This window comes from Serratia sp. CY71090, from assembly GCF_052166845.1.
GTDB classification, from domain to species: domain Bacteria; phylum Pseudomonadota; class Gammaproteobacteria; order Enterobacterales; family Enterobacteriaceae; genus Serratia; species Serratia nematodiphila.
Genome location: NZ_JBJNOA010000001.1, coordinates 570,801 through 1,022,839, shown reverse-complemented (window position 1 = coordinate 1,022,839; position 452,039 = coordinate 570,801). Strand labels below are relative to the sequence as shown.

436 protein-coding genes, 2 tRNA genes, 1 other RNA gene, 3 pseudogenes and 1 other annotated feature are annotated in these 452,039 nt (G+C 59.2%); of the genes and pseudogenes, 206 read left to right on the top strand and 236 right to left on the bottom strand.

Annotated features, from left to right (window positions below):
- Positions 1 to 245: 245 nt before the first annotated feature.
- From ACJ8OK_RS04855 to pspA, 6 genes are all read right to left on the bottom strand, one after another.
- Positions 246 to 1,307 carry a YcjF family protein gene (locus ACJ8OK_RS04855; RefSeq protein WP_033632930.1) on the bottom strand — a complete coding sequence of 354 codons (1,062 nt, stop codon included), beginning with the start codon at positions 1,305 to 1,307 and terminating at the stop codon, positions 246 to 248.
- On the bottom strand, positions 1,304 to 2,701 hold the full coding sequence (locus ACJ8OK_RS04850; protein WP_033632929.1) for a YcjX family protein: 1,398 nt from the start codon (positions 2,699 to 2,701) through the stop codon (positions 1,304 to 1,306). Before ACJ8OK_RS04850 ends, ACJ8OK_RS04855 begins: the two co-directional genes overlap by 4 nt.
- The gene (gene pspD, locus ACJ8OK_RS04845; protein ID WP_031299672.1) at positions 2,682 to 2,948 is read right to left on the bottom strand and encodes a phage shock protein PspD; all 267 of its coding nucleotides are present in this window, start codon (positions 2,946 to 2,948) and stop codon (positions 2,682 to 2,684) included. The genes ACJ8OK_RS04850 and pspD overlap by 20 nt, the downstream gene beginning before the upstream one ends.
- Positions 2,949 to 3,042: 94 nt before the next feature.
- Positions 3,043 to 3,402, bottom strand: coding sequence for an envelope stress response membrane protein PspC (gene pspC / locus ACJ8OK_RS04840; protein WP_015378011.1), 360 nt, complete (start codon positions 3,400 to 3,402; stop codon positions 3,043 to 3,045).
- The gene (gene pspB, locus ACJ8OK_RS04835; RefSeq protein WP_004930553.1) at positions 3,402 to 3,629 is read right to left on the bottom strand and encodes an envelope stress response membrane protein PspB; all 228 of its coding nucleotides are present in this window, start codon (positions 3,627 to 3,629) and stop codon (positions 3,402 to 3,404) included. Before pspB ends, pspC begins: the two co-directional genes overlap by 1 nt.
- Before the next feature lie 63 nt (positions 3,630 to 3,692).
- Positions 3,693 to 4,358, bottom strand: a complete 666-nt coding sequence (gene pspA, locus ACJ8OK_RS04830; protein WP_004930555.1) for a phage shock protein PspA — start codon at positions 4,356 to 4,358, stop codon at positions 3,693 to 3,695.
- A 184-nt stretch (positions 4,359 to 4,542) separates the two neighbouring features.
- Here pspA and pspF point away from each other — a divergent pair, with 184 nt between their 5' ends.
- Complete coding sequence (pspF, locus tag ACJ8OK_RS04825; protein WP_033632928.1) at positions 4,543 to 5,550, top strand: phage shock protein operon transcriptional activator; 1,008 nt, start codon at positions 4,543 to 4,545, stop codon at positions 5,548 to 5,550.
- Between the two features lie 193 nt (positions 5,551 to 5,743).
- Here the strand turns inward: pspF and zigA are convergent, their stop codons facing one another.
- From zigA to folE2, 3 genes are read right to left on the bottom strand one after another with little or no spacing between them, the layout of a single operon-like run.
- Entirely contained in the window at positions 5,744 to 6,931 is a 1,188-nt protein-coding gene (gene zigA, locus ACJ8OK_RS04820; RefSeq protein ID WP_060559722.1) for a zinc metallochaperone GTPase ZigA, read from the bottom strand.
- Between the two features lie 10 nt (positions 6,932 to 6,941).
- The gene (locus tag ACJ8OK_RS04815) at positions 6,942 to 7,502 is read right to left on the bottom strand and encodes a carbonate dehydratase (RefSeq protein ID WP_048323719.1); all 561 of its coding nucleotides are present in this window, start codon (positions 7,500 to 7,502) and stop codon (positions 6,942 to 6,944) included.
- The gene (gene folE2 / locus ACJ8OK_RS04810; RefSeq protein WP_033632926.1) at positions 7,492 to 8,418 is read right to left on the bottom strand and encodes a GTP cyclohydrolase FolE2; all 927 of its coding nucleotides are present in this window, start codon (positions 8,416 to 8,418) and stop codon (positions 7,492 to 7,494) included. The genes ACJ8OK_RS04815 and folE2 overlap by 11 nt, the downstream gene beginning before the upstream one ends.
- 204 nt (positions 8,419 to 8,622) lie before the next feature.
- Here folE2 and sapA point away from each other — a divergent pair, with 204 nt between their 5' ends.
- From sapA to sapF, 5 genes are read left to right on the top strand one after another with little or no spacing between them, the layout of a single operon-like run.
- On the top strand, positions 8,623 to 10,272 hold the full coding sequence (sapA, locus tag ACJ8OK_RS04805; protein WP_033632925.1) for an ABC transporter substrate-binding protein SapA: 1,650 nt from the start codon (positions 8,623 to 8,625) through the stop codon (positions 10,270 to 10,272).
- The gene (sapB, locus tag ACJ8OK_RS04800) at positions 10,269 to 11,234 is read left to right on the top strand and encodes a putrescine export ABC transporter permease SapB (protein WP_033632924.1); all 966 of its coding nucleotides are present in this window, start codon (positions 10,269 to 10,271) and stop codon (positions 11,232 to 11,234) included. Before sapA ends, sapB begins: the two co-directional genes overlap by 4 nt.
- Positions 11,221 to 12,111, top strand: a complete 891-nt coding sequence (sapC, locus tag ACJ8OK_RS04795) for a putrescine export ABC transporter permease SapC (protein ID WP_033632923.1) — start codon at positions 11,221 to 11,223, stop codon at positions 12,109 to 12,111. Before sapB ends, sapC begins: the two co-directional genes overlap by 14 nt.
- Positions 12,111 to 13,103, top strand: a complete 993-nt coding sequence (sapD, locus tag ACJ8OK_RS04790) for a putrescine export ABC transporter ATP-binding protein SapD (protein WP_016927551.1) — start codon at positions 12,111 to 12,113, stop codon at positions 13,101 to 13,103. Before sapC ends, sapD begins: the two co-directional genes overlap by 1 nt.
- A gap of 1 nt (position 13,104) precedes the next feature.
- Positions 13,105 to 13,917, top strand: coding sequence for a putrescine export ABC transporter ATP-binding protein SapF (gene sapF / locus ACJ8OK_RS04785; RefSeq protein ID WP_016927550.1), 813 nt, complete (start codon positions 13,105 to 13,107; stop codon positions 13,915 to 13,917).
- Positions 13,918 to 14,063: 146 nt separating this feature from the next.
- Here the strand turns inward: sapF and ACJ8OK_RS04780 are convergent, their stop codons facing one another.
- On the bottom strand, positions 14,064 to 14,213 hold the full coding sequence (locus ACJ8OK_RS04780) for a hypothetical protein (RefSeq protein WP_235958099.1): 150 nt from the start codon (positions 14,211 to 14,213) through the stop codon (positions 14,064 to 14,066).
- A gap of 123 nt (positions 14,214 to 14,336) precedes the next feature.
- On the opposite strand from ACJ8OK_RS04780, the gene ACJ8OK_RS04775 reads away from it, so the two are divergent.
- Complete coding sequence (locus tag ACJ8OK_RS04775; protein ID WP_213929025.1) at positions 14,337 to 15,521, top strand: CMD domain-containing protein; 1,185 nt, start codon at positions 14,337 to 14,339, stop codon at positions 15,519 to 15,521.
- 43 nt (positions 15,522 to 15,564) lie between these two features.
- On the opposite strand, the gene ACJ8OK_RS04770 is transcribed toward ACJ8OK_RS04775, so the two are convergent.
- Positions 15,565 to 16,470: a LysR family transcriptional regulator gene (locus ACJ8OK_RS04770; RefSeq protein WP_033632921.1), complete on the bottom strand. Its 906-nt coding sequence runs from the start codon at positions 16,468 to 16,470 to the stop codon at positions 15,565 to 15,567.
- 65 nt (positions 16,471 to 16,535) lie between these two features.
- A complete protein-coding gene (gene dacD, locus ACJ8OK_RS04765) occupies positions 16,536 to 17,705 on the bottom strand; it encodes a serine-type D-Ala-D-Ala carboxypeptidase DacD (protein WP_049188995.1) in 1,170 nt (389 codons plus the stop codon).
- A gap of 282 nt (positions 17,706 to 17,987) precedes the next feature.
- Between dacD and ACJ8OK_RS04760 the strand changes: the two genes are divergently transcribed.
- Positions 17,988 to 20,294 (top strand): FdhF/YdeP family oxidoreductase, encoded by a 2,307-nt coding sequence (locus ACJ8OK_RS04760; RefSeq protein WP_213929026.1) that lies wholly within the window; start codon positions 17,988 to 17,990, stop codon positions 20,292 to 20,294.
- Positions 20,295 to 20,309: 15 nt separating this feature from the next.
- Here the strand turns inward: ACJ8OK_RS04760 and ACJ8OK_RS04755 are convergent, their stop codons facing one another.
- The gene (locus ACJ8OK_RS04755; protein ID WP_015378022.1) at positions 20,310 to 21,164 is read right to left on the bottom strand and encodes a LysR family transcriptional regulator; all 855 of its coding nucleotides are present in this window, start codon (positions 21,162 to 21,164) and stop codon (positions 20,310 to 20,312) included.
- A 99-nt stretch (positions 21,165 to 21,263) separates the two neighbouring features.
- Here ACJ8OK_RS04755 and gloA point away from each other — a divergent pair, with 99 nt between their 5' ends.
- Positions 21,264 to 21,791 carry a lactoylglutathione lyase gene (gene gloA / locus ACJ8OK_RS04750; protein WP_004930603.1) on the top strand — a complete coding sequence of 176 codons (528 nt, stop codon included), beginning with the start codon at positions 21,264 to 21,266 and terminating at the stop codon, positions 21,789 to 21,791.
- Between the two features lie 185 nt (positions 21,792 to 21,976).
- Positions 21,977 to 23,911, top strand: a complete 1,935-nt coding sequence (locus tag ACJ8OK_RS04745) for an exoribonuclease II (protein WP_060559725.1) — start codon at positions 21,977 to 21,979, stop codon at positions 23,909 to 23,911.
- 74 nt (positions 23,912 to 23,985) lie between these two features.
- Here ACJ8OK_RS04745 and ACJ8OK_RS04740 read toward each other — a convergent pair whose 3' ends face one another.
- Both ACJ8OK_RS04740 and ACJ8OK_RS04735 read right to left on the bottom strand, forming a co-directional pair.
- Positions 23,986 to 25,275, bottom strand: coding sequence for an MFS transporter (locus ACJ8OK_RS04740; RefSeq protein ID WP_442530442.1), 1,290 nt, complete (start codon positions 25,273 to 25,275; stop codon positions 23,986 to 23,988).
- A 51-nt stretch (positions 25,276 to 25,326) separates the two neighbouring features.
- On the bottom strand, positions 25,327 to 26,490 hold the full coding sequence (locus tag ACJ8OK_RS04735; RefSeq protein WP_082996740.1) for a M20 aminoacylase family protein: 1,164 nt from the start codon (positions 26,488 to 26,490) through the stop codon (positions 25,327 to 25,329).
- 385 nt (positions 26,491 to 26,875) lie between these two features.
- On the opposite strand from ACJ8OK_RS04735, the gene ACJ8OK_RS04730 reads away from it, so the two are divergent.
- Entirely contained in the window at positions 26,876 to 28,942 is a 2,067-nt protein-coding gene (locus ACJ8OK_RS04730) for a carbon starvation CstA family protein (protein ID WP_261440810.1), read from the top strand.
- 48 nt (positions 28,943 to 28,990) lie between these two features.
- Here ACJ8OK_RS04730 and fsa read toward each other — a convergent pair whose 3' ends face one another.
- Entirely contained in the window at positions 28,991 to 29,656 is a 666-nt protein-coding gene (gene fsa / locus ACJ8OK_RS04725) for a fructose-6-phosphate aldolase (RefSeq protein WP_015378028.1), read from the bottom strand.
- Positions 29,657 to 29,805: 149 nt separating this feature from the next.
- On the opposite strand from fsa, the gene ACJ8OK_RS04720 reads away from it, so the two are divergent.
- From ACJ8OK_RS04720 to osmB, 4 genes are all read left to right on the top strand, one after another.
- Complete coding sequence (locus ACJ8OK_RS04720) at positions 29,806 to 30,705, top strand: glycyl-radical enzyme activating protein (RefSeq protein WP_033632913.1); 900 nt, start codon at positions 29,806 to 29,808, stop codon at positions 30,703 to 30,705.
- A gap of 4 nt (positions 30,706 to 30,709) precedes the next feature.
- Positions 30,710 to 33,142, top strand: coding sequence for a formate C-acetyltransferase/glycerol dehydratase family glycyl radical enzyme (locus ACJ8OK_RS04715; RefSeq protein WP_442530408.1), 2,433 nt, complete (start codon positions 30,710 to 30,712; stop codon positions 33,140 to 33,142).
- Positions 33,143 to 33,192: 50 nt separating this feature from the next.
- Positions 33,193 to 33,939 (top strand): DeoR/GlpR family DNA-binding transcription regulator, encoded by a 747-nt coding sequence (locus ACJ8OK_RS04710; RefSeq protein WP_004930631.1) that lies wholly within the window; start codon positions 33,193 to 33,195, stop codon positions 33,937 to 33,939.
- Positions 33,940 to 34,210: 271 nt separating this feature from the next.
- Positions 34,211 to 34,429, top strand: coding sequence for an osmotically-inducible lipoprotein OsmB (gene osmB / locus ACJ8OK_RS04705; RefSeq protein ID WP_004930634.1), 219 nt, complete (start codon positions 34,211 to 34,213; stop codon positions 34,427 to 34,429).
- Positions 34,430 to 34,617: 188 nt separating this feature from the next.
- Here the strand turns inward: osmB and yciH are convergent, their stop codons facing one another.
- Both yciH and pyrF read right to left on the bottom strand, forming a co-directional pair.
- Positions 34,618 to 34,944 (bottom strand): stress response translation initiation inhibitor YciH, encoded by a 327-nt coding sequence (gene yciH / locus ACJ8OK_RS04700; protein WP_033632911.1) that lies wholly within the window; start codon positions 34,942 to 34,944, stop codon positions 34,618 to 34,620.
- A gap of 10 nt (positions 34,945 to 34,954) precedes the next feature.
- Positions 34,955 to 35,683 carry an orotidine-5'-phosphate decarboxylase gene (gene pyrF, locus ACJ8OK_RS04695; protein ID WP_004930640.1) on the bottom strand — a complete coding sequence of 243 codons (729 nt, stop codon included), beginning with the start codon at positions 35,681 to 35,683 and terminating at the stop codon, positions 34,955 to 34,957.
- 329 nt (positions 35,684 to 36,012) lie between these two features.
- Here pyrF and bhsA point away from each other — a divergent pair, with 329 nt between their 5' ends.
- Both bhsA and ACJ8OK_RS04685 read left to right on the top strand, forming a co-directional pair.
- Positions 36,013 to 36,273, top strand: a complete 261-nt coding sequence (bhsA, locus tag ACJ8OK_RS04690) for a multiple stress resistance protein BhsA (RefSeq protein ID WP_015378032.1) — start codon at positions 36,013 to 36,015, stop codon at positions 36,271 to 36,273.
- A gap of 172 nt (positions 36,274 to 36,445) precedes the next feature.
- On the top strand, positions 36,446 to 36,745 hold the full coding sequence (locus tag ACJ8OK_RS04685; protein WP_033632910.1) for an Arc family DNA-binding protein: 300 nt from the start codon (positions 36,446 to 36,448) through the stop codon (positions 36,743 to 36,745).
- A gap of 61 nt (positions 36,746 to 36,806) precedes the next feature.
- Here the strand turns inward: ACJ8OK_RS04685 and lapB are convergent, their stop codons facing one another.
- From lapB to ACJ8OK_RS04630, 11 genes are all read right to left on the bottom strand, one after another.
- On the bottom strand, positions 36,807 to 37,979 hold the full coding sequence (lapB, locus tag ACJ8OK_RS04680; protein WP_015378034.1) for a lipopolysaccharide assembly protein LapB: 1,173 nt from the start codon (positions 37,977 to 37,979) through the stop codon (positions 36,807 to 36,809).
- 6 nt (positions 37,980 to 37,985) lie between these two features.
- Positions 37,986 to 38,288 (bottom strand): LapA family protein, encoded by a 303-nt coding sequence (locus ACJ8OK_RS04675; RefSeq protein WP_004930650.1) that lies wholly within the window; start codon positions 38,286 to 38,288, stop codon positions 37,986 to 37,988.
- 292 nt (positions 38,289 to 38,580) lie between these two features.
- Complete coding sequence (locus tag ACJ8OK_RS04670) at positions 38,581 to 39,378, bottom strand: SDR family oxidoreductase (protein WP_260952784.1); 798 nt, start codon at positions 39,376 to 39,378, stop codon at positions 38,581 to 38,583.
- Positions 39,375 to 40,898 (bottom strand): FGGY family carbohydrate kinase, encoded by a 1,524-nt coding sequence (locus ACJ8OK_RS04665; protein WP_260952783.1) that lies wholly within the window; start codon positions 40,896 to 40,898, stop codon positions 39,375 to 39,377. The genes ACJ8OK_RS04670 and ACJ8OK_RS04665 overlap by 4 nt, the downstream gene beginning before the upstream one ends.
- A complete protein-coding gene (locus tag ACJ8OK_RS04660; protein WP_004930657.1) occupies positions 40,891 to 41,955 on the bottom strand; it encodes an ABC transporter permease in 1,065 nt (354 codons plus the stop codon). The genes ACJ8OK_RS04665 and ACJ8OK_RS04660 overlap by 8 nt, the downstream gene beginning before the upstream one ends.
- Positions 41,956 to 41,965: 10 nt before the next feature.
- Positions 41,966 to 43,465: a sugar ABC transporter ATP-binding protein gene (locus tag ACJ8OK_RS04655; RefSeq protein WP_015378038.1), complete on the bottom strand. Its 1,500-nt coding sequence runs from the start codon at positions 43,463 to 43,465 to the stop codon at positions 41,966 to 41,968.
- Between the two features lie 9 nt (positions 43,466 to 43,474).
- Positions 43,475 to 44,092, bottom strand: coding sequence for a DUF2291 family protein (locus ACJ8OK_RS04650; RefSeq protein ID WP_033632906.1), 618 nt, complete (start codon positions 44,090 to 44,092; stop codon positions 43,475 to 43,477).
- A gap of 64 nt (positions 44,093 to 44,156) precedes the next feature.
- Positions 44,157 to 45,089: a D-ribose ABC transporter substrate-binding protein gene (locus ACJ8OK_RS04645; protein WP_033632905.1), complete on the bottom strand. Its 933-nt coding sequence runs from the start codon at positions 45,087 to 45,089 to the stop codon at positions 44,157 to 44,159.
- A gap of 63 nt (positions 45,090 to 45,152) precedes the next feature.
- On the bottom strand, positions 45,153 to 45,953 hold the full coding sequence (locus tag ACJ8OK_RS04640) for a GolD/DthD family dehydrogenase (protein WP_033632904.1): 801 nt from the start codon (positions 45,951 to 45,953) through the stop codon (positions 45,153 to 45,155).
- Between the two features lie 10 nt (positions 45,954 to 45,963).
- On the bottom strand, positions 45,964 to 46,869 hold the full coding sequence (locus tag ACJ8OK_RS04635) for a transketolase family protein (RefSeq protein WP_004930670.1): 906 nt from the start codon (positions 46,867 to 46,869) through the stop codon (positions 45,964 to 45,966).
- A 2-nt stretch (positions 46,870 to 46,871) separates the two neighbouring features.
- Entirely contained in the window at positions 46,872 to 47,675 is an 804-nt protein-coding gene (locus ACJ8OK_RS04630) for a transketolase (protein ID WP_033632903.1), read from the bottom strand.
- A 388-nt stretch (positions 47,676 to 48,063) separates the two neighbouring features.
- Here ACJ8OK_RS04630 and ACJ8OK_RS04625 point away from each other — a divergent pair, with 388 nt between their 5' ends.
- Positions 48,064 to 48,858, top strand: a complete 795-nt coding sequence (locus tag ACJ8OK_RS04625) for a DeoR/GlpR family DNA-binding transcription regulator (protein ID WP_004930674.1) — start codon at positions 48,064 to 48,066, stop codon at positions 48,856 to 48,858.
- A gap of 22 nt (positions 48,859 to 48,880) precedes the next feature.
- Here the strand turns inward: ACJ8OK_RS04625 and pgpB are convergent, their stop codons facing one another.
- The gene (gene pgpB, locus ACJ8OK_RS04620) at positions 48,881 to 49,642 is read right to left on the bottom strand and encodes a phosphatidylglycerophosphatase B (RefSeq protein ID WP_033632902.1); all 762 of its coding nucleotides are present in this window, start codon (positions 49,640 to 49,642) and stop codon (positions 48,881 to 48,883) included.
- Between the two features lie 279 nt (positions 49,643 to 49,921).
- Between pgpB and ribA the strand changes: the two genes are divergently transcribed.
- A complete protein-coding gene (gene ribA, locus ACJ8OK_RS04615; RefSeq protein WP_004930678.1) occupies positions 49,922 to 50,515 on the top strand; it encodes a GTP cyclohydrolase II in 594 nt (197 codons plus the stop codon).
- A 56-nt stretch (positions 50,516 to 50,571) separates the two neighbouring features.
- Here ribA and acnA read toward each other — a convergent pair whose 3' ends face one another.
- Positions 50,572 to 53,244, bottom strand: coding sequence for an aconitate hydratase AcnA (acnA, locus tag ACJ8OK_RS04610; RefSeq protein ID WP_021503816.1), 2,673 nt, complete (start codon positions 53,242 to 53,244; stop codon positions 50,572 to 50,574).
- Positions 53,245 to 53,545: 301 nt separating this feature from the next.
- Between acnA and ACJ8OK_RS04605 the strand changes: the two genes are divergently transcribed.
- Complete coding sequence (locus ACJ8OK_RS04605; RefSeq protein ID WP_139806260.1) at positions 53,546 to 54,403, top strand: DUF6216 family protein; 858 nt, start codon at positions 53,546 to 53,548, stop codon at positions 54,401 to 54,403.
- A 65-nt stretch (positions 54,404 to 54,468) separates the two neighbouring features.
- On the opposite strand, the gene cysB is transcribed toward ACJ8OK_RS04605, so the two are convergent.
- Together cysB and topA are read right to left on the bottom strand one after the other, a co-directional pair.
- A complete protein-coding gene (gene cysB / locus ACJ8OK_RS04600) occupies positions 54,469 to 55,443 on the bottom strand; it encodes an HTH-type transcriptional regulator CysB (protein ID WP_004930690.1) in 975 nt (324 codons plus the stop codon).
- 360 nt (positions 55,444 to 55,803) lie between these two features.
- Positions 55,804 to 58,401 (bottom strand): type I DNA topoisomerase, encoded by a 2,598-nt coding sequence (gene topA / locus ACJ8OK_RS04595; protein ID WP_004930691.1) that lies wholly within the window; start codon positions 58,399 to 58,401, stop codon positions 55,804 to 55,806.
- A 427-nt stretch (positions 58,402 to 58,828) separates the two neighbouring features.
- On the opposite strand from topA, the gene ACJ8OK_RS04590 reads away from it, so the two are divergent.
- The gene (locus ACJ8OK_RS04590) at positions 58,829 to 59,080 is read left to right on the top strand and encodes a YciN family protein (protein ID WP_442530407.1); all 252 of its coding nucleotides are present in this window, start codon (positions 58,829 to 58,831) and stop codon (positions 59,078 to 59,080) included.
- A gap of 51 nt (positions 59,081 to 59,131) precedes the next feature.
- Here the strand turns inward: ACJ8OK_RS04590 and sohB are convergent, their stop codons facing one another.
- The gene (gene sohB, locus ACJ8OK_RS04585; RefSeq protein ID WP_004930703.1) at positions 59,132 to 60,178 is read right to left on the bottom strand and encodes a protease SohB; all 1,047 of its coding nucleotides are present in this window, start codon (positions 60,176 to 60,178) and stop codon (positions 59,132 to 59,134) included.
- A gap of 359 nt (positions 60,179 to 60,537) precedes the next feature.
- Here sohB and ACJ8OK_RS04580 point away from each other — a divergent pair, with 359 nt between their 5' ends.
- Entirely contained in the window at positions 60,538 to 61,299 is a 762-nt protein-coding gene (locus tag ACJ8OK_RS04580) for a YciK family oxidoreductase (protein ID WP_004930705.1), read from the top strand.
- A gap of 13 nt (positions 61,300 to 61,312) precedes the next feature.
- The gene (gene cobO, locus ACJ8OK_RS04575) at positions 61,313 to 61,903 is read left to right on the top strand and encodes a cob(I)yrinic acid a,c-diamide adenosyltransferase (protein ID WP_004930707.1); all 591 of its coding nucleotides are present in this window, start codon (positions 61,313 to 61,315) and stop codon (positions 61,901 to 61,903) included.
- Positions 61,904 to 61,942: 39 nt separating this feature from the next.
- On the opposite strand, the gene rluB is transcribed toward cobO, so the two are convergent.
- The 5 genes from rluB to rnm form a co-directional block, all read right to left on the bottom strand.
- Entirely contained in the window at positions 61,943 to 62,839 is an 897-nt protein-coding gene (gene rluB, locus ACJ8OK_RS04570; RefSeq protein WP_015378049.1) for a 23S rRNA pseudouridine(2605) synthase RluB, read from the bottom strand.
- Between the two features lie 160 nt (positions 62,840 to 62,999).
- The gene (locus tag ACJ8OK_RS04565; RefSeq protein WP_442530406.1) at positions 63,000 to 63,797 is read right to left on the bottom strand and encodes an alpha/beta fold hydrolase; all 798 of its coding nucleotides are present in this window, start codon (positions 63,795 to 63,797) and stop codon (positions 63,000 to 63,002) included.
- A 149-nt stretch (positions 63,798 to 63,946) separates the two neighbouring features.
- Positions 63,947 to 64,306 (bottom strand): Rap1a/Tai family immunity protein, encoded by a 360-nt coding sequence (locus ACJ8OK_RS04560; RefSeq protein ID WP_442530405.1) that lies wholly within the window; start codon positions 64,304 to 64,306, stop codon positions 63,947 to 63,949.
- Between the two features lie 115 nt (positions 64,307 to 64,421).
- A complete protein-coding gene (locus ACJ8OK_RS04555; protein ID WP_442530404.1) occupies positions 64,422 to 65,042 on the bottom strand; it encodes an L-threonylcarbamoyladenylate synthase in 621 nt (206 codons plus the stop codon).
- A gap of 47 nt (positions 65,043 to 65,089) precedes the next feature.
- Positions 65,090 to 65,971, bottom strand: a complete 882-nt coding sequence (gene rnm / locus ACJ8OK_RS04550; RefSeq protein ID WP_033632898.1) for an RNase RNM — start codon at positions 65,969 to 65,971, stop codon at positions 65,090 to 65,092.
- Between the two features lie 239 nt (positions 65,972 to 66,210).
- Positions 66,211 to 66,314 (top strand) — a sequence feature (Trp leader region).
- Positions 66,315 to 66,338: 24 nt separating this feature from the next.
- On the opposite strand from rnm, the gene ACJ8OK_RS04545 reads away from it, so the two are divergent.
- The 6 genes and pseudogenes from ACJ8OK_RS04545 to ACJ8OK_RS04520 all read left to right on the top strand — a co-directional run bounded on the left by ACJ8OK_RS04545 (position 66,339) and on the right by ACJ8OK_RS04520 (position 73,431).
- Entirely contained in the window at positions 66,339 to 67,901 is a 1,563-nt protein-coding gene (locus ACJ8OK_RS04545; RefSeq protein ID WP_082996730.1) for an anthranilate synthase component 1, read from the top strand.
- A pseudogene (gene trpD, locus ACJ8OK_RS04540) lies at positions 67,901 to 69,497 on the top strand (bifunctional anthranilate synthase glutamate amidotransferase component TrpG/anthranilate phosphoribosyltransferase TrpD). Before ACJ8OK_RS04545 ends, trpD begins: the two are co-directional and overlap by 1 nt.
- A gap of 3 nt (positions 69,498 to 69,500) precedes the next feature.
- Positions 69,501 to 70,862: a bifunctional indole-3-glycerol-phosphate synthase TrpC/phosphoribosylanthranilate isomerase TrpF gene (trpCF, locus tag ACJ8OK_RS04535; RefSeq protein ID WP_172402668.1), complete on the top strand. Its 1,362-nt coding sequence runs from the start codon at positions 69,501 to 69,503 to the stop codon at positions 70,860 to 70,862.
- Positions 70,863 to 70,903: 41 nt separating this feature from the next.
- Positions 70,904 to 72,094 carry a tryptophan synthase subunit beta gene (gene trpB / locus ACJ8OK_RS04530; protein WP_016927517.1) on the top strand — a complete coding sequence of 397 codons (1,191 nt, stop codon included), beginning with the start codon at positions 70,904 to 70,906 and terminating at the stop codon, positions 72,092 to 72,094.
- Complete coding sequence (gene trpA, locus ACJ8OK_RS04525; RefSeq protein ID WP_442530403.1) at positions 72,094 to 72,900, top strand: tryptophan synthase subunit alpha; 807 nt, start codon at positions 72,094 to 72,096, stop codon at positions 72,898 to 72,900. The genes trpB and trpA overlap by 1 nt, the downstream gene beginning before the upstream one ends.
- A 216-nt stretch (positions 72,901 to 73,116) precedes the next feature.
- On the top strand, positions 73,117 to 73,431 hold the full coding sequence (locus tag ACJ8OK_RS04520; protein ID WP_004932073.1) for a BON domain-containing protein: 315 nt from the start codon (positions 73,117 to 73,119) through the stop codon (positions 73,429 to 73,431).
- Positions 73,432 to 73,475: 44 nt separating this feature from the next.
- On the opposite strand, the gene ompW is transcribed toward ACJ8OK_RS04520, so the two are convergent.
- Positions 73,476 to 74,108, bottom strand: a complete 633-nt coding sequence (ompW, locus tag ACJ8OK_RS04515) for an outer membrane protein OmpW (RefSeq protein ID WP_016927514.1) — start codon at positions 74,106 to 74,108, stop codon at positions 73,476 to 73,478.
- Between the two features lie 286 nt (positions 74,109 to 74,394).
- On the opposite strand from ompW, the gene ACJ8OK_RS04510 reads away from it, so the two are divergent.
- The gene (locus tag ACJ8OK_RS04510; RefSeq protein WP_033632893.1) at positions 74,395 to 74,835 is read left to right on the top strand and encodes a YkgJ family cysteine cluster protein; all 441 of its coding nucleotides are present in this window, start codon (positions 74,395 to 74,397) and stop codon (positions 74,833 to 74,835) included.
- Between the two features lie 34 nt (positions 74,836 to 74,869).
- Positions 74,870 to 75,622: a YciC family protein gene (locus ACJ8OK_RS04505; protein ID WP_004932079.1), complete on the top strand. Its 753-nt coding sequence runs from the start codon at positions 74,870 to 74,872 to the stop codon at positions 75,620 to 75,622.
- Between the two features lie 52 nt (positions 75,623 to 75,674).
- Here the strand turns inward: ACJ8OK_RS04505 and ACJ8OK_RS04500 are convergent, their stop codons facing one another.
- On the bottom strand, positions 75,675 to 77,378 hold the full coding sequence (locus tag ACJ8OK_RS04500) for a SulP family inorganic anion transporter (RefSeq protein ID WP_033632891.1): 1,704 nt from the start codon (positions 77,376 to 77,378) through the stop codon (positions 75,675 to 75,677).
- A gap of 221 nt (positions 77,379 to 77,599) precedes the next feature.
- Between ACJ8OK_RS04500 and ACJ8OK_RS04495 the strand changes: the two genes are divergently transcribed.
- Together ACJ8OK_RS04495 and yciA are read left to right on the top strand one after the other, a co-directional pair.
- Complete coding sequence (locus ACJ8OK_RS04495) at positions 77,600 to 78,139, top strand: septation protein A (protein WP_004932082.1); 540 nt, start codon at positions 77,600 to 77,602, stop codon at positions 78,137 to 78,139.
- A gap of 76 nt (positions 78,140 to 78,215) precedes the next feature.
- Positions 78,216 to 78,644 (top strand): acyl-CoA thioester hydrolase YciA, encoded by a 429-nt coding sequence (yciA, locus tag ACJ8OK_RS04490; RefSeq protein WP_004932085.1) that lies wholly within the window; start codon positions 78,216 to 78,218, stop codon positions 78,642 to 78,644.
- A gap of 67 nt (positions 78,645 to 78,711) precedes the next feature.
- Here the strand turns inward: yciA and tonB are convergent, their stop codons facing one another.
- Both tonB and ACJ8OK_RS04480 read right to left on the bottom strand, forming a co-directional pair.
- Positions 78,712 to 79,455 carry a TonB system transport protein TonB gene (tonB, locus tag ACJ8OK_RS04485; RefSeq protein ID WP_033632889.1) on the bottom strand — a complete coding sequence of 248 codons (744 nt, stop codon included), beginning with the start codon at positions 79,453 to 79,455 and terminating at the stop codon, positions 78,712 to 78,714.
- Positions 79,456 to 79,691: 236 nt separating this feature from the next.
- Positions 79,692 to 80,345, bottom strand: coding sequence for an epoxyqueuosine reductase QueH (locus ACJ8OK_RS04480; RefSeq protein ID WP_015378073.1), 654 nt, complete (start codon positions 80,343 to 80,345; stop codon positions 79,692 to 79,694).
- Positions 80,346 to 80,520: 175 nt separating this feature from the next.
- Between ACJ8OK_RS04480 and ACJ8OK_RS04475 the strand changes: the two genes are divergently transcribed.
- Positions 80,521 to 80,817 carry a YciI family protein gene (locus ACJ8OK_RS04475; RefSeq protein WP_213929034.1) on the top strand — a complete coding sequence of 99 codons (297 nt, stop codon included), beginning with the start codon at positions 80,521 to 80,523 and terminating at the stop codon, positions 80,815 to 80,817.
- A 109-nt stretch (positions 80,818 to 80,926) separates the two neighbouring features.
- On the opposite strand, the gene ACJ8OK_RS04470 is transcribed toward ACJ8OK_RS04475, so the two are convergent.
- Positions 80,927 to 81,772 carry a LysR substrate-binding domain-containing protein gene (locus ACJ8OK_RS04470; RefSeq protein ID WP_033632887.1) on the bottom strand — a complete coding sequence of 282 codons (846 nt, stop codon included), beginning with the start codon at positions 81,770 to 81,772 and terminating at the stop codon, positions 80,927 to 80,929.
- Between the two features lie 91 nt (positions 81,773 to 81,863).
- On the opposite strand from ACJ8OK_RS04470, the gene ACJ8OK_RS04465 reads away from it, so the two are divergent.
- On the top strand, positions 81,864 to 82,808 hold the full coding sequence (locus tag ACJ8OK_RS04465; RefSeq protein ID WP_442530402.1) for a DMT family transporter: 945 nt from the start codon (positions 81,864 to 81,866) through the stop codon (positions 82,806 to 82,808).
- A gap of 24 nt (positions 82,809 to 82,832) precedes the next feature.
- Here the strand turns inward: ACJ8OK_RS04465 and ACJ8OK_RS04460 are convergent, their stop codons facing one another.
- Together ACJ8OK_RS04460 and ACJ8OK_RS04455 are read right to left on the bottom strand one after the other, a co-directional pair.
- On the bottom strand, positions 82,833 to 83,834 hold the full coding sequence (locus tag ACJ8OK_RS04460; protein WP_015378079.1) for a LacI family DNA-binding transcriptional regulator: 1,002 nt from the start codon (positions 83,832 to 83,834) through the stop codon (positions 82,833 to 82,835).
- Between the two features lie 71 nt (positions 83,835 to 83,905).
- Complete coding sequence (locus tag ACJ8OK_RS04455) at positions 83,906 to 84,460, bottom strand: D-lyxose/D-mannose family sugar isomerase (RefSeq protein ID WP_048323783.1); 555 nt, start codon at positions 84,458 to 84,460, stop codon at positions 83,906 to 83,908.
- A 228-nt stretch (positions 84,461 to 84,688) separates the two neighbouring features.
- Here ACJ8OK_RS04455 and ACJ8OK_RS04450 point away from each other — a divergent pair, with 228 nt between their 5' ends.
- The 5 genes from ACJ8OK_RS04450 (at position 84,689) to ACJ8OK_RS04430 (ending at position 90,843) form a co-directional block, all read left to right on the top strand.
- Positions 84,689 to 85,723 (top strand): NAD(P)-dependent alcohol dehydrogenase, encoded by a 1,035-nt coding sequence (locus ACJ8OK_RS04450; protein WP_033632881.1) that lies wholly within the window; start codon positions 84,689 to 84,691, stop codon positions 85,721 to 85,723.
- A 4-nt stretch (positions 85,724 to 85,727) separates the two neighbouring features.
- On the top strand, positions 85,728 to 87,245 hold the full coding sequence (gene xylB, locus ACJ8OK_RS04445) for a xylulokinase (protein ID WP_260952778.1): 1,518 nt from the start codon (positions 85,728 to 85,730) through the stop codon (positions 87,243 to 87,245).
- A complete protein-coding gene (locus ACJ8OK_RS04440; protein ID WP_004932117.1) occupies positions 87,242 to 88,747 on the top strand; it encodes a sugar ABC transporter ATP-binding protein in 1,506 nt (501 codons plus the stop codon). Before xylB ends, ACJ8OK_RS04440 begins: the two co-directional genes overlap by 4 nt.
- Before the next feature lie 77 nt (positions 88,748 to 88,824).
- Positions 88,825 to 89,802, top strand: a complete 978-nt coding sequence (locus ACJ8OK_RS04435; protein ID WP_016927501.1) for an ABC transporter permease — start codon at positions 88,825 to 88,827, stop codon at positions 89,800 to 89,802.
- A 33-nt stretch (positions 89,803 to 89,835) separates the two neighbouring features.
- A complete protein-coding gene (locus tag ACJ8OK_RS04430; RefSeq protein ID WP_033632879.1) occupies positions 89,836 to 90,843 on the top strand; it encodes a substrate-binding domain-containing protein in 1,008 nt (335 codons plus the stop codon).
- A gap of 143 nt (positions 90,844 to 90,986) precedes the next feature.
- Here the strand turns inward: ACJ8OK_RS04430 and ACJ8OK_RS04425 are convergent, their stop codons facing one another.
- The gene (locus ACJ8OK_RS04425) at positions 90,987 to 91,550 is read right to left on the bottom strand and encodes a TetR/AcrR family transcriptional regulator (RefSeq protein ID WP_033632878.1); all 564 of its coding nucleotides are present in this window, start codon (positions 91,548 to 91,550) and stop codon (positions 90,987 to 90,989) included.
- Positions 91,551 to 91,677: 127 nt separating this feature from the next.
- Between ACJ8OK_RS04425 and smfY the strand changes: the two genes are divergently transcribed.
- Both smfY and ACJ8OK_RS04415 read left to right on the top strand, forming a co-directional pair.
- Positions 91,678 to 93,150, top strand: a complete 1,473-nt coding sequence (gene smfY / locus ACJ8OK_RS04420) for a multidrug efflux MFS transporter SmfY (RefSeq protein WP_260952777.1) — start codon at positions 91,678 to 91,680, stop codon at positions 93,148 to 93,150.
- 200 nt (positions 93,151 to 93,350) lie between these two features.
- Positions 93,351 to 93,842: a Dps family protein gene (locus ACJ8OK_RS04415; RefSeq protein WP_004932132.1), complete on the top strand. Its 492-nt coding sequence runs from the start codon at positions 93,351 to 93,353 to the stop codon at positions 93,840 to 93,842.
- Positions 93,843 to 93,887: 45 nt separating this feature from the next.
- On the opposite strand, the gene ACJ8OK_RS04410 is transcribed toward ACJ8OK_RS04415, so the two are convergent.
- Positions 93,888 to 94,064, bottom strand: a complete 177-nt coding sequence (locus tag ACJ8OK_RS04410) for a YciY family protein (RefSeq protein WP_025159792.1) — start codon at positions 94,062 to 94,064, stop codon at positions 93,888 to 93,890.
- A gap of 242 nt (positions 94,065 to 94,306) precedes the next feature.
- Between ACJ8OK_RS04410 and cls the strand changes: the two genes are divergently transcribed.
- Together cls and ACJ8OK_RS04400 are read left to right on the top strand one after the other, a co-directional pair.
- The gene (gene cls / locus ACJ8OK_RS04405; protein ID WP_004932137.1) at positions 94,307 to 95,767 is read left to right on the top strand and encodes a cardiolipin synthase; all 1,461 of its coding nucleotides are present in this window, start codon (positions 94,307 to 94,309) and stop codon (positions 95,765 to 95,767) included.
- A 56-nt stretch (positions 95,768 to 95,823) separates the two neighbouring features.
- Positions 95,824 to 96,147 (top strand): HI1450 family dsDNA-mimic protein, encoded by a 324-nt coding sequence (locus tag ACJ8OK_RS04400; protein ID WP_004932139.1) that lies wholly within the window; start codon positions 95,824 to 95,826, stop codon positions 96,145 to 96,147.
- A gap of 73 nt (positions 96,148 to 96,220) precedes the next feature.
- Here the strand turns inward: ACJ8OK_RS04400 and oppF are convergent, their stop codons facing one another.
- From oppF to ACJ8OK_RS04365, 7 genes are all read right to left on the bottom strand, one after another.
- Positions 96,221 to 97,222, bottom strand: coding sequence for a murein tripeptide/oligopeptide ABC transporter ATP binding protein OppF (gene oppF / locus ACJ8OK_RS04395; RefSeq protein ID WP_004932143.1), 1,002 nt, complete (start codon positions 97,220 to 97,222; stop codon positions 96,221 to 96,223).
- A complete protein-coding gene (locus ACJ8OK_RS04390; RefSeq protein ID WP_015378086.1) occupies positions 97,219 to 98,235 on the bottom strand; it encodes an ABC transporter ATP-binding protein in 1,017 nt (338 codons plus the stop codon). Before ACJ8OK_RS04390 ends, oppF begins: the two co-directional genes overlap by 4 nt.
- A gap of 11 nt (positions 98,236 to 98,246) precedes the next feature.
- Positions 98,247 to 99,155 (bottom strand): oligopeptide ABC transporter permease OppC, encoded by a 909-nt coding sequence (gene oppC, locus ACJ8OK_RS04385; RefSeq protein WP_004932149.1) that lies wholly within the window; start codon positions 99,153 to 99,155, stop codon positions 98,247 to 98,249.
- Positions 99,156 to 99,169: 14 nt separating this feature from the next.
- A complete protein-coding gene (oppB, locus tag ACJ8OK_RS04380; RefSeq protein ID WP_004932150.1) occupies positions 99,170 to 100,090 on the bottom strand; it encodes an oligopeptide ABC transporter permease OppB in 921 nt (306 codons plus the stop codon).
- 82 nt (positions 100,091 to 100,172) lie between these two features.
- Entirely contained in the window at positions 100,173 to 101,810 is a 1,638-nt protein-coding gene (gene oppA / locus ACJ8OK_RS04375; RefSeq protein WP_033632876.1) for an oligopeptide ABC transporter substrate-binding protein OppA, read from the bottom strand.
- Positions 101,811 to 101,958: 148 nt separating this feature from the next.
- Positions 101,959 to 103,596 (bottom strand): ABC transporter substrate-binding protein, encoded by a 1,638-nt coding sequence (locus ACJ8OK_RS04370; protein WP_060559747.1) that lies wholly within the window; start codon positions 103,594 to 103,596, stop codon positions 101,959 to 101,961.
- Between the two features lie 696 nt (positions 103,597 to 104,292).
- The gene (locus ACJ8OK_RS04365) at positions 104,293 to 104,937 is read right to left on the bottom strand and encodes a YchE family NAAT transporter (RefSeq protein WP_015378089.1); all 645 of its coding nucleotides are present in this window, start codon (positions 104,935 to 104,937) and stop codon (positions 104,293 to 104,295) included.
- Between the two features lie 531 nt (positions 104,938 to 105,468).
- Here ACJ8OK_RS04365 and adhE point away from each other — a divergent pair.
- Positions 105,469 to 108,141, top strand: coding sequence for a bifunctional acetaldehyde-CoA/alcohol dehydrogenase (gene adhE / locus ACJ8OK_RS04360; RefSeq protein ID WP_033632874.1), 2,673 nt, complete (start codon positions 105,469 to 105,471; stop codon positions 108,139 to 108,141).
- Between the two features lie 119 nt (positions 108,142 to 108,260).
- Here the strand turns inward: adhE and ACJ8OK_RS04355 are convergent, their stop codons facing one another.
- Positions 108,261 to 108,845: a thymidine kinase gene (locus tag ACJ8OK_RS04355; RefSeq protein ID WP_154870282.1), complete on the bottom strand. Its 585-nt coding sequence runs from the start codon at positions 108,843 to 108,845 to the stop codon at positions 108,261 to 108,263.
- 700 nt (positions 108,846 to 109,545) lie between these two features.
- Here ACJ8OK_RS04355 and hns point away from each other — a divergent pair.
- On the top strand, positions 109,546 to 109,953 hold the full coding sequence (gene hns / locus ACJ8OK_RS04350) for a histone-like nucleoid-structuring protein H-NS (RefSeq protein ID WP_004932170.1): 408 nt from the start codon (positions 109,546 to 109,548) through the stop codon (positions 109,951 to 109,953).
- 186 nt (positions 109,954 to 110,139) lie between these two features.
- On the opposite strand, the gene ACJ8OK_RS04345 is transcribed toward hns, so the two are convergent.
- The 5 genes from ACJ8OK_RS04345 to rssA all read right to left on the bottom strand — a co-directional run bounded on the left by ACJ8OK_RS04345 (position 110,140) and on the right by rssA (position 115,694).
- Positions 110,140 to 111,150: an NAD-dependent epimerase gene (locus tag ACJ8OK_RS04345; RefSeq protein ID WP_015378092.1), complete on the bottom strand. Its 1,011-nt coding sequence runs from the start codon at positions 111,148 to 111,150 to the stop codon at positions 110,140 to 110,142.
- Between the two features lie 9 nt (positions 111,151 to 111,159).
- A complete protein-coding gene (locus tag ACJ8OK_RS04340; protein ID WP_004932175.1) occupies positions 111,160 to 112,503 on the bottom strand; it encodes a UDP-glucose dehydrogenase family protein in 1,344 nt (447 codons plus the stop codon).
- A 40-nt stretch (positions 112,504 to 112,543) separates the two neighbouring features.
- Positions 112,544 to 113,461: a UTP--glucose-1-phosphate uridylyltransferase GalU gene (galU, locus tag ACJ8OK_RS04335; RefSeq protein ID WP_015378094.1), complete on the bottom strand. Its 918-nt coding sequence runs from the start codon at positions 113,459 to 113,461 to the stop codon at positions 112,544 to 112,546.
- Between the two features lie 213 nt (positions 113,462 to 113,674).
- Positions 113,675 to 114,688 (bottom strand): two-component system response regulator RssB, encoded by a 1,014-nt coding sequence (gene rssB, locus ACJ8OK_RS04330; RefSeq protein ID WP_004932178.1) that lies wholly within the window; start codon positions 114,686 to 114,688, stop codon positions 113,675 to 113,677.
- Between the two features lie 103 nt (positions 114,689 to 114,791).
- A complete protein-coding gene (gene rssA, locus ACJ8OK_RS04325; RefSeq protein WP_049240805.1) occupies positions 114,792 to 115,694 on the bottom strand; it encodes a patatin-like phospholipase RssA in 903 nt (300 codons plus the stop codon).
- 118 nt (positions 115,695 to 115,812) lie between these two features.
- Between rssA and ACJ8OK_RS04320 the strand changes: the two genes are divergently transcribed.
- From ACJ8OK_RS04320 to ACJ8OK_RS04285, 8 genes are all read left to right on the top strand, one after another.
- Positions 115,813 to 116,277 (top strand): YchJ family protein, encoded by a 465-nt coding sequence (locus ACJ8OK_RS04320; protein ID WP_016927486.1) that lies wholly within the window; start codon positions 115,813 to 115,815, stop codon positions 116,275 to 116,277.
- A gap of 68 nt (positions 116,278 to 116,345) precedes the next feature.
- Positions 116,346 to 117,194, top strand: a complete 849-nt coding sequence (purU, locus tag ACJ8OK_RS04315; RefSeq protein WP_004932187.1) for a formyltetrahydrofolate deformylase — start codon at positions 116,346 to 116,348, stop codon at positions 117,192 to 117,194.
- A 175-nt stretch (positions 117,195 to 117,369) separates the two neighbouring features.
- Positions 117,370 to 117,454 (top strand) — tRNA-Tyr (locus ACJ8OK_RS04310).
- 188 nt (positions 117,455 to 117,642) lie between these two features.
- Positions 117,643 to 117,727 (top strand) — tRNA-Tyr (locus ACJ8OK_RS04305).
- Positions 117,728 to 117,774: 47 nt separating this feature from the next.
- Positions 117,775 to 117,902, top strand: a non-coding RNA gene (locus tag ACJ8OK_RS04300) — RtT sRNA.
- Between the two features lie 179 nt (positions 117,903 to 118,081).
- On the top strand, positions 118,082 to 118,654 hold the full coding sequence (locus tag ACJ8OK_RS04295; RefSeq protein ID WP_004932190.1) for a TIGR00730 family Rossman fold protein: 573 nt from the start codon (positions 118,082 to 118,084) through the stop codon (positions 118,652 to 118,654).
- Positions 118,655 to 118,755: 101 nt separating this feature from the next.
- Entirely contained in the window at positions 118,756 to 119,562 is an 807-nt protein-coding gene (gene xthA, locus ACJ8OK_RS04290) for an exodeoxyribonuclease III (RefSeq protein WP_004932192.1), read from the top strand.
- Between the two features lie 43 nt (positions 119,563 to 119,605).
- Complete coding sequence (locus tag ACJ8OK_RS04285) at positions 119,606 to 120,007, top strand: pyrimidine (deoxy)nucleoside triphosphate diphosphatase (RefSeq protein ID WP_021503849.1); 402 nt, start codon at positions 119,606 to 119,608, stop codon at positions 120,005 to 120,007.
- Positions 120,008 to 120,028: 21 nt separating this feature from the next.
- Here the strand turns inward: ACJ8OK_RS04285 and ACJ8OK_RS04280 are convergent, their stop codons facing one another.
- From ACJ8OK_RS04280 to ACJ8OK_RS04260, 5 genes are all read right to left on the bottom strand, one after another.
- Positions 120,029 to 120,325 (bottom strand): YnjH family protein, encoded by a 297-nt coding sequence (locus tag ACJ8OK_RS04280; protein WP_033632870.1) that lies wholly within the window; start codon positions 120,323 to 120,325, stop codon positions 120,029 to 120,031.
- Positions 120,322 to 122,247, bottom strand: coding sequence for a DNA topoisomerase III (locus ACJ8OK_RS04275; protein WP_004932196.1), 1,926 nt, complete (start codon positions 122,245 to 122,247; stop codon positions 120,322 to 120,324). Before ACJ8OK_RS04275 ends, ACJ8OK_RS04280 begins: the two co-directional genes overlap by 4 nt.
- Positions 122,247 to 123,356 carry a tRNA 2-selenouridine(34) synthase MnmH gene (gene mnmH, locus ACJ8OK_RS04270; protein ID WP_048325023.1) on the bottom strand — a complete coding sequence of 370 codons (1,110 nt, stop codon included), beginning with the start codon at positions 123,354 to 123,356 and terminating at the stop codon, positions 122,247 to 122,249. The genes ACJ8OK_RS04275 and mnmH overlap by 1 nt, the downstream gene beginning before the upstream one ends.
- An 8-nt stretch (positions 123,357 to 123,364) precedes the next feature.
- Positions 123,365 to 124,408 carry a selenide, water dikinase SelD gene (selD, locus tag ACJ8OK_RS04265; protein ID WP_016927479.1) on the bottom strand — a complete coding sequence of 348 codons (1,044 nt, stop codon included), beginning with the start codon at positions 124,406 to 124,408 and terminating at the stop codon, positions 123,365 to 123,367.
- Between the two features lie 157 nt (positions 124,409 to 124,565).
- The gene (locus ACJ8OK_RS04260) at positions 124,566 to 125,117 is read right to left on the bottom strand and encodes an NAD(P)H nitroreductase (protein ID WP_004932204.1); all 552 of its coding nucleotides are present in this window, start codon (positions 125,115 to 125,117) and stop codon (positions 124,566 to 124,568) included.
- A 160-nt stretch (positions 125,118 to 125,277) separates the two neighbouring features.
- On the opposite strand from ACJ8OK_RS04260, the gene sppA reads away from it, so the two are divergent.
- The 4 genes from sppA to ACJ8OK_RS04240 all read left to right on the top strand — a co-directional run bounded on the left by sppA (position 125,278) and on the right by ACJ8OK_RS04240 (position 130,410).
- Complete coding sequence (gene sppA / locus ACJ8OK_RS04255) at positions 125,278 to 127,134, top strand: signal peptide peptidase SppA (protein WP_442530401.1); 1,857 nt, start codon at positions 125,278 to 125,280, stop codon at positions 127,132 to 127,134.
- Positions 127,135 to 127,227: 93 nt separating this feature from the next.
- Positions 127,228 to 128,244 carry an asparaginase gene (gene ansA, locus ACJ8OK_RS04250; protein ID WP_016927477.1) on the top strand — a complete coding sequence of 339 codons (1,017 nt, stop codon included), beginning with the start codon at positions 127,228 to 127,230 and terminating at the stop codon, positions 128,242 to 128,244.
- A gap of 22 nt (positions 128,245 to 128,266) precedes the next feature.
- Positions 128,267 to 128,899: a bifunctional nicotinamidase/pyrazinamidase gene (pncA, locus tag ACJ8OK_RS04245; RefSeq protein ID WP_280598325.1), complete on the top strand. Its 633-nt coding sequence runs from the start codon at positions 128,267 to 128,269 to the stop codon at positions 128,897 to 128,899.
- A 233-nt stretch (positions 128,900 to 129,132) separates the two neighbouring features.
- Complete coding sequence (locus ACJ8OK_RS04240) at positions 129,133 to 130,410, top strand: glycoside hydrolase family 18 protein (protein ID WP_442530400.1); 1,278 nt, start codon at positions 129,133 to 129,135, stop codon at positions 130,408 to 130,410.
- A 42-nt stretch (positions 130,411 to 130,452) separates the two neighbouring features.
- On the opposite strand, the gene ACJ8OK_RS04235 is transcribed toward ACJ8OK_RS04240, so the two are convergent.
- Positions 130,453 to 130,725 carry a YeaC family protein gene (locus ACJ8OK_RS04235; RefSeq protein WP_004932218.1) on the bottom strand — a complete coding sequence of 91 codons (273 nt, stop codon included), beginning with the start codon at positions 130,723 to 130,725 and terminating at the stop codon, positions 130,453 to 130,455.
- Positions 130,726 to 130,788: 63 nt separating this feature from the next.
- On the bottom strand, positions 130,789 to 131,202 hold the full coding sequence (gene msrB / locus ACJ8OK_RS04230; RefSeq protein WP_004932219.1) for a peptide-methionine (R)-S-oxide reductase MsrB: 414 nt from the start codon (positions 131,200 to 131,202) through the stop codon (positions 130,789 to 130,791).
- Positions 131,203 to 131,550: 348 nt separating this feature from the next.
- On the opposite strand from msrB, the gene gapA reads away from it, so the two are divergent.
- Both gapA and ACJ8OK_RS04220 read left to right on the top strand, forming a co-directional pair.
- The gene (gene gapA, locus ACJ8OK_RS04225) at positions 131,551 to 132,546 is read left to right on the top strand and encodes a glyceraldehyde-3-phosphate dehydrogenase (RefSeq protein WP_016927474.1); all 996 of its coding nucleotides are present in this window, start codon (positions 131,551 to 131,553) and stop codon (positions 132,544 to 132,546) included.
- A gap of 194 nt (positions 132,547 to 132,740) precedes the next feature.
- Positions 132,741 to 133,616 (top strand): D-hexose-6-phosphate mutarotase, encoded by an 876-nt coding sequence (locus ACJ8OK_RS04220; RefSeq protein WP_021503854.1) that lies wholly within the window; start codon positions 132,741 to 132,743, stop codon positions 133,614 to 133,616.
- Positions 133,617 to 133,710: 94 nt separating this feature from the next.
- On the opposite strand, the gene ACJ8OK_RS04215 is transcribed toward ACJ8OK_RS04220, so the two are convergent.
- Positions 133,711 to 134,475, bottom strand: a complete 765-nt coding sequence (locus ACJ8OK_RS04215) for a MipA/OmpV family protein (protein WP_015378103.1) — start codon at positions 134,473 to 134,475, stop codon at positions 133,711 to 133,713.
- A 426-nt stretch (positions 134,476 to 134,901) separates the two neighbouring features.
- Between ACJ8OK_RS04215 and yeaG the strand changes: the two genes are divergently transcribed.
- The 3 genes from yeaG (at position 134,902) to ACJ8OK_RS04200 (ending at position 138,805) form a co-directional block, all read left to right on the top strand.
- On the top strand, positions 134,902 to 136,836 hold the full coding sequence (gene yeaG / locus ACJ8OK_RS04210; protein ID WP_004932230.1) for a protein kinase YeaG: 1,935 nt from the start codon (positions 134,902 to 134,904) through the stop codon (positions 136,834 to 136,836).
- Between the two features lie 132 nt (positions 136,837 to 136,968).
- Complete coding sequence (locus ACJ8OK_RS04205) at positions 136,969 to 138,237, top strand: YeaH/YhbH family protein (RefSeq protein WP_004932234.1); 1,269 nt, start codon at positions 136,969 to 136,971, stop codon at positions 138,235 to 138,237.
- Positions 138,238 to 138,574: 337 nt separating this feature from the next.
- Entirely contained in the window at positions 138,575 to 138,805 is a 231-nt protein-coding gene (locus tag ACJ8OK_RS04200) for a hypothetical protein (protein WP_004932237.1), read from the top strand.
- 181 nt (positions 138,806 to 138,986) lie between these two features.
- Here the strand turns inward: ACJ8OK_RS04200 and ACJ8OK_RS04195 are convergent, their stop codons facing one another.
- Positions 138,987 to 139,676, bottom strand: a complete 690-nt coding sequence (locus tag ACJ8OK_RS04195; protein WP_004932239.1) for an alpha/beta hydrolase — start codon at positions 139,674 to 139,676, stop codon at positions 138,987 to 138,989.
- Between the two features lie 826 nt (positions 139,677 to 140,502).
- On the opposite strand from ACJ8OK_RS04195, the gene ACJ8OK_RS04190 reads away from it, so the two are divergent.
- Complete coding sequence (locus tag ACJ8OK_RS04190; protein WP_015378105.1) at positions 140,503 to 140,679, top strand: GhoT/OrtT family toxin; 177 nt, start codon at positions 140,503 to 140,505, stop codon at positions 140,677 to 140,679.
- A 264-nt stretch (positions 140,680 to 140,943) separates the two neighbouring features.
- Here ACJ8OK_RS04190 and ACJ8OK_RS04185 read toward each other — a convergent pair whose 3' ends face one another.
- Positions 140,944 to 141,237, bottom strand: a complete 294-nt coding sequence (locus ACJ8OK_RS04185; protein ID WP_015378107.1) for a hypothetical protein — start codon at positions 141,235 to 141,237, stop codon at positions 140,944 to 140,946.
- 225 nt (positions 141,238 to 141,462) lie between these two features.
- Here ACJ8OK_RS04185 and ACJ8OK_RS04180 point away from each other — a divergent pair, with 225 nt between their 5' ends.
- The 3 genes from ACJ8OK_RS04180 to ACJ8OK_RS04170 all read left to right on the top strand — a co-directional run bounded on the left by ACJ8OK_RS04180 (position 141,463) and on the right by ACJ8OK_RS04170 (position 144,083).
- On the top strand, positions 141,463 to 141,945 hold the full coding sequence (locus tag ACJ8OK_RS04180; RefSeq protein ID WP_004932246.1) for a hypothetical protein: 483 nt from the start codon (positions 141,463 to 141,465) through the stop codon (positions 141,943 to 141,945).
- A gap of 306 nt (positions 141,946 to 142,251) precedes the next feature.
- Positions 142,252 to 142,812: a 3'-5' exonuclease gene (locus ACJ8OK_RS04175; RefSeq protein WP_317524499.1), complete on the top strand. Its 561-nt coding sequence runs from the start codon at positions 142,252 to 142,254 to the stop codon at positions 142,810 to 142,812.
- 77 nt (positions 142,813 to 142,889) lie between these two features.
- Positions 142,890 to 144,083 (top strand): multidrug effflux MFS transporter, encoded by a 1,194-nt coding sequence (locus tag ACJ8OK_RS04170; RefSeq protein ID WP_075686091.1) that lies wholly within the window; start codon positions 142,890 to 142,892, stop codon positions 144,081 to 144,083.
- 8 nt (positions 144,084 to 144,091) lie between these two features.
- Here ACJ8OK_RS04170 and dadX read toward each other — a convergent pair whose 3' ends face one another.
- The gene (dadX, locus tag ACJ8OK_RS04165; RefSeq protein WP_004932256.1) at positions 144,092 to 145,165 is read right to left on the bottom strand and encodes a catabolic alanine racemase DadX; all 1,074 of its coding nucleotides are present in this window, start codon (positions 145,163 to 145,165) and stop codon (positions 144,092 to 144,094) included.
- 76 nt (positions 145,166 to 145,241) lie between these two features.
- Entirely contained in the window at positions 145,242 to 146,546 is a 1,305-nt protein-coding gene (locus ACJ8OK_RS04160; RefSeq protein ID WP_082996717.1) for a D-amino acid dehydrogenase, read from the bottom strand.
- A gap of 539 nt (positions 146,547 to 147,085) precedes the next feature.
- Between ACJ8OK_RS04160 and ACJ8OK_RS04155 the strand changes: the two genes are divergently transcribed.
- Positions 147,086 to 147,403 (top strand): antibiotic biosynthesis monooxygenase family protein, encoded by a 318-nt coding sequence (locus tag ACJ8OK_RS04155; protein ID WP_033632861.1) that lies wholly within the window; start codon positions 147,086 to 147,088, stop codon positions 147,401 to 147,403.
- A 46-nt stretch (positions 147,404 to 147,449) separates the two neighbouring features.
- On the opposite strand, the gene zinT is transcribed toward ACJ8OK_RS04155, so the two are convergent.
- Positions 147,450 to 148,100, bottom strand: a complete 651-nt coding sequence (zinT, locus tag ACJ8OK_RS04150; protein ID WP_004932265.1) for a metal-binding protein ZinT — start codon at positions 148,098 to 148,100, stop codon at positions 147,450 to 147,452.
- Between the two features lie 298 nt (positions 148,101 to 148,398).
- Between zinT and ACJ8OK_RS04145 the strand changes: the two genes are divergently transcribed.
- Positions 148,399 to 149,934: a SpoVR family protein gene (locus tag ACJ8OK_RS04145; protein ID WP_016927460.1), complete on the top strand. Its 1,536-nt coding sequence runs from the start codon at positions 148,399 to 148,401 to the stop codon at positions 149,932 to 149,934.
- A gap of 57 nt (positions 149,935 to 149,991) precedes the next feature.
- Here ACJ8OK_RS04145 and fadR read toward each other — a convergent pair whose 3' ends face one another.
- Positions 149,992 to 150,711, bottom strand: a complete 720-nt coding sequence (fadR, locus tag ACJ8OK_RS04140) for a fatty acid metabolism transcriptional regulator FadR (RefSeq protein WP_004932271.1) — start codon at positions 150,709 to 150,711, stop codon at positions 149,992 to 149,994.
- A 243-nt stretch (positions 150,712 to 150,954) separates the two neighbouring features.
- Between fadR and nhaB the strand changes: the two genes are divergently transcribed.
- The 3 genes from nhaB to ACJ8OK_RS04125 all read left to right on the top strand — a co-directional run bounded on the left by nhaB (position 150,955) and on the right by ACJ8OK_RS04125 (position 154,635).
- Complete coding sequence (gene nhaB, locus ACJ8OK_RS04135) at positions 150,955 to 152,520, top strand: sodium/proton antiporter NhaB (RefSeq protein WP_033632859.1); 1,566 nt, start codon at positions 150,955 to 150,957, stop codon at positions 152,518 to 152,520.
- A 120-nt stretch (positions 152,521 to 152,640) separates the two neighbouring features.
- Positions 152,641 to 153,171, top strand: coding sequence for a disulfide bond formation protein DsbB (gene dsbB, locus ACJ8OK_RS04130; RefSeq protein WP_004932277.1), 531 nt, complete (start codon positions 152,641 to 152,643; stop codon positions 153,169 to 153,171).
- Positions 153,172 to 153,873: 702 nt separating this feature from the next.
- Positions 153,874 to 154,635: an aspartyl/asparaginyl beta-hydroxylase domain-containing protein gene (locus ACJ8OK_RS04125; RefSeq protein ID WP_261237997.1), complete on the top strand. Its 762-nt coding sequence runs from the start codon at positions 153,874 to 153,876 to the stop codon at positions 154,633 to 154,635.
- Positions 154,636 to 154,748: 113 nt separating this feature from the next.
- Here ACJ8OK_RS04125 and ACJ8OK_RS04120 read toward each other — a convergent pair whose 3' ends face one another.
- The 4 genes from ACJ8OK_RS04120 to ACJ8OK_RS04105 form a co-directional block, all read right to left on the bottom strand.
- Positions 154,749 to 155,195: a YcgN family cysteine cluster protein gene (locus ACJ8OK_RS04120; RefSeq protein ID WP_004932284.1), complete on the bottom strand. Its 447-nt coding sequence runs from the start codon at positions 155,193 to 155,195 to the stop codon at positions 154,749 to 154,751.
- Between the two features lie 122 nt (positions 155,196 to 155,317).
- Positions 155,318 to 155,974, bottom strand: coding sequence for a fumarylacetoacetate hydrolase family protein (locus ACJ8OK_RS04115; protein WP_033634830.1), 657 nt, complete (start codon positions 155,972 to 155,974; stop codon positions 155,318 to 155,320).
- Between the two features lie 58 nt (positions 155,975 to 156,032).
- Positions 156,033 to 157,055 carry a lytic murein transglycosylase gene (locus ACJ8OK_RS04110; protein ID WP_442530399.1) on the bottom strand — a complete coding sequence of 341 codons (1,023 nt, stop codon included), beginning with the start codon at positions 157,053 to 157,055 and terminating at the stop codon, positions 156,033 to 156,035.
- Positions 157,056 to 157,083: 28 nt separating this feature from the next.
- Positions 157,084 to 157,356 (bottom strand): YcgL domain-containing protein, encoded by a 273-nt coding sequence (locus ACJ8OK_RS04105; protein ID WP_004932294.1) that lies wholly within the window; start codon positions 157,354 to 157,356, stop codon positions 157,084 to 157,086.
- Between the two features lie 136 nt (positions 157,357 to 157,492).
- Between ACJ8OK_RS04105 and minC the strand changes: the two genes are divergently transcribed.
- The 3 genes from minC to minE are packed head-to-tail and all read left to right on the top strand — an operon-like array spanning position 157,493 to position 159,299.
- Positions 157,493 to 158,188 carry a septum site-determining protein MinC gene (gene minC, locus ACJ8OK_RS04100; RefSeq protein ID WP_004932297.1) on the top strand — a complete coding sequence of 232 codons (696 nt, stop codon included), beginning with the start codon at positions 157,493 to 157,495 and terminating at the stop codon, positions 158,186 to 158,188.
- A gap of 25 nt (positions 158,189 to 158,213) precedes the next feature.
- Complete coding sequence (gene minD, locus ACJ8OK_RS04095; RefSeq protein ID WP_004932300.1) at positions 158,214 to 159,026, top strand: septum site-determining protein MinD; 813 nt, start codon at positions 158,214 to 158,216, stop codon at positions 159,024 to 159,026.
- A 3-nt stretch (positions 159,027 to 159,029) separates the two neighbouring features.
- Positions 159,030 to 159,299 (top strand): cell division topological specificity factor MinE, encoded by a 270-nt coding sequence (gene minE, locus ACJ8OK_RS04090; protein WP_004932303.1) that lies wholly within the window; start codon positions 159,030 to 159,032, stop codon positions 159,297 to 159,299.
- Positions 159,300 to 159,536: 237 nt separating this feature from the next.
- Here the strand turns inward: minE and rnd are convergent, their stop codons facing one another.
- The 5 genes from rnd to ACJ8OK_RS04065 form a co-directional block, all read right to left on the bottom strand.
- Positions 159,537 to 160,658, bottom strand: a complete 1,122-nt coding sequence (rnd, locus tag ACJ8OK_RS04085) for a ribonuclease D (RefSeq protein ID WP_033632853.1) — start codon at positions 160,656 to 160,658, stop codon at positions 159,537 to 159,539.
- A gap of 81 nt (positions 160,659 to 160,739) precedes the next feature.
- Positions 160,740 to 162,428 (bottom strand): long-chain-fatty-acid--CoA ligase FadD, encoded by a 1,689-nt coding sequence (gene fadD / locus ACJ8OK_RS04080; RefSeq protein WP_085336654.1) that lies wholly within the window; start codon positions 162,426 to 162,428, stop codon positions 160,740 to 160,742.
- Positions 162,429 to 162,637: 209 nt separating this feature from the next.
- The gene (locus tag ACJ8OK_RS04075; protein WP_049277274.1) at positions 162,638 to 163,228 is read right to left on the bottom strand and encodes a Slp family lipoprotein; all 591 of its coding nucleotides are present in this window, start codon (positions 163,226 to 163,228) and stop codon (positions 162,638 to 162,640) included.
- A gap of 101 nt (positions 163,229 to 163,329) precedes the next feature.
- Complete coding sequence (tsaB, locus tag ACJ8OK_RS04070) at positions 163,330 to 164,031, bottom strand: tRNA (adenosine(37)-N6)-threonylcarbamoyltransferase complex dimerization subunit type 1 TsaB (protein WP_049277275.1); 702 nt, start codon at positions 164,029 to 164,031, stop codon at positions 163,330 to 163,332.
- Positions 164,032 to 164,110: 79 nt separating this feature from the next.
- Positions 164,111 to 166,027, bottom strand: a complete 1,917-nt coding sequence (locus tag ACJ8OK_RS04065; protein ID WP_004932318.1) for an ATP-dependent DNA helicase — start codon at positions 166,025 to 166,027, stop codon at positions 164,111 to 164,113.
- A 133-nt stretch (positions 166,028 to 166,160) separates the two neighbouring features.
- On the opposite strand from ACJ8OK_RS04065, the gene ACJ8OK_RS04060 reads away from it, so the two are divergent.
- Positions 166,161 to 166,505 carry a RidA family protein gene (locus ACJ8OK_RS04060; protein WP_015378124.1) on the top strand — a complete coding sequence of 115 codons (345 nt, stop codon included), beginning with the start codon at positions 166,161 to 166,163 and terminating at the stop codon, positions 166,503 to 166,505.
- 62 nt (positions 166,506 to 166,567) lie between these two features.
- On the opposite strand, the gene mdtI is transcribed toward ACJ8OK_RS04060, so the two are convergent.
- From mdtI to zwf, 4 genes are all read right to left on the bottom strand, one after another.
- Complete coding sequence (gene mdtI, locus ACJ8OK_RS04055) at positions 166,568 to 166,897, bottom strand: multidrug/spermidine efflux SMR transporter subunit MdtI (RefSeq protein WP_004932324.1); 330 nt, start codon at positions 166,895 to 166,897, stop codon at positions 166,568 to 166,570.
- Positions 166,884 to 167,252, bottom strand: a complete 369-nt coding sequence (mdtJ, locus tag ACJ8OK_RS04050) for a multidrug/spermidine efflux SMR transporter subunit MdtJ (RefSeq protein ID WP_004932327.1) — start codon at positions 167,250 to 167,252, stop codon at positions 166,884 to 166,886. Before mdtJ ends, mdtI begins: the two co-directional genes overlap by 14 nt.
- A gap of 552 nt (positions 167,253 to 167,804) precedes the next feature.
- The gene (locus ACJ8OK_RS04045; RefSeq protein WP_004932329.1) at positions 167,805 to 168,446 is read right to left on the bottom strand and encodes a bifunctional 4-hydroxy-2-oxoglutarate aldolase/2-dehydro-3-deoxy-phosphogluconate aldolase; all 642 of its coding nucleotides are present in this window, start codon (positions 168,444 to 168,446) and stop codon (positions 167,805 to 167,807) included.
- A 154-nt stretch (positions 168,447 to 168,600) separates the two neighbouring features.
- Entirely contained in the window at positions 168,601 to 170,076 is a 1,476-nt protein-coding gene (gene zwf / locus ACJ8OK_RS04040; protein ID WP_004932333.1) for a glucose-6-phosphate dehydrogenase, read from the bottom strand.
- Positions 170,077 to 170,523: 447 nt separating this feature from the next.
- On the opposite strand from zwf, the gene ACJ8OK_RS04035 reads away from it, so the two are divergent.
- The 3 genes from ACJ8OK_RS04035 to ACJ8OK_RS04025 all read left to right on the top strand — a co-directional run bounded on the left by ACJ8OK_RS04035 (position 170,524) and on the right by ACJ8OK_RS04025 (position 173,995).
- On the top strand, positions 170,524 to 171,396 hold the full coding sequence (locus tag ACJ8OK_RS04035) for a MurR/RpiR family transcriptional regulator (RefSeq protein WP_021503871.1): 873 nt from the start codon (positions 170,524 to 170,526) through the stop codon (positions 171,394 to 171,396).
- A 189-nt stretch (positions 171,397 to 171,585) separates the two neighbouring features.
- Positions 171,586 to 173,028 (top strand): pyruvate kinase, encoded by a 1,443-nt coding sequence (pyk, locus tag ACJ8OK_RS04030; RefSeq protein WP_004932339.1) that lies wholly within the window; start codon positions 171,586 to 171,588, stop codon positions 173,026 to 173,028.
- An 85-nt stretch (positions 173,029 to 173,113) separates the two neighbouring features.
- On the top strand, positions 173,114 to 173,995 hold the full coding sequence (locus tag ACJ8OK_RS04025) for a leucine-rich repeat domain-containing protein (RefSeq protein ID WP_033632848.1): 882 nt from the start codon (positions 173,114 to 173,116) through the stop codon (positions 173,993 to 173,995).
- A 49-nt stretch (positions 173,996 to 174,044) separates the two neighbouring features.
- Here the strand turns inward: ACJ8OK_RS04025 and lpxM are convergent, their stop codons facing one another.
- The 3 genes from lpxM to znuA all read right to left on the bottom strand — a co-directional run bounded on the left by lpxM (position 174,045) and on the right by znuA (position 177,451).
- Positions 174,045 to 175,013, bottom strand: coding sequence for a lauroyl-Kdo(2)-lipid IV(A) myristoyltransferase (lpxM, locus tag ACJ8OK_RS04020; protein WP_004932345.1), 969 nt, complete (start codon positions 175,011 to 175,013; stop codon positions 174,045 to 174,047).
- A 149-nt stretch (positions 175,014 to 175,162) separates the two neighbouring features.
- On the bottom strand, positions 175,163 to 176,485 hold the full coding sequence (gene mepM, locus ACJ8OK_RS04015) for a murein DD-endopeptidase MepM (protein ID WP_004932347.1): 1,323 nt from the start codon (positions 176,483 to 176,485) through the stop codon (positions 175,163 to 175,165).
- A 21-nt stretch (positions 176,486 to 176,506) separates the two neighbouring features.
- A complete protein-coding gene (gene znuA, locus ACJ8OK_RS04010; RefSeq protein ID WP_033633640.1) occupies positions 176,507 to 177,451 on the bottom strand; it encodes a zinc ABC transporter substrate-binding protein ZnuA in 945 nt (314 codons plus the stop codon).
- 78 nt (positions 177,452 to 177,529) lie between these two features.
- On the opposite strand from znuA, the gene znuC reads away from it, so the two are divergent.
- Entirely contained in the window at positions 177,530 to 178,288 is a 759-nt protein-coding gene (gene znuC / locus ACJ8OK_RS04005) for a zinc ABC transporter ATP-binding protein ZnuC (RefSeq protein ID WP_004932357.1), read from the top strand.
- Positions 178,285 to 179,070 (top strand): zinc ABC transporter permease subunit ZnuB, encoded by a 786-nt coding sequence (gene znuB, locus ACJ8OK_RS04000; RefSeq protein WP_015378131.1) that lies wholly within the window; start codon positions 178,285 to 178,287, stop codon positions 179,068 to 179,070. Before znuC ends, znuB begins: the two co-directional genes overlap by 4 nt.
- Before the next feature lie 61 nt (positions 179,071 to 179,131).
- Here the strand turns inward: znuB and ruvB are convergent, their stop codons facing one another.
- The 7 genes from ruvB to ACJ8OK_RS03965 all read right to left on the bottom strand — a co-directional run bounded on the left by ruvB (position 179,132) and on the right by ACJ8OK_RS03965 (position 184,721).
- Positions 179,132 to 180,136 carry a Holliday junction branch migration DNA helicase RuvB gene (gene ruvB / locus ACJ8OK_RS03995; RefSeq protein WP_004932364.1) on the bottom strand — a complete coding sequence of 335 codons (1,005 nt, stop codon included), beginning with the start codon at positions 180,134 to 180,136 and terminating at the stop codon, positions 179,132 to 179,134.
- Between the two features lie 19 nt (positions 180,137 to 180,155).
- On the bottom strand, positions 180,156 to 180,770 hold the full coding sequence (gene ruvA, locus ACJ8OK_RS03990; protein WP_004932365.1) for a Holliday junction branch migration protein RuvA: 615 nt from the start codon (positions 180,768 to 180,770) through the stop codon (positions 180,156 to 180,158).
- A 112-nt stretch (positions 180,771 to 180,882) separates the two neighbouring features.
- Positions 180,883 to 181,404 carry a crossover junction endodeoxyribonuclease RuvC gene (ruvC, locus tag ACJ8OK_RS03985; RefSeq protein ID WP_004932367.1) on the bottom strand — a complete coding sequence of 174 codons (522 nt, stop codon included), beginning with the start codon at positions 181,402 to 181,404 and terminating at the stop codon, positions 180,883 to 180,885.
- Positions 181,405 to 181,461: 57 nt separating this feature from the next.
- Positions 181,462 to 182,205, bottom strand: a complete 744-nt coding sequence (locus ACJ8OK_RS03980; protein ID WP_004932370.1) for a YebC/PmpR family DNA-binding transcriptional regulator — start codon at positions 182,203 to 182,205, stop codon at positions 181,462 to 181,464.
- A 19-nt stretch (positions 182,206 to 182,224) separates the two neighbouring features.
- The gene (gene nudB, locus ACJ8OK_RS03975) at positions 182,225 to 182,671 is read right to left on the bottom strand and encodes a dihydroneopterin triphosphate diphosphatase (protein WP_004932373.1); all 447 of its coding nucleotides are present in this window, start codon (positions 182,669 to 182,671) and stop codon (positions 182,225 to 182,227) included.
- Complete coding sequence (gene aspS, locus ACJ8OK_RS03970) at positions 182,671 to 184,455, bottom strand: aspartate--tRNA ligase (RefSeq protein WP_048323852.1); 1,785 nt, start codon at positions 184,453 to 184,455, stop codon at positions 182,671 to 182,673. Before aspS ends, nudB begins: the two co-directional genes overlap by 1 nt.
- A 74-nt stretch (positions 184,456 to 184,529) precedes the next feature.
- Positions 184,530 to 184,721, bottom strand: a complete 192-nt coding sequence (locus tag ACJ8OK_RS03965; protein WP_033632845.1) for an FmdB family zinc ribbon protein — start codon at positions 184,719 to 184,721, stop codon at positions 184,530 to 184,532.
- Positions 184,722 to 184,975: 254 nt separating this feature from the next.
- Between ACJ8OK_RS03965 and ACJ8OK_RS03960 the strand changes: the two genes are divergently transcribed.
- The 5 genes from ACJ8OK_RS03960 to cmoB all read left to right on the top strand — a co-directional run bounded on the left by ACJ8OK_RS03960 (position 184,976) and on the right by cmoB (position 188,735).
- Positions 184,976 to 185,554: a hydrolase gene (locus tag ACJ8OK_RS03960; protein ID WP_442530398.1), complete on the top strand. Its 579-nt coding sequence runs from the start codon at positions 184,976 to 184,978 to the stop codon at positions 185,552 to 185,554.
- 53 nt (positions 185,555 to 185,607) lie between these two features.
- Complete coding sequence (locus ACJ8OK_RS03955) at positions 185,608 to 186,423, top strand: DUF72 domain-containing protein (protein ID WP_410214111.1); 816 nt, start codon at positions 185,608 to 185,610, stop codon at positions 186,421 to 186,423.
- Between the two features lie 102 nt (positions 186,424 to 186,525).
- Positions 186,526 to 186,921, top strand: a complete 396-nt coding sequence (locus tag ACJ8OK_RS03950; protein ID WP_004932387.1) for an MAPEG family protein — start codon at positions 186,526 to 186,528, stop codon at positions 186,919 to 186,921.
- A gap of 102 nt (positions 186,922 to 187,023) precedes the next feature.
- The gene (gene cmoA, locus ACJ8OK_RS03945) at positions 187,024 to 187,767 is read left to right on the top strand and encodes a carboxy-S-adenosyl-L-methionine synthase CmoA (protein ID WP_033632842.1); all 744 of its coding nucleotides are present in this window, start codon (positions 187,024 to 187,026) and stop codon (positions 187,765 to 187,767) included.
- On the top strand, positions 187,764 to 188,735 hold the full coding sequence (gene cmoB, locus ACJ8OK_RS03940; RefSeq protein WP_015378134.1) for a tRNA 5-methoxyuridine(34)/uridine 5-oxyacetic acid(34) synthase CmoB: 972 nt from the start codon (positions 187,764 to 187,766) through the stop codon (positions 188,733 to 188,735). Before cmoA ends, cmoB begins: the two co-directional genes overlap by 4 nt.
- Positions 188,736 to 188,771: 36 nt before the next feature.
- On the opposite strand, the gene ACJ8OK_RS03935 is transcribed toward cmoB, so the two are convergent.
- Positions 188,772 to 190,745, bottom strand: a complete 1,974-nt coding sequence (locus tag ACJ8OK_RS03935; RefSeq protein WP_442530397.1) for an FKBP-type peptidyl-prolyl cis-trans isomerase N-terminal domain-containing protein — start codon at positions 190,743 to 190,745, stop codon at positions 188,772 to 188,774.
- On the bottom strand, positions 190,742 to 191,146 hold the full coding sequence (locus ACJ8OK_RS03930) for a hypothetical protein (protein WP_033632840.1): 405 nt from the start codon (positions 191,144 to 191,146) through the stop codon (positions 190,742 to 190,744). The genes ACJ8OK_RS03935 and ACJ8OK_RS03930 overlap by 4 nt, the downstream gene beginning before the upstream one ends.
- 438 nt (positions 191,147 to 191,584) lie before the next feature.
- On the opposite strand from ACJ8OK_RS03930, the gene ACJ8OK_RS03925 reads away from it, so the two are divergent.
- Positions 191,585 to 193,405: a hypothetical protein gene (locus ACJ8OK_RS03925; protein ID WP_033632839.1), complete on the top strand. Its 1,821-nt coding sequence runs from the start codon at positions 191,585 to 191,587 to the stop codon at positions 193,403 to 193,405.
- A gap of 131 nt (positions 193,406 to 193,536) precedes the next feature.
- Here ACJ8OK_RS03925 and cutC read toward each other — a convergent pair whose 3' ends face one another.
- On the bottom strand, positions 193,537 to 194,295 hold the full coding sequence (cutC, locus tag ACJ8OK_RS03920) for a copper homeostasis protein CutC (protein WP_015378138.1): 759 nt from the start codon (positions 194,293 to 194,295) through the stop codon (positions 193,537 to 193,539).
- A 101-nt stretch (positions 194,296 to 194,396) separates the two neighbouring features.
- Between cutC and ACJ8OK_RS03915 the strand changes: the two genes are divergently transcribed.
- Positions 194,397 to 195,545 carry a MalY/PatB family protein gene (locus tag ACJ8OK_RS03915; RefSeq protein WP_060559765.1) on the top strand — a complete coding sequence of 383 codons (1,149 nt, stop codon included), beginning with the start codon at positions 194,397 to 194,399 and terminating at the stop codon, positions 195,543 to 195,545.
- Here the strand turns inward: ACJ8OK_RS03915 and ACJ8OK_RS03910 are convergent.
- A complete protein-coding gene (locus ACJ8OK_RS03910) occupies positions 195,542 to 196,108 on the bottom strand; it encodes a VOC family protein (protein ID WP_004929646.1) in 567 nt (188 codons plus the stop codon). The two genes, ACJ8OK_RS03915 and ACJ8OK_RS03910, sit on opposite strands and share 4 nt — an antisense overlap.
- Positions 196,109 to 196,938: 830 nt before the next feature.
- Here ACJ8OK_RS03910 and argS point away from each other — a divergent pair.
- Positions 196,939 to 198,669 (top strand): arginine--tRNA ligase, encoded by a 1,731-nt coding sequence (argS, locus tag ACJ8OK_RS03905; protein WP_076740755.1) that lies wholly within the window; start codon positions 196,939 to 196,941, stop codon positions 198,667 to 198,669.
- A gap of 61 nt (positions 198,670 to 198,730) precedes the next feature.
- Here argS and murJ read toward each other — a convergent pair whose 3' ends face one another.
- The 4 genes from murJ to rimJ form a co-directional block, all read right to left on the bottom strand.
- Positions 198,731 to 200,266, bottom strand: a complete 1,536-nt coding sequence (murJ, locus tag ACJ8OK_RS03900; protein WP_048323863.1) for a murein biosynthesis integral membrane protein MurJ — start codon at positions 200,264 to 200,266, stop codon at positions 198,731 to 198,733.
- 106 nt (positions 200,267 to 200,372) lie between these two features.
- Positions 200,373 to 201,293: a Gfo/Idh/MocA family protein gene (locus ACJ8OK_RS03895; protein WP_135638280.1), complete on the bottom strand. Its 921-nt coding sequence runs from the start codon at positions 201,291 to 201,293 to the stop codon at positions 200,373 to 200,375.
- Positions 201,286 to 201,933 carry a YceH family protein gene (locus ACJ8OK_RS03890; RefSeq protein ID WP_033632834.1) on the bottom strand — a complete coding sequence of 216 codons (648 nt, stop codon included), beginning with the start codon at positions 201,931 to 201,933 and terminating at the stop codon, positions 201,286 to 201,288. Before ACJ8OK_RS03890 ends, ACJ8OK_RS03895 begins: the two co-directional genes overlap by 8 nt.
- Positions 201,934 to 201,942: 9 nt before the next feature.
- Positions 201,943 to 202,527: a ribosomal protein S5-alanine N-acetyltransferase gene (gene rimJ, locus ACJ8OK_RS03885; protein WP_004929636.1), complete on the bottom strand. Its 585-nt coding sequence runs from the start codon at positions 202,525 to 202,527 to the stop codon at positions 201,943 to 201,945.
- A 346-nt stretch (positions 202,528 to 202,873) separates the two neighbouring features.
- On the opposite strand from rimJ, the gene mdtH reads away from it, so the two are divergent.
- The 5 genes from mdtH to ACJ8OK_RS03860 all read left to right on the top strand — a co-directional run bounded on the left by mdtH (position 202,874) and on the right by ACJ8OK_RS03860 (position 207,565).
- A complete protein-coding gene (gene mdtH, locus ACJ8OK_RS03880; protein WP_033632833.1) occupies positions 202,874 to 204,079 on the top strand; it encodes a multidrug efflux MFS transporter MdtH in 1,206 nt (401 codons plus the stop codon).
- 73 nt (positions 204,080 to 204,152) lie between these two features.
- Entirely contained in the window at positions 204,153 to 204,401 is a 249-nt protein-coding gene (locus ACJ8OK_RS03875) for a hypothetical protein (protein WP_004929632.1), read from the top strand.
- A gap of 127 nt (positions 204,402 to 204,528) precedes the next feature.
- Positions 204,529 to 205,176 (top strand): glutaredoxin 2, encoded by a 648-nt coding sequence (gene grxB / locus ACJ8OK_RS03870; protein ID WP_085336664.1) that lies wholly within the window; start codon positions 204,529 to 204,531, stop codon positions 205,174 to 205,176.
- A gap of 32 nt (positions 205,177 to 205,208) precedes the next feature.
- Entirely contained in the window at positions 205,209 to 206,849 is a 1,641-nt protein-coding gene (locus tag ACJ8OK_RS03865) for an ABC1 kinase family protein (RefSeq protein ID WP_085058703.1), read from the top strand.
- 152 nt (positions 206,850 to 207,001) lie between these two features.
- Positions 207,002 to 207,565 carry a lipoprotein gene (locus tag ACJ8OK_RS03860; protein WP_202669625.1) on the top strand — a complete coding sequence of 188 codons (564 nt, stop codon included), beginning with the start codon at positions 207,002 to 207,004 and terminating at the stop codon, positions 207,563 to 207,565.
- 57 nt (positions 207,566 to 207,622) lie between these two features.
- On the opposite strand, the gene yebF is transcribed toward ACJ8OK_RS03860, so the two are convergent.
- From yebF to cspE (ACJ8OK_RS03835), 5 genes are all read right to left on the bottom strand, one after another.
- A complete protein-coding gene (yebF, locus tag ACJ8OK_RS03855) occupies positions 207,623 to 207,982 on the bottom strand; it encodes a protein YebF (RefSeq protein ID WP_082996706.1) in 360 nt (119 codons plus the stop codon).
- A 71-nt stretch (positions 207,983 to 208,053) separates the two neighbouring features.
- A complete protein-coding gene (gene yqfB / locus ACJ8OK_RS03850; RefSeq protein WP_004927562.1) occupies positions 208,054 to 208,362 on the bottom strand; it encodes a N(4)-acetylcytidine aminohydrolase in 309 nt (102 codons plus the stop codon).
- A 39-nt stretch (positions 208,363 to 208,401) separates the two neighbouring features.
- A complete protein-coding gene (locus ACJ8OK_RS03845) occupies positions 208,402 to 208,725 on the bottom strand; it encodes a YebG family protein (protein ID WP_004927565.1) in 324 nt (107 codons plus the stop codon).
- 88 nt (positions 208,726 to 208,813) lie between these two features.
- Entirely contained in the window at positions 208,814 to 210,196 is a 1,383-nt protein-coding gene (gene dbpA / locus ACJ8OK_RS03840) for an ATP-dependent RNA helicase DbpA (protein ID WP_031299688.1), read from the bottom strand.
- Between the two features lie 147 nt (positions 210,197 to 210,343).
- On the bottom strand, positions 210,344 to 210,553 hold the full coding sequence (gene cspE, locus ACJ8OK_RS03835) for a transcription antiterminator/RNA stability regulator CspE (protein ID WP_004927572.1): 210 nt from the start codon (positions 210,551 to 210,553) through the stop codon (positions 210,344 to 210,346).
- 246 nt (positions 210,554 to 210,799) lie between these two features.
- Here cspE (ACJ8OK_RS03835) and purT point away from each other — a divergent pair, with 246 nt between their 5' ends.
- On the top strand, positions 210,800 to 211,978 hold the full coding sequence (gene purT, locus ACJ8OK_RS03830; protein ID WP_004927575.1) for a formate-dependent phosphoribosylglycinamide formyltransferase: 1,179 nt from the start codon (positions 210,800 to 210,802) through the stop codon (positions 211,976 to 211,978).
- Between the two features lie 34 nt (positions 211,979 to 212,012).
- Here purT and ACJ8OK_RS03825 read toward each other — a convergent pair whose 3' ends face one another.
- Together ACJ8OK_RS03825 and ACJ8OK_RS03820 are read right to left on the bottom strand one after the other, a co-directional pair.
- Entirely contained in the window at positions 212,013 to 212,252 is a 240-nt protein-coding gene (locus tag ACJ8OK_RS03825; protein ID WP_015378151.1) for a YoaH family protein, read from the bottom strand.
- Between the two features lie 70 nt (positions 212,253 to 212,322).
- A complete protein-coding gene (locus ACJ8OK_RS03820) occupies positions 212,323 to 213,324 on the bottom strand; it encodes a glycosyltransferase (RefSeq protein WP_048323877.1) in 1,002 nt (333 codons plus the stop codon).
- Between the two features lie 523 nt (positions 213,325 to 213,847).
- Here ACJ8OK_RS03820 and pabB point away from each other — a divergent pair.
- The 4 genes from pabB (at position 213,848) to ACJ8OK_RS03800 (ending at position 219,462) form a co-directional block, all read left to right on the top strand.
- A complete protein-coding gene (gene pabB, locus ACJ8OK_RS03815) occupies positions 213,848 to 215,221 on the top strand; it encodes an aminodeoxychorismate synthase component 1 (protein WP_004927584.1) in 1,374 nt (457 codons plus the stop codon).
- The gene (locus tag ACJ8OK_RS03810; RefSeq protein WP_004927587.1) at positions 215,218 to 215,796 is read left to right on the top strand and encodes a CoA pyrophosphatase; all 579 of its coding nucleotides are present in this window, start codon (positions 215,218 to 215,220) and stop codon (positions 215,794 to 215,796) included. Before pabB ends, ACJ8OK_RS03810 begins: the two co-directional genes overlap by 4 nt.
- Before the next feature lie 446 nt (positions 215,797 to 216,242).
- Positions 216,243 to 217,607, top strand: coding sequence for an L-serine ammonia-lyase (gene sdaA, locus ACJ8OK_RS03805; protein WP_082996704.1), 1,365 nt, complete (start codon positions 216,243 to 216,245; stop codon positions 217,605 to 217,607).
- Positions 217,608 to 217,875: 268 nt separating this feature from the next.
- Positions 217,876 to 219,462 carry an EAL domain-containing protein gene (locus ACJ8OK_RS03800; RefSeq protein ID WP_033632825.1) on the top strand — a complete coding sequence of 529 codons (1,587 nt, stop codon included), beginning with the start codon at positions 217,876 to 217,878 and terminating at the stop codon, positions 219,460 to 219,462.
- Between the two features lie 16 nt (positions 219,463 to 219,478).
- Here the strand turns inward: ACJ8OK_RS03800 and ACJ8OK_RS03795 are convergent.
- Positions 219,479 to 219,745, bottom strand: a pseudogene (locus tag ACJ8OK_RS03795) (transporter associated domain-containing protein); the annotation flags it as partial.
- Between ACJ8OK_RS03795 and ACJ8OK_RS03790 the strand changes: the two are divergent.
- Positions 219,729 to 219,998, top strand: a pseudogene (locus ACJ8OK_RS03790) (polyphenol oxidoreductase); the annotation flags it as partial. The pseudogenes ACJ8OK_RS03795 and ACJ8OK_RS03790 sit on opposite strands and share 17 nt — an antisense overlap.
- A 52-nt stretch (positions 219,999 to 220,050) precedes the next feature.
- Here ACJ8OK_RS03790 and cspE (ACJ8OK_RS03785) read toward each other — a convergent pair.
- Both cspE (ACJ8OK_RS03785) and ACJ8OK_RS03780 read right to left on the bottom strand, forming a co-directional pair.
- A complete protein-coding gene (gene cspE / locus ACJ8OK_RS03785) occupies positions 220,051 to 220,260 on the bottom strand; it encodes a transcription antiterminator/RNA stability regulator CspE (protein ID WP_002221949.1) in 210 nt (69 codons plus the stop codon).
- A 41-nt stretch (positions 220,261 to 220,301) separates the two neighbouring features.
- Entirely contained in the window at positions 220,302 to 220,418 is a 117-nt protein-coding gene (locus ACJ8OK_RS03780; protein ID WP_002211058.1) for a DUF2627 domain-containing protein, read from the bottom strand.
- Between the two features lie 306 nt (positions 220,419 to 220,724).
- Here ACJ8OK_RS03780 and ACJ8OK_RS03775 point away from each other — a divergent pair, with 306 nt between their 5' ends.
- Entirely contained in the window at positions 220,725 to 221,015 is a 291-nt protein-coding gene (locus ACJ8OK_RS03775; RefSeq protein WP_213929045.1) for a hypothetical protein, read from the top strand.
- A gap of 84 nt (positions 221,016 to 221,099) precedes the next feature.
- Here ACJ8OK_RS03775 and ACJ8OK_RS03770 read toward each other — a convergent pair whose 3' ends face one another.
- Positions 221,100 to 222,134 carry an MBL fold metallo-hydrolase gene (locus ACJ8OK_RS03770; RefSeq protein WP_060559778.1) on the bottom strand — a complete coding sequence of 345 codons (1,035 nt, stop codon included), beginning with the start codon at positions 222,132 to 222,134 and terminating at the stop codon, positions 221,100 to 221,102.
- Positions 222,135 to 222,353: 219 nt separating this feature from the next.
- Here ACJ8OK_RS03770 and ACJ8OK_RS03765 point away from each other — a divergent pair, with 219 nt between their 5' ends.
- Positions 222,354 to 222,644, top strand: a complete 291-nt coding sequence (locus ACJ8OK_RS03765) for a hypothetical protein (protein WP_033632819.1) — start codon at positions 222,354 to 222,356, stop codon at positions 222,642 to 222,644.
- Between the two features lie 46 nt (positions 222,645 to 222,690).
- Here ACJ8OK_RS03765 and ACJ8OK_RS03760 read toward each other — a convergent pair whose 3' ends face one another.
- The 3 genes from ACJ8OK_RS03760 to ACJ8OK_RS03750 form a co-directional block, all read right to left on the bottom strand.
- A complete protein-coding gene (locus tag ACJ8OK_RS03760; RefSeq protein ID WP_033632818.1) occupies positions 222,691 to 224,052 on the bottom strand; it encodes an amino acid permease in 1,362 nt (453 codons plus the stop codon).
- Positions 224,053 to 224,227: 175 nt separating this feature from the next.
- Positions 224,228 to 224,464, bottom strand: a complete 237-nt coding sequence (locus ACJ8OK_RS03755; RefSeq protein ID WP_004927680.1) for a DUF4060 family protein — start codon at positions 224,462 to 224,464, stop codon at positions 224,228 to 224,230.
- A 74-nt stretch (positions 224,465 to 224,538) separates the two neighbouring features.
- Positions 224,539 to 224,841, bottom strand: coding sequence for a phage protein NinX family protein (locus ACJ8OK_RS03750; protein ID WP_004927682.1), 303 nt, complete (start codon positions 224,839 to 224,841; stop codon positions 224,539 to 224,541).
- A gap of 170 nt (positions 224,842 to 225,011) precedes the next feature.
- Between ACJ8OK_RS03750 and fos the strand changes: the two genes are divergently transcribed.
- Entirely contained in the window at positions 225,012 to 225,419 is a 408-nt protein-coding gene (fos, locus tag ACJ8OK_RS03745; protein ID WP_015378164.1) for a fosfomycin resistance glutathione transferase, read from the top strand.
- A 39-nt stretch (positions 225,420 to 225,458) separates the two neighbouring features.
- Here the strand turns inward: fos and ACJ8OK_RS03740 are convergent, their stop codons facing one another.
- Both ACJ8OK_RS03740 and ACJ8OK_RS03735 read right to left on the bottom strand, forming a co-directional pair.
- Complete coding sequence (locus tag ACJ8OK_RS03740) at positions 225,459 to 225,734, bottom strand: YebO family protein (protein ID WP_033632816.1); 276 nt, start codon at positions 225,732 to 225,734, stop codon at positions 225,459 to 225,461.
- Positions 225,735 to 225,815: 81 nt separating this feature from the next.
- Positions 225,816 to 225,974 carry a PhoP/PhoQ regulator MgrB gene (locus ACJ8OK_RS03735; RefSeq protein ID WP_004927688.1) on the bottom strand — a complete coding sequence of 53 codons (159 nt, stop codon included), beginning with the start codon at positions 225,972 to 225,974 and terminating at the stop codon, positions 225,816 to 225,818.
- 161 nt (positions 225,975 to 226,135) lie between these two features.
- Between ACJ8OK_RS03735 and ACJ8OK_RS03730 the strand changes: the two genes are divergently transcribed.
- On the top strand, positions 226,136 to 226,369 hold the full coding sequence (locus ACJ8OK_RS03730) for a YobH family protein (protein ID WP_004927690.1): 234 nt from the start codon (positions 226,136 to 226,138) through the stop codon (positions 226,367 to 226,369).
- A 40-nt stretch (positions 226,370 to 226,409) separates the two neighbouring features.
- Here the strand turns inward: ACJ8OK_RS03730 and ACJ8OK_RS03725 are convergent, their stop codons facing one another.
- A complete protein-coding gene (locus ACJ8OK_RS03725; RefSeq protein WP_004927692.1) occupies positions 226,410 to 226,649 on the bottom strand; it encodes a DUF2766 family protein in 240 nt (79 codons plus the stop codon).
- A 184-nt stretch (positions 226,650 to 226,833) separates the two neighbouring features.
- Between ACJ8OK_RS03725 and ACJ8OK_RS03720 the strand changes: the two genes are divergently transcribed.
- Positions 226,834 to 227,046 (top strand): YccJ family protein, encoded by a 213-nt coding sequence (locus ACJ8OK_RS03720; RefSeq protein ID WP_004927694.1) that lies wholly within the window; start codon positions 226,834 to 226,836, stop codon positions 227,044 to 227,046.
- Between the two features lie 446 nt (positions 227,047 to 227,492).
- Positions 227,493 to 227,879: a helix-turn-helix domain-containing protein gene (locus tag ACJ8OK_RS03715; protein WP_004927697.1), complete on the top strand. Its 387-nt coding sequence runs from the start codon at positions 227,493 to 227,495 to the stop codon at positions 227,877 to 227,879.
- A 21-nt stretch (positions 227,880 to 227,900) separates the two neighbouring features.
- Here ACJ8OK_RS03715 and ACJ8OK_RS03710 read toward each other — a convergent pair whose 3' ends face one another.
- From ACJ8OK_RS03710 to lysM, 5 genes are all read right to left on the bottom strand, one after another.
- The gene (locus ACJ8OK_RS03710; protein ID WP_033632813.1) at positions 227,901 to 228,254 is read right to left on the bottom strand and encodes a DUF1304 domain-containing protein; all 354 of its coding nucleotides are present in this window, start codon (positions 228,252 to 228,254) and stop codon (positions 227,901 to 227,903) included.
- Positions 228,255 to 228,681: 427 nt separating this feature from the next.
- Positions 228,682 to 229,623 (bottom strand): pirin family protein, encoded by a 942-nt coding sequence (locus tag ACJ8OK_RS03705; protein WP_033632812.1) that lies wholly within the window; start codon positions 229,621 to 229,623, stop codon positions 228,682 to 228,684.
- Between the two features lie 105 nt (positions 229,624 to 229,728).
- The gene (locus tag ACJ8OK_RS03700) at positions 229,729 to 229,893 is read right to left on the bottom strand and encodes a hypothetical protein (RefSeq protein WP_004934557.1); all 165 of its coding nucleotides are present in this window, start codon (positions 229,891 to 229,893) and stop codon (positions 229,729 to 229,731) included.
- Between the two features lie 23 nt (positions 229,894 to 229,916).
- On the bottom strand, positions 229,917 to 230,072 hold the full coding sequence (locus ACJ8OK_RS03695) for a hypothetical protein (RefSeq protein WP_174262918.1): 156 nt from the start codon (positions 230,070 to 230,072) through the stop codon (positions 229,917 to 229,919).
- A 265-nt stretch (positions 230,073 to 230,337) separates the two neighbouring features.
- Complete coding sequence (gene lysM, locus ACJ8OK_RS03690; protein WP_015378169.1) at positions 230,338 to 230,784, bottom strand: peptidoglycan-binding protein LysM; 447 nt, start codon at positions 230,782 to 230,784, stop codon at positions 230,338 to 230,340.
- A 228-nt stretch (positions 230,785 to 231,012) separates the two neighbouring features.
- On the opposite strand from lysM, the gene ACJ8OK_RS03685 reads away from it, so the two are divergent.
- Positions 231,013 to 231,204, top strand: coding sequence for a YebW family protein (locus tag ACJ8OK_RS03685; protein WP_004934567.1), 192 nt, complete (start codon positions 231,013 to 231,015; stop codon positions 231,202 to 231,204).
- A 123-nt stretch (positions 231,205 to 231,327) separates the two neighbouring features.
- Complete coding sequence (locus tag ACJ8OK_RS03680; protein ID WP_060559781.1) at positions 231,328 to 231,552, top strand: biofilm development regulator YmgB/AriR family protein; 225 nt, start codon at positions 231,328 to 231,330, stop codon at positions 231,550 to 231,552.
- 82 nt (positions 231,553 to 231,634) lie between these two features.
- On the opposite strand, the gene ACJ8OK_RS03675 is transcribed toward ACJ8OK_RS03680, so the two are convergent.
- From ACJ8OK_RS03675 to ACJ8OK_RS03650, 6 genes are all read right to left on the bottom strand, one after another.
- Positions 231,635 to 232,717 (bottom strand): porin OmpC, encoded by a 1,083-nt coding sequence (locus ACJ8OK_RS03675; RefSeq protein WP_015378171.1) that lies wholly within the window; start codon positions 232,715 to 232,717, stop codon positions 231,635 to 231,637.
- Between the two features lie 568 nt (positions 232,718 to 233,285).
- Entirely contained in the window at positions 233,286 to 234,269 is a 984-nt protein-coding gene (gene astE, locus ACJ8OK_RS03670; RefSeq protein ID WP_015378172.1) for a succinylglutamate desuccinylase, read from the bottom strand.
- A 10-nt stretch (positions 234,270 to 234,279) separates the two neighbouring features.
- Positions 234,280 to 235,620 carry an N-succinylarginine dihydrolase gene (astB, locus tag ACJ8OK_RS03665; protein WP_048323896.1) on the bottom strand — a complete coding sequence of 447 codons (1,341 nt, stop codon included), beginning with the start codon at positions 235,618 to 235,620 and terminating at the stop codon, positions 234,280 to 234,282.
- Between the two features lie 52 nt (positions 235,621 to 235,672).
- Positions 235,673 to 237,145, bottom strand: a complete 1,473-nt coding sequence (gene astD / locus ACJ8OK_RS03660) for a succinylglutamate-semialdehyde dehydrogenase (protein WP_442530441.1) — start codon at positions 237,143 to 237,145, stop codon at positions 235,673 to 235,675.
- On the bottom strand, positions 237,145 to 238,179 hold the full coding sequence (gene astA / locus ACJ8OK_RS03655) for an arginine N-succinyltransferase (RefSeq protein WP_442530396.1): 1,035 nt from the start codon (positions 238,177 to 238,179) through the stop codon (positions 237,145 to 237,147). The genes astD and astA overlap by 1 nt, the downstream gene beginning before the upstream one ends.
- 52 nt (positions 238,180 to 238,231) lie before the next feature.
- Entirely contained in the window at positions 238,232 to 239,446 is a 1,215-nt protein-coding gene (locus tag ACJ8OK_RS03650) for an aspartate aminotransferase family protein (protein WP_015378175.1), read from the bottom strand.
- Positions 239,447 to 240,112: 666 nt separating this feature from the next.
- On the opposite strand from ACJ8OK_RS03650, the gene ACJ8OK_RS03645 reads away from it, so the two are divergent.
- Positions 240,113 to 241,087 (top strand): alpha/beta hydrolase, encoded by a 975-nt coding sequence (locus ACJ8OK_RS03645; RefSeq protein WP_135638294.1) that lies wholly within the window; start codon positions 240,113 to 240,115, stop codon positions 241,085 to 241,087.
- A 2-nt stretch (positions 241,088 to 241,089) separates the two neighbouring features.
- Here ACJ8OK_RS03645 and ACJ8OK_RS03640 read toward each other — a convergent pair whose 3' ends face one another.
- The 6 genes from ACJ8OK_RS03640 to ACJ8OK_RS03615 all read right to left on the bottom strand — a co-directional run bounded on the left by ACJ8OK_RS03640 (position 241,090) and on the right by ACJ8OK_RS03615 (position 248,252).
- Positions 241,090 to 242,058: an ABC transporter ATP-binding protein gene (locus tag ACJ8OK_RS03640; RefSeq protein WP_442530395.1), complete on the bottom strand. Its 969-nt coding sequence runs from the start codon at positions 242,056 to 242,058 to the stop codon at positions 241,090 to 241,092.
- Positions 242,048 to 243,034, bottom strand: a complete 987-nt coding sequence (locus ACJ8OK_RS03635) for an ABC transporter ATP-binding protein (RefSeq protein ID WP_442530394.1) — start codon at positions 243,032 to 243,034, stop codon at positions 242,048 to 242,050. Before ACJ8OK_RS03635 ends, ACJ8OK_RS03640 begins: the two co-directional genes overlap by 11 nt.
- Positions 243,031 to 243,981: an oligopeptide ABC transporter permease gene (gene opp4C / locus ACJ8OK_RS03630; protein ID WP_164267997.1), complete on the bottom strand. Its 951-nt coding sequence runs from the start codon at positions 243,979 to 243,981 to the stop codon at positions 243,031 to 243,033. Before opp4C ends, ACJ8OK_RS03635 begins: the two co-directional genes overlap by 4 nt.
- A gap of 4 nt (positions 243,982 to 243,985) precedes the next feature.
- On the bottom strand, positions 243,986 to 244,942 hold the full coding sequence (locus tag ACJ8OK_RS03625) for an ABC transporter permease (RefSeq protein WP_004934604.1): 957 nt from the start codon (positions 244,940 to 244,942) through the stop codon (positions 243,986 to 243,988).
- A gap of 48 nt (positions 244,943 to 244,990) precedes the next feature.
- Positions 244,991 to 246,646 (bottom strand): ABC transporter substrate-binding protein, encoded by a 1,656-nt coding sequence (locus tag ACJ8OK_RS03620; RefSeq protein WP_048323910.1) that lies wholly within the window; start codon positions 246,644 to 246,646, stop codon positions 244,991 to 244,993.
- Positions 246,647 to 246,833: 187 nt separating this feature from the next.
- Positions 246,834 to 248,252, bottom strand: coding sequence for an aminotransferase-like domain-containing protein (locus tag ACJ8OK_RS03615; RefSeq protein ID WP_048323913.1), 1,419 nt, complete (start codon positions 248,250 to 248,252; stop codon positions 246,834 to 246,836).
- Positions 248,253 to 248,396: 144 nt separating this feature from the next.
- Here ACJ8OK_RS03615 and ACJ8OK_RS03610 point away from each other — a divergent pair, with 144 nt between their 5' ends.
- The 3 genes from ACJ8OK_RS03610 to ACJ8OK_RS03600 are packed head-to-tail and all read left to right on the top strand — an operon-like array spanning position 248,397 to position 250,974.
- Entirely contained in the window at positions 248,397 to 249,797 is a 1,401-nt protein-coding gene (locus ACJ8OK_RS03610; RefSeq protein WP_004934615.1) for a cytochrome ubiquinol oxidase subunit I, read from the top strand.
- 2 nt (positions 249,798 to 249,799) lie between these two features.
- Entirely contained in the window at positions 249,800 to 250,807 is a 1,008-nt protein-coding gene (gene cydB, locus ACJ8OK_RS03605; RefSeq protein ID WP_033632805.1) for a cytochrome d ubiquinol oxidase subunit II, read from the top strand.
- 14 nt (positions 250,808 to 250,821) lie between these two features.
- A complete protein-coding gene (locus ACJ8OK_RS03600; protein ID WP_004934619.1) occupies positions 250,822 to 250,974 on the top strand; it encodes a DUF2474 domain-containing protein in 153 nt (50 codons plus the stop codon).
- Positions 250,975 to 250,983: 9 nt separating this feature from the next.
- Here the strand turns inward: ACJ8OK_RS03600 and ACJ8OK_RS03595 are convergent, their stop codons facing one another.
- From ACJ8OK_RS03595 to ACJ8OK_RS03465, 27 genes are all read right to left on the bottom strand, one after another.
- A complete protein-coding gene (locus tag ACJ8OK_RS03595; protein WP_033632804.1) occupies positions 250,984 to 251,250 on the bottom strand; it encodes a hypothetical protein in 267 nt (88 codons plus the stop codon).
- Positions 251,247 to 251,471, bottom strand: coding sequence for a hypothetical protein (locus tag ACJ8OK_RS03590; RefSeq protein WP_004934623.1), 225 nt, complete (start codon positions 251,469 to 251,471; stop codon positions 251,247 to 251,249). The genes ACJ8OK_RS03595 and ACJ8OK_RS03590 overlap by 4 nt, the downstream gene beginning before the upstream one ends.
- A 106-nt stretch (positions 251,472 to 251,577) precedes the next feature.
- Positions 251,578 to 252,663 (bottom strand): acyl-CoA desaturase, encoded by a 1,086-nt coding sequence (locus ACJ8OK_RS03585; RefSeq protein WP_049186248.1) that lies wholly within the window; start codon positions 252,661 to 252,663, stop codon positions 251,578 to 251,580.
- A complete protein-coding gene (locus tag ACJ8OK_RS03580) occupies positions 252,660 to 253,742 on the bottom strand; it encodes a fatty acid desaturase family protein (RefSeq protein ID WP_085336676.1) in 1,083 nt (360 codons plus the stop codon). The genes ACJ8OK_RS03585 and ACJ8OK_RS03580 overlap by 4 nt, the downstream gene beginning before the upstream one ends.
- Positions 253,735 to 254,868, bottom strand: a complete 1,134-nt coding sequence (locus ACJ8OK_RS03575; RefSeq protein ID WP_442530393.1) for a sterol desaturase family protein — start codon at positions 254,866 to 254,868, stop codon at positions 253,735 to 253,737. Before ACJ8OK_RS03575 ends, ACJ8OK_RS03580 begins: the two co-directional genes overlap by 8 nt.
- Entirely contained in the window at positions 254,865 to 255,482 is a 618-nt protein-coding gene (locus ACJ8OK_RS03570) for a phosphatase PAP2 family protein (RefSeq protein ID WP_004934630.1), read from the bottom strand. The genes ACJ8OK_RS03575 and ACJ8OK_RS03570 overlap by 4 nt, the downstream gene beginning before the upstream one ends.
- The gene (locus ACJ8OK_RS03565; protein WP_442530392.1) at positions 255,479 to 256,765 is read right to left on the bottom strand and encodes a F390 synthetase-related protein; all 1,287 of its coding nucleotides are present in this window, start codon (positions 256,763 to 256,765) and stop codon (positions 255,479 to 255,481) included. Before ACJ8OK_RS03565 ends, ACJ8OK_RS03570 begins: the two co-directional genes overlap by 4 nt.
- Positions 256,762 to 257,568 carry an MBL fold metallo-hydrolase gene (locus ACJ8OK_RS03560; RefSeq protein WP_033632798.1) on the bottom strand — a complete coding sequence of 269 codons (807 nt, stop codon included), beginning with the start codon at positions 257,566 to 257,568 and terminating at the stop codon, positions 256,762 to 256,764. Before ACJ8OK_RS03560 ends, ACJ8OK_RS03565 begins: the two co-directional genes overlap by 4 nt.
- A complete protein-coding gene (locus ACJ8OK_RS03555) occupies positions 257,561 to 258,577 on the bottom strand; it encodes an NAD-dependent epimerase/dehydratase family protein (protein WP_374930191.1) in 1,017 nt (338 codons plus the stop codon). Before ACJ8OK_RS03555 ends, ACJ8OK_RS03560 begins: the two co-directional genes overlap by 8 nt.
- Positions 258,574 to 259,581 carry a 3-oxoacyl-[acyl-carrier-protein] synthase III C-terminal domain-containing protein gene (locus tag ACJ8OK_RS03550; protein WP_033632796.1) on the bottom strand — a complete coding sequence of 336 codons (1,008 nt, stop codon included), beginning with the start codon at positions 259,579 to 259,581 and terminating at the stop codon, positions 258,574 to 258,576. Before ACJ8OK_RS03550 ends, ACJ8OK_RS03555 begins: the two co-directional genes overlap by 4 nt.
- Before the next feature lie 273 nt (positions 259,582 to 259,854).
- Positions 259,855 to 260,532: a respiratory nitrate reductase subunit gamma gene (gene narI, locus ACJ8OK_RS03545; RefSeq protein WP_004934642.1), complete on the bottom strand. Its 678-nt coding sequence runs from the start codon at positions 260,530 to 260,532 to the stop codon at positions 259,855 to 259,857.
- Positions 260,533 to 260,534: 2 nt separating this feature from the next.
- Positions 260,535 to 261,257: a nitrate reductase molybdenum cofactor assembly chaperone gene (gene narJ, locus ACJ8OK_RS03540; RefSeq protein WP_004934644.1), complete on the bottom strand. Its 723-nt coding sequence runs from the start codon at positions 261,255 to 261,257 to the stop codon at positions 260,535 to 260,537.
- A complete protein-coding gene (gene narH / locus ACJ8OK_RS03535) occupies positions 261,254 to 262,798 on the bottom strand; it encodes a nitrate reductase subunit beta (protein WP_048323942.1) in 1,545 nt (514 codons plus the stop codon). The genes narJ and narH overlap by 4 nt, the downstream gene beginning before the upstream one ends.
- Positions 262,795 to 266,556 carry a nitrate reductase subunit alpha gene (locus tag ACJ8OK_RS03530; protein ID WP_442530391.1) on the bottom strand — a complete coding sequence of 1,254 codons (3,762 nt, stop codon included), beginning with the start codon at positions 266,554 to 266,556 and terminating at the stop codon, positions 262,795 to 262,797. Before ACJ8OK_RS03530 ends, narH begins: the two co-directional genes overlap by 4 nt.
- A gap of 455 nt (positions 266,557 to 267,011) precedes the next feature.
- A complete protein-coding gene (locus tag ACJ8OK_RS03525; RefSeq protein ID WP_033632793.1) occupies positions 267,012 to 268,871 on the bottom strand; it encodes a carbohydrate-binding protein in 1,860 nt (619 codons plus the stop codon).
- A gap of 11 nt (positions 268,872 to 268,882) precedes the next feature.
- Positions 268,883 to 269,626, bottom strand: a complete 744-nt coding sequence (locus ACJ8OK_RS03520) for a glycosyltransferase family 2 protein (protein WP_015378195.1) — start codon at positions 269,624 to 269,626, stop codon at positions 268,883 to 268,885.
- Positions 269,627 to 269,633: 7 nt separating this feature from the next.
- Complete coding sequence (locus tag ACJ8OK_RS03515; RefSeq protein ID WP_004934660.1) at positions 269,634 to 270,689, bottom strand: glycosyltransferase family 4 protein; 1,056 nt, start codon at positions 270,687 to 270,689, stop codon at positions 269,634 to 269,636.
- 1 nt (position 270,690) lies between these two features.
- Complete coding sequence (locus tag ACJ8OK_RS03510; RefSeq protein ID WP_004934661.1) at positions 270,691 to 271,596, bottom strand: glycosyltransferase family 2 protein; 906 nt, start codon at positions 271,594 to 271,596, stop codon at positions 270,691 to 270,693.
- A gap of 3 nt (positions 271,597 to 271,599) precedes the next feature.
- Positions 271,600 to 272,754 (bottom strand): hypothetical protein, encoded by a 1,155-nt coding sequence (locus ACJ8OK_RS03505; protein ID WP_060559799.1) that lies wholly within the window; start codon positions 272,752 to 272,754, stop codon positions 271,600 to 271,602.
- Positions 272,755 to 272,760: 6 nt separating this feature from the next.
- Complete coding sequence (locus tag ACJ8OK_RS03500; RefSeq protein WP_004934663.1) at positions 272,761 to 273,609, bottom strand: ATP-grasp fold amidoligase family protein; 849 nt, start codon at positions 273,607 to 273,609, stop codon at positions 272,761 to 272,763.
- On the bottom strand, positions 273,590 to 274,888 hold the full coding sequence (locus tag ACJ8OK_RS03495; RefSeq protein ID WP_442530390.1) for a flippase: 1,299 nt from the start codon (positions 274,886 to 274,888) through the stop codon (positions 273,590 to 273,592). The genes ACJ8OK_RS03500 and ACJ8OK_RS03495 overlap by 20 nt, the downstream gene beginning before the upstream one ends.
- Before the next feature lie 4 nt (positions 274,889 to 274,892).
- Positions 274,893 to 277,073, bottom strand: coding sequence for a polysaccharide biosynthesis tyrosine autokinase (locus ACJ8OK_RS03490; RefSeq protein WP_166445196.1), 2,181 nt, complete (start codon positions 277,071 to 277,073; stop codon positions 274,893 to 274,895).
- Positions 277,074 to 277,100: 27 nt separating this feature from the next.
- Positions 277,101 to 278,234, bottom strand: a complete 1,134-nt coding sequence (locus ACJ8OK_RS03485) for a polysaccharide export protein (protein WP_033632785.1) — start codon at positions 278,232 to 278,234, stop codon at positions 277,101 to 277,103.
- A 45-nt stretch (positions 278,235 to 278,279) separates the two neighbouring features.
- A complete protein-coding gene (wecA, locus tag ACJ8OK_RS03480) occupies positions 278,280 to 279,329 on the bottom strand; it encodes a UDP-N-acetylglucosamine--undecaprenyl-phosphate N-acetylglucosaminephosphotransferase (protein WP_033632784.1) in 1,050 nt (349 codons plus the stop codon).
- Between the two features lie 173 nt (positions 279,330 to 279,502).
- A complete protein-coding gene (locus tag ACJ8OK_RS03475; protein WP_015378203.1) occupies positions 279,503 to 280,465 on the bottom strand; it encodes an NAD-dependent epimerase/dehydratase family protein in 963 nt (320 codons plus the stop codon).
- A 179-nt stretch (positions 280,466 to 280,644) separates the two neighbouring features.
- Entirely contained in the window at positions 280,645 to 281,544 is a 900-nt protein-coding gene (locus tag ACJ8OK_RS03470) for a winged helix-turn-helix domain-containing protein (RefSeq protein ID WP_033632783.1), read from the bottom strand.
- Positions 281,545 to 282,315: 771 nt separating this feature from the next.
- Positions 282,316 to 283,710, bottom strand: a complete 1,395-nt coding sequence (locus tag ACJ8OK_RS03465; RefSeq protein ID WP_442530389.1) for a NarK family nitrate/nitrite MFS transporter — start codon at positions 283,708 to 283,710, stop codon at positions 282,316 to 282,318.
- 349 nt (positions 283,711 to 284,059) lie between these two features.
- On the opposite strand from ACJ8OK_RS03465, the gene narX reads away from it, so the two are divergent.
- On the top strand, positions 284,060 to 285,844 hold the full coding sequence (gene narX, locus ACJ8OK_RS03460; RefSeq protein WP_015378206.1) for a nitrate/nitrite two-component system sensor histidine kinase NarX: 1,785 nt from the start codon (positions 284,060 to 284,062) through the stop codon (positions 285,842 to 285,844).
- A 10-nt stretch (positions 285,845 to 285,854) separates the two neighbouring features.
- Positions 285,855 to 286,505 (top strand): two-component system response regulator NarL, encoded by a 651-nt coding sequence (gene narL / locus ACJ8OK_RS03455; RefSeq protein ID WP_033632781.1) that lies wholly within the window; start codon positions 285,855 to 285,857, stop codon positions 286,503 to 286,505.
- On the opposite strand, the gene ACJ8OK_RS03450 is transcribed toward narL, so the two are convergent.
- Positions 286,502 to 288,013: a YchO/YchP family invasin gene (locus ACJ8OK_RS03450; protein WP_033632780.1), complete on the bottom strand. Its 1,512-nt coding sequence runs from the start codon at positions 288,011 to 288,013 to the stop codon at positions 286,502 to 286,504. The genes narL and ACJ8OK_RS03450 overlap by 4 nt on opposite strands.
- Before the next feature lie 429 nt (positions 288,014 to 288,442).
- Between ACJ8OK_RS03450 and ACJ8OK_RS03445 the strand changes: the two genes are divergently transcribed.
- Positions 288,443 to 289,111: a prepilin peptidase gene (locus tag ACJ8OK_RS03445; RefSeq protein ID WP_033632779.1), complete on the top strand. Its 669-nt coding sequence runs from the start codon at positions 288,443 to 288,445 to the stop codon at positions 289,109 to 289,111.
- Here ACJ8OK_RS03445 and ACJ8OK_RS03440 read toward each other — a convergent pair.
- The 10 genes from ACJ8OK_RS03440 to chaB form a co-directional block, all read right to left on the bottom strand.
- Positions 289,108 to 290,718, bottom strand: coding sequence for a hypothetical protein (locus tag ACJ8OK_RS03440; protein ID WP_060559803.1), 1,611 nt, complete (start codon positions 290,716 to 290,718; stop codon positions 289,108 to 289,110). The genes ACJ8OK_RS03445 and ACJ8OK_RS03440 overlap by 4 nt on opposite strands.
- 220 nt (positions 290,719 to 290,938) lie before the next feature.
- The gene (locus ACJ8OK_RS03435; protein WP_060559804.1) at positions 290,939 to 292,513 is read right to left on the bottom strand and encodes an ABC transporter substrate-binding protein; all 1,575 of its coding nucleotides are present in this window, start codon (positions 292,511 to 292,513) and stop codon (positions 290,939 to 290,941) included.
- Positions 292,514 to 292,645: 132 nt separating this feature from the next.
- Positions 292,646 to 293,317 carry an ABC transporter ATP-binding protein gene (locus ACJ8OK_RS03430; protein ID WP_004934700.1) on the bottom strand — a complete coding sequence of 224 codons (672 nt, stop codon included), beginning with the start codon at positions 293,315 to 293,317 and terminating at the stop codon, positions 292,646 to 292,648.
- Positions 293,314 to 294,156 (bottom strand): ABC transporter ATP-binding protein, encoded by an 843-nt coding sequence (locus ACJ8OK_RS03425; RefSeq protein ID WP_016927340.1) that lies wholly within the window; start codon positions 294,154 to 294,156, stop codon positions 293,314 to 293,316. Before ACJ8OK_RS03425 ends, ACJ8OK_RS03430 begins: the two co-directional genes overlap by 4 nt.
- Positions 294,146 to 295,015: an ABC transporter permease gene (locus ACJ8OK_RS03420; RefSeq protein ID WP_442530388.1), complete on the bottom strand. Its 870-nt coding sequence runs from the start codon at positions 295,013 to 295,015 to the stop codon at positions 294,146 to 294,148. The genes ACJ8OK_RS03425 and ACJ8OK_RS03420 overlap by 11 nt, the downstream gene beginning before the upstream one ends.
- Positions 295,012 to 296,067, bottom strand: coding sequence for an ABC transporter permease (locus ACJ8OK_RS03415; RefSeq protein WP_442530387.1), 1,056 nt, complete (start codon positions 296,065 to 296,067; stop codon positions 295,012 to 295,014). Before ACJ8OK_RS03415 ends, ACJ8OK_RS03420 begins: the two co-directional genes overlap by 4 nt.
- Positions 296,067 to 297,635 (bottom strand): ABC transporter substrate-binding protein, encoded by a 1,569-nt coding sequence (locus ACJ8OK_RS03410; RefSeq protein WP_437198893.1) that lies wholly within the window; start codon positions 297,633 to 297,635, stop codon positions 296,067 to 296,069. Before ACJ8OK_RS03410 ends, ACJ8OK_RS03415 begins: the two co-directional genes overlap by 1 nt.
- Before the next feature lie 175 nt (positions 297,636 to 297,810).
- Positions 297,811 to 298,764, bottom strand: a complete 954-nt coding sequence (gene cbl, locus ACJ8OK_RS03405; protein ID WP_004934716.1) for an HTH-type transcriptional regulator Cbl — start codon at positions 298,762 to 298,764, stop codon at positions 297,811 to 297,813.
- Positions 298,765 to 299,066: 302 nt separating this feature from the next.
- Positions 299,067 to 299,762, bottom strand: a complete 696-nt coding sequence (locus tag ACJ8OK_RS03400) for a gamma-glutamylcyclotransferase (protein WP_021504033.1) — start codon at positions 299,760 to 299,762, stop codon at positions 299,067 to 299,069.
- A gap of 252 nt (positions 299,763 to 300,014) precedes the next feature.
- The gene (chaB, locus tag ACJ8OK_RS03395) at positions 300,015 to 300,242 is read right to left on the bottom strand and encodes a putative cation transport regulator ChaB (protein WP_016927335.1); all 228 of its coding nucleotides are present in this window, start codon (positions 300,240 to 300,242) and stop codon (positions 300,015 to 300,017) included.
- A 130-nt stretch (positions 300,243 to 300,372) separates the two neighbouring features.
- Here chaB and ACJ8OK_RS03390 point away from each other — a divergent pair, with 130 nt between their 5' ends.
- Positions 300,373 to 301,191: a siderophore-interacting protein gene (locus tag ACJ8OK_RS03390; protein WP_049240591.1), complete on the top strand. Its 819-nt coding sequence runs from the start codon at positions 300,373 to 300,375 to the stop codon at positions 301,189 to 301,191.
- Positions 301,192 to 301,485: 294 nt separating this feature from the next.
- On the top strand, positions 301,486 to 302,589 hold the full coding sequence (gene chaA, locus ACJ8OK_RS03385) for a sodium-potassium/proton antiporter ChaA (protein ID WP_004934723.1): 1,104 nt from the start codon (positions 301,486 to 301,488) through the stop codon (positions 302,587 to 302,589).
- Between the two features lie 36 nt (positions 302,590 to 302,625).
- Here the strand turns inward: chaA and lpxO are convergent, their stop codons facing one another.
- The 6 genes from lpxO to putP form a co-directional block, all read right to left on the bottom strand.
- Positions 302,626 to 303,528 (bottom strand): lipid A hydroxylase LpxO, encoded by a 903-nt coding sequence (lpxO, locus tag ACJ8OK_RS03380; protein WP_015378219.1) that lies wholly within the window; start codon positions 303,526 to 303,528, stop codon positions 302,626 to 302,628.
- A 234-nt stretch (positions 303,529 to 303,762) separates the two neighbouring features.
- Positions 303,763 to 304,551: a phosphate starvation-inducible protein PhoH gene (gene phoH / locus ACJ8OK_RS03375; protein WP_004934726.1), complete on the bottom strand. Its 789-nt coding sequence runs from the start codon at positions 304,549 to 304,551 to the stop codon at positions 303,763 to 303,765.
- Between the two features lie 718 nt (positions 304,552 to 305,269).
- Complete coding sequence (gene efeB / locus ACJ8OK_RS03370) at positions 305,270 to 306,568, bottom strand: iron uptake transporter deferrochelatase/peroxidase subunit (RefSeq protein ID WP_076740734.1); 1,299 nt, start codon at positions 306,566 to 306,568, stop codon at positions 305,270 to 305,272.
- Between the two features lie 11 nt (positions 306,569 to 306,579).
- Complete coding sequence (gene efeO, locus ACJ8OK_RS03365; protein WP_085336687.1) at positions 306,580 to 307,716, bottom strand: iron uptake system protein EfeO; 1,137 nt, start codon at positions 307,714 to 307,716, stop codon at positions 306,580 to 306,582.
- Between the two features lie 20 nt (positions 307,717 to 307,736).
- On the bottom strand, positions 307,737 to 308,582 hold the full coding sequence (gene efeU / locus ACJ8OK_RS03360) for an iron uptake transporter permease EfeU (protein ID WP_004934730.1): 846 nt from the start codon (positions 308,580 to 308,582) through the stop codon (positions 307,737 to 307,739).
- A gap of 243 nt (positions 308,583 to 308,825) precedes the next feature.
- Positions 308,826 to 310,310 carry a sodium/proline symporter PutP gene (gene putP / locus ACJ8OK_RS03355; RefSeq protein WP_015378228.1) on the bottom strand — a complete coding sequence of 495 codons (1,485 nt, stop codon included), beginning with the start codon at positions 310,308 to 310,310 and terminating at the stop codon, positions 308,826 to 308,828.
- Positions 310,311 to 310,880: 570 nt separating this feature from the next.
- Between putP and putA the strand changes: the two genes are divergently transcribed.
- The 3 genes from putA to ACJ8OK_RS03340 all read left to right on the top strand — a co-directional run bounded on the left by putA (position 310,881) and on the right by ACJ8OK_RS03340 (position 315,644).
- Entirely contained in the window at positions 310,881 to 314,852 is a 3,972-nt protein-coding gene (gene putA / locus ACJ8OK_RS03350) for a trifunctional transcriptional regulator/proline dehydrogenase/L-glutamate gamma-semialdehyde dehydrogenase (RefSeq protein ID WP_442530386.1), read from the top strand.
- Positions 314,853 to 315,015: 163 nt separating this feature from the next.
- Positions 315,016 to 315,219, top strand: a complete 204-nt coding sequence (locus tag ACJ8OK_RS03345; RefSeq protein ID WP_072010101.1) for a type II toxin-antitoxin system HicA family toxin — start codon at positions 315,016 to 315,018, stop codon at positions 315,217 to 315,219.
- An 11-nt stretch (positions 315,220 to 315,230) separates the two neighbouring features.
- Positions 315,231 to 315,644 (top strand): type II toxin-antitoxin system HicB family antitoxin, encoded by a 414-nt coding sequence (locus tag ACJ8OK_RS03340; RefSeq protein ID WP_015378231.1) that lies wholly within the window; start codon positions 315,231 to 315,233, stop codon positions 315,642 to 315,644.
- Between the two features lie 29 nt (positions 315,645 to 315,673).
- On the opposite strand, the gene tcyN is transcribed toward ACJ8OK_RS03340, so the two are convergent.
- The 7 genes from tcyN to ACJ8OK_RS03305 form a co-directional block, all read right to left on the bottom strand.
- On the bottom strand, positions 315,674 to 316,426 hold the full coding sequence (gene tcyN / locus ACJ8OK_RS03335) for an L-cystine ABC transporter ATP-binding protein TcyN (protein ID WP_033632770.1): 753 nt from the start codon (positions 316,424 to 316,426) through the stop codon (positions 315,674 to 315,676).
- A 3-nt stretch (positions 316,427 to 316,429) separates the two neighbouring features.
- Positions 316,430 to 317,092 carry a cystine ABC transporter permease gene (tcyL, locus tag ACJ8OK_RS03330; RefSeq protein WP_015378233.1) on the bottom strand — a complete coding sequence of 221 codons (663 nt, stop codon included), beginning with the start codon at positions 317,090 to 317,092 and terminating at the stop codon, positions 316,430 to 316,432.
- Positions 317,092 to 317,892 carry a cystine ABC transporter substrate-binding protein gene (gene tcyJ / locus ACJ8OK_RS03325; protein ID WP_015378234.1) on the bottom strand — a complete coding sequence of 267 codons (801 nt, stop codon included), beginning with the start codon at positions 317,890 to 317,892 and terminating at the stop codon, positions 317,092 to 317,094. Before tcyJ ends, tcyL begins: the two co-directional genes overlap by 1 nt.
- A gap of 115 nt (positions 317,893 to 318,007) precedes the next feature.
- Complete coding sequence (locus tag ACJ8OK_RS03320; protein ID WP_085336806.1) at positions 318,008 to 319,000, bottom strand: D-cysteine desulfhydrase; 993 nt, start codon at positions 318,998 to 319,000, stop codon at positions 318,008 to 318,010.
- A gap of 124 nt (positions 319,001 to 319,124) precedes the next feature.
- Positions 319,125 to 319,634, bottom strand: a complete 510-nt coding sequence (fliZ, locus tag ACJ8OK_RS03315) for a flagella biosynthesis regulatory protein FliZ (protein ID WP_004934751.1) — start codon at positions 319,632 to 319,634, stop codon at positions 319,125 to 319,127.
- A 54-nt stretch (positions 319,635 to 319,688) separates the two neighbouring features.
- Positions 319,689 to 320,411, bottom strand: a complete 723-nt coding sequence (locus tag ACJ8OK_RS03310; protein WP_004934752.1) for an RNA polymerase sigma factor FliA — start codon at positions 320,409 to 320,411, stop codon at positions 319,689 to 319,691.
- 182 nt (positions 320,412 to 320,593) lie between these two features.
- Positions 320,594 to 321,637, bottom strand: coding sequence for a flagellin FliC (locus ACJ8OK_RS03305; RefSeq protein ID WP_033632767.1), 1,044 nt, complete (start codon positions 321,635 to 321,637; stop codon positions 320,594 to 320,596).
- A gap of 281 nt (positions 321,638 to 321,918) precedes the next feature.
- Between ACJ8OK_RS03305 and fliD the strand changes: the two genes are divergently transcribed.
- From fliD to ACJ8OK_RS03285, 4 genes are all read left to right on the top strand, one after another.
- Positions 321,919 to 323,319 carry a flagellar filament capping protein FliD gene (gene fliD, locus ACJ8OK_RS03300; RefSeq protein WP_033632766.1) on the top strand — a complete coding sequence of 467 codons (1,401 nt, stop codon included), beginning with the start codon at positions 321,919 to 321,921 and terminating at the stop codon, positions 323,317 to 323,319.
- A gap of 26 nt (positions 323,320 to 323,345) precedes the next feature.
- A complete protein-coding gene (gene fliS / locus ACJ8OK_RS03295) occupies positions 323,346 to 323,756 on the top strand; it encodes a flagellar export chaperone FliS (RefSeq protein WP_004934758.1) in 411 nt (136 codons plus the stop codon).
- Complete coding sequence (fliT, locus tag ACJ8OK_RS03290) at positions 323,756 to 324,124, top strand: flagella biosynthesis regulatory protein FliT (RefSeq protein ID WP_033632765.1); 369 nt, start codon at positions 323,756 to 323,758, stop codon at positions 324,122 to 324,124. Before fliS ends, fliT begins: the two co-directional genes overlap by 1 nt.
- Before the next feature lie 308 nt (positions 324,125 to 324,432).
- A complete protein-coding gene (locus ACJ8OK_RS03285) occupies positions 324,433 to 325,293 on the top strand; it encodes a helix-turn-helix transcriptional regulator (RefSeq protein WP_033632764.1) in 861 nt (286 codons plus the stop codon).
- Between the two features lie 466 nt (positions 325,294 to 325,759).
- Here ACJ8OK_RS03285 and ACJ8OK_RS03280 read toward each other — a convergent pair whose 3' ends face one another.
- Positions 325,760 to 326,689, bottom strand: coding sequence for a LysR family transcriptional regulator (locus tag ACJ8OK_RS03280; protein WP_213929051.1), 930 nt, complete (start codon positions 326,687 to 326,689; stop codon positions 325,760 to 325,762).
- Between the two features lie 128 nt (positions 326,690 to 326,817).
- On the opposite strand from ACJ8OK_RS03280, the gene ACJ8OK_RS03275 reads away from it, so the two are divergent.
- On the top strand, positions 326,818 to 327,417 hold the full coding sequence (locus ACJ8OK_RS03275) for an FMN-dependent NADH-azoreductase (RefSeq protein ID WP_085336690.1): 600 nt from the start codon (positions 326,818 to 326,820) through the stop codon (positions 327,415 to 327,417).
- A 244-nt stretch (positions 327,418 to 327,661) separates the two neighbouring features.
- Here the strand turns inward: ACJ8OK_RS03275 and fliE are convergent, their stop codons facing one another.
- Positions 327,662 to 327,976 (bottom strand): flagellar hook-basal body complex protein FliE, encoded by a 315-nt coding sequence (fliE, locus tag ACJ8OK_RS03270; protein ID WP_082996680.1) that lies wholly within the window; start codon positions 327,974 to 327,976, stop codon positions 327,662 to 327,664.
- Positions 327,977 to 328,291: 315 nt separating this feature from the next.
- On the opposite strand from fliE, the gene fliF reads away from it, so the two are divergent.
- The 15 genes from fliF (at position 328,292) to ACJ8OK_RS03195 (ending at position 340,136) form a co-directional block, all read left to right on the top strand.
- Positions 328,292 to 329,992, top strand: a complete 1,701-nt coding sequence (fliF, locus tag ACJ8OK_RS03265; RefSeq protein ID WP_048323986.1) for a flagellar basal-body MS-ring/collar protein FliF — start codon at positions 328,292 to 328,294, stop codon at positions 329,990 to 329,992.
- A complete protein-coding gene (fliG, locus tag ACJ8OK_RS03260; RefSeq protein WP_004934775.1) occupies positions 329,989 to 330,981 on the top strand; it encodes a flagellar motor switch protein FliG in 993 nt (330 codons plus the stop codon). The genes fliF and fliG overlap by 4 nt, the downstream gene beginning before the upstream one ends.
- Positions 330,974 to 331,678 carry a flagellar assembly protein FliH gene (fliH, locus tag ACJ8OK_RS03255; protein WP_442530385.1) on the top strand — a complete coding sequence of 235 codons (705 nt, stop codon included), beginning with the start codon at positions 330,974 to 330,976 and terminating at the stop codon, positions 331,676 to 331,678. The genes fliG and fliH overlap by 8 nt, the downstream gene beginning before the upstream one ends.
- Complete coding sequence (gene fliI, locus ACJ8OK_RS03250) at positions 331,678 to 333,039, top strand: flagellar protein export ATPase FliI (protein WP_004934781.1); 1,362 nt, start codon at positions 331,678 to 331,680, stop codon at positions 333,037 to 333,039. Before fliH ends, fliI begins: the two co-directional genes overlap by 1 nt.
- 21 nt (positions 333,040 to 333,060) lie before the next feature.
- A complete protein-coding gene (gene fliJ, locus ACJ8OK_RS03245; protein ID WP_033632758.1) occupies positions 333,061 to 333,507 on the top strand; it encodes a flagellar export protein FliJ in 447 nt (148 codons plus the stop codon).
- A complete protein-coding gene (locus tag ACJ8OK_RS03240) occupies positions 333,504 to 334,733 on the top strand; it encodes a flagellar hook-length control protein FliK (protein ID WP_060559814.1) in 1,230 nt (409 codons plus the stop codon). The genes fliJ and ACJ8OK_RS03240 overlap by 4 nt, the downstream gene beginning before the upstream one ends.
- A 165-nt stretch (positions 334,734 to 334,898) precedes the next feature.
- Positions 334,899 to 335,384, top strand: a complete 486-nt coding sequence (gene fliL, locus ACJ8OK_RS03235; protein WP_015378245.1) for a flagellar basal body-associated protein FliL — start codon at positions 334,899 to 334,901, stop codon at positions 335,382 to 335,384.
- A 5-nt stretch (positions 335,385 to 335,389) separates the two neighbouring features.
- Entirely contained in the window at positions 335,390 to 336,394 is a 1,005-nt protein-coding gene (gene fliM / locus ACJ8OK_RS03230; protein ID WP_004934798.1) for a flagellar motor switch protein FliM, read from the top strand.
- On the top strand, positions 336,387 to 336,803 hold the full coding sequence (gene fliN / locus ACJ8OK_RS03225) for a flagellar motor switch protein FliN (protein ID WP_004934799.1): 417 nt from the start codon (positions 336,387 to 336,389) through the stop codon (positions 336,801 to 336,803). The genes fliM and fliN overlap by 8 nt, the downstream gene beginning before the upstream one ends.
- On the top strand, positions 336,803 to 337,207 hold the full coding sequence (gene fliO, locus ACJ8OK_RS03220) for a flagellar biosynthetic protein FliO (protein ID WP_082996678.1): 405 nt from the start codon (positions 336,803 to 336,805) through the stop codon (positions 337,205 to 337,207). The genes fliN and fliO overlap by 1 nt, the downstream gene beginning before the upstream one ends.
- Entirely contained in the window at positions 337,204 to 337,965 is a 762-nt protein-coding gene (gene fliP, locus ACJ8OK_RS03215) for a flagellar type III secretion system pore protein FliP (protein ID WP_004934802.1), read from the top strand. The genes fliO and fliP overlap by 4 nt, the downstream gene beginning before the upstream one ends.
- A gap of 21 nt (positions 337,966 to 337,986) precedes the next feature.
- The gene (gene fliQ / locus ACJ8OK_RS03210) at positions 337,987 to 338,256 is read left to right on the top strand and encodes a flagellar biosynthesis protein FliQ (RefSeq protein WP_004934803.1); all 270 of its coding nucleotides are present in this window, start codon (positions 337,987 to 337,989) and stop codon (positions 338,254 to 338,256) included.
- A 2-nt stretch (positions 338,257 to 338,258) separates the two neighbouring features.
- Positions 338,259 to 339,041, top strand: a complete 783-nt coding sequence (gene fliR, locus ACJ8OK_RS03205) for a flagellar biosynthetic protein FliR (RefSeq protein WP_021504085.1) — start codon at positions 338,259 to 338,261, stop codon at positions 339,039 to 339,041.
- 354 nt (positions 339,042 to 339,395) lie between these two features.
- Positions 339,396 to 339,530 (top strand): stationary-phase-induced ribosome-associated protein, encoded by a 135-nt coding sequence (gene sra / locus ACJ8OK_RS03200; RefSeq protein WP_013813483.1) that lies wholly within the window; start codon positions 339,396 to 339,398, stop codon positions 339,528 to 339,530.
- Between the two features lie 339 nt (positions 339,531 to 339,869).
- Entirely contained in the window at positions 339,870 to 340,136 is a 267-nt protein-coding gene (locus ACJ8OK_RS03195; protein ID WP_060559815.1) for a hypothetical protein, read from the top strand.
- A 299-nt stretch (positions 340,137 to 340,435) separates the two neighbouring features.
- Here the strand turns inward: ACJ8OK_RS03195 and flgL are convergent, their stop codons facing one another.
- The 11 genes from flgL to flgB form a co-directional block, all read right to left on the bottom strand.
- Positions 340,436 to 341,395: a flagellar hook-associated protein FlgL gene (flgL, locus tag ACJ8OK_RS03190; protein WP_060559816.1), complete on the bottom strand. Its 960-nt coding sequence runs from the start codon at positions 341,393 to 341,395 to the stop codon at positions 340,436 to 340,438.
- A 59-nt stretch (positions 341,396 to 341,454) separates the two neighbouring features.
- Positions 341,455 to 343,104, bottom strand: a complete 1,650-nt coding sequence (gene flgK, locus ACJ8OK_RS03185) for a flagellar hook-associated protein FlgK (RefSeq protein WP_015378251.1) — start codon at positions 343,102 to 343,104, stop codon at positions 341,455 to 341,457.
- A gap of 206 nt (positions 343,105 to 343,310) precedes the next feature.
- Complete coding sequence (gene flgJ / locus ACJ8OK_RS03180; protein WP_060559817.1) at positions 343,311 to 344,255, bottom strand: flagellar assembly peptidoglycan hydrolase FlgJ; 945 nt, start codon at positions 344,253 to 344,255, stop codon at positions 343,311 to 343,313.
- Positions 344,255 to 345,355, bottom strand: a complete 1,101-nt coding sequence (locus ACJ8OK_RS03175) for a flagellar basal body P-ring protein FlgI (protein WP_004934816.1) — start codon at positions 345,353 to 345,355, stop codon at positions 344,255 to 344,257. The genes flgJ and ACJ8OK_RS03175 overlap by 1 nt, the downstream gene beginning before the upstream one ends.
- A gap of 10 nt (positions 345,356 to 345,365) precedes the next feature.
- A complete protein-coding gene (gene flgH / locus ACJ8OK_RS03170; RefSeq protein WP_004934817.1) occupies positions 345,366 to 346,067 on the bottom strand; it encodes a flagellar basal body L-ring protein FlgH in 702 nt (233 codons plus the stop codon).
- A gap of 83 nt (positions 346,068 to 346,150) precedes the next feature.
- On the bottom strand, positions 346,151 to 346,933 hold the full coding sequence (gene flgG, locus ACJ8OK_RS03165) for a flagellar basal-body rod protein FlgG (protein ID WP_004934819.1): 783 nt from the start codon (positions 346,931 to 346,933) through the stop codon (positions 346,151 to 346,153).
- 18 nt (positions 346,934 to 346,951) lie between these two features.
- Complete coding sequence (locus ACJ8OK_RS03160; protein ID WP_033632747.1) at positions 346,952 to 347,707, bottom strand: flagellar basal body rod protein FlgF; 756 nt, start codon at positions 347,705 to 347,707, stop codon at positions 346,952 to 346,954.
- A gap of 12 nt (positions 347,708 to 347,719) precedes the next feature.
- Positions 347,720 to 348,943, bottom strand: coding sequence for a flagellar hook protein FlgE (flgE, locus tag ACJ8OK_RS03155; RefSeq protein ID WP_033632746.1), 1,224 nt, complete (start codon positions 348,941 to 348,943; stop codon positions 347,720 to 347,722).
- A 54-nt stretch (positions 348,944 to 348,997) separates the two neighbouring features.
- Positions 348,998 to 349,675: a flagellar hook assembly protein FlgD gene (flgD, locus tag ACJ8OK_RS03150; protein ID WP_033632745.1), complete on the bottom strand. Its 678-nt coding sequence runs from the start codon at positions 349,673 to 349,675 to the stop codon at positions 348,998 to 349,000.
- 13 nt (positions 349,676 to 349,688) lie between these two features.
- Positions 349,689 to 350,093, bottom strand: a complete 405-nt coding sequence (gene flgC / locus ACJ8OK_RS03145) for a flagellar basal body rod protein FlgC (RefSeq protein WP_004934826.1) — start codon at positions 350,091 to 350,093, stop codon at positions 349,689 to 349,691.
- 5 nt (positions 350,094 to 350,098) lie between these two features.
- Positions 350,099 to 350,512, bottom strand: a complete 414-nt coding sequence (gene flgB / locus ACJ8OK_RS03140; protein WP_033632744.1) for a flagellar basal body rod protein FlgB — start codon at positions 350,510 to 350,512, stop codon at positions 350,099 to 350,101.
- Between the two features lie 160 nt (positions 350,513 to 350,672).
- On the opposite strand from flgB, the gene flgA reads away from it, so the two are divergent.
- The 5 genes from flgA to ACJ8OK_RS03115 all read left to right on the top strand — a co-directional run bounded on the left by flgA (position 350,673) and on the right by ACJ8OK_RS03115 (position 353,141).
- Positions 350,673 to 351,326 (top strand): flagellar basal body P-ring formation chaperone FlgA, encoded by a 654-nt coding sequence (gene flgA / locus ACJ8OK_RS03135; protein ID WP_033633637.1) that lies wholly within the window; start codon positions 350,673 to 350,675, stop codon positions 351,324 to 351,326.
- 129 nt (positions 351,327 to 351,455) lie between these two features.
- Positions 351,456 to 351,767 (top strand): flagellar biosynthesis anti-sigma factor FlgM, encoded by a 312-nt coding sequence (gene flgM / locus ACJ8OK_RS03130; RefSeq protein ID WP_004934832.1) that lies wholly within the window; start codon positions 351,456 to 351,458, stop codon positions 351,765 to 351,767.
- Positions 351,768 to 351,806: 39 nt separating this feature from the next.
- Positions 351,807 to 352,241, top strand: a complete 435-nt coding sequence (locus ACJ8OK_RS03125; protein WP_004934835.1) for a flagella synthesis protein FlgN — start codon at positions 351,807 to 351,809, stop codon at positions 352,239 to 352,241.
- Positions 352,242 to 352,470: 229 nt separating this feature from the next.
- Positions 352,471 to 352,842 carry a type II toxin-antitoxin system RelE/ParE family toxin gene (locus ACJ8OK_RS03120; RefSeq protein ID WP_048324006.1) on the top strand — a complete coding sequence of 124 codons (372 nt, stop codon included), beginning with the start codon at positions 352,471 to 352,473 and terminating at the stop codon, positions 352,840 to 352,842.
- Complete coding sequence (locus tag ACJ8OK_RS03115; RefSeq protein WP_033632742.1) at positions 352,839 to 353,141, top strand: helix-turn-helix domain-containing protein; 303 nt, start codon at positions 352,839 to 352,841, stop codon at positions 353,139 to 353,141. Before ACJ8OK_RS03120 ends, ACJ8OK_RS03115 begins: the two co-directional genes overlap by 4 nt.
- A gap of 2 nt (positions 353,142 to 353,143) precedes the next feature.
- Here the strand turns inward: ACJ8OK_RS03115 and ACJ8OK_RS03110 are convergent, their stop codons facing one another.
- The 17 genes from ACJ8OK_RS03110 to flhD all read right to left on the bottom strand — a co-directional run bounded on the left by ACJ8OK_RS03110 (position 353,144) and on the right by flhD (position 369,885).
- On the bottom strand, positions 353,144 to 353,548 hold the full coding sequence (locus ACJ8OK_RS03110; RefSeq protein WP_060559818.1) for a flagellar protein FlhE: 405 nt from the start codon (positions 353,546 to 353,548) through the stop codon (positions 353,144 to 353,146).
- Entirely contained in the window at positions 353,548 to 355,626 is a 2,079-nt protein-coding gene (flhA, locus tag ACJ8OK_RS03105; protein ID WP_033632740.1) for a flagellar biosynthesis protein FlhA, read from the bottom strand. Before flhA ends, ACJ8OK_RS03110 begins: the two co-directional genes overlap by 1 nt.
- Positions 355,619 to 356,770, bottom strand: a complete 1,152-nt coding sequence (gene flhB / locus ACJ8OK_RS03100; protein ID WP_015378261.1) for a flagellar biosynthesis protein FlhB — start codon at positions 356,768 to 356,770, stop codon at positions 355,619 to 355,621. The genes flhA and flhB overlap by 8 nt, the downstream gene beginning before the upstream one ends.
- A 129-nt stretch (positions 356,771 to 356,899) precedes the next feature.
- Positions 356,900 to 357,298 carry a type II toxin-antitoxin system tRNA(fMet)-specific endonuclease VapC gene (gene vapC / locus ACJ8OK_RS03095; RefSeq protein ID WP_019452963.1) on the bottom strand — a complete coding sequence of 133 codons (399 nt, stop codon included), beginning with the start codon at positions 357,296 to 357,298 and terminating at the stop codon, positions 356,900 to 356,902.
- Positions 357,298 to 357,531, bottom strand: a complete 234-nt coding sequence (gene vapB, locus ACJ8OK_RS03090; protein ID WP_004934853.1) for a type II toxin-antitoxin system VapB family antitoxin — start codon at positions 357,529 to 357,531, stop codon at positions 357,298 to 357,300. The genes vapC and vapB overlap by 1 nt, the downstream gene beginning before the upstream one ends.
- A gap of 125 nt (positions 357,532 to 357,656) precedes the next feature.
- Positions 357,657 to 358,301: a protein phosphatase CheZ gene (cheZ, locus tag ACJ8OK_RS03085; protein WP_004934858.1), complete on the bottom strand. Its 645-nt coding sequence runs from the start codon at positions 358,299 to 358,301 to the stop codon at positions 357,657 to 357,659.
- Positions 358,302 to 358,311: 10 nt separating this feature from the next.
- A complete protein-coding gene (gene cheY, locus ACJ8OK_RS03080) occupies positions 358,312 to 358,701 on the bottom strand; it encodes a chemotaxis response regulator CheY (RefSeq protein ID WP_004934862.1) in 390 nt (129 codons plus the stop codon).
- 102 nt (positions 358,702 to 358,803) lie between these two features.
- A complete protein-coding gene (locus ACJ8OK_RS03075) occupies positions 358,804 to 359,853 on the bottom strand; it encodes a protein-glutamate methylesterase/protein-glutamine glutaminase (protein ID WP_015378262.1) in 1,050 nt (349 codons plus the stop codon).
- Positions 359,853 to 360,725: a protein-glutamate O-methyltransferase CheR gene (gene cheR / locus ACJ8OK_RS03070; protein ID WP_025159837.1), complete on the bottom strand. Its 873-nt coding sequence runs from the start codon at positions 360,723 to 360,725 to the stop codon at positions 359,853 to 359,855. Before cheR ends, ACJ8OK_RS03075 begins: the two co-directional genes overlap by 1 nt.
- A 28-nt stretch (positions 360,726 to 360,753) precedes the next feature.
- Positions 360,754 to 362,379, bottom strand: coding sequence for a methyl-accepting chemotaxis protein (locus ACJ8OK_RS03065; RefSeq protein ID WP_004934871.1), 1,626 nt, complete (start codon positions 362,377 to 362,379; stop codon positions 360,754 to 360,756).
- Positions 362,380 to 362,455: 76 nt separating this feature from the next.
- Positions 362,456 to 364,126, bottom strand: coding sequence for a methyl-accepting chemotaxis protein (locus ACJ8OK_RS03060; RefSeq protein ID WP_015378264.1), 1,671 nt, complete (start codon positions 364,124 to 364,126; stop codon positions 362,456 to 362,458).
- Between the two features lie 194 nt (positions 364,127 to 364,320).
- The gene (cheW, locus tag ACJ8OK_RS03055) at positions 364,321 to 364,821 is read right to left on the bottom strand and encodes a chemotaxis protein CheW (protein WP_004934876.1); all 501 of its coding nucleotides are present in this window, start codon (positions 364,819 to 364,821) and stop codon (positions 364,321 to 364,323) included.
- Positions 364,822 to 364,853: 32 nt separating this feature from the next.
- The gene (gene cheA, locus ACJ8OK_RS03050; RefSeq protein ID WP_044031008.1) at positions 364,854 to 366,857 is read right to left on the bottom strand and encodes a chemotaxis protein CheA; all 2,004 of its coding nucleotides are present in this window, start codon (positions 366,855 to 366,857) and stop codon (positions 364,854 to 364,856) included.
- The gene (gene motB, locus ACJ8OK_RS03045) at positions 366,854 to 367,918 is read right to left on the bottom strand and encodes a flagellar motor protein MotB (protein ID WP_442530384.1); all 1,065 of its coding nucleotides are present in this window, start codon (positions 367,916 to 367,918) and stop codon (positions 366,854 to 366,856) included. The genes cheA and motB overlap by 4 nt, the downstream gene beginning before the upstream one ends.
- Positions 367,915 to 368,805, bottom strand: coding sequence for a flagellar motor stator protein MotA (gene motA / locus ACJ8OK_RS03040; protein WP_015378266.1), 891 nt, complete (start codon positions 368,803 to 368,805; stop codon positions 367,915 to 367,917). The genes motB and motA overlap by 4 nt, the downstream gene beginning before the upstream one ends.
- A 145-nt stretch (positions 368,806 to 368,950) precedes the next feature.
- Positions 368,951 to 369,535 carry a flagellar transcriptional regulator FlhC gene (gene flhC / locus ACJ8OK_RS03035; RefSeq protein ID WP_016927281.1) on the bottom strand — a complete coding sequence of 195 codons (585 nt, stop codon included), beginning with the start codon at positions 369,533 to 369,535 and terminating at the stop codon, positions 368,951 to 368,953.
- Positions 369,535 to 369,885, bottom strand: a complete 351-nt coding sequence (gene flhD, locus ACJ8OK_RS03030; RefSeq protein WP_004934891.1) for a flagellar transcriptional regulator FlhD — start codon at positions 369,883 to 369,885, stop codon at positions 369,535 to 369,537. The genes flhC and flhD overlap by 1 nt, the downstream gene beginning before the upstream one ends.
- Positions 369,886 to 371,229: 1,344 nt before the next feature.
- Between flhD and ydgT the strand changes: the two genes are divergently transcribed.
- The 3 genes from ydgT (at position 371,230) to ACJ8OK_RS03015 (ending at position 373,178) form a co-directional block, all read left to right on the top strand.
- Complete coding sequence (gene ydgT, locus ACJ8OK_RS03025; protein ID WP_004934895.1) at positions 371,230 to 371,445, top strand: transcription modulator YdgT; 216 nt, start codon at positions 371,230 to 371,232, stop codon at positions 371,443 to 371,445.
- Between the two features lie 197 nt (positions 371,446 to 371,642).
- The gene (gene uspC, locus ACJ8OK_RS03020; protein WP_016927278.1) at positions 371,643 to 372,062 is read left to right on the top strand and encodes a universal stress protein UspC; all 420 of its coding nucleotides are present in this window, start codon (positions 371,643 to 371,645) and stop codon (positions 372,060 to 372,062) included.
- Between the two features lie 84 nt (positions 372,063 to 372,146).
- Positions 372,147 to 373,178 carry an NADP-dependent oxidoreductase gene (locus ACJ8OK_RS03015; RefSeq protein WP_015378268.1) on the top strand — a complete coding sequence of 344 codons (1,032 nt, stop codon included), beginning with the start codon at positions 372,147 to 372,149 and terminating at the stop codon, positions 373,176 to 373,178.
- A 34-nt stretch (positions 373,179 to 373,212) separates the two neighbouring features.
- On the opposite strand, the gene pcp is transcribed toward ACJ8OK_RS03015, so the two are convergent.
- Positions 373,213 to 373,860, bottom strand: coding sequence for a pyroglutamyl-peptidase I (gene pcp, locus ACJ8OK_RS03010; protein ID WP_004934904.1), 648 nt, complete (start codon positions 373,858 to 373,860; stop codon positions 373,213 to 373,215).
- Between the two features lie 97 nt (positions 373,861 to 373,957).
- Here pcp and ACJ8OK_RS03005 point away from each other — a divergent pair, with 97 nt between their 5' ends.
- From ACJ8OK_RS03005 to ACJ8OK_RS02850, 32 genes are all read left to right on the top strand, one after another.
- A complete protein-coding gene (locus ACJ8OK_RS03005) occupies positions 373,958 to 374,890 on the top strand; it encodes a LysR family transcriptional regulator (RefSeq protein ID WP_103085415.1) in 933 nt (310 codons plus the stop codon).
- A gap of 512 nt (positions 374,891 to 375,402) precedes the next feature.
- On the top strand, positions 375,403 to 377,742 hold the full coding sequence (locus ACJ8OK_RS03000) for a type VI secretion system Vgr family protein (protein ID WP_060559822.1): 2,340 nt from the start codon (positions 375,403 to 375,405) through the stop codon (positions 377,740 to 377,742).
- Positions 377,743 to 377,752: 10 nt separating this feature from the next.
- Positions 377,753 to 378,142, top strand: a complete 390-nt coding sequence (locus tag ACJ8OK_RS02995) for a DUF3592 domain-containing protein (protein ID WP_004934914.1) — start codon at positions 377,753 to 377,755, stop codon at positions 378,140 to 378,142.
- Between the two features lie 101 nt (positions 378,143 to 378,243).
- Positions 378,244 to 378,744, top strand: coding sequence for a hypothetical protein (locus ACJ8OK_RS02990; protein WP_015378272.1), 501 nt, complete (start codon positions 378,244 to 378,246; stop codon positions 378,742 to 378,744).
- A gap of 171 nt (positions 378,745 to 378,915) precedes the next feature.
- Positions 378,916 to 381,468 (top strand): DUF2169 domain-containing protein, encoded by a 2,553-nt coding sequence (locus ACJ8OK_RS02985; protein ID WP_442530383.1) that lies wholly within the window; start codon positions 378,916 to 378,918, stop codon positions 381,466 to 381,468.
- Positions 381,465 to 382,532: a pentapeptide repeat-containing protein gene (locus ACJ8OK_RS02980; protein WP_442530382.1), complete on the top strand. Its 1,068-nt coding sequence runs from the start codon at positions 381,465 to 381,467 to the stop codon at positions 382,530 to 382,532. The genes ACJ8OK_RS02985 and ACJ8OK_RS02980 overlap by 4 nt, the downstream gene beginning before the upstream one ends.
- Positions 382,533 to 382,562: 30 nt before the next feature.
- Positions 382,563 to 383,198, top strand: coding sequence for a DUF3540 domain-containing protein (locus ACJ8OK_RS02975; RefSeq protein ID WP_442530381.1), 636 nt, complete (start codon positions 382,563 to 382,565; stop codon positions 383,196 to 383,198).
- 16 nt (positions 383,199 to 383,214) lie between these two features.
- A complete protein-coding gene (locus ACJ8OK_RS02970) occupies positions 383,215 to 383,607 on the top strand; it encodes a DUF4150 domain-containing protein (RefSeq protein WP_004934933.1) in 393 nt (130 codons plus the stop codon).
- Between the two features lie 48 nt (positions 383,608 to 383,655).
- On the top strand, positions 383,656 to 384,156 hold the full coding sequence (gene tagV / locus ACJ8OK_RS02965) for a type VI secretion system accessory protein TagV (protein WP_033632731.1): 501 nt from the start codon (positions 383,656 to 383,658) through the stop codon (positions 384,154 to 384,156).
- A gap of 29 nt (positions 384,157 to 384,185) precedes the next feature.
- On the top strand, positions 384,186 to 384,716 hold the full coding sequence (gene tssJ, locus ACJ8OK_RS02960) for a type VI secretion system lipoprotein TssJ (RefSeq protein ID WP_050501247.1): 531 nt from the start codon (positions 384,186 to 384,188) through the stop codon (positions 384,714 to 384,716).
- Positions 384,717 to 384,756: 40 nt separating this feature from the next.
- The gene (gene tssK / locus ACJ8OK_RS02955; RefSeq protein ID WP_085336807.1) at positions 384,757 to 386,103 is read left to right on the top strand and encodes a type VI secretion system baseplate subunit TssK; all 1,347 of its coding nucleotides are present in this window, start codon (positions 384,757 to 384,759) and stop codon (positions 386,101 to 386,103) included.
- Between the two features lie 21 nt (positions 386,104 to 386,124).
- Entirely contained in the window at positions 386,125 to 387,327 is a 1,203-nt protein-coding gene (locus ACJ8OK_RS02950) for a DotU family type VI secretion system protein (protein WP_004934945.1), read from the top strand.
- On the top strand, positions 387,327 to 390,962 hold the full coding sequence (tssM, locus tag ACJ8OK_RS02945; RefSeq protein WP_442530380.1) for a type VI secretion system membrane subunit TssM: 3,636 nt from the start codon (positions 387,327 to 387,329) through the stop codon (positions 390,960 to 390,962). Before ACJ8OK_RS02950 ends, tssM begins: the two co-directional genes overlap by 1 nt.
- Positions 390,963 to 390,980: 18 nt before the next feature.
- On the top strand, positions 390,981 to 391,700 hold the full coding sequence (gene tagF, locus ACJ8OK_RS02940) for a type VI secretion system-associated protein TagF (protein ID WP_004934950.1): 720 nt from the start codon (positions 390,981 to 390,983) through the stop codon (positions 391,698 to 391,700).
- A 23-nt stretch (positions 391,701 to 391,723) separates the two neighbouring features.
- Entirely contained in the window at positions 391,724 to 392,755 is a 1,032-nt protein-coding gene (gene tssA / locus ACJ8OK_RS02935) for a type VI secretion system protein TssA (RefSeq protein ID WP_033632729.1), read from the top strand.
- A 122-nt stretch (positions 392,756 to 392,877) separates the two neighbouring features.
- Positions 392,878 to 393,414 (top strand): type VI secretion system contractile sheath small subunit, encoded by a 537-nt coding sequence (tssB, locus tag ACJ8OK_RS02930; protein WP_015378282.1) that lies wholly within the window; start codon positions 392,878 to 392,880, stop codon positions 393,412 to 393,414.
- 3 nt (positions 393,415 to 393,417) lie between these two features.
- The gene (gene tssC / locus ACJ8OK_RS02925) at positions 393,418 to 394,923 is read left to right on the top strand and encodes a type VI secretion system contractile sheath large subunit (protein ID WP_004934958.1); all 1,506 of its coding nucleotides are present in this window, start codon (positions 393,418 to 393,420) and stop codon (positions 394,921 to 394,923) included.
- Between the two features lie 304 nt (positions 394,924 to 395,227).
- A complete protein-coding gene (locus ACJ8OK_RS02920) occupies positions 395,228 to 395,710 on the top strand; it encodes an Hcp family type VI secretion system effector (protein ID WP_004934962.1) in 483 nt (160 codons plus the stop codon).
- Between the two features lie 198 nt (positions 395,711 to 395,908).
- Entirely contained in the window at positions 395,909 to 396,607 is a 699-nt protein-coding gene (locus ACJ8OK_RS02915) for a pesticin C-terminus-like muramidase (RefSeq protein ID WP_442530379.1), read from the top strand.
- Between the two features lie 13 nt (positions 396,608 to 396,620).
- A complete protein-coding gene (locus ACJ8OK_RS02910) occupies positions 396,621 to 397,415 on the top strand; it encodes a lysozyme inhibitor LprI family protein (RefSeq protein WP_033632728.1) in 795 nt (264 codons plus the stop codon).
- 16 nt (positions 397,416 to 397,431) lie between these two features.
- Positions 397,432 to 397,767 (top strand): T6SS amidase immunity protein Tai4 family protein, encoded by a 336-nt coding sequence (locus ACJ8OK_RS02905; protein ID WP_442530440.1) that lies wholly within the window; start codon positions 397,432 to 397,434, stop codon positions 397,765 to 397,767.
- Positions 397,768 to 397,836: 69 nt separating this feature from the next.
- Positions 397,837 to 398,172 (top strand): T6SS amidase immunity protein Tai4 family protein, encoded by a 336-nt coding sequence (locus ACJ8OK_RS02900; RefSeq protein WP_228392524.1) that lies wholly within the window; start codon positions 397,837 to 397,839, stop codon positions 398,170 to 398,172.
- A 724-nt stretch (positions 398,173 to 398,896) separates the two neighbouring features.
- Entirely contained in the window at positions 398,897 to 400,636 is a 1,740-nt protein-coding gene (gene tagH / locus ACJ8OK_RS02895; RefSeq protein ID WP_442530378.1) for a type VI secretion system-associated FHA domain protein TagH, read from the top strand.
- On the top strand, positions 400,636 to 401,409 hold the full coding sequence (locus ACJ8OK_RS02890; RefSeq protein ID WP_311266039.1) for a PP2C family protein-serine/threonine phosphatase: 774 nt from the start codon (positions 400,636 to 400,638) through the stop codon (positions 401,407 to 401,409). The genes tagH and ACJ8OK_RS02890 overlap by 1 nt, the downstream gene beginning before the upstream one ends.
- Positions 401,410 to 401,437: 28 nt before the next feature.
- Complete coding sequence (locus tag ACJ8OK_RS02885) at positions 401,438 to 402,424, top strand: hypothetical protein (protein WP_060559833.1); 987 nt, start codon at positions 401,438 to 401,440, stop codon at positions 402,422 to 402,424.
- 15 nt (positions 402,425 to 402,439) lie between these two features.
- Positions 402,440 to 403,261 carry a type VI secretion system accessory protein TagJ gene (locus ACJ8OK_RS02880; RefSeq protein ID WP_442530377.1) on the top strand — a complete coding sequence of 274 codons (822 nt, stop codon included), beginning with the start codon at positions 402,440 to 402,442 and terminating at the stop codon, positions 403,259 to 403,261.
- Between the two features lie 2 nt (positions 403,262 to 403,263).
- Positions 403,264 to 403,839 (top strand): type VI secretion system baseplate subunit TssE, encoded by a 576-nt coding sequence (locus ACJ8OK_RS02875; RefSeq protein ID WP_004934985.1) that lies wholly within the window; start codon positions 403,264 to 403,266, stop codon positions 403,837 to 403,839.
- Between the two features lie 4 nt (positions 403,840 to 403,843).
- Positions 403,844 to 405,730: a type VI secretion system baseplate subunit TssF gene (gene tssF / locus ACJ8OK_RS02870; RefSeq protein ID WP_048324040.1), complete on the top strand. Its 1,887-nt coding sequence runs from the start codon at positions 403,844 to 403,846 to the stop codon at positions 405,728 to 405,730.
- On the top strand, positions 405,727 to 406,797 hold the full coding sequence (tssG, locus tag ACJ8OK_RS02865) for a type VI secretion system baseplate subunit TssG (protein ID WP_048324042.1): 1,071 nt from the start codon (positions 405,727 to 405,729) through the stop codon (positions 406,795 to 406,797). The genes tssF and tssG overlap by 4 nt, the downstream gene beginning before the upstream one ends.
- 56 nt (positions 406,798 to 406,853) lie before the next feature.
- Positions 406,854 to 409,511: a type VI secretion system ATPase TssH gene (tssH, locus tag ACJ8OK_RS02860; protein ID WP_060559836.1), complete on the top strand. Its 2,658-nt coding sequence runs from the start codon at positions 406,854 to 406,856 to the stop codon at positions 409,509 to 409,511.
- A 49-nt stretch (positions 409,512 to 409,560) separates the two neighbouring features.
- Positions 409,561 to 411,006 (top strand): serine/threonine protein kinase, encoded by a 1,446-nt coding sequence (locus tag ACJ8OK_RS02855; protein WP_060559837.1) that lies wholly within the window; start codon positions 409,561 to 409,563, stop codon positions 411,004 to 411,006.
- Between the two features lie 142 nt (positions 411,007 to 411,148).
- Positions 411,149 to 413,077, top strand: a complete 1,929-nt coding sequence (locus tag ACJ8OK_RS02850) for a type VI secretion system Vgr family protein (protein ID WP_156865906.1) — start codon at positions 411,149 to 411,151, stop codon at positions 413,075 to 413,077.
- Between the two features lie 188 nt (positions 413,078 to 413,265).
- Here the strand turns inward: ACJ8OK_RS02850 and sbmC are convergent, their stop codons facing one another.
- Both sbmC and kynA read right to left on the bottom strand, forming a co-directional pair.
- Positions 413,266 to 413,733, bottom strand: a complete 468-nt coding sequence (sbmC, locus tag ACJ8OK_RS02845; protein ID WP_442530376.1) for a DNA gyrase inhibitor SbmC — start codon at positions 413,731 to 413,733, stop codon at positions 413,266 to 413,268.
- A gap of 22 nt (positions 413,734 to 413,755) precedes the next feature.
- Positions 413,756 to 414,598: a tryptophan 2,3-dioxygenase gene (gene kynA, locus ACJ8OK_RS02840; protein WP_004935005.1), complete on the bottom strand. Its 843-nt coding sequence runs from the start codon at positions 414,596 to 414,598 to the stop codon at positions 413,756 to 413,758.
- Positions 414,599 to 414,893: 295 nt separating this feature from the next.
- Between kynA and ACJ8OK_RS02835 the strand changes: the two genes are divergently transcribed.
- The 4 genes from ACJ8OK_RS02835 to ACJ8OK_RS02820 all read left to right on the top strand — a co-directional run bounded on the left by ACJ8OK_RS02835 (position 414,894) and on the right by ACJ8OK_RS02820 (position 418,689).
- Positions 414,894 to 415,931 (top strand): LacI family DNA-binding transcriptional regulator, encoded by a 1,038-nt coding sequence (locus tag ACJ8OK_RS02835; protein WP_442530375.1) that lies wholly within the window; start codon positions 414,894 to 414,896, stop codon positions 415,929 to 415,931.
- A gap of 270 nt (positions 415,932 to 416,201) precedes the next feature.
- Positions 416,202 to 417,437, top strand: coding sequence for an MFS transporter (locus tag ACJ8OK_RS02830; protein WP_228392596.1), 1,236 nt, complete (start codon positions 416,202 to 416,204; stop codon positions 417,435 to 417,437).
- Between the two features lie 21 nt (positions 417,438 to 417,458).
- A complete protein-coding gene (locus ACJ8OK_RS02825; protein WP_021505753.1) occupies positions 417,459 to 418,223 on the top strand; it encodes an SDR family NAD(P)-dependent oxidoreductase in 765 nt (254 codons plus the stop codon).
- Positions 418,224 to 418,272: 49 nt separating this feature from the next.
- The gene (locus tag ACJ8OK_RS02820; RefSeq protein ID WP_060559840.1) at positions 418,273 to 418,689 is read left to right on the top strand and encodes an RbsD/FucU domain-containing protein; all 417 of its coding nucleotides are present in this window, start codon (positions 418,273 to 418,275) and stop codon (positions 418,687 to 418,689) included.
- Positions 418,690 to 418,741: 52 nt separating this feature from the next.
- On the opposite strand, the gene ACJ8OK_RS02815 is transcribed toward ACJ8OK_RS02820, so the two are convergent.
- From ACJ8OK_RS02815 to umuD, 3 genes are all read right to left on the bottom strand, one after another.
- On the bottom strand, positions 418,742 to 420,091 hold the full coding sequence (locus ACJ8OK_RS02815; RefSeq protein WP_442530374.1) for a colicin-like pore-forming protein: 1,350 nt from the start codon (positions 420,089 to 420,091) through the stop codon (positions 418,742 to 418,744).
- A gap of 377 nt (positions 420,092 to 420,468) precedes the next feature.
- Positions 420,469 to 421,821, bottom strand: a complete 1,353-nt coding sequence (umuC, locus tag ACJ8OK_RS02810) for a translesion error-prone DNA polymerase V subunit UmuC (RefSeq protein ID WP_318161099.1) — start codon at positions 421,819 to 421,821, stop codon at positions 420,469 to 420,471.
- Positions 421,822 to 421,823: 2 nt separating this feature from the next.
- Positions 421,824 to 422,258 carry a translesion error-prone DNA polymerase V autoproteolytic subunit gene (umuD, locus tag ACJ8OK_RS02805; protein ID WP_015378308.1) on the bottom strand — a complete coding sequence of 145 codons (435 nt, stop codon included), beginning with the start codon at positions 422,256 to 422,258 and terminating at the stop codon, positions 421,824 to 421,826.
- Between the two features lie 295 nt (positions 422,259 to 422,553).
- Here umuD and fdhD point away from each other — a divergent pair, with 295 nt between their 5' ends.
- Genes fdhD through ACJ8OK_RS02790 form a run of 3 tightly spaced genes read left to right on the top strand, consistent with a single transcriptional unit; the run spans position 422,554 to position 425,369 of the window.
- Positions 422,554 to 423,396, top strand: a complete 843-nt coding sequence (fdhD, locus tag ACJ8OK_RS02800) for a formate dehydrogenase accessory sulfurtransferase FdhD (protein ID WP_033632711.1) — start codon at positions 422,554 to 422,556, stop codon at positions 423,394 to 423,396.
- A gap of 58 nt (positions 423,397 to 423,454) precedes the next feature.
- On the top strand, positions 423,455 to 424,372 hold the full coding sequence (locus ACJ8OK_RS02795; RefSeq protein WP_033632710.1) for a bestrophin family protein: 918 nt from the start codon (positions 423,455 to 423,457) through the stop codon (positions 424,370 to 424,372).
- 34 nt (positions 424,373 to 424,406) lie between these two features.
- Positions 424,407 to 425,369 (top strand): Dyp-type peroxidase, encoded by a 963-nt coding sequence (locus ACJ8OK_RS02790; RefSeq protein WP_033632709.1) that lies wholly within the window; start codon positions 424,407 to 424,409, stop codon positions 425,367 to 425,369.
- Positions 425,370 to 425,379: 10 nt separating this feature from the next.
- On the opposite strand, the gene ACJ8OK_RS02785 is transcribed toward ACJ8OK_RS02790, so the two are convergent.
- Positions 425,380 to 426,213, bottom strand: coding sequence for an IclR family transcriptional regulator domain-containing protein (locus ACJ8OK_RS02785; protein ID WP_033632708.1), 834 nt, complete (start codon positions 426,211 to 426,213; stop codon positions 425,380 to 425,382).
- Positions 426,214 to 426,456: 243 nt separating this feature from the next.
- Between ACJ8OK_RS02785 and ACJ8OK_RS02780 the strand changes: the two genes are divergently transcribed.
- From ACJ8OK_RS02780 to benD, 11 genes are all read left to right on the top strand, one after another.
- A complete protein-coding gene (locus ACJ8OK_RS02780; protein WP_021505764.1) occupies positions 426,457 to 427,143 on the top strand; it encodes a 3-oxoacid CoA-transferase subunit A in 687 nt (228 codons plus the stop codon).
- Between the two features lie 10 nt (positions 427,144 to 427,153).
- Positions 427,154 to 427,834, top strand: a complete 681-nt coding sequence (locus ACJ8OK_RS02775) for a 3-oxoacid CoA-transferase subunit B (RefSeq protein ID WP_033632707.1) — start codon at positions 427,154 to 427,156, stop codon at positions 427,832 to 427,834.
- Entirely contained in the window at positions 427,812 to 429,014 is a 1,203-nt protein-coding gene (pcaF, locus tag ACJ8OK_RS02770) for a 3-oxoadipyl-CoA thiolase (RefSeq protein WP_033632706.1), read from the top strand. Before ACJ8OK_RS02775 ends, pcaF begins: the two co-directional genes overlap by 23 nt.
- Positions 429,015 to 429,022: 8 nt before the next feature.
- Positions 429,023 to 429,784 (top strand): 3-oxoadipate enol-lactonase, encoded by a 762-nt coding sequence (pcaD, locus tag ACJ8OK_RS02765; RefSeq protein WP_060559842.1) that lies wholly within the window; start codon positions 429,023 to 429,025, stop codon positions 429,782 to 429,784.
- 3 nt (positions 429,785 to 429,787) lie between these two features.
- A complete protein-coding gene (locus tag ACJ8OK_RS02760) occupies positions 429,788 to 430,903 on the top strand; it encodes a muconate cycloisomerase family protein (RefSeq protein WP_015378319.1) in 1,116 nt (371 codons plus the stop codon).
- Between the two features lie 17 nt (positions 430,904 to 430,920).
- On the top strand, positions 430,921 to 431,211 hold the full coding sequence (gene catC, locus ACJ8OK_RS02755) for a muconolactone Delta-isomerase (RefSeq protein ID WP_015378320.1): 291 nt from the start codon (positions 430,921 to 430,923) through the stop codon (positions 431,209 to 431,211).
- 83 nt (positions 431,212 to 431,294) lie between these two features.
- Positions 431,295 to 432,224 (top strand): catechol 1,2-dioxygenase, encoded by a 930-nt coding sequence (gene catA, locus ACJ8OK_RS02750; protein WP_021505768.1) that lies wholly within the window; start codon positions 431,295 to 431,297, stop codon positions 432,222 to 432,224.
- A gap of 95 nt (positions 432,225 to 432,319) precedes the next feature.
- Positions 432,320 to 433,696: a Rieske 2Fe-2S domain-containing protein gene (locus ACJ8OK_RS02745; RefSeq protein ID WP_033632704.1), complete on the top strand. Its 1,377-nt coding sequence runs from the start codon at positions 432,320 to 432,322 to the stop codon at positions 433,694 to 433,696.
- The gene (benB, locus tag ACJ8OK_RS02740; protein ID WP_033632703.1) at positions 433,693 to 434,190 is read left to right on the top strand and encodes a benzoate 1,2-dioxygenase small subunit; all 498 of its coding nucleotides are present in this window, start codon (positions 433,693 to 433,695) and stop codon (positions 434,188 to 434,190) included. The genes ACJ8OK_RS02745 and benB overlap by 4 nt, the downstream gene beginning before the upstream one ends.
- A 15-nt stretch (positions 434,191 to 434,205) precedes the next feature.
- Entirely contained in the window at positions 434,206 to 435,231 is a 1,026-nt protein-coding gene (gene benC / locus ACJ8OK_RS02735; protein WP_031300652.1) for a benzoate 1,2-dioxygenase electron transfer component BenC, read from the top strand.
- 2 nt (positions 435,232 to 435,233) lie between these two features.
- Positions 435,234 to 436,016, top strand: coding sequence for a benzoate diol dehydrogenase BenD (gene benD, locus ACJ8OK_RS02730; protein WP_033632702.1), 783 nt, complete (start codon positions 435,234 to 435,236; stop codon positions 436,014 to 436,016).
- Between the two features lie 22 nt (positions 436,017 to 436,038).
- On the opposite strand, the gene arsC is transcribed toward benD, so the two are convergent.
- The 3 genes from arsC to ACJ8OK_RS02715 form a co-directional block, all read right to left on the bottom strand.
- The gene (arsC, locus tag ACJ8OK_RS02725) at positions 436,039 to 436,470 is read right to left on the bottom strand and encodes a glutaredoxin-dependent arsenate reductase (protein ID WP_033632701.1); all 432 of its coding nucleotides are present in this window, start codon (positions 436,468 to 436,470) and stop codon (positions 436,039 to 436,041) included.
- Between the two features lie 14 nt (positions 436,471 to 436,484).
- Positions 436,485 to 437,774, bottom strand: a complete 1,290-nt coding sequence (locus ACJ8OK_RS02720; protein WP_004935077.1) for an arsenic transporter — start codon at positions 437,772 to 437,774, stop codon at positions 436,485 to 436,487.
- A gap of 69 nt (positions 437,775 to 437,843) precedes the next feature.
- Positions 437,844 to 438,170: a metalloregulator ArsR/SmtB family transcription factor gene (locus ACJ8OK_RS02715; protein WP_033632700.1), complete on the bottom strand. Its 327-nt coding sequence runs from the start codon at positions 438,168 to 438,170 to the stop codon at positions 437,844 to 437,846.
- 151 nt (positions 438,171 to 438,321) lie between these two features.
- Between ACJ8OK_RS02715 and ACJ8OK_RS02710 the strand changes: the two genes are divergently transcribed.
- The 4 genes from ACJ8OK_RS02710 to ACJ8OK_RS02695 all read left to right on the top strand — a co-directional run bounded on the left by ACJ8OK_RS02710 (position 438,322) and on the right by ACJ8OK_RS02695 (position 441,291).
- Complete coding sequence (locus ACJ8OK_RS02710; protein WP_004935083.1) at positions 438,322 to 439,431, top strand: YbdK family carboxylate-amine ligase; 1,110 nt, start codon at positions 438,322 to 438,324, stop codon at positions 439,429 to 439,431.
- 95 nt (positions 439,432 to 439,526) lie between these two features.
- Positions 439,527 to 439,706: a hypothetical protein gene (locus ACJ8OK_RS02705; protein WP_004935085.1), complete on the top strand. Its 180-nt coding sequence runs from the start codon at positions 439,527 to 439,529 to the stop codon at positions 439,704 to 439,706.
- A 212-nt stretch (positions 439,707 to 439,918) separates the two neighbouring features.
- Positions 439,919 to 440,515 (top strand): hypothetical protein, encoded by a 597-nt coding sequence (locus ACJ8OK_RS02700; protein ID WP_033632699.1) that lies wholly within the window; start codon positions 439,919 to 439,921, stop codon positions 440,513 to 440,515.
- Positions 440,516 to 440,517: 2 nt separating this feature from the next.
- Positions 440,518 to 441,291, top strand: a complete 774-nt coding sequence (locus ACJ8OK_RS02695) for a DUF3307 domain-containing protein (RefSeq protein ID WP_004935091.1) — start codon at positions 440,518 to 440,520, stop codon at positions 441,289 to 441,291.
- A 48-nt stretch (positions 441,292 to 441,339) separates the two neighbouring features.
- Here the strand turns inward: ACJ8OK_RS02695 and mgtA are convergent, their stop codons facing one another.
- Entirely contained in the window at positions 441,340 to 444,039 is a 2,700-nt protein-coding gene (gene mgtA, locus ACJ8OK_RS02690) for a magnesium-translocating P-type ATPase (RefSeq protein WP_033632698.1), read from the bottom strand.
- Between the two features lie 245 nt (positions 444,040 to 444,284).
- On the bottom strand, positions 444,285 to 444,983 hold the full coding sequence (locus tag ACJ8OK_RS02685; protein WP_004935097.1) for an MgtC family protein: 699 nt from the start codon (positions 444,981 to 444,983) through the stop codon (positions 444,285 to 444,287).
- A 434-nt stretch (positions 444,984 to 445,417) separates the two neighbouring features.
- Here ACJ8OK_RS02685 and ACJ8OK_RS02680 point away from each other — a divergent pair, with 434 nt between their 5' ends.
- Together ACJ8OK_RS02680 and ACJ8OK_RS02675 are read left to right on the top strand one after the other, a co-directional pair.
- Positions 445,418 to 445,579 (top strand): hypothetical protein, encoded by a 162-nt coding sequence (locus ACJ8OK_RS02680; RefSeq protein WP_172402659.1) that lies wholly within the window; start codon positions 445,418 to 445,420, stop codon positions 445,577 to 445,579.
- A 61-nt stretch (positions 445,580 to 445,640) separates the two neighbouring features.
- Positions 445,641 to 447,026, top strand: a complete 1,386-nt coding sequence (locus ACJ8OK_RS02675; RefSeq protein WP_033632697.1) for a CoA transferase — start codon at positions 445,641 to 445,643, stop codon at positions 447,024 to 447,026.
- Here ACJ8OK_RS02675 and ACJ8OK_RS02670 read toward each other — a convergent pair.
- Positions 447,023 to 447,898 carry a LysR substrate-binding domain-containing protein gene (locus ACJ8OK_RS02670; protein WP_033632696.1) on the bottom strand — a complete coding sequence of 292 codons (876 nt, stop codon included), beginning with the start codon at positions 447,896 to 447,898 and terminating at the stop codon, positions 447,023 to 447,025. The two genes, ACJ8OK_RS02675 and ACJ8OK_RS02670, sit on opposite strands and share 4 nt — an antisense overlap.
- Positions 447,899 to 447,999: 101 nt before the next feature.
- Between ACJ8OK_RS02670 and ACJ8OK_RS02665 the strand changes: the two genes are divergently transcribed.
- A complete protein-coding gene (locus tag ACJ8OK_RS02665; protein WP_033633632.1) occupies positions 448,000 to 449,415 on the top strand; it encodes a pyridoxal phosphate-dependent decarboxylase family protein in 1,416 nt (471 codons plus the stop codon).
- A 13-nt stretch (positions 449,416 to 449,428) separates the two neighbouring features.
- Here ACJ8OK_RS02665 and ACJ8OK_RS02660 read toward each other — a convergent pair whose 3' ends face one another.
- The gene (locus ACJ8OK_RS02660; RefSeq protein WP_079007628.1) at positions 449,429 to 450,070 is read right to left on the bottom strand and encodes a GNAT family N-acetyltransferase; all 642 of its coding nucleotides are present in this window, start codon (positions 450,068 to 450,070) and stop codon (positions 449,429 to 449,431) included.
- A gap of 797 nt (positions 450,071 to 450,867) precedes the next feature.
- Here ACJ8OK_RS02660 and rcsA point away from each other — a divergent pair.
- Complete coding sequence (gene rcsA, locus ACJ8OK_RS02655) at positions 450,868 to 451,497, top strand: transcriptional regulator RcsA (protein ID WP_004935115.1); 630 nt, start codon at positions 450,868 to 450,870, stop codon at positions 451,495 to 451,497.
- A gap of 216 nt (positions 451,498 to 451,713) precedes the next feature.
- On the opposite strand, the gene dsrB is transcribed toward rcsA, so the two are convergent.
- Positions 451,714 to 451,914 (bottom strand): protein DsrB, encoded by a 201-nt coding sequence (gene dsrB / locus ACJ8OK_RS02650; protein ID WP_004935117.1) that lies wholly within the window; start codon positions 451,912 to 451,914, stop codon positions 451,714 to 451,716.
- Positions 451,915 to 452,039 lie beyond the last annotated feature (125 nt).

Here is a 452,039-nt window from a genome sequence, read left to right as displayed (position 1 = left end):
TAGAAGCGATCTGTCAGCAAAAGTTGACAGAACTCTGATTTATTGCCGTGGTTGCTGATTTTAAACGCAAGTGAATAACAGCATCGGCGTCATTTTAGCCTACAAACAGAGAGTTATCACAACCATAATTAATTTTGCAGAGATTTATCACGCAATCACAGGGGGATCGGCTGTCGTCAAGTCTCGATTACGTCCGGCGCCGGCGCCGCTCAGAAAACGGCGCTCCTGAGAGCGCCGTCGCGGGGTTATTTGGCCTTGCCGTCGCCCTTTTTCAGCGTATCTTTCAATTGGCCAATCAGTTGGCTGCGGAAATCGCCGAGCTTCGGTTTTTCCCCTTCCAGCCACGGCAGCGGGCGGCACAGTTCCATCGCCTTGATGCCCAGTCGCGCGGTCAACAGCCCGGCGCCAATGCCCTGCGCCGCGCGCGCCGACAGCCGCGCCGCCAGATCCTGCGACATCCAGTCCATGCCCACTTCGCGCACCAGCTCGGAAGCGCCGGCGAAAGCGATATTGAGCAGCACCAACCGGAACAGACGAATGCGGCTGAAGTAACCCAGTTCGATGCCGTACAGCGCGGCGATGCGGTTGATCAAACGGATGTTGCGCCAGGCGATAAACGCCATATCCACCAACGCCAACGGGCTGACGGCGATCATCAGCGTCGACTCGGCGGCGGAGCGGCTGATTTCGCGCCGCGCCTGGTTGTCGAGCACCGGCTGCACCAGTTTGGCGTACAGCTCCACCACTTCACGATCGTTTTGCGTTTCATGCAGCGAGGCCTGCCAGCGCTGCAGCGCCGGATGCCCCTGATCCAGCCCGGCCTGGCGCGCCAGCTTCTCGCAGAATTCGCGCCCTTGCCCCAGCCCGTGGCTGTGCAACAGCTCGCGCGCCACGTCGCGCTCCTCCGCGCGCTGACGCAGCCGATACAAACGCCGCCACTCGGTGACCACCGAACCGACGCCGGCAAACACGATCAGGCCGCCGGCCACGCCGCCGCCCATGGCGATCCAGTCCTGCTGCGCCCAGGCGTTATGCACCCACTGCACGCCCTGCGCCACCACGCTGACGCCGAACAGCGCCAGCCCGGCGGTCACCATTTTGCGCCACAGGCTGCGTTTCGGCTTCAGCGCGGCGTTAATGATGCCTTCGGCGCGCCCTTCTTCCTCCTCCTGCTGCAGCTCCGGCGCCGCCGGAAAGAAGCTCTCCGCCTGCTCGGCGTCGAAAGCGACGCCGGCGCGCAACGCCGGTTCCTGCGGCGGCTGCAGCGGCTCGTCAAAATCGATACGCGGTTTAATCGGCTCGCTCATCGCAATTTGTCTCCCAATAAAAACTCCATTACCGCATCCAGGCGGATGTGCGGCAACGGTGTATCCACGCTCATGGCGCGCGGACGAAATTCATCGAAGTGGAACCCCTGGCTCTGCCAGAACGCCGGCCCCGGCAGGCGGGCGGGCACTTCGCCAGGGAACACCGTCAGCGGCGCGCCGTCGCTAAGGCGGTTGCCCTTCAGCGCCGGGATACGCTGCCCCTGATGATCGACGATGCCGCTCTCGGTCGCCTGCACCGAGGCCAGGCCGACGCAATCCATGCTGATGCCTTCGAACGCCGCGTTCTGCCACGCCTCTTGCACCAGCTGTTGCAGCAAGGACACCAGATTGGCGTGCTGATCGGCGGTGATATGGTCCGCTTTGGTGGCGGCGAACATCAGTTTGTCGATGGTCGGCGAGAACAAGCGGCGAAACAGCGTGCGCTTGCCGTAATGGAAGCTCTGCATCAGCTGGGTCAGCGCCAGACGCATGTCGTTGAATGCCTGTGGGCCGCTGTTGAGCGGCTGCAGGCAGTCGACCAGCACGATTTGCCGATCAAAACGGACGAAATGCTCTTTGTAGAAGTTCTTGACGATCGACTGGCAGTAGTAATTGAAGCGAGCGCGCAACATGCCGATGTTGGTATGCTTGTCGGCCTGCGCCAGCTTCGACTCGCCGATCGCGGCCACGTCAGGCCACGGGAAAAACTGCAGCGCCGGCGCGCCGGCCATGTCGCCCGGCAGCACGAAACGGCCCGGCTGAATGAAGTGCAGCCCTTCGCTCTTGCAACGCAGCAGATAATCGGTGTAGGCCTGGGCGATCGCCGCCAGGCGGTTTTCGTCGGCCGGCGCCAGCGGATCGCAGGCTTTGCACAGCTCAAGCCAGGGCTTGGCCCATTCGGCGCGTTCGCCCTGCAGCAGCCCGGTCATCTGGCGCGACCAGGCCAGGTAATCCTGTTCGAGCATCGGCAGATCCAACAACCATTCACCAGGATAATCGACGATCTCCAGGTACAGCGTTGAGGTGTCTTTGAAGTGGCGCAGCAGCGAGTCGTTGGAGCGGTAGCGCAACGCCAGACGAATTTCGCTGACGCCGCGCGTCGGCGTCGGCCAGGCCGGCGGCGTGCCGTACAGCTGCGCCAGCCCTTCGTCATAGGTGAAACGCTGGATGCCGAGATCGCGCTGCGGGATGCGTTTAACGCCCAACAGGCGTTCTTCGCGCACCGGTGAAAACAGCGGCATGCGCGCGCCGCTGTGCACATGCAGCAGTTGGTTAACGAAAGCGGTGATAAAGGCGGTTTTGCCGCTGCGGCTCAGGCCGGTCACCGCCAGGCGCAGATGGCGATCCATTCCGCGGTTGACCAGCGAGGTTAACTCATTTTGCAGTCGTTTCATTGCTCTCCTTGACGTAACGCCCGAAAGCCTTGTTCAGGCCTTTACGGAACAGCGGTTCCAGCACCAGCGCCAGCACGAAGCGCACCGGTTTGCGGCCAACGGTCTTCAACAGCCAGCCGGCAGCGCCCGCCGGGCCATAGTTCAATAACGCTATGATGATGACTTTAGCCAATGTCTTCAACATTGCCGCCGCTCCTCGTTTAAATCCACCCGTTCTGGCGGTGTTTGCGACATCGATTTTATTCATGACAATGCCCTCCGGCACAAGACGATTAAGGTTATTCACGGGATAACGGCGGCGAAGATGCCCGGCCTGCGCAGGCCGGGTCTCGCAAGAAGGGTTACAGCTTGCGGAAACGGCTCTGTACGCCGAAGGTGTCGGACGTCACGTAACGCTCGACCTGACGCAGCTGCTGCTCGCCGCTGCCCAGCTCATATTCCAGTTGATCGAGCAGCTGGCGCGGCGTCTTCTGATGCTCGCCTTCGAAGCGGCTGGCCGGCGCCTCGTCCAACACGAACACCAGCGCGATATAAGCCACCAGCGTGAAGAAGAACAGCCCAAAGAACAGCGACAGCACCACCATCACGCGGATCAGGCGCACCGGCACGTCGAAATAGTGGGCCAAACCGGCGCAGACGCCTTTCACCATGCCTTCTTCGGGTACGCGATAAAGCTTTTTACTGCCCAGCGTATTACTCATCAGGACTGTCTCCAGTTCGGGTGTTCCGCATCAAGGATCTCTTCCAGCGCCTGAATGCGTTCACGCATGCGTTTGGCGTCTTCCGCCAGCTGCGCCAGGCGCTGCATTTCTTGCTGACTCAGCTGGATGCCGGTCTGTTGCCGATTGCTGTAATGCAGCCAAAGCCAAATCGGCGCGACAAACAGCACGAAAATTGTCAGCGGAATGGCAAGTAATAAAGCACTCATTGTTATTCCTTCTTATCGGATCCTGGATAGGCGGCCACCTCCGGCGTGTGGCCGCGGTTCGCCTTACTCTGAGCGGTTCATCTTGGCTTTCAGCGCCGCCAGCTGCTCACTGATGGCGTCGTCGGCTTTCAGCTCGGCAAACTCCTGGTCCAGCGACTTCTTTTTACCGATGCTGATGCTTTCCGCTTCGGCTTCCATGTGGTCGATGCGGCGTTCGAACTGTTCGAAACGCGCCATCGCCTCGTCCAGCTTACCGCTGTCGAGCTGGCGACGTACTTCACGGGAAGAAGACGCGGCCTGATGGCGCAGCGCCAGCGCCTGCTGCCGCGCGCGGGTTTCGGTCAGCTTGTTTTCCAGCTCGCCGATTTCGCTCTTCATGCGCGCCAGCGTTTCTTCTACGGTCGCCACTTCCTGCGTCAGCGTGGCGATCAGGTCGGCAACCTTTTGTTTTTCGATCAGCGCCGCGCGGGCCAAGTCTTCTTTATCTTTGCGCAGCGCCAGCTCGGCTTTTTCCTGCCAGTCGCTTACCTGGCTTTCACCCTGCTCGATGCGACGCAGCAACTGCTTTTTCTCCGCCAGCGCGCGCGCCGACGTAGAGCGGACTTCAACCAGCGTGTCTTCCATCTCTTGGATCATCAACCGCACCAGCTTCTGCGGATCTTCCGCCTTGTCCAGCAGGGTGTTGATGTTGGCGTTCACGATGTCGGCAAAACGAGAAAAAATACCCATAACTCACTTCCTCTTGGTTCTGATGGCGTCTGAAGCGCCGCGTTAAGTCGTACAGCTTGCCCAAAGAGATAATCAAAACCCGTGCCAACTTTTATATTATTGAAAAACAACAACTCTTTATTTTTGACTCTCTGCGCGCTTGCTGTAGAGTGATTATTTTCACCAAACATTGGCGAATTTCATCATGAACGAACAGCCAGAAAATTTGTTGGGCGAAGCAAACGCCTTCGTCGACGTATTGGAGCAAGTCTCCCAGGTGGCAAAGCTGAACAAACCGGTGCTGGTGATCGGCGAGCGCGGCACCGGCAAGGAACTGATCGCCCACCGCCTGCACTACCTCTCCAACCGTTGGCAAGGGCCGTTCATCTCGCTCAACTGTGCGGCGCTGAATGAAAACCTGCTGGACTCCGAGCTGTTCGGCCACGAGGCTGGCGCCTTTACCGGCGCGCAGAAACGCCATCTGGGCCGCTTCGAGCGCGCCGACGGCGGCACGCTGTTCCTCGATGAGCTGGCGACTGCGCCGATGCTGGTGCAGGAGAAATTGCTGCGGGTGATCGAATACGGCCAGCTGGAACGCGTGGGCGGCAGCCAGCCGCTGCGGGTGGATGTGCGCCTGGTGTGCGCCACCAACGACGATCTGCCGGCGCTGGCGGCGGCGGGCAAGTTTCGCGCCGATCTGCTGGACCGGCTGGCGTTCGACGTGGTACAGCTGCCGCCGCTGCGCCAACGCCGGCCCGATATCATGTTGCTGGCCGAGCACTTCGCCATTCAAATGTGCCGCGAGCTAGGGCTGCCGCTGTTTCCCGGCTTTACCGAACGCGCCAGGCAGACGCTGCTCGAATATGGCTGGCCGGGCAACGTGCGCGAACTGAAAAACGTGGTGGAACGTTCGGTCTATCGTCACGGCGACAGCGACAGCCCGCTTGACAACATCGTCATCAACCCGTTTGCGCCGCGCGAGGCCACGCCGCTTGCACCCGCACCTGAAGGCGCCGGCGCGTTGCCGGCGCTGCCGTTGGAGCTAAAACACTGGCAGCTCGAGCAGGAGAAGGCGCTTCTCGAAGCGGCGCTGCAGCAAGGCCGGTTCAATCAGCGCAAGGCGGCGCAGCTGCTGGGGCTCACCTACCATCAGCTACGCGGCATGCTGAAAAAACATGCGCTGCTGCAAAACGGCGAAACGGACGAGGAATAGCGGGCAAAAAAAAAGCCAGCACCCGAGCTGGCTTAAAAAACACTGGAAGCAATGTGAGCAATGTCGTGCCTTCCACATCAGAGCCGCAAACTGTGGCCTTCCGTGAACTGCCAGGCGATGATAATAGTTATCAATATCGTCTGTAAAGCACTTTGTTGAGAATTTTTCTCATTACCACACGAAGATTGCGCAATTACCACTCAGGGAACGGGTCTGCCATGGCCAGCCAATAGTCCACGCCGGCGGCCATTTCGTCGTCGTTCAGCAGGCAGTCGTCCAGCAGACGCACGATCGCCGCCTGTTGCAAGTGCTGGCCGATAAACACCAACTCCTGGCGCATGTCGCCGAACGGCTCCACCCATTTCTCCTGAATATGCGCCCGCGTTTGCGGATCCTGCGGCCAATTATCTTGCGGGATCGCGCGCCAAAAGGTGCCCGCCAGGCCGTAATGGGCGATGCCGCCGGCCTGGCTCCACTGCCCGGCCTGCCGCGGCCGCGTCGCCAGCCAGAAGAAGCCTTTCGAGCGCAGCAGCTTGCCGCCGCCCCAATCGCCGTTGATCACGCGGTAGAACTTGTCCGGCGCAAACGGCCGCCGCGCCTGATAGACAAAGCTGCTGATGCCGTAGCTTTCCGTTTCCGGCACGTGTTCGCCGCGCAGCTCTTTCAGCCAGCCGGGCGCCTGCTGCGCCTTTTCAAAGCTGAAGCTGCCGGTATTCAGCACCGCCTCCAGCGGCAGTTTGCCCGGCGCGATCGGCACAATGCGGGCGTCGGGATTCAGGCTGGCCAGCAGCGCCATCACTTCGCCCTGCTGCGTTGGCGTCAACAGATCGGTCTTGCTGACCAGGATCACGTCGCAAAATTCAATTTGCTCAATCAACAGGTCCGCCACGCTGCGCAGATCGTCCTCACCCAGGCTTTGGCCGGCCTCCTGCAGGCTTTGCGCCTGCTGGTATTGCTGAATGAAATTCACCCCGTCGACCACCGTCACCAGCGTATCCAGCCGGGCGAATTGGGACAGGCTTTCGCCCGTTTCATCCTCAAAGGTAAAGGTTTCCGCCACCGGCAGCGGCTCCGAGATGCCGCTCGATTCGATCAACAGGTAATCGAAACACCCCTCCTGCGCCAGTTCGCGCACCGACACCAGCAGGTCTTCGCGCAGCGTGCAGCAGATGCAGCCGTTGCTCATCTCCACCAGCTTCTCTTCCTGGCGATCGAGATGCACTTCATTCTCCACCAGCGCGGCGTCAATGTTCACTTCGCTCATGTCGTTGACAATCACCGCCACGCGCATGCCCTGCCGGTTGTTCAGGATATGGTTCAGCACCGTGGTCTTGCCGGCGCCGAGAAAGCCGGAAAGCACGGTCACGGGAAGTTGTTTCATGGAAACCTCATTAAAATTCATTGCGTAATGCCTGATAACCGCGCACCAGTTCGACGTTGGTGGCGGCCACTTCTTCCGAAAACTGCAGCGCGCCGCGATCGACCTGGCGATAGCGCGACAGATCGCTGTCCGGCCCCACGCGTTCGGTCGAGGGGATATAGCGGTTTTCCGGCAGCGTTACGCCGTCCACGACCGCGTTGTAGCGCACCACGCAGCCGGACTGAACGTGGCAGTTGAACAGTACGCTGTTGAAACCGATAAACACCCGATCGCCGATGCGGCACGGGCCGTGCACGATGGCGCGGTGGGCGATCGAGCTGTAACGGCCAATAGTCACCGCCGCCCCGCTTTTGGAGTGGATCACCACGCCGTCCTGAATATTGGAGTGCGAGCCGATGACGATCGGCTCCATGTCGCCGGCGGCGTTCAACTCGTCGGCGCGGATCACCGCATACGGGCCGACGTAAACGAAATCTTCGACGATCACCCGGCCGCATAGAATGGCGGTGGGATCGATGTAGGCCAGCGGCGAGACCTGCGGCAGATGGCCACTGGGATTTTTACGCAGCATGGTGTTCTCCCCGCCAGCTCAGCTCCGCCACCGCATTGTGGGCATGCAGGCTCTCCTGATGTTCAACGCGCAGCGAGAAAGCGCGGTAGTCGCACTGGCTGCGCAGCATGCGATACAGACGGCGCGCCGCGTCCTCGCAAAACATCAGGTTCTGACCGTTGGCCAGCGCGAAGGCCTGCTCGTCGCGGCGTTTCACCAGCGTTTGTACCGGCGTGCCCAGCGCGTGTTCGATACGGTCAATCAGCTTCACCGGTTCGAACGCCCGTTCATTCTCGGGCGTCACGGTGATCCAGGCCCAGCTGCGCTGGCTGTGGGGGGTGGCCGGCATCCCTTGCTCCAACAGCCACTCGCTCACCTGCCGCTGGTTGACCCGCTCCGCCTCCTGTTCAAAATCAAACTGGAACTGTTGCTGCGCCAGCTGGCGGCTGAGCGCCGCCGAACTCGGGCAGGTGGAGGAGTAAGGCACGCCGACGGTCAGCGCCAGCGTCAGCGTGTCTGCCAGAGTGGCCTCGATGCGCAGCGGATAGGCTTTCCAGCCGCGCTGCGGCGACAGCAGCGCCGGGCGTGACAGCAACAGCTCGCCGCTGAGCGTCAGGCTGGCGCGATCGCTGTGTTCCGGCTGCGAAGCCAAAAAGGCCTGCAACGTTCGGCCGATGCGCTGTGGCGTCAGCTCTCCCTGCGTCAACTCGTCCAGCGCCAGATACAGCCGCGACATGTGAATGCCGCGTTCCCCCGCCGCTTCGGCGCGCAGGTTGATACCGGCGTCGACCTTCGCCATCAATGGCTTGCCGGCCAGCTCCAGCGGCAGCGCGATCCCTTGCATCCCGACCCAATCGAGCCCGACATCACTCATTTCGCCGCGCCATGCCTGAGCGTCCGGCAGCGAACGGCGTGGTGGAAGTGCAACTTCGTTCATACATCCCCTTGCGTTATTGTGACTTTGCCGGGGAACGGTAACATGATTTTGTTATATTATAACATAACATGGAAAACTTTTTTCTTGCCGCTGAACGGGCTGATTAATCAAGTCGCAGAAAACTCAGCGATTTTGCTCAATGGATTGGGCTGCTGGTCAGAGTGCGATACACTAACGCTATTGCTGATTAACCCATGAGCCTCTATGCGTGGTTTACCCTTTTGGATACTGTCGTTGTGCCTGACGGGCTCTGCCCTGGCCGCGACAACACCGCCCGCGCCCGCCGCGGCGCCGCTGCCGGACATTCGCCAAAGCGGCTTTGTTTATTGCGTCAGCGGCATACTGAATACCTTCAACCCGCAAATGGCCAGCAGCGGCCTGACGGTGGATACCTTGGCCGCCCAGCTGTACGATCGCCTGCTGGACGTCGATCCCTACACTTATCGCCTGATCCCCGAGCTGGCGCAAAGCTGGGAAGTGCTGGATAACGGCGCCACCTACCGCTTCCATTTGCGCAAGGACGTGCCGTTCCAGACCACCGCCTGGTTCACGCCCACCCGCAAGATGAACGCCGACGACGTGGTGTTCAGCTTTGCCCGCGTATTCGATCAGAAACACCCGTATCACGACGTGAACGGCGGCGAATATCCCTATTTCGACAGCCTGCAGTTCGGTGATTCGGTGCAGAGCGTGAGAAAGCTCGACGACTACACGGTGGAGATTCGCCTGCAGTCGCCGGACGCCTCGTTCCTGTGGCACCTGGCAACCCACTACGCGCCTGTGTTGTCCGCCGAATACGCCGACACGCTGACGCGCGAAGGCCATCAGGAGCTGATCGATCGCGAGCCGGTCGGCAGCGGCCCGTTCCTGCTCAACGAATACCGCTCGGGGCAATATATTCGCCTGGCGCGCAACGCCGCCTACTGGAAAGGCCTGCCGCGCATGCCGCAGGTGGTGATCGATCTGGGCGCCGGCGGCACCGGCCGCCTCTCCAAGCTGCTGACCGGCGAGTGCGACGTACTGGCCTATCCGGCGGCCAGCCAGCTGTCGATTCTGCGCGACGATCCGCGCCTGCGCCTGACGCTGCGCCCGGGGATGAACATCGCCTATCTGGCGTTCAACACCCGTAAACCGCCGCTCGACAACCTCAATGTGCGCCAGGCGATCTCGCTGGCGATCAACAACCAACGGTTGATGCAGTCGATCTATTACGGCACGGCGGAAACCGCCGCCTCGATCTTGCCGCGCGCCTCCTGGGCCTACGACAACGATGCGCACGTCACCGAGTATGATCCGGCCAAATCGCGCGAGATGCTGCGGCAGGCCGGCGTCAGCCAGCTGAACCTGAAGCTGTGGGTGCCGACCGCCTCGCAGTCTTACAACCCGAGCCCGCTGAAAACCGCCGAACTGATCCAGGCCGATCTCGGCCAGGTGGGCATCAACGTCACCATCGTGCCGGTAGAGGGCCGTTTCCAGGAAGCGCGCCTGATGGAGATGAACCACGATCTGACCCTGACCGGCTGGGCCACCGACAGCAACGATCCGGACAGCTTCTTCCGGCCGCTGCTGAGCTGCGCGGCAATCCGTTCGCAAACCAACTATGCTCACTGGTGTGATCCGGGCTTTGACGAAGTGCTGCAGAACGCGCTGCTGTCGCAGCAGCTGTCTCAGCGCATCGACAACTACCGCAAGGCGCAGAAAATCCTCGAGCAGCAATTGCCGGTGCTGCCGCTGGCGTCTTCTCTGCGCCTGCAGGCCTATCGTTACGACATCAAGGGATTGGTGCTGAGCCCGTTCGGCAACGCCTCGTTCGCCGGGGTGTACCGTGAATCCGCGCCGGAGGTGAAAAAGTGATTATCTTTACCCTGCGCCGCATTCTGCTGCTGCTGATCACGCTGTTCTTCCTGACGCTGGTCAGCTTCAGCCTGAGCTATTTCACTCCGCGCGCGCCGCTGAACGGCGCCGCCCTGCTGGACGCCTATCAGTTCTACTTCGTCAGCCTGCTGCACTGGGACTTCGGCGTCTCCAGCATCAACGGCCAGGCGATCAGCGAACAGCTGCGCGAAGTGTTCCCGGCCACCATGGAACTGTGCCTGCTGGCCTTCGCTCTGGCGCTGTTCATCGGCATTCCGCTGGGCATCATCGCCGGCGTGCTGCGCGGCAAGTGGCAGGACACCGCCATCAGCACCTTCGCGCTGCTGGGCTTCTCGATGCCAGTGTTTTGGCTGGCGCTGCTGCTGATGCTGTTCTTCTCGCTGCATCTGGGCTGGCTGCCGGTTTCCGGCCGTTTCGATCTGCTGTATCAGGTGAAGCCCATCACCGGTTTCGCGCTGATCGACGCCTGGCTGTCGGATTCGCCGTATCGCGCCGAGATGATCGGCAGCGCGCTGCGCCACATGATCCTGCCGATCGCCGCGCTGGCGGTGGCGCCCACCACCGAAGTGGTGCGGCTGATGCGCATCAGCACCGACGACGTGCTGAACCAAAACTACATCAAGGCCGCCGCCACCCGCGGCCTGTCGCGCTTCACCATCATCCGCCGCCACGTGTTGCACAATGCGCTGCCGCCGATCGTGCCCAAGCTGGGGCTGCAGTTCTCCACCATGCTCACGCTGGCGATGATCACCGAAGTGGTATTCAGCTGGCCGGGCCTCGGCCGGTGGCTGATCAACGCCATTCGCCAGCAGGACTATGCGGCGATCTCCGCCGGCGTGATGGTGGTCGGCACGCTGGTGATCACCATTAACGTTCTGGCCGACATTCTGGGTGCGGCAACCAACCCGCTGAAACATAAGGAATGGTATGCCCTTCGATAACGTATACCGCGAGAAAAAGATGCCGAGCCCGCTGCGCTACACCTGGCGGATTTTCTACGGCGACGCGCTGGCGATGATCGGTTTTTACGGCGTGATCGCCCTACTGCTGCTGTCGCTGTTCGGCAGCCTGCTGGCGCCCTACGCGCTGGATCAGCAGTTCCTCGGCTATCAACTGCTGCCGCCGTCCTGGTCGCGCTACGGCAACGTGTCGTTCTTCCTCGGCACCGACGATCTCGGGCGCGACATCCTCAGCCGCCTGTTGACCGGCACCGCCGCTACCTTCGGTTCCGCGCTGGTGGTGACGCTGGCCGCGGCGTTCTGCGGGGTGATCCTCGGCGTGTTCGCCGGCGTCACCCACGGGCTGCGCTCGGCGGTGCTTAACCACATTCTCGACACTCTGCTGTCGATTCCGTCGCTGCTGCTGGCAATCGTGGTGGTGGCGTTTATCGGCCCCAAACTAGAACACGCCATGCTGGCGGTGTGGCTGGCTCTGCTGCCGCGCATGGTGCGCACCATCTACAGCGCGGTGCACGATGAGCTGGAGAAAGAGTACGTGGTGGCGGCGCGGCTTGACGGCGCTTCCACGCTGCAGATCCTGTGGTATGCGGTCATGCCGAACATCGCGGCAGTGCTGGTGACCGAATTCACCCGCGCGCTGTCGATGGCTATTTTGGATATCGCCGCACTCGGCTTCCTCGATCTCGGCGCGCAGTTGCCTTCGCCGGAATGGGGAGCGATGCTCGGCGATTCGCTTGAGCTGGTGTACGTCGCGCCCTGGACGGTGATGCTGCCCGGCGCGGCCATCCTCGTCAGCGTGCTGCTGGTTAACCTGTTAGGCGACGGTATGCGCCGCGCAATCAATGCCGGGGTGGAATAATGCCGTTACTCGATATCCGCAATCTGACGATTGAATTTATGACCGCCGAAGGGCCGGTCAAGGCGGTCGATCGCGTCAGCATGACGCTGACCGAGGGCGAGGTGCGCGGCCTGGTGGGCGAATCGGGCTCCGGCAAGAGCCTGATCGCCAAAGCCATCTGCGGCGTGACCAAAGACAACTGGCGCGTCACCGCCGATCGTTTCCGCTTCGACGACATCGATCTGCTGCAGCTGAGCCCGCGCGAGCGGCGCAAGCTGGTGGGCCACAACGTCTCAATGATCTTCCAGGAGCCGCAGTCCTGTCTCGACCCTTCCGAGAGCATCGGCCGCCAGCTGGCGCAGGCCATCCCGGGCTGGACCTACAAGGGCCACTGGTGGCAGCGCTTCAACTGGCGCAAACGCCGCGCCATCGAGTTGCTGCACCGCGTCGGCATCAAGGATCATGACGACATCATGGGCAGCTTCCCGTACGAGCTGACGGAAGGCGAGTGCCAAAAAGTGATGATCGCCATCGCGCTGGCCAACCAACCGCGCCTGCTGATCGCCGATGAGCCGACCAACGCCATGGAACCGACCACGCAGGCGCAGATTTTCCGCCTGTTGGCGCGTCTCAACCAGAACAACAACACCACCATTCTGCTGATCAGTCACGACCTGCAGATGATGAGCAAGTGGGCCGACCGGGTGAACGTCTTGTACTGCGGGCAAACGGTGGAAAGCGCCCAGTGCGAAGAACTGCTGGCGGCGCCGCACCACCCTTACACCCAGGCGCTGATCCGCGCCATGCCGGACTTCGGCCGTTCGCTGCCGCACAAGAGCCGTTTAAACACGCTGCCGGGCGCCATTCCTTCGCTGGAGCACCTGCCGATCGGCTGCCGCCTGGGGCCGCGCTGCCCTTACGCACAGAAGAAGTGCATCGAAACGCCGCGCCTGCGCCCGGTCAAAAACCACTTCTTCGCCTGCCACTTCCCGCTGAACATGGAGGAGCAATAACATGGAAACGCTGTTGGAAGTGCGCAACCTGAGCAAAACCTACCGCTACCGCACCGGGCTGTTCCGCCGCCAGCACGTTGAGGCGGTGAAATCGGTCAGCTTTACCCTGCGCGAAGGCCAGACGCTGGCGGTGATCGGCGAGAACGGCTCCGGCAAATCCACGCTGGCGAAGATGCTCTCCGGCATGGTGGAGCCGACCGCCGGCGAGCTGTTGATCGACGATCATCCGCTGGCGTTCGGCGACTATCGCTATCGCAGCCAGCGTATTCGCATGATTTTTCAGGATCCGAGCACCTCGCTCAACCCGCGCCAGCGCATCGGCCAGCTGCTGGATGCGCCGCTGCGGCTGAACACCGATCTTGAGCCCGCCGAGCGCGAGCAGCGTATCAACCAGACGCTGCGCCAGGTCGGCATGCTGCCGGATCACGCCTACTACTATCCGCACATGCTGGCCTCCGGGCAAAAACAGCGCGTCGCGCTGGCGCGCGCGCTGATCCTGCAACCGAAGGTGATCGTCGCCGATGAGGCGCTGGCCTCGCTGGACATGTCGATGCGCTCGCAAATCATCAACCTGATGCTGGAGCTGCAGGAAAAACACGGTATTTCCTATATCTACGTCACCCAGCACCTCGGCATGATGAAGCATATCAGCGACCAGGTGCTGGTGATGCACGAAGGGGAAATCGTCGAACGCGGCAGCACCGCGGAGGTGTTGGCGGCGCCGCTGCACGAATTGACCAAGCGCCTTATCGCCAGCCACTTCGGCGAGGCGCTGACCGCCGATGCCTGGCGGCGCGACGGCGGCCGCTTCTGAGTCACACCTTCACCTACAAACCCGCTGCGGCGGGTTTTTTATCACCTTGCGCGCCTGCCGCTTAGCGAGAAAGCGCACATGCAAATTACATTCTTGTTATATATCCTTATATTTTATTCCTTTCAGTTATTGATTAGTCCGTAACATTATTTTATCTCGCCAGGGCGATCGGTGAGGATATCCCCTACGTTGCACTTCTCATACGACAGGATATCGCACTGATGAACAGCATTCGCCATCGCCGCCTTACGCAGTTTCTGCTCACGCTGGCAGCCGGTTTTTCTGTTTACGGCCACGCCCTCTGCTGTGATGAGCTGCGCTAAAACCGCCTTTCGCCCCGCCTGCGGGCATGTTGCCTCTTTGTCCAGCCGACGCTGCCGCGCAGCGGCGGCTGTTGATCATGATTAAGGATTGACCCTATGGAACGACTCCGTCGACAACATAATGCCCAGTGGTATCACGAAACCCAAAGCAGCGTGCGGGGCGATGCGCCGCTGGAACCGCAGGCGGCCACCCTTCGCGATCGCTTTCTGCTGGGGCTGGGCGCCTTCGCCGATGAAGCGTTAAACGCTGCGCTACGCGCTCGCGCCGGCGTGTTCAGCGCCTCGTTGGCCGGCTACCACGCCCTGTTTCCCGATCAGGTGCCATTATCACGATACGTGACATTGTCACCTTACGATCGCCTCAGCACCGCGCTGACCGTCGCCCAGGTGACGGGCGTGCAGTCGCTCTGTAGCCACTATGCCGCCCGCCTCGCCCCGCTGCACAGCCCGGACGCTTCCCGGGAAAGCAATATCCGCCTCGCCCAGATCACCCAATACGCCCGCCAGCTTGCCAGCCAGCCCACGCTGATTTGCCGCAAGGCGCTGCAACAGCTTGGCGACGTCGGGCTGAGCCCGGCGGATATCGTCACCTTTTCGCAAATCATCGGTTTTGTCAGCTATCAGGCGCGCGTGGTCGCGGGCGTCGCGGCGTTGGCCGGCCGGCCGGCAGTGGTGGTGCCCGGTTTCCCTAACGTCGAAGACGCCGATGGCGTCGCGTTCAGTGCCGAAGAGTTAAGCTGGACCGCGCGTCTGCCGCCAATCGACACGGAAGCCGCCGCCGCCGAACAGCTTGACGTGCTGGATCAGAGCCACCCGCAGGCGCGCGCCGAATCTTATTATCTGTTGTTGGCGCACGATGCCGCCGCACTGCGCGAGCGCAACGGGGTGTTCAACGGCATCAATGCCGAAGGATATGGGTTATCGAGTCGCCTCAAGGCGCTGGCGACGCTGGCGGTCTCACGCATCAACGGCAGCCGCTATTGCGCATCCACGGTGACGCAAGAGCTCCAGGACGACGGACTGGCCCAGGCGCTGTTCGCCGGGCTGCCTCAGGGGCTGGCATTTACCGAGGATGCCGTCAAACGCGCGGTGATCCACACCGCCGCCGAACTGACGCGCGCACCGGAGAAATTTACCCCGCAGAGCGTGCAGCCGTTGTTCAACAGCGGCCTGAATCAGGCGCAGGCGCTGGAAGTGATCCTCACCGCCGCGCTCTACGCCTGGGAAAATCGCCTGCGCCAAACGCTGGGCGATGCGGAATCTTTCAGCGCTACCGACTGAATACCACTACGCGGCTAATTACTGGACGCAATACATTCTTCCTTCAGATATTTTGCCGCCGCAACCACTCGCTGGCGGCATCGAAAAACTTCTGCGCCAACGGCGTGGCGCGCTCCGCCATATCGACCACCACCGCCGCATGACGCGGCATGGCGGCGATGGCCACCGGCCGCCGCTGCAGTTCCGGCATCAGCGGCGATTGCAACTGGCCGCGCGGGAACAGTCCGCAGCCCAAGCCGACGAAAATGCCCTCGAGCAGCTGGAAGATAGAGGCAGTCTCCAGCCGCGGGTGCAGCGTCAACCCGGCGTCGCGGAAGTGCTGATCGAGATAGCGGCGAAAATACCGTGTCGGCTCGGCCAGGCACAGCGGCAAGGCGGCCACCGCCTCCAGCGGCAACGGCGTGTCGCCCACCAGCTTAGGGAAGTGTTGCGGATGAAATACCAGCTCGACGCCGGTTTCCACCAGCGGTTGTGATTGAAAATGCAGTTCCTTCAGCGTCGACAGCTCGAAAAAGCCGATGCCGATGTCGACGGTATGCGCCGTCAACGCCTCCAACAGTTGATCGGCGCTCAGCACCGCCAGCCGGTAATCAAGATGCGGATAACGCTCGCTGACCGCCTTGAGCATTTCCGCCACCGAGATGCTGCACTGCGGCACCACGCCAAGGCGCAACGTACCGTGCAAACCGTGCTTGAGCGACTCCACCTCCAGCTTCAGCCCTTGGTAAACCGAGACGATCTCACGCGCCCACGCCAGCACCCGCTCGCCTTCGGCGGTAAAACCGCCGAAATGGTTGCCGCGGTTAATCAGCGAAACGCCCAGTTCTTTTTCCAGGTTTTTCAATCGCATGGACAGCGTCGGCTGGCTGACGAAGCTGGCCTCCGCCGCCCGGCCGAAGTGGCGTTCCCGTTCTAAATTACACAAATAAATCAGTTGTTTAATATCCATAGCGCGGCTCAATGATCGGCATTCGCGCTCAGTATACCACCGGGCGTCGTCGCTCGCCCGGTGAGTCAGAGCTTCAGCTTCATGTAATCCATCAGGCGTGAGAACACGCCGCCCTGCGGCACCGCCTGCAGCGCCACCAGCGGCAGGGTTTTCACCACCTGGCCATTATCGCTGATGCGGATCTCGCCAACGGTTTGTCCTTTGTTGACCGGCGCTTCCAGCCGCGCAGCATTGATCACGTACTGCGCCTTCAGTTTGTCCGCCTCGCTTTTCGGCAGGCTCAGCGACTGGTCCTGCGCACTGCCGACCGGCAAGCGGTGGCTTTCGCCGTACCAGACCGGCTCTTCCCCCAGGCTCTGGCCGGCGCTGAACAGGTGCACCGTGGTAAAGTCGCGCAGCCCCCACGTCAACAGCTTACGCGCCTGTTCCTCGCGGCCTTTGGAACTTTTGCCGCCCATCACCACGGCGATCAGGCGGCGATCTCCTTCGGTGGCGGAGGCGATGATGTTGAAGCCGGCCGAGGCGGTGTGCCCGGTTTTCAGGCCGTCGACGTGCAGAGTCTTATCCCACAGCAGGCCGTTGCGGTTCTGCTGCGTGATGCCGTTCCAGGTCAGCGATTTCTCGCTGTACATGTGGTATTCCGCCGGCTCGCTCATGATGATGGCGCGCGCGATCACCGCCAGATCGCCGGCGGTGGTGAACTGCCCTGGCGCATCCAGCCCGTGCACCGTCTCAAAATGGGTGTTCTGCAATCCCAGCTGGGCGCTCTTCTCATTCATCAGCTTGACGAAGTTGGCCTGACTTCCGGCGACATAGTCCGCCATCGCCACGCACGCGTCGTTGCCGGAATCAATGATGATGCCGCGGCTGAGATCGCGAACCGTGACCCTGTCACCTGGCTTCAGAAACATCAGCGAGGATCCTTTGAACACCGGGTTGCCCTGCGCCCAGGCGTCTTTCCCCACGGTGACGACATCGTCGAGGCCAATCTTATGCTGGTCGAGCGCATGGTCGATCACCAACCCGGTCATCAGTTTGGTCAGGCTGGCCGGATTGCGCCGCTCGTCGGCATTGCCGGCGGCCAACACCTGGCCAGTGGTGTAATCCATCAAAACGTAAGAGGCGGCGTCTATCGCTGGCGGAGTCATGGCGGGAAAATGGGACGCCGTTTCCGCCGCCTGCGCCGCCAAAGGCAGTAACATACCGCCGATCACTACTGATACTGAACGCTTCACGCTGTGTTCCTCTGGCCCGCAGGCTAAATAAAATGCCAATATAATCCGCGAGATAGACTGCATGAATTCAATTTCAGGCGAAACCATTACTCTTTTGCAGCGGGTGTCTTTATGCAACCATTTGTTTAGGTCAACATCCATCTGCGATAGATATGCTCTATGCCGCCATTGCACCATTCGATTAGACGCCCGCCTTCCGCGCCCCTAAACTTGTGACATAAATACGCAAAACGCATAAAAAAGCGTTTACTTTTTAGCTACAACCACCTGCGAAGTGTCACCATGAAATTCAAACCGTCAATCAAGCCTTATACCGGCCCGGCGGGCGGCTGGGGTTCGCTTGAAGCCACCACCCGCTTTGTCCTCGACAGTAAACAAACGCTAAAAAACATGCGCAACCTGATGCGCGTCAACAAGGCGCGCGGCTTCGACTGCCCCGGTTGCGCCTGGGGCGACGATAATCACAGCACCTTCAGCTTTTGCGAAAACGGCGCCAAAGCGGTCAGTTGGGAAGCGACGCGCAGCGCCGTGGAGCCTGAGTTCTTCGCCGCCCACAGCGTCAGCACCCTGCAGCAGCAAAGCGACTATTTCCTCGAATACCAGGGACGCCTCACCCATCCGATGCGCTACAACGCCGAAACCGACCACTATGAGCCTATTCATTGGCCGGACGCACTGGCGCTGATCGCCAAACACATCAACGGCATGGACACCCCGAACCAGATCGAGCTGTATACCTCGGGCCGCGCCAGCAACGAAGCGTCGTACCTTTATCAGCTGTTTGGCCGCATGCTCGGCACCAGCAACTTCCCCGACTGTTCCAATATGTGCCACGAGGCGAGCGGCGTTGGGCTGAAACAGAGCATCGGCGTCGGCAAAGGCACCATCCGCATCGATGACTTCGAAAAGGCCGATGCCATCTTCGTGTTCGGTCAAAACCCCGGCACCAACCACCCGCGCATGCTGCACAGCCTGAAAAACGCCGCCCGACGCGGCGCGCGCATCGTCAGCTTTAACACCCTGCGCGAGCGTGGGCTGGAAAGATTCGCCGATCCGCAGGATCCGGTGCAGATGCTGACGCCAAAATCCTCGCCGATCAGCTCCTCCTATTACCAACCGAATCTGGGCGGCGATATGGCGGCGGTGCGCGGCATGGTGAAAGCGCTGCTTGAAACCCACCGCCAGCGGCTGGCCGCCGGTGAGCCCCCCCTGTTTGACCTGGCGTTTATCGAGCGGCACAGCGTCGGCGTGGAGGCATACCTGGCGCAGGTGGACGCCACCGAGTGGCGGACCATTACCGCGCAATCGGGTCTGAGCGAAGCGCAATTGCGCCAGGCGGCGGCCACCTACCAGGGCGCTGAACGAGTGATCTGCACCTGGGCGATGGGCGTGACTCAGCATAAGCACTCTATTGCGACGGTGCGTGAAATCACCAACCTGCAGCTGCTGTTCGGGCAACTGGGCAAACCGGGCGCCGGTCTGTGCCCGGTACGCGGCCACAGCAACGTTCAGGGCAACCGCACCATGGGGATCGATGAGAAGTCGCCCAAAGCGCTGCTCGACAGTCTGGAACGCCACTTTAACTTCACCGCCAATCGCGCGGTGGGCCACAACACGGTGGAAGCGATCGAAGCAATGCTGCGCGGCGAAGTGAAAGTGCTGATCGCGCTGGGCGGCAATCTGGCCGCCGCGGCGCCGGACACCGAGCGCACCGCCCGCGCCCTGCGCAACTGCGATTTGACGGTGCACATCAGCACCAAACTTAACCGCAGCCACCTGGTGACCGGCAAAGACGCGCTGATCCTGCCGACGCTCGGCCGCACCGAACTGGACATGCAGGCCAGCGGCTCACAGTACATCACGGTCGAGGATTCTTTCAGCATGGTTCACGCCTCGGAAGGCATCGGCAAACCGCTGGCGGATACGCAACGTTCGGAAACGGCGATCGTCTGCGGCATCGCCGACGCGGTGCTGGGCACACAGCAGCTGGACTGGCTGGAACTGGCCGACGACTACTCGCTGATCCGCGATCATATCGCCGCCACCATTCCCGGCTTTGAGGATTTCAACCGGCGCTGCGAGCAGCCCGGCGGATTCTACCTGGGCAATGCCGCCGCCGAACTGCGCTTCGCCACGCCGAGCGGCAAGGCGGAATTCAGCGACGCCGCGCTGCCGACTACTCTGTTCCCGCAGCTGGGCGACGTGCAAGCGCCGTTTACCCTGCAGACGCTGCGCTCGCACGATCAGTACAACACCACCATCTATGGTCTGGATGACCGCTACCGCGGCGTTTACGGTCAGCGCGAAGTGCTGTTCATCCATCCGGAAGATCTGGCGGCGCTGGGCCTGCAGGATGGCGAACGGGTAGAGATAGAAACCCTGTGGAACGACGGCGTGGTGCGTAAGGTGGATGGATTCAAGCTGGTGAGTTACGACATCCCGCGTGGCAATCTGGCGGCCTACTACCCGGAAACCAACCCGCTGGTGCCGCTGGCCAGCTTCGGCGACGGCACCGGCACCCCGACCTCAAAGTCGATTCCGGTGGTGATCCGCCGCAGCGAGCAGCAGCCGTCGCTGCGCATCGCCTGAAAACGCGCGCCCGGTTCACGCCGGGCGCGCCAATATTTCCAGGATAGTCTGCAATTCCTCGGACAGCTGATGCCGCCGCCAGACGAAATAGAGATCGCTCACGCCCTCCTCGCCCATTTCCACCACCTTCAGCCCCGGCGCCGGCAAGATCAGCGGCAGCAACGAACCCGGCACGCAGGCGACGCCGCAGCCGGCCTGCACGCAGGCCGCCATCGCGGCATAAGATTCCATTTCCAGCGTCATGCGAGGTTTCAGCCCGCGCGAGGCCAGCCAGTGATCGACCTTCAGCCGGAACGAGCACTCGCGGCTGAACGTGTAAAACTCCAGCGGCGCCAGCGTGGCGGCGTCGGGCTGCCCGACATCCGCCGGCATCAGCAGCACCAGCCGTTCGTCAAACGCCTTTTGGCTGGCCAGCAGCGGATGCTCAATTGGGCCGTCGGTGATCGCCAGATCGAGATCGCTGTCGATCAACATGCGTTCCAGCACCAGCGAGTCGCGGCTCAGCACGTTTATGTGCAAATGAGGCTGTAAACGGCGCAGCCGGGCAATGCGCGCCGGCAAGTGACTGACCAGCGAAAAATCCAGCGCGCCGAGGTTTAACAGCCCATGCTGTTGCTCGCCGGCGAACAGCTGCTTGCTGCGCTCGGCCTGCGCCACGATGTCGCGCGCCTGCTGATAGAACAGCCGTCCTTTGGGATTCACGTACAGCCGGTTCTTGTCGCGGAAAAACAGCTCGCCGCCCAGCGACTCCTCCAGCTCGCGCAGCCGCAGCGTGACGTTGGAAGGCACGCAGTGCAGCTCGCGGGCGGCGGCGGCAATGGTTTTGTGTTCCACCACGGTGCAGAAAAACTTCAGCTGACTCAGCTTCATTTATCATTCACTTTTAGTTAGTGTTTTAGTTAAAAACAATCACTTTAGATTAGCATCGATTTCATCTACAGTCTGCCGACACCCTGAGGAGGATCTCTGATGCCACTGAATGACCTACTGACGCTGCCCGGCGTGGCGGCCCAACCGGACGCGGTAACCGACGGTTACGTGTTCAACCACACCATGATCCGCGTGAAAGACCTGACCAAGGCGCTGGATTTCTATACCCGCGTACTGGGCTTTACCCCGGTCTATCTGGAAACGTTCGAAGAAGCCGCTTTCACCATCTGCTACCTGACGCGCAGCCCGCGCGAGCAGATCCCGCAGGATGACGACGAACGCAAACGCTGGGCGCTGAGCCAACCGGGCATTCTCGAACTGACCCATAACCACGGCACCGAAAATCAGGCGGATTTCCACTACCACAACGGCAACGGCGAGCCGCGCGGCTTTGGCCACCTGTGCGTCACGGTGCCGGACGTGCGCGCCGCCTGTGAGCGTTTTGAGCGCCTGGGCGTCACCTTCCAGAAACGCCTGCATGAAGGCCGCATGAACTACGTGGCGTTCATTCGCGATCCGGACGATTACTGGATTGAAATCCTGCAGCCGACGCCGCTGCAGGACTGATTGCCCCCTCCTTCACCCCGGCCCTCGCGCCGGGGTTTTTCATCTATCGCACTTCGATTGACCATTCTTGCGCAAAATCGCGCGGCAACGCGGGGTTCCGTGACGTTAGGCTTGCTCGCAGCGGGTGATTCGCGTAAAACTGTCAGCCGCAAATCTTGCCACTCACAACCCATTCACTGGACGATATGTTTCAAGATAACCCGCTGCTGGCGCAGCTTAAACAGCAACTTCACTCTCAGACCCCGCGCGTTGAAGGCGTCGTGAAAGGGACTGAGAAAGGCTTTGGCTTTCTTGAAGTAGACGGTCAAAAAAGTTACTTCATTCCACCGCCGTACATGAAGAAAGTCATGCACGGGGATCGCATTATCGCCACCCTGCACACCGAGAAAGAGCGCGAAATCGCCGAGCCGGAAACCCTGGTCGAGCCGTTCCTGTCGCGCTTTGTCGGCCGCGTGCAAAAGCGCGACGATCGTCTGTCCATCGTGCCCGATCATCCGTTGCTGAAAGAGGCGATTCCGTGCCGCCCGGTGCGTGAATTGACCCACAACTTCCAGGCTGGCGACTGGGCGGTGGCGGAAATGCGCCGCCATCCGCTGAAAGGCGATCGCGGCTTCAACGCCGATCTGACCCAGTTTATCACCAACGGTGAAGACCATTTCGCCCCGTGGTGGGTGACGCTGGCGCGTCACAACCTGGAAAAAGAGGCGCCGGAGATGCAGGCCCTCAGCGAGCCGAACGCGGCGCTGGTGCGTGAAGATCTGACCGCGCTCGAATTCGTCACCATCGACAGCGCCAGCACCGAGGACATGGACGATGCGCTGTACGTGACCGACAACGCTGACGGTTCGCTGCAGTTGACCATCGCCATCGCCGATCCGACCGCCTACGTCGAGCAAGGCAGCAAGCTGGACGATATCGCCCGCGTGCGCGCCTTCACCAACTACCTGCCGGGCTTTAACATCCCGATGCTGCCGCGCGATCTGTCGGACAACCTGTGCTCGCTGCGCCCTAATGAGCGCCGCCAGGTGCTGGCCTGCCGCGTAACCATCGCCGCCGACGGCGCGCTGGGCGACGATATTCAGTTCTTCGCCGCCGAGATCGAATCCAAAGCCAAACTGGTGTACGACGAAGTTTCCGACTGGCTGGAAGGCATTGCCGGCTGGCAGCCGCCGAGCGACGCCATCGCACAACAGATCACCCTGCTGAAACGCGTTTGCGACGCGCGCAACGCCTGGCGTCACCAGCATGCGCTGGTATTCAAAGATCGCCCGGACTACCGCTTCGTGCTGGGTGAAAAAGGCGACGTGCTGGAGATCGTCACCGAGCAGCGCCGCAGCGCCAACCGCATCGTTGAAGAGTGCATGATCGCCGCCAACGTCTGCGCCGCCATCGTGCTGCGCGATCGCCTGGGCTTCGGCGTGTACAACGTGCACACCGGTTTCGATCCTGCGCTGGTTGAGCAAGCGGTCACCGTATTGCAGGCTAACGGCGTGGAAGCCGAAGCCGAAAAACTGCTGACCCTTGAGGGCTTCTGCGAACTGCGCCGCCATCTGGATGCGCAGCCGACTCAGTTCCTTGACAGTCGTATCCGTCGCTTCCAAACCTTCGCGGAGATCAGCACCACGCCGGGGCCGCACTTCGGTCTGGGGCTGGAGGCTTACGCCACCTGGACATCGCCGATCCGTAAATACGGCGACATGGTCAACCATCGCCTGCTGAAGGCAATCATCAACCAGCAATCGGCCGAAAAACCGCAGGATGACGTAACGGTGCAGCTGGCGGAACGCCGCCGCCTGAACCGCATGGCGGAACGCGACGTCGGCGACTGGCTGTACGCCCGCTTCCTGCAGGACAAGGCCGGTACCGATACCCGCTTCAACGCCGAGATTATCGACGTGACACGCGGCGGCCTGCGTGTGCGCCTGCTGGACAACGGCGCGGTTGCCTTCATCCCGGCGCCGTTTATTCACGCGGTGCGTGACGAGATGCAGTGCAGCCAGGAAACCGGCACCGTGCAGATCAAAGGTGAAGTGGTTTACCGCCAGAGCGACACCTTGCAGGTCACCATCGCTGAAGTGCGCATGGAAACCCGCAGCGTAATCGCCCGCCCTGCGGCCTGAACGCCAACCTGAAGCGGCCGCAACGCAAAACGCCGACGGTGAGAACCGCCGGCGTTTTTATCGCCCCGCGTCTGCTAGCGCAGCGGATCGCCGCCGGTTTCACGCAACAGCGGCAACGCGGCCAGCGAGATCAGCGTTGCCAACATCAGATAGCCGGCGGGCGCCAGCAGCGAACCGCTGAGCGCGATCGACTGTGAAGCGATGTATTGGGCAAAGCCGCCGAAAATTGCGACGCCAAGGCTATAAACCAACGCAAACCCCAACGCGCGTACCCGCTGCGGAAACAGCTCGGAAATCACCAACAGCGTGGGAACAGACCCCAACGTCGTTAGCCCAACCATCAGCGTAACCACGCTCAGCAACACCGCCGGATGCGGCGCCACCGTCAGCAGCCAGAAAACCGGCAACGCCAGCAGCAAAATGGCGATCCGCGCCCAGCGGATCAGCGGCAGACGGCCATAGCGATCGCACCAGCCCCCTACCAGCAAACTGCCGCCGAAAGTGATGATCCCGGCCAGCAGCATCGCGGCATAACCGTAAGTCTGCGCCATACCCAGATACTTCACCGCAAAGGTACCGAGATAATACATAGAAATGTACGTGGCAACCGTGGCGCCGATGGTCAACATCACGCCGAGCACCACCGCACGCGAGTGCCGGCGCAGCTGCACAGGCGGCTCCTGAGTGCGCGGCATCGGCGGACGGTCGCTTTCCAGCCCGAGGCGCAGCCAGCAACCGAGCGGAGCAAGCGCCACGCCGATAAAGAAAGGAATGCGCCAGCCCCATTCAGCCATCGCGTTCGGTTCGCCCGAAAGCAGCGGCAGCGCGGCGCTCAACCCCAGCGCTGTCACACCGCCAATCACGCTGGCGATGCCCTGCGTCGCCAGTGACCAGCTGGAATAGAAGCCGCGCCGATTGGGCGGCGCCGACTCCACCAGCAACGACATCGACGCCCCCACCTCTCCGCCCGCCGCCCCCCCCTGGATAAGGCGCGCCACCACCAGCGTGATGGTTCCCCAATAGCCGGCGCTGGCGTAGGTCGGCGCAAAGCCGATCATCGCCGTACCCAGGCTCATCAGTGAAATCGTCAGGATCATCGCCGGTTTGCGGCCGCGGCGATCGGCATAGGCGCCGATCAAAATACCGCCCAGAGGCCGCATAATAAAACTGACGCCGAACGTGGCGAACGCCAGCAGCAACGCCAGATTAGGATCGCTCGACGGCGGAAAGAACAGCACACTGATATAAATGACGAAGAAGTTATAAATGCCGAAGTCGAAAAATTCCAGCGCATTACCGAAGGAGGCGGCAAATATCACTTTCTTGCCGCCCGTCTTCGACGGCGCGTTTATTTCTGATTGCATCACCGCCGTATTTTCACTCATTATTATCTTCCCTGTTATTATTTTTCTGACTTATTTTAAATACGCTTCCGCCAGCGCGCCCCAATAATGGCTGCCCGCCGCCAGGCATTCATCGTTAAAGTCGTATCCCGGGTTATGCACCATACAGCTTCCTTCACCGTCGCCATTGCCGATCAGCAGATAGCAGCCTCGCGGCTGCGCCTCAAGCATGAAGGTGAAATCTTCGCTGCCCATCAGCGGCTTAGCGCCGTAGTGCGCGCGCGCGGCGCCAAACTGCTGCTGCGCCACCTGATGCGCGAAGCGCGTCATAGCCTCATCGTTAACCAATACCGGAGCGCCGTTGATGTGGTTCACGATTGCCGTGGCGCCGAAGCTTTGCGCCTGCGCCTGAATCAGCGCAGGAATGCGCGTTAACAGCGTTGTTCGCCATTCGCGCCCCAGCGATCGCACGCTGAGCTTCATTTCCGCACTATCAGGGATCACATTGGCCGCCTCACCGGCTTTAATGCTGCCGACGGTGATCACCGCCGCTTCAAGCGGATTGGTATTGCGCGATACGATGCTCTGCAGCGCAATGACAATGTGCGAAGCCACCAGCACCGGATCGACGGTCAAATGCGGCATGGCGCCGTGGCCGCCACGCCCCTGTATCGTGACCACAATCTGATCCGAAGAAGCCATAAAGGGACCGTGCTGGAAAAAGAACTCGCCGGCGGGCAACCCAGGCATATTATGCATGGCGAAAATGGCGTCGCAGGGGAAGCGTTCGAACAGCCCCTGTTCCACCATGCGCGCACCGCCATCCAGCGTCTCTTCCGCCGGCTGGAAAATCACATGCAATGTGCCGTTGAAATTGCGCGTTTGCGCCAGGTAACGCGCAGCGCCAAGCAACATGGTGGTATGCCCGTCGTGGCCGCAGCCATGCATGCGGTTGGCTACGCTGCTGCTCCAGGGTTTGCCGTTGTTTTCCTCGAGCGGCAAGGCGTCCATATCGGCGCGCAGCCCGAGGCTTTTCACGCCGTCACCCACCCGCAGCGTCCCCACCACACCAGTGCCCGCCAATCCGCGGTGCACCTCATAGCCCCACGAACTCAAATAGTCCGCCACCAAATCGCTGGTACGAAACTCCTCGAAGCCAAGCTCCGGGTGCTGGTGAATATCATGACGAATCGCCGTGAGCTGCGGTAAATACCCTTCAATAACTTTATTTATCATAATTAAATCCCTTTTCTTTCCCTATTATTTATTTAATGAATGAATAAACATGCGGATGAAAATAAAGGTATAACACGATGCGCGCCATTTTATTTCGGCACACCTCTACAGATGAAATAATAAGCCGACAAACGCCGCACCCAGATAAAAAACGGCGATGATTCGCTGCATGCGCAGTAAAAGTGCAGAATGAAAATCTGTTCGGAAATGCGTGGGCGGCAGCCTGCGCCAACGGCGTTTCATCGCCTTGTTTTTACACCAAAACCCCACCTGCTTCACATTTCTCATCCGACCTGCCGCGGTTCAGCGGCAAAACTTCTACTGTTAAAACGTCATCCCTAATAACAACGTCAATTTCTACCTCTGTACGCCAAGGAGTTGTTTCATGAAAAACATCAGGTCCGGACTTATCTGGCTGCTGGTGGCGTTGGTCGGCGCTTTCGCCTTCGCCATGCTGGCGCTCAGCCGCGGCGAACACGTCAACGCCGTCTGGCTGGTGGTCGCCGCCGTCGCCTGCTACAGCATCGCCTACCGCTTCTACAGCCGGTTCATCGCCGACAAGGTCTTTGAACTGGATGACCGCCGTCTTACCCCGGCCGAACGCCACAACGACGGCCTGGACTACGTGCCCACCAACAAATGGGTGCTGTTCGGCCACCACTTCGCCGCCATCGCCGGCGCCGGGCCACTGGTGGGGCCGATCCTGGCCGCGCAGATGGGCTTCCTGCCGGGGACCATCTGGATCCTGGTCGGCGTTATGTTGGCCGGCGCGGTGCAGGATTTTCTGGTGCTGTTCATCTCCACCCGCCGCGACGGGCGTTCACTGGGGGAAATGGCTAAACAGGAACTGGGGGCGTTTGCCGGGGTGATCACCATGCTCGGCGCGCTGGGGGTGATGATCATTATTCTGTCGGCACTGGCGCTGGTGGTGGTGAAGGCGTTGGCCGACAGCCCGTGGGGGCTGTTCACTATCGCTGCCACCATCCCAATCGCGCTGTTCATGGGCATCTACATGCGTTTTATTCGTCCAGGTAAGATCGCTGAAATCTCGGTAATCGGCTTCGTGCTGATGCTGCTGGCGATCATTTACGGCGGCAATGTGGCGCAAGATCCCTACTGGGGGCCGTTCTTCACGCTGCACGGCACCACCCTGACCTGGGTGCTGGTGATCTACGGCTTCGTCGCCTCGGTGCTGCCGGTGTGGCTACTGCTGGCGCCGCGCGACTACCTTTCGACCTTTATGAAGATCGGCGTCATCATCGGTCTGGCCATCGGCATCGTCTTCGCCATGCCGGAGATGAAAATGCCGGCGGTTTCGCGCTTTATCGACGGCAGCGGCCCGGTGTTCGCCGGCGCCCTGTTCCCATTCCTGTTCATCACCATCGCCTGCGGCGCCATTTCCGGCTTCCACGCGCTGGTTTCCAGCGGCACCACGCCCAAACTGGTGGAGCGCGAAAGCCACATTCGCTTTATCGGTTACGGCGCCATGCTGATGGAGTCTTTCGTCGCCATCATGGCGCTGATCTGCGCCTCGGTGCTGGATCCGGGCGTTTACTTCGCCATGAACTCGCCGGCGGCGCTAATCGGCACCACGGTGGAAAATGCTTCGCAGGTGATTAACAGCTGGGGCTTTATCGTCACACCGGAAACGCTGGCGCTGATCGCCAAAGAGGTGGGTGAGAATTCGATACTGTCGCGCGCCGGCGGCGCCCCGACCTTCGCCGTGGGCATGGCGCACATCATCAGTGAGGTGTTCAACAGCCGGGCGATGATGGCGTTCTGGTACCACTTCGCCATTCTGTTCGAAGCGCTGTTCATCCTGACCGCCGTCGACGCCGGTACCCGCGCCTGCCGCTTTATGGTGCAGGATCTGGTGGGCGTGGCGGTGCCGCAGCTGGCCAACAACCGCTCCTGGTTCGGCAACCTGGCGGGCACCACGGTGGCGGTGGCCGGCTGGGGCTTCTTCGTGTATCAGGGGGTGGTCGATCCGCTCGGCGGCATCAATACCCTGTGGCCGCTGTTCGGCATCGGCAACCAGATGCTGGCGTCGATGGCGCTGATCCTCGGCACCGTGGTGCTGTTCAAGATGAAAAAGCAGCGCTACGCCTGGGTCACCATTCTGCCGACCGCCTGGCTGTTCGTGACCTCCATGACCGCCGGCTGGCAGAAGATCTTCCATGAGAAACCGAGCATCGGTTTCCTGGCGCAGGCGAAGAAATTCTCTACCGGCATCGAGCAAGGCACGATCATTGCGCCGGCCAAGTCGCTGAAGGACATGGAGACCATCGTGTTCAGCAACCAGATCAACGCCGCGCTGTGCGGATTCTTTATGCTGGTGGCGGTGACCATGCTGATCGCCGCCTTCTTCGCGATCCGCAGGGCGCTGCGTTCCGAACAACCGACGGCGCACGAGGTCAGCGCCGCGCTTAGGGAAGAGGCCGGCCGCAGCTAAACGAACCGAGCATCAAGCAAGGGCGCCGCGGCGCCCTTTTTACTGGCTTTAGCCTAACAGCGTCGAGCCGAACGCACCCTGCCAATCCTGTTCGAATTTCTCGACCGCGGCCTGCACAGCCGGCGCGTTCAGGAACTGCTCCGCGACGTCCACCGGCAGGGTGATGGCCTGACAGCCCGCGAGCAGGCACTCCAGCGCCTGGCGCGGCGTTTTGAAGCTGGCGGCCAGCACCTGCGCCGACGGCGCATGCAGGCTCAACAGCTGCTGCAGCTCGTGCACCATTTCGATGCCGTCGCCGCCCTGCGCGTCCACGCGGTTGACGTAAGGCGCCACATATTCCGCACCGGCCAATGCCGCCAACAGCCCTTGCCCGGCGCCGTATACCGCCGTGCCCAGCGTCGGGATGGACATCGTTTTGAGTTTCTTGATCGCCGCCAACCCTTCGGCGGTTGCCGGGATCTTGACCACCAACCCCGGTACCCGCTGGCTGAGCAGCGCCGCCTCCGCCACCATACGTTCCGCATCGGCCGCCATCACCTGCGCAAACAGCTTGCCGGTGCCGCCGAGGGCGTCGCGCAGCGCGGGCAGCACTTCCCAGATCGGCTTGCCTTCCTTCGCCACGATGCTCGGGTTGGTGGTGACGCCGTGCAGCGGCAGAATGCGCGCCAGGCGTTTTACCGCGGTCACATCGGCGGTATCGAGATAAAGCTCCATCACGGACTCCTGTGTCATGTTCTCTGGGCGGATTCAAACTCTGATCATCATAGGGCAAAAAAACCGCCAACCTTTGATCAAAATCAATTCAACTTTCATTCGAAACACCTTTAATGGCGAAAGATTCAGCAATGCCAAACGGGTGACTCATGTTCTTCAATCTGCAGCGCTACTCGACCCATGACGGCCCCGGCATCCGCAGCGTGGTCTTTTTAAAAGGCTGCCCGCTGAGCTGCCGCTGGTGTCAGAACCCGGAAAGCCGTTCGCGCCACGCAGACCTGCTGTTTGACGAGCGTCTGTGCCTGAGCGGCTGCACGCTGTGCGCCGCGCGCTGTCCGCAAGGGCTGCAGCGCACCGACGGGCCGCTGACGCTGCAACGCGAGCTGATTAGCGCAGACGATTATGCCGCCCTGGCCGCCACCTGCCCGACCGGCGCGCTCAGCCTGTGCGGCAGCCCGGTCAACCCCGACGATATCATGGCCGAGGTGATGCGGGATAAGCCTTTCTACCTGCGCAGCGGCGGCGGTTTAACGCTGTCCGGCGGCGAGCCCTTTATGCAGCCGGAGATCGCGGCGGAACTGCTGCGGCGCGGCCGCGAGGCCGGCATCCACACCGCCGTCGAGTCCTGTCTGCACGTGCCGTGGCGTTACATCGCGCCTTCATTGCCGTGGCTGGATCTGCTGCTGGCCGATCTCAAACACACCGACGAAGCGCGCTTCAGAGCCTGGACCGGCGGCTCCGCCCGCCGGGTGATGAACAATTTCCGCCGGCTGGCGGCGCACGGCGTGCCAATGACCGTGCGCGTGCCGCTGATCCCCGATTTCAACGCCGATCGCCGCTCTGTCCGCGCGATCGTCGACTTCACCGCCGACGAGATCGGCGTGTCGGAGATCCACTTTCTGCCGTACCACACGCTGGGCATCAACAAGTACCACCTGCTCGGCGAGCCCTACCGTGCCGCCCGCACGCCGCTGGACGCGCCCGCTCTGCTGGCCTTCGCCGAAGACTATGCCGGCGCCAAAGGCCTGACCGCCATTTTGCGAGGATAACGCCATGACCACGTTGGATTTGACCACCCTCAGCGCCCGCATTCAGGCGCACAAGAACGCGCTGATTCACATCGTCAAACCGCCGGTGTGCACCGAACGCGCGCAGCACTATACCGAAGCCTATCAACAGCATCAGGACAGGCCGCTGCCGGTGCGCCGCGCGCTGGCGCTGGCCAACCACCTGGCGAAACGCAGCATCTGGATCGCCAACGACGAGTTGATCGTCGGCAACCAGGCCAGCGAACTGCGCGCCGCGCCGATCTTCCCCGAATACACCGTCGGCTGGATAGAAAACGAAATAGACCAGTTGGCCGACCGGCCGGGCGCCGGTTTTTCGGTCAGCGAAGAGAACAAGGCAATTTTGCATCGTCTGTGTCCCTGGTGGCGCGGCCAAACGGTGCAGGATCGCTGCTACGGCATGTTCACCGACGAGCAAAAGGCGCTGCTGGCTACCGGCATCATCAAGGCCGAGGGCAACATGACCTCCGGCGATGCTCACCTGGCGGTCAACTTCCCGCTGTTGCTGGAGCTAGGTCTCGACGGCCTGCGTGAAAAAGTGAACGCGCGCCGCAGCCGCCTGCGCCTGACCGTGTGGGAAGATCTGCACAAAGCGCAGTTTCTCAACGCTATCGACATCATGCTGGCGGCGCTGAGCGAACACATCCTGCGCTTCGCCCGCCTGGCGCGCGACATGGCGCAAAACGAACCGCGCACTGGCCGGCGCACCGAGCTGCTGGCCATCGCGGATAACTGTGAACAGATCGCCCATCGCCCGCCGCACACCTTCTGGCAGGCGCTGCAGCTGTGCTATTTCATCCAGCTGACGTTGCAGATCGAATCCAACGGCCATTCGGTTTCCTTCGGCCGCCTCGATCAATACCTCTATCCCTGGTATCGGCGTGACGTGGAGCTGGAGCAAAAGCTGGCGCGGGAAGACGCCATCGAGCTGTTGCACAGCTGCTGGCTAAAGCTGCTGGAGGTCAACAAGATCCGCTCCGGCTCGCATTCCAAGGCTTCCGCCGGCAGCCCGCTGTACCAGAACGTCACCATCGGCGGACAGAAGCTGGTCGACGGCCGGCCGTGCGATGCGGTCAACCCGCTGTCCTACGCCATTCTCGAGTCCTGCGGCCGCCTGCGCTCCACTCAGCCCAACCTCAGCGTGCGTTACCATGCCGGGATGAGCGCCGACTTCCTCGACGCCTGCGTGCAGGTGATCCGCTGCGGTTTCGGCATGCCGGCATTCAACAACGACGAAATCGTCATTCCCGAATTCATCAAACTGGGGGTTGAGCCGCAAGACGCCTACGACTACGCCGCCATCGGCTGCATCGAGACCGCCGTCGGCGGCAAATGGGGCTATCGCTGCACCGGCATGAGCTTCATCAACTTCGCCCGCGTGCTGCTGGCGGCGCTGGAACAGGGCCGCGACGCGACCTCCGGGCAGATCTTCCTGCCGCAGGAACAGGCGCTATCCAAAGGAAACTTCGCCGATTTCGAGCAGGTCTTAGCCGCCTGGGTTCGGCAAATCCGCTACTACACGCGCAAGTCGATCGAGATCGAATGCGTGGTGGACAGCGTGCTGGAAGAGAATGCCCACGATATCCTCTGTTCCGCGCTGGTGGATGACTGCATCGAACGCGGTAAAAGCATCAAGCAAGGCGGCGCCAAATACGATTGGGTTTCCGGCCTGCAGGTCGGCATCGCCAACCTGGGCAACAGCCTCGCGGCGGTGCGCAAACTGGTGTTTGACCAGGGGGCGATCGGCCAGCAGCAGTTGGCGACGGCGCTGGCCGAAGACTTCGCCGGGCTGGATGGCGAGCAGTTGCGCCAGCGGCTGCTCAACGCCGCGCCCAAATACGGCAACGACGTGGACGAGGTCGATCGGCTGCTGGTGCGCGCCTACCAAACCTATATCGAAGAACTGAAGCAGTATCGCAACACCCGCTTCGGCCGCGGGCCGATCGGCGGCGGTTACTACGCCGGCACGTCGTCGATCTCGGCCAACGTGCCCTTCGGCGCCGCCACTCTGGCCACGCCCGATGGGCGTAAGGCGCACACGCCACTGGCGGAAGGCGCCAGTCCGGCGTCCGGTACCGATCACCTGGGGCCAACGGCGGTGTTCAATTCGCTCGTCAAGTTGCCGACCGAGGCGATCCTCGGCGGCGTGCTGCTCAATCAAAAGCTGAACCCGGCGACGCTGGACAACCCGCGCGACCGGGAAAAGCTGATGCTGATGTTGCGCACCTTCTTCGAGAGCTACCGCGGCTGGCATGTGCAGTACAACATCGTGTCGCGCGAAACGCTGCTGGCGGCGAAGCAACACCCTGACCAATATCGTGATTTAGTGGTTCGCGTAGCTGGCTATTCCGCCTTCTTTACCGCATTATCCCCTGAGGCGCAGGATGATATCATTGCGCGCACAGAACATACTCTTTAAACCTTTGACTCTTAGCGGCCGCGCCTTGGCGGCCGCATCATCAGGCCGATATGAATTTACGACAACAGACCATATTGCAGTTGGTTAACGATCGCCGGCGGATCAGCGTCAATGAGCTGGCGCGCGCCTCGGGCGTCTCGGAAGTCACCATCCGGCAGGATCTCAACCTGCTGGAAAAGCGCAGTTATCTGAAGCGGGTGCACGGTTCCGCCGTGGCGTTGGAGAGCGACGACGTCGACGCCCGCATGATGTCCAATTTCACCCTCAAGCAGAGACTGGCGCAATACGCCGCCGCGCAGGTCAACGACGGCGAGACGATCTTTATCGAGAGCGGCAGCGCCAACGCCCTGCTGGCGCGCTACATCGCCGAACGCAAGCGCATTACGCTGATCACCGTCAGCCACTACATCGCAAACCTGCTGAAAGAAACCGACTGCGACGTGATTGTGCTGGGCGGCATGTACCAGAAGAAAAGCGAGACCGTGGTCGGCCCGCTGACGCGGCTGTGCATTCAGCAGGTGCATTTCAATAAGGCGTTTATCGGCATTGACGGCTTTCAGGCCGAAACCGGCTTTACCGGCCGCGACATGATGCGCGCCGATGTGGTCAGCGCGGTACTGGCCAAGGGCGTGGAGAATATCGTGCTGACGGACTCCAGCAAATTCGGCCAGATCCAGCCCAATCCGCTGGCGCAGCCGGGGCAGATCAGCCGGGTGATCACCGATTCGCGTTTGGCGCTGGAGTATCAGCATCAGCTGAAACGCCAGGGCGTACAGGTGGAATTGGTCAACGAATAACGCAGACCACCGCCGCACCGCGCGGGCCACGCCGCGCGTCTTTCCCCTTGCACCGCAGGATTTTAAGACTATTTACCTGTTTATCCTTCCCGAGAAACCTATACTCAGTTTCGGCGACTTTTGGGCCGTAACCTGCTAATTATTCGGCCGTTAACAAAAAATGCCATTTTTTATATCGATACCGCATGGGAATCAACAGCAGGCCTGATTTATGGTTAACGCCTATACTTATAGGGCACTTCCATATAGCCAATGCTAAGGAGAAGTCATTATGATGATTATCAATAAACGTTTCGCCACCGCCGCTCTGGCTCTGACTCTGGCGTTTTCACTGAGCGCCTGTTCCAACATGTCCAAACGCGATCGCAACACCGCTATCGGCGCCGGCGCCGGTGCAGTCGGCGGCGCAGTGCTGACCAACGGCAGCGCGTTGGGCACGCTGGGTGGGGCTGCGGTGGGCGGCATCATCGGTCACCAGGTAGGTAAATAACCTGACCGAGAGCCCTACGCCGACAGGCGGGCAAAAGCGCCTTGGCGCTTTGACGTATTAACCAATAACGATGATTTCAGGTCTGTTTTACGTTAAGTCTATAGTTCTTTCGCCGTTAACGGGTTAACCCCCGGCAGCAACAACCTCTAGCCATGCCGCAGCATTGCACCGCGGCATGGCGATTCACCTCAACCGCCCGCCAGTTTGACCTTCATGCCTTTGGCTTCCAGCAACTGTTTGAGCAGCTCGCGTTTATCGCCCTGGATCTCGATGACTCCCTCTTTCACCGAGCCGCCGCAGCCGCATTTCTTTTTCAGCTCGGCCGCCAGTTTGTCGAGCGCGGCATCATCCAGATCGACGCCGGTAATCAGGCACACGCCCTTCCCCTTGCGGCCGCTGGTCTGGCGCTGGATGCGCACGATGCCATCGCCCTTGGCGCGTTGCGGTTTAACCTCTTCCTGCCTGATGCGGCCGGTGTCCGTGGAATACACCAGACGGCTGTTATCGTCATTCATCATCGCTTCCTCAGGCCAAAGAGGCGCGGATCGCGCGCAGCGTCGCGGCCGGATCGGCAGATTGGGTGATCGGACGCCCAATCACCATATAGTCCACGCCGGCGGCCTGCGCCTGCACCGGCGTCATGATACGGCGCTGATCGCCCGCCGCGCTGCCTTCAGGGCGGATCCCCGGCGTAACCAGTTGGAAAGCCTGCCCGCAGGCCGCCTTAAGCCGCTGCGCTTCGTGTGCCGAACACACCACGCCGTCCAGCCCGCAGTCGCGGGTCAGGCGCGCCAGGCGCTCGGCGTGTTCCGCCGGGCTGGCCTCGATGCCGATGCCGCGCAGGTCTTCCGCTTCCATGCTGGTCAGCACGGTTACGGCGATCAACAGCGGCGCATCCGTCCCGAATGACGCCAGCGCTTCTTTAGCGGCAGTCATCATGCGCGCGCCGCCGCTGGCGTGGACGTTAACCATCCAAACGCCCAGTTCGGCCGCCGCCGCTACCGCATGCGCAGTGGTATTGGGAATATCGTGGAATTTCAGGTCGAGAAACACGTCGAAACCGCGCCCATGCAGATCGCGCACCAGCTGCGGCCCAAACAGCGTGAACATTTCTTTGCCCACTTTCAGCCGGCAGTCTTGCGGATCGATACGGTCGGCGAACGCCAGCGCAGCGTTCTTATCGGCGTAATCTAACGCCACAACGATTGGAGATGATTTTAAGTCATTGTTATTAGCGTTATTTTCAGACTTCATTTCTTCTACCTTTTGTAAAATGGAGATAATCAGGGACTCACCCGCGAAACTGACCGCCGCATTCTACATGTCGGGGGCCCGAAATCCCAGCCGCAGCGCGCACCTACGCTCTGTCATGTTACCTCCCCCCTTTGTCATGGCGCGTCAATGAACGCCCGTCAGCAATAAACCACGCAGCGTAAAACGCCGTAAAGATGCGTAAATTGTTAATCAGATATTTTGAATGACTTGCTCAGCATTATCAGATTTTCAATCGGCACGGATGCTTTATTATTCACCACATCGGAAGCGAACGGCTTCCTTCCTAAATAAACAGACTGGAGTCACCCATGAAAACCATCAAATATTTTGCAGCCGCAGCCGCTATCGCACTGACCTCTTTCGCCACCTTCGCCGCTGAACCGATCAGCAGCCAGCAGGCCGATAACCTGACCGCCACCGGCATCGTTTCCGCAGGCCACGCGACCACCCTCAGCAGCCTGGAGAAAAAGCTGGCCGCTAAAGCGGATGCCCAGGGCGCCAGCAGCTACCGCATCATCTCCGCCGGCGGTAACAACATGCTGAGCGGCACCGCGATCATCTACAAATAATGTTTCCGGTACAGGGCCCGCATGCTCGGGCCCTGCCTCTGTTTCCCGCCTAAAAAACCCGCATTTGTCCCGCCTCCGTTTGTTACATAAATATTAAATTTTTATTACACACTAGACACCCGATCGCCAGTGGCTTAGCTTGAAGGCATCTTCCTGCAGAAAGGCTTTCAAAATGAGCGAGATATCGACACTTACCATTAAAATTCCTCTGGAACTGAAGGAAAAAATCCGCGCCGCCGCCGCTGAAAACGAATTTTCGTTGAGCGTGGAAGTGTGCCAGCGCCTGGAAAACAGTTTCAGCGCGCCCGCCGCCAAGGCTGAAAAACCCACCAAGAAAGCGGATGAGCTGCACCACGGCGAAATCGACAATCAAAGCACCGAAGAAGAGATTGAACAGCCGCTGAGCCAGAAAGAGCTGAAGAAACTGCGTCAGCTGTTGAAAACCGGCGCCAAAGGCGGCAAGAAAAAGTAAGTGATGAACATAAAAAAACGGGGCGATTTATCGCCCCGTTTTGTTTTGTCGCGCCGCCGCATTATTGCCCGTCCAGACCGCGGATCGGTTTGACCGATGACCAGGCGCGGCACGACGGGCAATGCCAATAGAGCGAGTGCGCGGTGAAGCCACATTTGTGGCAGCGGTATCGCGGCTTGGTGCGAATTTGCTCGCCGACCATATCGCGCAACAGCAGCAGACTCTCTTTCGCCCGGCCGTCTTCAGCGTCCGCCAGGTGATAATCCATCAGCCGATAAAACACCCGCATGGTGGGATGACGCTGCAGCTGACGGTTGATATAGACCTGCACCACGTCGCGCCCTTCGTGCTGCTCGATGATCTCGGCCAGCATCAGATCGGCGGTGGCGCCGGTGTTCTCTTCCACGCAGCGCTTAAGAAAATCGGCCCAGTTGTGCTGTTGTTCCGGCAGATGCGTGTAGCATTCCTGCAGCATCGGCAGCGTTTCGCTGACCAACTCTTTATCCTGGCTCAGTACGCGTTGCAGCGACTCTGCCGCTTTGGCGTAGTCGTTTTGCGCCATGTAGATGCGCCCGAACATGATGGACACGCGCGCACATTGTTTATCTGCGGCGTCCGCCCGCTTGAGCAGGCTCATTGCCCGATCGAGATCGTCGCTGCCCATTGCCTGCAGCGCCAACTCACAGTAAAAGTGCGCGATCTCGACGCGTTGCTTCTCTTTGCCCAGCTTGACCAGCTTTTCCGCCACGTCGATCGCTTTCTGCCAGTCGCTGGTCGCCTGATGGATCACCAGCAGCTGCTGCAGCGCCGAGACGCGAAAATCCGCTTCGTCAGTCAACTGGCTGAACATGTCTTCCGCGCGGTCGTACAGCCCGGCCGCCATATAGTCGCGGCCCAGCTGCTGCACCGCCAGCAGGCGCTGTTCGAAGGTCAGGGAGGCGCTTTCCATCAAGGCCTGATGGATGCGGATGGCGCGGTCTACTTCACCGCGCGAACGGAACAGGTTACCCAGCGTCAGGTGGGCTTCAACGGTGTTGCTGTCCTCTTTCAACATGTCGAGGAACAGATCGACCGCCTTGTCCTGCTGGTTGGAGAGCAGAAAGTTCACCCCTGCCACGTATTCGCGCGACAGGCGGTTGGCTTCTTGCTGTTTATCCTGCTGAGCGCTTCTGCGCCCCATGTACCAACCGTACGCGGCAGCCACGGGCAGCAACAGAAACAGCAGTTCTAACATAGAGGATTATTCCTTGCTGACAACAGGCTGAGCCGCCGGTTCAGCGGGCTGCTCAAGCTGCAGCTCCAGCCTTTTGATCTTGCGCTCGGCGCGACCCAGCGCAATACGCGTGCGCAGGTAGAACAGGCCGCAAATGATCCAGCCGAGAACGAAACCGGCGCCAAACAGCGTGGCCAACAGGGTCGATACGCGATAGTCGCCCTGCGCAACCAGATAGTTAAAATTGACCACCTGATCGTTATGCGCACCCAAGGTGACGGAAATCACGAAGATCACCAGAACCAACAAAAAAATCAGCAAATATTTCACATTCTTTCCCGCGATGCCGAGTGAATCGGATGAACGATGCCAAAATGTGGCGTCCCTAACCCTTAAGTTAGCATTTCCCGCTGCGGCAGGGAAACCCTGCCGCACGATAAAACCACATATCTGCTGGCATATTCGGCAGTAAACGGTCTTAGCGAACAAATTGATGAGAAAGCTTCTCAAAACGTCGAATTTATAAGGATATGGGGGCAACCGGGCGAATTGCAATGGCGGGAAAATGTAAGCGGTTAATGCGGCACCGATCCGATGCCGCCTATTTTGTGACATGGTCACGTCATGACATGATTAACCCACCATCCACATTGATGGTTTGGCCGGTGATATAGTCGGCATCGTCTGAGGCAAGGAAGGTCACCAGACCCGCCACATCTTCGGGTTGACCGGCACGCTTGAGTGGAATGCCCGCCACCCACTCGGCCATCAACTCCCCTTTGCCGTAAGTTTTTTCCGGGCCGCTGAGAATTTCTCCCCAAACGCGGTCGTTATATTCCCACATCTCGCTTTCAATGATGCCGGGGCAGAATGCATTGACGGTGATGCCATATGGCGCCAGCTCAAGCGCTAAACTCTGCGTAATGCCGATCACCCCCATTTTGCTGGCGGCGTAATGCGGTGTGTAAATGAACCCGTTACGTCCTTGGCCAGAAGACGTGTTGATCAACCGCCCACGCCGTTGGCCGACCATATATTTGGCCGCCTCCCGGCAGCAGAGCCAGACCGCCGTGGTATTTACCGCCAACACTATCTCAAAATCGCTTTTGGGCATCTGGTCAAAACGATCGATAGTGATCACCCCGGCGTTCTGAATGGAAACGTCGATCGCACCAAATCGCTCCCAGACCTGACGATAAAAATCAACCACCTGTGTTTCATCGGTGACGTCGAGGATGACCGACAGCACCTCCGACCGATAACGCTGGCGCAGCGTTTCCGCCGTGGTCAGGATGCGATCCGCATTCGACGCGATCGCCAAATTGGCGCCCAAACTGGCGAAACGCTCGGCGATACCGGCCCCAATGCCGCGGCATGCGCCGGTAATCACCACGGTTTTCCCCGTGAAGTCACGATTCATGATTGTTCTCCTGTCATCAATGAGGCCGTCTGCGGCCGCCACAAGGTGCGCTGTACCGCCTGCCGCCACGCGCTGTAGTTTTCCTGCAACTGCCGGTGGCGCTGCATATCGGGTTTAAACTCATCATGTTGAGGCAACAGTGCCGCCAGTTGCCGATCGGTAGCTCCCCACAGCCTGCGCATCGCCATCAAAGCCGCCCCCAGGGCCGACAGTTCCGCCGTGTTGCTGCGCCACACCGGGCAACCCAGCAGATCGGCCTGAAACTGCATCAGCCAGTCATTGCGGCTGGGGCCGCCGTCAGCCATCAGCCCCTGCAGCGCAAAACCCGGTTGTTGCCGCAGTACGCCGATCACATCGGCGATTTGATAAGCCACCGATTCAAAAGCGGCCCGCACCAAATGTTCTCGCCGCGTGCCGCGGCTGAGCCCGCAAATCACGCCGCGCGCCTGCTCATCCCACCAGGGTGCGCCGACACCGGTCAGCGCCGGTACAAAATAGACGCCACCGCTGTCGGGCACGCGAACGGGCAGTTCACTCAACGGTGCTTCACCCTCCGACGGCATGGCGGCGATATCCAGCATCCAGGCAATAGCGTCGCCGGTGTGAGGAATATTGCCCTCCAGTGCGTACTGCATGCGTCCACCGTCATGCCAGGCGATGGTCGTTGCCAGAGCGCTCGTGTCGCATTGCGCTTTGACGATTGGCGCCATTACCGATGAGCCGGTGCCATAGGTGGCTTTAACCTGCCCAGCCTGACCCAGCGCATGGCCATAAAGCGCCGCATGTGAATCCCCCACCATCGCAGCAATTGGAATGCCGTCGGCAATGCCTTCCAATCCCAGCGTCACGCCGAACAGATGGCTGGAAGGATGGATCGTCGGCAGCGCCTGACGGGGAATATTGAACAGCGCCAGCATCTGCTCGTCCCACTCCCCGGATGCGAGATTCAGCAGTTGAGTTCGTGCGGCATTGGAAACATCACAGCCGAATGCCCGCCCCCCGCTCAACTGCCACAGCAGCCAGGCATCGATGGTGCCCAGGCACAGCTCGCCGTTCTCCGCCAACCGTTGTCCCTCTTCGCAGTGATCGATCAACCAGCGCATTTTCGACGCCGAGAACAACGGTGAAAGCGGCAAGCCGGTAGCGCGGCGCACCGCTTCCTCCTGCCGATCGAGCCGCAGCCGTTCGCAGAAATCGGCGGAACGCGCGCATTGCCAAGTTAAGGCTGGCCCGATAGGCTGGCCGTTGGAACGCCGCCAGCCGATGGCGGTTTCACGCTGGTTGCTGATGGCGATACCGGCAATGCGGGATGCTCCGGCCAACGCAATAGCCTCCCGCAATACCACCAGAGAGGCCGCCAGCAAGGCCTCGCCCCGTTGCTCCACCCAACCGGGCTGCGGCGTCTGCAGCGTCAGTGGCCTGCTGGCTTTGGCGACGATCGTACCCCGCGCATCCACCACCACGGCCTTGGCGTTGCTGGTGCCCTCGTCCAACGCGACAATGCAATCCGCTTTAACCATGGCTCACCTCAGCCAGCGGCTGCACCGCTTTTTTTTCCAGGCGCTGCATCAGAATGACCTTGCTCTGCAAACGCTGCTGGAACTGGTCAATCACCACGGCGGTGACGATCACCAGCCCTTTAATCACCATTTGCCAGAACTCGCTGACGCCCAACATCACCAAGCCGTCCGCCAGAAAAACGATCACAAAGGCGCCGATGATCGAACCGAATACCCTGCCGCGGCCACCGCTGAGCGCCGTACCGCCCAGCACCGTCGCGCCGATGGCGTCCATCTCGAACATATTGCCGGTCATCGGGTGCGCAGTTTGCAATTGAGAAGCGATGACCAGCCCCACCAGCGCCGCACACAGCCCGGAAAACGCATAGACGAACATTTTTACGCTGGCAATCGGCACCCCCGACAGCCGCGCCGCCGGCTCATTGCCGCCAATCGCATAGATATAACGACCCAGCGGCGTTTTCTTGGTGAGATAGATCCCTAACAACACGATGGCCAACATCAGCCAAATCGGGTTGTAAATCCCCAGAAAGGTGCCGGATCCCAGGGCCGCGAAACCGGTGTTGCCCAGCGCTTCCAGGCCCACCAGATTGGGATAGGTTTTGCCGTCCGCCGTCAGCAACGCCGCCCCACGCGCCACGTACATTGCACCCAGGGTGCAAATGAACGGCGCAACGCCGAGCCGTGTAATCAGCGTGCCGTTGATCAAACCCAACAGCACGCCCAACAACGCCACCGCGCCGATCACTTCAAAGACGTTGAGAAACAGCCGATTGCCATCCCACAGCGGGATACCGACGGTCAACAGCGCACCGGCAACCATCCCGCACAACCCCGCCACCGCGCCGACCGACAAGTCGATGCCGCCGGTAAGGATCACCAGCGTCATGCCAACCGCCAGCAGCCCGGTGATCGCTACGTGCTGCGTCATGATCAGCAAATTGGAGACGGTCAGAAAATTCGGCACCATGCTGCTGAAGAACAGCACCACCAGCAACAGGGCGATAAAGGTACGCGCCTGCAGCAAATACATATACAACCGATACTTGGTTTGCATTGCCTTATCCTTATGCGTGAGGGGTGGAGGCGCGGATCAGCGTTTCGCGATCGGCCCGCTCGCGTGGCAGATCGGCCGTCAACTGCCCGTCCGCCATCACCATCACCCGGTCGGCCAGTGAGACCACCTCATCCAGCTCCGACGAAGAGAACATCACCGCCAACCCCTGACGCGCCATCGCGCCAATCAGGTGGTAAACGTCCGTTTTGGCACCGACGTCGATTCCGCGCGTCGGCTCATCGAGAAACACCACCTGCGGCCCGGTCAGAAGCGCCTTGCCCAACACAACTTTCTGCTGATTGCCGCCGCTCAGGCTGGTGATTGGCAGCTCCCGGTCACTCACCTTGATCGCCAGTTTTTCGATCATGCCATCGACCAACGCGCACTCCCCGGCCGACGCCAACGGCCGTAGCGCATTACGCCCCAGGCTGGCCAGGGTCATGTTGGCCTTAATCGACATCATCTGCACCAGCCCCTCCGCTTGCCTGTCTTCCGGCACCAGCGCCATGCCCAACGCCATGCGTTGACGAAACCCCAACCGTTCCACGCTTTTGCCATTGAGCAAAATGCGGCCTGCAGTCTGGCGCATCACGCCGTTGAGCACTTTGAACAGTTCGGTACGGCCGGCACCCAACAGGCCATAAATGCCGATCACTTCCCCTTTGCGCAGTGAAAAACTGACGTCGTTAAGGCAATAGCCGCCGTTTTCACGCGGCAGCGTCAGCTGTTCGACCTTCAGCACTTCATCCCCTTGCTCTGCCGCGCAATAATCAAAGTGCTTGCTCTTTTCCCCCACCATCTTTTCGATGATCCACGGAATGCTGACGTTACTGACCGGCTCGGCGGCGACAAAACGCCCGTCGCGAAACACCGTGATGCGATCGCCAATCTCCATCAGCTCTTCCAGTCGGTGAGAAATGTAGATGAGGGTGACACCGCGTTTCTTCAGATCGGCGATCACCCGAAACAGCGTGCGCACTTCAGCCTGACTCAGCGCCGACGTCGGCTCATCCATGATCAGCACTCGGGTGTCCTTCGCCAGGGCACGGGCAATTTCAACCAGTTGCTGATGGCCGATACCGAGGCTGCCCAATGGCGTATGCGGGTCGATATCCAATTCCAGCCGCTGCAGCAAGGATTTGGCCAGCTGATACTGATAGTCCACATTGATACGGCCACGCTGGAAGAACTCATTGGCCATAAAAATGTTGTCCATGACCGACATGTTGGGGAACAGGTTCAGCTCCTGAAAAATAATGCTGATCCCGAGCCGCTCCGCCTGCTGCGTGGAGGTTAACGTCACCGCTTTCCCCTCCAGTTCGATGGTGCCGGAGGACGGGGTTTCCACCCCCGCCAGCAGCTTCATCATGGTCGACTTGCCGGCGCCGTTTTCGCCGATCAGCACGTTGACCTGATTGCGAAACACTTGATAACTCACGCTATCCAACGCGGTGACGCCCGGATAGAGACGCGAAACGTTGCGCGTTTGAATAATGATCGGATCGCTCATCACGCCCCCTTAAGGTTGAATGCGCACCGGCGTGATCAACAGCGGCTCGGCAGGCGCCTGCCAGCTGCTGAATACGCCATACACGGTAATGTGGTCACCCACCTTGGGTTGGAAGCCGGTCAGTTCGTCGATCGAAGCCTGGTTAATTGCCCTGGCAAAATCGCCGAACAGCGCCTGGTCATTGAAATCGCTGTAACTCAGGCCGCGATAGCTGTCGCGCAACGCCGTGCCGCGATAAACCGGCCCGATCTGCACCTCTACGCTGCTGAGCGGCGCATCGGTCAGTTTGAGCGTTACTTTTCCGCTGCGTGAACGGGTGTTGACCGACGCAATTTCACCGCTGACCTTAACGTTGAAATAACAAGGAAACTCCGGTTGAGCGCGGTACCCCAGTTGGCCGCAGACGCTGTCAAAATCCTTGGCCTGGGCGATCCGGGCGATCAGCTCGCCCAGCGGCTGCGCCGTTTTGACCACTTGCGGGGCGATTTGGCTGCGGTAAATCTCCGCCGCCTGCGCCACATGGGGATTCACCGGGGAGCGAAGCTCCGCCAGCTTTTTCTCCGAGACGATACGACAACCGCTCAACGCCACGACGACGATGACGGTCAACGCAATGCGCATCGACATAACAACACCTCCGAACGCACCCCGCCGCCAGGACGGGGTGGTGAAAGACGCCGCTCAGCGCGGGTTACGGTTTGAAGTTGAAGTCACTGACTCGTTGTGCATTGTCTTTGCCGATCAGGATGCCGCGGAACATCACGCGCTCCTTGCCGGTATAGCTGCCGGATTGGAAATAGCCGTCCAGGATCTCAACACCCTGCGCGGCGATCGCCTGCGCCTGCAGCATCACGCTGGCGTAGAGGTTGCCGTTGAGAATGGCGTCGCGTTCATCGTTGCTGCCGTCGATGCCCACCACGGTGACATCCTGCCGGCCGGCGGCCTTCAGCGCCGCCACTGCGCCCAGCGCCACCGGGCCGTTGCCGCAAATCACGCCTTTGATGTCCGGATGCGCCTGCAGGATGCTGTCCATAATGCGTTTCCCCTCCAGCAGATTGCCCTTGGCATCCTGACGCGCCACGCTGACCATCTCGGGATATTGGTCGATCACGTTGTGGAACGACTGCGAACGCGTAACGCAGTTATTGTCCGCCAGATTGCAGGTCAGCTCGGCGTATTTGCCGGTTTCCCCCATTTTTTCCACAAACTGGTTGGCGACGTCCGAGCCGGCCTGGAAATTGTTATGGGTAATCTGCGCCAGCGCCACGCCATCGACCGGGATCTCGCGGTTGATCAGCACCACCGGAATACCGGCGTTTTTCGCCTGCTGCACGGCGGCGACGCTGGCCTGGGAATCGGCGTTATCCAAAATGATGCCCTGAACCTTGCGGCCGATAACCAGGCTGATGAGCTCCCCCTGGCGCTTGACGTCTTCGCCGTGCGACAGCACCAGCGTCTGGTAGCCGAGAGACTTGGCTTTGGCCTCGGCCCCCTTGGCTTCCGCGGAGTAATAAGGATTGTCCAACGAGTTGACGAGGATGGCGATCGTGCCCTTTTCCGCCGCCATGGCAGAGGTGCAGGCAAAACCGGTGAGCAGGGTAAGGTAAGTGGCTATTTTTCTCATGATGGTGTTCTCTTATCGTTGTGTTGAACATCGTCTGGTGTTGGCGATCGCTGCGGTTGCCGCTTACCAAATGGTAAAACCGCCGTCGATCATCAGATCCGCGCCGGTGATCATGTCGCTGCCGTTGCTGGCAAAAAACAGGATCGCCGCTGCGATTTCATCGGTATAGGCAAAGCGCCCCAGCGGGATCAGCTTTTTCATCGCCTCGCCCTTCTCGCCGCGCCAGGCTTTCTCTCCCATAGGCGTCAGCACTACGGTGGGCGATAAGGTGTTGACGGTGATGCCGTGTGGCGCCCACTCTTTGGCCATCACCTTGGTCATGCCCAGCAGCCCCGCCTTGGCAGAGGTATAGGCACAGTGATCGTCAATGGCGATAGAGGCCGCCTGCGACGCGATGTTGATGATTTTCCCGCCGTGGCCGGCGGTTATCGCGCGGCGCGCCAATTCTTGCGAGCACAGGAAAGGCCCGGTGAGGTTGACCGCCAAATGGCGCTGCCACTCCTTGAGCGTGACCTCCGTCGCTGGCTGCAAATTAACGTAGCCGGCGCAGTTGACCAGGATATCGAGCCGGCCAAAGCGCCGCTCAGCCGCGTTGAAGGCGGCAACTACCGAGTCGGGGTCGGTCACGTCACACACCTGACAGAACACCTGTTCTTCACCCAACTCTCGTAGCGCCGCCGCGGCCTTGTCCTGTTCAAAGGGCGGATACATCAACACCAGGCGCGCGCCCTTTTCCAACAGCAGGCGATTGGCGGCCATCGCGATGCCGCCCAAACCGCCGGTGATTACCGCAACCTTCCCTGCCAGCGACATCCGGCTATCGACACCGTAGCGTAAATTAACGTCGTATTCGTTCCGCTCCATCGCATTCCCCCTATTGCGTTAACTGAGCGTGCAATCCTGCCGCATCGATGGCGTATTGCCGCCGCAGCGCCGCCCGACTGCTGCTGTGGGTAAACTCGTAAGCCGGCATGCCCAGCGCAGTAAACGGCTGCGGCAGTTGGTGCCGCAGCAACAATTCACCGATGATGGTGCCTAAACCACCGCTGAGCGCATGTTCCTCCATGGTCAACACCCGGCGGTGCGAGCGTATCAACGCCACTACCGCCGCCTCATTGAGTGGCCAGAGCGAAGGGAGAGAAACGATGGTCGGGTTGTCGCCCAATGCCAGTACCTTCATCGCCTCATGCGCCACCGTCCCCAGACAAAACACCAGGCTGTCGCCCCCCTGATGCAACACCTCCGGTTCTCCGGGACGGAAGTGATAGTCCGCGTTCAATACCGGCAACTTGTCGCTGTCCATGCGGATATAGGCTGGGCCGGGTTGTGCGATAACATAACGGACAATCTCTGCCGCTTGCCGCGCATCCGCCGGCGCATAGATGCAGAGATTGCCCAGCGTGCGGGCGATGGCGATATCGTTCATGCAGTGGTGCGTCGCCCCCAACGGCCCATAGCCGAATCCGGCATTCAAGCCGAGCATTTTCACGTTGGTCCCCGTGTAGCAAACATCATTTTTCATCTGTTCGTTAGAGCGAGCGAACAGGAAGGGTGCCGCGTTGGCGGTAAAGACCGTGCGGCCGCTGAGCGCCATGCCGGCGGCCATGCCCACCATGTTTTGTTCGGCAATACCGACGTTCACCACCCGCTCCGGATAAGCCTGTTCAAAAGGCGCGATTTTCGACGTGGACGTGGAATCCGCCACCATCACGCTCAGATCTGCACCCGCTCGTTGCTGTTCGATCAACGCCGTCACCACGGCATCGCGTAAATCCTGCATATTTACCCCTCCAGTTCCGCCAGCGCCTGCGCCAACTGTTGCTCGTCCGGTACCGCGTGATGCCAGGCGGCAACGTTAGCCATAAACGACACACCGTGCCCCTTTTCCGTATTGGCCAAGATCACTCGCGGCTTGTCCTGGCTCGGACGTTGGATCGCCGCCACCAGCGCCGCCGGATCGTGGCCGTCGCACTCCAGAGTTTCAAAACCGAAAGCGCGCCATTTTTCCGCCAGCGGTTCCAGCGGCATGATGGCCTCCGTCTTGCCAGCCAGCTGCAGCCGGTTGCGATCGACGATGGCGATCAGGTTGTCCAGTTTGAATTTACTGGCCGCCATCGCCGCCTCCCAATTGGCCCCCTCCGCCAGTTCGCCGTCGCCCAGCAACACAAAAGCGCGGCGATGCGCACGCCCCGCCAGCTTGTTGCCCAGCGCCAACCCCACGGCGATCGGCAGCCCATGCCCCAAACCGCCGGAGTTAATCTCCACCAGATCCGGCAGCTTTTGCCGCACCGGATGCCCGGCCAACAGGGTGTCGTCGCCCATGAACTGATCGAGCACCGCTGGATCGAGCAAGCCCATTGCCGCACAACTGCAGTAAAAACCGCCGGCGCCATGCCCTTTAGACAAAATGAACCGATCCTGATCGGGCCGGGCATTGCTGCGATCCATCACCGCCATATACAAGGTGCAGATGATGTCGATTTCCGACAGATCGGCGCCGGTATGGCCCTTGCCTGCCTTATGGTTCATGGTCACCACATATCGGCGCGCCTGGCGCGCCGTGTTTTTAATCGCCTGAAAGTCCATCGTCACCTCTGCATAAACGCCTTGATTATCGTTATCGCATCGAAAGCGATCCGTTAACTCGCCATTGATTTTCGAATGGAAATCATATGCAGCAAAAACGATAATTAATGTGGGCAAGATCAAATTTCAAACAAAAGCACTTAACAGACAACGCTAAAACTCATATAAATTCATATATAACAATAAAATAAAAACCACAAAGCTGCTTTTCCTTAGTTTTTATCGTTGAAAATCGCCGACGCAAAAGACTTTCGAATAAAAATCAATAGGGATTAACCGGGTTTATCCATAGCTTTATCAATAATCGCAAGCTAAAATTCAGCGCATCAATAAGGAGTTGCCGTGGCAAGCCGCGCGGCGGAAACTGACAGGTGCAGGAGTCTTTCGATTGAAAAGCAAAAGCGAACAGCTGGCGGAAATGCAGCAACGACGCGAAAAGATCCTCGACATGATCCGCGAAGACGGCTCAGCGACGGTCAAAATGCTTACCGATACCTTCAAGCTAACCGAGGCGACCATTCGTACCGACCTGCGGATCCTGCAGCAACAAGGCTATGTGCAGCGTTTCCACGGTGGCGCCACCCTGGTTGATGGCAAGCAAAATACCCACGCCATGCTGCTGGAACGCCAGGTTAACCTGACCGCCAAAGATCGCATCGGCAAGCTCGCCGCCGGTTTTATCGAACCGGGCGACACCATCATTCTTGATTCGGGCACCACCACCACGGCTATCGCCAATCACCTGAATCACATAAAGAAATTGTCCGTTATCACCACCGGCGTCAATATTGCGCTGCAGCTGGGTGGCGAGCCGGGCGTGAATATTTTGCTGACCGGGGGCTCATTCAAATTTCCCACGCTCTCCACTTCCGGGGACAAGGCCGCCAGCTTCTTCGAAAACGTGCTGGCGCAGAAACTGTTCCTCGCGACGGCCTGCATCTCGCCCCGTCACGGCCTCAGTTTCCCAAGCGAAACCGACATCAAACTGAAAATGGCGATGATCAATGCGGCCAACACGGTGTATGTGGTGGCCGACTCCAGCAAGATCGATAAGGTTTCAATGTTTGCGCTGCCTTGTGACTGGCAACATATCGACTATTTGATTACCGATAACGGAATTGGCGATGCCGCCAGGCAGGCATTTGAACAGGTAGGCGTTAAGGTATTGGTGGCAGACGCCTGACTGGCGCCTGCGTGAAGAATGCTTATTCCGGCTTGCGCGCCGCGATTTCCTGCTGCTCTTGTGGCGGCGGCGTCAGCGGGCCGAACCAGCGCTGCGCCAGCCAGCAGGTGACCACCACCAGCAGCCAACTGATCAGCGTAGCCATCGCCAGATCGCGCGGCCAGTGCATGCCCAGCAGCAGACGGCTGCCCATCACCCCCGTTGCCCACACCATCAGCAGCGCAACGGTTTTATAATGACGGCGCGGCCACAGCAGCCCTACGCCCAACAGCGCCCAGGTGGCGGCGAACATCGTATGCCCCGACGGGAAAGCGAAGCCGGTTTCAAACTGCCAGTGCTTGCGCAGCCAGTTCGGCACCAGCGTCTGGTCTTGCAGTTGCTCGCGCACCAGCGCGCTGCGCTCTTTGCGATGCAGCGAATAGAAATATTTTCCGTCCACTCCGTGGGTTTGCTCGAGCCATACCACAAACGGCCGCGGTTCTTGCACCCGATCCTTGATCAACGACTTAACCCCCTGCCCAATCACCAACGCGGCGGAAAGCAGGAGCGCCAGACCGATGGCCGCCTTCAGCCGAAAGCGCAGGCACCACAAAAACCAACCGCAAAGGACAGCGCTGGTCAGAATGCCCCACGGCGAGGTTACGGTTTCGGTCACCCAGAACAGCGCTTTGAGCAGCCGATCATTGCCGCCGGGCTGCCAATGCCAGCCGGATGCCCATACGACCAGCGGCATCAACAGCAGCAGCAACGCGCCGCCCGCCGTACGTTTTGCTATCTCATACATTCCCGTTTTCCTCTGCGTGAATCAGGCTGCAGTGTAACAAGAGTGCAATATTGATAACACGCGAAAAATTAAACAGATACAAAACCTATCGCAATAATAGGTGGCCAGAAAACGCCATCTGCTGGTTTGCTGAGCACCGCCCGGCAAGAAGTTGTGGCAAAATAGCCGATAATTAACGAAATAGAGATCGGCGTAGCACGTTTTAGTCTTGGTCAATTTACTGAACCGGACTTAGGATGCGCGACAATGATTGAATCGTAGGTTTTTGTGGAGAGTGACATGCAGCTGAAACGGGTGGCAGAGGCTAAACTGCCGACACCTTGGGGCGATTTCCTGATGGTAGGATTCGAAGAACTGGCGACCGGACATGACCATCTGGCACTGGTATTCGGTGATATTTCCGGCGAAGCGCCGGTGCTCGCACGCGTGCATTCCGAATGCCTGACCGGCGACGCGTTGTTCAGCCTGCGCTGCGACTGTGGTTTTCAACTGGAAGCCGCACTGGAGCAAATTGCGGAAGAAGGCCGCGGCATCCTGCTGTACCATCGCCAGGAGGGCCGCAATATCGGCCTGTTGAACAAGATCCGCGCCTACGCCCTTCAGGATAAGGGTGCAGACACCGTGGAAGCCAATCACCAGCTCGGCTTCGCCGCCGACGAGCGCGACTTCACCCTGTGTGCCGACATGTTCAAACTGCTGGGCGTCGACGCGGTGCGTTTGCTGACCAACAACCCGAAAAAGGTCGAGATCCTGACCGAAGCCGGTATCAACATCAGCGAACGCGTGCCGTTGATCGTCGGCCGCAACCCGAAGAACGAACGCTATCTGGCCACCAAGGCCGCCAAAATGGGCCATTTGCTCGACCAGAAGTGATCGCCACCGCCGCGGAAACAATCAGGGCGCCTTACGGCGCCCTTTTTATTGATTAATTACAGCATTTTCCTGATCACATAGTGCAGGATGCCGTCGTTTTCGTAGTAAGTCAGCTCATTGCCGGTATCGATGCGGCACCGGGTGTCGACCACTTCCTTGCGCCCGTCGGCATAGGTGATGTGCACCGGCACCGTCTGGCCCGGCTGCAGCTGTTGCAGGCCGCCAACGCTGATCTGCTCATCCCCGGTCAGCCCCAGCGTTTTACGCGTCACCCCTTGCGGGAACTCCAGCGGCAAAATCCCCATGCCGATCAGGTTAGAGCGGTGAATACGCTCGAAGGATTCGGCAATCACCACCCGCACGCCCAGCAGGCGCGGCCCCTTCGCCGCCCAGTCGCGGCTGGAGCCGGAACCGTACTCTTTACCGGCGATCACCGCCAGCGGCACCTTCTCCTGCTGATACTGCATGGCGGCGTCGTAGATAGACAGCTGCTGTTGCGAAGGAATATGGCGGGTATAGCCGCCTTCCACGCCCGGCACCATTTCGTTGCGGATGCGAATGTTGGCGAAGGTGCCGCGCATCATCACTTCGTGGTTGCCACGGCGTGAACCGTAGGAGTTGAAATCCTGCGGCGCTACGCCATGCTCGCTCAGGTAACGCCCCGCCGGGCTGTCGCGCTTGATGTTACCCGCCGGCGAGATGTGGTCGGTGGTCACCGAGTCGGCCAGAATCGCCAGAATGCGCGCATCTTTGATGTCCTGCACCGGATCCGGCTTCACCTTCATGGTGCTGAAGAACGGCGGATGGCGGATATAGGTAGAATCCTCCTGCCACTGATAGGTCGCCGAACCGGTCACCTGGATCGCCTGCCAGTTGGCATCGCCGTCGAACACCTCGCCGTACTCCTTGTGGAACATCTCGGTGCGCACTTCTTCCACCGCCTGAGCGATGTCCCGGCTGCTCGGCCAGATGTCCTTCAGGTAGACCGGCTGGCCATCGTTACCCTCGCCCAGCGGCTCTTTGGTCAGATCGATCTTCATGCTGCCCGCCAGCGCATAAGCCACCACCAGCGGCGGCGAGGCCAGCCAGTTGGTTTTCACCAGCGGGTGGATGCGCCCTTCGAAGTTGCGGTTGCCCGACAGCACCGCGCCCACGGTCAGATCGCCCTCTTTGATCGCTTGCTCGATCGGATCCGGCAGCGGGCCGGAGTTACCGATGCAGGTGGTACAGCCATACCCCACCAGGTTGAACCCCAACTCTTCCAGATAAGCGGTGAGTTTGGCGCTGTCGAAGTAGTCGGTCACCACTTTGGAACCCGGCGCCAGCGAGGTTTTTACCCAGGGTTTGCTGCGCAGCCCTTTCTTGACGGCGTTTTTCGCCAACAGGCCGGCCGCCATCATCACGCTCGGGTTGGAGGTGTTGGTGCAGGAGGTGATCGCCGCGATCACCACTGCGCCGTCGCGCAGTTCGTGCTGCTGCCCGTCCAGCGTAAAGGTTTTGCTGTCTGTCTTGGCCTTGTGGCCGCCGATATCCAGCTCGGTAGCAGCCTTGAACGCCTGCGGCACATTCGGCAGCGCCACGCGATCCTGCGGGCGTTTCGGCCCGGCGAGGCTCGCCTCCACCGTCGACATATCCAGCGCCAGCGAGCTGGTGAATACCGGCTCATCTCCCGGATTGCGCCACATGCCCTGCGCCTTGGCGTAGGCTTCCACCAACGCGATTTGTTCGGCGCTGCGGCCGCTGAGCTTCATATAGCCGAGCGTAACGTCATCCACCGGGAAGAAGCCGCAGGTGGCGCCGAACTCCGGCGACATGTTGGCGATGGTCGCCCGATCGGCCAGCGGCAGATCGGCCAGGCCGTCGCCGTAAAACTCGACGAACTTGCCGACAACGCCGTGTTTGCGCAGCATTTGGGTGACGGTCAGCACCAGATCGGTGGCGGTAATGCCCTCGCGGAGCTTGCCGGTCAGCTTGAAGCCGACCACGTCCGGGATCAGCATCGACACCGGCTGGCCCAGCATCGCGGCTTCCGCTTCGATGCCGCCCACGCCCCAGCCGAGAATGCCCAGGCCGTTAATCATGGTGGTGTGGGAATCGGTGCCCACCAGCGTATCCGGATAGGCCACGCGGCGGCCGCTTTCGTCGCTGTGCCACACCGTTTGGCCAAGGTATTCGAGGTTAACCTGGTGACAAATGCCGGTGCCCGGCGGCACCACGCGGAAGCGGTTGAAGGCCTTCTGCCCCCAGCGCAGAAAGGTGTAGCGCTCGTGGTTGCGCTGCATTTCGATGCGCACGTTGTCTTCAAAGGCATTATCGTCGCCAAATTCATCGACGGTGACCGAGTGGTCAATCACCAGATCCACCGGCGACAGCGGGTTCACCTGGTCGACATTGCCGCCCAGCCGCCGTACCGCTTCGCGCATCGCCGCCAGATCCACCACCGCCGGCACGCCGGTAAAATCCTGCATCAGCACGCGCGCCGGACGGTAGGCGATCTCACGGTCAGCATGGCCGGTTTGCAACCAGGCGACGATGGCCTTGAGGTCGTCAACCTGCACGGTATCGCCATCCACATGGCGCAGCAGGTTCTCCAACAGCACTTTCATTGATTTCGGCAACCGGTCGATATCACCCAGCTGCTTCGCCGCCAGCGGCAGACTGTAGTAGTAATATTCGCTATTCAGCGCAACCAGCTTATCCAGACTTGTTTCACGAAGATCGGACGACATAGCTCCTCCATTTCTTATTGTGACTAAAACAGGGTAATCAGTGAGGTCTTGTTTAAAGATACCACAAAGATAAGTTAACGTTTTGATAACAACACGATTTGATCACAACGATAGGCGGGAACAATCACAGAAGTTAATGTGAAGAGTGTCAGCAAGTTACCTTAACCGCCGCTCCGTGCCTGAAACGCCAACGCCGCATGAAACGGTTTCATCGAGCATGCGCAATAATTTCAATCGGCATTTCCCGATACATCAGCGATATTGAACATTCTGACAATAAAGCACGCGCATGGAGCACATTTTGAATATCACCATCGATCCAACTTTCCAAAATCTAATGGTAGCGGCAACATCACTCATACCGTTGATTTTGTTTATCATTATTATCTATCGCACGCGTTCGGGGTATATTCTGCTCAAATTCTTGTGGGATAAAGTACTGCGCGGTAAGGGCAGCCAGTATGAGAGCATCAAAACATTCGACAGTGAACAGTATGAGGTGCATCGCTTTATTTACCATTACGGCATCAAGGTAAGAAACCTCACGGAAATTGAGGCAACGCTGCATTGGATGAAGAACAAAGACGTCGCAATGTATGAGTTGCGGCGCATAAAGGACAGATTTACCCCTAAAGATCAGAAAATTAGGCTGGCAAGCGCCATGGAGTTTGCCTACCTTGCCGTATCTATCGTGCTTTTGTACTTCATTACCATTGCCGCAACGAAACTGACAATCACCAATGAAGCCTGGTATGAGTTCAAACAGACCACGCACAGTTTTCTGTTGGGCAAAGACTATGCGAAAAACTCAGATCTGTTTATTCCGTTCACATCAGACAAAAAATGGGAACTGACACGAGAGCAATGCGGCACCCGCGATGCTTTTCACCGCGCCGCCGAGCTGGGTCTATTGGAAAGTGAGGTACAATCAATCTGTTATCGACTCACCACCGGTGATGACAGTGAACGGCGCGCCGATGTCAAAGTACAAAAGAGAATAGGATGGACTCTTTTGGCATCAAGCCTTTATCTGCTTTACCTGGCTGTTATAACGATCGTCGCCGCCAAACGGGCCAAAGCGTTGGATAAGCGCATCAACCAACACGTTAACGCTTTACCTCAGTCTCAACCCCCGACGAATAACCAAGATGTGTCGTAAGCGGCAGCAAACAAAACAGGAGGGACACCCCCTCCTGTTTTGACGGACGCTCTGCCAACCTGAACCTATTTAATCGGCAGCTTGATGTCCTTGAACATCGCCTCTATCTCTTCGTTGGAGCGCAGCGCCACCGCGCTGTCGACCACGTCGCGCGTCAGGTGCGGCGCGAAGCGCTGAATGAAATCGTACATGTAGCTGCGCAGGAAGGTGCTGCGGCGGAAGCCGATTTTGGTGGTGCTGTAGGTGAAGATGTCGCGCGCATCCACCGTCACCAGATCCGGATCCTGCACCGGATCCACCGCCATGCTGGCGATCACCCCCACCCCCAATCCCAGACGCACATAGGTTTTGATGACGTCAGCGTCAGTGGCGGTGAAGACGATGCGCGGCGTCAGGCCGGCGCGGTTGAAGGCGGTGTCCAGCTCCGAGCGGCCGGTAAAGCCGAAGGTGTAAGTGACGATGGGGTAAGCCGCCAGCTCTTCAATGCTGATGCTGCTTTTGCCCGCCAAAGGATGATCGGGCTTCACCACCACCGCACGGTTCCAGTGGTAGCACGGCAACATGATGAGATCGTCGTACAGGTGCAGCGCCTCGGTGGCGATGGCAAAATCGGCGGTGCCCTTGGAGACCGCTTCGGCGATCTGCGTCGGCGAGCCCTGATGCATGTGCAGCGAGACGCGCGGGTAACGCTCGATAAAGCCCTTGATCACGTTGGGCAAGGCGTAGCGAGCCTGCGTATGCGTGGTGGCGACGTACAGCGAGCCTTTGTCCGGGTAGGTGTGTTCACCGGCAACGGCTTTGATGGCGTCTACTTTGGACAACACTTCACGCGCGATGCGAATGATTTCCTGGCCGGCGGGGGTGACCTGGGTCAGGTGCTTGCCGCTGCGGGCGAAAATCTGGATGCCCAGCTCATCTTCGAGCATGCGCACCTGTTTGCTGATGCCGGGTTGAGAAGTATAGAGCCCTTCTGCCGTCGAGGAGACATTCAGGTTGTGGTTAACCACTTCCACAATGTAACGAAGCTGCTGCAATTTCATATCTTATACCATCCTAGGTTAAACACTGCGGCTTACCCGCAGCCAGGTATATCGGTGTCGCCCCGGTATGCTGAAACTCACAAGCCATAAACCCCGTGTTCTACCCTGATGGTGAAGAAAACGCCGTTGTTAATAAGCTTTAATAATAAAAAAATTTTTTATATAACCACTATACCACGATGCAGCTTCAAGTATAGATCCGCGTCACACTATGATAACGATTATTTTGCATGGGTATCAACGTGAAACGGCGATGTCGGAGGGATAAAAACAGCAAAGGATAGATCCGTTTGCCCCTTTTCACCAATAAAAAACCAGCCGCCGGGGCTGGTTTTTCATCTTGCAGGCAGGGCATCGCCCCTACTTCTTGCCTTCGACCCACTTGCCGTCCACGTAGAACGCAGACCAACCGGTCGCCTTGCCGTCTTTTTCAGAGGAGACGTACTGCTGCTTGGTTTTACGGCTGAAACGCACCAGCGTTTTGTTGCCTTCGGCATCCGCCACCGGCGCATCGGCCAGATAGCGCAGTTTCTCCGGCAGACGATCCTTGAAGCGAGCCAGCTCTTCCACCAGCGGCGCGCGGGTCTCGCGCGATTTAGGGAAGGTGTTGGCCGCCAGGAACACGCCGGCAGCGCCGTCACGCAGCACGAAATAGGCGTCGGACTTCTCGCACGGCAGCTCCGGCAACGGCACCGGATCTTCCTTCGGCGGCGCCACATCGCCGTTACGCAGGATCTTGCGGGTGTTTTTGCAGTTCTCGTTGGTGCAGCCCATGTACTTGCCGAAACGCCCCATTTTCAGGTGCATTTCCGAGCCGCACTTGTCGCACTCCACCACCGGGCCGTCATAGCCTTTCAGACGGAACTCGCCCTCTTCGATCTCATAGCCGTCACACGCCGGGTTGTTACCACAGACGTGCAGCTTGCGCTGGTTGTCGATCAGATAGCTGTCCATCGCCGTACCGCATTTCTGGCAGCGGCGGCGGGCGCGCAGCGCGTTGGTTTCCGCGTCGTCGCCTTCGAGGATGTTGAGCACTTCCGCTTCCGGCACCAGGTTGATGGTGGTTTTGCAACGTTCCTTCGGCGGCAGCGCGTAGCCGGAACAGCCGAGGAACACGCCGGTGCTGGCGGTACGGATGCCCATCTTGCGGCCGCAGGTCGGGCAATCGATGCTGGTCATCACCATCTGGTTAGGCCGCATGCCGCCTTCTTCCGGATCCTTCTCCGCCGTTTCCAGCTGCTCGCTGAAATCGACAAAGAACTCGTCCAGCACCGCTTTCCACTCGGCCTGGTTGTTGGCGACCTCATCGAGGCCGTCTTCCATGCGTGCGGTGAAGTCATAGTTCATCAGCTCGCGGAAATTTTCTTCCAGACGATCGGTGACGATCTCGCCCATTTTCTCGGCATAGAAGCGTCGGCTTTCCACCCGCACGTAACCGCGATCCTGAATGGTCGAGATGATGGAGGCGTAGGTGGACGGGCGGCCGATGCCGCGTTTTTCCAGCTCTTTCACCAGCGAGGCTTCGCTGTAGCGCGCCGGCGGCTTGGTGAAGTGCTGGCTCGGGATCAGTTTCTGCAGATCCAGCTCGCTGCCGATTTCGACGTATGGCAGGGTGCGATCTTCATCGCCCTTGCGCAGCGCCGGCATCACCTTGGTCCAACCGTCAAAGCGCAGCGTACGGCCCTTGGCGCGCAGCTGATAATCGCCGGCTTTCACCGTCAGCGTGGTGGAATCGTATTGCGCCGGCGTCATCTGGCAGGCGACGAACTGGCGCCAGATCAGCTGATACAGCTTCTGCGCGTCCGCTTCCATGTCTTTGAGCTGCTCGGCGAGCACGTTCACGTCCGAAGGACGGATCGCTTCGTGCGCTTCCTGCGAATTCTCTTTGCTGCTGTACTGATTCGGCGCCTTCGGCAGGTATTTATCGCCGAAGTTGTCGCCGATGTAGCCACGCACCATGTTGAGCGCATCCTGGCTCAGGTTGGTGGAATCGGTACGCATATAGGTGATGTGGCCGGCTTCATACAGCCGTTGCGCCATCATCATGGTTTTCTTCACGCCGAAGCTCAGGCGTGTACTGGCGGCCTGTTGCAGCGTGGAGGTAATGAAAGGCGCGCCCGGCTTGCTGCTGGTCGGTTTGTCTTCGCGATCCAGCACCGTGTAGCGGGCTTTTTCCAGCAACTTGACCGCGGCGTGCGTCTGCTCGCGGTTGACCGGCTTGAACGGTTTATCGTGCGCATGGGTCACTTCCATCTGCAGCGCGGTTTCACCCTTCGCCAGCAGATCGGCATGCAGTTCCCAGTACTCTTCCGGCACGAACGCCTTGATGTCGCGTTCGCGCTCAACCACCAGACGCACCGCCACCGACTGCACACGGCCGGCGGACAGGCCGCGGGCGATTTTCTTCCACAGCAGCGGCGAGACCATATAGCCCACCACGCGGTCCATAAACCGGCGCGCCTGCTGCGCGTTGACGCGATCAATGTTCAGCTCGCCCGGCTGTTTGAACGCCTGTTGGATCGCGTTTTTGGTGATTTCGTTAAACACCACGCGGCTAAAGCGTTTGTCATCGCCACCGATCACTTCCCGCAGGTGCCAGGCGATGGCTTCCCCTTCGCGGTCAAGGTCGGTTGCGAGATAAATGTGGTCGGCGTTTTCCGCCAACGATTTTAACTCGGCGACCACTTTTTCTTTACCCGGCAGGATTTCATAATGCGCTTTCCAGCCGTGGTAAGGGTCGACGCCCATGCGATTTACCAGCGCCGCCTTCTCATCTTTTTTAACTTTTTTCTTGGCTTTGTCTTCGGTTGAGTCAGCGCTCTTTTTGCTGGCTGAGCCACTGGTCGGCAAATCACGGATGTGACCGACGCTGGACTTCACCACGTAGTCACTTCCTAAATATTTATTAATAGTTTTGGCTTTTGCCGGGGACTCAACTATTACGAGAGCTTTACCCATATTTACCTTTACCTAATTTATTTCTTCTAAAAAGAAGTCTTTTATCTCGCCGTGCCGCGGCAATTCGTGTCTCTTTTTTTATATTGCGGCAGTCTGGCAAGAGATCAACAGATTTTTTTCTTTTGGTTGCCCAACTGCTCAACCTGAACGCAAGTTGTTGATCCTGCCTGCTATTCACCCATGCCCCAGAAGTATGGCTGTGTGAGTTTTATTCATGGCGTAAACAAAACCTTCCACCCGACGCCGCAAAATCCCACACTGTACCTGATAAAAAGCGTCACGCAACCTAATTAGCATGGAAAGTCCGATTTCGCCAACCGGCGGCCGCCCATGGCCATCCAGACGGCAAATAAACCTTAGTCGGTTTGCGGATAAAAGCGAACCGGCGTTAGAATATGCGCAGAGTTTTTAGTTTGGAGTCTAATAAATGCGCACGAATACTGCACCTATCGGCCGCGAGGCCCTGCTGGCGGAAGCAAATAACCTCATCCGCCAACACGAAGATTATCTGCACGGCATGATCGCCACCGACGTTGAACAAAAAAGCGGCGTTTTAGTTTTTCGCGGAGAATACTTTTTGGATGCCGATGGATTGCCCACCGCCAAAACCACCGCGGTATTTAATATGTTTAAACATTTGGCTCACCTGCTTTCGGAAAAATACCACCTGGTCGATTAAGACAAGAAAACGGGGGCGCCTGGCCCCCGTTGATTCCCGCTCTCGTTGCCGTTACAACAACGGCTTTTCCCCACGCTGCCACCAGCGCAGCAGCAAACGATCGACGCTTTCCGCCGCGCTGCCGGTGAAGCGATCCATCAGGCGTTTGCGGCGCGTATAGCGCACGGCGATCACTTCGTGGTTATCCAGCTCGGCGATCAGCAAATCATCGCTGGTGCCGATGGCGTCGATCAGGCCCTTCTCTTTCGCCTGTGAACCGAACCAGTGCTCACCGGTAGCGACGCTGTCGATGTCGAGCGACGGGCGCTGCTCATGCACAAAGCGCTTGAACAGCTCGTGCGTTTCGTTCAGATCTTCTCGGAACTTCTCGCGCCCTTGTTCGGTGTTTTCGCCAAACAGCGTCAGCGTGCGTTTAAATTGCCCGGCGGTGTGCAACTCCACGTCGATATCGTTCTTTTTCAACAGGCGGTGGAAGTTCGGGATCTGCGCCACCACGCCGATGGAACCGATGATGGCGAACGGCGCCGCCACGATGCGATCCGCAACGCAAGCCATCATGTAGCCGCCGCTGGCCGCCACTTTATCCACCGCGACCGTCAGACGAATGCCGCCTTTGCGCAGGCGCTCCAACTGCGAAGCCGCCAGGCCGTAGCCGTGCACCACCCCGCCAGGGCTTTCCAGGCGCAACAGAACTTCATCCTGCGCCGACGCCACCGCCAGCACCGCCGAGATCTCTTCGCGCAGCGAGGTGACCTCGTGCGCGTCCATGCTGCCCTTGAAGTCCAGCACATACAGGCACGGCTTGGCCACTTCCACCGCGCCGGACTTGGCGCGCTGTTTCTTCAATTTGTCATCAGATTTAGTCTGCTTTTTGAACTGTTTCAGCCAAACCTTCTGCTCGGCGGCATCCATGCGCGCCAGGCGCATATCGCGCTGCATCTCGCGATACTGTTCGCCGAGATCGGTCAGCTGCAGCTCCCCTTTCTGGCGGCTCTTGCGTTGCCCCAAACTGACCGCCAGGATGGCCAACGCGGCGATGGCGAGCACCACCGTGGCGACCTTGGCCAGAAACAGGCCATAAACAGATATAAACTCCACAGATTCCGCCTTTATTTACAGGTTGTTAGTATGCTTATTTCCATTTTAGCCAACCGCAGCGGCTGCTGTCGCGGCTAAATGAAAATTCATTGCGCACAGAGCATCACTATGGGGACGATTTACGGCCGAACCAAGCCGCCACCGCCGCGCTTTTGTTACAAAAGAATGCCATTTCAGCCTGCTACGCATTGAAAATGCCCGCGGATTAAGGCATATAACACCCATTATTCATCAATATGATGAGACAGATTCGCTGCGCGGCCCGCAGACGGTCGAGCCTTCGCTCCCGCCCCGGCCGCGCGTTTCACCCTTGCTCCCCGATATCTGCGGGAGAACAGCCACCCAGGCGAGGATTTATCGTGCATTACCAACCCAAACAAGATCTGCTCGAACAACGAATCATTTTGGTCACCGGCGCCGGCGACGGCATCGGCCGTGAAGCGGCGCTGACCTACGCGCGCTTCGGCGCCCAGTTGGTGCTGCTGGGGCGCACCGAGAGCAAACTGCTGGCGGTACAACAAGAGATCGCAGCCCAGGGCGGTGCCCCGGCCCTGGTGGTGACGCTGGACTTGCTGCACGCCACTCAGGAGCAATGCCGGCAGATAGCCGACGATCTGGCGCGCCAGATCCCCCGCCTTGACGGCGTGCTGCACAACGCCGGCCTGCTCGGCGACATCGCGCCGATGGCCGACCTGTCGATGACCATGTGGCAAGAAGTGATGCAGGTTAACGTCAACGCCACCTTTATGCTGACTCAGGCTCTGCTGCCGCTGCTGCTGAAATCCCACGCCGGTTCACTGGTGTTCACCAGCTCCAGCGTCGGGCGTACCGGCCGCGCAGACTGGGGTGCCTATGCGGTGTCGAAGTTCGCCACCGAGGGCATGATGCAGGTGTTGGCCGACGAGTACAAAAACCGCAATCTGCGGGTGAACTGCATCAATCCGGGCGGCACTCGCACCAAAATGCGCGCATCTGCCTTCCCGCACGAAGACAAGAACAAGCTGAAAACCCCGGCCGATATCATGCCGCTGTATCTGTATTTGATGGGCGAAGACAGCCGCCGCAAGACCGGCATGAGCTTCGACGCGCAGCCGAACCGCAAACCCGGCGCAGCCGAATAATCAGGAGCGTTTCATGGCGGAAGATCGTCATCAACAGCGCCAGCAGCGCCTGAAAGAACAGGTCGATGCGCGCATCGCCGCGGCGCAGGACACCCGCGGCCTGCTGCTGGTGTTTACCGGCAACGGCAAAGGCAAAACCACCGCCGCCTTCGGCACCGTCACCCGCGCGGTCGGCCACGGCATGCGCGCCGGGGTGATCCAGTTCATCAAGGGCGAATGGCCCAATGGCGAAAAGAATCTGCTGCAGCAACACGGCGTTGAATTTCAGGTGATGGCCACCGGTTTTACCTGGGAAACGCAGAACAAGGCCGGCGACACCGCCGCCTGCCAGGCGGTGTGGCAGCACGGCAAACGCATGCTGGCCGACAGCAGCCTGGATCTGGTGCTGCTGGACGAAGTGACCTATATGCTGACCTACGGCTATCTGGAACTGGAAGAGCTGAAGGAAGCGCTCCTGCAACGCCCTGCGCATCAAACGGTGATCCTGACCGGGCGCGGCTGCCATCGCGATCTGTTGGAACTGGCGGATACGGTCACGGAGATGCGGCCGGTGAAACACGCGTTCGACGCGGGCGTGAAGGCGCAACAAGGGATCGATTGGTAACAAAACGTTCTGGCCCCGAACGGGGCCAGAACGGCGGGATTAGCTGCGTTTGCTTGGCTTGCCTGGTTTGCTGCCTGGCGCACTGCGGCGGCCGCTGCCGGCCACCTGCGAGTGGCGCTTGACCGCCCGGCGGATCTGGTTGGCCTTCACGCGGCGGCGCTCACGCTCCACCGGCATTTTGCTGACCGTTTCCGGTTTCAACTCCACCAGCTCGCGCAGGTAGTTGATCGCCGGCAGATCCAGTTCGGCCCAGCCGCCGCGCGGCAGGCCTTTCGGCAGATCGATGTCGCCGTAACGCACGCGGATCAGGCGGCTCACCTGCACGCCCACCGCTTCCCACAGGCGACGCACTTCACGGTTGCGGCCTTCGGTCAGGGTCACGTTGTACCACTGATTGAGGCCTTCACCGCCCTGGAAGCTGATGGTGCGGAAGGCGGCCGGGCCGTCTTCCAATTGCACGCCTTTGCTCAGCTGCTTCACTTTCGCATCGTCGACCTGGCCGAACACGCGCACCGCGTATTCGCGCTCCACTTCACGGCTCGGGTGCATCAGACGGTTGGCCAGTTCACCATCGGTAGTGAACAGCAGCAGACCAGAGGTGTTGACGTCCAGGCGCCCTACCGCCACCCAGCGCGAACCGCGCAGCTTCGGCAGGCGATCGAACACCGTCGGGCGGCCTTCAGGATCGCTGCGGGTACACAGCTCGCCTTCCGGTTTGTAGTAGGCCAGCACCCGGCAAACCACCTCTTCGGACTCTTTGATCGACAGGACATGACCGTCCAGACGAATTTTCATCGCCGGGGTCACTTCAACGCGATCGCCCAGCTTGGCGACCTTGCCGTCGACGCTGACGCGCCCGGCTTCAATCATGGTTTCGATTTCACGACGCGAGCCATGCCCGGCGCGCGCTAAAACTTTCTGTAACTTTTCGCTCATTGAGCAACCTCTAATGTCGCCTTCACAGGCGTCGGGGGATACCGCCGCGGCCAATCGCCACCACGGTAATAATACGTTTATCAGGATCGAACCGCGTATTATACAGGCTTTCTAAGGTGTTGAAACCCACTTTATCGGCGGTGGCCCCCACAGGCGGCGTTCACGGCGCCAAAAAATCCTCCACTGCCCACAGCACCGCGTCAGGCCGTTCCAGAATACCGAGGTGAGTGCGGGCCTCCCCTAGACGCACCACGGAGAAAAACGGCTGCTCGGCGGCAAATGCCTGCTGTTGCCGCAGGTAGTCGTCGCGGCGATCCAACGAGTAGATGTGCCGGCACGGCGGCGGCGCGCTCATGCCCGCCAGGCGTTGCAGCGGCGAGCCGAATTGCCGGTAGGCATGTTCGATGGCCACCCCGGCGGCACGCCAAAGCCGGTAATCCTCCTGCGCCATCTCGACCTCCAGATGGCGTTTGACCCGATCGTGGCGGATACCGCCCTGCCAAAAGTCGAACAAGGCGTCGCGTGCCGCCAGCCACTGCTGCGGTTGCTGCATGCGGCTCACCGCCGTAAAGAACGCCGGCTCCGGCTGCGTCATGATCCAGTCGAGAAACACCATGCCCCGTACCCGTTGCGGCAACGCTTCGGCCAACGCTACCGCCAGCCAGCTGGCGTGCGCCACCGACAGAGTGACCGCGTTATCCAAACGCAGCGCCGTCAGAAGTTGGCGCACATCCTCCAGCAAGTCGTCCGCCGTCAGCGACATCTCCGTGGCTTTTGACGACAGGCCATGGCCGCGCCAGTCGATGCTGATCACCCGATAGCGTTCGGCCGCCAGAGCGATGAACGGCTCAAACACGGTTTTCGGTTCGCACCAGCCGGGCAGCAACACCAACGTGAGCGGCCCTGAGCCGACATCCTGATAGTCGAGTATCATGTTGGCACTGTGAAATGCGGTCATATTACCTCCTGCGCGTCTCTCCCCGACCCGTTCGGGGAATACCGACGGGGATAAGGTGACAGCGCAGCAGGTATTGATCTATTGAAGTTCGTGCGGAAAGCCCCCTGGGCGCACCTTATGAAAAAATGCGCACTAATTGGAATGGGAACTTAATGACGCACGCAGGGATAGGCGGCACTTAACGCCAGCATGATCACCGACGGTGCGGAATAATGCAGTTGCTCAGGATGCTCGTTCAAATACTGCATCACCGCGTCGGCGGCTACGCCGATGCTCATCCCGGCTTCCGGGCAGATATTGCGATTGCCCTGCATGGAATAAGTATCGAATACGCCGGCGACGTATCCCATGAACATGCCGCCATTCAGCGCTTCGGCCACGGTGGCTTCACCGCTTTTATTTTTTACGTAACCGCTGGATTCCGCCAGCAGACCACTGCCCGAATAAAACCCCGCACTTGCCATTGAGGAAAATAATAAGGCCGCTAAAAAAGAAACCTGTTTAATCATTGCTGCGCATCCTGCCCATTATCAATTCTGAAGTCTTCAAGAATAGCGGCTTTCACGCGAAATAGCGTCGCTTCAGCCGATTTTCAGACAATGGGCAAGGTGGCAACAATTGACATCAACGGAAAGGCGCCGCGTCGCCCGCCCCCTCACGCACCACTTCCGGCGAGGATTCGGTCAGATCGATCACCGTGGTCGGCTGTTGGCCGAGGAAGCCGCCGTGGATCACCAGATCGACCACCTTACCCAAATGATCGTTGATCTCTTCCGGATCGGACTCGGCAAAATCATTGCCCGGCAGCATCAGGGTGGTGGACATCATCGGTTCGTTCAGCGCCTCCAGCAGCGCCAATGCGATCGGGTTCGATGGCACGCGCAGGCCGATGGTTTTGCGCTTTTCATTCATCAGGCGGCGCGGCACTTCTTTGGTCGCTTTCAGAATGAAGGTGTAGTTGCCCGGCGTATTGTTTTTAATCAGGCGGAACGCCGTATTATCGACGTGCGCATAAGTCGACAACTCGGACAGATCGCGGCACATCAGGGTGAAATTGTGGTTGTCGTCCAACTGACGGATGCGGCAAATGCGTTCCATCGCCGCCTTTTCCTCCAACATGCAACCCAGCGCGTAGCCGGAATCGGTGGGATAAACGATCACCCCGCCCTTGCGCAGCACCTCAACCGCCTGGTTAATCAAACGCGGCTGTGGGTTGTCCGGGTGAATATAAAAAAGCTGACTCATGACTTGCTCCTAAAATGATGCCCGCGCGCGTTGCCACGCGCGAAAAATCAGACCGCCTCGCCAGGCTGCGGCCAATCGCGCCACACCGGCTCGACCCCGCCCGGCAGCCACAGTTTGCGGCCCAGTTCGATCCACGAACAAGGCTGATGAAAATCAGATCCTTGCGAGGCCAACAGGCGGTAGTCCTGGGCGTATTTCGCCAACTGCGAGCGCTCATGCGGCGCCTGCTGACACTGCGCCACTTCCATGGCGTCGCCGCCGTGTTCGGCGAAATGCGCCAGCAAACGTTTCAACCACTTCGCGGTCAGATCGTAACGGCCGGGATGCGCTATCACCGCCTGGCCGCCCGATTGATGAATCGCATCAATGGCTTGTTCTATTGTACACCACTGCGGCGGCACGTAGCCGGTTTTGCCTTTGGCCAGATATTTCTTGAACACCTGCGCCATGTTGTCCGCCACGCCAATCTCCACCAGGTAACGGGCGAAATGGCCGCGGGTCACCGCACCGGCCCCCGCTAACCGCTGGGCGCCGGCATAGGCGTCGGGAATGCGCGCTTTACCCAGACGCGCGCCGATCTCCTGCGCCCGCCGGTTGCGACGTTCGGTTTGTTCCGCCAATAGCGCCACCAGCGCCGGGTGCGCGACGTCCATGCCCAACCCAACGATATGAATTTCATGATTTTCCCACAGCGTCGAGATTTCCACCCCGTTGACCAGCCGCAGCGGCAACGCCTGCTCCGCAATGGCGGCGGCGGCCTCAGCCAAGCCTGCGGTGGTGTCGTGATCGGTGATCGCCAGCACGCCCACGCGCATCTCTACCGCCCGCAGCACCAGCTGCGTCGGCGTCAGGTAGCCGTCGGAGGCGGTCGTGTGGCTGTGGAGGTCGTACAGAGTAAAAGCGATGGATGGGGGGTTACTGTCTGTCAAAACGGCTATCCGGCAATGGCTTGGTTTTCTATCATACCCGCGATCGGCGGCCGGACGGAAATCTATTCTGCGCCAGGCAGACGATGAATAGAATTCACGCTGACCGCTAAAACATTGTGCAAAAAGAGGGTTGACTTTGCTTTCACGAACCAGTTAACTAGTACACAAGTTCACGGCAACGGCCGTGTCGGATGAGAGTTAACAAAGAGAGTCTGCAAATGAACACATACATTTCTCTTCACGGTTGGTGGCGTACCTCCCTCTTGCGGGCGGTGTAATCGCGCATAGCTGTCATCTGACAATGCAGATTTCCTGAGCCCGCACCTGATGCGGGCTTTTTTATGGACAGAATTCACTGGAACCACCGATGATGAACACCAAACCACAACTGACATTGCTGAAGGCGCAAGCCAGCTACCGGGGCGATCCCACCACCCTTTTCCACCAGCTGTGCGGCGCCCGTCCGGCCACCCTGCTGCTGGAGTCGGCGGAAATCAACAGCAAACAGAATCTGCAGAGCCTGCTGGTCATCGACAGCGCGCTGCGCATTACCGCACTGGGCCACACCGTCAGCGTGCAGGCGCTGACCGCCAACGGCGCGGCGCTGCTGCCGCTGCTGGACGAAGCGCTGCCGTCCCAAGTGCGCAATCAGGCACGCCCCAACGGCCGCGAACTGACCTTCCCGGCGATCGACGCGGTGCAGGACGAAGACGCCCGCCTGCGTTCACTGTCGGTGTTCGACGCGCTGCGCACGCTGCTGACGCTGGTCGACTCTCCGGCGGACGAGCGCGAAGCCGTGATGCTGGGCGGCCTGTTCGCCTATGATTTGGTCGCCGGTTTTGAAAACCTGCCGGCGCTGCGCCAGGATCAACGCTGCCCGGACTTCTGCTTCTATCTGGCGGAAACTCTGCTGGTGCTGGATCACCAGCGCGGCTCGGCCCGCCTGCAGGCCAGCGTCTTCAGCGAACAAACGAGCGAGACACAGCGCCTGCAGCAGCGTCTGGAACAGCTGCAGGCCGAGTTGCAACAACCCCCGCAGCCGATCCCGCACCAAAAGCTGGAGAACATGCAGCTGAGCTGTAACCAGAGCGACGAAGAGTACGGCGCGGTAGTCAGCGAGCTGCAGGAAGCGATCCGCCACGGCGAGATTTTCCAGGTGGTGCCGTCGCGCCGTTTTTCCCTGCCATGCCCGGCGCCGCTGGCGGCCTACCAAACCTTAAAAGACAACAACCCCAGCCCGTACATGTTCTTCATGCAGGATGATGACTTCACCCTGTTCGGCGCTTCGCCGGAGAGCGCGCTGAAATACGATGCGGGCAATCGCCAAATCGAAATCTACCCGATCGCCGGCACCCGCCCGCGCGGCCGCCGTGCCGATGGGTCGCTGGATTTGGATCTCGACAGCCGCATCGAGCTGGAAATGCGCACCGACCACAAAGAGCTGGCCGAGCACCTGATGTTGGTCGATCTGGCGCGCAACGATCTGGCGCGCATCTGCCAGGCCGGCAGCCGCTACGTGGCCGACCTGACCAAAGTAGACCGCTATTCGTTCGTCATGCATCTGGTTTCCCGCGTGGTGGGCACCCTGCGCGCCGATCTCGACGTGCTGCACGCCTACCAGGCCTGCATGAACATGGGCACCCTCAGCGGCGCGCCGAAAGTGCGGGCGATGCAGCTGATCGCCGCCTCCGAAGGCACGCGCCGCGGCAGCTACGGCGGCGCGGTGGGCTACTTCACCGCCACCGGCGATCTGGATACCTGCATCGTCATTCGCTCCGCCTACGTTGAAGACGGCATCGCCACCGTGCAGGCCGGCGCCGGCGTGGTGCTGGATTCCATCCCGCAGGCGGAAGCCGACGAAACCCGTAATAAAGCCCGTGCCGTGCTGCGCGCCATCGCCACTGCGCACCATGCCAAGGAGGTGTTCTGATGGCCGATATCCTGCTGCTCGACAACGTCGATTCCTTTACCTACAACCTGGTCGATCAGCTGCGCGCCAGCGGCCACCAGGTGGTGATTTACCGTAATCAGATCGCCGCCGAGGTGATCATCGAGCGTCTGCAACAGATGGAACAGCCGGTGCTGATGCTGTCGCCCGGCCCTGGCGCCCCTTCCGAAGCGGGCTGTATGCCGGAACTGCTGCAACGCCTGCGCGGCCAACTGCCGATCATCGGCATCTGCCTCGGCCACCAGGCGATCGTCGAAGCCTATGGCGGCCAGGTCGGCCAGGCGGGCGAGATCCTGCACGGCAAAGCCTCGGCGATCGCTCACGATGGCGAAGGCATGTTCGCCGGCATGGCCAATCCGCTGCCGGTGGCGCGCTACCATTCGCTGGTCGGCAGCAATATCCCGGCCGATCTCACCGTCAACGCCCGTTTCGGCGAAATGGTGATGGCGGTGCGCGACGACCGCCGCCGCGTGTGCGGCTTCCAGTTCCACCCGGAATCGATTCTGACCACCCACGGCGCGCGCCTGCTTGAGCAGACCCTGGCCTGGGCGCTGGCGAAGTAATATAAGGAACACGACGATGCAACCTATTCTTGAGAAACTGTACCGCGCCGAGTCGATGAGCCAGCAGGAAAGCCAACAGCTGTTCAGCGCCATCGTGCGCGGCGAGCTGGAGCCGAGCCAACTGGCGGCGGCGTTGATCAGCATGAAAGTCCGCGGCGAGCGCCCGGAAGAGATCGCCGGCGCCGCCAAAGCACTGCTTGACGACGCTCAGCCGTTCCCGCGCCCTGACTATCTGTTCGCCGATATCGTCGGCACCGGCGGCGACGGCACCAACAGCATCAATATTTCCACCGCCAGCGCCTTCGTGGCGGCGGCGTGCGGCGCGAAGATCGCCAAACACGGCAACCGCAGCGTCTCCAGCCGTTCCGGCTCTTCGGATCTGCTGGCGGCGTTCGGCATCCGCCTGGATCTGCCGGCGGAAGAAGCGCGCAAGGCGCTGGACGATCTCGGCGTGTGCTTCCTGTTCGCGCCGCAGTACCACACCGGTTTTCGTCACGCCATGCCGGTGCGCCAGCAGCTGAAAACCCGCACGCTGTTCAACGTGCTGGGCCCGCTGATCAACCCGGCGCGCCCGCCGCTGGCGCTGATCGGCGTTTACAGCCCGGAACTGGTGCTGCCGATCGCCGAAACCCTGCGCGTGCTGGGTTATCAGCGTGCGGCGGTGGTTCACGGCGGCGGCATGGACGAGGTGGCGATCCACGCCCCGACGCACGTGGCGGAATTGAACAACGGCGAAATCAGCAGCTACCAGCTCACGCCGCAGTCCTTCGGATTAGAAACCTATCCGCTGGAAGCCTTGCTGGGCGGCACGCCGGAAGAAAACCGTGACATTTTGGCGCGGCTGTTACAAGGTAAAGGCGAGCCGGCGCACGCCGCGGCGGTCGCGGCCAACGTCGCGTTGCTTCTGAAGTTATTCGGACATGAAGACCTGCGCCAAAATGCGCGGCAGGCACTGGATATGATCAACAGCGGGCAGGCTTATGAGCGTGTCATCGCACTGGCGGCAAGAGGATAAATGATGCAGGAAACCGTGCTACACAAGATTGTCCGCGACAAAGCGCAATGGATCGCGGCGCGACAACAGCAACAGCCCCTGGCCGGCTTTCAGAACGACATCGTGCCGAGTGAACGCAGTTTCTATCACGCGCTGCAGGGCACCCGGACGGCTTTCATTCTCGAATGCAAGAAGGCTTCGCCTTCCAAAGGGCTGATTCGCGAGAACTTTGATCCGGTAGAGATCGCCACGGTGTATAAAGATTTCGCCTCGGCGATCTCGGTGCTGACCGACGAGAAATACTTCCAGGGCAGCTTCGATTTCCTGCCGCTGGTCAGTAAAACCGTCAGCCAACCGGTGTTGTGCAAAGACTTTATCATCGATCCGTATCAGATTTACCTGGCGCGCTACTATCAGGCCGATGCCGTCCTGCTGATGCTGTCGGTGTTGACCGACGACCAGTATCGCCAGTTGGCGGCGGTAGCCCACAGCCTGAATATGGGCGTGCTGACCGAAGTGATCAGTGAAGAAGAACTGCAGCGCGCGATCGCGCTGGAAGCGCGCGTGGTCGGCATCAACAACCGCGATCTGCGCGATCTGAGCATCGATCTGAACCGCACCCGCCAGCTGGCGCCGCGCGTGCCGCATGGCGTGACGGTGATCAGCGAGTCAGGCATCAACAGCTATGGGCAGATCCGCGAACTGAGCCATTACGCCAACGGCTTCCTGATCGGCAGCGCGCTGATGTCGGAACCCGATCTGCGCGCCGCCGTGCGCCGCGTGATCCTGGGCGACAACAAAGTGTGCGGCCTGACCCGTCCGCAGGACGCCGCCGCCGCCTATCAGGCCGGCGCCATCTACGGCGGGCTGATTTTCGTTGGCCGTTCGCCGCGCTATGTGGACATCACCCGCGCCCGCGAAGTGATCTCCGGCGCGCCGCTGAAGTATGTCGGCGTGTTCTGCGACGCCCAGCTCGATACCGTGGCGTTGACCGTTGAGCGCCTCGGGCTGCATGCGGTGCAACTGCACGGCGCGGAAGACCAGGCCTATATCAGCGCCCTGCGCGCCCGTTTGCCGGCCGATTGCCGCATCTGGAAAGCGCTGAGCGTGAAAGATCGGGTGCCGGCGCGCGATCTGCAGCATGTCGATCGCTACCTGCTCGACAACGGCGCCGGCGGCACCGGCCAACGCTTCGACTGGTCGGTATTGCAAGGCGAAGATCTGACTAACGTGATGCTGGCGGGCGGCCTGCGCGCCGACAACTGCGTCGAAGCGGCCAAGCTCGGCTGCGCCGGGCTGGACTTCAACTCCGGCGTGGAAAGCGAACCGGGCATCAAAGATCCCGCGCGCCTGGCCTCGGTCTTCCAGACCCTGCGCGCCTACTGAATACGGCTCTATATTAATAACGGATAATAACGGGAACTCTCATGACGCTGCTTAACCCCTACTTCGGCGAATTTGGTGGCCAATACGTGCCGCAAATTCTGATGCCGGCCCTGAAACAACTGGAAGAAGCCTTTGTCAGCGCCCAGCGCGATCCGGCGTTTCAGGCGGAATTTATCGATCTGTTGAAGAACTACGCGGGCCGCCCGACAGCGCTGACGCTGTGCAAAAACCTCACCGCCGGCAGCAACACCAAGCTTTATCTGAAGCGTGAAGACCTGCTGCACGGCGGCGCACACAAGACCAACCAGGTGCTGGGTCAGGCCTTGCTGGCCAAGCGCATGGGCAAAACCGAGATCATCGCGGAAACCGGCGCTGGCCAACACGGCGTCGCGTCGGCGCTGGCCTGCGCGCTGCTCGGCCTGAAATGCCGCATCTATATGGGCGCCAAAGACGTTGAACGCCAGTCGCCGAACGTCTTCCGCATGCGGCTGATGGGCGCGGAAGTGATCCCGGTGCACAGCGGCTCCGCTACGCTGAAAGACGCCTGCAACGAAGCGCTGCGCGACTGGTCCGGCAGCTATGAAACCGCCCACTATATGCTCGGCACCGCCGCCGGCCCGCACCCGTACCCCACCATCGTGCGTGAATTCCAGCGCATGATCGGCGAAGAAACCAAAGCGCAGGTGCTGGAGCGCGAAGGCCGCCTGCCGGATGCAGTCATCGCCTGCGTCGGCGGCGGCTCCAACGCCATCGGCATGTTCGCCGACTTTATCGATGATGCCGACGTTGGGCTTATCGGCGTGGAACCCGCCGGCCTGGGCATCGAGACCGGCCAGCACGGCGCGCCGCTCAAGCATGGCCACGTCGGCATCTACTTCGGTATGAAAGCGCCGATGATGCAGACCGCCGAAGGCCAGATTGAAGAATCCTATTCAATCTCCGCCGGGTTGGACTTCCCGTCCGTCGGGCCGCAGCACGCCTTCCTGAACAGCATCGGCCGAGCCGAATACGTGTCGATCACCGACGACGAAGCGCTGGAGGCGTTCAAGGCGCTGTCGCGCCATGAAGGCATCATCCCGGCGCTGGAATCCTCGCACGCTCTGGCGCACGCGCTGAAAATGATCCGTGAAACGCCGCAGAAAGAACAGATCCTGGTGGTCAACCTGTCCGGCCGCGGCGACAAAGACATATTTACCGTTCACGACATTTTGAAAGCACGGGGAGAAATCTGATGGAACGTTATCAGCAACTGTTCAAACGCCTGGAAAGCAACAAGGAAGGCGCCTTCGTCCCGTTCGTGACGCTGGGCGATCCTAATCCGACGCTGTCGCTGCAGATTATCGACACCCTGATCGAAGCCGGCGCGGACGCGCTGGAGCTGGGCATCCCCTTCTCCGATCCGCTGGCGGATGGCCCAACCATCCAGAGCGCGACGCTGCGCGCTTTCGCCGCCGGCGTTACGCCGACCCAGTGCTTCGAGATGCTGGCGGCCATCCGCCAGAAGCACCCGACCATTCCCATCGGCCTGCTGATGTACGCTAATCTGGTGTTCCATAAAGGCATCGATGGGTTTTACCAACGCTGCGCCGAAGTGGGCGTGGATTCGGTGCTGGTCGCCGACGTGCCGTTTGAAGAGTCTGCGCCGTTCCGCGCCGCCGCCGCTCGTCACGGTATCGCACCAATCTTCATCTGCCCGCCGAACGCCGATGACGATCTGCTGCGAGAAATCGCTTCGCACGGCCGCGGCTATACCTACCTGCTGTCGCGCGCCGGCGTCACCGGCACCGAAAGCCGGGCGCAGCTGCCGCTGCATCACCTGGTGAACAAGCTGCGCGAGTATCACGCCGCGCCGCCGCTGCAGGGCTTCGGCATCTCCGAGCCCGAGCAGGTGAAGGCCGCGCTGCAGGCCGGGGCCGCCGGCGCGATCTCCGGCTCGGCCATCGTCAAAATCATCGAACAGCACCATGCCAACCCGGCGGAGATGCTGACCAGGCTGGCGGCCTTCGTCAGCAATATGAAGCGCGCCACCCGGACGTGATCCTCTCCAGCGAGCGCCCCGCCGGCGCTCGCTTTAACAGCTTGTTTCCCCTCAAAGTTTGTTCCATTTATTTACAGCAAAAATTTGAACAAACGCAGGTCTTGTCTCACAATGAACTTTGTTCGCTATGCATTTCTTCGTTTGATTTGGGGAATGCGCTCGCTGCGGCGAAAAACCGTACGAGTTTCAACCATAACATTGCATGGAGAGTAATTTATGAAGCTTTTTAAAACCCTTTCGGCCTTGTGCATGGCAGCCGTTGTGGCGGTCGCGGTGAGCGCTTGCGCGCCGACGGCGAAATCTGAGGGAACGGGCGGTTATATCGATGACACGGTGATCACCACCAAAGTGAAATCGGCACTGCTGGCGGATAAAAACATCAAGTCACGTGAGATCAGCGTGGAAACCTTTAAAGGGCGCGTTCAGCTGAGCGGTTTCGTGACGTCCAGCGATGACGCCAATCGTGCGGTGCAGGTCACTCGCGGCGTTGCCGGCGTGAAATCCGTTGAAAACGTGATGCAACTTAAATAATACCGACACAGGGAGGCGCAACGCCTCCCTGTTTGTGGCCTTCATCAGAAGCGGTAACCCGCCCCGAACATGAACACCCACGGATCCAGACGCGTATCGAAGCTGTGGTGCCCACCGTTCGCATCGTTGAAGCGAGTTTTGGTTTCGATGTTCATCCACCACACCGACATGTTCAGCATCCAGTGCTCATCCAGGTTGTAATCCAGGCCGGCCTGCGCCGCCACGCCCCAGGAATCTTTCAGATCGAGGTCGCTCAACCCGGCGCTTTTGCCGTAGTCGTTGAACTTCTCGTCAAAGAAAGTGGTGTAGTTAACGCCGACGCCCAGGTAAGGACGCAGCTTATCCTGCTTGTCGCCGAAATAGTATTGCGCCATCAGCGTAGGCGGCAGTTGGTGAACGGTCGCCAAATCAGTGCCGCCCAGCGTAACCTTGTGGCGGAATGGCGTTGCGGCCAACAACTCAACGCCGATGTTGTCCGTCACCATGTAACCGAAGGTCAGACCGAGCTGGGTGTTGTTTTTCGCATCCAGCGAACCCAACCCCAGCACGTTGTCCGAACCTGCATTTGGACGCACCGTCGCGGTGCCCGCGCGGAACAGGAAATCACCGGCCTGATGCGCACTTGCCAACATAGGCGCCATCATCGTCGCCAATACCATCAGAGTTGTCTTTTTCATTATCCATTCCATTTGTGTGGTTAATCGCTCGAGGGGGAATATACCTACTTTCGGGTATTTGTGATCCCATCGAGATCACATCTTATGTGTAAAAATTTAAAATCCTACTAAAAACAAGGTTACCTAACCGTCTAATAAATCAAGGATTGATCTGCATCAAAAAATCGATTTTGTTGCAAATTATCTACATGTTCAAATTTCTGTTGCGGAGAAAAATGCGGCTGAGGTAATTTCATTTTCCGTGTTGGTTTTGGTTGGTGCCGTGAGGAGTCGGTGGGCAATCAAGATGAGCGAAATCCTTAATCCCTGTGTCAGCTGCGGCGCATGCTGCGGTTATTTTCGAGTGTCATTCTATTGGGCCGAAGCCGAAGACGGCGGCGGCACCGTTCCCCTTTCCTTAACAGAGCCTTTGACCCCGTTCCTGCGCTGCATGCAGGGGACCAACAGCAAGTCCCCCCGCTGCAGCGCGCTGGACGGTGAAATAGGTAAAGCCGTTTCCTGCTCGATCTACCTTAATCGGCCCAGCCCGTGCAGGGAGTTCGATCAGTCCGGTGAAAACGGCCTGCGCAACGAAGCCTGCGATCGCGCCCGGGAACGCTACGGCCTGCCGCCGTTGCCGGTGCCCTTGCCGCTTTCGCTGCCTGAGACGACGATCGCTGAAGAAATAGGCGTAGTGCAATTCGCGGGGTGCCACAGCGGCGTGGAACAGGGTACAATCACCCACTGATTTATCTCTGTTTTCCCGACGCCAAGGAGTCTGCATGCCTATCACGGCCAACGCTTTGTACCGTGACAGTTTTAACTTTTTACGCAACCAACTGGCCAGCATCCTGATGCTGGCGCTGTTGACGGCGTTTATCTCCGTGCTGCTGAATCAGGCCTTCAGCCCTGATGCCGAACAGTTGGCGACGCTCGCTGCCACCACCAGCGATTTCGCCTCGTCTACCGGCATGGGCATTCAGGAAGTGATCCAGCAGATGACGCCGGAACAGCAGATGGTGTTGCTGAAAGTGTCGGCGGCCGCCACCTTCTCTGCGCTGGTCGGCAACGTGCTGCTGGTCGGCGGGATGCTGACGCTGATCCGTCTGGTGTCGCAAGGGCAACGCACCAGCGCCCTGCGCGCGCTCGGTGCCTCGGCGCCCGACTTGCCGCGCCTGCTGCTGCTGCTGTTTATCTGCACCCTGCTGATCCAGCTCGGCCTGACGCTGTTTGTTGTGCCGGGCGTGCTGATGGCTATCGCCTTCGCGCTGGCGCCGGTGATCGCCTCCGTCGATAAAAAAGGCGTGTTCGCTTCGCTCAAGCTGAGCAGCAAATTGGCTTTCGCCAATGCGCGCGTGATTGTGCCGGCGATGATGCTGTGGCTGGCGGCCAAGCTGCTGGTGCTGTTCCTGGTGAGCCATCTGTCGGTGCTGACGCCGAACGTCGCCAGCGTGGTGCTGACCGCGTTGAGCAACCTGGTCTCCGCCCTGCTGCTGATCTACCTGTTCCGGCTGTATATGCTGCTGCGCGGCTAACGCCGGCGTAAGCAAAAACCAAGGGGCACGCTTCGGCGCGCCCCTTTTTTGTTTACCCCACCACGGCGGCTTCCGCCTGCTCCTTACTCTGAATCAGCTTCAGCGCCAGGTACAGATCCGGCACCAGAATCAACTCTTTATCGCGTCCTAAGCGGTTGATGCGGAACCAACGCGTCAGTTCGGTGCGACGCCCCGCCAGCACCAGCCTTACGTTACGCTGTAACAGATCGCGTTTCAGTTCATCGATAGCCGCCAGCACGCTGATATCGGCATGGGTAAAACTGGCCACCGCATCCACCACCACCCAACGCGGCTGGAACGGCGTGCCGTCGACCAAATTGAGGATACGGCGTTTGAAATACGCCACGTTGAAATAGGTCAGCGGCGAATTGAAGCGATACATCATGACGCCAGGTACCGCCTTCACCCCATTGTTATTGCCCATGGAATGGATCATACCTTCATCATTGACGCCCAGCAGTTGTTCCGTCGGCCGGAAGACGGTGCGCAGAAACTGCATCAGCCCCAGCAACACCGCCAGCCCGATGCCGCTGATCACGCCCACCAACAGCACGCTGAGGAAGGTAAACAGCGCCAGGCGGAACGCCTGCGCGTTGCGACGGCGCAAGATCCAGATGCCGCGGATGTCCAGCAGCGACCAGGCCGCATACATCAGCACCACACCCAATCCCGCCACAGGAATAAACTGCAACGGCGCCATCAGGAACAGCAAGACAAAGGCGATGACAGCGGCGGCGATGATCGACACCAACTGGCTCTTGCCGCCGTTGGCGTCATTCACCGCGGTGCGAGAATCTGCGCCGCTGATGGCGAAACCTTGCGACAGCGCAGAGACGATATTCACCAGTCCCAGCGCGCGAAACTCAGCATCGGCGTTCACCTCATAACCGTTTTTGGCGGCGAAGCTGCGGGCGGTGAGCATCATGCTGACAAAACTCACGACCGCCAGGTTAAGCGCCGGGATCACCATATCGCGCAGCAAACCGGGCTGGAAGTCCGGCCACTGGACGATCGGCAGCACGCCGCTGAAACCGCCCACCGTCACCACGCCATGCTGCTGCAGGCCGCCCGCCCAGGTCACGAACGCCGCCAGCACGATAGCGAACAGCGGCGCCGGCCAATTAGGCCGCCATTTTTTAAATCCAAGCAGCGTCACCAGCGTCAGCGACGACACCGCCATCGTCAGCCAGTCGCTGTGCAGCAGGTTACCGGGCAGCGCGTAGATGCGCTCGATCAACTGTGCCGGGCGCATCGTAAACCCCAACACCTTGCCGATCTGATCGACGATAATGGTGATCGCCACCCCGTTCAGCAGCCCGCTGAGGATCGGCCGCGACAGCAGATCCGCCAGCGCCCCCAGCTTGAACCGGCTGGCCAGCAGGCACCAACCGCCCATCATGGCGGTCATCATAATGGTCAATTGCCAATGGCGTTCCATATTGCCCGCCGCCAGCGGCGTCACCACCGCGGCGATCACCGCACAGGTGGCGGCATCGGGCCCGACGATCAGCTGGCGTGACGAGCCGAACAGCGCATAGGCCACCATCGGCAAGACGCAGGAATAGAGCCCCACCACCGGGCTGACCCCGGCCAACTCTGCGTAGGCGATAGCCACCGGCAAGGCCACGGCGGCGACGGAAAGACCGGCACGAATATCCGGCTTGAGCCAGCTGCGTTGATAGCCCAATAAATGCGTCAAACCAGGCGTCAGGGCCTGGAGAGGTTTCCACTGCATGCTGTTTTCCGCGGTAAATTATCTGGTTATTATGACGCTTACTATGCGGCCTGCGGCCCGCGCTGGCAATGCACCCGCGCTTTCTTGCGTAAGTTTATGCAAATTCCTGCTTTCGCGGCAGAAATCCGCCGGCCAAACGCCGATAATCGGCAACGCCCGGCGGTACACAGAGCTCGCCGAATCCGGTATAGTCGGCCGATGAACAGATGATGGATTGATTTATGAAGCAGTTTCTTGATTTCCTCCCGCTAATTGTCTTTTTCGCTTTTTACAAGCTGTACGACATTTACGTCGCTTCCGGCGCGTTGATTGTCGCCACCGCGCTGGCGCTGGTGTTCACCTGGGTGAAATACCGCAAGGTCGAGAAGATGACGCTGATCACCTTCCTGATGGTGCTGGTGTTCGGCACCCTGACGCTGGTGTTCCACAACGATTTGTTCATCAAATGGAAGGTCACGGTGATTTACGCGCTGTTCGCGCTGGCGCTGCTGATCAGCCAATGGGTGCTCAAAAAACCGCTGGTTCAGCGCATGCTGGGTAAAGAGCTGACGCTGCCGGACAAAGTGTGGAGCAACCTCAACCTGGCCTGGGCGGTGTTCTTCCTGGCCTGCGGCCTGGCGAATATCTATGTCGCCTTCTGGCTGCCGCAAAGCGTCTGGGTCAATTTCAAAGTCTTTGGCCTGACGGTGCTGACATTGGTCTTCACCCTCCTCAGCGGTATCTATATTTACCGGCACATGCCGGAAGAACAGAAAAAATAGTTACAAAATTGTTAATGCCTGCGGCGCTTGCCGCGGGCAGTATGATGTTATTCCCTCCTTTTAAAAGCAGACTGCTATGACACAACAACGACCTTTACCCAGCGGCGAGCTGGTGCTGCGCACGCTGGCGATGCCGGCCGATACCAATGCCAACGGTGATATCTTCGGCGGCTGGCTGATGTCGCAAATGGACATCGGCGGCGCCATCCAGGCAAAAGAGATCGCCGAAGGGCGCGTAGTGACGGTACGCGTAGACGGCATGACCTTCCTGAAACCGGTGGCGGTAGGCGACGTGGTTTGCTGCTATGCGCACTGCATCCGCACCGGACGCAGCTCGATCACCATCAATATCGAAGTGTGGGTCAAAAAAGTCTCTTCCGCCCCGATCGGCCAGCGCTACCGGGCGACCGAAGCGGTGTTCACCTATGTGGCGGTCGATGCGGAAGGCAACTCGCGCGCGCTGCCTGAGGGCAAAATGAATTTCCGCGTCGGCTTCGAAGAATAAACTGACGCTACACTGCAAATGCAAAAAGGGTCGCCGAGGCGACCCTTTCTTTTTGGTATGACCAAACTCAGTTCAATTCGGTCGTGCCGTTCAACTTGAAGCGGATAGTGACGGTGCGATCTTTCGCTTCTTTGGCTTCATAGCGCCATTTGCGCATCGCCTGCTTCACTTCACGCTCAAACATGTTGCGCGGTTCGGCCGACAAGATACGCACGTTGCTGACGCGCCCGTCGCTGTCGATATCAAACTGCACCCGCACGCTGCCTTCGATCTGTAAAGCCTGGGCCCGCGGCGGATAGAGCGGATTGGCGCGGCTGATCGGCCTTGGGCCGAGCTCGCGCGAGTTGCCCTGCACCGGCGCGGCAGGCGCCTGTTTCACCGGCGCTTTGTCGATCGGCTTGGCCGGCGAGTCGTTGTTGAACGGCGACGGTTCGCGCGGCTCGACTTTTTTCGGCTCCGGTTTCACCTGTTTTTCGACCTTCGGCTTCGGCTTGGGTTTCGGTTTCGGCTTGACCGGCTCCGGCTTCACAATCGCCTTCGGCGGCGGCTCCACAATAGGTTCCGGTTCTGGCTCCGGCTCAGGTTCGACCTGCGGCGGCTCCGGTTCGGCCGGTGCCGGCGGTGGCGGTTCGGCCATCGCGGCGGTATTGACCATCATGACGCTGATCGGCGCGTCCTCTGGCTTCGGCAGCTCCACCACTTCTTTTACCGAAGCGTAAAGCAATCCCGCCACCAGGGCGCTGTGCAGGCCTACGGATAAGACGAAAGGCACGGATATACGGCGATTAAGGAACATCTTTTTTAGCGGCATAATGATTCTGTTTCCTCTGGTTCGCCAAGTTTAAATGCAAATAGCAATCATATTCAATAACGAAAGGCAAACTATCGCTTTAATCGTCAGTATGCGCGGCGAAAACCAGCAAACTCATAAGGATATTAACCTGGCCGTTGCTTTTTTACCGCCGGGGGGACACGCTTCATTAACGTTTGGCCAGGCGTCAAAAAGTAAAAAACCCGCCGGAGCGGGTTAATTTCGGTGAGTCAGCGTTATTCTTCATCGCCATAGTAAAGCACGCCCAGCTTGATCAGCGGCCGCCCTTGCGCCTTACGGTGCAGGTTGGTGTCGCGCAGCGAATAAACGCAGCCGCAGTATTCCTGCTGATAGAAGCGTTCGCGCTTGCTGATCTCTATCATGCGCGACGAACCGCCCTTCTTGCGCCAGTTGTAATCCCAGTAGACCAGATCGGGATACTTTTCCGCCGCGCGGATGCCGCAGTCGGTGATCTGCTGCATGTTCTTCCAGCGCGAGATGCCCAGCGAGCTGGAGATAGTGTCGTAACCATGCTCATGCGCATACAGCGCCGTGCGCTCGAAACGCATGTCAAAACACATGGTGCAACGAATGCCGCGCTCCGGCTCATTCTCCATCCCCTTGGCGCGGGCGAACCAGTTGTCGGTGTCGTAATCGGCATCGATAATCGGCACCCCGTGCTGCTCAGCGAAACGAATGTTCTCTTCTTTACGCAGCAGATACTCTTTTTGCGGGTGAATGTTGGGGTTATAGAAGAAAATGGCATACTCGATCCCGGAGGCCTGAATCGCTTCCATCACCTCGCCGGAACAGGGCGCGCAGCACGAATGCAGCAGCAGTTTGTTTTTGCCCGCCGGCAAATCGAGTTTTTCCCTTACCAGTTCCGTCATGTCCTCACCTCAATGGCATATCAGTTTAAGCGCGCCGCACTATACGAATAAAAAGTAGCGGCTTCAAGGCATAAGCGCCAATCCGCCGGGAAATTCGCCCTATGCCGTTCCCCTGCCGCGCCTTTTGCGCTACCTTGGTAGCACCGTTTTATAGCCATGATTTTAAAGGTGAAACATGCTTTATCTGATCTACGCGCAAGACGTTCCCAATTCGCTGGAAAACCGTCTGGCGGTGCGCCCGGCGCACCTGGCGCGCCTGCAGGCGCTGCGCGACGCCGGCCGTCTGGTGGCCGCCGGCCCTAACCCGGCCATCGACAGCAACGATCCCGGCGCCGCCGGCTTTACCGGTTCGACGGTGATCGCCGAATTCGCCTCGCTGGCGGAAGCCCAGGCCTGGGCACAGCAGGATCCCTATATCGCCGCCGGCGTCTACGCCGACGTGACGGTGAAACCGTTCAAACAGGTGTTCTGATATCCAGACCGCCCAATACCGGGAACGCCCCGCGATACAGCGTTCCCGGCGCCAGCCACCTCTCTCCGCCACCTTCGTGCTCGATTCGTCTTGCCGATATTCATGTTCCCTACCGTAAATACTCACCGATGACGCTTTCCAGCACCGCCACCGCCGGTTGGCTGGCGGCCGCGGCAGAACGGAGTAGTTGCACTTCATGTGGTGCGACCGACGGCAATTCGTCGAGTATCCGCATCGCCGCCGAAACCCGTGCGCGGTCGAGCAGCGTGACGGCCAATCCTGCCTCGACGGCAGCCGCCACCACACTGGCCGAAGGGCTGCTCACAACCACTCGCCAATGCCTTCCCGCCCTGGTCAATGCATCGATCATAGCCTCACGATAAGGGCAATCGGCGGCATGCAACGCCAGCGGCAGTGGCCGGTTAGCCTGCAGCGCCAGCGAACGGCCTCCGGCCCACACCGGCGCAGTCACCGCGAGCGGTGTCTGGCACGGTTTCCCCGCGGGTTGAACCACCAGCGCGAGATGCAGCCGATTACGGCCAACTTGTTCCGCCAGCGCCTGACTGGCAGCGGTAGAGACCTCCAGTTCCACTGCGGGAAAACTGTCGGCAAACCGCGGCAAAATATGGCCTATCACATGGGAAGCGTACTCATCAGGCAACCCCAATTTGATATGGCCGCTTAGCGGCGCGCCCTGCAGTTCCCGCAGAATATCGTCATGGGCGCTCAGCAGCCCGAGCGTCGAGGCCAGCAGCTTGTTGCCCAGCGGCGTCAACGCCACGGACTGATTGTCACGCTCCAGCAAGCGGCCGCCCGCCACCTGTTCCAGGCGCCGGATATGCACGCTCACGGCGGCGGGGCTGCGATTGACAAATGCCGCCGCCGCGCGAAATTGCCCCAAACGCGCAATAGCGTGAAAAGTGCGCAAGAGATCGATATCCAATGTCGGCCGCATGATTTAACCCCATTAAACAACTGAACGAAAATTATTCGATTTATTAAATTATAGCCACTCACTACCATCGGGCGGAAAGGAGGTGACCATCATGTCCCTGCCACCATTTCGCCCCTCTTCCCACAGCGGCAAAGCCGCCCTCTGGCTGGCTGCGGCCGAGGTCCTGCTGATCGTGGCCTGGAGCTCCGGCTTCGTCGGCATCCGCTTCGCCGCCGATTACGCGCCGGTGTTGCTGGTGGCGTTCTGGCGCTGCGTGGTGGTCGCGTTCGCGTTGCTGCCGCTTAGTGTGCGTGCCATCAGGCGCGCATCTCCGCTGACGATAGCTGTTCACGCCGGGATTGGGTTGCTCGCCATGACCGGTTACCTGACCGGCCTCAGCAAAGGCATCGAATATGGCGTGCCGGCCGGGTTGGCCGCGCTCATCGCCGATTTGCTCCCGCTCGGCACCACGCTGCTGAGCATGCTGTTGCAACGCCGCTTGCCCGATGGCCGCGTTTGGTCCGGGTTAGCCTTGGGGGTTAGCGGGGTAACGCTGGCGACCGGCAGCGCCATCTCATGGGGAGACGCCCCATTGTGGAGTTACCTGTTGCCGCTGGCGGGGATGTTGGCGCTGGCGCTGGCAACGCTGTGGCAGGAACGGCTGCCGCAGACGCAAGCAATGAGTTTGCCAGCCTCGCTGGGGATACAAAGCGCGGTTTCCGCGCTGGCTTTCGCCGCCATGGCCGGCGCGGAAGGCCCGCTGCTGCCAACGGTAACGACGGGGTTTGTGATCGGCGTGCTTTGGACCGCGCTACTGGCGACGCTGGCCGGCTACGGTCTGTACTGGTTTTGTCTAAGGCACACTTCTGCGCTGCGCGTGACGAGCCTGCTGTTTCTCAGCCCCTTCGTCACCTTCTGCTGGGCAGGGTTAATGTTCAATGAACCCCTTTCCTGGCCCATGCTGCTAGGCGCGGCGGTGGCAGGAAGCGGTTTATGGCTGCTAATCCGTCCCGCCGGGCGGGATGAGCCCAAAACAGCGCAACGCGCTGAAAAATGACGGATAAGGCGAAAGGCGGCGCCGTTATGCGACGAGTTTTCCCCGCACCACCACCTTGCCCGGCTTGATCTCGGGGTCGGCAATACGACGGATCGCCAGATTCAACGCTTGCCAGGCGATCTCTTGCAAGTCGTGTGACACGCACGGGAAATGAAAACCGTAGATCTCGGCATGTGAAACCTCATCGATGCTGAACAGCGACACCTCCTGCATCAACGGCAGCCGGTGTTCGATGCAGGCTTTGATAATGCCCAGGGAAATCTGGTTATTGCAGCCAACGAAAAAGTCCGGGGCGCGGTGATTGGCCAGCCAACGGCTCGTCTCTTGCCAGGCGACATCCATAAAGAAATCGGCATACAGCACTTCAAACGACGCCACTTTCCCTTGCAGCGCCGCCTGCAGCCCTGTGACCCTGTCCCGTGCAACGTTGGAGTTCTCCGGCCCGGACACCACCACCACCCGCTGCGCTTTCTGTTCCAGAAGCCAGCGCCCCGCCTGAAGACCGCAGTCCAGGTTATCGATATACACCCCGCTGCAGTGGCGATTGTCCAGCTCACGGTCGATCAATACCACCGGGATATTCAATGTTTCCAACCGCTTTAGATAGGAAGGCTGGTACAGATGATCGTTGGAAATGACCGAGAGAATGATCGCATCGACGTTGTAGCCAATCAGTTTGTCGATGATTCTGTCTTCGCTTTCCTGAGACTCATAGGAATCGAACACCAGGGTGTCATATCCCATTTTTTGCGCTTCAAGCGTCATCAACCGCGTCAGGCCGCCAAAGAACGGGTTGGCCATATCAGGGTTGACGATGCCGATGGTTCTGCTGCTTTTCGCCCGCAGGTTGCGCGCCGCAGCATTGACCACATAACCGAGTTCGGCAGCGGTCTCCCGAATGCGGCGCAGCGTTTCCGGATGAACCTTGTCCGGCTGTGAAAATGCCCGCGACGCGGTGATTTTACTGACGTTTGCCTGTGCGGCCACGCTAGCCAGCGTCGCTTTCCGTCCTCGCCCCACCGCCAAATGCAGCTCCTTAGCTTAAAGTTATCATTTTGTACCATTAACAACATCATGACAGAACTTTCATCGTGGCGCTAATGGTTTACGCCTGCCAGCCGGTTAATCCGGGGATCGGTAAAGATATCCAGCTCGTCACGGCTCTCGGAAGAGAACTCGGACACCACAGCCCCCCGCTTTCCAGCCTGAAACCAGTGCCGGGTATTGGGCGCGATGGTGTATTGTTCGCCAGGCCGCAAGAGGATATAGCGATTGCAGGTATACCACTGCTCCGCGCCTTCCGGCACCCGGCATACCGGTTCACCGCCGGCGTCATTAAGCATCAGGTTTTCATCGTCGACAAACAGAAACACCTCGCCCCAACGGCAGCGAAACGTCTCTTGCTTGCCGGGCGTGCCGGCAAAAGGAGGATGCAAATGCTCTGGGCAAGTCTGCTCAGGAAACAGCACCAACTCTTTCGCACAATACCGAGGTGAGTTGACATAGGTCAGCAGCTGCAGCCCTGAGACAGGATAGTCGGCCAAGCCAAATGTCGCAATTTCAATACGTTGCTGCTCTTCTTCGGTCAGAACGATGTCCGCCTCGCGCAAATATTCCAGCGTAGCGGCTATGGCACGTTGTTGTTTGTTCATCATTTCCCCTGCAAAGTGACGGTATCGATATCAGAATGCTGATATTAAAACCGTCATTACATCGCCGATTTTGTGATCTTCATCCCCATATTGAATAACAACCCACCAGCAAAATTAACTCCCATCGAGTAATTCCAACATCGATCACAGTTTAACCACCCGCTTTGGCCCACTATCGCCGCATTGAAATGATATCGTTACCATAAAAATGATTCACCAGGAGGCAATATGAAAGCATTAGTGTTGGCCAAGGCGGGGGAAATCGCTATCGAGGACGTCCAGCTCGCCGAAACGCTGGGGCCCGATGATGTGCAGATAAAAATTCATTCCGTGGGCATCTGCGGCAGTGATGTGCACTATTACCAACATGGCCGCATTGGCCCGTTCGTGGTTAACGCCCCGATGGTGCTCGGCCATGAAGCTTCTGGCGTGGTGCTCGCGACAGGTAAAAACGTCACTCACCTCAGTATCGGCGATCGCGTTTGCATGGAACCCGGCATTCCGGATCTCAACTCGGCGCAGACGCGCGCCGGCCTTTACAACCTTGATCCGGCCGTGCGCTTCTGGGCGACGCCGCCGGTGCACGGCTGCCTGCGCGAAACCGTTATCCACCCCGCCGCCTTCACGTTCAAATTGCCGGACAACGTCAGTTTCGCCGAAGGCGCCATGGTGGAACCCTTAGCCATCGGCATGCAAGCAGCCACCAAAGCCGGGATCAAACCCGGCGATATCGCGCTGGTGATCGGCGCCGGGCCGATCGGCGTGGTCACCGCTCTCGCGGCGCTGGCGGGCGGCTGCTCGGACGTCATTATTTGCGACCTGTTTGACGAAAAACTCGCCGTTGCGGCCAGTTATGAGGGGCTGCACGCCGTCAATATCAAAACCGGCGACCTGGCGGGGAAAGTGGCCGCGCTCACCAGCGGCAATGGCGCCGATGTCGTGTTTGAATGCAGCGGCGCAAAACCGGCCATCGCTACGCTGGCCGAACATGCGGCGCCAGGAGCGACCGCCGTGCTGGTCGGCATGCCGATCGATGCCGCGCCGATGGATATCGTCGCCGCGCAGGCCAAGGAAATCACCTTCAAGACCATTTTCCGCTACGCCAACATGTACCCGCGCACGCTGCGGCTGTTGAGCAGCGGCAAATTGCGCGTCCAGCCGTTGATAAGCCAAACCTACAAGTTCTCCGACAGCGTGGCCGCCTTCGAGCGCGCGGCGGCGGGACATGCCTCAGACATCAAAATCATGCTGGAAATGGAGTGATCCTATGGCGCTCTATGCTGGCATAGACTGCGGTACGCAAGGCACGAAAGTCGTGATTGTCGACAGCACACAGGGCGTGATCCTCGGTGAGGGCAACGCCCCTCACCGTCTCATCAGCCAAGCCAATGGCCGGCGCGAACAGGAGACCGACTGGTGGATCGAGGCGCTGGTCATCGCTTTTCGCCAAGCCGTGACTAACGCCGGTATTGATGCCGGGGAAATTCATGCTCTGGGGGTTTCGGGCCAACAACATGGGTTTGTACCGCTGGACGCAGACGGCAACGTGCTGCACAGCGTCAAGCTGTGGTGCGATACCGAAACCGCAGAGGAAAACGAACGGCTCCTGCAGCAGCTCGGCGGTGCCAACGGCTCGCTGGAAACACTCGGCCTGCGGATCGCCACCGGTTATACCGCGTCAAAAATCCTTTGGTTCAAGACACACCATCCGGCGTTGTGGGCAAAGCTGCACACCGTATTGTTGCCTCATGATTATTTGAACTTCTGGCTGACCGGAGAGCGCGTAGCGGAATACGGTGACGCTTCCGGCACCGGGTTGTTCGATGTGCGCACCCGTAGCTGGAGCAAAGCCGCCGTCAATCTCATCGACGACAGCGGTCGTCTGTGGCAAGCCCTGCCGCCGCTCAAAAACGCGGAGTGCTGCATCGGCACGGTGCGCCCCGCCGCGGCGGAAAAACTCGGCCTCGGCCCAACGGTGCGGGTATCGACCGGCGGCGGCGACAACATGATGGCGGCCATCGGTTCCGGCAACATCGAGGCCGGCACCCTCACCCTGAGCCTGGGCACCTCCGGCACGCTATTCGCCTGGTCTGCCTCCCCCGTCGCGGCGGAATCAGACATGATTGCCGGCTTCTGCTCCAGCACCAACGGGTGGCTGCCATTGATTTGCACCATGAATGTCACCTCGGCCACCACCGCGGTACAAACGCTGCTGGACGAAGACCTTGCCGGCTTTAACGGTTTATTGGCGCAGGCCTCACCCGGCGCAGGCGGTGTCGAGATGCTGCCGTTCTTCAATGGCGAACGCGTTCCGCCGCTGCCTCACGCGCGCGCCAGTCTGCATAACCTCGATACCGACAATTTTACCCGCGCCAATCTCTGCCTGGCGGTGGTCGAAAGCGCCACCTATGGCCTGCGCTATGGCATCGAGCTGTTTCGCCGTCAGGGCATTGAAGCGCGCGAGATCCGCCTCACCGGCGGCGGCGCTCGCAGCGCCGCCTGGCGACAAATCGTCGCGGACGTGATGGGGTGCCCGGTGGTCTGTCTGAAAGCCAAAGAGACCGCTGCGCTGGGCGGCGCCATTCAGGCGATGTGGGCGACGACGTTAGCCGACGATCCGCTGCGGAATGCCGGCGCGTTGTTGTCCGAACTGTGCCAACGTTTCGTTGCGCTGGATGAGGCCACACGCGCATGGCCACATGCCGGCAGACGAGCGCAATACGAGACGCTTTATCAACGGTACCTGCAACGCTTGCAGCAGACCTACCCGGAGGTGCAACTGTGACGCGAGATCCCCATACGCAAGCGCCCGCCTACCTGCTGGAGGTCAGCGGCGTCAGAAAAGCCTTTGGCCCGGTCGTGGCGCTCAAGAATGCGGAGTTTTGCCTGCGGCGTGGTTCCATCCATGCCCTGTGCGGCGGCAACGGCGCGGGTAAATCCACCTTTCTCAGCATTCTGATGGGCTTTATTCAACCCGATGGCGGCGACATTTTTATCAATGGCCAACGCTGTGAATTTCATCATCCCCGGGAAGCCCTCAACGCCGGCATCGCCATCGTGCAGCAGGAACTGAGCGCGATCCCGGATCTGACGGTGGCCGAAAACATTTGGCTGGGCCGTGAGCCGAGACGCCTGGGGTTCGTCGATTTCGCCACGCTCAATCAACGCACCACCAGCCTGCTCAAGGAACTCGATTTCAAGATCGACGCCCGAGAGAAAATGCGCAACCTGAGCGTCGCCGAGCAGCAGCTGGTCGAGATCGCCAAAGCGCTGTCGCATGCCAATGCCGACATCATCATCATGGATGAACCCACCTCGGCGATTGGCGAGGAGGATGCGCAAAAAATCTTTCAGACGCTTCAGCAATTGGCGGCGAAAGGTAAAGGCATTATTTACGTCTCTCACCGTTTGTCAGAGATATTTCAAATTGCGGACAGCTACACCATTTTCCGCGACGGCGCCTATATCCATGAAGGCTATATCGCCGACATTACCCGTGAGCAGTTGATCGAACACATTATCGGCGGCGAGTACGACAGCGAGTTCGCCAAATTCAATCAGCCCGGCGAGGAGGTCTTGCTGGAGGTCAACGGCCTGTGTTGGCGCAGCAAGATAAAGGATATCAGCCTGCAGCTTAAGCACGGTGAAATCCTGGGCATCTACGGGCTGGTGGGATCGGGCCGCAGCGAATTTCTCGATCTTATCTTCGGCATTCAGCATGCCGACAGCGGCACGATCCGTTTGGGCGACAAGACGCTGAACCGCCATTCCCCGCGAGAGGCCATCGACAGCGGCATTGCCTACGTGACGGAAGATCGCAAGGAAACCGGCCTGGTGCTGTGCCGTTCCGTCAGTGAAAACATCAATATCGCCTCTTTTGCCGGCATCAGCCGAATGGGGTTCGTCAGCGAGAAACGGGAGCAAGCGCGAACCCGCGACATGATCCAGCGCTTCAACGTTAAAACCCACGACGGCGAACAGCCCGTGGGCAACCTGAGCGGCGGCAACCAGCAAAAAGTGGTGCTGGGCCGCTGGGCGCTGCTGGATCCGGAGGTGTTGTTGCTCGACGAGCCGACGCGCGGCATCGACGTCGGCGCCAAGAAAGAGATCTATCGATTTATGTCGGAGTTCGCCTTGCAAAACAAGGGGATCATCATGGTTTCCTCCGAGCTTTCGGAAATTATCGGCATGAGCGATCGCATATTGGTGTTTCGTGACGGGCAGTTGGCCGGTGAGCTTTCGGCAGCCGATGCGACCCAGGCAGCACTGATGAAACTTGCGGTTTAACAGAGAGAGAAAAAAAAATGAGCAGCGCCCACTCCTTATCACCAGGCATTTCATTTTTCACCCGCAATAAGCGCCGTATGCACAAATACGGCATTATCATCGCCTTCTTCGCGCTGTGCCTGATCGTGGCGCTGATTGGCGAATATCAGGTCGCCCAGGGGGCCTGGAGCAGCAATTATTTTCTCAGCAATGAAAACACCCTGATCGTCCTGCGCCAGGTCTCGATCAACGGCATTCTGGCGATCGGCATGACCTTCGTCATCATTACGGCCGGCGTCGATCTCTCCGTGGGCTCGGTGCTGGCGCTAAGCGGGATCGTCGCCGCCCGCTTCGCCACCAACAACAGCGGATTGGCTATCGGCGACACCGCGACCGCCGTCATGGCGCCGCTGATCGTGGCGCTGGGCATCGGGATCGTCTGCGGCCTGGTGAACGGCACCGTGTTGGCTCGCTACCGGCTGCAACCCTTTATCGTCACCATGGGCATGCTCTCTGCGGCGCGCGGTTTAACCATGTTGACCACCAACGGCAATCCGGTTTCGCAATTGAACAGCGATTTCCGCTGGTTGGGCAATGGTTATGTCGGCGGCGTTCCGGTGCCGGTCATCATCTTCATCGTGCTGTTCGCCCTCGCCTGGCTGGTGCTGAATAAAACCCTCTTCGGGCGCTACATCTACGCCGTCGGCGGCAACCCAAAAAGCGCGCGCACCTCGGGGATTAACGTCACGCGCATCAAAATACTGGTGTATACGCTGTGCGGCGCGCTGGCCGGCATCGCCGGCCTGATCCTCACCGCACGCACCGGTTCGGCGCAGACCAACGCCGGCGCAGGGTATGAGCTGGACGCCATCGCAGCGGTGGTGATCGGTGGCACCAGCATGGCCGGCGGCGTCGGTACGCTGGTCGGCACCTTCTTCGGCGTGCTGATTATCGGGGTGATGAATAACGGCCTCGATCTGCTCGGCGTGCAATCGTACTACCAACAAATTATCAAAGGCGCATTGATCGTTCTTGCCGTATTGCTCGACCCATCGCGTAAGCAACAGCGCGATTAATAACATCAGACCCAACTCTACCAGGAGAAAACCATGAATAAGACCAAGATAGCGTTGTTTGCCTCTGCCATGATGCTCGGTAGCCTGTCGGCAGTTCAGGCCGCCCCGGTAAAAATCGCGGTATTGATGTACGGCAACAAAGCCGAGTTCGTGCAATTGATGGAAAGGTTCGGCAAGGAGCACCCGGCGGTGAAAAGCGGCGAAGCCGTGCTGACCTTCTATGATGGGCGTTATGATGCCTCGGTGCAAAACGATCAGGCCGCCACCGCTATCCAGACGCGCGCCGATGCCATTATCGTCAACCCGATGGATTTTGAGGCCAATATCGATATCGTCACTAATGCCAACGAAGCCAAAATTCCGGTGGTGGTCACCAACGCGCGCCTGAACACGGACGCGATGACGTCTGAAGTAGTGTCTAATGACGAGTTGGGGGGATACCTGGAAGCCAAAGCCGTCCTGGACAAACTCGACTGCAAGAACCGAAAGGTGAACGTGGTGATTATCGAAGGCCCGAAAGGCGGCAGCGGCGAGATCCAGCGCGGCAAGGGCAATGATAAAGCGATTGCCGAGTGCGGCGTCGGCCAGGTCACCGTACTTGAACGTAAAACGGCCAACTGGTCACGCGCGGAAGCGCAGCCGCTGATGGAAAACTGGCTGCAGAAACACCGGGGCAAAATCAACGGCGTGATTGGCCAAAACGACGAGATGGCGCTGGGCGCTATCGAGGCGATCAAAGGCGCCGGCCTGAATGTGAAGGACTTCGCGATTGCCGGCGTTGACGGCGTTTCCGACGCGATTCATGCGGTGCAGGCCGGTGAAATGGTCTCTATTCTGCAAGATGCCAAAGGCCAGATGCAGGGTTCCATCGACGTCGCGCTGCGCGCCGTGAAAGGGGAAAGCTATCAACCGCAGTCGGAGATCTGGAAACAATACGCCAAGGATCTGAAATGGGAAGGCGGCACGCAGAAGCATTACTACATTCCGTGGACCGTCGTTACCGCAGAGAACGCCCAGTCGCTGTTGGACGCCCGTAAATAATTTCCCCCGCCCCCTGCCTTCAGGGGGCCCCGCTGGGACGCTTGCCTGCAAACAAAAAAAAAGCCAGCACGGAGTGGCTGGCTAAAAAGTTCTTCGAGGGAATATCTTGTGCGATAAACATACGCCTTTCACTGCGGGCTTTACTAGCTATCAGTGCGATAGGCACCCTCAGTTAAAATCAACGCCTGCATATCGGTGAACATCGTTTCCCATTCCGCCTGATCGATATCCATCAAACCAAAGTAACGCAGCATAAAGGCGCCTTCGGTGGCGAGAAACGCCAGGCGCGCGCGCTTGCCTTCCTCCGTCGTCAAATCCAAACCGGCGATGCGGCTGCGATACCATTCGCGCGTGCTCACCAGATGCTCCGGCGTTTGAATCAGCGTCGCCATCAGCCCGGCGGCCTTGGCGCTGGCGGTCTGATCCGAGCTTTGCGTCGCCAGCATATGCGCCCGCACGCCGGTCTGCGGTGAAGGATCGTCACCGGCGATAGCGGCGAACAGCGTCTCGTAGGCACTGCCCCAGCGATCGAACATGGCGTCAATCAGGGCGTCTTTGCTGCCGAAACAGTACTGCACCCCGCCCTTGGAGATTCCCATCGCTTTGGCGACGGCGTCGATGGTCAAACCGGCGGCCCCCTGAGTGGCGACGATCTCTTCGGCGGTGTCCAAAACCTTGTCGCGATCGATGCTGCGTTGACGTCCCATTAAGAAACCCTTCTTTTCAATACGAACGTATGGATATATATTATCACCAGTATATCACCCGGCATCGCCGGAGGGTTACCCGAATGGCGGCGCCTTCGCGCCGCCCACTTTAACTGGATTATGACTTATGTACGCCAAGAACCGCTGGTTGATCCTGACGATGGTCGCCAGCGCCCTGTTCCTGATCGTCATCGATATGACGGTGTTATATACCGCTCTGCCGCGTTTAACCCAGGCGCTGGACGCCAGCGCCTCGCAAAAACTCTGGATCGTCAACGCCTACCCGTTGGTGGTGGCCGGTCTGTTGCCTGGCGCCGGCATGCTGAGCGATCGCATCGGCCATAAACGGCTGTTTCTCGCCGGGCTGCCGGTGTTTGCCGTCGCGTCGCTGTGCGCCGCTTTCTCGCCTACCGCCGAGTGGTTGATCGCCGCGCGGGTATTCCTCGCCGTTGGCGCGGCAATGATGATGCCCGCCACGCTGTCCATCGTACGCCACGTCTTTACCGACGAACGCGAACGCGCGCTGGCGATCGGCATCTGGGCGTCGGTGGCCTCCGGCGGCGCGGCCATCGGCCCGGTGGTCGGCGGCCTGCTGTTGGAGTATTTCTGGTGGGGCTCGGTGTTCCTGATCAATGTGCCGGTGGTGTTGCTGGTCTGGCCGTTGGCATGGAAACTGATCCCGCGCTGCGGCGGCGATAACCCGCGCCCCGCCGACATCGTCGGCTCGATACAGATCATGATAGGTCTGGTCGGCGCTATCTATGCGCTGAAAGAATTGAGCAAGCCGGCGCCTGACGTCAGCGCCTTGCTCGCGGCGGCTGCGATCGGCGTGTTGTTCCTGGTGCTGTTCGTGCGTCGTCAGCAACGCAGCGCCCACCCGATGATCGATTTCTCTCTGTTCCGCAACCGGCTGTTCGCCGGCGGCATCGGCGTGGCATTGCTGTCGATGGTGGCGCTGATCGGCGTCGAGCTGGTGCTCAGCCAACGTTTGCAACTGGTGCTCGGCCTCAGTCCGCTGCAGGCGGCGCTGTTCATCTTGCCGATCCCGCTGGCCTCGGCGCTGGCGGGGCCGATGGCCGGTTTACTGTTGCCGCGCTACGGCGAACGCAGCATCATCCTCGGCGGTTTCGCCCTGACCACCTTCGGCATTGCCGCCCTTGCCCTGCTGTCTCAGAGCGGCATAGCGCCGCAGCTGGTGAGCCTGGCGTTGGTGGGCTTTGGCCTCGGCGGCGTGATCACCGCCGCTTCCACCGCCATCATGCTGAACGCACCGGAGGAGAAATCCGGCATGGCGGCGTCCATCGAAGACGTCTCCTACGAGCTGGGCGGCGTGCTGGGCGTGACATTGCTCGGCGGGCTGATGACGGCGGTTTACAGCCACACTCTGGCGCTGCCGGCGGAGCTGCCGGTCAGCGATTTAGCCTACGACAGCATCGACGAAGCGTTGCGCCTGGCGGCCGTAATGGCGGCCGATCGCGCGCAGCAGTTGACGCAGCTGGCGCGTCTGGCCTTTGATCGCGCCTTTATTTCGGTACTGATCGCCGCCGCGCTGTTAATGGCGCTGGGCGCAGGTGTGGTAAAACTGGCGCTGGGCAAGTAACCGAGAAAAGCGGCTTTTTTCGCCTGCGGAACCTGCGTAAACTGATTCGGCAATTTGCTCGACGGATTTATCGTCATCGGTTTGAGCGATGGCAATAATGCCTGTTATCGTATTTAACCCTGCGATAAATCCGGTTACTGTAACAGCTATGGAAATTGATTCTGTCTACTATCGGAACAAATAATCAGGAGAAGATTATTATGGCAACGGCAAAGAAAGCAGCGAAAACCCATATCGGCCTTGACAGTAAACAATCGGCAAAACTCGCCGAAGCGCTCAATGCGCTGTTGGCGAATTATCAGGTGCTGTATATGAACGTGCGCGGCTATCATTGGAACATTACCGGCCCGCAGTTCTTTGAACTGCACGCGAAATTCGAAGAGACATATAACGATCTGCTGACCAAGGTAGATGAGCTGGCGGAACGTATTCTGACGTTGGGCTCGCAGCCGCGTCACGCTTTCAGCGATTATCTGAAAACCGCCGACATCAAGGAACACACCAACGTGACCGATGATAAGGGCACGCTGCGCGGCCTGTTGGAAGGGTATTCAATCTTGCTGCAACAGCAGCGTGAGCTGCTGACGGTGGCGGCAGACGCCGGCGACGAAGGCACCGCGTCGTTGATGAGCGATTACATCAAAGAGCAGGAAAAACAGGTCTGGATGCTCAACGCCTATTTGGGCAAATAACTCAGACGCCATAACAAAACAGTCCCTTAAGGGACTGTTTTCGTTTTACCACTCGCAGGATACCGCAAACAGCAGCGCGCGCCGATGCTGATCGTCCAGGCGGCGCCGCACCCGGATAATATGGCGATTGCTGCACGACTGGCGTTCCAACCAGCGATGCCGCCGACGTTGGCTCTGCCGCAACATGCGCCAGCGGCCCACTTCATTTCTACTGCGTCTCATAATTCCGTCACTCGTTCGTCTAATGCCAACCGCGGGCATTATAGCCCTTTCCGCCCGCGATCCAAGCCGCCGTTATCGGCGGCACAGCGGACGCCACGCGGGCAAAAGCCGCCCTTTCAATTTCGGCAAGTGCCTTAACTTCATCATATTTATGTAACATAAGCGCCGATAAAAGGTTTCGCCTTGCCCGATCTGTGCGTACACTCATCATTGGTGGTTTGCGAACGGGATTTTTCGCCTTTATGACAACATTTTATACCGTAATCAGTTGGCTCATGGTGTTCGGCTACTGGCTGCTGATCGCCGGCGTGACGATGCGCATTTTGATGAAACGCCGTGCGGTTCCCTCTGCCATGGCCTGGCTGCTGGTTATCTATATTCTGCCGCTGTTCGGCATCGTCGCCTATTTATCGTTCGGCGAACTGCATCTGGGCAAGCGCCGTGCCGAGCGCGCCAAGGCCATGTGGCCGTCGACCGCGCGCTGGCTGAAGGAATTGAAAGAGAGCCGCCGCATCTTCGCCACCGAATACAGTGAAGTCGCCGAACCGCTGTTCCAGCTGTGCAACCGCCGCCAGGGCATCGACGGCGTCAAGGGCAACCAGCTGCAGCTGCTCACCACTACCGACGACACGTTGAAAGCGCTGATCCGCGACATCGAGCTGGCGCGCCACAACATCGAAATGGTGTTCTATATCTGGCAGCCCGGCGGCCTGGTCGATCAAGTGGCCGAATCGCTGATGGCCGCCGCGCGGCGCGGCGTACACTGCCGCCTGATGCTGGACTCCGCCGGCAGTCTGCCATTTTTCCGCAGCCCCTACCCGGCGATGATGCGCAACGCCGGCATCGAAGTGGTCGAAGCGCTGAAGGTCAACCTGCTGCGCGTATTCCTGCGCCGCATGGATCTGCGCCAGCACCGCAAGGTGGTGCTGATCGACAACTACATCGCCTATACCGGCAGCATGAACATGGTCGATCCGCGCTATTTCAAACAGGATGCGGGCGTCGGTCAATGGATCGATCTGATGGCGCGCATGGAAGGCCCGGTGGCCACCACCATGGGCATCGTCTATGCCTGCGACTGGGAGATTGAAACCGGCAAGCGCATTCTGCCGCCGCCGCCGGACGTCAACATCATGCCGTTCGAGCAGGAAAGCGGCCACACCATTCAGGTGATCGCCTCCGGTCCCGGCTTCCCCGAGGAGATGATCCACCAGGCGCTGCTGACCGCGGTCTATTCCGCGCGCGAGCAGCTGATCATGACCACGCCGTACTTCGTGCCGAGCGACGATCTGCTGCACGCCATCTGCACCGCCGCTCTGCGCGGCGTTGAGGTCAGCATCATCGTGCCGCGCGACAACGATTCGATGATGGTGCGCTGGGCCAGCCGGGCGTTCTTCTCCGAGCTGCTGGAAGCCGGCGTGAAAATCTATCAGTTCGAAGGCGGCCTGCTGCACACCAAGAGCGTGCTGGTCGACGGCCAGCTCAGCCTGGTCGGCACCGTCAATCTGGATATGCGCAGCCTGTGGCTCAACTTCGAGATCACCCTGGTGATCGATGACGACGGCTTCGGCAGCGATCTGGCCTGCGTGCAGGAAGATTACATCGCCCGCTCCAAGCTGCTGAACGCCAAAGAGTGGTTGAAGCGGCCGTTCTGGCATCGGCTGGTCGAGCGCCTGTTCTACTTTTTCAGCCCGTTGCTGTAAAAGCCGCGGCGAGCGTGCTTTAATAGCGCCAAATCATTTGTTATCAGGATTTTTTTATGGATTTGAATAACCGCCTTACCGAAGACGAAACGCTGGAACAGGCCTACGACATCTTCCTCGAATTGGCCGGCGACAATCTGGATCCGGCGGATATTCTGCTGTTCAATCTGCAGTTTGAAGAGCGCGGCGGCGCAGAACTGTACGACCCCTCCGAAGACTGGAGCGAGCACGTGGATTACGACCTGAATCCGGACTTCTTCGCCGAAGTGGTGATCGGTCTGGCGGACAGCGACGGCGAGCCGATTAACGACGTGTTCGCCCGCGTGCTGATCTGCCGCGAGAAAGACCACAAGCTGTGCCACATTCTGTGGAAAGAGTGATTCGCCGCTCATATTTCGGATAAAAAAAGCCCCGCTGACTCAGCGGGGCTTTTTGTTGCCGGCTAGCGGCGCATTACAGCGGATCGACCTTCAGGCATGAAACCGCATGACGGAAACTGCCCTCCAGCAGCGGACGCGTCTTGGCGCACTCCGGCCCGGCGATCGGACAGCGGGTGCGGAACACGCAGCCGGACGGCGGGTTGATCGGCGAAGGCAGCTCCCCTTCCAACAGCTGGATCTGCTTTTCCTTCTCCTTGTCCGGATCCGGAATAGGCACCGCCGACATCAGCGCCTTGGTGTAAGGGTGCTGCGGATTGTGGTACACCTCGTCATAGGTGCCCAGCTCCACCGCATGACCCAGGTACATCACCAGCACGCGATCGGAAATGTGCTTCACCACCGCCAAATCGTGGGCGATAAAGATCAATGACAGCCCCATTTCGCGCTGCAGCTGCTGCAACAGGTTTACCACCTGCGCCTGAATCGACACGTCCAACGCGGAAACCGGCTCGTCGCAGATCACCAGCTTCGGTTCGAGGATCAACGCGCGCGCGATGCCGATGCGCTGGCATTGGCCGCCGGAGAACTCGTGCGGATAACGGTTGATCAGGTTAGGCAGCAGGCCGACCTTCAGCATCATCGCCTTGACCTTGTCCTTCACTTCCTGACGCGGCATTTTCGGGTAGTAAGTGCGCAGCGGCTCGGCGATGATTTCGCCGATGGTCATGCGCGGGTTGAGCGAAGCCAGCGGATCCTGGAAGATCATCTGGATATCGCTGCGGGTTTTGCGCCAATCGGCGTCGTTCATGCCCAGCAGATCTTTACCCAGCCAGGCGACGCGCCCGCTGGTGGCCTTCACCAGACCGATGATGGCGCGCGCGAAGGTGGATTTGCCGCAGCCGGATTCGCCGACCACGCCCAGGGTTTCCCCCTCGAACAGCCGCAGCGTAACGCCATCGACCGCCTTTAGGGTTTTCGGCGGCTGCCAGAACCACTGCTTGTCGTCATGAATGTCGAAGTGCACTTTCAGATCGGCCACTTCGAGCAGCACTTTCTTGTCGGTTACCGCTGTCATACCAACGCCTCCACCGGTTTAAAGCAGGCGCGCAGGCGCCCTTCCCCAAATTGCTCCAATGGCGGAGCGCTCGCGCACTGTTCCATGGCGTACGGGCAGCGCGGCTGGAACGGGCAACCTTTCGGCAGCCGCAGCAGGTTCGGCGGGTTGCCGGGAATGGTCAGCAACGCTTCACCTTCGGCGTCGAGGCGCGGCACCGCGTTCAACAACCCGATGGAGTACGGGTGGCTCGGCTGGTAGAACACCTCGCGCGCGCTGCCGTATTCCATGGTGCGGCCGGCGTACATCACCAGCACCTTGTTGCAGATGCCGGCCACCACGCCCAGATCGTGGGTGATCATGATGATGGCAGTGTTGAACTCGCGCTTGAGCTCGTTGAGCAGCGTCATGATCTGCGCCTGAACGGTCACGTCCAGCGCGGTGGTCGGCTCGTCGGCGATCAGCAGCTTCGGCCGGCACAGCAGCGCCATGGCGATCATCACGCGCTGGCGCATGCCGCCGGAAAACTCATGTGGATACATGCGCATGCGCTTGCGCGCTTCCGGCATTTTCACCGCGTCGAGCATGCGTACCGACTCTTCAAAGGCTTCGCTTTTGCTCATTTTCTTATGCAGCATCAGCACTTCCATCAGCTGTTCGCCAACGCGCATATACGGGTTGAGCGAGGTCATCGGGTCCTGGAAGATCATCGAGATCTCTTCGGCCCGCAGCTTGTTGAGCTGGTTTTCCGGCAGGTTGAGGATTTCGCGGCCGTTGAATTTGGCCGAGCCGCCGATGCGGCCATTGCTGGCCAGCAACCCCATCAGGGCGAACGCGGTCTGCGATTTACCGGAGCCGGATTCGCCGACGATGCCCAGCGTTTCACCGGCGCGCAGATCGAAGTTCAGATCGTTCACCGCCGTCACGTCGCCGTCCGGGGTGGAAAACGTGACGCGCAGGTCTTTCACGTCCAGCAGCGGCGACGCTTTAACGCCGACGGCGGTTTGCATCTCAGGATGTTCAATGGTGCTCATGGTGGCACTCCTTAACGATCTTTCGGGTCGAGGGCGTCACGCAGGCCATCGCCGATGAAGTTGAAACAGAACAGAGTGACAACCAGGAAACCCGCCGGGAACAGCAGCAACCACGGTGAAACTTCCATTGAGTTGGCGCCGTCGCTGAGCAATGCGCCCCAGCTGCTCAGCGGCTCCTGCGTACCCAGCCCCAGGAAGCTGAGGAAGGATTCGAACAGGATCATGCTCGGCACCAGCAACGAGGCATACACCACCACCACGCCGAGCACGTTAGGCACGATATGCCGCAGCACGATGTTGCGCGTGGAAACGCCGCACACCAGCGCCGCTTCGATGAACTCCTTGCGCTTCAGACCGAGGGTTTGGCCGCGCACGATACGCGCCATGTCCAACCACGATACCATGCCGATCGCCACGAAGATCAGCAGGATATTCTGGCCGAAGAAGGTCACCAGCAGGATCACGAAGAACATGAACGGGAAGGAGTTGAGGATCTCCAGCAGGCGCATCATCACCGAGTCGATCTTGCCGCCCAGATAGCCGGACATCGCGCCGTACAGGGTGCCGACGATCACCGCCACCAGCGCCGCCGCCACGCCGACCATCAGCGAGATGCGCCCGCCGATCGCCACGCGCACCAGCAGATCGCGCCCGGAGGAGTCGGTGCCGAAATAGTGCCCCGATTCAACGCTGGGTGCGGCTGACATCATCGCCCAATCGGTATCGTCGTAGGCGAATTGCGACAGCATAGGCGCCAGCACCACAAACAGAGTGATCAGCGCCAGTATGAACAGGCTGCTGACCGCCGCGCGGTTGTGCATAAAACGCCGACGCGCGTCTTGCCACAGGCTGCGCCCTTCCACTTCCAGCTTCTCGCTGAAGTGTTCCAGAGCTTCGCTGTTCTTTTTAGTCAACATCATTCGCGTGCTCCAGATTAATAACGGATTTTCGGATCGATGACCGCATACAGCACATCGACGATCGCGTTGAACAGAATGGTCAGAGCGCCCACCAGAATGGTCAGGCTCAACACCAGGGAGTAGTCGCGGTTCAGCGCGCCGTTAACGAACAGCTGGCCGATCCCCGGCAGACCATAGATGGTTTCGATCACCATTGAACCGGTGATGATCCCGACGAACGCCGGGCCCATGTAGGACAGCACCGGCAACAGCGCCGGCTTCAGCGCGTGGCGGAAAATGATGCGACGCATCGGCAAGCCTTTGGCGCGCGCGGTGCGGATGAAGTTGGAGTGCAGCACTTCAATCATCGAGCCGCGCGTGATACGGGCGATGCTGGCGATATAGGCCAGCGACAACGCCACCATCGGCAAGATGATGAACTTAGGCGCACCGCCGTTCCAGCCGCCGCCCGGCAGCCATTTCAACGTGATGGCGAAGATCAGCACCAACAGCGGCGCCACCACGAAACTGGGTATCACCACCCCGGTCATGGCGAACCCCATCACCGTATAGTCCCATTTGGTGTTCTGGTTCAGCGCGGCGATCACACCGGCGCTCACGCCCAGCACCACCGCCAGCAGAAACGCGGCCAGGCCGAGCTTGGCGGAGACCGGGAAAGAACTGGCCACCAAATCGTTGACCGAATAATCCTTGTATTTAAAGGACGGGCCGAAGTCTCCCTGCGCAAGCTGCGCCAGATAATGACCGTACTGTTTCCAGATCGGGTCGTTCAAATGATATTTGGCTTCGATATTCGCCATGACTTCCGGCGGCAATGCGCGTTCCCCGGTAAATGGACTGCCGGGCGCCAGGCGCATCATGAAGAATGAGATGGTGATAAGGATAAATAGTGTCGGGATCGCTTCCAACAAGCGACGAAGTATAAATTTAAGCATTGCCCTAACCCTGTGCGACAGCCTGATGACGGCTTATTATTCTCAACATGGGCCGGCGGCCAGGCCGCCGGCGCTTACCGTATCAATGCTTGATGATGTACAGGTTTTTGTCGTACACGTTATCAAGCGGGTCTTTGCCGGTGTAGCCACCGACGTAAGGTTTCACCAGACGGGCGTTCACGTAGTAATACAGCGGAACAATGGCGGAATCTTTATCCAGCTGAACTTCCGCTTTCTGATACAGATCGGCGCGCTCGTCTTTGCTCTTCGCGGTCAACACGTTGGCCATCAGCTTATCGAACTCGGCGCTTTTGTAGTGCGGGGTGTTACTGCTGCTGTCGGACAGCATCATGTTCAGGAACGAACTCGGTTCGTTGTAGTCGGCGCACCAGCCGGCGCGCGCCACGTCATAGGTGCCCTGATGACGGGTATCCAGGAAGGTTTTCCACTCCTGGTTCACCAGCTTCACGTCCACGCCCAGATTTTTCTTCCAGATGGAGGCGGCGGCGATCGCCAGCTTCTTGTGCAGGTCTGATGTGTTGTACAACAGGGAGAAGGTCAGCGGTTTACCCGGGCCGTAGCCGGCTTCCGCCAGCAGTTTCTTCGCCACTTCGTTGCGTTTTTCCTGCGTCCAGCCGAACCACTCCGGCGCGGTCAGCTTGGCGCCGTCGGTGTATGGCGGCGTAAAGCTGTAGGCCGGCAGATCGCCCTGGTTTTTCACCTTGTTGACGATGATGTCGCGATCCATACCCAGCTTCAGCGCTTCACGCACGCGCGCATCGGTGAACGGCGCCTTCTGGTTGTTGATTTCGTAGTAATAGGTGCACAGATAAGGATCGACGTGCACCTCTTTCGGGATCTCTTTCTTCAGCTTCTGGAACAGTTCGATCGGCATGTTGTTATAAGTCATGTCGATTTCGCCGGTGCGGTAGCGGTTAACGTCGGTCACTTCCGACGAAATAGGCAGGAACGTCACTTTATTGATGATGGTTTTGGCGTTATCCCAATATTCCGGGTTGCGTTCCAGTACGATGCGTTCGTTGACAATCCAGTCTTTCAGTTTGTAGGCGCCGTTGCTGACGTAGTTGGCCGGCAGCGTCCACTTCTCGCCGAATTTCTCCACCGCCTCTTTATAAACCGGCTTCATGGCGTAGTGCGGGGTCATTTCAACCAGATAAGGCACCGGCTCGCTCAGGGTCACCTGGAAAGTGTGGTCGTCGATGGCCTTCACGCCCAGCGTCGATTTGTCTTTTTTACCGGCGATGATGTCATCGACGTTTTCCACATGGGCGTACTGCAGGTAGCTGGCGTAAGGCGACGCGGTTTTCGGATCCACTACGCGCTGCCAGCTGTAGACGAAATCTTGCGCCGTCACCGGCTTGCCGTTGGACCATTTGGCGTCTTTGCGCAGGTGGAAGGTCCAGACTTTGAAATCCTTGTTATCCCAGCTTTCCGCGACGCCCGGCACGATGGAACCGTCCGGGCTGTTGTTCGCCAGGCCTTCCATCAGATCGCGGGTCACGTTGTTTTCCGGCACGCCCTCGATTTTATGCGGATCCAGCGACTGCACTTCGGAACCGTTGTTTTTGACGATTTCTTGCTTATCCGCCAGCTGCACCCCCGCAGGAACGTCGGCGGCGAAAGCGCCGGTGGTTGCTGTGATGCCGAGCGCAGCGATGACGCCGGCGGCAATGAGGGTTTTCTTCGTGATGTTGGTCATACTTATCGACTCCAGTTTTTATTATCACAGGCTCTTCGTGGAACCTGCGTTGCCCGTAAGCGGACTCTGTTTTCCCGCCGCCGCGGAACGAATGCGGCGGCCGGCCTTCCCTATATTCCCCAGCGCCTCGGCGTGAGGAATACCCCTTTTACTGCTTGATAATGTACAGATTCTTAACGTCGGTATAGTCCAGCGGATCTTTGCCGGTGAACCCGCCTACCGTCGGCTTAATCAACCGCGCGCTGACGCGGTAATACACCGGGATCAACGCGGAGTCTTTGTCCAGCTGCGCTTCTGCCTGCTGATAGAGCGCGGCGCGCGCGGCCTCATCCGGCGCCTTCAGGGTGGCGGCCATGATGGCGTCGAACGCCGGGCTCTTATAAAACACGGTATTGATGCTGCTGTTGGACAGCACCAGGTTCAGGAACGCGCTCGGTTCGTTGTAATCCCCGCACCAGGTGGCGCGCGCCACGTCGTATTGCCCCTGATGGCGGCTTTCCAGCGAGGTCTTCCACTCCTGATTGCGCAGCGTGACGTCGGCGCCGAGATTCTTTTTCCACATCGACGCGGCGGCGATCGCCTGCTGTTTGTTTTGATCGGAGGTGTTGTACAGCAGCGAGAATTTCAGCGGCTTGGCGTCGCTGTAACCCGCTTCCGCCAGCAGTTTCTTGGCTTCGGCGTTGCGCTGTTCCTGGCTCCAGCCGGCCCAGGCGGGCTGCGTGAAGTTGGCGCCTTCGGTGAAGGTTGGCGTGAAACTGTAGGCCGGGATCTGCCCCTGGCCCATGATCTTGTTGGCGATGATGTCGCGATCCAGCGTCATCTTCACCGCCGCACGCACCCGCGGATCGGTGAAGGGCGCCCGCTGGTTATTGAGTTCGTAATAGAAAGTGCACAGATAAGGGTTAACGTGCAGTTGCTCGGGCACTTCGCGCTTCATTTTGACGTACAGGTACGGCGGAATGGCGCTGTTGGTGATGTCGATCTCGCCGCTGCGGAAGCGGTTGACGTCGCTGACTTCGGAAGCGATCGGCAGGAAGGTCGCCTGATTGATCACCGTCTGCTTGTTGTTCCAGTAGCTCAGGCTGCGCTCCAGCACAATGCGCTCGTTCACCACCCACTCTTTCAGACGGTAAGCGCCGTTGCCGACATAGTTGGCGGGCAGCGTCCATTTGTCGCCGAATTTCTCCACTACCGCGCGCTTCACCGGTTTGAGCGACGTGTGGCTCAGCATGCTGATGAAATACGGCACCGGTTCGCTCAGCGTCACCTGCAGCGTCTGGTCGTCCAGCGCCTTGACGCCGAGGGCCTGTGGAGGCTTCTTACCGGTCAGGATATCGTCGATATTGTCGACTTTGGTGTATTGCAGGTAGCTGGCATAGGGCGAGGCGATTTTCGGATCGGCCAGGCGCTGCCAGCTGTAGACGAAGTCTTGCGCGGTCACCGGGCTGCCGTCGCTCCACACCGCGCCGGGGCGCAGGTGGAAGGTCCATTGCTGATAATTCTGGTTTTCCCAGCTCGCCGCCGCCGCCGGCACAACATGCCCGTTGGCGTCGGTGCTCACCAGCCCTTCCAGCAGGTTAAGAATGATATTGCTTTCCGGTACGCCCTCGACCTTATGCGGATCCAATGAAGCCACTTCGCTGCCGTTGTTGATCACAATATTCTGCTGCTGCGCCAACTGAACGCCGGCCGGCACTTCCGCCGCCAAACTGCTATTTATGGCGCCGACGCTCAGCGCGCCGCTAATCAACAAGGTCAAAGAAGTGCGCTTCAGGGTTTGCTGCATAATCGAGGCTCCTTTTCACCGACAAGCATCGCTTATCGAAGTTTGTGAAGTGTTTATAAGAATTCTAAATAAACGGATACCAGCAAAAATCATTCCCGTTTTTATGGCGCATTTCAGTTAATTGACCACGGGAAAGTTGCTCGGAAATTAGCAGAAGCCAAATTCCATAGCCAATAAATTTTACGAAAATGTTAAGCAATTCTCTTTTATCGCACGAAGCCCGATCCGGCCCCCAAGATCGAGGACGCGGAGAAACAAAATCATCGCCATGATTTTAAAGAAAAAAAAGACGAAATCATTTCATTTGAAACCATCAACGCAATCTCATTACCGCACAAAGAAACATTCAGTTAACAATCCGGACATTCAAAGAACAAACACCTGCCTATGGTCGGTTAATCACTAATAACACCTGGATGAAAGTGAGACAAGCCCCACAGAATGATGTGATTAATTTAACAACAGCTTTACCGTTGAACGGGGGCAAAACGCGCGGAAATGGGGGAAGAAAAGTGTCTGAAATAACGCTTAGCGTTTTTTTTGCACAGCAACATGAGATTTATGCAACATAAGAGTGCAACCGCATAAATTTTATTCATCCTGTGCACTATAATAATGCGAACCAATAAATAATTTAAACTTTAAAATTAATTTTAGCCGCGCCAAGGCGAAAGGTGCGCGGCTAAACAAAGGGTATTACAACAGGCCGGGGAATATCGCCTTAATGCCGGTAACGATAAACTCGATCCCGAGCGCCATCAGCAACAGACCCATGATACGGGTGATCACGTTGATGCCGGTCTGCCCAAGCAAACGCACCAACAGCGGCGCGGCGCGGAACAACAACCAACAGCAAAAGGCGAACAAGGCGATCGCGACCGTAAAGCCGAGCAGGCTTTGCCAGTTGTGATAACGGGAACTCCACACGATGGTGGAACTGATCGCCCCCGGCCCCGCCATCAGCGGCAGCGCTAACGGCACCACGCCGATGCTCTCGCGGATCGCGCTCTCCGATTTTTCCTGTTTGTTCTGTTTGTCTTCTCCCAGCTTGCCGCTGATCATCGACATGGCGATGGTCACCACCAGAATACCGCCGGCGATGCGGAACGAATCGATGGAGATGCCGAACATCCGCAAGATCCCTTCGCCCAGGAACAGCGATGTCCACAGAATAATGGCGACCGACAGGTTAGCGGTCAGGTTGGTTTTATTGCGCCCTGCTTCCGCCTGGTAGCTGGTCATGCTGATAAACACCGGCAAGATGCCCACCGGGTTGACCAGCGCAAACAGACCGACAAAGAACTTGATAAAGCCGGAAAGATCCAACAGAGATTGGCCCACAGATGGCTCCGCGTTAAGTGCTATAAAAAGGTGTGCTGCCTATGCGCGCTAATGTAATGGAATTGCCGCGGGTAATCCATCCGGCCAGAGCAGCATTTTTGACTACCAGCAAGTTAGGCAACAAAACAAATGCCCTTTGTTAAAGTGATGTATGGCCTTTTGATTTTTTATGTTGAAAAAAGAGTCATCGATCACAGTTATTGATAACCACTCTCAACACTGTCAAGCTGAAAGGTGTCAGCTTGCACTTTTCATGATTTAGATCACAAATCAACTACCCAACAGTGGGTAAGCTCTTAGTCGTAGTCAGGGAGTAGAACAAAGTCGGTGGCAATCCAGCCGGTTCCGTTCTCTTCACTGCCTGCCCCTCCGGTTGGCGCAGGGTAAAGCTCTTTAAGCAAATCAGCAGCATGCGAAGAAATAACGCGGGAACCCCCCGGTATTCGAATCACCGTCTATTCCCGTTATGACTATACTAGTGGCTCGCACGGCTTATTTACTGAAAGAGTTTAACATTATCAGGAGAGCATTATGGCTGTAACGAATGTCGCTGAACTGAACGAGCTTGTCGCACGTGTCAAAAAAGCCCAGCGCGAATATGCCAACTTCACTCAAGAGCAAGTGGATAAAATCTTCCGCGCTGCCGCCCTCGCCGCTGCTGATGCCCGTATCCCGTTGGCCAAAATGGCCGTGGAAGAATCCGGAATGGGTATCGTCGAAGACAAAGTGATCAAAAACCACTTCGCTTCCGAGTACATCTACAACGCCTATAAAGATGAAAAAACCTGTGGCATCCTGTCTGAAGATGACACTTTCGGTACCATCACCATCGCCGAACCTATCGGCCTGATTTGCGGTATCGTTCCTACCACCAACCCAACTTCTACCGCGATCTTCAAAGCGCTGATCAGCCTGAAAACCCGCAACGGCATCATCTTCTCGCCGCACCCGCGTGCGAAGAATGCCACCAATAAAGCCGCCGATATCGTGCTGCAAGCCGCTATCGCCGCCGGCGCGCCGAAAGACATCATCGGTTGGATCGACCAACCTACCGTCGAGCTGTCCAACCAGCTGATGCACCACCCTGACATCAACCTGATCCTGGCCACCGGTGGCCCGGGCATGGTGAAAGCCGCCTACAGCTCCGGCAAACCCGCCATCGGCGTCGGCGCCGGTAATACGCCGGTCGTGGTAGACGAAACCGCAGACATTAAGCGCGTGGTCGCCTCTATCCTGATGTCCAAAACCTTCGACAGCGGCGTTATCTGCGCTTCCGAACAGTCGGTCATCGTCGTTGACGCTATCTATGATGCGGTACGCGAACGCTTCGCTTCCCACGGCGGCTATCTGCTGCAGGGTAAAGAACTGAAAGCGGTGCAGGACATCATCCTGAAAAACGGCGGTCTGAATGCGGCCATCGTCGGGCAATCCGCACCGAAAATCGCCGAAATGGCAGGCATCAAAGTGCCGGCCAACACCAAAGTGCTGATCGGTGAAGTGAAGCTGGTCGACGAGTCCGAACCTTTCGCACATGAAAAACTGTCGCCTACCCTGGCGATGTACCGTGCCAAAGACTTCGAAGACGCGGTCGCCAAAGCCGAAAAACTGGTCGCCATGGGCGGTATCGGCCACACCTCCTGCCTGTATACCGACCAGGATAACCAAACGGCTCGCATCGCCTACTTCGGCGATAAAATGAAAACGGCTCGCATCCTGATCAACACCCCGGCTTCTCAGGGCGGTATCGGCGACCTGTACAACTTCAAACTCGCGCCTTCGCTGACGCTGGGTTGCGGTTCCTGGGGTGGCAACTCCATCTCTGAAAACGTCGGACCTAAACACCTGATCAACAAGAAAACTGTAGCGAAGCGAGCAGAAAACATGTTGTGGCACAAACTTCCGAAATCGATCTACTTCCGCCGTGGCTCGCTGCCTATCGCGCTGGAAGAAGTGGCGACCGACGGGGCGAAACGCGCCTTCATCGTGACCGACCGTTTCCTGTTCAACAACGGCTATGCTGACCAGATCACCAAGGTTCTGAAGTCTCACGGCATCGAAACCGAAGTGTTCTTCGAAGTGGAAGCCGATCCGACGCTGAGCATCGTGCGCAAAGGCGCCGAGCAGATGAACTCCTTCAAACCGGACGTCATCATCGCGCTGGGCGGCGGTTCGCCGATGGACGCCGCGAAAATCATGTGGGTGCTGTACGAACATCCTGAAACCCACTTCGAGGATCTGGCGCTGCGCTTCATGGACATCCGCAAGCGTATCTACAAATTCCCGAAAATGGGCGTGAAAGCGAAAATGATCGCCATCACCACAACCTCAGGCACCGGTTCGGAAGTCACGCCGTTCGCGGTCGTGACCGACGACGCCACCGGGCAGAAATACCCGCTGGCCGACTATGCGCTGACCCCGGACATGGCGATTGTCGACGCCAACCTGGTGATGAACATGCCGAAATCCCTGTGCGCCTTCGGTGGCCTGGATGCGGTGACCCACGCGCTGGAAGCCTACGTCTCGGTGCTGGCGAACGAATACTCCGACGGCCAGGCGCTACAGGCGCTGAAACTGTTGAAAGAGTATCTGCCGGCCAGCTACAAAGAAGGCGCGAAAAACCCGGTTGCCCGTGAACGCGTGCACAACGCCGCCACCATCGCCGGTATCGCTTTCGCCAACGCCTTCCTCGGGGTTTGTCACTCCATGGCGCACAAACTGGGTTCGGAGTTCCACATTCCGCACGGCCTGGCCAACGCGATGCTGATTTCCAACGTCATTCGCTACAACGCGAACGACAACCCGACCAAGCAGACGGCCTTCAGCCAGTACGACCGCCCTCAGGCGCGCCGCCGCTACGCTGAAATCGCCGACCACCTCGGCCTGAGCGCACCGGGCGACCGCACCGCGCAGAAGATTGAGAAACTGCTGGCCTGGCTGGACGAGCTGAAAACCGAGCTGGGCATCCCAACCTCCATCCGTGAGGCGGGTGTGCAGGAGGCGGACTTCCTGGCGAAAGTCGACAAGCTGTCGGAAGACGCGTTCGACGACCAATGCACCGGCGCCAACCCGCGCTATCCGCTGATTGCCGAACTGAAGCAAATCATGCTGGATACCTTCTACGGCCGCGAATTCAGCGAAGCAGTCGAAGAGGAAGCGGCAGCTCCGGCTGCAGCCAAAGCCGCGGTAAAGAAGCCCAAGAAATAACGGTTTCGTGAACCGATAAAAAAACCCGCCAAACGGCGGGTTTTTTATTGCGCCGGAGGCGCTGCATTTCGACTCACGCCGCCAAAACGCCTCAGCGGGCTTTGGCGGCGTTTTCTCCCCTACTCCTGGGAGTGAATCGCCTCTTTATAATGCTTGCGGCAGACGGAGACATAGCTCTCGTTACCGCCAATCACCACCTGCTCACCGGCGTGCATCGCCTGGCCGTTTTCATCCAACCGCAACACCATATTGGCTTTGCGCCCACAGTGACAGATGGTTTTCAATTCCACCAGCTTATCGGCCCAGGCCAGCAAATATTGGCTGCCGGTAAACAGCTCACCGAGAAAATCGGTACGCAGGCCGTAGCACAATACGGGAATGTCCAGTTGGTCCACCACATCGCACAATTGCTCAACCTGCGCCTTGGTCAGGAACTGGCTTTCATCCAGCAGTACACAATGCACCGGCTGCTGTTGATGCTCTTGCTGAATCATGGCGTACAGCATCGAGTCGTTGTTATAGAGCTGGGCCTGCGAGGATAAACCGATGCGCGAGCTGACCTTACCTACGCCAAAGCGGTGATCGATCTCCGCAGTGAACACCAGCGTGCGCATACCACGTTCTTGATAGTTATATGAAGACTGTAGCAGCGCGGTGGACTTGCCGGCATTCATCGCAGAGTAATAAAAATAAAGTTGAGCCATGGCCCCGCAACTCCGATGGTATAAGAAATATTCAAATGTCGATTAGGACGGTAAGTGTACCATAAACCGCCCCCCAGGCTCAGCCCAAAGCGAACGAATATTGCGTTCGCCGTAATAATGCGCTTTCAAGCGAAACATATCGTTCTGTCGGCCCGTTCTTTTTACAGCTATTTACAGGATAATGTATGCCTGTCATCACTATTAATTCTTGCTAATGGTTAACCGCGATCATTTGCCCATTAATGCATAATCACCCTTTCGCCGCGGCGGGTGCCGCAACCGCAACGGCGCGCCAGTCTATTATACACGGGGCCAATACAGGGCATTTAATCACCTCCGCTGTCCCCGACGTTTCCTGACGCAATCTTTACCTATATACCCCTATTGTTTACAATGTCTGCCTTGTCATGACGTGATTAAGCCCACAGAACCCATTGTAATATTGATATAAATTACGGCGATAACTTATCGATGAAAGCCTTGCGACACGCGCCTTTTAAAGCATGCCTGCTGAAATTTTGACTTAAGTGCGACAAGGGTAATAGTTAACAGCCCTTCCTATATTAGTCGGACAGATCCGATTAACGGTTTTTTAAAAGGTAAATTTGAGTATTCAAGTCAATTTGGCTATTGCAGAAAAGAAAATAGCGCTCTATTATTATCGAGACGCCCCCCACCAATATAATTTGAGACTAGGACAATGAGCGAAGCATTAAAGATTTTGAACAACATCCGCACTCTGCGCGCCCAGGCAAGAGAATGCACACTGGAAACGCTGGAAGAAATGCTCGAGAAACTGGAAGTTGTTGTGAACGAACGTCGCGAAGAAGACAGCCAGGCTCAAGCAGAAATCGAAGAACGCACCCGTAAACTGCAGCAATACCGCGAAATGCTGATTGCTGACGGTATCGATCCGAATGAACTGCTGCAAACCATGGCTGCCAACAAGGCTGCCGGTAAAGCAAAACGCGCAGCACGTCCTGCTAAATACCAATATAAAGACGAAAACGGCGAATTGAAAACCTGGACCGGCCAAGGCCGTACTCCAGCGGTGATTAAGAAAGCTATCGAAGAGCAAGGTAAATCTCTGGACGATTTCCTGCTGTAATAGCGATTCAGCCCGTATCTGAAAGGCTCCCTGCGGGGGGCCTTTTCATTTTAAAGCTTATCGCCGCGATCCTGCCTCACCCCTTTCCTTTTAGTAAATATCCTAATTCGCATTTTGTTCCTTGCATGAGGTTCACGCGATAAAAAAGGGCCCTAAGGCCCCTTTGTCGCATATACCCTCGTTCAATTATTGAACCTGGTAGAATGCCTTATACCAATCAACAAAGCGCTTCACACCCTCTTCAACGCTGGTTTCCGGCTTAAAACCAATGTCACGATAAAGCTCCGCGGTATCCGCGCTGGTATCCATCACATCGCCAGGTTGCATTGGCAGCATATTCTTGCGGGCAGTTAGCCCCAAAGCCTGCTCCAACGCCGTGATATATTCCATCAGTTTAACGGGGGTGTTATTGCCGATATTATAAACATGATACGGCGCGGAACTGGTCGCCGGCGATCCCTGTTCAACGGTCCATGACGGATCTGCCTGCGGAATAACCGCCTGCAGCCGCACAATCGCCTCGGTGATATCATCAATGTAAGTAAAGTCACGGTGCATTTCACCGTGGTTATATACATCGATGCTCTCCCCCGCCAATATGGCCTTGGTAAACTTGAACAGCGCCATATCCGGACGCCCCCAGGGACCATATACGGTAAAGAAGCGTAGCCCCGTCGTCGGGAGACCGTATAAATGAGCGTAACTGTGTGACATCAGCTCATTGGCTTTTTTGGTTGCCGCATACAGTGACACAGGGTGGTCGACAGAATCTTCGGTAGCAAACGGCAACTTGCGATTGAGGCCATAAACAGAGCTGGAGGAAGCGTAAAGTAAATGCTCGACCTTATTATGACGGCAGCCTTCCAGAACGTTCAAATGACCGATCAGGTTAGCGTCCGCATAAGCCAACGGGTTGACCAGCGAATAACGCACGCCGGCTTGGGCACCCAAATGAATGACTCGTTGGAACTGATGCTCGGCGAACAATGTCGCCATGCCTTCACGATCGGCCAAATCCAACTTGATGAAGCGGAATCCCGGCTTATCCGCCAGTCTGTCCAGACGGGCCATTTTCAGGCCCACGTCATAATAGTCATTCAGGTTATCGATGCCGACAACCTGATGCCCGGCGGTCAACAAACGCTCTGCAACGTGATAACCAATAAACCCTGCGGCGCCTGTAACCAGGAATTTCATGCCCACTCCTTAAATAACCGGTTTAATCGAGGCACCGCGGCCAATCGCATAGTAGGTAAAGCCGCGATTCGCCAAACGCTCAGGATCGTACAGGTTACGTCCATCGAAGATCACCGGCTGCTTCAACGCGCCCTTAATCACATCAAAGTCCGGCGCGCGGAAATTCTGCCATTCGGTACAGATCACCAGAGCATCGGCGCCATGCAACGCAGCCTCTTTGGTACCCATCAGCTTCAAATCGTCGCGCTGGCCATAGATGCGCTGAACTTCGTTCATCGCTTCCGGATCGTAGGCCTGAACGGTGGCGCCGGCAGCCCACAGCTGCTCCATCAGCACACGGCTGGACGCTTCACGCATGTCATCGGTATTCGGCTTGAACGCCAGACCCCACAGTGCGAAGGTTTTGCCCTTCAAATCGCTGCCGAAATAGTCTTTGATAAAGCTGTTCAGCTTGTCTTTTTGTTGGTAGTTGACCTGCTCTACCGCCTGCAACAGCTTCGGTTGGTAACCGATCTGCTCCGCCGTGCGGATCAGCGCCTGAACATCTTTCGGGAAACAAGAACCACCGTAGCCACAGCCAGGATAGATGAAGTGATAACCGATGCGTGAATCGGAACCGATGCCCTGACGCACTTTCTCGATGTCCGCGCCCAACATTTCCGCCAGGTTGGACATTTCGTTCATAAAGCTGATTTTGGTCGCCAGCATGCAGTTGGCGGCATATTTGGTCAGCTCCGCGCTGCGGATATCCATCATGATCATACGATCGTGATTGCGGTTAAACGGCTCGTACAGCTCGCGAATAGGCTCGATCACCTCTTTATTATCGGTGCCGATCACGATGCGCTCAGGGCGCATGCAGTCAGCCACCGCAGCGCCTTCCTTCAGGAATTCAGGGTTGGACACCACGTCGAACGGCACGTTGCTGCCGCGTTTTGCCAGCGTTTCCGCCATCACCTGACGCACTTTGTCCGCCGTACCGACCGGCACGGTAGATTTGTCGATCACCACTTTGCGATCGGTCATGTGCTCGGCGATGGTGCGCGCCACCGCGGTGACATATTTCAGATCGGCGGAACCGTCTTCATCCGGCGGCGTACCGACGGCGATAAACTGGATATTCCCGTGCGCCACGCCCGCTTTGGCATCGGTGGTGAAATGCAGGCGCCCAGCCTCATAGTTTTGCTGTACCAGCGGCGTCAGGCCCGGTTCAAAAATCGGGATATTCCCTTTTTTCAGGTTCTCGACTTTTCGTTCGTCAACATCGATGCACATAACATCATGGCCAACTTCAGCCAGCACGGCGGCCTGTACCAGCCCCACATAACCAATACCAAAAACTGTTACTTTCATGTGAAAATCCTAGTTTTTCAAATTAAGACGAAAGATCAAATTACTTCTTGTCAGCGGCAACAACCTGTTGCAGCCACTGAGAAAACTCTTTGCCCAGGCTGGCATGACGCATGCCGTACTCCACGAAGGCCTGCATGTAACCCAGTTTGTTACCGCAGTCATGGCTCACGCCTTTCAGGTGATACGCTTCCACCGTTTCCTGCTGCATCAGCATTTCGATGCTGTCAGTCAGCTGAATTTCATCGCCGGCGCCTGGAGGCGTTTTCGCCAACAGCGGCCAAATATCGGCGGACAACACATAACGACCGACAATCGCCAGGTTGGAAGGGGCTTTATCCGGCGACGGTTTCTCAACCACGCTGACCATCGGCGCGCTTTCGCCCGGTTGCAAATCAACGCCCTTACAGTCGGCTACGCCGTAGTTTCCGACATCCTTATGCGGCACGGGTTCAACCATGATCTGGCTGACGCCGGTGGCTTCGAAGCGCTGCAGCATTTCGTGCAGGTTGTCTTTTTTCGGATCGGCGCTGTATTCGTCGAGGATCACGTCCGGAAGCACCACCGCGACCGGTTCATCGCCCACCATCGGGTAGGCACACATAATCGCGTGCCCCAGGCCTTTGGCATTACCCTGACGAACCTGCATCACGGTAACGCCTTTCGGGCAGATCGACTGCACTTCGTCCAGCAATTGGCGCTTGACGCGTTTTTCCAGCATCGCTTCGAGTTCGAAACTGGTATCAAAATGGTTTTCGATCGAGTTCTTGGAGGAGTGGGTGACCAGCACAATCTCGTTAATCCCCGCCGCAATGCACTCATTGACGACGTATTGGATCAGAGGTTTATCAACCAGCGGCAGCATTTCTTTCGGAATGGCTTTGGTGGCCGGCAACATCCGCGTACCCAAGCCTGCAACCGGGATCACGGCTTTTCTGACTTTGCGATTTACAGCAGGCATTATTTCCTCTCTTAAAGCTAAAGCGCTCATTTTATGAGCGTGGGCTCGATATAAAAAAACCTTCGGAGTATACCAGCTTATGCGCGCCGAGCATTAACCAGAACACAAATAGAAAACATTTAGGACTATTACCCGTTCGGATAATCCGGAGAATAAATAAACGGTTTAATTACAGATAAGTAAATAGCTTAAGATCGCGCCGATCGCTGCCTGCTATTCAGCGCTGAGCATCAGTCGCAATCGGCCACCGCTGCCCCATACCTGACATTGCCAGGCGGTACAACGCTGGCTGATCTGATTCATGTAGGTAGCCCCCAGCGTCCCCAGTGGCACGCCGTTGCTCAGTTGGATTTGATTGTCACCGGTATTGACGTTGGCATGCAGCCCGGCGGAAACCAGAATCAGGTTTTTATTTTCGGCGTGATAATATCCCAACAACAGAGGGAATTGACCGTCCAATTTCCCCTGCCGCAATAATTGATTAACCTGCTTTAACAATGCCGACATTTGCGGCAAACGATGCTGTTGATTAGCCAGATGGTCCTGCAGCAGCCCATTAAATAATGCGCGCAACAGCAGCGCCGCCAATACGCCATTATCGCCGGCGCGCGTGACGTCCAGACAATAGAATGCCAGATCCTTTTCTGACAAGGCGGCGATATCCAGCACCAGGCCGGGATTTTCGCCGGTGGTTAACTGCCGATAGTTGATCCGGCAATGCGCAATGGTCTGCTGTACCGGCGGCTGCAGTTGCTTAAGCAGTTTGACGGCTTCGGAAGGATTTTTGCTCAACGCATCCCAATCCTGAAACAGTTCAACCTCTTCAATCGCCTGGGAGGTGAACATATTGGGGTATAAGCACGCCAGCACCGCTTCACGCAGGCGATTGAGATCGGTCAGCGGCTTGAGCAGCACATCCTGCACGCCCAACCGCAACACCTTGGCGATGTCCGCCATCTTGTCGGTGGCCGAGATCACCAGCACCGGGATCTGCAGCCCCTGCAAACGCAGGTGTTCAACGAATTCGATACCGCCCATTTCCGGCATCGCGAGATCGCACAGAATCAGATCCGGCTTGAAGTCATCGACGGCACTCAGCGCCTGTAAACCGTTGGTCGCCTCGCCGGTTTCAGCGCCCAGCGAGGTCAGATAACCGACCAGCACGGAACGAAAAACCTGTTCGTCCTCAACGATCAAGATGCGCTTGTGAGTGAGTGGTAATGCCATCAGCCGAGCCTCGTCCCTTTCCATAGTGTAATAGTGGCTCAAAAAGGTCACTTATGCTCGTCTGAAACAGACCAACTGCGCATTGCCAACCAAGAACCGAGAATTATCTATTTTTTATCAACGGCAACAACCGATCCAGTTGTTTTTCAACCGCCAGCAACCCCGCCTCGATCGCTTCATCGGCGCGGTGGAAATCCAGCGTTGAGATTTGCGGGCAAAAAGGCTGGATCAAGACATCCGGCGGATCGCTCGCCATCCGGTTGCGCTTCAGGCGATTTTCCAGCATTTGAATCGATGTGCTCATAATCTCCATCGCCGTCGGCGCCGTCGCCGGTTTGCGCTTGCGCATTCTGCCGACGCGTTCCCGCAGACGCCCGCGCCAGGTAGCCGCAGGCGCATCGTCCGGGCCTTCTTCCTCGATACGTATCGAGAACAGATCCTGCTGCATCAGGTGCGCGTCATGCTGCAGATCGACCGCAATGACGATATCGGCGCCCATGGCGCGGCAAAGCGATACCGGCACCGGATTGACCACCGCGCCATCCACCAGCCAATAGCCGTCGGCCCATACCGGCGCCAACAGGCCGGGCATGCTGCAGGAGGCGCGTATCGCCTGATGAATATCGCCTTCGGTCAGCCACAGCTCACGCCCGGTACTGAGATTGGTCGTCACGGCACCGAACTTCAACGCACAATCGGCGATATCATTGATCTTCAGCAGCTGTCCGACGGCGTTAAACACCCGCTCGCCGCGCAACAGGCCGCCGCGCTGCCAGGAAAAATCCATCAGGCGAATCACGTCCCAATAGCTGAACGATCGCACCCACTGCTCCATCGCCGGCAGGCGATGGCTGGCGAACGCGGCGCCCACCAACGCGCCGACAGAGCAGCCGGCAACGATATCGACCTCAATCCCCAGCTTCTTTAACGCATTGATCACGCCGATGTGCGCCCAGCCTTTAGCCGAGCCCGCTCCCAGCGCCAGTCCGATCTTGATTTGCCGCATCGCGTCATCCTCTCGGTAAACGGTGTTCTCTGCTTTCAGGGTAGATTGTCACTGACGAATATTGTTAGGTAACATATGCGCTAAATTCATTTTCAGCCTCGTTTTCTCAGGAGTTATTTTGCCCGAATCATGCCCATGCGGCAGCGGACTGGCGTATAACGCGTGCTGCGCCCCTTTTATCAGCGGCAGTCAGCCGGCGCCGACGCCCGGCCAACTGATGCGTTCACGCTTCACCGCCTACGTGAATCATAACGTCGACTATCTGATCGCCACCTGGCACCCCGACTGCGGCGCCGAAGCGTGGCGCAATGCCATCGTCGACAGTTTTAAGAATACCGAGTGGCTGGGCCTGACGATCGTGGAAGAGAAAGCCGGTCATGAGCCGGATGAAGGCTTCGTCGAATTCATCGCCCGTTTCACCGATGGCGAAAGCGGCGAGCCGCAGGCGATGCATGAGCGCTCGCGCTTCCTTCGTCGCGATCAACGTTGGTATTATATCGACGGCACCAAACCCCAGCCCGGCCGAAATGCGATGTGTCCCTGTGGCTCAGGGAAAAAATACAAGAAGTGCTGCGGGCGCTAACCGGCCGGCGCTTCACGTTTACGCCTGCGCAGACAGGCCGTTCAGTATCAGACAGGATCCTCAAACCCATGCCACACCAAAATGTACAACGGAAAGTGTTACGCACCATCTGCCCGGACGCCAAAGGGCTGATCGCCAAGATCACCAACATCTGTTACAAGCACGAACTCAATATCGTCCAGAACAATGAGTTCGTCGATCACCGCACCGGGCGTTTCTTCATGCGCACCGAACTGGAAGGCATTTTCAACGACAACACGCTGCTGGCCGATCTGGACAGCGCGCTGCCGGAAGGTTCGCTGCGTGAACTGCACAGCACCGGACGTCGGCGCATCGTGGTGCTGGTCACCAAAGAGGCGCACTGCCTGGGCGACCTGTTGATGAAAAGCGCCTATGGCGGCCTCGACGTTGAGATCGCCGCCGTAATCGGCAACCACGACACGCTGCAAACGCTGGTGGAGCGTTTCGATATTCCTTTCCATCTGGTGAGCCACGAAGGCTTGACGCGCGAACAGCACGACCGCGAAATGACGGCCAAGATCGATCAATATCAGCCGGATTACGTGGTGCTGGCCAAATATATGCGCGTGCTGACCCCGGCCTTCGTGCAACATTATCCGAATCAGGTAATTAACATTCACCATTCGTTCCTGCCGGCGTTTATCGGCGCACGGCCTTATCACCAGGCCTACGAGCGCGGGGTAAAAATCATCGGCGCCACCGCCCATTACGTTAACGACAATCTCGACGAAGGCCCGATCATCATGCAGGACGTGATCCACGTCGATCACACCTATTCTGCCGAGGATATGATGCGCGCCGGCCGCGACGTGGAGAAAAACGTGCTCAGCCGCGCCCTGTATCAGGTGCTGGCGCAGCGCGTCTTCGTCTACGGCAACCGCACCGTTATTCTGTAATCGTTCAATAAATCGGTGCATTTCGTTCAGGGATGCACCGCCAAGAATAAAAAAACGGCAAACGATTCATTTTCTGCATTTCAATACTTTACACATCCGCTTCATTTGATATGATGCGCCCCGCTTACCGAGACAGCGCTCTCGCAAGCAAGGCCAGTTAAATAGCCATGTATATGGTGGGGTTCCCGAGCGGCCAAAGGGAGCAGACTGTAAATCTGCCGTCACTGACTTCGAAGGTTCGAATCCTTCCCCCACCACCATCTTCTCTTTGTTGATGAACTTGAAGCGAAAGCTGAAATATCATTAAACGTCAAGGGGGGGATGAGAAGCTTCGACAAGGTTCGAGCCGAGCACAGCGAGACAACGCGCTTTAGCGCGGTAATCCTTAGAAGCACACAATAGGAATTTAGCCGATTCCTTAAAAAATCAGCAAATCCATGAATACCATGGTGGGGTTCCCGAGCGGCCAAAGGGAGCAGACTGTAAATCTGCCGTCACTGACTTCGAAGGTTCGAATCCTTCCCCCACCACCATCCCTTGCAAAAAATCCCCGAGCCTAATTAAAACACATCACTTCCATAATGTTCCGCATTGGGGAAGGATGAGAAGCTTCGACCAAGGTTCGAGTCTCACGCAGTGAGACAACGCGCTTCAGCGCGGCCCGCAGGGTAAGTCGCGCAGCGACGAATCATCCTTCCCCCACCACCATCCCTTGCAGAAAATCCCCGAGCCTAATTAAATAGCCCTCGTATCAATAAACTCAATTTATCTCCCCTTATCGCCGCTTTCACCTTGATGTTTTATCTCCGCTCTCCCAGCCGTAACTTGAACTCCGGCCGACAATTCGCTATACCACTGGCTTCTTTAGTGCAGTAAGGAACAGGTGGATGCGAAACAATATTTGCGTTTTTTGTGGCGCCAGCGAAGGCGTCAATCCCGCTTATGCCGAGCAGGCTCGTCAACTGGGGCAACTGCTGGCCGCACAGGGGCGCCGTTTAATCTATGGCGGCGGCAAAAAAGGATTGATGGGGATCGTGGCGGACGCGGTGTTGGCCGCAGGCGGTGAAGCAGTCGGCATTATCCCCGAGCGCCTGGTTGAAGCGGAAACGGCGCATCGCGGCCTGACTGAATTGGAAGTGGTGCCAGACATGCATACGCGCAAAGCCCGTATGGCGGCGCTGGCGGACAGTTTTATCGCCCTGCCCGGCGGCATCGGCACGCTGGAAGAGCTGTTTGAAATCTGGACCTGGGGGCAAATCGGCTATCACAACAAGCCGGTCGGCCTGCTGAACGTCAACGGATTCTACCGCCCGCTGAGCCAGTTCCTCGAGCACGTCGCCGATCAGGGCTTTATGCGTCACGACTATCTCGGCACCCTGCACATCAGCGAATCGGCACAGACGCTGCTGCAACAGTTTGACGACTATCAACCTAAAAATTACGACCGCTGGGCGAAATAAACCCGCTGCGCAGTCAGCGGTCCTGCCGCTGTCTGCGTTACATTTCCCGCCAAACTCTGCTACTATCACAGCACATTTTTCTCGTGAAAACGGCACCGCTCATGAAGTTTGTCTCTTTTAATATCAATGGACTGCGCGCGCGTCCGCATCAGCTGGCGGCAATTATCGAACAGCACCAGCCCGACGTGATCGGTCTGCAGGAAACCAAAGTTCACGATGACATGTTCCCATTGGAAGAAGTCAGCCAGCATGGCTATCACGTGTTCTATCACGGGCAAAAAGGCCATTACGGCGTGGCGCTGCTGACCAAAGCGGAGCCCCTGGCCGTGCGCCGCGGTTTCCCAACCGATGAAGAAGACGCGCAGCGTCGCATCATCATGGCCGATCTGGCTACGCCACAGGGCACGCTGACGGTGATCAACGGCTACTTCCCGCAAGGTGAAAGCCGCGACCATCCGATCAAATTCCCGGCTAAAACACGCTTTTATCAGGATCTGCAAAACTACCTGGAGCAGCAGCTGTCGGCGGAATCCCCGGTGCTGATCATGGGCGACATGAATATCAGCCCGAGTGATTACGATATCGGCATCGGCGAAGACAACCGCAAACGCTGGCTGCGCACCGGCAAGTGCTCCTTCCTGCCAGAAGAGCGCGAATGGATGGATCGCCTGCTGAACTGGGGCCTGGTGGATACCTATCGCCACGCCAACCCGGGGCGCAACGACGAGTTTTCATGGTTCGACTACCGCTCCAAAGGGTTCGACGACAATCGCGGCCTGCGTATCGATCTGCTGCTGGCCAGCACCCCGCTGGCTTCGCGCTGCATCGCCACCGGCATTGATTACCAAACCCGCGGCATGGAGAAACCTTCCGACCATGCGCCGGTCTGGGCGGAATTCACGCTGTAACCCCATCCCCCGGCGCTCGCCGGGGTTTTATTCTGTGAAGCCAATGAAAATTATCGACGTAGTAGCCGCCATTCTGGAACAAAATGGGCGCATTTTGCTGGCCCAGCGCGGCGCAGGCAGCGATCAAGCCGGCCTGTGGGAGTTTCCCGGCGGCAAGGTTGAAACCGGCGAAAGCCAGCCGGAGGCGCTGACGCGCGAGCTGGATGAAGAATTGGGGATTAGCGCCCGTATCGGCAACTATGTGGGCAGCAATCAGTGGCGGCAAGGCGAACGCATCATCCGACTGCATGCCTGGCGAGTCGCGGAGTTCTCCGGTGAACTGCAACAGCGCTGCCATTCGGCGCTGGTCTGGGTCACGCCGCAACAGGCGCAGGAATACCCCCTGGCGCCCGCTGACGTTCCACTGCTGGCGGATTATCTCGCCGCGCAAGGCGAGGCGCGCTGAGCGCGGTGACAGGTTACATCGTCACTTCTTTAATCGTACCCAAATCAAGGGGTTGGTGCCGATAGTATTAGGCTCACGCACGCACTGCAGCACTTCCCCTTCGACTTTGAGCACCGCCCCCTCGGAATAGTTCTGATTCTGGTAGACGCAACAACGGCTGCAGGGCTGCGCCGGCGGCGGATTGTCGCCGCTTTTGGCCGCGCCCCAGATCTCCGGCGAAACCGGTAGCACCACGTCCACATCGCCGCGATTGGCGGCGGCCAGGCCGGAAAACATCAGGGCCGCGGCAGCCAATACACCAGTGAGTCCACGCTTCATTCACTCTTCTCCTGCGCCTTGCCGGCGCTTTTCCTGCGTTTTTTGCCTCCGCTGGAGGGCGGCGGCGGCAATCCACGAAACGCCATGCTCGCCCGGCTCTGCTTGGCCTGATAAATCAGCTCTTGCAGCGTGCCGACCAACGGCTGCATAAAGTCCTGATAGCGGCAGGATTTCTCGCTGATTTGCGTCAGCGTGGCTTCCCAGTTGGCCGTCATATCAGGGCGTGCAGCAAGATCCGGCAGCGAGTGAATCAATGCGCGCCCGGTTTCGCTGGAGTGAATATAGCGTCCCTTCTTGTACAGAAACGCCCGCTTGAACAGCAATTCTATGATGCCCGCTCGCGTCGCTTCCGTACCTAAACCATCGGTCGCCCGCAGGATTTTCTTTAGCGCTTTATCTTGTACGAACCGCGCGATGCCGGTCATGGCCGACAACAGGCTGGCGTCAGTAAACGGCCGCGGCGGCTGCGTCTGGCGCTCCACCACTTCACCGCGCTCGCACAACAGCTCATCATCTTTAGCCACCACCGGCAGCGGCGCACCTTCGTTCTCCTCGTCACGCTCCTTGCTGCCCAGCAGCGTACGCCAGCCGGCTTCCGCCAGGAATCGCGCCTTGGCGATAAATTTGCCGCCGGCGATATCCAGCTCGATCACGCATTTGCGGAATACCGCATCCGGACAGAACTGCATCAGATACTGGCGCGCCACCAGCCCATACACGTTCCGCTCATCCTGCGTCAGATTAATCTTGCCGGCACGGGCGGTGGGAATGATGGCGTGGTGCGCGTCGACCTTTTTATCGTCCCAGCAACGGTTGCGGCGATCGCTGTCGATCACCGGCTGCGGATACAGCTCGGGCTGGTGCACGCTGATGGCGTTCAGCACCGCGTGGCGGCCGGCGAAATGCTCTTCCGGCAGGTAGCGACAGTCGGAACGCGGATAGGTAATCAACTTGTGGGTTTCGTACAGCCGCTGGCAAACGTCCAGCACCTGTTGCGCGCTGAGGTTATAACGCCGGGCCGCTTCGATTTGCAGCGTGGAGAGCGAAAACGGCAGCGGCGCGGTATCCGATTCCCGTTTATCGTTATAAGACGTGACCAGAGCCGGCTGGCCTTCAATGCGCTTGACCACATGCTCCGCCAACGGCCGGTGCAGCAAACGCCCCTCTTCGTCCTGATAAGGCTCACAGGACTCGCTGGGCTGCCACAGCGCCACGAAGCGTTCTTCTTTCGGCGTGACGATGTGCGCCTTGACCTCAAAGAAGTCTTTTGGCACGAAGTTTTCGATCTCTTCATCACGCCGTACCACCAATCCGAGCACCGGCGTCTGCACCCTGCCTACCGACAGCACGCCGTCGTAACCGGCGTTGCGGCCCAGCAGCGTGTAGGCGCGGGTCATATTGATGCCGTACAGCCAGTCGGCGCGCGAACGCGCCAGCGCAGACACGCACAACGGAATGAAATCACGGTTGTCGCGCAGGCGTTCAACCGCGCGCTCCACCGCCTGCGGGTTGAGATCGTTGATCAGACAGCGGCGCACGTTCTGGCGCTTTTCCGCCGTCAAATCCAGGTAGTCCAGCACTTCATCCACCAGCAGTTGCCCTTCGCGATCCGGGTCGCCGGCGTGAACCACTTCATCGGCTTCGAGCAGCAACTTTTTAATGGCGTTGAGCTGTTTGCTGACCGAAGGCCGCGGCTGCAACCGCCATTTTTCGGGAATTATCGGCAGGTCTGCCAACGACCAGCGCGCATAGCGGCTGTCATAGGCGTCAGGCTGAGCCTGCTCCAACAGGTGGCCGACGCACCAGGTCACCACGTCGTTGTTGCCACAGGCGATATAACCGTCGCCGCGGCGATGCGGCTTGGGCAAGACGTCGGCAATGGCGCGCGCCAAACTCGGTTTCTCGGCTATGAACAGTCGCATTAATCACCGTTTTTCTGGCTGAACGTCATCAAGAATTCTCTTACTTCTGCATAGTTCCCACGGAAGACGATCCGCTGGGCTTTCTTTTCCAACTGATAGCAATACATCGGATCGTAGTACTGCTGCAACAAGGGCGCCAACCACTCGCGGTGCGCGTCACCCTGGCCGCTGAGACGCTGTGCCCGCAACGCCGCTTCCAGCCGCTGCGTCAGCTGCTGGAAGCGCTCCAGGCCCAACCGGCGGCGAATGGCGAACAGGCCGTGATGCAGATAGTCGTCGTACTGCCGCCAGCCTTCTTCCACGCCATAGGCCTGTTCGAACTGTTCGCGCATCCCGTCGATATATTCGGCCTGCAGGCGTGCCAGGCGAATATCAAACGGATCGTCGATCACCGCCACCGGCGCCTGCTGCATGCCGTTGAACAACGGCAACGGCAGATTGTTGCTGCCGATGATCCGCCCTTCGTCTTCCAGCACCCAACGGCGGCTGCCACCATGCTGTTTTTTCAGCAATAACACAGCCAGACGATTCTCAAAATCGATCTGTGAGCTTTGCCCCGCCAGCGTTCGGCCAAAAGATGAACCGCGATGGCGCGCCGCGCCTTCCAGATCGACGCCGTCGGCCAGTTCGTTGACCAGCAGCGTCTTGCCGCTGCCGGTATTGCCGCCCACCAGGGCCATCGGCAATGCCGCGCTTTGCGCCAACACGCCGAGCAGATAATTGCGCAGCGCCTTATAACCGCCAGTAATACGCGGGTACTCGACGCCGGCCTCATGCAGCCATTGCTGCACCAGCTGTGAGCGCAGCCCGCCACGGAAGCAGTAAATATAACCTTCGGGTCGCTGCGCACAGGCCGCCAGCCAGGCGGCGGTGCGCTGTTCCCGCAGTTTGCCGTTCACCAGGCTGTGGCCGAGCGCAATCGCCGCTTGCTGACCATGCTGCTTATAGCAAGTGCCCACCGCCTGCCGCTCGCTGTCGACCATCAGCGGCAGGTTCACAGCCTGAGCGAAGGCGCCTTGCTGAAACTCGATCGGCGCACGCACGTCAATCAGCGGCACGTCCTGCAGAAAAATGCGTTGATAATCGGCGCTGTCCGGCCTGCCTTGCATCTTGGACACTACACAACCTCGATCAGCGGTTTACCTGCCTGTGCGGCATGCAGCTCACCGATAGGATTGAGCGTGATGCCATGCTGCTCGGCAATCGCCAGCACCTGCGCCTGCGCCTCAGGCAATACCGCCAACAGCAAACCGCCGGAGGTTTGCGGATCGCACAGCAGCTGACGCTGCAAATCGCTCATCTCGCCCACCAGATGGCCGTAGCTGTCGAAGTTGCGCCCGGTGCCGCCCGGCACGCAGCCCTCGGCAATATACGCCTCGACGTGCGGCAGCTTCGGCACCCGATCGAACCAGACCGTCGCCTGCAGACCGGAACCCTGGCATACCTCGCTCAGGTGGCCCAGCAAGCCAAAGCCGGTGATATCGGTCATCGCCGTGACGCCCGCCACTTCGGCAAAGTCGGCGCCCGGCTTATTCAGGCGGCACATCACGTCCGTCGCCAGCCCTTGATGTTCAGGGCGCAGCTTGCTTTGCTTCTCGGCGGTCGTCAGCACGCCAATGCCCAGCGGCTTGGTCAGATAGAGTTGCGCCCCGGCCTGTGCGGCGCTGTTCTTTTTCACTCGCTCGGTGTTGACCACGCCAGTGACCGCCAGGCCGAAGATAGGTTCCGGCGCATCGATGGAATGGCCGCCGGCCAGCGCGATCCCCGCCTGCTGGCAGGCGAAACGTCCGCCGTCGATCACCTGCTGCGCCACCTCCGGCGGCAGTTTGGCGATTGGCCAGCCGAGAATGGCGATCGCCATGATCGGTTTGCCGCCCATGGCGTACACGTCGCTGATGGCGTTAGCGGCGGCGATACGGCCGAAATCGAACGGATCGTCGACGATCGGCATGAAGAAGTCGGTAGTGCTGATGATGCCGACGCCGTTGCCGATGTCATACACCGCCGCGTCGTCGCGGGTTTCATTGCCGACCAACAGACGCGGATCGACAAATTTTTCCCGCTCGCTGTGCAAGATGGTTTCGAGAACTTTCGGTGAGATTTTGCAGCCGCAGCCAGCGCCATGGCTGTACTGGGTTAAACGGATCGCTGGCGATGTCATAGTCCACTCCCTTCGGTAACGGCACTCAAGATAACATAGGGTAGCGCTTGCCGAGGGGATTGATAAGAGCGCGCCGCGGATAAGCGAGCGGCCTGCTCAGAAACCATGCAATTTTGCGGGGTTTGGCGCATTTTCGCCGCGCCCCGTTGGAAAAAACTTAGAAATAGCTGACGAAAGGCGTACTGTCCGGCGGCGTCACTTTGGTGGCGGCCTTCAGCTGCGGCGTGCCCAGGTAGAGGAAACCGACGATCTCATCCTGCTCGCGGCAGCCGAAGGCTTCGCGCACCAGCGCATGCTCGGTCCAGGCGCCGGTGCGCCAGATGCCGTTAAAGCCCTGCGCCAGCGCCGCCATCTGCATCGCCTGCACGGCGCAACCGGCGGAAACCACCTGCTCCCAGCGCGGCACCTTGGTTTCCTCAGTGCAATGCGCGATGACGGTGATGATCAGCGGCGCGCGGAACGGCGCCTTGGTGGCTTTTTCAATCGCCGCTTCGTCCAGTTGATCCTGCTTCGCCGCCGCCTGCAGCAGCTGGCTGAAGCGCTCCAGACCCTGATTCTCGATCATCACGAAACGCCACGGCTGCAGCGCGCCGTGATCGGGCGCACGCAGGCCCGCGTTGATGATGTTTTGGCGCACTTCCCCCGCCGGCGCCGGTTCCGCCAGGCGCGAAGCCGAGCGGCGATTCAATAAAAGATCCAGAGCATCCATCGTAAACTCCTGATAACAATTTTCATTCCGGCCACGTTAACATAGCTAAACGACGAGTTACAGCCTCGGCGATAGCGTCTGTGAGTCGCGATTTAAAGCTGACATTTACCCGGCCGCTCATTAGGATAGCGGAACATTCTCGACTCTTGTTGGAGAGCACATGCGCACATTGTGGCAAATTTTTGCCGGCATTTTCCGGTGGACATGGCGTCTGCTGAATTTTATCAGGGAACTGATCCTTAACCTGTTCCTGGTCTTGCTGATCCTGGTTGGGGTTGGCATCTATCTGTCCTTCCAAAGTTCCTCCACCTCGACGACCCCGGCGCGCGGCGCGCTGCTGGTCGATTTAAGCGGCGTGGTGGTCGATCAGCCTTCGGTAAACAACCGGGTGCGGCAATGGGGCCGCGAACTGTTGGGCGCCTCCAGTAGCCGCCTGCAGGAAAACTCGCTGTTCGATGTAGTCGACAGCATCCGCAAGGCCAAAGACGACAAAAACATTACCGGCATGGTGTTGCAGTTGAATGACTTCGCCGGCGCCGATCAGCCGTCGCTGCGCTATATCGGCAAAGCGCTGCGCGAGTTCCGCGACAGCGGCAAACCGATCTTCGCCATCGGCGACAGCTACAACCAAACGCAATACTACCTGGCCAGCTACGCCAACAAGGTCTACCTGTCGCCGCAGGGCGCGGTCGATCTGCACGGTTTCGCCACCAACAACCTGTACTACAAGTCGTTGCTGGACATGCTCAAGGTCACCACCAATATCTTCCGCGTCGGCACCTATAAATCGGCGGTCGAACCGCTGATCCGCGACGATATGTCCCCGGCGGCGCGCGAAGCGGACAGCCGTTGGATCGGCGGCCTGTGGCAGAACTACCTGGAGACCGTGGCCGCCAACCGCCAGCTGACGCCGCAGCAGCTGTTCCCGGGCGCAGCCGGCGTGCTGAGCGGCCTGCAGGCGGCCGGTGGCGACACCGCCCGCTATGCGCTGGACAATAAGCTGGTGGATGAGCTGGCGTCGCGCACCGCGATCGAAAATCAGCTGGTCAAGACCTTCGGCTGGGACAAACAGGCGAACGATTTCAACGCCATCAGCATCTACGACTATCAGCCGAAGCCGGACGCCAACCAGGGCGGCAAGATCGCCGTGGTGTTCGCCAACGGCGCCATCATGGACGGCCAGCAGACGCCGGGCAACGTCGGGGGGGACACCACCGCCGCCGAGCTGCGCCAGGCGCGTCTGGATCCGGCCGTCAAGGCCGTGGTGTTCCGCGTCAACAGCCCAGGCGGCAGCGTCAGCGCGTCCGAAGTGATCCGCTCCGAACTGGCCGCCGTGCGCGCCGCCGGCAAACCGGTGGTGGTGTCGATGGGCGGCATGGCCGCGTCGGGCGGCTACTGGGTCTCGACGCCGGCCGACTATATCATCGCCAGCCCGAGCACCCTGACCGGTTCTATCGGCATTTTCGGCATCATCAATACCTACGAGAAAACCCTGGATACGCTGGGTGTGCACACCGACGGCGTGGCGACCTCGCCGCTGGCCGATATCGCGGTCACCAAGGCGCTGCCGCAGGAGTTCTCGCAGATGATGCAGCTGAATATCGAAAACGGGTATAAGAACTTCCTCGATCTGGTCGCCAAATCACGCAAGATGACCCCGCAGCAGGTTGACCAAATCGCACAGGGCCACGTCTGGCTCGGCAGCGACGCCAAGGCCAACGGCCTGGTCGATCAGTTGGGCGATTTCGACGACGCGGTGAAGAAAGCCGCCGAGCTGGCAAAGCTGCAGCAGTGGCAGCTCGACTGGTTCGTCGATACCCCAAGCCTGAGCGATATGGTGCTCAGCCAGTTTGGCGTTTCCATTCACGCCATGCTGCCGGCCGCGATTCAGGCCATGCTGCCCGCCCCGCTGGCTTCGGTCGCCAACGCGGTGAAAGAACAACCGGGCTTGTTCAATAACCTGAACGATCCGCAAAACCGTTATGCGATCTGTCTCACCTGCGGAGAAGTCCGCTAACAAATAATTCTGCAGCCCGGCCACCGCCGGGCTTTTTTTCTGCCGCCATGTCCCTATAATTCAGCCCATCTTATCTTTGTTAAAATCATAACCATGCAAAAGAAATCCATTTACGTCGCCTACACCGGCGGCACCATCGGCATGCAGCGTTCCGATCACGGCTACATCCCGGTTTCCGGCCACCTGCAGCGCCAGCTGGCGCTGATGCCCGAATTCCATCGGCCGGAAATGCCGGATTTCACCATTCATGAATACGCGCCATTGATTGACTCTTCAGACATGACGCCGGAAGACTGGCAGCACATCGCCGACGACATCAAGCAGAACTACGATCGCTACGACGGCTTCGTGATCCTGCACGGCACCGACACCATGGCGTTCACCGCCTCTGCGCTTTCCTTCATGCTGGAAAACCTGGCCAAACCGGTGATCGTCACCGGCTCGCAGATCCCGCTGGCGGAGCTGCGCTCCGATGGCCAAACCAACTTGCTCAACGCGCTGTATCTGGCGGCCAACCATCCGGTGAACGAAGTCAGCCTGTTCTTCAACAACAAGCTGTTCCGCGGCAACCGCACCACCAAAGCGCACGCCGACGGCTTCGACGCCTTCGCCTCCCCGAATTTGCCGCCGCTGCTGGAAGCCGGCATCCACATTCGCCGCCAGCAAGGCATCGACAGCCCGGCTTGCAACGGCGCGTTGCAGGTGCATGACATCACGCCGCAGCCGATCGGCGTGGTCACCATCTATCCGGGCATTTCCGGCGCGGTGGTGCGCAACTTCCTGCTGCAGCCGGTCAAAGCGCTGATCCTGCGCTCCTACGGCGTCGGCAACGCGCCACAGAAGGCCGAGCTGATCGACGAGTTGCGTGCGGCCTCTGAACGCGGCATCGTGGTGGTCAACCTGACGCAGTGCATCTCCGGGCGCGTCAATATGGAAGGCTACGCCACCGGCAACGCGTTGGCGCATGCCGGGGTGATCAGCGGTTTCGACATGACGGTGGAAGCCGCCCTGACCAAGCTGCACTATCTGTTGAGCCAGCCGCTGACGCCGGAACAAATCCGCGCCCTGATGCAGCAAGATCTGCGCGGCGAGCTGAGCATCAACGGTTAACCTACTGAACTCTGGAGCGGCGATGAAAACGGCCCTGTTGTTGATCGATCTGCAAAACGATTTCTGCCCCGGCGGCGCGCTGGCGGTCACGGAGGGCGACGCCGTCATCCCGGTCGCCAATCAGGCTATCGCCGCCTGCCTGGCGCGGGGCGAGCCGGTGGTAGCCAGCCAGGACTGGCATCCCGCCAATCACCGCAGCTTTGCGGTGAACTCCCATGCGCAGGTCGGCACCCTCGGCCAGTTGGAAGGCCTGCCGCAGGTGTGGTGGCCGGTGCACTGCGTGCAAGGGAGCCACGGCGCCGATTTTCATCCTCAATTGCAGCGGCAACACATCAATGCCGTTTTTCGCAAAGGGCAGGATACGAGCATCGACAGCTACAGCGCGTTCTTCGATAACGGCCACCGGGCGCAGACCGAACTGCACGGCTGGCTGCACTCGCAGGGCGTCCGGCGGCTGGCGATCATGGGCCTGGCGACCGACTACTGCGTGAAGTTTAGCGTGCTGGATGCACTGGCTGCCGGCTATCCGACGCAGGTGATCGTCGACGGCTGCCGCGGCGTGAATCTGCAGCCGGGCGACAGTGAGCGAGCGCTGCAGGACATGGCGCGCGCCGGTGCACAGCTAGTTACCCTGTCACAGTTTATCGCCAACTAAATCCTCTCGGGCGCCACCGGCGCCCTCTCTACGCAGCGGCGAAATTATCGACGCCGCTCACAATACCACCTTTCTTCTTCCCCAACGGCTTGTGACCGGCAGGCGCTTTTGCTGTTATGGCTGCGACGCTTTTGGCGTCAATCGGTTATACGCATCCGGGGCCCACTGAGCCCGGCTTTATTGTGCCCGCCCCTGGCGGTACGGTCGGCCTTGCCGACCACAAGGAGACAGACATGAAAATAACCCGAAAACTGCTGCCTTTGCTGGCGGCGGTGCAGTTGTCTATGGCCGGCGCAAGCACGGCCCAGGCGGCCTATCTCTCCGTCGGCTACTTCAACGGCGGCGGCGATGTCACCGCCGGCCCCGGTGGCGACATCGACAAGCTGGACGTGACGCAAATCACCCATCTCAACTATTCGTTCGGCCTGATCTACAACGACGAGAAAGACGAAACCAATGCGGCGCTGAAAGACCCCGCTCGCCGTCACCAGATCTACCTGTCGCCGAAAGTCACGGCCGATCTGCAACGTCTGCCGGTGCTGCGCAAACAGAACCCCGAGCTGAAAGTGCTGTTGTCGGTCGGCGGCTGGGGCGCACGCGGTTTCTCCGGCGCCGCCGCCACCACGGAAAACCGGGCGATATTCATTCGCTCCGCGTTGCAGGTGATCGCACAGTACCGGCTGGATGGGATCGATCTGGACTGGGAATACCCGGTAAACGGCGCCTGGGGTTTGGTGGAAAGCCAACCGGCAGACCGCGACAACTTCACCCTGCTGCTGAGAGAGCTTCATCAGGCGCTGGGTAAAGGCAAGCTGTTAACCATCGCCGTCGGGGCCAACGTCAAAAGCCCGCAGGAATGGGTCGATGTGAAAAGCATTGCCCCTTACCTCAACTACATCAATCTGATGACCTACGATATGGCTTACGGCACGCAGTACTTCAATGCCAACCTGTACGATTCAACGCGTTGGCCAACCGTAGCCGCCGCCGACCGCTACAGCGCCGATTCCGTGGTAAAACATTATCTGGCCGCCGGATTAAAACCGGCGCAGATGAACCTGGGTATCGGTTTCTACGGCCGGGTGCCGAAACGAGCGACCGAGCCGGGCATCGACTGGGACAAGCCGGACGCCGCCAAACATCCGGTGACGCAGCCTTATTTCAGTGCGCGAGAAACCGCTCTGTTCTGCACGCTGGGGTTGGATCTCAGCAAAGACACTTACTTTAAATACCGCGATATCGTCAGCAAATTGCTCAACGATCCGCAGCAGCGTTTCCGCGAGCACTGGGATGACGCCGCCAAAGTGCCTTACCTGACGCTGCAATCCGCCGAAGGCAAACCGCTGTTCGCTATCTCCTACGAGAACCCGCGTTCGGTGGCTATCAAAGCCGAGTACATCAAAAGCCGGGGATTGGGGGGAGCGATGTTCTGGGAGTACGGCGCGGACGACAATAACCGGCTGGCGCAACAGCTGGCGGAGTCGCTGGGAATAAAAGGCGAGAAACGGTAAATCGACGGGGCGATGGCGACATCGCCCCGCTTTAGGGACAGCTTACTGCGGTTTAAGTTTGACCAGCGGCTCGGCAACAAACTGCTGCTTCAGTTCTTGCTTGCTCTTCATCACGATCTGTCCGTCGGTGCCGATGCTCATGTGCTGCGGATCGACGTTATTCATCGACTGCCACAGCATCACCGCCTGCAGGCTGTTTTCCTTCTGCTCAGGCGTCAGCGCCACGCCGTCCGGCCACTTGCCAAGCTCAACCGCCTGCACCAGGCGCTGGTATATCTCGGGCGTCATCGCCGCAATCAGATCTTTCACGTCCATCAGAGCCCTTCTCGCTTACAGATGAATAATTAGCTGAATCGATTTTGTTGATTAAATTACCACTTAACCGGCCGTTTGGTCGCCATTTTCGCCATCGGTGAAACTCAACGAGGCGGAGTTGACGCAGTAGCGGTCGCCAGTCGGCTGCGGGCCATCAGGGAAAACGTGCCCCAGATGCGCGTCGCAGTGGCCGCAGCGGATTTCAACACGATGCATATTATGTGAATTATCATCAAGATAACGGATTGCATCGGCGGAAACCGGCTCATAAAAGCTCGGCCAGCCGCAGCCGGAATCGTATTTGGTTTCGGAATAGAACAGCGGCTGGTTACAGCACAGGCAATGGTACACGCCCTCGCGCTTGTTGTGCAGCAATTTGCCGCTGAACGGCGCTTCGGTGCCACGCTGTTGCGTCACATAACGTTGGATTTCATTCAGTTCCGTGACCGGATGACCGGGGGTTGTCTCTTTAGCCATTTGTGCTTATCTCTGAATGTGGATAATGTCAACGAAAACAATGATTAATAATAACAAAAAATTAACACCGCTGCAGGGGTTTTTGGCCTAAACTGTAGCCCATAAAGGCCACGTCACGATGATATGTGATAACGATCACACATCTTGCGTATGCTGACTTTATACTTGGCGGCTTGTCCCCATATAACGGATGAGGCCGAGCGCAAATGGACTGTGCAATAAGCGTGCAAAACCACCCTTCCGGTTTGACTTGCCGCAAGTATTGACACGATTCCGCTTGACGCTGGGTAAGGTTTTTGTAATTTTACAACCAACCTTTTATTCACTAACAAATAGCTGGTGGAATATATGACTATCAAAGTAGGTATCAACGGTTTTGGCCGTATCGGTCGCATTGTTTTCCGTGCTGCTCAAGAGCGTTCTGACATCGAGATCGTTGCAATCAACGACCTGTTGGACGCAGAGTACATGGCTTACATGCTGAAGTATGACTCTACTCACGGCCGTTTCAACGGTACGGTAGAAGTTAAAGACGGCCACCTGGTTGTTAATGGCAAAACCATCCGTGTTACCGCAGAGAAAGACCCGGCTAACCTGAAGTGGAACGAAGTGGGTGTTGATGTGGTTGCTGAAGCGACCGGTATCTTCCTGACCGACGAAACCGCGCGTAAACACATCACCGCCGGCGCTAAAAAAGTGGTTCTGACTGGCCCATCCAAAGATGCGACCCCAATGTTCGTTCGCGGCGCCAACTTTGACAAATATGCCGGCCAGGACATCGTGTCCAACGCCTCTTGCACCACCAACTGCCTGGCGCCGCTGGCTAAAGTCATCAACGACAACTTCGGCATCGTTGAAGGCCTGATGACCACCGTTCACGCCACCACCGCGACTCAAAAAACCGTTGATGGCCCGTCTCACAAAGACTGGCGCGGCGGCCGCGGCGCATCCCAGAACATCATCCCTTCTTCTACCGGCGCAGCGAAAGCGGTTGGCGTGGTTCTGCCAGAGCTGAAAGGCAAACTGACCGGTATGGCGTTCCGCGTACCGACGCCTAACGTGTCCGTTGTCGACCTGACCGTGCGTCTGGAAAAACCGGCTACCTACGAAGAAATCAAGAAAGCCATCAAAGACGCCGCTGAAGGCTCTATGAAAGGCGTTCTGGGCTATGTTGAAGACGACGTGGTTTCCACCGATTTCAACGGCGAAGTGCTGACTTCCGTGTTCGATGCCAAAGCCGGTATCGCACTGAACGACAACTTCGTGAAACTGGTTTCCTGGTACGACAACGAAACCGGCTACTCCAACAAGGTTCTGGATCTGATCGCTCACATCTCCAAGTAATGGCATGATGTTAAGCTGATAATGAGGGCGACATTTTTTTGTCGCCCTTTTTTTACCCGTCATCTTTCGAGTCACAGCGTTGTTCGCTGCACACACTCACCTCAGTCACTGTCTAAGCATGCGCCTGAGGGCCTGGTTGTGACCCGAAAGCTAATAGGGTCCATTTCTATCTCCGGCAAACAATAGGTCATGAAATGAACGAGAAAATTTTCACCCTGCCCGTTTCCGAACAAATTTCTCCTTATATCAGCCAGCGGCAACTCGATGAGCTGGGCGTGGTTGTGGTGTCGCACCCGAAAGTGCGCGCGGCCGTCGCGCTGCAAGGCGCGCATTTGCTGGCCTGGCAGCCCAGCGGTGAGCAGCCGGTGATTTGGCTCAGCAACAACACGCCTTTCGCCACAGGCAAGGCCATCCGCGGTGGCGTGCCGATCTGCTGGCCGTGGTTCGGCCCGGTGGCGCAACCCTCCCACGGCTTTGCCCGCAACCAGCCCTGGAGCCTGACGGCGCACGATGAAGATGAGAACGGCGTCATCCTGACCTTTACGCTGAAAGACAATGAGCAGACCCGCAAACTGTGGCCGCACGCCTTCACGCTGATTGCTCGCTTCAAGCTGGGTGAAGAGTGCGAGATCGAGCTGGAATCGCACGGCGATTATCAAGCCACGGCGGCGCTGCACAGTTACTTCCAGGTCGGCGACATCGATCGGGTCAGCGTGGCGGGCCTGGGCGAGCCTTATATCGACAAGGTGGCGGGCGGCGCAGAGGCGCATCAGACGGGTGAAGTGACATTCATCGGCCAAACCGACCGCGTCTATACCCGCCCGGAAGCTTTCAGCCAGATCCGCGATCCGGCACTCGCTCGCACCATCGAGGTTCACCACCATCATATGAGCGACGTCATCGCCTGGAACCCCGGCGTGGAACTCTCCTGCAGCATGGGGGATATGCCGAACGACGGTTACAAGACCATGGTCTGCATCGAGACCGGGCGCGTCAGCAAACCGCTGGTCGCTGCCGGCGAGCAACCCGCCCGTTTGGGTGTCACCTTCCGCAGTCGTAAGAAGGCCTGAGGAACCGTGCGCGGAAGCGCACTACAGATGTGCAAAAGGGGCGCCAGCGCCCCTTTTTGATGCACGACATGCACGATAATTGTGCAATGCGTGATTAGAAGGTGTAGCTCACACCCGTCATCAACAAACCGGTGTAAGATTTATCCACCATCGGGCTGTCTTTCACTTCATCCGACAATTTCACATAGCGGCCGACGAAGAAGGCGTTCCAGCTTTTGTTGATCTGATAATTGGCGCTCAGCTCGAGATACGGAGCCCAGCTATCGCCAGGGGTGTAGCTGTCCAGGCCGCTGCGGCGTGATTCATTGGCGCTGACGCCGTAGTAATATTTGTTCTGGTTCTTACTGTTCCACATCACGCCCACGCCCGGGACCAGCGTCAGCGCGTCCAGATCAAACTTGTACAGATAAGCGACATCGCCCACCAGCCCGTTGCTGTTGTTCAGCGTGTCGCCGGTGAACGTGGTACGAAGGGTGCCCCACTCTGCGTTGTGTGAATAGGCCAGGCCGGCCATCAGCGTGCCGCGACGCTTGTCGAGACGCTTCATGCGATCGTCGTCGCTGTCGCCCGGACGGTAGCCCCATGGCGTGTAATACCCCATGATGCTCAGCTGATTTTCTTGATCTTTCCACAGGTAGTAACCGGCGGTCAGAGTACGGAAGTAGAAGTCGTCACCTTCATAGTCGATGACGGGCACCGGATAAACGCGGTCCTGATAACCGCGATACGCGTCCGGGCTAACCAGCGCGGCAGCACCGAGTGACCAGGTCCCCGCCTGAGCACTTTGCGCACAAACCATTGCGGAAGCGATAATTGCTAGCGTTTTGAGTTTTGAAATCTTCACTGGTTCTTTTTCCATAAATTACAAGGTTAATAGCCGCGATAGTTTATGTGAAAATTTAGTTGCGCGCCTAATCTTTACAAAGGAAAACGACCAAGATCGAATAACTTATAGCGGAATTATGAATTAATCATGGCGGAACGATGACGTTTTATCCCGCAGGCCGCGCCAGACAAGGCATTTGGTTATCCCGGCAATAACTGAGTCATTGATATGACTTAAAAAAAGCTTTTTCTACGGCAGGAAATTTTCCGGCAAGCAAACTAAGCTTAAATCAGAAGGTGAATTTATCCTGGGCCCAGTGGCATACAGCGCAACTCGCGATAATAAGCGCACCAAGTTGGCATACGGGTTGCTGTACTCAGGCGTATTCTCATCTTTCGGGAGCCAGAACACTATCACACGCTCTCTTTAACCTGTGCTAATAACGAAAGGACGGGCATCATGAACATATTTGACCACTATCGCCAGCGCTACGAAGCTGCCAAGGACGAAGAGTTCACACTGCAGGAATTTCTTACCATTTGCCGGCAAGATCGCAGTGCCTATGCCAACGCGGCCGAACGTCTGCTGATGGCTATCGGTGAACCTGTGATGGTCGACACTGCGCTAGAATCACGCCTGTCGCGCCTGTTCTCCAACCGCGTGATCGCACGCTATCCGGCCTTCGAAGAATTCTACGGCATGGAAGAGGCCATCGAACAGATCGTCTCTTACCTGAAGCACGCCGCGCAGGGCCTGGAAGAGAAGAAACAGATCCTTTACCTGCTGGGCCCGGTAGGCGGCGGTAAATCCTCACTGGCAGAACGCCTTAAAGCGTTGATGCAGCGCGTGCCCATCTACACCCTCAGCGCCAACGGCGAACGCAGCCCGGTCAACGATCATCCGCTGTGCCTGTTCAACCCTCAGGAAGATGCCTCAATCCTGGAAAAAGAGTTCAACATCCCAAGTCGCTATCTCGGCACCATCATGTCGCCGTGGGCGGCGAAGCGCCTGCACGAGTTCGGCGGCGATATCACCAAGTTTAAAGTCGTGAAGGTGCGCCCTTCCATCCTGGAGCAGATCGCCATCGCCAAAACCGAACCGGGCGATGAGAACAACCAGGACATCTCGGCGCTGGTCGGTAAAGTGGACATCCGTAAGCTGGAGAACCACGCGCAGAACGATCCGGACGCCTACGGCTATTCCGGCGCACTGTGCCGCGCCAACCAGGGGATTATGGAATTCGTCGAGATGTTCAAAGCGCCGATCAAAGTGCTGCATCCGCTGCTGACGGCGACTCAGGAAGGTAACTACAACGGCACCGAGGGCATCTCCGCCCTGCCGTTCAACGGCATTATTCTGGCGCACTCCAACGAATCCGAGTGGGTGACCTTCCGTAACAACAAGAACAACGAAGCGTTCCTCGACCGCGTGTACATCGTCAAGGTGCCTTACTGCCTGCGCGTGTCGGAAGAGATCAAGATTTACGACAAGCTGCTGGATCACAGCGAGCTGACTCACGCGCCCTGCGCGCCGGGCACCCTCGAAACGCTGGCGCGCTTTAGCGTGCTGTCGCGGCTGAAAGAGCCGGAAAACTCGAGCATTTACTCGAAAATGCGCGTGTATGACGGCGAAAGCCTCAAGGATACCGATCCGAAAGCCAAGTCCTATCAGGAGTACCGCGACTACGCCGGGGTTGACGAAGGCATGAACGGCCTCTCCACCCGTTTCGCCTTTAAAATCCTCTCGCGGGTATTCAACTTCGATCACGCCGAGGTGGCAGCCAACCCGGTGCACCTATTCTATGTGTTGGAGCAGCAGATCGAACGCGAACAGTTCCCGCAGGATTTGGCCGAGAAATACCTCGAACATCTGAAAGGCTATCTGATCCCGAAATACGCCGAGTTTATCGGCAAAGAGATCCAGACCGCCTATCTGGAATCCTACTCGGAATACGGACAGAACATTTTTGACCGTTACGTGACCTACGCGGACTTCTGGATCCAGGATCAGGAGTATCGCGACCCCGACACCGGTCAGCTGTTCGACCGCGAGTCTTTGAACGCCGAACTGGAGAAAATTGAAAAACCGGCCGGTATCAGCAACCCGAAAGATTTCCGCAACGAAATCGTGAACTTCGTGCTGCGCGCCCGCGCCAACAACAACGGCCGCAATCCGAACTGGACCAGCTACGAGAAGCTGCGCACCGTGATCGAGAAGAAAATGTTCTCCAATACCGAAGAGCTGTTGCCGGTGATTTCGTTTAACGCCAAAACCTCGACGGACGAGCAGAAAAAACACGACGACTTCGTCGACCGCATGATGGAGAAAGGCTATACCCGCAAGCAGGTGCGCCTGTTGTGTGAATGGTATCTGCGGGTCAGAAAATCCTCATAACGCCTCAGGTAAGCGGCATTATCAGGGCCATGTCCACAGTCATGGACGTTGCAGCGCAGCCCAAGGAGGGGCTTACACATTGCGCTGTCGCGACCGGGACATGAAGAGTTGGCAACGTCGTTTGGGGGAAGTATGGCCTATTTCATTGACCGACGGCTGAACGGCAAAAACAAGAGCATGGTGAACCGCCAGCGCTTCTTGCGCCGTTACAAGTCGCAAATCAAACAGTCGATTGCCGAAGCCATCAACAAGCGTTCGGTCACCGACGTAGACAGCGGGGAGTCGGTCTCCATCCCCACTGACGATATCAACGAACCGATGTTTCATCAGGGGCGCGGCGGCACACGCCATCGCGTTCACCCAGGCAATGACCACTTCGTGCAGAACGATCGCGTTGAGCGGCCTCAGGGCGGCGCAGGCGGTGGCGGCGGCCAGGGCAACGCCAGCCAGGACGGTGAAGGCCAGGATGAATTCGTCTTCCAGATCTCCAAAGACGAGTACCTCGATCTTTTGTTCGAGGATCTCGCCCTGCCCAATCTGAAAAAGAATCAGTACAAGCAGTTGACCGAGTTCAAAACCCATCGTGCCGGCTATACCGCCAATGGCGTGCCGGCCAACATCAGCGTCGTGCGTTCGCTGCAGAATTCGCTGGCGCGACGAACCGCCATGACCGCCGGTAAAAGACGCGCGTTGCACGAGCTGGAAGATGCGCTGACCCAGTTGGAAAATACCGAGCCGGTGCAATTACTGGAAGAGGAGCGGCTGCGCAAGGAAATTGCCGAACTGCGCAAGAAAATCGAAAGCGTGCCGTTTATCGATACCTTCGACCTGCGCTACAAAAACTATGAGCGCCGGCCGGAGCCCTCCAGCCAGGCGGTGATGTTCTGCCTGATGGACGTGTCCGGCTCGATGGACCAGGCGACCAAAGACATGGCCAAGCGTTTTTACATTCTGCTCTATTTGTTCCTGAGCCGAACCTATAAAAACGTCGAGGTGGTCTACATTCGCCATCACACCCAGGCGAAAGAGGTGGACGAACAGGAGTTCTTCTATTCGCAGGAAACCGGTGGCACCATCGTTTCCAGCGCGCTGAAGTTAATGAATGACGTAGTCGAAGAACGTTATGACCCGGCGCAATGGAATATCTATGCCGCGCAAGCGTCGGACGGCGACAACTGGGCCGACGATTCACCGCTGTGTCATGAGCTGTTGGCGAAAAAGATCCTGCCGATGGTGCGTTATTACAGCTACATAGAAATCACTCGCCGCGCTCACCAAACGCTGTGGCGCGAATACGAGGATCTACAGGCGAAATTCGACAACTTCGCCATGCAGCATATCCGCGAACCGGACGATATCTATCCGGTATTCCGCGAACTGTTCCGTAAGCAGACCGTGTGAATAACGCCGCGTGAATGTCACCACAGCCGGAAAGCACCGTTTTCCGGCTGTTTCTTTTTCGCATTATACATTTGCAAAACCCATGTTTATTTTTTAAACAATGGCAACAACAATAATAAGTCAGATTCCCCAGAACGGTTCTCTCTATTATTTGTTCTTCTGAGGTTATTCCTAAACATCCGCCGCTACCCCCGCACGGCTTGATAGGAATATTCCCATTCAGTTATCGTTACCCCATCGCTTAAGTCTCTTCCTAAGCGAAATTTGCATCATTTTATTTTTCTATGGCTTCTCAGCCCGCTGCGGCGGGCATTTACCTGTCAGCAGGTTAGACATCATGATCGACTACACCCTCTATGGCCTCAACAAGCACGATGTTGATGAATACCATAAGCAAATATGTTGCCTGCTCGGCAAAAACGTGCTGCTGGTGTTGACCGCCAACAAGCCGATAACCAAACAGAACCTGCTCGCCAGCCTTATCCAGGAGATAGAAAAGCAGCCCGATGATTATTTTCAGCGGCTGCATCGTGCGGCAATAGAAATGATCGGCGTTAACGGGCGCTAAGGCGATATGCGTAAGGCAGACCTCTACGCCATTATTACCGCCGCCGTCGTGTTGATGATGCTGTTATAACGATATCAGCGCTTATCCCTAATTAGCGCCTATTACGCCGGCGCTTTCGTCCGGCGTAATAGGCAGCGAAGGGATAATCTGCCGCAGAATGTCGAGCCTTCCTGCCCCTGCTTTATTTCAAACCTGCCGCTTCGTCAATCAAACCCGCCACCTCATCGGCATGGGAAACCAGCGAGGCATGGCTGGCATTCAGCACCATCACTTTCTTGGCCTGCAGCCGCTGCGCCATGCGCCGCTGATTCTCCGGCGCTATCATTCGATCGTCGCTGGAAAGTTGATACCATGACGGCTTATGTTTCCAGGCGGGCTCGCCGATGGTGTTGCCAAAGGTATCGGCCAGCGGGGCCTTCTGCGCCACCGCCATCACCAATGCCTCGTCGGCGGTCAGATCCTGGCAAAAGCTTTCGTGAAACTTGTCGGTTTTAATCCACAGATAACCGTCGCTGTCCGGGGCCAGATTCTCGACTGCCGCAGGAGGATGCGCTTGCGTAATACCGCCGGCACTTTCACCGGCATCCGGCGCAAACGCGGCGATGTAGACCAGGCCAACCACGTTAGGCTGGTTGCCCATTTCCGTGATCACAGCACCGCCGTAAGAGTGCCCGACCAACAATACCGGTCCCGCTTGCTGCGCGACCATCTTACGCGTACGTTCCGCATCCTCAGCCAGCGACGTCAACGGCATTTCCACCGCATGAATCGCCGTATATCCCCTGCGCGACAACTCGATGATGACCTTACTCCAGTGCGCGGCGCCGCCCCAGAATCCGTGTACCAGCACGATAGTTGGTTTTGTGCTCATTGCCGACTCCTTCATCTCATAGGAAAGCGCCGCAGGCAGATGAACGGCCCCGCAAGGGGCGAGCCTGGCTGCCTTCGACGCCACGCAGTCCCCCTTTTATATAGTCAGCCTCATGGCGTTCAGCAATAGCTACGACGAGTTAACGTCCCCGATTTCCCACCGCCGCCACGGCTTATCGAAGCGGCTTACGCCGCAAGGCCGGGAAAAAACAGGATTAAAACTAGGATTTTTACCCATACCGATCTAAAATTTCGCGCAAAAACAAAGAGAAGTAAATTTGGCTCACCGGGAAAAGGAATGAAGTTGTGAAGGAAATGATCTCCATCGTTTTTATGGCATGCCTGCTGGCGCTGCTGTTTTCGTGGCTGTTCGTCTACGGTCTTAACATTCATTAAACCCGTAACGACAACCATCCCCCTCCCTGGCGGGCAAGCGGCGCATCGCGACCGATGCGCTAAAACCGGCGCCTGAAGGGTTCACGTACCGCCAAACCCGACGCCACCTCACCTTAGCCTTGCCGTCCGCAAATACATCATTAATTTTTATGAGTCATAACCCCACCGCGTTTCCCCCTTCACCGACTCTTTAACTGCTCAGCGGAGTTCACTCCAGAAGGATGGCTTGCCTGACGCAAGATGTTACCGGTAACTATGCTGTTGATTTCTTTTGGCAATAAACATAAAGCCGCTAATAACCCTACGTTCTTTATAGAAATAAATTATGCATACTTATGGATAAAGGTTTGAATAAAGGGCCTTTGGTCATTGATTATCACCCGCCAAGCTCCTAGAATTCGCGCGTAAAAATACAACTGGGATCGGGTTTCATGTCGCCGCTGTGGGTTGCAACGCAATACTGTTATTTTATTGGTCTGTTAGTTTCTATGGTTTTCACCTACCTGGTTAGCCGGGACACCGTCAAAATTCGCTGTATCAGCGCACTGACCATCGGGTTAACCTGGCCGTTGAGCCTGCCGGTGGTGTTGCTGTTTTCGCTGTTCTAACGCCCCAATGCCGCGCGCTGGCTTTTAAACAGTCATATTAATGAAAAGAGGCTGACCACCGGCGTCATGGTTTTTGGCGTGGGATAAAAAAGTGCCAGCGCAAGGCTGGCATGAAAACGGGAAGCAATGTGAGCAATGTCGTGCCGGATCGGGGGGCACAGAAGGAGACAACCCTTTTCCCCTCACCGGCGAACAAAATGATAATACGTCTCATTATTGAATGAAAAGTCATTTCCCCAGGCAACTTTCCCCTTTGAGAAACTATCAGCCGCGCGGCGATCGCCAGCGCTGATACAATCGCCCCGCCCCCCACACCAGCAGCCAGAGCAAAGCGTTCAACCCCAACCATAGCATCAGCAAGTAGAAGAAAGTCTGATAGCCGGGTATGCCCCGATCGGCCAAAAACGGGTTGAAGTGAAAAAATTTGACGATCGCGAACGGATTAAGATTGAAACGGTTGAACACGACCGCCGTCAGCAACGGTGGCAATAGCGTATAAAACGCCAGGCTGAACAGCAGCAGGATTTTTGTGCCCGAAGTGTTTTTATAATCTTTCATATCAATAAATTATATCTGTCATCATAATGCAAAAACCGCCAGGCATTCGTACGCCAATCGACCCCGCGGGCGCAAAAGAGTTCCAGGCCAACGCGGAAATAAAGCCGATCCCGCGTTTAATTGTCATTTAGCGCTCGGGTGATATATACCCTGTGGATTTTAAATTACGATGTCGCCGCGCCGTCTTCAAGCACAGCGTTTACATGGCATCATCAGGAGGCATTAATGAAACCGGACGCACTCTCCCTGCCGCCGACCCCGAAAAAGCTCAAGGTCATCTACGGCTGGTATATTTATGTGATCTATATCCTGCTGGTTTTCAACATTTATATGGCGGTCTACAACGTCTGCGTTCGGCACCCGATCGAGGCCCCGCTGCTGTCGCTGTTTCACAGCCTGTTTCTCGCGTTGATGCTGCAGCAGGTGCTCAAGAAGAACGTCGTTTTCGCCTGGATCTTGCTGAGCTATTTTATTCTGATGCGCCTGTATTACGCCAATGTGCTGCATGTTGAGTTCACGTTGGTGAGCCGTTGCCTGGTGCTGCTGATTCTGACGCTGCTGCTGACCGGCGCCGTAGCCGTCGGGCAACTGTCCACGCCGCCGCAGCGGCATGACTGGCTGGCGCGGCTGGGCTGGCGGCAATGGGGGGCGCTCACGGCGCTGGCGGCCATCCTGACGCCGCTGATTACCACCGACTATCTGGGATAAACTGGGGGCTATTTGGGAATATGAGGTTCGGAAATGTCTACGACGCGGCATATTTTGGTGTAGTTACCCGCCTTCTCACAGATCTTGTCCGTGACGAACATGCTAAGGTAGCCCAGCAACAGCAAGTAGCCGGCCATGCACAGAATAAAGATAAGCGTTCTCACCGATAGCGACCAACCTGACAAGAGTATCACGAGCATCATAACCTGAACGAGGCGCTTTAAAAGGATTTCATGTGCGCACCGGCCGCATCGGCGCACGTTCTGTAGTAACATTAAGCCACCACGCCCACCACCGGAAACGCCGATGCACCATCTGATGTTAGACATTGAAACCCTGGATATAAAACCCAGCGCCGTCATTCTGGTGGTTGCGGCGGTGTTTTTCGATCCCCGGACCGGGGCGCTGGGCGCCGAATTCGAAACCGCCGTCAGCAGTCAGAAAGACCAACCGGGCCGTACCATCAGCCTGGACACGGTCGCCTGGTGGGCGAAACAGTCCGATGAAGCGCGCAAACAGGCCTTCGGCGGCACCGAGAGCCTGAAGCGCGTGCTGAGCAGCCTCAGCCGCTTTATCCATATGAACAGCACCGACACGGTGAAAGTCTGGGGCAACGGCAAAGAGTTCGACTGCGCGATCCTCGAACACGCCTTCCAGCAGTTGGAAATGCCCTGCCCGTGGAAGTTTTGGGATACTCAGGACGTGCGCACGGTGATCACGCTGGCGGAACTGCATGGCTTTAACCCGAAAAAGGCTCGCCCGTTCGAAGGTATGCCGCATCGTGCGCTGGATGATGCTCGCCACCAGGCCCTCTATGTGGCCGATACCGTCTCGGCGCTCTATTATCGTCAGGGGGCGCAGCGCTGACCCGCTTTGCCCCTTTTCATTTGCCGCCAGAGTCTCTACTCTAGCCCTCTTTGTCACTCGGACGTGCCTTTTCTGTTATGCAAAAGTTTCTGTTTATGCTTCTCAGCCTGGTGCTGCTCGGCCCATTAGGCATCGATCTTTATCTGCCGACGATTCCCGCTATTGCCGTCGGTCTGGGCAGCAGCGAAGCGTTGATCCAATCCACCATATCGCTATTTATTCTGGTACTTGGCCTCGGCCAGGTCATCGCCGGCCCGCTGGTGGATAACTATGGCCGCAAACCGGTGGCGCTGGCCGGCATTATCCTCTACATGATCGGCGCCGCGATGGCGGCGCTGGCCACCAGCCCGACGATTTTCATCGCTTCGCGTCTGCTGCAAGGGGTGGCCGTTTGCTGTACCGCCGTCGTCGCCTTCAGCGGCGTGCGCGATCGCCTGAATGGCGACGACGCCGCCCGCGCTTTCGGCTTTCTTAACGGCACGCTGAACATCATCCCGGCGCTGGCGCCGCTGCTCGGCGGCCTGCTCGCCGAAGCCTTCGGCTGGCGCGCGCCCTTCTGGTTTCTGGTCGGCTACGCGCTGCTGGTGTTGGCGCTCATCGCGCTGCGCCTGCCGGAAACTCGCCCCGCCGACACCGTGCCGGTCAAGGGGTTGCCGGTGCGTCAATACGCGCGCATCCTCAGCGAACGGCGTTTTCTCTCCTTTGCGGTGGTGAACTCCGGGGCGATGGGCATGGCGCTGACCTACGTTTCTCTGGCACCGAACGTGCTGATGGGCACCGCCGGCCTGACGCCGCTGCAATTCTCGCTGGTGTTCGGCGCCAACGGTTTCTGGATCATGCTGGTCAGCTTCTTCGCCAACCGCATCATCCACAAGGTCGGCCGCCCGGTTTGTCTGGCGACCGGCGGCATGTTGATGGGGCTGGGCTGTCTGGGCCTGCTGCTGGGCGTCATGCTGCTGCCCGCGACGGCGCAAACGCACTGGCTGGCGTATATGCTGCCCGTCGCCAGCGCCTGCGCCGGGTTGGCATTCGTGATGGGCCCGGCCACCAGCTACGCGTTGGAACCCTACTCCAATGAGGCCGGCGTCGCGTCCGCGCTGGTCGGTTTCGTGCAGATGGCGGGCGGCGCCGCGCTGGGTCTGGTGGCGATGGCGTTGCCGCTGCAACCCAAGCTGTCGCTGGCGCTGGTGATGCTGGCGGGCTGCCTGCTGGCGCTGCACGCGCGGCGGCTCAGCAAGCAGATTAAAGGGCAGATCAGAAAAGTCGCCTAAGCCCCGGCTCAGGCCTCGATGGCGACCGGCACTCGCGCCGCTAACGCCGACAGCAGTTCATAGCCTAACGTCCCTGCCGCCGTGGCCACCTCATCCACCGGCAGACGTTTCCCCCACAGCTCGACTTCGGCGCCCAGTTCGACTTGCGGACAGGGCGTCAGATCCACCGCCAGCATATCCATCGATACCGTTCCCAGGGTGCGCGTCAGCACGCCGCCAACCCATACCGGCGTACCAGTCGGCGCATGACGCGGATAGCCGTCGGCGTAACCGCAGGCCACCACGCCGATACGCTGTGCGCCTGCGGCGCTGTAACGACCACCGTAACCCACACGATCGCCAGACTTCAGCTGCTGAATGCCGATGATTTCACTGCTCAGCGTCATCGCCGGCTGCAGCCCCGTCGCCGCAACGTCATTCCAGCAACCGCTCGGCGAAGCGCCATAGAGAACGATCCCAGGACGGATCCAACTGCCGTGGGTCGAAGGGTGCCACAGCGTGGCGGCCGAGTTGGCCAGGCAGCGCGGCAGCGGTATATCGGTAGCCGCCGCCTCGATGGTGGCCATCTGCTGCGTCACGCCTTCGGGGCCGTCGGCGGTGGCGAAATGGCTCATCAGCGTAAGCTCGGCAATGTTGGCTACCGCCTGCGCCCTGCGCCACACCTCATGCAGCCGCTCGGGTGCGAACCCCAGCCGATTCATGCCACTGTTCACTTTCAGATAGACATTGAGCGGCGCGTTCAGCGTGGCGTCGGCGATCGCCGCCAGTTGCCAGTCGCTGTGCACCGCCGTCGTCAGGCGATAACGATCAAGCAACGCCAGATCCTGCGGCTGGAAGAAGCCTTCCAACAACAGGATAGGCCCTTGCCAACCCGACTCGCGCAGCAGCACCGCTTCGGCCAGATCCAGCATGGCGAAGCCGTCGGTTTGCGCCATGCTGCGCCAAACGTGTTTGATGCCGTGGCCATAGGCGTTAGCCTTGACCACCGCCCAGACTTTGGCGCCGGGGGCGAAACGGCGCACCACCTGCAGGTTATTTTCAATCGCGCCGAGATGCATCGTGGCGGTTATGGGACGGGGCATCGCTTCTCCTTGGGGCAGCGTACGGCGGCCACGCGCGCCTGCGCGTGGCCGGGAAAGTCTATGACAGAGTCAACGATTAACGTGCGGGATGCACGTCGTTCAGCGGAACCGCGTGTTGCTGACGAAACCCGGCGCTGTAACGCGCCACCGCCAGGTCATCGGAAGGGATCGCCGGCGTAATGCCGGACATCAGATCGGACAACAACTGCCCGGAGCCACAGGCCATCGTCCAGCCCAACGTGCCATGCCCGGTATTGAGATACAGGTTCTTCAGCGAGGTGCGGCCGACAATTGGCGTGCCGTCCGGCGTCATCGGCCGCAGGCCGGTCCAGAACGTCGCCTCTTCCACTCGGCCGCCGTTCGGGTAGAGATCGCGCACCACCATTTCCAGCGTTTCGCGCCGTTTTTGCTCCAGCTGCGTATTGAAACCGACGATCTCCGCCATGCCGCCAACGCGAATGCGCTGGTCGAAGCGTGTGATGGCGATTTTATACGTCTCATCCAATACCGTAGAGAACGGCGCCGCCGCTTCGTCGGTGATAGGAATGGTCAACGAATAGCCCTTCAGCGGGTAAACCGGAATGGACACCAGGCCGCGCAGCAGCGCCGTGGAGTACGAGCCGAACGCCACCACATAGCTGTCGGCCTTGAACACTTCCTCGCCGCACTGCGCGCCGGCGATCTTGTCGCCCTCCACCAGCAGACGATCGACGCTGCGGTTGAACAGGAAGGTGACGCCCGCCTGCTCTGCCATCTTCGCCAACTGTTGCGTAAACAGCTGGCAATCGCCGGTTTCGTCGTTCGGCAACTGCAGGCCACCGGTCAGCTTGTGCGCCACCTGCGCCAGCGCCGGCTCGACGCTGCCGAGCTGGCCGGCTTCCAGCAACCGGTAAGGCACGCCGGCATCTTCCAATACCGCAATGTCTTTCGCGGCGTTTTCGAACTGTTGTTGAGTGCGAAACAGCTGCAGCGTGCCGCCCTGGCGACCTTCGTACTGGATGCCGGTTTCCTGACGCAGCGCCTTGATACAATCGCGGCTGTATTCCGCCAGGCGCACCATGCGGCCTTTGTTGGTCATGTAGTGTTCGGTGTTGCAGTTTTTCAACATCTGCCACATCCAGCTCAGCTGGAAGCTGCTGCCGTCGAGGCGGATGGCCAACGGCGCATGGCGCTGGAACATCCACTTGATGGCCTTCAGCGGCACGCCCGGCGCCGCCCAGGGGGCAGCATAACCCGGTGAAATCTGCCCGGCGTTCGCCGCGCTGGTTTCCAGTGCGGGGCCTGGCTGACGATCGATCACCGTCACCTCATGCCCCGCCTTCGCCAAATACCAGGCACTGGCTACGCCCACCACTCCACTACCTAAAATTACCACTCGCATCGCTGACTCCAGCCCAAGGCTTCACAAAGCATAATCTTCTGCTTACAGGAAATTAACTCAGTGAAAAAATCCGTCCAACAACTTCGTCATCAAACGTGACAATATTCACAATTAATTTATCGTCGATGGGCCATGTATTTGCAATAGCCGTCTGCAAATAGCGATAAGATGCGGTTTAGAGGGGATTATAGCGTCATACCGCCACTGAACTGATATCAACGCTATCAATGATAGCACTCAAAAAAGGCGTAATAAGCAACATTGATTTAACAGAATATAAAAATACCAGCCAACATTTAAACAGAATAAAAATCCAATAAAATAAAAAACACCAACATAACAAACAAAGAGAGCCCCCTCCCTCCGCAGCAGAAAAATCGCGCAAAATTTCAGCTGCCGTTAACCTTGCTTTCAGTGCCGGAATAAAACACCCGAGCCCTTGGCCCGCCCGTTTATGTTGAACGCTGCAGCACGATATGAACGTTAAAGCCAGAAGCAGCGCCTAAAGTTCACACCGTCGCTATTGTGGAGAACGTCTTATGTTCATCGCCATCTACCAGTTTTCAGTCAAACCCGGACACGAACACGCCTTTCGCCAGGCTTGGCTGGCGTTGACCCAAGGTATCTATCTGCAGCGCGGCAGCCTTGGTTCGCGCCTGCATCGGGATGTGGGCGGGCAGTTTATCGGCTATGCGCAATGGCCAAGCCGAGTCGCATGGGAAAGCGCCGGTGATATTCAGTTGGATGAACGCTACCGGCAAGCCCGGGAACGAATGCGTGCGACCTTGTTGGCAGATAAAACGCTATTTGAAATGGAAGTGACGGACGATTACCTGCAAATCAGACCGTTTGACTGAGCACAAGCCCACACAGGCGGGCTTGTGGTTGCGGGAACGAGCAGCATCAATGATGCAGCATCTCATCCACGACTTCTTTGGTTTGCAGTTGGAATGGGTAATAAGTCGGCCAGTTATCCATCTCTTTCAGCAACGCTTCCTGCGACGTGTTGCCCATAAAGATATGGAAATGCGCCGATTTGCGCGGGCCGATAATGTGATCGCTGAACTGCACGAATTTCGGCGCCAGGCTGCCGGCATCCTGACATTCAAACAGATAACGCACACCCTTTTTACCGGAAACATACGTCAGGATCTTATGCCCGGCGTACTTATACTGACAGGCGCTGGATTGGTCACCGCGGTGAAATTCCATGACGCCGTTTTCAATGCCGATGGTATCCACATCGGTGGCATACCCTTTGCGGTAATACGCCTTCACTTCGGCGAAGGTCTTGCGCTTGTCCTGTGCCGCTTTCTTCTTGAACACCGGGTCAAGATCCCCATTGAGCAGATAGGGATACACGGATTGCCACACGCCCTCCCAGTCGGCCAGGTCGCGATCTTTGACGTCCTTATCGTCGAACACCCCCGCCTCCGCCTTTTTTTCCGCCTCCGTCAACGGCTTGCCATGTGAATGATGCCCGTGGGCGCATGCCTGCCCGCTGATAAACAACGCGGCCAGCGCCACCGCCAGTTTGCCAAAATGCCTCGCCAAAATGCGCTCCTTGTCCGTTATCGAGAAAAATCAAAAGTTACAATATAACATAACAATTTTCAATCCTTGTCGTGCAACAGGCATTGTGTTGCACCCCCCTGCCGCAGGGTTATACTCGAAGAGGAAGTGCGGTGCCGCACCGCCTTCTGCCGGGACGGGCGCCGGATTGACCGCCGTTCGCTCCTTTGCGTACCGGCATTTTTATTTCACTGATTTGCAATGGTTAATTATGACTTGAACTATGCTTGTTACAGGGTCTGCCGTTTGAGCAAGACCCGTGAATAATGAGGGTGCGCTGATGACTACTTCAACACATGAAAAGGTTAAGGATGATAAACGTCTGAGCGATGGACCGGACTGGACGTTCGAACTGCTGCAGGTGTATTTGGAGCAGATCGACCGCGTCGCCAAGCATTACCGACTCGACACCTACCCCCATCAAATCGAGGTGATCACCTCCGAGCAGATGATGGATGCCTATTCGAGCGTTGGCATGCCGATCAACTATACCCATTGGTCCTTCGGCAAGAAGTTCATCGAAACCGAACAGCGCTACAAACAGGGCCAGCAAGGGCTGGCGTATGAAATCGTCATCAACTCCAATCCCTGCATCGCCTACCTGATGGAGGAGAACACCATCACCATGCAGGCGCTGGTGATGGCGCACGCCTGCTATGGCCACAACTCGTTCTTCAAGAATAACTATCTGTTCCGCAGCTGGACCGACGCCAGCTCCATCGTCGATTATCTGCTGTTCGCCCGCCACTACATCAGCCAGTGCGAAGAGCGCTACGGCGTCGATGAAGTGGAGCGACTGCTGGACTCTTGCCATGCGCTGATGAACTATGGGGTCGACAGGTACAAGCGCCCGCAGAAAATCTCCCTGGTGGAAGAGAAAGCGCGCCAGAAAAGCCGCGAAGAGTATCTGCAAAGCCAGGTGAATACGTTATGGAAGACCTTGCCACGCGTTGAACGCGAAGAGTCGCCGGAGCAGGCGCGCCGGTATCCGAGCGAACCGCAGGAAAATATCCTCTATTTTATCGAAAAGAACGCACCGCTGCTGGAACCCTGGCAGCGTGAGGTGTTGCGCATCGTGCGCAAAGTCAGCCAGTATTTCTACCCGCAAAAGCAGACTCAGGTGATGAACGAGGGTTGGGCCACCTTCTGGCACTACACCATCCTCAACCATCTGTACGATGAGGGCCGAGTGACCGAGCGGTTTATGCTGGAGTTTTTGCACAGCCACACCAACGTGGTGTATCAGCCGCCGTACAACAGCCCGTACTATAACGGCATCAACCCTTATGCGCTGGGCTTCGCCATGTTCCAGGACATCAAGCGCATCTGCCAATCGCCGACCGAAGAAGACCGCTACTGGTTCCCGGACATCGCCGGAAAAGACTGGCTGGAGACATTGCACTTCGCCATGCGCGACTTCAAGGACGAGAGCTTTATCAGCCAGTTCCTGTCACCCAAAGTGATGCGCGATTTCCGGTTGTTCACCGTGCTGGACGACGATCGCAACAACTATCTGGAGATTGCCGCGATCCATAACGAAGCCGGTTACCGGGCGATCCGCCAGGAGCTGTCGGCGCAATACAACTTGAGCAACCATGAGCCGAACATTCAGATCTGGAACGTGGATCTGCGCGGTGACCGCTCGCTGACATTGCGCTACATCCCGCAGGAACGCGCGCCACTGGATAAGAGCCGCCGCGACGTGTTGAAGCACCTGCATCGCCTGTGGGGCTTCGACGTGATCCTCGAGCAGCAAAATGAAGACGGCAGTGTAGAGCTGCTCGATCGCTGCCCGCCGCGGCCTACGCCGCTGTAACCGCCACAACGACAAAGGGCGCCGCATGGCGCCCTTTCTTATTTCATTGACTCGCGATTAACGACGCGCTTCGGTCAGATCGCTCGGCATGGTGCCCTGCATGCTCTGCCAAATCGCTCCGCTGTCTTTACCGTAGCTGCGCACGGTATCCATCACCTGGTCGTACAATTTCTCATGGCACAGCGTGGACAGCTTGCTGTAGAAGGCCAGCGCCAGCTTGCGCGCTTCCGGATTGGAGAAGTAGTAACGGCCCACGCGGGTGTACAGCCCTTTCAGACCGTTGAAGATCAGGCCGTAGATCGGGTTGCCGGAAGCGAACGCCAGACCGCGGAAGATCTCGTAATCGAGCAGATTGAAAGCGTCCGCCTGATCTTCTACCTCGGCGGCCTTCGCCAACACTTCCTGGGCCTGCTCAGGATGATTGCGCACCGCGGCGCGAATAAAGATCGACGCGATATTGGTGCGCACGGACAGCAGGTTATCGATCAGCTGAGGGACGCTTTTGTGATCGAGACGGGCCACCGTCTCAAGGATATTGAGGCCGGACGTTTCCCAAAAATTGTTCACTTTGGTCGGTTTGCCATGCTGAATGGTCAACCAGCCATCGCGGGCCAGACGTTGCAACACTTCACGTAACGTGGTGCGCGTGACGCCAATCAACTCCGAAAGCTCACGCTCCGCGGGCAAAATAGAGCCAGGGGGGAAGCGATTATTCCAAATACTCTCAATAATGTACTCTTCCGCGAAACCGGCAGGACTCTGCGCCTTTATGACCATGTGTTTGACGTTCCGTTGCGACGATAAAATCAGTAAAAGTAATCAGCTCATCATACCAGATCGTGCTGACATGACATAGCGTGAGCGAAAAACAATAAACGAAAGTGTGCATAACGTGGCAAAAAACGAGCAAAAATACCGGTCGCAGGAATTTTCTCATCGTAAAACAAGCTCAGGTTGCGCACGCCCCCGCCGCATTGTTAGGGTACGTGCTACGACTGATTGAAGGATGCATAGAGCACAATGGAAACAACCCTGCGTAGCGCCCTGCTCAAAAATTTTCTGGGGCAATCTCCCGACTGGTACAAACTGACCATTCTCATTTTTCTGGCGATCAACCCCCTGGTGTTCTTTTTCGCCAGCCCGTTTATCGCGGGTTGGCTGCTGGTGGTCGAGTTCATCTTTACCCTGGCGATGGCGCTGAAATGCTACCCGCTGCTGCCGGGCGGCCTGCTGGCGCTCGAGGCCGTGGCCATCGGCATGACCAGCCCGGCGCAGGTCTCGCAGGAGATCGAACACAATCTGGACGTGTTGCTGCTGCTGATCTTTATGGTGGCCGGCATCTACTTTATGAAGCAACTGCTGCTGTTCGTGTTCACCAAGCTGCTGCTCAACATCCGCTCGAAAACGCTGCTGTCGCTGGCGTTCTGCCTGGCCGCTGCCTTTCTTTCCGCCTTCCTCGACGCGCTGACGGTCGTGGCGGTGGTGATCAGCGTGGCCACCGGCTTCTATTCCATCTATCACAACGTGACGTCGAATCGCCCCGACGGCGACATCGGCGATGACAGCGATTTTACCGGCGAAGAGCGCAAACAGACGCTGGAGCAATTCCGCGCCTTTCTGCGCAGCCTGCTGATGCACGCCGGCGTCGGCACCGCGCTCGGCGGTGTCATGACCATGGTAGGCGAGCCGCAAAACCTGATCATCGCCAAAAACGCGGGCTGGGGTTTTATCGATTTCTTCCTGCGAATGGCGCCGGTCACGCTGCCGGTGTTGGTGTGCGGCCTGCTGGTTTGTTGGCTGGTAGAACGTTTTCGCCTGTTTGGCTACGGCGCGCAGCTACCGGAAGCGGTACGCGACGTGCTGAAAGAGTATGACCGCAAGGCCACTGCGGGTCGTAGCAAACAAGAACGACTCAAACTGGTGATGCAAGCGCTGATCGGCGTTTGGCTGGTGCTGGCGCTGGCCTTCCACCTGGCTGAAGTGGGGCTGATTGGCCTGTCGGTCATCGTTCTCGCCACCTCCCTGTGCGGCGTGAACGACGAGCACGCCATCGGCAAAGCGTTCCAGGAAGCGCTGCCGTTCACCGCGCTGCTGACGGTGTTTTTCACCGTGGTCGCGGTCATCATCGAGCAGCACCTGTTCAGCCCGGTGATCCAGTTTGTGCTGCGCGCCGAGCCCGCTTCTCAGCTTTCGCTGTTCTACCTGTTCAACGGCCTGCTGTCGTCGGTTTCCGACAACGTGTTCGTCGGCACGGTTTACATCAACGAGGCGCGCACCGCGCTGGAAACCGGCGCTATCGGGCTGAAGCAGTTCGAGCTGCTGGCGGTCGCCATCAATACCGGCACCAACCTGCCCTCGGTCGCCACCCCTAACGGGCAGGCGGCGTTTCTGTTTCTGCTGACGTCTGCGCTGGCGCCGCTGGTGCGTTTGTCGTATGGCCGCATGGTATGGATGGCCCTGCCTTATACGGTGGTGCTGACGGTGGTTGGCCTGCTGTGCGTCCAGTTCACCTTGGAACCGGCGACCGAGCTGTTGACGCAGTGGCATTGGCTGACGCTGCCGTCCATCGACGCCGTCGGCCACTGAGACGGCGCCGGCAGGGTGAACCGACTATTTTTACGCTGAATCCGGCCCAGGTGGCTGGCAGCGAAGAGGAATTGGTTTACACTGCCGGTTCAATTGCTTACTGCATGGAAGAATCTAGATATGTTGCAATTCTTTAACCGCTGTTCACAAGGACGCGGCGCCTGGCTGCTGATGGCCCTGACAGCGTTGGTGTTGGAACTGGTCGCGCTCTATTTCCAGCACGTTATGCTGCTGCAGCCGTGCGTGATGTGCATTTACGAGCGTTGCGCGCTGTTCGGTATCCTCGGCGCCTCGCTGGTGGGCGCCATCGCGCCGAAAACGCCGCTGCGCTACGCGGCGATCTTGCTGTGGATCTACAGCGCCTGGGAAGGCGTACAGCTGGCGTGGAAGCACACCATGATCCAGTTGCATCCTTCGCCATTCAATACCTGCGATTTCTTCGTCAGCTTCCCGTCATGGCTGCCGCTGGACAAATGGCTGCCGGCGGTGTTCCACGCTTCCGGTGACTGCTCCGTGCGTCAATGGCAATTCCTGACGTTGGAAATGCCGCAATGGTTGGTCGGCATCTTCGGCGCCTATCTGCTGGTGGCGCTGATTGTGCTGATCGCGCAGTTTGTTCGCCCACGCCGCCGCGACCTGTTCGGCCGCTGATCGGCAGACAAACAAAAAACGGCGCCGGAAGGCGCCGTTTTTTTAGGTATTGCTGCCACATTCCGAGATAAAGCCACCTCAGGTATGTGTAAGGAAGTAAACGAGCACGATCAGCGCTCCAGCTACGGCAAACAGGCGGATCATTTTCATTGTTATACTCTCGAACTTGCGGGAGAGCGGCCAAATTACCCAACTTATCGTTTAAAAAGAAGCATCCCGGCACAGTTAAGCGCGTAATTTACATAACATTAAGCTTCTGCGATATCGGCGACTAAAAACTGGCCATTCTGGCACCTTCCTTTCAGCCTTCGAGCATCAATAAATTACCGTTACTTATGAACGACTGCACCTTTGTCACATTCAGAGCACAATATTTTGGTGAAGTTTACCCATAAAATCCTTATAGTATCGGCAAAGTGAGTACTACCGATTTCCCTGGTGTTGTTGTGTGTCTTGCCCCTCATCTTTGCAGGGGCTTTTTTCCCCCCCTCTTCCCTCACACAAGCCCTTACCATCCTTAAATAAATTGTTGGAATTTGCCTCTATCCGGCAGCAAGCATCAACGCTATTCGCGCACTAAAGATTAAAATCGTTCGCGATGCTTTCCCTATGCTAAATGACGTGTTGACTTTCACCCTTTCTTCCTGTGAGCCAGGTTTTGGCTGACTAAAGCACATCATATGACATCAAGGACACGATACTATGCCGGATACCACATTGCCCCCTTCGTCTCAGCGCCCCTTCCTGCGGCGCATGCTGCTCAAAGCCGGGAAAAAATTCCTGCGCTTGAACGGCGAATTTCAGACTCGCCATTCGCTCATCTCCACCACGCCGCGGATCGGTAATCATGAATTTCATTGGGTGACGGCGCTGGAAGCCCGTTGGCCGGCCATTCGCGAGGAGTTGGATCGGTTGCTGGAGCACCCGGAGGATATCCCAGCGTTCCACCAAATATCGCCGGATCAGAAACGCATCTCTAAAGGAGATAACTGGAAAACCTTCGGGCTGTTTGTCTACGGGCAACGGGTTGATGAAAACTGCGCCATCTGCCCGCGCACGGCAGAGGCGGTCAGCGAGATCCCGGGCATGCGCACCGCCATGTTTTCAATCCTCAAACCGCACTATCACATCGTGCCCCACAAGGGCCCGACTCGAGCCGTCGTGCGCGCGCATCTGGGATTGATCGTGCCAAAGGATCGGGACAAGCTCTGGATCCGCGTTGACGACCAAATTCTGCACTGGGATGAAGGCAAGGTGATTTTGTTTGATGATTCTTATGAACACGAGGTCCGCAATGATACCGACGAGCTGCGTGCGGTGCTGTTTCTCGATGTCGACCGGCCAATGGACAAAGTGGGCACGGCGGTGAATAAACTGCTGTTCAGCCTGATCAAAGCCAGCCCGTATGTGAAGCAGCCGCTGAAAAATCTGGCCAACTGGCATCGCCGAGATAAAAAAGCGTGAAGCAAGAGTCTCACGCGCGTAAGCTCAATAGCCAAGAGGGCGGAATGTCTTAACACGCCGCCCTCTGGCATTAAAACTCGTGTTGCCGAGCAACATCTGTCAAGGTATCCGCGTTATCTGGCCCAGTCCGGCTTGTTGAGGATATGATCCTGCCAGTCCACCACTTCACTCTCGCGCACCGCAATATGCCGCACCGTGATGCGCTCGCCGTGCATCGCCGCTTTGGAGCCGCTGATCAGCGGGTGCCAGGGGAACAGCGGCTTGCCTTCGCCAATCAGACGATAGGCGCAGGTAGGCGGCAGCCAATCGAAGGTGGTGAGATTTTCGCGCGTCAGTTTGATGCAGTCTTCTTCCAGCTCGAAGCGCCGCTCGTAGTTGCGGCATTGGCAGGATTTGATGTTGAGCTGGTTGCAGGCTACGTTGGTAAAATAAATCTCGTCGGTATCTTCGTCGATCAGCTTATTCAAACAGCATTGCCCGCACCCGTCGCACAGCGATTCCCACTCTTGTTCTGACATTTCCGCCAGCGTTTTCTGTTGCCAAAAAGCGAGTTGTGACATGTTAGCGTCCGGTTTCGGTAAATGGATAAGTCACCTGCGCGCAGGTTCGAGGGGGGACTATATAGACATTTTAGCCACAAGATGCAAGCTTTGCCGCCGACGATGTCGGCGGCAAGGAGAAATCAGATCACCCGGGTGCTGAGCATTTTGCCGTTCAGGCTGATTTTCAGCATGTCGCCGGAAGCCATCGGCCCCACGCCCTGCGGCGTGCCGGTCAGGATGATGTCACCGGCGCGCAGCGTGAAGAAGCGGCTCATGTAGCTGATAAGCGGCAGGATTGGCGTGATCATGTCGCGCGTATTGCCCTGCTGGCGCAATTGATCGTTGACGGTCAACGACAGCTCGGCGTTTTGCGGATCGCCGAATTCCGCCACCGGGATAAATCCCGACATCGGGCAGGAACCGTCGAAGGCCTTGGCCTTTTCCCACGGCTGACCGGCCTTTTTAAAGCCCGCTTGCAGATCGCGCAGCGTCAGATCGAGCGCCACACCGTAACCGGCGATCGCCCGCGCAACGCGATCTTCGTTGGCCTGTTTCAACGGCGTGCCGATCAATACCGCCAGCTCCACCTCATGATGCACCGCACCGAACTCTTTGGGGATGGCCACCGGCTGGCGAATATCACACAACGCCGTTTCCGGTTTGATAAACACCACCGGTTCGACGGACACCGCGCTGCCCATTTCCTTGATGTGATCGGCGTAGTTGCTGCCGACGCAGACCACCTTGTTCACCGGGAAATCGAGCAACGAACCCTGCCAGTCTCTATGTTGATACATACCGCTTCTCCCAAACTGTAGAGGCTTGGCGCGCCAAGCCGATTATTGGTGTGCCGGATCAATGCCCGATCGCGTCTGCCATCATACCCACGGCGAGAGCGAAATAGTAAGAGCGATTCCAGTGCATGAGGGTGCGGAAATTATCATAGACCAGGAACGTCCGCCCCTGCAGATCATCCGGCGCGATAATCCAACCGCGCTGCACGGCATGCGGCAACGCACTGCCATCCGCGCGGCGCACGCCGCGTTTCTGCCAGTCGTTGACGCTGCGCGCCTGCGCGTCTTTCAGGCCCAGTTCGACCGGGTTGAAACCGGCGGGCAATTTGACCTCGCGCCCCCAACCGATGCCGGGCTGCCAACCCTCTTTGGACAAATAGCTGGTTGTAGACGCGAAAACGTCGTCAATGTTATTCCAGATATCGATGCGCCCGTCGCCGTCGCCATCCGCAGCGTAGCGCAAGAAGGAGCTCGGCATAAACTGGCATTGCCCCATCGCGCCGGCCCAGGAGCCTTTCAGCGGCGTATCGCCGACGTGCCCCTGCTCAACTATCTGCAGCGCCGCCATCAGTTCCTGGCTGAAAAAAGCTTCACGGCGCCCTTCAAACGCCAAGGTCGCCAGCGCAGACACCACGTCTTCCCGCCCCTGAATCTTGCCGTAGGCGCTCTCCATCCCCCACAGCGCGATGATATAACGCCCTGGCACCCGATAGCGCTCGCTGGCCCGCAACCATTGCGCATGGCGCAGCCGATACAGTTCGCGCCCCTGGCGCACCTTGGCGGGCGACATCACCCGCCGTAGATAGTCGTCCAGGGTTACCTTCTGCTCCGGCTGATTGCGATCGGCCTTGATCACCCGATCGACGAAATGGATTTGCGCAAACGCGCGATCAAGGGTGGCCTGACTGATGCCCTGTTCCCGCGCCCGGCGCTTAAGTTGATCGACATACGCCGGGAACTGCGCCGGATCGCGGCCGCTCGCCGCCAGCGTCGTCTCCTGCGCCGCCTGCGATGCGCCGGGCATCAGCACCCCGCCCAGCGCCAACCAGGCGGCCAATACGGTCTTTCTCGCCGAACGTGTCATCGCGCCTCCCCTGGCCGTGGCGACTGTCTCAGGCCTTATCGCCCGCCAGATGCTGATTGAGCAGGTTTTCAACCGGCGGCGGGAACTGCAGATAATAGCCTTCGTCTTTCAACGCCTGCTTCACCTTTTCGATATCCGCCGAGGCCAATTTTTTGCGCTCATCGAGCGACAGCATCATGGCGAATTGCGGCACGCCGAAACTTTTCATCAGCTCTTCCGGCACACGAGAGAAATCGTCTTTTTTTTCGACATAAAGATAAGTTTGATCGCGTTTCGGGCTTCTATAGATCACACAAAGCATTTTTTTAACTCTATTTAATTGAGGGAGCGTCTTGCCTGGATATAACTCTGACTATAACATGCTTATAGTACATCGGAATATCGCACCCCGAGTGGTATTCCGGGGATTTAAAGTTGCTGAGACTGAGTCAGGATAGATGTCACAATCGCCAATTGAGCTAAAAGGCAGCAGTTTTACCCTATCGGTTGTTCATTTGCATAATTCGCAGCCCGAGGTAATACGCCAGGCGTTACAGGAAAAAGTTGAGCAAGCGCCCGCTTTTCTGAAAAACGCCCCTGTTGTTATCAACGTCGCAACGCTGGAAGGCGATGCGAACTGGAAAGAACTTCAACAGGCTGTCGCGGCAGCAGGTCTGCGCGTTGTGGGTATCAGCGGTTGCAGAGATGAGCGTCAAAAGCGCGCGATAGCCCGCGCCGGGCTGCCGCTGCTGAGCGAAGGCAAAGGCCAGAAAATGGCGGCGCCGGAGCCTGCACCAGCGCCCGTGGTGGCGGATAACGCCCCCGCCAAAACGCGCATCATCAGTACGCCTGTCCGCTCCGGCCAACAGATTTACGCCCGCAACAGCGATCTTATCGTGACCAGCAGCGTCAGCGCCGGCGCCGAATTGATTGCCGACGGCAATATTCATGTCTACGGCATGATGCGCGGTCGCGCACTGGCAGGCGCGTCAGGCGACACGCAATGTCAGATTTTTTGCACCCACCTGGCGGCTGAGCTAGTCTCTATCGCAGGGCAGTACTGGTTGAGCGACCAAATCCCGTCCGATTACGTCGGGCAGGCCGTACGACTCAGCCTGTTGGATAACGCTTTAACCATACAACCTTTAAATTAAGCCCTTTTGACAAGGAATCCATTTCATGGCACGCATTATTGTTGTTACATCGGGTAAAGGGGGCGTTGGCAAGACCACTTCGAGCGCGGCCATCGCTACCGGCCTGGCCCAAAAAGGCAAGAAAACCGTCGTGATCGATTTCGATATCGGTCTGCGTAATCTTGACCTGATCATGGGCTGCGAACGTCGGGTAGTTTATGATTTCGTGAACGTGATTCAGGGCGATGCCACGCTGAATCAGGCGTTGATCAAAGACAAACGCACTGAAAACCTCTATATCCTGCCGGCTTCGCAGACACGCGACAAAGACGCGTTAACCCGTGAAGGCGTTGAAAAAGTCCTCAACGATCTCGGCGAGATGGATTTTGACTTCGTGGTCTGCGACTCACCGGCCGGTATCGAAACCGGTGCGCTGATGGCGCTGTATTTCGCCGACGAAGCTATCATCACCACCAACCCGGAAGTGTCTTCGGTACGCGACTCCGACCGTATCCTGGGCATTCTCTCTTCCAAATCACGCCGCGCTGAGAAAGGCGAATCGCCTATCAAGGAACACCTGCTGCTGACCCGTTACAACCCGGGCCGCGTCAGCCGTGGCGACATGCTGAGCATGGAAGACGTGCTGGAAATCCTGCGCATTCCGCTGGTGGGCGTAATCCCGGAAGACCAGTCCGTACTGCGCGCTTCCAACCAGGGTGAGCCTGTCATTCTGGATGCCGAGTCAGACGCCGGTAAGGCGTATGACGATACCGTTTGCCGCTTGTTGGGGGAAGAACGCCCATTCCGCTTCATTGAAGAAGAGAAGAAGGGTTTCCTGAAACGCCTTTTTGGGGGATAAACCATGGCCTTATTAGACTTCTTTCTGTCCCGCAAAAAACAGACAGCCAATATAGCCAAGGAACGGCTGCAGATTATCGTCGCTGAGCGTCGCCGCGGGGACAGTGAGCCCCCGTATCTGCCTGATTTGAAACGCGATATTCTGGCGGTTATTTGCAAATACATTCAGATCGATCCTGAAATGCTGCACGTGCAGTTCGAGCAGAAAGGGGACGATATTTCGGTACTTGAACTTAACGTGACATTGCCGGAATCGGAAGAAGCAGCTAAATGATTGCGACGCATTAATTACCCCCTGTATATTTTATGCAGGGGGTAACTGTATGTGCATCCAGTTATTAAGCATTGTCGGCAGCAAAAAATCGATTTTTCCCTTTGGGACAATTCCCAATTAACTTTGCCGCCACCTCGTTTAAAGTAAATTCTGGCCAGATTTACCTTCAACGCATTATTTCCTGCCTATATTCATCCGAGCAGAGTTTCCCTACCCTGCCCTGGTGATAACCAGCGATTAATAATCTTTCAGGATGTCCTGCAACGGTGCCATTAATAAATCGCCGCGCCAGCCGCTGATTAATTCAGGGCGACTTTCGCCGTCCTTCAGTTTCCAATGCCAGTTCAACAATTGGTTAATTTGGCGACGGGATGCCAGCAGCTCGCTGCTCAACCCGCTTTGCTCGCTGACGGTAGCGATCGCCGCCTTGATGTCTTTGAACACCTTCTTGTAGCCCGGCTGATCGATAAGGTTGGCCAACGGCGCCGGCAACTCGGACTCGTCCAGCGCTTCGGCCTCCGCCACCAGCGCCAGCAGCGTTTTACCGTGATAACGGATCTCCGGCCCGCTCAGACCCAGCGAATCCAGTTCTCCCAGCGAAGACGGCATATAGCGCGCCACCTGCCACAGGTTCTCCTCACGCACCACAAAGTTCACCGCCAGATCGCGCTCACGCGCCTGGCGCAGCCGCCATTCCGCCAACTTCTGCAGACAACCGAGCTGACGCGGGCGCAGCTGCCAGGCGTTGCTGATTTCGCGGTAGGCCAATGCCGGCGCCAGCGTCTCGCTACGGCGCTGGCACAGCAGCAGGCACTCGTTATTGGCCGCCGCGGTCCAACCGGCCTCTTCGGTCTCCTGCACCAACTGTTTAGCCATCGGCAGCAGATAGAACACGTCGGCGGCCGCATACACGCACTGTCTTTCAGTCAGCGGGCGCGCCAGCCAGTCGGTGCGCGACTCGCTCTTGTCCAGCTCAACCTTCATGTACTCCGCCACCAGCGTCGCGAAGCCACAGGAGAGCGGCCGGCCGGTAAAGGCCGCCAGGATCTGGGTATCGACCATCGGCGTCGGCAGCGTTTTAAAGGCGTTGAGAAACACTTCGAGATCTTCACTGCCGGCATGCAGGAACTTCACCACGGCGGTGTCGGCCAGCAGGTCGACAAACGGCTGCCATTGCTTGATCGGCAGAGGATCGATAAGGGAGAGTTGTTCACCGTCGTAGAGCTGGATCAGGCCCAGCTGCGGATAGTAGGTGCGCGTTCTGACAAACTCGGTGTCCAGCGCAATCTGGGCATGCTTTCTCGCCTGCTCGCAGACCTGCTGCAATCCGGCATCGGTAGTGATCAACTGATAATTCAAAACATCATTCTCTTGTAGGATTCAAACACAACAACGCCGGCATTCACCGGCGTTGTTGATAGTCAGGCGCGAGAGCGACACCTAGGCGGCATCGGCCGGCTTCGGCGTTTTTAGCTCATCGCGCAGTTCTCGCCGCAAAATCTTGCCGACGTTAGACTTCGGCAGTTCATCGCGGAACTCAACAATTTTAGGCACTTTATACCCGGTCAGGTGCCGACGGCAATGGGTCAACAGCTCTTCCTTGGTCAGCGAGGCGTCTTTCTTCACCACGCAGATCTTCACCGTTTCGCCGGAGGCCTCGCTCGGCACGCCGATCGCCGCACATTCCAGCACTTTCGGATGCTGGCTGACCACGTCCTCGATCTCGTTCGGGTAAACGTTGAAACCGGAGACCAGGATCATGTCTTTCTTGCGGTCGACGATGCGCACGAACCCCTGCTCGTCTACGGTCACCACATCGCCGGTCGCCAACCAGCCATCTTTCAGCACTTCGTCGGTGGCGTCCGGGCGCTGCCAATAGCCTAACATAACTTGCGGCCCTTTGACCCACAGTTCGCCCGGTTCGCCCGGCGGTACATCCTGGCCATTGTCGTCCACCAGACGAATGTCCGTCGACGGCACCGGCAGGCCGATGCTGCCGCTGTAGTGTTTCAGATCGTAAGGGTTACCGGCCACCAACGGCGCGCACTCCGTCAGGCCATAACCTTCCAGCAGGTGTTTACCGGTGGTTTTCTCCCACTTCTCGGCCACCGCTTTTTGCACCGACATGCCGCCGCCGACCGAGAAACGCAGCGTAGAGAAATCGAGCTTGTGGAACTCTTCGTTGTTCAGCAACGCGTTGAACAGCGTATTCACCCCGCTCATGGCGGTGAACGGATATTTGCCCAGTTCTTTCACCAGCCCTGGAATGTCGCGTGGGTTGGTGATCAGCAAATTGCGCCCGCCCAGATCGATAAACAGCAGGCAGTTCACCGTCAGCGCGAAAATGTGATACAGCGGCAACGCCGTCACCACCAGTTCCTGCCCTTCGCGGAACAGAGGCGAATAGGCGGCCTTGGCCTGCTCGAGGTTGGCCTGCATGTTGCGGTGCGTCAGCATCGCGCCCTTCGCCACCCCGGTGGTGCCGCCCGTATATTGCAGGAAGGCCAGATCGGCATTAATGATGTCCGGTTTTACATACTGCAGGCGGCGGCCGCGCTGCAGCGCGCTGCGGAATGAAATGGCGTCCGGCAGGTTGTATTTCGGCACCAGACGCTTGACGTACTTGACCACGAAGTTGACCAGCGTACCTTTGGCGGCCGACAGCTGATCGCCCATGCGCGTCAGGATCACGTGCTTAACCTGAGTGTTGAACACCACTTTTTCCAGCGTATGGGCGAAGTTGGACACGATGACGATGGCGCTGGCGCCGCTGTCGTTCAACTGGTGCTCCAGCTCACGCGGGGTATACAGCGGGTTGACGTTGACCACCACCATGCCGGCGCGCAGAATGCCGAACAGGGCGATGGGGTATTGCAACAGGTTAGGCATCATCAGTGCGACGCGGTCGCCCTTCTTCAGGCCCAGTTCATTTTGCAGGTAAGCCGCGAAAGCCCGGCTGCGTTCTTCCAGTTTGCGGAAGGTCATCACCTCGCCCATATTGATAAAGGCGGGCTGATCGGCATAGCGCTGCACGGCATGCTCAAACATTTCGATCAACGACGAATAGCGATCGGCATCAATCTCTGCGGGCACATCTGCCGGATACCGTTTTAACCAGACCTTATCCAAGGTATTACTCCTGAAATCATTACTAATTATCATCGCAGCCCTCAAACTCGCAGCCTAACCATAACAATATTTTAACTCAGCAGACCAGTTCGGGTTTTAAACATTATTCAGGTTGCGATGTACGTCACTAATTGTCGGATATTCCTTATCCCAAAAAACAAAAGGGCGGCCTGAGCCGCCCTGTCAAATGTGTTCACATCAAGCGTATGCTACTCGGTTACGATGGTTTGCACCTGTGCCGGGCCAGGGTTGTACCAGCCATAGCCTGCGCCCCAACCGGGTCCCCACGGACCTCCGCGCCAGCCCCAAGGGCCCATCGGCGCCGGCGGCATCACCACCTGCTGCACCAGATGCCAGCGCTTGAAACCGGTCACGTTCATCGTTACGAAGCGATACGGCGTCATGCCGATCCGCCCCTCTTTCAGGCCGGTGATAGGGCCGACGACGGTCACCAGTTGGCCTTTGAAATCGACCGGTTCGAGGAAGCCGTTCACCGTGGCCAGCAAGCGGCCGTTCGACGGTTCACCCAGTATCGGCCGCGCACCGCTGTCGAGCGGCACCGCCGCAATCTCCAGCACCGTGCGCCCTTGTTCGTTGGCGACGTTTACCACGGTGCCGCCGAAACGGGCTTCCGCGCCGGTAAACAGGTTGGGTGCATTTTGTACCGAGGACAGCTGAGTCACCGGCGTAGGGCTGGAGCCTTTGATCGCATCCGGTACGGTGACGCACCCGGATAAAACCAGCGCGCCGCAGGCGACGGCCAGCAGCGACAGCTTTTTACTTGCAGTGCGGATTAACATGGTCGCAATCTCCTGAAATGGCTGTAACTTTGACCGCGTTTCATCGTTCAAGTTGCAACCCCTCATCGCCCGGCATCAACATCAGCACAATAACGCCGCGATTACTCGCGGCCCGGCAGTTTTTTCCAGGTGACTTCATTGCGCAGATAGGTCGGCTCGGCGTTTTCCACCGCTACCGCCAGCCCTTCTTGCCAGGCCTGCAGCGCCAGCGGCAGCATGTCTTCCGCCTGCGGCAACAGCATTTGGCCGTCACGTACGCTCAACGCGGAACCCTTGACCAAGTCGGGATAGGTTTGCCACCCGGTGCCAACATGGGCCCATTCGCCCTGCAGGCGCTGCGCACGCTCCAGCGCCTGCGCCGGCGACAGCACGGCCTCGCTTTCGCTTTCCAACCAGCGGCCGTCCGCCTGGCGTTCGAACTGCCCCCAGTAGACCTCGCCCATGCGCGCATCGATCGCCGCCAGCACACGCCCCGCGCCGCTGACGCGCCAGGCGCCCTGCGCCATGGTTTGCAGCGTGGAAACGCCGATCATCGGCAGATCGGCGCCCAGCGCCAGGCCTTGAGCGATGCCAATACCGATGCGCACCCCGGTAAAGCTGCCGGGGCCACGGCCGAAGGCCAGCGCATCGAGCTGGTTGAGCGCCAGACCGGATTCCGCCAGCACCTGCTGCACCATAGGTAAAATTCGTTGCGTATGCTCGCGTGGGCACAGCTCAAACAGGGCGTGGATTTCGCCTTGATTCCAGACGGCGACGGAACAGGCTTCCGTCGCGGTATCGATCGCTAAAATTCGCGTGGACATGCCAACCTCTGGCGGGAATAAAACTGGGTTTTTCATACAGGGCGCGCATTGTAGCACAGCCCCGTAAGCCCTTCATCTTTCACGTGGCCGACGTGTCGGCGGCCTGCAGGAAGGCGATTGCCTGCTTCAGATCGCGGGTGCGCGGCGTGGGCGGCAGGCTATTGAGGAACACCTCGCCGTAAGGGCGCATCACCAGACGGTTATCGCAAATCACCAGCACGCCGCGATCGTCGGTGTCGCGGATCAAACGGCCGACGCCCTGTTTCAGGGTGATGACCGCATCCGGCAACTGCACATCATTGAACGGATCGCCGCCACGCAGGCGGCAATCTTCAATGCGCGCCTTCAGCAACGGATCGTCCGGTGACGTGAACGGCAGTTTATCGATGATGACGCAGGACAGCGCATCGCCGCGCACGTCCACCCCTTCCCAGAAGCTGCTGGTCGCCACCAGCAGCGCGTTACCGGCGGCGACGAACTGCGCCAACAGCTGGCCTTTACTGGTTTCCCCCTGCAACAGCACCGGCAGCGTCATCGTGGCGCGAAACTCTTCCGCCAGCTCGCGCATCATCTGGTGCGAGGTGCACAAGAAGAAGCAGCGGCCGTTGTTGGCTTCGATTAATGGCCGCAGCATGCGCGCCAGCTGGCGCGCCCCGCCGGGCTGATTCGGCGAAGGCAAAAAGCGCGGCACGCACAGCAACGCCTGTTTGGCATAGTCGAACGGGCTCGGCAGCAGCAGCGTTTTGGCCTTGGTCAGCCCCAACCGTTCGGTGAAGTGACCCAGCTGATCGTTGACCGACAGCGTGGCCGAGGTAAAGATCCAGCTGCCCGGCTTCTCGTCCAGCATTTCGCGGAAACGATCGGCCACCGTCAACGGCGTCAGCGCCAGCACGAAGTGGCGCGAATTGCACTCATACCAATAGCTGTAGCCCGGCTCCGTCACCGCCTTGAGGCGTTTGAGGCGCGCGCGGTACAGCGTGGCGCGCTCAAAGGCGGCATCCAGCAGCGCCGAACGCCCCAGCGACAGTTTCATGACGTCGTAACACAGCTCCAGCGCGTCATCGAGCAGCAACAAAGCGCGCTGCACGTTCGGCTCCCCGAGCACGTCACGCAGATTGCCGCGAAAACCCGGCTCTCCCAGATTAAGGCGAAAATCTTGCGTGCTCAGGCTGAGACGATCGGCGCTTTTTTGCAGTTGGGCGGCATCGCGCACCTCGGTGCGGTAGGCGATGGTGATGTCCTTCGCCAGATCCAACAATTGGCGGCTGGTGAGCTGCTGGCCAAAATACTGGCTGGCGATGTCGGGGATTTGGTGCGCCTCATCGAAAATCATCACCTCGGCTTCCGGGATCAGCTCGGCGAAACCGCCCTCTTTCACCACCATATCCGCCAGGAACAGGTGATGGTTCACCACCACCACATCCGCATCCATCGCGCGGCGGCGCGCTTTAACCACGAAGCAATCCTGATACAGCGGGCAATCGCTGCCGAGACAGTTGTCATTGGTGCTGGTCACCAATGGCCAGACGAAGCTGTCTTCCGCCACTTCGCTGCAGGTGCTGATGTCGCCTTCTTTGGTCTGCGACGACCACTTGCGCAGCTGCACCAAATCGATCAGCGTCTGCCCCGCCAGCTCCCCGCCGGCCATCGACTGCTGCTCAAGACGCTCCAGACACAGGTAGTTGGAGCGCCCCTTCAGCAGCGCCAGCTTGCCTTTGTACTTCAGCGCCTTGGCGACGGTGGGCAGATCGCGCGCATACAGCTGATCCTGCAACGCTTTCGAACCGGTCGAGATGATCACTTTGCGATCGGCGCGCAACGCCGGCGCCAGATAAGCGAAGGTTTTGCCGGTGCCGGTGCCGGCTTCCACCACCAGTTCCTGCTTGAAATTGATCGCTTCGGTGACGGCCTGCGCCATCTGCCGCTGCGGCTCACGCGGTTTGAATCCCTTGATAGCCTGCGCCAATGCGCCGTCTGTTGCAAAATCGTCTGTCACGCTGTCTCTCTGCCGGTGTCATTCAGCGGTGATTATGCCAAGCCTGCCGCCCGGCTACCACCCACTTTATCGCCGCGCTTTTTCATCACCGGCTGTGCTACCCTTAGCGGGACTATGATATGGAGATAAGCAAATGAATATCGAAAGAATTGATCCCGATCAGCGCTGGTCCGAAGCCGTGGTGCACAACGAGACCGTTTACTATACCAGCGTGCCGGAGAACCTGGATGATGACGCGACCGCGCAGACCGCCAACGCCCTTGCAGCCATCGACGTGCTGCTGGCGCGCGTAGGCTCGGATAAAAGCCGCATTTTGGACGCCACCATCTTCCTGGCCAATACCGCCGACTTCGCCGCGATGAACGCCGCCTGGGACGCCTGGGTGGTTGCCGGCAGCGCGCCGGTACGCTGCACCGTGCAGGCGCAGCTGATGAATCCGAAATATAAAGTGGAAATCAAAATCATCGCCGCGCTGTAAGCCTGAGCGCAGACGAAAAAAAACCGCAGACGGCAACGCCTGCGGTTTTTTATTGCCCGCTATCAGGACAGTTTAAGGATCACCATCCCCGCCAGCAACAGCGCCAGGCCGATCCAGCCTTTGGCATTTAACCGCTGGCCGAACATGATCCAGCCCGCAGCGATGGTGGCGGCGATACCGAAACCGCCCCACAACGCATAAGCGATCGACAGATCGATGCCCTTCACCGCCTGCGCCAGGGCGCTGAACGCGCCGAGCACCGACAGCAGCGACAACAGCCCCAGCCAAATTTTACGGAAGCCGTCCGACATCTTCAGGAAGATGTTGGCGATGATTTCCAGCACGATGGCCAATCCCAGAAACCCAATATGGTACAACTCAAACTGTTGCATGGTTGTCACCTCGCGGGCTGACCTGTTTTCGCTCTTTGCGGGTGCCGGATTTCACCAGCATGATGCCGGCGATCAGCGTAGCCAGACCCAGCACCTTCAGCGCCGAAATCGGCTCGTCGAACCACAGCACGCTGAACAGGGTGATGAACAGAATGCCGATGCCTTCCCACAGCGCATAGGCCACGCCCAACGCCACGCGTTTTACCGCTACTGACAACAACACATAAGACGCGGTGATCATCACGTACATCACGATATGCCCAATCATGCCGCCATTGACGCTGGCGTATTTCATCGACAAGGTGCCGATGATTTCGGTCATGATGGCCAAACCTAAAAAGATCCAATAAATCATAATTTTTCTCCCAAACGGCGAATAACGCGCGCCAAGGCATATTTATCCCGATTTATCTCGTCGAACGGCCACAGTACGGCGCGCAAGACGCAGAGATCCCTGGGGATAAACTGACCCAAACGCAAAAAGAATGTTTGCCCGGCTGAACGGTAGAACGAAGGCCTAAGCCCGCTACCCGCACCGGTTAAGGGAGAAAGACGCTATAGCTCGCTGCACCAGTGATGCTCACTGGCAAGGATCGCAGACAGGAAGAGTTGGCACGTAGAGGTTCTGAGGGTAGTTCCGTTAATAGTCATCATAATAGTTCTCTATTATCAGCCGCACACCGTGCGATTTGCCCAATATCCTCATAAAAGTAAAATTTTCAACTGAGATATTTTTACCACAGCCAAAATAAGAAAGCAAACTGCCGTTTTCATCAAAAAGCAGAAAAAAACGGGTTAAAAATAAGAAAGTTAATCACGATAAAAATTAAAAAAGGCTCAACAAAGGGTTGAGCCTTGCGATATCCGCGGGTGAGCAAATAAGCGCCAACCCCAGGCCTAGCGCGGGTTACAACGCGGCGCCGCTGACGGCGCTGCGCGCCAGTTCAGTGATGCGCGCATAGTCGCCTTTTTCGAGCGCGTCCGCCGGCACCAGCCAGGAACCGCCGATGCAAAGCACGCTTTTCAGCGCCAGATAATCGCGGTAATTGTTTGGCGTAATGCCGCCGGTCGGGCAAAAACGCACCTGCGGGAACGGGCCGCCGATCGCCTGCAGCGCCTTCACGCCGCCGTTGGCTTCCGCCGGGAAGAATTTAAATTCGCGCAGGCCGTGATCCATGCCCTGCATCAGTTCAGACACGGTGCTGATGCCCGGGATCAGCGGGATGGGTCCCGCCGTCGCCGCCTGCAGCAAGGCCTCGGTCAGCCCTGGGCTGATGGCGAACTGCGCCCCGGCTTCGGTCACCTGCCGCAGCTGCTGCGGGTTGATCACCGTACCGGCGCCGATGATCGCCTCCGGCACCTCTTCGGCGATAGCGCGGATAGACTCCAGCCCGCAGGCGGTGCGCAGCGTCACCTCCAATACCCGCACGCCGCCGGCAACCAGCGCTTTCGCCAGCGGCACCGCCTGCTCCAGCTTGTTGATCACGATAACAGGCACCACCGGCCCCGCCGTCAGGATCTGCTCGGCGCTGGTTTTCCAGTTTTTCATCGTTATTTCTCCATTACTCGCGGTTAACAATGGCACGCCCCTGCCACAGGGCTCCGCACAAATGCGCGGACGTCCGGCCGTACCGTAAGTGATGAGGCCCGCGCGCAGATCGCAGGCAAAAAAAAGCCGGCAGACAGGCTGCCGGCATTACGCATTATTCGAACTCGTTCCAGGAGCGGCCGTCGCGGGTGATCATCGCCACCGACGCCACCGGCCCCCAGGTACCCGCCTGGTAAGGCTTAGGCGCCTCGTTGTCGGCTTTCCATGCGTCCATGATGGAGTCGACCCACTTCCAGGCTTCTTCCACTTCATCGCGGCGCACGAACAGCGCCTGAATGCCGCGCATGGTCTCCAGCAGCAGGCGCTCATAGGCGTCCGCCACGTGCTCCTGGTTGAAGGTTTCCGAGAAGCTCAGGTCCAGCTTGGTAGTCTGCAGGCGGTGCTTGTGATCCAGCCCCGGCACCTTGTTCAGCACCTGAATTTCGATGCCTTCGTCCGGCTGCAGGCGGATGGTCAGCTTGTTCTGCGGCAACTGCTGGTAAGAATCGCTGAACAGGTTAAGCGGCGGGTTTTTGAAGTACACCACCACCTCCGAACATTTGGTCGGCAGACGTTTACCGGTACGCAGGTAGAACGGCACGCCGGCCCACTGCCAGTTGTCGATATCCACGCGGATAGAGACGAAGGTTTCGGTGCTGCTGCTCTTGTTCGCCCCTTCCTCTTCCAGATAACCCGGCACTTTCTTGCCTTGGACGAAGCCGGCGGTGTACTGACCGCGCACGGTGGTTTCCCGGACATTGGTCTGATCGATGCGGCGCAGCGAGCGCAGCACCTTCACCTTCTCGTCGCGGATGCGGTCGGTCGTCAGATCCGCCGGCGGCGACATGGCGATCATGGTCAGGATCTGCAGCAGGTGGTTCTGGATCATGTCGCGCATCTGGCCGGCCTGGTCGAAGTAACCCCAACGCCCTTCGATGCCCACCTCTTCCGCTACGGTGATCTGCACCGAATCGATGGTGCGGTTATCCCAGTTGGAGGCGAACAGCGAGTTGGCGAAACGCAGCGCCAACAGGTTCAGCACCGTCTCTTTGCCGAGATAGTGGTCGATACGGTAAACCTGGGATTCGTTGAAGTACTCCGCCACCTGATCGTTGATCACGCGTGAGGACGCCAAATCGGTGCCCAGCGGTTTCTCCATCACCACGCGCGCCGGCTCATGGTTCAGCTTGGCTTCGCCCAGCCCTTTGCAGATGGCGCCAAAGGTGCTTGGCGGCATGGCAAAGTAGTTGATGGTGGTGCGGTGCTTCTGATCCAGCATTTTACCCAATTTGGTAAAGTTCTTGCTGTCGTTGACGTCCAGGTTGCAGAAGTCCAGGCGCGCGCTCAGCGTGGCCCAGAGTTCGTCATCCAGTTTTTCCTTCATGAAGGTGCCAAGCGCTTCCTTGACCACTTCGGTATAGGCTTGTTTATCCCACTCCGCGCGGCCGACGCCGATGATCCGCGTATCCGGGTGGATGTGTCCGGCTTTCTCTAACTGGTACAGGGAAGGCAGCAGCTTACGGCGCGCCAAATCACCTTTCGCGCCGAAAATAACCAGGTCACACGCCTGGGCTGTAGAGGTTACCGCCATGTTCATCTCCTCGTTGCAGGATATTTGTAATTTTCTTACATTACTAATGTACTCTGTTTGACTACGGCCAGCAAACCCGGAGCAAAGCAGAAAAAAAGGCTTCAAGATTCCAGTGGAAAGCGCCAATCTACGCCAACGCCCTCACCACGGGCAAAACTGTAATTTTTCGTCTTTTTTGACGCTCTGTTACCATTATGAAAGTTAGACACAGGTCATATTCTGGTGAAAAAACCCTGCATACGCCGTGTCGAGACTGCCAACGGTTACCAGCACGTAGTATATTTTCACTAAACCGGCATTGATTTCTCCTTTGTTTGAAATCGACATACCCTATCGATTCCAGGTTACAGCCGCTCGTTTGGCGTCTGCTTGCACGGCGAACACGGGCGAAATTCGACGCTGTTGCTTGAAAGCCACAGGGATAAAACCATGAGTGACTCTCGTTATATGAATACGCTGGACAAAATCCAGAGCCATCTGGAACGCCTGAGCAAATCTGAAAGGAAAGTCGCCGAGGTGATCCTGGCCTCCCCGCAGACCGCCATTCACTCCAGCATCGCCACGCTGGCGCGCATGGCCGACGTCAGCGAACCTACCGTCAACCGCTTTTGCCGCCGCCTTGATACCAAAGGCTTTCCCGATTTCAAACTGCATCTCGCCCAAAGCCTGGCTAACGGCACGCCCTACGTAAACCGTAACGTTGAGGAAGATGACAGCGTCGATTCCTATACCAGCAAGATCTTCGAATCGGTAATGGCCAGCCTGGATACAGTAAAGGCAAATTTGGATATTGCCGCAATCAATCGTGCGGTTGACCTGCTCACCCAGGCAAAAAAGATCTCTTTCTTCGGGCTGGGCGCCTCCGCGGCAGTGGCGCACGATGCGATGAACAAATTTTTCCGCTTCAACATTCCGGTGGTCTACTTTGATGACATCGTCATGCAGCGCATGAGCTGCATGAACTCCAGCGAAGGCGACGTGGTGGTGCTGATCTCACACACCGGCCGCACCAAGAATCTGGTGGAGATGGCCCACCTGGCGCGGGAGAACGACGCCACGGTACTGGCTATCACCTCGCGCGACACCCCGCTCGCCCAGGCGGCGACCCTGGCCCTGCTGCTCGACGTGCCCGAAGACACCGACGTTTACATGCCGATGGTGTCGCGGATCGCGCAATTAACGCTCATTGACGTGCTTGCCACCGGATTTACCTTGCGCCGAGGGGCTAAATTCAGAGATAACTTGAAGCGGGTCAAAGAAGCGCTCAAAGAATCGCGCTTTGATAAAGGCGTGGTCATTCCCAACAGTTTTGATTCGTGACCCGACGAAGAAAAAATCGCCGTTCAACAGACATTTGAATGACGGCATCAGAGGCGGTACCCTGTTAACATGCTCATGCGGGTAACCCGGGTGAAATATCAGTGTTGTAAAATTACATTTCACGCCTGGTTTCGTTATCCGACGTTATCGCAACACCAATATTTGCTTCACCAGTCAACGGAGTAATACATGTCCAGACGGCTCAGAAGAACCAAAATCGTTACCACCCTGGGTCCGGCTACAGACCGCGACAATAATCTGGAAAAGATCATTGCCGCCGGTGCCAACGTAGTTCGGCTTAACTTCTCCCACGGCAGCCCGGAAGATCACCAGGCTCGCGCTGACAAAGTGCGCGAAATCGCTGCTAAACTGGGGCGTCACGTCGCTATCCTCGGCGATCTGCAAGGGCCGAAAATTCGCGTCTCCACCTTCAAGGAAGGCAAAATCTTCCTCAACGTGGGCGATAAATTCCTGCTGGACGCCAACCTGTCAAAAGGCGAAGGCGATAAAGAAAAAGTCGGTATCGACTATAAAGGCCTGCCAGCCGACGTGGTGCCGGGCGACGTCCTGCTGCTCGATGACGGCCGCGTTCAGCTGAAAGTGCTCGAAGTTCAGGGCATGAAAGTGTTTACCGAAGTGACCGTCGGCGGCCCGCTGTCCAACAACAAGGGCATCAACAAACTCGGCGGTGGCCTGTCGGCCGAAGCCCTGACAGAAAAAGACAAGGCGGACATCGTGACCGCCGCCAAGATTGGCGTCGACTACCTGGCGGTCTCCTTCCCGCGTACCGGTGAAGATCTGAACTATGCCCGCCGCCTGGCGCGCGATGCCGGCTGCAACGCCAAGATCGTGTCCAAGGTTGAGCGCGCCGAAGCAGTTTGCACCGACGAAGCGATGGACGACATTATTCTGGCCTCCGACGTGGTGATGGTCGCCCGTGGCGACCTGGGCGTCGAAATCGGCGATCCGGAACTGGTCGGCATTCAGAAGAAACTGATCCGCCGCGCCCGCACCCTGAACCGCGCAGTGATCACCGCGACCCAGATGATGGAGTCGATGATCACCAACCCGATGCCGACCCGCGCCGAAGTCATGGACGTGGCCAACGCCGTGCTGGACGGCACCGACGCCGTCATGCTGTCGGCGGAAACCGCCGCTGGCCAATACCCGGCGGAAACCGTGGCGGCGATGGCGCGCGTTTGTCTGGGCGCCGAGAAGATCCCGAGCATCAACGTTTCCAAACACCGCCTGGACGTACAGTTCGACAACATCGAAGAGGCGATCGCCATGTCTTCGATGTATGCCGCCAACCACCTGAAAGGCGTCACCGCGCTGATCGCCATGACCGAATCCGGCCGCACTGCGCTGATGATGTCGCGCATCAGCTCCGGCCTGCCGATCTTCGCCATGTCGCGGCATGAGCACACGCTTAACCTGACCGCGCTGTATCGCGGCGTGACGCCGGTATATTTCGACAGCCACAAAGACGGCGTGATCGCCGCCAATGAAGCCGTCAATCGCCTGCGTGACAAAGGCTTCCTGGTCTCCGGCGATCTGGTGATCGTCACCCAGGGCGACGTGATGGAAACCGTCGGCACCACCAATACCAGCCGTATTCTGCGCGTCGAGTAATCCACGCCGCAGACGACATGCCGGCCGGCTCACGTTGGCCGGCATTTTTTTTGCCCTGACACCGCCATAAACGACGGAGAACGCCATGCTCCACCAACGCAATCCAGCCTCGACCGGTGATGCACTCGATCTCGATGGGCGCGGTCTGACGCAGCTCGACGAATCGCAGCTAACCGGCCATGCGCTGCGCAAAATCAGCCTGTACGACAATCAGCTGACGGCCTTCCCCGCCTCCATCTTGCAACACCGCAACCTGCAGGTGCTGAACATCTCCTGCAATCAGCTCGACCGCCTGCCGCCGGAGATTGGCCAGTTGCAACAGCTTGAGATGTTCGACTTCGGCCACAATCGCGCCAGCGAGCTCCCCGAAGAGCTGGGCCAACTGCATCGGTTGAAATACCTCTACCTGAGCGATAACGGCTTTAGCGATCTGCCGCACTCGCTGGCGCAGCTACAGCAACTGGTTTACCTCAATGCGACCGACAACCGCCTGGCCGTTTTGCCCCTGGCGATACCGAGGCTTGCGGCATTGCAGGAGCTGCGTTTATACAACAACCGCATCGGCAGCCTGCCCGGCGAAATCGGGCAATTGCGCGCGCTGCGCGAACTGCATATCATGAAAAATGCCCTGACCGCGCTGCCGGCGGAAATGGCACAGCTCGGTGGGCTGGAGATACTCGACGCGGCCAGCAACGCCATCGCCGAACTGCCGGAAGCCTTCTGCCGGCTGCCGCGGTTGAGCGAGTTGAACCTGCGTTTCAACCAGCTGACGCGCCTGCCGGAAAATATCGGTGAGCTGACGGCGCTGAGAAGCCTGGATCTGCGCGCCAACCGCCTGAGCGATCTGCCGGAAAGCCTCGGCGAACTGAGCCGACTGCGCAAGCTTGATCTGCGCTGGAATGATTTCACCCACACGCCTAAAATCGTCGACATCCTGCGGGCTCGCGGCTGTAGGGTACACATCTGAAGAGACGCCGGCCGGGATGTGACCCTGCCGGCGTTAGCGGTAGAAAGGATTAACGATACAGATCGTCGCGCGAGTAGGGTTCAATCTCCCCTTCTTTGCGCGTCTTCAACAGTTTGAGGATCCAGGTGTACTGCTCCGGGTTCGGGCCCACCAGGTTTTCCACTTCTTCATTCATACGGCGGGCAATCCGTGGGTCATCGGCTTCGGCCAGATCGTCCATCGGCTCGCGAATATAGATATCCAGCATGCTGGTTTTGCCGTCGTACACCGGGAACAACGGCACGATCGCCGCACGGCATACCTTCATCAGCCGCCCGACCGCCGGCAAGGTCGCTTTATAGGTGGCAAAGAAGTCGACAAACTCGCTGTGCTCAGCGCCGTGATCCTGATCGGGCAGATAATAACCCCAATACCCCTGGCGCACTGAACTGATAAAGGGTTTGATGCCGTCATTGCGCGCGTGCATGCGGCCGCCGAATTTACGACGCACGGCGTTCCACAGGTAGTCGATCAGCTGATTGCGCTGGTTGTGGAACATCGCCGCCATCGGTTGGCCGCGCGCGGCCATCAACATCGCCGGCACATCCACCGCCCAGCCGTGAGGCACCAGGAAAATCACGTTGCGCCCTTCCGCCCGGATCTTGTCCAACACCTCTTCACCGTGCCAACGCACGCGCTTGAGCACTTTCTCGGGCTTGGTGCAGGCCAGCTCCGCCATCAGCACCATCGACTGCGGCGCGCAGGCGAACATCTGGTCGATAATGTGCTCACGGTCGCTTTCCGGCAATTCCGGCAAGCAATACAGCAGGTTGATGCGGGCACGACGGCGCGCGCCCTTCGCCAGCTTGCCGGCCAGTTTGCCGACCGCACCCAGCACCGGATCGCGCAGGCGCGCAGGCACCAGCGAAATGCCGGCCATCAGACCGGTTCCCAACCACACGCCCCAGTAACGCGGATATAAAAAGGCTTTTTGAAACTGCGGAATGAACTCTACGTTCGATTTCTTCTCGTTTTGCATGCACATGCTCTTGGCTTAGCGATTCGGCTAATCATAATTGCCAGCACCGATTTTGCAATTAACAACCGCGAACCGCCCAGGTAAAACAGCATCGGCCCGCAATCAGGCCGATGAAATTAACGGCGCCGAAGCGCCGGAAAAAGGGGGCGTTAATCCAACTGCAGCTGAGGAACCACTTCCTTCACCTGCGCCAGATAATCGCTGCGGTCTTTGCCGCCCAGCCCTTCGGAACGCGGCAGTTTGGCCGTCAGCGGGTTCACCGCCTGTTGGCCGGTCCACAGTTCAAAGTGCAGATGCGGCCCGGTGGAGCGGCCGGTGTTGCCGGAGAGCGCAATGCGATCGCCGCGTTTCACCTTCTGGCCTGGTTTCACCAACAGTTTTTTCAGGTGCATATAGCGCGTGGTGTACTGACGACCGTGGCGGATCGCCACATAGTTGCCCGCTGCGCCGCTGCGTTTGGCGATCACCACCTCACCGTCACCGACCGCCAGCACCGGCGTGCCGACCGGCATGGCGAAATCGACGCCCTTGTGCGGCGCCACGCGGCCGGTCACCGGGTTCACGCGGCGCGGGTTGAAGTTGGAGGAGATGCGGAACTGTTTCATGGTCGGGAAACGCATGAAGCCGCGCGCCAGGCCAGAGCCTTGGCGATCGTAGAATTTGCCGTCTTCGGCGCGGATCGCATAGTAATCCTTGCCGCCGGTGCGCAAACGCACGCCCAACAGCTGGCTTTGCGATTTCTTACCGTCGAAATGCTCACGCGACATCAGCACGGAGAACTGATCGCCTTTGCGCAGCTTGCGGAAATCGAGCTGCCACTGCAACGCCTTGATCACCGAGTTGATTTCGTTACGGCTCAGCCCGGCGTCGCCGGCGCTGCTGACGAAGCTGCCGTTGACCCGGCCGCTGATCACGTTGTTGCGCCATTCGCCCTGCTGCGCCTCTTTTGACTCCTTGAAGCTGTTGCCGACGCGATCATAGGTGCGAGTTTCGCGGCGGGAAACCTCCCAGGTCAACTGCTGCAAATCGCCTGCGTCGTTCACGGTCCACGACAGCTGTTGGCCGATCTTCAGATTACGCAGATCGCGGTTTTGCGAAGCCAGCAAGGTGACATCCGACATATCGATGCCGTACTGCGTCAGAATGCTGCCAAGGGTGTCACCGGTGGAAACCACATATTCATGCACGCCATCATCGCCGGCATCCTTCTGGTCCAGCTCATCCTGCGGGATTTCGTCATCGGGGGTGGGTTGGTCGACATCTATCGGTTCACTGGCTTCAGGGAGCAATGACCGCATCTGGCTGGATTCTAACTCGACGCTCTTGGCGATGGGGTTGTGTTCTGGGTGGTAAACAAAAGGCCGCCAAACAGCGACGGCCAATGTGACGACTGTCAGCGACCCCAGCATGACGCGGTGGGGCCGTGGCAGGTTGTTATACGCCAGAGCGATAGTTCGGACTATCTGCTGCACTCGATATTATCCTCATAAGCTTTACTTCAGGCAGCTCACGTACTGGTTTGACAACTGTGTCAGGAATTTCCCGTAGCTGTCCTTCCCCAGCGCGATGCCGGTGCCCAGCGGGTCCAGCGTTCCGGAACGCACTTTGGTACCCTTGGCGACGGCATTGATTACGGCCGGCCTGAATTGTGGCTCAGCAAAAACGCATACCGCTTTCTGCTCAACCAACTGTGTTCGAATTTGGTGTAGGCGCTGTGCTCCAGGCTGAATTTCGGGATTGACGGTGAAATGGCCCAGCGGACTCAAACCGTAGTGTTTTTCAAAGTAGCCGTAAGCATCATGAAAAACAAAATAACCCTTACCTTGCACAGGCGTAAGCATGTTACCAACATTTTTGTCAGTTTGCGTCAGCAGATTCTCGAACTGGCGCAGGTTTGCGTCTAATTTGTCCTTATTTTGCGGCATAAGTTCCAACAATCTGTCATGAATCGCGATCGCGGTCACTTTTGCTATCTCCGGCGACAGCCAAACGTGCATATTGTACTCGCCGTGATGATGCCCATGATCGTCATCGGCATGGTTATGCGCTTCGCCTGCATGTTCATGATCGTCGTCCTCTTCGCCTTTCATCAGCAGCGGCTTCACCGCCGGCAGTTCGCTGATAGCCAGCTTTCGGGTCGCCGAGATCGGCACCAGCGCCTTGTTCAAGAACGCTTCCATGTCCGGCCCGACCCACAACACCAGGTCAGCGGAACGCAAGCGTTGGATATCGGAAGGACGCAACGCAAAATCGTGCGGCGAAGCGCCGTCCGGCAGCAACACCTCGGTCGGCGTCACGCCGTCGGCGATCGCCGAAGCGATAAAGCCTAAGGGGCGAATCGAGGTCACCACCGCAGCGGAAGCGCTGCTCAGCGGGCCGGCCATCAACAGTGCGCTGGCCAGCAGCGTGCGCTGCAGCCATTTATTTTTCTTTGCCATCATCAGTAATCCCATCGTTTTCATCAACAAGGCGTGATATTATAACATCCGCTTCGTTCTGCAACCTGTAATCTCGAGATGTCTACACTGATAACGCTAAAAAATATCTCCGTCGCCTTCGGCAGCCGCAAGGTGCTGTCGAACATTTCCCTCAGCCTGCAGCCCGGCCGTATTCTCACGCTGCTTGGCCCGAACGGCGCGGGCAAATCCACACTGGTACGCGTGGTGCTGGGATTGGTCAAACCAACCGCCGGCACGCTGGAGCGGGAGCCCGACCTGCGCATCGGCTACGTGCCGCAAAAACTCCACCTCGACGCCACCCTGCCGCTGACCGTCAGCCGCTTTATGCGTCTTAAACCCGGCGTAAAGAAAGCCGACATTCTGCCGGCGCTCAAGCGCGTGCACGCCGCCCACCTGCTCGACCAGCCGATGCAAAAGCTCTCCGGCGGCGAGAACCAACGCGTACTGCTGGCGCGAGCGCTGCTGAATAAACCGCAGCTGCTGGTGCTGGACGAACCCACGCAAGGGGTGGACGTCAACGGCCAACTGGCGCTGTACGATCTGATCGATCAGCTGCGCAAGGAGCTGGGCTGCGCCGTACTGATGGTCTCGCACGATCTGCATCTGGTGATGGCGAAAACCGACGAGGTGTTGTGCCTCAATCAGCACATCTGCTGCTCCGGCGCGCCGGAGGTGGTCTCGATGCATCCCGAATTCATCGCCATGTTCGGCAACCGCGGCGCAGAGCAGCTGGCGGTGTATCGCCACCATCACAACCACCGCCACGACCTGCAAGGAAGAATTGTCTTGAAGAAAACCGGGAGCCGCGAAGCATGATCGAATTGTTACTTCCCGGCTGGCTGGCCGGGGTGTTGCTGGCTAGCGCCGCCGGGCCGCTGGGCTCCTTTGTGGTTTGGCGCCGCATGTCCTACTTCGGCGATACCCTGGCGCACGCCTCGCTGCTCGGCGTCGCCTTTGGTCTGCTGCTGGACATCAATCCTTTCTATGCGGTGATCGCCATTACGCTGCTGCTGGCTCTGGCCCTGGTGTGGCTGGAACGCCGCCCGCAACTTTCGGTGGATACCCTGCTCGGCATTCTGGCCCACAGCGCCCTGTCGCTGGGTCTGGTGGTGGTGGCGTTGATGTCCAACGTGCGGGTCGATCTGATGGCCTACCTGTTCGGCGATCTGCTGTCGGTCACGCTGAGCGACATCGTGATGATCGCCGGCGGCGTCGCCGTGGTGCTGTTGGTGCTGTGGTGGCAATGGCGCGATCTGCTGTCGATGACCATCAGCCCGGAGCTGGCGCACGTCGACGGCGTCAATCTGGCGCGGGCTCGCACCGTGCTGATGCTGGTCACCGCGTTGACCATCGGCCTGGCGATGAAATTCGTCGGCGCGCTGATCATCACCTCGCTGCTGATCATTCCGGCGGCCACCGCTCGCCGCTTCGCGCGCACGCCGGAGCAGATGGCGGGCGTCGCGGTACTGCTCGGCATGGTGGCGGTTACCGGCGGCCTGGCCTTCTCGGCATTTTACGATACGCCGGCCGGCCCTTCGGTGGTGCTCTGCGCTGCCGTGCTGTTCACGCTGAGCCTGTTCAAAAAACAACAGGCTTGATTAAAGCCGGGATATGACAAGGGCCGCATCTGCGGCCCTTTCTTATTGGCGGATTAAAAATTTACTCTTCGCGTTCGAGACCAAAGTGCCGGTAGGCGTGCTGCGTCGCCAGACGGCCGCGCGGCGTGCGCTGGATAAAGCCCTGCTGGATCAGAAACGGTTCAATCACGTCTTCGATGGTTTCGCGCTCTTCACCGATCGCCGCCGCCAGGTTATCCAACCCGACTGGGCCGCCGGTAAACTTGTCGATAATCGCCAGCAGCAGTTTACGATCCATATAGTCAAAGCCTTCGGCATCGACGTTGAGCATATCAAGCGCCTGCGCCGCTACCGAACCGCTGATCACGCCGTTGGCGCGCACTTCAGCGAAATCGCGCACCCGGCGCAACAGGCGGTTGGCGATACGCGGCGTGCCGCGCGCGCGGCGGGCCACTTCATGGGCGCCCTCGTCGGACAGCTCCAGCCCCAGGCACCCGGCGCTGCGCGAGACGATGTGCTGCAGATCCGCCACCTGATAAAACTCCAGCCGCTGGACAATGCCGAAGCGATCGCGCAGCGGTGAGGTCAGCGAACCGGCGCGGGTGGTGGCACCCACCAGGGTAAACGGCGGCAGATCGAGCTTAATCGAACGCGCCGCCGGCCCTTCGCCGATCATGATATCCAGCTGATAGTCTTCCATCGCCGGATACAATACTTCTTCCACCACCGGTGACAGGCGGTGAATTTCGTCGATGAACAACACGTCGTGCGGTTCGAGGTTGGTCAGCATCGCCGCCAAATCGCCCGCCTTCTCTAACACCGGGCCAGAAGTGGTGCGCAAATTTACGCCCATTTCGTTGGCCACGATGTTGGCCAGGGTGGTTTTCCCCAGCCCCGGCGGGCCAAAGATCAGTAAATGGTCGAGCGCGTCGCCGCGCTGCTTGGCCGCCTGAATGAAGATCTCCATCTGCTCGCGCACGTGCGGCTGGCCGACGTATTCGGTCAGCAGCTTGGGACGAATGGCGCGATCGAGGATCTCCTCTTCGTTGATCGGTTCGGCGGAAATCAGGCGATCGGCTTCAATCATTATCTACCCCTTTTCGGCCTTACAGGGCGGCGCGCAGCGCGTCGCGGATCAGGGTTTCGCAGTCGGCGCCCGGCTTGGCAATCTTGCTGACCATGCGGCTGGCTTCCTGCGGCTTATAGCCCAGCGCCACCAGCGCCGAGACAGCTTCGGCTTCTGCGTCCGCTTCCGGCGTTTTGTCGGCGGCGGCCGGCAGGCTGATCTCGCTGCTGTTGTTGAACAGATCGCCGTTCAGCCCTTTGAAGCGGTCTTTCATCTCGACCACCAGGCGCTCGGCGGTTTTTTTGCCCACGCCCGGCAGCTTGACCAGTGCGGTGATCTCTTCGCGCTCCACCGCGCTGACGAACTGCTGCGCGGACATGCCCGACAGGATGGCGAGCGCCAGTTTCGGCCCGACGCCGTTGACCTTAATCAGCTCGCGGAACAGCGCGCGCTCCTGCTTGTCGTTGAAACCGTACAGCAGCTGCGCGTCTTCACGCACCACGAAGTGGGTAAACACGATGGCCTCTTGCCCCAGTTCCGGCAGCTCGTAAAAGCAGGTCATCGGCATGTGCACTTCATAACCCACGCCGTTCGCCTCCAGTAACACCAGCGGCGGCTGCTTTTCCAGAATATTTCCTCTGAGACGACCTATCATTTACCCTCCTGCAGAATGACCGGGCATGGCGCCCTGCCATGCCGTTGCTGGTAAAGCTTATAACATAAAAAAGGCTGGATGAATATCCAGCCTGAGCAATCATCGTTTCGCGTCAGCGCAAACGCCCGCGCGCCAGGTTCAGCCGCCCTTCGCTCATTCGCAGCACGTTCTGGCTGAGGTGGCAGTGGGTGATGGCGATGGCCAGGGCATCCGCGGCATCCGCCTGCGGGTTTGCCGAGAGTTTGAGCAGCGAGCGCACCATGTGCTGTACCTGCGCCTTTTCGGCCGCGCCGGTGCCGACCACGGTTTGTTTGACCTGCCGCGCCGCATACTCGAACACTTCCAGGTTCTGATTAACCGCCGCCACGATCGCGACGCCGCGCGCCTGGCCGAGCTTGAGCGCCGAATCCGGGTTCTTGGCCATAAACACCTGTTCGATGGCGAAGAAATCGGGCTGAAACTGGGTGATGATCTCGCTGACGCCGGCGTAAATCAGCTTCAGCCGCGTCGGCATGTCGTCCACCACCGTGCGGATGCAGCCGCTGGCGATATAGCTCAACTGGCGCCCCTGCTGGCGGATAAGGCCATAGCCGGTGACGCGCGAGCCGGGATCGATACCGAGTATGATCGCCATATCTACATCCACCTTGCATGCACGGCGCCGCCGAACGGCGGCGCCCGTTTTACCGGATTACAGCGTCGCCGCCACTTCGTCGGAGATTTCACCGTTATGGTAAACTTCCTGCACGTCGTCGCAGTCTTCCAGCATATCGATCAGGCGCAACAGCTTAGGCGCGGTTTCCGCGTCCATGTCGGCCTTGGTCGATGGGATCATCGACACTTCCGCCGCTTCGGCTTCGAAGCCCGCCGCGGTCAGCGCGTCTTTCACCGCGCCCAGGCTTTCCCAGGCGGTGAACACGTCGATGGCGCCATCGTCATAGGTCACGATGTCTTCCGCACCGGCTTCCAACGCCGCTTCCATTACGCTGTCTTCATCCAGGCCCGGTGCGTAGGTGATCACGCCCTTCTTGGTGAACAGATAAGCCACGGAACCGTCGGTGCCGAGGTTGCCGCCGCATTTGGTAAAGGCGTGGCGCACTTCCGCCACGGTGCGGTTGCGGTTGTCGCTCAGGCATTCGATCATGACGGCGGTGCCGCCAGGGCCGTAGCCTTCATAGATGATGGTTTCCATATTGGTATCATCATCGCCGCCCACGCCGCGCGCGATTGCACGGTTCATGGTGTCGCGCGTCATGTTGTTCGACAGCGCCTTGTCCATCGCCGCGCGCAGACGCGGGTTGGAATCCGGATCGCCGCCACCCAGCTTGGCGGCGGTGACCAGCTCACGAATAATCTTGGTGAAAATTTTACCGCGCTTGGCGTCCTGCGCCGCTTTACGGTGCTTTGTGTTGGCCCACTTACTATGACCTGCCATAAAAAATCTCCGAAAAAAACTACTGGACTGAATTGATCACGAACTCTTCAATCGCCTGCTGATTGCTCCACGACTTGGTCAACTTCACGGCCTCGGCCGCCTCAAGCCATTGGTAAGCGTGATGCTCGGTAATCACCGGATCGCGCTCCTCGGGCAACGCCAGACAGAACCAGTGCTCTTTATTGCGCGTGGTTCCCGGCGCATAGCGATGTCGCAAATGGACAAAGAGTTCAAACTCCACGCAGCGCTGGCAATCGAACAACGGCAGGTGCTCTGCTTCGATATCGATGCCCACTTCTTCCATGACCTCACGCCGCGCGGCATGCGGCGGCGACTCATCCTGTTCCAGGCTGCCGGTGACCGACTGCCAGAACTCGGTATCGTCGCGCCGCTGTAACATCAGCACCCGACCACTGGATTTCGCGTAAATCACTACCAGGATAGATTCAGGGCGCTTGTAACTCATCACTCGCTCTCTTGTTCCGCACCGGCTTTCTTTACCACGCTGATCGCCAGCTCCTGCAGCGCCGCCGGGTTAGCGAAGCTCGGTGCGTCGGTCATCAGACAGGCCGCCGCGGTGGTTTTCGGGAAGGCGATAACGTCGCGGATGTTGTCGGTGCCGGTCAGCAGCATCACCAGACGGTCCAGGCCGAAAGCCAGGCCGGCGTGCGGCGGCGTGCCGTACTTCAGCGCGTCCAGCAGGAAGCCGAACTTCTCGCGCTGTTCGTGTTCGTCGATGCCCAGAATGCTGAATACCGTCTGCTGCATTTCGCTGCGGTGAATACGCACCGAACCGCCGCCCACTTCGTAACCGTTGATCACCATGTCATAGGCGTTGGCGATGGCGTTGACCGGCGCTGCGGCCAACTCTTCCGGGCTCATGTCGCGCGGCGAGGTGAACGGGTGGTGCATTGCCGCCAGGCCGCCCTCTTCGTCTTCTTCGAACATCGGGAAGTCAACCACCCACAGCGGTGCCCAGCTGTCGAGTTGGGTCAGCCCCAGATCGCGACCCAGCTTCAGGCGCAGCGCGCCCATCGCATCGGTGACAATCTTGAAACTGTCTGCGCCGAAGAACAGGATGTCGCCGGTCTGCGCGTCGGTGCGCGCCAAGACGGCTTCCAGCACTTCCGCACTGAGGAATTTGGCGATCGGGCTCTGCACGCCTTCCATGCCGGCGGCGCGGTCGTTGACCTTCAGCCAGGCCAGGCCTTTGGCGCCGTAGATGTTGACGAAAGCGCCGTACTCGTCGATCTGCTTGCGGGTCAGCTGTGCGCCGCCCGGTACGCGGATCGCCGCCACGCGGCCTTTGTCGTCGTTGGCCGGGCCGGAGAACACTTTGAACTCGACGTCCTTGACCAGGTCGGCCACGTCCACCAGCTCCAGCGGGTTACGCAGGTCCGGCTTGTCGGAACCAAAGCGACGCATCGCTTCGGCGAAGGTCATGACCGGGAAATCGCCCAGATCCACGCCCTTCACGTCCAGCCACAGTTCGCGCGCCAGCTTCTCCATCACTTCACGCACCTGCTCGGCGGTCATGAAGGAGGTTTCGACGTCGATCTGGGTGAATTCAGGCTGACGGTCCGCACGCAGGTCTTCGTCACGGAAGCATTTGACGATCTGATAGTAACGATCGAAGCCGGACATCATCAGCAGCTGTTTAAACAGCTGCGGAGACTGCGGCAGCGCGTAGAATTTGCCCTTGTGCACGCGGCTCGGCACCAGGTAATCGCGGGCGCCTTCCGGCGTCGCTTTGGTCAGCATCGGCGTTTCGATGTCGAGGAAACCGTGGCTGTCCATAAAGCGGCGTACGAAGCTGGTGATTTTGGCGCGAGTCTTCAGACGCTCGGCCATTTCCGGGCGACGCAGATCGAGGTAACGGTATTTCAGGCGCGCCTCTTCGCTATTGACCTGGTTGGAGTCCAGCGGCAGCGGCTCGGAGCGGTTGATGATCTCGAGCGCGTGGGCGAACACTTCCACTTCGCCGGTAGCCATATCTTTATTGATCTGGCTGTCCGGACGCGCACGCACGGTGCCGACGATCTGGATGCAGAACTCATTGCGCAGGTCATAGGCCTTGTCGAACGCCACTTTCTGGTCCGGATCGAAGAACACCTGCACGATGCCTTCGCGGTCGCGCATATCAATAAAGATCAGGCCGCCCAGATCGCGACGACGATTGACCCAACCACACAGAGTGACTTCCTGGCCCACGTGGGACAGATTCAACTGCCCGCAATATTCAGTACGCATACGCTATCCTTTTACACAGCCGATGCCGCGCCGGGCTACTGCGCCCCTGTCGCGCGGCTGTTATCTGATAAATTCTACTTGTTGCCCGGTTTAAAATCCGTCGCATACCAGCCGGTGCCCTTAAGCTGGAAACCGGAAGATGAAATCAACTTGGTCAACGCGGGCTGCCCACACGCCGGGCAGTCTGCCAGCGGCGCATCGGAAAATTTTTGCAATTTCTCTAACCGATGGTTGCAAGCACCACATGCATATTCATAAATCGGCATAGGTCGTTGGATTAAAGAGTGTTGAAAAAAGGGAGTCATTATAAAGGAAATTCATCCGCCCGATAAGTGCGAACACAGCATTGTTACTGCACTAAATGGCGCGTTTTTGTTCGAATCAACACATCGGTTAACAAATTTCCCATTAACCTGCGACAGTTTTTTCACGTAGCCTGATTCTCCCCCGGTTTTGCGCCGAACGCAGCTCGCCCGACGCGCCGAACAGTTTTTATCCACTTCGCAACGAGATGAAATCCATGCTGAAACTTGACGCCCAAACCACCGCTCTGGTGCTGATCGATTTGCAAAACGGCATTCTGCCTTACGCCGGCGGCCCGCACGGCGCCGACCAGGTGGTGGCGAACGCCGCCCTGCTGGCCGCGCGTTTTCGCATGCTGGGCGCGCCGGTGCTGTTGGTGCGCGTCGGTTGGTCAGACTCCTTCGCCGAGGCGCTGAAACAACCGGTGGATAAACCGGCTCCCGCGCCCGTCGGCGGTTTGCCGGCCAGCTGGTGGGAATTCCCCGCGCCGCTGGCGGTCTGCGACAACGATATTCTGATCACCAAACGCCAATGGGGCGCCTTCTACGGCACCGATCTGGACTTGCAGCTGCGCCGCCGCGGCATCAAATCCGTAGTCTTGGGCGGCATATCCACCAATATCGGCGTGGAATCCACCGCCCGCGCCGCCTGGGAGCACGGCTATGAGCTGGTGATCGCCGAAGACGTCTGCAGCGCGCAGAACGCGGAAATGCACCGCTTCGCGTTCGAACACATCTTCCCGCGTTTGGCGCGGGTGCGCGACACCGGCGAAATTCTTGCCGCGCTCGAGCGGTAACGTTAAGTTGTAGCCTGATAAACCAAGCACAAGTAAAGGAAGACGACGCCGTGATCTACATCGGACTGCCGCAGTGGCAACATTCAGCCTGGAATCGTATCGGGCTGCGTGATTTGGCGGATTACAGCCGCTACTTCAACTGCGTGGAAGGCAACACCACCTTCTACGCGCTGCCGAAACTGGAAATCGTGCAGCGCTGGCGCGACATGACCGGCGACGATTTTCGCTTCTGCTTCAAATTCCCGTCGGACATCAGCCACAAGGCCGCCCTGCGCAACTGCGCCGCCGAGCTACAGGCATTTTACCACTGCCTGGGCCCGGTGCATCAGCGCATCGGCCAGTTGTGGCTGCAGCTGCCCGCCGCCTTCGGCCCCGATGAGCTGCCGCGCATGTGGCAGTTCTTCGAAAGCCTGCCGCAGGAATTCACTTACGGCGTAGAAGTGCGTCATCCGGCGTTTTTCGCCAAGGGTGAGGAAGAGCGCGCGTTGAATCAGGGGTTACACCAGCGCGGCATCAATCGGGTGATCCTCGACAGCCGCCCGGTGCATCACGCCGCCCCCAATACCGCCGCCGTGCGCGATGCCCAGCAGAAAAAACCGAAGCTGCCGGTACACGCTCTGGTCACCGCCGACCAACCGTTGGTGCGCTTTATCGGCGGTGACCAACTGGCCGATAACCTGCGCTGGTTCGAAGCCTGGCAACAAAAACTGCCGCTGTGGCAGCAACAGCATCAGCCCTATCTGTTTATTCATACGCCGGACAACGGCGATTCGCCCCAGCAGGCGCAAAAAATTTGGCAGCATTTGCGCCTGGCGATCCCTGATTTGCCTGCGCCGCCAGACTGGCCAGAACAAGATGCACTGTTTTGACCTATTAATCTGACCAATAACATCAAATATTTCCCCGCGACAGTGAATACAATGACGGCTATGATGCTGGCTGCCAGTTTTGGTTAGGGAACGGAGTTAAAAATGGTAAGCGCGCTTTATGTGGTGCTCGGCGCATTGTTGTTGATCAAACTCTCTTATGACGTAGTCAGGTTAAGGATGCAGTACCGCGTAGCCTACGGCGACGGCGGTTTCTACGAATTGCAGACCGCCATCCGCGTGCATGGCAACGCCGTTGAATACATTCCTATCGCTGCCGTATTGCTGGTGATCATGGAAATGAACGGCGCAGAAATCTGGATGATTCACCTCTGCGGCCTGATGCTGATGGCCGGGCGGTTGGTGCATTACTACGGTTTACGCAACCGCGAGGTTCGTTGGCGCCGTTCAGGCATGGCCGCGACCTATATCTCTTTGTTGTTGATGGTTCTGGCAAATATCTTCTATCTGCCTTGGGATCTGATTTTCAGCCTGCACTGATCCCGTTTTATCATCAGGCGGCCGCGCCGCCTGCTTCCGCTCCGCTTTTTTGCGCTTTTCTGTTAGACTACGCAGCTTCGAATTCTGAACTGATTTGCCGCTATGCCAAACCGCGATACTCTTTTCTCCGCCCCCATCGCCAAACTGGGCGACTGGACCTTCGACGAACGCGTCGCCGAAGTATTCCCCGACATGATCCAACGCTCCGTTCCCGGCTATTCCAACATCATCTCGATGATCGGCATGCTGGCCGAACGTTTTGTGCAACCCGACAGCCGGGTGTATGACCTGGGCTGCTCGCTGGGCGCGGCGACGCTGTCAATGCGGCGGAATATCAAGGTGCCCGGCTGCAATATCATCGCCGTCGACAATTCGCCGGCGATGGTAGAACGTTGCCGCCGCCATATTGACGCCTTCCGCGCTGACACGCCGGTTGATGTCATCGAAGCCGACATTCGCGACATCGACATCGAAGACGCCTCAATGGTGGTACTGAACTTTACGCTGCAGTTCCTCGAGCCGGCCGATCGCCTGCGCCTGCTGGAGAAAATCTATCGTGGCCTGCGCCCAGGCGGCGCGCTGGTGCTGTCGGAGAAGTTCAGCTTTGAAGACGCCGAAGTCGGCGAGCTGCTGTTCAACATGCACCACGATTTCAAACGCGCCAACGGATACAGCGAGCTGGAGATCAGCCAAAAACGCAGCATGCTGGAAAACGTGATGCTGACCGATTCGGTGGAGGCGCACAAGGCGCGTCTGCAACAGGCCGGATTCGAGCATGCTGAAGTGTGGTTCCAGTGCTTCAACTTCGGTTCGCTGATCGCCCTGAAAGCGGGGGATGCGCAATGATCGAATTCGGTGATTTCTATCAGCGCATTGCCAAGAGCCCCCTCAGCCACTGGCTGGATACGCTGCCCGCGCAGCTGAGCGCCTGGCAACGCGAATCGCTGCACGGCAAATTCAAGCAGTGGTTCAACTCGGTGGAGCATTTGCCGACGCTGACCCCCACCCGTCTCGATCTGCTGCACGGCGTGCGCGCTGAGATGGAGCCTGGCCTGTCACCGGGCCAGCGTGAAGGCGTCGAGAAAATGCTGCGCACCCTGATGCCGTGGCGTAAAGGGCCGTTCTCGCTGTATGGCATCGATATCGATACCGAATGGCATTCCGACTGGAAGTGGGATCGCGTGCTGCCGCACATCTCCCCGTTGGCCGGACGCACCATTCTCGACGTCGGCTGCGGTAGCGGTTATCACCTGTGGCGCATGATCGGCGCCGGCGCACACTTTGCCGTAGGCATCGATCCGATGCAGCTGTTCCTGTGCCAGTTCGAAGCGGTGCGCAAGCTATTGGGCGGCGATCAGCGCGCCCACCTGCTGCCGCTCGGCATCGAGCAGTTGCCGGAACTGGCGGCATTCGACACCGTGTTCTCGATGGGGGTGCTGTATCACCGCCGCTCGCCGCTCGATCATCTGTATCAGTTGAAAAATCAGCTGGTAGCTGAAGGCGAACTGGTGCTGGAAACGCTGGTGGTGGAAGGCGATCGCCACCAGGTGCTGGTGCCGGGCGACCGTTATGCGCAGATGCGCAACGTGTATTTCATTCCTTCCGCCGAAGCGCTGAAATGCTGGCTGGAGAAATGCGGCTTCGTCGACGTGAAAATCGCCGATATGTGCGTCACCAGCCTCGAAGAACAGCGCCGTACAGACTGGATGACCAGCGAGTCGCTGGCTGAATTCCTCGACCCGAACGACCGCAGCAAAACGGTTGAAGGCTATCCTGCGCCGCTGCGCGCCGTATTGACCGCCAAAAAGCCCTAGCGCTTGCTAATCGGGCCGGCCTGCGCCGGCCTCAACTTACCCGTTGCCGGCATCGACAATCCGCAGCTCATACACCATCGTCGCGTTCGGCGGGATCTGCGGCGCATAGCCCGTTTCACCGTACGCCAACTCCGGAGGCACCACCATCGTCAGCGAACCGTGATTTTTCAGATGGCCGATCGCCTCGCGGAACAACGGCGGATAGGCGGAAAGCGGCTGAGACATCACCTTTCCACTGCGATCCATATCCTGGATCACGCTGCCGTCGGTTAAGCTCTCTTTCACCACGATATCCACCCGCGCGTTTTCCGCAATGGTTTCATCACCCGCATAATCGATGCGATACCAGAAGCCGGCTGGCGACTTCTGCGTGCCCTTCTTCTTTTTGAACTCGGCAACGAACGCTTCGCCTTTGCTGGTTTGCCTCTTCGCCGCCTGGCTTCTGGCGTCGTTCACCGCTTTTTCCGACTCCGCCAATGCGCGGGTCAGCTGCGCATCGCTCAACTGGTAATGGCCGTTGAAGGTATCGATCACGCCGGCCAGCAGCACGGTTTTATCGGGTGTGATGCCCCAATTTTTACGCTCCGCCAGCATCGTTTGGATATCGCGCCCCAGGGCGACGCCGGCAGCATAGCTCTGTTGTTCCGGCTTTTTCTTCAGCGTTTTCACCTCCGGCAACCATTTGGCCCGCGATCTCAGCCCGCTCAGTTCGTCTTGCAAAGCTTGCTGAGCCTGATGGGCGGCAGCCAGCTCCGCCGCCGTTTTATCCGCCCGTTGCGTCGCTTCATCCCTCTTCTGCGCTGCCTGCGCGCTTTCCGCCGTCACCGCCGCCAGACGTTGTTCCAGCGTTTTGGCCTGCTCGGTTTGCGTTTTGTTTTTTTCCTGCAGTTGCGCCAACTGCCGCTGCAGTTCCTCCGTCGCTTTGGCGGCTTCTATCGCCTGCTTTGCCAGCGCCGCCTTCAGGCTGTTCTCTTGCTGCTCGGCCTGCTGGCGTTGGTCATCACGCTCTTTTTGCAGCGCTGCCAGTTGCTGCTGAAGTTCCCCCGTCGCTTTGGCGGTCTCGGTCTTTTGCTGCTCCAGCGCCATCTTCAGGTTTTTCTCCTGTTTTTCGGCCTGTTGGCGTTGGAGATCCTGTTCTTTCTGCAGTTGTGCCAGCTGCCGCTGCAGTTCCCCCGTCAACTTGGCGGCTTCGGCCTGTTGCTGCGCCAGCGCTGTCTTCAGGCTTTTCTCTTGTTGCCCCTCCTGTTGTCGTTGGACACCCTGTTCTTTCTGCAGTTGTGCCAGCTGCCGCTGCAGTTCCCCCGTCAACTTGGCGGCTTCGGCCTTCTGTCGTTCCAGCTCAGCAGCGGCCGCTTTTTTGTCCTGTTCATAACGCTGACGCGCTTTATCGTTGGCGGTTTGCGCCGCCGTCAGCTTCTCCTCCCAAACCTGCTGCCGAACGTTTTCCGCTGGTTTAGGCAAGGCCGCCAGCCGTTGTTCCAGCAAGGCAATGCGCCGATCTCGCTCCGCGGTTTGTTGCTTTTGCCGCGCTAACGCGGCTTGCGCTTCGGCGATCTGCGCCTGAGCCTTGCGTTCCTGCGGCGTCAGATTCAGCGCCTGTCGCACGCCGCTGGCGAAGTCGCTCAACGCGCTCAGATCGGGAGCAGGTGCCGGTTTATCGGCAGCCGTCAGGGATGACGCAACGCGCAGCGCGGTCAGCTCCTGCTGCAGTGATTGAATAGCGGCTTGCTGTTGTTCCAATCGAGTCTCTTTCTCACGCAGCGCCTTTTGCAGCTGCGTCAGTTGCTTTCTCTGCGCAGCCGTTTCACGAATCTGAATCGGCCGGGACGCCGGCTTTTGGGTTTCCCGAGATGGGGTAACCACGGTATCAGCCGCCGGTGCATCCTGCCGCTGATAACGCTCGGCAAACTGCAATAACGCCGGCACATCGTCATCCGCCGCGGCCACCGCTGGCGCAAACGCCAGCGGTATCATCAGGCTCAGTAATGCCTTTCTTGCACGAGGGGTCATTGGGCGCGTTCTCCGCGCTCAGCCAGGCCGGTCATCATGGCAGAACTGATGTCTGCGCAGAGACGGCTGGTGCGATAACGATACAGCGCGTCGACGGTTTCCTGCGTGCCCGTATTGACCCGCTGACGTACCCCGGCATACTGCGCGGCGCCGCTCATCAAGGTATCGAACTCGCGTTTGAATTTCTGATATTTCTCGTTATCCATGCCGCGCATGGCATCCAGTTCGCGCTGGCACTGTTGCATGCGCTCGGCCTCACGCTGCCGCTTATCTTGCTCCGCAACTTCTTCTGCGCTGGGCGGCTTACTCAATGTAGAAACAGGCCGCTTGGCGGTCTGGCAGCCGGTCAGGGCCAACGTCAGCAAAAGCGCAGCGGTCAAACAGTGTGCCGTTCGGGTCATTATCGTTATCTCCTTGTAAAGTCCGCCGTCGACGTGCTCTGTGGCTGCGCCGACGGCTCTCCTCATTGGTGCTGTGATGTTCCGGCCATCAACCAGGCTGTGTTCGGACATGAAAACGCAGACGCAGCGTTGAGAGGCATGTCGCCAATAATTCACCGCATCAATACATACAAAAAAATCATTTAATATTATGATATTTAAAGGATTTTAACTCACAAACTTATCAGCAGGACATGACGATCGCAAGAAGATATGGGGGGTTGGTCGACCGAGATACCGCGTTGAAACGGGCAAATGGTCTTTACAAAACATAAAAAAAGCCCCGGCAAAACGCCGGGGCCTGACTTTACGCTGTATCAGCGTCCTACAAACCTTATCGACTGTTTCAATCGTCCCGTCTGATTGACAATCATGTTGCCAACCAACAGGAGAAATACCATGAGCAATATGATTAGTGTAAATAATATCAGTGAATTGCGTAATCTGACGCCAGTTACAGATGACCAGATTGTCTTTTTAGTTTCTCACTCCGCCGGACGTTTCGCCGGCGGCGGAGAATTCTATTATGCGAAAACGGATACAACCAGTGCGGACAATAACGGCACCGTGGTGGTTACATCGGGAGGAGCCCGCTGGAAACGACTGGAGCAGAAACTTAGTTTCGATCACTTCGGCGCCGATCCCAGTGGTGCCTCCGCCTCGGATGCAGCAATCAGCGCGACATTAAACTATGCCGCGAGTTTAAAAAACAAAGTGGTCTATGCTTCGGAAAATGCTCAATATCTGCTGACCAGTGCTCAGCCTATCAACGTCGCTAGCGGCGTCACTGTGAGAGGCTCCCGTCGCGGTATTGCTCAAGGCCCTGCAAGCCTCACAAGCAATGGTCCTAATCGGGCAGGCCTTGCGGACGACAGTGCTTTCATTATCAAGAAACCCGCGGGTACGGTTTGTTTCGCCTGCGATAAGAATGTTGTCTTTGATGGTTGGTCGTTCCTCTACCCGGATCAAAAATATACTGCCACCCAGCCGGAGGCATTCGTTCAATACGGTGCCACCATTACGGCAGGTGGCGCTCTGTCAGTCGCCAACTGCCGTTATGTAGGCGCCTATGACTTTGTTGAAGCTCGAGGAGAAGCCAACAACTTTGAGAATATCTACGGTTGGGCAGTCCGCTGCGACTACAGGGTTTATGAAAGCAGGGACATCAACAGATTTACCAATGTTCACGTCAATGCCAATGTCGTGCGTCCGACAGAAAACGCGGTTACTGCCTCTATCGCCGTAGCCGGTTCTTGTGCTTTCAATTTCGATCGCCACGACAATACGTTTATGGTGAATGTATTCTCTTATGGCAAAAAGATCTTTATCAAAACCACAACACAAGGAACTTCCTATTTAGGCGGTCTCAGCCTAAGCAATTTCATGGCAGACAGAAATGGTACCGGCATCGATATCGACTCAGATTCCTCCGCCAATATTCAAATCGCCAACGGTTCCTACATCAATGATTATGGTGATGCCGTTGGGGGATTCCTGGTATTAAGAAAATCCACCAGCCAATCTAATATCACCCCAGTTCAAATCAGTAATGTTAACTTCGCTACCGCCAATGGGCCCAAGGGCACACTGTCGCCCCAGGCTATTCGCTTCGAAGCTAACGCTGGGTATCAACTCTCATTCAGCAACACCGTTATGCCAATGTGGACAAACGGCAGTCTGAACAATGAAGCGGGTTACAACATTCTCAGAGGCACACTGAGCATTGCACAGCGCAGTTATCAGCTGCATGAGGCCCCGCTAAATTATTTGACGAACAGCAATCTGATCGCCATCGGTGCTGATAATCAGCCTACAGGCTGGTTTATCGACGGGAAACTGACGGTAGACAGCAATCTTCTGACAGCCACTGGCGACAACCCGGCCTACAAAGGTTTGGGTCAACGTATTCATCGGAGCATGGGACCGAGGACATTCTGGGCCATCGCATCCTCTATCGGCGATCAATCTACCGCGCAAGCTTCGACTGGCATTTGGGCCCGCTCGTTCAACGATAACTATACCGACACTGTCGAGAGCAATCAGGCTATTCCCTGGATACGCATCGGCAACCTTTACTACGCGCGTTTTGTCATGAACAACAATCGCACTATCCACGATATCTTGGTCAATCCCGGCAGTGGCAATAATACGGTGCGCATTTTAGCCTGCGGCATTAGCCCGGGTGAAATCTTCGACTTCTCGCCTGACACGTTGCAATAGTCTCTCGCGGCATAAAAAAAGCCCCGGCAAAACGCCGGGGCCTGGTACTTGCGTGATCGCCGAGGGCTCAGTGACACGCAAAGGGGTCTTACGGCCCGGAAACCGGTTGTCAAACGCGGCTAACTGCGTGTTTATGCGCTTTGCGCCAGAGGATCAACCAAGGCCAGCGCGTTTTTCATCGCCTCCACCATTTCGCCATCCACGCAATAATGGCTAAATTCGTCAAATTCGTTATCGGAACACATGGTGACGCCCGCCTTGCGATAACGCATGGTCGACGGCACCAGATGGCCGGAAGAGCTGTGCAGTTCATGCAGGCCGATATCGACAAACTTATGCAGATTGCTGAGGCGCACGCCGGCACCCGCCATGATCACCGGGCCTTGGCTGGCCTGGCGCAAATCGCGCAGCAACGGCAGGCCAAGTTCGGCGCTCTGCTGCTGGCCGGAGGTCAGAATGCGCGCCACACCCAGCTCGGTCAGTTGCTCCAGCGCCACCATCGGATTCTGGCACATATCGAACGCGCGATGGAACGTCACCGCCATGCCTTCGCACAGCCTCATCACTTCGCGCATGCGCGGCAGATCGATGTGCCCTTCGTCGTCCAGCATGCCAACCACCACGCCGGGGAACCCCATCTCGCGAATTTGGCGGATATCTTGTTTGATCACTTCGAAATCCACCGCGCCGTAGCAGAAATCGCCACCGCGCGGGCGAACGATCGGATGCACCGGGATCGCAACCCGCTCACGCGCCAGACGCAGCGTGCCATAGCTCGGCGTCAATCCCCCTTCGCTCTGGCTGGCGCACAACTCGATGCGATCGGCGCCCGCCCGTTCGGCCGTCAGCGCACAGTCGACGCTAAAGCAACAAACTTCCAGTTTTATCATTGTCACCCCCAGATAACGGCCAACATACGGCGGCAATTGTTCATTTCTTCATTTCTCACGTAGGCTCATGCATAGGCATAAACCGGCTCAGGGTTATCACTATGGCATTCAATTTTGATCAATGGGTAGACCGCAGTCACAGTGACAGCGTTAAGTGGGATAAATATCGCGGCAGCGACATCATCCCGCTGTGGGTCGCCGACAGCGATTTCACCTCACCGCCGGCGGTGATCGAAGCCTTGCAGCGCCGCGTAGCACACGGCGTATTCGGCTACACCCACCCATCCCCTGATCTTATTGAGGTTTTTATCCGCCGCATGGTAGAGCGCTACGATTGGCACATCAAGCCTGAATGGATCATTTTCCTGCCTGGCCTGGTGTGTGGCCTGAACCTGTGCGTGCGGGCCTGCACCGAAGAACATCAGAGCACGCTGGCCCCCTCGCTCATTTATCCGCCGTTTCGCAAAGCGGCCAAATTCGCCGGGCGTAAACACCTTCCGGTATCGCTAACAGCGGTCAACCAACGTTGGGGACTGGATTTTTCCTCGACGCATGATCAGCTCAACGGCAACGAAAAACTCCTGTTGCTGTGCAACCCGCAGAACCCCGGTGGCACCGTGTATCGCCGAGAGGAGTTGTTGCAGCACCATCAGTTCGCTCGCGAACACGATTTAATCGTCTGTTCGGATGAAATCCACTGCGAACTGCTGCTTGAGCCCGGCGCGCGGCATATCCCCTTCGCCACCCTGAATGAAGACGCGGCCCAACGCAGCGTGACGCTGATGTCACCGTCAAAGACGTTTAATCTCGCCGGGCTCGGCGCCTCAATGGCGATCGTTCCCAACGAAGCATTGCGACAAAAGCTGAAACGCGCGCGCAGCGGCATCGTGCCGGAGGTCAATCTGTTGGCGCTGGTGGCGGCGCAGGCGGCTTATCAATACGGACAACCCTGGCTGGATGAGCAGTTGATTTATCTGCGCGCCAATCGCGATCGGCTGACAAAGCGTATCAACGCCATGCCGGGATTGACGTTGCTGCCCGTCGAGGCCACCTACCTGGCCTGGATAGACTGCAGCGCGCTGCCGGTAGATAACCCGCATCAGTTCTTCGAACGTGCGGGCGTTGGGTTAAGCGCCGGCTTGGACTTCGGCGATCGGCGCTTTGTACGGCTTAACTTTGGTTGCCGATGGGCCCTGCTCGATGAAGCGCTCGATCGCATGGCGCGAGCCTGTGCGGCGCTGCCTGGCTAACCTTGTTCGCTGGCGACGATGTCTCGAATGGAATACGGATGAAACTTGATCGTGACCGTTCCGTCGGTGATGGCCAGCGTCGGGTTCGGTAGCCGCTCGCCCTCGCCTTTTGGCGAGCTTTGCTTCAGCTTGATCCCCGGCGCCAACAATGCCTCATCGGCAAGGTGGCTCAACGCCCGAGCGTACAGCGTCTGAGGATCGCCACTGAGCACTAATTCGACGTGTTCCCAGCCTTCGTGCGGATAGCGTTTCTCCCCAGGATACGGCAGCTCGATGCAGTCTATCCGCCACGGCCCTACGGCCAGCGGCTGAGACAAATCGAACAGACAGATAGGCCGCCCGTTGATCATCGATTCGGATAGCAGTGTCCCGCACTGCATCAGCCCCTGGCGCCAACGTTCGGCGGTGGCATTCTGGTGACAGCGCAGGGAGATGTGATCGGCGGTGAACGCGGCCAGATCAAGCCGCAATTTGGCGGCAAATTGATGCAGCGCCTGCTCGAAACGCGGCAAATCGAGCTTCAGATCGTCAAGCTCGGCAATGGCCTGCAAGGGAGTGGTCATAGAAACCTCAAAACAACGGAGCGCAAAGTTAAACGCGGTAATTTACACGGTGGCGGCAGTGCTCGCCACCGTTACGACGTTTTTCGGCGGCAGTTCAGAATGATTTTTGGTTGCGGACGGGGAGAATAAAAAAACCAGTCCCTTATTAAGATGACAGCTTATTAAAGCAACAGAAAAATAAAAAATAAGATTTTTCGCAAGCCATTATACCTTTTCTTCATGACGCTATGATTTAAGTTATTTTGCACAAAACTCTCTGCAGTCCATTGGGCAACCCGATTGAATAGTCTGGTTTAATCAAACCTGATCCACTTATCGAAACCACATAAAACCATAAGCACAACCCATTGTAAAAGAAGACAATAAACCCCACTAATTGATGTGAAACTAAGGATTATCTTAATTTACCCCCGGGCAATTGATTCACCAAGACAACTCAGCTACTTTGGAGGAAATTTAAATTCGAGATGATCATTATGTTATTGCTGACGATATCCTTGGTGTTGATAATTATCGCCGTATACGCCATCTACCGTCATTTCAAATCACGCAGCGCCAACACGCTGGATGCCGGTCGCCGCAATAAAAAGCGCTAGCTTCGCAACTCTCCCCTTCGTACATTCTGTTCAAATCATTCTGCTTTCACCTTCCGGCAATCAACGCGCCGCCCTCGACAACTGTTTCATCGCAGCGGCCGCGCCAACTGCTGACGGGCTCCGTCAGATCGGTTACAATTACAGGCTGTTTTGTGGCGGTCGCACATCGCGCCCGCCACCGTTGAATCCCGCAGGGGCTGGCTTCAGCCCCTCGTTCGTCATTAAGGTAACCCGGTGAATATTCAGGTTCTTCTTTCAGATAAAGTCAGCCAGGCGCTGATCGCCGCTGGCGCGCCAGCCGATTGCGAAGCGCAGGTCCGCCCTTCCGCCAAGGCGCAGTTTGGTGATTACCAGGCCAACGGCGTGATGTCAGTCGCCAAAAAGCTGGGCATGCCGCCCCGTCAGCTGGCGGAAAAAGTGGTGCAACTGCTGGATCTCGGCGACGTCGCCGGTAAAGTGGAAATCGCCGGTCCCGGCTTTATCAACATTTTCCTGAACAGCGATTGGGTCGCCCGCCAGGCCGATCAGGTGCTGAACGCACCGAAGCTGGGCATTGCGCCGGTTGAGCCCCAAACCATCGTTATCGACTACTCCGCACCGAACGTGGCGAAAGAGATGCACGTCGGCCACCTGCGCTCCACCATCATCGGCGACGCCGCGGCGCGTACCCAGGAGTTTTTGGGCCATAAAGTGATTCGCGCCAACCATGTCGGTGACTGGGGCACTCAGTTCGGCATGTTGATTGCCTACCTGGAAAAAATGCAGAACGAAAACGCCAGCGATATGGGCCTGTCCGATTTGGAACAGTTCTATCGCGAAGCAAAAAAACACTACGACGAAGACGCCGAGTTCGCCGAGCGTGCGCGCGCTTACGTCGTGAAGCTGCAGGGCGGCGATCAGTACTGCCTGAAAATGTGGCGCAAGCTGGTCGACATCACCATGGCGCAAAACCAGCTGACCTATAACCGCCTGAACGTCACGCTGACCGAAGACGACGTGATGGGCGAAAGCCTGTATAACGCGATGCTGCCGGGCATCGTCGCCGATCTGAAAGCCAAAGGGCTGGCGGTGGAAAGCGAAGGCGCCACCGTGGTGTTCCTCGACGAATACCAGAACAAGGACGGCGACCCGATGGGCGTCATCATCCAGAAAAAGGATGGCGGCTACCTCTACACCACCACCGATATCGCCTGCGCCAAGTATCGCTACGAAACTCTGGGCGCCAACCGCGTTCTGTATTACATCGACTCCCGTCAGCATCAGCACCTGATGCAGGCCTGGACCATCGTGCGCAAGGCCGGTTATGTGCCGGAGTCCGTCTCGCTGGAACACCACATGTTCGGCATGATGCTGGGCAAAGACGGCAAGCCGTTCAAAACCCGCTCGGGCGGCACGGTGAAGCTCTCCGATCTGCTGGATGAAGCCATCGAACGCGCCGAACAGCTGATCGCCGGCAAAAACCCGGACATGCCGCAAGACGAAATGAAGACCGTGGCCCACGTGGTCGGCATCGGCGCGGTGAAATACGCCGATCTGTCGAAAAGCCGCACCACCGACTATGTCTTCGACTGGGACAACATGCTGGCCTTCGAGGGCAATACCGCGCCTTATATGCAATACGCCTATACCCGTGTGGCATCGGTATTCAAGCGCGCCGGGATCGACGAAAGCAGCCTGACACTGCCGCTGACGCTGACCGAAGAGCGTGAAATTGCGCTGGCTACCCGCCTGCTGCAGTTCGAAGAGGTGCTCACCACCGTCGCACGTGAAGGCACGCCTCACGTCATGTGCAGCTACCTGTATGATCTGGCCGGCTTGTTCTCCGGCTTCTACGAGCACTGCCAGATCCTGAACGCCGACAGCGAAGAAACCCGTCAGAGCCGCCTGAAGCTGGCGCTGCTGACCGCTAAAACGCTGAAAACCGGCCTGGATACGCTGGGTATCGAAACCGTCGAACGTATGTAAGCCGCACCGCGCGGAAAGTAAAAAGGTCGCCAAGGCGACCTTTTTTGTTCTTGCATTCGGCTCAGGCGACGCGGCGCGCAAAATCACGCGGGCGGAAGCCCAACCCGGCCAGCACGCCAAAGTAGGCCATCACACCGGCCACCACCACCGCCGCCAAACGCAGCAAACGTTCCAGCATATTGCCCTGATCCCAGGCCGGCATCAGCCACATCACGCCAATCAGCACCGCCGACATCGCCAGCACGGCGATCACCAGCTTAGTGAGGAACAGCGCCCAACCCGGCTGTGGCTGGAAGATCTTCTGCTTGCGCAGCTGCCAATACAGCAGCGAGGCGTTCAGGCAAGCCGCCAAGCCGATCGACAACGCCAGGCCGGCATGCTTCAGCGGACCAATAAACGCCAGGTTCATCACCTGCGTCATGATCAGCGTGATGATAGCGATCTTGACCGGCGTTTTGATGTCCTGCCGCGAATAGAAGCCCGGCGCCAGCACTTTAACCACGATCAGCCCCATCAGCCCCACCGAGTAAGCCACCAGCGCGCGTTGCGTCATCGCCGCGTCAAAGGCGCTGAACTTGCCGTACTGGAACAGCGAGACGGTCAACGGTTTGGCCAAAATGCCCAGCGCGATGGCGCTCGGCAGCGCCAGCAGGAAGCACAGGCGCAGCCCCCAATCCATCAGGCGCGAATACTCATCGTGGTTGCCGCTCGAGAAGCTTTTGGCCAGCGACGGCAGCAGGATGGTGCCCAATGCCACGCCCAACACGCCGGAAGGAAATTCCATCAGGCGGTCGGCGTAGTACATCCAGGACACCGAGCCGGATACCAGGAACGATGCGAAGATAGTATTGATGATCAGCGAGATTTGGCTGACCGACACCCCAAGGATCGCCGGCCCCATCTGACGCATTACCCGCCAGACTCCGGCATCGCCCAATTTGATGCGCGGCAGCACCAGCATGCCGATCTTGCGCAAGTGCGGCAGCTGGTAACCCAGTTGCAGCACGCCGCCCACTACCACCGCCCACGCCAGCGCCAGCACCGGCGGGTGGAAATACGGCGCGGCGAACAGCGCGAAGCCAATCATGCTGACGTTAAGCAGCGTTGGCGCAAAGGCCGGGATCGAGAAGCGGTTCCAGGTATTGAGGATCGCCCCCACCAGCGACGCCAGCGAGATCAACAGAATATAGGGAAATGTGATGCGCAGCAGCGCCGACGTCAGGGCAAACTTGTCGGGCGTATCGGTAAAGCCCGGCGCGGTGAGATAGATAACCCAGGGCGCGGCCAACATCCCCAGCACCGTCACCACCGCCAGCACCAGCGTCAGCAGCCCGGAGACATAGGCGATAAAAGTGCGTGTCGCCTCGTCGCCCTGCTGGCTTTTGTATTCGGCCAGGATCGGCACGAAGGCCTGCGAAAATGCCCCTTCGGCAAAGATACGGCGTAACAGATTCGGGAGTTTGAACGCCACGAAGAAGGCGTCCGTTGCCATGCCGGCCCCGAACACCCGCGCGACGATCGCATCGCGGGCAAAGCCCAACACCCGCGAAAACATCGTCATCGAGCTGACGGCAGCCAAGGATTTGAGTAGGTTCATGTGGTTGTCTGATAGGTACCGTAAATATCAACGCCTGCAACAGCAGGCGTCAGTGAAACAATCGGCTCAGTTTACGCATCCGGAAAAGAATAGCTACCGCCAGATGTTACATAGAGTTATCCCGCAGCAAACGCTCGACCACCCGCTGGGCAAGCAGCGCCTGTTCGCCGCCGGTTTCCGGCGCGCTCTGATTGGCGACGGCATCAAGGAAATGCCGCACCGCACCGTCGAAGCCGCGTTGCACCAGCGTGCTTTGCCAGCCAGGCACCGGTTGTTCCAACTCGCCCTGCGCATCTTCACGCAGCCAGTGGCGCATATCGGTCAACTGATACAGCGCGCCGTCTGTCACCGCCTGCACGCTTTCGCGCTGGCTGCCGCCGCGGCGATGCATGCTGGTCGTCACCTGCGTATCGCCGCAGGCGAAGTGATGCTCGGCGTACAGCATTTCGCCTGCGGCGTTGGTGCGCACGCTGCCGCTCAGCAGTTGCTCGCCGCCGCCCGCCAGCCACAGCGCCGTGTCCACCACGTGCAGGTAATCATCCAACAGGGTAAAACGCAGATCGTGCGGGCCGACGCTGTCCGCCCGATGTTTATCCATGCGAATGGAGGCCGGCTGGTTCATTTGCTGCTTGAGCTGCCGGTAAAGCGGCGCGAAACGCCGGTTGAACCCCACCATCAGCGTTTTGCCTCGCCGCTCGGCCAGCTCAAGCAACTGCTCGCCCTGCTCCAGCGTCTCCGCCAGCGGTTTATCGACGTAAACGTGTACGCTGCGGTTCAGCAGCTCGCCTATTACCGAAAAATGGCTGGCGGTGCTGCTGTGAACAAAGACCGCGTCGCACTGTTCGGCCAGGCTGTCCAGCCGGGAGAAACAGGCCATGCGGTAGCTATCGCACAGCGGCTGCGCTTTTTGCTGATTGGGCGAAAAACCGCCCACCAGCGACCAATCCGCCGCCTGGCCGAGGATTGGCAGGTAAGCCTTCTGCGCGATACTGCCCAATCCCACCACGCCTACACGCAATTTAGTCATTCGCATCCCTCACCAACAGGTGTTGCAACTGCCGTTTCAGTTCCGCCACTTCGCTTTCCAATGCGCTAACCCTGGCGCTCAGTTCGCCGTCGTCCTCGGATTCGAACGCCGCCGGCGGCGCTTCATCAATCTGGCCGCTGAACAGATGCATGAATCGGCTTTCGCGCTTGCCCGGCTCACGCGCCAGGCGCACCACGAACGGGCCATCTTCTCGCGTGGCCAGCTGTTGCAACACCTGTTCGACCTCGCTGACATCACTGAACTCGTGCATCCGATTGGTACGGGTGCGCAGCTCGCCGGGCGTTTGCGCGCCGCGCAGCAGTAAGGTGGCAATCACCGCCAGTTCGGCGGGCGAAAGTTTCAGCTGGCCAAATTCGGAATTGCAAAACCGCTGCTCGTACTTCACTACCCGGTTGCCGAATCCGCTGAGGGTGCGCAGGAAATGTTTGCGCAGCAACAGATCGAGCAGCTGCTGCACCTCGCTTTCGCTCAGATCCATCACCGGTTCACGGTTGGTCTTTTGGTTGCATGCCAGCGTAATAGCGTTAAGCGAAAGCGGGTATTGGTCCGGCGTCGTCACCTGTTTTTCCAACAGGCAGCCGATAACCCGAGCCTCTTTGGCGTTCAATTCATATTTCATCGTTTGGCCTCAACGTGGGGGTAGCCACTCTTTATTGGTGTATGCCGTCAAAACGTGGTCTTGCCACTGGCCGTCGATCAGCAGGTAATCCTTGGCGTAACCTTCGCGTTCGAATCCCAGACGCGTCAGCAATGCGCCGCTGCGCTGGTTGTGCGGCATATAGTTGGCCATGATGCGGTGCATGCGCTGTTGGCGCAGCATATAGCGGATGGCGGACTGCAAGGCTTCGAACATCAGCCCCTGTCCCTGCCATTTCTCCCCCAGCGAATAACCGAGGAAACAGGCGTGAAACGAACCGCGCAGCACGTTGCTGAAGTTCGCCACGCCGCGCACTTCCTGCTCTTCTGGATCGAGCAGGATAAAATAGTAGGCGCTGCCCTGCTTTTGCATTTCAGCGATCATGCCCAGACGCGCCTGCCAGCCGGAAGGATAACAATGGCTTTCGTCGCGTACCGGCTCCCAGGGTTTGAGAAAGGCTCGGTTCTCGGCATAATAATCCGCCAGACGATAGGCATCCCGTTCATGCACTAAACGGACCACCATCCGGTCGGTAGTAAGGCGTACTTTTGGCGATGCAGAGCGGTAGCCGAACATCATTTCCCCCGCAGTCAAAACGGTTCGATAAGAAGTATTTATTGGGAAGCCGCGTGGATAATCATCCGATGCCGATCTGATGGCATGATTTTATTTTGCCAATAGCGCTTCAGAACCGCACTTCCCTGCATTCAATATAACCGTAGCCCGCCCCCGAGGTAAAACCTCGGTCGCTCAGTAAATCGCCGAATACGCGTTTTACGGCGTTTTTCCGCCCATTTTGCAGCACAGGTAACACCTTGACGATAAAAAAATATTATCTACTCCGCACCTGTCGCCGTCCGGCAATTGGGTAGAGAATGGTGGGGTTGCCTTCCCCCTCTATCTTAATTGCTCATGGTGAAGCATGTCTCTGGTATCGCAAGCGCGCAGCTTGGGTAAATATTTTCTGTTGCTCGACAACCTGCTGGTAGTTTTAGGCTTCTTTGTCGTGTTCCCGCTTATTTCGATCCGCTTCGTCGATCAATTGGGATGGGCGGCGTTGATCGTCGGCATCGCGCTGGGTTTGCGTCAGCTGTTGCAACAAGGGCTCGGCATCTTTGGCGGCGCCATCGCCGATCGCTTCGGCGCCAAGCCGATGATCGTCACCGGCATGTTGCTGCGCGCCGCCGGTTTCGCCACCATGGCGATGGCCGATGCCCCCTGGATCCTGTGGTTCTCTTGCGCACTGTCCGCCCTCGGCGGCACGTTATTCGATCCGCCGCGCACCGCTTTGGTGATCAAGCTGACCCGCCCGCACGAACGCGGCCGCTTTTTCTCGCTGCTGATGATGCAGGACAGCGCCGGTGCGGTCGTCGGCGCGCTGATCGGCAGTTGGCTGCTGCAGTACGATTTCCACTTTGTCTGCTGGGTCGGGGCGGCGATCTTCGTGCTGGCCGCCGGCTGGAACGCCTGGCTACTGCCGGCTTACCGCATCTCCACCGTGCGCGTGCCGATGAAAGAAGGCATGCTGCGGGTCGTGCGCGATCGCCGCTTCCTCACCTATGTCCTGACGCTGACCGGCTACTATATGCTGGCGGTACAGGTGATGCTGATGCTGCCGATCGTGGTCAATGAAATCGCCGGCTCACCGGCGGCGGTGAAATGGATGTACGCGATCGAAGCGGCGCTGTCGTTGTCGCTGCTCTATCCGCTGGCGCGTTGGGGTGAAAAACATTTTCGGCTTGAACAACGCCTGATGGCGGGCCTGCTGCTGATGACGCTCAGCCTGCTGCCGATCGGCCTCGCCAGCAGCCTGCAAGGCGTGTTCACGCTGATCTGCTGTTTCTACCTGGGTTCGATCATCGCCGAACCGGCGCGCGAAACGCTGAGCGCTTCGCTGGCCGATCCACGTGCGCGTGGCAGCTATATGGGCTTTAGCCGCCTTGGTCTGGCGCTGGGTGGCGCGTTAGGTTACACCGGCGGCGGCTGGATGTACGATACCGGACGCACGATGAACATGCCGGAGCTACCTTGGTTGCTGCTTGGGGCAGTGGGCTTCGCTACGTTGCTGGCGCTGTACTGGCAGTTCAGCCCGCGGCGCAGTGCATCGATGATGCTGCGCGGCGGTTAACGCCATAGAAATCCGGCCGAATCGGCAACAGCTGCTATCCTGTTAGTAAAAACCCCCACAGGAGCCCGTCGGCATGAGTGAAGAAGCAAAATTACCGCAACTACTCGAACATATGATACTGAACTTGCGCATGATTTATGCGCGCTCCACCCTGGTGGAAAAGGCCCTGGCCCATATCCTCGCCAGCGACGCCGGCCTGAAAAACGATATTATCAAACAGCTGCAGGTCGTCACCGCCGCCAACGAACGTGACAAAATCGACCTGGAAGAAGCTCGCATTCACCTGATCGATGTGCTCAACTCGGTACCGGCCAAGAAATAACGCCCCCTAGCCCGCGCCGGTGCGCGGGCAATATCGCAATAACGCACCATCCAACACACGCACGTCAAGACAGCCTCGATAAGCTGTGGTAACTATTGCTGTTAAAACCTGACAACCCGGAGCAAGCATGAAACTGTTCATTTACGATCATTGCCCATTCTGCGTTAAAGCCCGCATGATTTTTGGCCTGAAACGTCTGCCGATTCGTCTGGTCACGTTGCTCAACGACGATGAGACGACTCCGTTCAACCTGATCGGCCAAAAAATGGTGCCTATCCTGGTCAAAGACAACGGCGAAGCGATGCCGGAAAGCCTGGATATCGTGCGCTATGTCGATCACCTGGACGGCAAGCCGGTGCTGACCGGCCGCACCAACCCGGCCATTGCCGAGTGGCTGCAGCGGGTCGGCGGGTACAGCGCAAAATTGCTGTTGCCGCGTATTGCGCATGCCGATTTCGAAGAGTTCGCCACCGACAGCGCCCGCCGTTATTTTATCGATAAAAAGCAGGCGTCAATCGGTGATTTCGCCGAGCATCTCGCCAACAGCGCCGATCTGATCGCCCAGCTGGAGGCCGATCTGCAAACCCTGTCACCGCTGATCGTCTCCGCCGAAGCGGTAAACGGCGAGCTGTCCGAGGACGATATCCACCTGTTCCCGCTGCTGCGCTCGTTGTCGATCGTCGCCGGGGTCGCGCTGCCGGAGAACGTGGAAACCTACCGCAACCGCATGGCGCAGCGCTGCGAGGTGCCGTTGCTGCTGGACATGGAACAATAACGTTTGAATAACCCAAAGGATAGGGCGTACTGATGCTGAAAATGGTGCTCGCCACCGCTCGCGATCGGGCGCGGCTGAAGGAAATTACCTCCGTTCTGATTCGTTACGGCCTGCAAGATGTTCTGCGTCTGCTGGGCCTGGGGGCTTTGCTGCGCGGCGCCCGCGCTGGATCCGCCCAACAGGACGCACAAACCCTGCCCGAGCGGCTGCGCGAAGCGCTCGAGGCGCTGGGCCCGACCTTCGTCAAATTCGGCCAGATCCTGGCCACGCGTTCTGATCTTCTGGATCCCGCCTGGACCGACGAACTGGATCGCCTGCACAGCCAGGCAGCGGTGCTGCCATGGAAAACGCTGGCACCCCAGATCGTTGCCGACCTGGGCGATGAGCCCGAGCGGCTGTTCGCCGAATTCGATCGCACGCCGCTGGCCGCGGCGTCGATGGCGCAAATTTACCGCGCCCGCTTGCACAGCGGCGAACAGGTAGTGGTGAAAGTGCTGCGGCCCGGTTTGGCGAAAACCATCCACGCCGATCTGCGGCTGCTGGCCTCGCTGGCGGAAACCGTGGAGCAGCAGAGCCCCACGCTGGCACGCTATCGGCCGCGGCAGATGGTCAGAGCGCTGGCGACGGCGCTCAATCATGAGCTGGATTTAACTCACGAAGGGCATAACTGCGATCGCGTCGCCGGGATGTTCGCGCATGAACCCGATGTGGTCGTGCCAAAAATCTATTGGCAATGGTCGTCTCCACGTCTGTTAGTGCAGGAGTACTTGCCCGGCACCGCGCCGGAGAACCCTCAGCAATTGGCGGCGGCGGGCTTTGACGGCCCGCTGCTGGCGCAACGCGGCGCGCGCGCCTTTATGAGCATGGTGCTGGAGCATCGGTTGTATCACGCCGATCCTCACCCCGGCAACGTCATGGCGCTGAGCGGTGACCGCGTCGGCTTTATCGACTTCGGCATGGTGGGCCAACTGTCTGAGCGGCGGCGCAATCAGTTGCTTCTGCTGCTGCAGGCCATCGCCGATCGTCAGTCCGAAGGCATCGTCAACACGCTGATCGCCTGGTCGGACAGCGAACCGCTGGATCTGATGGACCTGGAGCTGGCGGCGCAAAACTTTCTCGACAAACAGGCCGCCGCCACCCTGACGCTCGGCAAAGCCCTCACTGACCTGTTGGTGATGGCGCGTGAGCACCAGCTGGCGCTGCCGCCGGATCTGGTGCTGCTGTTCAAAGCCTTAATCACCGCCGACGGCGTGCTGCACCGGCTGGATCCGGCCTTTGACATCGTCGCCACGCTCAAACCGATGCTGCAACAAACGGTGCTGCAACGCTATGCCCCTGACGCCGTGCGCCAGCGGTTGTTGGCCCTGGGCGGGGAAGCGCTCGACGCCGGGGAAGAACTGCCGCAAACCCTGCGGCTGTTGGTGCGCCGCCTAAAACGCGGGCAGCTCAATGCCGATATCAACGTCAGTAATCTCGGCCAGTTGAGCAAAGCGCTGGAACGCGCCGCCGTCACCCTGGCTATCGCCATTGTCACCGCCGCTTTCGCCCTGGGCCTGGCGCCTTATCTGATGCACTCCTCACTGCAGTTGTGGGGCATTCCGCTGTTCCCGCTGTTGGGGGCCGCGGCCTGCCTGGCCGGCGTGATCCTCCTGGCGCTGCGATTGCGGCGCTGACGCTTTCGGCGTTATCCGATAGGTGTCGCCCGCTTTTGCGCGCACTATCCTCTGCACATCACCGCCTGCCGTTTTCACGCGCAGGCGGAACGTTTATAATGATTAATCAATTATCTGCAGCACTTTTCGCCAGCAGTCGCAATGAGGCATTAATGAAGAAGATCCTGATGGGCGCAGCCGCCCTGCTGTTCGCCGGCGTATTGGCCGGTTGCAATCAACTGACCCAGTACACCCTGAGCGAGCAGGAAGTGAATGATTACCTGCAGAAACATAACGACTATCAGAAGCAGATCGGCGTGCCCGGCCTGGTGGACGCCAACATCGTGCTGACGCAGCTGCAAAGCCAGATCGGCCGCAGCGAGCCGGGAAAAGTCACCCTTTCCGGCGACGCCAAGGTCAACATCACGTCGATTCTCGGCCCGCAGACCGCGGATCTGAAGCTGACGCTGAAAGCGCAGCCGGTTTACGACCGCACACAGGGCGCCATTTACCTGAAAGACATGGAACTGACCGATTACAGCGTACAGCCGGAAAAAATGCAGACGGTGATGAAAGCGCTGACGCCATATCTGAATCAGTCACTGAAGTCTTACTTCGACCAAAAGCCGGCTTATGTGCTGAATCCTGACAACAGCAAAACCGAAGCGCTGGCGAAAAAACTGGCGAAGGGATTGGAAGTGAAACCGGGTGAGTTGGTGATACCGTTCAGCGACTGACGCCGTCTGGGGACATCAAGCCCGCCGCCAGGCGGGCTTTTTATTGCCAAAAAAGCGTTACTGCGGCGCGCTGTAGGCGATCTCGCCGGTGTTGCAGTCAAGCGTCACGTTGTAGGTTTTATCTGCCTTGGTGCCACGCACCGTCAACGGCACCTGCCACACCTGATCCTTGCCGCTGATGGCATCCGGGCTAACCCAGGCAATCGGCGTTGCGGTGCCCAGCAGCTTTTTGTCCGATTCCCAGCGCGTGATGCGGTTCTGCAAGAAGTCGCGCTTGACCTGGGCGGCGATATCCGCCGGCTGCAGACCCGCACACTGCCCCACCTTGGCGGCGCGCTGCTCGTGATCCTGCGCCCACACCGCAGTCGATGCTCCCATCATGGCCAACAAGGCGATAGCCAAACCCGTTTTTTTCATATCTCCTCCCGTTGTGATTAGCGCTATCCGGGCGCCCATCCCTGGCTCACAACAGGGTTTCGGCAAAGGGTTTACCGTTTGACGAACTCGATGACAAACAGCGCATCCAGGCCCGGATAGATTTCCTTGATCACCTGCTTCAATTCGCCGAGCGACATGTTCTCCTGCTGTGCGTGGCGTTCAGTCAGCGCGTCCAGGCGCACCGGCGTTACCGACAGCACTTCGATAAAGCAGAAAAATACGCCGTCTTCATTGCGGCTTACGCGCAATACCTCGCCCGGTTCGAAGTGCGACTCACTGGCATCCCGAATGGTGATGGTTTTGCGCCCGGCCAGAATATCTTGCTCAAAGCGGCTGAAGAAAGTTATTTCACGGCTCATTTTAGATCCTTTTTCATCACAACACCGCAACATAAGTCATTATGCCGCTTGCTTTTCTGACGCAGATCCCTCTTTTGAGTTAGAGGCCGCTTTTTTCGCTTTCGCTTCCGCCGGTTTCTTGAGGGTTTCCGCCGGTGAAGCGCCGCGCAGAATCAGCCCCAGCGCATCTTTATTCTCTGCCAGGAAGAAGCTCAGCCCTTCGCGCTGTTCGTCGTCCAGGTTCAGCGGCGCCTGTTGCAGCCACTCTCCGAGGTTATCCGCCAGATCCAGCATTTTGTCGTAGGCGTCGGCTTCTTTCTTGCTCGCGAAAGTCATTTTTTCCTCACCGTTTCTCACCACCACATATTTAACTTCAACCGCCATGCGTGCGTCCTCAAATACTCAAATAACTGTAATTACATACAGTATAAATAGATAATGGCGGGAGGGCAAACCGCCGCCCGCCTTCGGCTTATTTCAGCAGCCGCACCTTGCAGCTCTTGCCTTTGATTTTGCCCTGTTGCAGCTGTTGCAACGCCTTACGCGCGCTGGCTTTACGGATCGCGACGTAGGCATGCACCGGGAACATGTCGATCTTGCCCACTTCCGCCGCCGTCAGCCCGGCATCGCCGGTCAGCGCGCCAAGGATATCGCCGGGACGGATCTTCGCCTTGCGGCCGCCGTCGATGCACAGCGTCACCATCTCTGCCTCCAGCGAGCCGTTGGCCGCCCCGCTCAGCTCGGACACCGGCGCCCAATCGACGGTCATCTGCAGGTAGTCTTCAATCGCATGCGCCCGCGCCATCTCCTGCGGCGTGCACAGGCTGATCGCCAGCCCGCTCATGCCGGCGCGGCCGGTGCGGCCGATACGGTGCACATGCACTTCGGGATCGAACGCCAGTTCGTAGTTAACCACCAGCTCCAGCTCTTTGATGTCCAGCCCGCGAGCGGCGACGTCGGTCGCCACCAACACTCGGCAACTGCGATTGGCGAAGCGCACCAACACCTGATCGCGGTCGCGCTGCTCCAGATCGCCATGCAGCGCCAGCGCGCTGATGCCGCGGGCCTCAAGGGCCTCAAGCACTGTCTGACAATCGCGCTTGGTATTGCAGAACACCACGCAGGACGCGGGTTGATGGTAGCGAATGGCCGACACCAGGAGCGCCGGACGCTGCTCGCGCGTAGTCTCATAAAAGCGTTGTTCGATAGCGGTCTGCGCTTCGTCATCGTCCACTTCGACGCTCAGCGGCTGACGCTGAACACGCTCGCTGATGCGTTCGATGCCCGCCGGATAAGTGGCGGAAAACAACAGCGTCTGACGCTGCGGCGGCGTGTAGCTGATCACATCGTCGATATCGTCGGCGAAACCCATATCCAACATGCGGTCGGCCTCATCCAGCACCAACACCTTCAGCTCGTCCAGCAGCAGCGTTTTCTTGCGCAGATGCTCCTGAATGCGCCCCGGCGTCCCCACCACGATGTGTGGCGCGTGCACCAGCGAGTCGAGCTGCGGCCCCATCGGTTGGCCACCGCACAGCGTCAGAATTTTGATGTTTTGCGTGAAACGCGCCAGGCGACGCAGCTCTTTGCTCACCTGATCGGCCAACTCGCGGGTGGGACAGAGCACCAGCGCCTGCGTGGCAACCTGAGTAACGACGATGTTATTCAGCAAGCCAATGCCGAATGCCGCCGTTTTGCCGCTGCCGGTTTTCGCCTTGGCGCGCACGTCTCGCCCTTGCAGGATAGCGGGCAACGCGGCGGCCTGCACCGGCGTCATTTTGGCGTACCCCAGTTCGTTGAGGTTGGCCAACTGTTCGGCTGGCAGAGGCAGGGAAGAAAAAGAAACTGTGCTCACGGCGATAACTCTTATATGACGAATGGAATGGCGGCGCGCCCGCAGGTTGGCGCCGAATCAGCGGTAAATGATAACAGAGATGGGCGGCGTTACGGACAGCGGGCATAAAAAAACCCGCCGGCGGCGGGTTTCTTGGCGGCTCAGTCGTTAAATCGCAACGACGTTGGCTGCGGCTGGGCCACGTTGGCTGTCCTGGATGGAGAATTCAACCTGCTGGCCTTCAGCCAGAGTCTTGAAACCATCGCTAACGATAGCGGAAAAATGAACGAAAACGTCTTTAGAGCCGTCGGCAGGCGTGATGAAGCCGAAACCTTTGCTTTCGTTGAACCATTTAACGTGACCAGTGATCTTGCTCATTTGTGTTTCCTTTACTTGATAAACCTGCCTTGACGGCACGAGACGCGAAAACCTTGCTATATATAGGCCTTCTTTCGCCGTCGCTTATTAACGCACAATCGCCCAGGCAGGGCAAATATTTCTGCTTGTTATAAAAACAGTAAGTTAGCAACAAACCTGGCGCGGCGGCTGTGAACGCAATCGTTTTCGTATATACTGCCCGCCGATCATCAATCCGCTTACTTTCACCAATCCAGGTACGAAACTATGTTAACGATTGGAACCGCCCTGCGCCCTTCCGCCACCCGCGTTATGTTGCTCGGCTCCGGGGAGCTGGGTAAAGAAGTCGCCATTGAATGCCAGCGCCTCGGTCTGGAAGTGATCGCCGTCGATCGCTATGCCGACGCCCCCGCCATGCATGTGGCGCACCGCAGTCACGTCATCAATATGCTGGACGGTGACGCGTTGAAAGCCGTTATCGAACAAGAGCGGCCGGACTATATCGTTCCCGAAATCGAAGCGATCGCCACCGCCATGCTGGTGGAACTTGAACGTCAGGGCCACCGCGTGGTGCCCTGCGCCGAAGCCACGCGCCTGACCATGAACCGCGAAGGCATCCGCCGTCTGGCGGCGGAAGAACTTGGCCTGCCTACCTCCAGCTATCGCTTTGCCGACAGCGAAGCGGCTTTCCGGCAGGCGGTCGAGCACATCGGCTATCCGTGCATCGTCAAACCGGTGATGAGTTCTTCCGGCAAAGGACAAAGCCTGATCCGCGCGCCTGAGCAGCTGCAAAGCGCCTGGGATTACGCGCAACAGGGTGGACGCGCCGGCGGCGGCCGGGTGATCGTCGAAGGGTTGGTAAGATTTGATTTTGAAATTACGTTGCTGACCATCAGTGCCGTGGACGGCGTACATTTCTGCGAGCCGATCGGCCATCGTCAGGAAGACGGAGATTATCGCGAATCCTGGCAACCGCAGCGCATGTCAGCCACGGCGTTGAGCCGTGCTCAGGCTATTGCGGAGAAGGTGGTGAAAGCCCTGGGCGGATTCGGCCTGTTCGGCGTGGAGCTGTTCGTCTGCGGCGACGATGTGATCTTCAGCGAAGTGTCTCCGCGGCCGCACGATACCGGCATGGTTACGTTGATCTCACAGGATCTGTCCGAGTTCGCCCTGCACGTTCGCGCGTTTCTCGGGTTGCCGATTGGCGCCATCCGCCAGTTCGGCCCTTCCGCTTCGGCGGTGATCCTGCCGCAGCTCACCAGCAGCGATGTGCGTTTCAGCGGACTGGAAAATGCGCTGCGCGGGCACAACCAGCTGCGCCTGTTCGGCAAACCGGAGATCGCCGGGCAACGTCGTCTGGGCGTAGCGCTGGCGACGGCCAACACGACGGAACTGGCGGTGGAGCAAGCGAAACAAGCCGCCGCCGCCGTGACGGTCAACGGCTGATACTCACGGGGCCGCTTGCGCGGCCCCGATAACGTCAATAGTCTTCGTCTTCTTCAGCATCGTCATCCCGCGACGCCTCCGGTGCGGCCTCATGTTGCTCGTCTTCGTCATCGAACAATACCGCAACCTGAGCACCCTGATGCTTCTCGCGAATTTCCTGCGCAACGCGAGCAATGGCCTCACCGCTGCTCATGCCCTGCTCCATCAGTTGATGGATGCGATCCGCCGCTTCCTGCTGCTCCGCGTGATTCAGTAATGGCATACCTGCATGCATGTGTCGTTCTCTCCGGCAAAAGGGAGAAGGAGTATACGCGCTAAAGCGGCGGATCCCAACGTCTGGTGCGTCAGGCCGGTTGCGAACAGCCGTTATCGTTGCGCCACTGCTTCAGGCGATGCCGCCACAGCATGACATGCCACCCCTGCTTCAGGCCGCGCGCATTGGCGAACATCGCTCTGTCGATACCGCGCTGATAGAACTCTTCGGTGATCTGACTCTGAGCAGCCGGTTCCGGTTCGCGACGAATGCTGTGGCAAATGCCCAGCGCTTCGCGGGTGATTTGCCAATGGAAAGCCGGACGAATGACGATAGTGCCCGCATAGCGCTGGTTGAGGCGCTCCAGCATTTCGACGATTTTCATATAGTGGCGTTGATACTCCACGTTCGCCTTACCGATGCGCCGACGATTACTGATCGACTTGTCGTGCACCCGTTGACGGTACAGCGGCGTACTTAAATATTTGACCCGTTTGGCATTAAACATGACTTCTGTCGTCCAGGGAATATCCTGGTGATGTAACCCCGGCTCGAAATAAAGCCGATGCTGGCGAATAAAGTCGAGGCGATATATTGCCAGCCATACAACGTGAATAAACTTTCGCGATTTCAGCGCACGTTCAAACCACTGCACGCCACTGATAACATCGGTGGTACGCAAACGCGCCTCGGGAAAAATCGGCTGCAATTCATCTTGGCTGGTGAAATAGCGCTCGCCATTACATTGCATCACGTCTAATTGGTGTTTTTCCGCCTGTTCCAGCAGCGTGGAATACATCTCCGGCGCCAGCAAGTCGTCGGCATCGGGAAACGCCACATATTTGCCTTGGGCAACGGCAAGCCCGGCATTACGCGCGTTAGAAACACCGGCATTGGCCTGATCGATCACACGAATATGCGGATGTACCGCCGCGTAACGATGCGCGATCTCTCCTGAACCGTCAGTGGAACCATCGTTGACGATGATCACCTCCAACCGTTGCTCGCGCTGGGCCAGCAGCGAGGCCAGGAAAGGCTCCAATAATTCCCCCGCATTGTGCATCGGGACGATCACGCTCAGCATTAACGACATAGTCAGCTCTTCAATAATAATGTAACAAAATAATAATTTTATTTTTCTAAAAGACTCATTCGGTCTGCGTACGCTTGGGATAGGCGTGAAACCTGCAAATTCCCGCGCTGGCTAATGGGACCGAACTGGCCTTTCTTTCTCAAACCCGCGCCAGAAAAGCGCTGAGTAATTAATCCATTAATTCCAAAGGGTGGCGACGTTGGCTAAAATCGGGCATAGCAACATCTCCCCCGCTTCTAATAACAAGCAGAAATAATAAATTTATGAAATTAACGAATCTTTTTTTATATTTCTCGGGTCTTGCGCCCTCGGTGAAAAATACTTCCAGTTATTTTGACGTTAAATTTTTAACATATCGAAGTATAAACAATGGCGCAAAAAATGCCTTATTTCAGGTTTATTGAACTACCGTTTATGTGAGGTGTGCTGCATGTCTCGCATGGCAAAACATGCATGACGTGGCCGTCTATGGCACACTAGCCGCCAGATATCGCCGTCCTCACAGCCAGGTTTATTGACGTTCATGAGCGTAACCGCCCCAAACATAAAATCTTTGCCCTACAGCCGCCGTGCCCTGATGACGCTTTTCGCCCCGCTTTCATCGCAGCCTTGGGCGATGCTGCTGCATTCGGGCTTTGCCGACCATTCGCACAACCGTTTCGATATCCTGGTCGCACAACCGCGCGTGACACTCACCACCCAGGGTGCCGACACGCAAATCGAAAGTGACGGCGTCACCATTCAGTCGCAGGAAGATCCGTTCTCCTTGCTGCAGCAGCAACTGGCGGCGCAAGGCTGGCAGCCGGCGTTTAATCCGGACCTGCCGTTTCAGGGCGGAGCTCTGGGACTGTTCGGCTACGATCTTGGGCGCCGGGTGGAAACCCTGCCGCAGTTGGCCGAAGCCGACCTCGCTTTGCCGGATATGGCAGTGGGCATTTATGACTGGGCAGCGATCGCCGACCACCAATTGCAAACCCTGACGCTGCTCAGCTATGGCGATGTGGAGCAGCGCTGGCGCTGGCTCAATAGCCAAACCGCACCTACAGAACGCCCTTTCACGCTGCTGAGCGACTGGCGCGCCAATATGAGCCGGCGACAATACGGCGAGAAATTCCAACGTATTCAGCACTACCTGCGCAGCGGCGACTGTTACCAAATTAATCTGGCACAACGGTTCTCCGCCGACTATCAGGGGGATGAATGGCAGGCGTTCTGCCGCCTGAGCGCCTGCAACCGCGCGCCGTTCTCGGCCTTCCTGCGCTTGCCGCACAACAGCGTACTGAGCGTCTCTCCCGAGCGCTTCCTGTGGCTGGAGCAGCAGCGTATCCAAACCCGCCCGATCAAGGGCACGCTGCCACGGCTGGCGGACGCGGAGCAGGACGCCGCGCAGGCTCGCCGTTTGGCCGATTCACCCAAGGATCGCGCTGAAAATCTGATGATCGTCGATCTGCTGCGCAACGATATCGGTCGCGTCGCCCAGCCTGGCAGCGTACGGGTGCCGGAACTGTTCGCCGTGGAGCCGTTCCCCGCCGTGCATCACCTGGTGAGCACCATCACCGCGACCCTGCCAAACCATACCTCGGCGGCCGAACTGCTGCGCGCCTGCTTCCCCGGCGGTTCGATCACCGGCGCGCCCAAGGTGCGCGCGATGGAAATCATCGAAGAGTTGGAGCCGCAGCGCCGCAATGCCTATTGCGGCAGCATCGGTTACCTGAGCGCCTGCGGCACCATGGACACCAATATCACCATTCGCACGCTCGTCACCGAAAACGGTCGCATCCACTGCTCCGCCGGCGGCGGCATCGTGGCGGACAGCCAGGAGCAGGCGGAATACCAGGAGACCTTCGACAAGGTCGGCCGCATTTTGCCGCAGCTAGGGGAGTATGCCCTGTCGTGATCCCATCGAACTCACCGGCCTCACTGCACGCCTTTATCAGCCGTTTTCAACTGCAGCTGCCGCAGGCGACGCAGATTTCGCACCATGTGCGCCCGGCGGCGGTGCTGATCCCGATCGTCTGCCGCGCCGAGCCGACGTTGCTGTTGACCCGCCGTGCCGACTCGCTGCGCAAACATGCCGGTCAAGTGGCCTTCCCCGGCGGCAAAACCGACGCCGAAGACGGATCGGCGATCGTCACGGCGCTGCGAGAAGCGCAGGAAGAAGTGGCGATACCGCCGCAAGCGGTGACTGTCCTCGGCCAAATGGCGCCGCTCGACAGCAGCACCGGATTTCAGGTTACCCCTATCGTCGGCCTCATCCCGCCGGACGTGCAGTTCCACGCCAATGAAGGCGAAGTGGCGGACGTGTTCGAGATGCCCCTGCGGGAAGCGCTGACCCTGTCGCGTTACTATCCGCTGGATATTCATCGCGCCGGCCATACGCACCGCATCTACCTCTCCTGGTATCACAGCCAGTTTATCTGGGGGCTGACCGCCGCCATCATTCGGCGCCTGGCGCAACAGGTCAGTATTTAGCCCGCATTACGTGATCTGACTCGCAATCTGGCACGGTTGCCGGCCTCCGCGGCGGGTAAAGCGATCGCTATCACTTCATTTGATCGCTTTTTCAACTACCGTTCCGTTTGAATGGTTTTAAAAAAACTGTAAACCCTCTCTTAAACCTTACGAAATACCTGTAAAATACCACCGTCCGAGATAAACCACTGTAGAAACAGGGATTAAGCCGGCGGCGTTCAGCACGGAAAGCTGGCGCGATTACCGCTAATGGAGCTTGGGCGAAAGCGGATACCCCGCACAAGGGTTCGCCCCGGGTAATCAGTAAAAAAAGCGACACCACGGATTATTTAATTTCATGCGAAAAAGGCAGCCGAACCCGCACGGCCCTTTTACAATATCGCTGTTCCCTGCGCGGTTTTTGACCGCCGCAGCCATAACAATACGTCTCTTTAAGGAGTTTTAGCGTGATTAGCGTTTTCGACATGTTTAAGATCGGCATCGGCCCGTCCAGCTCTCATACGGTTGGACCGATGAAAGCCGGCAAACAGTTTGTCGACGATCTGGTAAATAAAGGCCTGATGCCTTCTATCACGCGTGTTGCCGTAGACGTTTACGGCTCACTCTCATTGACCGGCAAAGGTCACCATACCGATATCGCCATCATTCTCGGCCTGGCCGGCAACATGCCGGACACCGTCGATATCGATAGCATTCCGGGTTTTATTCGCGATGTAGAACAACGTCAACGCCTGATGCTGGCCAACGGCCTGCATGAAGTCGATTTCCCGCGCGACGGCGGCATGGTCTTCCGCAGCGACAACCTGCCGCTGCACGAAAACGGCATGCAGATCCACGCCTTCGCCGGCAATAAAGAAGTGTACAGCAAGACCTATTACTCTATCGGCGGCGGTTTCATCGTCGACGAGGAGAATTTCGGCAAGGCCGCCGAGCAAGAACTGCAAATGCCCTATCCGTTCAACTCCGCGCGCGAAATGCTCGACCACTGCCGCGAGACCGGCCTGTCGCTGTCCGGCATGGTGATGCAGAACGAACTGGCGCTGCACAGCAAGCAAGAGATCGAGACCTACTTCGGCAACGTCTGGCAAACCATGCGCGCCTGTATCGATCGCGGTCTGAACACCGAAGGCGTACTGCCGGGGCCGCTGCGCGTACCGCGCCGTGCCTCCGCGCTGCGCCGCATGCTGGTGGCGTCGGACAAACTGTCCAGCGATCCGATGAACGTGATCGACTGGGTCAACATGTTCGCGCTGGCGGTTAACGAAGAAAACGCCGCCGGCGGCCGCGTGGTCACCGCGCCGACCAACGGCGCCTGCGGCATCGTGCCTGCGGTGCTGGCTTACTACGATCACTTCATCGAGTCCGTCAGCCCGGATATCTACATCCGCTACTTTATGGCGGCGGGTGCGATCGGCGCGTTGTACAAGATGAACGCCTCCATTTCCGGCGCCGAAGTCGGTTGCCAGGGTGAAGTGGGCGTTGCCTGCTCCATGGCGGCGGCCGGTCTGGCCGAACTGCTGGGCGGCAGCCCTGAGCAGGTCTGTGTGGCGGCGGAGATCGGCATGGAACATAACCTGGGTCTGACCTGTGACCCGGTCGCCGGCCAGGTGCAGGTGCCGTGCATCGAGCGCAACGCCATCGCTTCGGTCAAGGCGATCAACGCCGCCCGCATGGCCCTGCGCCGCACCAGCGAGCCGCGCGTTTCGCTGGATAAGGTGATCGAGACCATGTACGAAACCGGCAAAGACATGAACGCCAAGTACCGCGAAACGTCACGCGGCGGCCTGGCAATCAAGGTGCAATGCGACTGACAGACAACCCCGCCACCCGGCGGGGTTTTTTATGGGTAATCAATTCATTGGCCGCCTTTTGTGACAATGTCACCAGAAAAAATCCTGCATTTCTCTCATCGATCCGGCGGTTAGCCTGCAAATTGACCTTCTGTTTTGCCAAATCGAAATAATTTACTGAGTTACCATCAATCTTGTATAACCTCAGGCTAGAATTAGCCGAGCGCAACTTAAGGATCTATGACCTGACCGTGACTCGGGGCTGGATTACCGAACAAGGATTTACCGGATGTTGATGACCCACCTCGCCGCGTCCCGATATCGTTATTACCGTTGGCTGCTGGCCGGAGCGGTGGGCGCGGCTATTCTGTTGGTATCGCTGTATACCCGTTACTATCAAGAGGTCAAAAGTATCGAGCTGAGCCAACAGACATTGGCCACCCGCACCGTCGGCAAGCTCAACCAGTTGTTGACGCCGGCTCAGCTGCAGGCGGAGCGCAGCATGGACATGCTGGACCAGCCCTGCGAGAACGTTTCGTCGGCCCTGCGCTTTCGCGCCGCGCAGAATCAGGCGCTACGCGCCATGTTGCTGGTAAAAAACGGCATTATTTACTGCTCCAGCCTGTTTGGTTCCCGTCATTATCAGCTGGCCGCGGTAATGCCGACCTTCGTCAACAGCAACGCCAGGCTGGCACTGCGCCCCTCGCTGGCGGTGAGCAAAGGCCTGCCCACGCTGGTGATGTGGACGCCATCCCCCCACGATAAAACCAGCGGCGTGCTGCACGTGTTTAATATCGAGCTGCTGTCCAACTTTTTACTCGAGCCGCAGGAGCCTTACGTTCAGCGCGTGGTGCTGAACGTGGCTGACAGCAGCCTGGAATACGGCCGACGTGAAATCCTGAGCCGTGACACCTTGACCAACGATCTGCGCTACACCGCCGGCTCTGCGCTATACCCGTTCTCGATTTCGCTGTTCGGCCCGCAGATCGGCATGCTGGCGCTTTCCGCACTGCCGCGCCATATCCCGCTGGCGCTGCTGATCAGCCTGTTGGCCGCCTATGTGGTCTATCTGCTCACCGCTAACCGCATGAGCCTGTCTTATCACATCGGCCATGCCATCACCCATCGCGAGTTCCGCGTCTATTGCCAGCCCATCATCCATAGCGACACCGGGCGCTGCGCCGGCGTCGAGATGCTGCTGCGCTGGAAAAAGAAGCGGCAAGGGTGGATCTCCCCCGACGTGTTTATTCCGCTGGCCGAGCAGCATGAGCTGATCATTCCGCTGACCCGTTATCTGATGAACACCGTGACGGAAAATCTGCAGCTGTTCCCGCCGCGACCGTCGTTCTACATCAGCATCAACGTCGCCGCCGAACACTTTAAAACGCTCAACATCATCGACGATATCCGCCGGATTTGGCTACCGGCGCATCCGATGCCGTCACTGATGCTGGAGCTGACCGAACGCACCGCGCTGTCGGCGATCCAGCATGACCAGATCCGGACGCTGAAAGACATGGGGATCATGCTGGCCATCGACGATTTCGGCACCGGCCACAGCTCGCTGAGCTACCTGAAGAACCTTAGCCCGGACGTGTTAAAGATCGACCGCGGGTTTACCGCGGCCATCGGTACCGACGCGGTCAACGCCACGGTGACCGATACCATCATTACGCTGGCGCAGCGGCTGAAGCTGAAGCTGGTGGCTGAAGGGGTAGAAACGGCGGAACAGGCCGACTATCTGCGCTCACGCGAAGTCAATGCCCTGCAGGGGTATTATTTCGCCAAGCCGATGCCGATCCACGTTTTCCCGCTGTGGTTGCAGCAGTACGAATCGCGCGTCAGGAAAACAGAAGAAAATACGCCGGAGGCCTGAGCCTCCGGCGGGTGGGTTACGAATGCGCCGGTTCGTCGAAGACGATGCGGGTGACACGCACCAACTCGATGCGATAGTCGGAGACCTCGACGATATCGAAACGCAGGTGGTTCAGTTCAATGGTGTCCCCCACCACCGGCATCTGGCCGTAGTGGGCTAACAGCAGCCCCGCCAGAGTGGCGTAGTCTGCGGTTGGGCTGACCAGGTCATCGCAGGCCAGCGCCTGTTCCAGCGAGTGCAGGTCGGTCCCGCCTTTGACCAGCCAGCCGTCGCCTTCCGCCACGCTGATCAGCCCGCATTACCGGCATCTCGATTTGGCCGCAATTGCCGAATACAAGCTGGCGGCGCTCGGCTTCGCCGCCGTTGACCGCGCCGGCAGTTGCACCATCTGCACGCCGGACGTCGACCCACAGCGGCCGCAGCGCTTCAAATACACCAGCTATCGCCGCAACAGCCACCGGCGCGCGCAGGATCCGACGCATCCGGGGATCAAAGGCCGCAACCAGTACGCCGGCATCATCATCGCCGCCGGATGACGGAAACGAAAAAGCCCGCGCGAAGGCGGGCTTTTTGTACAGCTGACGCTGATTAGATAGCAGTAACGTTTACTGCAGATGGGCCTTTCTGGCCATCTTGGATTTCGAACTCAACGTTCTGGCCTTCAGCCAGGGTTTTGAAGCCGTTACCCTGGATTGCAGAGAAGTGTACGAACACGTCTTTGCTGCCGTCAGCCGGGGTGATGAAACCGAAACCTTTAGACTCGTTGAACCACTTAACTTGACCTTTGATCTTTGCCATCTTGAGTATTTCCTTTGGATTGTTTAAACCGCCCGAGGGCGTTACATAGACAAACTAGAGTCGTTACTGCTTGAGGCACTAAGATAAGGATCGGCAGAGAAGCGGTATTCAACGCTAACGTCTTTACTCAGAACTTCTTTACTGAAAATGCCACACATATACAGAACTGTACCTCGTTTTACCCAGATGCGTTATCACATACTCTGTATGCGATGGCAAGCCATTTTTAATCACTGAACGACATGTCGCACATATTTGAAACGGTCGAGCGCAACATTTGCTTAAATAGGCCAAAAGATGTTGAAGCATCGGCTATTTTCTGCTTGCCAAAATCACTGCGCCAGACCCCGCATTCTGCTGGAGTTTTAACAAAACTTTCATCGTATTGACGCCTTTGCGTCTCATCATTTCCGCTTTTTTGCCGCTTATAGCGTTAAAAAATTTGAATCTTTATGGAATGTGATATGCAACATTTGAATATCGATGAACGGGGGCCAATTTATTCATCGCTCCTCCGACCATTTACCGCCGGAAAGCCCATTCATCATCGGCTTTCCGGCCTGCCGCCAAACGGCGCGGGCGAGAACGGCGCACGGGTCAGCGGCAACGTCTCTGCCCTGCACAACGGATGCATAAGCATGCAAAGCGCCGGCACATCTTCCGCTGCCGGTGGGTCCATCATAAATAATCCGAATGTCATTAACCTCAATAGCCGGAATAATCTTATCAATAACGAAAGTTCAACGTTGAATTAAATCCTGAAAACACGGGGGTTATTTGAATCACCACCCGCACTTATCAATTCTGCTAATTACAGCTGCGCTTTCAAACCATTGACTTTATTCATCCCGCTGCGCCGCCGGGTGATGAGGTAACACAGGCGATGAACCCTGCAACGCGATGCGCTCGCCAATCTTCAGCGGGAGGAATTGATGCTGCTCCAACCCCGCCTCGCTCAGGGCCAGGTTCAGCTGCTGCGGCGGTTCGTCCAGCGACTCATCCGCCAGTTCAAATACTCCCCAATGGATGGGAATGGCTCGCGGCTGATTCAGCTCGCGATACAGCGCCACCGACTGCTGCGGATCCATATGCTGCTCCTGCATAAACCAGCGCGGCGCATAGGCGCCGATCGGCAGCGCAGCCACGTCGAACGGCCCCAGCCGTTGACCGATCTCCGCCAGCCGTTCCGAATAACCGCTGTCGCCGGAAAAATAAAACCGTAGCGCCGGATGGTGGATCACCCACCCGCACCACAGCGAGCGATTGCGATCCCACAGCGTGCGCATGCTCCAGTGCCGCGCCGGCGTGGCATAGACCGTCAGCTCGCCCAGTGACAGGCTCTGCCACCAGTCCAGTTCATGCACCTTCAGCCGGTAGCGTCGAAACCAGCGCTTCAACCCCAACGGCACGATGAACTCGGCCTGCGGGAAACGCCGCGCCAATTGCCGTACCGTGCGCCTGTCGAGGTGGTCATAATGGTTATGGGAGATCAGTACCACATCCACCGCCGGCAGTTGCCCCACCGTCAACGGCGGCGGCGTTCTGCGCTTTGGGCCGTAAAAGCTCAGCGGCGATGCACGTTCGGACAATACCGGATCGATCAGGATATAGCGGCCGCTCAATCGCAATAGCATCGAGGCATGCCCCAACCACCAGACGCTGTCGTCGCTGCCACTGAGATCGGCAGGCTGCCACCAGCGCTGGGTAAATTGCGCGTAACCCTGCTGCGGCGGCCTGGGCAGCCCCTGCCGCTTGCGTTCATCTTGCCAACGCCGAAGATCGCCCTCCTGGCGCCGCGAAGGTTCCAGGTTGCGAAATCCCTCCGGCGTATGATGCGCCTTGGCCGCGTCGTAATAACGGTTGATTCTTTTCATCCTGCCTTTTCTCCCGACCACAGCGCCCTGCACGGGCATGACTTTCAGTGTAACAAACCCGATGAAGCTCGCACTTTGTCAGCCGTGCGCTGCATCTCGGGACCTTTTGCCGTATGCTGTTGTCTCACTCCGGTGGAAAGCCAGGGCCGCCAAGAGCCCGTTAAGACTCTCTTAAGATCTTTGTGATTGACTTGTAGGGCATACAGAAAAGGAGAAGTTATGAGTCGTTCGACATCCCGCAAATCAGGCGCAGGCCTGGGGCGCCGTATTCGCAGCGCGCTGCTGGCGCAGAAGCAATACTGGAAAATGTATTTCGCCATGAAGCTGCGCCGCGTGCGCGTGCCTGCACCGCTGGTGCTGCTTGGCGGTTCGCTGCTCGGGTTCTTCATGCTGACCCTGCTGATGCTCAGCGTGGTGACCATCGACATCATCAGCACCCTGCTGCTGCTGTGCCGGAAACTGCTGGGGCGGGGTCACGGCGAGGGCCGCGCCTTTATGCCGCGCGGCTAACGAGAAAAGAAGCGGAGGCGGGCAATACGCCTCCGCAGCACGCAGATTAACGCTTGGCGCCTTTACGGCGCGTCAGCATGAACCCGCACCACAGCACCGCAACCCATACCGGTATCAGCAGCACCGAAATGCGGATCCCTTCGCTGAAATACATGATCACCAGAATCAGGCCGAGGAACGCCAGGCACAGGTAGTTGCCGAACGGATACCACAGCGCCTTAAAGCTGGGGATGACGCCCTGGCGGTTCTTGGCGGCACGGAACTTCAGGTGCGCCAGGCAGATCATCACCCAGTTGATCACCAACGTTGACACCACCAGCGCCATCAGCAGCTCAAACGCCTTACCGGGCATCAGGTAGTTGATCAGCACGCCGATCGAGGTAATCAACGCCGACAGCGCGATGGACAGCACCGGCACGCCGCGTTTATTCACGCGCGTCAGCACCTGCGGCGCATTGCCCTGGCTGGCCAGCCCGAACAGCATGCGGCTGTTGGCATAAACGCCGCTGTTGTAAACCGACAGCGCGGCGGTCAATACCACTACGTTGAGCACCGTTGCCACCAGATTGCTGTTCAGCGCATGGAAGATCAGCACGAACGGGCTGCCGCCCTCCACCACTTGCCCCCACGGATAGAGCGAAAGCAGCACGGTCAGCGAGCCGATATAGAAGATCAGGATGCGGTACACCACTTGATTGGTGGCTTTGGGAATGCTGCGACGCGGATCGGCGGCTTCCGCCGCGGTGATGCCGACCATCTCCAGCCCGCCGAACGAGAACATGATCACCGCCATCGCCATCACCAGCCCGGAGAAGCCGTGCGGCATAAAGCCGCCCTGCTGCCAGAGGTTGGTGATGCTGGCCTGCGGCCCGCCGTTACCGCTGGCCAACAGCCAGGCGCCGAAGACGATCATGCCGACAATCGCCACCACCTTGATGATGGCGAACCAGAACTCGGTTTCGCCGTACAGGCGCACGTTCACCAGGTTAATCAGGTTGATCAGCACGAAAAACAGCGCGGCAGAGGCCCAGGTGGGGATCTCCGGCCACCAGTACTGAATGTAGATGCCGACGGCGGTCAATTCCGCCATGCCGACCAGAATGAACATTGCCCAGTAGTTCCAGCCGGAAAGGAAGCCGGCGAAATCGCCCCAGTATTTATAGGCAAAGTGACTGAAAGAGCCGGCGACCGGCTCCTCCACCACCATTTCACCCAGCTGGCGCATGATTAAAAACGCGATAAAACCGCCGATGGCGTAGCCCAGCAGCACGGCGGGGCCGGCCATTTTAATGGTTTGCGCAATGCCGAGAAATAAACCGGTACCGATGGCGCCCCCGAGGGCAATAAGCTGTATGTGTCTGTTTTTTAAACCGCGTTTTAGCGGAGTATCCTGATGCTGACCGCCCATCTTATCCTCATATGGCGTATACCCTTGCCGCTATCGGCCAAGATTTCACCAATCAATAAATGTATCTGCGGGCGGCTTTTTAACACTTAACCCCGTGAGCATCAAGGAGAAGCGCCCCGAGACGGCAGGCCGGAGCGCGATTTTTTTACCGCGAGAAAGCGGATAACGGCAGCGTTTAGCCAGGCATACCGCACAGTTTGGTCAGATTGCGCGCGCCGATCATCAGCGTGGCAACATAAGATTGGCTACGCGTGACCACTTCCACCGCCACGCGATCGTTTTGATATTTTATCAGGTAGGTCGAGGGCCAGCCCTGACGGCGCTGGCCGAAGCTTTCGGCATGACGATCGATCGCCGCATGGGCAATCACCAGATGAGACAAGTTTTTATCACCTTTGATAATGCGCTTCATAAACAGCCTCCGCCAACGACAGCTCTGTTATTAGAAAAAGGAGAAACTCTTACCAATCACCGGTATTGTTCGACTCAGTTAGCCTGTCGGCTCATCAGGAAGCAGATCATCGCCGCGCGCAGCGGGCTGGCGCTGTCCGCCTGCCATTCACCGCCCTGAGTGCTCATGCGCGCCTGCCACTGCGGGCTGTCGCTTTGGTTGTCGGGGTTCAGACTGATTTTGTTGGCGCAAATGATCGGCCAGGCATCGGAGGGATTCTTGCAGTAATCTTTACCTTTCACACCACCGTAGGGATACCACTTGTCCGGGTTCTCTCCGGTCAGCAGCGCAATGCTGCGGTTCACTTCGGCATCGCTTTCTTCGTACCATTTAATCATCGGCTTCATCCAGCTTTCGTAAGGTTCGCGCTACATTACGATGTCTGTACGACAGTTTTATGACAGCGCCGCCGGTTTTCACATTATCTCTACTAATGCTTTGTCCCCTTTATCTTTTCTTAGCGCCTGCGTAAACTTTTCTCCCTGTTCAGCGCCCAGAGAACGCATGCATGTTGACCGGCCTTAACCATCTGACGCTCGCCGTCAGCAATCTCGATCGCAGCTTCGATTTTTATCGTCATCTGTTGGGATTTATCCCGCACGCCCGCTGGCAAGGCGGCGCCTATCTGTCGTTAGGGCCGTTGTGGCTATGCCTGTCGCTGGATGAAACGCGCATGCAACAACGCGAGCGCGATTACACCCATTACGCCTTCAGCGTCGCGCCGGAACACATTGAGCAGGTCAGCGAGCGGTTGCGCCAGGCCGGCGTCGAAGAGTGGAAAAGCAATCGCAGCGAAGGCGAATCACTCTATTTTCTCGATCCCGATGGGCATCAATTGGAGATCCATGCCGGCGATTTGGCCAGCCGCCTGGCGGCATGCCGGGAAAAGCCGTATCAGGGCATGGTGTTTTACTGAGGCGCCCCGGCGACGCTGCCGTCGGCCGGGGCATCATGCTCAACGTTCGGGGATGAAACCTTTGAAATCCAGCGCGGGGTTGAGTTCGTCGTCAGCAGCAGCGGCGCCGTCTGCGCCGGCGCGGTGCGCCATACGCTTCAACAGCGCCGTTTGCTGGCGTTGTTGCTCGGCAATCTCCTGCAGCAGGCGAATCTGCTCATTGGCGCGCACGCTGGCGCGGTTCACCAAGAACCAGACCCACAGCCCGGCCAGCAACGCCACGGCGGCGAGGGCCAGCGACAACAGGCCGTTCTGGCCAAAACCTAAATCGTACATGGACAACCCTATCTACTGCGAAATTCAGACAGCCATCTTAACACTCGCGGCGGCCGTGCGAACATCCCTGCCAAAAATTGCTTACCAGGGCACGAAGCGGGTTACCGAACAGATGCCCAACGCAAAATTTCCACCATCGTCGCAATAGCTGTCCAGCGCCAGCAGGTAGAAAAACAGGCAGGCAGCGACGGCCGTCATTATCACGAGGATTTTTTTTCGCAACAAATTTAGCAGCCTCATTGTTATCTTGGTAACCTATCGCGCATGTTATCACAGCGAAGTTAAACGAAGTTTAACTTTCCGTTTAGATTTCTGGCTATCGCCCGGTTTTCAGACTGTTACCCTTGCCCTCGCATAGGCGCCGTGGCTAGATGAACCCTCAGGGATAACGAGGAAATACGATGAGCAAATTGATTAAGTGGGTATTGGTGTTGGCGGTCATTTACGGCGGCTTTTTGATCTCTGGCTACGGCGTGCTGATCGGCAGCAACAAAAACGTTGGCGGGTTGGGGTTGCAGTGCAAATACCTGACGGCGCGCAACGTGGCGATCGCCCAGTACGTGAATGGCGACAACGGTTTCATCGGCGTAGCCGACTGCCCGCTGTTCAAGAAAATCGAAACGGTGGTGGATTAACCGCCACCGCCCGACGCCGCCGCTTTGCGGCGGCCCCGCCTCAGTTGCGGGTAAACTTCATCTCGATCAGCGCAATCGCCTTGTCAATCGCTCGGCGGGTCACCGGATCGGCGCCGGCAGGATGCGTGGAGAAATCGATGCTTTTGAGCTGACCCGCCATCTTGTCGCGCACTTCGGTCGGCGCAATCACGTCGATAACGTCCAGAATCTGTTTGATGACCAGTTGGCAAGCGACCAGATCGGAAGCCAGTTCCTGCTCGTTGCTCAGCATGTCAGACATAATAAATTTCCTTCTTGATTCAAACGCCGCACAGAATAGCATGGCGTCCGCGCCATTGCCCGCACTCCCCGTCTTTTTCCCCATTCTGCGCACCGGCGGGCAAAAGCCTGCGGCGGATTGGCCTATACTTGCTGCATGGCGGTGGTAAAAACCACCCGCAAGCCACAACCAACAGGAGAAAGTTATGGCGAATCACAATGTGAAATCCTGGGCGACAGTGCGTGAAACTTCGGTGGAAATCGCCGAAGCCATTTTTGAGCTGGCAGGGAACGATGAAGTGTTGGCGCAGAAAATCTGGGAAGAAGGCAGTGATGAGGCGTTGGAAAAGGCCTTTGCCAAAACCACCGCCGACCAGCTTTATTGGGGAGAAGAAACCGTCGAGCGGAAAAACGTTTGAGCGGTTACGCAACAAAAAGCCCGGGTTTCTGACCCAGGCTTTCCCGATTAGCGCTCGCCCCGCTCAGCGGCGTGCATGTCTTCTTGCTCTCACGGTTCTTCACCTCCCACACTTTCCGCATTCTTCATGCTCATCACCGGCGTCGCCATAAAAGCGCCGACGCCCACGATTACAACCAGAGTAATAATCACTGTCATTAACATGCGATCACCCCATCAACGTTGAGTTGTTACGGCTGACTCTGTTTTGGCGGTTCTTGCTGCGGCTTTCTTTGCGTCCCCCACCGCGGCGGCGACAGTCTCAGATTAGCCGTTTTTCCTTTCGGCTGACAAGCGGCGGTCAAACGGTTTTTCCGAATAATTGCCCTCCGTCACCGGCGGCATTTTTGTCCACGGCGGCAAGTTGTGTATACTTCACCGCTATGTAGGTCTCACACTGACGCACTGATGATACAAGAACACCACCTCTCGTTGGTCTGCGCCCTCAGCAAATGGGTCGAAACTCACCTCGGACGAGTGATCCATCTCGAAGAGCTGGCCGAGTACTCCGGCTACTCGCTGTGGCACATGCAGAAGCTGTTCAAAGAAGCGACAGGGATTTCGCTCGGTAAATACATTCGCGAACGCCGTCTGGCCGGCGCAGTCTATCAACTGCGCAGCAGTGAAGCGTCGATCTTCGACATCGCCCTGGACTTTGGCTTCGGTTCACAGTCCCACTTCACCTACATGTTCAGAAAGCGTTTTAATATCACACCCTATGATTTCCGCCAGGATTTGAGCGTTGATCTGCACATCGATCCGCCGCTGCACGTCATTCACCAAAAATCCGCCTGAAGCTCGCCGCAAGTCGGCGGGTTAACGCGCCCCCCAGACCGCCAGCATCGCGATCGCGGCCGGCAGCGCCTGCACCCACAAAATTTTGCGGCTGGCGCTCAACCCGCCGAACACCCCGGCCGCCAGCACACACCCGAGAAAGAACAGCTGCAGCGCCACATCTTCACGCCAATAGCCCCATACCAGGCCCAGCGCCAGAAAGCCGTTGTACAACCCCTGATTGGCGGCCAACACCCGCGTGGCTGCGGCGAACTCCGCCGTTGTGCCGAATGCGCGCCTGCCGAGGGGCGTACGCCACAGGAACATTTCCAGCACCAGGATATAAAGATGGAGCGCTGCGATGAGCAGCAGCAAAATATCGGCAAAGAACTTCATGATGGTTCCAGTCGTTTATTGAAGATGCCATCAATTATAAACACCTTCGCTCGCCTCCCCATCGGCGGAGATAAAAAAACCCGCCGAAGCGGGTTTATGCAGGAGTCATTTTTTGAGGTTAGTTTAATACGGCGACCAACAATGCCGCGACAGAGACCCAAAACAGCGCCGTGGCAACCACGACATGGGACAATCTTGCACGATAAAGTACCTGGCTCATAATGACCTCACTGACATCTGACTGACGGGAGACAACCTGACTTCCTGAGGATTATCCTAAACTTCTTCTCACTGTCGTTATATGCGCCAGATCACTTTTCCGCCGAGAAACCTTATATTGTCGTAAAGCTGGAGCCGCGATCACATTAATTACGCCTTATTAGAGCGAAATAAGCCGAATAATCGCGGCGATTATATCCTAACGCTATCAAACATCGTTCCAGGGCAGGCGCGGTGCGGTCATGCGCTCACCAGAATAACCGCTAACCGGTGGGAAACGCGGCGCGCCTTGTTCCCAATCATGCTGAGCCCGAGTAATTTCAGCCTTGGTATGGCCAACGAAATTCCACCAGATAAGGATCTCTTCGTTTAATGGCGCCCCACCGATGAGTAATCCCCGGCTCCCCTTCCGTGCATTTAACCCAATAGAGTTATTCTTTATGCCCAAATAAGCGAATTCATCAGGTGAAAAGGTTTCATCATTAAGTTCAAATGCACCAATAAGGGGCAAAAAGCCGATTTCATAATCATCGCGCAACGGCAATTCGATTCTTGCCGCTTCTTCCCATTCCAGATCAATGGCGATTAATGGCGAAAGAGTGAACACCGGTGAACGATACGCGCCAAATTCCCCGACCAACAGACGATGATTCACGCCGTTATTCTGCCATTGTGGCAAGTCAGGATAATGATCGAAGCGTGGCGCCATGTCGGCATGTTCGGCTGGCAGCGCGATCCATAATTGCGCAGCATGCAATCGCCGTTGCTCACCCACCGACTGTTCCGTATGCGCAATGCCGTGCCCTGCGGTCATCAGGTTAACCTGACCCGGGCGAATCACCTGCTCACTGCCAAGGCTGTCTCGGTGCAGCACCTCACCTTCTATCATCCAGGTGAACGTTTGCAGCCCGGTGTGCGGATGCGGCCCAACATCCATGCCGGGTGAAGTGCCGTTGAATACCGTCGGCCCGGCGTGATCGAGAAAACACCAGGCGCCGACGGTGCGCCGCTCCCGGGTTGGCAACGCGCGGTTGATCGGAATGCCCCCCACTTCGGCGTTACGCACGGCAATACGTTGTATCTGGCGCACGCCGTCAACGACGGGGCACTCGCGTGAAGGTGAAGAGAGCGTAGGACGTGGCTGACTCATCGCAAAGACCTCCTGAATGGCGCCGATTCGCCAAGGGTAACCGCCCAAGCTTAACACAGGACAGCTCCCCCGCAGAGCGGCGACGTGCAGGCACGTTCGCGCGGTTCAGGGGGCTTTGATATAGCAGCTCTTGATGTCTATATCGTCATGCGCGTGCCTGAGATCGGAGAAATAGGTCACGCCAAAGAGAATTGATACCACCAGCAGCACGGACACCAACAGGCCGATGATCGCCAGCAGTTTGGTTTCATCATGGAGATTAGGCTCCATTTTATCTCCCCTAGTTAATCGCGTCAGGTCACCCACAGCGTGACCGCCAGCGTAAAGATAATCAGTGAGCAGGACGCCACCGCCAACACGACGATCGCAAATTGCGCATCACCCAAGGTTTCTCGATAATTTTTATCCGTTGAGGCGTTACGCTCTTGTTTCACTAAATCGATTTTCACTCGTTCAACTGCTGCGTTGCTGTTTGGCGGGACAAAACATCCCCTCAGAATAAGGCGCCAACGTCGCTGACTTGGTCGCTCCGGCCTCAACCGGGGGATGACGCTATCAATTTTCCCCATCAGGGTCAACACCGCGCCTGCCGGTGAGCGAGCAAGTACACAGGGGAGATGTAACTGGCATGGAGATCGCAGGGAAATAAGAGACGCCGATTGCAGAGGACAAAAAAAAGCCCGGTACGTAACCGGGCCAGGGTAGACCGACGCGTTATTGCGGGATACGCAACACCTGCCCCGGATAAATCTTGTCCGGGCTCGACAGCATCGGCTTGTTGGCTTCGAAAATCTTGTTGTACAGATTGGCGTTGCCATACATCTCTTTAGAGATCGCGCTCAGCGTATCGCCCTTCTTCACGGTATAGAAGCGGCTCTCGGCGTCGGATTGCGCTACCGCCACCTTATCTTCCACACCGCTGATACCCGCCACGTTGCCGATAGCCACCAGGATCTTCTCTTTTAACTCCTGGCTGACGGCGTCGCCGGTCACTACGGCTTTACCATCGACCACCTGCACATTCACTTTGTCAGTGCCCGGCAGGCCGCTCTTATCGAGATGCTCCTTGAGTTTGGCGCTTTGATCTTCGGCGGAGGCATTGCCGGTGACTGTATCCCACAGTTTTTCGCCCGCTTCTTTGACGAAGTTAAACAAGCCCATATTCACTCCTTTTGATGGTTGCAGTAATTCGTTTAAATAAGGCTTGTTAAGCTTAGCATCGACAAAAGGATATGCCATCCGCTCACGGCGTCAGAAACGGGTAGAGTATTCCGAAAGTGTCGTCAGCGGCGTTTCCATGGCGACTTATCGTGCAATGATGCTGAAAAATCGCGCTTTTCTACCTACACTGTTGCAGACAAGGCAACTCGACGAAGGAGGCGTGCGACGATGTACGCATTGGTGATGTTTGTCTGTTATCTGGATGGCGGCTGCAGTGAAATGGTGGTCGATATATTGCGCGACGAGCCGCAATGCCTGGTCGCGATGAAGGAACAGAACTTGCGACACGCCGGCTGTTATCCCATGGAAGAGTTTATCGACGGCTTCTGGTTGCCAGCCAGCGAATATTCGGATTTTTAACCTCCTCCCCGCGCAATGCTGAGGAATTTCTGATTTCATCGGAAACTTCGTCTTCCTCTGAGGCATAAGGCCGCTGTTTTGCTAAATTGCGGCTCCCGAAGAAGAGAGAGACAGAGAAAGGTCATGCCAGCATCGGCTCATTCGAACGAGCAATATGAAACTCTGCTGCGCGACGTCAGCCTGGCGTTAGGCGACGCAGTGTTGCAGTTAATCCAAAACCATAAAAAGGTATCCGGCGGCAATATTCTTTCGCAGCTGGTGGACGAAATAGAGCGTGAGCAGGATCAGCAACGTTTCGTCGCGCTGCGTTCCGCCATTGAACTGATCGGGCTGGCGCCCAAAGGCTGAGCTCCCGATAAAACAAAGGCAGGGCTTGCGCCCTGCCTGATTACCAATCCCGACACAGGATGAAGGTAATGAAATTGCAGAATTAGAAACGATACGTCAGGCTGACGGCAACGATATCATCGTTGGCCAGTTTCAGTTTGTTATCGTCGCTCAGCTGGTTGATTTGATAATCGACGTAGGTGTACATATTTTTGTTGAAGTAGTAAGTCGCCCCCACTTCCACGTATTTCACCAGGTCGGCATCACCGATCCCTTCGATATCCTTGCCTTTGGACTGCACGTAGGCCACGGAAGGACGCAGGCCGTTCTCGAATTGATACTGAGCCACAACTTCGAAGTTTTGCGTTTTATTGGCGAAGCCGGAAGTGCCGTTGACGCTGATCGGCGTCATGTTACGGGTTTCGGCATACATCGCAGCCAGGTAAACCTGGTTGGCGTCGTATTTCACCGCGGTGGTCCAGGCGGTAGCGCTGTCACCCTTGCCATACTGCAGCGCTTTCTGAGCGCTGGTGCGGTTGGAATCGGAGAACGCCGCCGCTACGCCGATGCCGGAACCGCCGATATCCTGGTAGTCCAGAGACAGGCCGTAACCGTCGCCGTTTTGCTTGGTCACGCTGCGGCCGTCACCGTCGTTTTTACCCTGATACTGCACCGCCAGGTTCAGGCCCTCCACCAAACCGAAGAAATCACGGTTGCGGTAGGTGGCCAAACCGTTGGAACGGGCGGTCATAAAGTTATCGGTATAGCTGTAGGAATCGCCGCCGAATTCCGGCAGCATGTCGGTGTAAGCCTCGGCGTCATACACCACGCCGTAGTTACGGCCGTAGTCGAAAGAACCGTAGTTGCCGAATTTCAGCCCCGCGAAGCCCAGACGCGTTTTGGTGCCGGCGGTGCCCTGCGCTTCGTCGTGATTGGCCTGGACGTTGTATTCCCACTGGCCGTAGCCGGTCAACTGGTCATTGATTTGCGTTTCGCCTTTGAAGCCCAGGCGAACATAGGTCATATCACCGTCGTTGGACTTACTGTCGCTGAAATAATGCTTGGCGTTAACGCGGCCGTACAGGTCGAGTTTATTGCCATCCTTATTGTAGATTTCAGCCGCGTTGGCGAAGGAGGTGATCGCCCCGAGGGCGACAGCTAAGGCTAATACACTGCGTTTCATCATTTATTTTCCTAGATATTATAATTAGAACCCTGCCCGTCACGCCCAATTTATAATTTGGGCTGTGATTTTATCTTTTGGTATTTTATGAGCTCCCCTAATGCAGGGGTGATGTGACATTAGCATCATGAATCAAAACTTAAAATCAAAAAGTTCATGAAACAACGAGGAGAAAGCATGTTTATTTGTAACTAAATGTGTCAATAAGGAATTCACTCAACTCATTGAATATAAGAATTTTTTATCACATAAGTTATAACCAAAACGGTGCATAGCACCAAAGTGGTGCAAATCGGTTTCGTTTTGCGTGCTTTCTGCGCGATTCAAAAGTAACAACAAGATTAGCATGGTTATTAAAAACGTTACTTATTTCACATTTTTATCTTAACAAACTCATCAGGCAATTAAGGCTTTCAGATAACGACCCGACACTGCCTTCTATTCATTCGCATAAAGACGCGGATTAGTGACGAATAAAATTCGCCTTACGGGAATAAAAATAGCGGGAAATAGCAGATTAAAATAATGAAAGGAATAACGGCGGCGCGCTGACGGCGCCACCGTGGATAAATCAATACAGCGTAGAGCGGGAAACTTCGCTCAACAACATACCGGCACGCAGGCCCAACGCCACGCTGGGGTTAGGGAACAGTATCCACGCCCCCTCCTGGCCCACGCGATAGTCCTCCTGCGGCTGCTCGCACAGCAACATGCCCGGTTGCAGTTCGGTGAAGTTGGCCGTGTCATCGTCCAGATGCAGTTTGAAATCTTCGCTGTGCTTGATCAACGAGTGCATCACACGGAAAACCCGAATCTCGGCGCCCGCACGCGTCGGCAGCGCCCCTTCGCTGACCGCCGCCCGCAGAGCGCGATCGATGGCGGCGAACTGCTGCAGATCGTTGCTGCCGAACGGCCGCGCCTTGCCCAGCTCGAGCGTACAGCTCGCCGCATTGAGATGTTCGCTGGAGTAATGGCTAAAAGTCCCGCCCGGCGCACTGTGTACCACCAACGCATCCAGATCGGCGGCATCCAGCAGCTTCAACATCGGCTCACTGTACGGGCGTTTCTGAAAGGGCAGAATGCCGAAACGTGGCAAACGCGATTCACGGATGGCGGTGTGCAAATCGTAATGGAAACGCGCCGCCTGCTCCCCATCGAAAAAGGCGGCGAGCGCACGCTCCAACTGCTGCGCGCGCACGGTTTCGCCGCTGGCGGCGAAGTTGCGGTAGCGGCCGCCGAACATGCGGTTCATATCGCTGTGCAGATAACGCTTGCCGGCCCGCATCGCCGCCGGGTTGCCCAGTACCACCAACAGTCGCACCGTCAGCGGCAACCGGCCGGCAAGGAGATCGCCGACCAGTTGATTGAGCAGTTCAATCGGCGCGGTTTCATTGCCGTGCACGCCCGCCGACATCACCATCGCCTGGCGGTAAGGCTGTCGCGGCGTAAGCTCCAGCACCCCTTCCCCCTGCCAGCGCCACCGCAGCTGCGGTGTTTCACCTTGCCATTCGACGGGTTCGTTCCCTTCCAGCGTCAGGGGCAGTAGATCGATCATGCTGCCTCCCTTAGCGTTGGAACGGATAAATGGCGCCGAGACCGAGGATCGACGTCAACGCATCCAGCGCCTCGCGCCCTTCGCGCAGCAGCAGCGGATCGGCCAGGTCATCCTGCGTCAGGCGATCGCGGTAATGACGATCGACCCACTCGTTCAACGTTGCGAACAGCCGATCGTTCATCATCACGCGCGGATTGACCGCTCTCAACTCTTGTTCGTTGAGCGCCACCCGCAACCGCAGGCAGGCAGGGCCGCCGCCGTTGCGCATGCTTTCACGCAGGTCGAACACGCGGATTTCATCGATAGGGCCGCCGCTGCCGACCATGTCGTTGAGGTAACGCCACACGCCGGCGTGCTGACGCGACTCCTCCGGCACGACGATCATCATCTTGCCGTTCGGTTTGGTAAGAATTTGGCTGTTGAACAGATAGGTCGCCACCGCGTCCGCTACCGAGACGCGCTCTGTCGGCACTTCTATCGCTACCAGCTCGCTGTCCAGCGTCGCCATCTTGCGGCGCACTTCATCCAGCGCCTGTTGCTGGCGGTAAAACGCCTGCTGATGATGGAACAGCACGTTCTGGTTGCTGACCGCAATCACGTCGTTATGGAACACGCCCTGATCGATCACCGCCGGGTTTTGCTGCACGAAGACCGTATGCTGTTCATCCAACTGGTGCAGGCGAGCGATCGCCTCGCCGGCTTCACGCGTCTGGCGCGCAGGGTAACGCGCCGGCGCCGTTTCGCCGCCGAACTCCTGACGCCCATAGACGAACACCTGCACGCTGCGCTTAGCGTAATCACCGCCCAGACGGTTATGGTTGGCCGCCCCTTCGTCGCCGAACAACGCCACCTGCGGCAGCGCCTCGTGGTGGGCGAAATGCCGATCGTCGCTGAACATCGCCCGCAATACGGCAGTGGTGGTTTCCGCTTCGATGGCGCGGTGGAATTTGTTGTTCAGGTTGGCGGCGGTGAAGTGCACCTTGCCGTCGGCGCTGTCCGCTGAAGGCGACACTGTGGCCGCATTGGCGGTCCACATGCACGATGCCGAGCTGAGTGCCGACAGCAAGCGCGGCGACTGACGCATCGCCTGCGCCAGCACCGCCTCATCGCTGCCGCTGAAACCCAGGCGACGCAGCATCGGCAAATGCGGCCGCTCCTGCGGCGGCAAGACCCCTTGCTGGAAACCGAGATCGGCCAGCGCCTTCATTTTCAGCAAACCTTGTTTCGCCGCCAGCTTCGGGTTCGATACGCTGTTTTGATGCTGCGTCGACGCCTCGTTGCCGAACGACAGCCCGGCATAGTGGTGCGTCGGCCCCACCAAACCGTCGAAATTGACTTCATATCCTGACATGTTTATCCCCTGGGGATAGCGTGCGGCAGCGCCATCGCGCCGCCGCAGACGATTAACGGAACGACAAGCCCGGCGATAGCGTCGCCGGCAGCGACAGGCTTTCGCTTTCCAGCGAAGCCATCGGCCAGGCGCAATAGTCCGCCGCATAGAAGGCGCTTGGGCGATGGTTGCCGGAGGCCCCCACGCCGCCGAACGGCGCCGCGCTGGACGCCCCGGTCAGCGGCTTGTTCCAGTTGACGATGCCGGCGCGCGCTTCCAGCAACAGCCGCTCGAACAGCTCGCGCTGCGGCGAGACCAGTCCCACCGACAGGCCATAGCGCGTCTGGTTGGCGAGCCGCAGGGCCTCGTCGAAATCGCGGTAACGCACGATGGTGGTCAACGGCCCGAAATACTCTTCGTCCGGCACGCCGGCCACGCCAGTCAGATCGATGATCCCCGGGCTGAGCAACGAGCTGCCCGGTTCCAGCAGACGCATGGCCAGCAGCGATTTGCCACCCAGCGCCAGCAAGCGCTGCTGCGCTTTCAGCATGTTTTCCGCCGCAGCAGCCGACACCACCCCGCCCATGAACGGCTGCGGTTCGGCATCCCAACGGCCGACGCGCAGTTCGCCCGCCACCTGAACCAAACGCGCGATAAAGGCATCGCCTTCCGCCCCTTGCTTCACCAGAATGCGACGCGAACAGGTACAGCGTTGACCGGCGGAGATAAATGCCGACTGGATAGCCAGGTTGACCGCCGCGTCGCGATCCTCGAAACCGTCGACGATCAGCGCATTGTTGCCGCCCATCTCCAGCGCCAGGATCTTCTCCGGCTGCCCCGCCAATTGGCGATGCAGGTGATAGCCGGTGCCGGCGCTGCCGGTAAACAGCAGACCGTCGATATCCGCACTGGCCGCCAAGGCTTCGCCGGTTTCCCGGCCGCCCTGCACCAGATTGATCACCCCGTCCGGCAGACCGGCCTGCAGCCACAGTTTCAGGGTCTCCTCGGCGGTCAACGGCGTCAGCTCGCTCGGCTTGAACACCACGCAGTTACCGGCCAACAGCGCCGGCACGATATGGCCGTTCGGCAGATGGCCGGGGAAGTTATAAGGCCCGAATACCGCCAGCACGCCGTGCGGACGATGGCGCAACACCGAAGCGCCGTCGGCCATCGCCGTCTGGCTAAAACCGGTGCGCGCCTGATAGGCCTGCAGCGAAATGCCCACCTTGCCGATCATCGCCTGAATTTCGGTCAGCGTTTCCCAACGCGGCTTGCCGGTCTCGCGGCTGATGGTTTCCGCCAGCGACTGCTTGTGTTCCTCCAGCAAGGCGGCGAAGCGTGTCACCAGCTGTTCGCGCTGCTCGAACGGCGTGCGCGCCCAGGCGGGGAACGCGGCGCGCGCGGCTTCGCAGGCGGCGGCGACGTCATCGGCGTCGGCGGCGTTAGCGCGCCACAGCGGCTGGTTGCCGACCGGATCGGCCTTGCCGAACTCAGCGCCGCGGCCCTGCCGCCAGACGCCGTTAATCAACAGTGCAGGATGGGACATCATGCTTTCTCCTGTGCAATAAGGGGGAGCACCCGCACCAGGCTGCCCTGTTCGACGCCCAGCGCCGCGGCGGTGGCGGCGTTGATATGCAGGCGGTCGTCATACAGATCGGCATTGACCAACAGTGCGCGGTAATTCTGATAGTTGTCGTTGGCCACCAGATGCACCGGCGCATCGGCGCGCATCGGCGTGTCATCCAGCACCACTTTCACCAGGCGGCTCTGCTTCACCGCGCGGATATGGTCGATCTCCGCTTCCAGCGTCGGGCCGCCGTCGAAGATATCGACGTAGCCCTGATAACTCAGGCCTTCCGCCTCCAGTAGGCGGCGCGCCGGCAGGGTTTGCGGGTGCACTTCGCCAATCACTTTCTGCGCATCTTCGGCCAGGAAATCGACATACAACGGGTGTTTCGGCATCAGCTCGGCGATAAACGCCTTTTGCCCGGTGCCGCTCAGGTAGTCCGCCTTGGCGAACTCGATGGAGAAGAAACGGTGACCGACGCTCTCCCAGAACGGCGAACGGCCGTTTTCATCGGAGAAACCGCGCATCTCGGCGATCAGACGCCGGGAGAAGCGTTCACGGAACGCGGCGATAAACAGGAAACGCACCTTCGACAGCAGCTTGCCGTTCTCGCCGCGGCGATAATCCGGATCGAGGAACAACGTACACAGCTCCGAATGGCCGGTATGGTCGTTGCTGAGGAACAGCGTCGGCACCGATTTATAGACGTTCAGCTGTTTGGAGGCGTGCACCTGCGTACCAACGCGGAAGCTGTACCAGGGTTCCGCCAGGCCGACGGCCACTTCAATTGCGCAGACCCCCACCGCCTGCCGGCGCTCGCTGTCTTCCAACACGAACAAATAACACTGGTCACTTTGCGGAAGTTCGCCTTGCCAGGTTTTTAACGCCCGCTCAATGCGCGCCGACAAGGTATCTTCATTCTGCGGCAGTGAAGTGAGACCGATGCCGGATTTACCGGCAAGCGTCAGTAAATCCGCCAGATCGCGACGCTCTATAGGGCGAATAATCATCATAATGCGAACCTCTTCTGAATCAGGCTGCGCCGGTGAAGGCGCAGCCCGCTGATTAGCTGCAAATGCGCGCCACGGCGCGCGCGAATCGCGCCAGCCCCTCTTTCACATCCTGCTCAGGGATGATCAGCGACGGCGTGAAACGCACCACGTCCGGACCGGCGATCAGCGCGATAACGCCTTCTTCGTTGGCCAGTTGGGTGATCTGCTTCGCTTTGCCAGCATAGTCTTTCTTCAATTGGCAGCCGATCAGCAAACCGCCGCCGCGGATCTCGGCGAAGATCGGGTACTGACGGTTGATATCGTTCAACCCGTCGATGAACCACTGGTGACGTTGTTTGACGCCTTCCAGCACTTCCGGCGTGTTGATGATGGAGAACACTTCCCCCGCCACCGCCGTCGCCAGCGGGTTGCCGCCGTAGGTGGTGCCGTGGGTGCCGACGCCCAGCGTTTTCGCCAGCGCATCGGTGGTCAGCATCGCGCCGATCGGGAAGCCGCCGCCCAGCGCTTTGGCGGTGGTCAGCACGTCCGGCACCACGCCGTACTGCATGTAGGCATACAGATGGCCGGTGCGGCCGACGCCGGTCTGTACTTCGTCGAAGATCAGCAGCGCGTTGTGACGATCGCACAGTTCACGCAGCCCCTGCAGGAAACTGGCCTCCGCCGGCAGCACGCCGCCCTCACCCTGAATAGGCTCGACGATCACCGCGCAGGTGCGATCGTTGATAAGCTCGGCCGCTGCGGCCAGATCGTTATACGGCGTATGGGTGATGCCGCCCGGCAGCGGCGCAAAATCCTGCGAATATTTCGGCTGGCCGCCGGCGGAGACGGTGAACAGCGTGCGGCCGTGGAACGCGTTGTTGAACGCCACAATCTGATCTTTACCGGCGCCGTGCTGATCGTGCGCGTGCTTACGCGCCAGTTTCAGCGCCGCCTCGTTGGCTTCTGCCCCCGAATTACAGAAGAACACCTTGTCGGCGAACGTGGCGTCGATCAGTTTTTTGGCCAGACGCAGTACCGGTTCGTTGGTATAGCCATTGCCCAGATGCCACAGTTTGCCCGCCTGTTCCACCAGCGCCGCCTTGACCGCCGGGTGCGCATGGCCCAGCGCGTTAACCGCGATGCCGCCGGCGAAATCGATGTAAGACTTACCCTGCTGATCCCACACCTGCGATCCTTCGCCACGCACCAGAATAAAATCGGCAGGGGCATAAACCGGGACCATCCAGTCATCGAAAGACTGGCGGGTAACTGCGATTGGCTGTTCCATAGTGACCTCATAATCTCAGCAAAGGCTGAATTTTGACTGTAAGGGCCGCTCAAGCCCGGTTAGACCGCCACAATGCAAAAAAACCGTTGTTCAAAACCGACTTTCGCGGCGGAGAAAATGCTGTCCCTTACCGCTGATTTAGAAACAAATCTGTTACATAAAATCGGTTTTTCACTATTTATGGCGTATATCCGGTCCCTGAGCGGGGAGTAAATGTTAACGAGCAGTTAAAATACATGTCGTTTGATAAAGAGTGTAGAGCAGCTATCGTGCCAAAACGGGATTTTTGCCGGATTTGGCTATTTTTTACGTTAAAACAACGGCTTATAATGAATATTTATTCATTTTCTATGCATTGGTAATGCATAAATTAAAAAATAAGGCCTAAAATCATCATTGCGTGCGAAATCCTATTCAATTACGAAAAACTTCAGGATTTCTGATCGGGCTCGCAAAAATAATTTCCCCCAATTTGCTCGCTATCACACTTTTTGCCCCCATCGGGTGCAGCGGCGCGCCAGCATGGTGCAACGCGGCAGCGACGCAGAGGCGCCACCCGCCATACTCGCGAAAAAGGAGCCGCGCTGACCGCGGTTCCTGCTTTGTACGCCAGCGACTACACTGTGATCCTGACCGCCCCTTCTCTTCTGCGCACAAGGAGCCACCATGCCCAAGAAAACCGTCGATCTCAGCCAGCCGCACGCCCAACACGACATCCGCGCGTTTCTCGACGCGCTGAATGCCGGTGGCGGTAAACCCATGGAGCAGATGAAGCCCAAAGAAGCGCGCAAGGTTTTGGAGGACGTGCAACGCAGCGTCGAGGTGCCGCTGCGCGAGGTGGAAATCAGCGAGAAAACCATCCACGTTGAGGGCCAGGATATTCTGCTGCAGTTGGTGCGGCCGGCCAGGGTCAAAGAGAAGCTGCCGGTATTCATGTTCTTTCACGGTGGCGGTTGGGTGCTGGGCGATTTTCCCACCCATGAACGGCTGGTGCGCGATCTGGTTTACAGCTCCGGCGCGGCGGCGGTATTCGTCAACTACCCACGCTCCCCGGAAGCGCATTATCCTCAGGCGATCAATCTGGCCTACGCCGCCACGGAATGGGTGGCCGAGTACGGCGAAAAAATCAACGTCGACGGTTCACGGCTGGCGGTGGTCGGCAACAGCGTCGGCGGCAATATGGCAGCGGTGGTCAGCCTGATGGCCAAAGAGAAAGGCATACCGGCATTGCGTTGCCAGATCCTGCTGTGGCCCGTCACGCACGCCCACTTTGATACCGATTCCTATCATCAGTTCGCCGAAGGCCATTTCCTGACCCGCAACATGATGAAGTGGTTTTGGGACAGCTATGCGCCCGATAAGGCGCAGCGCAAAGAGATCTACGCCTCGCCGCTCAACGCCACGCCGGAACAGCTGCGGGGCTTGCCGCCGGCGCTGGTGCAGACCGCCGAACTGGACGTGCTGCGCGATGAGGGCGAAGCCTACGCGCGTCTGCTTGACGCCGCCGGCGTCGAGGTCACCGCCACCCGCTACAACGGCCTGATCCACGACTACGGCCTGTTGAACCCGCTCGCCCACGTCCCGGCGGTGCATTCGGCAATCCACCAGGCCGGGCGCGCGTTGAAGCACTACCTGTCCTGACGCTAACCGACCAGGTGGCAAGCCACCTGATGACCGGGCGCCACGCTGCGCAGATGCGGCGCCTGTTCACGGCATTGCGCCGTGGCCAGCGGACAGCGGGGATGGAAACGGCAGCCGCGCGGCGGGTTGGCGGGATTGGGCGCTTCTCCCCCGGCCACCCACGCCGGCGAACGGTGCGCATCCAGCGTCGGCACCGCCGCCAACAAGGCCTGCGTGTAGGGATGCAGCGGTTGGCGAAACAGCGAATCGCGGTCGGCGCTCTCGACGATCTGCCCCAGATACATCACCGCCACGTCCTGGCACAGATGCTCCACCACGCCGAGATCGTGCGAAATAAACAGCAGCGTCACCCCCTGCCTTTCCTGCAAATCGGAAAACAGATTGATGATCTGCGCCTGAATCGACACGTCGAGCGCCGATATCGGTTCATCGGCGACGATAAATTCCGGTTGCAGGATCAGCGCGCGCGCGATGCCGACGCGCTGACGCTGGCCGCCGGAAAACTCATGTGGAAACCGCCCGTAATGCTGCGGCGACAGCCCGCAGATCGCCAGGGTATCGAGCACCCGTTCGCGCAGTTCCGCCTTGCTTGCCAGGCCATGCTGCAACAGCGCTTCGCCGATGGCGTCGCCCACGCGCAGACGCGGATTCAGCGAGCTGTACGGATCCTGAAACACCAGCTGCATTTTCGGCCGCAGGGCGCGCAGCGCGTCTTTGCTGAGGCTATCCAGCACCTGCCCTTTGAACATCACCTCACCGGCGGTTTTATCGTGCAGGCCTAGCAGCGTGCGGCCGACTGTGGTTTTGCCGCTGCCGGACTCGCCCACCAGCCCGAAAACGCGGCCCTTGCGAATGCTGAAGCTGACGTCGTCCACCGCCTTCAGTTGGCCGGTGGTTCGCCCGAACAGCCCGTCGCGCAGCGGGAAATATTTCTTTAATCCTTTCACTTCCACCAGGGGTTCAGTCGACATGCAGGCGCCCTCCGGCGTTGAGGAAGCAGGCGGATTGGCGCTGCTGAGTCCCGTACAACGGCGGGATGCCGTCGCGGCAGCGCGCGGTGGCCTGCGCGCAACGCTCGGCAAACGCACAGTGTTCAGGCAGCCGCGCCAGATCCGGCACCTGGCCGGGAATGGAGTACAAACGGCGACGCCGCTGCCCCGGCACCGGCCGCGAGGCGATCAGCCCCTGAGTATAAGGGTGCCGCGGTTCGGCCAGCACTTCCCGCGTCGTTCCCTGCTCGACGACGCGCCCGGCGTACATCACCGCCAGCCGATCCGCCATTTGTGCGATCACCCCAAGATCGTGGGTGATCAAGATCATCGCCATATTGTGTCGCCGGCTCTGCTCGCGCAGCAACGCCAGGATTTGCGCCTGTACCGTGACGTCGAGCGCCGTGGTCGGTTCATCGGCGATCAGCAGCGCCGGCCGGCACCCTATCGCCATGGCGATCATCACGCGCTGCAGCATGCCGCCGGAAAGCTGGTGCGGGTAGCAGCGCATCAGCACCTCCGCGCGCGCCAACCCCACTTCCTCCAGCAGTTGCACCGCCTGACGCCAGGCCGCTTTTGGCGACAGGGCCAGATGACGAATCAGCGGCTCCAGCAGCTGTTCGCCGAGCGTCAGCACCGGATTGAGCGCGCTCATCGGCTCCTGAAAGATCATCGCCAGCCGGTTGCCGCGCAAATCTGCCATCTGCGCCGCCCGCAGCGACAGCAGGTTTTGTCCTTCAAAACGAATCTCACCGCCGTCTACCTGCGCCAGCGGCTGCGGCAACAGCCCCATCAGCGCCATGGCGGTCACGCTTTTGCCGCAGCCCGATTCGCCGACGATCCCCAGCGTTTGCCCGGCCTGCAGTTCCAGGCTGACCTGCTGCACCGCCCGCACCGGCCCCTGCTCGCCCTGAAACGACACCGACAGTCGGTCGAACGCCACCAGAGGTTGACTCATCGTGTTACTCCGTTCATTTTCGGATCGAGCGCGTCCCGCAGGCCGTCGCCCAGGATATTGATCGCCACCACGGTGACGAAGATCGCCAGCCCGGGCGGCATCCACAGCCAGGGCCGGCGCTGAAAGTCGATCAGGCTGTTGGCGGCGTCCATCATGTTGCCCCACGACGGCGTCGGCGGCACCACGCCCAGCCCGAGGTAACTCAGCGCCGATTCGCTGAGAATGGCGTTGGCCACCGCCATGGTAGCCACCACCACCAGAATCGGTACGGTGTTGGGCAGCAGATGGCCGAAGAGGCGTCGCCGAGTGGAGAGACCCAGCACCTCGGTGGCCAGCATGAAATCCCGCTCGCGCAGCGACAGGATCTGGCCGCGCACCAGCCGCGCCAATGACGGCCATCCCAACAGGCTAAGCATGATCATCACCATGTAGATGCGGTAGTCCGGCGACACGTCGAGTTCGGTCAGCATCGCGCCCATGATGATCAACAGCGGCAGGCCGGGAATGGTCATCAGCAGATCGGCGAAGCGCATGATCAGCCGGTCCGCCACGCCCCCCAGATAACCGGCGAACGCCCCCAGCACATAGCCCAGCGTCACCGACAGCAGCATCGACACCAGGCCGATGGTCAGCGATATTCGCCCCGCCAGCAGCAGCCGGGTGCAGATATCGCGGCCGAGAAAGTCGGTGCCCAACCAGTGCGCGCCGCTCGGCGCCTGATTGATATTCAGCACATCGCCGGCATCGTCGCGCCACGGCGACAACGACGGCCCAATCAGGCACAGCAACGCCAACAGCACCAGCAACGCCAGCGAAATCATCGCCGGCCGGTGGCGGCGCAGCCGCCGCCAGGCCTGCGCCGCGGGCGGTGGCGACAGTTGCGCCAGCGCCGGCAGTTGCGCCTGGCGCCAGCGGCGACGGCGGCCGAAAAACAACGTAGCCAACATCGTGTTACCTCAAGCGAATGCGTGGATCGGCGTAGGCGTACAGAATGTCCGCCAGCAGATTGCCGAGAATGGTCAAGGCGGCCAGAAACAGCGTGAACCCCATCAATACCGGGTAATCACGCGCCGCCAGCGAATCGATATGGATGTGTCCGGCGCCCGGCCAGTTGAAGATTTTTTCGGTGATCAGCGCGCCGGAGAACAATCCAGGCAGCTCGAACCCCAGCAGGGTGATGATCGGCAATAGCGCATTGCGCAGCGCGTGTTTGAGGATCACCGTTTTCTCCCTGAGCCCTTTGGCGCGCGCGGTGCGAATATAGTCCATGCGGATCACCTCCAGCATGCTGGCGCGGAAATAGCGCGTCAGGCTGCCGGCCTGCAGCATCACCAGCGCCAGCACCGGCAACAGCAGGTGCGCCGCCACCTCCAGCGCCCAGGCCAGCCCGCTCGCCTCGCTGCCGGTACGCAGCATGCCGCCCGCCGGCAGCCAGTGCAGATCGACGGCGAACCATTTGATCAGCAACAGGCACAGGAAGAACGTCGGAAACGACATGGCGGCGAACACCGCCACGGTGATCAGATGATCGAACAGCGAATAGGGTTTCATCGCCGAGATCACTCCCACCGCCAGCGCGATGCCCCAATACAACACCATCGCCACCGCCGCCAGCAGGAACGAGTTCCAGATGTATTGGTTCAGCAGCGTGCTGACCGGGATCTGGTACTGCAGTGAAAAGCCGAGGTCGCCCTGCAGCAGCCGGCCAAGCCAGTGCAGATAGCGGCTGAACAACGGCTGATCCAGCCCGTACAGCGCCCGCAGCTCGGCGGCGCGTTGCGCGGTCAGATTGATGTTGCCGTCGATAAAATCGCCGGGCGCCAGGGCGAAAATGCAAAAAATCAGCAAGGAAGCCAACAGCAGCATCGGGATCGTCTGCAGCAGACGGCGCAGGATAAAATTTCTCATCGCGGGTTCCATCGCCACCGCCCGTAATGGCGCGGCGGCGTCAGGGCGTTACGGCGCCGGTTTGACGTTCGGCAGGCTGCCGACCAATCCGTTGTAGATATCCGGTTTAAAGCCGGTGACGCGCGCGCTGCTGGCGCTCAAAATTTCGCGGTTGCCGAGCAGGATCACCGGCGGATCGTCGGACAGCGCCTGATACAGCTGATGGTACAGCGGCTTGCGCTGCGCGATATCCAGCGTGGCATTGGCTTTGGCGATCAGCGCGTCCACCTGCGGGTTGTGGTAGCCGGTCTCGCTCTCGCGGCTGATGAAGTCGCGTACGCCGTCGTGCGGATCGTTCAGCGTGCTGGTGCTGAGAGACGCCAGGTCGTAATTGCCCGCCTTGCGCTGCGCCAGCAGCGCGTTGAAATCCAATACCTGCGGTTTCAGCACCACGCCGAGCCGGCGGTAGTTATCCTTGGCGATCGGCACCAGCGCGTCGTTGATCAGCTTTTTGGTCACCAGCAGCGTCAGCTCCAGCTTTTTACCGTCTTTCTGCCGGATGCCGTCCGCCCCCACCTGCCAACCGGCCTCGTCCAACAGCTTTTTGGCTTTATCGAGATCGTAAGCGTAAGGATTGATGCCGTTCGCGTCATAGGCCCAGGAGATCGGCGAAATCGGCTGGTTGGCGACTTTGCCGTAACCCTGATACACCACGGCGATCAGCTTTTGCCGATCCAGGCCGTAAATCAACGCCTGGCGCACCCGCTTGTCCTGCAGCGCCGGACGCTTGAGGTTGAAGTCGATGCGGCTGTAATCGCTTGAGCTGTAAAGGTTGATATTGGCGAAGCCGAGCAGCTTGAGCTGTTCGATATCGTCCGGCTTGGCGGTAAAGGCGTCGTAGTCGGTCTCACCGGTCTGGAACAGCTGGAAGTTGGTGGCCGGGTTGGTGACGCGGTAGATAAAGCGCGCCATCGGCGGCGTACCGAGGTAGAAGTTCGGGTTGGCGTGGAAGCGGATCTCCTGCCCCGGCACGTACTTGTCGTAAATATAGGGGCCGTTGCCGAGCGGTTTGGCGTTCAAGGCGCGCACGCCGTCGAGCTTGCCCCGCTGATAGTCTTTGCCGTAGTAAGCCCGCGACAGCACCGGGCCGCCGATCAGTTGCAGCGTGGTGGCGCCCGGTTGCGTGGTGACGATCTGAATGGTGCGATCGTCGATCACCTTCAGGCCGCTGATGCCGGCGGCGGTGCCGTTTTTATACTCGGCGCCGCCCTGAATGTGCGCCGGCGTGATGTCAGTGTCGCCGTCATAGGCCGGATCGTGCAACAGCGTCAGGGTAAAGGCGATATCGTCAGCCTTCAGCGGCGAGCCGTCGCTGTAGACCAGATTCGGCCGCAGCTTGATGGTGTAGGTCAGATTATCGGGGCTGACCTGCCAGGACTCCGCCAGACGCCCTTCCGGCTTGCCCTGGCTGTCCAGGCCGATCAGGCGGCTGAAAATCACGTCGGTCACGTTCTCGTCCCAGCCGTTGGTGAACAGATACGGGTTGAAAATCCCCTGCGGTTCCGAGATGCCCGCCACCACGGTGTCTTTGCGCAGCTTGGCGGCGGCCGGCACCCGGCTGGCGTCGCTGGCCGGCGTGATGCCTTCGGCCAGCGTTTCCGCCTGCGCGCCGGCGCTCAATCCCAGCGCGCAGATCAACGCCAGCGGCGTCAACCGATAACGCAACAGTTTGTTTAGCTTGTTTTTTATTCTACTCACCCACTGCCCCTCGTCTACCCGTTGATAAAAATGTGACAAAATTTATCGCAGAGTAATGGGCGGCTGGAGGGCTGTCTAACAACGAAACCGGCATTCCATTGCCGAAAAAAGCATTATGAATTTTTCTGGGGCGAAGCGGCGTGAAAAACGCGGCTCAACCGGCCGCCGCCAGCCCCCGGATAAGTTTGGCTAAGGTTTTGATCGCCTCTTCAAAGCGATCATTCCATTCAAAAGAGGCGTTGAGACGGAAGCAGTGGTTGAAATGGTCGCCGGTAGTAAACATGCGCCCCGGCGCGATGCTGATACCCCGGGAAAGGGCCCGCCGGTACAGCTCCATCGACGACAGCGCCGGTTCCAGCTCCAGCCACAGGAAGTAACCGCCGTCGGGCTGGCTGACCTTCACCGTCGGCGGGAAATGGTGGGCAATCGCCTGACGCATCGCGCTTTGGCGCTGGGCCAGCAGGCGGCGCAACCGCCGCAGGTGGGTGTCGTAGCCGCCGTGCAGCAGATAATCCGCCAGCGCCATCTGGGTCGGCACGCTGGTGGAAACGGTGCTCATCAGTTGCAAACGCTGGATCTGCTGCGCATAACGCCCCGCCGCCACCCAGCCGACGCGAAAGCCCGGCGCCAGGCATTTGGAAAACGACGAGCAGTGCAGGATCTGGCCGCCGCTGTCGAGCGCCTTGGCCGGCAGCGGCCGTTCGGCGCTGAAGTACAGCTCGCCGTAGACATCGTCTTCGATCAGCGAGATCTGCCGTTCGCGCAGCAGCGCCACCAGACGCTGTTTGTTGGCTTCCGGCAGGGTGGCGCCCTGCGGGTTCTGGAAGTGGGTCATCAGCCAGCAGGCTTTGATCGGATACTGCTCCACCGCCTGCTGCAACGCGTCCAGATCGATGCCGTCCTGCGGATGGGTGGCGATCGCCACCGCCTTCAGCCGCAGCCGTTCCAGCGCCTGCAGCGCGCCGTAAAACGCCGGCGACTCGATCGCCACATAGTCGCCCGGTTGGGTCACCGCCTGCAGGCTGAGGCTGAGCGACTCCATCGCCCCGGCGGTGATAACGATTTCGTCCGGCGCAACCTGCATGCCGCTCAGCGCATAACGTTGGGCAATGTGCCGCCGCAGCGCGTCGTTGCCCGGCGGCAGGTTAGCCAGCGAACTGTGCGGCGTGAATTTGCGCGCTACGCTGCTCAGCGCCCGCGCCAGCTTCGGCTGGGCGAACAGCGTGGCGTCGGGAAAGGCCGAACCGAAAGGCACGATGTCCGGATCCTTGCAGGCCTGCAGCACGTCAAAAATAAAGGCGTTGATGTCCACCTGCTCGCTCAGCAACAGTTTCTCGCCGCGCGAAGGCTGAGGCAGCGGCTGCGGGCGCGCCGCCACGTAGTAACCCGACTGCGGCCGGGCGACGATCCACCCCTGGCTCTCCAGCAGTTGGTAAGACTGCACCACCGTCATCAAGCTTAATCCGGCGCGTTTGCCGCTCTCGCGCAGCGAAGGCAGCTTGTCGCCCGCCCGCCACACCCGGTTCTGGATCTGTTCTCTAATCTGCTGCGCAAGCTGTTCGTATCGGGTCATAACCATTAACTGTTATATGAAAAAGTAAAATAACTGTCACTATTATAGTCACTGTACTTCGTGATTAACTTCACGCCAAGCTTTTCACATAAAAATGACAGCTATACTCAAGAGGTTAATTTATGTTCAACCCTAGGAGGCGCCATGCTGGGTCTTGATGCACTGGAACTCGCCAGAATACAGTTCGCCTTCACCGTGTCTTTCCATATCATCTTCCCCGCCATCACCATCGGCTTAGCCAGCTATCTGGCGGTGCTGGAGGGATTATGGTTGAAAACGCACAATGAAGCCTATCGTGAGCTTTACCATTTCTGGTCAAAGATTTTCGCCGTTAACTTCGGCATGGGCGTGGTTTCCGGGTTGGTGATGGCCTACCAGTTCGGCACCAACTGGAGCTTCTTCTCCGAGTTCGCCGGCAGCATTACCGGGCCGCTGCTGACTTATGAAGTGCTGACCGCCTTCTTCCTCGAAGCCGGTTTCCTCGGCGTGATGCTGTTCGGCTGGAACCGCGTCGGCCCAGGGCTGCATTTCTTCGCCACCTGCATGGTGGCGCTCGGCACGCTGATCTCCACCTTCTGGATCCTGGCCTCCAACAGCTGGATGCAGACCCCGCAGGGACACGAAATCATCAACGGCCAGGTGGTGCCGGTCGACTGGCTGAAGGTGATCTTCAACCCGTCCTTCCCGTATCGCCTGCTGCATATGTCCACCGCCGCCTTCCTCTCCTCGGCGTTCTTCGTCGGCGCGTCGGCCGCCTGGCACCTGCTGCGCGGCCGCGACACGCCGGCGATGCGCAAGATGCTGTCGATGGCGATGTGGATGGCGCTGATCGTCGCGCCGGTGCAGGCGCTGATCGGCGATGCGCACGGCCTGAATACGCTGAAACATCAGCCGGCGAAGATCGCCGCCATCGAGGGCCACTGGGAAAACCCGCCGGGCGAAGCCACGCCGCTGATCCTGGTCGGTTGGCCGGACATGCAGCGTGAAGAGACCCGCTTCAAGCTGGAAGTGCCCTACCTCGGCAGCCTGATCCTGACGCACAGCCTGACCGAGCAGGTGCCGGCGCTCAAATCCTTCCCGCCGGAAGATCGCCCCAACTCCACCGTGGTGTTCTGGTCGTTCCGCATCATGGTCGGGCTGGGCATGCTGATGATCCTGGCCGGGGTGTGGAGCCTGTGGCTGCGCTGGCGCGGCGGGCTGTATCAGTCGCGCCCGTTCCTGTACTTCATTCTGTGGATGGGCCCATCCGGACTGCTGGCGCTGCTGGCGGGCTGGTTCACCACCGAGATCGGCCGCCAGCCGTGGGTGGTGTATGGCCTGCTGCGCACCAAGGATGCGGTCTCCGCGCACGGCGATCTGCACATGAGCATCAGCCTGCTGGCGTTTATCATCGTCTATTGCTCGGTATTCGGCGTGGGCTACTCCTACATGATGCGCCTGATCCGCAAAGGGCCGCAGCCGCATGAGCACCAAGAAGACAATACCGAGGGCCGCCCGGCGCGTCCGCTGTCCGCGGTCAACGACACTCTGGACGACAGGAGCTGAACATGGGTATCGATCTTCCGCTGATTTGGTTTGTGATCATCGTGTTCAGCACCATGATGTATGTGGTGATGGACGGTTTCGATTTGGGCATCGGCATCCTGTTTCCGTGGGTGAAAGAGAGCGGCGATCGCGATCTGATGATGAACACCGTCGCCCCGGTGTGGGACGGCAATGAGACCTGGCTGGTGCTGGGCGGTGCGGCGCTGTTCGGTGCCTTCCCGCTGGCCTACTCGGTGATCCTCGACGCGCTGGCGATCCCGCTGACGCTGATGCTGATCGGGCTGATTTTCCGCGGCGTGGCCTTCGAGTTTCGCTTCAAGGCGACGCCGCAGAAGCGCCATATCTGGGATAAAGCGTTCATCTGGGGCTCTCTCTTCGCCACCTTCAGCCAGGGGGTAGTGGTGGGCGCCGTGATCAACGGTTTCCCGGTCGAAGGCCGCACCTACGCCGGCGGCGCGCTGGACTGGCTGACGCCGTTCGCGCTGTTCTGCGGGCTGGGGCTGGTGGTAACCTACGCCCTGCTCGGTTGCACCTGGTTGGTGATGAAAACCGCCGGCGATCTGCAGGCGCGCATGTATTACCTGGCGACGCCGCTGCTGGCGATCCTGTTGCTGGTGCTGGCCGCAGTCAGTATCTGGACGCCGATCGCGCATCCGGAAATCGCCGCCCGCTGGTTTACGCTGCCGAACCTGTTCTGGCTGCTGCCGGTGCCGCTGCTGGTGCTGCTCAGCGCCTGGGGTATTCACCGCGGGGTAAAACGCGGCGCGCACTACTCGCCGTTCATGCTGACGCTGTTGCTGGTGTTCCTCGGCCTGAGCGGGCTTGGCATCAGCATCTGGCCGCACCTGATCCCGCCGGCCATCAGCCTGTGGGACGCCGCCGCGCCGCCGCAGAGCCTCGGCTTTATGCTGGTGGGCGCGCTGTTCATCATCCCGATCATCCTGGTCTACACCTTCTGGAGCTACTACGTGTTCCGCGGCAAGATCAGCCATGAGCACGGCTATCACTGAGGAGGGAGGACGCTATGCAAGATAAAACGGCAGCCGCCGCTCCGGCGCCCTGGTGGAAACGCATCGGTTGGCTGGTGATCATCTGGAGCGCCAGCGTGCTGGGGCTGTTCGTGGTCGCCTCGCTGTTCCGCCTGCTGATGACTGCGGCGGGCATGAAGTCGCATTAACGCGGCGCCTTATCTGGACGCGCTGTTGGGAAAGTAAAAAGAGACCACCAGCGTGACCAGCGGCAAGGCGCCGATCTTCACCAGCTCGAACACTTGACCGAGCGCTTCGTTTTTGTCCCAATATGCGTGGGCGGCGAATACGCCCACGCTGACCGCAAATATCCCGCACAATACCTGGCGCGCCAGGCGCAGCCGCTCCATTTCGTCGAAGACCAGCGAAGGATCCAAATACAACCTTTCAGCATCGAGCTGCGGGCGCTCATGTTGCGGCTTCATGGAAAAATCCCCACCACCACGGCGACTGCCTCCAGCCCCTCGTCGCTTTCACGCACGATACCGAGGCGGGAACCATCCTGTTTCATCCACTCACGGTCGGCAATCGTCATCAAAGCAAACGCCAGGCGTATGACGTCGGTTTTGGCCATCCCGTGACGCCGGGCAATATCGTTCAAACTGTCGTCGATTTCATTGGATAACCGAATCGGTAAACTCCGCATACTCCACCTCCTGTGGTCGTTGATTCACCGGGGGAAAGTCTACTGGAAGGGTAAATGTCGTTCAATTAGTGAACTGCGTAACGCCTCGCATAACCCGCATGCAACGCTAGTGCGGCTTGCGCCCCATCGCGCTGAGGAAACGCTGCTGCAGGCGCAACAGCTCCTCCAACTCCAGCAGGCGGTAGTCGATGCCGAAACGCGGCGCCACCTCGCCGATAATGCGGCTCAGCGCCGGGTAATGGCGGTGGCTCCAGTGCGGGAACAGATGATGCGTCAAATGCAGGTTCGCCCCGCCGAGCCAGTACCCCAGCCAGCGCGGCCGGGTCAGCCAGTCGAAGGTAGTGGCGAACACATGATGATACCAGCCGTGCGGCATTGCGCCTTGTTCTGGCGCCTGGTAGAAGTTGGCCTTGGCCCAGTGGGTGCCGATGATGAGCATCACGAACAGCAGTGAAGAAAGCATCTGGCTCAGCAAATAGACCAGCAGGATTTGCCCGATGCCGATAGCCGGCGGCAGCAGCCAGCACGGGATCGCCAGCGCCAGCAGCAGGTGCGCCGCCTTCCCCGCCAGAAACCCGATCCAGCCACGCACGCCCTGCTGCGCCATGCGCGCCGCCACGCGGGTGCGGCCCGCCCTGTCCAGCCAATCGAACAGCCAGATGTAGTACGGAAAAGTCAGCGCCGCCACCAACGGCCAATAGTAACGCTGCGCGCGCATAAAGGGCCGCCAGCGCTGGAACGGCGTTTGCCGCAGCACACCGTTGGCGTCGATGTCGGGATCGTAATGTTCGATGTTGTTATGGGCATGATGGAACAGCACGTGCCGCACGCGCCAGCAGTCGGGATCCAGCCCCAGCGGCACGCTCACCAGGGCGTTCAACCCGCGGTTGGCCCAGGGGCGACGGAAAAATGCGTTGTGCGAGGCGTCGTGCACCACGTTCACCGTCAGGAACATGCCGATAAAGATAAAACCGAAATAGCAGGCGAAAAACGCCCAGCCGTTATGCTGCTGCAGGCTCAGCCCGTAACACAGGCCGCACAGCGCCAGCAGCAGCGCGACCTTCGCCAGCATGCCGCCGTCGGCGAAACGGTGATCGCCGTTGGCCGCCAGATAATGCTGGGCGGCCTGCATCAGCGCGCGGTGCAACCCGTTGTCGTCGCGCCGATAGGCTAACGGACGCAGCGGTTTCACGGCTGCCCCATAAGGCGCAAGAAGCGCTGTTGCTGCGCCAGCAATTCGCGATAGCCGATGCAGCGGTACGCCATGCCGTGCCGCTGCGCCACCTCTGCCAGCGCCGCGGCCAACGCCGGGTAGTGGCGATGATTCCAGCCGGGGAACAGGTGATGCGTCAGGTGATAGTTCAGCCCGCCGGTCAGGTGCTCCAGCCAGCGCGGCTCAGGTTGCCAGTCGCAGGCGGTGGCGAAATTGTGCCGGTACCAGCCTTGCGGCATGCTGTCACCTGCCGGCGCCGGGTAAAACTCGGCCTGCGCCCAGTGGGTGCCCAGCAGCAGGAACACCACCAGCAGCGAGGCGCACATCTGGCCGACCGCATAAGCCAGCAACACCCAGCCCCAGCCGATGCCGTGCAGGTGGCCCACGACCAGCGGAGCCACCAGCACCAGCGCCAGATGCGCGAGCTTGCTCAGCACGAACAGCGCCCAACCGCCGCATCCCGCCAGCACGCATTTTTCCCGCAGCGGCGTTTTATCGAGCCGATCGGACCAATCGAAAATCCACGCGATGTAGGGCAAGGAGAGCGCGGCGATCAGCGGCCAGTACAGATGCTGATAACGCATATGCGGTCGCCAGCGCTGGAACGGCGTCTGGCGGAAAAAACCGTTCTCTTCGGTGTCCAGATCGTAGTGTTCGACGTTGGCGTAAACGTGGTGGTAATCCACATGCCGCGTGCGCCAGTAGTCCGGATCGACGCCCAGCGGCAGCGTCACCAGTCGCCCCACCAGGCGATTCGCCCAGGGCGCGCGCAAGAAGGCGTTATGCGAAGCATCATGGTTGACGTTGACGTTAAGCAGCATGCCCATGGCCACGAACAGGAAATAGCAGAGGAAAAACGCCCAGGGCTGGTGCTGCAGCAGACTCAGCGCGTAAAACCCGGCGCACAGCGCCAGCAACAGCGCAGCCTTGGCCAATCGCGCGGCATCGGCATAGCGATGATCGCCCGCCAGACAGGCGTGGGCCGCGCGCTTAAGATCGCGGTGGAAGGCCTGTTCGCCATCGGCGGGAAAACGCAGCGGCGGCAATGATTCAGCCATGCGGTTCCTCCACGGCGGCCGGTGCGGCTACTCTTCCCCAGCCCAATGCGACGCACAGGGCATGCAACGCCACGGCGGCCATGGCGATATGCCAATAGCGCTGCGGCCAACCTAGATAGCCGATAAACAGCAGCGGCATGCCCAGCGCGACCAGCAACCAGACGGCGCTCGCCCAAGGTCGCCCTTCCGTCATGCCGCCCAGCGCCACCGAGCCCAACGCCAGCAGCGCCAGCAGCGCCATTTGCGGCCAGCTGATGTCGCCGTAGCCGTAACCGTATTGGTAGACGTAACCGACCACCAGCGAGAACAACAGCATGGCGCCGCTGAAAACGCTGAGCGCCGAACGGCGGTCGCGCGGCCGGCCCGGCGCCGGGCGCCAGGCCAGACGGAAATAGCGCAGGAACGGCAGATTGCTCGCCCAGAACGGGTTGGCGGACGGCCTGTCGCCGCTGACGCCGTAGCTGAACGGCGTGGTCGGCAATGCCGGGCAGAAGGTGCCGAACAGTTTGTCCCAGAAGATAAAGCTGCCGCCGAAGTTCTTATTGGAATAGGCCATGTCCTTGACGTGATGCACCCGGTGATGCGCCGGCGTGACCAGGATTTTTTCCAGCACGCCAAGCTTCGGCGTCAGCGCATTGTGGTTAAACAGTTGAATGCTGTAGTGAAAAATCGAGACCGCGACGAACACCGACAATGGCACGCCCGCCAGCGCCAGCAGCAAAAAGAACGGGATCGACGTCAGCGACGAATACCAGGAGTTGCGCACCCCCAGCGACAGATTGAAATGCTCGCCCTGATGGTGCACCACATGCACCGCCCACAGCAGGCGGAAACGATGATGCAGACGGTGCAGCCAGTAGAAACCGAAGTCCCACGCCAGCAAAGCGAACAGCCACATCAACAGCGGCGACCAGGCGTCCACCAGCCCCAGGCTGAAATGCGCGGCCACGTAGCCGTAACAGGTGATCTCCAACCCGCGGAACAGCCACAACATGATATGGCCGGAGTTCAGGTTGAACACCAGATCGTGCCAGTTGACCGGCTCGCGACGCCCCCACTGCAGCGCCACCGCCTCGGCCACCACGATGAACAGCATGAACACTATCGGCAACACCAGATCGCTCATCCCATTTCTCCTTTAACCACGCGCCGGCGCAGGGTGTTCATACGCAGGGCCAGCCAGCCGGCGAACAGCGCCAGCAGCGCGCCGCCGGCCAAATCGACAAACAAATGGCGGCGCAGTTGCAGAATCGAGAACGCGATCGCCGCACCCCACAGCATCCACAACGCCGTGCGCACTTTGCGCTCGCCGTCGCTCAGCGCCCACACCGCCAGCACAGTCAGCGCCATATGCAACGAAGGCAGGCAGTTCTGCGGCGAATCCACCTGGGTTAACGCCGCCAGCAGCTGCGCGCTGATCCCGACGCCATCGTTCTGCGGATAGGCCATGGTGGTCGGCCACAGCAGGTAAACCGCCCCGGCGCCCAGCGCGGTGAGCTGCATCGCCCGCGTCAGCCATGTGATCCGCTGCAGCGGCGCCAGCAGATAGCCCGCCGGGACGATGAGGAAGAACGACAGGTAGAGCCATATGGCCGCCGGGTTGAACGGGATCGCCCGGTCAAGCGCCGACGGCGGCAACAGGGTTCCCGCCCCCTGCAGGCGATCGGTCAGACTATACACCACCCCGACCGTCCCCCAGCCGAGCAACATGTGCCCTAGTCTGAACAGCGTATTTTTCATGCCTCCTCCGCCTGGCGCACGATGCGCCGCCGCTTGCGATCGAACTGCGGCAGCACCGCCTGCGCCGTCAACCGCCATTCGAGGCGCTCGGTGGCGATGCCCTGGCGAGCGAACAGCGCCATCAGCTGCGCCTGGCAGTGCGCCAATTCAGACTGGCTGCAATCGGCAATCAATTCCAACCGCCGTTCACCGCGCTGGATCAGGCGATAATCGCTGCTCAGCGGCAACGCATTGGCGATCGTTCGGCTGCAGGCATCGGCGAACACCACCTGCGGTTGCCGCCGCGCATCGGGCAGCATCAGTTGATCGTCGCGCCGCCCCTCGATACGGGCGATCGCCCGCGTCGGCTGCCCGCACGGGCAGGGTTCCTTGCGCAACACCAGTACATCGTCCAGCCGATAACGCACGATCGGCTGCGTGCTGCGGGTAAAGTCGGTGATCAACGGCGTAAAACGCAGTTCGTCGATCCACTGCGGTTCGATATGCAAAAACTCTTCGTTCAGATGCAGCGTACCGTGCGCGCAGGTCGCGGCAAGAAATCCTTCGGTGGCCTGATACACTTCGCCGACCGCCGGAAATACCTGCAGCAGCAGGCGGCGGTCCTGCTCTTCCAGCACCTCGGCCACCGAGATCGCTTTTTTGACCGGCAACTTCACCTGCCCGGCCAGCACCGCCAGCGCCAAGGCGCGCAACACCTGCGCCGGGGCCACGATGATGCTGGGCGCCTGCCGTTCCAATGCGGGCAAATGCTCGCTGAACGGCGCCAGCAGATCGTAAAACGCCAGGCTCAGCCAACGGTTGTTCACGCTGTGATAGAGATTATTGTCCGCCCGCAGAAACAGCGCAACGCGCTCGCCGGCCAACAGACCGTCCGGCAGCATCTTCGCCAGCATGCCGCCGGCCCACACCTGCTGTTCGCGCGGGCTGACGACAAACACGCCGCGCTGCCCGGAGGTGCCGGACGACAATCCAACGCTGTAGCGCCCGATCTTCGGCGTGAAATCGCGATCCGCCTCGCTGCGCTGCGCGCAGGCCAGCACCGCATCGCGCTGCAGCCCGGCGGTGTTCATCCGGTCGAACTGCGCCATCATCAGCGCCTTGTCCATCTGCGGCCATTCGGCGAACGGCCGGCGACTGAAGCGTTGAAAATAGGGGCTCTTGCTCAGCACCCGACGGGCGAAGCCCGCGAGCTGCCGGGCCTGATGCGCCTCCAGCGCCGCACGATCGCCAAAGCGCAGGCGCCGGGCGCGGAAATAGTGCCAAAGGGTCATGAACGGGATCACAGGTCCCCCTCGTGGCACAGCAAAATGTTGACCTGGCCGCCCGCCCACAGCTGGTTGAGCCGCTCCAGCGTGCGGATGTACGCCGCCGCGTCGTCCATCACCAGATTGGCCAGGCGCGAAGGCCCGCGCAGCGTCTGGTAACTCTGCGGCGACCAGGCGGCGTCGCTGGCCAACAGCGTCCAGCCGGCGTCGGTGAGAATAAAGGCGCCGATATGGCCGGCCGCATGCCCCGGCAGCGGCACCAGCACGATCTGCCCTTCGCTGCCCGGCAGCGCATAGCCGCGCTCGAACGGCGCCAGCAGCGCAGGCAACGCCACCGAGGGAAAAGCTTCCATAAACTGCAGGTTGCTCTCGAAATCCGCCGGGATCAGGCCGGGAATAAAGGCGCGCTTCAGCGCCGCGAAACCGCGCAGCCCGCGGGTTTGCCGCCAGGCTTCGCCGGAGCAAATAAAGTCAAGTTGGCTGAAATCCTGCAGCCCGGCGATGTGATCGGCGTGAAAATGCGAGACAATGAGCGCCTGAATATCCCCTTTGGCGTAACCGGCTTCGCGCAGCTGATGCGCCAACGACTCGGCGGGATCGAAATAGACCGGCGTCATCCGGCGATACAGGCTGAACACCCCCGACTGCGTGTGCTGCTGAAAATAACGCGCGTAGCCGGTATCCCACAGCCAGCGGCGCTCCCCCACCTCCAGCAGATAGGCGCGCGCCGGGAATTTGCACACCCGGAACCCGGCGCCGCGCAGCGCCATGCAGCCGATATGCGTGCAATAGCCCACTTCAAAAACGGTAACCTTAGCCATGCTGTATGCCTCCTTGCCGCCGCAGCCACTCGCCGGTCAGACGAATGCCCTCTTCCATCGAATAACGCGGCTGATAGCCCAGCTCTTCGATCGCACGGGTCTGGCTCAGCGTCATGTCAAAATGCACCGCCGCCACGCTGTAGCGCGTCAGCAGCGGTTCCTTGCCGCTCAGCGTCGCCCACAGCTCCATGCCGCCGGCCAGCGTATGCAGCAACGGATAGGGCACGGCCTGCAGCCGGTAGTGCAGCCCCAGTTCCTGACGCAGCAGCGCATCCAGCATCTCCGCCAGCTGCTGCGGCTGGTGGTTGGTGATGTTGTAAACGGCGCCGGACGGCAACCCGCGCTGCCGACTGGCCAACTCCATGGCGTGCACCACGTTGGGGGCGAAGGTCAGGTCCAGCAGCGCTTGCCCACCGCCGGGCAGCCGCAGCACGCCGCGATCGCGTTCGAGCTGCTGCAACAGCCGCGGCACGATCACCCGATCGTGCGGGCCAAACAAGCCGCGCGGCCGCAGCATAATGTAGGTGGTTTGCGGGTAGATCTTCGCCTGCGCCAACAGGCGTTGTTCGGCCGCATACTTGCTGGCGGCATAGTGATTGGCGAAGCGACGGGCACGATAACCTTCGTCAAGATCGTAATGCGGCTGAAAATCGAAGTAGATTGCCGGCGTGGAGATATGCACAAAGCGCCGCACGCCGCAGCGCCCCGCCGCCTCCGCCAGCTTGTCCGTCGCCGCGGCGTTGATGCGGTGAAACTCCGCTTTGCCGCCCCAGGGTGAAGACTTGGCCGCACAGTGCCACACCCACTCGCAGTCGGTGACGAGCTGCCGACACTGCTGCGGCGTGGCCTGCGCCAGATCGAGCGCGCAAAACTCGGCGCCCAGCCGACGCAACGCTGCGCCGGCCCGTTCATCGCGGCCGGTGGCGCGCACCTGATGTCCGGCCTCCAGCAGCCACTGCGCCGCGTTGCGCCCCAGCCCGCTGGTCGCCCCGGTCACCAGCACCCTCATGGCAACAACACCATGCCAGCCAGCGCCAGCCCGGCGGCGGTGCCGATCAGCATCACCGGCTGGCCGGGGTTGAAGCGCCCGGTGGTCACGGCGGCATGCAGCGCCGTCGGGATGGACGCCGCCACCTGGTTGCCGTGGTGGCGATAGATATCCACCAGCGCCTCGCTGGAGACATGCAGCCGCTTGCGCATATGTTCGAGCGACAAATGGCTGGCCTGATGCGGCACCACGGTGGCGATCTGCGCCAGGGTCAGGCCGCTGGCGCTCAACAGCCGATCGAGGTAACCCTCAATCAGCGCCGACGCCTGGCGGAACAGCGGCTTGCCCTGCATATGAAACAGGAAGTCTTGCTCGCACATGCCGGCGCGCGGGTTGCGCCGCGTGCCGCCGGCGCGGATTTCGCACAGTTCGCTGCCGGCGGGATAGGTCTCCACCAGGCTGGCGAGGATGCCGCTGGCGCCGTCGCCGCGCTCCACGATGGCGCAGGCGGCGCCGTCGCCGAAGATCAGCGACGACTCTTCGTGCTGCCAGTCGATGCCGCGTGAAGCGAGATCGGCCGAGACGATGGCGATGCGTCGGTACGTCCCGGCGTTCAGCAGCCCCGCCGCCACCTGCAGCGCAGAGATAAAGCTGACGCAGCTGCTGTTGATGTCGAAGCCCGGCGTGCCCGGCGCCAGCCCCGCCACCTTGAGAATGTGCGCGGCGGTGCACGGCAGCGCCTGCACCGAAATCGCCGAGGCAGAGATCAGCAGATCGATAGAGGCTGCCGGAAGGGCGCTGCGAGCCAGCGCGTCTTGCAGCGCGGCGGCGGCGAGTTCGGCCTGGCTGGCATCGTCGGCGGCGTGATAGCGGTAAACGATGCCCGAGCGTTTTTCAACGTAGCCGGCCGGTTTCCCCAGCCGAGCGTCGAGCGCAGAGGACGCCACGCGGTTAGACGGCAACGCGGCCCCGGTGGCGATGATTTTCAGAGGCAGCAGCTCGGGTGAGCGTAATTGTGTGGTCATTATTGTTATTGATTAACCTGACTATCCATAAAGCGATTCTCCCGTACGGCGCGAAGGCCACACGGATCATCCCCGGTTTTTATGTCCCAAAATGCCTTTCATCAAGGCGGTATCTCTTGTTATCGGCTACCACAGGCCGACGTCCGTCGGCGGAAGCATAAACGTAACATAACTGAGATAGTGAGTTTACGACAAGGTGACGAGAATGGGCAGACGGCGGGGGAATTATCGGAATAGCGCCGCCGCTGGCGATCGGCGGCGGCGGGGTCAGGCTCAGCGGCGGTTGCGCACCAGCTGGTAACGGCGGGTCAGGTACTCTACCGGCGCACTCCAGATATGCACCAGGCGGCAGAACGGGAACAGCACGAACAGCGTCATGCCCAGCACCATGTGCAGCTTGAAGATAAGCGCCACCCCTTCCAGGTGCGCAGAGGCGCCGGCGTGGAAGGTCACGACCGCCTGTGCCCAGGCCACCAGCTTCATCATTTCGCTGCCGTCCATATGCTGGGCGGAGAACGGAATGGTCAGCAGGCCGAGACACACCTGCACCACCAGCAACGTCAGGATCAGGATGTCGGCGAAGCTGCTGGTGGCGCGCACCCGCGGGTTGGTCAACCGGCGCTTCAGCAACAGCGCGCCGCCGATCAACGTCATCAGGCCGCAGGCGCCGCCGGCGATCATCGCCAGCTTTTGCTTCACGTCGATCGGCAGAAAGGCCTCATACATCCAGTGCGGCGTCAGCATGCCGAGGAAATGGCCCGCGAAGATGCCGATAATGCCGATGTGGAACAGGTTGGACGCCAGCCGCATGCCTTTTTTATCCAGCATCTGGCTGGAGCCGGCGCGCCAGCTGTATTGCCCGTAGTCGTAGCGCAGCCAGCTGCCGATCAGGAACACCGCGCCGGCCAGATAAGGGTAGATGTCGAAGAAGAACTGATTCAAAAATTGCATGATTAGCGTCCTTTGGTTCCGGTTAACGCATCCGTCAGATCCAGATACTGTGGCGCCACCGCGCCGGCGAAGCGCCGCTGGTGCGCCGTCTGCTGGGCGGAGGCGCAGCCCTGTTCACCGAGAAACTTGACCTGCTCCTCTTCCCACACCGCATCCAGCGCCTGCGGCGTATCGTCGCGCGCCTCTTGCGCCACCTGCGTCTCCAGCGCCTGCGCCTGCACCTCGCTGCCGGACAACGCCAGCAGCAAATCGAACAGCACCGCATACGGGCTTTCACGCTGCTGCAAGCGCGCGCCCAGCAGCGCCAGGATCGGCGCGATGTCCTGCAGCCCTTCGCGCGCCTGCGCCGCGTTGCGGCTGGCCAAATACTCCAGGTACAGCGGCAGGAAATCCGGCAGCTCGCGGCTGTCGATCTCCAGCCCGGCGGCGCGGTACTGCGCCATCAGGTCAACCATCGCCTGGCCGCGATCGCGCGATTCGCCGTGCACGTGTTCAAACAGCAGCAGCGAGGTGGCGCGGCCGCGATCGAACAGTTCGCAATAGTCGGCCTGCGCGTCCAGCAACGGGCGCGCGCACAGGCGGCGGATAAACAGAATCAGCTGCGCGCTGTGGTGCAGATCCAGCTCGCTGGCCGGCTCCAATGCTTCGATCAGCGCCTGCTGATGGTCAAACAGCGCCTGCTCCGGGTAATCCAGCAGGCGGGCGATCACTTTCAGGCTGATCATGAGGCGTCCTCCGGCCGCGCGCTTCTCGCGCTCACGTCGATGGCGTCGATACGGCGGCTGTTGAACAGGTTGAACTTGCCGTCGCTGCCGTGGCAACCGTCGCCGAAGCTGAAGCCACAGCCTTTGCTTTCCGGGAAGGCTTCACGCGCCAGCTCGCGGTGGCTCGACGGCACCACGAAGCGATCTTCATAGTTGGCGATCGCCAGGTAGCGATACATTTCCTGCGCCTGCGCTTCGCTCAGACCGACCTGCTCCAGCGCGCTGGTGTCGACCACGCCGTCGACGGTTTCCGCCCGTTTGTAATGGCGCATCGCCAGCATGCGCTTCAGCGCCAACAGTACCGGTTCGGTATCGCCGGCGGTCAGCAGGTTCGCCAGATACTGCACCGGGATGCGCAGGCTCTCGACGTCCGGCAATACGCCGCTGTGCGCCAGCTCGCCGGCGTCGGCGGCAGACTGAATCGGCGACAATGGCGGCACGTACCACACCATCGGCAGCGTGCGGTATTCCGGATGCAGCGGCAGCGCCAGCTTCCAGTCCATCGCCATTTTGTACACCGGCGACTGCTGAGCGGCTTCAATGACGCCCTGCGGCACGCCGTCCGCCAGCGCCTGAGCAATCACCTTCGGATCATGCGGATCGAGGAAGATATCGAGCTGGCTCTGGTACAGATCCTTGTCGTTCTCCACCGCCGCCGCCTGCTCGATGCGATCGGCGTCGTACAGCAGCACACCGAGGTAGCGAATGCGGCCGACGCAGGTTTCCGAACAGACCGTCGGCTGCCCGGCTTCGATGCGCGGGTAGCAGAAGATGCACTTCTCGGACTTGCCGCTCTTCCAGTTGAAGTAGATTTTCTTGTACGGGCAGCCGGTCAGGCACATGCGCCAGCCGCGGCACTTGTCCTGGTCGATCAGCACGATGCCGTCTTCGCCGCGCTTGTAGATCGCCCCGCTCGGGCAGGTGGCGACGCAGGCCGGGTTGAGGCAGTGCTCGCACAGGCGCGGCAGGTACATCATGAAGGTGTTTTCGAACTGGCCGTACATCGCCTTCTGCAGGTTGTCGAAGTTTTTGTCCTGCGAACGTTTTTCAAATTCCCCGCCGAGGATCTCCTCCCAGTTCGGGCCGCTTTCGATCTTGTTCATGCGCTGGCCGGTGATCAGCGAGCGCGGGCGCGCCACCGGCTGGTGCTTGCCCTGTTTGGCGGTGTGCAGATGCTGGTAGTCGTAATCGAACGGCTCGTAGTAGTCGTCCAGCGCCGGCACATCCGGGTTGGCGAAGATTTTCGCCAGCACGCCGACGCGGCTGCCCATGCGCGGCTCCAGCTTGCCGTTGATTTTACGGATCCAGCCGCCCTTCCATTTTTCCTGATCTTCCCAGGCGTGCGGATAGCCGACGCCGGGTTTGCTTTCCACGTTGTTGAACCAGGCGTATTCCATGCCTTCGCGGCTGGTCCAGACGTTCTTGCAGGTGACCGAACAGGTGTGGCAACCGATGCACTTGTCCAGATTCAGCACCATGCCGACTTGCGAACGAATTTTCATTTGTGGTTCTCCTGCTGACTGCCCTGCGCGTAGTCGTTGCCTTCGTCGTCCAACCAATCAATGCGGTTCATCTTGCGCACCACCACGAACTCGTCACGGTTGGAACCGACGGTGCCGTAGTAGTTGAAGCCGTAGGCCAGCTGCGCATAGCCGCCGATCATGTGGGTCGGCTTCGGACAGGCGCGGGTCACCGAGTTGTGGATGCCGCCGCGTTGGCTGGTGATCTCCGAGCCCGGCAGATTCACGATGCGCTCCTGCGCGTGGTACATCATGGTCATGCCGGCCGGGATACGCTGGCTGACCACCGCGCGCGCCGTCAGCGCGCCGTTGGCGTTGAAGGCCTCGATCCAGTCGTTGTCCGCGATGCCCAGATCTTTGGCGTCGTCTTCGCTCAGCCAGACGATCGGCCCGCCGCGCGACAGCGTCAGCATCAGCAGGTTGTCGCTGTAGGTGGAGTGGATACCCCACTTCTGGTGCGGCGTCAGGAAGTTCAGCGCCTTCTCCTTGTTGCCGTTCGGCTTGCTGTTGAGCAGCGGCTGGGCGGCGTGGGTATCGATCGGCGGCCTGTACGCCAGCAGGCTTTCGCCGAAGGCGCGCATCCACTCGTGGTCCTGATACAGCTGCTGGCGGCCGCTGAGCGTGCGCCACGGGATCAGCTCGTGCACGTTGGTGTAGCAGGCGTTATAGGAGACGTGTTCGTCTTCCAGGCCGGACCAGGTTGGGCTGGAGATGATTTTGCGCGGCTGCGCCTGAATGTCGCGGAAGCGAATTTTCTCGTCTTCCTTGTTCAGCGCCAGATGTCGGTGATCGCGGCCGGTGACGTTGCTCAGGGCTTCCCAGGCTTTCACCGCCACCTGGCCGTTGGTTTCCGGCGCCAGCGACAGGATCACTTCCGCCGCGTCTATCGCGCTCTCGATCTTCGGCCGCCCCGCCGCCGGGCCGTCGGCCTTGACGTAGTTAAGCTGCTTGAGGAAATCGACCTCGGTCTGGGTGTTCCAGCTGATGCCCTTGCCGCCGTTGCCCAGTTTGTCCAGCAACGGCCCCAGGGAGGTAAAACGCTCGTAGGTGGCCGGGTAATCGCGCTCCACAGCAATGATGTGCGGCGCGGTTTTGCCGGGGATCAGTTCGCACTCGCCTTTCTTCCAGTCCTGCACGCCGTAAGGCTGCGCCAGCTCGGCGGCGGAGTCGTGCTGAATAGGCAAGGTCACCACGTCGGTTTCCTGGCCCAGATGGCCGACGCACGCCTCGGAGAAGGCTTTGGCGATGCCCTTGTAGATCTCCCAGTCGCTCTTCGAGTCCCAGGCCGGATCGACCGCCGCCGACAGCGGATGAATGAACGGGTGCATGTCGGAGGTGTTCATGTCGTCTTTTTCGTACCAGGTGGCGGTCGGCAGCACCACGTCGGAATACAGGCAGGTGCTCGACATGCGGAAATCGAGCGTCACCACCAGATCCAGCTTGCCTTCGCCGCCCTGCTCGCGCCATTCCACTTCCTGCGGCTTCACGCCGCCCTGCTGGCCGAGATCTTTGCCCTGAATGCCGTTTTCGGTGCCCAACAGGTATTTGAGCATGTACTCATGACCCTTGCCGGAAGAGCCCAGCAGGTTGGAGCGCCAGACGAACAGGTTGCGCGGGAAGTTCTGCGGATTGTCCGGCTGCTCGGCGGCAAAGCCCAGCGAGCCGTTTTTCAGGCTGTCGACGGTAAATTCGACCGGCGACTGACCGGCCGCGCGGGCCTGCTCCGCCAGGCGCAGCGGGTTAGCGCCCAGCTGCGGCGCCGACGGCAGCCAGCCCATGCGCTCGGCGCGCACGTTGAAGTCGATCAGGCTGCCGCCGAAGCGCGACTTGTCCGCCAGCGGCGACAGCAGCTCATCGGCGCCGACGGTTTCATAACGCCATTGGCTGGAATGGTTGTAGAAGAACGAGGTGCTGTTCATGTGGCGCGGCGGGCGTTGCCAGTCGAGGCCGAACGCCAGCGGCAGCCAGCCGGTTTGCGGCCGCAGTTTTTCCTGGCCGACGTAGTGCGCCCAGCCGCCACCGCTCTGGCCGACGCAACCGCAGAAGATCAACATATTGATCAGGCCGCGGTAGGTCATGTCCATGTGATACCAGTGGTTGACGCCGGCGCCGACGATGATCATCGAACGGCCGTGGGTCTTCTCGGCGTTTTGCGCGAATTCGCGGGCAATGCGGATGATGTTGTGGCGCGATACGCCGGTGATCTGCTCAGCCCAGGCCGGGCTGTAAGCCTTGACCTCGTCATAGTCGGCGGCGCAGTTGGCGTCGCCCAGTCCGCGCTCCAGGCCGTAGTTTGCCAACGTCAGATCGTACACGCTGGTCACCAGCGCTTCGCTGCCGTCCGCCAACTGCAGGCGTTTCACCGGCAGCTTGTGCAGCAGGATCTCGTCCAGCGCCACGCTGTTGAAATGCTCGCTGTCGGCGCCGCCGAAGTACGGGAAACCCACCTCGGCGACGTCGTCATGCCTGCCCAACAGGCTGAGCTGCAGCTCGACTTCCTGTTGCGCCTTGCCTTCGCGCTGTTCCAGGTTCCACTTGCCCTTCTCGCCCCAGCGGAAACCGATGGAGCCCTGCGGCGCCACCAGCTCACCGCTGCGGCTGTCGATAGCGACGGTTTTCCATTCGGGATTGTTTTCCTGGCCCAATCCGTCCACCAGATCGGCGGCGCGCAGCAGGCGGCCGGCGGCGTAGTGGCCGCCTTCACGCGGCTCCAGCAGCACCAGCATCGGCATGTCGGTATAACGACGCACATAGTCGCGGAAGTAGCCGACTTCGCGATCGAGATGGAACTCTTTCAGCATCACGTGGCCCATCGCCAGCGCCATCGCGCTGTCGGTGCCCTGCTTCGGATTCAGCCAGTGGTCGCACAGCTTGGCGACTTCGGCATAGTCCGGCGTCACCGCCACGGTTTTGGTGCCCTTGTAACGCACTTCGGTAAAGAAGTGGGCGTCTGGGGTACGCGTTTGCGGCACGTTGGAGCCCCAGGCGATAATGTAAGAAGAGTTATACCAGTCGGCAGACTCCGGCACGTCGGTCTGCTCGCCCCAGGTCATCGGCGAAGCCGGCGGCAGATCGCAATACCAGTCGTAGAAGCTCAGGCAGGCGCCGCCGATCAGCGACAGGTAGCGGGCGCCGGCGGCGTAGGACACCATCGACATCGCCGGGATCGGCGAGAAGCCGATAATGCGGTCCGGGCCGAAGGTTTTGGTGGTATAGACGTTGGCGGCGGCGATCAGTTCATTGACCTCCTGCCAGCTGGAGCGGACGAAACCGCCGCGGCCGCGCGCCACCTTGTAGCTTTTGGCTTTTTCCGCATCGCCGACGATAGAGCCCCAGGCTTCGACCGGATCGCTGTGCTGCGCTTTCGCTTCGCGCCACAGCTTGAGCAGGCGCTTGCGCATCAGCGGGTATTTCAGCCGGTTGGCGCTGTAAAGGTACCAGGAGTAGCTGGCGCCGCGCGGGCAGCCGCGCGGTTCATGGTTGGGCAGATCGGGCCGGGTGCGCGGATAGTCGGTTTGCTGGGTTTCCCAGGTCACCAGACCATTCTTCACGTAAATCTTCCAACTGCAGGAACCGGTGCAGTTCACGCCGTGGGTGGAACGCACCACTTTGTCGTGCTGCCAACGGCTGCGGTAGCCGTCTTCCCAGTCGCGGTTGGTGTTCAAGGTCTGGCCGTGATCGCCAGAAAAAGGCTCCGCCAACTGCTTGAAATAGCGGAAACGGTCTAAAAATTTGCTCATCCGGAATGCTCCTGAAGGCTCTTGTCGTTATAAGAAGACATGCTCAATCTGCCGCCAGCCTACTGACGGCCAACCGGCGGCAAATTGATTGCGATCAAGAGAAAGCGGGAGGCGCCGCGCGCGTCGGCTGAGAAATACCACCAAAGTATAGGTGTGAAAGATTAAGTTAATTGATTGAATTAAAACGAGTAAAACAGAATATAGAAATAAAGGTGGGCAGGCGGGAGGCAAGGCGAGGTATTTGGGGGTAGGACGCGGGAGAAACCTCCCGCGTCAGACTGTTGACAAAGGGGGAAAAAGCGTGGTTTTTCCCCCTTTGTGGTGAGCGGCCGAAAATCAATAAATTGATTTTCCTTGTTTTTTATTTGGTGCTCTCTGCCAACCCGGCAAGGGTATAAGGTTTGTCATCAATCTCACGCGGGAGAAACCTCCCGCGTGATGCTGACTCGTCGCTTTCAGCGTTGAAGCCACAGCGTCGCGGTACCCACGGCGGGCAACGTCAGCTTGACCTCCGTGCCCTCTCCCTGCTGCCGCCAACCTGCCGGAAGGCGCAAGCGGGTGCTTCCCTCCCGATAGTAAGGATTGGCTACCAGCAGCAAGGCGCGATCGCCCAGAATAAACATCCGCGCCGGCATTTGCGGGTCGCTTCCCGCCAGCGGCGTTGATTTTCCCGTCAGCAGATAAGGGGTGAAGGCGGCGATTTGCTGCGACACGGCAGCCACGCCACGCCAGGTGGCGTCAAACTCCCGTTGGTCGAAGCGGCCGGTTTTACGCTTATAAAACAGATCGGTATAAGAATAAAACAACAGCCCCTTGGCGCCGCCGATCAGCGCCTGCCAGGCCTGATTGCGAATTTCCGCCTCTGACGGCGGATGTGGCTTGCGGCGGGCGTCATAAGCGGCGTGATCCATGATTTGCATCACCACCCAGGCCCCGCGTGCCTGGCGGGCGGCCTGCACCGTCAGTGCGGTATAACGCGTGGTGCGCGTCAGATCGCTATCGTTCCCCACCGGATAAGGGTCGGTCGCCAAAATGTCGCTGCTGTTGAAGTGAGCGTCCAACTCCCCGGTTTTGTTCAGCACCTGGAAAGTCGGATGATCGCCGTCAAGTCGCTTTATTTGCAGGTTTTTTTCCTCGATTTTATCGAGATATTCCGGCCCCAGCTCATCGTTGATGTACCAGGCAAGCAGGTTGGGCTGAGAGCGCAAACGCTGCACGTACCAGGCAGTCAGCGCCGCGTAGTCGCCACCGCGGACGGCCGGCGCGAAGCGGCTGCCGCGGTACTGATCTTTGACGGAGTAAATGACCAACAGCCCGCGCTTGCGTGCGTTGCGGAAAAAGGCGTATGGATCTTTCTTTTCCCCGTAATCATAGTTCAGCACCGTGTTGAATCCCGCCGAGGCGATGCGCGCCAAATGCTCATCGGTAGCCACGTTGGCGTAAATGCCCAACGGGAAAAGCCGTTGACCGTCGCGCAGGGTAAAACCTTCGCTGTCGATCGCCACTTTGGCCGCAGGCTGCCCGACGCGAAAAGACAGCTCGCTGCCCTGAGCCTGGCGGGATTGTGGACCGGTAACCTGCTGACGCAGGCGGTATTCACCCTGGGCCAGGCCGGCCGGCGGTTGGTATTCGATACGGCGTTGTCCTTCAACCTGATAACGGTCGCGGCTACTGTGAACAACCTGCCCCTCGGCATTGAGCAATTCGCTGTCGACCTGCAAATGCTGCGGTTGCGAAGTGACGACCAGCGTGTCAACTTTCCCCTGCGCCGACGCGCCGAGCTGATACAACGCCGGCATAGACGCTCGAGCACAGGCATAGGCGTCGTCAAACCAGGCGGTACCGGTGCTCCCCTTACGCAGATAAACGCCAAAAGTGATTCGCGCCGCCTGCGGCGGCACGGTATAGCTGGCGTTCACCTGCCGCCAGCCGCTGTCGCCGGTCACCCCAGCCGGATAGCTGCCTTCCAGAAAGCGCCCCTGCGCATCAAAGCTCTGCAGATAAACCCCAGCGCCGCCGTCGCGGCTTTGCCCGCGTACGCCGCGAGTCTTGAGCCAGACGCCGAAATCTATCGTCTGTCCGGGCACAACCTGCAGCGCCTGGTTGAAGGTACGGTATTGCGCTACATCTGCATTGTCATAACGCAGACTCCCCCTGCCACTGTGCGTATCGCCGTCGGCCTGCGCGCCCTGCGCTCGCCAGCCGCTGAGCCCCTGCTCAAAGCCGGGGTTGGTCAACAGATTGGGTTGGCAGTTCTGCGCCAGAGCCGCTGCGCCCCACAAGGCGCAACAGCCCAGAGCCGCCCGCCGATACATCCCCCTCATGGTCATTTCCTTTTCACTACGGCATTGAACAGATAGGTGGCGAACAAATAGCAGGATTTCTGGTACGACAGCCCCAAATGCTGACGGTAAATCCGCCATTGCCAGTCCGCAGCGCGGATTTTGTTGCCCGACAGCGAATGGGTAGACAATCGGTAACAGGCCAGCGGTTCGGGAATACAGTAGGCCAGGCCGTTACGCGCCTTCTGCAGCACCGCCAGCCACATCAAATAGTCCTCATGCCCCACTTTTTGCTGATACACCTTACCGATGCGCTTCTGGTTATAGATGCCGGTGAGATTGCCGATCCAGTTGCTTTTCAACATGTCCTGATAGCCGATAAGCTCATCCGCACCACGGGTGTTTTTGATCAACTTCAGATCGTCTTCGAAGGTGTAATAATGGGAACACACCACGTCATAGCGGCGGGTTTGCAAAATGCTCGCCTGGCGCGACAGCTTGTTGGGGAGCCATACGTCATCACTGTCGCAGAAGGCGATATAATCCCCGCTCGCCGCCTCAATGCCGATGTTGCGCGTTTCCGCCACGCCCTGGTTATGCTCATTGCGTATATAGGTGAGGCGATCGTGGATAAACGGCCGCACCACCTCGGCGGTGTTGTCGGTGGAGGCATCATCGATCACATACAGGTGATAGTCGGTAAATTGCTGGTTCAGCACACCAAGAATCGATTCTTTGATTGAGTTTGCCGCGTTGTAAGCGGGCATTATCACGGATATCTTTTCCATTCGGTCCTCACTCAATGAGCTGTTGCCACTGGGGATAAATACGTTCGGGAGAAAAACGGCGAGACTTATCAAGCGCAGCGACAGAAAAGCGATCGCGCAGAGCCGGATCGCGCATCAGTTCGAGCACGCCTTCGCTGAAGGCGGCGGCATCGTCATCGGGCACCAGATAGCCGTTGACGCCGTTGTCTATCAGCTCGGCCGGGCCGGTCTTGCAGTCGTAGGCCACCAGCGGCAGGCCGAAACTCATGGCTTCGATCAGCACCATCGGCAACCCCTCATAGCGCGACGTCATCACGTACAGGCTGGCCTGGCGATAATAGGCCGCCACGTCGGCGGTGGCCGGCAGCAGGCTCACCTGCTGCTCCAGCCCGGCGCCTTCAATCTGCCGCCGCAGTGCGTCGCGCTCAGGGCCGTCGCCAATAATCAACAGCCGCCAATCCGGCATCTGCGCCGCCACCCCTCGCCACAGCGCGATCAGACGATCGAAGCCTTTCTGATTGCTCAACCGCCCCACCGCCAGCGCCACCTTTTCCTGCAGCGCCGGCGTCGGCGCCTGTGCGCCGAACGGCGAAACGTTCTCGATCACCCGGCATTTCCCGGCGCCCACCCAGCGCGCGATGGCGTCGCTATCTTGCCGCGTCAGGAAAATCACGCGATCGCTCAACCGGTAAACCAACAACTTCAACCATTTAAATACGCGCGGATACTGGTGAAAGCTGACGTGTTCGCTCAATAACAGCCGGCTGCGGGCACAGAACAAACGTAGAAAAGGCGTCATCACCACCGACAGTTTTCCCATGGAAACGGTAATGATCACATCCGCGCGTTCACGCCGCAGTGCCAACGCCAGCCGCCATGGCCAGAACAGCGAATCGCCGCCGCCACAGCGTAGCCGGACGTTGCTCGCCAGCGGAAAGAAGCTCCGTTCGCCACACAGCGAAAACACCGCCACCTCGTAATTCGGCAGACGCGCCAGCGCATTGGCCAAACCGCTGGCGACCCGTTCAGTGCCGCCCTTGCCCGCCATATTTTCGATGACGATGATTACCTTGCGTGCTTGCATATCATCTCCTGAATCCCTGGCGCACATTGCGCAACAGCCGGCCGCCAACCGAGAACAACCCCAGCCGCGTCAGACAATCGCCATACCATTTGATCATCTTGAACTTGCCGCTCAGGCTGTGCCGCACGATGCGCGACGAGTAATAATTGAACGCCTGGGCGTTTTCCGAATACAGCGAGGCCAGCAGGTGCTTGCAGGCGAATCCGCTGATATGGCGATCGCTGGGGCTGAGGAAGGTATTGATAAAACGGTCGCTGGCCTCCAGGTTAAGCTTCGCCGTCATGCGTCCGTAGCGCCCCACGTCGAGAAACACCCCGCCGCCGGCGTCATGCGCCACCTGCGCGCCCAAATTGGTGGCGTTGACCAGAAAGCCCCAATCCTGATGTTTGTTGAGAAACTCGGGAAATAAAAAGCGGCGATCGCTTTTTTTACGCATGCTGATGGTGGATGACCGAATATCGCCCATTTCCAGAAAAAGAAAATCCTCGCCGGAAGAACCGGATTTGTAGTGGAAGTTGAAGTCGCGTACCGAATCGCCGCTCACCTCTGCATAATTACCGAAGATAATATCAATATGGCGATCTTCATGCTTCTTCATGCGGCGAATAATATAGTTGGTAGTGAAGTAATCATCCGAATCGAGAAAAAACACGATCTCCGATTGCGCTAAATTGGCGCCCAGGTTGCGCGATACCGCCGCATTGCTCTTCTGTTTTTTCTCATGCAGCATCACGTTGCTATTAGTCGCCGCTATCTGGCGAATATATTTGATGTCATCCTCGTCAGAGCAATCATCAACCAAAATCACCTGATAGTCGAACCCTTGGCAAGCGTTGAAAATCCGCTTCAGAGTTTTAGGCAGGTAACGCGCACTATTATAAATAGGGATCACGATCGAGAAATCCATTTCTTAACCCTCCAACTTAGAATTTATCATTTCTTTTCCACGGCAAAGCAGCAATAACGACACGTTAAATACCGGGACCAAAAAATAGGTTTCCGTAAAAGTTGTCAGCAGGAAAACCACCACTACCCAGCGCATGAATCGACTCAGCCTGCGCATATTCCCCAACAGGTGAAAATAACAAAAAAGCATGACAACAGAGGCGATCCCACCAGCCGAATAAAACATGGCGATGAAGAAAAAATCGACCGGCTTATAGGGTTCGATATTCATGCCGAACAGCGGATTGGGTAGCCCCACCGCCTGAAACATCTGCCAGGAGAACCAAATGCGCCCGGTCAACGCCTGGTTCAACAGCGCGTCCAATGCCGGATTGTTCCCCCAGCGTATAACGCTGGCGAACTGAAAGCCTATGATGGCCAACGTCAGCGCAATGCAGACTTTTCTATTGGGGGTAAAACGCAGCAGCGGCGCCAGCCAAAACAGCAACAACATCAACAGCGCCAACATAAAACAGGTGCGGGAATAGGAATACATCAGCACCGGGATAATTAACGCCGACACCGCCAGTGAGGCGATATTTTTCATTCCACGCGTTAATTTCGCATGGTCGATCAGGCACAGCAGCATGGCGAACAAGGCAAAAGAGTAATACGCCAAGGTGTTCGGGTTATCGAAACCCAGCGTTAATCTGTTGCCATAGCGCTCATCAAGGTAAACAAATCCCTCGGTGTAAAAGGTATAGGGGACAACCATCAACAGCCCGGCAACCACAAAAGCGATAGCGAACATTTCAGCGCCGCGCACCATCTCGATGCGGCGGAATAAAATTATCACCGCCGAGCTGAATACCGCGCCAAAAAGGTAATCACCATGTCCGGTGGCGATATTAACCAGAAACAGCAGAACCAAAAAACCCGCAACCGCTTTTTCCGCCATCGTAGCGATGAAAAATGCATAGCCGACATAGAGCAACATCAGGGCATTAAGCCCCGTCACGGTTTTATTAATCAGCTCGCTGTTGAACGATCCCGAGGTCAGGAAAGTTTTCACGAAAAAGATCAACAGGAAGGTCAATATGATTGATTGATTGACCAAATCCCGCGACTGATTATAACCGACATTGGCATGCATGTGAAAATTGGAGGCGACTCTCTGCATAAGCGTTTACTCAGTAAAATAACTGCCCCATTCCTGCTCGATGTTTTCCGGCTTAAGCTTGCTTAACCCCGCACCAGGCGTAAACGTCAATTCACCGAAATAGACCTTCTCACCGACCTGGTAGAAATCCACGCGGACATAAGAGAACTGCTGCGCAACCTGGCGAGCCAAGCGCGTCATTTCTTCCAGTCGCGTAGGCCGCGGCATCGGTTCGTCGGCATTCGGCAAGCTGATGCGGATTTCGGTGCGGTTCCAGTCGATATCAAAAATGTCGCGCCGATGGGTGCCGAAACGCTGGTAATCCACCTGGATGAACATGCGAATTTCATGGTTATCGTTGAAACAATGAAACTTGATATCGTTCGGCACCTGCTCACCATCCAGCAACATGCGTTCCACCATGATGCAGGGTTCGATGTCCAGATAATGCTTTTCGCGACTCTGCTCGTAAAAGTTGCTGCGCATCCACGCACTGCTGAGATCGTACAATTCCGCGTAGCTGACCTGTTGCTTGTCGAACACCAACCGGTTATAGCCGCTGCCATGGTTGGCCTTAAGCACGAAGGCGTCGGGCAACTGCCTGAACGTGTCGTAGCTGAGTTCAGTGCCATGCGCATACAGCTCCACCAGATACTCTTCGCCCCACAGGCCGGCAATAAATTCACGGACCTTGTATTTGTCCGACAAGGTGGTGTAGATGCTGCGCGGATAAATTTTACGGCGCATGATCTTTTCGCTGAAGCCGGTCGGTTTTGACAAGTGCGGCAGTTTTTTGAAATAGAGCGCGTATTTAACCTGATGGTGCCAGGCATCGGGCAGGCGCTTGGAAATGCTTTTAACCAGGGTGTTTAACATGCTCTCTCCTTAATTTGCTGACAAGACGCGGCAGGCAGTAAAAACAGGTCAGCTGCAGTCGGGTAATTTTCCCGCCACGGAATAAACTGTTCAGAACGAAGAATGAAATGAATTCCGCCAGTAGCGTAGACACCGCAGCGCCGGTCAGGCCGTAACGCGGGATCAGCAGCAGATTCATCGCCACGTTCATCAGAGCCACCAACGGCATCTTGATGGCGATAAAGCGATAACCGGCGAACAGCACGATGCTGCGGTACGAAACCGTCCCCATCACCGAGAACAGCGAGGTCAGCGTACAAATAGCCAGGATGTCGGCGGCCGGTTGAAAAGCGGCGCCATACAGCAGCGCAATAGCCGGGTGGGCGAACCACCACAGCCCCAGCAGCACCGGCAACGACAGGCCCAATACCACCAGATACAGCACCCGGATGCGGTACTCCTGCTCCAACGGATCGCGACAGTTGGCAATACCCGGCATCAACGAGGTGATCAGCGCCATCGGCACAAAAACCCACCCCTGACTGAGGGTGGTAGCGGCGCTGAACCAGCCCACCGCCTGCTCGCCGACCAGATTGCCCAGCATGATTTGATCGATGCGGGTATAAATCACTATCGCCAGACTGGAGATGGCCAACGGCAGACCCACTTTCAGCAAATAACGGCCATAGCGCCCGGCCTGGCGCGGCGTAACCCGCGGCGTGGCCGCAGCTTCCCCACGGAATAGCCAGAGGCGCGCCAGATAAGGTACGGCGCTGCTGAGGATGTAGGGTACCGCGAACCACACCAGCGGCAGCGCGGCGCTCACCAGCGCCAGCCGCAGCCCGATCGACAGCAGCAGCGCCAGGTTGTTGAGCAGCGTATTGCGTTTCGACTGCAGGCGGGCATCGTAATAAATCTTGTACACGTCCTGAATCGAGAAATAGGCGCTGATAAGCAGTAACAGCGTCATCAGTTGACTGGCTGGCGGCTGGCTGAAATAGCTCCATATCAGCATCGGCAGCGCCACCACCAGGAACAGCCGGCGGCGCAAACGCATCGAAGCCAACATCAGGCGAATGCCGCTCGGCTGGCGGCGGGCGACGCGGTTGAAAATGATGCTGTCGGCGCCCAGCTGCACCAGCGGCACCACGATGGCGATCGTCGCCAATAGATAGTTGAGAGCGCCAAACTGGGCGGGCCCCAGATAGCGCGCAACGTAAATGGAAACGAAGATGCCGGACAGGCTGAGCGAAACGCGTTCCAGCATCAGCCACAGGGCGTTGGTGATAATGGCCTTCACCCGCTTATTCCTCTGCCTGCCGGCGATCTTCCCGATGGCTTGGATAGGCGAAGTTGTAATAGCTCATGTCGGTCGCCGCCCTCTTCACGATGCCGTTGAGGATTACGCCTCTGATCGCCACGCCATTCTGTTCGAAACGGCGCATGCTGGTTTCGATCTGCTTGACGGTGTTCACCTCAAAACGCACCACCAACAGTGACGTACCGGCGTGATTGCCGACGATGGCCGCGTCCGTCACCGCCAGAATCGGCGGCGTATCGATCAGCACCAGATCGTAGTTTTGCCCGGCCCAGCGCAGGAAATCGGCGAAACGGCGATGCATCAGCAGCTCGGACGGGTTCGGCGGCACCTGGCCACGTGGCACGAAATCCAGATTGGCGATGGCGGTTTTCCGCACCGCCTGTTCCGTCGTCACTTTGCCCACCAGCATGTCGGACAGCCCTTGATGAGCGTCGTCCGATAGCCAACGATGCAAGAATCCTTTACGCATATCCGCGTCGATCAACAGCACCCGCTGCCCGGCCTGCGCCACCACCACCGCCAGGTTGGTGCTGGTAAAACTCTTGCCGCTTTCCGGGCTGGCACCGGAGACCATCAAAATGTTGTTTTTGGCCTCCAGCATGGCGAAATGCAGGCTGGTGCGCAGGCTGCGAATGGCCTCCACCGACAGATCCGCCGGCTCGGCCACCGCCAGGATCGGCAGGCGACGACCGCCGGATTTGGGCAACAGCAGGCGTTGTTCGCGATTGCGTTTCGCCTGCCATGGCGACAGCGGCACGGTGGCGTAGACGTTGATGCCTCTCTTCTCCAGCGTATCGATATCATTGATGCCGCGATGGAAGGCCGTGCGCAGCAGCACCACGGCCGCGGTGCCTGCAGCGCCCAATATCAACGCCAACAACACGATGAGCATCTTTTGCGGCTGAATCGGTCGGATAGCGGTTTCCGCCTCGTCAACGATGCGAATATTGCCCACCGTGCCGGCCTTGCTGATGCTCAGCTCCTGCTGTTTGTTCATCAGTTGCATGTAAACCTGCTGATCCACCTGCACGTCGCGGGTGAGACGCAGGATCTCCTGCTGCATTTTCGGCAGCGTCTGTACCTGTTTGCCGAGCCGCGCCTTTTCCGCCTCCAGCGTGGCGCGCTTTTCCAGCAGCGCCCGGTAAGCCGGGTGCACGCGGGTATAAAGCTTGGAAATCTCCGCCTCTTTGAAGGTCAGCTCGTTGAGCTGGGCTTCGAGCTGTACCTGCGTGTCCAGCACCGATTTGGCTTCCAGCGACAGATCCACCGAGTCGTTTTGCTGGCGGAACTGGTTGAGCTGGGTTTCGGCGTTGTTGAGCGAGGTTTGCGTTTGCGGCAACTGCTCCTGCAGGAAGGCCAGCATTCTCTGCGCCTCTTCCGTTTTGCGATCCACGTTCTGCTGCAGGTAGTTATCGGTGATGTTCTTCAGCACCGCCTCGGCGCGCTGCGGATCTTCGCTCGGCAGCGTAAACGTCATGATGCCGCTGTCTTTGCCGCTCGGCACTACGCCCAGGTATTTACGCAGATCGTCCACCGCTTCTTGACGCGCGACTTTCACCACGGTGAAACTGGTGCCCGGCGCCGCGTCCAGCGCCGAAACGGTCATGCCCCACTCGCCCTGCGCCACCGGTTGCCCAACCACGCCACTGAACAATTTGGCGCCGTCATGGCTCAGCTCATAATGTTGCCCATCGCGCACCGTCAGCGTCAGCGCTTCGCCCTGCATGTCCGCCGGCGTTGTCAGCGTGGCGATGTCCAATACCGGCGCCTTTTCACCGCTCAGTCGGGCAAAGCCTTTACCGAATACCGGGAAATAGTCCGGTTCGACGCGCACCGTCAGGCCGAGGGCATCCACCGTTTTGCCGAGCACGTAGCGCGACTTGACCAGCGTCACCTCATCCTGCGTCGCCGAATTTTGCCCCAGCGAACTGTCCAGCGTTTCACGCAGCAGCGAATCGCCGGACAGCTGATTCTCCACCTGCACCACCGCCGTGGCCTGGTACACCGGGGTAGCCAACAGGGCGTAGGCGACGCCCAGCGCACCCGCCACGCCGGTCACGACGGCGATCCGCCAGCGGTTATCCCACAGCGGCCCTACCAGACGCTCCCACTCCAGCTTTTCATCTTGTTCGGCCACCATCACGGACAGCGCATTGTTTTTCATCTTCTGTTCCTTATTCACCCTGCGGAGTTACCAGTTGCGCACGCGCAAGGTAGCCTCGCTGAGATCGTTAAAACTGCTGATGGTCGGCACCAGCTGGCTGATCAAACGGTTCCAGCGCGCGATAGGCGCCGCGGTGACGTACACGACGTCGTAAGGGTGCAGCTGAAATTCAGCGCCCATCGCCAGCGCGCTGGCGTCGGAGAGATCGAACTGATACAGCGTCGCCAGCCGCTGCGGGGGATTGCCGCCGCTCGGCCGGATCACGAACACCCCGGTCGCATCCGCCACCGTCTGGCTGATCCCTTCGGAAGATCCGAGGGCTTCGGTCAGGGTCATGCCGCTGCGATCCATCTTCAGCGTCGCTTGCTTGCCCACCTCGCCCATCACGAACACTTTCAAGTTGTCATTGCGCGGAATGTAGAGGATGTCGCCCGGCTGCAGCAGCGCGTTCTGGCTGATGTCGCCACGCTGCATCAGCGCCTGCAGCGAGATGGCCCGCTCTTTGCCCTGATGGGTCAGCACCACGTTGCGCCAGTCGGCATTGTCCGTCAGGCCGCCGGCGGCGTTGATCGCATCCAGAATGGTCAGCGGCACGTTGGTGATCGCCTGCTGACCGGAGGTTTTCACCTCACCGGTCACATAAGCCTTCTGCGAGCGGAACGCGGCAATGCTGACATCCACCTGCGGGCTTTCCACATACTGCGCCAGACGGCCGGCGATCAGGCTGCGTACTTCGGTGACGGTTTTGCCCACCACCGCCACGCGCCCGATATAGGGGTAAAAGATCGTGCCATCCGCATGCACCCAGTTACCGGTGTCGCTGGCGCTGCGATATTGCCCGGCCGGCGTGGTCAACTCGGGATGATCCCAGACGGTGACGTTCAACACGTCGCCAACGCCGATACGGTATTGGTAGCTCTGCAACCGCTGATCCAGTGCCGGATTCGGCTGGGCGACCGGTTCAATACGCCGCATTTTCTGCAGCAGCATCGGTGACATGCGGTAGACCTGTACCTGGCTGTTCAAATCGAAATCGTCGTCTTGTTGCACGACGATGGCTTTTCCGCTGGTCGGTAAATGTGAGCCGGGAACCACCGTACAACCGCTCAACAACGCGGAGGTGAAGGCCAACGGCATCAAAAGAGGCAAATGAAAATTCATGGAAATACCGTGATAAACGGGCTGCTGCCGCAGCCCGTGAGAGGATTAACGCCCGACGGTTGGATTATCGCTGAGCATCGTCGCCTGACGCGGTTCGCGCAACATGGCGAAATAACCGCAAAAACAGAACAGAAACGCCACCAGCATCAGGCTTTCCTGCAGCTGCAACACTTCACTGCAAATGCCGATGCAGGCCAGCGTCACCGCCAGCATGGTGCTCATCGCCAGTGCCTGACGCGCATTGAGCCCGCGACGCATCAGAATATGGTGCAAATGATCGCGGCCCGCTTTGAAGGGGCTTTGGCGGCGCAACAGGCGGCGCACCATCACGGTCACCATGTCCATCAGCGGAATGGCGATCAGCCACAGCGCGGTGACCGGGCGCATTACCGCCTGCTGCCCCTGCGTCGCCAGCAATACCAGCCACAGCACGCTGAAGCCGATCACCATGCTGCCGGCGTCCCCCATAAAGATTTTGTTACGCGCGCCGAACAAGCTCAGGTTGAACAGCAGATAAGCCGCCAGCGCGACGATCATGCCCAGGCACCACAGCGCCAGATCTTCCCGGCCACCCAGTCCGAACACGATGGCCAGCGCAACAAAGGTCACGCAGGACAAGGCGCCCAGTTGCCCGTCGATGCCATCCACCATGTTGTAGGCGTTGATCGCCCCCCATACCGCCAGCGGCGTGAGCAGCAACGCGCCATAACCGAGCATCACTTCCTGATGGCCCCAGGCATGGCCCAATGAGGAAAGCTGCATCCCTGCCGCCAGCATCATCGCCAGCGCGATCCCTCCCTGCACCATGACGCGCGGCGCCACGGGCAGATCAAAGCGGTCATCCAGTACGCCCAACACCACCAGCGCCGTGATGCACAGCAGGTAGACGGTGTTGTCGGGCAGCCAGTCGGGTTGCCACAGCGTCATCAGCATCAGCGTCAGGTACACGGCGATGCCGCCGACCAACGGAATATGTCCCAGATGTTGCTTGCGCGCATTGGGCTTATCCACTAATCCCACCGTCAAGGCGACCCGGCGGGCAATAAGGATCCACGCGACCGCCAGCACAAATATCACGCTCAGTTGATATAACATCGTTCCTCCAGCGAATAAGCACGCTACCGCCCTTGAGTTACAGCTCCCAATGCGCTATTAACAAAAACAAAATTGATCCTGCCAGGATATAAGTCAGCATGAATTTATCCTGAAAAATACAGATTTATCCGCTTGTCGGCGGAATAATCAAATAACGTCAGCGTGCGATTAAGTTATCTATCAGAAAACTCATGTTTAATGGTTCTTTCGATTGCCGAATCAAGTTCAACAGGCGCCACGAAATTATTTTTCACATTACTTTTAAACTGCGTTCTGGCGCAGAATTTCTGTACTCTGACGCGACTGATTGGGAATTTTTTGCGACTTATTTTACTCACAACATCCAATGCGGTTGCGCCGCATATGCCTACGGCATAAGGAATGCGAATCGTCTTATTTTCTCTCCCCAATGAAGAGGAAATTACGTCAACCAATTGATTCATCGTAAAGTCCGGTTTATCGACGTAGTTGCTGACCTGATAACTTGACTGTTGATCCAGCGCATATTCCAGCCGCGCGGCAATATTTTCAACGTAGGCCATCGACTTCATATTATTGCCGCTGCCAATCATCACGAAACGTCCGCTGGCGATCTGACGGAACAGGTTATACACGTTGCCACGGTTGCCTTCGCCGAATACCACCGTTGGGCGGATGATAGTCAACCGATTTTCCTCATCGGCCTTGCGCCAGGCTTCATAAACGTATTCCGCCTCAAGCTTGGATTTGCCGTAATGGTTGAAAGGCTCGAAACGTCCTTCTTCGCCGGTCTCCTGTTTGACGAAGCCGTAAACAGCGACCGAGGAGGTGAAAATGATTTGACGGATATTCAGGGCGGAGGCGGTCATGCAGACATGGCGCGCGCCTTCGACATTAACCTGATAATAGAGCGAAATAGGATCGACATTGTCCTGATGCTCCGCCGCCAGATTAATGATGGCGTCGCAGCCCGCCAGCGGTTCTTGCAAGGTCTGGGGTTGCGTCACATCGCCATACTGATAAAGGGATGGAAAATGTGCACTGGGTTGCTTATCGACGATGACCAATGTCAGATCATCGCGCTTACTGAGACGTTTCGCCAGGCGTGTTCCGATAAAACCGGAACCCCCGATAATAGCTACTTTACGCTTATCCATAATTTGTCACTCAGCAGGTTCTCATTATTCCCGTCACCCGATTGGGGCAGGACGCTAATACGCGTTAGGTAATGAGTTCCAGACTGGACAAATCGAACCTGGCTTTCAAATAACAAATAATGAAATAAAAGATTTCATCAAATGTAAAATTATCGCTATAGATAAAACCTCATTCAACGCTAATTTTTAACATCGTAAGCAACTTGATATTGCAAGGTTTTATTCGGCAATATAAGATTAATCCGACCCTTGCCGGTGGACGAAGAGGTCTCATATTTTACCGGCAATTTCAGCTGGCCTTGCTTAGGATCGACACATTCGATGGTCGCCTGCTCCATGCTCTCGCCCTGGTACAGGCAGAACAGAGTTTGCGGGCTGTTGGTATGGGGGTTATTCAGCGTCAGCGTCAACACCACACGCGTGTTGTTCTGAATATCATTGATCACCGGGGGGCGAGTTTGGTTGCCAAGCACGTATGAAAAATGTGAAATAACCAGCAAAGAGGCGAATACCGTCAGGTATTTCACTACACGGCTGGCGGGCATGCTGAAAAAGCGACGCGCCGCCGCCGACTTTTTTTCACGCGCCGGTTCTTTGGATGACTCCACCGTTGCAACAGGCGCAGCAACCAGCGTCGATTTATGCGGCTTATCTATTTTTTCATCGTTTGTTTCAGACGACTCACTTTCACTTTCAGAAAGTTCCGCTTGAATATTAACGCCAATATCTTCACCGCCATTTAATATATCATCATCAGCGTAGTCTTCATCCTCGGATATAAAGTGAAAAGCCGCTTGATTTTCCACCTTGTAACCCAAACGAGGAATGGTTCTGATAAGCGTGTGTTCCGTATCGCTAATCTTTTGGCGAATAGATTTAATTGTTTGATTTATCGTTGAATCTGAGCAATAGGTTCCTTTCCAGATATTTTCTATAATTTCCGTTCGGGTAACCAGTTCTGGCGATCTGGCGACAAGCAGCGAAAGAATTTGATACTCCTTCCAACGCAGACGAAATTTCTCCCCGGCAGGAGTCAGAACATCTAGATTCCTAATCTTTATTCTTTTATCAAGATTCACTTTTAATTTCCTTAGCGTGCCTGTCCTGCACACTTTGTATAGAAATATCAAAAAATGTTCAAGAAATTAAATGTAAACTCAACAGGTTGCATTCATCGGATATTGGCCTTTATAAAAATTTTCTGATTTCATTTTTTACATTAGGCCATATTAAGGATGTTCCGTTTATCCAAATGACTCTTTTTCCCTGTTGGCAACATGGATTTCTTTCATGGTTACCGTAAAATTCAAATGAACACCTCATTGATTTAAAAAGAAAAAACTAACCATGTTGTTCGATTGTTAATCGAATGAAATTGTGAAATTTCATTCTTATCCGTGAATTCATGGTGTTTTCCCACCTAATCTGATTGTCAGATAGACTACAAAAAGCCGAAAAAAACAGAATGAGAGTTATCTGATTTAACCCCGTTACACATTCCACTCGGTGTGTGCTGCATCTAAGACAAAATCCTATTACTGATTTTATAACAATCGCACTAATTATGCTTTGCCCTCCCGGAAATTTCATTTAATCTGCGAAAAAACATTAACGCCTTAATGTAAGAATACTCTCAATAAAACGAAAAAAACGTGCAAATAATATAATCCGTTTTGGCGAAAACATTCTCACATTGAGAGATAGTGCTATAAAAAAAGAAAAAAACGGCAAGCTAAGATGAGAATTTTACCTAAAGACAGAAAATTTCACTGAGGAGGCGAGGAGAGATGACTCGGAATGAGAGAAATATCCCTCCCCTGGCGGGAGGGATTGAGAAAGCAGTTTGATACTCAGGCCTTTTTCTTGCGGCCATACACCGCCCAGGTGATGACCACACACAAGATATAGAACACCAGGAATACTTTCATTGCCCCCGCCGGCGAACCGGCCAGCGCCAGCGAGGTACCGAATGCCTGGGGAATAAAGAAGCCGCCTGCAGCGCCGATCGCCGAGATAAAGCCCAATGCGGCGGCGGAGTCCGTCACCGCTTCACGCTGTGCGCTTTCGTCACTACCGCCGGCCGCTTTCACGCGATCGACAGTGATTTTACGGAAAATGACGGCGATCATTTGGAAAGTCGATCCGCTGCCCAGCCCCGCCGTGAGGAACAGCACCATAAAGATGCCGTAGAAGGCGATGAACGAACCGCCCTCGCCCGCCGTCGGCAAGGTCAGGAACAACAGCGCGGCGAACACGGCCATCACCACAAAGTTGATCAACGTCACCCGCACGCCGCCGAAACGGTCAGACAGCGCGCCGCCGACCGGCCGCGCCAGCGCCCCGAGGAACGGCCCGAAGAAAGCGTAATGCAGGATCACGACCTCCGGAAATTGCGTCTTCGACAGCATGGCGAAACCGGCGGAGAAACCGATGAAAGAACCGAAGGTCGCGAGGTACAGCAAACTCAGCATCCATAAATGCCCACGTTTGAGCACTGGCAGTTGCTGGCGCAGCGATGCCTTGGCCGCCGCCAGATCGTTCATGCCGAACCAGGCCGCCAAGGTGGCAACCAGCAGGAACGGTACCCAGATCCAGGCGGCGTTTTCCAGCCACAGCTGCCCCCCTTCTGCCTGATCTTGCGCCGTGCCGCCAAACAGACCAAACAGGCTGAAAGAGATCGCCAGCGGCGCGACCAGTTGCATGACGCTGACGCCCAGATTCCCCAACCCGCCGTTGAGACCCAACGCGCCGCCCTGACGCGCTTTCGGGAAGAAGAAGCTGATATTGGCCATGCTGGAGGCAAAGTTGGCGCCCGCAAAACCGCACAGCAGGGAAATGATGACGAACACGCTGTACGGCGTGCTGCTGTCCTGCACCGCGAATCCCAGCCACAAGCACGGCACCAGCAGGAAGCAGGTGCTGATAGCGGTCCAGCGACGGCCGCCAAACAGCGGGATCACGAAGGAATACGGCACGCGTAAAATAGCGCCCGAGACCGACGGCAGCGCTGTCAACAGGAACAGTTGATCGGTGGAAAAGTTGAAGCCAACCTTGTTCAGGTTGACCGCAACGGCGCTGAACAGCATCCAGACGCAGAAGGCCAGCAGCAGACAGGGGATGGAAATCCACAGGTTGCGGGTGGCGATGCGATGGCCACGCTGCTGCCAAAAGGCGCTGTCTTCAGGATGCCAATCCTGAATCAGCGCACCGGTTTTCTTTGATGAAGGCGTTGCAAGTTGCGACATAAAAACCTCAGACACGGGGGATTATTCCGACACCCTAGGGGGCTGCCCCGGCGGCAAAGTTGATGTATATCAACCCGAATGCAAGTAGTTGGCGGCACAAATAGCGCCTTCATCCACTTAGGGGTACGTTCCGGATAAAAATTAAATCATTTATAATCAATAAATTATAATCAACCACTTCGTCATCCTCACCGCTTCGCCGCCCCGCTGGAAACTAATGGGTACTTCATTCGAGGTATGGGGTTATGCTCAGGGATAATCAAAAATACGGCTGAATCGTTACTTGTTTACCCCATCGCCGCCTTCGCCCCTGAGCTTCTGCGGCGCCAAATGCCAGGAACCCGCGCTTATGAAACGCCTGTTGGCCCCGCTTTCGATCGTAAATCAGGTCGCCCTGCTGATGTTGCTGTCGGGCATTCTGGGCGTGGCCGGCATGGGGATTTCCGCCTGGATGTCGCAAAGCATTCAAGGCAACGCGCATGCCATCAACAAGGCCGGCTCGCTGCGTATGCAAAGCTACCGTCTGCTGGCGCAGGTGCCGCTGGATGAACGGCATGAAGCGTTGATCCGCGAACTGGAGCGCGACGAAAACAGCCCCGACCTGCAGCGTTCGGTGGAACAGGAAGGGCTGACGCAACCTTTCGACACCTTGCGCGACTACTGGCAACAGACCCTGCAACCTCGCCTGCGTAGCGCGCAGCGCCCGGCCGACGCCGCGCCGCAGGTAGCGCACTTCGTGCAGCTGTTGGATAAGCTGGTCTCGGATATCGACAGGCAAACCGAACGCCGCCTGCTGATGGTGACGCTGGTGCAGGCCGGCTTTATCGCGCTGACCCTGCTGCTGCTGATCGGCACCACCTGCTACCTGCGCCGCCGGTTGCTACATCCGTGGCGGCAGCTGGTGGAAATGGCGTTGGCGGTGGGCCGCGGCGACTTTAGCCGCCGCTTCGCGCAGCGCGGCCATCAGGATGAAATGGCGTCGCTCGGCGGCGCGTTGAACACCATGTCTGACGAACTGTCGGCCACCTACAGCGGGCTGGAGCAGCGCGTAGCCGAGAAGACCGCGGACCTGCAGCAAAAAAATCAGATGCTGAGCTTCCTCTATCGCGCCAGCCGCCTGCTGCACGCCAGCGAGCCATTGTGCAGCCGCCTGACGCCGCTGCTCAACCAACTGCAAATCCTGACGCCGCTGCGCGCCATTCAGGTGCGGCTGTATGAAAACGACAGCCGGGAGCCGCTGCTGCAGCTGAGCGGCAACCAGCCGTTGCGGCCGGAGCATTGCCATAATCCGGTGTGCAGCGCCTGCCTGCACGACAGCGACCGCCAGCATCCCGACAACCCGTCGCTGAGCTGGAGCCTGAGTGACAAACTTGGCGACTACGGCGTGATCGTGGCGCAACATGCGCCGCAACAGCCGCTGAACGATGAGCACCGCCAGCTGGTCAACACTTTGGTGGAGCAACTGACCAGCGTGCTGGCCATCGAACGTCAGGTAGACCACCAGCAGCAGCTGATGCTGATGGAAGAACGGGCGGCAATCGCCCGCGAGCTGCACGACTCCATCGCCCAATCGCTCTCCTGCCTGAAAATGCAGATCGCCTGCCTGCAGATGCAAGGCGAAACGCTCTCGTCCGCCAGCCAGGCGCTGGTGCAGCAGATGCGCGAAGAGCTGAACGGCGCCTATCGCCAGCTGCGCGAGCTGCTGACCACCTTCCGCCTGCAGCTGACCGAACCGGGCCTGCTGGCGGCGCTGCAATCGACGGTAGCGGAGTTCAATCCCAAACTGGGTCTGAACATCAGCCTCGATTACCAACTGGGGCCGCGCACGGTGCCCGCCTACCAGGCCATTCATCTGCTGCAGATCGCCCGCGAGGCGCTCAGCAACATCCTTAAGCATGCCGCCGCCAGCGAGGTGAGCATTCAGGTCATCAACAAACGGGGCGAAGTGACCCTGAGCGTATGCGATAACGGACGCGGCCTGCCGGCCGAAACATCCCGCCCCGACCATTACGGCTTGATCATCATGCGCGATCGCGCCAAGAGCCTGCACGGCCGTTGCGACATTTTACCGCGCAGCGGCGGCGGCACCGAGGTGCGAGTCAGCTTCACGCCGGATAACCACGCCATCGACTAACGGAGACACCATGACGACAGAAACCGCCGCCACCATCTTACTGATCGACGACCACCCGATGCTGCGCAACGGCGTAAAACAGCTGATTGGCTTGGACGCTCGCCTGCAGGTCATCGCCGAAGCCAGCAACGGAGAACAAGGGGTCACGCTGGCGGAGCAGCACGATCCGGATCTGATCCTGCTCGACCTCAACATGCCCGGCATCAACGGGCTGGAAACGCTGGATCGTCTGCGCCAGACCGACCTGTCGGGGCGCGTTGTGGTGTTCAGCGTGTCCAACCATGAAGACGACGTCGTCAGCGCGCTCAAACGCGGCGCCGACGGTTATTTGTTGAAAGACATGGAGCCGGAGGATCTGCTGAAGGCGCTGCATCAGGCGGCGGCCGGGCAGATGGTGCTCAGCGAAACGTTGACGCCGATCCTCGCCGCCAGCCTGCGGGAAAACCGCCCCAGCGCCGATCGCGATATTCAGCAATTGACGCCGCGCGAACGGGATATTCTGAAGCTGATCGCCCAGGGGCTGCCGAACAAGCTGATCGCCCGCCGCCTGACCATCACCGAAAGCACCGTCAAGGTACACGTCAAACACCTGCTGAAAAAGATGAAGCTAAAATCCCGCGTCGAGGCCGCCGTGTGGGTGCTGCAGGGTAAAAACGGTTAGTCGCCGCCGTACAGCGGCCCGGTTTGCGCCGGGATCGGCGGCGGCGTCAGGGTTTTGATCGGCGGCAGGCCCGCGTCATCACCGGCGGTCGCCGTCAGCGGCGGCGCCACTTTCAGCTCTATCCAGTTGGACGTCACGCGCTGCTGTTTATCGTCCTCCAGCGTGACCGATAGCCGGTAGCTGTTGGCGGCGCCCGGCGCATCGTCCCACGGCGGCACGATCGCCGTCCAGCCCTGCGGATCGTTGGCGTTGTGCGGCGGCGTCAGGCTCAGCGCCTGCGTATCCCCCTGCCAACTGACGTGAGAAATCCCGTTCAATGCCTTGATTTCCAGCACCAGCGGCACGGTTTCCCCCGCCTGCAGGCTCCACGGCGGCGTGGCGAGGAACACCTGCAGCGTTTTGCGCTGGCGGAACTCCAACACCGGCACGTTCTTGCGTTCGATAGGATCGTAGCGGCTGCCCCGCAGCGACTTGGCCTGCGCCACATACTCCGGCGAAATCTGCTTCACCAACGGCACCCCGAGCCGATAGCTCAGCGCCAGCTCGATCTGATCCTGGCTCTGCCCGCCCGCGCCAATCTTATGCAGCGCCTTCATCGTCACCAACGGCACCGGGGTGTAATTGAGCCCCAGCTGCATCGCGCGCGGATCGTTTTGTTTTTTGCCGCTGCCGAACAGATCGACATTATCGCCGAGATACTGCTCATAGCTGAGCGAACCGCCGATCTGGCGATAAAACGGCAGATAGCCTTGCGTCGTAATGTCGTAACCGCGCGCCGGGCGGCTGAAAAACACGCCATCGCCAGGCTGTTGCGCCAGCGCCGACAGCGGGTAGTAATAGTTGGTGGAGAAACGCAGGTAGTCTCCCCAGGCCTCCGCGCCGACGCTGCCGCGATTACGCTGCCGGGCGAAATCGCTGTCGAGCGCCGTGTTGTACCCCAGCAGCCAGTCACCGGCGATCCAGCGCTGCCCCAGCGCGAAATTACCGAGCGCCCCGGCGCTTTGCTGTAGCCAGCCGATCTGGCTGTAGGTCAGCAATCCGTCGACGTCGTACAGCGGGCTGAATAACTGCCCGTTGCTGCCGGTAAAGTCCCCCTCACCGGTCATCTTCAGCGATAATCGGGCGGTGCCCAGCGGCGACAACAGTTCCTGCGCCTGCTGTTGCAGCGCGCCGGTCGCCTGGCCCAGCAGATAATCCTCGGCGCGGCTGCGCATCTGCTGACGGGAAACGTTATTCAGATCTTTTTCGCCGAACTGCTTCGCCATCTCGGCCCACTGCTTCTCGCGCGCGGCGTCATCGGGCGCGCCGCCCAGTTCGGGCAAGTTCGCCGCCGGATCTGCGGCGGCCGGTGCGGAAGAGACAACGCTCTCCGGCGCCGGCGGGGATTCGGCACAGGCGGGCGCCGCGCCGGCCAGCCACACCAGCGCCCCGGCCAGCCACGCCGTCTGGCGTCGGCGCCAGAGTCGTTTTTTAGTCTTGATGAGTACTGCCTGAATAACGTCTTTCATGACACCGTTGGCTTCCCTCCTTCCTGGAGCACGCCAACCCACTGCTTTGCTGTCGCCTTTCCCGCGGCAGTTCTGGAAACCCTACGCCCCGTCCAGGCCGGGGCGCCTCTCCCTTAAAGTCTAACGGCTTGACGAACAGAAACAATAGGATAAACCCCAATCACTCCCCAGTGACGCCGTCACTTACGCCATTTGCCGATCCATTCCGGCCGCCAGGTGAATTCACACCATTTCAGCACCGATTTTGCCGATAAAAAGCGCAACACCCCACTGCTGCGCGCCTCCGCGCATGACATTGCCTCACTCTGCAATACGTGAAGTGGCGATGCGTACAACTGCGCATTCCTCACAGCCCACCGCATTTCACCCCGATGAAATACGCATTTTGCCGTTATTTTAAACATCTATTTCACGACTGACGGAGCCCCGATGTTTCTTTCCTTACTGTGGCCCGCGCTGTTTTTCACCGCGCTGCTGTCGGCAGGTGCGGTCGCCTTCACGCTCATCACCCGGTTGGAGCGAATGGCGGCCGGGCGCGCCAGCCCACCGAAATTGCGCCGCCGTAGCCTGCTGCTGACGGCCTTCGGTTTGGCGTTGACGGCGCTGCCCTTCGACCTGCCGGCAGCACACCGGCTGTGGTTACCGCCGGCCGCGGCGTTGCTGATCGCCCTGGCCTGGCTAGACTGGCGCCACCGGTGGCTTCCGGACCGGTTAACCCAGCCGCTGCTGTGGGGCGGGATGCTGTGCAATCTTGATGCTCGCTGGGCGACGCTGGGCGACGCGGTTATCGGCGCCGCCGCCGGCTACGGGGGTTTGTGGCTGCTCAATGCGCTTTATCGGCAGGTGCGGCGGCGTAACGGCATCGGCCAGGGTGATTTCAAACTGCTGGCGGCGCTGGGCGCCTGGCTCGGTTGGACGATGCTGCCGCTGCTGGTCTGTCTGGCGGCCATGTTCGGATTAGGCATGGCATTGACGCGCGGCCGCCGCAACCGCCGCGCCTGGCGAACGCGGCAACCTTTCGGCATCGCCTTGGCGGCCGCCGGCTGGCTGTTGCTCTTGATGGACGCCGGCCAGAATGCGCCGGCGTTATTCGGTTAGTTCTTCAGTGTCTCGATCAGCCGATTGAGCAATCCGGCCACTTCCGCAGTGCTGGCCGTTGTCGGATTGGCCAGTGGCTGGATCACCGCGAGCCTGGTGGTGGATAACACCTCATCGCTGCGGATTTCCAACGCATCGGCGGGTGGCGTGCTCAATGAAACGCCGTCCGGCCGCCAGTAGCTGCCGCGCGTAGTCTGCACCTGATAACTGCCAAAGCCGAAATCTTTCTCGACGCGGTAATATATTTCGCAGCTTAACGGCCCGGTGCGCCGCAACATAAAGGCGCCTTTCGCGCTATAGCTGCCTTTATTGACGACAAAGGCGGTCGCCTGCGAAGACAGATCGAACGTGATATATAAATCGCACGCCAGCACCTTGGTGCTTACGCCCTGTTGCAGAGTAATGCGCGTTGTTGGTTGCCGATCCGGCGCGGTCAGGGTGCCTAAAAAAGTCCACGATTGCTGTTTCGAGATATTGCGCGGCAAATGGTTGCTGGTGGCGGAAGGGGCAATTCCCCGCTCGCCCAGACTGTACATCGCTTCGACCCCGCTTAAAAACGACGTAACGTCGACGGTGCTTTTGCCGGCCACCGGGACGCCGCCGTTGTATACGTTACTGAAGGTTACCTCGGTATTGTTGCTGCAGGCGGCGATCGCCGCCGGGAACGGCGTCTTAGAACCGCTGTAAAGAGTCAACTGACCGATGTCCCAACGAGATTCGTTGATGAATCGGCACAACACGCTCCCGCTCTCCACATTCTGCGCGTCCTGGATATTGATATTGCCTATCGTGCCTTGGGCAAAGTTGGTGGACAACACGCTGACATTGGCGGCGCGCTGCGTGTTGCGGTTCTCGCAACCCAACGAATTGATCGTGCCGTTAAAATCTTTGAACGAGTAGATATCGCCGATGCAGTCATCCGCAGCCAACGAGCCGATAGTAGAGTAAAACCCTGAAATTCTGAACGCAGTCCCCTTGGCACGAGCGGCGTAGAGGCCGTCTATAAAATTGGTGGTGCCGGACTTGTCCATCCACAGCACCCCATCGCCCGGGCGATTGGCGTTTGCCTCCATCTGCACGTTCACCAGCCAGTTAATGAACATGTCGCCCGAGACAAACAGCGAATAACCGCCGACCTTGGTGTAGATGTCGCGAATATCAAACTTCGTCATATTGCGATCGCTGAACCACACGCCGTGAGTGTCGTCTACGCCGGTATCATCCCGCAACGTCAAGCCGTGCAGCGTCAGATTGGCGAAGCCTTTCACCACGATCACCGCTTTCTTCGTTTCGCCCTGTTCGTTGGTGTAACTGCTGTCCGCCGTCTTGACAATTTTGGTCGCCCGTCCCAATCCGACCACCCGCAACCCGATGCCGCCGTAGATGTCCGTTGTCGTCTGAATGAGTACGTGTCCGGCGACCGTATACACCCGCTTCCCAAGGGACAGCGTACCACCGGCTTGCAGCGCCGCCGCCGCCGCTTTGTTGATCGCCGGCCCCCAGTTGCTTCCGTCGCTGTCCTGATAAAACTGTTCCGGCGTAACAACCTCACCGGTGGCGAACAAGGTTGCTGCGCGCGATCCTGAAGCGTTTTCGTTATTGTCCATAATATCTCCTGACGTGATGTGTCCGCATCATTGCGGACGGCCGCGGTGAAAGGCGTAAACAACGCCGCCTTTCAGTGCCAATCTATCACCGTCATATGAGCGTGTTATGAAATTTCATTTTATTTCACCCTGACACAACATCTCGCGATCCGAGGTAGCAATAGCCAGCGATTTCACTCGCCGTTGGCCTTTGGTGCGACAGAAAGCTCGGACAAACCCGCTACTTGCTGACCCGATCCAGATACAGCATGCTGTTGGCGATATCCAACCGGGCACCTTCGACGTTGTCTCGCAATGCCACCAGCGTTTGCCCCTGCAGCGCCACCACATACGGCGAACTGGCCTGCAGTTCCCGTTGCAACGTGACGTAACGTGCGCTGCGCGCGGCGCTGTTACCTTCCGCAGCCGCGGCGCGCGTTTCCGCGCTGATGGCGGGAATGTTCCACTGGGTGCGCCAGGCCAGGGTTTTCGGCCCACCGGGCACGTTATAGGCAAAGGCGCTGGCATTGGTGTTCGGATCCAGGTAGTCGGCGCCCCAGTAGGTGAAGATCGCCTGAAAATCGCGGCCGCGCATCTTGCCCCACAGATCGCTTTCTACCACCGGATGGATATCCAACCGCAGCCCGGCCTGCGCAAAACTGGCCTGCAGCGCCTGCGCGATGTCGGTATACGGCGGTTGGTTGATGACGATAAGATCGATGCGCGTGCCTTCAGCGATGCCGGCATCGCGCAGGATCTGTTTGGCTTTGTCCACGTCGAGCTTAAACGGCCGATCGTCGAGTGCCCCGTCCAATCCCTGCGGCAAGAAGGCCTGATGCACGCGATATTGCCCTTTCAGCAGTTGCTCGGCGATGCTCTGATAATCGACCAGCCAGCGCGCCGCCTGCCACAACGCCGGATTGCCCAGCGCCGGATTGTCTTTGCTGCCGGTGTTGAAACCGAGGTAATAGATCCGGGGCGCATCGGCCTGCTCGATGCGCACGCCAGACGCGTTACGCAGCGAGTCGAACTGGTCGGCCCCCAGATCGTAGGCCACGTCGGCATCCCCTTTCAGCAACAGCAAACGGCGGGTACCGGCGTCGCTGACGTTCTTGAACAACACCGTTTTCAACCTTGCCGGCGACGGGGCGTAGTCATTACGGCCAAACAGCAGCGCTTCATGCGGCACATAGTTGTTCACCCGATACGGGCCGCCGCCGGCGGAATGGCTGCGCAGCCAGGCGTTACCGTAGTCCCCCTGCTGCGCGTGCTCGTTCAACAGCTTTTCATCCACGATCGAAGCCACATTCGCCGTCAGCAGCCGCAGCGCCAACTCGCTGCCGATGTTGGCGGGCCAACTGAGTTGCACCTGGTTATCCCCCACCTTCTTCAGCTGTTGCTCAACGTTATCCGGCGTCCAGCCAAACTCGCCGAGAATAAACGACGGCGCCTTGTTCAGCTTCACCGCGCGAACCAGCGAAAAAATCACATCTTCTGGCCGCAGCGGGTTGCCGGAAGCGAAACGCTGCTGCGGTTTCAGGGTAAAGGTCAGGCTGCGGCCATCGGCGCCCGCTTGCCAACTGCCTGCGGCGTCCGGCGCCAGCTTTTGCGGCGCGGCGCGATCCGGCGCCACCAGGCGCTGATAGAGGTTGACCAGATTGGCCGAACTGACGGTTTCAAAGCTCTCCGCCGGATCGAGGCTGATAATGCCCTCCAACGAACTGACCACCACCAAGGTATCCTGCGGGGTGGCAGCCTGCGCACCGAAAGCGGCCGCCAGCGCGCCATACAATAAGGTTGGAATTAACCGTTTCATCGATACACTCTCCACAATCACGCGGTTGCGCTGTTTTTCGAGTGTAGGGGGTAAGAATTAACAGAAGAACGACGATAAATTGCTTTATTTATTACCAAGATGGATATGCCCGCCGCGTTGGCGGGCACAGGTTTAAATGCTGATGCGGCCGTGCGCCATTGCCACCGAACGATCGCACATATGGTCAATCACGTCCGCATCGTGACTGACCAACACCATGGTCAGCTCGCCCGCCTGCTTCAGCTCGTTGAGCAGATTGAGGATCTCCGCCTGCACCGACATGTCCAACGCCGAAGTCGGTTCATCCAGCAGCAGCAACTTCGGCCGCAGCAACAATGCGCGCACGATCGCCACGCGCTGCCGCTGGCCGCCCGACAGCTGATGCGGGTAGCGATCCAGCAGGCGCGGATCCAACCCCACCTGGCGAAAGCCCGCGCTGATCTTGCGTTCGATATCGCTTTCCTGCAGCAGCTTGAGCGGCTCCGACAGCGTACGCAACAGCCGGTGCTTGGGGTGTAGCGAAGCATAGGGATCCTGAAACACCATCTGCACCTCGCGCCGCAGCTCGCCGGTAAATGCCTGCCCCGGTTGCAGCCGCCGCCCCAGCAGCTCAAAACCGCCCTGCCAGCTGCCATTCAGCCCGGCCAGCACCCACAGCAACGAGGACTTGCCGCAGCCGGAAGGCCCCACCAGCCCGAAACACTCACCCGGTTCGATGTGCAGGTTAACCTCATGCACCACGGTGCGCAGCTCGTAGCCCTGGCGGTGACTGACGCTCAGGTTCTCCAGTGCAATTACGCTCATTTCAACGTCTCCAACAGCGCGCGGTCCAGCACCGGCAGCGGTTTGCCGCGCGTCTCGCGGCTCGGCCGGCACGCCCACAGCGTGCGAGTGTAAGGATGCGTGGCCTGCGCCAGCTCTGCCGCCGGCAGTTGATCCAACAGCTCGCCTTTGTACATCACCAGCACTCGCTCGCAGTGGTGCGCCACCTGCTGCAAATCGTGGCTGATCAAGATCAGCCCCATGTTGCGTTGCGCCACCAGATTGTCTATCAGTTGCAGCACCTGATCGCGCATCTGGTGATCCAGCGCCGAAGTCGGTTCGTCGGCAATCAACAGCTGCGGATCGTTGATCAACGCAATGGCCAGCATCACCCGCTGCCCCATGCCGCCGGAGAGCTGATGCGGATAACGGCCGCACAGCGCCGCCGGATCGGGCAATCCCACCGCCGCCAGCATCTCCAATACCTTTTCACGCCGCTCGGCGCGGCTCAGCTTGGCATGCAGCACCAGCGGCTCCTCCACCTGACGGCCGATCGGCTGATTGGGATTCAGCGCATGTTTGGGATCTTGCATCACCATCGCCACCCGGTCGCCGCGCAGGCGGCTCCACTGGCGTTCGCTCAGGCGCGTCAAGTCTTCATCGCCCAGCGTCAGGCGCTGCGCCTGCAGCTGCAACGGCGGCGGCAATAGCCCCATCAGCGCACGCGCGGTCAACGACTTGCCGGAACCGGACTCGCCGACCAGCGCCAGCCGCTCCCGCCCCATGCTGAACGAGATATTCTTCACCAGCGCCGCCGGCTGCGGCCCCGGCACGCCGATCGCCAGCCGTTCGACGGTCAATAAAGTGTTATCAGTGCCCATGACGAGGATCCATTTTGTCGCGCAGGCCATCGCCCAGCAGGTTAAACGCCAGACTGGCGAACAGGATCGCCCCGCCTGGTGCGGCGGCGACCCACCATTGGTCGAAAATCACTTTACTGCCTTCGGCCACCATCGAACCCCATTCGGCGGTCGGCGGCGCGACGCCCATGCCGAGGAACCCCAGACCGGCGGCGGACAGGATGATGCCGCCCAGGCTCAGCGCCGCACGCACCACCGCGCTCGGCAGGCATAAAGGCAAAATGTGGCCGACCATCAGCCGCAACCCGTTGATGCCCTGCATGCGCGCCGCCGCCAGGTAGTCACTGCGGCGCAGCGCCAGGGTTTCGGCCCGCGCCTGGCGGGCAAAGGCCGGCCAGCTGGTCAATGCCAGCGCCAGCGCACCGTTCATCAGCCCCGGCCCCATCACCGCCACGAACGCCAGCGCGATCACCAGACTCGGCAGCGACAGGAAAATGTCGGTCAGACGCATCAAAATGCGCTCGACCCAGCCGCCGAGGTAACCGGCGCAAATGCCGACCAGCAGGCCGATGGGAATGGTCAACACCAGAATCAGCGACACCAGGATCAGCGTCGGCCGCGCGCCGTAAATCACGCGGGAGAGCAAATCGCGGCCAAAGCCGTCGGTGCCCAGCCAATGTGCAGCCGAAGGCGGCAGTAACCGCAGCTCGATATGCTGCAGATTGGGATCGAAAGGCGCCAGCCACGGAGCCAGCAGCACGGTGACAAGCAGGATCGCCACCAGCGCCGCACCCAGCGTCAGCGTGGTCAGACGCCGACCGCGGCGGTCACCGACGGCTGGCTCGCTTTGCGGTTCGTGTTCAGAGAGATATTGGCTCATCGAGTTCGCGGATCCACTAAATAGGTCAAGGCGTCGGCCAGCGCATTCAACAGCACGAAACAGGTGCCGATCAGCAGCGTGGCGCCGAGGATCGCCGTCGTGTCGGCAGCAAACAGCGCCGAGGTCAGGTAACGCCCGACGCCGGGCCAGGCGAACACCGTTTCGGTCAATACCGCGCCCTCCAGCAGGCTGGCGTAGGAGAGAGACAGTACGGTGATCAGCGTGCCAAGCACATTGGGAAATACATGGCGCAGCAGAATGCGCAGGCGGCCGGCGCCCTTGGAACGCGCCAGCGTCACGTATTCCTTGTTGCACTCTTCCAGCATCGCCGCCCGCAGCAGCCGGGTAATGCCCGCCATCGACAGCAGCGCCAACGCCACCACCGGCAGCCACAGGTGGCCGATGGCGTTGTAGAACATTTCACGATCGCCGGACAGCCAGCTGTCGATCAACACGAAACCGCTGCGCGGCTCCATGCTGTACAAGTAAATGTCGTCCAGCCGCCCCGGCCCCGCCGACCAATGCAGCGTGGCGTAGAACAGCAACAGCCCGAGCAGGCTCAGCCAGAAAATCGGCACCGAATAACCAATCAGCGACAGCAGACGCGCCGCGTTATCCAGCCAGCTGCCCGGTTTGAGCACCGCCAGAAACGCCAGCGTAATGCCGCCGAGGGCGCCGAGGATAATGGCGCAGGTGGCCAGCTCCACCGTCGCCGGGAAGGTACGCAACAGATCGCTCAACACCGGCTGCGCGGTAATACGCGAAATGCCCAAATCACCGTGCGCCAGGTGCACCAGGTAACGCCAAAATTGCACCGGCAGCGGCTGATCCAACCCCAGCTCGTGCCGCACCTGCGCATAGGTGGCTTCGCTGGCGTGATCGCCCGCCACCTGCAGCGCCGGATCGATCGGCGCCAGGTGCGACAGCATGAAGGTGAACAGCAGCAGGCCAAGCAACGTCAGCGCCAGAGACAGCGCGCCGCCGAGCAGCCGCCCGCCCCAGCGCCAATACCGCCGGGCCGCCCCGGCGCCGGCGGACAGGTCAGCGGCCATTACTTGCTGACCTTGCTGTAGAACACCATGTCAGGGTTGATGCCCTGCACATAGCCCTTGAGGTTGTCACGCACCGCAATCAGGCTGCGTGCCTGCAGGCCGATGACAAACGGCGAGCTTTGCTGCACCTGTTTTTGCAGTTGCTGGTAGTCTGCCACCCGTTTGGCGGTGTCGTTTTCCGCAGTAGCGGCCAGCGTCAGCTTGCTCAGCACCGGGATCTGCCAGTTGGCGCGCCAGGCCAGCGTCTTGCTGCCGTCTTCCGGGTTGTAGGCGAAGGCGGCGGCGTTGGTGTTAGGGTCGAAGTAATCCGGCCCCCAGGAGGTCAGCGTCGCATCGTAGTTAAGCGCTTTCACCTTGGTGGAGACCTGCGAACTGATGCCCGGCACCAGTTCGACCTTCACGCCGCCCTGGGCAAAACTGGCCTGCAGCGCCTGGGCAATATCCAGATACGGCGGCTGGTTGTTGACGTCCAGGCGGAAACTGACGTTGCTCAGCCCCGCTTTGGCCAGTATTTCTTTGGCTTTCTGCGGATTGAAGCTGTACGGCTGATCCTTGAGCGCGCCCAGATAACCGTCCGGCAGGAATGCCTGATGGCTCTGGAACTGCCCTTTCAGCAGATCGTCGGCGATGCCTTGATAATCGAACAGCCAGCGCGCCGCCTCCCAGAACGCCGGATTGCCGAGCGCCGGCGACGCCTTGGCATTGAACTGCAGGAAATAAAGCGAAGCGTAAGGAATAGCCAGCGGTTTGACGCCCGGCTTGCCCTTCAGAGCCGCCATCTGGTCTGCCCCCAGGTTGCGTGCGATATCGGCATCGCCCTGCTCGATCAGCAAACGGCGCGCCGCCGGATCGGGCACGTTTTTGATCAGGATGGTTTTCAGCGTCGGCGCCCCTTCCGGCGAGCCGGGATTGGCGTCCAGCACCACCACTTCGTGCGGCACATAGGTGCGGATTTTGTAAGGGCCGCTGCCGGCGGAGTGGCTGTTCAACCATTGATGCCCCAGATCGTCGCCCTGCTGGTGCGCCAACGCCTCTTTGGCGTCGACGATCGAGGATACCGGCGCCGACAGCAGGCTGAGCACGAAGGCCGGGCTGACGTTCTCACTCCAGCTGATTTTTACCGTGTGCTCGTCCACCTTGCTCAGGTGTTGCTCCACGTTCTTCGCGTTCCAGCCCAGCTGCGTCAGGATAAATGACGGCTCCAGATTCAGTTTCACCACCCGTGAAAGCGAAAAGATCACGTCTTCCGGCCGCAGCGGATTGCCGCTGGCGAACCTGGCGTCCGGGCGCAGGCTGAAAGTCAGGCTGCGGTCGTCGGCGCCGGCCTGCCAGCTGCTGGCCAGGGTTGGTTTAAGATCGATGGGATTGTGCGGATCTGACTGGATCAGACGTTGATACAGGCTGTTGAACGACTGCACCGTGGTTAACTCAAATCCCTGGGCCGGGTCAAAGCTGACCACGTCATCGATAGATTGCGCGATCACCAGCGTGTTGGCCGGCGTCGCCGCCTGTACGTTAACGCTGGCCGCCACGGCCAAAAACAGCAAAGAAGGAACGAGCGCTTTCATCTGAAACTCTCCAAGCGGATGGAATTTATAATAATTTTGCGAGTGTATGCGAGCACGATCGGCAGCTGAAGGTACTTAAATCACTATAGATATTCTTTTTATGTATATAGATGGGATTTTGATTATTAGGCAGGCGATGCAGAATGCGCGGCAGGAATTGCCTGCCGCTTATCGGTTAAATCTGATAGTCAATCACCGCATCCAGCTGCGACGAGAAGACCTTGTCTTTGATTTCGGTCAGCGACAACGTCGGGTTGCACAGCTGAATAAAGCGCCAGGCATAGTTGCGCTGCAGTTGGCTGCGTTTCAGGCCCAGCCAGACCGTATTGGGTTCAAACAAATGCTCGGCGTTGAGGCTGACCAACCCGCGATCGCGCTCTTTTTCATACGACATGTCCGCCAGCACGCCCACGCCCAACCCCAGCTCGACATAGGTTTTAATCACGTCGGAATCTTGCGCGCTGAGCGCGATGTCCGGCGTCAGGCCCGCTGATTTGAACGCCGCATCCAGCTTCGCGCGGCCGGTAATGCCCTGGCGGTAAGTGATCAACGGCAAGGTGCTGAGCATCTCCAGCGTCACCTGCGGCTGCCGCGTCAACTCGTGCCCTTCCGGCACCAGAATGGTGTGATGCCACCGGTAGTAGGGGAATGCCGCCAGCGACTCGTCGCTCATCAGCCGTTCGCTGGCAATGCCGATATCGGCTTCACCGGCGGCCAGCATAGAAACGATCTCCTCCGGGCTGCCCTGATTGAGCACCACCCGCACCCGTGGATAAAGCGCGCGAAACTCTTTGATCACCCCCGGCAGGCTATAGCGCGCCTGGGTGTGCGTCGTCGCGATATGCAGTTGCCCCGAATCGTTGCTGCTGAAGACATCCGCCAGGCGACGGATGTTGTTCGCGTCGTTAAGAATGCGCTCCGCCACTACCAGCAGCTCTTTGCCGGGCTCGGTCATGCCCAACAGCCGTTTGCCGCGGCGAATGAATATTTCAATGCCCAGCTCTTCTTCCAGCTCGCGAATATGCCGACTGACGCCGGACTGCGAAGTAAATAAGGTATTGGCGACCTCGGTCAGGTTGTAGTTGCAGCGCGCCGATTCGCGAATAATTTTTAATTGTTGAAAGTTCATCCCCGTCTCCCTGTTTCTTGCGGTAGCGTTTGCCATATTGATACGGAGTCCTGCGGGGCTGAACAAATAAGAAATAACCTTTACTTATGCAATTTAATACTAAGTGAATTATTTATCGTGGCTCTCGGGGGGTGAGGACGTGGGAAAATGATGAATGTCTTTAAAAATAATGAGATAAATAACCATACAAATAAAGAGCCTTAAATCATCATGCAGAATAAAGTTATTAAATAGAGGTATTAGATATATGAAAAAGGGCTCAGCATGCTGAGCCCTTCAGTGTCTGCTGCCCTGTTAACGCCTCAGGCGGTAGCCTCAGCCCCGAAAGCGCCGGGGCGGTTCTGTTGCAACCATTGCTGTACATAGCGCACCAGATCGCCGATGCAATCATCCTGCATGCCGTGGTGTTTCAGCTCGTTATCCAGCGCAAACAGGTATTGCGCGTTGGTACCCAGCGGGCCGCTGGCGCTGGCGATCAATGGCGCGATCACCTGGTGGCTGGTGTCTGCTTCAAACAGCGGGTGCTGCGCGTTCATCACGAACACCAGCGCCGTGACGGTCTCTCCGCCATCCAACTGCAGTTCACACCAGGTCGGCACGTAGCAATCGGTCACCATTTCGCGCTTCCAAAGCAGCTCCAGCTCTTCACGCAGCTTGCCTTCCGGCAGACGAAACGCCAATCCGGTGGTCTGGCCGCCCTCTTTCAGCGCCAGCATGCGCCCCGGTTGATGCAACGTGCCGCGCCCGGCGGTCAAACGCATGCAGAACGCCCGATGCCAGCCCTGCAGCATGGCGGGCCGCACTTCTTCAGATTCGAAAACCGGATTCCACATCAGCGAACCGTAACCGAATACCCATACCGGGCTGTGATCCGGCCGGCGCGATAACGTGCATTCCAACGAGGCTGCGCGCTGTTCAGGCGTCAGCAACAGCGACTCCTCAATAGCGCCAAAGGCGGTTTTGCAATCCGCTTTTTGCAGAAAATCTCGCGTTAACACTGTTACAACCTCCCGGGAATACGATTTCTCGTCCTCCCTCGCCACTACTGAACCTTTGCAATTTTATTTTTTGGTGCGGAATTTTATTAATTCAATAACCGCGCCGATTAATAATGACCATATTCTTTTCCCGCCGCGCAATCAAGTTGCAAAGCGGCGTTAACGTGGAAAAGTATTTGTACTGAGCAGCAATAATATTAATTGCCGAGGTCAGCATAACGTCTGCGCGTTTTTTACCGGGGCATAAAGGCGTTACTTTTTATGCCAGCGTTCGTCGTCGCCCTTGCGATAGCTTTGCTTGACCGCCGCCCAGGCCACTTTATGCGCCGTCTCCTCCCGGCTGTCGTCACCGCGCCGATCGTCGGGATCCCGGTATTGTTGCCAGGCGCTGTTGAACGCTTCTTTATAGATCGCCTGCGCATGTTCCGGTAGCACATGCTTCACATTGTCCGGCAAGTCGTTCGTGTCTTGGTATGGCATCACGTCCTCCCGTGCTTATTGCGTGGACCTTAAGCCTAGCTCACACGCGGTTGCGCCTCAATGAGCAAACAATTCTCATTATCAAACGGCATGGTATACTCACCGCCAAACGAACTATAAGGAGATCCTCGTGACTACCGAAGCCCCTCGCTCACGCGCCCCCTACCTGATCGCCGTCAGCGCCGTACAGGACATTACGCCGCACCTGCGCCGCATCACCTTTACCGCGCCCGATCTGCGCTACTACCCGGCCAACGCCGCCGCCGCGCACATCAAGGTCTTTTTGCCGCTCGCCGGCCAAACGCAGCCGGATCTGCCGACGCTGACTGAAAACGGCCCGCGCTGGGCTGCGGATGCCGTGCGCCCGATCGTGCGCACCTATTCCATTCGCGCCGTGCGCCCGGAACAGGCGGAAGTGGACATCGAATTCGCCATTCACGATCACCAGGGACCGGCGGTCGACTTTGCGCGCCAGGCGAAAATCGGCGATAAAATCGGCATCAGCAATCCAGGCGGCCCCAAACCGATGCTGCCGGCCGCCGACTTCTACTGCCTGGCGGGCGATCCTTCCTCGCTGCCTGCGTTGGCCGCGCTGCTGGAAAACCTGCCGCCGCACGGCGCCGGGCGCGCTTTCATCCGCGTCGACAGCACTGCCGACGTGATTGACCTGGAAAAACCTGCCGGCGTTGAGGTGAATTGGATCGTCGGCGGCACGGAAAAAACCGACGAATTGATCGCTCGATTCCGCGCGCAGTCCCTGCCGCAGGGGGAAGCGCACTTCTGGCTCGCCGGTGAAGATCGCCTGGTGGTGGAGCTGCGCCGTTACCTGCGGCGCGAACGTCAATGCGATCGTAATCGTCTTTATGCCGTGCCTTACTGGCGTGAAGGGCTAAATGAAGAGGGATACCACAATAAACGGCATGAAATCATGGACAATATTGACGACTAGCGGTCATATTTTCCTTGAATAACCACGAACTAAATAAGTAAACACGACTTTTCTCAAATCTAACGTTGTAAATTGACGTTATTGCGTAAAAGTAAGTAAATAAAACCGCACCCCGTGCGGTTTTTTTGTTACTCTGATCACATAAAGCAAGCAATTGCTTTCTCAGATAAAAACAACATCACACCGGCGCCGCGGGTGTATCCTAATATAAAATACCTACTGGAAACGCAGAGTTGCCGCATCACGGCGACCGGCGCTGACGGGCTACGCTGTTTGAGAAGGAGTGCCACCCTCATGAAGTCGCAACACGATCCTGGCCGATCCACCAAGTCTCGCCACACCGAATACTCACTGATCTTCCCCATCGCCGCGCTGGTGGTGTTGAATTTATGGGGCAGCACCGCTAACTTTCCGCTGATCGTCGGCATCAATATTCTCGCGCTGGTGGGGATCCTCAGCAGCGCCTTCAGCGTGGTGCGCCACGCCGACGTGCTCGCCCACCGGTTGGGCGAGCCCTATGGCTCGCTGATCCTCAGCCTGTCGGTGGTGATCCTCGAAGTCAGCCTGATCTCGGCGTTGATGGCCACCGGCGACGCCGCGCCGGCGCTGATGCGCGACACGCTGTACTCCATCATCATGATCGTTTCCGCCGGCCTGGTCGGCTTCGCGCTGCTGCTCGGCGGGCGCAAGTTCGCCACCCAGTACGTCAACCTCGGCGGCATAAAGCAGTATCTGATGGCGATTTTCCCGCTGGCGGTGATCGTGCTGGTGTTCCCAAGCGCGCTGCCAGGCGGCAACTTCAGCACCGGGCAAGCACTGCTGGTGGCGCTGATTTCCGCCGCCATGTATGGCGTATTCCTGGTGATCCAGACCAAAACCCACCAGAGCCTGTTCGTGTACGAGCATGAAGACGACGATGGCGATCCGCATCACGGCAAGCCTTCTTCGCACAGCAGTGCCTGGCATGCCGCCTGGCTCATCGTGCACCTGATCGCGGTTATCGCCGTCACCAAGTTCAATGCCAATCCGCTCGAAGGCCTGCTGACCAAAATGAACGCGCCGGCGCAGTTCACCGGTTTCCTGGTGGCGCTGCTGATCCTGTCGCCAGAAGGCCTGGGCGCGCTGCGCGCCGTGTTGAACAATCAGGTGCAACGCGCCATGAACCTGTTCTTCGGTTCGGTGCTGGCGACCATCTCCCTGACGGTGCCGGCGGTGACCATCATCGCTACCCTGACCGGGCAGACGCTGATCTTCGGCCTGCAAACGCCGCATATCGTGGTGATGTTGACGGTGTTGCTGCTGTGCCAGCTGTCGTTCTCGACCGGCCGCACCAACGTGCTAAACGGCACCGCCCACCTGGCGCTGTTCGCCGCCTACATGATGACGATCTTCGCCTGATCAAAAAGGGGCGCACTCTGTGCGCCCCTGCCTGCGTTATACCGAGAAGAATATCGCCGCGGCGATCCCCCCGAACAAAATCCACTTGATGATGTAATAGCCGGTGCGGTTCCAGGCCTTCAGCCGTTTCCCCACCCGGCGTATCGCATAGATGTATTTGAACATCTTGTTGACGCCGCCGGTGCGATCGCCCTCTTCGTTCGGCGCGGTGGCGGCGCTCATAAGGTTGCGCCCCAGCCAGTGATTCACCGCCTGCGCCCAGCGGTAGCGCATCGGCCGTTCGATATCGCAGAACAGGATCAGGCGATTCTGCCCGCTCTGGTTTTCCGCGTAGTGCAGATAGGTTTCATCGAACATCACCCCTTCACCGTCGCGCCAGCTGTAGCGCTCACCGTCCACCTCAATGAAGCAGCGGTCATCGTTGGGGGTAATCAACCCCAGGTGATAACGCAGCGAACCGGCGTAAGGGTCGCGGTGGCGCGGCAAACGGCTGCCGTCCGGCAGTTCGGCGAACATCGCCGCCTTGACCGAAGGCAGGCTGCGCAGCAGTTCCGTGGTCTGCGGGCACAGGGTCATGGCGGAGGGATGGCTGTCCTCATACCATTTCAGATAAAAGCGCTTCCAACCGGTCTTGAAGAACGAGTTGAAACCGGCATCGTTGAATTGATCGGACGCCTTGATCTGCTGGATCTCCATCAGCTTCTGTCCTTCGTCGCGGATGGTCTCCCAGTTCTCCCGCAGTACCGCCAGCTCAGGGAACTGCTCCGGCTTCAGGTACGGCGTAGTCGGCACACGAGAAAACAGATACATGAAGACGTTCAACGGTGCGGTAAAGGTGGAATGGTCAGACAGCTGCCGCCACACGTTGTAGCGCACCCGCCCGCGGTAATGCACATAGACGACGCATAAAATAAGCAAAAGCAGAATGATGTATTTCATGTTTGAATCGCAGCAAAGAACCCACACGCTATGCGCCGCGCGGCGCACACCCCAGATAATGTCCTTTTGGCGCCGCACGCAAATTGCGCGCCAATCTGGAACCCATTAATCATTAACGCTAACTCAAGGAAAATCTATACAAAAAACCACAATAATTTACACAAAGGTTAAACGAGAGCGGAAATTGCGGAGATAAAAAAGGCCGCCGAAGCGGCCTTTTCAGTAGCGGGTAGGTTAACTGTAAGCGTTGAGCGTGCGCTGGCACAAAGCGGAGCGTACGCAGTCCTGTTTTTCAAAGCGGATAACGCCGATCATCTCGTCCTCTTCGAAGCGCTCCAGGGCATCGCTGAGACCGGATTTCACGCCGCGCGGCAAGTCGCACTGGGTCACGTCGCCGTTAACGATAACCGTCACGTTTTCCCCCAGGCGGGTCAGGAACATTTTCATCTGGCTGGCGGTCACGTTCTGGGCTTCATCCAGGATAACGACCGCATTTTCGAAGGTGCGCCCGCGCATATAAGCGAACGGCGCAATCTCTACCTTGCCGATTTCCGGGCGCAGGCAGTACTGCATAAAGGAAGATCCTAAACGGCGCACCAGAATGTCATACACCGGGCGGAAATAAGGCGCGAATTTCTCGGCGATATCCCCCGGTAAGAAACCGAGGTCCTCATCCGCCTGCAAAACAGGACGGGTAACGATAATCCGATCCACCTCTTTATGAATCAGCGCCTCCGCCGCCTTGGCGGCGCTGATAAATGTTTTGCCACAGCCGGCTTCGCCGGTGGCGAAGATCAGCTGCTTATTCTCTATGGCTGATAAGTAATGACCCTGAGCTTCGGTTCTAGCCTCGATGGGTGAGCTATCGCGCTTGTCTCGCGCCATGCCGATAGACTCGACTCCCCCCATTTGCACCAGCGAGGTCACAGACTCTTCTTCCAGCTGGCGATGACTACGAGCGTCACGACGAATAACGCGTTTCGCTTCACGACGTGCTTTGATCACTGCTTTCTGTCTACCCATAGTGGCACCTTACAGTTTGTTTCACCTACCGCAACGGCCAGGCCGCGCGATTATGTTTCACACACGTATTAGGTTTTGGCCTCCTCCGAGCCAATAAGAGCCAAGGGACAAGGTGAATCGACGGCAACGCTTAAGCGCCGTGTCTTCACGGGACAACGCGGACTGCATCAATAAACGTGGAGTAAAAAGTGATGAGATTCGGTAGCGATAAGGGTGCGGAGTTGCCGGTAAAAGAGAGTCGGAGAGAGAACCCTCGTTACAACGAGAAATCAGGGGAGATGTGTTATTTTTTCTTTCCAGCCCAACCAAGGACTTTACCATTAGCGATCCCCGCAGTGATATTTACAGCTTCAAGCTGTGCACCGTGTGAAAACTACCGCCAGATGATTACAGTATAATGACATTCAATCCCACAGCGTTACTAAAATGTAAAAAAATTTAATGTCTTTTGTTTTCAGTTAACGCAAAAACACTATATCACGCCCAAGACATCATTCCATAGAAAATTATAATCAATAAATATCAATGAATTACAATTAAAATCCGCGAATGACACTTTGGTTTCCCGATTAAATTTTGCGCAATCAAAAGCAGCAGAGATGGGTGTTTTTTTATCTGCTGGCAAAGCATTGAATTGCGTTTCATCGTTAACTGCCCTCCTGCAGCGGGTAAGACAAACGTAAAACGAGGCGGAAGATCCCGCCTCGTCATTCCGCCTTCAGGCCTTGAGCAGGCCGCTGGCCAGATAATCGCCACCCTCTTTCACGCCCGGCAATACGAAGAAATACCCGCCGCCAATCGGCTTGATGTATTCCTCCAGCGCTTCGCCGTTCAGCCTTTTTTGCACCGTCAGGAAGCCTTTCTCCAGATCGGCCTGATAGCAGACGAACAGCAGCCCCATTTCCAGCTGGCCGGCATTGGAGACGCCAAGGGAATAGCTGTAGCCGCGCCGCAGCATCAGGTTGCTTTGGCTTTCCGGCGTGCGAGGATTAGCCAGCCGGATGTGCGCATCCATCGGGATCACCTTGCCGTCGGGATCGTTCGCGTAGTCCGGCTCGTCATGTTCACGCTTCATGCCCAGCGGCGCCCCGCTGTGCTTCTCGCGGCCGAAGATGGTTTCCTGCTCCTGCAGCGGCGTGCGATCCCAAAACTCGACGCGAAAACGAATAATGCGCGCCGCCTGGTAGCTGCCGCCCGCCGTCCACGCCGGCTCACCGACGTTGTCGCCGACCCACACCACCTTATCCATCAGCGGTTTGTCGTCGGTTTTCGGGTTCGCAGTGCCGTCTTTGAAACCCAACAGGTTGATCGGCGTCTCTTTGCCTTTGCTGCGCGCCGCGTGCGCGGAGATGAATCCCTCCCGCTTCCAGCGCACGCTGAGCAGATCCGGCGAATGCTTAATGATGTCGCGCAGCGCGTGAATCACCGTTTCGTTGGTGTTGGCGCAGATCTGCAACAGCAGGTCGCCGTGGCAAAGCGCGGCGTCCAACGCATCGTTGGGGAAGCGGGTCATTTTCTGCAACCGCAGCGGCTTTTGCGCCTGCAGACCAAAGCGTTCATCGAACAGCGATGCGCCGACCGAGACGGTGATGGTCAGGTTGTCCGGGTAAATCTCCGGCCCCATGATGCCGGAATCGAGCGGCGGCAGTTTGGCGTCCACCTCCGGCGCCTTGCCGCCGTGGGTCAGGAAGGCGATGCGCTCGGTCAGCAGCCGGAACAGGCGCTCCAGCCCCGCTTTGTCGGTCGCCAGCACATCGAACGCCACCAGCATCATCGCCGCCTGTTGCGGCGTCAGCACGCCGGCCTGATGGCGGCCATAAAACGGCTGTTTCTGCCAGCGCTCATCCTGCGGCGTCGCCAACGGCTCCGCCGCGTTACCCGCCGCCTGCGCCAGGCGGCTGCCGCCCAGCGCCAGCGCGCCCAGCCCCAGCCCTTGCAGCAAACGGCGGCGCGAAGGCGATGCCGCCCCCTGCGATTGCGGATGCGGCCCGTTATTCGGGCCTGCCTTGTTGCTCATAACCGTATGCCTCAGTCCAGACCCAATACGCCGCGCAGCTGAGAAAGATCTTCCGCCAGCGTGGTGATCGGCCCTTTCAACGCATTGCGATCGGCATCGGTCAGCTTCTCATAGGACTCATAACCCTCTTTGGTTTGGTACTTCGCCAAAATGGTGTCCACGGTTTTGAAGTTGGCGTCGATTTTGTCAAGCAGCGGCTTATTGGCCTTAACCAGCAGCGGGCGCAGCAGATTGACTATCTTTTGCGCGCCGTCGACGTTGGCCTGGAAGTCCCACAAATCGGTGCGGCTGTAACGGTCTTCTTCACCGCTGATCTTGCTGGCCGCCACCTCTTCGATCAGTCCGGCTGCGCCGCCCACCACCTTGCTCGGCGGGAAGGTCAGTTCACTCACGCGTTTTTGCAGCTCAACGGTGTCGCGATACAGACGATCGGCATATTGGCCCATGTCTTTGGTGGAGTTGTCGGCAAACAGCGCCTTCTCCAGACGGTGGAAGCCGGTGAAGTTCGGGTCCGCCGCTTTCTTCTCGTAGTCGTCTTCACGGGCGTCGATGCTGCCGTCCAGATCGGAGAACAGCTCGGCGATCGGCTCAATGCGCTCATAGTGCTGGCGGGTCGGCGCATACAGCTTGCGCGCCTGCTCCACGTTGCCGGCCTTCACCGCGTCGGTAAACAGCTTGGTCTGTTTCACCAACCCATCGACTTCTTTGGTGACGTAAACCTTGTATTCGGCGATCGGGCCGACCAGGTCCAGCGCGTTCGGCTTGCCGTCGGTGGCGCCGTTGGCCGCTGCGGTGACAGTCAGTTTGCCTTTCGGATTGCTCAGCAGCCCGCAGGTCATGTCATATTCGCCCGCTTCCAGCGTGGCGGTCATTTTCTGGGTAAAGCCCGGGGCGATGTTCTCGCGCTCTTCCACCACCATCACCCCTTTCAGGATTTCCCATTCGACGTTTTTCTGGCTGGTGTTGTGCACCACAAACTGCGTCTTGCCGGCCGGGACCGTCAGTTGCATCGGTTCGCACTGCTTGTCGTTAACCGTAACCTTGACCTGCGGCACGTCCGCCGCCAAGGCGTCGATGCTCAGCGCAAACGCCGGGATAGCCAGTAATGCTGCGTGCAACGCCTTGCGGCGAAATAACGGAGTAGACATACGAGATTCCCTATTAAACATTAATGATTGATTTTACGTTGCGCCGGGGCCGCTGCCGGCTCCGCGCGCTGCGGCAGGAAAAAGAAAATCAGCGCCGGGATCAGATACAGGAAGTAGACCGCCACTTCGCTGACCGTCGGCGCTTCCTGGTAACCGAGAATGCCTTCCAGCAGGGTGCCGAACAGCGAATGAGTCGACAGGGTGTTGCTGAAATCGAAGGCGATGTCCTGGAAGTGGTTCCACAGACCGGCTTCGTGGAAGGCGCGGATCGCCCCGGCGGCCAGGCCGGCGGCGACAAACAGAATGAACAGGCTGGTCCATTTGAAGAATTTGGCCAGGTGCAGCTTCACCCCGCCCCAGTAAATCATCATGCCCAGCACGATGGCGGCCACCAGGCCGAGCACCGCGCCGATCGGCGCCGCGGCGCCCACGTCTTGCTGGAACGCCGCCAGCAGGAAGAACACCGACTCCAGCCCTTCGCGCGCCACGGCGAAGAACACCATCGCCACCAGCGCCCACCCCTGCCCTTTACCGGCGCTGAGCGCCTGATCGATAGCCCCTTCCAGATGCACCTTGACCGATTTGGACACCTTACGCATCCAGAACACCATATAGGTGAGGATCAGCACCGCCACCGCCGCCACGATGCCTTCGAACAGCTCTTGCTGTTTCTGCGGGAACTCGCCGGTGGTCTCATTGATGAAGATGCCGAGCGCCAGACACAGCGCCGCGGCGACAATCACGCCGATCCACACCGCGCCCAGCCATTGGCTGCGCTGCGTGCGCTTCAGGTAGCTGGCGATCAGGCTGACGATCAGCGCGGCCTCCAGCCCCTCACGGAACATGATAAGAAAGGGAACGAACATAACTAATCACCCCTGAAAAGACCGCGGCGGCAGAGAAAACCGGCTCGAAATGAGCCGCGGCGAGTATGTAAAGAAACGTAAAATACAACGAGAGTGATTATCATTCTGGCAAAAAGAAATACAAGAGGCACAAGCGTGATTTTTTCTAATCAAATGTCGCCAGGTGTTACAGCCGAATGACGGGCAAACAGGCAAAAAGAAGGGGCGCTCTGCGCGCCCCTTGCCGACTGACATCAAACGGCGTTATACCGTTTTGTATTCGGCTTCCGCCTGATCGAAACGTTCGGTCATGGTTGAGGATGGCTGGCGGCCCATCAGGCTCACCACCACGATGGCCAGGCAACCCAGGATGAAGCCAGGGATGATTTCGTACAGGCCCAGCCATTCGTACTGTTTCCAGACGATCACCGTCACCGCACCGACCAGCATGCCGGCCAGCGCGCCGTTGCGGGTCATGCGCGACCACATTACCGAAATCAGCACAACCGGGCCGAAGGCGGCACCGAAACCGGCCCAGGCATAACTCACCAGGCCCAGCACGCGGTTCTCCGGGTTGGCCGCCAAGGCGATGGCGATCAACGCCACTACCAGCACCATCACGCGGCCGACCCACACCAGCTCACGCTGGCTGGCGCCCTTGCGCAGGAACGCCTTGTACAGGTCTTCGGTGATCGCGCTGGAGCATACCAGCAGTTGGCAGCTCAGGGTGCTCATGACCGCCGCCAGAATCGCCGACAGCAGCACGCCCGCCACCCATGGGTTGAACAGCAACATCGCCAGTTCGATGAACACGCGTTCGCCGTTCTGCGACACGTTACCGGCCTGATCCGGGTTATTGGCGAAGTAAGCGATACCGAAGAAACCGACGGCGATGGTCCCGGCCAGGCACAGGATCATCCAGGTCATGCTGATGCGGCGCGCGCTGCGGATGGTGCGGTGAGAATCCGCCGCCATGAAACGCGCCAGGATGTGCGGCTGGCCAAAATAGCCCAGGCCCCAACCCAGCAGCGACAGGATGGCGACGAAGTTCAGCCCCTTCAGCATGTCGAGGTTGGCCGGATTCTTCGCCTGAATCACCAGCATCGAGGTATCGATGCCGCCGACGGCGAAGATCACGATCACCGGCGTCAGGATCAGCGCGAAAATCATCAGGCTGGCCTGTACGGTGTCGGTCCAGCTCACCGCCAGGAAACCGCCGATAAAGGTATACAGGATGGTCGCCGCAGCGCCGGCCCACAGGGCGGTTTCGTAGCTCATGCCGAAGGTGCTTTCGAACAGGCGCGCGCCGGCCACGATGCCGGAGGCGCAGTAAATGGTGAAGAACACCAGAATGACGATGGCCGAGATCACCCGCAGCAGCTTGCTGTTGTCTTCAAAACGGCTGGTGAAATAGTCCGGCAGCGTCAGGGCGTTATTGTTGGCTTCGGTATGCACGCGCAGCCTTCCTGCCACCAGCTTCCAGTTCAGGTAAGCGCCGATGGTCAGGCCGATGGCGATCCAGCTTTCAGAGATGCCGGAGAGGAAGATGGCGCCCGGCAGGCCCATCAGCAACCAGCCGCTCATGTCGGAAGCGCCGGCGGACAGCGCGGTCACCACGCTGCCCAGACTGCGGCCGCCGAGAATATAGTCATCAAAGTTATTGGTTGCCCGGTAGGCAAGCAGGCCGATCAGCACCATCCCGAAAATGTACACCAGGAAGGTCACCAGCATAGGTGTGCTCATTGTCATTTAATTCTCCACTTTCATTATTATTCGCGTTTCGCTCCGGCCAAGCCGGCGCCGGTAAACCCACGCGCAATGCATTTCACTGGCCGCCGCGCCGGAACGTGGCGCAGCCTGCGAGCGAGTGCAGGTAAAATAGTTTCTGCCCGTAATTGTTGACCGTCGGTTATCCTAGATGAGCCTTTCATCAACCAACAAGATATTTAACAACAAAGTTACACAAAGTTTACCCTACGTCACATTTACCGGGCTCAAAGGTTGCACTCACGACAAGTAAAATGAGTTGCACCTTGCGATTACCCTTATATAGCGCAGGGTAAAGCGCCTGCGACGTAATAAACCCCGCCGCATTCGCTCAATAACGCAACATTCATGCCAACTGCCCGTGTTAAAAAATCGATGAAACTCACACTTCGCTCATCAGCCTGATTTAACAAGGTTGCACAAAGTTGCAACATGCAGGATATTGTCTGCATTCTTAACCCACACATCTCACGAACCTATCCCAACAGGCTTTCCGGCCTGCTGTTTGTCTAGCCTGATGGGATAGGTTCTAAACACAGGAGTTGGACAGGCATGGGCACTACCACAATGGGCGTGAAACTCGACGAGGCAACACGCGACCGGATCAAGAGCGCCGCGCAGCGCATCGATCGCACGCCGCACTGGCTCATCAAGCAGGCCATCTTTAATTACCTCGAGCGTCTCGAGAGCGGTACCGATATCCCTGAAATTCCAGCGCTGGCCGCAGCGGGCCAGCCTGAAGCGGACGACATTATGCCGCAAGCGCAGGAAGAGTCACACCAGCCATTCCTCGATTTCGCCGAACAAATTCTGCCGCAGTCGGTGACCCGCGCCGCCATCACCGCCGCCTATCGCCGCCCGGAGACCGAAGCGGTGCCGATGTTGCTCGAACAGGCGCGATTACCCGCCGATCTTGCGCAGGCCACTCACAAAATGGCCTACGGCATCGCCGAGAAGCTGCGTAACCAAAAAAGTGCAAACGGCCGCGCCGGCATGGTGCAAGGCCTGCTGCAAGAGTTCTCCCTCTCCTCGCAGGAAGGCGTGGCGCTGATGTGCCTGGCGGAAGCGCTGCTGCGCATTCCGGACAAACCGACCCGCGACGCCCTGATCCGCGACAAGATCAGCAACGGCAACTGGCATTCGCACCTGGGGCGCAGCCCGTCGCTGTTCGTCAACGCCGCGACCTGGGGCCTGCTGTTTACCGGCAAGCTGGTGTCCACGCATAACGAAGCCAATCTGTCCCGATCGCTGAACCGCATTATCAGCAAGAGCGGCGAACCGCTGATCCGCAAAGGCGTGGACATGGCGATGCGCCTGATGGGCGAACAGTTCGTGACCGGCGAAACCATCGCCGAAGCGCTGGCCAACGCGCGCAAGCTGGAAGAAAAAGGCTTCCGCTATTCCTACGATATGCTGGGCGAAGCCGCCCTGACCGAAGCCGACGCCCAGGCCTACCTGGTTTCCTATCAGCAGGCGATCCACGCCATCGGCAAAGCCTCCAACGGCCGCGGCATCTATGAAGGCCCCGGCATCTCTATCAAGCTGTCCGCCCTGCACCCGCGCTACAGCCGCGCGCAGTACGAACGCGTGATGGAAGAGCTTTATCCACGCCTGCTGTCGCTGACCCTGCAGGCGCGCCAGTATGATATCGGCATCAATATCGACGCCGAAGAGGCCGACCGCCTGGAAATCTCGCTCGATCTGCTGGAGAAGCTGTGCTTCGAGCCGCAGTTGGCCGGCTGGAACGGCATCGGCTTCGTGATCCAGGCCTATCAGAAACGCTGTCCGTTCGCCATCGACGCGGTGATCGACATGGCGCAACGCAGCCGCCGCCGCCTGATGATCCGTCTGGTGAAGGGCGCCTACTGGGACAGCGAAATCAAACGCGCCCAGATGGACGGCCTGGAAGGCTACCCAGTCTACACCCGCAAGGTGTACACCGACGTTTCCTACCTGGCCTGCGCCCGCAAGCTGCTGTCGGTGCCGAACCTGATCTATCCGCAGTTCGCGACCCACAACGCCCATACCTTGAGCGCTATCTATCACCTGGCCGGCAACAACTACTACCCTGGCCAGTATGAATTCCAGTGCCTGCACGGCATGGGTGAGCCGCTGTACGAGCAGGTGGTGGGTAAAGTGGCCGACGGCAAACTGAACCGCCCTTGCCGCATCTACGCGCCGGTCGGCACCCATGAAACCCTGCTGGCTTACCTGGTGCGCCGCCTGCTGGAAAACGGCGCCAACACCTCGTTCGTCAACCGTATCGCCGACGCCACCCTGCCGCTCGACGAGCTGGTGGCCGATCCGGTCAGCGCCGTGGAAGCGCTGGCGGCCAGCGAAGGCCAGATTGGTCTGCCGCATCCGCGCATCCCGCTGCCGCGCGAGCTGTATGGCGAGAAACGCGTTAACTCCAGCGGTCTGGATCTGTCCAACGAACAGCGTCTGGCCTCGCTCTCCAGCGCCCTGCTCACCAGCGCCAGCCATCCGTGGCGCGCGGAACCTATCATCGACGCCGAATTGGATCAGGGCGTGGAGCAGCCGGTGATCAATCCGGCCGAGCCGGGCGATGTGGTCGGCTACGTGCGTGAAGCCACCGAAGGCGAAGTCAGCCGCGCGCTCGACGCCGCCGCGGCCGCCGGCCCAATCTGGTTCGCTACGCCGCCGACGGAACGCGCCGCGATCCTCGAACGCGCCGCCGAACTGATGGAAAGCCAGCTGCAAAGCCTGCTGGGCATTCTGGTGCGTGAAGCGGGTAAAACCTTCAACAACGCCATCGCCGAAGTGCGTGAAGCGGTCGACTTCCTGCACTACTACGCCGGCCAGGTGCGCGACGACTTCGCCAACGACAGCCACCGCCCGCTGGGCCCGGTGGTCTGCATCAGCCCGTGGAACTTCCCGCTGGCGATCTTCACCGGCCAAATCGCCGCCGCGCTGGCGGCGGGCAACAGTGTGCTGGCCAAACCGGCCGAGCAAACGCCGCTGGTAGCCGCGCAGGCGGTGCGTATCCTGCTGGAAGCCGGCATTCCGCAAGGCGTGCTGCAGCTGCTGCCGGGCCAGGGTGAAACCGTCGGTTCGACGCTGGTCAACGACGCCCGCGTCCGCGGCGTGATGTTCACCGGCTCCACTGACGTCGCCGGCATTCTGCAGCGCAGCATCGCCGGTCGTCTCGATCCGCAAGGTCGGCCGACGCCGCTGATCGCCGAAACCGGCGGCCTGAACGCCATGATCGTCGACTCTTCCGCTCTGACCGAGCAGGTGGTGACCGACGTGGTGGCCTCCGCCTTCGACAGCGCCGGCCAGCGCTGCTCCGCGCTGCGTATCCTGTGCATTCAGGAAGACGTGGCCGAGCACACGCTGCAAATGCTGCGCGGCGCGATGGCCGAATGCCGCATGGGCAACCCGGAGCGCCTGTCTACCGACGTGGGCCCGGTGATCGACGCCGAAGCCAAAACCGGCATCGAGCGCCACATCCAGGCGATGCGCGCCAAAGGCCGCAAGGTGTACCAGGCCGCCAAAGGCAGCGCGCAGGATGAGAAAGAGTGGCCGCGCGGCACCTTCATCAAGCCGACGTTGATCGAACTCGACAGCTTTGACGAGCTGCAAAAAGAGATCTTCGGCCCGGTGCTGCACGTGGTGCGCTTCCAGCGCAACAATCTGGACGCGCTGGTCGATCAGATCAACGCCGCCGGTTATGGCCTGACGCTGGGCATCCACACCCGCATTGATGAAACCATCGCTCGGGTGACCGAACGCGCCAAGGTCGGCAACCTGTACGTCAACCGCAACATGGTCGGCGCAGTGGTTGGCGTGCAGCCGTTCGGCGGCGAAGGCCTGTCGGGCACCGGCCCGAAAGCCGGCGGCCCGCTGTACCTGTACCGTCTGCTGGCCAACCGTCCGGACGACGCGCTGCAACGTACGCTGCACCGCCAGGACGAAGAACGCCCGATGGAAGCCACCGCGCGGCCGCAGCTGTTGGGTGCGCTGCAATCGCTGGAGAAATGGGCGGTCACCAGCCAGCACGGCGAACTGGCGGCATTGGCGCAGCGCTATGCGGAACTGGGCCAGGGCGGCACCGTACGTCCGCTGCCGGGCCCGACCGGCGAACGCAATACCTATGCCCTGCTGCCGCGTGAACGCGTGCTGTGCCTGGCGGATAACGAAGCCGACGCGCTGATCCAGCTGGCCGCCGTGCTGGCGGTTGGCAGCTGTGCGCTGTGGCCGGAAGCGGAACTGCAGCGCAATCTGTTCCGCCGCTTGCCGAACGATGTGCAGGCGCGCATCGCCTTCAGCAAAGACTGGCAGCAGGACAAGGTCGAGTTCGACGCCGCCATCTACCACGGCGATGCCGACCAGCTGCGCACCCTGTGCGAGCAGATCGCGCAGCGCGGCGGCGCCATCGTCTCGGTGCAGGGCTTCGCTCACGGTGAAACCAACATCCTGTTGGAACGCCTGCTGATCGAACGTTCGCTGAGCATCAACACCGCCGCCGCCGGCGGTAACGCCAGCCTGATGACCATCGGTTAACGCATCCTCAAGGCGGCAATACATTGCCGCCTGATTTGCTAACCGCTACGCAAACCCTGCACTTGTGCAGGGTTTTTTATTGTCCGCAGCCCGGTCAGCCGTTAGCGTATTAATCTTCTTGCCTGAGAGTGTGTATGGTGTGTAGATTAAGGGCAATAACATCGTGAAGAGTTCAGAACTGATTGCGCTGCTGGAAAGCCACGGTTGGGTATTGCGGCGGGTAAAAGGCAGCCACCATCAATTCAAACATCCCGATTTTGCGCTGATCATCACCGTGCCGCATCCAAAGAAAGCTCTCAAGCTGGGCACACTGCGGCAGATACTTAAAGACGCGGGGTTAAGTGCGCTTCACATCGCCACGCGTTAACAGGAGAGACCATGTTTTATCCCGCTTATATCCATACAGAATCAAACGGCAGCGCCAGCGGTTTCTTTCCCGACGTCCCTGGCTGCTACTTCGCCGGCACCAGCCTGGACGACGCTTTTGCCGATGCCCAAAGCGCACTGGATGCGCACTTTGAGTTGTTGAGCGAAGACAATCAACCGCTACCGCGCCCGCATGCCGTCGCAGCCCATCTTGCCAAAGATGCGGGATCCTTCGAGGGAGGACAATGGCTATTGGTCGCTATCAATATGGATAAATTTGACGGCCGAGCCGAACGGATTAACATCACGTTGCCCCATCGCCTGTTAAGTCGCATTGACTCTCTGGTTCGGCAACATCCGGGATACGGCAGCCGCAGCGGATTTCTCGCTGCCGCCGCGCGCAATGAATTGTTGAAAGCGGAGTGAATGCAGTCGGGGGAAACACCCCCGACGCCTTATTGATTCCGGAACTTGTCGAGAAATTGCTGGGTGCGCTGATGCTGCGGATTGGCGAACAGCGCTTTGGCCGGGCCCTGTTCGACGATGCGGCCGTGATCCATAAAGATAACCCGATCGGCCACGTCGCGGGCGAAGCTCATTTCATGGGTGACGATCACCATGGTGCGTTTCTCTTCCGCCAGTGAACGCATGGTATTGAGCACTTCTCCCACCAGCTCGGGATCGAGCGCCGACGTCGGCTCATCGAACAAAATCACCTCCGGCTGCATCGCCAGCGCGCGCGCGATCGCCACCCGCTGCTGCTGCCCGCCGGACAGCCGACGCGGATAAGCCGCCTCTTTGCCGCTCAGCCCCACCTTCGCCAGCAACGCGCGAGCGCGCTGTTCGGCGCTGGATTTCGCCTCGCCTTTAACGATAACCGGCCCTTCAATGATGTTTTCGAGCACCGAACGATGCGGAAACAGGTTGAAGTTCTGGAACACGAAACCGACCTGCTGGCGCAGCGCGCGCACCTGATTTTTCTGTTTACTCAACGGTTTGCTGCCATCGATCAGGATATCGCCGACGCGAATAGTGCCGGAATCCGGCTCCTCCAGCAGGTTGATGCAGCGCAACAAGGTGGTTTTCCCTGAGCCGCTCGGGCCGATGATCGCCACCACTTCACCGGCGTCCACCGCCAGATCGATCCCATGCAGCACCGTCTGACCTTTGAACTGCTTGGTCAATTGCTTAACTTCAATGGCACTCATGCGTTACTCCTGATCCTGGCGATTAACGTGGGCTTCCAGACGGTTTTGCAGTGCGGAAAGCAGGGTCGCCATCACCCAGTAAATCAGCGATGCCGCCAGGTACATGGTGAACACTTCCAGCGTGCGCGAGGTGATGAGCTGCGCCTGGCGGAACAGTTCCGGCACCTGAATGGTAGCGGCCAGCGAGGTGTCCTTCACCAGGCCGATAAAACTGTTGCCCAGCGGCGGCAAGGCGGTGCGCGCCGCCTGCGGCAGGATCACCCGGCGCAGGGTTTGCCAACGGGTCATGCCGATACTGGCGGCGGCTTCCCACTGCCCTTTGTCGATCGACGAAATCGCCGCGCGCAGCGTTTCTGAGGTGTAGGCGGCGGTATTGAGCGACAGGCCAATCAGCGCCGCCGGGAAAGGATCGAATTCGATGCCGAACTGCGGCAGACCGTAATAGATCATAAACAGCTGGGCGATCAGCGGCGTACCGCGGAACAGCGATACGTAAATGCGCGACAGCCATGACAGCGGCCAAAGCGGCGAAAGGCGCATCAGCGCCAGCAGAAACCCCAGCAACAGGCCGAACGCCATACCGCCCAGGCTAAGCTGCAGCGTTAGTATGGCGCCCTTCAATAAAAATGGCGCTGAATCCAGCGCCAGTTGAATACTTTCGTGCATTATTTAGTTACGTCCGCGCCAAACCATTTTTCGGAGATCTTCGCCAGCGTGCCGTCTTTTTGCATCTCGGCGATCGCCTGGTCAATCGCGGCCAGCAGCTCTGGGTTATTCTTGCGCAGCGCCACGCCGGACTCCTGGCGGGAGAAGGCTGGCCCGGCCACCGCCAGCGTATCGCCGGTTTTCTTCACCAGATCCAGCGCCGCCAGGCGATCCACCAGAATGGCGTTGATGCGGCCGACGCGCAGATCCTGATACTTGGTCGGGTCGTCGTCGTAGGTGCGCACGTCCACGCCCTGCACATTCTCGCGCAGCCATTGCTCATAGTTGGTGCCCAGGCCAACGCCGACCTTTTTGCCCTTCAGGTCATCCGGCTTGGTAATGGTGCCTTCGTTGCCTTTTTTCACCAGCGCCTGAATACCGGAAACGGTGTAAGGGGTGGAGAAATCATATTTCTTCTTGCGCTCATCGGAGAGCGTCACCTGATTGATGACCACGTCGATGCGCTTCGAATCCAGCGAAGCCAGCATACCGTCCCATTTGGTCGGGTTCAGCTTGGCTTTCACGCCCAGATGTTGCGCCAGCGCGTTGGCGAAATCCACTTCGAAACCGGTCAATTTGCCGTCTTCCCCCTGGAAACTGAATGGCGGATAAGTACCTTCCAGCCCGACGATCAGCGTGCCGCGCTGTTTCACCTGCTGCAGCAGGTTATCGGCGGCGTAGGTTTGCGTCGTCACACCGGCGGCCAACGCAATACCCACCACGCCCAACAACCATTGACGACGAACTTTCGCAAACATCATAAACACCCCTGTATGTTGTTTATCTTTTTTGATATCAGCACTTTAACAGTGCAACCGCCCGCATAAAGGAATATAACCTTATAAATATAGTTCAAAATGGAATAACACGCGGTGTTTACACCTGCGGATGGTAGGCGAACAGCGCCGGCGCACCGCCGGTGTGAATAAACAGGATGGGACCTTCGTCGTGGAAGCGCCGCTGGGCGATGCCGTCGATCAAACCAGCCATCGCTTTGCCGGTGTACACCGGATCCAGCAATACCCCCTCTTGCTGCGCCAACAGCTGCACCGCCGCCATGCCCTCTTCGTTCGGCATGCCGTACTGCGGCGCGAAGTAATCGTCCCACAGCGCGATCGGCGCCAGTTCGTCGATATTCAGCGAACAGGCCAGGGCTTTCTGGATCTGCTCCACCTTCGGCAGCTGATCGATCACGGTGCGCGAGACGGTCACGCCGATCAACTCGGTTTCGGGCAGCAGCTGCTGCAGCCCCACCGCCAGCCCGGCGTGGGTGCCGGCGCTGCCGGACGCCACCACCACCGAACTGAACGCCACGTTGCTGCGTTGGCTCTGCTCGGCGATTTCCAGTGCGCACTGCACGTATCCCAACGCGCCCAGCGCATTGGAGCCGCCCACCGGCACCACATAAGGCCGGAAGCCCTGCGCCTCGAGGCGCGTCGCCAGTTCCGCCAGTTGCTGCTGCGGATCGTGCAGCGCTTCGCACATCACCACCTCGGCGTTGAACAGGCCGAGCAACAGACGGTTGCCGTTGGTCAGGTAGTTTTCCGCGCGGGTATCGATCGGGTTTTCCAGCAGCGCGACGCAGTGCAGGCCCAGTTTCGCCGCCACCGCCGCCGTCTGGCGCACGTGGTTGGATTGAATGGCGCCGGCGGTGACCAGCGTATCGGCGCCTTGCCGCAGCGCATCGGCGGCCAAAAACTCAAGCTTTCTCAGCTTGTTGCCGCCCATCGCCATAGGCGTGACATCGTCACGTTTGAGGTAAATTTCACGGCCGAGGTAATCGGAGAGACGGGACAGTTTTTCCAGCGGTGTGGCGGCGCCAACCAGATCCAGACGCGGAAATTGCGCCAGTTGTTGTTGCAGGTTCACTACTTCCCCCCAGGGAATCGAATATCAACATCTGATAACCGATAGATTTAGCAGATGTGAACTGAATAATCATCCTTTATCACGGGGGAAACAGCAGACCCCGGCCCAGCGGCCGGGGAAAGTCTCAGTAGCTGCGCTGCCAGGCGAGATACTGATCGTACTTGCGCAGCGCAATGCGGTAGTTGTTGTGCGCCGCGGTAGGCAGATCGTCGATGATGCGCTGATGGCTGGCGCTGTTGGCGAATTTGTCCGCCGGGTAATTCCGCGCCACCAGCATTTCATCCAGCCGGCGCAGCCGCACCACGTACTCGCGAATGGTGCTGTGACTCATCTCGGTCTGTTCGAACAGATACTGCTTGAACGCCATAATGTCGAAATAACTCGGGTGGCTGTTGCAGGAAATCTCGCTGCAAAAGCGGCACAGCGCGGTCAGCTCGTGCTGCACGTTTTGCCAGACCGCATCGTCGATCGGCTGATCCATGCGCGCGATGGCTTCTTTATTGATTATCTTGCCGCGAAACACCAGCGCCATGCGGTCCAACAGTTTGCCGCACTGGGAGCAATGGGTCTGGCTGTGCTTGTAATCTTTCAGGTAACGGCTAAGCGGCCGTTTCTTCAACAGTATTCCTGGCATAAGGGGCAGTCCGATTGTCGCATGAGTCATCGAGTTGGGGGCGGCGCTCCGCCGTCAGGTATCGTTCGCCAGCCGCGCGCGCAGCCGTTTGATCGCCTGACTGTGCAGTTGGCTGACGCGGGATTCCCCGACGTCCAGCACGGCGCCGATCTCTTTGAGATTCAACTCTTCCTGGTAATACAGCGTCAGCACCATTTTTTCGCGCTCCGGCAACGCCTCGATGGCGTCGATCACCCGCTGGCGCAGGCTGCCTTCCAACAGGTGATGCAGCGGGTTGGCCTCTTCATGCCCTTCCAGCATCGGTTCCGCGTTCTCGCCATGCTCCTCACGCCATTCGTCGTAGGAGAAAAGCTGGCTGTTATTGGTGTCCAACAGAATTTGACGGTACTCATCCAGCGAGATGTTCAGCGTCTGCGCCACTTCCGTCTCGCTCGCCGGGCGGCCGTAACGCTGTTCCAGTTGCCGCATCACCTGCGCGACCTCGCGCGCGTGGCGCCGCACGCTGCGCGGCACCCAGTCGCGGCTGCGCAACTCGTCGAGCATCGCGCCGCGAATGCGCTGCACCGCATAGGTGGTAAAGGCGGTTCCCTGTAGGGCGTCATAACGCTCAACGGCGTTTAATAGCCCGATTCCCCCGGCCTGCAACAGGTCGTCAAGCTCCACGCTGGCGGGCAGCCTGACCTGCAGGCGCAACGCCTCGTGGCGCACTAACGGCACGTAGCGCAACCAGAGAGAATTTTTGTCCATCACGCCTTCGGCGGTATACAGATCGCTCACTATGTCTTAAACCTGCGGATAAGAGAGTCAGCGCTATTATGCGTAGGGGGCAGAATGCCAATCGGCTGAACAGTCGCACAAAACGGGCTTTATTTGCGCCATGTAATAACCGCGCGGTGCGCGAGCATAAAAAAACCCCGCCGAAGCGGGGTTTCTTTGCGACAGTTAATCGGGAGAGACGATTAACGCAGCAGGGACAGGACGTTCTGAGTAGACTGGTTAGCCTGTGCCAGAACAGAGGTGCCAGCCTGTTGCAGGATGTTGGCACGGCTCATGTTGGACACTTCGGTCGCGTAGTCAGCATCCTGGATACGGGACTGAGAAGCGGACAGGTTGTTAACGGTGCTGTTCAGGTTGTTGATCACAGAATCGAAACGGTTCTGTACCGCACCCAGGGAAGAACGCAGGCCGTCAACCTGAGACAGTGCTTTGTCCAGGGTAGCCAGCGGATCTGCCATCTTAACGTCAGTAGTGCCTTCGGTGATTTTTGCTTTACCTGTTGTACCGTCTTCAGTAATAGTTGCTTCTTTATAAGTTTTAACACCTTTATCGGTAGTTTCTACGTAGAAGGTATCTTTGCCAGTAGCATCTTTACCGGAGAACAGCTTTTTACCTGCAGCCATGGCGTCAACAGTCAGATCTTTATCACCAACTTTTACGGTACCGGTAACTTCTGCACCCAGTTTAGGACCTTTTTTGGTCACGTCGAAGCCATCCAGACCCAGTTTAGTGGAGTCGATTTTCTGCAGGTCGATATCGATGGTTTCACCGTCGTTAGCGCCAACCTGGATGGTCAGCTTCTGATCGCTGCTCAGCACTTTCACGCCGTTGAAGTCAGTCTGCTCGGAGATACGGTTGATTTCCGACATGCGCTGAGTGATTTCGTCCTGGATGGATTTCAGGTCGCTGGAAGAGTTGGAACCGTTCTGCGCCTGTACGGTCAGACGACGGATGTTCTGCAGGTTGTCGTTAACTTCGTTCAGTGCGCCTTCAGTGGTCTGCGCCAGAGAGATACCGTCGTTGGCGTTGCGGGAAGCCTGAGTCAGGCCTTTGATGTTAGCGGTGAAACGGTTGGAGATCGCCTGACCCGCAGCATCGTCTTTCGCGCTGTTGATACGCAGACCGGAAGACAGACGCTCAATCGCAGTGCCCAGAGAAGACTGAGATTTGTTCAGGTTGTTCTGCGCCATCAGAGACAGGCTGTTAGTGTTGATTACTTGTGCCATTGTTTGCTTTCCTTACGAGTCAGTTGCGTTCTTCGCAACACGGTTAAAAGGTTCGGGCTTGTTTGCCCACGGCGTCAACCACCGTCCCCTCAGGTATCGGCCCTCCCCTAACAACCTTTAGAATTTTTTTAATTTTTTTTGCGTCCGCCGCAATGGCGGAAATAACGCGGTTTTTCCCTCCTCTATTGCGCCATCGGTTTTTTGTTTTTTTCGGTAAACTTTTTCACCACTGGGCCGATAACGCGTAAAGCGAATAAAGTCATCATCAAGGAGAATTACTCATGGCAACGATCAGTTCATTAGGTCTCGGCTCAGGACTCGACCTCAATGGCCTGCTGGATAAGCTGACCAAAGCGGAACAACAGCGCCTGACCCCTTACACCACCAAGCAATCCAGCTACAACGCCCAGTTGACCGGTTACGGCACGCTGAAGGGTGCGCTGGAAAAATTCGACAATCTCAGCAAAGAGATGGCGAAAGAAGATTTCTTCAAGGCCACCACCGCCACCGAACACGACGCCTTCAAGATCACCACCAACGCCAAGGCGGTGCCGGGCAACTATGTGGTGGAAGTGAACAAACTGGCGCAGGCGCAAACCCTGACCACCCAGGCGAAAGTCAGCGACCAGGGCGCTAAGTTAGGCGCTGAAGGCGTGACAGACCGCTCCCTGACCATCACCGCCGGCAACCCGCCGAAAGAAACCAAAATCCCGCTCAGCGACGATCAAACCTCGCTGGTTGAGCTGCGCGACGCCATCAACGGCGCCAAAGCTGGCGTCACCGCCAGCATCATGCGCGTCGGCGACAACGACTATCAGTTGGCGGTCAGCTCTTCCACCACCGGCGAAAACAACAAGATTTCTCTGCAGGTCGATAACGACGACCAACTGGGCGATATCCTGAACTACAACGCTACCCGCGGCACCGGCACCGCCATGAAGCAGACGGTCGCGCCGCAGGATGCTGAGCTGACGGTGAACGGCACCGCTATCAAGCGCAGCACCAACTCGATCAGCGATGCCCTGCAAGGCGTCACCATCGATCTGAAAACCAAAACCAAAACCGATGAACCGCAACATTTGGTGATCAGCACCAACACCACCGGCACCACCGACAAGATCAAAGAGTGGGTCGACAGCTATAACTCGCTGCTGGACACCTTCAACGCGTTGTCCAAGTTCACCCCGGTGAAAACCGGCGAAGCGCCAAACCCAACCAACGGCCCGCTGCTGGGCGACAACACCCTGCGCGGCATTCAGTCGTCGATCAAAAGCGCGCTGAGCGCAGCCCAGGACAACCCGGAGTTAAAAGGCCTGGGCAACCTCGGCATTTCCACCAACACCAAAACCGGCAAGCTGGAAATCGACAGCGCCAAGCTGAAGAAAGCGATGGATGAGAAGCCGGATCAAGTCAGCAACTTCTTCGTCGGTAACGGCAAAGACACTGGCATGGCCACCGAGATCCACAACGAGATCCAGAGCTACATCAAATCCGGCGGCATCATCGAGAACTCGACCAAAAGCATCAACACCAACCTCGATCGCCTGAACAGCCAGATCACAACGGTCACCGCCAGCATTCAGAACACCATCGATCGTTATAAACAACAGTTCGTTCAGCTGGATACCATGATGTCGAAAATGAACGGCACCAGTAACTATTTGGCTCAACAGTTCAAGTAACCCTTTAACAAGGTAAAGAAAACAGCATGTATAACCGTAGCGGCACTCAGGCCTATGCACAGGTCAGTCTGGAAAGCGGCGCCATGAGCGCCAGCCCGCACCAGTTAATCGTGATGTTGTTCGACGGGGCGCTCAGCGCCCTGCTTCGCGCACGCATCCTGATGAACCAGGGCGATATCGCCGGCAAAGGCATGGCGCTGTCCAAAGCCATCAATATCATCGACAACGGCCTGAAAAGTGGCCTCGACCCTCAGCAGGGCGGCGAGATCGCCGAAAATCTGGCGGCATTGTACGACTACATGAAGCGTCGACTGATGCAGGCCAACCTGCACAACGACGAAGCGGCGATCGCCGAAGTGGTTAAACTGCTGGAAAACATCGCCGACGCCTGGCGCCAAATCGGCCCTAACTACCAACCTTCGCAGGACGCCGTGTAATGGAACGTCAACAGCAGCTGTTAGCCGCTTATCAACAAATTTATAGCCTGAGCAGCCAGATGATCGCGCTGGCGCAAACCGGGCGCTGGGAGGAGCTCGTCGAGCTCGAATTCGCTTACGTGACGGCGGTGGAAAAAACCGCCGCCTATACCGGGCAAGCCGGCCCGTCCATGGCGCTGCAGGAGATGTTGCGCAATAAGTTGCAACAGATCCTCGACAACGAAACCGAGCTCAAGCGTCTGTTACAGCAGCGAATGGATGAGCTGAAGATGCTGATCGAACAGTCCACGCGCCAGAACGTGGTCAACAATACCTACGGCCAGTTTCATGATCGTGCGCTGTTGCTGGGGGAACCACAGGTCCGATAAGATCGACAATACTGACGAAAATGGATTAAATAGCACTATGCGCTATTACTCTCGGGTTACGTTAGGATATTAATCTATGGCATTTGAATTATTCAGTTTATGGGTAATTGGTAAAATGCGCGCTTCGAGCCTGGCTCTCACTTTAATGGATAAACATCATCCCGACACGGACGTTTTCTGTTCAGCAGGAAATTGATTTTTGATAGATAAAACACGCCGCTGTGTTTCACGGCCCATGGAAAAATGTTGCTCCAACGCTGATCAAAGCGTAAAGATATTCTCAGATAATGGCTGCGAAATGAATATCGATGGAACGTACAATTAATCTCTGTCCTGGAATTGGCGCCTCAGCGCACATCATTCAGCATACTGAATTATTATTCCCTTCAGTCTATTTTGAGCAACCACATCTGTATCTGATACAACAAGGCCATAAGCGCGTACGCTGGCAACAACACGAAGTGGTCGCTCATCCCGGCGAGCTGTTGATTATCGACGGCGGGCAAACGGTGGACATTATTAACGGCCCGTCCGAAGACGGCGTATTCAGCTGTCAGTTGCTGACCTGCGATCCCCTGTTGCTCACCGTCCAACCTCCGGCCGAGGAAACGCCGGCGGCGATGCCGTTCGATGCCGTCCTGGCGCTGCGCAACCTGCCCTGCGCCCTCAAGCACAGTTTTGAAACCACCGGCCTGGCGCTGACGCTGCGGCAACGCTTTCCCACCATCATCGTGCGGCATAAAATGCTGGAAATTCTGCTGTGGCTGGCCCAATTCGGCATTCGCTTTATTCACAACGAAGCCAAGGATCTGACGCAGCGCGTGCGCCGCTGCCTGGCGACCGACCCGCACAGCATTTGGACGGCGGCCAAAGTCGCGGAAAGCCTGTCGATGAGTGAAGTGATGTTGCGCCGCAAACTGTCGATGGAAAATACCGCATTGCGCAATCTGATGATCGACGTGCGCATGAGTAGCGCGCTGGCCCTGCTGCAGTCGACCGACTGGCCGATCTCCGCCATCGCGCAACATGTGGGTTATGAAAGCGCATCGCGTTTCGCCGAACGTTTTCGCAAACGCTTCGGTTTCGCGCCTACCGCCATTCGCGGCCATCAAAGGATTATGGAACCCGGCTCTCAGGGCGTTGAGGCGATGGTCGCCGGAGAAACATAAATAGACGCGCAACAAAATGGCTTTATTTAACACAAGTCCCTAACGGTTGTAACAACGCTGAGATACGCTAAGCAACGCCCATCCGCCGAACAGCGAATTAAATGATGCGTAATGAAAAGCGATTATTTTCTCTGGCAATAATTTTGTTGGGGCTGTGGCTGTTAGCCTTACTGAATGAAGAAGAGATGATGCGTTTACTGGCCGCACAATAAAACGGCCAGGCTTTTTATCGTCTGGTCAGACTTCAGTCCAGTTTAACCAGAACGCCAATTAATACCGCCAGCAGCGCCAACATTAAAATACTGATCAGACGCCATCTGGATTCGCTTTTCGTGCTCATTGACCGGCCTCGAATAATAACCCTACTAATCACGTAATAATAAACGGTCACCTGCGCATTCAATAAACCTGACAGCACCATTTTCTGCCCTCTATTCGGTACATTAGTCGGTTGTGGCACCGGCCATTAGCGATGCGATACCCACGGTGCCGCAAGCGCCAATTTTCCCGGCAGCTCCGCCACCAGCTTGTCTACCGCCAGCCGCACCTTAAGCGGCTGGTAAGGCATATAGGGCCACACGACGTTCACCGGGAAACTGAGGCTGGGCTCACCGCGCATGATCTCCACCAACGTCCCCGCCATCAAGCGCTCGCACACCAGCCACTCCGGCAACCAGGCAATACCGGCGCCGGCGGACACCGCATCGACGATCCCCTGCATGTCATCCATCATCATCTTGGCCGGTGGCCTGAACGGCCGCAGCTCGCCATTTTCGCCGCGAAGCTGCCAGGGCAGCACGGCGCCGGCGTGCAGATACCCCACCGCCTGATGTCGGCTTAACGCCTCTACCGTTCTCGGTTCACCGCAGCGCTGCAGATAATCGGGCGAGGCGCACAGCAGCATGCCGTGTTCGCCCAAGCGCCGGGCAACCAGGCTGCCGCTGTCCGCCAGCTCGCCAATGCGCACCGCCAGATCGAACCCCTCGTCGACGAGATCGATCCTGCGGTCGCTGAATGAAATCTCCAGCGTCAGTAAGGGATGCTCATTCGCCAGCGCCGTCAACACGGGCGCAATGCACAAATGGCCGAACAGCACCGGCACCGAGACTCTGAGCCGGCCGCTGACCTGCATCTTGCCGCTGTCGAGCTGGTTTTCCGCCGTTTGAATGTTTGCCAACGCCTGCCGGCAGTGCTCATAGTACAGCGCCCCTTCATCCGTCAGGCTCAGGCTGCGCGTGGTGCGCATAAACAACATCACGCCAAGCCGAGCCTCGAGACGCGACACGATTTTGCTGACCGCAGAGCGCGTCAGATGCAGTTTCTCTGCGGCGGCGGCGAAACTGCCGCCTTCCGCTACGGCAACAAAGGCCGGCAGCGCACTCAGATCGCTTTTCATCTTAACGTTTCCAAATTGGAACCAATTTAGTGAAAACCTATCACCACTGGTGAACATCAAGCAATGATAACCTGCTGTCATTCCGAATCCCCGGTGAAAACCACAGATGACCGTCAGAGGACAACAGCATGAAAAAAATACTGGTACTCAAATCCAGCATTATGGGAAATGACTCGCAGACCAATAACCTGATTGACCGCTATCTGGCGGCGCGTAAGGCGAAAGGACACGAAGATCGGATCGTCGAACACGATCTGACGGCGTTGGATCTGCCGGTATTGGACGGCGAGCTGTTCGGTGCGCTGCGCGGCGCGGAAAACATCAGCCCACGCGCCAAAGCGGCGGTGGCGCTCTCCGACCGGCTGATTGCCGAACTGAAAGAGAGCGATCTTCTGCTGCTCGGCGCGCCGATGTACAACCTCAACGTCCCGACCCAGCTGAAAAACTGGTTCGATCTGGTAGCCCGCGCCCGGATGACCTTCAACTATACCGCCACCTACCCGGTGGGGTTGGTGGAAGGCGTCAATGCGCTGGTATTCAGTTCACGCGGCGGCATGCACGCCGGGCATCCGACCGATGCCGTAACGCCCTACCTGCGTTCGGTGCTGGGGCTGATGGGGATCGGCGACGTACAATTTATCTATGCCGAAGGGCTGGATATGAAACCGCACGGCCGCGATCAGGGGCTGGCGAACGCCCACCGGCAGATCGCAGAATTGGCGGGCTGAAGCAAACGCACGGCAGCATTGATTTGTTATAACATAACAAATATGATAATCGCGTTGACGCCACCTCGAGCGGGTGTCGACGCTCCTACATGACATAAATGTTTTATCGCACCTTCAACCAGCTATTTCGATAGCTGGTTTTTTTTCCTCGGCTGGCGCTGCGGCTTCAGCATTGTCGGACTGGCCGTCACTCTAAGGTAACAGCGCCGAACCAAATTTCACTGAAAAATAGTCGGCACGTTCATCACACCGGCATATTCATGATGTCCTGGTAGGCCGCCACCAGCTTGTTGCGCACCTGCACGCCCAGTTGCAAAGAGACCGACGATTTCTGCAGATCGACCATCACATCGTTCAGGCTGATGCCTGGCGCGCCCAGCTCGAAGTCCTGCGCCTGTTTGCGCGCCGTTTGCTGGGTATCGCTGATCTTGCCGAGCGCCGCGGTCAGTTCGCTGGCGAAGCTGACGCCCTGCGGCGCCGCATTCTGCCCCATCTTGCCGGCCTGAACCGCCATGATCTGCATCTGCTGCAGTACCCCTTCAATGCCCTGAATCGCCATCTGGTCCTCAATCCTCTCGTCTCGCCGGGTGACGTTTTCACCCTGCACTTCTCCAATGATGCACACCCTAGCACAGCGTTTTCGGACCTAAAGCGGTTAATTAACTGCAAAAAACCCGGCTTATCGGGCAATCGGAATTGTCTGATAAGGCGAATAATGGCCTGCCCAGAAATGGGAGCGCCGCTATTTAGAAGATATGTGTATCAGGGAGTCTGTTTTGTCACACAACGCTAACCATACCGTTCATCAGCCTGGCAGGGAGCTGCTCAGCGGCCCGTACGGGATCGTGAGCGCCATTGAAGGACGAGACCTAAAATGAGTGCTTCGATAACCGCCGGCGAAAGCCGCGACAACGGCCTGCAGGCCATCTGGAACCGTCTGCGCGCCAACCCGAAAATTCCGTTGCTGGTCGCCGCTTCCGCCGCGATCGCGATCGTCGTCGCGCTGCTGTTGTGGGTGAAAAGCCCCGACTACCGCGTGCTGTACAGCAATCTGAACGACCGCGACGGCGGCGCCATCGTCACCCAGCTGACGCAGATGAATATCCCTTACCGCTTTGCCGAGAATGGCGCGGCGCTGCTGATCCCGGCGGAAAAGGTGCATGAAACCCGCCTGCGTCTGGCGCAGCAAGGGCTGCCGAAAGGCGGCGCCGTCGGATTCGAACTGCTGGATCAGGAAAAATTCGGCATCAGCCAGTTCAGCGAGCAGATTAACTATCAGCGCGCCCTCGAGGGCGAGCTGTCGCGCACCATCGAATCGCTGGGGCCGGTGCAAAACGCCCGCGTTCACCTGGCGCTGCCTAAACCTTCGCTGTTCGTGCGCGAACAGAAATCCCCTTCCGCCTCGGTAACGCTCACCCTGCAACCCGGCCGTGCCCTGGACGACGGCCAGATCAACGCCATCGTTTATATGGTGTCGAGCAGCGTTGCCGGCCTGCCGCCGGGCAATGTGACCGTGGTCGATCAGGCCGGCCGCCTGCTGACCCAGTCCGACGGCACCGGGCGCGATCTCAACGCTTCGCAGCTGAAATACGCCAACGAAGTGGAAAACGGCTTCCAGCGCCGCATTGAAGCGATCCTGGCCCCGGTGGTCGGCAGCGCCAACGTGCGTGCGCAGGTCACGGCGCAGATCGACTTCGCCACGCGCGAGCAAACCGATGAACAGTACCAGCCGAACCAGCAGCCGGACAAAGCCGCTATCCGCTCCCAGCAAACCAGCCTGAGCGAGCAGATCGGCGGGCCGCAGGTGGGTGGCGTGCCGGGCGCGCTGTCCAACCAACCGAGCGCGCCGGCCACCGCACCGATTGAAACCGCCAAGCCGGCCACCGCGGCAGGCAACAACGCCAACGCCACCGCGCAAAACGCCGCGGCCACCCGCAGCGCGGCGGCCGGCGGCGTGCCGCAAAATACCCGACGCGACGCGACCACCAACTACGAACTCGATCGCACCATCCGCCATACCCAGCACAAAGCCGGCACCGTGCAGCGTCTGTCGGTCGCCGTGGTGGTCAACTACCTCGGCACTGATAAAGACGGCAAACCGCAGCCGATGAGCAAAGAGCAGCTGGCGCAGATCGAAGCGCTGGTGCGTGAAGCGATGGGCTACTCCAGCAGCCGCGGCGATACCCTGAACGTGGTCAATACGCCGTTTACCGACAGCCAGGTGACCGGTGGCGAACTGCCGTTCTGGCAAAGCCAGTCGTTTATCGATCGCCTGATCGACGCGGGTCGCTATCTGCTGGTGCTGCTGGTGGCCTGGCTGCTGTGGCGCAAACTGGTGCGGCCGCAGCTGCAACAGCGCCAGGCCGCGCAACAGGCCGCCCTCGCCGCCGCCAACGCCCCTGCCGCCAAAGCGGTCGACAGCAACAAACCGAGCAACGAGGAGCTGGCGCAGCGTCGCAAATCGCAGCAGCGCGTCAGCGCAGAAGTCCAGAGCCAGCGGATCCGCGATCTGGCTGACAAAGACCCGCGCGTGGTCGCTCTGGTAATCCGCCAATGGATGAGTAACGAGATATGAGCCTGACCGGAACCGACAAAAGCGCCATCTTGCTGATGACGCTGGGTGAAGATCGCGCGGCGGAGGTGTTCAAACACCTCTCCTCGCGCGAAGTACAGCTGCTGAGCGGCACCATGGCCGGCATGAGCCAGGTTTCACACAAACAGCTCGGCGAGATACTGACCGAGTTTGAAGACGACGCCGAGCAATACGCGGCGCTGAGCGTCAACGCCAGCGACTACCTGCGCTCGGTGCTGGTCAAGGCGCTGGGCGAAGAGCGCGCCGCCAGCCTGCTGGAAGACATTCTCGAATCGCGCGAGACCACCACCGGCATGGAAACGCTCAACTTTATGGAGCCGCAGAGCGCCGCCGATCTGATCCGCGACGAACACCCGCAGATCATCGCCACCATTCTGGTGCACCTCAAACGCGGCCAGGCGGCAGACATCCTGGCCCTGTTCGACGAACGCCTGCGCAACGACGTGATGCTGCGTATCGCCACCTTCGGCGGCGTGCAGCCGGCGGCGTTGGCGGAGCTGACCGAAGTGCTGAACAACCTGCTCGACGGCCAGAACCTCAAGCGCAGCAAAATGGGCGGGGTGCGCACCGCCGCCGAGATCATCAACCTGATGAAAACCCAGCAGGAAGAAGCGGTCATCGACGCGATGCGCGAATACGACGGCGAGCTGGCGCAGAAGATCATCGACGAGATGTTCCTGTTCGAAAACCTGGTGGAAGTCGACGATCGCAGCATCCAACGCCTGCTGCAGGAAGTGGAAGGCGAGTCGCTGCTGATCGCGTTGAAAGGCGCCGAACAGCCGCTGCGCGAGAAGTTCCTCAAGAACATGTCGCAACGCGCCGCCGACATCCTGCGCGACGACCTGGCCAACCGTGGGCCGGTGCGCATGTCGCAGGTGGAGAACGAGCAGAAAGCCATCCTGCTGGTGGTAAGACGCCTGGCGGAAACCGGCGAAATGATCATCGGCGGCGGCGAGGACACCTATGTCTGATCGCATTAACACCCTGCCCTGGCAGCCCTGGTCGCTCAACGATTTGGGCGAACAGAAACCGGTTCTCGACCTGCCGCCATTGCCGGAGCTCGAACTTGACGATCCGTCGCCGGACGCGCAGGCCGAATTGCAGCAGCAGCTGGCGACGCTGCGCCTGCAGGCGGAGCAACAGGGCCAGCAACTGGGCTATGCCGACGGCCAGCAGAAAGGTTACGAGGCCGGTTTTCAGTCCGGTCTGGAGGAAGGCCGCCAGCAGGGGCTGCTGGAAGCGCAGCAGCAGCAACAGCCGCTGACCGCTCACTGGCAGCAGTTGGTCACCGAATTCCAGCACACGCTGGACGCGCTCGACAGCGTGATCGCGTCACGGTTGATGCAGTTGGCGTTGACCGCCGCCAAACAGGTGCTGGGCCAGCCGCCGGTGTGCGACGGCACCGCCCTGCTCGCGCAGATCCAACAGCTGATTCAGCAGGAGCCGATGTTCAACAGCAAGCCGCAGCTGCGGGTCCACCCGGACGACTACCCACGCGTCGAGCAGCAGTTGGGGGTTACCCTCAGCCTGCACGGCTGGCGCCTGCTGGCGGACGGCGAACTGCATCCGGGCGGCTGCAAGGTCAGCGCCGAGGAAGGCGATCTCGACGCCAGCCTGGCGACGCGCTGGCATGAACTGTGCCGCCTGGCGGCACCGGGAGAAGTCTGATGACCGCGCGTCTCGGCCGCTGGCTGAGTTCTCTGGATACGCTGGAAAAACGCATCGCCCGCGCGCCGACGGTGCGCCGCTACGGTCGCCTGACCCGCGCCACCGGGCTGGTGCTGGAGGCCACCGGCCTGCAGCTGCCGCTCGGGGCGACCTGCCTCATCGAACGGCACGACGCCGGTGAAGTGCAGGAAGTGGAAAGCGAAGTGGTGGGCTTCAACGGCCAGCGGCTGTTCCTGATGCCGCTGGAAGAAGTGGAAGGCATCGTGCCGGGCGCGCGGGTTTACGCCCGCATCGCGCCGGAAGGCCAAAGCGCCGGCAAACAGCTGCCGCTCGGCCCGGCCCTGCTGGGGCGCGTGTTGGACGGCAGCGCCAAACCGCTCGACGGCCTGCCTTCGCCGGAAACCGGTTACCGCGCGCCGCTGATCACCGCGCCGTTCAACCCCTTGCAGCGCACGCCGATCGAGCAGGTGCTGGACGTGGGGGTGCGCACCATCAACGGCCTGCTGACCGTCGGTCGCGGCCAGCGCATGGGCCTGTTCGCCGGCTCCGGCGTCGGTAAGAGCGTGTTGCTCGGCATGATGGCCCGTTATACCCAGGCGGACGTGATCGTCGTTGGCCTGATCGGCGAGCGCGGCCGAGAGGTCAAAGACTTTATCGAGAACATTCTCGGTGCCGAAGGCCGCGCGCGCTCGGTAGTGATCGCCGCTCCGGCGGACGTGTCGCCGCTGCTGCGCATGCAGGGAGCGGCCTACGCCACCCGCATCGCCGAAGATTTTCGCGATCGCGGGCAGCACGTGTTGCTGATCATGGACTCCCTTACCCGCTACGCCATGGCGCAGCGTGAGATCGCCCTGGCCATCGGCGAGCCGCCGGCGACCAAAGGCTATCCGCCTTCGGTCTTCGCCAAGCTGCCCGCCCTGGTGGAACGCGCGGGCAACGGCATCAGCGGCGGCGGCTCCATCACCGCTTTCTACACCGTGTTGACCGAGGGGGACGATCAGCAAGACCCGATCGCCGACTCGGCGCGCGCCATCCTTGATGGTCACGTGGTGCTGTCGCGGCGGCTGGCGGAGGCCGGCCACTACCCGGCTATCGACATCGAAGCGTCAATCAGTCGCGCCATGACGTCGCTGATCGACGAAGAGCATTATCGCCGGGTTCGCACCTTCAAACAGATGCTGGCCAGCTATCAGCGCAACCGCGATCTGATCAGCGTCGGCGCCTACGCGGCGGGCAGCGATCCATTGCTGGACAAAGCGATGACGCTGTACCCGCAGATGGAAGCCTACCTGCAGCAGGGTATCTTCGAACGCAGCGGCTATGATGAAGCCTGTCAACAGCTGCAGCAGTTGATTGTTTAACGTCACCAGAGGCGCACAGCGATGAAATCACAATCCCCCCTGATTACCCTGCGCGATCTGGCGCAGGATGCGGTGGAGCAAGCCGCGCAACAGCTGGGCCAGGTCCGGCAGGCGCAGCAGGCGGCGGAGCAACAGCTGTCGATGCTGCTCAACTATCAGGACGAATACCGCCAGAAGCTGAATCATACGCTCTGCGACGGCATGGACAGCTCACGCTGGCAAAACTACCAGCAGTTTATCGGCACGCTGGAGCAGGCCATCGACCAGCACCGCCAGCAGCTGCTGCAGTGGGGGCAGAAAGTGGATCACGCGGTGAAGCAATGGCAAGACAAACAACAGCGGCTGAACGCTTTCGACACCCTGCATACCCGCGCAATGAACGCGGAGCAGCAGCAGGAGAACAAACGGGATCAAAAATTGATGGATGAATTCGCTCAACGCAGCGCACAAAGGAATATCAACCCATGAATCTGAACGCCCTGCCCGGCCTGGCCTTACCCGGCGACGCCGGCGGTCTGACCGAACTGACCTCGGCGCTGGACGAAAGCCAGCTGTCGTCCGCTTTTGCCCAGCTGCTCGGCGCGCGTTTCGCGCCCGCCGCCGATGGCAAACCTCAGCCGGCCACGCTGAGCGCGGACGATGAACGCGCCCCGGCCTTGAGCCGCAACCAGCTCAATCAGCTGCTGGCCACCTTCGGCGAGCGCGGCGGCCTGTTGCCGAACCTGTCAGCCTCAGCCGACGCGCCTTCTTCTGAAGCCGTTGAAGGCGATGCGCCCGCCGCCGGCGATAAACCGGCGCAGCCGCCGATCGTCGCCGCCAAAGAGCTGGATGCCGCGACGCTGCAGGCGCTGTACGCCATGCTGCCGGCCGCGATCGTCGCTCAGGCGCAATCGGCCGAAGGTCAACAGTCGCTGCCGATGGAAAACGCTGACGAGGCGACTGCGCTGCAGCCCGGCAACGGCCTGCTGAACATCGTGGCGGCCGGTGATAACACCGCCGCGCGTTCGTCGGCGGCCCCCGCTCCGGCGGTGACGGGCGCGAAAACGCCGGCTACCGATGGCGACAACGCTGCCGCAGCGCTCCCGCAGCCGACCGGCGGTGAACGCGCAAACGCCGCACAGCCGCTGCCGGCGAGCGATGCGCAGCAGCAACCGACGCTCAATCACGCTGTCGCCCTGGCCGCCGCCAGCCCGACGCAAACGGCCGCCCCGGCCAGCGCGCTGGTAAGTGCACCGCCTACGCCGCAGCTCAACGCGCAGTTGGGCAGCCCGGAATGGCAGCAGGCGTTGAACCAGCAGGTGCTGATGTTCCACCGCAACGGCCAGCAGAGCGCCGAACTGCGCCTGCACCCGCAGGAGCTGGGCGCCTTGCAGATCACGCTGAAACTGGACGACCAGCAGGCGCAGCTGCACATCGCCTCTGCGCACGGCCAGGTGCGTGCGGCGGTGGAAGCGGCGATGCCGCAGCTGCGGCACGCGCTGGCGGAGAGCGGTATCAACCTGGGGCAGAGCAGCGTGGGCGGCGAGTCCACCCCGCAATGGCAACAGGCGCAGCAGCAGGCCTCCAACGGCCAGGGGCGTTCCAGCTATGCTGAACACTCTGGCGGCGAGGCGGCGGTCGCCGACGGCGTCAGCGCGCCAGTGGCGTTGCAGCGCATGGCCAGCGCGGTCAACGGCGTCGATATTTTCGCCTGAGCCGCCGCAAACGCCCAAGCTGGCACCCATTTGCGCGTCTATTCAGGCTATTGCACGCCACAATAGACGCGATAATACCTTTACATGTCATGCGTGCGGCTTTGCCGCGCGCTATGCCCGCCGCCTCACAGGCCGCGGGTGGAACAACAGGAATTAGATTTGGCTATGTCTCAGAACTCCCTTCCGGCAGCACCGAAACGCCCCCTTCTGGTCATCCTGCTGGTGTTGATCAGCGTCGTCGCCTGTGGCGCCGCGGGTTACAGCTGGTGGCTGCTGCAACAGCATAAAAACGGCGCCGAACCGGCCGCCGTCAAAGAACAACCGCCGGCGGCGCCGGTGTTCATGCCGCTCGACACCTTTACCGTCAACCTGGTGACGCCGGACAACAACCCGGATCGCGTGCTGTACATCGGCCTCACGCTGCGTCTGCCGGACGAAAGTACCCGCCGCCAGCTGAACGATTTTCTGCCGGAAGTGCGCAGCCGTCTGCTGATGCTGCTCTCCCGTCAGGAAGCGAGCCAGCTGGCCAATGAACAAGGGAAGCAACAGTTGGTGGCGCAGATTAAGGACGTGCTCAGCCCGCCGCTGGTTAAGGGACAACCGAAGCAGGTGGTCAGCGACGTGCTGTTCACCGCCTTCATACTGCGGTAATCACTATGGGCGATAGCATTCTTTCACAGGCAGAGATCGACGCCTTGCTCAACGGCGACAGCGCGGGTGATGAACCCGAGGCGGTGGTCGGCAAAGAGAGCGAGGTCAAGCCTTACGATCCGAACACCCAGCGCCGCGTGGTGCGCGAGCGCCTGCACGCGCTGGAAATCATCAACGAACGTTTTGCCCGGCAGTTCCGGATGGGATTGTTCAACCTGCTGCGCCGCAGCCCGGACATTACCGTCGGCCCGATCAAAATCCAGCCGTATCACGAGTTCGCTCGCAACCTGCCGGTGCCGACCAACCTGAACCTGGTGCATCTGAATCCGCTGCGCGGCACCGCCCTGTTCGTGTTCGCGCCGAGCCTGGTGTTCATCGCCGTCGATAACCTGTTCGGCGGCGACGGCCGCTTCCCGACCAAGGTCGAAGGCCGCGAATTCACCCCGACCGAACAACGGGTGATCAAGCGCATGCTGCGCCTGGCGCTGGACGCCTACGGCGACGCCTGGAGCGCCATCTACAAGATCGACGTAGAGTACGTGCGCGCTGAAATGCAGGTGAAGTTCACCAACATCACCACCTCGCCGAACGACATCGTGGTCACCACGCCGTTCCAGGTGGAGATCGGCGCGCTGACCGGCGAGTTCAACATCTGCATTCCGTTCGCGATGATTGAGCCGCTGCGCGAGCTGTTGACCAACCCGCCGCTGGAAAATTCGCGGCAGGAAGACAGCCACTGGCGCGAAACCCTGGTGAAGCAGGTGCAGCATTCCGAACTGGAGCTGATCGCCAACTTCGTCGATATCCCGATGCGGCTGTCGAAAGTCCTGAAGCTGCAACCGGGCGATGTATTACCGATAGACAAGCCGGAACGCCTGATCGCCCATGTGGACGGCGTACCGGTTCTGACCAGCCAATACGGCACGTTGAACGGGCAATACGCCCTGCGTGTTGAACATTTGATTAACCCTATTTTGAATGCTCTGAGTGAGGAACAGCCCAATGAGTGATCCTAAGCAACCGTCTGGCGAAGGAAAGGAATCCGTAGACGATCTGTGGGCTGATGCGTTTAACGAGCAGCAGTCTTCAGAGAAATCCGGCGCGAGCACCGAAGGGGTGTTCAAGTCGCTGGAAGCTCAGGATGCGCTCGGCAGCCTGCAGGATATCGACCTGATCCTGGATATTCCGGTCAAGCTGACCGTGGAACTGGGGCGCACCAAGATGACCATCAAAGAGCTGCTGCGCCTGTCGCAAGGCTCGGTGGTGGCGCTGGACGGCCTGGCCGGCGAACCGCTGGATATCCTGATCAACGGTTACCTGATCGCACAAGGTGAAGTGGTGGTGGTGGCCGACAAGTTCGGCGTGCGCATCACCGACATCATCACCCCATCCGAACGCATGCGTCGACTGAGCCGCTGATGACCGCCGCGGCGCCCGTTACCGTGCAAAGCACCCAACACCCCGCCGCGCCGGCCCTGCCGGCCGGTTCGGTGTTGATGCAGGTCAGCAGCGCGCTCGGCGGCATTCTGCTGCTGATCCTGCTGGCCGGTTGGCTGTTCCGTCGGCTGGGGTTCGCCCCACAGGCGCGCAACAACAAACTGCTTAACCTGCGCGCCAGTTGCCAGGTCGGGCAGCGTGAGCGCGTGGTGGTGGTGGAAATCGACGACACCTTGCTGGTATTGGGCGTCACCGCCCAGCAGATCACCCCGCTGCACACCCTGCCCGCCCCGCCGAAAGACGAAGGCGAGACCAACGCGGCGACACCGGCGGACTTCCGCCAACTGATGCAAAAAGTTCTGAAACGCCCGGAAAAATCGGCATGACCTCGACTCTTCATACCCTCGTCCGCCGTCCGGCGGTTTGGCTCCCTGCCGCCCTGCTGCTGATCAGCCCGGCGGCTTTTGCACAACTGCCGGGGCTGATCAGCCAGCCGCTGGCCAACGGCGGCCAAAGCTGGTCGCTGCCGGTGCAGACGCTGGTGCTGTTGACCTCGCTGACCTTCCTGCCCGCCATGCTGCTGATGATGACCAGCTTCACCCGCATCATCATCGTGCTCGGGCTGCTGCGCAATGCGCTGGGCACGCCGTCGGCGCCGCCGAACCAGGTGATGCTGGGGCTGGCGCTGTTCCTGACCTTCTTCATCATGTCGCCGGTGTTCGACAAGGTCTATCAGGACGCCTACCTGCCGTTCAGCCAGGACAAGATCGGACTGGAGGTCGCGCTGGATAAAGGCGCGCAGCCGCTGCGCGAGTTCATGCTGCGCCAAACGCGCGAAACCGATCTCGCGCTGTACGCCAGACTGGCCAATCAGCCGCCGCTGGCCGGCCCGGAAGCGGTGCCGATGCGCATCCTGCTGCCCGCCTACGTCACCAGCGAACTGAAAACCGCCTTCCAGATCGGCTTTACGGTGTTCATTCCGTTCCTGATTATCGACCTGGTGGTTGCCAGCGTATTGATGGCGCTGGGGATGATGATGGTGCCGCCGGCCACCATCTCGCTGCCGTTCAAGCTGATGCTGTTCGTGCTGGTCGATGGCTGGCAGCTGCTGCTCGGCTCGCTGGCGCAGAGCTTCTATTCGTAACCCCTGACCGGAGAAAGCGAGATGACACCTGAATCGGTTATGGCGCTCGGCACCGAGGCGATGAAAGTGGCGCTGGCGCTGGCCGCCCCGCTGCTGCTGGCGGCGCTCATCAGCGGCCTGGTGGTCAGCCTGCTGCAGGCCGCCACCCAGATCAACGAAATGACGCTGTCGTTCATCCCCAAAATTCTGGCGGTGGTGGCCACCATCATCATCGCCGGCCCCTGGATGCTGAACCTGTTGCTGGACTACATGCGCACCCTGTTCAGCAATCTGCCTACCCTGATCGGCTGACCGTGCTCACTTTCGACAGCGCCCAACTCACCGTCTGGCTCAGCCACTATTTTTGGCCGCTGCTGCGCATTCTGGCGCTGATCAGCACCGCGCCGATATTCAGCGAAAAGCAAATCAGCAAAAAGGTCAAAATCGGCCTTGGCGGGCTGATCGTCATCCTGATTGCGCCGACGCTGCCCGCCAGCAATATCCCCATCTTCTCCGCCGCCGGCCTGTGGCTGGCGATTCAGCAGATTCTGATCGGCGTGGCGCTGGGGTTAACCATGCAGTTCGCCTTCGCGGCGGTGCGCCTGGCGGGCGAAGTGATCGGCATGCAGATGGGCCTGTCGTTCGCCACCTTCTTCGATCCCAGCGGCGGCCCGAACATGCCGGTGCTGGCGCGCCTGCTCAACCTGCTGGCGATGTTGCTGTTCCTCAGCTTCGACGGCCATCTGTGGCTGATTTCGCTGCTGGCGGACAGCTTCCACACCCTGCCTGTCCAAACGCAGCCGCTGAACGGCAACGGTTTCCTGGTGCTGACTCAGGTCGGCTCGCTGATCTTCATCAACGGCATGATGCTGGCGCTGCCGCTGATCTGCCTGCTGTTGACGCTCAACATGGCGCTCGGCCTGCTCAACCGCATGACGCCGCAGCTGTCGGTGTTCGTGATCGGCTTCCCGGTCACCATGACCTTCGGCATCATGACGCTGGGCATGATGATGCCGATGCTGGCGCCGTTCTGCGAACACCTGTTCGGCGAAGTGTTCGATCGATTGGCGGCGGTGATCGGCGGCATGACCTTCTGATCCCCTGTGCGGCCCCTTCCTTCCCCCCTCTTCCGCCTGAGACAAAATGGCAATAAAAACGTTTTCTTGGGACAAAAGCCTGAGAAACGGCTTTTATCCGGATTAAGGTTCAAATGTCTCCGGCGGCTTGAATAAATAAAACCCCGACCTAGAATAGACCCGGTAACAAAAATATCGCCACAGCGCGTGAGTCTCCGCAGCGATAATATACAACCATTGATTAGAGAAAAATAAAATAACGCAGCCACGCAGAGTTAAATGCGCGGCAGATTCCTTGCATCTTAAATAAATGCGTCCGGCGCCCGCCGGCTGCAGGGAGCAGCATCGATCTTTGCTAACCATAGGAGCGACATCATGATTAAAGCGAAAAGCAACCGCAAAGCACGCCGGTTATTCGGTTTGACCCACTGGAAAAGCAACAAGTTTAGAGTTTCCTTCACCGAGACCAGCGATGGCGGAAAATGGAAAGTGGTGAAGAAAAAGAAATAATCACGCAAGACCTGTAGCAAAATTCCGGGTTGCGCCCCTATCCGGCTTCTGCAACGTCATTCGACGCGGCGCCGCATCGGCAGCCCGGGACCCACACTCATCACTCGCCGGCAAACCGTGCCGGTGTACTTTATTCTTAGGAAGGGAATAACGCGCCACATCACCCTGGCTGCTGCGTTAAATTTAAAAATAATGTATTAATGATTTAATTTACTCACACCCCTTATTTATTCACTGACAAGAAAAATCGATTTCCCACCTTATTCCCCCAGCGTTATATTGAAAACAACCTTGCTACCAGTACGCGGTAAGCCTCACTAAAATATAAACGGTGTAAATATGAAGATAAAGTTTCAGCTGAGTGATTTATTCATCAGCGGCATCGCCCTTTTGATCATGAGCACTATTTTAAACACACTGGGTTTTTCCTGGGGTTTATTTGCTCTGCCGCCTGGCGTCGATAGTTTTGTCATCATCCCGTTTACCTTATTTGGCTCATTGAAGTTGGCCGAGTGCGTCTATACGCCAATACGGTGGCTGTTCAATGAGAGCCGCAAGCCTCAAATCGAAAACAACGTCCCTAAAAATAACGCCAAGTCGCGTTAACAGGAGATCGACCTATGCTGAGAGAACTGACCAGAGAAGAAATGCAACGGATGGGCGGCGCCGGCGACGGCAATAACGGCGGCGATAGGGATCGCGGCGTGCCTTTCCGCTAAGGCTTAAGGTGAATGGGAACACGCAGACAAAAAAAGGCGCGTCGCTCAGTCAGTAGTGGGAGAACGAACGACGCGCCAAACGAGTGCGCCCGGTTTCAAGAAGCCTCCCTCCCCGCGGGGCGGAGAGGGCATTTTCTAAGCGCACTAAAGGGAAACCCGTCGCGGTCAGGCAACGGGGTATTGCTCTTAACGATTCATCTGGAACAACGACATGCCCTGCATATCGCTAAAGGTTTTATACGACGCCTGCAGCGCCGCCTGCTGCATGAAATAAGACGAGATAGACTCGGCCAGGTCGGCATCCGTCAGCGCGCTCATCTGGATCTGGTTGGTCATGTCACGCTCTTTGCCGATGCTGTCCAGTTGATCCATCTCCTGCAGCTGGCTGCCCAGCTCGGCGCGCACGCTCAGCACGTTGTTGTAGGAGTTGTCCAGGCCGCGGTTGGCTTTCGCCAGCGCATCGTTCACCTGCTGCTTGGTGGCCTCGTCGGCGCCCTGCAGCGGGATTTTCAGCGCATTCAACGCGATGTCGATGCTCTCGAAAATGTTGCTGACCGGCGCGCTGCCGTCCGGCTCTGGCTTCGGGTTGCTGGTCAACGACATGAACACCGCGTTGCCGGTATGGCCGATGGTCATGGTGCGGTTGGCGTCCACTTTCTGCTCTACCGTCTTGTCGCCCCCCTGATAGCTGACGGTGCCGCCGTTGTCGACAAACGGCGCCTTGTCGTTCACGTATCCGCCGAACATATAGCGACCGTTGCCATCGGTGCTGTTGGCCTGGTTCAGCAGCTGATCTTTCAGCCCCTGCAGCTGGGTGGCCAACGACTGGCGGTCGTTATCGCTTTCGGTGCCGCCGGCGTTGACGATCAGCGCCTTCATGTCCGCGATGGTGGAGGTCGCTCCGGCCAAGACCGTTTCTTCCATCGACACGTTCTGACGAGCGAAGGTGCGCGCCAGCGTGTACTGGCTGTTTTCCGCCTGCGATTGCGACAACATCACCGCGCGCGACGCCGCCAGCGGATCGTCGGACGGGTTGATCACCCGCTTGCCCGAGGAAAGCTGCTCGGCCGCCTTCATGAACAGCGACTGGTTGCCTGTGATGCCGTTCATGTTCTGTTGGTACATCATGCTGGTGCTCATGCGCATGCTGTGGGTTCCTTACTCTGAGCGACCGGCGCCGTTATCGGCGCCGATTAACAATGAAATCAACGAATATTCAGCAGCGCGTCGAACAGCGAGCTGGCGGTCTGAATCACCTGCGCGTTGGCCATGTAGTACTGCTGGAAACGCAGCAGCTCGCCATACTCTTCGTCAAGGTTGACGCCGGACATCGACTGCTGTTGCGCGCCCAGCTGCGTGACGATCTTGGCCTGCGAGGTGGCGATAGCCTTGGCGGCAGCGGTCTGGTTGCCGACGCCGCTGACGATGCCGGCGTAAGCGCCGCTCAGGGTCGCCTTGCCGTCCACCAGGTTTTTGGTTTGCAGATCCAGCAGCTTCTTGGCGTTTTCGTTATCGCCGCGGCCGCTGTCGTCTTTACCGGCGGCGGCGATCTTGGACGAATCGGTGATGGCCACTTTCAGATTGCCCGCCACGTCGCTGACCGGCTTCACGGTGAAGCTGTCTTTGGCCTGCGCATTGCCGTCGATGCTCACTTCCAACCCGTCGAAGTTCAGCGTCGGCTTGCCGTCGGCGCTGGTGCCCGGCGTCGCGTTGACTTTCACGTTGTCCGGCAGGCGGCTCACCTGCCAGCTGCTGCCGTCGAACTCGACGCGATAATCGTTGGCCTTCACCTTGCCGGTATCGGTGTAAGAGACCGACAGCGACGCGTCGCCGGTGTTGCGGGTGTTATCCACCACCCGGCCGCCGCTGAAGCTGAAGAAGTCGCCGCCCGCATCGCCGTTCAGATCGAAGCCGGCGCGATGCTGCTGGTTAAAGCTGTCCGCCATCGCCAGCGCCAACTGGCCCAGTTGATTGCGCACGCCGTCCAGCGTTTCGCTGCGGAATTTCAGCACACCGCTCAGCGTGCCGCTGGTGATCTGGCCTTCCGGCACTTCGCTGGCGCCGTTGCCGCGGTTATAGCCGATGGTCAGACGGGAAGGATCGCTGCTGGAAGGCACGGCTTCCACCTGATAGGTGTTGCTGCCCTGCACCAGGGTCAAGCCGTTGGCGAAGGAGACGGTATAGGCGTCGCCGTCCTGTTGCGTGACCTGTACGCCCACCAGCTGATTCAATTCGGTGACCAGTTGATCGCGCTGATCCAGCAACGCATTCGGCTCGCCGGCGGCGCTGCCGCGCAAACGGGTGATCTCGTCGTTCAGCTTGGCGATCTGTTGGCCGTAGCTGTTGATCTGCTGCGCCGTATCGCTGATCTGTTGATTAACGCCGTTATCCATGTCGCGCAGGAATTTATCGGTGTTGTTGAACTGGTTCACCAGGCCGTTGGCCTTGCCCAGCACCGTCTGGCGCGCGGCGTCGTCACCGGCGTTGCTCACCAGGTTCTGCAGGTTGGTGAAGAAGTCCTGCATGTTGGTCGACAGCGGGTTGGTCTTGCTCGCCAACAGGTTGTCGATCTGTGAAATCTTCTCGTAATAGGCATTTTGCGCCCCGAACGCGCTTTGTGCGCCGCGCAGCTGGTTGGTGATGAACTGGTTGTACTCGCGGTTGACGCTGGTGACGGTCACGCCGTTGCCGATAAAGCCGCTCATGGTGGCCATGCCGCCGTTCTGCGCCAGGATCGCGGTCTGGCGGTTGTAGCCCGCCACGTTGTAGTTGGAGATGTTGTTGCTGACGGTACTGAGCGCCACCTGAGCCGCATTCAGCCCGCTCATCGCGGTATTGATTAAGCTATTGGACATCGGAATTCCTTATGCTGCGGCGCCGGCGGCCCACAGGGTTCTTAATTGAGCTGCTGAGCCTGTTCGCTCAGCCTGTTTCGGTTATCGGCAAAAATGAGAAGAACTTGAGGAAAAAAAGCGGCAATGTGGTCAGCATCCAGCCAGCCTCCATTGCCGCCTATCCCCTAAATAATTGGCGCCGCTGCGGCGTCAAGAATGACGGGGATTTAGAACAAGTCTTTCAGATCGTGGGTGTAAGCTTTCACCGCCTGCTCCCCCGCGCTCTTCATCTGCTGAATCACGCTGACCAACTTGCTGGCGTACTGGGGATCGGTGGCATAGCCGGCGCGCTGCAGCGCATGCGCCGCCTGTTCCGGGCTGCGCGCGGCGGCCACGTCGGCGTAGCGCGGGTTGTTGGTCAGCAGTTTGACGTAATCGGCGATCGCTTCGACGTACGAGCCGTAGACGCGGAACTTCGCCTTCACCTTCTTCGCCGCGCCCTGTTCGAACTCGGTGGTGGTGATCTCCGTCACCGGCCCGTTCCAGCTGCCGCCGGCCTTGATGCCGAACAGGTTGTAGCTCGGCGTGCCGTCTGAGGTCGGGATCTCGCGCTGCCCCCAGCCGGACTCCAGCGCCGCCTGCGCGACGATCAGCTGATGCGGAATGCCGCTCTGCTGGCTGGCGACCTTCGCCGGTATCGACAGGCGGGCGACGAAGTTGCCGTTGTTGAGCGACAGCGGCGCGGCGGCCGGCGGCGCTTTCGGCATCGCGCGGCGCACCATCTGCTCCAGCGCCTGGTTCGGCAGCGTTTGCAGCACCTCGTTGTCCAGCGCCATCGGCGACAGGCCCGCGGTTTCACTCGGCACCGCGTTGGCGTTGCTCATCTGCTTGACCATCATGTCGGCCAGCCCCAGCCCTTTTTGCGACATCTGCTGGGCGATTTGCTGATCGTACATCGAGGTATAGAGCCGCGTTTGATCGCTGCTCAACACCCCGTCCTGCGGCAAGGCGGAACGCATGCTTTTCAGCATCATCTGCACGAACATGCTTTCCACCTGCTGGGCCACCTGCTTGAGGTTGCCCTGCGGGTCGGCCGCCGCGTCGCGCTTCAGGCCGTTCAGCGCCTGGGCGTCATAGGCCGCGCCCGACATCGCCATCAGATCGCCGGCCATCAGATGATTTCCAGCTTGGCGCGCAGGCAGCCGGCGCTCTGCATCGCCTGCAGGATCGACATCAGATCGATCGGCGTGGCACCCAGCGCGTTCAGCGCGCGGATCACATTGTTCAGGTTGGCGCTGGCATTCACCTTCTGCAGCGATCCGCCCTGCTGTTGCACCGAGATCTGGGTGTTAGGCGTCACCACCGTCTGGCCGCCGCCGAACGGCGTCGTCGGTTGGCTGACGGTGTTCTGCCGATCGACCACCACCGACAGGTTGCCCTGGGCGACGGCGCAGGAATCGAGGATCACATCGCGGTTCATCACCACCGACCCGGTGCGCGAGTTGATGATCACCTTGGCGTCCATCGCGCCGACGTTGACGGTGATGTTTTGAATCTCCGCCAGGAAGCGCACCTGAGAGCTGTTGCCCTGCGGCACCAGCACCTGAATGGTGCGGGCGTCGAGCGGCGTCGCGGTGCCGCCGCCGCGTTGGCGGTTGATGGCGTCGCTGATCTGCTGCGCCAGCGTGAAATCTTCGTCGTTCAGCTGCAGGTTAAGCACCCCGCCGCTGCCGAAGGTGGTCGGCAGCTCGCGTTCGATGGTGGCGCCGTTGCTGATGCGCCCGCCCGCCAACTGGTTGACCTGCACGCTGCTGCCGCCGGCCGCCGCGCCCGCGCCGCCCACCAGCACGTTGCCCTGCGCCAGCGCATAAACCTGGTTATCCACGCCTTTGAGCGGCGTCATCAGCAGGGTGCCGCCACGCAGGCTCTTGGCGTTGCCCATCGAAGAAACCACCACGTCGATATTCTGCCCGGCGCGCGAGAACGGCGGCAGTTTGGCGGTCACCATCACCGCCGCCACGTTTTTCAGCTGCATGTTGGTGCCCGGCGGCACGGTGATGCCCAGCTGCGACAGCATGTTGCTCAGGCTTTGGGTGGTGAACGGCGTCTGCATGGTCTGGTCGCCGGAGCCGTCCAACCCCACCACCAGGCCGTAGCCGATCAGGGCGTTGTCTCGCACGCCCTGCACCGTCACCAGATCGCGGATGCGCTCCGCCGCCGCCGGCAAGCACACCAGCCCGACGCACAGCGCGATAAACCATTTTTTCAGCATCAGTCAATCCTTAGAACGGTGAAACATTTAAGAAGAAGCGCTGCAGCCAGCCCATGGTCTGCGCTTCGTTGATATAGCCATTGCCGACGTATTCGATACGCGCGTCCGCCACCTGCGTCGAGGTCACCGAGTTGTTGCCGCTGATGGTGCGCGGGTTGACGACGCCGGAGAAGCGGATAAATTCGGTGCCCTGGTTGATGGCGATCTGCTTTTCCCCCACCACGTGCAGGTTGCCGTTGGCCAGTACCTGGTTGACCGTCACCGTAATGGTGCCGTTGAAGGTGTTGTTGGCGTTGGCGCCGCCCTTGCCGCCGAAGGTGCTGTCGCCGGAAATGTCCATATCGGCGCGCGCATTGCCCAACAGGCCGTCGAGGTAACGCGGCGAGGTGGCGACGCCGAACTTGCTGGCGCCGTTGCGGCTGGCGTTGGCGGAGGAGCTCTTGCTGGCGCTGACGTTTTCCTGCAGCACGATGGTCAGGGTGTCGCCGACGTTGCGCGGACGGCGGTCTTCGAACAGCGGCTGATAGCCGTAGTTCATCGGCTGCACCGTCTGGAAGATTGAGCCGTTCGGCATCGGCGCGCTGGCCGGCGCGGGCTGCGCCGTGGTCGCGCCGTCCACCAGCGGTTTGTGCGGGATATAAGCGCAGCCGCTCAGCGTCAGCATCACCATTCCCGCCAGCCAGCGTTGTCCCTGCCGCGGCAGGATTGCCATCGAATATGTGGTTACCACGGGTATCGCCTTTGTTTCACGAAAGAGAATGACGGGCGCGGCAAGCCGGGCCCGTCAATGACAGATTACAGTTGCGTCAGCTTTTGCAGCATCTGATCGGAAGTCGATACCGCTTTGCTGTTGATCTCGTAAGCGCGCTGAGTCTGGATCATGTTGACCAGCTCTTCCGCCACGTTAACGTTGGAGGTTTCCACGTAGCCCTGATACAGCAGACCGGCGCCGTTCAGCCCCGGCGTGCTCTCGTTCGGCGCGCCCGAGCTTTCGGTTTCCTGATACAGATTCTCGCCCACGCTCTCCAGACCGCTGTCGTTGACAAAGGTCGTCAGCGTCAGTTGGCCCACCTGCTGAGCGGCGGTCTGCCCCTGCTGGGTGACGCTGACGATGCCGTCGCGGCCGACGGTGATGGACAGCGCGTTCGCCGGAATGGTGATCGCCGGCTGCACCTGGAAACCGCTGGAGGTGACCAGCTGGCCGTTCTGATCGATCTGGAACGACCCGTCGCGGGTGTAGGCCTGGGTGCCGTCCGGCAGCATCACCTGGAAGAAACCCTGCCCCTTGATGGCGACGTCTTTGCTGTTGTTGGTCTGCGACAGGTTGCCCTGGCTGTGCAGGCGCTCGGTCGCCACCGGACGCACGCCGGTGCCGATCTGCAGACCGGAAGGCAGCGTAGTCTGCTCGGAAGACTGCGCGCCCGGCTGACGCATGGTCTGGTACAGCAGATCTTCAAATACCGCACGCTGACGCTTGAAGCCGTTGGTGCTGACGTTCGCCAGGTTGTTGGCGATCACGTCCATGTTGGTCTGCTGCGCGTCCAGACCGGTTTTGGCAATCCATAAGGATGGAATCATCGGTTATTTCCTTGCTGCTTAGCTCACTGAGAGCAGTGAGTTGGCACGCTGTTCGTTTTCATCCACGCTGTGGATGACCTTCATTTGCATTTCAAAACGGCGGGCGTTGGCGATCATGTCGACCATGGTCTCCATCGGTTTGACGTTGCTGCCCTCCAGCACGCCCGGCATCACTCGCACCTGCGGATCGTTTTGCAACTGATTGCCGCGCTGCTGTTGGGTTTCCGGCGTCAGGCGGAATAGCCCGTCGTCACCGCGCATCACTTCGCGCGCATCGGCCTTCACCAGCTTCAGGCGGCCAATCTGCGCGATGGTGTTCGGCGGATCGCCGGCGTTAAGCGCCGAAATGGTGCCGTCGGCCGCGATGGTGATCTCCGCCGACGGCGGCACCTCGATCGGCCCGCCGTCGCCCATCAGCGGCATCCCCTGCACCGTCAACTGCCCGGTGGAGGAAATCTGAATGTTGCCGTTGCGGGTGTAAGCTTCACCGCCGCCCGGCAGGCTCACCGCCAAAAAACCATCCTGCTGCAGCGCCACGTCCAGCGGGCGCGCCGTGTAGTTCAGCGCGCCCTGGCTCATGTCGGCGCCCGGCGTCGAGGCAGTCACCAAGGTGCGTGTCGCCAGGCTCGGACCGTCGACCGGCACCGCGCGCAACGCGGCAAGCTGGGCGCGAAAGCCCGGCGTCGACGCATTGGCCAGGTTGTTGGCGGTAATGGATTGCTGTTCCAGCGTTTGGCGCGCCGCGCCCATCGCGGTATAAATCGCGTGATCCATAACTCGGCCCTATTAGCGCAGGCTAACCAGCGTCTGCAGGATGGAGTCCTGCGTCTTGATGGTCTGGGCGTTGGACTGGTAGTTACGCTGTGCGACGATCATGTTCACCAGCTCCTGGCTCAGATCGACGTTGGATGACTCCAGCGCGCCGCTGGTCAGCTTGCCGAAGCCGCCGCCGCCCGACAGACCAACGCGTGGCTGGCCGGACGCGCCGGTTTCCTGCCAAACGTTATCGCCCTGCGACGCCAGCCCTTCCGGGTTGGAGAAGTTGGCCATGACGATCTGGCCCAGCACCTGAGTCTGCTGGTTGGAGTAGATCCCAACAACGGTGCCGTCGTTGTTAATTTGGAAGTTGGTGTATTCACCGGCGGCATAGCCGTCCTGCGCCACCTTGCTCACCGAGTCGCTGCCTACGTTCTGCTGCATGCTGCCGGCGAAGCTCAGGGTGAAGTTTTGCGCCGGCGCGCCGTCTTTGGCGGCCATCGGGATCACCATGCTGAACTCGCCTGGCGCGCCGTTGGTGCTGGTGGTTTTCACCAGATTGCCGCTGGTACTGAACTCCATGGTGCCGGCATCAACCGGCGCCGCGCTGCCGTCCTGGGTATAGACCTGCCACTTGTTGTCCGCTGTCTTCACGAAGTAGGCGTTGATGTTGTGCGCGTTGCCCAGCGAGTCGTAGGCGGTGATGGTGTTGACGTAGTTGTAGCTGTCCTGTTTGGTCGGATCGAAGGTCTTGTTCTCCGGCACTTTATGGGTGGACTTCAGGTTGGCCACCATCTCGCCGGAGGTGGACGCCTTGGCGTTCATCATGCCTTCAGGAATACTCAGCGGCACCGGGTTGGCGCCCTGCTGGATGGTCGGCGGGGAACCGGCCGCCGGGTAGCCGGTCAGCTGCAGGCCCTGCATGTTGGTCAGGTTGCGGTTCTCGTCCAGTTTGAACTGGCCGTTGCGGGTATAGAAGATGCCGCCGTCTTTATCCTGCATGCGGAAAAAACCGTTGCCGTTGATGGCCACATCCAGCGCGCGGCTGGTGCCGGTGGTGGTGCCGCCCTTGAAGTTTTGGGTGATGCCGGACACTTTGACGCCCAGCCCGACCTGCGAACCGGCGAACATGTCGGCAAAGGAGACGCTGCCGGATTTGAAGCCCGCGGTCGCGGAGTTGGCGATGTTGTTACCGATCACGTCCAGGTTGGTTGCTGCCGCGTTCAAGCCGCTGACTGCCTGAGAAAAGGCCATGTTATTCTCCGAATAGTGGTCAGGCTATCGTCCGATTGAGCCTGATGCTTAGGGTTATAAGATCTGTCGCACGTCTTCCAGGGTGGCGTTGCCCGCCAGGCCGAGATCCAGCTTGGCGCCGTTGCCGTCGCGGATCACGCCGTTCACCAGCCCGAAGTGCAGGCTGCGCGCCACCAGCTGCTCGCCGTTGCCTTTGGCGTTAATCGCCACTTTGTAGGCGCCGTCGGGCGCGGTGGAGCCGTCATCCAGCGAGCCGTCCCAGGTGAAGGCGTGCACGCCGGCGGTCAGGCCGCCAATTTCAATGGTGCGCACCACCTGCCCGCTGGCGTTGGTGATGGTGGCGGTCACCTGATCGGCGGCGCGCTCCAGTTCCACGCCGAACGGCGTGGTGCTGACCTTGCCGTCCTTGCTGCCGACCAGAATGTTGTTGCCCGGCACCATCACGCCGTGACCGATCAGCGCGGTGGCCTGCAGCGACTGGTTGCTGTTGATCTGGCCGGAGATCGACCCCAGCGTGGTGTTAAGCTTTTCGATACCCTGAACGGTGTTGATCTGCGCCAGCTGCGACGTCAGCTCGTTGTTCTGCATCGGATTGGTCGGATCCTGGTTTTTCAACTGCGCGACCAGCAGCGTCAGGAAGCTGTTGTGCAGATCCTGGCTGTTGGTATTTTTGCCATTGGCGCCGAGGACGGTATCGTCCAGCGACGGCTTGGTCGTCGGGGAGACTGACATGGAATATCTCCGGTTATTGACCCAGCGTCAGGGTCTTCATCATCATCGACTTGGTGGTGTTGAGCACCTCGACGTTGGCCTGGTAGCTGCGGGAAGCAGAGATGGTGTTGACCATTTCCCCCACCACGTCGACGTTCGGCATGCGCACATACCCCTTGGCGTCCGCCAGCGGGTTGCCCGGCTGATACACCAGGCGCTCGGGCGCCGGATCGTCCACCACCTGGGCGACGCGCACGCCGCCGGTCGGTTGCCCCGGCGCCGCCGCGACCTGGAACACCACCTGCTTGGCGCGGTAAGGTTCGCCGTCCGGGCCGGTCACGCTGTCGGCGTTGGCCATGTTGCTGGCGCTGACGTTCATGCGCTGGGATTGCGCCGATAACGCCGAGCCGGAGATATCAAAAATATTCAGTAAAGACATGCGCCTTATCCTTGTTGCAGCACGGACATCATCCCTTTGATCTGACCGTTGAGCAGCGTCAGGTCGGTCTGATATTTCAGGCTGTTATCGGCAAAATTGGTGCGTTCGCGATCCATGTCCACCGTGTTACCGTCCATCGACGGCTGGTCCGGCACCCGGTACAACAGATCGAGCTGCGGCGGCTGCAGGGTCTGCGCCGGGATGTGGCGCGCCGCCGTCAGGTTGAGCGCCATGCCGTTGCCGCTGACGCGCCCCTGTTCCAGCACTTTGTTCAATTGGCTGGCGAAATCGATATCCCGCGCCTGATAACCCGGCGTGTCTGCGTTGGCGATGTTGGCGGCCAGAATTTCCTGCCGCTGGGCGCGCAAGTTCAGCGCCTCTTGGCCAAAGCGCAGAGCCGCGTCCAGTTTGTCGAGCATGCTCCCTCCGCGAGGTTAGAATTTGGAGTCGACAGCATAAACGCCCCCTGCGCCACCCTATCGCGGGAATAAACGCAAAATGGGGCGCTATTTATCTGCTTAGCCTGCGCGCGCTGCGGGTACACTTACGCGTATCCCGATGAAGCTTGAGAAGATGACGATGAAAGGTAAAATGCTGCTGCTTATCGGCCTGCTATGCAGTCTGAACGCGCGCGCCGACGATCTGGCGACGCAAATCGAAAGCTTCATCCAAGGCAAGTTCAGCGGCGAACCGGTACAGGTAAAAGTGCGGGTGCGCACGCCGCCGAACCAATGGCCCGCTTGCGAACTGCCGCAGCTGTCGCTGTCGCCCAACGCGCGGATCGGCGGCAACGTCAGCATTTCGGCGCGCTGTGGCCAGGAGAGGCGTTTTATCCAGACGCAGGTGCAGGTGTTCGGCCGCTATCTCGTTTCGGCGCGCGGCATCAGCGCCGGCAGCCGGTTGACGGCGGCGGATCTGGCGTTGAAAGAAGGCCGGCTCGATACCCTGCCGCCGCGCGCGCTGACCGAAGCGGGTAAAGCGCTAGGCGCCGTCAGCCTGCGCAACATCAGCCCCGGTCAGCCGCTGACCCTCGCCATGCTGCGCCGCGCCTGGATTATCAAGGCTGGGCAACCGGTGCAGGTCAACGCCCAGGGCGAAGGATTCAGCATCAGCGGTGCAGGTAAAGCGATGAACAACGCCGCCGCCGAAGACAGCGTGCGGGTACGCATGGCCTCCGGGCAGATCGTCAGCGGCGTGGTCGGGGACGACGGCGCGATCCGCATTACGTTATAAAAAAGTAAAGGTTCCGCCAACCTTGCCGATAAGACAAATCAAGCAGCATTTTATTGGCCACCAGGGCCGCAACACTTTCATTGCAGCGTCGTCGCCCGCGAGCGGTCACGGCGTAAACGGAGATGGACCATGAGTATCGATCGCACCCAGCGGTTACAGCCGGTTTCCACTGTGCAACCGCGTGAAACCCCGGCCGACAACCCGCTCCAACCGCGCAAGGCCGCCGTGGCCGAAACCGCCGTCAGCGGCACGCAGGTCAAACTGAGCGAGGCGCAGGCGCGCCTGATGCAGCCTGGCACCCAGGATATCGATATGGGTCGGGTCGAGGCCATCAAACAGGCGATCCGCAACGGTGAACTGAAGATGGACGCCGGCAAAATCGCCGATGCGCTGCTGCAAGACGCGCAGAGCGATGTTCAATGGATCGCCGGACGCGACTGACAGCGCGCGGCGAGTAGCGGTAAAGGATAAGTCATTACTATGGAAAAGCTGGCACAACTGCTGGATAAACTGTTGGAAACGCTGCAGGCGCTCAATGGCGTGCTGGAGGAAGAGCACGACTTGCTGTGCTCCGGCCAGTTGCCGGGCGTGGCCTTGCAGCGCGTCACCGATGCAAAAAGCCAACTGCTGGCGACGGTCGCTTATCTCGAACAACAGCGCCTGGGGCAGGAAAAAACCTGCGGACAACGCGCCCCCTATGCCAGCCAAGCGCCCCTGGCCGATCGTTGGCAGCGCGTTCAATTGCTGAGCCAAACGCTGCGCGAAAAGAACCAGCACAACGGCCTGTTGCTCAATCAGCAGATCGACCATAACGCTCAGGCGCTGGCCATCCTCAGCAAAAACAACAAATCGCTGTATGGCCCGGACGGCCAGTCGCACGCCGGCAGCCTGCTCGGCAGAAAAATCGGCGTTTGACCTGACTCATTTGCCCGGTGAGCCTATCACCGGGCATGCGTTCACCGGCTTCTGCGCATCCCGTCGCATTTTCTCCCTATCACCTCCTGAATTCCCTTAACGTTATGCGCGAGGCTGCGCAGAACGGATATTTACCTGTTCCCTATCACTGCCTGTTTCGTCATCTTAGCTCGGTCGTTAAACATCTTGATCTGTACCCATTAAGGGTATATTTTCACACGGAGAGTGAATGACCGACATTTATCTCACAAAAGCCTTCCAGACATTTGCCGGCGATGAACGCATCAGTGATGCCACGATAGTGAAAGCGGCGCGAGAGATGCAAAATCAGCTGTATGACGCCAATCTCGGTGGTTGCGTTTACAAAAAACGCCTCGCCCGGATGGGGAGTGGGAAACGGCGCGGGTATCGGGTATTAATCGCAACGGCAGATGAAGGCAGGATTTTTTTCATGTATGGCTTTGCCAAAAACGAAAGAGACAACATCAATCAGGAGGAGTTAATTTCCTGGCGGCATTTGGCGGCGCTGTATCTGGATTATTCACCATTCAGACTGTATCAGCTGGTCAACTGCGGGGAATTAATAAGGTTACAACTATGAGCAAGATGCTGAAATCGATCCACCAGGAAGTTCAGGGCCTGCACCGCGCCGGTTTCGTCGACGACGTGACCATGCGCACTTTCGACATGCTGTGCCTGCGGCCGGTGAAGCAGTTCGGGCCGGCCGAGATCCGCGCGTTGCGCGAACGGGAAAACGTCAGTCAGCCGGTGTTTGCGCTGTATCTCAACGTCAGCAAAAAGGCGGTGCAGAAATGGGAGCGCGGCGAAGCGCAACCGAACTCCGCCGCGATGAAACTGCTGACGCTGGTGGAACGCAACGGCCTGCAAATTCTGGCCTGATGTTACTGATAATTGACGATCACCTGATTGCCAATCACCCGCAGCGGCGGATTCAGCCCGCCTTGCGACTGCACGTAATAGACAAAGCGCAATTCCGCATTGGCCGGCTCGCCCTGCAGACCGATGCTGCTGCCGCTGCCGCCGCCGAGCGGAATGCAGCGGTTTACCGTGCAAAGCTGGGCCTGCAGCCCCACGGGCTCCGGCCCCAGCAAACGGTAGCGCCAGCTGACGCTGGTGATGCGCGCGCTGGCGTCCGGCAGCGCGTTCGGCGGCCGCAAAGCGGCGGATTCATCGCGCATCCCGCCCTGTTCCAGCGTGACCCCCGCCCCTTCAGCCACCCAGGAGCCGGACACCGCGCCGGCGGCTAGCGGCGCCAGCAAACACAACAAGGACAGACAGCGTTTCATCAGGCGGCTCCAATGGTCGAGGTCATGCGAATCTGGCGATCGTCGTTGATCTCCAGGTTGGACAGCACCACGAGCTGCGGCAGGCTGCGACGCAGGAAGCGCGCCAGTAAAGGACGCAGCGCATGGTTAACCAACAGTACCGGCGGCGCGCTGAGCATCTCTTGCCGTTGCAGCGCCTGACGCGCCTGCTCCAGCAGACGGTCAGCCAGCCCCGGCTCCAGACCGCCGCCGCCCTGCAACGCCTGCAGCAACAGACGCTCCAACTGGGTATCCAGGCCGATAACCTGAATCTCGCCGTTGCCCGGGAACCACTGCTGCGTGATCGCCCTGCCCAGCGCCACTCGCACCACGGTGGTCAATTCATAAGGATCGCTCTGCGCCGGGGCATGTTCCGCCAGCGTTTCGACGATGGTGCGCATATCGCGAATGGACACGCGCTCGGCCAGCAGATTTTGCAGCACCTTGTGCAGCGTCGTCAGCGACACCACGCCCGGCACGAAGTCTTCGGTCAGCTTCGGCATCTCCTGCGACACGCGATCCAACAGCTGTTGGGTCTCCTGGCGGCCGAACAGCTCGCTGGCGAACTGGCCAATCAGGTGATTGAGGTGCGTCGCCACCACGGTGCTGGCTTCCACCACGGTAAAGCCCTGGATCTGCGCCTGTTCGCGCAAGGCGCTGTCGATCCATACCGCCTCGAGCCCAAAGGCCGGATCGACGGTTTTATCACCCGCCAGCTCGCCTATGGCATTGCCGGGGTTGATCGCCAGCCAGCGGCCCGGCTGCGCTTCACCGCTGCCGATCTCGACGCCTTTCATCAGGATACGGTAGCTGGCAGGCGGCAGTTCCAGGTTGTCGCGAATGTGCACCACCGGCGGCAGATAGCCCATGTCCTGGGCGAATTTCTTGCGGATACCGCGAATACGCCCAAGCAGTTCGCCGTTCTGCTGAAAATCGACCATCGGAATCAGCCGGTAGCCTACTTCCATCCCCAGCGGGTCTTCCAACTGCACGTCGGCCCAGCTGGCTTCGGCGGCCTGCGGATTCTCTGGCATCACCGGCGCCTCTACCGTCTTCGGCGCCTGTTGTTCACGGCCGCGCAGCCACCAGGCCAGGCCCAGCAGAGCCGCGGTAAACAGCAGGAACACCAGGTTCGGCATGCCCGGCACCAGGCCCAACAGCCCCAGCACCCCGGCGCTCAGCAGCATCACGCGCGGATTGTTGAACAGCTGGCCAACCATCTGCTCGCCGACGTCCTGATCGGTCGCGACGCGGGTGACGATGACGCCAGCGGCAGTGGAGATCACCAACGCCGGGATCTGCGCCACCAGGCCGTCACCGATGGTCAGCAGCGTATAGCTTTCCGCCGCCGCCCCCAGCTCCATGCCATGTTGCACCACGCCGACCAACAGGCCGCCGACTACGTTCAGCACCATGATCATCAGGCCGGCGATGGCGTCGCCGCGCACGAATTTACTGGCGCCGTCCATTGAGCCGTAAAAGTCGGCCTCCTGGGTCACTTCGGCGCGGCGTTTCTTCGCTTCGTCTTCACCGATCAGGCCGGCGTTCAGATCGGCGTCGATCGCCATCTGTTTACCCGGCATGCCGTCCAGCACGAAGCGCGCGCCCACTTCGGCGATACGCCCCGCCCCTTTGGTGATCACCATGAAGTTAATCAGCACCAGGATGATGAACACCACGATGCCAATGGCGAAGTTGCCCCCCACCAGGAAGTGGCCGAAGGCTTCCACCACGCGGCCGGCGGCGGCGGAGCCGGTGTGCCCTTCCAGCAAGATGATGCGCGTCGACGCGACGTTGAGCGACAAACGCAGCAATGTGGAGAACAGCAGGATGGTCGGGAAGGCGGCGAATTCGAGCGTGCGCTGGGTGAACATCGCCACCAGCAGCACCATGATCGACAGCGCGATGTTGAAGGTAAACAGCAGGTCGAGGATAAACGCCGGCAACGGCAACACCATCATCGACAGGATCAGCAGGATCAGCACCGGGCCGGCCAGCACCTGCCACTGCGTATCTTTAAAATTGCCCGGCAAACGAAGCAGGGAGGCCAAATTAGCCATCAGAGTCACTCTCTTTTGCAAAATCCAGTGCTTCCGGCACCGGTAAACGTTCAGGTTTTTTCGGGATCAGGCCGCCCTCACGCCGCCAGCGGCGCAGTTGGTACACCCAGGCCAGCACCTCGGCGACCGCGGCATACAGGGTGGCCGGAATATGCTGGCCGATCTCGCTGTGCCGATACAGCGCGCGCGCCAGCGGCGGCGCCTCCAGCATCGGGATGCGGTGTTCCGCGCCAAGTTCGCGAATGCGCAAGGCGATTTCGCCAGCCCCTTTGGCCAGCACTTTCGGCGCACTCATTTTTTTGTCGTTGTACTGCAATGCGACGGCGTAGTGCGTCGGGTTGGTGACGATCACGTCCGCCTTGGGCACGTCGGCCATCATGCGGCGCCGGGCGATCGCCCGCTGCTGCTGACGAATGCGTCCCTTGACGTGCGGGTCCCCTTCCTGGTCTTTGAACTCGTCGCGAATATCCTGCTTGGTCATCTTCAGCTTCTTGAAGTGACTCCACAGCTGATAAAACACGTCGAACGCCACCATCGGCGTCAACCCCAGCACCACCAGAAAACCGCAGAACAGAATCATCTGCAGCGCGTTGCCCAGCGCATCGAGCGGCTGCTGGGTCATCAGATGCAGCATCGCCGCCCAGTTGTGCCACAGATAGAGGCCGGTCACCCAACCGACCAGCGTCGCTTTCAGGATCCCTTTCAGCAGCTCGGCCAGCACCTGGCTGGAAAAGATGCGCTTCAACCCGGATAGCGGGTTCAGCCGCTTCAAATCGAACTTGATCGACTTGCCGCTGAACAAAATGCCCCCCAGCAACATCGGCGCGGCGAGCGCCACCAGCACCAGCCCCGCCATGATCGGCAGCAGCGCCAGCACCGCCTGGCGCAGCAACATGCCCAATTGGCGCAGCATCTGTTTATCGTTGCTGACCATGCCGTGATCGAAGTTCAGACCTTGCGTGAGCATCGCCGCCAGCTGTTGCGCCATGTTGCTGCCGGACATCAGGATAATCGCCAGGCCCGAGAGCAGCATCAGTACCGAGGTCAGCTCGCGCGAGCGCGGGATCTGGCCGTCTTCACGCGCCTTCTCCAGCCTGTGGGGCGTGGGGGCCTCGCTTTTTTCCAGATCGCTGTCTTCAGCCACGAAACGCCGTTCCTGTGTCGGGAGGGTAAAGAATGGCGGTCAGCATGCCAAAAAAATGGCGATGTCATTGGGGGAACAACGGGGAAAAAGGCGGGTTATTTAGGGGATGAGGCAATCAAGGGGGAGACGTTACAGCCAATTTTCCAGTCGTAAGCCATCAACGCGCTCAAATTCGCGTCGGTTATTGGTCACCAGAATCAATCCTTCGCTGCGCGCATGCCCGGCGATATGCAGATCGTTTACGCCAATAGGCGTTCCCTGACGTTCCAGCGCAGCCCGAATGTTGCCGTAGTGCGAAGCCGCTTTGGCGCCGTAATCGAGAATGTCCAATCGGGAGACAAAATCCTCAACCACTCTGGCGTTAACCGCCGGACGCGAGCTTTTCTCCACTCCGTGAACCAATTCGCCATAGGTGACCGACGAAATGACCATTTTGCCCGCATAGCGATTGAACGCCTCCAGCACTTCCAGCGGCCGGCGCTTGATGACATAGATAACAATGTTGGTGTCCAGCATATGGCTGAACATCAAAGTTCTTCCCGCTCGCGCTGGTGTTGCCCGGCACGTTCATTGAGGAAGTCATCGCTCACCTCATTTTCCGCGCAGAAGAAACTGTCCCAGGTATTCTCCACCGGCGCAAGAATGCGCTCTTTGCCCACTACGCGGACGGTCACTTTAGAAACGGTATCGGGGAAACGCACCTCTGCAGGCAAACGCACGGCCTGCGTCCGATTATTGGTAAAGACAGAACCTAACGTCATGGCGACCTCCTTTAACTGGAGTACAAATTATAATCGCCACAGTGTATATAGCAACGCTATATACTCAAATCTTTGCGCGACGCTGCGCAACTTTCGGGGCGCGCCGTCGCGCGCCCCGAAAGTCCTCAGAAACCGAGGCTGTCGAGCAGATCGTCGACCTGCGCCTGATTGGCGATCACGCCGACGCCGTTCTGGTCAAGCTGCGGGCCGTTCAGCAGGCTGTCGTTCGGCCGTTTTTCCTTCACCGGCTGCTCCGGCATGTTTTCCATCAGCACCATCAGCAGCTGCTTTTCGATCTCCTGCACCACGTCCATCATGCGCTTGATCACCTGACCGGTCAGATCCTGGAAGTCCTGCGCCATCATGATCTCCAGCAGCTGGGCGTTGGTGAAGGCCGTATGGCCCGGCACCTGATCCAGATACTGGCGCGTGTCGTTGACCAGAGAACGCGCGTCGTCAAGTTCGATGGGATTGGCGAACCACTCGTCCCAGCGCCCTTTCAACGCGTTGGCGCCGGATTCCAGCTCCGCCTGGCGCGGTTGCGCCGCCTCCACGCAGTTCAACGCCCGTTCCGCCGCCTGCGCCGTCATGGTTACGACATAGTCAAGACGGTCGCGCGCATCCGGGATCGCCTCTGCCGCCTGGGCGATCGCCTGATCGAGCCCCAGTTCGCGCATGCTGTCGCGCAGCATTCGGGTCAGTTGGCCGATGCGGGAGATGATCTCTCCCGCGGTCGCTGCATCGCTGGCAGGCATTGGAATGTCTCTCATCGCCCTCTCCTTACATGCCCAATTTTTCAAAAATCTTGTTGAGCTTTTCTTCCAGCGTCGCCGCCGTAAATGGTTTCACTACATAACCGCTGGCGCCGGCCTGCGCCGCCGCGATGATATTTTCTTTCTTGGCTTCCGCGGTCACCATCAGTACCGGCATCGCGGCCAGCGCGCTGTCGGCGCGGATGGTTTGCAACAGCTCAAGCCCGTCCATGTTCGGCATGTTCCAGTCGGACACCACGAAGTCGAAACCGCCGGCGCGCAGCTTGTTCAGCGCATCCGCACCGTCTTCAGCTTCTTCGACGTTGTTGAAGCCCAGCTCTTTGAGCAAATTTCTGACGATGCGACGCATGGTGGAGAAGTCGTCCACAACCAGAAATCTGAGGTTCTTGTCTGCCATTGTTACTCCTGAAATAGTTAACCGTTTAATGATGCAACACCGCAGGCCGCCGCATGGCGAACCTGGGTCATATCGCCGCCGGGAAGACCCTGCGGACTGAAATCAAATGCGCAATGCCTGGCCGCCGGCGATCTGCGCCAGCATGCGCTGGCTCATCCTGTCCAGCTCGACCACTTCGCTGACGCCGCCGCTGGCGATCGCCTCGCGCGGCATGCCGAACACCACGCAGCTCGCCTCGTTCTGCGCCAGGGTATAAGCCCCGGCGCGGTGCATCTCCAGCATCCCCGCCGCCCCGTCGTTGCCCATACCGGTGAGGATCACCCCCACCGCATTGCGGCCGGCGTATTGCGCCACCGAGCGGAACAGCACATCGACCGATGGACGATGGCGGTTGACCGCCGGGCCGTCATGCAGCTTCACCTGATAGTTGGCGCCGCTGCGCGTCAGCTCCAGATGGCGGTCCCCCGGGGCGATGTAAGCGTGGCCCGGCAGCACGCGCTCGCCGTCCTCCGCTTCTTTCACCGTGATCTGGCACAGCTTGTTCAGCCGTTCGGCGAACGAACGGGTGAAACCCGGCGGCATGTGCTGGGTGATCAACAGCGCCGGACTGGTGGCCGGCAGCGGCTGCAGCACCTGGCGGATCGCTTCGGTGCCGCCGGTGGAGGCGCCGATGGCGATCAGTTTTTCACTGCTCAGCAGCGGCGCATGGCTGAGGATCGCCGGCGCCGGGCTGCTGGAGCGCTGAGGCAGGCGCGCTCTGGCCGCGGTGCGGATCTTCTCGGCAATCAGCTCGCTGTAGGCCAACATGCCCTCGCGAATGCCGAGTTGCGGTTTGGTGACGAAATCCACCGCGCCCAGTTCCAGCGCGCGCAGCGTGATTTCCGAGCCTTTGCCGGTCAACGAAGAGACCATCACCACCGGCATCGGCCGCAGGCGCATCAGCTTCTCGAGGAAATCCAGCCCGTCCATGCGCGGCATCTCGACGTCCAGCGTCAGCACCTGAGGATTAAATTTTTTGATCAGATCGCGCGCCACCAGCGGATCCGGCGCGGTCGCCACCATTTCCATGTCGGCATGGCCGTTCACGATTTCCGTCATCAGCTGGCGCATCAGTGCCGAATCGTCTACGCATAACACTCTGATTTTACTCATTACCTCTCCTTGGTCAGCCCATACACGGTCTGCCCACGCAAGTAGAAATCCCGGCTGATCTGGCTGAAATTCTCGGAGTGGCCGGCGAACATCAGCCCCCCCGGCTTAAGCAAGGGAACGAAGCGGCGCAGGATGCGCTCCTGCGTCGCCTTATCGAAATAGATCATGACGTTGCGGCAAAAAATGGCGTCGAATTGCCCCGGCAGCGCCCACTCCGGCGCCAGCAGATTCAGCGGCTGAAAGTTCACTCGCGCCGCCAACTCCGGCCGCACGCGCACCAGCCCCTGATGCGGACCGGTGCCGCGCAGAAAATAGCGCTGCATTTGGGTCGGCGTCAGGGTGCGCAGATCTTCCTGGCGGTAAACGCCCGCCTCCGCTTTTTCCAGCACCTGCGTATCGATGTCGCTGGCCCAGACCTGGCAACTGCCGGCCCGCTGCCCCAGGGCATCGCTCAGCGTGATGGCGATCGAATACGGCTCTTCGCCGGTCGAGGCCGCGGTGCTCCAGACGCTGTAGCCGTTCGGCCGCGAGCGCGCATGCTCCGCCAGGATCGGGAAGTGATGCGCCTCGCGGAAAAATGCCGTCAGGTTGGTGGTCAATGCGTTGATGAACGCCTGCCATTCCGCGCTGTTCGGATCGCTTTCCAGCAGCGCCAGGTAATCGCCGAAATCGTGCAATCCCAACAGCCGCAACCGGCGCACCAGGCGGTTGTAAACCATCTCGCGCTTATGCTCCGCCAGCACGATGCCGGCGCGTTGATAAATCAACTGGCTGATACGGCGAAAATGCACGTCCGACAGCGGCAGGCGCTGCACCATTTGCGTCAACATCGACGCAGTATCCCGGTTAGAAGTTGACGGCGCCTGTTTCATGCCGCCTCACCGGAGTAAAACGTGCTGCTTATGCGGTTTGACAATCTTGGGCTTCCTTTACCACGGGTGAAACTGCGTTGTTGCTGTTACCTGGCGCGACGAAGTTATCGTCCGCCAGACGGAATACCGCGACCGCGTCGGCCAGGGTAATGGCCTGCTCTTCCAGCGCGGTGGCGGCAGAAGCGGACTCTTCCACCAGCGCGGCGTTCTGCTGGGTAACCTGATCCATCTGGGTCACCGCCTGCGTCACCTGCTCGATGCCGCGGCTCTGTTCATCCGAAGCCGACGCGATCTCGCCCATGATGTCGGTGACGCGCGTCACCGAACGCACGATGTCCTGCATGGTGGCGCCGGAATTTTCCACCAGCACCGAGCCGTGTTTGACGCGGCTGACCGATTCGTCGATCAGCACCTTGATCTCTTTCGCCGCCTGCGCGCTGCGGCTCGCCAGGTTGCGCACTTCGCCGGCGACCACGGCGAAACCGCGCCCCTGTTCACCGGCGCGCGCCGCTTCCACCGCCGCATTGAGCGCCAGAATGTTGGTCTGGAAGGCGATGCCGTCGATCACGCTGGTGATGGCGCCGATTTTCTGCGAGCTGTTGGCGATATCGTGCATGGTGGTGACCACGTCCCCGGCCAGTTCGCCGCCCTTGGCCGCGGTGGCCGAAGCGTCGCGCGCCAGCTGAGAGGCCTGCCGCGCATTGTCGGCGTTCTGTTTCACCGTCGCGGTCAGCTGTTCCATGCTGGCGGCGGTTTCTTCCAGCGAAGCGGCCTGCTGCTCGGTACGGGAAGAGAGATCGTTATTGCCTTCGGCGATCTCCTGCAGGCCGATCAGAATCGACTCCGCACCGTCGCGCACCGCGCCGACGGTACCGATCAGTGACTGCTGCGTGCGTTGCAGGCTGGCGAACAACATGCTGATTTCATTGCGGCCATACACCTGAATCGGCGTCGCCAAATCGCCGGCGGCGATGCGTTCAAAGTGGCTGCGGATTTGGTTCAGCGGCTGTACCAACATGGTGCGCAACCACCACATGGCGCTGCCGGTCACCACGATCAGCATCAAGACCGCCCCCGCCAGCATCAGGCCCGCCAGCGTGAAGGAGAATTGGTTGGCGTCTCGAGCCTCGCTGATGTCACCGTTGACCAACTGCAGGTACTGCACGAAGTCAGCCTCAAACAGGTCCTGGGTTTTCTGCGTCGGCTGATCCATAAACGCCTGCAGCTCGCCCTTTTCCAGGAAACCGATCAGCTCACGCAGCGCGCCGCGCAGCCGCTCGTAGCTGGCCTTGGTGGTGGCCGTCTGCTGGTTCTGCTGTTCACTGCTGCGTTCAACCGCCATAAACTGATTGAAATAGAGATCGGCCTTCTGCAGCGAACTGCGGGCGCTGCTCATCAATTCGTTCACCTGCTCCTGCGGCAGTTTCAACGCCGCGCGGGTGCCGGCGCGGTTCAGCGTATTGCGGGCCTGCAACAGCGACACCCAGCTCAGGCTGAGCGAATCGCGCTGCTGGCTGCCGAGGGTGATGATGTCGAGGTTGTGGTTATCGGAGCGAAACGCGGAATACGACAGGCCGCTGCTGGCCAACTGCAGAACGCAGAAGGTCATCAACAACAGGAACAAGCTGGTAGAGATACGGATTCGGTTAAACACTGTGAACCTCCTTGCAGCCGGCCGGCGACCGGCCTACGTAGGGAAAAGGGCCTCTGCGAGAGAGGCCCGATACCGGTCAGAACGTTTCCCAGTTATCCTGCAGATCGCTGGCGTTCATTTTCTTATGATTGATTACCGGTGTTACCGTCGCCTTGCTGGTGACAGGCGCCTTAAACTCTTCCTGGCCTTCCGACCTCAGGCGGAATACCGCTACCGACTGGGTCAGCATGCTGGCCTGTTCTTCCAGCGCCGCCGCCGCCGAGGCGGATTCTTCCACCAACGAGGCGTTCTGCTGGGTCACACGGTCCATTTCCGCTACCGCCTGGCCAACCTGATCGATACCGCGGCTCTGCTCGTCGGAAGCCGAGGCGATTTCGCCCATGATGTCGGTCACGCGGGTGACGGCGTTGACGATGTCGCCCATGGTTTCCCCGGCGCTTTCCACCAGCACGGAGCCCATATCGACGCGGCTGACCGAGTCTTCGATCAGGCCTTTGATCTCTTTCGCCGCCTGCGCGCTGCGCTGCGCCAGGTTGCGCACTTCACCGGCCACCACCGCGAAGCCGCGACCCTGTTCGCCGGCGCGCGCCGCTTCCACTGCGGCGTTCAACGCCAGGATGTTGGTCTGGAAGGCGATACCGTCGATCACGCCGGTAATATCGGCGATCTTCTGCGAGCTGCCGGCGATGTCGTGCATGGTCTGCACCACGTTGGCCACCACCTTGCCGCCTTTCTGCGCGGTTTCGGAAGCGCTCAGCGCCAGCTGTGAAGCCTGACGGGCGTTTTCGGCGTTCTGTTTCACCGTCGCGGTCAATTGCTCCATGCTGGCGGCGGTCTCTTCCAGCGAAGCGGCCTGCTGCTCGGTGCGGGAGGAGAGATCGTTGTTGCCCGCGGCGATTTCAGACGCGCCGCTGTAGATGGCGTCCGCACCCTGGCGCACGCCGCTGACGGTCTCGATCAGTTCGCTTTGCATGTGTTTCAGGCTGGCCGCCAGCACGCCCATTTCGTTGCGGCTGTTGACGACGATCTGCTGAGTCAGGTCGCCGGCGGCGATCTGTTTGATGTGGTCGATCATGCGGTTCAGCGGGCGCACCAGGATGTGATGGATACCGGTCCAGACCAGTACGATCACCGCCAGCACCACCACCAGCACCACGATCAGCGTCCAAATAGCCGAGTTGTAGGAGCTGTTGCTGCCGTCAACCGCGATTTGGTACAGCTTGCCGTTTTGCTCCAGATAAACGTTGTAGCTCTGCTCAAAGTTGTCCTGGTAACTCTGCGTAGGCTGATCGAAGAAAGCGTTGATTTTGCCTTCGCCCAGCAGTTGGATCAGCTCGGAGAGCGCACCGTACAGCACATCGTACTGTTGCTTGAGGCGTTCCGCCGACTGAGGATCCTGGCGCGGGTCCTGAGGAATTTTCTCGTACGCGGCGTAGTGTCTTTCCGCTTCACCCAGCTCTTCCTTCGCTTTGGCCAGCAGTTCATCAATGGTGGCGCCGCTGCCGATCTTGTTGGTATCCATCATGTAGCGAATACCGGCGCGGTTCAGGGAGTTACGCGCCTGCAGCAGGTCAACGCGGCTTTCACTCAGCTGCAGCTGCTGCTGGCGGATCGTTTGCAGGACGGTAAAGTTTTCCTTATCGCTTTTCAGCGAGGAGAAAAAGAGTCCGCCCGAAATCAACTGCAAGGCGCCAAACAGCACCAACACCAGCAACAGGCTGGTGACCACCTTCATACGATTTAACATGATTTCCCTTGTTGAAGCCCGCGCAGACAGGCTCTGATGACGTTGAATGTGAGAGTTATCGGCGCCGTGCGGCAAAACTTTATGCGAGAAAGTAACTATTTTTAGTGGGGGTTCCGGGCGCGGCTGAGGCCATCGCGACAGATCAGGGAAAGTGAAGGTTAAAGGGGGCGGCGCCCCGCCCCTTGAGTCTGAAATCAGACGCTTTTCGCCACGCTGTCGACCAGCGACATCTCTTCGCTGCTCAGCAGCTTTTCGATATCCACCAGGATCAGCATGCGCTCGCCCAGCGAACCGAGGCCGGTGAGATATTCGGTCGCCAGAGTCACCGCGAACTCCGGCGCCGGACGGATCTGATCGGCGGTGAGCGACAGCACGTCGGAGACGCCGTCAACCACGATGCCCACCACGCGCTGACCAAAATTCAACACGATCACCACAGTGTTTTCATCGTAGGAAACACTCTGCTGCGAAAATTTCACCCGCAGATCGATGATCGGAACAATCACGCCGCGCAGGTTGGTGACGCCCTTGATGAACGCCGGGGTGTTGGCGATGCGGGTCACCTGATCGTAGCCGCGAATTTCCTGCACCTTGAGGATGTCGATGCCGTACTCCTCGTTGCCCAGGGTAAAAATCAGAAACTCTTGCCCTACCGTTTCGCCAGCCAATTTGCTGACGGCTGCCAATCCTGCCATATCATTCACCTTTTAAATCAATAAACTCATTATTATGCGGCGGCGTCCGTCAGACGCTTTTCACGGTTCAAGGTTTGCAACGCCGAGACATCGACGATCAAGGCCACGCTGCCGTCGCCCAGAATGGTCGCGGCGGAGATGCCCGGCACTTTGCGGTAGTTGCTTTCCAGATTCTTCACCACCACCTGATGCTGGCCAATCAGCTGATCTACCAGCAACGCATAGCGGCGGCCGGCGCTTTGCAGGATCACCACGATGCCCTGCGTGGCGTCGGTTTTGGCGCCATCCACTTCGAATACCCGATACAGCTCCACCAGCGGCAGGTATTCGCCGCGCACCTGCAGCACGCGTTCGCCGCCGGCCAGCGGATGCAGATCTTCCGCCTGCGGCTGCAGCGATTCCATCACCGCGTTCAGCGGCAGGATAAAGACTTCGTCGTTTACCTTGACCGACATGCCGTCGAGGATCGCCAGCGTCAGCGGCAACAGGATGCGGATGGTGGTGCCTTTACCAGCCTGCGAACGGATCTCGACGTGGCCCCCCATCTCCTGAATATTCCGTTTCACCACGTCCATGCCGACGCCGCGGCCGGAAACGTCGGTCACCTGCTCGGCGGTGGAGAAGCCCGGCGCAAAGATCAGCATGCCGACCTCTTCGTCGCTCATGCTGTCGCTGACCGCCAGCCCTTGCGAAGCCGCCTTGGCGAGAATTTTTTCGCGGTTCAGCCCGGCGCCGTCGTCGATGACTTCAATACAAATGTTGCCGCCCTGGTGTTCGGCCGACAGCACCAGATTGCCCACCGCCGACTTGCCGGCGGCGATACGGGTGGCCGGCTCTTCGATACCGTGATCGAGGCTGTTGCGCACCAGGTGCGTCAACGGATCGATAATGCGTTCGATCAGGCTCTTGTCCAGTTCGGTCGAGCTGCCCTGCAGCGTCAGCTCCACCTGTTTATTCAGCTTGCCGGCCAGATCGCGCACCAGCCGCGGATAGCGGCTGAAGACGTATTCCATCGGCATCATGCGGATCGACATCACCGATTCCTGCAGATCGCGCGCGTTACGCTCCAGCTGGCTCATGCTGTTCAGCAGATCGCCGTGGTTCACCGGATCCAGCGTGCCGGAGCGTTGCGCCAGCATCGATTGGGTGATCACCAGCTCGCCCACCAGGTTAATCAGCTGATCCACTTTTTCCACCGCCACGCGGATGCTGGTGGATTCGCTCGCCTTGGCGCGCGCTTTTGGCGCTTCGGCCGGTTTCGCGGCAGGCGGCGCGGCGTTCGCGACCGGCGCAGGCTCCGGTAAGGCGGCCACTTCCGGTAAGCTCGCTTCTGCGATGGCCGGTTCGCTCTGGGTCGGCGTCGAGAAGCTGATTTGTTCCGGTTCCAGCACGAAGCACAATACGGCGCTGATGTCGTCTTCACTGGCGGAGGTGAGCAACGTCACGTCCAGACTGTGTTCCGTCTGATGCGGATCTTTAACCTCGCCGAGGTTGCCCAGCTCTTCCAACATCAAGGGGATTTCACTGGCTTTCAGCCCGTTCAGGCTGATGCGCATGCCGCCCTCGATCGCCGCCGGCGCGGCCGATGGCTTAACGACAGGCTGCTGAACAGCCGGTTGAGCCGCAGGCGCCTCTTGCTGCTGTTGCGCTTCCAACGCCAGCTGGCGCAGCGCCTGACAAATGTATTCAAAGCTTTCAGCGTCAGGCTGTTGCGAGGTTTTATAGGCGTCCAGTTGCTCCTGCATAATGTCTTTGGTTTCCAGAAACAGGTTGATAATCTCGGTGCTCAGGCTCATTTCCTGGCGTCTTGCACCGTCCAGCAGGTTCTCCAGCAGGTGGGTGGTTTCCTGCAGCACCGAAAAACCAAAGGTCGCCGCGCCGCCCTTGATCGAATGCGCCGCGCGGAAGATGGCGTTCAACGGCTCGATATCGGGGGCCAGCGGATCCAGCTCCAGCAGGTGTTGCTCCATGTCGGCCAGCAACTCGTCTGCCTCATCAAAGAAGGTCTGATAAAAATCGCTAATGTCCATGCTCACGGGGTCACCTCTGGCTGTGAGTCGCGGTTAGTCGGTGCGGGTGCGGACGCCGGTGGTTCCGGCGCCTGATCGGCCGGTGCTATCGCCGAGGATGCCTGCGGTGGAGCGCCTGGCGTTGGCGCCACCGGTTCCGGGGCCGTCGCCGAGGGTTCCGGCGTTTGGCTGGCCGGTGCGGTCGCCGACGGCGCCAGCTGCTTCAGGCTGTCCGGCTGGGCGATATCCATCGCGTTGCTTTCGGCATTTTCGTGCTCGATGCCCTCTTGCGTTTGCTTGTTCAGCACCAGCACGGTGATGCGACGGTTAATCGCGTCATCGGCGCCATGCTGTTTCAGGCTCATGGTGGCCGCCATGCCCACCACCCGCAGCACCTTGCCTTCCGCCAGGCCGCCGGCGATCAGCTCGCGCCGGGAGGCGTTGGCGCGATCGGCCGACAGTTCCCAGTTGCTGTAGCCGCGCTCGCCGGTGGCGTAAGGGATGTCATCGGTGTGGCCGGACAGGCTGATTTTGTTCGGCAGGTCGTTGAGGATCGGCGCTATCGCCCGCAGAATATCGCGCATGTAGCTCTCGACCTGCGCGCTGCCGGTTTTGAACATCGGCCGGTTCTGGCTATCGATAATCTGAATGCGCAACCCCTCGTCCATCATGTTGATCAGCAGATGCGGGCGCAGCGCCTTCAGGCGCGGATCGGACTCAATCAACTCATCCAGCTTTTCACGCAGCTTGTTCAGGCGCAGCTCTTCGGCGCGCGAGTCCGGCGAATCGACCTGTTTTTTCACCAGGCCGTGCTGCTGCGTAGGATCGTCGCCGCCGCCAGGAATGGGGCTGCTTTCGGAGCTGCTCTTGTCGCCGCTGGTCAGGGCAACCTTGAGCGGCGTACGGAAATATTCGGCGATTTGCGTCAGCTCCTGCGGGCTGGCGATCGCCAGCAGCCACATCACCAGGAAGAACGCCATCATCGCCGTCATAAAGTCGGCATAAGCGATCTTCCAGGAGCCGCCGTGATGGGCGGCATGATGCGACTTGCGCTTTCTGACCAGAACGACCGGATGATTCTGTTTCATGCTTCTTCTTCTTCCGTCGCCTGCTGCGCCGGCGCTTTCACGCGGCGCACGTGTTCTTCCAGCTCAACGAAAGAAGGACGTTCGGTGGTATACAGCGTTTTGCGGCCAAACTCGACTGCGATCTGCGGCGCGTAACCGTTCAGGCTCGACAACAGCGTGACCTTGATGCACTGCATCATCTTGACGTTTTCGGCGCTCTTCTGGCGCAGCAACGTCGCCAGCGGCGAGATGAAGCCGTAGGCCAACAAAATGCCGAGGAAAGTACCGACCATGGCGTTCGCGATCAGCGCGCCCAGTTCAGCGGCCGGACGGTCAGCCGAAGCCAGGGCGTGCACCACCCCCATCACCGCCGCGACGATGCCGAACGCCGGCAAGGAGTCGCCCACCATCGCCAGACTGCCGGCGGGCACTTCGCTTTCCTGCTCGTAAGTTTCGATCTCTTCGTCCATCAGCGCTTCGATCTCGAACGCATTCATATTGCCGCTCACCATCAGCCGTAAATAGTCGGTAATGAACTCCACCAGAGTGTTATCGGCAAGGATGCGCGGATAATTAGAGAAAATTTCACTTTCTTGCGGATTATCGATATCGAACTCGAGCGACAGCATGCCCTGCTGGCGCGATTTGGCCAGCAGACGGAACAGCAACGCCATCAGATCCATATACAGATCTTTGTTGTATTTGGAACGGCGCATCAGCCGCGGCAGCGCGCGCAGCGTGGCTTTGATCGCTTTGCCGTTGTTGCCGACGATGAAGGCGCCGACGCCCGCCCCGCCGATAATCAGAAATTCCGCCGGCTGATACAACGCCCCGAGATGACCGCCCACGATCAGGTAGCCGCCAAACACCGCACCCAATACCACGAGATAACCCAAAATAACTAGCACACGCATTCCTTAAATTAACAATGTGGATGGAAGGTGGGGCAAACGCGCCCTGGCGCGACAGACCAGGCTGCATGTCTGGGGGCGGCATGCCGCCCCTGCGTATCACACGTCGGTATTCATTGCCGAGAGCCGGCAACGTGGCGGCTCAGATGGCGCGTTTGACCTGCTCGTCCAGCAGTTGAGGAATAATATCGGCCAGTTGCGGCGAAAGTTTACGTCTTTTTACGGCGCGGGATGGGGGTTGGCATAAACTGCAGATGAAACCATTCAGCGGCTGGTGCGCGTGGGTGATAAATGCGCCGCCGCAGCAGCTGCAGGCGGAAAGCTGCAACATGCCGCTATCGACGAAGCGCACCAGCGTCCAGGCGCGGGTCAGCGCCAGCAACGGCGCCTCGCCGGCCTGCTGCGGACACTGCTCGAGATAGAGGCGATAGGCTTTGATCACCGCCTCCACGCCGCTGCACTGCCCGCTTTTCATCAAAAACAGGTAAGCGTTGTAAAACATCGACGAGTGAATATTTTGTTCCCAGGTCATAAACCAGTCGGTTGAGAACGGTAACATTCCTTTTGGCGGCGGGCTGCCGCGTAACTCCTTGTAAAGTTTAATCAAGCGCCCGCGGCTGAGCTGAGTTTCACTCTCCAGCATCTGCAATCGGGCTCCCAGCGAAATCAGCTCCATGGCGAGCTGAATGTCCTTGGCTTCTTGAACGATACTTTTCTCAACCATCATCAGGCTCTTTTCTTCGTCGGGCTAGCGTCTTTACTCGATAGCTCTTGCAGTAAATGGCTTGATAGCAAAATGCCGGTATGGATTTGTTGCAGATCGTCGACGCGCGACTCTTTGGTCAGGCGTTCGATGGTCTGGCTTTCGTTAAAGCGGAAGTGGCAAACCAGCTGGTTGGTCTCGGCCAGTTTAACCATTTGCGGCAAAGTCAGCTGCGCCAGCGCATCGGCCATGGTTTCATCAATACCCAGGCGAAACATTGCGGACGCTTTTTCATCGTTGATCAAACGCTGTGCTAAAAGTAAATATGACAGATTGATGTCATAAATATGCTTAAGTAATTCAGACGTACCCATATTCCCCATCCCGACAGACTATGTTTAAAAACATACGCTGGGTGATAAATTTTATCGCCCGTGACTTGGGTTGTTTCCCAAAGTTGGCAAATTAATCTCTCAAAAACGACTGCTATAATTTTCGACAATCGCTAAATTCGACCACTGTTCAGTATTTGCTACGAGCGTAAACCAACGTGTATGGATGTACAGCATTCTGCTTCGATAGTGTTTAGTCACCATGAAACTATTTTTACAAATTTAATAAGATTATTCCTAAAGCAGCGCAACTCTACCCCCGAACCATTAGCACACACAATGTAAGTGAGAGGCAATTTTAAATACAATGTGACATAGATCACAAAAATAAAAAATAATTAAGCCAAATACGCCCAAATACGCTCACTTATTGACCGTCATTTTGCTCATAAAACAGCCATAGGTAAAAAAACGTCTTAAAAACAATGTTTATCCGCCAAAAAATTATCTTTTTTAGATCAATTCGAACAAAAGCATCACCAAACCAAAATAACAGAACAAAAATCTGCATATAGGCAACAAACTCAGTATAAATAACCATTTGAGTTGCTAAAAAATATCCAAGCTGAAAAATAACCAATGTAAACTATGAGGTTATTAGCTATCGGATTTGACTTAAGCCTTCAGCCTGAGGCTGTTCTAATTTTCAACATCAGGTGATTATGGCTTATCAATGATTCGCAGGCGTAGTGAACAAGCCAACAGACGTAACGATATGTTTCCGTATTAGCACGATGCAAGAGTGCCTTTTTTGATTTAAATTCCCCCAAAACGTTATATCGGCAGCAATTCATAAAACTTTAATGCTTTTTATTTCTTTTTCTGACGCCGAGATAATTCCCCCTCCCCCCAGAGATTATTTACATGGCTTTGGCTTTCATTACTTCATTGTCATAAAATAAAACGCAGTTTTGTTTTACTGTTCATATTTTTTCATCGAAAAAAACGGCTTTTCAACGCAAGCAGCGGCGACAAACATCGTCCAATGCCGCGACGGCGCCACGGCCGGGTGAAAAAATCACCCAAAAGAGGCCCGGCATGGCACCGTGCGCTTGCCCACAGCACGAACGACGACGCGTCGGCCGTCAACCGCCCTGAGACTTTCCCTATTTCTCCATTAATCAGCAGGCTGAGATTGCTGACGGCGCACTGGCATATTATGATTTACCAAAGCGCCGCTACGGGCGGCGCGACATCATTACCCAGTGCAATTTATCTAATTGAAATGATTTTTGTCAGGTCGTACATCGCTGCCTCGACGGCGTCGCCGTGAGTCGCTATGTGTTATTCACCCGGCTTTAACTATTAACAGGCTATATTTTAATCATGACCGATACGCTCGAATATCTGCTGACATTTCGTAAATGCTCCTCTTTGGACAGCCTGGAGAAGGTGTACGACAAACTGAACTACTCCATTGAAAACGATACGGAAATGAGCAATATGTACCGTGCCGCCGACCACCGTCGCGCCGAGCTGGTTGCCGGTAAATTGTTCGATCTGGGCAAGGTGCCGAAAACGCTGTGGGCACAGGTGCTTTAATTTAGTGAAATTACGTGCGGCAACGGTTTTATCTTTTATTGCTATATAACCGGGGCACATTCAGCTTTTATTGCCGCGCGTGATATGAAACACATTTATTCCCCCCGCCAGGTTCTACCCTTTATCCGACGCAGTACTTCCACCAAGGCCGCCGATGCAGCAGCCTGAAACACGATGGATACAACAAGGAGTCGGATATGGGGTATCAAAACGTTCTGGTTACCGTCGCCGTTGCCCCTGACAGCCACCGCCTGGTGGAAAAGGCCGTCTCCATCGTTCGCCCCTACGGCGGCAGCATCACCCTGTTGAGCACCCTCGCCAATCCGGAAATGTACAATAATTTCGCCGGGCCGATGCTGGGCGATTTGCGCTCGCTGATGGAAGAGGAAACCCGGCTGTTTATGGAGGAACTGCGCCAACGCGCCGGCTACCCTATCGCCGATACGCTGATCGTGCATGGCGAGCTGGGTGACAGCCTGGCATTCGCCAGCCGCCGTCAGCCGTTTGACCTGCTGCTCTGCGGCAATCACCGAGACAGCATGATGAACAAAGTCTCCTGTTCCGCCGCCCGCTTTATCAATATCAGTCATATCGACGTGTTGATCGTTCCGCTCTGAGCTAAGCACATTCGGTCACGTCGCCTCAGCGCTCCTGCACTAGGCTTAACGGACCTTGTTTGCCGCACCACAAAGGAGCTTTCGATGTCCCCTTCTCAACAGAACCGCCGCTTCCTGCTGGCCTCGCGTCCGAACGGCGAACCGACAGCGGCGAACTTCCGTCTCGATACCGTCCCCGCACCGCAACCCGGCGCCGGCCAACTGCTGCTGCGCACCGTATATCTGTCGTTGGATCCTTATATGCGCGGACGCATGAGCGATGCCCCCTCCTATGCGCCGCCGGTGGAGATCGGTCAGGTGATGGTGGGCGGTACGGTATCGCGCGTGGCGGCCTCACAGCATCCCGATTTCAACGTCGGCGATTGGGTATTGGGGTATGACGGCTGGCAGGAATATGCGCTGTCCGACGGCAGCGGCCTGCGCAACCTCGGCCCGCATTTGCCGCACCCTTCCCGCCTACTGGGCGTGCTCGGCATGCCCGGTTTTACCGCTTACATGGGGCTGCTCGACATCGGCCAACCACAGGCGGGTGAAACGCTGGTGGTGGCCGCCGCCAGCGGTGCGGTTGGTTCGGTGGTCGGCCAAATCGGCAAACTGAAAGGTTGCCGCGTCGTCGGCGTCGCCGGCGGTGCGGAAAAATGCCGCTATGTGGTGGAAGAGTTGGGTTTCGACGCCTGTATCGATCACCGCGCCCCAGACTTTGCCGAACGGTTGGCCGCCGCCTGCCCACAGGGTATCGACATCTATTACGAGAATGTCGGCGGGGCGGTGTTCGACGCCGTACTGCCGCTGTTGAACACCAAAGCGCGTATTCCGGTATGCGGCATCATCGCCCATTACAATGCCACCGGGTTACCTGCGGGGCCGGACCGCTTGCCGCTGCTGGAGGGGCTGATCCTGCGCAAACGCATCCGTATGCAGGGCTTTATCATCTTCGACGACTACGGCTCACGCTTTGACGAGTTCTTGCAACAAATGAGCAGTTGGGTCGAACAGGGGAAAATCAAGTTCCGCGAAGACATCGTCGACGGGCTGGAGCAGGCGCCACAGGCGTTTATCGGCCTGCTGCAGGGCAAAAACTTCGGCAAATTGGTGATCCGCGTCGCCGACGAATAATCCGTAGCAGGGCGTGGTACGCCGCGCCCTGCTTTTAATGTACGGCGCCGTCGCCGAATCGCACATCTTCCTCTACCGTCAGCGTCACCTGAACGACAGTGCGCACCGCTTCCACCATCGTCGCCAGTGCCATGCTCGGCTTGCCCGGGTGCGCTGCCGCCAGTTCATGGCTGTACGGAATATGCACGAACCCGCCCCTGGCCCGCGAATGCTGCGTCTCCAGATAGTGACGCAGACCATAAAAAATGTGGTTGCAGTTGTAGGTGCCTGCCGTATAAGAGACCGCCGCGGGGATCCCCTGCCGGCGCAGTTGCTGCACCGCGGCCTTGACGGGCAGCGTACTGAAATAGCCCACCGGCCCGCCGGCAACCACCGGCACGTCAATCGGCTGTTTACCGGCATTGTCGGGAATGCGGGCATCGATCAGATTGATGGCCACCCGTTCCAGGGATATCTCGGCCCGGCCGCCGGCCAGCCCCAGACAAATCACCGCCAGCGGCTGCAATGCCTCAATCGCCGCGATCAACCGCTGATTGGCTACGCCCAATACGCAAGGTAGCTCGAGCACCACAATCTCCGCGCCGGCAATATGTTCACCGGCCAACGCCTGCGCAATCTGCCAGGAGGGATTCACCGCATCCCCCTCGAACGGCTCAATGCCGGTGATCAAAACTTTGTTCATCATTTCCCCTGATTGAAGGCTAAATTCGTGTACTTCCAGCCTAAAGAACGCAGTATGATTCTGGAAATGGATTATCTGTATATAGAGTATTCATAAAATGAATTTATCCAGCGTCGATCTCAACTTGCTGGTGGTGTTTGAGGCGTTGTATCAGACGCGCAACGTCACCGCCGCAGGCCGGCGTCTTAATCGCGCGCAACCTTCCGTCAGCAATGCATTGGCGCGGCTGCGCATTCTTCTGAACGATCCGCTGTTTGTTCGCAGCGGCGGCGGCATGGCCCCCACGCCGCGCGCCCACCAGTTGATGCCGCAAATACAGCGGGTGCTTGAACAGATCCATCTGGCGTTGGCGCCCCCTGCCCGTTTCGACCCGGCCACCGCCGGGCAGCGGCGTTTTACGCTGGCGGCCGGCGACTATGCCGATATCTTGCTGCTGCCCGCCATCATCAGTCGATTGCGTCAGACCGCCCCCGGCATCGATATTCGCGTTTCACGCCTGGATCGCCACAATATTTACCGTCAGTTGGATAGCGGGGAGGTGGATATCGCACTGGGAGGGCATCTTTCCGGGGCGGAAAGCCACTATGTGCGCACGTTGTTTGAAGAGCATCTGGTGTGTATCGCCAGCCGTTCACACCCACAGCTGGCGGATGGCCGCTGGGATCTGGCGCGCTACCTCAGCCTGCCGCATGGGCTGTACGCACCGGCAGACGACGGCTCTGCCAGAGGGTTGGTCGACCGGCGTCTGGCGGAAATCGGCGGCCAACGGCGCGTTGCCGTGACCTTTTCACACATTGCCGCTCTGCCGGCGGTGGTCGCCGACAGCGATCTGATCGCCACGCTGGCCGCCAGCGCGGCCCGGCATTTTTCCGATCCGCAACGCGTACGCATTCTCCCGCTGCCTGACGAGCTGGCCATCGCGCCTTTCCCCATTGAGCTGATCGCCGGCCGGCAGGCGCAACGCGACCCGGCTTTAATCTGGCTCTGCGAGCTTATCGGGCAACTCTCCTTCGCCTTCTCTCCACGCTAACGGCGACATTCGCTGCATTTTCAACCGTTCAAACGCATGTTCCCAGGCCCGTCGGTGGGCCCTGGAACGCCCACCAAATAGGAATCATCCGAATTAACATTCGCCAAATTTATATATTTGATCATCTTTAACTGGCAAATGGTAAGGATAAAAAACAGTCAGTGACTTTTTTTACGCAAAAAAAGAGTTGTTTTATAAGCACGTTGGCTTATGTGTTACAAATTTACTTTTTGGTATTACCAATTCCCCAATAATTTGAGATAAAAAATGATCTATGCGCATCTATATGTTTTAAATAATAAAAAACAAGATCGTGAGCGAGTTAACGAATTGAGCATTGATCCACAAGGCTATTTTGCAAATGCAGTGCTCTATTGTAGACTGCACAAATCGTGCCTTTGTGTAAACTTTGTTAAATCTTTCGTCAGTTCCTGTCTCCATTCGTGACAGATACGCCATCGGGATCGCGCGTCAATTCTCGTGCGGTAGCTATGCCTAAACCGGGGAATAGTATGGATCGTCTTATCATTGCGCACACGCCTTTGCCCGCCCATCAGCTGTTGTTCAGAAGCCTTTCCGGTGAGGAAAAACTGGCCGGCCTGTTCGAATTCGACGTCGAGCTGCTCAGCCCCGACAATCGGCTCGATCTGAAAGCGCTGCTGGGACAAAAAATCACGCTGGAACTGCGGGGCAATCCGTTGGCGCCGCGTTATCTCAACGGCAATATCACGCGCATGACCCTCTCCGGACGAGAAGCCGGCGGCAACCGTTACTATATCTACCGCGCCGTGCTGCGCCCCACGCTGTGGTATCTGACGCAAAACCGCGATTTTCGCATCTACCAGGAACAGACCGTTCCCGACATCCTGACTCAGGTGCTGGGGCAGTATCAGGTGAAAATCGATAACCGCCTGAGTTACGACTACCGCATCTGGGGGTACTGCGTGCAGTACCAGGAGAGCGATTTCGATTTCATCAGTCGTCTGATGGAACATGAAGGCATCTATTACTATTTCACGCACCAGCGGGAAGGCCATACGCTGGTGCTGGCCGACGCGCCGGCGGCCCATCAGGAACTCGCCGGCTACGCCAGCATTCCCTATCAGCTCGCGGAAGGCGGCCTGGTGGAAAACAAAGACAGCATCAACAGCTGGAGCGTTTCTGACGCCATCACGCCCAGCCTGTATAGCCTGGATGACTACGATTTTCGCAAGCCGCGCGCGCGGTTGCTGGAGGCCCGGCAAAATCCCGCCTCATTCGCTCAGGACAAAGCCGAGGTGTTCGACTGGCCCGGCCGTTATACCGATCACGCCCATGGCCAGTTTTACGTCAAGGTTCGCCAACAGGAGTTCGAAGCGCAGCATGAGCAGATGAGCGGCGAAGGCAATTCGCAGGGCATTGCGCCCGGCTATCGTTTTCAACTGACCCAGGCGCCGCGTATGGAAGACAACCGCACCTACCTGGTGGTCAGCGCACATTACTTCATGCAGGAAAATAGCTACGCCAGCAACGATAACGACGTCGGCGAACAGCGAACCGAATTTCAGGTCGTTCCGGCGGATATCAATTGGCGCCCGGCGCGCACCACGCCCTGGCCGAAAACCCATGGCCCGCAAACTGCCGAAGTGGTGGGCCCGGAAGGCGAAAGCATCTGGACCGATAAATATGGCCGGGTGAAACTCAAATTCCGTTGGGATCGCCACGGCAGCGGCAACGAAACCAGCTCCTGCTGGGTGCGCGTCTCCAGCGCCTGGGCCGGCTGGAAATACGGCGGGATCCAGATCCCGCGCGTCGGTGAGGAAGTGGTGGTCGACTTTATCAACGGCGATCCGGATCGCCCCATCATCACCGGCCGCGTTTACAACGAAGACAGCATGCCACCGTGGGATCTGCCCGGCGACGCCACCAAAATGGGCTTTATGAGCCGCAGCAAAGGCGGCGGCGTCGACAACGCCAGCTTCCTGTTCCTGGAAGACTCGCCCGGCAACGAATCTTTCGACATGCACGCCGAACGCAACATGAACATGACGGTGGAAAACGACAAGAACGTCAATATTGACGGCAGTCGCACCACCACCATCGGTCGCCAGCAGGACGACACCGTCACCGGCGACGCCACGTTCCTGTACAAAGCGAAACGCACCACAACGGTCAATGGGCTGGAAACCGCCAACCTGAACGCTCACCAGACGGTGAACATCAAAGGCGGCCGCGACCTGACGATTATCGACGGCGGCGATAAAATCGACATCACCGGCAATCAGTCCTTCAAGCTCGACGGCGCGCAGACGCAAAACATTACGCAAACCCAGCATGTCACGGTGAAAGGCAACCAGACCCTCGACATTACCGAGGGGCAACAGACCAGCACCATCAAGCAAGGGCAGACGGTCAACATCACCTCCGGCGGGCAGCACACCACCATCACCGCCGGCGGGCAGGAATTGACGATTAAAGGCGGCGGCCAAACCGCCACCGTAACCGGGGATGTCACCGAGACCTACAAAAACGATCAGAGCACCACGATCACCGGCACGCTGACCATCAAGGCGAAAACGATCAATATCACCAGCGCGGACGGCGTATCGGTGCAAACTCCGAGCTGGAAAGATAACTGCCACGGCTTGAAATGGGTGGCGACCGGGGCCAACTTCGCCTTTTACGGTTCAAATCTTGCGTTGACAGGAGCCAGCCTGAAACACACGATGCTGGATATCTCGCACAACCCGCTGTCGATCAGCAAAACCAATTTCAAGCTCAGTAATGATCCCATGACGTTCACGCAGCTTGGCGCGCTGGTGACCAACGGTGCCTTACGATTGAGCACCAAGGCGCTGGCGATCTTCTTGTAAAGGGACTCCCATGTCGAAGGCCAAAAATGTTTTCACCGTTATCGGTTTGATTTTATTGGCTCCCATTCTCAGCCTGGTGGGCTTTTTCAAATTCATCACGGTCGATATCTGGGGTTATTTCAAACATATCGGTTCTTCCCTCAGCGTGATGGAGAACGGTATTTCCGCCTCAGGGCAAATCGTCAGCATTCGCCAGACCAACCTGTGGGACGGGAATCGGCCGGTCTGCGAAGTCGAAGTCAAGTACATCGCCCAAGACGGGAAAAACCATACGGCCGTGGCGAAAGGCCCGATCAGCGTCGTGGATCTGCCGCGTTATCAGCCGGGCCATTTCATCGCGATAAAGTACGATCCGAAGAATCCCAAAAAAGCGGTGATCGAAGAGCTTTCCCGGCTTTGAGCGAAAAGCATCCCTTCAATCACGCGATCCGATTTCAACGTTCCGTAAACGGCTTACCGTTCATCAGTTCGCGAAATCACCTTGCATAAGGAAGTGTCACGATGGGCACGTTCATTGCCTTTTCGACGCAGGACAGCCTCTGGGGACAAGTCCTGTTTACCTTCTTTGGCATCCTGGTTGGCTGCGTATTGCTCGCTGCGATCGGCAAAACCTTTTTGTCGGCCAACCGAGCGGCCACGTTGCCTGTGCGGCTGCTGATCTTTGTCGCGCTGATGCTGGCGCTCCTGAAATACAACCAGCAGGTGATGTCTGCGGTAAATGCCCCCGCAGAACTGATCGGATTGCTGATTTTTCCCGGCTTTTTGATGAGTTACCTGGGTGCGGCGCCCACCGGCAGACTGGCGCTGGCGATAGAGCTGCCCTGTTTTGCGGCGCTCGCCGCGCTGCTGATCCTGGGCACCAATGACATCGGCTTCTTTGCGCCCTATCACCTGGAGAGCGCCGGCCAATTGATCGCCAAGGCGATCGCCGCGGCGTTGTCCGTGGCCGCCGTGCTGCTGGCTCGTGGAATAAGCGGAAAGGACAACGCACTGTCCTCTTGATCATCCATTTCGAAGCGGGGCGCTCCCCGCATTGGCGATCGGCTCTGAACGCCGCATCGTTTTCTTCATCTGTTGTGACATAGCCTGATATCTATTAAACCGAAAAACGGATTGTTTTTGAGCAAGCAGCCTGGCTGCCGGCTGATATCCACAGGAAGCTTTACACACACAATGAAAGTCGTAAAACCTCTGCGCCTCAGCGCGCTTCATCGTCCCTTCTCTTGGCAAGGGCAAAACCATCTGGGCGTTTCCGTTTTGGCCTTGGCCGACATGGGGGCAGCCCCGCGCCTGCGTCCCGAACCGGAGTTGTGGCAGTTGGCCGCCGACGAACTCACGTTGAGCGGCGGCGTGCTCGATTTGGCTATCCCAAAAGCCTGCGCGGAGTTTCTCGCCACCGGCAATGCCTACACCCATCATCAACAAGACAAAACCGCTTGCGCCGTGAAGATCCAGCTTGATTCGCTGGAAAAAACGCTGGTGGTTTTCGGCGATCGCCATTGGATCAACGATCGTCCCTCTACTCCCCTCCCTTTTTCAGAAATGCGTCTGGACTGGCGCCGGGCTTACGGCGGCGCACAGTTCGCCGATAATCCGCACGGCATCGGCGCCACCCCAGAAACATTTCCGCAAGGCCGCATCCATCGCCTACCCAATGTTGAATCCCTACAGGGGCGCCTTGCGTCTTCTCGGCAAAGCGCGCAACCGGCAAGCTTTGACGCGTTGGATATCACCTGGCCGCGCCGCTTCTCCCGCATCGGCAAAAACTACGACGCCGACTGGTTGAAAAACGGCTTTCCCGGCTTCGCCAACGATATCGACTGGCGCCTGTTCAACATGGCGGAAAGCGATCAGCAGTTTCCTCAACGCGACAGCTTGCCGCCCCGGGCCGCCTATCGGATTTGGAACATGCACCCTTCAGACCCGGTGCAGCAAGGGCATTTGCCGCCGTGGCGCGCACGCTGCTTCATCAACCGGCTGCGCGGCGGCGAAACGCATTTCGAAGAGATCGCGATGCGCCACACCACCGTCTGGTTCTTCCCCCATCGGGAACAGATGCTGCTGATTTATCAGGGCAGCACGCGCATCAATGAAGACGATGCGGCCGACGTGATGCAGCTGATGCCGGCCCTGGAAACCGAAGGCGAGCCCCGCTCCACCGCGCATTATCGGCAGGTATTGGCCCAGCGGCTGGATAAAGAACGGGGTGCTCTGCACGCTTTTCGTGAGCAAGAGTTGCTGCCGGAGGCGTGCATCGGCGCCTGGCTGGATACGGAAACGCCGACGCAGCAAAGCCCGATGGCGGAAAATATCGCCGCCTACGAGCACCAGCAACGCGAAGAGCATCGCCAGCGTCTGCTGCGCGAGGGGCAAGACATTGATGAACTTTTCCCGCGCCCGTCGCAAGAGGCGCCGCCGAAGCTGGACCAGCTCGCCGAATTCGTCGAGCGTCTGGAAAGCCAGGCCGAGGCGCAGTATCAGGACATGCTCAAGCTGACGCAAGCCGAGGGTATCGATCCGCTCAACCCCGGTGGGGATCACGTGCCGCCATCCGGTGCGGAAAGCTACCAGCAGCAACGCGATCTGCTGTTCCAGGAGGCGCGCAGGCATCCCGACGCATTTAGCGACAAACAGCTGGGGGAAAGCGAGCGCGCGCTGCACCAAATGTATTTAATGTCGGCACAGGCGCAAAGCCCTGCACTGCGCCTGCGTGGCGATCTGGCGCAAATCATTCGCCAACGCGTCGCCGCCGCCATGCTGCGCGATAAGGATCTCAGCGGTCTTGATCTCACCGGCGCCGATCTGTCCGGTATGGATCTCTGCCAGGCTAACTTGCGCGGCGCTTTGCTGGAAAACGCCAATCTGCGCCAAACCCAATTGGTGGGTTGCGATCTTCGCGAGGCGATGTTGGCGCGCGCCGATCTCAGCGGCGCCGTCTTACAGCAGGCCGATTTGAGCCACGCCTCCTTGGCCCTGGCGAAATGTGAAGCGACGGATTTCGGCGGCGCGCAGTTGCACGAAACCAACATCCAGCAAACGTTGTTTCAACGCTGCGATTTCACGATGGCGTCGTTACGCGACTTGCTGGGGTACGAAACCCTGCTCGGGCAGTGTGACTTCAACCGCGCCACGCTGGCCAACATTACGCTGATGGAGCTGCAACTGGAGCAGCTGACATTCAGCCACGCCCGGCTCGACAAAGTCAGCTTCGTCAAATGCCGGCTGCTGGCGGTGAACTTCGATCGGGCGCGGCTAGAGAGCTGCGCCTGGGTTGATACCGAGACGCAAAGCCTCAGCTTCCGCGCCGCACGCCTCACCGCCTGCGCCTTCGCGGCAAAGACGCTGTTGCCGCAGGCGGATTTCGGCGACGCGACGCTGAACCAGTGCAATTTGCGCCAGATGCCGTTGCAGCGGGCTAATTTCAGCCGTGCGCGCCTCGACAACTGCGACCTGTCGGAAGCCCGGCTGAACGAGGCCGATTTCCGTCAGGCCAACGGCAGCGGCAGCCTGTTTATTCGCTGCGATCTGTCCCAGGCCAACCTGCGCGACGCCAATTTCATCGCGGCGATCCTGCAAAAATGCGTGCTGTCAGGTGCCGACCTGCAGGGTACCAATCTGTTCCGGGCCGATTTGTCGCAGTCGCAAGTGGATCAGGCAACCCGGCTCGACGGTGCCTATACCGCCAGGGTGAAAACATTGCCTCGCCACAACGGGAAGGAAGTATGACGTCAAAAACTGAGCAGATACGCCAGCGCGTGAAACGCGGCGAGCTGATTGCCGGTGAGGATTTGCACGGCCTGTCATTCGCCGGTATGGATTTGGCCGGCGGCATGTTCAACGAACTGAACCTGAACGGCGTGAACTTCTCCGATTGCGATCTGCGCGACAGCGTCTTCAGCGATTGCCGGCTCGAACACGCTCAATTTGCGCGGGCGAACCTGAAGCAAACGGCCTTCAATCAGTGCGCCATGGCGGGCGGCCGCTTCAGCGAGAGCCATATCGAACTGACGATGTTCAACGGCTGCCGGCTTGAACAGAGCGACTTTAGCCGGCTGTCGCTCAACCAAAGCCACTGGATGTCATGCCAATTGGCCGGCGCGAATTTTTCCGCCACTCAGCACGATCGCACCACCTTTTACGAAAGCCCGCTCGACGGCGCAGATTTAAGTCATACGAGGCTGTCACTTGTCACGTTCTTTCGATTAATTCTCTGTGAAACAAGGTTTGAAGGGGTTGATTTCGACCGCGTCACGTTTTTCGAATGTGACCACCGCGGCAAAAGTTATGCCGGGCAGCGCCTCATCGCCTGCCAGTTTACCGATAACCAACTGGACGACGTCGATTTCAGCCAGGCGACGTTGCGTCAAAGCAACTTCAAGGGCGCTTCGCTGCTGCGCGCCAACCTGACGGGCGTGCAAGCGCAGCAGTCACTGTGGCTGGAGGCCAATCTGACCCACGCGCAGTGCCGCAGCGGGCAGTTCGATCAGGCGATCTTCAGCGAAGCGACGCTGGACGCCGCCAACTTTAGCCAGGCGCGCCTGTATCAATGCGTGTTCCAGCGCAGCCGCGCGGCGCGCTGTGATTTCAGCGACAGCGACCTGACCTACGCCGACTTTTGTTACGCCGACATCGGCGCCGCCGATTTCCGGCGCGCGCGTTTTATGCGCACCCGCATGCACCGCGCCCACCAGCAGCAAACGCGCTGGGGCGATCGCAGCGGGATCCTCGAGCGCGACGAAGAGCTGTACGCCGCCGAAACCTGGAGCGCACAGCGCCAGAGCCGAATCTGAATGCATTGACCACTTCACGAGGGGATCACCATGAGCGTTGCCAACACAACTCGCGCCGTCAACATCGCACCGCCCCAGCAGGCCGCCGGCCTGGTCGTCAACCTGTTGCCGGACGGCAGCCTGGTGGTGGAGTGCGAAGGCCGCGGCTGGCATTGCCGCCGGGCGGCGAGCTGCCTGCTGACGCCGACCCTCGGCGATAACGTGCTGGTCGCCGGCTGCGGCCACCAGCTGTGGGCGATCGCCGTCCTCGAACGCGCAGAGCCGCAAAGCGCGGCGCGGCTCTGCGTCGCAGGCGATCTGCACATTGAAACGCCGAACGGCTCGCTGTCGTTGCACGGCGCGCAGGCGCTGAACCTGAGCAGCGACGCCATGACGCTGCAAGCGAACAGCGGCGACTGCCACGTCGACAAGATGAAATACAGCGGCGAAGAGCTGTCTGCCTTCGTCAGTCTCAGCCGCCTGGTCGGCAAACGCTGCGAGTCGCTGTGGCATTCGGTCAGCCAGATCAGCCATTCGCTGTTTCGCAAAGTGCGCCAGACCGAGCACGTGCGCGCCGGGCAGCTGGATTACCAGGCGGAAGATTACGCCCGCATTCATGCCCGCAACACGCTGATTACCTCGAAAGACATCACCAAGCTGGATTCGGAACAAATCCACGTCGGATAACCTGCGGAGGCCTTTTATGTTTGCCAACAGCCAAATGATCGGCGTGGACCTGGCGTTTCCCGACGTCTGTCTGACGCCAAGCCCGGCGCCGGTGCCCGTGCCTTACCCGGATATCGCCCTGGCGCCGACCGCCATCCCGAATGCGTTCAACATTCTGTTCGTCGGCACCCCGGCGCACAACATGGCGACGGTGACGCCCCTGACCAACGGCGACAACCCCGGCGTGGCCACCGGCGTCGCTTCCGGCACGGTGATGGGGCCGTCCCGCCACCTGACCGGCGCCTTTACCGTGCTGCTCAAAGGCACCCCGGCCACCCGGTTGACCAGCCTCAGCCTGCAGAATTCGACCAACGCGCTCGGCATGCGCATCGTGCCGAGCCAATTAAAAGTGTTGCTGCTTGCGCCCTGATGACGGCGCCTTATTACACAGCCATTCAATCAAGAAAAAGAGGACATTGTGAAAACACGGATTACCCTGACGCTGCTGACCGCCCTGACGCTTGCCGGTTGCTCCACCCCGCCGCCACCGCCGCCGGCGCTCAATAACGACGCCATCGTCAGCAGTGAAGTCAATGGCGTCACGCTAAAACACCGCGCCGCGGTGAGCGCGCCGAAACAGTTCAAGCCGATCGGTGAGGAATACCGCAGCCTGTACGCCGCCAGCATCATGAGCAGCCCCGATTATACCGGCACCGCCGTCGGCAGCCTGGACAACGCCGCCGCGTTCTACGCGCTGGGCGAAGTGGAAAACAACTGGCTGGCGATCTCCGCCATTCGCGGCGGCGACCTGGTGGGTTATATCCAGGCCAACGCCGGCGTGCCGGAAGCGCGCTACAAATCAACGCTGCGCAAAGATCTGCCGCGCCGCGCGCGCGCCGCCAAACAGGACTGCGTCAAAGTCGGCGGCGACAGCAAGGCGTGTAAAAACGCCGGCTCAGCCACCTGGATCCTCCAGTAGTCAGTACGCCTGCGGGCGACGAGATTCCCATGATGACGACCCCTATCGCTTCCCGCTGGTGCGGGATGCTGTTTCTGCTGCTGGGCGCGTTGGCGCTCGGCGGTTGCATGTCTTCCGCCAAAAGCGTGCCGTCGCGCTACAGCCTGGTGTTCGATGCCGATCGCCAGGTCAACGCCGCCGCCGGCGCGCAACCGGCGCCGATAAAAATTCGCGTGCTGCTGCTGCGTTCGGATGCGGAATTCATGGATGCCGACTTCTTCAGTCTGCAAAACGACGCCAAAAGCGTGCTCGGCAATAGCCTGCTGGACAGCGATCAGTTCTTCCTGACGCCGGGCCAGACCGGCAAGACGCTCAGCGGGCAAAGCGCATTGGACGCGCGTTACATCGGCGTGATCGCCGAGTATCAAAACCTGGACGGCAAGGCCTGGCGCATTTCGCTGCCGCTGCCGGAACCCACCGAAACCAATTTCTACAAGGTATGGCAATTCTCGCCGGATGAGCTGGAAGCGCATATCGTCGCGGGCGTGAATGGCCTGCGCCCCGTAAAAAAGGTCGACTGATCTACCGCTGCGCTGAAGCGAAGTAACTATAGGTGTGATGATGAAAGATGCTCATAAGGTTGTCTGGACTGAGGGGATGTTTTTACGCCCTCACCATTTCCAGCAGGCGGAAAACTATCTCGAAGGCTATATGCGCAACTGGGGCCAGGCCCACAGCGGCTGTTTCTGGGGGTTCCTGACCCTGGATCTGGACCAAACGCTGCTGCGCCAGGGCAAGATTGCGCTCAACGCCGCCAGCGGCATCATGCCGGACGGCACGCCGTTTCGCTTTGCCGGTGCCCAGCAGGCGCCCGCGCCGCTGAGCATCGCCGAAAACAAGACCGGTGAAAACGTGGTGCTGGCCCTGCCGACTTACCGCGCAGGGCGTGAAGACGTGATCTTTCAGGAAAGCCCGGAGGCGCTGGCGCGCTATCTGGCTTACGAGAACGAAGTCGACGATCTCAACGCCGTCTCGGTGGGCAGCGCGGCGCTGCAATTCGGTCGCCTGCGCCTGCGGCTGATGCTGGAGAGCGAGCTGAACGCCGAATGGACGGCGCTCAGCGTTACCCGCGTGCTGGAAAAGCGCGGCGACAACAGCCTGCGTCTTGATACGGCGCAAATCCCGCCGATGCTGAACTGCCAGGGCAACCCGGTACTGAAAACCTTCATCAACGACCTGCAGGGCCTGCTGCAGCAGCGCAGCCAGCAGATGAGCCAGCGCCTGCTGCAGCCGGGCCGCGGCGGCAGTTCCGAAATGGTCGATTTCATGCTGCTGCAGCTGATCAACCGTCATCTTGGCCAGGTGAGCCATGCCTATCACCTCGACCATCTGCACCCGGAACGCCTGTTCGCCGATTGGCTGCAGTTCGCCACCGAGCTCGCCAGCTTCTCGGCGCAGCGCACCCCGGAAGGCCGCCTGCCGGTGTACGACCATGACAACCTGGCGCTGTGCTTCGGTAAGCTGATGCTGTTGCTGCGTCAGGGCCTGTCGGTGGTGCTGGAAGACAACGCCATTCAACTGACGCTGGTCGAACGATCCCACGGGTTGAACGTCGCTACCGTGCAGGACACCAAAATGATGCGCGACTTCGGTTTCGTCTTGGCAGTACGCGCCGACGTGGCCGCCGAGGTGTTGCTGACCCACTTCCCGGCGCAGATGAAGATCGCCCCGGTCACGCGCATCCGCGATCTGGTGCAGCTGCAGCTGCCGGGCATCGGCCTGCGCACCATGCCCGCCGCGCCGCGTCAGATCCCCTATCACGCCGGCTACACCTATTTCGAGCTGGAAAAAGGCGGCGACCTGTGGAAACAGATGGAAAAATCCAGCGCCTTCGCCCTGCATCTGGCCGGTGAGTTCCCGGGGCTGGACATGGAATTTTGGGCGATTCGCAGCCATACGGACCGGTAACCTATGACTCAGGAAAATAGCATGGCGCCAGCGGCCAATCCGCTGGTGGACGCCGCCAACCCGCTGCTGAACGCCATTTCGCAGATCCGCCAGTCGGCCACGCACGCCAACCCTGCGCAGCTGCGCCAACAGCTGATCGACGAAATGCGCCGCTTCGAGATCCGCGGCCAACGCGCCAATCTGCCGTACGAAGTGATCATCGGCGCGCGTTATTGCCTGTGCACCGCGCTGGATGAAGCGGCGGCGCTGACCCCGTGGGGCAGCAACAGCGTGTGGTCCGGCAGCGGGCTGCTGGTGACCTTCCATAACGAAACCTGGGGCGGCGAAAAGTTTTTCCAACTGCTGGCCAAGCTGTCGCAGAGTCCGCGTGAGCACATCAACCTGCTGGAACTGATCAATTATTGCCTGCTGCTGGGCTTTGAAGGCCGCTATCGGGTCATGGAAAACGGCCGTTCTCAGCTGGAAACCATGAAACAGCGCTTGCTGCAGCTGATCCGGACGGTGCGCGGCGGCTACGCCCCTCCCCTGTCGCCTCATGCGTTGGATCTGCCGGTACAGCAAAAACTGTGGCGCCCGCTGGTGCCGCTGTGGGCCTGCGTGGCGCTGACCGGCTTCCTGGCTTCGCTGCTGTTCATCGCCCTCAACTGGCGGCTGGGCGACAACACCAGCCCGGTGCTGGCGGCGATTTACCAAACCAATCTGCCGCAGGTGGCGATCGGTAACCCGGCGCCGGCCGCGCCGCCGACGCTGAGCCTGAAAAGCTTCCTGCGCAAAGAGATCGCCGAAGGGCTGGTGGTGGTGCGCGACGAAGCGCAGCAAAGCGTGGTGATCCTGAAAGGCGACGGGCTGTTCGACTCCGCCGCCACCACGGTGCGCGCCAACTATATCCCGGTCATCGACCGCATCGCCGCCGCCATGAACGGCGTCAGCGGCAAGATCCTGGTCACCGGCTACAGCGACAACCTGCCGATCCGCAGCGCCCGTTTCGCCTCCAACTGGGAGCTGTCGCTGGCGCGCGCCGAAGCGGTCAGCGCCCGCTTGCAAAAACACCTCGCCAACCCGCAACGGGTCAAGGCCGAGGGCCGCGGCGAGAGCAACCCCGTCGCGCCGAACGATAACAAAGTGAACCGCGCGTTGAACCGCCGGGTAGAAATTACGCTGTTGGTCGCCCCGGAAAACACCCAGGCGGAAATCAACGGCTTGCCGCAAGGAACCGGAAAGTAATGCTCAGTACGTTATTCTCCATCATCACCAGCCGCCTGCTGTGGGGCTTTGTCGGCATTACCGCGCTGGCGTTCATCATCTGGATGATCGGCCCGCTGGTGGCCATCGGCGACTATCGCCCGCTGGAGCCGGAACTTAACCGCCAGATCGCCATTGGCGTCATCTACCTGATCTGGTTCCTGTGCCGCCTGATCCCGCGCCTCTACAGCGCCTGGTTCAACAGCCGCCTGCTGAGCAACCTGCGCGCCGCCGAAACGGTGCCGGCGGAAGACGGCAAGCCAGAGGTTAAACAAGACGATCAGCTGGCGCAGCGCTTCGACGAAGCGGCGCAGCTGCTGAAAAAGGCGCGCTTCGCACCGGGCCAGGGCGACGGCAAACACCGCTGGATGACCCGCTTTAGCCGCCAATACCTGTACCAACTGCCGTGGTATGTTATCATCGGCGCGCCCGGCGCCGGCAAGACCACCGCGCTGGTCAATTCCGGCCTGCACTTCCCGCTGGCGGATCGCTTCGGCAAATCCGCGCTGCGCGGCGTGGGCGGCACCCGCAACTGCGACTGGTGGTTTACCAACGACGCCGTGTTGCTCGACACCGCCGGCCGCTACACCACCCAGGAAAGCCAGCGCGAAGAAGACGCCGGCGAATGGCAAAGCTTCGTCGCGCTGCTGAAAAAATATCGCACCCGCCAGCCAATCAACGGCGTGATGGTCACCATCAGCGTCGCCGATCTGCTGAGCGACAGCGCCGAAGCGCGCGCCGCCCAGGCCAGCGCGCTGCGCAAACGCCTGATCGAACTGCACGAACAGTTGGGCATTCACTTCCCGGTCTATGTGCTGGTGACCAAAACCGACCTGCTCAACGGCTTTATGGCCTATTTCGGCAGCTTCGACAAAGCGCAGCGCGACCAGATCTGGGGATTCACCTTCCCTTACGAACGCTCGCGGCAGCCGGACTTCAACCTGAACGCCGCTTTCGAACAGCAATACGCCCTGCTGCAACAACGGTTGGATGCGGCGCTGCCGGATACGCTGCTGATGGAGCACGACGCGCGCCAACGCGCCGAAAGCTATCTGTTCCCGCAGGAATTCGCCGCGCTGCGCCCGCTGCTCGGCCACTATCTGGAACAGGTGTTCGCCACCTCCAGTTTTGAAACCCGCTTTACCCCGCGCGGCATCTATTTCACCAGCGGCACCCAAGAGGGGCTGCCGTTCGACCGGGTGATGGGCGAACTGAACCGCTACCTGCAGCTGCCGACGGCCAACTCAGGGGCGCAGGCCAACGCGGCCTGGGACAGCGTGGGCCAGGAAACGCCGATCCCGGCGGCCAAGGGCCAGAGCTTCTTCCTGAAAGAGACGCTGGAATCGGTGATCTTCCAGGAGTCCGGGCTGGCGGGCAGCAACCGCTGGTGGGAATACCGCAACCGCGCCCTGCACTGGGCGGGTTACATCGCGCTGGCGGTGATCCTGGCGGTGCTGGCGATGCTCTGGTTCACCAGCTACGGCAACAACAAGGCCTACCTGGCGGAAGTGGCCGCCAAGGTGCCCAGCGTCGAGCGCCAGGGGCAAAACCTGACGCAGGTGGGCAACGGCGACATGTTCTCGCTGCTGCCGTTCCTCAACAGCCTGCTGCACCTGCCGGACAGCCAGAACTTTTCGCTGGACGATCCGCCGTTCACTTACCGCATGGGGCTGTTCCGCGGCGATCAGGTCGGTGACGCCGGCAATGCCCTGTACCAAAAAGCGCTGAAAGAGCTGCTGCTGCCGCAGGTGGCGCAACAGATCGCCACCACGCTGCGCAACGACAACCACGGCGACGCGGACTTCAGCTATGAAGCTTTGAAGGCCTACCAGATGCTGTACCTGCCGAAGCAGTACGACGGCAAATTCCTGCGCGCCTGGGTGATGCTCAACCTGCAGCGCAACCTGCCGCAGGGCAGCACCCAAAAACAGCTGCAACAGATCGAATGGCACCTGAGCCAACTGCTGGATGCGCAGATCCAGGCCTCGCCCTACGCCAAAGATGAACAGCTGGTGGCGCAGGCGCAGGCCGCCATCAATCGGGCGCCGCTGTCGCAGCGCGTCTATGGCCGCCTCAAGCGCTTGCTGCTGAAACAGACCGACATCAAGCCGGTCAGCCTGGTCGATTTGGCCGGCCCGCAGACCGAGCTGGCGTTCAGCCGCAAAAGCGGCAAACCGGTCACCGACGGCGTGCCGGGCCTGTTCACCTCGCAAGGGTACTGGAAAGCGTTCAACGACAACATCGATCCGGTGACCGATACCCTGCGCAAGGAAGACGTCTGGGTGTTGAACAGCCAGACGCCGGAGCAGAAGAGCGCCGATTTGACCAAGACCATCCGCCAGCTGTACATGCAGGATTTCATCAGCGCCTGGGATGAGCTGCTGGGGGATATCCAACTGGCCAACATCGGCAACCTGACCCAGCGCATCAGCAGCGCGCGCCTGCTGTCAGGCAACCCGTCGCCGATGCGCAACCTGCTGGTCAACGTCAGCAAAAACGTCACCCTGCGCGACGAGAAAAGCGACGCCGATTCCCGCTCGCTGCTGGCCAAAACCGAAGACAGGCTGAATCAAAACGCCAACCGCACGCTGGAGGCGCTGTTCACCAACCGGCCGGCCAACGCCGACGGCGACGTGTCGGCCCAGCCGGAACAGCTGGTGATGGCGCACTTCGCGCCGCTGCTGGAGCTGGCGCAAAGCCAGGGCGAAGGCAATAAGGCGATCCCTTTCGACAGCGTGCTGAAACAGGTCGATGAGCTGTACAGCTACCTGACGGCGGTGCAAGGCGCGGCCAACAGCGGCATGTCGGCGCCGCCGAGCGACATCATCCCGCGCCTGCAGGCCGAGTCCGGCCGCTTGCCGGTGCCGTTCAAACAGATGCTGCTGTCACTGGCGATCGGCGCCAGCAGCGACACCCAGCGCAAAGAGATGGAGAACGTGAAAAAGCGCATCAGCTTCGAGGTCGGCAGCTTCTGCCGCCAGGCGATCGCCGGGCGTTATCCGCTGGTGGCCCGGGCGCGCCAGGAAGTGACGCCGGACGATTTGGCGCGCATGTTCGCGCCGAACAGCGGGCTGATGGACAGCTTCTTCCGCGACAACCTGCAGGGCAAGGTCGACACTACCCGCGCCAACTGGCGCTTTACCCCCGGAGTGGACGGCAAGACGCTGCCCGGCGGCGAAGGCATCCTGCGTTCGTTCCAGCAGGCGCAGCGCATCCGCGACGGCTTCTTCGCCAACGGTACCGCGACGCCCTCGTACCGCGTGACCGTGCGGCCGGTGCGGATGGATAACGACATCCTCAACCTGACGCTGGATATCGACGGGCAGCTGTTCAAATACAGCCACGGCCCGCAGGTGCCGCTGGTGGTCAGCTGGCCGGGCACCCGCAATACCAACCAGGTGCATCTGCAGCTGGCGCTGGCCAACGGCACCACCGCCAGCCTGGTGACCAGCGGGCCGTGGGCGCTGAACCGCCTGGTGGATATGGCGCAGTCTTCGGGCACCGGCGGCCTCGGCCGTCAGGCGACGTTCAATCTCGACGGCCACCGCGTCACGCTGGAGTTCACGCCCAACAGCATTCGCAATCCGTTCCAACTGCCGGCCTTCTCGTGCCCGTAGCCCCGAAAGGACATGACCATGAGCACTGATTCAAGCGCCCCGACGAGCATCGGCTGGTACGGCAAACTTCCTTCCGCCGGTGACTTCCTGCAACGCCGTTTGCCTGACCCGGTGATCAACAACTGGGCCCACTGGTTCCATAACGGGCTGGTGAATTTGCAGCGCGATGCGCAGGGGCCAAACGATCACCCGTTCAGCAACGCGCCGGTGTGGAACTTCGTGATCCCCGCCACGCTCGGCAGCCAGTACGTGCAGATGGGCTGCCTGTTGCCGGCGCGCGACCGCGTCGGGCGGCGTTACCCCATCTGCGCGCTGCGCCTGTTCAGCCAACAGGATTGGCGCCCGCAACAGCTGAACATGGCGGCGAGCTGGTACCAACAGCTCGGCCATACCCTGCTGAACGGTGTGCGCAACGGCTTCTCCGCCGAACAGATCGACCGCACGCTGCAGGCGATCCCGGCGCTGCCCAGCCCGCCGGCGGAAGCGGACTCCGAGATATTGTCGATTATCGGGTTCCAGCATCCGGACGTACCGGGCCTCGGCTGGCAACAGGCCGCCGACTGTTTCGATCCGGCGCAGTACACCAGCTTCTGGTGGACCAACCAGGCCGACGGACACCCGCTCTACACCCACGTGCACAGCGGCAACCTCACCGTGCAGCTGTTTTCACTGCTGTTCGAGCCCAACGGCTGGGCGCGCCCCGGCCGCGGCGGCCAGTACCCGCAAATGTTTGATTAACATCGCTCGTTGAAGGAAATTTTATGGCTATCGACACCGATACCCTGCTGGCCCCGGTTGACGCGGACACACCCTGCGGCGACAACCTGGAATACGACGCCGACTTTCTGGCCATGGCGCGCGCCGCCACCGGCAAGGCCGAACAACAGTTCGGCAGCACCATCATTCCGGAAGAGGCGCCGGACTGGGTGCAGGTCGAGCGCCTCGCAAGCTCGCTGCTGGCGCGTACCAAAGACCTGCGCGTCATGCTGTATCTCACCCGCGCCTGGACCCAGCTGCGCGGATTGCCGGGCTATGCCGACGGGCTGACGCTGATCCACCAGGCGATACTCCGCTACTGGGATGCTCTGCAGCCGCCGCTGGAGTTCGACGGCGAGGCCGACCCGCTGTTTCGCATCAACGCGCTGGCCGACCTTGGCGACAAGGCCGCGCTGGCCGCCAGCGTGCGCGCCGCGCCGCTGCTGAAAAGCGCCGCCGGTGAAATCTCGCTGCGCGATGCGGGCGCCCTGCTCGACGGCAGCAAGCAAGAGTGCCCCAACTTTCCCGGCGGCCGTGCGCGGCTGCAGGATGAACTGGCGCAGCAGGATCGCCCCGAAGGCGCGCTGGTGATGCACATCGCCAACACCCTGGCCGCCATCCGCAGCGAAGTGACCCGCCATCTGGGTGAAAGCGCGCTGCCGGAAATGAGCGCGCTGACCAAGGTCTTTTCGCTGGTGGCGCTCGCCGGCCAGAGCGAGGCCCCGGCCGCCACCGAAGCGGACGCCACACAGGAAACCGCCGCTGAGCAACCACCGGCCGCCGTGCAGAGCGCCTCTGCCCCACTCAACTGGCGCAGCGCGCAGATCCAGTCGCGCGACGACGCCCAGCTGATGCTGGACAAGGTGAAAAACTATTTTCGTCTTCATGAGCCAAGCCACCCGGCGCCGCTGATGATCGATCGGGTCCAGCGGCTGATTGCGCTGGACTTTATGCAAATCGTCCGCGATTTGGCGCCCGATGGGCTTAACCAACTGGAGACCATTCTCGGTCGCCCCGACCACGAGGAGAACAGCTAGCCGCCGACTTTTGTTCTCTTGACGACACCCGATACCGTCTGCCCCTGCGCAGACCCGAATCAGAACCTGACTCTCCCAGCCGGACGAGGCGCGTTCCCAATCGCCATTAGATGGAGTAAATCATGTCAAACTCGAAATCCCGCAGCGGGCAGAAATTCATCGCCCGCAACCGCGCGCCGCGCGTACAGATTGAATACGATGTCGAAATTTATGGCGCAGAGCGCAAAATCCAGCTGCCGTTCGTGATGGGCGTGATGGCGGATCTGGTGGGGAAAGCGGTCGATCCGCAAGCCAGCGTGGAAGAGCGCAAGTTCATGGAAATCGACGTCGACAACTTCGACGAGCGCATGAAATCGCTGAAGCCGCGCGTCGCTTACCAGGTTGACAATACCCTGACCGGCGAAGGCAAGCTGAACATCGATCTGACCTTCGAAAGCATGGAAGACTTCTCCCCCGCCGCTATCGCCCGCAAGGTCGACGCGCTGGACAATCTGCTGGATGCCCGCACCCAGCTTTCCAACCTGCTGTCCTACATGGACGGCAAGAACGGCGCCGAGGAGCTGATCTCCAAGATCCTGCAAAACCCGGCGCTGCTGAAATCCCTGACCGACGCGCCGAAGCCGGCGGTTAACGATGACAACAACGAGCGTGAGGATTAATCGATGAGCAACTCGCCTCAGCAACAAAATGCGTTGCAAACCACCGAGACTTTTTCCAGCGATGAGTTCAGCGCGCTGTTGAACAAAGAGTTCCGGCCGAAGACCGATCAGGCCAAAGAAGCGGTCGAGAACGCGGTGAAAACGCTGGCGCAGCAGGCGCTGGAAAATACCGTCACCGTTTCTTCCGACGCCTATCGCACCATCCAGGCGCTGATCGCGGAAATCGACGAAAAGCTGTCGCAGCAGATCAACCAGATCATTCACCACGACGATTTCCAGAAGCTGGAAGGCGCGTGGCACGGCCTGCACTACCTGGTCAACAACTCTGAAACCGACGAGATGCTGAAGATCCGCTTCATGAGCATTTCCAAGCAGGAGCTGGGCCGCACGCTGAAGCGTTATAAAGGCGTGGGCTGGGATCAGAGCCCGATCTTCAAGAAAATCTACGAAGAAGAATATGGCCAGTTCGGCGGCGAGCCGTTCGGCTGCCTGGTGGGCGACTACTACTTCGATCACAGCCCGCAGGACGTGGAGCTGCTGGGCGAAATGGCCAAGATCGGCGCCGCCTCGCACTGCCCGTTCATCGCCGGCACCGCACCGAGCGTGATGCAGATGGAGTCCTGGCAGGAGCTCTCCAACCCACGCGATCTGACCAAGATTTTCCAGAACACCGAGTACGCCGCCTGGCGCAGCCTGCGCGAATCGGAAGACGCGCGCTACCTGGGCCTGGTGATGCCGCGCTTCCTGGCGCGCCTGCCGTATGGCATCCGCACCAACCCGGTGGACGAGTTTGACTTCGAAGAAGATACCGACGGCGCGACCCACGGCAACTACACCTGGACCAACGCCGCCTACGCCATGGCCGCCAACATCAACCGTTCGTTCAAAGAGTTCGGCTGGTGCACCGCCATTCGCGGGGTGGAATCCGGCGGCGCGGTGGAAAACCTGCCGTGCCACACCTTCCCGAGCGACGACGGCGGCGTGGACATGAAGTGCCCGACCGAGATCGCCATCAGCGATCGCCGCGAAGCCGAGCTGGCCAAGAACGGCTTTATGCCGCTAGTGCACCGCAAAAACTCCGACTTCGCCGCCTTTATCGGCGCGCAGTCGCTGCAGAAGCCGGCGGAATATTACGATGCCGACGCCTCTGCCAACGCCCAGCTTTCCGCGCGCCTGCCGTACCTGTTCGCCTGCTGCCGTTTCGCGCATTACCTGAAGTGCATCGTGCGCGACAAAATTGGCTCCTTCCGCGAGCGCGACGATATGGAGCGCTGGCTGAACGACTGGATCATGAACTACGTGGACGGCGATCCGGCCAACTCCTCGCAGGAAACCAAGTCGCGCAAACCGCTGGCCGCGGCGGAAGTGCAGGTGGAAGAGATTGAAGACAACCCGGGCTATTACAGCGCCAAGTTCTTCCTGCGCCCGCACTACCAGCTGGAAGGCCTGACCGTCTCCCTGCGCCTGGTGTCGAAGCTGCCTTCGCTGAAACAAAACGACGCGTCCTGATGGACTGAAGTCAGGCCGCGATCGCGCGGCCTGGCTGATGTATCAACCTCATCGTCAGCCTATCGCAGAAAACCCGGATCGCATGTGGAACCAAGATAACGCGAAATAATTAAGCATTGAGCCATTAGCACTTAATAGTGGCTCGGTAACCTGTACCGATAGTTTTCGGTATTTAAGAAGGTGCATGGCACAAGGATATAAATTGGTAATGCATTACCACACTTGCAATTCCTGCTGCTATTACCTGAGTTTTTCAACGTAACGTTAATACTACTGTTAACCCTTAATAAAGAGTGAAGAAACTATGGCTATTGATATGTTCCTGAAAGTTGAAGGTGCCAGCGGCGAATCCAAAGATTCGAATCACAAAGGCTGGACCGACATTACTTCTTTCTCCTGGGGCGCTTCTCAACCGGGCAATATGGGCGTTGGCGGCGGCGGTGGCGCCGGCAAAGTGTGCTTCAACGATCTGCACGTCAACGCGCTGATCGACAAGTCAACCCCGGCCTTGCTGAAACACTGCTCAAGCGGCAAACACCTGACCAAGATTGAGCTGTCGGTTTGCAAGGCGGGCGGCACCCAGGTTGAATACGCAAAAATCACTCTGGAAGACGTGCTGGTCACCGCCGTGCAGTACACCGGTGCAGGCGGCGAAGACACCGTGGGCGTCACCTACTCCTTCCAGGCGGCGAAAGTGAAACAGCAGTACTGGGAGCAGAGCGACAAAGGCGGCAAAGGTGCCGAAAGCAGCGCAGGTTGGAACATCAAGGAAAACCGCGAAGCTTAATTGTTATACAACCTCCCCATTATGGGGAGGTTGGTTTGGCAAGCGATGTTTTTTAGATAAGGAAATCATGATGAAAGCGATTAGAAAAGGTGACAGAGGAAATCACGTAAAATCATTGCAAGAATTGCTTAATAAACAGGGGCTATTCCTAACTCTGATGGCATATTCGGTCTAAAGACTGAATTAGCAGTAAAAAAAGTGCAACGTAAAAAAGGTCTGCATGTTGACGGCATCGCTGGTCGAAAAACATTCTTAGCCCTGGGTTCACACGTCGAAACTCGAGCACCACAACCTCCTATCGGTGGTAGTGCAGGTCGTCAAGGTCCCGGAGCTATGGGCATTTCACAAAGCGGTTTAAGGTTTATCTTTAACATTGAAGCATGGCGCGGAGTAAGTAACCACCTACATTGGCCTGGCGGTGCAAGCGGGGTCACTCTGGGGCCGGGTTATGATATGAAAGCTCGCTCTATAGAATCAATAAAAAATACCATGATCGCGATTGGATTAGACAACGCAACTGCAGATAAAATCAGTGCAGCCGCCGGGTTACATCATCAGCAAGCTAAAGATTTCGCGAAAGAAAATCACAATTTAGTGGTTTTAACCGACACACAGGAAACGGAACTACTTAAATTTATAGTACCTGCCTATGAAAGAGCTGTTAGGAATAAAATTCTTGTTCCACTCACACAACAAGAGTTTGATGCGTTAGTCTCCTTTGCTTATAATCCAGGTGGTCGACTCAACAACGTCGCAGCATTCATTAATCAGAGCAAAATATCTGATGCAATGACAGAAATAAAACGTGCCATTACCTCAGGTGGAAAAGTGATGAAAGGGCTGATAAACAGAAGAAATTACGAAGTCGAGCTCTATTTAAATGGAAACTATCGCTAAGGAATTCGCCACAATGAAATTATCTGCATTTTTAATTAGTAGCGTATTTTTCTCACTTACTGCATGTGCAGCAGAAAAAAACGTTAATGCCCCAACATCATCAACTATTGATGGCTTATGGCAAGTGACTCAGGTCAACATAGACAATGAGACTACCCGCACGCTTAGCTATCAATTTAACGACCCTCGATTACTAGGAAGAGTGATCAATATTTCCGCTCAATCAATAGAAAATAATCTGCCGGAAAAAGACGTCTGCACAGCGCCAACCTTAACTATTGAGAGAAGCACGCTAAATCAATTCATCGGCAAGTCGATGGGCGGAGATAAAAGCATCTCGGCTAAAAACTATGCATTGAAAGAAAACGGCCAAGCAGAAGTCTCTCTTTTCAAGATCGCTTGTCACTCCGGATCATTCGGCCCAGCCGATAATGGTGCAGGCTCCAGCTTTGCCGCTCTCAATCCACAAAAAATGCTGGTTAATTGGTACGATGGTTCGCTACTGCAATTAGAACGGTTACCGAAAGATCCTAAACCTGCAGCGTCTTTCGACTGTGCTAAATCTACAAGCGTTGTTGAAAAAACTATCTGCTCAGACTTCAATTTATCCGCCTATGACAAAAGCGTTTCTCAAGCTTGGCTGTTGGCAAAAAAGCAGGCGGCCGATGCAGGAGATAAAAAACTGGTAGCCACTTTAAACAGCACGCAAAAATCTTGGTTACTGCAAAGGGATAAATGCCGTGATGACAAAGACTGCCTGGCCGATACCATGCAAAAACGAATCGATGAACTCACATCATACGATTAAAACTGTATTCCTACTCATGTTGGCGGTATTGAATACTGAAGCTTCCGCCAACGGAAAGTATTCCCCTGCTGAGTACCTCAAAAACTACGCGCTTAGCGTTTGCATCGCCGAGGGGTACTCAGCAAAAGAAGTCAAAAACGATGCCGCCGCCGCTGCTCGGGGTTACATGGAGTTCGGCGATTACTCTCTGGAGGCACACACCGCCGTCAGGGCGCTGGCAAAAGAATTTCTGGCAAAGCCCTATGACAGCATGTCTGGGAAGCCGATGACGATGACCAAGTGCATCGATCTTGTACACAGCCAAGAGCTGCAAGCCATCATCAAGAAGTACCAAGGGAAAGACGACAGCTGATATCAGAGTTGCTCAAACGACGGCTCATATCAAAGGTTATCTCGAATGAGAAGATACACGTACTTTTTAATGTCTCTGCTGCTCGGAAGCCATGTAGTCCTTGCTGAAAACTCGCTCAATGCTTTATCGCAAGAGGCACTATATAAAAATTGGTTAGTCAGCCGTTGCATTGGGAAGTCCACTGACTTAGAAAAAACCAAACAAGACGCCTTCCGTTCCGCTTCCGCCTATTTAGAATTGAGTAAACTGCCGATGGATGCATTCGAACAAGGCGAAAAGCTGGCTGAACAGTACGCCAATAAAAATAGCCAAGGCTCAGTTCAGGGGACTTACTATACTTTAGATTGTCTTTCACTGCAGAACGCCAGTGAAGCTGATACCATTTTTGAACGTTACTCAAAGTAATAGCCGCAGTGATAGAATTCATTTTTTTGCAGCCATCATCCTCAAATTAATTACATTTTTATCACTTATAATTTATTACTTGAAAATATACCAGCACCATTAATCATCAGTCATTGGGAAAATATTCCTTGGCTTTCTATTACTCAGTACAAACCATATGGAATTTTAGAGCATTGGGATAAGGAAAAAAACAGTGATCGATGACGTCACACTTTCCACCTACTCTTACTCATTTGTGTTTTTATACTTTTTCCTGTCAGTCTTAGTATTTGTCGGGCTTTATCACCTAAAACAAAAAACCAACAATAAAAATCCTATTCTCTTTTTGTGATGGCTACCATAGTGAATTTATTTGCAAGCATCATCCAGGGTTTAGTGTTTAACTATGGTTCTGAGATACTAGATCCAATGCTCAATATAAAATTTCAAGACTATGATGAGGTGTGGTACGCCAGTATTATATTCGCCCTTACTTACCTATCTCAATTACCAACTAACCTCTATTACAAAAGAAATACTAAGAATAATGCGAATAATAGCAAAGGCATCACCTGACATATACAGCCTCACGTTATTACATTGAAGTTTTCGATCATATAATGCGTTAACCCAAAAATTAGTCACTCACATTCAAAGATCTCTCTTAGGAAAGAAATTAAGTCAAACTCATCCAGTTATCGAGTTCCACTGTCTGGCCATAAGATCTAATCAGCAGGAATGCCTTATGCGATTTTCCATTGTAAAAAATAAAAGCGGCCAGGTTCCGCCGCAGAGCAGTTGCGATTTTCTGCCGCCGGGCGGCACCATCGGCCGCAGCGTGGACAACAACCTGGTGCTGCCGGACGAAGAGCGCGCCATTTCCCGCCTGCAGGCTATCGTGCATATTTCCGCTGACGGCGAATGCCGCATCACCAACCGCGGCAACGTCACCCGCGTGCTGCTTAACGACATTCCGCTGGAGCGCGGCCGCCAGGTTGAATTGCAGGATGGCGACGTGCTCGGCATCGACGATTACCAGATTGAAGTCAGCGCGCTGCAGCAACACGCCGCGCCACAGGCTCAACCGGTGGCCAAGGTCGCCGCCGTTGCTGCGGCGGCAGCCCCTGTTACCGCTGCCAAAGAACCATCCGCCGCGCCAATCCCCAACGAAATCTGGGACAGCCTGGTGGAAGAGTTTACGCCGAACGCGCCGGCGGCCGCCGCACCGCCGCCGGTCGCCAGCCCGGATAATCATCCGCTGCTGGATACCTCCACTCGCGAGCTGAACCCGGCCGATCCGCTGGCGCAGCTGGCGGGCGAGGTCGATCTGCGCCAACTGCAGCAACAGCAAACCGATCCGGCGGCGCTGTTCAATACCGACACCACTTTTGAACGCGAACACATTCTGGCCGACACCACCCCCAGCGCGCTGCTGGCGGAGCAGGCTGCGCCGACGCGTCCGGCAACACCGGTCCGAAATGCGCAGCAACCGGAGCAAGAGCTGGATCCGCTGGCGCTGTTCGGCGGCTCATCCGCGCCCGCTTCGCCAGAGACGCTGAACAGCAACGATCCGCTGGGGCTGCTGATGGGCGGCGCCGTGCCGCTGGCTCAGCCGGAGGAAGCGGTACTGCCGCCGTCCCCGCCGCCAGCACCGGCTCCGGCCGCCGCACAGCCGGTAGCGCCGCGCCCTCAGCCAACGCCGCCGCCCGTGCAGATGCCCGAACCGCAATCCCAACCCGCGCCGCAGTTCAGCCCGCAGGAGCCGCCTGCGCAGCCGCCGCGTCCGCGCCAGGGCAACCGCCTGGGCATCGATCCGGTTGCCTACCAGTCTGCCCAGCGGCAGCACGCCGCCGCGCCGAATGGCGACACCTTGGAAGGACCGTTGCTGGCGGCGCTGCTGCAAGGCATCGGTCTCGACGATCTGCAGCCGCAGCCGCATTTCGACGAACAACAGATCCGCCTGGCCGGCCGCCTGCTGAGCCTATTCTCGCAAGGCACCGTCGCCCTGCTCTCATCCCGCTCGATCCTCAAGCGCGGCGTGAAGGCCGAGATGACCATGATCCTCGATGAAGCCAACAACCCGTTCAAGTTGCTGCCTTCGGGCAAAACGGTGCTGATGCAGATGTTCGGCAGCCAGATGCCGGGCTTTATGCCGCCGGAGCAGGCGGTGCGCGACGCGCTGATCGACCTGCAGGCGCACCAGTTGGGGATGATCGCCGGTATTCGCGCCATCATCGCCGCCATGCTGCAGTCGTTTAACCCGGAGCGTCTCGAAGAAGAAGCGCGCAAGGAAGGCGTGGCGCCGCGTCTGTCGCTGCCCGCCAACCGCAAGGCCGCGCTGTGGGACTACTTCGTGAAGAACTATCAGCAAACCTCCGGCGAAATCGAGGACGATTTCCACACCCTGTTCGGCGAAGCCTTCCTGCACGCCTATGACGTTGAAGTGAATCAATACAAAGACTCACAGACCAAACCGGACGCGTAATGAATATCACCATAGCCTCTACCTCCAACCAGGGCGGCCGCGCCTCCAACCAGGATCAGACCGGCGAGGTGCTCGGCAACCGCGCCGCCTGCTTCGTGGTGTGCGACGGCATCGCCGGTTTTCCGGGCGGCGATATCGCCGCCAAACTGGCACGCGACACCATTTTGCAAAACTTCGACGGCGAAAAGCACCTGAACGCCCAGAGCATTCGTCAGCACATTACCAGCGCCAACGCCGCCATCCACCAGCAGCAGCGGCAGTCGGACGAATACAGCAAGATGGGCACCACGCTGGTCAGTCTGTTTATCGATCGCGATTACCAGCTGGCCTACTGGGCGCACGCCGGCGACAGCCGTCTGTACCTGTTCCGCCGCGGCTACCTGCATGCCGTCACCACCGACCACAGCCTGATCCGACAGATGCAGGACGCCGGCTACCAGACCAACGGCATCAACAGCAACCTGCTGTATTTCGCGCTGGGGCTCAACGAAGAGCGCGACGCCACCTACAGCGACGTGCTGCAGCTGGAAGACGGCGACGTTTTCCTGCTGTGCACCGACGGCTTCTGGCACAGCTTCAGCCAGACCGAACTGGAACAGTCGCTGCACATGGTCAACTCCCCCAGCGAGTGGATCGCCCTGATGCAGCAGGCATGGAAGAAAAACAATAACAGCGATAACTACAGCGCTATCGCCGTCTGGATTGGCTCACCGCAGGAAACCACCCTGCTGCATTCGCTGGCGGATGCGGAACGGTTTCTGAGCCGCGACTGAGCAGCGCACATTCACAGCAAGGTTCACTATGAAATATTGGATGCCGGGGCTCGTCGCCCTGATGGCGGTGCCGACCGCGCAGGCGATGAACTATCGCCTGGTTTACTCCCCCAGCCAGAAGCTGGAAGTGTTTATCGATGACGTCAAAAACAGCAATCCGGCAAGCTGGTGCGGCAAAAGCATCCCGCTGCGTATCGTCTCGGCGCAAAGCCAGGATCCGGCGGTGCTGAACGACTTTCTGCCGCGCGTCGGCAATCTGTTGGAAAAGCAGTGCCCGAAAACCGGCCACCTGCCCTGGACGCTGACCGACAAGCGCGGAGAGAAACTGGCCAGCGGCGAAGCCGCCAAAACGCGCGGCTGGAAACCGGTGGTCAAACAAGAGGCCTCCGAGCCGCAGGAAACCCCGCCGCAACCGGCGATCCCTGCGGCGGTGGCCGTGACTTCTCCGCAGGCGGACAGCGCGCCGGCTCAGCGTTTCAGCCTGCCGCAGGGCTGCCACTTCCGCACCTTCTGGCGTGACGAGGCCAACGGCGGCTCGCTGTTCATTCCCGCCGGCGCCGCGCTGCGCTGCGGCGAGGACGGCTGGCTGCAGGGCAGCGGCGCGGTCACGCTGCAACAGGGCGGCCAAACCCTCTCACCGACGCTGTGGTTCCTGCAAGGTTACCCGCTGGCGCAGGTTAACGGCGGCGATCGCGCGCTGACCGTCGTCAGCGCCAACGCCCAACGGCTCATTTTGGGCGGCAACCCGCAGGCGCCGGGCAGCTTCCTGCTGCTGAACTTCGAACCGAAGCTGCACGCCTGGGCGTTTAACGGTGAAGCGATCGTTGAAATGCCGCGCGTCGACGCCGCCGACGAGAACAAGATCAAACAGCGCGTGCAGCAGGCGCAAACCGCCTGGCAGCCGCTGCTGAGCGCCCCCGCCCCGCTGACTTTCAAACTGGTGGAAAAGCTGGCCGCAGACCGCGTTGATCCTGCCAGCGGCAGCTACCTGTCGGTTAACGGCGCCACTCACTGATTATAAGGAAAGCCTGTGAAATCATTAGCAAGCATGCTGCAAGGCCAGTCGATCGGCGCGGCCATCACCGCCGTCGAAAACGATATCAAGGCGAAACCGGCGGATGCCGACCTGCGCGCCGCGCTGGTGCAACTGCTGTGCCTGAGCGGCAACTGGACGCGCGCCAACGCGCAGCTGAAATCCTGGCAGGCGCTGAAACCGATCGCCCAACCGACCACGCTGCTGCTGATGCAGTCAGTCAACGCCGAGCTGCAACGCCAGGCGGTGTTTGCCGGCACGGCCGCGCCGGCGCTGCTGCGGCAGGATCAGCCTTGGCTGAAACTGATGGTGCAGGCGCTGCATCAGGATGTGCAAGGGGCGGCCGAACAGGCCCAGGCGCTGCGCGATGAAGCGCTGGAGGCCGCCCCGGCCGGCGCCGGGCGGTTAACGCTGGCCGAAGGCGAACAAGAACGGCAGCTGCGTTTCGACTGGCTGACCGACGGTGACGGCCGCCTCGGGCCAGTATGCGAACTGGCGCTGAACGGCGTTTACTACTGGCTGCCGTTTGCCGACATCGCCGCGATCCAGTTTCAGGCGCCGCAGAGCGCCATCGACCTGGTGTGGAGCCATGCGCTGGTGCGCCTGACCGATGGCCGCGAACAGGTGTGCCAACTGCCCGCCCGTTACCCGCTGCCCGAAGGCAGCGACGACGCGCTGCTGCTCGGCAAACGCACCGAATGGCAACCGCTGGGCGACGGCACCCACTATGCGGGGCTGGGCCTGAAAACCTGGCTCAGCGAAAGCGATGAATTCCCACTGCACAGCCTGCGGCAGCTGAGCTTCGACGCGAGCGTCTGACCATGAACGATAAGCGCCCACCCCACTACGACGGCGGCGATCTGCGCCACCAGGGCTATCGCTATCGTCAGGACAGCGAACGCCTGACCTCGCGCGACAAAATGCAGCCGGTGCTGCTCGATATGCTGACCGACGACGAACCGCAGAAAAAGCAGGAGGCGCAGGTGCGCAACCTAGTGTCGCACAGCGAGCTGCGCCGCCGGGTATTGCGCGATCTGCAGTGGCTATTCAACTGCGTCAACAGCGAATCCAATCTGGATCTCGGCGATTTTCCGCAGGTGCGGCGCTCCACCCTGAATTACGGCATCGCCTCGCTGGCGGGCAAGCGCATGTCGGACATCGAATGGCTCGACATTCAGCGCGCGCTGACCGAATCCATTCTCCATTTCGAGCCGCGCATTTTGCCCGAGGGGCTGCAGGTGCGCTGCATCTCGGATACCGGCTCGCTGGAGCTGCACAACGTGCTGTCGATCGAAATCAAGGGCCGCCTGTGGTGCGTGCCCTATCCGCTGGAGTTTCTGTTCCGTACCGACGTGGATCTGGAAAACGGCCACTTCGATCTGAAAGACATAGGGTAAGGCGATGGACAGTAAACTGTTAGATTATTACAACCGCGAGCTGGCCTATCTGCGTGAGATGGGCGCCGAGTTCGCCGAACAGTACCCGAAGGTCGCGGGCCGTCTCGGCATGCGCGGCATCGACGTGGCGGACCCTTATATCGAGCGCCTGATGGAAGGCTTCGCCTTCCTCACCTCGCGCGTGCAGTTGAAAATGGACGCCGAGTTCCCGCGTTTTTCTCAGCGCTTGCTGGAGATCATCTACCCCAACTACCTGTCGCCGACGCCGTCGATGGCGATCGCCGAACTGCAGCCGGACAGCAGCAAGGGCGATATCAGCAACGGCTTCGTGGTGCCGCGCGGCACCATGATGGACAGCCAGACGCTGAAGAAAAGCGGCATCACCTGCAGTTACACCACGGCGCATGACGTCACGCTGCAGCCGGTGCGCATCGCCGGCGTCGAGCTGGGCGGCATTCCGGCCGATATTCCGCTGGCCTCGCTGGGGCTGCAGCACAGCGGCTGCGTCAGCGCGCTGCGCATTCGCCTCGAGTGCTACGAAAGCGTGACGCTCAACAACCTGCAGCTGGACCAGCTGATGTTTTATCTGGCCGGGCCGGACATGCAGGCGCAGCAGCTGCTGGAACTGCTGATGCAGCACAGCGTCGGGCTTGTCTGCCAAACGGTGGAGGCGCAGCCGCAGCGGCGCGCGCTGGCGCTGGACGGGCTGCGGCAGGAGGGCTTCGCCGCCGAACAGGCGCTGCTGCCCAACGACCTGCGCAACTTCGAAGGCTACCGGCTGCTGCAGGAGTACTTCGCCTTCCCGGCGCGCTTCCAGTTCTTCAGCGTCAACGGCCTGCGCCCGCTGCTGCAAAGCGTGCGCGAAGGGAAAAAGGCGCTGCGCCAGTTCGAGATCGTGGTGCTGCTGGATCGGCACGACGCCGCGCTGGAACGGGTGGTCGACGCCGCCCATTTGGCGCTGCACTGCACGCCGGTGATCAACCTGTTTCCGAAGGTCGCCGAACGCATCGCGATCAACGAAAAAAACCACGAATACCATCTGGTGGTCGACAATATCCGGCCGCTGGATTACGAAGTGTTTTCGGTGCAGCGGCTCGGCGGCAGCGCCAGCGAAAAACGCTACGAGCAAGAGTTTCGGCCGTTTTACAGCACCCTGAGCGCGGACGATGGCAACTATGGCGCCTACTTCTCGCTGCGGCGCGAACAGCGCACCCTGTCGGAACACGCCCGCCGCTACGGCACCCGCACCGGTTATGCCGGTTCGGAAGTGTTCGTGTCGTTGGTGGACGAACGGCAATCGCCGTGGCACAGCGATCTGAAATACCTCACCGCCGACGTGCTGTGCACCAGCCGCGACCTGCCGTTGATGCTGTTGCAACAGGATCAGGGCAACTTCGTGATGCCCGATTCGATCCCGATCAAGCAGGTCTCGCTGCGCAAAGGCCCCACCCCGCCGCGCCCGGCGCTGGCCGAAGGGATGATCACCTGGCGGCTGATCAGCCAGCTGCAGCTGAACTACCTCAGCATGATGGACGGCGATCCGGAACAGGGCGCCGCCAGCCTGCGCCAGCTGCTGGGGCTGTACGGCAACCTGAGCGAACCGGCGATCGCCAAACAGATCCAGGGCGTGCGCCACTGCAACCTGCGGCCGGTCTATCGGCGTGTGCCAGAGCCCGGTCCCATCGTATTCGCGCGCGGCATCGCCATCGATCTGACGGTCGATGAGCAGGCGTTCTCCGGCAACAGCCCTTACCTGCTCGGCAGCGTGCTGGAGCGCCTGTTCTCGCGCCTGGTGGCGATGAACACCTTCACCGAGATGACGCTCTCCAGCCAGCAGCGCGGCGAAATCGCCCACTGGCAGGCGCGCATGGGCAAAAGGACGCTGATATGAGCGCGGAAATGATCGCCACCGAACTGGCGCCGCCGCAGATCAACGCGCTGTATCGCCTGCCGGACGACTTCTGGCCGCGGCTGCGCAGCGCGCCTTACAAACACGATCTGTTTCAGCTGCTGCGGCGCATCGACGCCCAGGGCGGCCAGCCCTACCTGCTGGGGCGCGCGCCGCTGCCGCGCCACGAGATGCTGCGCCTGGGCCAGGAGCCGTCGCTGTCGTTCGCGCCCTCCACGCTGGCGCAGGTGACGCCGCGCGCCAACGGCCCGCTGCACGACGTTTCGATCTTCAGTTTCGGCCTGTTCGGCCCCAACGGGCCGCTGCCGCTGCACCTGACCGAATACGTGCGCGAACGGGTGTATCACCATCAGGACACCACCCTGCTGGCGTTCACCAACCTGTTCCATCACCGCCTGACGCTGCTGTTTTACCGCGCCTGGGCCGACGCGCAGCCGACGGTATCGCTGGATCGCCCGGACAACCGGCGCTTCGACGAGTACCTGTCGAGCCTGATCGGCATCGGCCAGCCGGCGCAGCAAGAGCGCGACAGCATCAACGCCCACGCCAAGCATTTTATGGCCGGTCATCTGATTCGCCACAGCCGCGATCCGGAAGGCCTGAGCAAGATTTTGCAGCAGTATTTCAAGGTGCCGGTGCGCATCGTCGAAAACGTGCCGCACTGGCTGCGGGTGGAGCCGCGCGAGCAGGCGCGGCTCAAGGCCGGACGCGGCGCGCCGCGGCTCGGCGAGTCGGCCTTTCTCGGCATCGCGGTGCGCGATATCCAGCACAAGTTCCGCATCGAGCTGGGGCCGATGCCGCAGCAGGACTATGACCGTTTCTTGCCGGGCGCCGATCTGTGCCGGCAACTGCGCGACTGGGTGCGCCAATATCTGGGCATCGAGTTCGTCTGGGAAGTGCGCCTGATCCTGGCGAAGGAACAGGCGCACGGCATCCAGCTCGGCGGCGCGCAGCGATTGGGCCTGAGCAGTTGGCTGGCCGACCATCGGCGACAGCGCGATCTCGACGATCTGATCTTCAGCCCTGAACCGCTGGAAAACCCGTTCTGACCCTATTTCGGCTGGCGCCCTGCGGCGCCAGGCCACCCTGAGACCTGAGGAAAACCATGTCTGAAATCAGCCGCTCGGTATTATTTGGCAAACTGGATAGCCTGTTATTCACCTCTCTGGAAAGTGCGACGGCGTTTTGCAAGCTGCGCGGTAACCCCTACGTCGAACTGGCGCACTGGCTGCATCAGCTGATGCAATCGCCGGACGGCGATCTGCAGCAGATCGTCCGCCACTTCGCGTTGGACGAGGCGCAGCTGGCGCGCGACATCGTCGAGGCGCTCGATCGCCTGCCGCGCGGCGCCAGCGCCATCTCCGATCTGTCCGAGCACATCGACAGCGCGGTAGAACGCGCCTGGGTCTATGGCTCATTGAAATTCGGCGCGGCGCGCATCCGCGGCGGCCACCTGCTGCTCGGCATTCTGAAAACCTACAGCCTGCGCCATCTGCTGAAGGCCATTTCCCCGCAGTTCGAGCGCATCAACACCGATCTGTTGATGGAGCAGTTCGCCGCCATTACCGCTCACTCGGCGGAAAACGCCGAGGATGCGCCGGCGGAAAGCCGCGCCGAGAACGCATCCGGCGCGGCGCGCAGCGGTGAAAGCGTGCTGGCGCAGTATGCCCAGGATCTGACCGCCAGAGCGCGCGACGGCGAGATCGACCCGGTGGCCGGCCGCGATGAAGAGATCCGGCAAATCATCGATATCCTGATGCGCCGCCGCCAGAACAACCCACTGCTGACCGGCGAGGCCGGCGTCGGCAAAACCGCGGTGGTGGAGGGCCTGGCGCTGCGCATCGTGGCTGGCGACGTGCCGCCGCAGCTGCGCGACGTGAAGCTGTGCCTGTTGGACATCGGCATGCTGCAGGCCGGCGCCGGCGTTAAGGGCGAGTTTGAAAAACGGCTGCAGGCGGTGATCGACGAAGTGCAGTCCAGCCCGACGCCAATCATCCTGTTTATCGACGAAATTCACACCCTGATCGGCGCCGGCGGCGCCCAGGGCACCGGCGACGCCGCCAACCTGCTGAAACCGGCGCTGGCGCGCGGCCAACTGCGCACCATTGGCGCCACCACCTGGTCGGAATACAAGAAATACATCGAGAAAGACCCGGCGCTCACCCGCCGTTTCCAGGTGGTGCAGGTGCACGAACCGAGCGAAGACAAAGCGCTGCTGATGCTGCGCAGCACCGTCAGCCCGCTGGAGCAACACCACCGCGTGCTGCTGCTGGATGAAGCGGTGGATGCCGCGGTGCGGCTGTCCCATCGCTATATTCCGGCCCGCCAGTTGCCGGACAAGGCGGTGGCGCTGCTGGATACCGCCTGCGCGCGCGTGGCGGTCAGCCAACACGCCGAGCCCGCCCAGGTTGAAGACTGCCGCCATCGCATCGATGCGCTGCAGATCGAATTGGATATCGCCCGCCGCGAGGCCAAGGTCGGCATCGGCGATCCCCTGCGCCCGCAGGAGATTGAAGCTCAGCTGACCGCGCTGCGCCTGGAGCTCGAACAACTGACCGAGCGCTGGCAGCAAGAGCTGACGCTGATCCAAGAGATCATCACGCTGCGCGCCCAGCTGCACCGGCAGGAAGCGGAGGAGCCTGCCGGCGAAGAAACGGAGGCGGGCCCTGACGCCGACGCGCTGCGCGCCCAACTGGGCGAGCTGCAGCAGCAATTGAGCGCGCTGCAGGGCGAAGCGCCGCTGATCTTCGCCGCCGTCGACGCCAACATCGTGGCGGCGGTGGTGGCCGACTGGACCGGCATCCCGCTGGGCCGCATGGTGAAAAACGAGATTGAAGCGGTGCTGCAACTCTCCGACACCCTGAACCAGCGCGTGATCGGCCAACGCCATGCGCTGGATCTGATCGCCCGCCGGGTGCGCACCTCACGGGCGCGGCTGGACGATCCGAACAAGCCGGTCGGGGTGTTCCTGCTGGCCGGGCCCTCCGGCGTCGGCAAAACCGAAACCGCGCTGGCGCTGGCGGAAACCCTGTACGGCGGCGAGCAGAACGTCATCACCATCAACATGAGCGAATTCCAGGAGTCGCACACCGTTTCGACGCTGAAAGGCGCGCCACCGGGCTATGTCGGCTACGGCGAAGGCGGCGTGCTGACCGAGGCGGTGCGCCGCCGCCCATACAGCGTGGTGCTGTTGGACGAGATCGAGAAGGCGCATCCGGACGTGCATGAGATCTTCTTCCAGGTGTTCGACAAGGGCTGGATGGAGGACGGCGAAGGCCGTCATATCGATTTCCGCAACACCATCATCATTCTGACCTCCAACGTCGGCACCGATCTGATCGCCGGGCTGTGCAGCGATCCGGAGCTGCTGCCGGAGCCGGAGGCGCTGAGCGGCGCGCTGCGCCAGCCGCTGCTGTCGGTGTTCCCTGCCGCCTTGCTTGGCCGTCTGCTGGTGGTGCCGTATTACCCGCTGACCGATGCCACGCTGGGCAACATCGTGCGCCTGCAGTTGGGCCGCATTCAGCGCCGCCTGGCGGAGAATCACGACATCGTCTGCACCTTCGACGACGCGGTCATCGAGCAGATCGTCAGCCGCTGCACCGAGGTGGAGTCCGGCGGCCGCATGGTTGACGCCATCCTGACCAACACCCTGCTGCCGCAGATCAGCCACACCCTGCTGACCGGCAGCGCCAACGACCAGCGCTATCGCCAGCTGCATATCGCGCTGCAGAACCACGAATTCATTTGTCAATTTCAGGCATAACGCCGCGGCCGCCGAGACGGCGGCCCTTTGAACACAGAGAGTCATCACTATGTCGGGAACCGGGATAACCAAACCGAATTCGAACAGCCTGCCGAGCGGCTATCGATTCAACGAATTCGAGATCCAGGAAGCGATCGGCGAAGGCGGCTTCGGCATCGTCTACCGCGCTTACGATCACCAACTGGAACGCACCATCGCCATCAAGGAGTACATGCCGACCTCGCTGGCGAAACGCAACGACGATCTCAGCATCGGGCTGCGCGGCGAGCGCTTCAGCAAAACTTTCCAGGCCGGGCTGAACAGCTTTATTCAGGAGGCGCGTCTGCTGGCGCGCTTCTCGCATCCCGGCCTGCTGCACGTATTGCGCTTCTGGGAAGAGAACGGCACCGCCTATATGGGCACCCAGTTTTACAGCGGCACCACGCTGAAAAACCTGCAGGCGCAGCAGCCGGAAAAAATCGACGAGGCGTGGATCCGTCGGCTGCTGCCGCCGCTGTTCAGCGCCATCAACACCATCCATCAGGAAGGCTATCTGCACCGCGACATTTCGCTGGATAACATCCAAATCCAGGAGAGCCAGCTGCCGGTGCTGCTGGACTTCGGGTCGGCGCGCAAAGAGATCGGCAACCTGTCGGACGAAACGGAGATCATGCTCAAACCGGGCTTCGCGCCGATCGAGCAGTACACTGAGAACAGCGACGGCGAACAGGGGCCGTGGACCGATATCTACGCGCTCGGCGCCGTGCTGCACACGCTGATCGTCGGTTCGCCGCCGCCGGTCAGCGTGGTGCGCAGCATCGAAGACAGCTACCAGCCGCTGGCCGAGCGCCGCCCCGCCGGCTACTCGCCGGAGCTGTTGCGCACCGTCGATCGCGCGCTGGCGCTGAAGCCGGAAGACCGCCCGCAGACCATCGATGAAATGGCCGAGCTGTTGCATCTGCCGATCGCCGATGAAAACGAAATCATCAGCACCCCGGCCGCCGCGCCGGAGAACTTGCTGGTCGCCGCCAACCCGGCCGCCGCTGCGGCCGCCGCCGGCGCCGTTACCGCGCGCGGCACCCAATTCTCGCGCCCGATGATGGCCGGCGCCGGCGTCGCCGCGCTGCTGGTGATCGGCGCGATCGCCTGGCTGAGCGGCGGCAAGGACGATGCCCAGGCCGTCGCCCAAAACACCGTGGCGTCACCGGCGCAGAAAACCCTGACGGAGCAGCCGAGCGCGCCGCAAACCGCGCAGCCTGCAGCGGCGGAACCTGAAAAAGCGGCGCCGCCACCGCAGCCGGTGGCGCTGGTGTACTTCAAACTGCAGCCGGGCGAACAGGTCAGCCTCGACGGCAAGCCGCAGCAGGTGACGCCGGGCGAAAACGGCTTCGCCAGCCTGAACCTGGCGCCGGGCCATTATCAGTTGGAGATCCGCCACAACGATCGGTTGCGCCGCCAGCAGCTCAGCATCGACACCGCCGGCACCTGGCTGGTCAACCCGGCCACCGCAGGTTAATCCCGTTCTGAAACTCCGCCGCGGCGGGGTTTTCCCTATTTCATGAGACTGACGCACCACCGCCCCCTCATTGGCCGCGCGGCAAAGCCGCTGCAACGGCCGGAGTATGCAGGGGATGACGTCAATCACAGAGGATGTTCTCATGTTGGATCGCATTATTGCGCACACGCCGCTGGGCCAGGATCAACTGCTGTTCCGCTCGCTGGACGGCATCGAAGCGCTTTCCACTCCTTTCGACTTCTCTATTGAATTGCTGAGCACCGACGCGCGGCTCGATCGCAAAGCGCTGCTCGGCCAACCGCTGACGCTGGAGATCCCGACCCAGGGCTTTCTCAGCGCCCCGCGCTACCTGAACGGCAAGATCACCGCCATCGCCGTCAGCAGCGAAGAGATCGGCGGCACGCGCTACGCGGTGTATAACCTGCACGTGCAGCCGGATCTGTGGCCGATGACCAAAGACCGCAACTTCCGCATCTTCCAGGAACAGACGGTTCCGCAGATCGTCAAGACCCTGCTGGCGGAGCACAACGTGCAGCTGGAAGATCAGCTGACCGGCGACTATCGCCTGTGGGGCTACTGCGTGCAGTACAACGAAAGCAGCTTCAACTTCATCAGCCGCCTGATGGAGCTGGAGGGCATCTATTACTATTTCAAACACGAGATGGGCAAACACACGCTGGTGCTCGGGGATGCGCCCCACCACCACCAGCCCTATCCCGGCTACGAGATGATCCCCTACCACCTGACACCGTCTGGCGGCAGCACCAGCGAGGAAGGCATCAGCCAGTGGACGTTGTCCGATCGCGTCACGCCGGGCATCTACAGCCTGGACGACTACGATTTTCGCAAGCCGAACGCCTGGCTGTTCCAAGCGCGGCAAAACCCGGTCTCACCCACGCCGGGGCAGATCGACGTTTACGACTGGCCGGGCCGCTACACCGAGCATCAGCAGGGCGAGTTCTACGCCCGCGTGCGCCAGGAGGCCTGGCAGGCCGAGCATCAGCAAATTCGGGGCTCCGCCACCGCGTTGGGCATCGCCCCCGGCAGCACCTTTACGTTGTATAACGCCCCGCACGCCGACGACAACCGCGAATATCTGACGCTGCAGGCCAACTACCATCTGAAAGAGAACCGCTACGCCAGCGGCGACGATCAGAGCAGCGAACACCGCATCGACTTCACCGTGCTGCCGGCGGACGTGCCCTGGCACCCACCGCAGCAGGCTACCTGGCCGAAAACCCACGGACCGCAGACCGCCCGGGTGGTCGGCCCGGCCGGCGAATCGATTTGGACCGACAAATACGGCCGTATCAAGGTGAAGTTCCACTGGGATCGCTTCGGGCCAAAAGACGACGGCAGCTCCTGCTGGGTGCGCGTCTCCAGCGCCTGGGCCGGCCAGGGCTACGGCGGCGTGCAGATCCCGCGCGTCAACGACGAAGTGGTGGTGGACTTTATCAACGGCGATCCGGATCGGCCGATCGTCACCGGGCGCGTCTATAACGAAGCCAGCATGCCGCCCTGGGCGCTGCCGGCCGCCGCTACCCAGATGGGCTTTATGAGCCGCACCAAGGACGGCACCGCCGACAACGCCAACGCCCTGCGCTTCGAAGACAAGGCCGGCGCCGAACAGGTGTGGATCCAGGCGGAACGCAACATGGACACCCAGGTGAAAAACGATGAGAGCCACACCATCGCTAACGACCACACCCACCTGGTGGGCGGTAACCAGATCAAACGGGTAGTGCTCAATCAGGCGACCGGTGTCAAAGGTGAATCCTCCGCGCTGACCGGCAAAACGCGCAGCGACGCCGTAGTCAACGCCTTTACCCTCGGCTCCGGCGAATCGCTGCGGCTCGAATGCGGCGAAAGCGTGATCGAACTGCTGGCGGACGGCCAAATCAACATCACCGGCACCAGTTTCAATATCACGGTGAAAGAGGATGGCGCGATCAATACCGGCGGCCAGCTGGATCTCAACCAGCCCGGCGGCGTCGCACGCACCGCCGCACCGGGCGGCGGCCATCAGGCGGCGATCCAGAGCGCCGTCGATCAGCTGTTCCCTAAAGAGTAGGTAATTGGTACGCCAGGAAAGCCGGTTAACGCCGCCCCTCGGGCGGCAGTACCGGCAAAAACGCCGTCCGCTGTAACCCCTTTTGGCAAGGAGATGAATAGGCTGGCGGCAAAATCACCGACGTTAAGCCAACACAACGGGCTGAATCTGTACCGCCCATCGATTCAGCCCTCTTTATCATTTCCCCTTCACCACTTCTTCACCGTCTGGTAAATATCGAGGTCGAAATAGCCGTCGGCCTCGCAGTCGTTGAGATAGTGCTCATAGCTCACCCCCTCAACCGGCTGGTAGCCGCTGGCCGGCAGCAGCTTCTGATAGAACTCGCCCCACACCCGCTCGAAATCGCCATCGCTGATGCGCACGTGGTAGACCGCATACTGCCCGGCGGGCAGCGTCTGCACGGTGACGCCCTCGCTGCCCGCCGGCAGCGCGAAATCGTCCGCCACGCTCATCACCACGTCGGCGCGCAGCTTTTCCGGCGCCACTTCCGCCGGATCGTCCCAGTACAGCACCAGCCATTTGCCGAACGGCACGTCGTGGCGCTGCCGCCATGCCAACAGATGCTGCGAGCCCTGCGGGATAGTCTGCGGATACGGCCCCACGACTCTCACTCCCACCACCTTCTCCGCCGCCTTATCGATAATCCTCACGCTCATCGCCCTTCCCCCTCACAATGTCTCAGGCACCGATTTCGGTACGCACGTCCAGCAACTCGGGGAAAAAGGTCAGATCCAACGCCTTTTTCAGGAAGCTGACGCCGCTGGAGCCGCCGGTGCCCGACTTAAAGCCGATGATCCGCTCCACCGTTTTCATATGGCGGAAACGCCACAGATGGAAACTCTCTTCGATATCCACCAGCTTCTCCGCCATTTCATAGGCTTCCCAGTAGGTTTGCGGGTTGTCGTAGATCACTTTAAACGCCGGCAGCAGATCCGGGTTGCGCTGGTAGGGCTGCGTCCAGTCGCGCTCGAGACACTCCTGCGGGATCGGCAAGCCGTGGCGCGCCAGATACAGCAAGTATTCGTCGTACAGGCTCGGCGCTTCGAGGATCGCCTTCAGCGCGGCGTGCCTTTCCGCGTCGTTGCTGAACACCGCCAGCATGGCGGCGTTCTTGTTGCCGAGCAGGAATTCGATCGACCGGTACTGGTGCGACTGGAAGCCCGACGAACTGCCCAGCACGTCACGAAACTCGACGTATTCCGACGGCGTCAGCGTTTCCAGCACCGCCCACTGCTCGAACAGCAGCCGCTGGATCTGTTTGACGCGCGCGAGGATTTTAAAACAGTGGCTGAGTTTGTCCTGTTGCACCAGCCGCAGCGCCGCCTGCAGCTCGTGCAGCATCAGTTTCATCCACAGTTCGGAGGTTTGGTGCTGTATCACGAACAGCATTTCGTCATGATGCGGCGGGTTGGAGAGCGGGTGCTGGCAGTCCAGCAGTTGGTCCAGGCACAGGTAGTCGCCATAGCTCATGCGTTTGGAAAAATCGGTGACAATCGCGCTTTCTAATTCCCGTTTGTTCATCTGTGATCTCCGTTGCGCCCAGCGCCCCATCGGCCTGGAACGTGCCGCAAAGAGAAAACAATAGTACAGAACCCGCCGCCCCGAAGGGCGATAAACGAGAGATGCTTCGCAGATCTCACTCATCTGCGTTAACACAGTGCCCCACCCCCGTTGTTGTTTAGTAAACAACACGGCTGCCGCCTGACGACTCTCACAAATGCGCGATCCCATGCGCGCGCCGCCCCGGTTGCAGCTTGCCTGCGGCCGGCTTCCCTTATAGATTGCAGGCTAACGGCAGGCAGCAAGGTATCGGCAAATGGCAAATATTCGTGATGTGGCGCGGTTGGCCGGCGTGTCCATCAGCAGCGTGTCGAACCTGCTGAATAATCGCAGTCACCAGATGAGCGCGCAGACCCGTGAGCGCATCGAACGGGCGATGGCGACCCTGGGCTACCGGCCGGCTCAATCGGCGGCGGCACCCGCGCCGCAGGCGAAAATCATCGGCCTGCTGCTGCCGTCGATCGTTAACCCGAGCTTTTCGGCGCTGGCGCATGCGGTCGACGGCGCGGCGCGGGCTCACCGTTACCGGGTCTTGCTCGGCAACGCCTACCGCCAGGAGCAGGAGGAGGCCGCGTTTATCGACGATATGTTCCTGCACGGCGTGCGCGGCATCATCGTGGCGGCGAGCGACATTCGCCAGACCCATTTTGTTCGGGCCGCCGAGCGCGGCATGAAGATTGTCAGCTACGACAGCCCGTTTGCCGAGCCGATGGCCACCGATAACCGGCTGTTCGACAGCGTGTCGATGGACAATATCGCCGCCGGGCGCCTGGCCGCACAGCACCTGCTCGAACGCGGCTGCCGACACATCGTGTTCGCCACCGAAGCGACGCTGACCGTCGGGCGCAGCCACAAGATCGACGGTTTTCTGAGCGCCCTGGGGCACAGCCTGAGTGAACGCCAACGGGTGATCGAAGGCAAGGCCACCAGCGCCTACGGCGACACGGAAATGTTCGAATTGGGGCTGACGCTGGCGCCGCGCGTTCTCGCGTTGGCGCCGCGCCCGGACGGCATCGTGGCGATTAACGATGCGTTGGGCATCGGGCTGATGGTGGGCCTGCGCGCCGCCGGCGCCCAGGTGCCCGCAGACATCTCGGTGATCGGCATCGACAATATCGCGCTGGCCGGCCTGGCCGAACCGGGGCTGACGTCAGTCCGGCCGCCGCTGGCGGAGATGGCACAGCTGATGGTCGAACGCCTGATCGGCCGCATCAACAATGATTCGCAACCGCCCGGCGAGTTTCTCTTCCCGCCGACGGTCATCAGCCGGCGCTCGGTCAAAACCGCCGGTTAATAGAGTAAAAACGGCTTTCCCAGACGATGCGCAGTCGGCATCGTCCGGATCGTTACAGCTAAAAGCAGAAAAAATAGAATCGTCGCAATAAATAAACGGCGCGACGCTTTTATGCACGCAACGTCGTTATTCAGCTCTCCGCTCATTGCTTTGGGCCGGGCCGCTATTATTCCGATTAACCACATGGGAAAAACCATGATGAAAAAAATAATGCCAAAGGATATTGAACGCAGCGCCATCAGGAAATTGACGCTGCATATTGTGCCCCTCATGATATTGTTGTATTTCCTGGCCTTTCTCGACCGCAACAATATGGCCTACGCCGCCAAAGCGCTGGAAGATAATTTGGGATTGACCGCCTCGGCCTTCGGCTTCGCCTCCGGGATTTTCTTTATCGGCTATTTCCTGTTTGAAATACCCAGCAACGCCGGCACCATAAAATTCGGCCCGCGCATCTGGTTCGCCAGAATATTAATTTCCTGGGGCATCTTCGCGACCCTGCTCGGTTTTGTGCGCACGCCGCTGGAGCTGTATATTTGCCGTTTTATGCTGGGCGTGTGCGAAGCCGGTTTCTTTCCCTCGGTGGTGTATTACTTCACGGTGTTTTTCCCGGAAAAGTACCGCACTAAAATTCTCGGCATGTTCATCATCGTCCAACCGCTGTCCAACGCGGTCGGCTCGCCGATTTCCGGCTTTATTCTCAATATTCAGCATGACTGGTTCGGGTTCGCCCCCTGGCAGCTGCTGTTCATCCTCGAAGGGCTGCCGCCGATCGTCATCGGCCTGTTGATCCCATTCCTGATCAAGAACTCGCCCAAGGATGTCGGCTATCTGAACGTGGAGGAAAAGGCCTGGCTGATGAGCAACGCCGGCCGCTCCAAATCCGGCTCTAAAATCACGCTGGGCGACTTCCTGAAAGGGATTAAAAACAAGAAATACCTGCTCTACGCGCTGCTCAACTTCGGCATGGTGTGCGGCATTTACGGCTTCGGCACCTGGCTGCCGTCGATCATCAGCGCCATTTCCGGCGGCGATATCTTCCGCGTCAGCCTGCTGGCGCTCATTCCCTACGGCCTGGCCGCGCTGCTGGTCTATCCGTGGAGTCTGTGGGCCAGCAAAACCAAAAAACTCGGCGTGTTCGCCGGCCTCAGCATGGTGATCGCCGCCATCGGCCTGATGGGCGCGGTGACATTTTTTAAATACGACCCGTTCGTCGCGCTGTCATTCCTGTGCATCGCCGCCATCGGCATCTATACCGCCGTGCCGCCGTTCCTATCCATGCCCGCCAACATTTCCACCGGCGCAGCCGCGGCCGCCGGGCTGGCGGTGGTGAGCTGCATCGGCAATATCGGCGGTTTCGTCGCCCCCTATGCGGTGGGCGTGCTGAACGATCTGACCGGCAGCAGCGCGCCGGGGCTGTTTTTCCTGGCTTCGTGCCTGCTGGCCACCGGGTTGATCTGCATTTTCTACTGCGCCAAACAGCGTGAAGGCGTCATCAATTCTTAACGAACCAATAAGGAGTCAATCATGGGCGATCTTGCGGGCAAAAAGGTCTTTATCACCGGGGCGGAACAGGGCATCGGCCGCGCCACCGCGGAGCGGCTGATCAAGGCCGGGTGCGACATCTATTTTCACTATCACAGCGACGAAAGCGGCCCCAAAGCGCTGGTGGCGCTGGCCCATTCATTGGGGCAAAAGGCCGCCTACGGCTACGCCGATCTCATCGACACCGACGAAACGCTGCGCTGCGTCTCGGCCGGCGCCGAGTTGCTCGGCGGCATCGATATCCTGATCAATAACGTCGGCGGCATCGTCGGGCGCAAATGGCTGGGCGAGATCGACCGCGCCTTCTGGCAAACCGTGATCGACGTGAACATGACCACCATGCTGAACGTCACCCAGAGCGCGCTGCCGCACCTGAAAGCGGCGCCGGACGGCGCCAGCATCGTTAACCTGGCCTCACAGGCGGGCCGCGCCGGCGGGCACGCCGGCTCGCTGGTCTATTCCGCCACCAAGGGCGCGGTGCTCACCTGGACGCGCTCGCTGGCGGCGGAGCTGGGCGAGCACGGCATCCGGGTGAATGCGGTGGCGCCCGGCCTGATCCTCGGCACCCGTTTCCACAATCGCCACACCACCCAGGCATCGGCGGAGGAAACCGTTCGCGCCATCCCGCTGGGCCGCGCAGGCACACCGGACGACGTGGCGCGCGCCATCGCCTTCCTTGCGGCGGAATACGACGGTTTCATCTCCGGCGCGACTCTCGACATCAACGGCGGCATCTACCGCATGTAATTCAGCTGCGGGCGGCGCGCTTGCCGCCCGCCCATTCAGGAATCGCTTTATGATCAAATCCGCCATCACTCACCCGCCGCTGCTCGCCGCACTGGCGCAATGCGGGCATAAAACCCAGGTGTTGATCGCCGACGGCAACTACGCCTGCGTGACGCACGCGCCGAAAGACGCCACCGTGGTCTATCTGAACCTGGCGCCCGGCACGCTCGCCGCCCCGCCAATCCTGGAAAAACTGCTGGCCTGCATCAACGTGGAAAGCGCGGCGCTGATGGCCTGCCCGCCGGACTTCACCAACACCATCGAAACCGAATACCGGCAGCTGCTGCCGGCACATTGCCCGGTCGAACACCTGCCGCGCGAGGCGTTTTACGCCGCGGTCAAATCGGATCGAACGCTGCTGGTGATCGCCTCCGGCGAACAGCGCCGTTTCGCCAATCTGCTGCTGACGGTGGCGCCGGTGGTGTAAAAGAGGTAGAGGGTGTGAGGGGTAAAATGAGGGGGCCAGCCCCCTCATGCCGTTACAGGTCAGCGACCCACTTCTCCAGCTCCCCCGCACGTTCCGCATCGATATAGCTGGTGGCCCAGCCAAACAGGTAAGCGAAGGCGAAAATGCCCACCGTCGACGACACCAGCGTCGGCGCGAAAAACGCGGCGATAGCGGAGAGCGTATACCCTGCGCCGATCGACAACCCGAGCGCTTCGAGCTGGTTGCGGAACGCTTTCCAGTTGCCGGTTGAGAAACCTTCAATCGCGGCGTTTACCAGATCCGCGCCTTTGATCGCCCAATCCACCCCGGAGAAGACCTTGCCCAATACCCGCGCATTGCGGGCATACTGTTCCGCATCGATCATTTTCAGCCAGGTGACAATCGCCGCTTTGTCCTGCGCCTTAAGCTTTTTGTTCAGGCCCTTCGTCAATTGCTCGTAGGTTTTCTCCGCATCTTGCACGTTGCGGATATATTTTCCTTGTATTCCCGCCTCCAAATCCTTGGCGAGTTTGGCGTATTTCGCGCCGATCTTTTCCGCAATATCTTTATTGATACCTGCGGCCAGGCTGACGCCATCCTTGATGGCTTTTAATTCCGCATTTTGATATTCGACGAATTCCTTAACGATCGTTTTTACCGAGCCGGGCGATTTTACCGGTTTGCCGTTGGCATATTTCACCTCCATGGCATTCAGGTTATCCCCTCTCACCACGGCGATAAACGCGGGCCGGTTCTTATTGGCCTTATAGTAGAGGTTGTAGGTCGCCACTCCGTCTTGCTTTTCCACCTTCAAATGATGAAAACCGTAGTAACTCCCGGTCGTGCGGGTCGTCGAGAATTCGCCGGTTTTGCCGTTGCCATGCCAGCCGCTGACGGGCCGATCGCGATGCGAGTCTGTCACGAAACTGCCTAACGAAGAGGCGCCGATCTGCCCGGCATTCAGGCCATTGTTGCCGCCTTTGCCAGGAGTTGAGGGCTTGCGCGCATGGCCGGTTTCGATATCCCCGATCGCCACTGTCACCCCCTTGGCGTTGACCCCCATCACCAGCCCCCCCAGGCCAATGTGCTTCGCCTGATCGGCCGTCAAACCGGTGGCGGAAAGGCTCAGCGTGCCGGATGGGCTGACGCTTTCAATATGCAATTTCGCAGCCGGGTTAATTCTGCGCGCCGCCTTAATCACCGCCTCCAGCTTCATGCGCAGCGCCGGATCGTTTTGGATCGCCGTTATCTGTTGCTGTTCCGGGCTGTTGCCAACGCCGGCGCCGCCGCGATCGCGATCGCCGGAATGGCCTTTATCGCCGCCCCCCGGCTCAGGGCCCGTACCGCGTTCAGAACTCCAGTTAGTCCCATCTCCTTTACCGCCATAATTAAATCCAGGCATATGCTTTCATCCTTATTTCGTTTTATTTTTAAGATGCCGATATTCTCGTTTAACGCGGATTGACACGCGCATTATCCCTATCGGCAAACCGTTTTTAGCTGCCCGTCATTTATAAAAAACTGCAGAAATAAGGACAACGGATGGCGGCTGTCTGGTCGGTGAAACAATCAACGAGCCAACGCATGCGCGCCTTTTGCAATACAGGCGTTAGAGACTGAAATATCCAAGGGACATATGTGATCAAACAGCGCAAAACGGCGAATGGTGAATAAGAGAGGCTGTACGCGCTCAGCCGCCAGGCGGCCAGCGACGCATCCGGGTTCTGAACTCGGGGGGTGGACGCGGTGAAGATCGTCGGCGCACAGATCATGCCATGCTTATCCTGCCTTATTATCGCCTATTCCCTTAGGTCTCGACGGATTGGGCCGCGCAGCAGCCCGTGGAGCATCACGCGGCTCCCGCTCCCCCAGCCGCACCAGCGGGATATCCGCCAGCCGGGTGGTGTAAGCCGGCGACAGCATTTCGCGCTTCATTTGCCACGGTTTGACGATCCCCTGCCCGGCGAACCATACGCGCCCGCGCCCTTCCTGATTCAGGCGATCGAGGGTCGCCATCAGCCGTTCGCTGTTGCGGCGCGGCGGGCAGTCGTCGAACAGGTCGATCTGCGCCATGGCGGCGGCGCTGAAATCCCCCAGCACCACGCCGCCCTTCAGGTAACGTCGCCCCTCCTGCCAGATGCTCTCCAGCGCGCGCACCGCCATGGCGATGATGTCGCGGCTGTCGTTGCTCGGGGTTTGCAGCCGGGCGGTGCCCATATTGCTGTAATAGCCTTCGCCCGCCGAATGCGGGCTGGTTTTGATAAACACCGACACGTTGCGGCAGTAGCGCTTTTCCTGCCGCAGCTTTTCGGCGGCGCGTTCGGCGTAGCTGCAGATCGCCTCGCGCATATGCGGGTAATGCGTCAAGCGCTGGCCGAACGAGCGGGAACAGATGATCTGCTCTTTCGCCGCCGCCTCATCTTCCCACCGCAGGCACGATTCGCCGCGCAGTTCACGTATCGTGCGCTCCAGCACTACGCTGAAGGTTTTACGCGCCAGCCGGGTATCGCAATCCGCCAGCTGCAGCGCGGTGTGGATCCCCATCGCCTGCAGCTGGCGTGTCAGGCGGCGCCCCACGCCCCACACCTCTTCCACCGGGATCAACGCCAGCAGCTTGCGCTGGCGCACCGGATCGGATAAATCCACCACGCCGCCGGTGCCGCGCCATTTCTTGGCCGCGAAGTTGGCCAGTTTAGCCAGTGTCTTGCTCGGCGCAATGCCGACCCCGACCGTCAAATGCAGCTCGCGCCGGATGCGATCGCGCACCCGCCGGCCGAACGGTTCCAGCGCTTCGCAGTGCGCCACGCCGTCCAGCCGCAGAAAGGCTTCGTCCAGCGAATAAATCTCCACCGCCGGCGCCATCTCCTCCAGCGTGTCCATCACCCGGCGGGACATGTCGGCGTACAGCGCGTAGTTGGAGGAAAACACCGCGACGTTGCGGCGGCGCATCTCCTCTTTGATTTTGAAATAAGGCGCGCCCATCGGCACGCCCAACGCCTTCGCCTCGGCGCTGCGGGCGATCACGCAGCCGTCGTTGTTGGACAGCACGATCACCGGCCGCCCCCGCAGGTCGGGCCGAAAGATGGTTTCGCAGGAGGCGTAGAAGCTGTTGACGTCTACCAGGGCAAACATGGTTACAGCGCCGCGTAGACGATAAAGGTCACCACGCCGAAGATCTCCAACTGCGCCTCGTCGTTGAACACGATCGGCGCATAGGCGGGGTTCATCGGCAACAGCCGCACGTCGGGGTAGCGCTGCAGTTTTTTGACGGTGAATTCACCGTCCACGGCGGCGATCACGATATTGCCGTGTTCCGGCGTCAGGGCGCTGTCGACGATCAGCAGATCGCCGTCCTGAATATTGCCGTCGATCATCGACTCGCCGCTGGCGCGTACAAAGTAGGTGGCGTTGGGATGCCGCACCAGCAGCTTGCCGATATCCAGCCGGCTCTCGACATAGTCCTGCGCCGGGGAAGGAAAGCCGCAGGCCACGCGATCGGCAAACAGCGGTAACGTCAGAGACTCACCTGGTGAAAAAGCATACAACCTTGAATTGCTCAGCATAATCATAACCAAACTGTATATTTATACAGTAAAGCATAAACAAAACGCGAACGCGCGCAACCCCAAATCCCCCTGCGGATCGCGCTTTCCCGCGTAATATAATAATTTTCTGAGTGATTTTTTTTTACGCCTGCTAACGGTTTCACTCTGCCTTGCGCACACGTTATCCACTAAAACTGTGGATAACCTGCAGGGCGTGATTCCCTACGCGAGCGGGATCAGAATCCTGTATAATGCCCACACCTGCTCAATAAGCATTCATCCCCGTCGGCGCCTCGTCACCGACGGTCACGAGAACGTTATGAACAAGCACCTACTCCTCGCAGAAACCGACGACATCGAACAGGCCTGCCTGTCTCGCCATGCGGTCTGGCAGCGCAACGATCTGGCTCAGGCGCAACAAGATTGGCTGGCGGAAGAAGTGCCGGTTGCCCTGGTGTACAACGGCATTTCCCACGTGGTGATGATGGCGACGCCGAAAGACCTGGCGGCCTTCGCCATCGGTTTTTCGCTGTCCGAAGGCATCATCGCCTCCCCCGACGATATCTACGACATCCGCCAGCAACCGGCCTGCAATGGCATTGAAGTGCATGTGGAACTCTCGAGCCGCCGCTTTATGCAGCTGAAAGAGAAGCGCCGCAGCCTGGCCGGCCGCACCGGCTGCGGCGTCTGCGGGGTCGAGCAACTGCAGGAGGTCGCTCAGCCCATCGCGCCGCTGCCTTTCACGCAGCGTTTCGATTTGGCGCTGCTCGATCGGGCGTTGGCGCAGCTGCAGGAAGTGCAAACGGTGGGGAAACTGACCGGCTGCACCCACGCGGCGGCCTGGATCCAGCCGGACGGCGCGCTCAACGGCGGATGTGAAGACGTCGGCCGCCATGTGGCGCTCGACAAACTGCTGGGTTATCGCAGCCAACAGGCGTGGTTGCAAGGGGCGGCGCTGGTGTCGAGCCGCGCCAGCTACGAAATGGTGCAAAAATCCGCCATGTGCGGCGTCGAGATCCTGTTCGCCGTTTCCGCCGCCACCCGCCTGGCGGTGGAGGTGGCCGAGCGCAGCAACCTCACGCTGGTGGGCTTCAGCAAGCCGGGGCGCGCCACCGTCTATACGCACCCGCAGCGGCTCTGGCAATCGACAACGGCGGCCTAACCCCGCCGGATAAGAATCGACTATTCTCAATAGCAGGACACCAGGAAGCGCCCACGTTATGATAATCCGCCCGCACCAGAACTGGTTTTTTCGCCTGTTCGCCTGGCACGGTTCCGTGCTGTCAAAGATCACCTTTCGCCTGTCGCTGAACGTGCTGATGTCGATAGTGGCGGTGATCAGCTACCAATGGTACGAACAGCTCGGCGTGCATTTGACCATCGCGCCGTTCAGCCTGCTGGGCATCGCCATCGCGATTTTTCTCGGCTTTCGCAATAATGCCGGCTACAGCCGCTTTGTCGAGGCGCGCAACCTGTGGGGCTCGCTGCTGATTACCGAGCGATCCCTGCTGCGCCAGATCAAAAGCCTGCTGCCGGACGAACCGGCGGTGCAGCAAAAGGTCGCCAAGCTGCTGATCGCCTTCAGCTGGAGCCTGAAGCATCAGCTGCGCGCCACCGATCCCACCGCCGATCTGTACCACAATCTCAGCAGCAAAGAGCTGGCCGAAGTGATCGCCAGCCCGATGCCGACCAACCGCATCCTGCTGATGCTGGGCCAGGAGATCGGCAAGCTGCGCCGACGGGGGCTATTGAGCGACATCACTTTCGAGCTGCTCGACAACAAGCTGAGCGAGCTGTCCCACGCCCTCGGCGGCTGCGAACGGCTCGCCAGCACCCCGGTGCCGTTCGCCTATACCCTGATCCTGCAGCGCACCGTTTACCTGTTCTGCAGCCTGTTGCCTTTTGCCCTGGTGACCGATCTGCATTACATGACACCGTTTGTTTCGGTGTTCATTTCCTATACCTTCTTATCCTGGGACTCACTGGCCGAAGAGCTGGAGGATCCGTTCGGCGTGTCGGCCAACCATCTGCCGTTAAACGCCATTTGCAACACCATTGAGCGCAACCTGCTGGAAATGAATGGCCAAAGCCCGCTGCCACCGCCGATGAAACCCGACGAGCACTTTAATTTGATCTGAGCTATTTCACCCGAACACACTGGAGCCGAATGCAATGAATGCAAATACCCCCCTGCCGCAAGCCGTATTCACGCCGGTGACGCGCCATGCCATCTTTATCGTCGCCACCCTGTCGCCCGTTCCCGCCCATCTGGCGGCGGTTCGCGCCTGGTGCGGCGACATCGCCGCCGTGGTGCGTTCGGTCGGCAAACGCGCGCCGGCGGGCAACCTCACCTGCGTCTGCGGCTTCGGCTCCGAGGCCTGGGATACGCTGTTCGGCGCGCCGCGCCCCCGCCAGCTGCATCCGTTCAGCCCGATCGGCAGCGGGGAACGCGTCGCCGTTGCCACGCCCGGCGATATCCTGCTGCATATCCGCGCCGATGAAATGGATCTGTGTTTTGAACTGGCCTCTCAGCTGATCGGCAAGCTAGGCGACGCCGTGACGGTGATCGAGGAGGTGCACGGCTTCCGTTACTTCGATCAGCGCGCCATGATCGGCTTCGTCGACGGCACGGAGAACCCGGAAGGGCATGAAGCCTTCGATTACACGGTGATCGGCGACGAAGACGCGGCGTTCAGCGGCGGCAGCTATGTGCTGGTGCAGAAATACCTGCACGACATGCAGGGCTGGAATTCGCTCAGCGTGGAAACGCAGGAGAAGATCATCGGCCGCCATAAGCAGTCCAACATCGAGCTGGATGAAGCGGTCAAACCGTCGTCATCACACAGTTCGCTGACCACCATCACCGACGAGCAAGGCAACGAGGTGAAAATTCTGCGCGACAACATGCCGTTCGGCCGCCCCGGCCTGCGCGAGTTCGGCACCTACTTTATCGGCTATGCGCGCTCCCCGCAGCCGATCGAGCAGATGCTGGAAAACATGTTTATCGGCCGCCCGGCCGGCAACTACGATCGGCTGCTCGATTTCAGCCGCGCGGTGACCGGTACCCTGTTCTTCGTGCCTTCCGCCCCGCTGCTGGAAGCGCTGGCCGATCGCAGCGGCGCCGAACTGCATTAATCCGTTCTCCCTACAGCAGCAGCGCCAGCTCCATCGCCGTGCGCTGCAGCTGCGGCAGCACTCGTTCGCGCAGCTCCGCCGCCGAGATCTGCGACGCATTGACGCCGACGTTCATTGCCGCCACAACCCCGCCTTTGCGTGAATGCATCGGCACCGCAATGGAACGCAGGCCGATCTCTAACTGTTGATCGTTGATGGCATACCCCTGTCTGCGAACTCTGGCTAACTGTTCCTGCAGCTGCTCCGCACAGGTGACGGTAAACTCGGTCAGCGGTTCGAAAGTGACCCGCGACAGATAATCCTCCAGCTCTCCCTCGTCCAGCGCGCTGAGCAACACCAGCCCCATCGACGTCGCATAGGCCGGCAGACGGCTGCCGCGCCCCAGATCGATAGTCATGATGCGTTTAACCGAGGCCCGGGCGATATACAAAATGTTATCGCCATCCAGCGTCGCCACCGAGCAGGATTCATTAAGCAATTTGCTGAGATAGTCCAGCGAGTTTTGCGCCGCCTTCGCCAGCTCGGAAGAGGAAAGATAAGCGTGACCGATAGTTAGCACACGCGGCAGCAAGCGATAGTGGCGCCCATCGGGACAATGCACGAATCCCAGCGCTCGTAGGGTATACAAACAACGGCGCACCGCTGCGCGCGGAATGCCGGTTTGTTGACTGATCTCTGACACCGACATCTGCGAATACTGTGGCTTGAAGGCCTGCAACACCTCCAGCCCTCTGGCCAGCGAGGCCATAAAATTAGGATCGCCCTTGTACTGGTCGTTGCTTAAATCACCGATCTCCTGCAGCCGACGCAGTTCTTCGGTGCCAAATTCAGGAACTTCACTCATTCAGGCCTCCCATTAGTATCTGCTCTCAATTTACACGCTCAATACGGCAGCAAAGCCCTGCGTATCACATCCGATGCCAATTTAGCCGCCTGCATCACAAAATGCAGACCTAAAACCTCAATGCACCGATAATCGCACAATGTTCTGATATTCGCACTTGCTGATGCTTTTTTCATCCTCTAGGTTAATTTCAAACCCGCTGGTTGTTGGCGCAACGTCCTAACCGAGCCTTGAGGAGAACTGATGATAGATAAAAGCATGGCGTCCGCAGACGCCGCCGTCGCAGATATTCCGGATGGCGCCACCCTTATGGTCGGAGGATTCGGTCCGGCCGGGCAGCCCTACGCACTGCTGGATGCGCTGATCCGTCGCCGGCCACGCGCGCTTACGCTGATCAGCAACAATGCCGGTAACGGCGATTTTGGCCTGGCGGCTCTGCTGAAAGCCGGCTGTGTGCGCAAAGTGGTGTGTTCTTTCCCACGGCAGGCAGATTCTTGGGTGTTTGACGACCTCTACCGCCGCGGCGAGTTGGAACTGGAGCTGGTTCCGCAAGGCAATCTGGCGGCGCGCATCCAGGCCGCCGGCGCCGGGATCGGCGGTTTTTATACCCCGACCGGCTATGGCACCCAATTGGCGGAAGGAAAGGAAACCCGCGAGATCGACGGCCGCCGATACGTTTTCGAACTGCCGCTGAAGGCCGACTTCGCGCTGATCAAGGCAGAACAAGCCGACCGTTGGGGCAACCTCCGCTATGACAAAACCGGGCGCAACTTCGGGCCGATTATGGCGATGGCCGCCAACTGCACCATCGTCGAAGTCAACCATATGGTGCCGTTGGGCGAACTGGATCCGGAAAACATCATCACGCCCGGCATCTTCGTGCAGCGTCTGGTGCCCTCTTCTCCCCGTGCAGCCCAGCTTTCGGCTTAAGGAACGCATCATGAGCAAACTGACCCATCAACAGCTGGCTGAGCGCATCGCGCGCGATATTCCCGAAGGCGCCTACGTCAATCTCGGTATCGGCATTCCAACCCAGATCGCCAACTATCTGCCGGCCGATAAAGAGATCTTCCTGCACAGCGAAAACGGCATTCTCGGCATGGGCCCGGCGCCAACGCCGGGCGAAGAGGACCCGGAATTGATCAATGCCGGCAAACAACCGGTTACGCTGCTGAAAGGCGGCTGCTTTTTCCACCACGGCGACTCTTTCGCCATGATGCGCGGCGGCCACCTGGATATTTGCGTGCTGGGCGCCTATCAGGTCTCCGAACGCGGCGATCTGGCGAACTGGAGCACTGGCGCACCGGGGGCGATTCCGGCGGTCGGCGGCGCGATGGATCTGGCGATCGGCGCACGCCAGGTGTTTGTGATGACCGAACACCTGACCAAAACGGGTGAATGCAAAATCGTCCGCCAATGCAGCTATCCGTTAACCGGCGTCGGCTGCATCGACCGCATCTACAGCGATCTGGCGGTGATGGACGTCACTCCCCAGGGACTGGTGGTGCGTGAAATATTTGCCGGCCTGACCCCGCAACAACTGCAGGACGTCACCCCGGTCGAACTGACTTTCACCCTTCAACACGGGGAACCGCGCCATGAATCCAGCTTATCTGTGTGACGCCGTCCGCACGCCCTTCGGTCGCCTCAATGGGAGCCTGGCCGGCATACGCGCCGACGACTTGGCCGCTCTGCCGTTGAAAGCGCTGCAGGCACGCCATCCGACGCTCGACTGGAGCCAGGTGGACGACGTGTTGTTCGGCTGCGCCAATCAGGCGGGGGAAGACAACCGCAATGTCGCGCGCATGGCGCTGCTGCTCGCCGGCCTGCCGGTGCAGGTGCCCGGCTGCACCATCAATCGCCTGTGCGGATCCAGCCTGGATGCGGTAGCAGCTGCGGCGCGCGCCATCAGAACCGGCGAGAGCGAGCTGATGATCGCCGGCGGCGTGGAAAGCATGTCGCGGGCGCCTTATGTGATGGGCAAGGCGGAAAGCGCCTTCAGCCGCACGATGAAGATTGAAGACACCACCATGGGCTGGCGTTTTATCAACCCACAGATGCAGGCGCTGTACGGCGTGGACACGATGCCGCAGACCGCCGAAAACGTGGCGTCGCAATTCGGTATCAGCCGTCGCGATCAGGACGCCTTCGCCCTGCGCAGCCAGCAACGCACCGCCGCCGCACAGGAAAGCGGCTTTTACAGCGACCAACTGATCGAGGTGCTTATCCCGCAGAAGAAAGGCGAGCCGCTGACCTTCAACCAGGACGAACATCCGCGCGCCACCACCTTAGCCGCACTGGAAAAACTCAGGCCGGTGGTCGCCCCGCAGGGCAGCATTACGGCCGGCAACGCATCCGGCCTGAACGACGGCGCCTGCGCGTTGCTGCTGGCCGGCGAGCGCAGCGTGGCTCGCCATGGCCTGCGGCCAATGGCACGCATCATTGCCAGCGCCGTCACCGGCATCGAACCGGCGATCATGGGCTTTGCACCGGCGGCGGCGGTGCGCAAAGTGTTGCATATTGCCGGCCTGACCCTCGAACAGATGGACGTGATCGAACTGAACGAAGCCTTCGCCGCGCAAGCGCTGGCGGTGACCCGCGAGCTGGGACTGCGCGACGATGCGCCGCAGGTGAACCCGAACGGCGGCGCGATTGCGCTCGGCCATCCTCTGGGCGCCTCCGGTGGCCGGCTGGTGATGAACGCCGCCTGGCAACTGCGAAAAACGCGCGGGCGCTACGGGCTGTGCACCATGTGCATCGGCGTCGGCCAGGGCATTGCACTGATTATCGAACGGGTATGAGGTCAATCATGGATATTGAATATCGCCTCGACGGCCCGGCCGACGCACCGCTACTGGTGCTGTCCAACTCGCTGGGCACCACCTTCGAGATGTGGCAACCGCAGTTGGCGGCGCTGACCGAACGCTTTCGCCTATTGCGCTACAACCAGCGCGGCCACGGAGCCACCCCGTTGGCGAAAGCGCCGCTGCAACTGCAGCAGTTGGCTGAAGACGTCATCGCCCTGCTCGACCATTTGGATGCGCCGAACGCCCATTTTTGCGGCATTTCGATGGGAGGATTGACCGGGCTCTGGCTCAGTCGTTATCACCCCGAGCGCATCGGACGGCTGGTGGTCGCCAATACCGCCGCCCGCATCGGCAACGCCGAAGGCTGGCGACAACGCGCGCAGCAGGTACGGGAACACGGGTTGGCGCCGATCGCCGCCGCCTCACCCGCGCGCTGGTTCTGCGCGGCATTCGCGCAGCGCCACCCCGAGCAGGTGGCTGCGCTGGTGGCGGCCCTGGCGGCCGGTAATCCGCAGGGATACGCCGCCTGCTGCGAGGCGCTGGCGCAGGCCGACCTGCGCGCCGAGGTTGCCTTGATGACGCGGCCGATGCGGGTGATTGCCGGTGAGCAAGATCCGGTCACGACGGTGGCGGACGCCGAGTTTTTAGTCGCCAATGCGCCACTCGCCGATCTGCGGCGGTTGCCGACATCGCATATTTCCAACATCGCCTGTCCGGATCTCTTCAACCGCTGCGTTGTCGAGTTTCTTACTGAAAAGGAATGAAGCATGGAACTTCGCATTGAACGCATCGACAGCTGGCTGGTGGATATTCCCACTATTCGGCCACACAAATTGTCGATGGCCACGATGGGCTGCCAAACGCTGACGCTGGTGCGCATGACCTGCGCCGACGGCCTGATCGGCTGGGGGGAAGCCACCACCATCGGCGGGCTGAGCTACGGCCCGCAAAGCCCGGAGGGGATCAAGTCGGCGATCGACGGCTACCTCGCGCCGCTGCTGAGCGGCAAAAGCTTCAGCGGTCTGGCGCCGTTGGTTGCGTTGATGAATGGCCAGGTCCAGGGCAATACCTTTGCCAAGTCGGCGCTGGAAACCGCCTTTCTCGATGCCCAGGGCAAACGCCTCGGCCTGCCGGTCAGCACCCTGCTCGGCGGCGCGCTCAGCAACACCCTGCCGGTGCTGTGGACGTTGGCCAGCGGCGATACGCAGCAAGATATCATCGAAGGGCAACGCCTGTTGGCGGAAGACCGTCATCGCGCCTTCAAGTTGAAGATCGGCGCCCGGCCACTGGAGGAAGATCTGCGCCACACCCAGGCTATCAAGCAAGCGCTGGGGCCGGAGATCAGCATTCGCGTCGATGTTAACCAGGCCTGGGATGCCGCCACCGCCGTACGCGGAATGGCGGCGCTGCAGCAGATCGGCATCGATCTGGTCGAACAGCCGGTGCCGCAATGGGATCGCACGGCGTTAATCCGGCTCAGTCAGCGCTTCACTCTGCCGATCCTGGCCGACGAAGCGGTGGCCGACGCTCACGACGGTTATGCATTGGCTGCGGGCGGCTTTACCGGCGCCTACGCGCTGAAGATAGCCAAGGCCGGCGGCCCGGCGCAGGCGCTGAAACTGGCGCAGGTCGCACAGGCCGCCGGAGTCGGCGTCTATGGCGGCACCATGCTGGAAGGCACGCTGGGCACCGTCGCCTCGCTGCACGCCTGGTCGACGCTGAAGCTGGACTGGGGCAGCGAGATGTTCGGCCCGCTGTTGCTGAAAGACGACGTGGTCACCACGCCGCTGCGTTTCGCCAACGGTCACGTCAGTCTGCCGTCAGGCCCGGGCCTGGGGGTCGATATCGATGAAGACAAACTGCGCTTTTATCGACGCAAATAACCACGAGGGACTACGCCATGCTATTCAAAGTTGAAATGGTCGTGAAATTACCGCTCGATATGCCTAAAGCGCTCGCCGACGAAATAAAAACGCGCGAAAAAGCATATTCGCAAACCCTGCAGGCGAGCGGAAAATGGCGACATCTTTGGCGCGTAGCCGGTAGCTACGCCAATGTCAGCATTTTCGATGTGGAAAGCAATGCCGAGCTGCACGAGCTGTTATTCGCCCTGCCGCTTTACCCTTATATGAAAATTCGCGTAACGGCGTTATGCCGACACCCGTCATCGATCCGCGACGATGACAAATAAAATACCGGGATAATAACCCGCAAGGTTAGCTGTTAATTCCTGTTCTCTGTATAACCTACATTATAAGCAATGAGGAATTCGCAATGTCTATATCCTTCAATCAACGTCAAGACATTATCAAATTGCTGGAAATCAGCAGCGGTTTTACTAATGACAACGGTGATCCGCGTTTCAAAAAAATCATGCATCATCTGCTGGGCGATATTTGTCAGCTCATCGATCGCTATGATATTTCCCCTGAAGAATTCTGGCAGGCGATCAACTATCTGCACGTCTTGGGCGAACGTCAAGAGGCGGCGCTCCTGGCCGCCGGCTTGGGGCTGGAACACTACCTCGATCTGCGCGACGACGAGCGCGAGCGCCAACAAGGGCTGAGCGGCGGTACGCCACGCACCATCGAGGGGCCGCTGTATGTGGCCAATGCGCCAGTGAGCGCCGGCTTCGCGCGGATGGATGACGGCGACGACGACGGCGAGGTGATGTGGCTGCACGGCCAGGTCAAAGGCGCCGACGGCAAGCCGCTGGCGGGGGCGGTGGTTGATATTTGGCACGCCAACACGTTGGGCAACTACTCTTTCTTCGATAAATCGCAGAGCGGCTTCAACCTGCGCCGGCGGATAACCACCGACGCCGATGGCCGCTACGCGGCGCGCAGCATCGTGCCGTCGGGCTACGGCTGTCCACCCGACGGGCCCACCCAGGCTTTGCTCAATCGACTGGGGCGCCACGGCAACCGTCCGGCGCATATTCATTTCTTCGTCTCCGCACCGGCGCATAAACACCTGACGACGCAAATCAATCTCAATGGCGACCGTTATCTGTGGGATGACTTCGCTTTCGCTACCCGCGATGAGCTGATCGCCAACCCGGTGAAAATCACCGATCCGGCGCTGGCGGCAAAACGCGATCTGCCCGGCCCGCATACCGAAGTGCAGTTTGATTTTACGCTTTATGCCGCGGCGGACCGCATCGAACAGAACAGAATAAATCGCCCTCGCGCGCTGCAAGATTAATATTTTTCGCACAAAAGAATAGCGACGCTAATAACGGGCAATCGGTTATTGATTGCCCACTGCCCCGTCTATCCATTTTCCATGAGGCCATGAATATGCATTCATTATTGAATCCGACAATATCCAAGCTGAAAGAAAAAATAAATCACGCTTTAATTATTGATAAAGAAAATGGCATATATCAGTGCAATCGCGGTATTTTTACCGATGAGGCGCTGTTTGAACTCGAAATGAAAGCCATTTTCGAAGGCAATTGGATTTATCTGGCGCATGAAAGCCAAATCGCCAACTCAGGCGATTATTACACGCTCACCATTGGGCGTCAGCCGGTGATCATCACGCGCGACAAAGACATGCGGCTGCATGCCATGATCAATAGTTGCTCGCACCGTGGCGCGATGTTGGCCAGCCGCAAGGCCGGCAATAAAAGTACCTTCACCTGCCCCTTCCACGGCTGGACCTTCAATAACGCCGGCCACCTGCTGAAAGCCAAGGACGAGAAAACCGGCGCTTATCCTCCCTGTTTCAAGCAGGACGGCTCACATGATGTGAAGCAGCTGCCGCGTTTTGAGTCTTATCGCGGATTTCTGTTCGGCAGCCTGAGTGATGAGGTGCAACCGCTGGAGGACTATTTGGGCGAAACGCGGCAGATCCTCGATCTCATCATCGATCAGGCTGAGAGCGGGCTGGAAGTTCTGCGCGGCTCATCCTCCTACACCTTCGACGGCAACTGGAAACTGCAGATGGAGAACGGTGCGGACGGTTACCACGTCAGCGTGGTGCACTGGAACTATGTCTCCACCATGGCGCATCGGGATGCCGCCAGCGGCACCCAAACCATGGACGCCAACTGCTGGTCGTCAAAAAACGACGGCGGAGCCTACGGCTTCAAGAATGGTCATCTGCTGTTGTGGACCCGGGTGCTGAACCCGGAGTCGCGCCCCATTTATCGGCACTTCACCCGTTTGAACGACGCGTTCGGCGCACACCGTGCCGACCTGATGGTGAACCAAACCCGCAACCTGTGCCTTTACCCCAATCTGTACATCATGGACCAGCTTTCCAGCCAGTTGCGCGTAGTGCGCCCGATTGCCGTCAATAAAACCGAAGTGACCGTATTCTGCTTTGCGCCGAAGGGCGAAAACGCCGACGAGCGAGCCTTGCGCATTCGTCAGTATGAGGATTTCTTCAACGTCAGCGGCATGGGTACGCCGGACGACCTGGAGGAATTCCGCGCCTGCCAGCTGGGGTTCAACGCCGGCAACATGCCCTGGAGCGATCTGAGCCGCGGCGCTACCCGCTGGCTGGAGGGCCAGGCTGACGACAACGCCAAAGCGCTGGGGATCGTGCCTGACATGACCGGCCCCCGCCCGGAAGATGAAGCCCTGTATCTCAGTCAGCATCATCATTGGCAAAACATTCTGCTGCGCCAGCTGGAGCGCCAGCAACGAAACGACGAGGTGGCGCAATGAGTACATGTAACCTGCAACAGCGGGTGGAACAATTTCTGTACCGCGAAGCACGCCTGCTGGATGACCGGCAGTGGGATGACTGGCTGGCCTGCTACCATCCGCAGGTCGAATATTGGATGCCGGCCTGGGCTGACGACGATCGCCAGACGACGGATCCCCACAGCGAGATTTCGCTGATTTATTACGCCAATCGCGAAGGCCTGGAAGATCGCGTTTACCGCATAAAAACCGAACGCTCAGCCGCCAGCAGCATGCCGGAGCCGCGTACGGTGCATCTTATCAGCAACGTGGAGCTGTTATCCTCCGGTGCGGAACAGGCCGAGGTGAACTACCACTGGGCCACCTTCTATCACCGCTACAACCACACGGACACTTATTTCGGCTCAACCCGTTTGTGGATAGATCTTACCGGGGATGCGCTGCAAATTAAGCGCAAAAAAATTCGTCTGGATAATGACTATATCAATCATGTTATTGATATTTATCATCTTTAATACAGGAGGTGAGGTATGTCTTTTACCGTTGCCCTTAATTTTGAAGACGGTGTCAGCCGCTTTATTCAATGCAATCCGAATGAAAGAGTACTCGACGCCGCCTACCGACAAAAGATCAACCTGCCGATGGACTGCTCGGACGGCGTATGCGGCACCTGTAAATGCCACTGTGAGCAAGGAGAGTATCAGTTGGGCGATGACTACCTGGAAGAGGCGCTGTCAGAGCAGGAAGCCGCACAGCGGCGGGTATTGACCTGTCAGATGGTGCCGCTCTCGGACTGCGTCATTGAGGTGCCGATGCCCTCGACGATGTGTAAAACCGCCAGCGAAATGTTTACCGCCACCGTCACCTCCGCCACCGCCCTGTCGGACAGCGCCATCGAGTTCTGCCTGACGCTGGATGATGAGCGGGGCATCGCGTTCCTGCCGGGACAATATGTGAATATCGACGTTCCCGGTAGCGTGGTCAGCCGCGCCTATTCGTTCAGTTCGCCGCCCGGTAGCCGGCAACTCTCTTTTCTGCTGCGTAACGTGCCCGGCGGCATAATGAGCCGTTATCTGACTGAACAGGCGAGACCCGGCGACGCGATCCGTCTGCGCGGCCCGCAGGGCAGTTTCTATTTGCGCACGCCGGTGCGGCCAATGTTATTTCTGGCCGGCGGCACCGGGCTGGCGCCGTTCCTTTCCATGCTGGAACATCTGGCACTCGGCGGCAGCAAACAGCCGGTGCATCTGATCTACGGCGTCACCCATGACCACGATCTGGTCAAGCTGGAACAGCTGGAGACATATCGCCGGCGCCTGCCGAATTTCAGCTATCTGAGCTGTGTAGCCAGTGAGGTGTCGCTGTCGCCGCATAAAGGCTATGTCACCCAGCATCTCGACGAAAGCCTGCTCAATAAGGGTGACCTGGACGTGTACCTGTGTGGGCCGCCGCCGATGGTGGAAGCGGTGCTTGGCGATTTCCAGCGACGCGCCTTTATCCCGAATAGCTTCCATTATGAGAAGTTCGCCCCCAGCCAGGCCGATCAGAGGAGTTGACCATGGATAAGTCACGTTTCAGCGGCCAGGTAATGGCGATAACCGGTGCCGCTCAAGGCATCGGCAAAGCGGTGGCCGAACGCGCGGCTCGGGAAGGGGCGAGTTTGGCGCTGATCGATCGCACCCCCTATCTGGAGGAGGTCGTAGCCGTTTTACGCGAACGCGGCACCGATATCATCGCCCTGCAGGCCGATTTGGAGCACTGGGAAGAAGCACGCGAGGCGCTGGATCAGGTGCAACAGCACTTTGGGCGCGTGGATATTATGGTGAACAATGTGGGCGGCACCATCTGGGCGCGACCATTTGCCGACTATGCGCCGCAACAGATTGAGGCGGAGATTCGGCGCTCGTTGTTCCCGACGCTATGGGGTTGCCGCGCCGCGTTGCCGCATATGCTGGCGCAGGGGAGCGGAGTGATCGTCAACGTTTCTTCGGTCGCCACGCGCGGCGTCAATCGCGTTCCCTATTCCGCAGCCAAAGGCGGCGTCAACGCCCTGACCCAATCACTGGCCTTTGAATACGCTGGAGCCGGCATTCGCATCAACGCCACGGCGCCGGGCGGCACCGAAGCGCCGCCGCGGCTGACGCCACGCAATCGCGAATCTCCGACGCAGCAGGAGGAACGGTGGTATCGGCAGGTGGTTGAGCAAACGCTCGACAGCAGTCTGATGCACCGCTACGGCAGCGTCGATGAACAAGCCGCCGCTATTCTGTTCCTCGCCAGCGCCGAAGCCAGTTACATTAACGGAACGGTGCTGCCGGTCGCCGGCGGCGATTTGGGATGAAACAGGCGCAGGGCCGCAGCGATCAGCCTTTGGTTATCCTGCGGCCCTGCGCGTCGATCACCGGCTCGCCGTCCTCTTTGCTGAAGGCGCCGCGCTGCGGATCCGGCAGAATCTCCAACACCGCCTCCGACGGACGGCACAGGCGCGTGCCAAGCGGCGTCACCACGATGGGGCGATTGATCAGGAGCGGCTGTTGCACCATGAAGTCGATCAGTTGATCGTCGCTCCAGGCGCCGTCGTCCAGCCGCAGCTCGGCGTAAGGCTCGACGTTTTTACGCAACAACGCGCGCGGCGTCATGTTCATGTCGGCCAGCAACGCAATCAACCGTTCGCGGCTGGGGGGCGTTTCCAGATACAGAATCACCTCCGGCTCAGCGCCGCTGTTGCGGATCAGCGCCAACGTATTGCGCGACGTGCCGCAGGCCGGGTTGTGATAAATTTTGATGTCGCTCATGTCAGTTGCTCCGGTTATGGCAAAACGGACAGCCGCAGCACCAGCGCGGCCAGGGTGACGAACAGAATTGGCAGCGTCATCACCAGTCCCACGCGGAAGTAATAGCCCCAGGTAATGACGATGTTTTTCCTTGCCAACACATGCAGCCACAGCAACGTGGCCAGGCTGCCGATCGGGGTGATTTTGGGGCCGAGATCGCTGCCGATGACGTTAGCGTAAATCATCGCCTGCCTGATGACGCCTTCCGCGCTGCTGCCGTCGATCGACAGCGCCCCTACCAGAACCGTCGGCATGTTATTCATGACGGAAGAGAGAAACGCGCTCAGGAAGCCGGTGCCGAGCGTCGCCGCCCACAGCCCCTGCCGCGCCAGCGCATCCAGCACGCCGGACAGCAGATCGGTCAGGCCGGCATTGCGCAGCCCATAGACCACCAGATACATACCCAGCGAGAAAATCACGATCTGCCAGGGCGCCCCGCGCAGCACTTTGCCGGTATCGATCGCCCGCCCGCGTTTCGCTACCGCCAGCAGCACCAGCGCGCCGCAGGCGGCGACCAAACTCACCGGCACGCCGAGCGGTTCCAGGGCGAAAAAGCCGATCAGCAACAGCGCCAATACCGCCCAACCGGCTCGAAACGTCGCGCGATCGCGGATCGCTTCCCGCGGTACCGGTAAACGCGTCAACGCGTAGCCCGGCGGAATATCCTTGCGGAAGAACAAATGCAACATCACCAGCGTCGCCGCCACGGCGACGAGGTTGACCGGCACCATCACCGCCGCATACTCCGTAAAGCCCAAGTGGAAGAAATCCGCCGAAACGATATTCACCAGGTTGGACACCACCAGCGGCAGGCTGGCGGTATCGGCGATAAAACCCGCCGCCATGACGAAAGCCAGCACCGCCGCAGGACGAAAACCGAGCGCCGACAGCATGGCGATCACGATCGGCGTGAGGATTAACGCGGCGCCGTCATTGGCGAACAGCGCCGCCACCGCCGCGCCCAACAGGAGCATATAGGTAAACAGCCAGCGGCCCTTGCCGTTGCCCCAGCGCGCGACGTGCAAGGCGGCCCAGGCAAAAAAGCCGCTTTCATCCAGCAACAGGCTGATGATGATGACGGCGATAAAGGTCGCAGTCGCATTCCAGACTATCTGCCATACCACGGGGATGTCGCCGACGTGCACCACGCCGCTCAATAATGCCAATCCCGCCCCGATCGACGCACTCCAGCCAATACCCAGCCCCTTCGGTTGCCAGATGACCAAGATCAACGTCAGAATAAAGATCGCCCCTGCCACTATCATCGCTGTCCTTCCGCCCCTTTAAGTTTACATATTCGATTTTTCATATGTGTTTGCGTAAATTTTTTACCGTTACGGGCAACCTTTCGCCACGCGTTGCGCTAACTCCGTCATCTGTTCTGGCCGGCACTGATAAGCCTGCTCAATAATCGCCGCCGCCCAGGCCGGCATATGCGGCGACAGGCGATAATGTATCCATTTACCCTCGCGCCGATCGAGCAGCAGCCCGCTTTCACGCAGCATCGCCAGATGCCTTGAAATCTTGGGTTGCGGCAGCGCCAGTGCGCCCGACAGCTCGCACACGCACAGTTCACCGGCGTGGCGCAACAGCAGCACCAAGGTCAGACGCGTCTCGTCAGACAGGTTTTTAAACAGCTTCAGCGGCGTCAATGACGACATGTCACACTCCCGTTAACCTTTCTCTTCACCACAACTCGCTCGTGAAGATACCAGCTTCACATGCGAAAAAACAAATATAAAATGCAAAACGTTGCCCTCCTCACCGAGACATATACTTATCTTTATGCCGTTCTTGCAGGAAGGAGGTACCATGCCGCTCACATTCAAACGTTCGGAAAGACTCTCCATCGGCACCGAAATAGAGTTACAGCTGGTCGATGCCGAGCACTACGACCTTACGGATCGAGCCGATCGGGTGGTCAGCGCGGTCGGCGACCGCCGGCGCGTCAAGCATGAGCTCACCAAATCGATGGTGGAGCTGAACAGCTCGGTGCACCGCGATCTCGATGAGCTGCACACCGAGCTGCGCGCCCTGACCCATACCGTCCGACGCAGCGCGCAGCGCCTGGGCTGTGACGTCTGCGGCGGTGGCCGCCACCTGAGCAACGACTGGCGCAAGCAGGTCATCAGCGACAACGCGCGCTACAGGCAGCTGGCCAGCCGTTTTGGCTATCTCTCCAAGCTGGCCTGCGTGTTCGGCCAACACATTCACCTCGGCGTCAACGACGGGGACGAAGCGATGTACCTGTGCCATGCGCTGACGCCCTACTTTCCGCAGTTGATCGCGCTCAGCGCCTCGTCGCCGCTGTATCAGGGGGTCGACACGTGCTTTGCCAGTTCCCGCTTCAGCGCCCAGAACTCCTTCCCCAACTACGGATGCCTGGAACACATCTACAGCTGGCATGAATTCAACGCCTACTACGAACGGTTGAATGCCGCAGGCGTGATTGAAAGCGTCAAGGATATTTACTGGGATGCGCGGCCAAAACCGGAGCTGGGCACGGTAGAGATCCGCATCTGCGATACACCGCTGCGCCTCACCCACGCCGTGCTGCTGGTCGGTTACTGCCGCCTGCTGGCCGATTTTCTGTTGCAGCACCGCTCACCGATCGCGCCGGAATACGATGCCTTCACCAATTACAACAAGATCAACGCCTATCGCAGCGGCTTTGCCGCCGAATACGTCGATCCCGCGACGCTGCGCCGCAGCAGCCTGACCGCCCACATCCTGCACACTCTCGAAGCGCTGAGCGGTTTTGCCGAGCGACGGGAGGATCGTGCCCTGCTGCAGGCCGTCGAGCGCCATGTCCGCCAGGGCATCAGCGATTCGGAGCATATCCGCCAGATGTTGCACAACGGCCTGCCGCAAGCTCAGGTGATCAAGCGCCTGTGCGATGAGCTGTTGCAGCCTGCAAGTTAAGTTTCGGCTATCGATTCCATACGCCAAAGCCGCTGTTCATTATGTGCTCTTTCGCTACAATCGTGAGCACTGACATTCACCGTATCGAGGACACCATGTACAACTTCTCCCGCTATCAGGCAAAAGAACTGGCGCTGGCTTACATGAGCGGCAAAAAGCACGATCTGTCGCCGCAGGAGTTTTTGCAGCAGCTGAAAAGCAGCGAGCGATCGTTTGAGCATCTGCTGAAACACGGCAGCGAAATGCCGCGTGACGTGCTGGTTAAAAGCTTCTGAACAGCCGGTTGCCGGCCATTTCCCCTCTACGCCGCCGGTGGCGAGCCTGGCAGGCCCGCGCATTCCCGGCCGTTCATCCCACGTTCCTCATCCTGCCCGTTTCGCCCTCACAGGCGAAAACCCCATAAATTCGTACCTAGAGGCGAATTATTGACATATTCGTATCCAGGTGCGAATTTATAGTCATCCCTCCGCAAATAATGGAACACGCCATGCCGACGCCAATCAGCGTAATCAGCGGCGATCTGGTCGATTCCCGCCGATCAGACACCGTCAACTACCTCAATGGGCTGCATAACCTGCTCGATCGGCTGCGGCGTGACGGGCGGCTGCATCAGGTGGAAATCTTTCGCGGCGATGCCTTCCAGGCGCAGGCCGCCCCGGAGGACGGGCTGTTGCTGGCGGTGTACATACGCCTCGCGCTGCGGGCGATGGGCGCCGCGCACTGGGATGCGCGCATCGCCGTCGGGCTGGGTAGCCAACGGCCCGACGCCGCCGGTTACGGCAGCGCCTTTATCAACTCCGGCAGCGCGCTGGACGCCATGGCAAAAAATTGCCGGCTGGCTCTGAAAACCGACAACGATCGGACAAACACCATTGTCAGCGATCTGCTGCCGATGTTAGATCATGTGATTGGCCGCCTGTCACAGGCCGAAGCGCGCATCGTTCAGGCGAGAATGTTCGCCGACAGCGGCGCCGCCGTGGCGGACCAGCTGCAAAAAGCCGCCTCCACGGTCTCCGCCGCGCTGAAACGCGCGGCCTACGAGGAAATCATGCGGTTTATTCACGCCATTAACAGGATCGTCTGACCATGGATCTGACCTATGCGCCTTTGCTGGCCTGGCTGTTGCTCGTCCATCTGCTGGCGGATTTTCCGCTGCAGCCGCTGAGTTGGGTGGAAGATAAAATCCAACATCGCGCGCGTTCGCGTTTTCTGCTGTTGCACGCGTTGCTGCACGGGGTGCTGGCCGCCTGGGCGGTGGCCGGTTTCGGCCTGCTGCACGGCGGGCTTTCTTCACTGCAGGTGCTGGCCAGCCTGCTGGCCATCGCCGTCAGCCACTACCTGATCGATTTGCTGAAAGTCACCGCGATGAACCGTCTGAGCCCGGCCCGCAGCTTTCTGCTCGATCAGGGATTGCATCTGGCGGTGATCGCCTTGCTGTGGCTGGGGCTGACGCCGAATGCCGGTGAACTGCTCGCCGCGCTGGGGCGGCAGCTGGGGCGTTGGCAAACCGGCCTGGTGCTGGTGGCCTACAGCCTGATTTATCTGCCGATGAGCCTGCTGATTGGGCAACTGCTGGCGCACTGGACGCCGCAAATGCCGCCTTCGGCCAAGGCCGACAACGACTCGCTGCTGCGCGCGGGCAAACAGATTGGCTACCTGGAAAGAACGCTGATCCTGACCTTCGTGCTGCTGGGGCAAATTCCGGCGATCGGTTTTTTACTGGCGGCCAAATCTATCTTCCGTTTCGGCGATCTGCGCCAGAGCGACGATAAGATGCGTACCGAGTATGTGCTGCTCGGCACGCTGTTTTCCTTCACGCTGACCATCATGCTCGGCCTGCTGGTCAACAAACTGCTGTAGCGGTGCGGGGGCGAAAAATTTCGCCCCCGAAGTGAACGCCGAGGCGGCTTAGAGCCACTCGCCAAAGCGGCGGATATAGAAACGCTTCATCAACTGCGCGACCACGCAGTAGCTGACCAGCGTTGCGGCCAACCACGGGAAGTATTCCCACGGCAGCGGCTGCAGGCCAACCAGGGCGCCGAGCGGTGAGAACGGAATGTAGATGCCGAGCGCCATCACCAACCCGGTGGTCAGCAACACCGGCAGCGCCGCGGTGCTCTGAATGAACGGGATCTTCTGGGTGCGCAGCATATGCACCACCAGCGTTTGCGACAGCAGCCCCTCAATGAACCAGCCGGACTGGAACAGCGCCTGGTGTTCTACGCTGTTGGCGGCGAACACGTACCACATCAGCGCATAGGTCGTAATATCGAAGATCGACGAGGTCGGCCCAATCCACAGCATAAAGCGCCCGATGTTTTTGGAATCCCACTTGCGCGGCTTGCGCAGGAACTCTTTGTCCATCTTGTCCCACGGCAGCGACAGCTGGGAAATGTCGTACATCAGATTTTGAATCAACAGGTGGATCGCCAGCATCGGCAGGAACGGGATGAAGGCGCTGGCCACCAGCACCGAAAACACGTTGCCGAAGTTGGAGCTGGCGGTCATGTTCAGGTACTTGATGATATTGCCGAAGGTCTCGCGCCCTTTGATCACCCCCTCTTCCAGCACCATCAGATTCTTTTCCAACAGGATGATGTCCGCCGACTCCTTGGCGATGTCGGTGCCGGTGTCGACCGAAATGCCGACGTCGGCATCGCGCAGCGCCGGCGCATCGTTGATGCCGTCGCCGAGGAAGCCGACGGTATGGCCGTTGCTCTGCAGCATTTTCAGCACCCGCGATTTTTGCAGCGGCGTCAGCTTGGTGAAGACCGTACGCTGTTCCACTTCGCGCGCCAACTCTTCGTCATCCATCTGTTCAATCTGCAGCCCGGAGAGCGGCTCACCCGGCTCCAGCCCGACATCGCGGCAAATCTTGCAGGTGATCACCGGGTTGTCGCCGGTCAGCACCTTCACCGTCACGCCGTTTTCCTGCAGTGCGGCGATCGCCTGCTGCGCGCTCTCCTTCGGCGGATCGAGGAAAGTCAGCAGCCCTTGCACCACCATGTCGCGCTCGTCGGCCACGCTCAGCGGTTCGGCCGGGCGCTGCGCATCCAGCTCGCGCGTCGCCAGCACCAGCACGCGGAAACCGTCTTCGTTATACTCGCGGGCCAGCGCCTGCAGCGCCGCACGGCGCGCGTCGTCCAGTTCCAGCGTTTTGTCGCCTTCGCGCACGTGGGTGGCGATCTCGAGCATCTCCTCTACCGCGCCCTTACAGATCAGCTGCTGCGTGCCATTTTCGTCCGCCACCACGATCGACAAACGGCGGCGCACGAAATCGAACGGCAGCTCATCCACCTTGCTGAAACGGCCCAGGGCTTCGATCCCCGGTTTGCCGCGGCCAAAGCGGATCACCGCCTGGTCCATCAGGTTCTTCATGCCGCTCTGATGGAAGCTGTTCAGCCAGGCCAGGTGCAACACCTCGTTATCCCTGGCGCCAGTGACGTCGATGTGGTGCTCGAGAATGATGCGATCCTGGGTCAGGGTGCCGGTCTTGTCGGTGCAGAGCACGTCCATGGCGCCGAAGTTCTGAATGGCGTTCAGGCGCTTCACCACCACCTTGCGGCGTGACATGGCGATCGCCCCTTTCGCCAGGTTGGAGCTGACGATCATCGGCAGCATTTCCGGCGTCAGGCCGACCGCCACCGCCAGTGCGAACAGCGCCGCCTCGCTCCAGTCGCCTTTGGTGAAGCCGTTGATCAGCAACACCACCGGCACCATCACCAGCATGAAGCGAATCAGCAGCCAGCTGACGCTGTTCACCCCGCGATCGAACGCGGTTTGCGCCCGCGAACCGACGATCGACTTGGCCAGCGAGCCGAAGTAAGTGCGCCCGCCGGTTGCCACCACCACCGCCGTGGCGGTGCCGCTGGCGACGTTGGTGCCCATCAGGCAGATATTGGACAGCTCAAGCAGCGCGTTCTCGCTGGACACTTCCCCTTCGCTCGACTTCTGCGCCACGTTGCCCATGGCATCGTATTTCTCGATCGGGATCGCTTCGCCGGTCAAAATCGCCTGGCTGATGAACAGATCGCGCGAGGCGATAAGACGCACGTCGGCCGGCACCATGTCACCGGCGGAGAGCTGAATGATATCCCCCGGCACCAGTTCGCGGATCGGCACTTCCAGCGTCAGCGGATGCGCGCTGTAGCTGCTGCGGCGCAGCACCGTAGCGGTGGTGCGCACCATCGACTTCAACGCTTCCGCCGCTTTGTTGGTGCGGTATTCCTGCCAAAACCGCAGCAGCCCGCTCAACGTGACCATGGTCAGAATGATAATGACGCCGGTGAGTTCAGTTTCTTCACCGCTCTGGAGCGGCAGCCAATAATCGGTAAAGAAACTGATCGCAGCCAGCACCATCAGCACGAAGATAAACGGGTTGTTAAAGGCCTTGATCAACTGAATCAAGGCATGCGGCGCCTTGTCGTGGGCGACCTGGTTGGCGCCGAACTGCTCCAGCCGCTCATCGGCATCGTCCTGGGTCAAGCCGTTGCGGTTGCACTTCAGGTTCGCCAGCGTTTGGGCGATGCTGTTGGTCGCCTCTTGCGCAATGGCGTAGGTCACCGCGTCTTTATCACGGCGACGCATTCTTTCATTAATCTGAGTCATAACGCTATTCTCTTATTTTCGTTCTGCGCACAGGGAGATCCCGCCCGATAAACAGGTGACTCTGCGCAGAGTGGAATTTTTTTAATTAGCGTGACTGAATAGCGTGATTACCCTGTCAGCCACGCAAGAATCATTTCCCTTCCGGGGTCATCGTCCATAACGCCTCCTTAATGCTCCGCGTTATTCAAGGTACTCATGAATAAAACCGAACATATAATCAAGTTAATCAATATTTATATTATTACTCAGACCGGTAATTCGGACGCGACGCGCCAACGCACGGCACTCACGCTTTTTTCCAGACTGACGCGGCAAACAATACCCTCAATTTCTTTTTGCGCGGCCGGCGTAGCGGTAATTTCCGCGCACACTTCCAATTGCCCCGGGCTGGCAATATCGGCGCTGCGCAAGGATTGCAGCCGCAAGGCGACGCCGTTCAGCGCCTGCAGAATCAGGGTGCGCACCAGAATTTCATCCTGCTCGCCGCAGGTCACCTGAATGCGATAGCACAGTTCCAGATCGGTCGCCTGCTGGTGCGGCTGCAGGTTGATGCGCTGCGCGGCCTCGCGCAGCAGGATATTGGCGCACAGGATCACCAGCGTGGCGACCACCGCATCCCAATGCTGGCCCAGGCCGCACAGGACGCCGATCCCCGCCGAACACCACAGCGTGGCGGCGGTGTTGAGGCCGCGAATGTTCAGCCCTTCACGCATGATTACACCGGCGCCGAGGAAGCCGATACCCGAGACGATCTGCGCGGCCACCCGGCCGGCGCTGGCCGGATCGGTGGACATAGAGCTGAGAATGAAGACCGCCGCACCGGTCGCCACCAGCGCATTGGTGCGCAGGCCGGCCATGCGTTGGCGCCACTGGCGCTCGGCGCCAATCACCGCGCCCAGGCACATCGCCAGCAATAAATTTAAAACGAAAGGAGTCATAGCCATGACTTTCCCCTTAATTAACCACAGGAGATAAAATCATGTGCTGTTTAGCACACGCGAAAACGCGCTGAAAATAAATCAGCGAATCAGCGTGTCATGCCTGGAGGGAAAAGGCTGTGGCTGCAGAATACCATAATAACGTCCAACTCAATTCGCCTGAAGCCACTTGGCATCAGGAAACGTTTTCTTATTCGGGTATGCACAGCTCAGAAATAACTGGAGAGGGGTGCTGCCCGCCGATAATGGCAAGCAACAAATCAGAAGAGAATTGGTCAGCTTGCCTTATTTATTTTATTACAACTACAACTGTCCAATTGGGTTTCTCCACCGAAATTTTGGCTGAGTATAGTGACGTCGGGTAATGAAGTAAAGGCCAATTTATTAAACGAAAAATAAACTGGAATACCGCAATGATATTCCAATGTCACAAATAGAAGATGGCGACATTGGGCGCCGACGCCGCCTTCCGGCCGCTGCATCAGGCCCTGTGGGACAAAGCGCTGACCGCCAACTTCAGCGCGCAGCCATTCGCCGGCGTAGCGGCCCGCAGCCTGCACGCCAAACTGGCCGATGGCCGCACGTTCGACGTTGCGCCTTAGCAAGGTCGCCGGCGGTGGGCTACGCTAGGCTATATTTCCGACAACCCGTAAGGAGTGGCCGATGACGCCTCTGATCCACACTCTGCTCGACGAAATTTGGCAAAGCCTGGGGCAGCGCCCCGCCCCCGCCGACCGGCTAACCGTAAGCGGCACCGGCGCATTGCCTTCGGCTTTTCCCGTAACCGAATTGGCTACCGCCGCCTGGAGCGCCGCCGGTTTGGCCTGCGCCGAGTTGCTTCGCCGCGAGGCAGCCAACGCGCCGCAGGTCTGGGTCGATCAACGCCTGGCCTCGCTCTGGTTCGGCTGGACGCTGCGTCCGCTGGGGTGGACGCTGCCTGCGGCCTGGGACGCGCTGGCCGGCGACTATGCGACGACGGATGGCTGGATACGCCTGCATACCAATGCGCCGCACCATCGGCGAGCGGTGGAGCAGGTGCTGGGTTCGGCATCGGATAAAGGCACGCTGGCGGAACGCGTGCTGGGCTGGAAAAAAAGCGAGCTGGAGGAAGCGGTGATCGAAGCCGGCGGCTGCGCGGCCCAAATGCGCTCGGCGGCCGCGTGGCGACAACATATTCAGGGCAAAAGCGTAGCGCTCGAACCGCTGATCCACGCCTCGCTGCAGCCGGAAGCGCCACCGCCGGGCTGGGCGCTTCCCGTCGCCCGGCCGCTGCACGGCGTACGGGTGCTGGATCTGACGCGCATTCTCGCCGGGCCGATCGCCACGCGTTTTCTTGCCGGTTTGGGTGCCGACGTGCTGCGCATCGATCCCTACGGTTGGGATGAGCCCGGCGTTGAACACGAAGTCATGCTGGGCAAGCGCAGCGCGCGCCTCAACCTGACCAATGCGCACGATCGCCATACGTTTGAACATCTGCTGAGAAACACCGACGTGATCGTGCACGGCTACCGTGCCGGTGCGCTGGAGAAGTTGGGTTATGGCGCGGAGGAAAGGCGCGCGCTGGCGCCGGGCCTGATAGACGTCTGCCTGAATGCCTACGGTTGGAGCGGGCCGTGGCGCACCCGGCGCGGTTTCGACAGCCTGGTACAGATGAGCTGCGGGTTGGCGGAAGCGGGCATGGTTTGGCGTAGCGCCAGTTTGCCGGTGCCGTTGCCGGTACAGGCTCTGGATCACGCCACCGGCTATTTGATGGCGGCGGCGGTGCTGACCGGTATGGCGCAGCGCCTGAGCCGCGGCACCGGCTACCACGCGCGGCTGTCGCTGGCGCGCACGGCGCAGCTGCTGCTGGCGCATCCCTGTTCGGCAGATTATCGGCCGGAACCGCTGGCGCCGGCCGGCCCCGCCGACGAGAACCCGGAAACGGAATTGACTTACTGGGGGGCCGCGCAACGCCTGCGCGCCCCGCTAAGCCTGCAGGGTACGACGCTGCAATGGGCGCTGCCGGCGACCACGCTCGGCACCGCGCAGCCGGAATGGCTACGCCGCTAAATCGCCGCCAACTGTTGCTGCAGCCACTGCAGCAAGCGGGTGACCGCCGGCGTCAGCCCGGCGGTCTGCGGCCACACCAGATAAACGTCGTCATCGCTCAGGCGACAGGGCGCGGCCAACGCCACCAGTCTCCCGGCGTCGAGGGCATCCTGCACCAGCAGCTTTTTCGCCAGCGCGATGCCAAACCCTTGCTCCGCCGCGCGAATCAACAATCCGGCATCGTTGAACAACGCCTGTTGCCGCCCGCACAGCGAGCGCCCTTGTGCATTAAACCAATCGCGCCAGGGACTGACGTCGTGTTCCAGCAAGGGAACTTCGCCACCGTTCTCGAACGCCGCCCCCCATTCTCGCGCCATATCCGGCGAGGCGACAGGCAGCACGTCGCCCGACGCAATACACTGCGCCTGCAGCCCCGCCCACTGACCGCTGCCGATGCGGATCGCCGCATCAAACCCACGCTGCGACAGATCCTGCAGCGCCAGCGACGCATCGATATCCAGCGCAATATCGGCGCAGGCTTCATGGAATGCCGGCAGACGCGGCAACAGCCAATAATGGGCAAAAGACGGCAACACGCTGATGCGCAGCGTCTGGCTTGTCGCCGCACGCCGGGCGCGGGCGATACCCTGCTGCAGCGCCTGCAGCGCCGGTTCCACCGCCGCCAGCATCTCTTTCCCGGCCGCATTCAGGCGCACGCCGCGCCCGCGCCGTTCAAACAGCGGATAGCCGACCGCCTGCTCCAGCAACTGAATTTGCTGGCTGACCGCACCGTGCGTCAAATGCACCTGCTGCGCCGTGGCGCGCAAATTTTCCAACCTGGCGGCGATCGCAAAGGTCGGCAAGACATGCAGGGGAATGCGTTCATTCATCATTGGTTAACCAGGCTATCCAAAAAGGTTATTTTTCATCGATTTTGACCGGCAGGCAAATGTTCTATGTTTACCCCATCATCCCTGACGCTTTCGGAGCCGCCATGCACCCACGTTTACAACAAGACCTCGCACAGTTTCCGCAGATCCTCGACCACACTCGCCAGTTGGCGGAAGATTTTCTGACCGGGCTGCAGCAACGCTCGGTCTGCCCGCCGCTCGAGCATCAGCAGCTGCAACCGGGCGACGATCGACTAGATGAAAACGGCGAAGGCGCCCTGGCGGCGCTGGAGCGCTTTTGGCAACGTTATCAGGCCGGCATTTCCGCCAGCGCCGGCCCGCGTTATTTCGGCTTCGTCACCGGCGGCGGCACCCCGGCGGCGGTCGCAGCGGACTGGCTGGTTAGCGTGACAGACCAAAATAGCTTGCTCAGCCATGATACCATCGCAGCCACGATCGAGCTGGCGGCCGTGACGCAGTTGAAATCCCTGCTGGGCCTGCCGGAAACGTTCAGCGGCAGCCTGGTCAGCGGCGCGACCATGGCCAATTTCACCGGGCTGGCCATTGGCCGGCAGTGGCTGGGACAACAGCACGGCGTAGATATCGCCCAACAAGGCCTGGCGGCGCTGGGTTCCATCCGGGTATTGTCGGCCAATCCACATTCCAGCAGCGTGAAGGCGCTCAGCATGCTCGGTATCGGCCGCGAGGCGCTGACGACCATCGCCAGCCTGCCGGACTCGGAAGCCATGGATATGGAAGCACTGGAACGGCAGCTCGCCGCCGGCGCCGGCCAGCCAACGTTGGTGCTGGCCAGCGCCGGTACGGTCAACACCGTCGCGTTCGACGACCTGCCGCGTCTGCTGACGCTGCGGGAACGTTATCCATTTTGGCTGCATGTCGATGCGGCATTTGGCGGCGTGGCGGCCTGCTCGCCGCTATACGCTCCAAGGCTTGAGGGCTGGCAGCATGCCGATTCCATCACTGTCGACGCACACAAATGGCTGAACGTGCCTTATGACAGCGCGATCCAATTTACCCGCCATTTGGATCTGCAAATGCAGGTATTTCAGAACCATTCGGCCTACCTGGAAGCACCGACATTGCGGCCAGACAACTATCTGCATCTGACGCCGGAGAATTCGCGCCGCTTCCGCGCCCTGCCGCTCTGGCTGACGCTGAAAGCCTATGGCCGCAGCGGCATACGGGATATCGTCGAGCGCAACGTCCGATTGGCGCAGGCGCTGGGGGCGGCGCTGGCAGCCGATGACGGTTTCCAGCTGCTGGCGCCGGTGAATTTGAACGTGGTCTGCTTCGCACTCAGCCATCCACAGGGCGACAGCGAGGCGGCGCGCGATCGCTTTCTCGAGCGCCTGAGCCGACACGGCGTGGTGTGCTGCACCCCTACGCGTTATAACGGTCAGCCGGGGATCCGAGCCGCACTGGTCAACTGGATGACGGAGGAACAGGACATCCGGCTGGCGTTGGACTCGCTGCGCCATTGCCTGGCGGAAACGGCCTAACGCGCGCGGCGTATTACCCGAGTTGGAAGGCCTGCAAACGCCGTTCTTGCCGCCCGTCATCGCCGATATTATCCGGCGACAGCCAGGCGGCAAACGCCGCGCGCCGCGCCGGCCATTCCCCGTCGACGATCGACAGCCAGTCGGTGTCGCGCGTGCGTCCTTTGACGACGACGGCCTGGCGGAAGGTGCCTTCATAGCGAAAACCCAAGCGCTCGGCGGCCTGGCGTGAAGGAAGATTGAGGCTATCGCATTTCCATTCGCATCGCCGGTAGCCAAGATCGTCGAACAGATGCCGCAGCATCAGGAAAATCGCCTCGCTGCCCAGCGCGCTGCGCTTCATCAGCGGCGACCAGTTGATGGTGCCCAGTTCGGCCACGCCGTTGGCAGGATCGATGCGCAAAAAAGCGCAGCTTCCCACCGCACGCCCGTTTGACTGATCGATCACTACCATCGTGTTTCTGTCAGCGCTGGACGCCTGAGCCTGAAGATAACGCTGGAAATCTGCGCGCGACTGCGGCCGTTCCCAGAACAGATAAGTCCAGTCGCGATCGTCCTCGGCGGATTGATAAGCCTGATAAAGCGCCTCCCCCCAGCGCTCGAGGTTAAGCGGTTCGAGGCGGCAAAACCGCCCTTGCAGTGGCGAGTGCCCGGGCATGCCTGCCGGCTGCCAATGAGGGAGGGCTACGCCTATCGGCTGCCCATACTGATTCCGTCTCACCGCGACATCCTGTTTTTGAAAGGTGGAGAGGCAAGTTAAAACCAACGCGGGCCAGAGACAACTCCGACCTGCCATTCCTCCCCTGCGGATCGGGCAGCAGGATGATAGTTTAGAGAAATCACTCAATCACCGTTAAACATTCACGAAAATTATTTCATGTAAAATAAATATCCAGATAACTCATTGTAAAACGGTGATTTATAGCAACAAATAAGCTACACATTCCGGCCATAATGTTAACTTTCGTTTGCCGTTATGATAAAAAAAGAAGTGCTAATCATTAGCATGGAAAGCAGAAAACCAACACAACTCAATGATTTTTAAACAAAAAAATAAAATAACCTCAGGAAGGATATTTTTTAATCACTCAAAAAATGCGCTGAAAGACTTCAAAAAAACGACACATGAATTTTTTTTAAGACTTTTCCTAGCAAACTAAAATTTTGTTTCGTGACATGATGAACAGATTCGCGGCAAGCAATGCAGACAGGCACGGGCGCCAAGCGCAGATCAGGCTCAACATGCCGAAGCTGGACGAGCAGCAGATCGCTCTGACTTAAGCCAAACTTATAGATTCATGCAATTAATAAGTTTAGTATGAAAATATCATTGAGTGACGCCGTGTTTATTGATAGAACACTCGCTACACTGAATTATTGCTCCATTTTGCCTTTCGGCTTTTTAGGCTTTTTTTCATATTACCGCAGTAAAACGGATTTAAGTGGGGGTGCGATATGCCAACGATTATCATGGATTCATGCAGCTATACCAGATTGGGGTTAACCGACTATCTGACTTCGCATGGCGTGAAGAAGCGCCATATTAATGCCATCGAGGACATTGACAGCCTGCATGAAAAATGCAGCAAGTTGAATCCGAGCCTGGTGTTTATTAACGAGGACTGCTTCATCCACGAAGCAAACGCCACCGAGCGAATAAAACGGGTGATTTCACTGCACCCGGATACGTTATTCTTCATCTTCATGGCCATTACCAACGTACATTTCGACGATTATTTATATGTTCGCAAGAACGTCATCATATCGTCAAAATCCATCAAGCCAGAGACTATGAATCAGCTACTTAGCCACTATCTCGAGAGAACGTCCCTCCGTACGGAGAAATCCTCTCTGGATCAAACGCCGGTAACGCTGAGCCAGACTGAATCAAACATGTTACGCATGTGGATGTCCGGTCAAGGCACCATCCAGATATCAGACCAGATGCAAATAAAGGCCAAAACGGTCTCTTCCCACAAGGGAAACATCAAGCGGAAAATAAAAACGCACAACAAGCAGATCATTTATCACGTTGTTCGTTTGACCGATACATTGACCAGTGGAATATTCGTCAATAGCCGCTGAACCACAGAGAACGCCCCCGCTCTGTTTTACCAGCCGTTAAATACCCGGTGATAATGTCATCTGGATAGCAGCCGCTGGAACCACAAAAAAATACCTGTTGCGTTATCCCCCGCTAGCGCAACGGGTATTTTTTTGCCGTCGATAAAAAAATCTTACCGCAATGAAATAATCTCAAAATGGACAATTTCATTAGCAAATTAATGAGATTAGCCCAAGTTACTGCCCATGCTCGCGACAGGGCTCCACAAACGTGCCGTCACGGCTGTCGATCTCATTAAAAAACCATACGCCCGCCGGGTAGTCGTCAAGAGAAACCAGGTACATGGTGCCTTCGTTGAACACCTCTACGGCCAGAATGACGCCTTCACGCCGCGGGCCGCCGTCTGTTTTTACCGTCACTCGATCGTTAACTTGCATACCCTTCTCCCTTATTTGCGATTGCCGTCAGTGTATTACAAAACCGGAGGCGATGGACACCGCTCCAGCCCTGCCGGCCTCTGCTATCAGCGTAGCAGCCGCCTGGATTTTCACTTTCTTAACGG

Excerpts from the sequence above, each read along its gene's own strand:
- fliS (WP_004934758.1), top strand. The coding sequence starts at position 323,346 with ATGTATAACCGTAGCGGCACTCAGGCCTATGCACAGGTCAGTCTGGAA.
- smfY (WP_260952777.1), top strand. The coding sequence starts at position 91,678 with ATGTACGCCAAGAACCGCTGGTTGATCCTGACGATGGTCGCCAGCGCC.
- fliD (WP_033632766.1), top strand. The coding sequence starts at position 321,919 with ATGGCAACGATCAGTTCATTAGGTCTCGGCTCAGGACTCGACCTCAAT.
- ACJ8OK_RS04075 (WP_049277274.1), bottom strand. The coding sequence starts at position 163,228 with ATGTTAATCCGCACTGCAAGTAAAAAGCTGTCGCTGCTGGCCGTCGCC.
- ACJ8OK_RS04160 (WP_082996717.1), bottom strand. The coding sequence starts at position 146,546 with ATGCGAGTGGTAATTTTAGGTAGTGGAGTGGTGGGCGTAGCCAGTGCC.
- ACJ8OK_RS02850 (WP_156865906.1), top strand. The coding sequence starts at position 411,149 with ATGTTGGATCGCATTATTGCGCACACGCCGCTGGGCCAGGATCAACTG.
- wecA (WP_033632784.1), bottom strand. The coding sequence starts at position 279,329 with ATGTTATATCAACTGAGCGTGATATTTGTGCTGGCGGTCGCGTGGATC.
- osmB (WP_004930634.1), top strand. The coding sequence starts at position 34,211 with ATGATGATTATCAATAAACGTTTCGCCACCGCCGCTCTGGCTCTGACT.
- pspC (WP_015378011.1), bottom strand. The coding sequence starts at position 3,402 with ATGAGTAATACGCTGGGCAGTAAAAAGCTTTATCGCGTACCCGAAGAA.
- efeO (WP_085336687.1), bottom strand. The coding sequence starts at position 307,716 with ATGTCTACTCCGTTATTTCGCCGCAAGGCGTTGCACGCAGCATTACTG.
- ACJ8OK_RS03570 (WP_004934630.1), bottom strand. The coding sequence starts at position 255,482 with ATGAAAAATACGCTGTTCAGACTAGGGCACATGTTGCTCGGCTGGGGG.
- ACJ8OK_RS03675 (WP_015378171.1), bottom strand. The coding sequence starts at position 232,717 with ATGATGAAACGCAGTGTATTAGCCTTAGCTGTCGCCCTCGGGGCGATC.
- galU (WP_015378094.1), bottom strand. The coding sequence starts at position 113,461 with ATGCCTGCTGTAAATCGCAAAGTCAGAAAAGCCGTGATCCCGGTTGCA.
- ACJ8OK_RS03965 (WP_033632845.1), bottom strand. The coding sequence starts at position 184,721 with ATGCCGATTTATGAATATGCATGTGGTGCTTGCAACCATCGGTTAGAG.
- ACJ8OK_RS03490 (WP_166445196.1), bottom strand. The coding sequence starts at position 277,073 with ATGAAAAACAATGCGCTGTCCGTGATGGTGGCCGAACAAGATGAAAAG.
- ACJ8OK_RS04340 (WP_004932175.1), bottom strand. The coding sequence starts at position 112,503 with ATGAAAGTAACAGTTTTTGGTATTGGTTATGTGGGGCTGGTACAGGCC.
- ACJ8OK_RS03340 (WP_015378231.1), top strand. The coding sequence starts at position 315,231 with ATGTTTTATCCCGCTTATATCCATACAGAATCAAACGGCAGCGCCAGC.
- ACJ8OK_RS04740 (WP_442530442.1), bottom strand. The coding sequence starts at position 25,275 with ATGCAATCAGAAATAAACGCGCCGTCGAAGACGGGCGGCAAGAAAGTG.
- opp4C (WP_164267997.1), bottom strand. The coding sequence starts at position 243,981 with ATGTTGGCTACGTTGTTTTTCGGCCGCCGTCGCCGCTGGCGCCAGGCG.
- ACJ8OK_RS04710 (WP_004930631.1), top strand. The coding sequence starts at position 33,193 with ATGAATTTACGACAACAGACCATATTGCAGTTGGTTAACGATCGCCGG.
- ACJ8OK_RS03730 (WP_004927690.1), top strand. The coding sequence starts at position 226,136 with ATGAGCAAATTGATTAAGTGGGTATTGGTGTTGGCGGTCATTTACGGC.
- mnmH (WP_048325023.1), bottom strand. The coding sequence starts at position 123,356 with ATGCAAGGCAGGCCGGACAGCGCCGATTATCAACGCATTTTTCTGCAG.
- ACJ8OK_RS04450 (WP_033632881.1), top strand. The coding sequence starts at position 84,689 with ATGAAAGCATTAGTGTTGGCCAAGGCGGGGGAAATCGCTATCGAGGAC.
- fadR (WP_004932271.1), bottom strand. The coding sequence starts at position 150,711 with ATGGTCATAAAGGCGCAGAGTCCTGCCGGTTTCGCGGAAGAGTACATT.
- rssB (WP_004932178.1), bottom strand. The coding sequence starts at position 114,688 with ATGGCATTACCACTCACTCACAAGCGCATCTTGATCGTTGAGGACGAA.
- pyrF (WP_004930640.1), bottom strand. The coding sequence starts at position 35,683 with ATGAAGTCTGAAAATAACGCTAATAACAATGACTTAAAATCATCTCCA.
- ACJ8OK_RS03510 (WP_004934661.1), bottom strand. The coding sequence starts at position 271,596 with ATGGATTTCTCGATCGTGATCCCTATTTATAATAGTGCGCGTTACCTG.
- putA (WP_442530386.1), top strand. The coding sequence starts at position 310,881 with ATGGGCACTACCACAATGGGCGTGAAACTCGACGAGGCAACACGCGAC.
- fliP (WP_004934802.1), top strand. The coding sequence starts at position 337,204 with ATGACCTCGACTCTTCATACCCTCGTCCGCCGTCCGGCGGTTTGGCTC.
- ACJ8OK_RS02665 (WP_033633632.1), top strand. The coding sequence starts at position 448,000 with ATGCACCCACGTTTACAACAAGACCTCGCACAGTTTCCGCAGATCCTC.
- rssA (WP_049240805.1), bottom strand. The coding sequence starts at position 115,694 with ATGCGGCAAATCAAGATCGGACTGGCGCTGGGAGCGGGCTCGGCTAAA.
- ACJ8OK_RS04370 (WP_060559747.1), bottom strand. The coding sequence starts at position 103,596 with ATGCAGCAAACCCTGAAGCGCACTTCTTTGACCTTGTTGATTAGCGGC.
- ACJ8OK_RS02910 (WP_033632728.1), top strand. The coding sequence starts at position 396,621 with ATGAAATTATCTGCATTTTTAATTAGTAGCGTATTTTTCTCACTTACT.
- flgB (WP_033632744.1), bottom strand. The coding sequence starts at position 350,512 with ATGCTCGACAAACTGGACGCGGCTCTGCGCTTTGGCCAAGAGGCGCTG.
- ACJ8OK_RS04235 (WP_004932218.1), bottom strand. The coding sequence starts at position 130,725 with ATGGACGTGAAAGATCTGATTGCGGCGATGACGCCCGAGATATACCAG.
- benB (WP_033632703.1), top strand. The coding sequence starts at position 433,693 with ATGAGTACATGTAACCTGCAACAGCGGGTGGAACAATTTCTGTACCGC.
- ACJ8OK_RS03120 (WP_048324006.1), top strand. The coding sequence starts at position 352,471 with ATGACCGACATTTATCTCACAAAAGCCTTCCAGACATTTGCCGGCGAT.
- astD (WP_442530441.1), bottom strand. The coding sequence starts at position 237,145 with ATGTCCCATCCTGCACTGTTGATTAACGGCGTCTGGCGGCAGGGCCGC.
- fliN (WP_004934799.1), top strand. The coding sequence starts at position 336,387 with ATGAGTGATCCTAAGCAACCGTCTGGCGAAGGAAAGGAATCCGTAGAC.
- ACJ8OK_RS04685 (WP_033632910.1), top strand. The coding sequence starts at position 36,446 with ATGAGCGAGATATCGACACTTACCATTAAAATTCCTCTGGAACTGAAG.
- fliF (WP_048323986.1), top strand. The coding sequence starts at position 328,292 with ATGAGTGCTTCGATAACCGCCGGCGAAAGCCGCGACAACGGCCTGCAG.
- ACJ8OK_RS04660 (WP_004930657.1), bottom strand. The coding sequence starts at position 41,955 with ATGCAAACCAAGTATCGGTTGTATATGTATTTGCTGCAGGCGCGTACC.
- rluB (WP_015378049.1), bottom strand. The coding sequence starts at position 62,839 with ATGAGCGAAAAGTTACAGAAAGTTTTAGCGCGCGCCGGGCATGGCTCG.
- ACJ8OK_RS02775 (WP_033632707.1), top strand. The coding sequence starts at position 427,154 with ATGAGCAAACTGACCCATCAACAGCTGGCTGAGCGCATCGCGCGCGAT.
- ACJ8OK_RS04220 (WP_021503854.1), top strand. The coding sequence starts at position 132,741 with ATGAACGAGAAAATTTTCACCCTGCCCGTTTCCGAACAAATTTCTCCT.
- ACJ8OK_RS04505 (WP_004932079.1), top strand. The coding sequence starts at position 74,870 with ATGCCTATCACGGCCAACGCTTTGTACCGTGACAGTTTTAACTTTTTA.
- ACJ8OK_RS03720 (WP_004927694.1), top strand. The coding sequence starts at position 226,834 with ATGGCGAATCACAATGTGAAATCCTGGGCGACAGTGCGTGAAACTTCG.
- ACJ8OK_RS03600 (WP_004934619.1), top strand. The coding sequence starts at position 250,822 with ATGCAAGATAAAACGGCAGCCGCCGCTCCGGCGCCCTGGTGGAAACGC.
- fdhD (WP_033632711.1), top strand. The coding sequence starts at position 422,554 with ATGAACAAGCACCTACTCCTCGCAGAAACCGACGACATCGAACAGGCC.
- ACJ8OK_RS04715 (WP_442530408.1), top strand. The coding sequence starts at position 30,710 with ATGACCACGTTGGATTTGACCACCCTCAGCGCCCGCATTCAGGCGCAC.
- ACJ8OK_RS04555 (WP_442530404.1), bottom strand. The coding sequence starts at position 65,042 with ATGAGTCAGCTTTTTTATATTCACCCGGACAACCCACAGCCGCGTTTG.
- ACJ8OK_RS02975 (WP_442530381.1), top strand. The coding sequence starts at position 382,563 with ATGAGCGTTGCCAACACAACTCGCGCCGTCAACATCGCACCGCCCCAG.
- ACJ8OK_RS03450 (WP_033632780.1), bottom strand. The coding sequence starts at position 288,013 with ATGAAAGACGTTATTCAGGCAGTACTCATCAAGACTAAAAAACGACTC.
- dsrB (WP_004935117.1), bottom strand. The coding sequence starts at position 451,914 with ATGCAAGTTAACGATCGAGTGACGGTAAAAACAGACGGCGGCCCGCGG.
- narH (WP_048323942.1), bottom strand. The coding sequence starts at position 262,798 with ATGAAAATTCGTTCGCAAGTCGGCATGGTGCTGAATCTGGACAAGTGC.
- motB (WP_442530384.1), bottom strand. The coding sequence starts at position 367,918 with ATGAAACAGAATCATCCGGTCGTTCTGGTCAGAAAGCGCAAGTCGCAT.
- ACJ8OK_RS02785 (WP_033632708.1), bottom strand. The coding sequence starts at position 426,213 with ATGAGTGAAGTTCCTGAATTTGGCACCGAAGAACTGCGTCGGCTGCAG.
- ACJ8OK_RS04500 (WP_033632891.1), bottom strand. The coding sequence starts at position 77,378 with ATGCAGTGGAAACCTCTCCAGGCCCTGACGCCTGGTTTGACGCATTTA.
- cspE (WP_004927572.1), bottom strand. The coding sequence starts at position 210,553 with ATGAGCAAGATCACTGGTCACGTTAAATGGTTCAACGAAAGCAAAGGT.
- flhD (WP_004934891.1), bottom strand. The coding sequence starts at position 369,885 with ATGGGTACGTCTGAATTACTTAAGCATATTTATGACATCAATCTGTCA.
- ACJ8OK_RS04435 (WP_016927501.1), top strand. The coding sequence starts at position 88,825 with ATGCACAAATACGGCATTATCATCGCCTTCTTCGCGCTGTGCCTGATC.
- trpCF (WP_172402668.1), top strand. The coding sequence starts at position 69,501 with ATGCAGGAAACCGTGCTACACAAGATTGTCCGCGACAAAGCGCAATGG.
- ACJ8OK_RS02660 (WP_079007628.1), bottom strand. The coding sequence starts at position 450,070 with ATGCCCGGGCACTCGCCACTGCAAGGGCGGTTTTGCCGCCTCGAACCG.
- ACJ8OK_RS04280 (WP_033632870.1), bottom strand. The coding sequence starts at position 120,325 with ATGAAGCGTGGACTCACTGGTGTATTGGCTGCCGCGGCCCTGATGTTT.
- ACJ8OK_RS02995 (WP_004934914.1), top strand. The coding sequence starts at position 377,753 with ATGTCGAAGGCCAAAAATGTTTTCACCGTTATCGGTTTGATTTTATTG.
- tssM (WP_442530380.1), top strand. The coding sequence starts at position 387,327 with ATGCTCAGTACGTTATTCTCCATCATCACCAGCCGCCTGCTGTGGGGC.
- arsC (WP_033632701.1), bottom strand. The coding sequence starts at position 436,470 with ATGAGCGACATCAAAATTTATCACAACCCGGCCTGCGGCACGTCGCGC.
- oppC (WP_004932149.1), bottom strand. The coding sequence starts at position 99,155 with ATGATGTTGACTAAAAAGAACAGCGAAGCTCTGGAACACTTCAGCGAG.
- yebF (WP_082996706.1), bottom strand. The coding sequence starts at position 207,982 with ATGAAAAAAACGGGTTTGGCTATCGCCTTGTTGGCCATGATGGGAGCA.
- pcaF (WP_033632706.1), top strand. The coding sequence starts at position 427,812 with ATGAATCCAGCTTATCTGTGTGACGCCGTCCGCACGCCCTTCGGTCGC.
- ACJ8OK_RS04815 (WP_048323719.1), bottom strand. The coding sequence starts at position 7,502 with ATGCTGCGTAAAAATCCCAGTGGCCATCTGCCGCAGGTCTCGCCGCTG.
- ACJ8OK_RS03825 (WP_015378151.1), bottom strand. The coding sequence starts at position 212,252 with ATGCATGCAGGTATGCCATTACTGAATCACGCGGAGCAGCAGGAAGCG.
- fliE (WP_082996680.1), bottom strand. The coding sequence starts at position 327,976 with ATGGCGATTCAGGGCATTGAAGGGGTACTGCAGCAGATGCAGATCATG.
- ACJ8OK_RS03715 (WP_004927697.1), top strand. The coding sequence starts at position 227,493 with ATGATACAAGAACACCACCTCTCGTTGGTCTGCGCCCTCAGCAAATGG.
- ACJ8OK_RS03935 (WP_442530397.1), bottom strand. The coding sequence starts at position 190,745 with ATGACCCCTCGTGCAAGAAAGGCATTACTGAGCCTGATGATACCGCTG.
- ACJ8OK_RS04640 (WP_033632904.1), bottom strand. The coding sequence starts at position 45,953 with ATGGAGCGGAACGAATACGACGTTAATTTACGCTACGGTGTCGATAGC.
- vapB (WP_004934853.1), bottom strand. The coding sequence starts at position 357,531 with ATGACGTTAGGTTCTGTCTTTACCAATAATCGGACGCAGGCCGTGCGT.
- ACJ8OK_RS04565 (WP_442530406.1), bottom strand. The coding sequence starts at position 63,797 with ATGACCGCATTTCACAGTGCCAACATGATACTCGACTATCAGGATGTC.
- fliZ (WP_004934751.1), bottom strand. The coding sequence starts at position 319,634 with ATGCCAGGAATACTGTTGAAGAAACGGCCGCTTAGCCGTTACCTGAAA.
- yeaG (WP_004932230.1), top strand. The coding sequence starts at position 134,902 with ATGAACATATTTGACCACTATCGCCAGCGCTACGAAGCTGCCAAGGAC.
- pcp (WP_004934904.1), bottom strand. The coding sequence starts at position 373,860 with ATGAACAAAGTTTTGATCACCGGCATTGAGCCGTTCGAGGGGGATGCG.
- ACJ8OK_RS03775 (WP_213929045.1), top strand. The coding sequence starts at position 220,725 with ATGCAACATTTGAATATCGATGAACGGGGGCCAATTTATTCATCGCTC.
- ACJ8OK_RS04345 (WP_015378092.1), bottom strand. The coding sequence starts at position 111,150 with ATGAAATTCCTGGTTACAGGCGCCGCAGGGTTTATTGGTTATCACGTT.
- fliG (WP_004934775.1), top strand. The coding sequence starts at position 329,989 with ATGAGCCTGACCGGAACCGACAAAAGCGCCATCTTGCTGATGACGCTG.
- ACJ8OK_RS03240 (WP_060559814.1), top strand. The coding sequence starts at position 333,504 with ATGAATCTGAACGCCCTGCCCGGCCTGGCCTTACCCGGCGACGCCGGC.
- pspF (WP_033632928.1), top strand. The coding sequence starts at position 4,543 with ATGAACGAACAGCCAGAAAATTTGTTGGGCGAAGCAAACGCCTTCGTC.
- ACJ8OK_RS03060 (WP_015378264.1), bottom strand. The coding sequence starts at position 364,126 with ATGTTAAATCGTATGAAGGTGGTCACCAGCCTGTTGCTGGTGTTGGTG.
- flhC (WP_016927281.1), bottom strand. The coding sequence starts at position 369,535 with ATGATGGTTGAGAAAAGTATCGTTCAAGAAGCCAAGGACATTCAGCTC.
- cmoB (WP_015378134.1), top strand. The coding sequence starts at position 187,764 with ATGATCGAATTCGGTGATTTCTATCAGCGCATTGCCAAGAGCCCCCTC.
- mdtH (WP_033632833.1), top strand. The coding sequence starts at position 202,874 with ATGTCTCTGGTATCGCAAGCGCGCAGCTTGGGTAAATATTTTCTGTTG.
- tagH (WP_442530378.1), top strand. The coding sequence starts at position 398,897 with ATGCGATTTTCCATTGTAAAAAATAAAAGCGGCCAGGTTCCGCCGCAG.
- fliO (WP_082996678.1), top strand. The coding sequence starts at position 336,803 with ATGACCGCCGCGGCGCCCGTTACCGTGCAAAGCACCCAACACCCCGCC.
- oppB (WP_004932150.1), bottom strand. The coding sequence starts at position 100,090 with ATGCTTAAATTTATACTTCGTCGCTTGTTGGAAGCGATCCCGACACTA.
- catA (WP_021505768.1), top strand. The coding sequence starts at position 431,295 with ATGTCTATATCCTTCAATCAACGTCAAGACATTATCAAATTGCTGGAA.
- sapA (WP_033632925.1), top strand. The coding sequence starts at position 8,623 with ATGCGTGGTTTACCCTTTTGGATACTGTCGTTGTGCCTGACGGGCTCT.
- ACJ8OK_RS04275 (WP_004932196.1), bottom strand. The coding sequence starts at position 122,247 with ATGCGACTGTTCATAGCCGAGAAACCGAGTTTGGCGCGCGCCATTGCC.
- ACJ8OK_RS03960 (WP_442530398.1), top strand. The coding sequence starts at position 184,976 with ATGCTGAAACTTGACGCCCAAACCACCGCTCTGGTGCTGATCGATTTG.
- ACJ8OK_RS03780 (WP_002211058.1), bottom strand. The coding sequence starts at position 220,418 with ATGTGTGGCATTTTCAGTAAAGAAGTTCTGAGTAAAGACGTTAGCGTT.
- ACJ8OK_RS04115 (WP_033634830.1), bottom strand. The coding sequence starts at position 155,974 with ATGTATCAACATAGAGACTGGCAGGGTTCGTTGCTCGATTTCCCGGTG.
- flgG (WP_004934819.1), bottom strand. The coding sequence starts at position 346,933 with ATGATTCCATCCTTATGGATTGCCAAAACCGGTCTGGACGCGCAGCAG.
- ACJ8OK_RS03610 (WP_004934615.1), top strand. The coding sequence starts at position 248,397 with ATGCTGGGTCTTGATGCACTGGAACTCGCCAGAATACAGTTCGCCTTC.
- cysB (WP_004930690.1), bottom strand. The coding sequence starts at position 55,443 with ATGAAATTGCAGCAGCTTCGTTACATTGTGGAAGTGGTTAACCACAAC.
- ACJ8OK_RS04400 (WP_004932139.1), top strand. The coding sequence starts at position 95,824 with ATGGATTTGAATAACCGCCTTACCGAAGACGAAACGCTGGAACAGGCC.
- ACJ8OK_RS03930 (WP_033632840.1), bottom strand. The coding sequence starts at position 191,146 with ATGACCCGAACGGCACACTGTTTGACCGCTGCGCTTTTGCTGACGTTG.
- ACJ8OK_RS04170 (WP_075686091.1), top strand. The coding sequence starts at position 142,890 with ATGCAAAAGTTTCTGTTTATGCTTCTCAGCCTGGTGCTGCTCGGCCCA.
- grxB (WP_085336664.1), top strand. The coding sequence starts at position 204,529 with ATGAAACTGTTCATTTACGATCATTGCCCATTCTGCGTTAAAGCCCGC.
- ACJ8OK_RS02710 (WP_004935083.1), top strand. The coding sequence starts at position 438,322 with ATGCCGCTCACATTCAAACGTTCGGAAAGACTCTCCATCGGCACCGAA.
- flgA (WP_033633637.1), top strand. The coding sequence starts at position 350,673 with ATGAAAGGTAAAATGCTGCTGCTTATCGGCCTGCTATGCAGTCTGAAC.
- ACJ8OK_RS03710 (WP_033632813.1), bottom strand. The coding sequence starts at position 228,254 with ATGAAGTTCTTTGCCGATATTTTGCTGCTGCTCATCGCAGCGCTCCAT.
- rimJ (WP_004929636.1), bottom strand. The coding sequence starts at position 202,527 with ATGTTCGGCTACCGCTCTGCATCGCCAAAAGTACGCCTTACTACCGAC.
- ACJ8OK_RS04185 (WP_015378107.1), bottom strand. The coding sequence starts at position 141,237 with ATGAAAGATTATAAAAACACTTCGGGCACAAAAATCCTGCTGCTGTTC.
- lapB (WP_015378034.1), bottom strand. The coding sequence starts at position 37,979 with ATGTTAGAACTGCTGTTTCTGTTGCTGCCCGTGGCTGCCGCGTACGGT.
- ACJ8OK_RS04045 (WP_004932329.1), bottom strand. The coding sequence starts at position 168,446 with ATGAAAAACTGGAAAACCAGCGCCGAGCAGATCCTGACGGCGGGGCCG.
- tssK (WP_085336807.1), top strand. The coding sequence starts at position 384,757 with ATGAAAGATGCTCATAAGGTTGTCTGGACTGAGGGGATGTTTTTACGC.
- ruvA (WP_004932365.1), bottom strand. The coding sequence starts at position 180,770 with ATGATAGGTCGTCTCAGAGGAAATATTCTGGAAAAGCAGCCGCCGCTG.
- ACJ8OK_RS03430 (WP_004934700.1), bottom strand. The coding sequence starts at position 293,317 with ATGAGCGTAATTGCACTGGAGAACCTGAGCGTCAGTCACCGCCAGGGC.
- minC (WP_004932297.1), top strand. The coding sequence starts at position 157,493 with ATGTCACAATCGCCAATTGAGCTAAAAGGCAGCAGTTTTACCCTATCG.
- ACJ8OK_RS04480 (WP_015378073.1), bottom strand. The coding sequence starts at position 80,345 with ATGACGGAACTGGTAAGGGAAAAACTCGATTTGCCGGCGGGCAAAAAC.
- efeU (WP_004934730.1), bottom strand. The coding sequence starts at position 308,582 with ATGTTCGTTCCCTTTCTTATCATGTTCCGTGAGGGGCTGGAGGCCGCG.
- ACJ8OK_RS04745 (WP_060559725.1), top strand. The coding sequence starts at position 21,977 with ATGTTTCAAGATAACCCGCTGCTGGCGCAGCTTAAACAGCAACTTCAC.
- pncA (WP_280598325.1), top strand. The coding sequence starts at position 128,267 with ATGAAAACGGCCCTGTTGTTGATCGATCTGCAAAACGATTTCTGCCCC.
- minD (WP_004932300.1), top strand. The coding sequence starts at position 158,214 with ATGGCACGCATTATTGTTGTTACATCGGGTAAAGGGGGCGTTGGCAAG.
- ACJ8OK_RS04425 (WP_033632878.1), bottom strand. The coding sequence starts at position 91,550 with ATGGGACGTCAACGCAGCATCGATCGCGACAAGGTTTTGGACACCGCC.
- mgtA (WP_033632698.1), bottom strand. The coding sequence starts at position 444,039 with ATGACTCAGATTAATGAAAGAATGCGTCGCCGTGATAAAGACGCGGTG.
- ACJ8OK_RS03445 (WP_033632779.1), top strand. The coding sequence starts at position 288,443 with ATGTTTCTTTCCTTACTGTGGCCCGCGCTGTTTTTCACCGCGCTGCTG.
- ACJ8OK_RS02985 (WP_442530383.1), top strand. The coding sequence starts at position 378,916 with ATGAAAGTCGTAAAACCTCTGCGCCTCAGCGCGCTTCATCGTCCCTTC.
- ACJ8OK_RS03595 (WP_033632804.1), bottom strand. The coding sequence starts at position 251,250 with ATGAAGCCGCAACATGAGCGCCCGCAGCTCGATGCTGAAAGGTTGTAT.
- ACJ8OK_RS03465 (WP_442530389.1), bottom strand. The coding sequence starts at position 283,710 with ATGTCGCAACTTGCAACGCCTTCATCAAAGAAAACCGGTGCGCTGATT.
- xylB (WP_260952778.1), top strand. The coding sequence starts at position 85,728 with ATGGCGCTCTATGCTGGCATAGACTGCGGTACGCAAGGCACGAAAGTC.
- pspD (WP_031299672.1), bottom strand. The coding sequence starts at position 2,948 with ATGAATAAAATCGATGTCGCAAACACCGCCAGAACGGGTGGATTTAAA.
- cheR (WP_025159837.1), bottom strand. The coding sequence starts at position 360,725 with ATGAAACAGGCGCCGTCAACTTCTAACCGGGATACTGCGTCGATGTTG.
- znuC (WP_004932357.1), top strand. The coding sequence starts at position 177,530 with ATGTCTACACTGATAACGCTAAAAAATATCTCCGTCGCCTTCGGCAGC.
- sapD (WP_016927551.1), top strand. The coding sequence starts at position 12,111 with ATGCCGTTACTCGATATCCGCAATCTGACGATTGAATTTATGACCGCC.
- ACJ8OK_RS03645 (WP_135638294.1), top strand. The coding sequence starts at position 240,113 with ATGCCCAAGAAAACCGTCGATCTCAGCCAGCCGCACGCCCAACACGAC.
- astA (WP_442530396.1), bottom strand. The coding sequence starts at position 238,179 with ATGATGATTATTCGCCCTATAGAGCGTCGCGATCTGGCGGATTTACTG.
- cheZ (WP_004934858.1), bottom strand. The coding sequence starts at position 358,301 with ATGAGAGACATTCCAATGCCTGCCAGCGATGCAGCGACCGCGGGAGAG.
- ruvC (WP_004932367.1), bottom strand. The coding sequence starts at position 181,404 with ATGGCGATCATACTCGGTATCGATCCCGGCTCGCGCGTCACCGGCTAT.
- ACJ8OK_RS03575 (WP_442530393.1), bottom strand. The coding sequence starts at position 254,868 with ATGAGCGATCTGGTGTTGCCGATAGTGTTCATGCTGTTCATCGTGGTG.
- ACJ8OK_RS03125 (WP_004934835.1), top strand. The coding sequence starts at position 351,807 with ATGGAAAAGCTGGCACAACTGCTGGATAAACTGTTGGAAACGCTGCAG.
- ACJ8OK_RS03580 (WP_085336676.1), bottom strand. The coding sequence starts at position 253,742 with ATGGCTGAATCATTGCCGCCGCTGCGTTTTCCCGCCGATGGCGAACAG.
- ACJ8OK_RS03635 (WP_442530394.1), bottom strand. The coding sequence starts at position 243,034 with ATGAGTCAACCTCTGGTGGCGTTCGACCGACTGTCGGTGTCGTTTCAG.
- cutC (WP_015378138.1), bottom strand. The coding sequence starts at position 194,295 with ATGATAAAACTGGAAGTTTGTTGCTTTAGCGTCGACTGTGCGCTGACG.
- tssF (WP_048324040.1), top strand. The coding sequence starts at position 403,844 with ATGGACAGTAAACTGTTAGATTATTACAACCGCGAGCTGGCCTATCTG.
- ACJ8OK_RS03435 (WP_060559804.1), bottom strand. The coding sequence starts at position 292,513 with ATGAAACGGTTAATTCCAACCTTATTGTATGGCGCGCTGGCGGCCGCT.
- ACJ8OK_RS03485 (WP_033632785.1), bottom strand. The coding sequence starts at position 278,234 with ATGAATTTTCATTTGCCTCTTTTGATGCCGTTGGCCTTCACCTCCGCG.
- ACJ8OK_RS02825 (WP_021505753.1), top strand. The coding sequence starts at position 417,459 with ATGGGCGATCTTGCGGGCAAAAAGGTCTTTATCACCGGGGCGGAACAG.
- rcsA (WP_004935115.1), top strand. The coding sequence starts at position 450,868 with ATGCCAACGATTATCATGGATTCATGCAGCTATACCAGATTGGGGTTA.
- ACJ8OK_RS03895 (WP_135638280.1), bottom strand. The coding sequence starts at position 201,293 with ATGACTAAATTGCGTGTAGGCGTGGTGGGATTGGGCAGTATCGCGCAG.
- narX (WP_015378206.1), top strand. The coding sequence starts at position 284,060 with ATGAAACGCCTGTTGGCCCCGCTTTCGATCGTAAATCAGGTCGCCCTG.
- ACJ8OK_RS04410 (WP_025159792.1), bottom strand. The coding sequence starts at position 94,064 with ATGAGACGCAGTAGAAATGAAGTGGGCCGCTGGCGCATGTTGCGGCAG.
- ACJ8OK_RS03615 (WP_048323913.1), bottom strand. The coding sequence starts at position 248,252 with ATGACCCGATACGAACAGCTTGCGCAGCAGATTAGAGAACAGATCCAG.
- ACJ8OK_RS03685 (WP_004934567.1), top strand. The coding sequence starts at position 231,013 with ATGTACGCATTGGTGATGTTTGTCTGTTATCTGGATGGCGGCTGCAGT.
- nudB (WP_004932373.1), bottom strand. The coding sequence starts at position 182,671 with ATGAGTTACAAGCGCCCTGAATCTATCCTGGTAGTGATTTACGCGAAA.
- ACJ8OK_RS02760 (WP_015378319.1), top strand. The coding sequence starts at position 429,788 with ATGGAACTTCGCATTGAACGCATCGACAGCTGGCTGGTGGATATTCCC.
- ACJ8OK_RS04125 (WP_261237997.1), top strand. The coding sequence starts at position 153,874 with ATGCCGGATACCACATTGCCCCCTTCGTCTCAGCGCCCCTTCCTGCGG.
- tssH (WP_060559836.1), top strand. The coding sequence starts at position 406,854 with ATGTCTGAAATCAGCCGCTCGGTATTATTTGGCAAACTGGATAGCCTG.
- ACJ8OK_RS04240 (WP_442530400.1), top strand. The coding sequence starts at position 129,133 with ATGAAAATAACCCGAAAACTGCTGCCTTTGCTGGCGGCGGTGCAGTTG.
- pgpB (WP_033632902.1), bottom strand. The coding sequence starts at position 49,642 with ATGTATGAGATAGCAAAACGTACGGCGGGCGGCGCGTTGCTGCTGCTG.
- ACJ8OK_RS04215 (WP_015378103.1), bottom strand. The coding sequence starts at position 134,475 with ATGGAAAAAGAACCAGTGAAGATTTCAAAACTCAAAACGCTAGCAATT.
- ACJ8OK_RS04545 (WP_082996730.1), top strand. The coding sequence starts at position 66,339 with ATGATGAACACCAAACCACAACTGACATTGCTGAAGGCGCAAGCCAGC.
- ansA (WP_016927477.1), top strand. The coding sequence starts at position 127,228 with ATGCAAAAGAAATCCATTTACGTCGCCTACACCGGCGGCACCATCGGC.
- cmoA (WP_033632842.1), top strand. The coding sequence starts at position 187,024 with ATGCCAAACCGCGATACTCTTTTCTCCGCCCCCATCGCCAAACTGGGC.
- topA (WP_004930691.1), bottom strand. The coding sequence starts at position 58,401 with ATGGGTAAAGCTCTCGTAATAGTTGAGTCCCCGGCAAAAGCCAAAACT.
- ACJ8OK_RS03500 (WP_004934663.1), bottom strand. The coding sequence starts at position 273,609 with ATGTTAAACACCCTGGTTAAAAGCATTTCCAAGCGCCTGCCCGATGCC.
- ACJ8OK_RS02820 (WP_060559840.1), top strand. The coding sequence starts at position 418,273 with ATGATCAAATCCGCCATCACTCACCCGCCGCTGCTCGCCGCACTGGCG.
- tssG (WP_048324042.1), top strand. The coding sequence starts at position 405,727 with ATGAGCGCGGAAATGATCGCCACCGAACTGGCGCCGCCGCAGATCAAC.
- gloA (WP_004930603.1), top strand. The coding sequence starts at position 21,264 with ATGCCACTGAATGACCTACTGACGCTGCCCGGCGTGGCGGCCCAACCG.
- ACJ8OK_RS02875 (WP_004934985.1), top strand. The coding sequence starts at position 403,264 with ATGAACGATAAGCGCCCACCCCACTACGACGGCGGCGATCTGCGCCAC.
- ACJ8OK_RS04665 (WP_260952783.1), bottom strand. The coding sequence starts at position 40,898 with ATGGTTAAAGCGGATTGCATTGTCGCGTTGGACGAGGGCACCAGCAAC.
- tsaB (WP_049277275.1), bottom strand. The coding sequence starts at position 164,031 with ATGTCCACGCGAATTTTAGCGATCGATACCGCGACGGAAGCCTGTTCC.
- sppA (WP_442530401.1), top strand. The coding sequence starts at position 125,278 with ATGCGCACATTGTGGCAAATTTTTGCCGGCATTTTCCGGTGGACATGG.
- ACJ8OK_RS03915 (WP_060559765.1), top strand. The coding sequence starts at position 194,397 with ATGGCATTCAATTTTGATCAATGGGTAGACCGCAGTCACAGTGACAGC.
- fliJ (WP_033632758.1), top strand. The coding sequence starts at position 333,061 with ATGAAATCACAATCCCCCCTGATTACCCTGCGCGATCTGGCGCAGGAT.
- ACJ8OK_RS03530 (WP_442530391.1), bottom strand. The coding sequence starts at position 266,556 with ATGAGCAAATTTTTAGACCGTTTCCGCTATTTCAAGCAGTTGGCGGAG.
- ACJ8OK_RS04355 (WP_154870282.1), bottom strand. The coding sequence starts at position 108,845 with ATGGCTCAACTTTATTTTTATTACTCTGCGATGAATGCCGGCAAGTCC.
- ACJ8OK_RS03590 (WP_004934623.1), bottom strand. The coding sequence starts at position 251,471 with ATGCGGAGTTTACCGATTCGGTTATCCAATGAAATCGACGACAGTTTG.
- ACJ8OK_RS03750 (WP_004927682.1), bottom strand. The coding sequence starts at position 224,841 with ATGATTAAATGGTACGAAGAAAGCGATGCCGAAGTGAACCGCAGCATT.
- ydgT (WP_004934895.1), top strand. The coding sequence starts at position 371,230 with ATGACCGATACGCTCGAATATCTGCTGACATTTCGTAAATGCTCCTCT.
- flgL (WP_060559816.1), bottom strand. The coding sequence starts at position 341,395 with ATGCGCATGAGCACCAGCATGATGTACCAACAGAACATGAACGGCATC.
- ACJ8OK_RS04590 (WP_442530407.1), top strand. The coding sequence starts at position 58,829 with ATGCGCACGAATACTGCACCTATCGGCCGCGAGGCCCTGCTGGCGGAA.
- sra (WP_013813483.1), top strand. The coding sequence starts at position 339,396 with ATGATTAAAGCGAAAAGCAACCGCAAAGCACGCCGGTTATTCGGTTTG.
- ACJ8OK_RS04415 (WP_004932132.1), top strand. The coding sequence starts at position 93,351 with ATGGCAACGGCAAAGAAAGCAGCGAAAACCCATATCGGCCTTGACAGT.
- ACJ8OK_RS04645 (WP_033632905.1), bottom strand. The coding sequence starts at position 45,089 with ATGAGAAAAATAGCCACTTACCTTACCCTGCTCACCGGTTTTGCCTGC.
- ACJ8OK_RS03425 (WP_016927340.1), bottom strand. The coding sequence starts at position 294,156 with ATGGGCACTGATAACACTTTATTGACCGTCGAACGGCTGGCGATCGGC.
- ACJ8OK_RS03440 (WP_060559803.1), bottom strand. The coding sequence starts at position 290,718 with ATGGACAATAACGAAAACGCTTCAGGATCGCGCGCAGCAACCTTGTTC.
- mdtI (WP_004932324.1), bottom strand. The coding sequence starts at position 166,897 with ATGCAACAGTTTGAGTTGTACCATATTGGGTTTCTGGGATTGGCCATC.
- ACJ8OK_RS03110 (WP_060559818.1), bottom strand. The coding sequence starts at position 353,548 with ATGAAACGCTGTCTGTCCTTGTTGTGTTTGCTGGCGCCGCTAGCCGCC.
- acnA (WP_021503816.1), bottom strand. The coding sequence starts at position 53,244 with ATGTCGTCCGATCTTCGTGAAACAAGTCTGGATAAGCTGGTTGCGCTG.
- tssA (WP_033632729.1), top strand. The coding sequence starts at position 391,724 with ATGGCTATCGACACCGATACCCTGCTGGCCCCGGTTGACGCGGACACA.
- ACJ8OK_RS02720 (WP_004935077.1), bottom strand. The coding sequence starts at position 437,774 with ATGATAGTGGCAGGGGCGATCTTTATTCTGACGTTGATCTTGGTCATC.
- ACJ8OK_RS02685 (WP_004935097.1), bottom strand. The coding sequence starts at position 444,983 with ATGGCTATGACTCCTTTCGTTTTAAATTTATTGCTGGCGATGTGCCTG.
- ACJ8OK_RS02980 (WP_442530382.1), top strand. The coding sequence starts at position 381,465 with ATGACGTCAAAAACTGAGCAGATACGCCAGCGCGTGAAACGCGGCGAG.
- lysM (WP_015378169.1), bottom strand. The coding sequence starts at position 230,784 with ATGGGCTTGTTTAACTTCGTCAAAGAAGCGGGCGAAAAACTGTGGGAT.
- oppF (WP_004932143.1), bottom strand. The coding sequence starts at position 97,222 with ATGACAGCGGTAACCGACAAGAAAGTGCTGCTCGAAGTGGCCGATCTG.
- ribA (WP_004930678.1), top strand. The coding sequence starts at position 49,922 with ATGCAGCTGAAACGGGTGGCAGAGGCTAAACTGCCGACACCTTGGGGC.
- ACJ8OK_RS03115 (WP_033632742.1), top strand. The coding sequence starts at position 352,839 with ATGAGCAAGATGCTGAAATCGATCCACCAGGAAGTTCAGGGCCTGCAC.
- purU (WP_004932187.1), top strand. The coding sequence starts at position 116,346 with ATGCCACACCAAAATGTACAACGGAAAGTGTTACGCACCATCTGCCCG.
- tssB (WP_015378282.1), top strand. The coding sequence starts at position 392,878 with ATGTCAAACTCGAAATCCCGCAGCGGGCAGAAATTCATCGCCCGCAAC.
- msrB (WP_004932219.1), bottom strand. The coding sequence starts at position 131,202 with ATGGCTAAAGAGACAACCCCCGGTCATCCGGTCACGGAACTGAATGAA.
- ACJ8OK_RS03705 (WP_033632812.1), bottom strand. The coding sequence starts at position 229,623 with ATGAGTCAGCCACGTCCTACGCTCTCTTCACCTTCACGCGAGTGCCCC.
- ACJ8OK_RS03770 (WP_060559778.1), bottom strand. The coding sequence starts at position 222,134 with ATGAAAAGAATCAACCGTTATTACGACGCGGCCAAGGCGCATCATACG.
- benC (WP_031300652.1), top strand. The coding sequence starts at position 434,206 with ATGTCTTTTACCGTTGCCCTTAATTTTGAAGACGGTGTCAGCCGCTTT.
- flgD (WP_033632745.1), bottom strand. The coding sequence starts at position 349,675 with ATGTCAGTCTCCCCGACGACCAAGCCGTCGCTGGACGATACCGTCCTC.
- uspC (WP_016927278.1), top strand. The coding sequence starts at position 371,643 with ATGGGGTATCAAAACGTTCTGGTTACCGTCGCCGTTGCCCCTGACAGC.
- ACJ8OK_RS02695 (WP_004935091.1), top strand. The coding sequence starts at position 440,518 with ATGGATCTGACCTATGCGCCTTTGCTGGCCTGGCTGTTGCTCGTCCAT.
- ACJ8OK_RS02950 (WP_004934945.1), top strand. The coding sequence starts at position 386,125 with ATGGCGCCAGCGGCCAATCCGCTGGTGGACGCCGCCAACCCGCTGCTG.
- flgE (WP_033632746.1), bottom strand. The coding sequence starts at position 348,943 with ATGGCCTTTTCTCAGGCAGTCAGCGGCTTGAACGCGGCAGCAACCAAC.
- ACJ8OK_RS04430 (WP_033632879.1), top strand. The coding sequence starts at position 89,836 with ATGAATAAGACCAAGATAGCGTTGTTTGCCTCTGCCATGATGCTCGGT.
- cheW (WP_004934876.1), bottom strand. The coding sequence starts at position 364,821 with ATGGCAGGATTGGCAGCCGTCAGCAAATTGGCTGGCGAAACGGTAGGG.
- ompW (WP_016927514.1), bottom strand. The coding sequence starts at position 74,108 with ATGAAAAAGACAACTCTGATGGTATTGGCGACGATGATGGCGCCTATG.
- ACJ8OK_RS03525 (WP_033632793.1), bottom strand. The coding sequence starts at position 268,871 with ATGTATCGGCGGGCGGCTCTGGGCTGTTGCGCCTTGTGGGGCGCAGCG.
- ACJ8OK_RS04205 (WP_004932234.1), top strand. The coding sequence starts at position 136,969 with ATGGCCTATTTCATTGACCGACGGCTGAACGGCAAAAACAAGAGCATG.
- tcyN (WP_033632770.1), bottom strand. The coding sequence starts at position 316,426 with ATGAGTGCCATTGAAGTTAAGCAATTGACCAAGCAGTTCAAAGGTCAG.
- ACJ8OK_RS04520 (WP_004932073.1), top strand. The coding sequence starts at position 73,117 with ATGAAGCTTTTTAAAACCCTTTCGGCCTTGTGCATGGCAGCCGTTGTG.
- tagF (WP_004934950.1), top strand. The coding sequence starts at position 390,981 with ATGAGCACTGATTCAAGCGCCCCGACGAGCATCGGCTGGTACGGCAAA.
- ACJ8OK_RS03415 (WP_442530387.1), bottom strand. The coding sequence starts at position 296,067 with ATGGCCGCTGACCTGTCCGCCGGCGCCGGGGCGGCCCGGCGGTATTGG.
- ACJ8OK_RS03760 (WP_033632818.1), bottom strand. The coding sequence starts at position 224,052 with ATGGGCGGTCAGCATCAGGATACTCCGCTAAAACGCGGTTTAAAAAAC.
- narJ (WP_004934644.1), bottom strand. The coding sequence starts at position 261,257 with ATGATCAGCCTGAAAGTGATCGCCCGCCTGCTGGATTACCCGGAGCAG.
- dadX (WP_004932256.1), bottom strand. The coding sequence starts at position 145,165 with ATGCCCCGTCCCATAACCGCCACGATGCATCTCGGCGCGATTGAAAAT.
- ACJ8OK_RS04155 (WP_033632861.1), top strand. The coding sequence starts at position 147,086 with ATGTTCATCGCCATCTACCAGTTTTCAGTCAAACCCGGACACGAACAC.
- ACJ8OK_RS02830 (WP_228392596.1), top strand. The coding sequence starts at position 416,202 with ATGATATTGTTGTATTTCCTGGCCTTTCTCGACCGCAACAATATGGCC.
- trpA (WP_442530403.1), top strand. The coding sequence starts at position 72,094 with ATGGAACGTTATCAGCAACTGTTCAAACGCCTGGAAAGCAACAAGGAA.
- ACJ8OK_RS04635 (WP_004930670.1), bottom strand. The coding sequence starts at position 46,869 with ATGCAGGATTTACGCGATGCCGTGGTGACGGCGTTGATCGAACAGCAA.
- ACJ8OK_RS04285 (WP_021503849.1), top strand. The coding sequence starts at position 119,606 with ATGAAAATTATCGACGTAGTAGCCGCCATTCTGGAACAAAATGGGCGC.
- ACJ8OK_RS04390 (WP_015378086.1), bottom strand. The coding sequence starts at position 98,235 with ATGAGCACCATTGAACATCCTGAGATGCAAACCGCCGTCGGCGTTAAA.
- ACJ8OK_RS04260 (WP_004932204.1), bottom strand. The coding sequence starts at position 125,117 with ATGGATGCTCTGGATCTTTTATTGAATCGCCGCTCGGCTTCGCGCCTG.
- tcyL (WP_015378233.1), bottom strand. The coding sequence starts at position 317,092 with ATGCACGAAAGTATTCAACTGGCGCTGGATTCAGCGCCATTTTTATTG.
- ACJ8OK_RS03520 (WP_015378195.1), bottom strand. The coding sequence starts at position 269,626 with ATGGAAAAGATATCCGTGATAATGCCCGCTTACAACGCGGCAAACTCA.
- flhA (WP_033632740.1), bottom strand. The coding sequence starts at position 355,626 with ATGGCTAATTTGGCCTCCCTGCTTCGTTTGCCGGGCAATTTTAAAGAT.
- lpxM (WP_004932345.1), bottom strand. The coding sequence starts at position 175,013 with ATGCAAAACGAGAAGAAATCGAACGTAGAGTTCATTCCGCAGTTTCAA.
- ACJ8OK_RS04770 (WP_033632921.1), bottom strand. The coding sequence starts at position 16,470 with ATGGATATTAAACAACTGATTTATTTGTGTAATTTAGAACGGGAACGC.
- murJ (WP_048323863.1), bottom strand. The coding sequence starts at position 200,266 with ATGAACCTACTCAAATCCTTGGCTGCCGTCAGCTCGATGACGATGTTT.
- ACJ8OK_RS02670 (WP_033632696.1), bottom strand. The coding sequence starts at position 447,898 with ATGATGAATGAACGCATTCCCCTGCATGTCTTGCCGACCTTTGCGATC.
- ACJ8OK_RS04025 (WP_033632848.1), top strand. The coding sequence starts at position 173,114 with ATGCTCCACCAACGCAATCCAGCCTCGACCGGTGATGCACTCGATCTC.
- ACJ8OK_RS04470 (WP_033632887.1), bottom strand. The coding sequence starts at position 81,772 with ATGCGGCCGACATTGGATATCGATCTCTTGCGCACTTTTCACGCTATT.
- ACJ8OK_RS03275 (WP_085336690.1), top strand. The coding sequence starts at position 326,818 with ATGAAAAAAATACTGGTACTCAAATCCAGCATTATGGGAAATGACTCG.
- ACJ8OK_RS02890 (WP_311266039.1), top strand. The coding sequence starts at position 400,636 with ATGAATATCACCATAGCCTCTACCTCCAACCAGGGCGGCCGCGCCTCC.
- dsbB (WP_004932277.1), top strand. The coding sequence starts at position 152,641 with ATGTTGCAATTCTTTAACCGCTGTTCACAAGGACGCGGCGCCTGGCTG.
- aspS (WP_048323852.1), bottom strand. The coding sequence starts at position 184,455 with ATGCGTACTGAATATTGCGGGCAGTTGAATCTGTCCCACGTGGGCCAG.
- kynA (WP_004935005.1), bottom strand. The coding sequence starts at position 414,598 with ATGAACAAACGGGAATTAGAAAGCGCGATTGTCACCGATTTTTCCAAA.
- astB (WP_048323896.1), bottom strand. The coding sequence starts at position 235,620 with ATGTCAGGATATGAAGTCAATTTCGACGGTTTGGTGGGGCCGACGCAC.
- ACJ8OK_RS02780 (WP_021505764.1), top strand. The coding sequence starts at position 426,457 with ATGATAGATAAAAGCATGGCGTCCGCAGACGCCGCCGTCGCAGATATT.
- chaA (WP_004934723.1), top strand. The coding sequence starts at position 301,486 with ATGAAGTCGCAACACGATCCTGGCCGATCCACCAAGTCTCGCCACACC.
- ACJ8OK_RS04650 (WP_033632906.1), bottom strand. The coding sequence starts at position 44,092 with ATGTCGATGCGCATTGCGTTGACCGTCATCGTCGTCGTGGCGTTGAGC.
- yciA (WP_004932085.1), top strand. The coding sequence starts at position 78,216 with ATGACACAACAACGACCTTTACCCAGCGGCGAGCTGGTGCTGCGCACG.
- adhE (WP_033632874.1), top strand. The coding sequence starts at position 105,469 with ATGGCTGTAACGAATGTCGCTGAACTGAACGAGCTTGTCGCACGTGTC.
- ACJ8OK_RS04120 (WP_004932284.1), bottom strand. The coding sequence starts at position 155,195 with ATGTCACAACTCGCTTTTTGGCAACAGAAAACGCTGGCGGAAATGTCA.
- ACJ8OK_RS03640 (WP_442530395.1), bottom strand. The coding sequence starts at position 242,058 with ATGTCGACTGAACCCCTGGTGGAAGTGAAAGGATTAAAGAAATATTTC.
- trpB (WP_016927517.1), top strand. The coding sequence starts at position 70,904 with ATGACGCTGCTTAACCCCTACTTCGGCGAATTTGGTGGCCAATACGTG.
- fos (WP_015378164.1), top strand. The coding sequence starts at position 225,012 with ATGTTGACCGGCCTTAACCATCTGACGCTCGCCGTCAGCAATCTCGAT.
- ACJ8OK_RS04850 (WP_033632929.1), bottom strand. The coding sequence starts at position 2,701 with ATGAAACGACTGCAAAATGAGTTAACCTCGCTGGTCAACCGCGGAATG.
- zigA (WP_060559722.1), bottom strand. The coding sequence starts at position 6,931 with ATGAAACAACTTCCCGTGACCGTGCTTTCCGGCTTTCTCGGCGCCGGC.
- ACJ8OK_RS02920 (WP_004934962.1), top strand. The coding sequence starts at position 395,228 with ATGGCTATTGATATGTTCCTGAAAGTTGAAGGTGCCAGCGGCGAATCC.
- ACJ8OK_RS03980 (WP_004932370.1), bottom strand. The coding sequence starts at position 182,205 with ATGGCAGGTCATAGTAAGTGGGCCAACACAAAGCACCGTAAAGCGGCG.
- znuB (WP_015378131.1), top strand. The coding sequence starts at position 178,285 with ATGATCGAATTGTTACTTCCCGGCTGGCTGGCCGGGGTGTTGCTGGCT.
- ACJ8OK_RS03015 (WP_015378268.1), top strand. The coding sequence starts at position 372,147 with ATGTCCCCTTCTCAACAGAACCGCCGCTTCCTGCTGGCCTCGCGTCCG.
- ACJ8OK_RS04465 (WP_442530402.1), top strand. The coding sequence starts at position 81,864 with ATGTCCCTGCCACCATTTCGCCCCTCTTCCCACAGCGGCAAAGCCGCC.
- ACJ8OK_RS02680 (WP_172402659.1), top strand. The coding sequence starts at position 445,418 with ATGGCGACATTGGGCGCCGACGCCGCCTTCCGGCCGCTGCATCAGGCC.
- ruvB (WP_004932364.1), bottom strand. The coding sequence starts at position 180,136 with ATGATTGAAGCCGATCGCCTGATTTCCGCCGAACCGATCAACGAAGAG.
- ACJ8OK_RS02815 (WP_442530374.1), bottom strand. The coding sequence starts at position 420,091 with ATGCCTGGATTTAATTATGGCGGTAAAGGAGATGGGACTAACTGGAGT.
- zwf (WP_004932333.1), bottom strand. The coding sequence starts at position 170,076 with ATGGCGGTAACCTCTACAGCCCAGGCGTGTGACCTGGTTATTTTCGGC.
- cbl (WP_004934716.1), bottom strand. The coding sequence starts at position 298,764 with ATGAACTTTCAACAATTAAAAATTATTCGCGAATCGGCGCGCTGCAAC.
- ACJ8OK_RS03800 (WP_033632825.1), top strand. The coding sequence starts at position 217,876 with ATGTTGATGACCCACCTCGCCGCGTCCCGATATCGTTATTACCGTTGG.
- pyk (WP_004932339.1), top strand. The coding sequence starts at position 171,586 with ATGTCCAGACGGCTCAGAAGAACCAAAATCGTTACCACCCTGGGTCCG.
- minE (WP_004932303.1), top strand. The coding sequence starts at position 159,030 with ATGGCCTTATTAGACTTCTTTCTGTCCCGCAAAAAACAGACAGCCAAT.
- ACJ8OK_RS04475 (WP_213929034.1), top strand. The coding sequence starts at position 80,521 with ATGCTTTATCTGATCTACGCGCAAGACGTTCCCAATTCGCTGGAAAAC.
- ACJ8OK_RS04200 (WP_004932237.1), top strand. The coding sequence starts at position 138,575 with ATGATCGACTACACCCTCTATGGCCTCAACAAGCACGATGTTGATGAA.
- ACJ8OK_RS03000 (WP_060559822.1), top strand. The coding sequence starts at position 375,403 with ATGGATCGTCTTATCATTGCGCACACGCCTTTGCCCGCCCATCAGCTG.
- ACJ8OK_RS04510 (WP_033632893.1), top strand. The coding sequence starts at position 74,395 with ATGAGCGAAATCCTTAATCCCTGTGTCAGCTGCGGCGCATGCTGCGGT.
- ACJ8OK_RS03765 (WP_033632819.1), top strand. The coding sequence starts at position 222,354 with ATGAGTCGTTCGACATCCCGCAAATCAGGCGCAGGCCTGGGGCGCCGT.
- fliM (WP_004934798.1), top strand. The coding sequence starts at position 335,390 with ATGGGCGATAGCATTCTTTCACAGGCAGAGATCGACGCCTTGCTCAAC.
- ACJ8OK_RS03755 (WP_004927680.1), bottom strand. The coding sequence starts at position 224,464 with ATGAAGCGCATTATCAAAGGTGATAAAAACTTGTCTCATCTGGTGATT.
- fliL (WP_015378245.1), top strand. The coding sequence starts at position 334,899 with ATGTCTCAGAACTCCCTTCCGGCAGCACCGAAACGCCCCCTTCTGGTC.
- ACJ8OK_RS04630 (WP_033632903.1), bottom strand. The coding sequence starts at position 47,675 with ATGGACTTTCAGGCGATTAAAAACACGGCGCGCCAGGCGCGCCGATAT.
- ACJ8OK_RS02795 (WP_033632710.1), top strand. The coding sequence starts at position 423,455 with ATGATAATCCGCCCGCACCAGAACTGGTTTTTTCGCCTGTTCGCCTGG.
- ACJ8OK_RS03560 (WP_033632798.1), bottom strand. The coding sequence starts at position 257,568 with ATGGCTAAGGTTACCGTTTTTGAAGTGGGCTATTGCACGCATATCGGC.
- ACJ8OK_RS03820 (WP_048323877.1), bottom strand. The coding sequence starts at position 213,324 with ATGTCGTTAATGCTGAGCGTGATCGTCCCGATGCACAATGCGGGGGAA.
- cheY (WP_004934862.1), bottom strand. The coding sequence starts at position 358,701 with ATGGCAGACAAGAACCTCAGATTTCTGGTTGTGGACGACTTCTCCACC.
- ACJ8OK_RS02790 (WP_033632709.1), top strand. The coding sequence starts at position 424,407 with ATGAATGCAAATACCCCCCTGCCGCAAGCCGTATTCACGCCGGTGACG.
- pspB (WP_004930553.1), bottom strand. The coding sequence starts at position 3,629 with ATGAGTGCTTTATTACTTGCCATTCCGCTGACAATTTTCGTGCTGTTT.
- cls (WP_004932137.1), top strand. The coding sequence starts at position 94,307 with ATGACAACATTTTATACCGTAATCAGTTGGCTCATGGTGTTCGGCTAC.
- ACJ8OK_RS04760 (WP_213929026.1), top strand. The coding sequence starts at position 17,988 with ATGAAATTCAAACCGTCAATCAAGCCTTATACCGGCCCGGCGGGCGGC.
- ACJ8OK_RS03875 (WP_004929632.1), top strand. The coding sequence starts at position 204,153 with ATGAGTGAAGAAGCAAAATTACCGCAACTACTCGAACATATGATACTG.
- ACJ8OK_RS03650 (WP_015378175.1), bottom strand. The coding sequence starts at position 239,446 with ATGGAACAGCCAATCGCAGTTACCCGCCAGTCTTTCGATGACTGGATG.
- phoH (WP_004934726.1), bottom strand. The coding sequence starts at position 304,551 with ATGGGTAGACAGAAAGCAGTGATCAAAGCACGTCGTGAAGCGAAACGC.
- sapF (WP_016927550.1), top strand. The coding sequence starts at position 13,105 with ATGGAAACGCTGTTGGAAGTGCGCAACCTGAGCAAAACCTACCGCTAC.
- ACJ8OK_RS02715 (WP_033632700.1), bottom strand. The coding sequence starts at position 438,170 with ATGTCGTCATTGACGCCGCTGAAGCTGTTTAAAAACCTGTCTGACGAG.
- sapC (WP_033632923.1), top strand. The coding sequence starts at position 11,221 with ATGCCCTTCGATAACGTATACCGCGAGAAAAAGATGCCGAGCCCGCTG.
- pabB (WP_004927584.1), top strand. The coding sequence starts at position 213,848 with ATGAGCGTAACCGCCCCAAACATAAAATCTTTGCCCTACAGCCGCCGT.
- nhaB (WP_033632859.1), top strand. The coding sequence starts at position 150,955 with ATGGAAACAACCCTGCGTAGCGCCCTGCTCAAAAATTTTCTGGGGCAA.
- lpxO (WP_015378219.1), bottom strand. The coding sequence starts at position 303,528 with ATGAAATACATCATTCTGCTTTTGCTTATTTTATGCGTCGTCTATGTG.
- ACJ8OK_RS04190 (WP_015378105.1), top strand. The coding sequence starts at position 140,503 with ATGTCGCCGCTGTGGGTTGCAACGCAATACTGTTATTTTATTGGTCTG.
- ACJ8OK_RS03700 (WP_004934557.1), bottom strand. The coding sequence starts at position 229,893 with ATGGAGCCTAATCTCCATGATGAAACCAAACTGCTGGCGATCATCGGC.
- efeB (WP_076740734.1), bottom strand. The coding sequence starts at position 306,568 with ATGAGCAACAAGGCAGGCCCGAATAACGGGCCGCATCCGCAATCGCAG.
- flgK (WP_015378251.1), bottom strand. The coding sequence starts at position 343,104 with ATGTCCAATAGCTTAATCAATACCGCGATGAGCGGGCTGAATGCGGCT.
- ACJ8OK_RS03160 (WP_033632747.1), bottom strand. The coding sequence starts at position 347,707 with ATGGATCACGCGATTTATACCGCGATGGGCGCGGCGCGCCAAACGCTG.
- ACJ8OK_RS03305 (WP_033632767.1), bottom strand. The coding sequence starts at position 321,637 with ATGGCACAAGTAATCAACACTAACAGCCTGTCTCTGATGGCGCAGAAC.
- ACJ8OK_RS03845 (WP_004927565.1), bottom strand. The coding sequence starts at position 208,725 with ATGGCGGTTGAAGTTAAATATGTGGTGGTGAGAAACGGTGAGGAAAAA.
- ACJ8OK_RS04775 (WP_213929025.1), top strand. The coding sequence starts at position 14,337 with ATGGAACGACTCCGTCGACAACATAATGCCCAGTGGTATCACGAAACC.
- cydB (WP_033632805.1), top strand. The coding sequence starts at position 249,800 with ATGGGTATCGATCTTCCGCTGATTTGGTTTGTGATCATCGTGTTCAGC.
- ACJ8OK_RS03680 (WP_060559781.1), top strand. The coding sequence starts at position 231,328 with ATGCCAGCATCGGCTCATTCGAACGAGCAATATGAAACTCTGCTGCGC.
- pcaD (WP_060559842.1), top strand. The coding sequence starts at position 429,023 with ATGGATATTGAATATCGCCTCGACGGCCCGGCCGACGCACCGCTACTG.
- narI (WP_004934642.1), bottom strand. The coding sequence starts at position 260,532 with ATGCAATTTTTGAATCAGTTCTTCTTCGACATCTACCCTTATCTGGCC.
- ACJ8OK_RS04145 (WP_016927460.1), top strand. The coding sequence starts at position 148,399 with ATGACTACTTCAACACATGAAAAGGTTAAGGATGATAAACGTCTGAGC.
- flgH (WP_004934817.1), bottom strand. The coding sequence starts at position 346,067 with ATGGCAATCCTGCCGCGGCAGGGACAACGCTGGCTGGCGGGAATGGTG.
- ACJ8OK_RS04755 (WP_015378022.1), bottom strand. The coding sequence starts at position 21,164 with ATGAAGCTGAGTCAGCTGAAGTTTTTCTGCACCGTGGTGGAACACAAA.
- umuD (WP_015378308.1), bottom strand. The coding sequence starts at position 422,258 with ATGATTATGCTGAGCAATTCAAGGTTGTATGCTTTTTCACCAGGTGAG.
- ACJ8OK_RS03420 (WP_442530388.1), bottom strand. The coding sequence starts at position 295,015 with ATGAGCCAATATCTCTCTGAACACGAACCGCAAAGCGAGCCAGCCGTC.
- ACJ8OK_RS03860 (WP_202669625.1), top strand. The coding sequence starts at position 207,002 with ATGAAGAAGATCCTGATGGGCGCAGCCGCCCTGCTGTTCGCCGGCGTA.
- cspE (WP_002221949.1), bottom strand. The coding sequence starts at position 220,260 with ATGGCAAAGATCAAAGGTCAAGTTAAGTGGTTCAACGAGTCTAAAGGT.
- ACJ8OK_RS02900 (WP_228392524.1), top strand. The coding sequence starts at position 397,837 with ATGTCTCTGCTGCTCGGAAGCCATGTAGTCCTTGCTGAAAACTCGCTC.
- ACJ8OK_RS04670 (WP_260952784.1), bottom strand. The coding sequence starts at position 39,378 with ATGAATCGTGACTTCACGGGGAAAACCGTGGTGATTACCGGCGCATGC.
- ACJ8OK_RS04735 (WP_082996740.1), bottom strand. The coding sequence starts at position 26,490 with ATGATAAATAAAGTTATTGAAGGGTATTTACCGCAGCTCACGGCGATT.
- tcyJ (WP_015378234.1), bottom strand. The coding sequence starts at position 317,892 with ATGATGTTTGCGAAAGTTCGTCGTCAATGGTTGTTGGGCGTGGTGGGT.
- ACJ8OK_RS03950 (WP_004932387.1), top strand. The coding sequence starts at position 186,526 with ATGGTAAGCGCGCTTTATGTGGTGCTCGGCGCATTGTTGTTGATCAAA.
- purT (WP_004927575.1), top strand. The coding sequence starts at position 210,800 with ATGTTAACGATTGGAACCGCCCTGCGCCCTTCCGCCACCCGCGTTATG.
- ACJ8OK_RS03410 (WP_437198893.1), bottom strand. The coding sequence starts at position 297,635 with ATGAAAGCGCTCGTTCCTTCTTTGCTGTTTTTGGCCGTGGCGGCCAGC.
- ACJ8OK_RS03555 (WP_374930191.1), bottom strand. The coding sequence starts at position 258,577 with ATGAGGGTGCTGGTGACCGGGGCGACCAGCGGGCTGGGGCGCAACGCG.
- ACJ8OK_RS04495 (WP_004932082.1), top strand. The coding sequence starts at position 77,600 with ATGAAGCAGTTTCTTGATTTCCTCCCGCTAATTGTCTTTTTCGCTTTT.
- ACJ8OK_RS03005 (WP_103085415.1), top strand. The coding sequence starts at position 373,958 with ATGAATTTATCCAGCGTCGATCTCAACTTGCTGGTGGTGTTTGAGGCG.
- bhsA (WP_015378032.1), top strand. The coding sequence starts at position 36,013 with ATGAAAACCATCAAATATTTTGCAGCCGCAGCCGCTATCGCACTGACC.
- cobO (WP_004930707.1), top strand. The coding sequence starts at position 61,313 with ATGGCGGAAGATCGTCATCAACAGCGCCAGCAGCGCCTGAAAGAACAG.
- hns (WP_004932170.1), top strand. The coding sequence starts at position 109,546 with ATGAGCGAAGCATTAAAGATTTTGAACAACATCCGCACTCTGCGCGCC.
- putP (WP_015378228.1), bottom strand. The coding sequence starts at position 310,310 with ATGACAATGAGCACACCTATGCTGGTGACCTTCCTGGTGTACATTTTC.
- fliQ (WP_004934803.1), top strand. The coding sequence starts at position 337,987 with ATGACACCTGAATCGGTTATGGCGCTCGGCACCGAGGCGATGAAAGTG.
- ACJ8OK_RS03865 (WP_085058703.1), top strand. The coding sequence starts at position 205,209 with ATGCTGAAAATGGTGCTCGCCACCGCTCGCGATCGGGCGCGGCTGAAG.
- vapC (WP_019452963.1), bottom strand. The coding sequence starts at position 357,298 with ATGTTCAGCCATATGCTGGACACCAACATTGTTATCTATGTCATCAAG.
- ACJ8OK_RS04035 (WP_021503871.1), top strand. The coding sequence starts at position 170,524 with ATGAATACGCTGGACAAAATCCAGAGCCATCTGGAACGCCTGAGCAAA.
- xthA (WP_004932192.1), top strand. The coding sequence starts at position 118,756 with ATGAAGTTTGTCTCTTTTAATATCAATGGACTGCGCGCGCGTCCGCAT.
- ACJ8OK_RS02905 (WP_442530440.1), top strand. The coding sequence starts at position 397,432 with ATGTTGGCGGTATTGAATACTGAAGCTTCCGCCAACGGAAAGTATTCC.
- ACJ8OK_RS02835 (WP_442530375.1), top strand. The coding sequence starts at position 414,894 with ATGGCAAATATTCGTGATGTGGCGCGGTTGGCCGGCGTGTCCATCAGC.
- ACJ8OK_RS04195 (WP_004932239.1), bottom strand. The coding sequence starts at position 139,676 with ATGAGCACAAAACCAACTATCGTGCTGGTACACGGATTCTGGGGCGGC.
- yciH (WP_033632911.1), bottom strand. The coding sequence starts at position 34,944 with ATGAATGACGATAACAGCCGTCTGGTGTATTCCACGGACACCGGCCGC.
- benD (WP_033632702.1), top strand. The coding sequence starts at position 435,234 with ATGGATAAGTCACGTTTCAGCGGCCAGGTAATGGCGATAACCGGTGCC.
- ACJ8OK_RS03475 (WP_015378203.1), bottom strand. The coding sequence starts at position 280,465 with ATGGATAAGCGTAAAGTAGCTATTATCGGGGGTTCCGGTTTTATCGGA.
- catC (WP_015378320.1), top strand. The coding sequence starts at position 430,921 with ATGCTATTCAAAGTTGAAATGGTCGTGAAATTACCGCTCGATATGCCT.
- tssC (WP_004934958.1), top strand. The coding sequence starts at position 393,418 with ATGAGCAACTCGCCTCAGCAACAAAATGCGTTGCAAACCACCGAGACT.
- oppA (WP_033632876.1), bottom strand. The coding sequence starts at position 101,810 with ATGACCAACATCACGAAGAAAACCCTCATTGCCGCCGGCGTCATCGCT.
- ACJ8OK_RS02885 (WP_060559833.1), top strand. The coding sequence starts at position 401,438 with ATGAAATATTGGATGCCGGGGCTCGTCGCCCTGATGGCGGTGCCGACC.
- ACJ8OK_RS02705 (WP_004935085.1), top strand. The coding sequence starts at position 439,527 with ATGTACAACTTCTCCCGCTATCAGGCAAAAGAACTGGCGCTGGCTTAC.
- ACJ8OK_RS04720 (WP_033632913.1), top strand. The coding sequence starts at position 29,806 with ATGTTCTTCAATCTGCAGCGCTACTCGACCCATGACGGCCCCGGCATC.
- ACJ8OK_RS04180 (WP_004932246.1), top strand. The coding sequence starts at position 141,463 with ATGAAACCGGACGCACTCTCCCTGCCGCCGACCCCGAAAAAGCTCAAG.
- ACJ8OK_RS03280 (WP_213929051.1), bottom strand. The coding sequence starts at position 326,689 with ATGAAAAGCGATCTGAGTGCGCTGCCGGCCTTTGTTGCCGTAGCGGAA.
- ACJ8OK_RS03925 (WP_033632839.1), top strand. The coding sequence starts at position 191,585 with ATGAGCAATATGATTAGTGTAAATAATATCAGTGAATTGCGTAATCTG.
- tonB (WP_033632889.1), bottom strand. The coding sequence starts at position 79,455 with ATGCCGCTAAAAAAGATGTTCCTTAATCGCCGTATATCCGTGCCTTTC.
- ACJ8OK_RS02855 (WP_060559837.1), top strand. The coding sequence starts at position 409,561 with ATGTCGGGAACCGGGATAACCAAACCGAATTCGAACAGCCTGCCGAGC.
- ACJ8OK_RS02675 (WP_033632697.1), top strand. The coding sequence starts at position 445,641 with ATGACGCCTCTGATCCACACTCTGCTCGACGAAATTTGGCAAAGCCTG.
- ACJ8OK_RS03505 (WP_060559799.1), bottom strand. The coding sequence starts at position 272,754 with ATGCAGAGAGTCGCCTCCAATTTTCACATGCATGCCAATGTCGGTTAT.
- ACJ8OK_RS02990 (WP_015378272.1), top strand. The coding sequence starts at position 378,244 with ATGGGCACGTTCATTGCCTTTTCGACGCAGGACAGCCTCTGGGGACAA.
- mdtJ (WP_004932327.1), bottom strand. The coding sequence starts at position 167,252 with ATGATTTATTGGATCTTTTTAGGTTTGGCCATCATGACCGAAATCATC.
- ACJ8OK_RS03740 (WP_033632816.1), bottom strand. The coding sequence starts at position 225,734 with ATGTACGATTTAGGTTTTGGCCAGAACGGCCTGTTGTCGCTGGCCCTC.
- ACJ8OK_RS04730 (WP_261440810.1), top strand. The coding sequence starts at position 26,876 with ATGAAAAACATCAGGTCCGGACTTATCTGGCTGCTGGTGGCGTTGGTC.
- fliH (WP_442530385.1), top strand. The coding sequence starts at position 330,974 with ATGTCTGATCGCATTAACACCCTGCCCTGGCAGCCCTGGTCGCTCAAC.
- ACJ8OK_RS04655 (WP_015378038.1), bottom strand. The coding sequence starts at position 43,465 with ATGAGCGATCCGATCATTATTCAAACGCGCAACGTTTCGCGTCTCTAT.
- ACJ8OK_RS02970 (WP_004934933.1), top strand. The coding sequence starts at position 383,215 with ATGTTTGCCAACAGCCAAATGATCGGCGTGGACCTGGCGTTTCCCGAC.
- ACJ8OK_RS04560 (WP_442530405.1), bottom strand. The coding sequence starts at position 64,306 with ATGATTAAACAGGTTTCTTTTTTAGCGGCCTTATTATTTTCCTCAATG.
- ACJ8OK_RS03735 (WP_004927688.1), bottom strand. The coding sequence starts at position 225,974 with ATGAGGCTGCTAAATTTGTTGCGAAAAAAAATCCTCGTGATAATGACG.
- ACJ8OK_RS03625 (WP_004934604.1), bottom strand. The coding sequence starts at position 244,942 with ATGAGAAATTTTATCCTGCGCCGTCTGCTGCAGACGATCCCGATGCTG.
- flgJ (WP_060559817.1), bottom strand. The coding sequence starts at position 344,255 with ATGGCCGGCGATCTGATGGCGATGTCGGGCGCGGCCTATGACGCCCAG.
- sbmC (WP_442530376.1), bottom strand. The coding sequence starts at position 413,733 with ATGAGCGTGAGGATTATCGATAAGGCGGCGGAGAAGGTGGTGGGAGTG.
- flgM (WP_004934832.1), top strand. The coding sequence starts at position 351,456 with ATGAGTATCGATCGCACCCAGCGGTTACAGCCGGTTTCCACTGTGCAA.
- ACJ8OK_RS04060 (WP_015378124.1), top strand. The coding sequence starts at position 166,161 with ATGAATATCGAAAGAATTGATCCCGATCAGCGCTGGTCCGAAGCCGTG.
- ACJ8OK_RS03890 (WP_033632834.1), bottom strand. The coding sequence starts at position 201,933 with ATGAAATATGAATTGAACGCCAAAGAGGCTCGGGTTATCGGCTGCCTG.
- ACJ8OK_RS04295 (WP_004932190.1), top strand. The coding sequence starts at position 118,082 with ATGCGAAACAATATTTGCGTTTTTTGTGGCGCCAGCGAAGGCGTCAAT.
- ACJ8OK_RS03075 (WP_015378262.1), bottom strand. The coding sequence starts at position 359,853 with ATGAGTAAAATCAGAGTGTTATGCGTAGACGATTCGGCACTGATGCGC.
- narL (WP_033632781.1), top strand. The coding sequence starts at position 285,855 with ATGACGACAGAAACCGCCGCCACCATCTTACTGATCGACGACCACCCG.
- fliT (WP_033632765.1), top strand. The coding sequence starts at position 323,756 with ATGGAACGTCAACAGCAGCTGTTAGCCGCTTATCAACAAATTTATAGC.
- selD (WP_016927479.1), bottom strand. The coding sequence starts at position 124,408 with ATGACATCGCCAGCGATCCGTTTAACCCAGTACAGCCATGGCGCTGGC.
- ACJ8OK_RS03550 (WP_033632796.1), bottom strand. The coding sequence starts at position 259,581 with ATGACCACACAATTACGCTCACCCGAGCTGCTGCCTCTGAAAATCATC.
- ACJ8OK_RS04110 (WP_442530399.1), bottom strand. The coding sequence starts at position 157,055 with ATGACACGTTCGGCGAGAAAGACCGTATTGGCCGCCTGGTTGGCGCTG.
- pspA (WP_004930555.1), bottom strand. The coding sequence starts at position 4,358 with ATGGGTATTTTTTCTCGTTTTGCCGACATCGTGAACGCCAACATCAAC.
- ACJ8OK_RS03195 (WP_060559815.1), top strand. The coding sequence starts at position 339,870 with ATGAAGATAAAGTTTCAGCTGAGTGATTTATTCATCAGCGGCATCGCC.
- fsa (WP_015378028.1), bottom strand. The coding sequence starts at position 29,656 with ATGGAGCTTTATCTCGATACCGCCGATGTGACCGCGGTAAAACGCCTG.
- ACJ8OK_RS04455 (WP_048323783.1), bottom strand. The coding sequence starts at position 84,460 with ATGAACAAACAACAACGTGCCATAGCCGCTACGCTGGAATATTTGCGC.
- ACJ8OK_RS03725 (WP_004927692.1), bottom strand. The coding sequence starts at position 226,649 with ATGTCTGACATGCTGAGCAACGAGCAGGAACTGGCTTCCGATCTGGTC.
- ACJ8OK_RS02700 (WP_033632699.1), top strand. The coding sequence starts at position 439,919 with ATGCCGACGCCAATCAGCGTAATCAGCGGCGATCTGGTCGATTCCCGC.
- chaB (WP_016927335.1), bottom strand. The coding sequence starts at position 300,242 with ATGCCATACCAAGACACGAACGACTTGCCGGACAATGTGAAGCATGTG.
- yqfB (WP_004927562.1), bottom strand. The coding sequence starts at position 208,362 with ATGAGCCGTGAAATAACTTTCTTCAGCCGCTTTGAGCAAGATATTCTG.
- fliI (WP_004934781.1), top strand. The coding sequence starts at position 331,678 with ATGACCGCGCGTCTCGGCCGCTGGCTGAGTTCTCTGGATACGCTGGAA.
- ACJ8OK_RS03285 (WP_033632764.1), top strand. The coding sequence starts at position 324,433 with ATGGAACGTACAATTAATCTCTGTCCTGGAATTGGCGCCTCAGCGCAC.
- astE (WP_015378172.1), bottom strand. The coding sequence starts at position 234,269 with ATGATCGATCTACTGCCCCTGACGCTGGAAGGGAACGAACCCGTCGAA.
- ACJ8OK_RS04855 (WP_033632930.1), bottom strand. The coding sequence starts at position 1,307 with ATGAGCGAGCCGATTAAACCGCGTATCGATTTTGACGAGCCGCTGCAG.
- folE2 (WP_033632926.1), bottom strand. The coding sequence starts at position 8,418 with ATGAACGAAGTTGCACTTCCACCACGCCGTTCGCTGCCGGACGCTCAG.
- ACJ8OK_RS03910 (WP_004929646.1), bottom strand. The coding sequence starts at position 196,108 with ATGACCACTCCCTTGCAGGCCATTGCCGAGCTTGACGATCTGAAGCTC.
- znuA (WP_033633640.1), bottom strand. The coding sequence starts at position 177,451 with ATGGCAAAGAAAAATAAATGGCTGCAGCGCACGCTGCTGGCCAGCGCA.
- ACJ8OK_RS04175 (WP_317524499.1), top strand. The coding sequence starts at position 142,252 with ATGCACCATCTGATGTTAGACATTGAAACCCTGGATATAAAACCCAGC.
- ACJ8OK_RS02745 (WP_033632704.1), top strand. The coding sequence starts at position 432,320 with ATGCATTCATTATTGAATCCGACAATATCCAAGCTGAAAGAAAAAATA.
- ACJ8OK_RS03175 (WP_004934816.1), bottom strand. The coding sequence starts at position 345,355 with ATGCTGAAAAAATGGTTTATCGCGCTGTGCGTCGGGCTGGTGTGCTTG.
- flgC (WP_004934826.1), bottom strand. The coding sequence starts at position 350,093 with ATGTCTTTACTGAATATTTTTGATATCTCCGGCTCGGCGTTATCGGCG.
- ACJ8OK_RS04105 (WP_004932294.1), bottom strand. The coding sequence starts at position 157,356 with ATGCTTTGTGTGATCTATAGAAGCCCGAAACGCGATCAAACTTATCTT.
- tssJ (WP_050501247.1), top strand. The coding sequence starts at position 384,186 with ATGATGACGACCCCTATCGCTTCCCGCTGGTGCGGGATGCTGTTTCTG.
- ACJ8OK_RS03515 (WP_004934660.1), bottom strand. The coding sequence starts at position 270,689 with ATGCAAGCACGCAAGGTAATCATCGTCATCGAAAATATGGCGGGCAAG.
- gapA (WP_016927474.1), top strand. The coding sequence starts at position 131,551 with ATGACTATCAAAGTAGGTATCAACGGTTTTGGCCGTATCGGTCGCATT.
- umuC (WP_318161099.1), bottom strand. The coding sequence starts at position 421,821 with ATGTTTGCCCTGGTAGACGTCAACAGCTTCTACGCCTCCTGCGAAACC.